At 73.0% G+C, this 461,373-nt stretch carries 384 protein-coding genes, 18 tRNA genes, 1 other RNA gene, 4 pseudogenes and 1 riboswitch (2 of these 408 cut by a window edge); of the genes and pseudogenes, 168 read left to right on the forward strand and 239 right to left on the reverse strand.

Annotated elements, in window-relative coordinates:
• A protein-coding gene (locus JE024_RS16475; RefSeq protein ID WP_244882900.1) for an FG-GAP-like repeat-containing protein crosses the window boundary here: on the reverse strand, positions 1–41 show its beginning. The gene continues 1,705 nt to the left of window position 1, outside the view; 41 of the gene's 1,746 nt are visible here — the first part of the coding sequence; the start codon lies at positions 39–41; the stop codon falls past the left edge of the window.
• 269 nt (positions 42–310) lie between these two features.
• Positions 311–1,675 carry an aspartate aminotransferase family protein gene (locus JE024_RS16480; protein ID WP_205374313.1) on the reverse strand — a complete coding sequence of 455 codons (1,365 nt, stop codon included), beginning with the start codon at positions 1,673–1,675 and terminating at the stop codon, positions 311–313.
• A 165-nt stretch (positions 1,676–1,840) separates the two neighbouring features.
• On the opposite strand from JE024_RS16480, the gene JE024_RS16485 reads away from it, so the two are divergent.
• The 4 genes and pseudogenes from JE024_RS16485 to JE024_RS41115 all read left to right on the forward strand — a co-directional run bounded on the left by JE024_RS16485 (position 1,841) and on the right by JE024_RS41115 (position 4,884).
• Positions 1,841–2,434, forward strand: a complete 594-nt coding sequence (locus JE024_RS16485; RefSeq protein ID WP_205374314.1) for a DJ-1/PfpI family protein — start codon at positions 1,841–1,843, stop codon at positions 2,432–2,434.
• Entirely contained in the window at positions 2,431–2,967 is a 537-nt protein-coding gene (locus JE024_RS16490) for a MarR family winged helix-turn-helix transcriptional regulator (protein ID WP_205374315.1), read from the forward strand. Before JE024_RS16485 ends, JE024_RS16490 begins: the two co-directional genes overlap by 4 nt.
• Before the next feature lie 155 nt (positions 2,968–3,122).
• A pseudogene (locus tag JE024_RS41110) lies at positions 3,123–3,785 on the forward strand (serine/threonine-protein kinase); the annotation flags it as partial.
• Between the two features lie 457 nt (positions 3,786–4,242).
• A complete protein-coding gene (locus JE024_RS41115; RefSeq protein ID WP_244883246.1) occupies positions 4,243–4,884 on the forward strand; it encodes a lipocalin/fatty acid-binding family protein in 642 nt (213 codons plus the stop codon).
• A 45-nt stretch (positions 4,885–4,929) separates the two neighbouring features.
• Here the strand turns inward: JE024_RS41115 and JE024_RS16500 are convergent, their stop codons facing one another.
• Complete coding sequence (locus tag JE024_RS16500; protein WP_205374316.1) at positions 4,930–6,252, reverse strand: S1 family peptidase; 1,323 nt, start codon at positions 6,250–6,252, stop codon at positions 4,930–4,932.
• A 144-nt stretch (positions 6,253–6,396) separates the two neighbouring features.
• On the opposite strand from JE024_RS16500, the gene JE024_RS16505 reads away from it, so the two are divergent.
• The 3 genes from JE024_RS16505 (at position 6,397) to JE024_RS16515 (ending at position 10,854) form a co-directional block, all read left to right on the forward strand.
• The gene (locus tag JE024_RS16505) at positions 6,397–8,265 is read left to right on the forward strand and encodes a serine/threonine-protein kinase (RefSeq protein ID WP_205374317.1); all 1,869 of its coding nucleotides are present in this window, start codon (positions 6,397–6,399) and stop codon (positions 8,263–8,265) included.
• A gap of 98 nt (positions 8,266–8,363) precedes the next feature.
• Entirely contained in the window at positions 8,364–9,899 is a 1,536-nt protein-coding gene (locus JE024_RS16510) for a substrate-binding domain-containing protein (RefSeq protein ID WP_205374318.1), read from the forward strand.
• Positions 9,900–9,993: 94 nt separating this feature from the next.
• Entirely contained in the window at positions 9,994–10,854 is an 861-nt protein-coding gene (locus JE024_RS16515) for a hypothetical protein (RefSeq protein WP_205374319.1), read from the forward strand.
• A 24-nt stretch (positions 10,855–10,878) separates the two neighbouring features.
• On the opposite strand, the gene JE024_RS16520 is transcribed toward JE024_RS16515, so the two are convergent.
• The 5 genes and pseudogenes from JE024_RS16520 to JE024_RS42295 all read right to left on the reverse strand — a co-directional run.
• Positions 10,879–12,684, reverse strand: a complete 1,806-nt coding sequence (locus JE024_RS16520) for a serine/threonine-protein kinase (protein WP_205374320.1) — start codon at positions 12,682–12,684, stop codon at positions 10,879–10,881.
• Between the two features lie 147 nt (positions 12,685–12,831).
• Complete coding sequence (locus tag JE024_RS16525) at positions 12,832–13,077, reverse strand: hypothetical protein (RefSeq protein WP_205374321.1); 246 nt, start codon at positions 13,075–13,077, stop codon at positions 12,832–12,834.
• Between the two features lie 65 nt (positions 13,078–13,142).
• Positions 13,143–15,443, reverse strand: coding sequence for a serine/threonine-protein kinase (locus JE024_RS16530; RefSeq protein ID WP_205374322.1), 2,301 nt, complete (start codon positions 15,441–15,443; stop codon positions 13,143–13,145).
• Positions 15,444–15,467: 24 nt separating this feature from the next.
• Positions 15,468–16,796, reverse strand: coding sequence for an outer membrane protein assembly factor BamB family protein (locus tag JE024_RS16535; RefSeq protein ID WP_244882901.1), 1,329 nt, complete (start codon positions 16,794–16,796; stop codon positions 15,468–15,470).
• Between the two features lie 262 nt (positions 16,797–17,058).
• Positions 17,059–17,799 (reverse strand): annotated as a pseudogene (locus JE024_RS42295) (serine/threonine-protein kinase); the annotation flags it as partial.
• 363 nt (positions 17,800–18,162) lie between these two features.
• Between JE024_RS42295 and JE024_RS16545 the strand changes: the two are divergent.
• Complete coding sequence (locus JE024_RS16545) at positions 18,163–20,388, forward strand: serine/threonine-protein kinase (RefSeq protein WP_205374324.1); 2,226 nt, start codon at positions 18,163–18,165, stop codon at positions 20,386–20,388.
• Positions 20,389–20,670: 282 nt separating this feature from the next.
• Here the strand turns inward: JE024_RS16545 and JE024_RS16550 are convergent, their stop codons facing one another.
• The gene (locus JE024_RS16550) at positions 20,671–21,954 is read right to left on the reverse strand and encodes an adenylosuccinate synthase (RefSeq protein WP_205374325.1); all 1,284 of its coding nucleotides are present in this window, start codon (positions 21,952–21,954) and stop codon (positions 20,671–20,673) included.
• Positions 21,955–22,107: 153 nt separating this feature from the next.
• Between JE024_RS16550 and JE024_RS16555 the strand changes: the two genes are divergently transcribed.
• Positions 22,108–22,905, forward strand: coding sequence for a diacylglycerol kinase (locus tag JE024_RS16555; RefSeq protein WP_205374326.1), 798 nt, complete (start codon positions 22,108–22,110; stop codon positions 22,903–22,905).
• A gap of 34 nt (positions 22,906–22,939) precedes the next feature.
• Here the strand turns inward: JE024_RS16555 and JE024_RS16560 are convergent, their stop codons facing one another.
• Positions 22,940–23,416, reverse strand: a complete 477-nt coding sequence (locus JE024_RS16560) for a GbsR/MarR family transcriptional regulator (RefSeq protein WP_205374327.1) — start codon at positions 23,414–23,416, stop codon at positions 22,940–22,942.
• 113 nt (positions 23,417–23,529) lie between these two features.
• On the opposite strand from JE024_RS16560, the gene JE024_RS16565 reads away from it, so the two are divergent.
• From JE024_RS16565 to JE024_RS16575, 3 genes are all read left to right on the forward strand, one after another.
• Entirely contained in the window at positions 23,530–24,456 is a 927-nt protein-coding gene (locus tag JE024_RS16565; protein ID WP_205374328.1) for an ABC transporter ATP-binding protein, read from the forward strand.
• Positions 24,453–26,081 carry an ABC transporter permease gene (locus JE024_RS16570; RefSeq protein WP_205374329.1) on the forward strand — a complete coding sequence of 543 codons (1,629 nt, stop codon included), beginning with the start codon at positions 24,453–24,455 and terminating at the stop codon, positions 26,079–26,081. The genes JE024_RS16565 and JE024_RS16570 overlap by 4 nt, the downstream gene beginning before the upstream one ends.
• 110 nt (positions 26,082–26,191) lie before the next feature.
• Positions 26,192–26,572 (forward strand): hypothetical protein, encoded by a 381-nt coding sequence (locus JE024_RS16575; RefSeq protein ID WP_205374330.1) that lies wholly within the window; start codon positions 26,192–26,194, stop codon positions 26,570–26,572.
• Positions 26,573–26,577: 5 nt separating this feature from the next.
• Here the strand turns inward: JE024_RS16575 and JE024_RS16580 are convergent, their stop codons facing one another.
• From JE024_RS16580 to JE024_RS16670, 19 genes are all read right to left on the reverse strand, one after another.
• Positions 26,578–27,792, reverse strand: coding sequence for a cytochrome P450 (locus tag JE024_RS16580; protein ID WP_205374331.1), 1,215 nt, complete (start codon positions 27,790–27,792; stop codon positions 26,578–26,580).
• An 89-nt stretch (positions 27,793–27,881) separates the two neighbouring features.
• Complete coding sequence (locus tag JE024_RS16585; protein ID WP_205374332.1) at positions 27,882–28,541, reverse strand: response regulator; 660 nt, start codon at positions 28,539–28,541, stop codon at positions 27,882–27,884.
• Positions 28,538–29,842: a sensor histidine kinase gene (locus tag JE024_RS16590; RefSeq protein WP_205374333.1), complete on the reverse strand. Its 1,305-nt coding sequence runs from the start codon at positions 29,840–29,842 to the stop codon at positions 28,538–28,540. Before JE024_RS16590 ends, JE024_RS16585 begins: the two co-directional genes overlap by 4 nt.
• Before the next feature lie 268 nt (positions 29,843–30,110).
• Entirely contained in the window at positions 30,111–30,953 is an 843-nt protein-coding gene (locus JE024_RS16595) for an NAD(P)H-binding protein (RefSeq protein WP_205374334.1), read from the reverse strand.
• Positions 30,954–31,018: 65 nt separating this feature from the next.
• Positions 31,019–31,888, reverse strand: coding sequence for an alpha/beta hydrolase family protein (locus JE024_RS16600; protein ID WP_205374335.1), 870 nt, complete (start codon positions 31,886–31,888; stop codon positions 31,019–31,021).
• A 302-nt stretch (positions 31,889–32,190) separates the two neighbouring features.
• A complete protein-coding gene (locus tag JE024_RS16605; RefSeq protein WP_205374336.1) occupies positions 32,191–33,456 on the reverse strand; it encodes an IS701 family transposase in 1,266 nt (421 codons plus the stop codon).
• A 269-nt stretch (positions 33,457–33,725) separates the two neighbouring features.
• Positions 33,726–34,679 carry an IS481 family transposase gene (locus tag JE024_RS16610; RefSeq protein ID WP_205374337.1) on the reverse strand — a complete coding sequence of 318 codons (954 nt, stop codon included), beginning with the start codon at positions 34,677–34,679 and terminating at the stop codon, positions 33,726–33,728.
• A gap of 121 nt (positions 34,680–34,800) precedes the next feature.
• Positions 34,801–36,036 carry a kynureninase gene (kynU, locus tag JE024_RS16615; protein WP_205374338.1) on the reverse strand — a complete coding sequence of 412 codons (1,236 nt, stop codon included), beginning with the start codon at positions 36,034–36,036 and terminating at the stop codon, positions 34,801–34,803.
• Positions 36,029–36,850, reverse strand: a complete 822-nt coding sequence (gene kynA / locus JE024_RS16620) for a tryptophan 2,3-dioxygenase (protein WP_205374339.1) — start codon at positions 36,848–36,850, stop codon at positions 36,029–36,031. The genes kynU and kynA overlap by 8 nt, the downstream gene beginning before the upstream one ends.
• An 86-nt stretch (positions 36,851–36,936) precedes the next feature.
• Positions 36,937–37,884: a DUF3152 domain-containing protein gene (locus tag JE024_RS16625; RefSeq protein ID WP_244882906.1), complete on the reverse strand. Its 948-nt coding sequence runs from the start codon at positions 37,882–37,884 to the stop codon at positions 36,937–36,939.
• Positions 37,885–38,067: 183 nt separating this feature from the next.
• Complete coding sequence (locus tag JE024_RS16630; RefSeq protein WP_205374340.1) at positions 38,068–38,481, reverse strand: DUF3151 domain-containing protein; 414 nt, start codon at positions 38,479–38,481, stop codon at positions 38,068–38,070.
• 10 nt (positions 38,482–38,491) lie between these two features.
• Complete coding sequence (locus JE024_RS16635; protein ID WP_205374341.1) at positions 38,492–40,000, reverse strand: MFS transporter; 1,509 nt, start codon at positions 39,998–40,000, stop codon at positions 38,492–38,494.
• 86 nt (positions 40,001–40,086) lie between these two features.
• A complete protein-coding gene (locus JE024_RS16640; RefSeq protein WP_205374342.1) occupies positions 40,087–41,298 on the reverse strand; it encodes a MalY/PatB family protein in 1,212 nt (403 codons plus the stop codon).
• Positions 41,299–41,382: 84 nt separating this feature from the next.
• Positions 41,383–42,405, reverse strand: a complete 1,023-nt coding sequence (gene fbaA / locus JE024_RS16645) for a class II fructose-bisphosphate aldolase (RefSeq protein WP_187741497.1) — start codon at positions 42,403–42,405, stop codon at positions 41,383–41,385.
• Between the two features lie 188 nt (positions 42,406–42,593).
• Entirely contained in the window at positions 42,594–43,133 is a 540-nt protein-coding gene (gene pyrE, locus JE024_RS16650) for an orotate phosphoribosyltransferase (RefSeq protein WP_205374343.1), read from the reverse strand.
• Positions 43,134–43,143: 10 nt separating this feature from the next.
• Entirely contained in the window at positions 43,144–43,965 is an 822-nt protein-coding gene (locus JE024_RS16655; RefSeq protein ID WP_205374344.1) for an aldose epimerase family protein, read from the reverse strand.
• Positions 43,966–44,080: 115 nt separating this feature from the next.
• Positions 44,081–45,076, reverse strand: coding sequence for an SRPBCC domain-containing protein (locus JE024_RS16660; RefSeq protein ID WP_205374345.1), 996 nt, complete (start codon positions 45,074–45,076; stop codon positions 44,081–44,083).
• Between the two features lie 123 nt (positions 45,077–45,199).
• Positions 45,200–46,741 carry a polyamine aminopropyltransferase gene (locus JE024_RS16665; RefSeq protein ID WP_372449813.1) on the reverse strand — a complete coding sequence of 514 codons (1,542 nt, stop codon included), beginning with the start codon at positions 46,739–46,741 and terminating at the stop codon, positions 45,200–45,202.
• Positions 46,742–46,790: 49 nt separating this feature from the next.
• Positions 46,791–47,318: a DUF2617 family protein gene (locus JE024_RS16670; protein WP_205374346.1), complete on the reverse strand. Its 528-nt coding sequence runs from the start codon at positions 47,316–47,318 to the stop codon at positions 46,791–46,793.
• 774 nt (positions 47,319–48,092) lie between these two features.
• Between JE024_RS16670 and JE024_RS16675 the strand changes: the two genes are divergently transcribed.
• Both JE024_RS16675 and JE024_RS16680 read left to right on the forward strand, forming a co-directional pair.
• Entirely contained in the window at positions 48,093–49,280 is a 1,188-nt protein-coding gene (locus JE024_RS16675) for a pyridoxal phosphate-dependent aminotransferase (RefSeq protein WP_205374347.1), read from the forward strand.
• Between the two features lie 221 nt (positions 49,281–49,501).
• Positions 49,502–51,070, forward strand: a complete 1,569-nt coding sequence (locus JE024_RS16680; protein WP_205374348.1) for a hypothetical protein — start codon at positions 49,502–49,504, stop codon at positions 51,068–51,070.
• A 216-nt stretch (positions 51,071–51,286) separates the two neighbouring features.
• Here JE024_RS16680 and JE024_RS16685 read toward each other — a convergent pair whose 3' ends face one another.
• Together JE024_RS16685 and clpB are read right to left on the reverse strand one after the other, a co-directional pair.
• On the reverse strand, positions 51,287–51,817 hold the full coding sequence (locus JE024_RS16685) for a type III secretion system chaperone family protein (protein ID WP_205374349.1): 531 nt from the start codon (positions 51,815–51,817) through the stop codon (positions 51,287–51,289).
• Positions 51,818–51,968: 151 nt separating this feature from the next.
• Positions 51,969–54,554 (reverse strand): ATP-dependent chaperone ClpB, encoded by a 2,586-nt coding sequence (gene clpB / locus JE024_RS16690; protein ID WP_205374350.1) that lies wholly within the window; start codon positions 54,552–54,554, stop codon positions 51,969–51,971.
• Positions 54,555–54,695: 141 nt separating this feature from the next.
• On the opposite strand from clpB, the gene JE024_RS16695 reads away from it, so the two are divergent.
• Positions 54,696–55,100: a pyridoxamine 5'-phosphate oxidase family protein gene (locus JE024_RS16695; protein WP_205374351.1), complete on the forward strand. Its 405-nt coding sequence runs from the start codon at positions 54,696–54,698 to the stop codon at positions 55,098–55,100.
• Positions 55,101–55,233: 133 nt separating this feature from the next.
• Here JE024_RS16695 and JE024_RS16700 read toward each other — a convergent pair whose 3' ends face one another.
• Positions 55,234–55,551 (reverse strand): Rieske (2Fe-2S) protein, encoded by a 318-nt coding sequence (locus tag JE024_RS16700; protein WP_147987356.1) that lies wholly within the window; start codon positions 55,549–55,551, stop codon positions 55,234–55,236.
• Positions 55,548–55,805: a hypothetical protein gene (locus tag JE024_RS16705; RefSeq protein ID WP_205374352.1), complete on the reverse strand. Its 258-nt coding sequence runs from the start codon at positions 55,803–55,805 to the stop codon at positions 55,548–55,550. Before JE024_RS16705 ends, JE024_RS16700 begins: the two co-directional genes overlap by 4 nt.
• A 128-nt stretch (positions 55,806–55,933) precedes the next feature.
• Between JE024_RS16705 and JE024_RS16710 the strand changes: the two genes are divergently transcribed.
• A complete protein-coding gene (locus JE024_RS16710) occupies positions 55,934–56,917 on the forward strand; it encodes a helix-turn-helix domain-containing protein (RefSeq protein WP_205374353.1) in 984 nt (327 codons plus the stop codon).
• Between the two features lie 88 nt (positions 56,918–57,005).
• Here JE024_RS16710 and JE024_RS16715 read toward each other — a convergent pair whose 3' ends face one another.
• The 4 genes from JE024_RS16715 to dnaK are packed head-to-tail and all read right to left on the reverse strand — an operon-like array spanning position 57,006 to position 61,181.
• The gene (locus JE024_RS16715; RefSeq protein WP_205374354.1) at positions 57,006–57,458 is read right to left on the reverse strand and encodes a heat shock protein transcriptional repressor HspR; all 453 of its coding nucleotides are present in this window, start codon (positions 57,456–57,458) and stop codon (positions 57,006–57,008) included.
• A 1-nt stretch (position 57,459) separates the two neighbouring features.
• Positions 57,460–58,647 (reverse strand): molecular chaperone DnaJ, encoded by a 1,188-nt coding sequence (gene dnaJ / locus JE024_RS16720; protein WP_205374355.1) that lies wholly within the window; start codon positions 58,645–58,647, stop codon positions 57,460–57,462.
• Positions 58,648–58,677: 30 nt separating this feature from the next.
• Positions 58,678–59,334, reverse strand: a complete 657-nt coding sequence (gene grpE / locus JE024_RS16725) for a nucleotide exchange factor GrpE (protein WP_205374356.1) — start codon at positions 59,332–59,334, stop codon at positions 58,678–58,680.
• Complete coding sequence (gene dnaK / locus JE024_RS16730) at positions 59,331–61,181, reverse strand: molecular chaperone DnaK (RefSeq protein WP_205374357.1); 1,851 nt, start codon at positions 61,179–61,181, stop codon at positions 59,331–59,333. Before dnaK ends, grpE begins: the two co-directional genes overlap by 4 nt.
• A gap of 227 nt (positions 61,182–61,408) precedes the next feature.
• Here dnaK and JE024_RS16735 point away from each other — a divergent pair, with 227 nt between their 5' ends.
• The 3 genes from JE024_RS16735 to JE024_RS16745 all read left to right on the forward strand — a co-directional run bounded on the left by JE024_RS16735 (position 61,409) and on the right by JE024_RS16745 (position 65,517).
• Positions 61,409–61,954, forward strand: a complete 546-nt coding sequence (locus JE024_RS16735; RefSeq protein WP_205374358.1) for a sugar transferase — start codon at positions 61,409–61,411, stop codon at positions 61,952–61,954.
• A 126-nt stretch (positions 61,955–62,080) separates the two neighbouring features.
• A complete protein-coding gene (locus JE024_RS16740) occupies positions 62,081–64,348 on the forward strand; it encodes a (Fe-S)-binding protein (protein WP_205374359.1) in 2,268 nt (755 codons plus the stop codon).
• A gap of 272 nt (positions 64,349–64,620) precedes the next feature.
• Positions 64,621–65,517, forward strand: a complete 897-nt coding sequence (locus JE024_RS16745; protein ID WP_244882908.1) for a YIP1 family protein — start codon at positions 64,621–64,623, stop codon at positions 65,515–65,517.
• Between the two features lie 125 nt (positions 65,518–65,642).
• Here JE024_RS16745 and JE024_RS16750 read toward each other — a convergent pair whose 3' ends face one another.
• From JE024_RS16750 to JE024_RS41120, 4 genes are all read right to left on the reverse strand, one after another.
• A complete protein-coding gene (locus JE024_RS16750) occupies positions 65,643–67,070 on the reverse strand; it encodes a VWA domain-containing protein (protein WP_205376575.1) in 1,428 nt (475 codons plus the stop codon).
• Positions 67,071–67,161: 91 nt separating this feature from the next.
• Positions 67,162–67,659 carry a phosphoribosyltransferase gene (locus JE024_RS16755; RefSeq protein WP_147987348.1) on the reverse strand — a complete coding sequence of 166 codons (498 nt, stop codon included), beginning with the start codon at positions 67,657–67,659 and terminating at the stop codon, positions 67,162–67,164.
• Between the two features lie 10 nt (positions 67,660–67,669).
• Positions 67,670–68,245 carry a dCTP deaminase gene (gene dcd, locus JE024_RS16760; RefSeq protein ID WP_205374361.1) on the reverse strand — a complete coding sequence of 192 codons (576 nt, stop codon included), beginning with the start codon at positions 68,243–68,245 and terminating at the stop codon, positions 67,670–67,672.
• Positions 68,246–68,317: 72 nt separating this feature from the next.
• The gene (locus JE024_RS41120; protein WP_244882909.1) at positions 68,318–68,503 is read right to left on the reverse strand and encodes a hypothetical protein; all 186 of its coding nucleotides are present in this window, start codon (positions 68,501–68,503) and stop codon (positions 68,318–68,320) included.
• A 220-nt stretch (positions 68,504–68,723) separates the two neighbouring features.
• Here JE024_RS41120 and JE024_RS16765 point away from each other — a divergent pair.
• Positions 68,724–68,794, forward strand: a tRNA-Gly gene (locus tag JE024_RS16765).
• Between the two features lie 174 nt (positions 68,795–68,968).
• On the opposite strand, the gene JE024_RS16770 is transcribed toward JE024_RS16765, so the two are convergent.
• Together JE024_RS16770 and JE024_RS16775 are read right to left on the reverse strand one after the other, a co-directional pair.
• On the reverse strand, positions 68,969–69,406 hold the full coding sequence (locus JE024_RS16770) for an NUDIX hydrolase (protein ID WP_205374362.1): 438 nt from the start codon (positions 69,404–69,406) through the stop codon (positions 68,969–68,971).
• A 355-nt stretch (positions 69,407–69,761) separates the two neighbouring features.
• Positions 69,762–69,995: a DUF6243 family protein gene (locus JE024_RS16775; RefSeq protein WP_205374363.1), complete on the reverse strand. Its 234-nt coding sequence runs from the start codon at positions 69,993–69,995 to the stop codon at positions 69,762–69,764.
• A 165-nt stretch (positions 69,996–70,160) separates the two neighbouring features.
• Between JE024_RS16775 and sigJ (JE024_RS16780) the strand changes: the two genes are divergently transcribed.
• The 4 genes from sigJ (JE024_RS16780) (at position 70,161) to JE024_RS16795 (ending at position 74,119) form a co-directional block, all read left to right on the forward strand.
• Positions 70,161–71,105, forward strand: a complete 945-nt coding sequence (gene sigJ, locus JE024_RS16780) for an RNA polymerase sigma factor SigJ (protein ID WP_205374364.1) — start codon at positions 70,161–70,163, stop codon at positions 71,103–71,105.
• Between the two features lie 112 nt (positions 71,106–71,217).
• On the forward strand, positions 71,218–72,420 hold the full coding sequence (locus JE024_RS16785; RefSeq protein ID WP_205374365.1) for an NAD(P)/FAD-dependent oxidoreductase: 1,203 nt from the start codon (positions 71,218–71,220) through the stop codon (positions 72,418–72,420).
• 102 nt (positions 72,421–72,522) lie between these two features.
• The gene (locus tag JE024_RS16790) at positions 72,523–73,737 is read left to right on the forward strand and encodes a cation:proton antiporter (RefSeq protein WP_205374366.1); all 1,215 of its coding nucleotides are present in this window, start codon (positions 72,523–72,525) and stop codon (positions 73,735–73,737) included.
• 175 nt (positions 73,738–73,912) lie between these two features.
• Positions 73,913–74,119: a DUF5988 family protein gene (locus JE024_RS16795; RefSeq protein ID WP_205374367.1), complete on the forward strand. Its 207-nt coding sequence runs from the start codon at positions 73,913–73,915 to the stop codon at positions 74,117–74,119.
• A gap of 54 nt (positions 74,120–74,173) precedes the next feature.
• On the opposite strand, the gene JE024_RS16800 is transcribed toward JE024_RS16795, so the two are convergent.
• Positions 74,174–74,917, reverse strand: coding sequence for a PP2C family protein-serine/threonine phosphatase (locus JE024_RS16800; protein ID WP_205374368.1), 744 nt, complete (start codon positions 74,915–74,917; stop codon positions 74,174–74,176).
• Between the two features lie 165 nt (positions 74,918–75,082).
• Between JE024_RS16800 and JE024_RS16805 the strand changes: the two genes are divergently transcribed.
• Positions 75,083–76,450: an MBL fold metallo-hydrolase gene (locus JE024_RS16805; RefSeq protein WP_205374369.1), complete on the forward strand. Its 1,368-nt coding sequence runs from the start codon at positions 75,083–75,085 to the stop codon at positions 76,448–76,450.
• Between the two features lie 495 nt (positions 76,451–76,945).
• Entirely contained in the window at positions 76,946–77,701 is a 756-nt protein-coding gene (locus JE024_RS16810) for a sulfite exporter TauE/SafE family protein (protein WP_205374370.1), read from the forward strand.
• A 178-nt stretch (positions 77,702–77,879) separates the two neighbouring features.
• Here the strand turns inward: JE024_RS16810 and JE024_RS16815 are convergent, their stop codons facing one another.
• Entirely contained in the window at positions 77,880–78,158 is a 279-nt protein-coding gene (locus JE024_RS16815; RefSeq protein ID WP_205374371.1) for a metal-sensitive transcriptional regulator, read from the reverse strand.
• A 100-nt stretch (positions 78,159–78,258) separates the two neighbouring features.
• Between JE024_RS16815 and JE024_RS16820 the strand changes: the two genes are divergently transcribed.
• Positions 78,259–78,825 (forward strand): rhodanese-like domain-containing protein, encoded by a 567-nt coding sequence (locus JE024_RS16820; RefSeq protein ID WP_205374372.1) that lies wholly within the window; start codon positions 78,259–78,261, stop codon positions 78,823–78,825.
• 69 nt (positions 78,826–78,894) lie between these two features.
• Here JE024_RS16820 and JE024_RS16825 read toward each other — a convergent pair whose 3' ends face one another.
• From JE024_RS16825 to JE024_RS16840, 4 genes are all read right to left on the reverse strand, one after another.
• Entirely contained in the window at positions 78,895–80,169 is a 1,275-nt protein-coding gene (locus JE024_RS16825) for a phytase (protein ID WP_205374373.1), read from the reverse strand.
• Positions 80,170–80,338: 169 nt separating this feature from the next.
• Complete coding sequence (locus JE024_RS16830) at positions 80,339–80,524, reverse strand: hypothetical protein (protein ID WP_205374374.1); 186 nt, start codon at positions 80,522–80,524, stop codon at positions 80,339–80,341.
• A 12-nt stretch (positions 80,525–80,536) separates the two neighbouring features.
• Positions 80,537–81,181, reverse strand: coding sequence for a PadR family transcriptional regulator (locus tag JE024_RS16835; RefSeq protein WP_205374375.1), 645 nt, complete (start codon positions 81,179–81,181; stop codon positions 80,537–80,539).
• A gap of 23 nt (positions 81,182–81,204) precedes the next feature.
• A complete protein-coding gene (locus JE024_RS16840; RefSeq protein ID WP_205374376.1) occupies positions 81,205–83,247 on the reverse strand; it encodes an NADPH-dependent 2,4-dienoyl-CoA reductase in 2,043 nt (680 codons plus the stop codon).
• A gap of 726 nt (positions 83,248–83,973) precedes the next feature.
• Between JE024_RS16840 and JE024_RS16845 the strand changes: the two genes are divergently transcribed.
• The 6 genes from JE024_RS16845 to JE024_RS16870 all read left to right on the forward strand — a co-directional run bounded on the left by JE024_RS16845 (position 83,974) and on the right by JE024_RS16870 (position 91,015).
• Positions 83,974–84,135, forward strand: a complete 162-nt coding sequence (locus JE024_RS16845; protein ID WP_205374377.1) for a hypothetical protein — start codon at positions 83,974–83,976, stop codon at positions 84,133–84,135.
• A gap of 161 nt (positions 84,136–84,296) precedes the next feature.
• A complete protein-coding gene (locus tag JE024_RS16850) occupies positions 84,297–85,085 on the forward strand; it encodes a bestrophin-like domain (protein WP_205374378.1) in 789 nt (262 codons plus the stop codon).
• Between the two features lie 192 nt (positions 85,086–85,277).
• The gene (locus JE024_RS16855; protein WP_205374379.1) at positions 85,278–86,408 is read left to right on the forward strand and encodes an LLM class flavin-dependent oxidoreductase; all 1,131 of its coding nucleotides are present in this window, start codon (positions 85,278–85,280) and stop codon (positions 86,406–86,408) included.
• 2 nt (positions 86,409–86,410) lie between these two features.
• A complete protein-coding gene (locus JE024_RS16860) occupies positions 86,411–87,028 on the forward strand; it encodes an FMN reductase (RefSeq protein WP_205374380.1) in 618 nt (205 codons plus the stop codon).
• A 63-nt stretch (positions 87,029–87,091) separates the two neighbouring features.
• Positions 87,092–87,535, forward strand: a complete 444-nt coding sequence (locus tag JE024_RS16865; RefSeq protein WP_205374381.1) for a universal stress protein — start codon at positions 87,092–87,094, stop codon at positions 87,533–87,535.
• A gap of 162 nt (positions 87,536–87,697) precedes the next feature.
• Positions 87,698–91,015: an ATP-binding protein gene (locus tag JE024_RS16870; RefSeq protein ID WP_205374382.1), complete on the forward strand. Its 3,318-nt coding sequence runs from the start codon at positions 87,698–87,700 to the stop codon at positions 91,013–91,015.
• A gap of 184 nt (positions 91,016–91,199) precedes the next feature.
• Here the strand turns inward: JE024_RS16870 and JE024_RS16875 are convergent, their stop codons facing one another.
• The 4 genes from JE024_RS16875 to JE024_RS16890 form a co-directional block, all read right to left on the reverse strand.
• Positions 91,200–92,060 (reverse strand): ABC transporter permease, encoded by an 861-nt coding sequence (locus JE024_RS16875; protein ID WP_205374383.1) that lies wholly within the window; start codon positions 92,058–92,060, stop codon positions 91,200–91,202.
• Positions 92,057–93,028 (reverse strand): ATP-binding cassette domain-containing protein, encoded by a 972-nt coding sequence (locus tag JE024_RS16880; RefSeq protein WP_205374384.1) that lies wholly within the window; start codon positions 93,026–93,028, stop codon positions 92,057–92,059. The genes JE024_RS16875 and JE024_RS16880 overlap by 4 nt, the downstream gene beginning before the upstream one ends.
• A gap of 119 nt (positions 93,029–93,147) precedes the next feature.
• On the reverse strand, positions 93,148–93,708 hold the full coding sequence (locus JE024_RS16885; protein WP_205374385.1) for an NADPH-dependent FMN reductase: 561 nt from the start codon (positions 93,706–93,708) through the stop codon (positions 93,148–93,150).
• A gap of 154 nt (positions 93,709–93,862) precedes the next feature.
• Positions 93,863–94,276 (reverse strand): hypothetical protein, encoded by a 414-nt coding sequence (locus JE024_RS16890; RefSeq protein ID WP_205374386.1) that lies wholly within the window; start codon positions 94,274–94,276, stop codon positions 93,863–93,865.
• Positions 94,277–94,629: 353 nt separating this feature from the next.
• Between JE024_RS16890 and JE024_RS16895 the strand changes: the two genes are divergently transcribed.
• The 4 genes from JE024_RS16895 (at position 94,630) to JE024_RS16910 (ending at position 99,549) form a co-directional block, all read left to right on the forward strand.
• Positions 94,630–95,643, forward strand: coding sequence for an endonuclease/exonuclease/phosphatase family protein (locus JE024_RS16895; protein WP_205376576.1), 1,014 nt, complete (start codon positions 94,630–94,632; stop codon positions 95,641–95,643).
• Between the two features lie 87 nt (positions 95,644–95,730).
• Positions 95,731–96,684, forward strand: a complete 954-nt coding sequence (locus JE024_RS16900; protein ID WP_205374387.1) for an NADP-dependent oxidoreductase — start codon at positions 95,731–95,733, stop codon at positions 96,682–96,684.
• A 90-nt stretch (positions 96,685–96,774) separates the two neighbouring features.
• Positions 96,775–97,020 (forward strand): DUF2630 family protein, encoded by a 246-nt coding sequence (locus JE024_RS16905; protein ID WP_205374388.1) that lies wholly within the window; start codon positions 96,775–96,777, stop codon positions 97,018–97,020.
• 546 nt (positions 97,021–97,566) lie between these two features.
• Positions 97,567–99,549, forward strand: a complete 1,983-nt coding sequence (locus tag JE024_RS16910; RefSeq protein ID WP_205374389.1) for an FUSC family protein — start codon at positions 97,567–97,569, stop codon at positions 99,547–99,549.
• Between the two features lie 199 nt (positions 99,550–99,748).
• On the opposite strand, the gene JE024_RS16915 is transcribed toward JE024_RS16910, so the two are convergent.
• A complete protein-coding gene (locus tag JE024_RS16915) occupies positions 99,749–100,144 on the reverse strand; it encodes an RNA-binding S4 domain-containing protein (RefSeq protein WP_205374390.1) in 396 nt (131 codons plus the stop codon).
• 219 nt (positions 100,145–100,363) lie between these two features.
• Between JE024_RS16915 and JE024_RS16920 the strand changes: the two genes are divergently transcribed.
• A complete protein-coding gene (locus tag JE024_RS16920) occupies positions 100,364–101,839 on the forward strand; it encodes an APC family permease (protein ID WP_205374391.1) in 1,476 nt (491 codons plus the stop codon).
• A gap of 44 nt (positions 101,840–101,883) precedes the next feature.
• Positions 101,884–102,894, forward strand: coding sequence for a hypothetical protein (locus JE024_RS16925; protein WP_244882912.1), 1,011 nt, complete (start codon positions 101,884–101,886; stop codon positions 102,892–102,894).
• 37 nt (positions 102,895–102,931) lie between these two features.
• Here the strand turns inward: JE024_RS16925 and JE024_RS16930 are convergent, their stop codons facing one another.
• Complete coding sequence (locus JE024_RS16930; protein WP_205374392.1) at positions 102,932–104,983, reverse strand: PhoX family protein; 2,052 nt, start codon at positions 104,981–104,983, stop codon at positions 102,932–102,934.
• Between the two features lie 328 nt (positions 104,984–105,311).
• Between JE024_RS16930 and JE024_RS16935 the strand changes: the two genes are divergently transcribed.
• Positions 105,312–107,117 (forward strand): VWA domain-containing protein, encoded by a 1,806-nt coding sequence (locus JE024_RS16935; RefSeq protein ID WP_205374393.1) that lies wholly within the window; start codon positions 105,312–105,314, stop codon positions 107,115–107,117.
• A 133-nt stretch (positions 107,118–107,250) separates the two neighbouring features.
• Complete coding sequence (metG, locus tag JE024_RS16940) at positions 107,251–108,870, forward strand: methionine--tRNA ligase (RefSeq protein WP_205374394.1); 1,620 nt, start codon at positions 107,251–107,253, stop codon at positions 108,868–108,870.
• Positions 108,871–109,070: 200 nt separating this feature from the next.
• Here the strand turns inward: metG and JE024_RS16945 are convergent, their stop codons facing one another.
• A complete protein-coding gene (locus JE024_RS16945) occupies positions 109,071–109,835 on the reverse strand; it encodes a L,D-transpeptidase family protein (RefSeq protein ID WP_205374395.1) in 765 nt (254 codons plus the stop codon).
• Between the two features lie 269 nt (positions 109,836–110,104).
• Positions 110,105–111,877 (reverse strand): aspartate--tRNA ligase, encoded by a 1,773-nt coding sequence (aspS, locus tag JE024_RS16950; protein WP_205374396.1) that lies wholly within the window; start codon positions 111,875–111,877, stop codon positions 110,105–110,107.
• Between the two features lie 163 nt (positions 111,878–112,040).
• Between aspS and JE024_RS16955 the strand changes: the two genes are divergently transcribed.
• The gene (locus JE024_RS16955) at positions 112,041–114,170 is read left to right on the forward strand and encodes an ATP-binding SpoIIE family protein phosphatase (RefSeq protein WP_205374397.1); all 2,130 of its coding nucleotides are present in this window, start codon (positions 112,041–112,043) and stop codon (positions 114,168–114,170) included.
• Here JE024_RS16955 and JE024_RS16960 read toward each other — a convergent pair.
• The 3 genes from JE024_RS16960 to JE024_RS16970 all read right to left on the reverse strand — a co-directional run bounded on the left by JE024_RS16960 (position 114,116) and on the right by JE024_RS16970 (position 116,852).
• Entirely contained in the window at positions 114,116–115,204 is a 1,089-nt protein-coding gene (locus JE024_RS16960; RefSeq protein WP_205374398.1) for an AI-2E family transporter, read from the reverse strand. The genes JE024_RS16955 and JE024_RS16960 overlap by 55 nt on opposite strands.
• An 80-nt stretch (positions 115,205–115,284) precedes the next feature.
• Positions 115,285–116,268, reverse strand: coding sequence for a pirin family protein (locus JE024_RS16965; protein ID WP_205374399.1), 984 nt, complete (start codon positions 116,266–116,268; stop codon positions 115,285–115,287).
• 131 nt (positions 116,269–116,399) lie between these two features.
• A complete protein-coding gene (locus tag JE024_RS16970) occupies positions 116,400–116,852 on the reverse strand; it encodes an SseB family protein (RefSeq protein ID WP_205374400.1) in 453 nt (150 codons plus the stop codon).
• Positions 116,853–116,983: 131 nt separating this feature from the next.
• On the opposite strand from JE024_RS16970, the gene JE024_RS16975 reads away from it, so the two are divergent.
• Both JE024_RS16975 and JE024_RS16980 read left to right on the forward strand, forming a co-directional pair.
• The gene (locus JE024_RS16975) at positions 116,984–118,810 is read left to right on the forward strand and encodes an acyl-CoA dehydrogenase (protein ID WP_205374401.1); all 1,827 of its coding nucleotides are present in this window, start codon (positions 116,984–116,986) and stop codon (positions 118,808–118,810) included.
• A 149-nt stretch (positions 118,811–118,959) separates the two neighbouring features.
• Positions 118,960–120,282 carry a M18 family aminopeptidase gene (locus JE024_RS16980; protein WP_205374402.1) on the forward strand — a complete coding sequence of 441 codons (1,323 nt, stop codon included), beginning with the start codon at positions 118,960–118,962 and terminating at the stop codon, positions 120,280–120,282.
• Positions 120,283–120,511: 229 nt separating this feature from the next.
• Here the strand turns inward: JE024_RS16980 and JE024_RS16985 are convergent, their stop codons facing one another.
• The 5 genes from JE024_RS16985 to JE024_RS17000 form a co-directional block, all read right to left on the reverse strand.
• Positions 120,512–122,329: an NHL domain-containing thioredoxin family protein gene (locus JE024_RS16985; RefSeq protein ID WP_205374403.1), complete on the reverse strand. Its 1,818-nt coding sequence runs from the start codon at positions 122,327–122,329 to the stop codon at positions 120,512–120,514.
• Positions 122,330–122,404: 75 nt separating this feature from the next.
• Positions 122,405–123,625 carry an ABC transporter permease gene (locus JE024_RS16990; RefSeq protein WP_205374404.1) on the reverse strand — a complete coding sequence of 407 codons (1,221 nt, stop codon included), beginning with the start codon at positions 123,623–123,625 and terminating at the stop codon, positions 122,405–122,407.
• Positions 123,622–124,323: an ABC transporter ATP-binding protein gene (locus JE024_RS16995; RefSeq protein WP_244882914.1), complete on the reverse strand. Its 702-nt coding sequence runs from the start codon at positions 124,321–124,323 to the stop codon at positions 123,622–123,624. Before JE024_RS16995 ends, JE024_RS16990 begins: the two co-directional genes overlap by 4 nt.
• A gap of 8 nt (positions 124,324–124,331) precedes the next feature.
• Positions 124,332–126,044, reverse strand: coding sequence for a hypothetical protein (locus JE024_RS41125; RefSeq protein ID WP_244882916.1), 1,713 nt, complete (start codon positions 126,042–126,044; stop codon positions 124,332–124,334).
• A gap of 10 nt (positions 126,045–126,054) precedes the next feature.
• The gene (locus tag JE024_RS17000) at positions 126,055–126,528 is read right to left on the reverse strand and encodes a hypothetical protein (protein ID WP_205374406.1); all 474 of its coding nucleotides are present in this window, start codon (positions 126,526–126,528) and stop codon (positions 126,055–126,057) included.
• A 274-nt stretch (positions 126,529–126,802) separates the two neighbouring features.
• Here JE024_RS17000 and JE024_RS17005 point away from each other — a divergent pair, with 274 nt between their 5' ends.
• The gene (locus JE024_RS17005) at positions 126,803–127,297 is read left to right on the forward strand and encodes an LURP-one-related/scramblase family protein (RefSeq protein ID WP_205374407.1); all 495 of its coding nucleotides are present in this window, start codon (positions 126,803–126,805) and stop codon (positions 127,295–127,297) included.
• A gap of 10 nt (positions 127,298–127,307) precedes the next feature.
• Here the strand turns inward: JE024_RS17005 and JE024_RS17010 are convergent, their stop codons facing one another.
• Positions 127,308–128,114, reverse strand: a complete 807-nt coding sequence (locus JE024_RS17010) for a carbon-nitrogen family hydrolase (protein ID WP_205374408.1) — start codon at positions 128,112–128,114, stop codon at positions 127,308–127,310.
• A gap of 166 nt (positions 128,115–128,280) precedes the next feature.
• Between JE024_RS17010 and JE024_RS17015 the strand changes: the two genes are divergently transcribed.
• Positions 128,281–129,105: a maleylpyruvate isomerase family mycothiol-dependent enzyme gene (locus JE024_RS17015; RefSeq protein WP_205374409.1), complete on the forward strand. Its 825-nt coding sequence runs from the start codon at positions 128,281–128,283 to the stop codon at positions 129,103–129,105.
• Positions 129,106–129,273: 168 nt separating this feature from the next.
• Here the strand turns inward: JE024_RS17015 and JE024_RS17020 are convergent, their stop codons facing one another.
• From JE024_RS17020 to pdhA (JE024_RS17040), 5 genes are all read right to left on the reverse strand, one after another.
• Positions 129,274–130,581, reverse strand: coding sequence for an MFS transporter (locus JE024_RS17020; protein WP_205374410.1), 1,308 nt, complete (start codon positions 130,579–130,581; stop codon positions 129,274–129,276).
• Positions 130,578–131,252, reverse strand: coding sequence for a GntR family transcriptional regulator (locus tag JE024_RS17025; protein ID WP_205374411.1), 675 nt, complete (start codon positions 131,250–131,252; stop codon positions 130,578–130,580). The genes JE024_RS17020 and JE024_RS17025 overlap by 4 nt, the downstream gene beginning before the upstream one ends.
• Positions 131,253–131,412: 160 nt before the next feature.
• The gene (locus JE024_RS17030) at positions 131,413–132,813 is read right to left on the reverse strand and encodes a dihydrolipoamide acetyltransferase family protein (RefSeq protein ID WP_205374412.1); all 1,401 of its coding nucleotides are present in this window, start codon (positions 132,811–132,813) and stop codon (positions 131,413–131,415) included.
• Positions 132,814–132,827: 14 nt separating this feature from the next.
• On the reverse strand, positions 132,828–133,808 hold the full coding sequence (locus tag JE024_RS17035; protein ID WP_205374413.1) for an alpha-ketoacid dehydrogenase subunit beta: 981 nt from the start codon (positions 133,806–133,808) through the stop codon (positions 132,828–132,830).
• Between the two features lie 3 nt (positions 133,809–133,811).
• A complete protein-coding gene (gene pdhA, locus JE024_RS17040) occupies positions 133,812–134,960 on the reverse strand; it encodes a pyruvate dehydrogenase (acetyl-transferring) E1 component subunit alpha (RefSeq protein WP_205374414.1) in 1,149 nt (382 codons plus the stop codon).
• A gap of 328 nt (positions 134,961–135,288) precedes the next feature.
• On the opposite strand from pdhA (JE024_RS17040), the gene JE024_RS17045 reads away from it, so the two are divergent.
• The 3 genes from JE024_RS17045 (at position 135,289) to JE024_RS17055 (ending at position 137,697) form a co-directional block, all read left to right on the forward strand.
• Entirely contained in the window at positions 135,289–135,960 is a 672-nt protein-coding gene (locus tag JE024_RS17045; RefSeq protein ID WP_280521561.1) for a response regulator, read from the forward strand.
• Positions 135,961–136,251: 291 nt separating this feature from the next.
• Entirely contained in the window at positions 136,252–136,653 is a 402-nt protein-coding gene (locus tag JE024_RS17050; RefSeq protein ID WP_205374416.1) for a pyridoxamine 5'-phosphate oxidase family protein, read from the forward strand.
• Between the two features lie 30 nt (positions 136,654–136,683).
• A complete protein-coding gene (locus JE024_RS17055; protein ID WP_205374417.1) occupies positions 136,684–137,697 on the forward strand; it encodes a phosphotransferase in 1,014 nt (337 codons plus the stop codon).
• Between the two features lie 40 nt (positions 137,698–137,737).
• Here JE024_RS17055 and JE024_RS17060 read toward each other — a convergent pair whose 3' ends face one another.
• The gene (locus JE024_RS17060; RefSeq protein WP_205374418.1) at positions 137,738–139,270 is read right to left on the reverse strand and encodes a protein kinase domain-containing protein; all 1,533 of its coding nucleotides are present in this window, start codon (positions 139,268–139,270) and stop codon (positions 137,738–137,740) included.
• A gap of 307 nt (positions 139,271–139,577) precedes the next feature.
• On the opposite strand from JE024_RS17060, the gene JE024_RS17065 reads away from it, so the two are divergent.
• The 6 genes from JE024_RS17065 to JE024_RS17090 all read left to right on the forward strand — a co-directional run bounded on the left by JE024_RS17065 (position 139,578) and on the right by JE024_RS17090 (position 147,292).
• Positions 139,578–141,197, forward strand: coding sequence for a protein kinase domain-containing protein (locus JE024_RS17065; RefSeq protein WP_205374419.1), 1,620 nt, complete (start codon positions 139,578–139,580; stop codon positions 141,195–141,197).
• 171 nt (positions 141,198–141,368) lie between these two features.
• A complete protein-coding gene (locus JE024_RS17070; RefSeq protein ID WP_244882917.1) occupies positions 141,369–141,959 on the forward strand; it encodes a hypothetical protein in 591 nt (196 codons plus the stop codon).
• An 85-nt stretch (positions 141,960–142,044) separates the two neighbouring features.
• On the forward strand, positions 142,045–142,683 hold the full coding sequence (locus JE024_RS17075; RefSeq protein WP_205374420.1) for a PadR family transcriptional regulator: 639 nt from the start codon (positions 142,045–142,047) through the stop codon (positions 142,681–142,683).
• A gap of 321 nt (positions 142,684–143,004) precedes the next feature.
• A complete protein-coding gene (locus JE024_RS17080; RefSeq protein WP_205374421.1) occupies positions 143,005–143,775 on the forward strand; it encodes an ABC transporter ATP-binding protein in 771 nt (256 codons plus the stop codon).
• Positions 143,772–146,633, forward strand: a complete 2,862-nt coding sequence (locus tag JE024_RS17085; protein WP_205374422.1) for an ABC transporter permease — start codon at positions 143,772–143,774, stop codon at positions 146,631–146,633. The genes JE024_RS17080 and JE024_RS17085 overlap by 4 nt, the downstream gene beginning before the upstream one ends.
• A 119-nt stretch (positions 146,634–146,752) precedes the next feature.
• Positions 146,753–147,292 (forward strand): bacterial proteasome activator family protein, encoded by a 540-nt coding sequence (locus JE024_RS17090; protein WP_205374423.1) that lies wholly within the window; start codon positions 146,753–146,755, stop codon positions 147,290–147,292.
• A gap of 126 nt (positions 147,293–147,418) precedes the next feature.
• On the opposite strand, the gene JE024_RS17095 is transcribed toward JE024_RS17090, so the two are convergent.
• The 7 genes from JE024_RS17095 to pdhA (JE024_RS17125) all read right to left on the reverse strand — a co-directional run bounded on the left by JE024_RS17095 (position 147,419) and on the right by pdhA (JE024_RS17125) (position 156,102).
• Positions 147,419–148,408: an NAD(P)H-quinone oxidoreductase gene (locus tag JE024_RS17095; RefSeq protein ID WP_205374424.1), complete on the reverse strand. Its 990-nt coding sequence runs from the start codon at positions 148,406–148,408 to the stop codon at positions 147,419–147,421.
• A gap of 10 nt (positions 148,409–148,418) precedes the next feature.
• Positions 148,419–149,498: a potassium channel family protein gene (locus tag JE024_RS17100; protein ID WP_205374425.1), complete on the reverse strand. Its 1,080-nt coding sequence runs from the start codon at positions 149,496–149,498 to the stop codon at positions 148,419–148,421.
• Positions 149,495–151,240 carry a molybdopterin molybdotransferase MoeA gene (locus JE024_RS17105; RefSeq protein ID WP_205374426.1) on the reverse strand — a complete coding sequence of 582 codons (1,746 nt, stop codon included), beginning with the start codon at positions 151,238–151,240 and terminating at the stop codon, positions 149,495–149,497. The genes JE024_RS17100 and JE024_RS17105 overlap by 4 nt, the downstream gene beginning before the upstream one ends.
• A gap of 35 nt (positions 151,241–151,275) precedes the next feature.
• Positions 151,276–152,154, reverse strand: coding sequence for an NTP transferase domain-containing protein (locus JE024_RS17110; protein ID WP_205376579.1), 879 nt, complete (start codon positions 152,152–152,154; stop codon positions 151,276–151,278).
• A gap of 407 nt (positions 152,155–152,561) precedes the next feature.
• Positions 152,562–153,953, reverse strand: coding sequence for a dihydrolipoamide acetyltransferase family protein (locus JE024_RS17115; protein ID WP_244882919.1), 1,392 nt, complete (start codon positions 153,951–153,953; stop codon positions 152,562–152,564).
• The gene (locus tag JE024_RS17120; RefSeq protein ID WP_205374428.1) at positions 153,953–154,957 is read right to left on the reverse strand and encodes an alpha-ketoacid dehydrogenase subunit beta; all 1,005 of its coding nucleotides are present in this window, start codon (positions 154,955–154,957) and stop codon (positions 153,953–153,955) included. The genes JE024_RS17115 and JE024_RS17120 overlap by 1 nt, the downstream gene beginning before the upstream one ends.
• Positions 154,954–156,102, reverse strand: coding sequence for a pyruvate dehydrogenase (acetyl-transferring) E1 component subunit alpha (gene pdhA / locus JE024_RS17125; protein ID WP_205374429.1), 1,149 nt, complete (start codon positions 156,100–156,102; stop codon positions 154,954–154,956). Before pdhA (JE024_RS17125) ends, JE024_RS17120 begins: the two co-directional genes overlap by 4 nt.
• A 240-nt stretch (positions 156,103–156,342) precedes the next feature.
• Between pdhA (JE024_RS17125) and JE024_RS17130 the strand changes: the two genes are divergently transcribed.
• A complete protein-coding gene (locus tag JE024_RS17130; RefSeq protein WP_205376580.1) occupies positions 156,343–156,879 on the forward strand; it encodes an Lrp/AsnC family transcriptional regulator in 537 nt (178 codons plus the stop codon).
• 16 nt (positions 156,880–156,895) lie between these two features.
• Here the strand turns inward: JE024_RS17130 and JE024_RS17135 are convergent, their stop codons facing one another.
• Both JE024_RS17135 and JE024_RS17140 read right to left on the reverse strand, forming a co-directional pair.
• On the reverse strand, positions 156,896–157,489 hold the full coding sequence (locus JE024_RS17135; RefSeq protein WP_205374430.1) for a TetR/AcrR family transcriptional regulator: 594 nt from the start codon (positions 157,487–157,489) through the stop codon (positions 156,896–156,898).
• Positions 157,486–159,009 carry a 3-hydroxyacyl-CoA dehydrogenase gene (locus JE024_RS17140; protein ID WP_205374431.1) on the reverse strand — a complete coding sequence of 508 codons (1,524 nt, stop codon included), beginning with the start codon at positions 159,007–159,009 and terminating at the stop codon, positions 157,486–157,488. The genes JE024_RS17135 and JE024_RS17140 overlap by 4 nt, the downstream gene beginning before the upstream one ends.
• Before the next feature lie 122 nt (positions 159,010–159,131).
• On the opposite strand from JE024_RS17140, the gene paaN reads away from it, so the two are divergent.
• Entirely contained in the window at positions 159,132–160,808 is a 1,677-nt protein-coding gene (paaN, locus tag JE024_RS17145) for a phenylacetic acid degradation protein PaaN (RefSeq protein WP_205374432.1), read from the forward strand.
• 65 nt (positions 160,809–160,873) lie between these two features.
• Here paaN and JE024_RS17150 read toward each other — a convergent pair whose 3' ends face one another.
• From JE024_RS17150 to JE024_RS17160, 3 genes are read right to left on the reverse strand one after another with little or no spacing between them, the layout of a single operon-like run.
• Positions 160,874–161,527, reverse strand: coding sequence for a TrmH family RNA methyltransferase (locus JE024_RS17150; protein WP_205374433.1), 654 nt, complete (start codon positions 161,525–161,527; stop codon positions 160,874–160,876).
• Entirely contained in the window at positions 161,524–162,861 is a 1,338-nt protein-coding gene (locus JE024_RS17155; protein ID WP_244882920.1) for an HTTM domain-containing protein, read from the reverse strand. The genes JE024_RS17150 and JE024_RS17155 overlap by 4 nt, the downstream gene beginning before the upstream one ends.
• Entirely contained in the window at positions 162,858–163,913 is a 1,056-nt protein-coding gene (locus JE024_RS17160; RefSeq protein WP_244882922.1) for a DUF5819 family protein, read from the reverse strand. The genes JE024_RS17155 and JE024_RS17160 overlap by 4 nt, the downstream gene beginning before the upstream one ends.
• Before the next feature lie 80 nt (positions 163,914–163,993).
• Between JE024_RS17160 and paaA the strand changes: the two genes are divergently transcribed.
• The 5 genes from paaA to JE024_RS17185 are packed head-to-tail and all read left to right on the forward strand — an operon-like array spanning position 163,994 to position 167,581.
• The gene (paaA, locus tag JE024_RS17165; RefSeq protein WP_205374434.1) at positions 163,994–164,962 is read left to right on the forward strand and encodes a 1,2-phenylacetyl-CoA epoxidase subunit PaaA; all 969 of its coding nucleotides are present in this window, start codon (positions 163,994–163,996) and stop codon (positions 164,960–164,962) included.
• A complete protein-coding gene (gene paaB, locus JE024_RS17170) occupies positions 164,959–165,249 on the forward strand; it encodes a 1,2-phenylacetyl-CoA epoxidase subunit PaaB (protein WP_205374435.1) in 291 nt (96 codons plus the stop codon). The genes paaA and paaB overlap by 4 nt, the downstream gene beginning before the upstream one ends.
• Positions 165,246–166,028 carry a 1,2-phenylacetyl-CoA epoxidase subunit PaaC gene (gene paaC / locus JE024_RS17175; RefSeq protein ID WP_205374436.1) on the forward strand — a complete coding sequence of 261 codons (783 nt, stop codon included), beginning with the start codon at positions 165,246–165,248 and terminating at the stop codon, positions 166,026–166,028. The genes paaB and paaC overlap by 4 nt, the downstream gene beginning before the upstream one ends.
• Entirely contained in the window at positions 166,022–166,525 is a 504-nt protein-coding gene (gene paaD / locus JE024_RS17180; RefSeq protein ID WP_205374437.1) for a 1,2-phenylacetyl-CoA epoxidase subunit PaaD, read from the forward strand. The genes paaC and paaD overlap by 7 nt, the downstream gene beginning before the upstream one ends.
• Positions 166,526–167,581 (forward strand): 2Fe-2S iron-sulfur cluster-binding protein, encoded by a 1,056-nt coding sequence (locus JE024_RS17185; protein WP_205374438.1) that lies wholly within the window; start codon positions 166,526–166,528, stop codon positions 167,579–167,581.
• A gap of 108 nt (positions 167,582–167,689) precedes the next feature.
• Here the strand turns inward: JE024_RS17185 and JE024_RS17190 are convergent, their stop codons facing one another.
• From JE024_RS17190 to JE024_RS17205, 4 genes are all read right to left on the reverse strand, one after another.
• Complete coding sequence (locus JE024_RS17190) at positions 167,690–168,034, reverse strand: rhodanese-like domain-containing protein (RefSeq protein ID WP_205374439.1); 345 nt, start codon at positions 168,032–168,034, stop codon at positions 167,690–167,692.
• Between the two features lie 108 nt (positions 168,035–168,142).
• A complete protein-coding gene (locus JE024_RS17195) occupies positions 168,143–169,024 on the reverse strand; it encodes a hypothetical protein (protein ID WP_205374440.1) in 882 nt (293 codons plus the stop codon).
• A 33-nt stretch (positions 169,025–169,057) separates the two neighbouring features.
• Complete coding sequence (locus JE024_RS17200; RefSeq protein WP_205374441.1) at positions 169,058–170,542, reverse strand: DUF2252 domain-containing protein; 1,485 nt, start codon at positions 170,540–170,542, stop codon at positions 169,058–169,060.
• A 251-nt stretch (positions 170,543–170,793) separates the two neighbouring features.
• Positions 170,794–170,877 (reverse strand) — tRNA-Leu (locus tag JE024_RS17205).
• Positions 170,878–171,249: 372 nt separating this feature from the next.
• Here JE024_RS17205 and JE024_RS17210 point away from each other — a divergent pair.
• The 6 genes from JE024_RS17210 (at position 171,250) to pknB (ending at position 179,349) form a co-directional block, all read left to right on the forward strand.
• The gene (locus JE024_RS17210; protein ID WP_205374442.1) at positions 171,250–172,095 is read left to right on the forward strand and encodes an FHA domain-containing protein; all 846 of its coding nucleotides are present in this window, start codon (positions 171,250–171,252) and stop codon (positions 172,093–172,095) included.
• Between the two features lie 10 nt (positions 172,096–172,105).
• On the forward strand, positions 172,106–172,621 hold the full coding sequence (locus JE024_RS17215) for an FHA domain-containing protein FhaB/FipA (RefSeq protein WP_205374443.1): 516 nt from the start codon (positions 172,106–172,108) through the stop codon (positions 172,619–172,621).
• Between the two features lie 141 nt (positions 172,622–172,762).
• Positions 172,763–174,259, forward strand: coding sequence for a Stp1/IreP family PP2C-type Ser/Thr phosphatase (locus tag JE024_RS17220; RefSeq protein ID WP_205374444.1), 1,497 nt, complete (start codon positions 172,763–172,765; stop codon positions 174,257–174,259).
• Positions 174,260–174,284: 25 nt separating this feature from the next.
• Positions 174,285–175,712, forward strand: a complete 1,428-nt coding sequence (locus JE024_RS17225) for an FtsW/RodA/SpoVE family cell cycle protein (protein ID WP_205374445.1) — start codon at positions 174,285–174,287, stop codon at positions 175,710–175,712.
• Positions 175,709–177,166, forward strand: a complete 1,458-nt coding sequence (locus JE024_RS17230; RefSeq protein ID WP_205374446.1) for a peptidoglycan D,D-transpeptidase FtsI family protein — start codon at positions 175,709–175,711, stop codon at positions 177,164–177,166. The genes JE024_RS17225 and JE024_RS17230 overlap by 4 nt, the downstream gene beginning before the upstream one ends.
• 179 nt (positions 177,167–177,345) lie before the next feature.
• Positions 177,346–179,349, forward strand: a complete 2,004-nt coding sequence (gene pknB / locus JE024_RS17235) for a Stk1 family PASTA domain-containing Ser/Thr kinase (RefSeq protein ID WP_205374447.1) — start codon at positions 177,346–177,348, stop codon at positions 179,347–179,349.
• A gap of 187 nt (positions 179,350–179,536) precedes the next feature.
• Here the strand turns inward: pknB and JE024_RS17240 are convergent, their stop codons facing one another.
• From JE024_RS17240 to JE024_RS17260, 5 genes are all read right to left on the reverse strand, one after another.
• Complete coding sequence (locus JE024_RS17240) at positions 179,537–180,214, reverse strand: class E sortase (RefSeq protein WP_205374448.1); 678 nt, start codon at positions 180,212–180,214, stop codon at positions 179,537–179,539.
• A 24-nt stretch (positions 180,215–180,238) separates the two neighbouring features.
• A complete protein-coding gene (locus tag JE024_RS42545; protein ID WP_244882923.1) occupies positions 180,239–181,861 on the reverse strand; it encodes a class E sortase in 1,623 nt (540 codons plus the stop codon).
• Positions 181,858–182,496: an aminodeoxychorismate/anthranilate synthase component II gene (locus JE024_RS17250; RefSeq protein ID WP_205374449.1), complete on the reverse strand. Its 639-nt coding sequence runs from the start codon at positions 182,494–182,496 to the stop codon at positions 181,858–181,860. The genes JE024_RS42545 and JE024_RS17250 overlap by 4 nt, the downstream gene beginning before the upstream one ends.
• On the reverse strand, positions 182,493–182,666 hold the full coding sequence (locus JE024_RS17255) for a hypothetical protein (RefSeq protein ID WP_205374450.1): 174 nt from the start codon (positions 182,664–182,666) through the stop codon (positions 182,493–182,495). Before JE024_RS17255 ends, JE024_RS17250 begins: the two co-directional genes overlap by 4 nt.
• A 156-nt stretch (positions 182,667–182,822) precedes the next feature.
• On the reverse strand, positions 182,823–183,590 hold the full coding sequence (locus JE024_RS17260) for a DUF881 domain-containing protein (RefSeq protein ID WP_205374451.1): 768 nt from the start codon (positions 183,588–183,590) through the stop codon (positions 182,823–182,825).
• A 141-nt stretch (positions 183,591–183,731) separates the two neighbouring features.
• On the opposite strand from JE024_RS17260, the gene crgA reads away from it, so the two are divergent.
• The gene (gene crgA, locus JE024_RS17265; protein ID WP_205374452.1) at positions 183,732–183,989 is read left to right on the forward strand and encodes a cell division protein CrgA; all 258 of its coding nucleotides are present in this window, start codon (positions 183,732–183,734) and stop codon (positions 183,987–183,989) included.
• 331 nt (positions 183,990–184,320) lie between these two features.
• On the opposite strand, the gene JE024_RS17270 is transcribed toward crgA, so the two are convergent.
• Positions 184,321–185,223: a rhomboid family intramembrane serine protease gene (locus JE024_RS17270; RefSeq protein ID WP_205374453.1), complete on the reverse strand. Its 903-nt coding sequence runs from the start codon at positions 185,221–185,223 to the stop codon at positions 184,321–184,323.
• A gap of 93 nt (positions 185,224–185,316) precedes the next feature.
• The gene (locus tag JE024_RS17275) at positions 185,317–185,850 is read right to left on the reverse strand and encodes a peptidylprolyl isomerase (RefSeq protein WP_205374454.1); all 534 of its coding nucleotides are present in this window, start codon (positions 185,848–185,850) and stop codon (positions 185,317–185,319) included.
• Between the two features lie 276 nt (positions 185,851–186,126).
• Between JE024_RS17275 and JE024_RS17280 the strand changes: the two genes are divergently transcribed.
• On the forward strand, positions 186,127–186,798 hold the full coding sequence (locus JE024_RS17280; protein ID WP_205376583.1) for a DUF5324 family protein: 672 nt from the start codon (positions 186,127–186,129) through the stop codon (positions 186,796–186,798).
• Positions 186,799–187,270: 472 nt separating this feature from the next.
• Here the strand turns inward: JE024_RS17280 and JE024_RS42305 are convergent.
• The 3 genes and pseudogenes from JE024_RS42305 to JE024_RS17295 all read right to left on the reverse strand — a co-directional run.
• Positions 187,271–187,573: pseudogene (locus JE024_RS42305) on the reverse strand (DUF6344 domain-containing protein); the annotation flags it as partial.
• Positions 187,574–187,835: 262 nt separating this feature from the next.
• Entirely contained in the window at positions 187,836–189,209 is a 1,374-nt protein-coding gene (locus JE024_RS17290) for a phosphatase PAP2 family protein (protein ID WP_372449868.1), read from the reverse strand.
• A 343-nt stretch (positions 189,210–189,552) separates the two neighbouring features.
• Positions 189,553–189,625: transfer RNA gene (locus JE024_RS17295), tRNA-Ala, on the reverse strand.
• A 200-nt stretch (positions 189,626–189,825) separates the two neighbouring features.
• Between JE024_RS17295 and JE024_RS17300 the strand changes: the two genes are divergently transcribed.
• Entirely contained in the window at positions 189,826–190,374 is a 549-nt protein-coding gene (locus JE024_RS17300) for a helix-turn-helix domain-containing protein (RefSeq protein WP_205374457.1), read from the forward strand.
• 46 nt (positions 190,375–190,420) lie between these two features.
• Complete coding sequence (locus tag JE024_RS17305) at positions 190,421–191,692, forward strand: serine/threonine-protein kinase (RefSeq protein WP_205374458.1); 1,272 nt, start codon at positions 190,421–190,423, stop codon at positions 191,690–191,692.
• A 25-nt stretch (positions 191,693–191,717) separates the two neighbouring features.
• Here the strand turns inward: JE024_RS17305 and JE024_RS17310 are convergent, their stop codons facing one another.
• The 12 genes from JE024_RS17310 to dnaA form a co-directional block, all read right to left on the reverse strand.
• On the reverse strand, positions 191,718–193,169 hold the full coding sequence (locus tag JE024_RS17310; protein WP_205374459.1) for a hypothetical protein: 1,452 nt from the start codon (positions 193,167–193,169) through the stop codon (positions 191,718–191,720).
• Positions 193,166–195,133, reverse strand: a complete 1,968-nt coding sequence (locus tag JE024_RS17315; RefSeq protein WP_205374460.1) for a vWA domain-containing protein — start codon at positions 195,131–195,133, stop codon at positions 193,166–193,168. The genes JE024_RS17310 and JE024_RS17315 overlap by 4 nt, the downstream gene beginning before the upstream one ends.
• Before the next feature lie 183 nt (positions 195,134–195,316).
• Complete coding sequence (locus JE024_RS40775) at positions 195,317–195,451, reverse strand: DLW-39 family protein (protein WP_003958712.1); 135 nt, start codon at positions 195,449–195,451, stop codon at positions 195,317–195,319.
• A 179-nt stretch (positions 195,452–195,630) separates the two neighbouring features.
• Positions 195,631–195,704, reverse strand: a tRNA-Ile gene (locus JE024_RS17325).
• 83 nt (positions 195,705–195,787) lie between these two features.
• Positions 195,788–196,357 carry a DUF3566 domain-containing protein gene (locus JE024_RS17330; RefSeq protein ID WP_205374461.1) on the reverse strand — a complete coding sequence of 190 codons (570 nt, stop codon included), beginning with the start codon at positions 196,355–196,357 and terminating at the stop codon, positions 195,788–195,790.
• Between the two features lie 114 nt (positions 196,358–196,471).
• Positions 196,472–199,090 carry a DNA gyrase subunit A gene (gene gyrA / locus JE024_RS17335; protein WP_205374462.1) on the reverse strand — a complete coding sequence of 873 codons (2,619 nt, stop codon included), beginning with the start codon at positions 199,088–199,090 and terminating at the stop codon, positions 196,472–196,474.
• A 41-nt stretch (positions 199,091–199,131) separates the two neighbouring features.
• Positions 199,132–201,204 (reverse strand): DNA topoisomerase (ATP-hydrolyzing) subunit B, encoded by a 2,073-nt coding sequence (gene gyrB, locus JE024_RS17340; protein ID WP_280521562.1) that lies wholly within the window; start codon positions 201,202–201,204, stop codon positions 199,132–199,134.
• A gap of 409 nt (positions 201,205–201,613) precedes the next feature.
• The gene (locus tag JE024_RS17345) at positions 201,614–202,150 is read right to left on the reverse strand and encodes a DciA family protein (RefSeq protein WP_205374463.1); all 537 of its coding nucleotides are present in this window, start codon (positions 202,148–202,150) and stop codon (positions 201,614–201,616) included.
• Entirely contained in the window at positions 202,147–203,274 is a 1,128-nt protein-coding gene (recF, locus tag JE024_RS17350; protein ID WP_205374464.1) for a DNA replication/repair protein RecF, read from the reverse strand. Before recF ends, JE024_RS17345 begins: the two co-directional genes overlap by 4 nt.
• A 55-nt stretch (positions 203,275–203,329) precedes the next feature.
• Positions 203,330–204,277 carry a phosphogluconate dehydrogenase (NAD(+)-dependent, decarboxylating) gene (gene gnd / locus JE024_RS17355; RefSeq protein ID WP_205374465.1) on the reverse strand — a complete coding sequence of 316 codons (948 nt, stop codon included), beginning with the start codon at positions 204,275–204,277 and terminating at the stop codon, positions 203,330–203,332.
• A gap of 32 nt (positions 204,278–204,309) precedes the next feature.
• Complete coding sequence (gene dnaN, locus JE024_RS17360; RefSeq protein ID WP_147987257.1) at positions 204,310–205,440, reverse strand: DNA polymerase III subunit beta; 1,131 nt, start codon at positions 205,438–205,440, stop codon at positions 204,310–204,312.
• 1,026 nt (positions 205,441–206,466) lie between these two features.
• On the reverse strand, positions 206,467–208,473 hold the full coding sequence (gene dnaA, locus JE024_RS17365) for a chromosomal replication initiator protein DnaA (protein WP_205374466.1): 2,007 nt from the start codon (positions 208,471–208,473) through the stop codon (positions 206,467–206,469).
• A gap of 360 nt (positions 208,474–208,833) precedes the next feature.
• Between dnaA and rpmH the strand changes: the two genes are divergently transcribed.
• The 9 genes from rpmH to JE024_RS17410 all read left to right on the forward strand — a co-directional run bounded on the left by rpmH (position 208,834) and on the right by JE024_RS17410 (position 215,688).
• Positions 208,834–208,971 carry a 50S ribosomal protein L34 gene (gene rpmH / locus JE024_RS17370; protein WP_018846094.1) on the forward strand — a complete coding sequence of 46 codons (138 nt, stop codon included), beginning with the start codon at positions 208,834–208,836 and terminating at the stop codon, positions 208,969–208,971.
• Positions 208,972–208,989: 18 nt separating this feature from the next.
• A complete protein-coding gene (gene rnpA, locus JE024_RS17375) occupies positions 208,990–209,361 on the forward strand; it encodes a ribonuclease P protein component (RefSeq protein ID WP_205374467.1) in 372 nt (123 codons plus the stop codon).
• On the forward strand, positions 209,358–209,717 hold the full coding sequence (yidD, locus tag JE024_RS17380) for a membrane protein insertion efficiency factor YidD (RefSeq protein WP_147987254.1): 360 nt from the start codon (positions 209,358–209,360) through the stop codon (positions 209,715–209,717). The genes rnpA and yidD overlap by 4 nt, the downstream gene beginning before the upstream one ends.
• 3 nt (positions 209,718–209,720) lie before the next feature.
• Entirely contained in the window at positions 209,721–210,995 is a 1,275-nt protein-coding gene (yidC, locus tag JE024_RS17385) for a membrane protein insertase YidC (protein WP_205374468.1), read from the forward strand.
• Positions 210,996–211,009: 14 nt separating this feature from the next.
• On the forward strand, positions 211,010–211,519 hold the full coding sequence (locus JE024_RS17390; protein ID WP_205374469.1) for a Jag family protein: 510 nt from the start codon (positions 211,010–211,012) through the stop codon (positions 211,517–211,519).
• Positions 211,520–211,631: 112 nt separating this feature from the next.
• The gene (gene rsmG / locus JE024_RS17395; protein WP_205374470.1) at positions 211,632–212,348 is read left to right on the forward strand and encodes a 16S rRNA (guanine(527)-N(7))-methyltransferase RsmG; all 717 of its coding nucleotides are present in this window, start codon (positions 211,632–211,634) and stop codon (positions 212,346–212,348) included.
• A gap of 250 nt (positions 212,349–212,598) precedes the next feature.
• Positions 212,599–213,672: an AAA family ATPase gene (locus tag JE024_RS17400; RefSeq protein WP_205374471.1), complete on the forward strand. Its 1,074-nt coding sequence runs from the start codon at positions 212,599–212,601 to the stop codon at positions 213,670–213,672.
• Entirely contained in the window at positions 213,669–214,763 is a 1,095-nt protein-coding gene (locus JE024_RS17405; protein ID WP_205374472.1) for a ParB/RepB/Spo0J family partition protein, read from the forward strand. The genes JE024_RS17400 and JE024_RS17405 overlap by 4 nt, the downstream gene beginning before the upstream one ends.
• A 307-nt stretch (positions 214,764–215,070) precedes the next feature.
• Positions 215,071–215,688, forward strand: a complete 618-nt coding sequence (locus JE024_RS17410; RefSeq protein WP_205374473.1) for a GNAT family N-acetyltransferase — start codon at positions 215,071–215,073, stop codon at positions 215,686–215,688.
• 81 nt (positions 215,689–215,769) lie between these two features.
• Here the strand turns inward: JE024_RS17410 and trxA are convergent, their stop codons facing one another.
• The 7 genes from trxA to JE024_RS17445 all read right to left on the reverse strand — a co-directional run bounded on the left by trxA (position 215,770) and on the right by JE024_RS17445 (position 225,323).
• A complete protein-coding gene (gene trxA / locus JE024_RS17415) occupies positions 215,770–216,102 on the reverse strand; it encodes a thioredoxin (RefSeq protein ID WP_187741346.1) in 333 nt (110 codons plus the stop codon).
• Between the two features lie 53 nt (positions 216,103–216,155).
• Complete coding sequence (trxB, locus tag JE024_RS17420; RefSeq protein ID WP_205374474.1) at positions 216,156–217,130, reverse strand: thioredoxin-disulfide reductase; 975 nt, start codon at positions 217,128–217,130, stop codon at positions 216,156–216,158.
• A 122-nt stretch (positions 217,131–217,252) separates the two neighbouring features.
• Positions 217,253–218,155: an RsmA family anti-sigma factor gene (locus JE024_RS17425; RefSeq protein WP_205374475.1), complete on the reverse strand. Its 903-nt coding sequence runs from the start codon at positions 218,153–218,155 to the stop codon at positions 217,253–217,255.
• Positions 218,152–218,856, reverse strand: a complete 705-nt coding sequence (gene sigM / locus JE024_RS17430) for an RNA polymerase sigma factor SigM (protein WP_205374476.1) — start codon at positions 218,854–218,856, stop codon at positions 218,152–218,154. The genes JE024_RS17425 and sigM overlap by 4 nt, the downstream gene beginning before the upstream one ends.
• Positions 218,857–218,882: 26 nt before the next feature.
• Positions 218,883–220,613: a protein kinase family protein gene (locus tag JE024_RS17435; protein ID WP_205374477.1), complete on the reverse strand. Its 1,731-nt coding sequence runs from the start codon at positions 220,611–220,613 to the stop codon at positions 218,883–218,885.
• Positions 220,614–220,733: 120 nt separating this feature from the next.
• The gene (gene murJ / locus JE024_RS17440; RefSeq protein ID WP_205374478.1) at positions 220,734–222,902 is read right to left on the reverse strand and encodes a murein biosynthesis integral membrane protein MurJ; all 2,169 of its coding nucleotides are present in this window, start codon (positions 222,900–222,902) and stop codon (positions 220,734–220,736) included.
• 45 nt (positions 222,903–222,947) lie between these two features.
• Positions 222,948–225,323, reverse strand: a complete 2,376-nt coding sequence (locus JE024_RS17445; RefSeq protein ID WP_205374479.1) for a DUF6049 family protein — start codon at positions 225,321–225,323, stop codon at positions 222,948–222,950.
• Between the two features lie 208 nt (positions 225,324–225,531).
• On the opposite strand from JE024_RS17445, the gene JE024_RS17450 reads away from it, so the two are divergent.
• Entirely contained in the window at positions 225,532–226,998 is a 1,467-nt protein-coding gene (locus tag JE024_RS17450) for a CCA tRNA nucleotidyltransferase (protein WP_205374480.1), read from the forward strand.
• Positions 226,999–227,090: 92 nt separating this feature from the next.
• On the opposite strand, the gene JE024_RS17455 is transcribed toward JE024_RS17450, so the two are convergent.
• From JE024_RS17455 to JE024_RS17465, 3 genes are all read right to left on the reverse strand, one after another.
• The gene (locus JE024_RS17455; protein ID WP_205374481.1) at positions 227,091–228,359 is read right to left on the reverse strand and encodes an MFS transporter; all 1,269 of its coding nucleotides are present in this window, start codon (positions 228,357–228,359) and stop codon (positions 227,091–227,093) included.
• Positions 228,360–228,440: 81 nt separating this feature from the next.
• Entirely contained in the window at positions 228,441–229,523 is a 1,083-nt protein-coding gene (locus JE024_RS17460) for an inositol-3-phosphate synthase (protein WP_205374482.1), read from the reverse strand.
• A gap of 59 nt (positions 229,524–229,582) precedes the next feature.
• Positions 229,583–230,293: a PadR family transcriptional regulator gene (locus JE024_RS17465; protein ID WP_205374483.1), complete on the reverse strand. Its 711-nt coding sequence runs from the start codon at positions 230,291–230,293 to the stop codon at positions 229,583–229,585.
• 372 nt (positions 230,294–230,665) lie between these two features.
• Between JE024_RS17465 and JE024_RS17470 the strand changes: the two genes are divergently transcribed.
• Both JE024_RS17470 and JE024_RS17475 read left to right on the forward strand, forming a co-directional pair.
• The gene (locus JE024_RS17470; protein WP_205374484.1) at positions 230,666–233,377 is read left to right on the forward strand and encodes a transglycosylase domain-containing protein; all 2,712 of its coding nucleotides are present in this window, start codon (positions 230,666–230,668) and stop codon (positions 233,375–233,377) included.
• 114 nt (positions 233,378–233,491) lie between these two features.
• Entirely contained in the window at positions 233,492–235,048 is a 1,557-nt protein-coding gene (locus JE024_RS17475) for a glycosyltransferase family 87 protein (protein WP_205374485.1), read from the forward strand.
• 111 nt (positions 235,049–235,159) lie between these two features.
• On the opposite strand, the gene JE024_RS17480 is transcribed toward JE024_RS17475, so the two are convergent.
• From JE024_RS17480 to JE024_RS17490, 3 genes are all read right to left on the reverse strand, one after another.
• On the reverse strand, positions 235,160–236,191 hold the full coding sequence (locus JE024_RS17480; RefSeq protein ID WP_205374486.1) for an alanine racemase: 1,032 nt from the start codon (positions 236,189–236,191) through the stop codon (positions 235,160–235,162).
• A gap of 100 nt (positions 236,192–236,291) precedes the next feature.
• Positions 236,292–237,410: a lipid II:glycine glycyltransferase FemX gene (locus JE024_RS17485; protein ID WP_205374487.1), complete on the reverse strand. Its 1,119-nt coding sequence runs from the start codon at positions 237,408–237,410 to the stop codon at positions 236,292–236,294.
• 280 nt (positions 237,411–237,690) lie between these two features.
• Entirely contained in the window at positions 237,691–238,008 is a 318-nt protein-coding gene (locus JE024_RS17490; RefSeq protein WP_205374488.1) for a hypothetical protein, read from the reverse strand.
• A gap of 270 nt (positions 238,009–238,278) precedes the next feature.
• On the opposite strand from JE024_RS17490, the gene rpsF reads away from it, so the two are divergent.
• The 4 genes from rpsF (at position 238,279) to rplI (ending at position 239,980) form a co-directional block, all read left to right on the forward strand.
• A complete protein-coding gene (gene rpsF / locus JE024_RS17495; RefSeq protein ID WP_004950685.1) occupies positions 238,279–238,569 on the forward strand; it encodes a 30S ribosomal protein S6 in 291 nt (96 codons plus the stop codon).
• 73 nt (positions 238,570–238,642) lie between these two features.
• On the forward strand, positions 238,643–239,236 hold the full coding sequence (locus tag JE024_RS17500) for a single-stranded DNA-binding protein (protein WP_205374489.1): 594 nt from the start codon (positions 238,643–238,645) through the stop codon (positions 239,234–239,236).
• Between the two features lie 42 nt (positions 239,237–239,278).
• Positions 239,279–239,515 (forward strand): 30S ribosomal protein S18, encoded by a 237-nt coding sequence (gene rpsR, locus JE024_RS17505; protein ID WP_005315025.1) that lies wholly within the window; start codon positions 239,279–239,281, stop codon positions 239,513–239,515.
• An 18-nt stretch (positions 239,516–239,533) separates the two neighbouring features.
• Positions 239,534–239,980, forward strand: coding sequence for a 50S ribosomal protein L9 (gene rplI, locus JE024_RS17510; protein ID WP_187741330.1), 447 nt, complete (start codon positions 239,534–239,536; stop codon positions 239,978–239,980).
• A gap of 185 nt (positions 239,981–240,165) precedes the next feature.
• Here the strand turns inward: rplI and JE024_RS17515 are convergent, their stop codons facing one another.
• On the reverse strand, positions 240,166–241,503 hold the full coding sequence (locus tag JE024_RS17515; protein WP_205374490.1) for an MATE family efflux transporter: 1,338 nt from the start codon (positions 241,501–241,503) through the stop codon (positions 240,166–240,168).
• A 424-nt stretch (positions 241,504–241,927) separates the two neighbouring features.
• Between JE024_RS17515 and dnaB the strand changes: the two genes are divergently transcribed.
• The 3 genes from dnaB to JE024_RS17530 all read left to right on the forward strand — a co-directional run bounded on the left by dnaB (position 241,928) and on the right by JE024_RS17530 (position 245,870).
• Complete coding sequence (gene dnaB, locus JE024_RS17520) at positions 241,928–243,403, forward strand: replicative DNA helicase (RefSeq protein ID WP_244882927.1); 1,476 nt, start codon at positions 241,928–241,930, stop codon at positions 243,401–243,403.
• Between the two features lie 200 nt (positions 243,404–243,603).
• On the forward strand, positions 243,604–244,437 hold the full coding sequence (locus JE024_RS17525) for a PIG-L family deacetylase (protein WP_205374491.1): 834 nt from the start codon (positions 243,604–243,606) through the stop codon (positions 244,435–244,437).
• A gap of 56 nt (positions 244,438–244,493) precedes the next feature.
• Positions 244,494–245,870 carry a serine hydrolase domain-containing protein gene (locus tag JE024_RS17530; protein ID WP_205374492.1) on the forward strand — a complete coding sequence of 459 codons (1,377 nt, stop codon included), beginning with the start codon at positions 244,494–244,496 and terminating at the stop codon, positions 245,868–245,870.
• A gap of 136 nt (positions 245,871–246,006) precedes the next feature.
• Here the strand turns inward: JE024_RS17530 and JE024_RS17535 are convergent, their stop codons facing one another.
• Positions 246,007–246,459 (reverse strand): GNAT family N-acetyltransferase, encoded by a 453-nt coding sequence (locus JE024_RS17535; protein ID WP_205374493.1) that lies wholly within the window; start codon positions 246,457–246,459, stop codon positions 246,007–246,009.
• A gap of 10 nt (positions 246,460–246,469) precedes the next feature.
• A complete protein-coding gene (locus tag JE024_RS17540; RefSeq protein ID WP_205374494.1) occupies positions 246,470–246,928 on the reverse strand; it encodes a MarR family winged helix-turn-helix transcriptional regulator in 459 nt (152 codons plus the stop codon).
• A 146-nt stretch (positions 246,929–247,074) separates the two neighbouring features.
• Between JE024_RS17540 and JE024_RS17545 the strand changes: the two genes are divergently transcribed.
• Positions 247,075–248,271 carry an MFS transporter gene (locus tag JE024_RS17545; protein ID WP_205374495.1) on the forward strand — a complete coding sequence of 399 codons (1,197 nt, stop codon included), beginning with the start codon at positions 247,075–247,077 and terminating at the stop codon, positions 248,269–248,271.
• A gap of 85 nt (positions 248,272–248,356) precedes the next feature.
• Here the strand turns inward: JE024_RS17545 and JE024_RS17550 are convergent, their stop codons facing one another.
• Together JE024_RS17550 and JE024_RS17555 are read right to left on the reverse strand one after the other, a co-directional pair.
• Positions 248,357–249,211 (reverse strand): GNAT family N-acetyltransferase, encoded by an 855-nt coding sequence (locus JE024_RS17550; RefSeq protein ID WP_205374496.1) that lies wholly within the window; start codon positions 249,209–249,211, stop codon positions 248,357–248,359.
• 4 nt (positions 249,212–249,215) lie between these two features.
• Positions 249,216–249,773, reverse strand: coding sequence for a DUF2269 family protein (locus tag JE024_RS17555; RefSeq protein ID WP_205374497.1), 558 nt, complete (start codon positions 249,771–249,773; stop codon positions 249,216–249,218).
• 399 nt (positions 249,774–250,172) lie between these two features.
• Here JE024_RS17555 and JE024_RS17560 point away from each other — a divergent pair, with 399 nt between their 5' ends.
• Positions 250,173–251,723 (forward strand): globin domain-containing protein, encoded by a 1,551-nt coding sequence (locus JE024_RS17560; protein WP_205374498.1) that lies wholly within the window; start codon positions 250,173–250,175, stop codon positions 251,721–251,723.
• 28 nt (positions 251,724–251,751) lie between these two features.
• Here JE024_RS17560 and JE024_RS17565 read toward each other — a convergent pair whose 3' ends face one another.
• The 4 genes from JE024_RS17565 to JE024_RS17580 all read right to left on the reverse strand — a co-directional run bounded on the left by JE024_RS17565 (position 251,752) and on the right by JE024_RS17580 (position 255,054).
• Positions 251,752–252,231: an NUDIX domain-containing protein gene (locus JE024_RS17565; RefSeq protein ID WP_147987213.1), complete on the reverse strand. Its 480-nt coding sequence runs from the start codon at positions 252,229–252,231 to the stop codon at positions 251,752–251,754.
• A 61-nt stretch (positions 252,232–252,292) separates the two neighbouring features.
• The gene (locus tag JE024_RS17570) at positions 252,293–253,183 is read right to left on the reverse strand and encodes a LysR family transcriptional regulator (RefSeq protein WP_205374499.1); all 891 of its coding nucleotides are present in this window, start codon (positions 253,181–253,183) and stop codon (positions 252,293–252,295) included.
• 260 nt (positions 253,184–253,443) lie between these two features.
• Positions 253,444–254,583 (reverse strand): cystathionine gamma-lyase, encoded by a 1,140-nt coding sequence (locus tag JE024_RS17575; protein ID WP_205374500.1) that lies wholly within the window; start codon positions 254,581–254,583, stop codon positions 253,444–253,446.
• 93 nt (positions 254,584–254,676) lie between these two features.
• Positions 254,677–255,054, reverse strand: a complete 378-nt coding sequence (locus JE024_RS17580; RefSeq protein WP_205374501.1) for a phage holin family protein — start codon at positions 255,052–255,054, stop codon at positions 254,677–254,679.
• A gap of 50 nt (positions 255,055–255,104) precedes the next feature.
• Between JE024_RS17580 and JE024_RS17585 the strand changes: the two genes are divergently transcribed.
• From JE024_RS17585 to JE024_RS17600, 4 genes are all read left to right on the forward strand, one after another.
• The gene (locus JE024_RS17585) at positions 255,105–255,422 is read left to right on the forward strand and encodes a cupin domain-containing protein (RefSeq protein WP_205374502.1); all 318 of its coding nucleotides are present in this window, start codon (positions 255,105–255,107) and stop codon (positions 255,420–255,422) included.
• 122 nt (positions 255,423–255,544) lie between these two features.
• On the forward strand, positions 255,545–255,766 hold the full coding sequence (locus tag JE024_RS17590; RefSeq protein WP_205374503.1) for a DUF5326 family protein: 222 nt from the start codon (positions 255,545–255,547) through the stop codon (positions 255,764–255,766).
• Between the two features lie 285 nt (positions 255,767–256,051).
• Complete coding sequence (locus JE024_RS17595; RefSeq protein WP_205374504.1) at positions 256,052–256,822, forward strand: IclR family transcriptional regulator; 771 nt, start codon at positions 256,052–256,054, stop codon at positions 256,820–256,822.
• 140 nt (positions 256,823–256,962) lie between these two features.
• Positions 256,963–257,397, forward strand: a complete 435-nt coding sequence (locus JE024_RS17600) for an SsgA family sporulation/cell division regulator (RefSeq protein WP_205374505.1) — start codon at positions 256,963–256,965, stop codon at positions 257,395–257,397.
• A 25-nt stretch (positions 257,398–257,422) separates the two neighbouring features.
• On the opposite strand, the gene JE024_RS17605 is transcribed toward JE024_RS17600, so the two are convergent.
• The gene (locus JE024_RS17605) at positions 257,423–258,757 is read right to left on the reverse strand and encodes a YibE/F family protein (RefSeq protein ID WP_205374506.1); all 1,335 of its coding nucleotides are present in this window, start codon (positions 258,755–258,757) and stop codon (positions 257,423–257,425) included.
• A gap of 194 nt (positions 258,758–258,951) precedes the next feature.
• On the opposite strand from JE024_RS17605, the gene thiC reads away from it, so the two are divergent.
• Entirely contained in the window at positions 258,952–260,727 is a 1,776-nt protein-coding gene (gene thiC, locus JE024_RS17610) for a phosphomethylpyrimidine synthase ThiC (RefSeq protein WP_205374507.1), read from the forward strand.
• A 138-nt stretch (positions 260,728–260,865) separates the two neighbouring features.
• Here thiC and JE024_RS17615 read toward each other — a convergent pair whose 3' ends face one another.
• From JE024_RS17615 to JE024_RS17625, 3 genes are all read right to left on the reverse strand, one after another.
• Positions 260,866–261,693 carry a hypothetical protein gene (locus JE024_RS17615; RefSeq protein ID WP_205374508.1) on the reverse strand — a complete coding sequence of 276 codons (828 nt, stop codon included), beginning with the start codon at positions 261,691–261,693 and terminating at the stop codon, positions 260,866–260,868.
• 169 nt (positions 261,694–261,862) lie between these two features.
• Positions 261,863–262,936, reverse strand: coding sequence for a metallophosphoesterase (locus JE024_RS17620; RefSeq protein ID WP_205374509.1), 1,074 nt, complete (start codon positions 262,934–262,936; stop codon positions 261,863–261,865).
• Between the two features lie 197 nt (positions 262,937–263,133).
• The gene (locus JE024_RS17625) at positions 263,134–264,246 is read right to left on the reverse strand and encodes a LacI family DNA-binding transcriptional regulator (protein ID WP_205374510.1); all 1,113 of its coding nucleotides are present in this window, start codon (positions 264,244–264,246) and stop codon (positions 263,134–263,136) included.
• Between the two features lie 395 nt (positions 264,247–264,641).
• Here JE024_RS17625 and hisC point away from each other — a divergent pair, with 395 nt between their 5' ends.
• The 6 genes from hisC to JE024_RS17655 all read left to right on the forward strand — a co-directional run bounded on the left by hisC (position 264,642) and on the right by JE024_RS17655 (position 276,059).
• Positions 264,642–265,727, forward strand: a complete 1,086-nt coding sequence (gene hisC, locus JE024_RS17630; RefSeq protein WP_205374511.1) for a histidinol-phosphate transaminase — start codon at positions 264,642–264,644, stop codon at positions 265,725–265,727.
• Positions 265,728–266,028: 301 nt separating this feature from the next.
• On the forward strand, positions 266,029–267,543 hold the full coding sequence (locus JE024_RS17635; RefSeq protein WP_205374512.1) for a cytochrome ubiquinol oxidase subunit I: 1,515 nt from the start codon (positions 266,029–266,031) through the stop codon (positions 267,541–267,543).
• Between the two features lie 32 nt (positions 267,544–267,575).
• Positions 267,576–268,577 carry a cytochrome d ubiquinol oxidase subunit II gene (cydB, locus tag JE024_RS17640; protein WP_205374513.1) on the forward strand — a complete coding sequence of 334 codons (1,002 nt, stop codon included), beginning with the start codon at positions 267,576–267,578 and terminating at the stop codon, positions 268,575–268,577.
• 28 nt (positions 268,578–268,605) lie between these two features.
• A complete protein-coding gene (cydD, locus tag JE024_RS17645; RefSeq protein WP_205374514.1) occupies positions 268,606–272,370 on the forward strand; it encodes a thiol reductant ABC exporter subunit CydD in 3,765 nt (1,254 codons plus the stop codon).
• A 10-nt stretch (positions 272,371–272,380) separates the two neighbouring features.
• A complete protein-coding gene (locus tag JE024_RS17650; protein WP_205374515.1) occupies positions 272,381–274,087 on the forward strand; it encodes a GAF domain-containing sensor histidine kinase in 1,707 nt (568 codons plus the stop codon).
• 568 nt (positions 274,088–274,655) lie between these two features.
• Positions 274,656–276,059: a peptidoglycan DD-metalloendopeptidase family protein gene (locus JE024_RS17655; protein WP_244882930.1), complete on the forward strand. Its 1,404-nt coding sequence runs from the start codon at positions 274,656–274,658 to the stop codon at positions 276,057–276,059.
• Positions 276,060–276,121: 62 nt separating this feature from the next.
• Here the strand turns inward: JE024_RS17655 and JE024_RS17660 are convergent, their stop codons facing one another.
• The 4 genes from JE024_RS17660 to JE024_RS17675 all read right to left on the reverse strand — a co-directional run bounded on the left by JE024_RS17660 (position 276,122) and on the right by JE024_RS17675 (position 280,840).
• Positions 276,122–276,985 carry a Cof-type HAD-IIB family hydrolase gene (locus JE024_RS17660; RefSeq protein ID WP_205374516.1) on the reverse strand — a complete coding sequence of 288 codons (864 nt, stop codon included), beginning with the start codon at positions 276,983–276,985 and terminating at the stop codon, positions 276,122–276,124.
• A 163-nt stretch (positions 276,986–277,148) separates the two neighbouring features.
• A complete protein-coding gene (locus JE024_RS17665) occupies positions 277,149–278,051 on the reverse strand; it encodes an LLM class flavin-dependent oxidoreductase (protein ID WP_205374517.1) in 903 nt (300 codons plus the stop codon).
• Positions 278,052–278,135: 84 nt separating this feature from the next.
• Complete coding sequence (locus tag JE024_RS17670; RefSeq protein ID WP_205374518.1) at positions 278,136–278,708, reverse strand: RNA 2'-phosphotransferase; 573 nt, start codon at positions 278,706–278,708, stop codon at positions 278,136–278,138.
• A gap of 296 nt (positions 278,709–279,004) precedes the next feature.
• On the reverse strand, positions 279,005–280,840 hold the full coding sequence (locus tag JE024_RS17675; protein ID WP_205374519.1) for an SDR family oxidoreductase: 1,836 nt from the start codon (positions 280,838–280,840) through the stop codon (positions 279,005–279,007).
• A gap of 174 nt (positions 280,841–281,014) precedes the next feature.
• Here JE024_RS17675 and JE024_RS17680 point away from each other — a divergent pair, with 174 nt between their 5' ends.
• The 4 genes from JE024_RS17680 to JE024_RS17695 are packed head-to-tail and all read left to right on the forward strand — an operon-like array spanning position 281,015 to position 284,584.
• Positions 281,015–282,040, forward strand: coding sequence for an ABC transporter ATP-binding protein (locus JE024_RS17680; protein WP_205376587.1), 1,026 nt, complete (start codon positions 281,015–281,017; stop codon positions 282,038–282,040).
• On the forward strand, positions 282,037–282,939 hold the full coding sequence (locus tag JE024_RS17685; RefSeq protein ID WP_205374520.1) for an ABC transporter permease: 903 nt from the start codon (positions 282,037–282,039) through the stop codon (positions 282,937–282,939). The genes JE024_RS17680 and JE024_RS17685 overlap by 4 nt, the downstream gene beginning before the upstream one ends.
• Positions 282,936–283,847, forward strand: coding sequence for an ABC transporter ATP-binding protein (locus JE024_RS17690; protein ID WP_205374521.1), 912 nt, complete (start codon positions 282,936–282,938; stop codon positions 283,845–283,847). The genes JE024_RS17685 and JE024_RS17690 overlap by 4 nt, the downstream gene beginning before the upstream one ends.
• A gap of 17 nt (positions 283,848–283,864) precedes the next feature.
• Positions 283,865–284,584 carry an ABC transporter permease gene (locus JE024_RS17695; RefSeq protein ID WP_205374522.1) on the forward strand — a complete coding sequence of 240 codons (720 nt, stop codon included), beginning with the start codon at positions 283,865–283,867 and terminating at the stop codon, positions 284,582–284,584.
• A 203-nt stretch (positions 284,585–284,787) separates the two neighbouring features.
• On the opposite strand, the gene JE024_RS17700 is transcribed toward JE024_RS17695, so the two are convergent.
• Together JE024_RS17700 and JE024_RS17705 are read right to left on the reverse strand one after the other, a co-directional pair.
• Positions 284,788–286,062, reverse strand: coding sequence for a CynX/NimT family MFS transporter (locus tag JE024_RS17700; RefSeq protein WP_205374523.1), 1,275 nt, complete (start codon positions 286,060–286,062; stop codon positions 284,788–284,790).
• A gap of 94 nt (positions 286,063–286,156) precedes the next feature.
• Positions 286,157–286,843 (reverse strand): FadR/GntR family transcriptional regulator, encoded by a 687-nt coding sequence (locus tag JE024_RS17705; protein WP_205374524.1) that lies wholly within the window; start codon positions 286,841–286,843, stop codon positions 286,157–286,159.
• Positions 286,844–287,087: 244 nt separating this feature from the next.
• Between JE024_RS17705 and JE024_RS17710 the strand changes: the two genes are divergently transcribed.
• Positions 287,088–287,699 carry an NADPH-dependent F420 reductase gene (locus tag JE024_RS17710; protein WP_205374525.1) on the forward strand — a complete coding sequence of 204 codons (612 nt, stop codon included), beginning with the start codon at positions 287,088–287,090 and terminating at the stop codon, positions 287,697–287,699.
• Between the two features lie 363 nt (positions 287,700–288,062).
• Here JE024_RS17710 and JE024_RS17715 read toward each other — a convergent pair whose 3' ends face one another.
• From JE024_RS17715 to JE024_RS17755, 9 genes are all read right to left on the reverse strand, one after another.
• The gene (locus JE024_RS17715) at positions 288,063–288,875 is read right to left on the reverse strand and encodes an HAD family hydrolase (protein ID WP_205374526.1); all 813 of its coding nucleotides are present in this window, start codon (positions 288,873–288,875) and stop codon (positions 288,063–288,065) included.
• A complete protein-coding gene (gene serS, locus JE024_RS17720) occupies positions 288,872–290,149 on the reverse strand; it encodes a serine--tRNA ligase (protein ID WP_205374527.1) in 1,278 nt (425 codons plus the stop codon). Before serS ends, JE024_RS17715 begins: the two co-directional genes overlap by 4 nt.
• A 642-nt stretch (positions 290,150–290,791) precedes the next feature.
• Positions 290,792–291,733 carry a prephenate dehydratase gene (gene pheA / locus JE024_RS17725; protein WP_205374528.1) on the reverse strand — a complete coding sequence of 314 codons (942 nt, stop codon included), beginning with the start codon at positions 291,731–291,733 and terminating at the stop codon, positions 290,792–290,794.
• A gap of 51 nt (positions 291,734–291,784) precedes the next feature.
• Positions 291,785–293,014, reverse strand: coding sequence for an iron uptake transporter deferrochelatase/peroxidase subunit (gene efeB, locus JE024_RS17730; protein ID WP_205374529.1), 1,230 nt, complete (start codon positions 293,012–293,014; stop codon positions 291,785–291,787).
• A 7-nt stretch (positions 293,015–293,021) separates the two neighbouring features.
• Positions 293,022–294,992 carry a copper resistance CopC/CopD family protein gene (locus JE024_RS17735; protein WP_205374530.1) on the reverse strand — a complete coding sequence of 657 codons (1,971 nt, stop codon included), beginning with the start codon at positions 294,990–294,992 and terminating at the stop codon, positions 293,022–293,024.
• 19 nt (positions 294,993–295,011) lie between these two features.
• On the reverse strand, positions 295,012–295,455 hold the full coding sequence (locus JE024_RS17740; protein ID WP_205376588.1) for a copper chaperone PCu(A)C: 444 nt from the start codon (positions 295,453–295,455) through the stop codon (positions 295,012–295,014).
• Entirely contained in the window at positions 295,455–296,117 is a 663-nt protein-coding gene (locus JE024_RS17745) for an SCO family protein (RefSeq protein ID WP_205374531.1), read from the reverse strand. Before JE024_RS17745 ends, JE024_RS17740 begins: the two co-directional genes overlap by 1 nt.
• A gap of 35 nt (positions 296,118–296,152) precedes the next feature.
• Positions 296,153–296,887: a YcnI family copper-binding membrane protein gene (locus JE024_RS17750; protein ID WP_205374532.1), complete on the reverse strand. Its 735-nt coding sequence runs from the start codon at positions 296,885–296,887 to the stop codon at positions 296,153–296,155.
• 95 nt (positions 296,888–296,982) lie between these two features.
• The gene (locus tag JE024_RS17755) at positions 296,983–297,762 is read right to left on the reverse strand and encodes a hypothetical protein (RefSeq protein ID WP_205374533.1); all 780 of its coding nucleotides are present in this window, start codon (positions 297,760–297,762) and stop codon (positions 296,983–296,985) included.
• Between the two features lie 237 nt (positions 297,763–297,999).
• On the opposite strand from JE024_RS17755, the gene JE024_RS17760 reads away from it, so the two are divergent.
• Positions 298,000–298,470, forward strand: a complete 471-nt coding sequence (locus JE024_RS17760; protein WP_205374534.1) for an ATP-binding protein — start codon at positions 298,000–298,002, stop codon at positions 298,468–298,470.
• Between the two features lie 27 nt (positions 298,471–298,497).
• Here JE024_RS17760 and JE024_RS17765 read toward each other — a convergent pair whose 3' ends face one another.
• Together JE024_RS17765 and JE024_RS17770 are read right to left on the reverse strand one after the other, a co-directional pair.
• Complete coding sequence (locus tag JE024_RS17765) at positions 298,498–299,952, reverse strand: aminopeptidase P family protein (RefSeq protein ID WP_205374535.1); 1,455 nt, start codon at positions 299,950–299,952, stop codon at positions 298,498–298,500.
• A 135-nt stretch (positions 299,953–300,087) separates the two neighbouring features.
• On the reverse strand, positions 300,088–301,626 hold the full coding sequence (locus JE024_RS17770; protein WP_205374536.1) for a PP2C family protein-serine/threonine phosphatase: 1,539 nt from the start codon (positions 301,624–301,626) through the stop codon (positions 300,088–300,090).
• Positions 301,627–302,123: 497 nt separating this feature from the next.
• On the opposite strand from JE024_RS17770, the gene JE024_RS17775 reads away from it, so the two are divergent.
• Positions 302,124–302,855, forward strand: a complete 732-nt coding sequence (locus JE024_RS17775; RefSeq protein ID WP_205374537.1) for a bifunctional DNA primase/polymerase — start codon at positions 302,124–302,126, stop codon at positions 302,853–302,855.
• Positions 302,856–303,798: 943 nt separating this feature from the next.
• Here JE024_RS17775 and JE024_RS17780 read toward each other — a convergent pair.
• From JE024_RS17780 to JE024_RS17790, 3 genes are all read right to left on the reverse strand, one after another.
• A complete protein-coding gene (locus JE024_RS17780; protein WP_205374538.1) occupies positions 303,799–304,800 on the reverse strand; it encodes a DUF5926 family protein in 1,002 nt (333 codons plus the stop codon).
• A 477-nt stretch (positions 304,801–305,277) separates the two neighbouring features.
• Positions 305,278–305,877 carry an ATP-binding protein gene (locus JE024_RS17785; protein ID WP_205374539.1) on the reverse strand — a complete coding sequence of 200 codons (600 nt, stop codon included), beginning with the start codon at positions 305,875–305,877 and terminating at the stop codon, positions 305,278–305,280.
• A gap of 62 nt (positions 305,878–305,939) precedes the next feature.
• The gene (locus JE024_RS17790) at positions 305,940–306,749 is read right to left on the reverse strand and encodes a glycerophosphodiester phosphodiesterase (protein ID WP_205374540.1); all 810 of its coding nucleotides are present in this window, start codon (positions 306,747–306,749) and stop codon (positions 305,940–305,942) included.
• 258 nt (positions 306,750–307,007) lie between these two features.
• On the opposite strand from JE024_RS17790, the gene JE024_RS17795 reads away from it, so the two are divergent.
• Positions 307,008–308,612 (forward strand): S1C family serine protease, encoded by a 1,605-nt coding sequence (locus JE024_RS17795; RefSeq protein WP_205374541.1) that lies wholly within the window; start codon positions 307,008–307,010, stop codon positions 308,610–308,612.
• 141 nt (positions 308,613–308,753) lie between these two features.
• Here the strand turns inward: JE024_RS17795 and JE024_RS17800 are convergent, their stop codons facing one another.
• Positions 308,754–309,167, reverse strand: a complete 414-nt coding sequence (locus tag JE024_RS17800; RefSeq protein ID WP_205374542.1) for a winged helix-turn-helix transcriptional regulator — start codon at positions 309,165–309,167, stop codon at positions 308,754–308,756.
• 94 nt (positions 309,168–309,261) lie between these two features.
• On the opposite strand from JE024_RS17800, the gene JE024_RS17805 reads away from it, so the two are divergent.
• Together JE024_RS17805 and JE024_RS17810 are read left to right on the forward strand one after the other, a co-directional pair.
• Positions 309,262–310,200 (forward strand): NADP-dependent oxidoreductase, encoded by a 939-nt coding sequence (locus tag JE024_RS17805; RefSeq protein WP_205374543.1) that lies wholly within the window; start codon positions 309,262–309,264, stop codon positions 310,198–310,200.
• 81 nt (positions 310,201–310,281) lie between these two features.
• Positions 310,282–310,366, forward strand: a tRNA-Ser gene (locus JE024_RS17810).
• A 138-nt stretch (positions 310,367–310,504) separates the two neighbouring features.
• On the opposite strand, the gene JE024_RS17815 is transcribed toward JE024_RS17810, so the two are convergent.
• From JE024_RS17815 to kilB, 18 genes are all read right to left on the reverse strand, one after another.
• Complete coding sequence (locus JE024_RS17815; protein ID WP_205374544.1) at positions 310,505–311,920, reverse strand: tyrosine-type recombinase/integrase; 1,416 nt, start codon at positions 311,918–311,920, stop codon at positions 310,505–310,507.
• Positions 311,921–311,978: 58 nt separating this feature from the next.
• A complete protein-coding gene (locus JE024_RS17820) occupies positions 311,979–312,167 on the reverse strand; it encodes a helix-turn-helix transcriptional regulator (protein WP_205374545.1) in 189 nt (62 codons plus the stop codon).
• A 296-nt stretch (positions 312,168–312,463) separates the two neighbouring features.
• Positions 312,464–314,008 (reverse strand): YfjI family protein, encoded by a 1,545-nt coding sequence (locus JE024_RS17825; RefSeq protein WP_205374546.1) that lies wholly within the window; start codon positions 314,006–314,008, stop codon positions 312,464–312,466.
• Entirely contained in the window at positions 314,005–314,325 is a 321-nt protein-coding gene (locus JE024_RS17830) for a hypothetical protein (RefSeq protein WP_205374547.1), read from the reverse strand. The genes JE024_RS17825 and JE024_RS17830 overlap by 4 nt, the downstream gene beginning before the upstream one ends.
• On the reverse strand, positions 314,322–315,188 hold the full coding sequence (locus JE024_RS17835; protein WP_205374548.1) for a bifunctional DNA primase/polymerase: 867 nt from the start codon (positions 315,186–315,188) through the stop codon (positions 314,322–314,324). The genes JE024_RS17830 and JE024_RS17835 overlap by 4 nt, the downstream gene beginning before the upstream one ends.
• Positions 315,185–315,913 (reverse strand): DNA cytosine methyltransferase, encoded by a 729-nt coding sequence (locus JE024_RS17840; RefSeq protein WP_205374549.1) that lies wholly within the window; start codon positions 315,911–315,913, stop codon positions 315,185–315,187. The genes JE024_RS17835 and JE024_RS17840 overlap by 4 nt, the downstream gene beginning before the upstream one ends.
• 80 nt (positions 315,914–315,993) lie before the next feature.
• Positions 315,994–316,182 (reverse strand): hypothetical protein, encoded by a 189-nt coding sequence (locus tag JE024_RS17845; RefSeq protein WP_205374550.1) that lies wholly within the window; start codon positions 316,180–316,182, stop codon positions 315,994–315,996.
• Between the two features lie 16 nt (positions 316,183–316,198).
• Positions 316,199–316,381 carry a hypothetical protein gene (locus tag JE024_RS17850; protein WP_205374551.1) on the reverse strand — a complete coding sequence of 61 codons (183 nt, stop codon included), beginning with the start codon at positions 316,379–316,381 and terminating at the stop codon, positions 316,199–316,201.
• A gap of 10 nt (positions 316,382–316,391) precedes the next feature.
• Positions 316,392–316,865, reverse strand: a complete 474-nt coding sequence (locus JE024_RS17855; RefSeq protein ID WP_205374552.1) for a hypothetical protein — start codon at positions 316,863–316,865, stop codon at positions 316,392–316,394.
• Between the two features lie 203 nt (positions 316,866–317,068).
• Positions 317,069–319,162 carry a hypothetical protein gene (locus tag JE024_RS17860; RefSeq protein ID WP_205374553.1) on the reverse strand — a complete coding sequence of 698 codons (2,094 nt, stop codon included), beginning with the start codon at positions 319,160–319,162 and terminating at the stop codon, positions 317,069–317,071.
• Positions 319,163–319,164: 2 nt separating this feature from the next.
• Entirely contained in the window at positions 319,165–320,766 is a 1,602-nt protein-coding gene (locus JE024_RS17865; protein WP_205374554.1) for a hypothetical protein, read from the reverse strand.
• A gap of 95 nt (positions 320,767–320,861) precedes the next feature.
• The gene (locus JE024_RS17870; RefSeq protein ID WP_205374555.1) at positions 320,862–321,116 is read right to left on the reverse strand and encodes a hypothetical protein; all 255 of its coding nucleotides are present in this window, start codon (positions 321,114–321,116) and stop codon (positions 320,862–320,864) included.
• On the reverse strand, positions 321,113–321,451 hold the full coding sequence (locus tag JE024_RS17875) for an RRQRL motif-containing zinc-binding protein (RefSeq protein WP_205374556.1): 339 nt from the start codon (positions 321,449–321,451) through the stop codon (positions 321,113–321,115). Before JE024_RS17875 ends, JE024_RS17870 begins: the two co-directional genes overlap by 4 nt.
• Positions 321,448–321,921 carry a hypothetical protein gene (locus JE024_RS17880; protein WP_205374557.1) on the reverse strand — a complete coding sequence of 158 codons (474 nt, stop codon included), beginning with the start codon at positions 321,919–321,921 and terminating at the stop codon, positions 321,448–321,450. The genes JE024_RS17875 and JE024_RS17880 overlap by 4 nt, the downstream gene beginning before the upstream one ends.
• Entirely contained in the window at positions 321,918–322,922 is a 1,005-nt protein-coding gene (locus JE024_RS17885; RefSeq protein WP_205374558.1) for a DUF2637 domain-containing protein, read from the reverse strand. The genes JE024_RS17880 and JE024_RS17885 overlap by 4 nt, the downstream gene beginning before the upstream one ends.
• Positions 322,919–323,203 (reverse strand): DUF6303 family protein, encoded by a 285-nt coding sequence (locus tag JE024_RS17890; RefSeq protein WP_244882935.1) that lies wholly within the window; start codon positions 323,201–323,203, stop codon positions 322,919–322,921. Before JE024_RS17890 ends, JE024_RS17885 begins: the two co-directional genes overlap by 4 nt.
• Positions 323,200–323,463, reverse strand: a complete 264-nt coding sequence (locus JE024_RS17895) for a DUF6284 family protein (protein ID WP_205374559.1) — start codon at positions 323,461–323,463, stop codon at positions 323,200–323,202. Before JE024_RS17895 ends, JE024_RS17890 begins: the two co-directional genes overlap by 4 nt.
• A 92-nt stretch (positions 323,464–323,555) precedes the next feature.
• Positions 323,556–323,984 (reverse strand): plasmid transfer protein KilB, encoded by a 429-nt coding sequence (gene kilB / locus JE024_RS17900; protein ID WP_205374560.1) that lies wholly within the window; start codon positions 323,982–323,984, stop codon positions 323,556–323,558.
• 527 nt (positions 323,985–324,511) lie between these two features.
• Between kilB and JE024_RS17905 the strand changes: the two genes are divergently transcribed.
• Together JE024_RS17905 and JE024_RS17910 are read left to right on the forward strand one after the other, a co-directional pair.
• Positions 324,512–325,300: a GntR family transcriptional regulator gene (locus tag JE024_RS17905; RefSeq protein WP_205374561.1), complete on the forward strand. Its 789-nt coding sequence runs from the start codon at positions 324,512–324,514 to the stop codon at positions 325,298–325,300.
• 2 nt (positions 325,301–325,302) lie between these two features.
• The gene (locus JE024_RS17910; protein WP_205376590.1) at positions 325,303–326,064 is read left to right on the forward strand and encodes a glycosyltransferase family 2 protein; all 762 of its coding nucleotides are present in this window, start codon (positions 325,303–325,305) and stop codon (positions 326,062–326,064) included.
• A gap of 117 nt (positions 326,065–326,181) precedes the next feature.
• Here the strand turns inward: JE024_RS17910 and JE024_RS17915 are convergent, their stop codons facing one another.
• On the reverse strand, positions 326,182–327,525 hold the full coding sequence (locus JE024_RS17915; protein ID WP_205374562.1) for a HEPN domain-containing protein: 1,344 nt from the start codon (positions 327,523–327,525) through the stop codon (positions 326,182–326,184).
• Between the two features lie 145 nt (positions 327,526–327,670).
• On the opposite strand from JE024_RS17915, the gene JE024_RS17920 reads away from it, so the two are divergent.
• The gene (locus tag JE024_RS17920; RefSeq protein ID WP_205374563.1) at positions 327,671–328,039 is read left to right on the forward strand and encodes a DUF6009 family protein; all 369 of its coding nucleotides are present in this window, start codon (positions 327,671–327,673) and stop codon (positions 328,037–328,039) included.
• A 378-nt stretch (positions 328,040–328,417) separates the two neighbouring features.
• On the opposite strand, the gene JE024_RS17925 is transcribed toward JE024_RS17920, so the two are convergent.
• Positions 328,418–329,683, reverse strand: a complete 1,266-nt coding sequence (locus tag JE024_RS17925; RefSeq protein WP_244882937.1) for an LAETG motif-containing sortase-dependent surface protein — start codon at positions 329,681–329,683, stop codon at positions 328,418–328,420.
• A 247-nt stretch (positions 329,684–329,930) separates the two neighbouring features.
• Complete coding sequence (locus JE024_RS17930; protein ID WP_205374564.1) at positions 329,931–330,821, reverse strand: bifunctional DNA primase/polymerase; 891 nt, start codon at positions 330,819–330,821, stop codon at positions 329,931–329,933.
• A gap of 683 nt (positions 330,822–331,504) precedes the next feature.
• Here JE024_RS17930 and JE024_RS17935 point away from each other — a divergent pair.
• On the forward strand, positions 331,505–332,062 hold the full coding sequence (locus JE024_RS17935; RefSeq protein ID WP_205374565.1) for a SigE family RNA polymerase sigma factor: 558 nt from the start codon (positions 331,505–331,507) through the stop codon (positions 332,060–332,062).
• A gap of 308 nt (positions 332,063–332,370) precedes the next feature.
• The gene (locus JE024_RS17940) at positions 332,371–334,017 is read left to right on the forward strand and encodes a long-chain fatty acid--CoA ligase (protein WP_205376592.1); all 1,647 of its coding nucleotides are present in this window, start codon (positions 332,371–332,373) and stop codon (positions 334,015–334,017) included.
• Between the two features lie 234 nt (positions 334,018–334,251).
• Here JE024_RS17940 and JE024_RS17945 read toward each other — a convergent pair whose 3' ends face one another.
• Complete coding sequence (locus tag JE024_RS17945) at positions 334,252–338,067, reverse strand: response regulator (protein ID WP_205374566.1); 3,816 nt, start codon at positions 338,065–338,067, stop codon at positions 334,252–334,254.
• Positions 338,068–338,235: 168 nt separating this feature from the next.
• Positions 338,236–338,709: an SSI family serine proteinase inhibitor gene (locus JE024_RS17950; protein ID WP_205374567.1), complete on the reverse strand. Its 474-nt coding sequence runs from the start codon at positions 338,707–338,709 to the stop codon at positions 338,236–338,238.
• A gap of 197 nt (positions 338,710–338,906) precedes the next feature.
• Here JE024_RS17950 and JE024_RS17955 point away from each other — a divergent pair.
• The 11 genes from JE024_RS17955 to JE024_RS18005 all read left to right on the forward strand — a co-directional run bounded on the left by JE024_RS17955 (position 338,907) and on the right by JE024_RS18005 (position 350,979).
• Positions 338,907–338,997: transfer RNA gene (locus JE024_RS17955), tRNA-Ser, on the forward strand.
• A 307-nt stretch (positions 338,998–339,304) separates the two neighbouring features.
• Positions 339,305–339,377: transfer RNA gene (locus JE024_RS17960), tRNA-Arg, on the forward strand.
• Between the two features lie 157 nt (positions 339,378–339,534).
• Complete coding sequence (locus JE024_RS17965; RefSeq protein WP_205374568.1) at positions 339,535–340,116, forward strand: DinB family protein; 582 nt, start codon at positions 339,535–339,537, stop codon at positions 340,114–340,116.
• A gap of 48 nt (positions 340,117–340,164) precedes the next feature.
• Complete coding sequence (locus JE024_RS17970) at positions 340,165–341,061, forward strand: DUF2797 domain-containing protein (RefSeq protein WP_205374569.1); 897 nt, start codon at positions 340,165–340,167, stop codon at positions 341,059–341,061.
• 78 nt (positions 341,062–341,139) lie between these two features.
• Entirely contained in the window at positions 341,140–342,123 is a 984-nt protein-coding gene (locus JE024_RS17975; RefSeq protein ID WP_205374570.1) for an amidohydrolase family protein, read from the forward strand.
• A 213-nt stretch (positions 342,124–342,336) separates the two neighbouring features.
• Positions 342,337–343,089, forward strand: a complete 753-nt coding sequence (locus tag JE024_RS17980) for a response regulator transcription factor (RefSeq protein WP_280521563.1) — start codon at positions 342,337–342,339, stop codon at positions 343,087–343,089.
• The gene (locus JE024_RS17985) at positions 343,082–344,761 is read left to right on the forward strand and encodes a HAMP domain-containing sensor histidine kinase (protein WP_205374571.1); all 1,680 of its coding nucleotides are present in this window, start codon (positions 343,082–343,084) and stop codon (positions 344,759–344,761) included. The genes JE024_RS17980 and JE024_RS17985 overlap by 8 nt, the downstream gene beginning before the upstream one ends.
• A gap of 82 nt (positions 344,762–344,843) precedes the next feature.
• Complete coding sequence (locus tag JE024_RS17990) at positions 344,844–346,301, forward strand: bifunctional glycosyltransferase family 2/GtrA family protein (protein WP_205374572.1); 1,458 nt, start codon at positions 344,844–344,846, stop codon at positions 346,299–346,301.
• Complete coding sequence (locus tag JE024_RS17995; RefSeq protein ID WP_205374573.1) at positions 346,298–348,508, forward strand: ArnT family glycosyltransferase; 2,211 nt, start codon at positions 346,298–346,300, stop codon at positions 348,506–348,508. Before JE024_RS17990 ends, JE024_RS17995 begins: the two co-directional genes overlap by 4 nt.
• A 70-nt stretch (positions 348,509–348,578) precedes the next feature.
• Entirely contained in the window at positions 348,579–350,117 is a 1,539-nt protein-coding gene (locus tag JE024_RS18000; protein WP_205374574.1) for an MFS transporter, read from the forward strand.
• Between the two features lie 73 nt (positions 350,118–350,190).
• Positions 350,191–350,979, forward strand: coding sequence for a TetR/AcrR family transcriptional regulator (locus JE024_RS18005; protein ID WP_205374575.1), 789 nt, complete (start codon positions 350,191–350,193; stop codon positions 350,977–350,979).
• 249 nt (positions 350,980–351,228) lie between these two features.
• Here JE024_RS18005 and JE024_RS18010 read toward each other — a convergent pair whose 3' ends face one another.
• From JE024_RS18010 to JE024_RS18025, 4 genes are all read right to left on the reverse strand, one after another.
• Positions 351,229–351,696 carry a PPOX class F420-dependent oxidoreductase gene (locus JE024_RS18010; RefSeq protein ID WP_205374576.1) on the reverse strand — a complete coding sequence of 156 codons (468 nt, stop codon included), beginning with the start codon at positions 351,694–351,696 and terminating at the stop codon, positions 351,229–351,231.
• Positions 351,697–351,724: 28 nt separating this feature from the next.
• On the reverse strand, positions 351,725–352,540 hold the full coding sequence (locus JE024_RS18015) for a YceI family protein (protein ID WP_205374577.1): 816 nt from the start codon (positions 352,538–352,540) through the stop codon (positions 351,725–351,727).
• Between the two features lie 199 nt (positions 352,541–352,739).
• The gene (locus tag JE024_RS18020) at positions 352,740–355,127 is read right to left on the reverse strand and encodes an MFS transporter (protein ID WP_465270497.1); all 2,388 of its coding nucleotides are present in this window, start codon (positions 355,125–355,127) and stop codon (positions 352,740–352,742) included.
• Between the two features lie 90 nt (positions 355,128–355,217).
• Complete coding sequence (locus JE024_RS18025) at positions 355,218–355,685, reverse strand: MarR family winged helix-turn-helix transcriptional regulator (protein WP_205374579.1); 468 nt, start codon at positions 355,683–355,685, stop codon at positions 355,218–355,220.
• Positions 355,686–355,886: 201 nt separating this feature from the next.
• Between JE024_RS18025 and JE024_RS18030 the strand changes: the two genes are divergently transcribed.
• Complete coding sequence (locus JE024_RS18030; protein WP_205374580.1) at positions 355,887–356,117, forward strand: hypothetical protein; 231 nt, start codon at positions 355,887–355,889, stop codon at positions 356,115–356,117.
• A 469-nt stretch (positions 356,118–356,586) separates the two neighbouring features.
• On the opposite strand, the gene JE024_RS18035 is transcribed toward JE024_RS18030, so the two are convergent.
• The 8 genes from JE024_RS18035 to JE024_RS41135 form a co-directional block, all read right to left on the reverse strand.
• Complete coding sequence (locus JE024_RS18035) at positions 356,587–357,471, reverse strand: RNA polymerase sigma factor SigF (RefSeq protein ID WP_205374581.1); 885 nt, start codon at positions 357,469–357,471, stop codon at positions 356,587–356,589.
• 234 nt (positions 357,472–357,705) lie between these two features.
• Entirely contained in the window at positions 357,706–358,599 is an 894-nt protein-coding gene (locus tag JE024_RS18040; protein WP_205374582.1) for an RNA polymerase sigma factor SigF, read from the reverse strand.
• 200 nt (positions 358,600–358,799) lie between these two features.
• Positions 358,800–359,093 (reverse strand): Dabb family protein, encoded by a 294-nt coding sequence (locus JE024_RS18045; RefSeq protein ID WP_205374583.1) that lies wholly within the window; start codon positions 359,091–359,093, stop codon positions 358,800–358,802.
• Between the two features lie 46 nt (positions 359,094–359,139).
• A complete protein-coding gene (locus JE024_RS18050; protein WP_205374584.1) occupies positions 359,140–359,304 on the reverse strand; it encodes a hypothetical protein in 165 nt (54 codons plus the stop codon).
• A 180-nt stretch (positions 359,305–359,484) separates the two neighbouring features.
• A tRNA-Ser gene (locus JE024_RS18055) sits at positions 359,485–359,569 on the reverse strand.
• 112 nt (positions 359,570–359,681) lie between these two features.
• Complete coding sequence (gene tadA / locus JE024_RS18060; protein WP_205374585.1) at positions 359,682–360,236, reverse strand: tRNA adenosine(34) deaminase TadA; 555 nt, start codon at positions 360,234–360,236, stop codon at positions 359,682–359,684.
• Between the two features lie 10 nt (positions 360,237–360,246).
• Positions 360,247–360,786, reverse strand: coding sequence for a tRNA adenosine deaminase-associated protein (locus tag JE024_RS18065; RefSeq protein WP_205374586.1), 540 nt, complete (start codon positions 360,784–360,786; stop codon positions 360,247–360,249).
• Positions 360,787–360,970: 184 nt separating this feature from the next.
• The gene (locus tag JE024_RS41135) at positions 360,971–361,294 is read right to left on the reverse strand and encodes a hypothetical protein (RefSeq protein ID WP_244882939.1); all 324 of its coding nucleotides are present in this window, start codon (positions 361,292–361,294) and stop codon (positions 360,971–360,973) included.
• Positions 361,295–361,311: 17 nt separating this feature from the next.
• Between JE024_RS41135 and upp the strand changes: the two genes are divergently transcribed.
• On the forward strand, positions 361,312–361,947 hold the full coding sequence (gene upp, locus JE024_RS18075; protein WP_187741251.1) for a uracil phosphoribosyltransferase: 636 nt from the start codon (positions 361,312–361,314) through the stop codon (positions 361,945–361,947).
• Positions 361,948–361,969: 22 nt separating this feature from the next.
• On the opposite strand, the gene JE024_RS18080 is transcribed toward upp, so the two are convergent.
• On the reverse strand, positions 361,970–362,596 hold the full coding sequence (locus JE024_RS18080) for a LytR C-terminal domain-containing protein (RefSeq protein ID WP_244882940.1): 627 nt from the start codon (positions 362,594–362,596) through the stop codon (positions 361,970–361,972).
• Positions 362,597–362,778: 182 nt separating this feature from the next.
• Positions 362,779–363,075, reverse strand: a complete 297-nt coding sequence (locus JE024_RS18085) for a type II toxin-antitoxin system VapB family antitoxin (RefSeq protein WP_003955420.1) — start codon at positions 363,073–363,075, stop codon at positions 362,779–362,781.
• Positions 363,076–363,184: 109 nt separating this feature from the next.
• Here JE024_RS18085 and JE024_RS18090 point away from each other — a divergent pair, with 109 nt between their 5' ends.
• Complete coding sequence (locus JE024_RS18090; RefSeq protein WP_205374587.1) at positions 363,185–364,804, forward strand: helicase HerA-like domain-containing protein; 1,620 nt, start codon at positions 363,185–363,187, stop codon at positions 364,802–364,804.
• Between the two features lie 72 nt (positions 364,805–364,876).
• On the opposite strand, the gene JE024_RS18095 is transcribed toward JE024_RS18090, so the two are convergent.
• From JE024_RS18095 to JE024_RS18180, 18 genes are all read right to left on the reverse strand, one after another.
• The gene (locus JE024_RS18095; protein WP_205376595.1) at positions 364,877–366,412 is read right to left on the reverse strand and encodes a M28 family metallopeptidase; all 1,536 of its coding nucleotides are present in this window, start codon (positions 366,410–366,412) and stop codon (positions 364,877–364,879) included.
• 220 nt (positions 366,413–366,632) lie between these two features.
• Positions 366,633–367,277 carry an HhH-GPD-type base excision DNA repair protein gene (locus tag JE024_RS18100; RefSeq protein WP_205374588.1) on the reverse strand — a complete coding sequence of 215 codons (645 nt, stop codon included), beginning with the start codon at positions 367,275–367,277 and terminating at the stop codon, positions 366,633–366,635.
• 74 nt (positions 367,278–367,351) lie between these two features.
• Positions 367,352–368,593, reverse strand: a complete 1,242-nt coding sequence (locus tag JE024_RS18105) for an RNA polymerase sigma factor (RefSeq protein WP_205374589.1) — start codon at positions 368,591–368,593, stop codon at positions 367,352–367,354.
• Positions 368,594–368,683: 90 nt separating this feature from the next.
• On the reverse strand, positions 368,684–369,097 hold the full coding sequence (locus JE024_RS18110; RefSeq protein ID WP_205374590.1) for a YciI family protein: 414 nt from the start codon (positions 369,095–369,097) through the stop codon (positions 368,684–368,686).
• 159 nt (positions 369,098–369,256) lie between these two features.
• Complete coding sequence (locus tag JE024_RS18115; RefSeq protein ID WP_205374591.1) at positions 369,257–370,060, reverse strand: SDR family NAD(P)-dependent oxidoreductase; 804 nt, start codon at positions 370,058–370,060, stop codon at positions 369,257–369,259.
• Positions 370,057–371,718: an FAD-binding dehydrogenase gene (locus JE024_RS18120; RefSeq protein ID WP_205374592.1), complete on the reverse strand. Its 1,662-nt coding sequence runs from the start codon at positions 371,716–371,718 to the stop codon at positions 370,057–370,059. Before JE024_RS18120 ends, JE024_RS18115 begins: the two co-directional genes overlap by 4 nt.
• A complete protein-coding gene (locus JE024_RS18125) occupies positions 371,715–372,353 on the reverse strand; it encodes a TetR/AcrR family transcriptional regulator (protein ID WP_205374593.1) in 639 nt (212 codons plus the stop codon). Before JE024_RS18125 ends, JE024_RS18120 begins: the two co-directional genes overlap by 4 nt.
• 206 nt (positions 372,354–372,559) lie before the next feature.
• On the reverse strand, positions 372,560–374,311 hold the full coding sequence (locus tag JE024_RS18130) for a lysyl oxidase family protein (protein WP_205374594.1): 1,752 nt from the start codon (positions 374,309–374,311) through the stop codon (positions 372,560–372,562).
• Between the two features lie 297 nt (positions 374,312–374,608).
• On the reverse strand, positions 374,609–377,047 hold the full coding sequence (locus JE024_RS18135) for an amino acid adenylation domain-containing protein (protein ID WP_205374595.1): 2,439 nt from the start codon (positions 377,045–377,047) through the stop codon (positions 374,609–374,611).
• Positions 377,040–379,184, reverse strand: a complete 2,145-nt coding sequence (locus JE024_RS18140) for a serine/threonine-protein kinase (protein ID WP_244882941.1) — start codon at positions 379,182–379,184, stop codon at positions 377,040–377,042. The genes JE024_RS18135 and JE024_RS18140 overlap by 8 nt, the downstream gene beginning before the upstream one ends.
• Before the next feature lie 181 nt (positions 379,185–379,365).
• Positions 379,366–381,957, reverse strand: coding sequence for a hypothetical protein (locus tag JE024_RS18145; protein ID WP_205374596.1), 2,592 nt, complete (start codon positions 381,955–381,957; stop codon positions 379,366–379,368).
• On the reverse strand, positions 381,954–386,132 hold the full coding sequence (locus tag JE024_RS18150; protein WP_205374597.1) for a tubulin-like doman-containing protein: 4,179 nt from the start codon (positions 386,130–386,132) through the stop codon (positions 381,954–381,956). Before JE024_RS18150 ends, JE024_RS18145 begins: the two co-directional genes overlap by 4 nt.
• Positions 386,133–386,292: 160 nt before the next feature.
• Positions 386,293–388,656 carry a vWA domain-containing protein gene (locus JE024_RS18155; RefSeq protein WP_244882943.1) on the reverse strand — a complete coding sequence of 788 codons (2,364 nt, stop codon included), beginning with the start codon at positions 388,654–388,656 and terminating at the stop codon, positions 386,293–386,295.
• A 111-nt stretch (positions 388,657–388,767) separates the two neighbouring features.
• Positions 388,768–389,370 (reverse strand): Pycsar system effector family protein, encoded by a 603-nt coding sequence (locus tag JE024_RS18160; protein WP_205374598.1) that lies wholly within the window; start codon positions 389,368–389,370, stop codon positions 388,768–388,770.
• Positions 389,370–390,470, reverse strand: a complete 1,101-nt coding sequence (locus JE024_RS18165) for a hypothetical protein (RefSeq protein WP_205374599.1) — start codon at positions 390,468–390,470, stop codon at positions 389,370–389,372. The genes JE024_RS18160 and JE024_RS18165 overlap by 1 nt, the downstream gene beginning before the upstream one ends.
• Positions 390,463–393,003, reverse strand: a complete 2,541-nt coding sequence (locus JE024_RS18170) for a hypothetical protein (protein WP_205374600.1) — start codon at positions 393,001–393,003, stop codon at positions 390,463–390,465. The genes JE024_RS18165 and JE024_RS18170 overlap by 8 nt, the downstream gene beginning before the upstream one ends.
• Before the next feature lie 5 nt (positions 393,004–393,008).
• Positions 393,009–393,911 (reverse strand): hypothetical protein, encoded by a 903-nt coding sequence (locus tag JE024_RS18175; protein ID WP_205374601.1) that lies wholly within the window; start codon positions 393,909–393,911, stop codon positions 393,009–393,011.
• A gap of 91 nt (positions 393,912–394,002) precedes the next feature.
• On the reverse strand, positions 394,003–394,740 hold the full coding sequence (locus JE024_RS18180) for a Crp/Fnr family transcriptional regulator (RefSeq protein WP_205374602.1): 738 nt from the start codon (positions 394,738–394,740) through the stop codon (positions 394,003–394,005).
• A 445-nt stretch (positions 394,741–395,185) separates the two neighbouring features.
• Here JE024_RS18180 and JE024_RS18185 point away from each other — a divergent pair, with 445 nt between their 5' ends.
• On the forward strand, positions 395,186–395,749 hold the full coding sequence (locus JE024_RS18185) for a hypothetical protein (RefSeq protein ID WP_205374603.1): 564 nt from the start codon (positions 395,186–395,188) through the stop codon (positions 395,747–395,749).
• Positions 395,750–395,866: 117 nt separating this feature from the next.
• Complete coding sequence (locus tag JE024_RS18190) at positions 395,867–397,267, forward strand: COG1361 family protein (RefSeq protein WP_205374604.1); 1,401 nt, start codon at positions 395,867–395,869, stop codon at positions 397,265–397,267.
• 63 nt (positions 397,268–397,330) lie between these two features.
• Here JE024_RS18190 and JE024_RS18195 read toward each other — a convergent pair whose 3' ends face one another.
• On the reverse strand, positions 397,331–399,553 hold the full coding sequence (locus JE024_RS18195) for an FG-GAP-like repeat-containing protein (RefSeq protein WP_205374605.1): 2,223 nt from the start codon (positions 399,551–399,553) through the stop codon (positions 397,331–397,333).
• A 160-nt stretch (positions 399,554–399,713) separates the two neighbouring features.
• Positions 399,714–401,129, reverse strand: coding sequence for an aminotransferase-like domain-containing protein (locus JE024_RS18200; RefSeq protein ID WP_205374606.1), 1,416 nt, complete (start codon positions 401,127–401,129; stop codon positions 399,714–399,716).
• Here JE024_RS18200 and JE024_RS18205 point away from each other — a divergent pair.
• Entirely contained in the window at positions 401,128–402,366 is a 1,239-nt protein-coding gene (locus JE024_RS18205; RefSeq protein ID WP_205374607.1) for an aminotransferase class V-fold PLP-dependent enzyme, read from the forward strand. The genes JE024_RS18200 and JE024_RS18205 overlap by 2 nt on opposite strands.
• Positions 402,367–402,604: 238 nt before the next feature.
• Here JE024_RS18205 and JE024_RS18210 read toward each other — a convergent pair.
• Positions 402,605–402,692 (reverse strand) — tRNA-Ser (locus JE024_RS18210).
• Between the two features lie 97 nt (positions 402,693–402,789).
• Between JE024_RS18210 and ffs the strand changes: the two genes are divergently transcribed.
• The 7 genes and pseudogenes from ffs (at position 402,790) to JE024_RS18245 (ending at position 413,802) form a co-directional block, all read left to right on the forward strand.
• Positions 402,790–402,888: signal recognition particle sRNA small type (ffs, locus tag JE024_RS18215), an RNA gene on the forward strand.
• 50 nt (positions 402,889–402,938) lie between these two features.
• Positions 402,939–405,144 (forward strand): annotated as a pseudogene (locus tag JE024_RS18220) (DNA polymerase III subunit gamma and tau).
• A gap of 61 nt (positions 405,145–405,205) precedes the next feature.
• The gene (purD, locus tag JE024_RS18225; protein ID WP_205374608.1) at positions 405,206–406,456 is read left to right on the forward strand and encodes a phosphoribosylamine--glycine ligase; all 1,251 of its coding nucleotides are present in this window, start codon (positions 405,206–405,208) and stop codon (positions 406,454–406,456) included.
• A 313-nt stretch (positions 406,457–406,769) separates the two neighbouring features.
• Positions 406,770–408,494, forward strand: a complete 1,725-nt coding sequence (locus JE024_RS18230; RefSeq protein WP_205374609.1) for a M48 family metalloprotease — start codon at positions 406,770–406,772, stop codon at positions 408,492–408,494.
• A gap of 301 nt (positions 408,495–408,795) precedes the next feature.
• Positions 408,796–410,256 (forward strand): N,N-dimethylformamidase beta subunit family domain-containing protein, encoded by a 1,461-nt coding sequence (locus tag JE024_RS18235; RefSeq protein WP_205374610.1) that lies wholly within the window; start codon positions 408,796–408,798, stop codon positions 410,254–410,256.
• Positions 410,257–410,416: 160 nt separating this feature from the next.
• Positions 410,417–412,759 carry an FG-GAP repeat domain-containing protein gene (locus JE024_RS18240; RefSeq protein ID WP_205374611.1) on the forward strand — a complete coding sequence of 781 codons (2,343 nt, stop codon included), beginning with the start codon at positions 410,417–410,419 and terminating at the stop codon, positions 412,757–412,759.
• A 137-nt stretch (positions 412,760–412,896) separates the two neighbouring features.
• On the forward strand, positions 412,897–413,802 hold the full coding sequence (locus JE024_RS18245; RefSeq protein ID WP_205374612.1) for a phosphoribosylaminoimidazolesuccinocarboxamide synthase: 906 nt from the start codon (positions 412,897–412,899) through the stop codon (positions 413,800–413,802).
• A gap of 132 nt (positions 413,803–413,934) precedes the next feature.
• Here JE024_RS18245 and JE024_RS18250 read toward each other — a convergent pair.
• From JE024_RS18250 to JE024_RS18285, 8 genes are all read right to left on the reverse strand, one after another.
• Positions 413,935–414,007 (reverse strand) — tRNA-Gly (locus JE024_RS18250).
• Between the two features lie 22 nt (positions 414,008–414,029).
• On the reverse strand, positions 414,030–414,638 hold the full coding sequence (locus tag JE024_RS18255; RefSeq protein WP_205374613.1) for a response regulator transcription factor: 609 nt from the start codon (positions 414,636–414,638) through the stop codon (positions 414,030–414,032).
• The gene (locus JE024_RS18260; RefSeq protein ID WP_244882946.1) at positions 414,635–415,933 is read right to left on the reverse strand and encodes a sensor histidine kinase; all 1,299 of its coding nucleotides are present in this window, start codon (positions 415,931–415,933) and stop codon (positions 414,635–414,637) included. The genes JE024_RS18255 and JE024_RS18260 overlap by 4 nt, the downstream gene beginning before the upstream one ends.
• 46 nt (positions 415,934–415,979) lie before the next feature.
• Complete coding sequence (locus tag JE024_RS18265) at positions 415,980–416,753, reverse strand: ABC transporter permease (RefSeq protein WP_205374614.1); 774 nt, start codon at positions 416,751–416,753, stop codon at positions 415,980–415,982.
• Positions 416,750–417,703, reverse strand: a complete 954-nt coding sequence (locus JE024_RS18270) for an ABC transporter ATP-binding protein (protein WP_205374615.1) — start codon at positions 417,701–417,703, stop codon at positions 416,750–416,752. The genes JE024_RS18265 and JE024_RS18270 overlap by 4 nt, the downstream gene beginning before the upstream one ends.
• Positions 417,704–417,849: 146 nt before the next feature.
• Positions 417,850–417,922 (reverse strand) — tRNA-Gly (locus tag JE024_RS18275).
• A gap of 79 nt (positions 417,923–418,001) precedes the next feature.
• Positions 418,002–418,073, reverse strand: a tRNA-Gly gene (locus JE024_RS18280).
• Positions 418,074–418,192: 119 nt separating this feature from the next.
• Entirely contained in the window at positions 418,193–418,528 is a 336-nt protein-coding gene (locus JE024_RS18285) for a histone-like nucleoid-structuring protein Lsr2 (protein ID WP_244882948.1), read from the reverse strand.
• A gap of 278 nt (positions 418,529–418,806) precedes the next feature.
• Between JE024_RS18285 and purS the strand changes: the two genes are divergently transcribed.
• From purS to JE024_RS18310, 5 genes are all read left to right on the forward strand, one after another.
• On the forward strand, positions 418,807–419,052 hold the full coding sequence (gene purS, locus JE024_RS18290; RefSeq protein ID WP_147987130.1) for a phosphoribosylformylglycinamidine synthase subunit PurS: 246 nt from the start codon (positions 418,807–418,809) through the stop codon (positions 419,050–419,052).
• Entirely contained in the window at positions 419,049–419,729 is a 681-nt protein-coding gene (gene purQ / locus JE024_RS18295; RefSeq protein ID WP_205374616.1) for a phosphoribosylformylglycinamidine synthase subunit PurQ, read from the forward strand. The genes purS and purQ overlap by 4 nt, the downstream gene beginning before the upstream one ends.
• Complete coding sequence (gene purL / locus JE024_RS18300) at positions 419,726–421,999, forward strand: phosphoribosylformylglycinamidine synthase subunit PurL (protein WP_205374617.1); 2,274 nt, start codon at positions 419,726–419,728, stop codon at positions 421,997–421,999. Before purQ ends, purL begins: the two co-directional genes overlap by 4 nt.
• 102 nt (positions 422,000–422,101) lie before the next feature.
• On the forward strand, positions 422,102–422,893 hold the full coding sequence (locus JE024_RS18305) for a maleylpyruvate isomerase family mycothiol-dependent enzyme (protein WP_205374618.1): 792 nt from the start codon (positions 422,102–422,104) through the stop codon (positions 422,891–422,893).
• Between the two features lie 48 nt (positions 422,894–422,941).
• A complete protein-coding gene (locus JE024_RS18310) occupies positions 422,942–423,751 on the forward strand; it encodes an META domain-containing protein (protein ID WP_205374619.1) in 810 nt (269 codons plus the stop codon).
• A gap of 52 nt (positions 423,752–423,803) precedes the next feature.
• On the opposite strand, the gene JE024_RS18315 is transcribed toward JE024_RS18310, so the two are convergent.
• Both JE024_RS18315 and JE024_RS42310 read right to left on the reverse strand, forming a co-directional pair.
• Positions 423,804–425,216 carry a sulfatase-like hydrolase/transferase gene (locus tag JE024_RS18315; protein WP_205374620.1) on the reverse strand — a complete coding sequence of 471 codons (1,413 nt, stop codon included), beginning with the start codon at positions 425,214–425,216 and terminating at the stop codon, positions 423,804–423,806.
• A gap of 135 nt (positions 425,217–425,351) precedes the next feature.
• Positions 425,352–425,447 (reverse strand): putative leader peptide, encoded by a 96-nt coding sequence (locus JE024_RS42310; protein ID WP_355649107.1) that lies wholly within the window; start codon positions 425,445–425,447, stop codon positions 425,352–425,354.
• 227 nt (positions 425,448–425,674) lie between these two features.
• Between JE024_RS42310 and purF the strand changes: the two genes are divergently transcribed.
• A complete protein-coding gene (purF, locus tag JE024_RS18320) occupies positions 425,675–427,201 on the forward strand; it encodes an amidophosphoribosyltransferase (RefSeq protein ID WP_205374621.1) in 1,527 nt (508 codons plus the stop codon).
• A 34-nt stretch (positions 427,202–427,235) separates the two neighbouring features.
• Positions 427,236–428,321 (forward strand): phosphoribosylformylglycinamidine cyclo-ligase, encoded by a 1,086-nt coding sequence (gene purM / locus JE024_RS18325; RefSeq protein ID WP_205374622.1) that lies wholly within the window; start codon positions 427,236–427,238, stop codon positions 428,319–428,321.
• A 172-nt stretch (positions 428,322–428,493) separates the two neighbouring features.
• Here the strand turns inward: purM and JE024_RS18330 are convergent, their stop codons facing one another.
• Positions 428,494–428,757: a DUF3073 domain-containing protein gene (locus tag JE024_RS18330; RefSeq protein ID WP_205374623.1), complete on the reverse strand. Its 264-nt coding sequence runs from the start codon at positions 428,755–428,757 to the stop codon at positions 428,494–428,496.
• A gap of 279 nt (positions 428,758–429,036) precedes the next feature.
• On the reverse strand, positions 429,037–430,128 hold the full coding sequence (locus JE024_RS18335; protein ID WP_205374624.1) for a Leu/Phe/Val dehydrogenase: 1,092 nt from the start codon (positions 430,126–430,128) through the stop codon (positions 429,037–429,039).
• Between the two features lie 156 nt (positions 430,129–430,284).
• Between JE024_RS18335 and JE024_RS18340 the strand changes: the two genes are divergently transcribed.
• The gene (locus JE024_RS18340) at positions 430,285–431,115 is read left to right on the forward strand and encodes a DUF8083 family protein (protein WP_205374625.1); all 831 of its coding nucleotides are present in this window, start codon (positions 430,285–430,287) and stop codon (positions 431,113–431,115) included.
• Between the two features lie 477 nt (positions 431,116–431,592).
• Positions 431,593–431,799, forward strand: a complete 207-nt coding sequence (gene bldC / locus JE024_RS18345; RefSeq protein ID WP_003949541.1) for a developmental transcriptional regulator BldC — start codon at positions 431,593–431,595, stop codon at positions 431,797–431,799.
• 376 nt (positions 431,800–432,175) lie between these two features.
• On the opposite strand, the gene JE024_RS18350 is transcribed toward bldC, so the two are convergent.
• From JE024_RS18350 to hrpA, 3 genes are all read right to left on the reverse strand, one after another.
• Positions 432,176–432,382, reverse strand: coding sequence for a DUF6274 family protein (locus tag JE024_RS18350; RefSeq protein WP_205376776.1), 207 nt, complete (start codon positions 432,380–432,382; stop codon positions 432,176–432,178).
• Positions 432,383–432,563: 181 nt separating this feature from the next.
• Positions 432,564–432,638, reverse strand: a tRNA-Asp gene (locus tag JE024_RS18355).
• Positions 432,639–432,744: 106 nt separating this feature from the next.
• Entirely contained in the window at positions 432,745–436,698 is a 3,954-nt protein-coding gene (gene hrpA / locus JE024_RS18360) for an ATP-dependent RNA helicase HrpA (RefSeq protein ID WP_205374626.1), read from the reverse strand.
• 162 nt (positions 436,699–436,860) lie between these two features.
• Here hrpA and JE024_RS18365 point away from each other — a divergent pair, with 162 nt between their 5' ends.
• From JE024_RS18365 to JE024_RS18375, 3 genes are all read left to right on the forward strand, one after another.
• A complete protein-coding gene (locus JE024_RS18365) occupies positions 436,861–437,286 on the forward strand; it encodes a hypothetical protein (protein ID WP_205374627.1) in 426 nt (141 codons plus the stop codon).
• Between the two features lie 99 nt (positions 437,287–437,385).
• Entirely contained in the window at positions 437,386–438,255 is an 870-nt protein-coding gene (locus tag JE024_RS18370; RefSeq protein ID WP_205374628.1) for a DsbA family protein, read from the forward strand.
• Complete coding sequence (locus tag JE024_RS18375) at positions 438,252–439,082, forward strand: cytochrome c biogenesis CcdA family protein (protein WP_205374629.1); 831 nt, start codon at positions 438,252–438,254, stop codon at positions 439,080–439,082. The genes JE024_RS18370 and JE024_RS18375 overlap by 4 nt, the downstream gene beginning before the upstream one ends.
• A 101-nt stretch (positions 439,083–439,183) precedes the next feature.
• Here the strand turns inward: JE024_RS18375 and JE024_RS18380 are convergent.
• The 4 genes from JE024_RS18380 to JE024_RS18395 form a co-directional block, all read right to left on the reverse strand.
• A tRNA-Phe gene (locus JE024_RS18380) sits at positions 439,184–439,257 on the reverse strand.
• A gap of 22 nt (positions 439,258–439,279) precedes the next feature.
• Positions 439,280–439,354: transfer RNA gene (locus tag JE024_RS18385), tRNA-Asp, on the reverse strand.
• 39 nt (positions 439,355–439,393) lie between these two features.
• Positions 439,394–439,466 (reverse strand) — tRNA-Glu (locus JE024_RS18390).
• 81 nt (positions 439,467–439,547) lie between these two features.
• Entirely contained in the window at positions 439,548–441,125 is a 1,578-nt protein-coding gene (locus tag JE024_RS18395) for a metallophosphoesterase family protein (RefSeq protein ID WP_205376599.1), read from the reverse strand.
• A 43-nt stretch (positions 441,126–441,168) separates the two neighbouring features.
• On the opposite strand from JE024_RS18395, the gene JE024_RS18400 reads away from it, so the two are divergent.
• The 9 genes from JE024_RS18400 (at position 441,169) to JE024_RS18440 (ending at position 451,101) form a co-directional block, all read left to right on the forward strand.
• Entirely contained in the window at positions 441,169–441,519 is a 351-nt protein-coding gene (locus JE024_RS18400; protein WP_205374630.1) for a metallopeptidase family protein, read from the forward strand.
• Positions 441,516–441,989 carry a fluoride efflux transporter FluC gene (locus JE024_RS18405; RefSeq protein WP_205374631.1) on the forward strand — a complete coding sequence of 158 codons (474 nt, stop codon included), beginning with the start codon at positions 441,516–441,518 and terminating at the stop codon, positions 441,987–441,989. The genes JE024_RS18400 and JE024_RS18405 overlap by 4 nt, the downstream gene beginning before the upstream one ends.
• Before the next feature lie 142 nt (positions 441,990–442,131).
• Entirely contained in the window at positions 442,132–442,494 is a 363-nt protein-coding gene (locus JE024_RS18410; protein WP_205374632.1) for a fluoride efflux transporter FluC, read from the forward strand.
• Positions 442,495–442,733: 239 nt separating this feature from the next.
• Complete coding sequence (locus JE024_RS18415) at positions 442,734–443,336, forward strand: hypothetical protein (RefSeq protein ID WP_205374633.1); 603 nt, start codon at positions 442,734–442,736, stop codon at positions 443,334–443,336.
• Between the two features lie 206 nt (positions 443,337–443,542).
• Entirely contained in the window at positions 443,543–445,705 is a 2,163-nt protein-coding gene (locus tag JE024_RS18420; protein WP_205374634.1) for a DEAD/DEAH box helicase, read from the forward strand.
• A 229-nt stretch (positions 445,706–445,934) separates the two neighbouring features.
• Positions 445,935–449,009, forward strand: coding sequence for an FG-GAP-like repeat-containing protein (locus JE024_RS18425; protein ID WP_205374635.1), 3,075 nt, complete (start codon positions 445,935–445,937; stop codon positions 449,007–449,009).
• Positions 449,010–449,120: 111 nt separating this feature from the next.
• Positions 449,121–449,193 (forward strand) — tRNA-Lys (locus JE024_RS18430).
• Between the two features lie 153 nt (positions 449,194–449,346).
• Complete coding sequence (locus tag JE024_RS18435; protein ID WP_205374636.1) at positions 449,347–449,799, forward strand: RrF2 family transcriptional regulator; 453 nt, start codon at positions 449,347–449,349, stop codon at positions 449,797–449,799.
• A gap of 75 nt (positions 449,800–449,874) precedes the next feature.
• Positions 449,875–451,101, forward strand: a complete 1,227-nt coding sequence (locus tag JE024_RS18440) for a globin domain-containing protein (RefSeq protein ID WP_205374637.1) — start codon at positions 449,875–449,877, stop codon at positions 451,099–451,101.
• A 74-nt stretch (positions 451,102–451,175) separates the two neighbouring features.
• Here JE024_RS18440 and sigJ (JE024_RS18445) read toward each other — a convergent pair whose 3' ends face one another.
• Positions 451,176–452,147, reverse strand: a complete 972-nt coding sequence (gene sigJ / locus JE024_RS18445) for an RNA polymerase sigma factor SigJ (RefSeq protein ID WP_205374638.1) — start codon at positions 452,145–452,147, stop codon at positions 451,176–451,178.
• A gap of 219 nt (positions 452,148–452,366) precedes the next feature.
• Here sigJ (JE024_RS18445) and JE024_RS18450 point away from each other — a divergent pair.
• The 4 genes from JE024_RS18450 to JE024_RS18465 all read left to right on the forward strand — a co-directional run bounded on the left by JE024_RS18450 (position 452,367) and on the right by JE024_RS18465 (position 456,533).
• Positions 452,367–452,440, forward strand: a tRNA-Met gene (locus JE024_RS18450).
• Positions 452,441–452,646: 206 nt separating this feature from the next.
• Positions 452,647–453,810: a PP2C family protein-serine/threonine phosphatase gene (locus JE024_RS18455; RefSeq protein WP_205374639.1), complete on the forward strand. Its 1,164-nt coding sequence runs from the start codon at positions 452,647–452,649 to the stop codon at positions 453,808–453,810.
• A 343-nt stretch (positions 453,811–454,153) separates the two neighbouring features.
• Positions 454,154–454,310: riboswitch (cyclic di-AMP (ydaO/yuaA leader) on the forward strand.
• A gap of 11 nt (positions 454,311–454,321) precedes the next feature.
• The gene (locus tag JE024_RS18460; RefSeq protein ID WP_205374640.1) at positions 454,322–455,371 is read left to right on the forward strand and encodes a M23 family metallopeptidase; all 1,050 of its coding nucleotides are present in this window, start codon (positions 454,322–454,324) and stop codon (positions 455,369–455,371) included.
• 217 nt (positions 455,372–455,588) lie between these two features.
• Positions 455,589–456,533, forward strand: coding sequence for an aldo/keto reductase (locus JE024_RS18465; protein WP_205374641.1), 945 nt, complete (start codon positions 455,589–455,591; stop codon positions 456,531–456,533).
• Positions 456,534–456,656: 123 nt separating this feature from the next.
• Here JE024_RS18465 and JE024_RS18470 read toward each other — a convergent pair whose 3' ends face one another.
• From JE024_RS18470 to JE024_RS18485, 4 genes are all read right to left on the reverse strand, one after another.
• Positions 456,657–458,006, reverse strand: coding sequence for a PrsW family intramembrane metalloprotease (locus tag JE024_RS18470; protein WP_244882950.1), 1,350 nt, complete (start codon positions 458,004–458,006; stop codon positions 456,657–456,659).
• A 74-nt stretch (positions 458,007–458,080) separates the two neighbouring features.
• The gene (gene trmB / locus JE024_RS18475; protein ID WP_205374642.1) at positions 458,081–458,875 is read right to left on the reverse strand and encodes a tRNA (guanosine(46)-N7)-methyltransferase TrmB; all 795 of its coding nucleotides are present in this window, start codon (positions 458,873–458,875) and stop codon (positions 458,081–458,083) included.
• Between the two features lie 61 nt (positions 458,876–458,936).
• Positions 458,937–460,169, reverse strand: coding sequence for an L-2-hydroxyglutarate dehydrogenase (gene lhgD, locus JE024_RS18480; protein ID WP_372449814.1), 1,233 nt, complete (start codon positions 460,167–460,169; stop codon positions 458,937–458,939).
• 68 nt (positions 460,170–460,237) lie between these two features.
• Positions 460,238–461,373, reverse strand: partial view of an NsdA family TPR-like regulatory protein gene (locus JE024_RS18485; RefSeq protein WP_205374643.1) — the 3' portion only. 337 nt of this gene lie beyond the right edge of the window; 1,136 of the gene's 1,473 nt are visible here — the last part of the coding sequence; the start codon falls outside the window, past its right edge; the stop codon is at positions 460,238–460,240.

Consider the following 461,373-nt stretch of genomic DNA (forward strand, 5'->3'; position numbering starts at 1 on the left):
GTGTCTCTGCGCGGACCGGCCGCGTCGCGGCCGCGTTCCATGGAAGTCACAGTCCCCCCTCGAAGGGTGTCACCCGCGCCCCCGCCCCCGGTCCCGCGCCGGGCACGGGGACGGGGACGGTGGCGCGGGGAAGCCGGCACCGTTACAGACGCGCGAGACGTGACGAGGGATGTACGGGGATGCCCGCGGGACCCGACGGGGTCGCGCCCCGGCGGGCCGGCCCCGGAGCGCGGGTCTCCCGGGGCCGGAGTGCCGGGCCCGCCCGGGAGCCCGTCGCCGGGCGCCCCCGGGGCCGGGCCCTGGGCCGGGGCTAGACCGTGTGCTCGTCCGCCACCGTGAGTGCCGCGTCCAGTGCGGCGATGCCCTCCTTGGCCTCGGCCTCGGTGATGTTGCAGGCCGGGACGACGTGGGTGCGGTTCATGTTGACGAAGGGCCACAGGCCGTTGCGCTTGCAGGCGGCGGCGAAGGCGGCCATCGGGGCGTTCGCCTCGCCCGTCGCGTTGTACGGGACCAGCGGCTCGCGGGTCTCGCGGTCGCGGACGAGGTCGAGCGCCCAGAACATGCCCGTGCCGCGGACCTCGCCCACCGAGGGGTGGCGTCCGGCGAGTTCGCGCAGGGCGGGGCCGATGACGTTCTCGCCGAGCGCGGCCGCGTTCTCGACGACCTTCTCGTCCTCCATCACCTGGATGGTGGCGACCGCCGCCGCGCAGGCCAGGGGGTGTCCGGAGTAGGTGAGGCCGCCGGGGTAGGGGCGCTTGTCGAAGGTGGCGGCGATCCGGCCGGAGATCGCCACGCCGCCGAGCGGCACATAGCCGGAGTTGACGCCCTTGGCGAAGGTCATCAGGTCCGGCACGACGCCGTGGTGCTCGGCGGCGAACCACCGGCCGGTGCGGCCGAAGCCCGCCATGACCTCGTCGAGCACGAAGACGATCCCGTGGCGGTCGCAGATCTCGCGGACGCCGGCCAGGTAGCCGGGCGGGGGCGTCATGATGCCCGCGGTGCCGGGGACCGTCTCCAGGACGACCGCCGCGATCGTGCCCGGCCCCTCGAAGGCGATGGTGTCCTCCAGGTGCGCGAGCGCCCGCGCGCACTCCTCCTCCTCGGTCGCGGAGTAGAACGGCGAGCGGTAGAGGAACGGCCCCCAGAAGTGGACGACGCCGGCCGTGCCGGCGTCGCTGGCCCAGCGCCGCGGGTCGCCGGTGATGTTGATCGCGGTGGCGGTGCCGCCGTGGTACGAGCGGTAGGCCGAGAGCACCTTGGGGCGGCCGGTGTGCAGCCGGGCCATCCGGACGGCGTGCTCGACGGCCTCGGCGCCGCCGTTGGTGAAGAAGATCTTGTCCAGGTCCCCGGGCGTGCGCCCGGCGATCAGCCGGGCCGCCTCGGAGCGCGCCTCGATCGCGAACGCGGGCGCGAAGGTCGCCAGCCGGCCCGCCTGCTCCTGGATCGCCGCGACGACCCGGGGGTGCTGGTAGCCGATGTTCGTGTAGACGAGGCCGCTGGTGAAGTCGAGGTAGCGGTTCCCGTCGTAGTCCCAGAAGTACGCCCCCTCGGCGCCTGCGACGGCGAGCGGGTCGATCAGGCCCTGGGCGGACCAGGAGTGGAACACATGGGCGCGGTCCGCCGCCTTGACGGCGGCACCGGCCTGCGGATCGGCGTGAGGCACATGAGGGGTCATGCGGCTCAGCGTAAGGAGGCGCCGGCGGGGCCCGACATGGCCACCTTGTATGGCGTCGGCCGCTTATCTGGGCAGGGTGTCGGGCCGCACCGGAACACGATTGACAGCATACTGTCGTCATGACAGCCTGTTGTCATCATCAGGCCGCGCGCCGAGGAGGGCACCATGTCCCGCACCACCGTCCATCTGGCCGTGTACGACACCTTCGCCGACTGGGAGACGGGCCACACCACGGCCCATCTGACCCAGAACGGCTTCACCGTGCGGACGGTCGGCGCCACCACCGGGCCCGTCACCACCATGGGCGGCCTCCGGGTCCTCCCCGACCTCGCGCTCGGCGACCTCGTCCCGGACGACAGCGCGCTGCTGATCCTCACCGGCGCCTCCCTGTGGGACACCGGGGACGAGCTCGCCCCGTTCGCCGCCAAGGCCCGCGACTTCCTGGCGGCGGGCGTGCCGGTCGCCGCGATCTGCGGGGCGACGGCCGGCCTGGCCCGCGAGGGCCTGCTCGACGACCGGGCGCACACCAGCGCCGTCCCCTTCTATCTGGACGCCACGGGATACGCGGGCGGCGCGCACTACGAAGAGGCCGACGCCGTCACCGACGGCGACCTGATCACCGCGGGGCCGACGGAGCCCGTCGCCCTCGCCCGGGAGGTCCTCGCCCGGCTCGGCGTCTACGACGGCCCCCGGCTGGACGCCTGGTACCGGCTGTTCCACGACTCGGACCAGGCGGCGTACGAGATCCTCGCGTCATGAACGCGCACGACGACAACGACGGGTCGGCGGAGCCGTCCCGCCCCGCCGACCCCCGCGAACTGCTCACCCGCACCGCCCTCGGCGTCTTCCGGCTCAACGGGGAGTTCGTCTCCGTCTCGGACGGCATCGCCCGCGAGGCGGGGCTGACGGCGGCCCGCTGGCAGGTCCTCGGGGCCGTGGTGCGGGCGCCGGCGACCGTCGCCGGGATCGCCCGGACCATGGGCATCACCCGGCAGAGCGTCCAGCGGATCGCCGACGTCCTCGTCGGCCAGGGCCTCGCCGCGTACGGGGACAACCCGGCGCACCGCCGCGCCAAACTGCTCCGTGCCACCGGTGCCGGGCGGGAGGCCGTCGGGCGGCTCGGCCCCGGCCACTCGGCGCTGGCGCACCGGCTCCAGGAGGAGCTGGGGCAGGAGGGGTTCGCGGAGACGGTACGGGTGCTGGAGCGGCTGTCGCGGGCGATGGAGGCGATCGGTTCCGGCGGCGGGCAAGAGCCCGCCGCGCGCCCGGCCGGCCCCGGCCGCACGGACTGACGGTCCGTGTCCCGGCGGCCTATCCTTCCTCCGACCGCCGCACGGCGGGGCACTCAGGCACGGGGGAGGGCCGGATGGCCATGGAAGAGCTGGCGCCCGGGGATCCGCGCACCATCGGCGACTACCGGCTGCTGGCCCGGCTCGGCGCGGGCGGCATGGGCCAGGTCTACGTGGCACGGTCCGGCCGCGGCCGGACCGTCGCCGTGAAGCTGGTGCGCCCGGAGCTGGCCGTGCGGGAGGAGTTCCGGGAGCGCTTCCGGCGGGAGGTGCTCGCCGCCCGCCGGATCGGCGGCTCCTGGACCGCCCCCGTCCTGGACGCCGACACGGAGGCGGCCGAGCCCTGGGTGGCCACCGGGTACATCGCGGGCCCCGCCCTGCGGACGGTGGTGTCGGAGCACGGCCCGCTGCCGGAGCGCAGCACCGCCGTACTGGCCTCGGGCCTGGCGCACGCGCTGACGGACATCCACGCGGCCGGGCTGATCCACCGGGACCTCAAGCCGTCGAACGTCCTGATCACGATCGACGGCCCCCGGGTCATCGACTTCGGCATCGCGCGGGCGCTGGAGACCGTCACCGACGGCGGGCTGACGCGCACCGGCGCGCTCATCGGCTCCCCCGGCTTCATGGCGCCCGAGCAGATACGCGGCGACCGGGTCACCACCGCCTGCGACGTGTTCTGCCTCGGCTCCGTGCTGGTGTACGCGGCGACGGGGCGGCTGCCGTTCGGTACGTCCGGGACCGGGGTGCACGCCCAGATGTACCGCATCGCGCAGGAGGAGCCGTCGCTGGACGGGGTCCCGGGCGGGCTGCGCGGCCTGGTGCGCGACTGCCTCCGCAAGGACCCGGCGGCGCGGCCCGGGCTGCCGGAGGTGCTGGAACGCACGGCGGCCGCACGGCAGCCGGACGCCGAGCCGTGGATCCCGGCCGCGCTCGTCGCGCAACTGGGGCGGCACGCGGTCGGGTTGCTGGAGTACGAGCAGCCGGGCTCCGACGACGCCGCCGCCCCGGACCCGTCCGCGACCCCGGCGGCCCCGCCGCGCCCGGGCCGTCCCCCGCGGGCGGGACCGCGCCCCCGCCCGTGCCGGCGGCCCCGCCCGCCCCCACGCCTTCGCCCGCCGTCCCGGCACCGTCGCCGGGCGCCCCGGCGGCTCCCGCCCACCCCGCGCCCGCGCCCGCCCCGCAGGACGGCCCCACCCCGGCCCACCACACCCCCGTCCAGCACCCCCGGCCCACCACACCCCCGTCCAGTACCCGCACGCCCTGTTCGCGCCCGCCGTGCCGCCGCCCCCGCCCGAGCCCGGCCCGGCGGCCCCGGCGGCTCCGGGGCGCTCCCGGCTGGCCGGCACCCTGGCCCTCGCGGCCGTCGCGCTGGTGGTCGCCCTCGGGGCGGGCGGCGCGGTCTACGCCGTCATGTCCGGCGACCACACCGGCGGCGACGGGAAGAACGGCGCGTCCCCCGACCCGGGCGGTTCGCCCTCCGGCGGCGCCTCCCCGCAGGAGGGCGACGGCACCCGGGAGGCCGGCGCCTCGCAGGGCACGGGGGACGGCGCCACCCCGCCCCCCTCGCCCACCGCCACGGACGGAGACGTCCCGATGGAGTACCTCGGCGACTGGCGCGCCTCGTTCGACACGGCGGACGGCACCAACGTGCGCGAGATGACGATCGCTCAGGGGCGGCGGGGCGAGCTGGTCATGACCCTCACGGGCACCGGTCCGCACTACGAGTGCGCCTGGACCGCCACCCTGCGCGCCGTGGGCCCGCCGCTGGAACTCGGGCCCACCCGGGTCACCTCCGGGGACCCGGTGTCCTGCTCGCCCGGCCAGTGGAGCCGGCTCAACATGCCGTCCGACACCGTGATCGTCCGGGAACTCGTCGGCTCCGGCGGCACGCCCCTCACCTACACGAAGACGGGCTGACCGAGCCCCCGCTCACCCGCACGACGACGGGCCGACCGGGCCGGATCAGCCCCAGCTTGCCGTCTGGAACGTGCGGAACTCCCGCCGGTCCTCGGCCGAGGCGACCCAGCGGGCCGCGACCAGGGCGGCCAGGCTCACGCCGACGATGCCGATGCCGACGCCGGGATCGTCCAGCCCGACGATCCCCTCGCTCCGGCGCCGCGCCACCGGGGCGCCCGGGGTCCCGGGCGCGGCCCCGGACACGGGCGGGGCCGCGGTGGCCGGGGGCGGCACTGTCTCGCCGGCGGCCGGGCCGGGCGGCGGGGTGATGCCGGAGAGCCGCATCCCGAGGGCCTCCAGCGCCGTGCCGACCGGCTGGAAGTACGTGGTGCCGCCGGCGGCGCAGTCCCCGTCGCCGCCGGACGTCACCCCGAGGGCGAGGCCCTCCGCGAAGAGCGGTCCGCCGCTGTCCCCCGGCTCGGCGCAGACGGTGGTCTCGATCAGACCGGTCACCGTGCCCTCCGGGTAGTTGACGGTGGCGTCGACCGCGGTGACCCGGCCGGTGCGCAGTCCGGTGGTGCTGCCGCTGCGGAACACCTGCGCCCCGACGACCGGTTCGGTGAGCCCCACGATCCGCACCCCCCGGCCGCCGCCGACGGAGACGACGTTGGTCCGGTCGGCCGCGGTGGGGTTCTCGTAGCGGACGGCCGCGAAGTCGGTGCCGGGGAAGGCGGACACCACCGTGGTGCCGACCGTCGCCAGGGTCTGCTCCCCCGCCGCCCAGACCGCGCCGCCGGGGCCGCAGTGGCCCGCCGTGAGCAGGTAGGCGTCCCGGCCGTCCGTGACGTTGAACCCGGCCGAACAGCGGCGCCCGGGGCCGACGATGGAGTCCGCGCCGTTCACCCGGGTGGTGAACCGCCCCCGGGTGCGTTCCATCCGCACCCGGTCGCCGATCCCCTCCGCCAGCGACGACATCCGGGCCCAGTCGGCGGCGGAGACGGTGCCGTCGGCGCGCACGGTCACCTCGTTGGCCGCGTAGTCGACCGACCAGGCGGTGCCCGGCACCCGGGGTGCCGCGCGCAGCGACGCGACCGCGGCGCGCAGCCGGTCGGCGCTGTGCCGGACGAGCTCCGGGCGGGCGCCCGCCGCCCGCACCTCCCGCGCCGCCGCCGCGTCGGTGACCGCCACGACGGTCCGCCCGTCGGCGGCGGTCCAGCTGCCGGCCGTGCGGCCGGTGCCGAGGCGGCCGAGGAGGTCGGACGCCCCGGCGGCCGGCCCCTCGCCCGGTCCGGCGGCCATCGCGCCGGAGGTCATCAGACCGCCGAGGACCAGCCCGCCGGCCGCGGCCAGCCGCACCAGCCGCCGGAGGGTGCGTCGTGCGTGCCTCATGCGCGGCCCCTGAGTCGTCCGTCCCGGTGTGCGACGTTCCATACGCGGGGCGGCGGCGGCCCGTTCACGTGAGCCTCGCCGCACTCCCGTGGACAGGCCGTGAAGCCCCGGCCCGCGGGCGGCCCCCTGTGGAAGGATCGCGGCGTGGACGACCTGACCTCCGACGACCCGACGCGTATCGGCCCGTTCCGCCTCATCGGGAGACTGGGCACCGGCGGCATGGGCCGGGTGTACCTGGCGCGTTCCGAGGGCGGCCGGACCGTGGCCGTCAAGGTGGTGCACGCGCAGCTCGCCGAACAGGACGAGTTCCGCCGCCGGTTCGCCCGCGAGGTGGCCGCGCTGGAACGGGTCGGCGGCGGTACCGCGCCGGTGATCGCCTCCGACACGGAGGCCGTGTCGCCCTGGGTGGCCCTGACCTATGTGCCGGGTCCCTCGCTGCGCAGGGTGGTCGGCGAGGAGTTCGGTCCGCTGCCCGCGGCCACCGTGCGGGCCCTGGCGGCCAGGCTGGCGGACGCGCTCGCGCACATCCACGCGGCGGGCCTGGTGCACCGCGACCTCAAGCCGTCCAACATCCTGCTGACCGTCGACGGGCCCTGTGTCATCGACTTCGGCATCGCCCGTGCGGTGGACACCGTCACCGACGGCGGGCTGACGGGGACGGGCGCGGTCGTCGGCTCGCCCGGGTTCATGTCGCCGGAGCAGGTGCGGGGCGAGAAGCTGTCGCCCGCGTCCGACGTCTTCTGCCTCGGCGCGGTCCTCGCCTACGCGGCGACCGGTGTGGCACCGTTCGGCTCGGCCGACAGCGGGGCCCACGCCACCATGTTCCGGATCGCGCACGACGAACCGGATCTCACCGGGCTCCCGGAGGAGCTCGGTCCGCTGGTCCGCGCCTGCCTCGACAAGGACCCGGCCCGCCGTCCGCCCGCCTCCGTGCTGGCCGCCGGCGAGCAGGGGCCGCCCGGTGCCTGGCTGCCCGCCGACGTGCTCGCGGGCCTCGGCCGCAGTGCCGCCCGGGTGCTCGACGCGGACACCCCCGTGCCCGGCACCACCGACCCGGCGTCCGTCACCGGGGACGGCCCGGCCACGGGCACCCGCCCCGCCCCGCCCCGCCGCCGGCGCCTGGCCGTGCTCGGCGCGGCGCTGGCCGTGGTGGTGCTCGCGGGCGGGACGGCGGCCGTCGTCTGGCAGCAGCGCGAGGGGGACCCGGAGCGCTCCTCCGGCCGGACGGGGTCCACCGGCAAGGGCGGCGACGCCTCCCGTCCCACCGGTGACGTGCCGCAGGCGTTCGTCGGCGCCTGGGAGGGCGTGCTGGCCGGCACCGCAGACGTCCCCAAGTCCACCGGCCGGATCGAGATCGGGCAGGGCCGGCGCGGCGAGAAGACGGCCGTGTACGCCACCGTCACCGGCGAACGGCTGTGCATGGGGCGCTCGGTGCTGGTGTCGGCGGACGCCGACCGGATCGTCTTCGGCGAGAGCGATGTGACGGTGAGCGTGCCCGGCAAGGAGTGCACCCCGGCCGCGCACCAGACCCTCACCGTGCGCTCCCCCGACGTCCTGGAGTGGACGTCGGGCGCGGTGACGGCGACGTTCCGCCGGGCGCCCACCGGGCCCGAGGTGGTCCCGGCGAAGTTCCTCGGCGAGTGGCTGGAGGACGAGTCGGGCCCGCAGTGGGACGGCGGCCAGGCCGATCTCTTCGAACGCCGGCTGACGGTGACCCAGGGCCCCGTCGGCTCCGCGGTCGTCCGCTTCGAGTCGGAGATCCCGCGGACCGACGAGGAGACCGGCGAACCGACCGGCGGCAGCCTCCACTGCGCGTCCACGGCCGTGCTGGCCGGGGCGGGCGGCCTGCTGGTGCTCGGCCCGCCGGCCGCGGACGAGAAGGTGTCGGACCCCGAGTGCTGGCGCGACGGCGGCTCCCAGAACCTGCGGATCGCCCCGTACGGCGGCAAGGAACGGCTGCTCGCCTACGGGATGGGCGCGGACGGCGAGCCGGGCGTGTACCTCCGCGACTGACCGCCGCCGGCCGCCGGATCGCTGAACGCCCGCCGAACTCCCGTGGAACACAGCGGAGTTGATCTCACGGCGGCCGGAAACCGCCCTACCGTTGCCCCGTGGAGTGGCTGAGTCCCGAGAACGTCGTCGCCGTGACCACCGCCCTGCTCGGCGTGCTCGTCTCCTGCGGGGTGCTCTGGTACGAGCGCCGGGTGCCGCGCCGCCGGCGGATCGGCTACCGCGTCCAGATGGACACCGCGATCGGCAGCAGCGTCCGCGCCGGACGGCCCAACTTCCGCCTCGGGCTGTTCAACGAGGCGCCGGAGATGGCCGACGCCACCCTCGTCCTGCTGCGCATCGAGAACGACGGGTCGCAGAGCATCGCGGGCGACGACTACACCGGCCGCGAGATCCACGGTCTGAGCGCCGAGTTCACCGGCCGCACGGTGCGCGCCATAGCGGTCACCCAGCCGCGCGGCGCGGAGCACCTGATGGACCACTTCACCGCGGCGGCGGGCATGCGCCACAGCGGCGCCGTGATCCATCTGCCCCGCGTCCCGCTCAACCAGGGGCAGCACTTCAAGCTGCTCGTGCTGCTGACCGGCGGCCCGGTGGGCGGGGACATCACCGTCACCGGGGGCATCAGGGACGGCGACGTGCTGCCCAACCGGGCCGTCCCCACGGACGAGCGGCTGCCCCTGTTCAGCCGGGCGGCCCGGCTCGTCACCGTGCTGCTCACGGTCTGCGTGGTGACCCTCGCCTCGATCATCGTCGCCCGCGACGACGACCGGCCCCCGATGGGCTGCGCCACCGGCACCGTGACGCTGACCGGCTCGACCGCCTTCGAACCGGTGCTCACGGAGCTGGCGGAGAAGTACGAGAAGGACTGCGCGGGCTCGTCGGTCGAGGTCGACGCCCACGGCAGCACCGCCGGGATCCGCGCCCTCGCCGACGCGGGCGCCGCGGCGAAGGGCGGCTCGCCCGCGATGATCGCCCTCTCGGACGGCCCCAAGCCCGGCGGGCACCCCGCGCTGCGCGAACACCGCGTCGCCGTGTCGGTCTTCACCCTGGTGGTCAACGACGCGGTGCCGCTGCGGGACCTCTCGCTGGAGGACGTCCGCCGGCTGTACCGGGGCGAGATCACCGACTGGCGCCAGATCGACGGCGTCACCGGCCTGCCGGTGCGCCTGGTCAGCCGGGACGCCAACTCCGGTACCCGGGAGGTCTTCCAGCGCCGCGTCCTGCACCGCAACGAGCCGGCCAGCTCCTCGCGCGACTGCGTCACCAAGGACGACCCGGAGGCCCCCGTGGTCCGCTGCGAACTGGACGGCACCCGCCAGGTGCTGGCCGCCGTCGCCGCGCACGAAGGGGCCATCGGCTACAGCGAACTGCGGGCGGGCGACGACCTGAAGGGCCTCCACCGGCTGACGATCGACGGCGACGCGCCCTCGGTCGACACCATCGGCACCGGCGACTACCCGTACCGGGAGATCGAGTACGCCTACACCTACGGCCGGCCGCCGGCCGACTCCCTGGTGTCGGCCTTCCTCGCCTGGATGAGCCGCGGCGGCGGGCAGGACGTGATCACCACCCACGGCCATCTGCCCTGCGCGACGCCCAGGGGCCTGCGGATCTGCGGCGAGGACGGCCCCTGATCCCCGGCCCCGGGCGGGGCCGCGTCGCTGCCGGACCCGGACGTCCCCGCGTCGCTGCCGGGCCGGGACGTCCCGCGTCACTACGCTGACGCGGGTGCGTCGCGACGAGGAACCGGCCGGCCGGGAGCCCGACGAGCTGTCCGAGGGCGCCGGGCCGTTCACCACCCGGCTGACCCTGCGCGGCGCCGGCGGGAGCGAGGCCGTGTGGGAGTCGCGCACGGTCCGCAAGCTGGGGGCGCTGACCGTGCGGGCCGCGCACGAGGCCGAGGCGGTGGTGCGCCACGCCGACGCCCCGACGCTCGCCCGGCTGCGGGCGCTCAACTCCGTCGCGGCGGTGACGTTCACCGTCGGCGGGCTGCTCTTCGCCGCCGGGGCGGCGCTCGCGATCGCGGACGCGGACACGACCTCCGTGACGGTCGCCTACTTCGCGGGGGGCCTGTTCTTCAACACCGGGGGCTACGCCTCCCTCCTCCAGGCCGTCAACGCGCCCCGCCGCCCGGCCGGCGGCGACCGGCTGGAGCCCACCGCGTGGCGGTGGTGGAGCTACGAGCCGATGCGCATCGACTGGCTGGGCACCTTCCTGCTGTTCGCCGGCACGCTGGTGTTCGGCGTCAACCTGCTGGACTCGTTCCTCCAGGGCCTCAGCACCCAGCAGGCGGCCCGCCTGGTGTGGGCGCCGGACGTCATCGGCTGCGTGCTCTTCCTGATCTCCGGGCAGCTCGCCCTGGCCGAGGTGTGCCACGGCCCCGGCGGGGTGCGCCCGCACGACCTCGGCTGGTGGATCACCGCCGTCAACCTGGCCGGCTCGGCGCTGTTCATGATCGCCGCCCTCGCGGACCTGGTCACCCCGGGCGAGGACGTGCCCGCGAGCCTGGCCGTCGGTGACGCCGGCACCCTGGCGGGGGCGCTGTGCTTCGCCGCGGCGGGGGTGCTCCAGTGGTTCGAGCACCCCTGACCCCGCGGCCGGTACGGCGGGGGCTCAGTCCTCGTCGTTGGGCATCACCTTGCGGACCTTGCCCTTGTGGTCGGCCTCGATGTAGCCGCTCTGGCTGTGGTCGTTGCTGAGGTAGGCCGACATGCCCTTCGGGTCGCCGAAGGTCGGATCGGCACCGGAGACGAGGAGGTACCGCATGGTGACGTCCGGGACGTTGAGCTCCTTGTCCGCGCGCTCGAACAGCCCCGGCACGGCGTCCCAGTCGAAGTCGTCGACGTCGAAGGGGCTCTCCAGCGGAGTCACCGAACCGCTGATGATGCCCTTCTCGACCCCCTTCCCCGGACGGTAGGTGTAGGAGTCGTACCGGGAGTTGCTGCCGTCGAGCATCACATCGGCGGAGACGTACTCCCGGTAGACGTTCAGGCCGCACAGCCGGTCCGTGCCCGTCTCCTTCTTGAGCGCCGCGACCGCCGTGCGGATCCCCTCGGGGGTGAGCAGGTCCGTGGCCGCGTCGTCCTCCCCGCCCCCGGTGCCCGGCGACGCGTCCGGCCGGTCGGCCGCTCCCGAGGCGGACGGCGCCCGGGACGCGGTCGCCGACGGCCCCGGCTTGGCGCCGTCCCCGCCGCCCTGGTCGTCGTCGGGGAGGAAGCGCCACACCAGGACGCCGGCGAGCACCGTCGAGGTGAGCGACGTGGCGACGACGATCCGTGTGATGCGGCGGCGCAGCCGCTCCTCCCGGACGGTGCGCCCGTCCCCGGCGGCGGTGATCCGCAGCGCCCGGTCGTGCAGGTCCCCGCCGGGCACCGCGTCCCGCACGGAGTGCGGGCCGCCGTACGGCGCCGCGTACGGCGCCGCCGGCCCGGCCGGCCACGCCGTGGCCGCGGGGTGTCCGCCGGCCGGGGGCACCGCGGGCACCGGACCGGGCCCCGTGGGGCTGTCCGGCCGCATCGGCGGGGCCAGGTGGAACGAGGTCGTGCCGCCGCCACCGGTCGGGGGCGGCGCGGGGCTCCGTCCGGCCGCCGCCTCGGCGAGCATCGCGTCCACGGCGTCCGGCGCCGGCCGGGCCGCCGGGTCCTTCGCCAGCATCGCGGCGAGCGCCGGGGCGAGCACACCGGCCCGCCGCGGCGGCGGCAACTCCTCATTGAGGACGGCGGCCAGCGTCGCCAGCGTGCTGCTCCTGCGGAGCGGGTGGTCGCCCTCGACGGCGACGTACAGCATCATCGCCAGCGACCACAGGTCCGCCCCGGGGCCGCCGTCGCCGCCCGCGATCCGCTCGGGGGCCATGTAGTCGGGCGTGCCGATGATGGAGCCGGTGGCCGTGAGGGCGGTCGACTCCCGGATGGCGGCGATGCCGAAGTCGGTGAGCACGGGGCGTCCGTCGGGCCGCAGCAGGACGTTCGCCGGCTTCACGTCCCGGTGCTGGATGCCCACGGCGTGCGCGGCGCGCAGCGCGGCGAACACCTCGCGGCCGAGCAGGGCGGCCTCCCGGGGCTCCATCGGCCCGCGGGCCAGCCGGTCGGCGAGCGAGCCGCCGGTGACGAGCTCCATCACCAGCCAGGGGTAGGCGTGTTCACCGGCGTCGACGACATGGTGGATGGTGACGACGTTGGGGTGGTCGACCCGGGCCAGCGCCCTGGCCTCCCGCAGCACACGGGCCCGCAGCAGCGCCGCGCCCTGCGGGTCGTACTCGGCGAGCCCCGGGTCCGGCGGCCGGACCTCCTTCAGCGCGACGGCCCGGTCCAGCACGATGTCCCGCGCCCGCCACACCATGCCCATGCCGCCGCCGCCGAGCCGTGCCTCCAGCGCGAACCGGCCGTCGATCACCCGTCTGCCGGGCTCCCCCTCGCTCATGGCACGGGAGCCTACGAGATGCGGGTGACAGCGTCGCCGCCCGTCCCGTACCGGCCGGTCACGAAGGACGTGCGCCAGGGGCCTCCGGCCGAGCGCGTCCCGCGACCGGACGGCCCCGGGCGAGGGCGTTCCGCCACCGGACGGGCCTCAGTCGAGCGCGTCCGCGACCGGACCCCATTCACCGGGGCCCGGGTCCGGCGCGTCGTCCGGGAGGGCCTCGGCCCGGGCGCGCTCGCGCTCGCGCCGCAGTCCGCGGAGCTCGAACAGCAGCCAGACCACGGCCACGACGGCGATCGCGCCGCCGCCGGTGTCGGCGAAGGCGGGCCAGGTCACGAAGGCCGCGACGGCCCCCGCCGCCGTCGTCGCGGCGAGAACGGTTCGTATGGTTCGCATGGTTCGCATGGTGTCCGGTGGGACCACCGGGACGGCCGAAGGGTTGTGCCCGGGGCCGGTTCGTCTCAGGGCAGGGCGACGGACACCGCGCGTTCCCCTTCGACGAGCATCAGCACGTCCCCGACGACGAGGCTCCGCGGCGGCGTGTACCGGTCCTCGGCCCAGATGTCGGCCGTCTCGCGGACGCCCCGGACGCCGCCGTCGTCGAGCGAGAGGGACACCACGCGGTCCGGCAGCAGCACGAGCGCCGCGTCGCCGACCAGCAGGACGTTCCCCGTCCCGACGTTGCTCGGCATCCCCTCGGGCGCCGCCCTGGTCCACAGCACCTCCCCCGTGGTGACGTCGACCGCCATCAGATCCGCTCCGGCGGTGTTCTCGGTCAGGGACACGGCGATGCCGTCACCGTTCACCGCGAGCGGGTAGCCGGGGACGGTGCGCACTTCCTTCAGCGTGCCGCGGGCGAGGATCCTGGTGCCGCCGCCGGGTGCGGAGCAGTAGAGGTCGCCGTTGGGCCCGACGGTGTCCGCGCACAGTTCGGACTCGGCGGCCACCCGCCCCGTCGCCGGGTCGAGCTGCCAGCTGTCGGCGCCCGCGCCCTGCACGTTGAGCACACCCCCGGCGAGCGTGAGGCTCGCCGGGTACGCGGAGTCCAGCGACTTCTCCCAGAGCATCGTGCCGTCGCTCTCCCGGTAGGCGCGGAACAGCATCTGCGCCGCGAATCCGACCCCGCCCCTGCCCTGGTAGCCGATGTAGACGACCCCCTGGGTCGCGACGGCCATCTCCGGCAGGAATCCGGCGGGCCCCGCCCAGCGGGCGACGGGCCTGCCGTCGTCGAGCCCGGCGACCAGCACGTCGGACCCTTCGGGCAGGTAGACCCGCTCGTCGCCCGAGACCGCGGGCACCATCGCGGGCTCCCCGGGGCGCAGCGCCAGCGGGTGCTTCCACATCAGGGTGCCGTCGGCGGTCCGGCGGGCCTCGACGCCCTCCGGGCCGCTGCAGACGAGGTGGCCGACGGTCGCCACGCAGCCGTGCAGCGGAGCGTCGGTGGTGACGTCCCACGGCTTCCAGCCGCCGGGTCTGCGCGATCCCGCCGTGCCGGGCTCGGGGTAGGCCAGCGTGTGCGCCCCGAAGCGGGTCGAAGCGGACACCGCCTCGACGCCGTCCGGTTCCGGCGCGGGGCTGCTGGGCGAGGGGGTCGGAGCGGCGGACGGCCCCCCGTCGTCCGTCCGGTCGGGGCCGAGCACGTTCAGCAGGACCGCCGTCAGGGGCCCCACGACCAGACCGGCGGCCACGGCGGCACCCACCCGGAACGCCCGGCTCCGGCGGCGGGGGGCCGCGGCGGCCGCCCCGGGTGCGTTCCCCGGCGGGGCGGCCGGGACGGGGGCCGGCGGCGGCGCGTTCTCCACGCACCGGCGGGTCGCGTCCTCGTGAGCGGCGATCAGGTCCGCGACCGCCGCGTTCCAGGGAAACGCCCCCGGCCGTCGCCCCAGCACGGCGCCGGGGCGCGGGGAGGCCGCCGCCTCGTCCAGCATCCGGAGGACCTCGTCGGTCGTCGGGCGGTCGGCGGGCGCCTGCGCCAGACAGGCGCGCACCACGGGCAGCAGTTCCCCGGGCACACCGTCGAGCCGGGCGTCGCCCTGCGCGATCCGGTGGAAGACGGCGACCAGTTCCCCGTCGTCGAACGGGCCCCGGCCGCTCGCGGCGTACGCGATCACGGCGCCGAGCGCGAAGACGTCCGAGGCCGTGCCGACGGCCTCGCCGCCGACCAGGTGCTCCGGTGACATGAAGCCGGGCGAACCGACGACCAGCCCCGTCGCGGTGAGGGCGGTGCCGTCGAAGGCGCGGGCGATCCCGAAGTCGATCACCTTCGGGCCGTCGGCGGCGAGCAGGACGTTCGCCGGTTTCAGGTCGCGGTGCAGGATCCGGGCGCCGTGGATCGCGCGCAGTGCCCGTGCGAGGTCGGCGCCGAGCGCCCGGACGGCCGCCACGGGCAGCGGGCCGGAGCGGGCGACCGCGTCGGCGAGCGAGGGTCCCGCGACGTACTCGGTGGCGAGCCACGGCGGATCGTCGTCGGGGGCGGCGCTGAGCAGTTCGGCCGTGTACGGGCTGCGCACCGACCGCGCCGCCTCGGCCTCGCGGCGGAAGCGCACCCGGAAGTCCGCGTCCGCCTCGACGTCGGCCCGGATGGTCTTCACGGCGGCGAGGACCACCCTGCCTCCCGGCACGGCGCCCGGGCCCGGCTCCGGCACCGGGCCGAGGTCGAGCCGCGCGAGATGCACCTCGCCCATGCCGCCCGCCCCGAGCCGGCCGACGGTGACGTACGGGCCGAGCCGGCGGACCGACGCCCCGTCCAGCTGCTCGATCATCGCTTCCCCTCCTCCTGGTTCCGGTCAGCGGCCGGGCAGCGCGGTCGAGGCCACCGTGCCGTCGCCGTAGGCGAGGAGCACCGTGCCGCCGACGGACAGCAGCTCCGGTCCCCGGCCGGAACCGCTGCCGCCGGCCCCGGGGGCGCCCCGTACGGGGGACTTCGCCACCTCGCCGCCCTGGGGCCGCGTGTACAGCGAGGTGTCGTCGGCGAAGACGACGGTCGTGCCCACGAGGACGGGCACCGAGAGCGGCACCGGGCGCCCGCCGGGGCCGGCCACGTCGTACTCCAGCGGTTCGTCCGCTCCGCCGCCGATCTCCCGCACCTGTCCGCTTCCCGTGGGGAGGACCAGCGCCCGCCCCACGTAGACCGCGCCGATCACGGCCCTGCGGGGGTCCGCCCCGGCCGGGAGGCGCATCGTGTCCTCGCGGAAGAGGCCCGACAGGTCCTCGGCCGCCCGCATGTGGAGCCCGGCGCCGTCGGGGTCGGGGCAGAAGATCTGGCCGGCGGCGAGCCGCAGGTCGGGGCACTGCCGGGTCTCGGTGCTCTGCTCGCCGAAGCCGTCCACGTCGAAGGACTCCGCGAGGTGCCGCAGCGATCCCGTGTCGGTGTCCCAGGACTCCAGGCCCCGCTCGGTGTTGGCGTACAGCAGTCCCGCCGCGTGGCCGTGCGCCCCGTACCGCAGGGCCCCGCTCCCGGCCGCCGCCCCGGGCCCGGCGACCTGCCTGGTCCAGTCACGGGCGCCGTCCGCGATCCGGTGGGCGCCGACGTGCAGGCCGTCCGGGCCGGCGCGGCCGGCGAACACCCGTCCCTCGACGCCGATCAGCCGGCCGGCCGCCCGGCCGCCGAGCGGCACGTCCCACACGATCCGTCCGTCCGCCACGGCCCGGCCGCGCAGCCTGCCCTCCTCGGCGCTCACCACGAGGGCGCCGGCGACCAGCGGGACGGTGGTCCCGGCCGGCCGCGTACCGGCCGGCTCCCCGGACGTGTCCGGCCGTTCGGTGCGCCAGAGCGCCTTTCCGTCGCCGGAGCGGAGCGCCTGCACGCTGCCGTCGGCCAGCCGGCAGACCACCAGGGCGGGGTCGGCGGCGCATCCCGCCGGGGCGTCCGGCAGCCGGGCGGACCACGGTTTCCAGTTCCGCGGCCGCTCGGTGGCGGCGAGGGCGAAGACGCGGCTGCGGTCGCTGCCGCCCAGCGCGTCCACGGAGGACACCGCCGGCGCGCGGGTGCCGGCCGGGGTGGCGCCCGCCTGTCCGCCCTCCCCGCCGCCGGAGCCGCTCCCGGAACCACCGCCGGAACCGCCGCCGTCGAAGAGGTACGCCCGGGCCCCGGCCACGGCGGACACCACGAGCACGACCGCCACCGCCGCCCGGGCCGCCCGGCGGCGCCCCGGCCGGGAGCCCCGCGGGGCGCGGCGGCCGCCCCGGCGCGGTGGGCGGGTGCGCGGTCACCGGTCCCTGTGCGGCGAGCAGCGCGTCGGCCTCGGCCCGGCGGGCGTCGACCGCCCGGCGGACGCCGTCGGGCCAGTAGGCGTCGTCGTCTCCGGCGGCGTCCGCCAGGCGCCGTTCCAGTTCCGCCGTGTCGGGGCGGGCGGACGCGTCCCGGTGGAGACAGCCGTCCAGCAGCCGCAGCAGCCCGGGCGGCACATCGGCCGCGTCGGTCTCGGCGACGGCGATCCGGTACAGGACGACGGGCAGCGGGCCGTCCCCGAAGAGGGTGCGCCCGGTCGCGGCCCAGCAGAGCACCGCGGCGAGGCAGAAGACGTCGGACGCCGCCACCACCCGGCGGCTGCCCGCCACGTGCTCGGGCGACATGAACCCGGGCGAGCCGATGACCACGCCCGTGTCCGTCATGGTGCTGGCGCCGAAGTCGCGGGCGATCCCGAAGTCGATGACCTTGGGGCCCTCGGCGGTGAGCAGCACGTTGGCGGGCTTGAGGTCCCGGTGGAGCACCTGCGCGTGGTGGATCGAGCGCAGCGCCCGCACCAGGTCGAGCCCGAGCCGGCGCACCGTGGCCTCGGGCAGCGGCCCTGCCTCGCGCACCACCTGTTCGAGCGTCGGTCCGGGGACGTACTCGGTGGCGAGCCACGGACTCTCGGCGTCCGGGTCGCCGTCGAGCAGCCGCGCCGTGTACCGGCCGCCCACCAGGCGTCCGGTGCCGATCTCCCGGCGGAAGCGGTCGCGGAAGCCGGGCTGCCGTGCCACGTCCCGGCGGACGGTCTTGACGGCGACGAGGGTGCGGTCCGGCGGACGCCGTTCGTCCGCGGCGAGATGGACCTCGCCCATGCCCCCGGATCCGAGGCGTGCGAGGACGCGGTAGGGACCGACGAAACGGGGCGCTTCCGGACGCGGTGGCATCAGCACGCCGGTCTCCCCCCGGGTGGCGTGATCACCCGTATGACAGCACAGGAGACCGTCCGCCACAAGGGCGGCACGAGCGCACCGGATGCGCCGAACTGCCGTACGGCACAACCGACCTGACGCTCCGTCGGCCGATCGGCCGGCCCCGCAGGACACCCCCGGGCGGTCCAGCCCCCCGGGGCCGCCGCCGCGCCGAAGTCCGGCCGGGCGCGCGCGCCCGTCCCCGCCCGGCGCGGTCACCGCCCGGCACGGCCCCGCCGCCGCGGCCCCGCCGGAGTGCGCAGGTCACGAGCCGGATACAGAAGTTCCCGATACGGCGACAGCCGCCACCTCGCGCCGGTGCTGTGCGAGGATCGGCGCGTGGATGAGCTGACACATGACGATCCGTCACATATCGGCCCCTACCGGCTCCTTGCCCGACTCGGTGCGGGCGGCATGGGTGAGGTCTACCTGGCCCGCTCGGCCGGTGGCCGCACCGTCGCCGTGAAACTCGTCCGCTCCGAGCTGGCGTCGGAGCCCGAGTTCCGCAGGCGGTTCGCCCAGGAGATCGCCTCCGCGCGGCGCGTCGGCGGGGAATGGACCGCGCCCGTGCTGGACGCGGACACGGAGGCCGCCGCGCCGTGGGTCGCCACCGGGTACGTGCCGGGGCCCTCGCTGCACGCGGTGATCGCGGGCCGCCCGGAGCCGCTGCCCGAGCGCTCGGTGCTCATCCTCGCCAACCGCCTCGCCCGGGCGCTCGTCGCCGTCCACGGGGCGGGGCTGATCCACCGCGACCTCAAGCCCGCGAACATCCTGGTGACCATCGACGGCCCGCGGGTCATCGACTTCGGCATCGCCCGCGCGCTGGACGCGGTGACGGCCGACGGCAAGCTGACCCGCACCGGCGCGGTGATCGGGTCCCCCGGCTACATGTCGCCCGAGCAGGTGCGCGGCGAGCCGCTCACCCCGGCGAGCGACGTCTTCTCGCTGGGCTCGGTGCTGGCCTTCGCCGCCACCCGGCGCCAGCCGTTCGGCTCGCCGGACAGCGGTATGCACGCGGTGATGTACCGGATCGCGCAGGAGCCGCCGGAGCTGTCCGGCCTCCCGGACGCGCTCGCCGAACTCGTGGGCGCCTGCCTGGCGAAGGAGCCCGCCGACCGGCCGTCGCCCGCCGAGCTGATCGAGCGGACCGCCGCCGTCGCGGCGGAGGCCGACACCGAGCCGTGGCTGCCGTCCGGGCTGATCGCGGAACTGGGCCGCCAGGCGGCCCTGCTGCTGGACAGCGAGGCTCCCGGCACCCGGGTCGCGATGCCCGCGCCCCCGGTGGCTCCGCCGCTGCCCACGACCGTGCCCCGCACCCCGGCACCGCCGCCGCCCGGGTCGACGCCGCCCCCGCCGGTCTCACCGCCCGCGCAGGCGCCCACGACCCCGCCGGTGCCCGCGAAGGCGCCGCCGGTCCCCGAGGCGGAGCCCACCCCGCCGCCGGCGTCCGCGCCGGAGCCGTCCCCGGCTTCCGACGCGCGGCCGCCGCACACCCCGGCGCCGGACCCCGCGCCGTCGTCGGCACCCGACCCGGCCCAGCACCCGGCCCCCGCGCCGCACCCGACTCCGGTCGCGGCCCCGCTGGGGGTCTTCGGCGATCCCCTGCCGACGACACCGTCGCCCGCCCCCGCACCGGCACGCCGCAAGCGCCTGGGGCTGGTCGTCGGCTCGGTCGCCCTCGCCGTCGCCCTGCTCGGCGGAGGCATCACCTACGCCGCCATGACCTTGGGCGACGACAAGAAGGACGACAAGAACTCCAGCGCCGGCGGGGCGAAGAAGACCGACGAGCCCGTGGGCGGGGGCGGCGGCGAGGACCCGACCGCCGACCCGACCGGGGCCGAGATCACCGATCCGCCCGGCCCCGCGCCCTCGGCCTCCATCGGCGGCTCGATCGCCGACGAGTACCTGGGCACCTGGCAGGGCGAGGGCAAGGACTCCGACGGCAATGTCGTCGCGCTCCGGCGGATCACCATCTCCCAGGGCATCGAGGGCGAGGACGTCGCCACGACGTTCAACTCCTTCGAGTCCCAGCTGTGCACGGGCGCCGCGAAGCTGGTCTCGTTCGGCAGCCTGATGGTCCTGGACTCCCGCTCGGTCAGCTCCATCCCGGAGGACGGGTGCAGCGACGGCGGCGAGCAGACCCTGCGGCTGCGCGACGACGGCTCGCTGACCTGGACCAGCGGCGACGGCGACGAGACGGCGATCCTCAAGCGCACCGAGCCGTCCGACACCCCGATCCCCGCCGAGTTCCTCGGCACCTGGAAGCGCCAGGGCATGGAGAGCGGCACCTCCATGACCCTCGTCCTGGAGCAGGGGGCGTACGGCGAGGTGGTCGCCAGGTGGACGGGTGACGGCCCGGCCTACCACTGCGAGTGGGAGAGCACCCTCGCGGACGCCAACAGCACCTCGGTGCGCCTCGGGCCGTCGATCGTCACGGTCGCCGAGCCGGAGGACCAGTGCGAGAAGGGCGTCACGGAGACGATCCGGCTCAAGAGCACCGACGAGGCCGTCATCGCCCAGGTCGGCAACGACGACCCGCCCGCCGCCTTCCGCCGCGAGGGCTGACCCGCCCGGGCCCGCGGCGGTCCCGGGAGAGCTGACCCGCCCCGGGCCCGCGGCGGTCCCGGGAGAGCTGACCCGCCCCGGGCCCGCGGCGGTCCCGGCGGGCGGCGGTCCGCCCGAGGCGCCCGAGGCGTACGGGGCGTACGGGGCCCTCCCGGCCGTGCTGCGGTCCGCCCGGGCGTGCGACCGCTGTCCGCCCGCCCCGGCCCCGGGGCCCATGCGAACGGGGCGCCCCGTCGTCGGACGGAGCGCCCCGCGGTGTGCCGCCGGCGGCGGCGGACGCGCCTACAGGAACGAGTTGATCTCGATCGTCTCGGTCCGGCCCGGGCCGACGCCGATCGCGGAGATCGGCGCGCCGGACATCTCCTCCAGCGCCTTCACGTAGGCCTGCGCGTTCTTCGGCAGGTCGGCGAAGGTCTTGGCCTTGGTGATGTCCTCCGACCAGCCCGGCAGCGTCTCGTAGATCGGCTTCGCGTGGTGGAAGTCGGTCTGCGAGTAGGGCAGTTCCTCGACGCGCTTGCCGTCGATCTCGTACGCGACGCAGACCGGGATCTGCTCCCAGCCGGTGAGCACGTCCAGCTTGGTGAGGAAGAAGTCGGTCAGACCGTTGACCCGGGTCGCGTAGCGGGCGATGACCGCGTCGAACCAGCCGCAGCGGCGGTCACGGCCGGTGGTCACACCGCGCTCGCCGCCGATCCGGCGCAGCGCCTCGCCGTCCTCGTCGAACAGCTCGGTCGGGAACGGGCCGGCGCCGACACGGGTCGTGTACGCCTTGAGGATGCCGATGACGCGGCTGATCTTCGTCGGGCCCACGCCCGCGCCCGTGCAGGCGCCGCCGGCGGTCGGGTTGCTGGACGTCACGAAGGGGTACGTGCCGTGGTCGACGTCGAGGAGCGTGCCCTGGCCGCCCTCGAAGAGGACGACCTTGCCCGCGTCGATGGCGTCGTTGAGGATCAGCGTGGTGTCCGCGACGTACGGCCGCAGGGCGTCCGCGAACTGGAGCATCTCCTCGACGATCTTCCCCGGCTCGATCGCGCGCCGGTTGAAGACCTTGGCGAGGAGCTGGTTCTTGGACTCCAGCGCCGCCTCGACCTTCTGCTCCAGGATCGACTCGTCGTAGAGGTCCTGGACGCGGATGCCGGTGCGGTTGATCTTGTCGGCGTAGGTCGGGCCGATGCCACGGCCGGTGGTGCCGATCTTGCGCTTCCCGAGGAACCGTTCCGTCACCTTGTCGACGGTGACGTTGTACGGGGTGATCAGATGCGCGTTTCCGCTGATCAGCAGCTTGGACGTGTCGACTCCGCGGTCGTTCAGCCCGCTCAGCTCGGAGAGCAGGACCGCGGGGTCCACGACAACGCCGTTGCCGATGACCGGAGTACATCCGGGCGAGAGGATTCCGGAAGGGAGGAGATGCAGCGCATACTTCTGGTCACCGACGACCACCGTGTGGCCCGCGTTGTTGCCACCCTGATAGCGCACCACATAGTCCACGGATCCACCGAGGAGGTCGGTGGCCTTTCCCTTGCCCTCGTCACCCCACTGAGCACCGAGCAGCACAAGTGCGGGCACAGGCGTACACCCCTTCCGGGCGGGGCAAGACGAAGGTCAGGGGGCCTGAGCCGTGCCTGAGTCTTCGGACCGGTTGCCCCGGAATAGACGAAGCCCCTGGCGCAATAGCGCAAGGGGCTCTTGCACAAAGATGCTACCCGAGGAAGGACCGAGGTGTCGGATCACGACCAGCTGCTGGTGGTCATCGACCCGGTCGCCCGCCGAATGGACGGCGAATCCGTGCGTATCGCGAAGGATGTGCTGTGCGGCGGGTCGGAGGCGAAAATCTGTCTCCCCGACGGTCCGGAAGAATTTGCCCGGGCGCTGGCCCGCAGGGGGTCGAGGCGGCCCGTGGTGGTCGGCGACGACCGGGCGCTGCTGCGTGCGGTGGCCCTGCTGCACCGCGACCGCTGGCTCGGCGACGGGGCCCTGTCGCTGGTCCCGGTGGGCACCTCGGTGCAGCTCGCCCACTCCCTCGGCGTGCCCGCGGGCGCCGTCGCGGCGGCCCGCGCCGTGCTCGACGGGGCGGTGCGGCGGCTCGACCTGCTCGTCGACGAGTCCGACGGCGTCGTCCTGGGCGGCCTGACGATCCCCGCGCTGCGCTCGGCCGCCCGCGCCGAGGCGTCGGTCTGGCACGCCGCCCGCTCCCTCGTCCGCACCCTGGTCGGCCCCGCCCCGCCCGCCCCCGCGCCCCGGCACCACCGGCTGCGCGTGGAGGCGGACGGCGTGGTGCTCGCGGACCTGGACGATCCGGTGGAGGCCGTGTCGGTGCGCGCGGGCCCGGACGGCCGGGCGGAGGTCGTCGTGCGGCGCCGGGCCGTCCCGGCACCGCTCCGGGCCGACGCGCTGTCCGTCACCGTCTCGGGCCCGGACTTCCGCTACCGCGCCGACACCCATGTCACCGGCCCGGTCCGCACCCGTACCTGGACCGTCCGCCCCGGCGCCTGGGGGCTGACCCTGCCGGCGGCCTGAGCGCGCCGGGCGGCGGGCCGCCGCCCGCGGGATCTCAGCCGTCGGCGCGGGCGGCCTTGTGGGCGCGCCAGCGGTCCATCATGGCCAGCAGCTCCCGCTGGACGAACTCGAAGAACTCCGCCGTCTCCGCCATGCGGGTGCCCGCCGGGGTCCCCGGGCCGAGCACGTCGGCGCCGTCGCGCAGCACCTTCTCCCAGCGGGTGAGGATCTGGTCGCGGTTGGCGAAGGCCTCGTACCAGAGCTCGTTGTGGAGGACGTAGCGGTCACGGCGGGACCCGGGCTCGCGTTCGCGCCCGACCATGTTGACCTGGGAGAGGTAGCGGACGGCGCCGGAGACGGCCGCCGGGCTGATCCGCAACTGCCCGGCCAGCTCCTGCGAGGTCATCGATCCGCTCTCCGAGGCCAGCAGCGCCGCGAAGACCCGGGCGGCCATCCGCTGCATGCCCGCCTCGGTCAGCTCGGAAGCGAAGCGCTCCACGAAGCGCGAGATGGCCTCCTCGTTGCCGCTCATGGCCTCATCGTCTCCTCGTGTGCCCGTCCCGCCCGCCGACGCCACGATCCTATACGCCCTTCATACGCTTCCTTAACTTCACAATTTTGTGAAACACGCGTACGTTCAGAATCATGACGAAGGCAATCACCGTCTCCGGCCTCCACAAGTCGTTCGGCCGGACCCGCGCACTGGACGGCCTCGACCTGGCCGTCGAGACCGGCGAGGTCCACGGATTCCTCGGGCCCAACGGCGCCGGCAAGTCGACCACCATCCGCGTCCTGCTCGGCCTGCTGCGCGCCGACTCCGGCGCCGCCCAGCTGCTCGGCAAGGACCCCTGGCACGACGCCGTCGCCCTGCACCGGCGCGTCGCCTACGTCCCCGGCGACGTCACCCTGTGGCGCAACCTCTCCGGCGGCGAGGTCATCGACCTCTGCGGACGGCTCCGCGGCGGCCTCGACCCGGGGCGCCGGGCGGAACTGACCGAGCGGTTCGAGCTCGACCCCACCAAGAAGGGCCGCACCTACTCCAAGGGCAACCGCCAGAAGGTCGCCCTCGTCGCCGCCTTCGCGTCCGACGTCGACGTGCTGATCCTCGACGAGCCGACCTCCGGGCTCGACCCGCTGATGGAGGAGGTCTTCCAGCAGTGCGTGCGCGAGGAGCGCGACCGGGGACGGACCGTGCTGCTGTCCTCGCACATCCTCAGCGAGGTCGAGTCCCTCTGCGACCGGGTCAGCATCATCCGGGGCGGCCGGACGGTCGAGACCGGTTCGCTGGCCGAACTGCGCCACCTCACCCGCACCAGCATCGTCGCCGAGCTCGACGCGCCGCCCGACGGGCTCGCGGGCATGCCGGGGGTGCACGCGCTGGACGTGCGGGGGCGGCGGGTCGGCCTCCAGGTCGACACCGACCGCCTCGACCCGGTGCTCCGCAGCCTCACCGCCTCCGGCGTGCGGTCCCTGACCTGCACACCGCCCACCCTGGAGGAGCTGTTCCTGCGCCACTACGCGCCCCAGGAGCCGGCGACGCGGCAATCGCCCGGGGAAGAGGCGCGGCGATGAGCGCCACCACCGCCACGGCGGCCGGGCCCGCCGCCCGCCGCGCCGCGGGCTACGGACGACTGGCCGGCACGGGAGCCCTGCTGCGCCTCGCGCTGCGCCGGGACCGCGTCGTGCTGCCGCTGTGGATCCTGGTCACCGCACTGCTCGTGGTCAGCGGCGCCGGCACGCTGGAGGGCCTGTACGCCACCCCGGCCGAACGTGCCGCGGCCGCCGCGTCGATGAACGCCGACAGCTCCATGCGCTCCCTCGTCGGACCGGTCTTCGGCGACTCCGTCGGCGCCCTCGTCGCCTGGCGCTTCGGGGTCTTCGCGGCCGTCCTCGCCGCCGTGATGAGCCTGGTCACCGTCGTGCGGCACACCCGCGAGGAGGAGGAGACCGGCCGTCAGGAGCTGCTGTCGGCGGCCGTCGTGGGACGCCGCGCGCCGCTGACGGCCGCCCTGCTCACCGCGCTGACCGCCAATCTGCTCGTCGCCGCCGCCGTCACCGCCGGCCTGGCCGGCCGGGGGGCCGCGGGGGCGCTGGCCCTCGGGCTCGCCATCGGCGGCACCGGCATGGTCTTCGGCGCTCTGGCGGCCGTCGTCGCGCAGATCACCGAGAGCGCGCGGCTCGCCAAGGGCGCCACGGCGGGCCTCCTCGGGCTCGCCTTCGCGCTGCGCGCGGCGGGCGACTCCCAGAGGTCCGCCGGCGTCCCGCTCCCGACCCGGCTCTCCCCCCTCGGCTGGGCCGAGCACGTCCGCCCCTACGCCCCCGAGGGGGAGCGCTGGTGGCTGCTGCCGGTCCTCGCCCTGGCCGCCGCGGCCGGAGCGGCCACCGCGTACGCGCTGGCCTCGCGGCGGGACGTCGGCATGAGCTTCCTGCCGGCCTCGCCCGGCCCCGCCGAGGGCCGGATCGCCACCGCCGCCGGCCTCGCCCGGCGGCTCCAGCGCGGCGCGTTCGCCGGCTGGGCGGCGGCCTTCCTCGCCGCCGGGGCCGTCTTCGGCGGCATGGCCGACGGAGCGGCCGGTCTGGTGGGCGACAACGCGCAGGCGCGCGGGATCTTCGAGCGGATGGGCGGGAGCGCCGGTCTCACCGAGGCGTTCCTGGCCACCATGGCGGGCCTGTTCGGCATGATCGGCGCGCTGTACACGGTCGCCTCCGTGATGCGGCTGCACGGCGAGGAGACCTCGGGGCGCGCCGAGCCGGTCCTGGCGTCGTCGGTCGGCCGGATCCGCTGGGCGGCCGGCCATCTGGTGATCGCCTTCGGCGGCTCGGCGGTGCTCATGCTGCTCGCCGGAACGGGCCTGTGGCTGGGCCACGGCAGGGACCTCGGCCCGCTGCCGGCCGCCGCGCTGGTGCAGCTCCCGGCGATGTGGACGCTGGGCGGGCTCGCGGTCCTGCTCCACGGGGCGCTGCCCCGGGCTGCGGTGGCGGCGTGGGGCGCCACCGGGGCGGCGGTGGCGGTCGGCTGGATCGGTCCCGCTTTCGACGTCCCCCGCCCGGTGCTCGGCCTCTCGCCCTTCGGCCACCTGCCCAAGCTGCCGGGCGGTGCGATGACGTGGCCCCCGGTCGCGGTGCTGCTCCTCGTGTCGGCGTCCCTGACGACCGCCGGCCTCGTGGCCCTCCGCCGCCGCGACGTCCTGACCTGAGCCACCGGGGGGCCTGCCGCGGGCCGCCCCCGGCGCACCGGGCCGGGGACGGGTCCCTGGCGCAACCGCCCCCGGCAGGCCCCGGGAACCGGGGCGCGGCGCCGGGCGTCATGATCACCGTGGACCGTACCTCCCGCACCGGCTGCCTCGGCCTCGCGCTCGCCGCGCTCGGTGCCTGCGTCGCCGTGCTGAGCTGGGCCCCGCTCGCCCGTGTCAGCGTCCACGGCGGCTTCGAGCAGCAGCACCGGGACCTGAGCGTGCTCTGGATCGACCTGCCGCTCGTCGCCCTCGGCGGGGCCCTGGTGCCGCTCGCCGTGTGGCTGCTGGTGGTCCGCACGACCGGGCGGGCCGTGCCCGCGCTGCTGGCCGCCGTGGCGGCCGGCGCCCTCGGCGTATGGGGGCTGACGAGCTGGTGGGAGCCGTACGATCGGCCCGAGTTCCCCTACGTGGACACCGGGCTCGCCCGCACGGGCCAGGGCCCCGGGGCCTGAGCCGGTCACACCTCGACGAGCAGCTCCTTCAGCCCCCGGATCACGAAGCCGGGCTTCCACTCCGGCTCGCGGACGAGCCGCAGCCCCGGCGCCCTGCGCAGCAGCTCCCCGAAGGACGCCGCGAGTTCCAGGCGGGCGAGGGGCGCGCCCAGGCAGTAGTGGATGCCCGCGCCGAAGCTGATGTGCGGGTTGTCGGGGCGGGCCAGGTCCAGCTCGTCGGGGTTCTCGAAGCGGGCCCCGTCGCGGTTGGCGGAGCCGAAGAGCAGCGCGAGCTCGCTGCCGCGCGGCACGAGGGTGCCGTCGATCTCGATGTCGTCGAGGACCCAGCGCTCGAAGAGCTGGAGCGGGGTGTCGAAGCGCATCAGCTCCTCCAGGGCCGTCGGCAGCAGCGCCGGGTCCGCGCGGAGGGCCGCGAGCTGCCGCGGGTGGTGGAAGAGCGTCCGCCATCCGTTGGCGGTGGTGTTCACGGTCGCCTCGTGGCCGGCGTTCAGCAGCAGCACACAGGTGGAGATCATCTCCTGCTCGCTGAGCCGGTCCTCCTCCTCGTGGGCGAGGATCAGCGCCGAGACCAGGTCCTCCCCGGGCGCACCGCGCCGCTCGGCGATCAGCTCCCGCAGATAGGCGCTGAACTCCAGCGACGCCCGCACGGCACGGCGCGCGGTCTCCTCGGAGGGGTGGAGCTCGTACATCCCGCAGATGTCGGCAGACCAGGGCCGCAGCAGCGGCCGGTCGGCCTCCGGCACGCCGAGCATCTCCGCGATCACGGCCACCGGCAGCGGCTCGGCGACGGCCGCGACGAGATCCCCGCCGCCGGCCGCCACCAGGTCCCCGACCAGTTCCGCCGCCAGTTTCCGCACCACCGGCTCCAGCCGCTGCACGGTCCGCGGGGTGAACGCCTTGGTCACCAGGCGGCGGATCCGGGTGTGGTCGGGGGCCTCCAGATCGAGCAGCCCGTGGTCGTTCAGCGTGTGGAAGGGCTCGTGCGCCGCGGGCGGCGGTGTCCGCCCGAACTCCTCGTGGCCGAAGCGGTGCAGATACGTGCGCCCCAGCCGGCGGTCCCGCAGCAGCGCCGACACGTCCGCGTGGCCGGGCACCAGGTACTGCCGGGTCGGCTCGTACCGGTGCACCCGGCCCAGCGCCCGCAGCTCGGCGAAGGCCGGGTACGGGTCGGCGGCGAAGTCCGGGTCGTCGGGCCGGAAGAGACGGAGGGCTGCGTCCATGGAGGGACGCTAACCCCGCCCGCGAACGGGACGCCATCCCCGCCCCCGGCGACGGCGCCCTCCCGCCCGGGACGAGCACGCCCCGCCGCCTACGACGGGGTGACCAGCCGCGCCTCGTACGCGAAGACCGCCGCCTGGGTGCGGTCGCGCAGCCCGAGCTTCACCAGGACCCGGCTCACATGCGTCTTGATCGTGGACTCGGCGACCACGAGATGGGAGGCGATCTCCGCGTTCGACAGTCCCTGCGCGATCAGCACCAGGACCTCCGTCTCGCGTTCGGTCAGGTCCCCGACCTGGGTCATCGCGGCGGGCCGCGGCGCCTCGGCGAGCTTGGAGAACTCGGTGATCAGCCGGCGGGTGACCGTCGGCGCCAGCAGCGCCTCGCCGGCCGCGACGACCCGCACGCCCTCGGCGAGCTGCCGTGCCGAGGCGTCCTTCAGCAGGAAGCCCGAGGCCCCGGCGCGCAGCGCCTGGTAGACGTACTCGTCCAGGTCGAAGGTGGTGAGCACCAGCACCTTCGCGCCGGTGCCGGCGGCGACGATCTCGCGGGTGGCGTCGATGCCGTTCAGCTCCGGCATGCGGATGTCCATCAGGACGACGTCGGGCGCCAGCTCGGCGACCCGGGAGACGGCCTCGCGGCCGTTCACCGCCTCGCCGACCACCTCGATGTCGGGCATCGCGTTCAGCAGCACCGAGAAGCCCTCGCGGACCATGGCCTGGTCGTCGACGATGAGGACGCGGATCGTCATGAGGTCTCCTCGGTGACGGAGGCCGGGGCGACGGGGATGAAGGCGGTCACCTCGTACCCTCCCTCGGCGGTCGGCTCGGCGGTCATCACACCGTTCAGCATGGTCACCCGCTCGCGCATGCCGGTGATGCCGTGGCCGGCGCCGGGCGACGGCTTCACCGTCCCACGGGGCGCGGTGTTGACGACGCGCAGGCCGATGCCGCCGAGCACGTAGGAGACCTCGACCCGCGCCGTCGAGCCGGGCGCGTGGCGCAGCGCGTTGCTCAGCGCCTCCTGGATGATCCGGTAGGCCGACAGCTCCACGCCCTGGGGTAGCTCGCGCACCGCGCCGGTGACGGCCTTCTCGGTGTCCAGCCCGGCGTCGCGGACGTTGGCGAGCAGGTTGTCGAGGTCGGTGAGCATCGGCTGGGGGGCGTCCGGCGCCTGGTAGTCCTCGGCCCGCACGACGCCGAGGATGCGGCGCAGCTCGGTCAGCGCCGCGACCGCGTTCTCGCGGATGGTGGCGAAGGCCTTCTCCAGCTCCTCCGGCGGGTTCTCGACCCGGTAGGGCGCCGCCTCGGCCTGGATCGCGACGACCGACATGTGGTGGGCCACGACGTCGTGCAGCTCGCGGGCGATGGTGGTGCGCTCCTCCAGCAGCGTGCGGCGTCCGCGCTCGGTCTCGGTCACCGTCTGCTGGGCCTCGACCTCCTGCCGGGCGTCCCTGCGGATGAGGATCATGCCGACGATCAGCAGGGCGACGGCGGACAGGAAGAGCATCGCGGGCGCGTTGGTGCCGTAGCCGCGGCTGAGGAAGGTGCTCACGAACATCGAGTACACGGCGGTCAGCGCCCACATCCAGGCCGCGGTGCGGGGCCGGGTGCGCAGCGCGACCACGGTCATCACCGTCAGATGGGCCAGGAAGCCGCCCGGCGACCAGGGCCACTCGCCCCAGGCCCCGCTCAGCACGGCCACGAAGGGCGTGCTGAGGAGCGAGAACCAGAACGCGCCGACGGGCCTGATCAGGGTCATCGCGACGGTGCCGGCGGGCACGAGGCCGAGGAGCAGCGCGTCGAAGTCGCCGCCGTCCGAGGCGGACGCGAGGAACAGCGAGCAGAAGGCGAGGAACAGCACCGTGGCGTGCGGCAGCCACACCGCACGCCGGCGTATCCGCTCGCCGGGCAGCCTGCGCACCAGCGTGCTGTCGGCGGCGAGCGGCGGCAGCGGGCGGTACGCGAACGCGTCGTGGAACAGGTCCTGGCGGAGGCCGCTGAGCGCGCCCTGGGCCAGGCGGTACTCGGGGCTGCGAGTCTTCTCGGTCACGTATCGAAGGTAAGCGGCCCCGCGGGCGGGGTCGTCACCTTCGCTGCGGATCCTTGGGCATCCGCCTTGAGTACTACCAGGTGGGGCGGGGGGTGGGGCCGGGCCGCCGCGGCTCCCCGGTGGCCGGGTCCCGCGGCGGCCCGCGACGGGCAGCGGGGCACGCGCTGGGCAGGTGCCCCGCTGCCGGGCCGCGACCGCCCCGAACCCGCGCCCGGGCGCGCGCGGCCCGCCGTGCCGGAGGCCGGCACCCGCCCGCGCCCCCGCCGCGCTACGCGCGGAACGCGTCCGCGTGCTCGCGCGCCCAGGCGTCGAAGCTCCGCGCCGGGCGGCCGGTGACCTTCTCCACGGTGCCGGAGACGGTGCGGCCGACCAGCGGGGTGTTCTTGTACACGTCCAGCAGGAACGCGATCGTGGCCTCGTCGGCCCCCGCCGCCGTCCACTCCTCCAGTGCCTCGGCCTCGCTCAGCTCCACCAGCCGGATGTCCCGGCCCCGGGCGTCGGCGAGCACCCGGACCCGCTCCCGCAGCGTCAGCACCTGCGGCCCGGTGATGACGTACGCCTGCCCCTCGTGACCGTCCTCGGTGAGCGCCACCGCCGCGACCGCGCCGATGTCCCCCTCGTGGACGAGAGCGCTCAGCCGGCCGGCGAACGGTGCCCGTACCTCGTCGGCGGTGCGGACGCCGTCCGCCCACTCGTGGGTGTTGCCCATGAACTCGACGGGCATCAGCACCGTCCAGGGGATGTCGCCGGCCCGGACCGCGTCCTCCATGGGCGTGGCCCCGCCGCCGTTGAGCACGGTCACCCGGCGCACCCCGGCGGCCCGGGCCAGCGCGAGGACCCGGGGGCCGGTCTCCAGCGGGGAGAAGGCGGCGCCGCCGAAGGTGATCAGGTGGAGTCCGGCGACGCCGTCCAGCGCGGACTCCAGGGTCTCCGGTTCGGTGAGGTCGCCGCCGACGACCTCGACACCGTCCGGGAATCGGGCCGTCGCCGGGTCGCGGGTCAGCGCGCGGACCGTGTGTCCGCGGTCGAGGAGTTCGGCCACCACCTGGCGGCCGACGGTGCCGGTCGCTCCGGTGACGAGGACGGTGGAGGGGTGTTCGCTCTGTGTCATGGGGCCCACCGTAGGAAGGCTTGCGGTCAGTTCGTGTCCGCGATCCGGTGGGCGCCGCGCCTTTCCTACCAGGCCAGTTGGGCGATCTCCTCGGCGACGACGGCGCAGGCGTCGGCGGCCGGGTCGATCAGCGGGAAGTGGCCGACCTCCTCCAGCAGCGTCAGCCCGACGGTCTCGCCGGCCCGGGCCGCGGCGTCGACGAAGGCCTCGCCGACCGCCTGCGGCACGACGGTGTCGCACCGTCCCTGCACGACGACGGTGGCGATCCCGGTCGGCAGCAGGGCGGCCGGATCGGTGTGCGCGGCCCGCTCCTCGTACGCGTCGGCGGGGCCCAGCAGCTGGCCGACCGCGCCGCCGCACACGTCGAGCCCGACGGCGGTGCCGAAGTCCGCGATCGGGGCGAGGGCGACGACGCCGCGCAGCGCGGGGGCCGCCGGCAGCCGCCACGGGGAGCCGGCGGGCAGCACATGGCGGGCCGCCGCCCACAGGGCGAGCTGCCCGCCGGCGGAGTGGCCGGTGACGACCGTCCGGCGGGGGTCCGCCTGCGGGAGGGCCTTCGCCGCCAGCTCGGGCAGGGCGTCCATCACCGTCGCGACGTCGTCGAAGGTGTCGGGCCACCGCCCGGCGACCGGGCCGGTCCCGCGCTGCTGCGGGATCTCCCGGCCGCGCCGGTACTCGACGCAGGCGACGGCGAGGCCCCGGCGGGCGAGGAAGTCGGCGAACGGGGTGACGTGCCGCCGGTCGTAGGGCGCCCGCCAGGCGCCCCCGTGCAGCAGCACGACGAGCGGCGCGCTGGCCCGGCCGCCGTGGGGTGCGTAGAAGTCGACGACCTGATCGGGGTGGTCGCCGTACGGCAGCGTGGCGTCCGGTTCGACGGCAGGGTGCGAGAACGCCGACTCTTCCTCGGCGGCGTCTCGGGCGACGGGGTCCGGCATGTGGTGCTCCAACAGTCCCGCGGGATGCGCGAATTCGACCATGAACAGCAGCCGGACGTTATCAGCCCCGGGCCCGGCCGCCGCACAGCGCGGCGGCGGGATCCGGCGCGCCCCGGGGGCGCGCCGGAAGCGGCTCGTCCGGCCCGGGCGGGTGGCTGCCCCGCCCGGGCCGGACGCCCGCGGATGCCTAGTAGGGCTTGGTCATGTTGGTGCAGGGTCCGGTATGTCGCGGTGACAGGTGGGGCAGGCGCCGGTCCAGGTCGCGAGGAGTATCTGCAGCTCGCGGACGACTCGGTAGAGGCTCAGGCCGGCGCCGTCTCTTTTGGGGATCGGCTCAGTCGCTGGAGGGTGCAGAAGGCGTGGGCTACTGAGACAAGGGTGACGTGGTGGTGCCAGCCTGGCCAGGTCCGGCCTTCGAAGTGGGCCAGGCCGAGGGCTTGTTTCATCTCGCGGTAGTCGTTCTCGATGCGCCAGCGGAGTTTCGCCGTGCGCACGAGGACGGGCAGCGGGGTGGTCTCGGGCAAGTTGGAGAGCCAGAACTGCACGGGCTCGTCCTGGTCGGCGGGCCATTCGGCCAGCAGCCAGCGGACCGGAAGCTCGGCGGTGGTCGCGGCCTTGCGGATCTCACGTCCGGCGGGCCGGATCCGCAGGGCCACGAAGCGCGAGTACATGCGCTTGAATCCGCTGCGGCCACTGCCCGGCCGTGATCCTTCCCTCCACTGCACCGGCCGTGCAGAGGATTTGCCGGCCGCGATGACCAGGTCTTTCACTCGCTGTGCCGACTCGGGGTATGCAGGGACCGGCCGCCGGCCCCTGCCGAGGTAGGCCGGGGTCGTAGGCTGTGCGTCCTCGGGGTGTGCGGTGGTTGTGGTCGAGATGCCCACCACGTAGTCGAGTCCGCGTGTCTCAAGGCCGAGCCGGAAGGCGGCGGTGTCCCCGTAGCCGCCGTCGGCGATGACCTGGGGCACTTCGATGCCCCAGGATCGAGTCTCATCGATCATGTCGAGGGCCAGCTGCCACTTCTCGACATGGCCCACCTGGGCAGGGATGGCGCACTTGTTACGGCGGGCGACCTTGGCCGGATCGGCTGTCGGTGAGGCGGGATCCCAGCTCCCTGGCAGGAACAGACGCCAGTTCACCGCCGCGGAGGCGCTGTTGGAAGCCAGGTGGAGCGAGACACCGGCCTGGCAGTTGGTGACCTTGCCCGCAGTGCCGGTGTACTGCCGGGTCACGCACGCCGACGCGTCCCCGTCCTTGAGGAATCCGGTGTCATCGATGACCAGCGCGATGGGCTTGATGACCGGCTGTATGCGCCAGGCCAGCCGGGCCCGCACATGCGCCGCATCCCATGGGCTGGAGGTCACGAAGTGGGCCAGGGCCTGCCGGTTACCTTCCTCGCCAAGGCGGGCGGCCATCGGCTCCACCGACTTGCGGCCGCCGTCCAGCAGCAGCCCCCGCAGATAGACGCCGCCCCACCGGCGCTGATCCGCCCGCGCGAACGGCTCGAACATCTCCGCCGCGAAGTCCTCCAGATCACACCGAACCGCGGCCAACTCCTCGCTCAGCACATCCAGTCAACGACACGGCCGATCAAGAAGACACGCCATGGCAAATCGCACATGACCAAGCACTACTAGGCCTTGTCTGACAAATGGCGCCGTCCGCCCGCAGGGCGGGGCGCGCGGCGTCCGGTGCGTGCAATCGCAAGGCGGAGGATCATCCTCGTACTGGGCGTACTCGGATGACTCCGACAACGCGGCATGGGGGTACCTCCCAGCGGTAGCTGGGGGAGTGCGTGCCGGGCGTCGCGCGCCAGGCGGGATTTGTCAGACACGGCCTAGGTGTATTGCCCTGTGAGGTTGGGGACGCGGCTGGCGGGTGGGTTGCCTGCGAGTGCGGTGTGTCCGCGGTGGTGATTGTAGAAGTGCAGCCAGTCCGGGAACGCGTCGCGTCGTGCCTGCTCTGACCGGTAGGGGCGGGCGTAGGCCCACTCGTCCAGCAGGGTGCGGTTGAAGCGTTCGACTTTGCCGTTGGTCTGGGGTCGGTAGGGCCGGGTTCGCTTGTGGGTGATCCCGGCCGCCGCGAGTGCGTCGCGCCAGTCACGGGAGCGATAGCAGGAGCCGTTGTCCGTCAGGACACGTTCGACGGTGATCCCTGCACCGGCGAAGAACTTCTCGGCTCGTGTCCAGAAGGCGGTCGCGGTCTCTTTGCGCTCGTCGGGGTGGATCTCGCTGTAGGCGAGGCGGGAGTGGTCGTCGACGGCGGTGTGGAGGTAGCTGTAGCCGGCGTTCTTGCGGGTTCTGCGGCCGGCCTGGCGGCCGAGGACCTTGTGGCCGCCGCCGTCGGGGATGTTGCCGAGCTTCTTGATGTCCACGTGGACGAGTTCGCCGGGCCGTTCGCGTTCGTAGCGGCGTATGACGCGGCCGGTGGCGCGGTCCAGATGAGTCAGCCGGGCCAGCCCGAACCGGGTCAGGACCCGGTGCACGGTCGAGGGCACGAGGTCCAGCAGGTGGGCGATGCGGGCCGGTCCCCAGCGGCGAAGGAGGCGGACTTTGATGATCCGGCGTTCGGTGCGGGTCGGTGTCCGGCGCGGGCTGTGGCGGGGGCGGGACGAACGGTCGGTCATGCCGGCGTCGCCGAGCGTCCGGTAGCGCTCGGCCCACCGCTGGGCGGTGGTCGGTGAGACCTGGAAGCGTTCCGCGGCCCGGCGAAGAGGCCAGCCGTCCTCGACCACGCAGCGGGCCAGGCGAAGGCGTCCGGTCTCGGTCAGGGGTGCATTACGGTGGGGCACGAGGGCCTTTCTGGTCGGTGCAGACGTCGCAATCCACACCGAACCCGGAAGGCCCTCACCCGTTCAACCCGCCTCAGCCGAGACCTGCATCACCCGTCCACAACCTCCCTGGACAGAACACCTAGGGCCGCTCGGCCGCCACCTCGGCCGGCATCTCGGCCCGTACCTCCGACAGCACCTCGCCCAGCACGCGTGCCGCCCGCTCCGCGTCCGCGAACCCGACGTACAGCGGGGTGAAGCCGAAGCGCAGCACGTCGGGGCGGCGCAGATCGCCGATGACGCCCCGGGCGATGAGCTCGTCCATCACCCGCGGCGCGTCCGCGCAGCTCAGGGCGACCTGGCTGCCGCGTTCCGCGTGGGCTGCCGGGGTCAGCGAGGTGACCGCGCCCGCGGGGACGTACGCCGCGACGCACTCCAGGAAGAAGTCCGTCAGGGCCAGGCTCTTCGCGCGGACGGTGTCGACCGAGACGCCGTCCCACACGTCGAGCGCCGCCTCCAGGGCCAGCATCGACAGGATGTCGGGCGTGCCCACCCGGCCGCGGACCGCGCCGTCGGCCGCCGCGTACCCGGGGGTCATGGCGAACGGGTCCCGGTGCGAGGTCCAGCCGGGCAGCGGGGTGTCGAACGCGGCCTGGTGACGGTGTGCCACGTACAGGTAGGCGGGCGCGCCCGGGCCGCCGTTGAGGTACTTGTACGTGCAGCCGACCGCGAGGTCCACGCCGTGGGCGTCGAGGCCGACGGGCAGGGCGCCCGCGCTGTGGCAGAGGTCCCAGACGGCGAGCGCGCCCGCCTCGTGGACGGCGGCCGTGAGCGACGGGAGGTCGTGCAGCCGCCCGGAGCGGTAGTCGACGTGGTTGAGCAGGACCGCGGCGGTCGCCGGGCCGAGGGCGCCGGCCAGCTCTCCGGGGGCCACCGGCACGATCCGGCGGCCCGTCATCCGGGCCGCCGACTCGGCGATGTAGCCGTCCGTGGGGAACGTCGTGGCGTCCACCAGCACATCGGTGCGCGCCGGGTCCGCGGTCAGCCGCACCGCGCCGACGACCGCCTTGAAGACGTTGACGCTGGTGGAGTCGCCGACCACGATCTGGCCGGGTGCCGCGCCGACCAGCGGCGCGATGCGGTCGCCGATGCGCTCCGGCGCCGTCCACCAGTCGCCCTCGGTCCAGGAGCGGATCCGCAGCTGCCCCCACTGGCGCCTGACCACGTCCGCGATCCGGTCGGGCACGTGCGCGGGCAGCGCGCCCAGCGAGTTGCCGTCGAGGTAGACGGCGTCGTCCAGCGCGAAGAGCCCTCGCGCACCGGCCAGTTCGTCTGCGGCGTCCAGCGCCGCGGCCTTGGCGGCCAGGGACTCAGACATGGCTGCGCGCCGTCCACAGCTCGGGGAAGACGTTCTTGCGGGCGCGCTTCTCCAGCCAGGAGACACCCGCGGAGCCACCGGTGCCGACCTTGGAGCCCATCGCCCGCCGGGTCGCGACCAGATGGTCGTTGCGCCATCGCCAGACGAGTTCGCCGACGTCGGTCAGCGCCTCGGCGAGCCGCATCAGCTCGGTGTCCTGCTCCTCGGCCCCGTAGAGCTCGGCCCAGGCCCGCTCGACCTGCTCCGACGGCTCGTACTTCTGGGACAGGTCCCGCTCCAGCACCTCGGCCGGTACGGCGTACCCGCGGCGGGCGAGCAGCCGCAGCACCTCGTCGTAGAGGCTCGGCTCGTGGAGCGCCTTCTCCAGCTCCGCGTGCACCCGGGGGGCGCCGCGGTGGGGCACCAGCATGGACGCCGACTTCTCACCGAGCAGGAACTCCATGCGCCGGTACATCGCCGACTGGAAGCCGCTGCCCTCGCCGAGGGCGCTGCGGTAGGAGTTGAACTGGGCGGGGGTGAGGTTGGCGAGCGGCCGCCAGGAGGCGTTGAGCGCCTCCAGCTCGCGCGCGGACCGCTTGAGCGCGTCCATCGCGACCGGGATGTCGTCCTGGCGCAGCGCGTGCGCGGCGGTCTCCCACTCGTGCACGACGACGGTGAACCACAGCTCCATCACCTGGGTGGTGACGAGGAAGACCATCTCGCCGGGGTCGTCCGACAGGGGGTGCTGCAAATGGGTGAGCACGTCCGCCTGGACGTAGTCCTCGTAAGGAGTGGTGCCCGCGAAATCCAGATTCGGGGCGGCGTCATGTGACATCGCTGTCTCCTCGACGGTCCGGGTAGCGGTCCGCCCCTTCCTGATGCGGGTGGGCCCCGGTCCCCACCCGCATCATAGGACCATGTTCACGCCGGCGGCCCCGTGAGATACGTCCCGTCCTCCGCGTAGGGCCAGGCGTTGGAGCGGCAGCCGTCGAGGCCCTTGATCTGCTGCATCATGACCGGCGCGGGCCTGCCGGGGCCCGGGCAGCCCAGGTGCCGGCGGATGCCGATCTCGTGGCCGACCTCGTGGTTGATGATCAGGTGCCGGTACTCGGCGGGGGTGCCGGCGAACGTGGGCGAGCCCAGCAGCCAGCGGCGCAGATTGACCACGACGCCGTCCGTGGTCTCGCAGTTCAGCTCGCCCCCGGTGTCGAGTCCCTGGGCGCGGCAGAGCCGGTCCGCGGTGTCCGGAGTCGCGATCCGGACGGTGAAGTCGGCGCCCGAGGCGACGAGCTGGAACCGGCCGCGGCCGTTCGCCGCCCAGCCGCGCGGGTGGGCGAGGATCTCCTGGATCTCGGCGGCGGCCCCGCTCGCGGAGACGTCGATGCCGTTCTCCACCTCGACCCGGTAGCGGCGCAGCGTGCCGGTGCCGGACGGCTGCCCCGCGGCGTCGGCGGCCGTGAACGTGCCGGGCCCCGACACCGGGACCCGCGGCGGCACAGCGGTCCTGGGGGACGCCTTCGGCGTCGGCTTCACGGAGGGCTTCGGGGGCGGGGGGACGGCGGCCCGGGGCGACGGGGAGCGGGTGGGCGACGGCCCGGCGGCGGGCTCGCCGGGCGGGGCCCAGGGCGCGGACGCCGTCTCGCGGGGCGGGCCGGCCGCGGCGGCGCCGGGAGCGGTGGAGTGCCAGTGGGCGAGGGCCGCGCCGCCCGCGGTGGAGAGGACGCCGGCGAGGACCGCCGTCATGAGGAACCGGGCCGGCGTGCGCCGCCGTCCGCGGCGGGCGGCCCCGGGGCCGGTTCCGGCCCGGCGGCGGCCGTCGTCGCGGGTCCCGCACCCTCGGTGTGCGGACGCGGCGGCGCGCTTGCCCACGACAGATCTCTCCCCCCGGACACCGGTGTCCGGGCGGGCCGGGCGGGGGCCGGTGCCGGCGCGGCACAGGACACCGCGCAGACCGGCTGAACACAGGTATGTCGACTGTCTGTGCGATCGTACCCGGCCGCGGGCCCGCACCCGCCGGGGTGCGGGCCCGCGGCGGACGCCGGGGTGCCCCGGTCAGCCCAGGGTGTCCGCCGCCGTCTCGGACGAGTCGCGCAGGAACTGCGCGCAGCGCTCGTACTCGCCCTGCTCCCCGATGGCCTGCGCGGCCCGGGCGAGGGCGTGCAGGGCGCGCAGGAAGCCGCGGTTGGGCTCGTGCTCCCACGGCACCGGGCCGTGGCCCTTCCAGCCGCTGCGGCGCAGCGCGTCCAGACCGCGGTGGTAGCCGGTACGGGCGTACGCGTAGGACTCGACGACGCTGCCGCGCTCGAAGGCGTCGTCGGCGAGCCGGGCCCAGGCCAGGGAGCTGGTCGGGTACTTCGCCGCCACATCGGCGGGCGCGGTGCCGCCCGCGAGCAGCTCGCGCGGCTCGGGCTCGTCGGGCAGGTGGGTCGGGGGCGGTCCCCCGAGCAGGTTTTCGTGGATGGACATGGCCCCAGTGTCACAGGTCGGCGGCGCCGCCGTCCGCTCCGGGCGACCGCTCCCGCACCACCGCCGGCTCCAGCGGCGGGGCGCTGACACCGCAGTTGACCCGGCACTCGGGATGGCAGCGGGCCTCCTCCCCGGCCGGTACCGGCCGGCGGACCGTCGCCCACGCGATCAGCGACCCGGCCACCAGCACTCCCGCGCAGAGCGGGATCGCGCTGCGGAAGGTGTCGCCGAACTCCTCGGCCGAGCGGTACGCCTCCGGGCCCATGCCCACCAGCAGCGGCAGCGCCGCCACCGCGAGCAGGCCGGCGGCGCGGGCGGCGGCGTTGTTGATGCCGCTCGCGATGCCGGCCCGTGCCGTGTCGACGGACGCCAGGACGGTCGCGGTCAGCGGCGCGACCAGGGTGACCATGCCGAACCCGAGGACCACCAGGGCGGGCAGCACGTCCACCAGGTAGGAGGCGTCCTCGCCGACCCGCAGGGTCATCAGCATCCCGGCGGCGCACAGCAGCGGCCCGACGGTCAGCGGGATACGCGGTCCGATGCGCTCGCCGAGTTCGCCGGACCGCGCCGACAGCAGCAGCATCAGCAGGGTCGTCGGCAGCAGCGCGGTGCCCGCGCCCAGGGCCGAGTACCCGGCGACCACCTGGAGCTGGAGCGCGATCAGGAAGAAGAAGCCGCCGAACGCCGCGTACACGCAGAGCGTGACCAGGTTGACGGCGGTGAACAGCCGCAGCCGGAAGAGCGACAGCGGCAGCATCGGATCCGGCCGCCGCGCCTCGACCAGTACGAAGGCCGCGCCCACCGCGACTCCGGCCAGTCCCGCCCACCACGTCCCGTCGATGAGGGCGTAGGTGACCAGGCCCAGCGCCGCGGCCCCGAGCACGGCGCCGAGGACGTCGAAGCGGCCGGTCGCGCCGGGGTCGCGGGACTCCGGGACATGGCGCAGGGCGACGGGCACGCAGAGCGCGGCGAGCGGGACGTTGAGCAGGAACACCCACCGCCAGCCCGGTCCGTCGACCAGCCAGCCGCCGACGAAGGGCCCGATGGCGGCGCCCACGCCGCCGAGACCGGACCACAGGCCCACCGCGCGCGCCCGGTCGTCGGGATGGAAGCTCGCCTGGATCAGGGCGAGCGAGCCGGGGGTCAGGAGCGCGCCCCCGATGCCCTGGAGCGCCCGGGCGGCCACCAGCACCTCGCCGTTCGGGGCGACACCGCAGAGCAGCGAGCCGACGGCGAACCAGACGACGCCGAGCACGAAGATCCGCCGGCGCCCGTACCGGTCGCCGAGCGCCCCGCCGAGCAGGATCAGTCCGGCGAGCGTGAGCATGTACGCGTTGACCGTCCACTGGAGGACGGAGAGCTCGGCGTCAAGGTCCTCGCCGATGCGCGGCAGCGCCACGTTGACCACGGTGGAGTCGAGCAGCGCCATGCCCGATCCGAGCACGGTGGTGAGCACGATCCAGCGCCCGGTCGCGGACGACAGCCTGATGTCCGGGCCGCGCCGCCGCTCGTCGTCCATACGCCGATCATCCCCACCCACGGCCCGCCCCGCCATTCCCCGCCGCTCCCGTCGGTGCGCGGGCCGCGGCGGGAGGCGCCGGAGGTCTACGCCCCCAGGCGGCGGAGCGCGCGGATCAGCGCGTCCGCGCCGAGTTCGGCCTTGGCACGGGGGCAGCCCACGTTCAGCCGGACGAAGCCCGCGGAGCCGTAGGTCGTGCCGGGCATGATCGCGACCTTCTCGTTCTCGATCAGCTCCCGCTGGAGCGCCTCGTCGGTGATCGTGGTGCCGACCCCGAGGGGCCGCAGGTCGATCCAGGCGAGGTAGCCGGCCTCCGGCGGACGCCAGCCGAGGCCGGGGAACGCCGCCCGGAGACGGCCGGCGAGCATGTCCAGGTTGCCCGCGACATGGGCGACGAGTGCGTCCAGCCAGGGCGCGCCCTCGCGGTAGGCGGCGATGTGCGCGGTGAGCGAGAGCACGGCCGGCGAGGCGAGCCCCTCCGCGGTCTGCATCCGGCGCAGGAACTCCGCGTGGTCGTCCGGGTCGCCGATGATGCCGTAGGAGCCGCTCAGCGCGGGGAAGTTGAAGGCCTTGGTCGCGGAGGTGATCAGCGCCCAGCGGCCGGAACCGAAGCCGGTCCAGGGCAGGTGGCGGCCGGTGTGCACGAAGTCGGCGTGTATCTCGTCGCTGATGACGGCGACACCGTGGTCCGCCGCGAGTCCGGCGATGCGGCGCAGTTCGCCCTCGGTCCACACGTGTCCGGTGGGGTTGTGGGGCGAGCACAGCACCAGGACCTTGCTGTCCGGACGGGCGAGCTGCGCCCCGAGCGCGTCCATGTCGCCGACGGGCGCCCCGCGCAGGTCCCGCCGCAGGCCGGTGATCGCCTTGGTGAAGCCGTCGTAGGTGGGGGTGTGCACGACGATGCCGTCCCCCGGGCCGGACCACATCCGCAGCAGCTGGGAGAGCTGGTTGAGCACGGACGGGCCGTAGACGACCCGGCCGGTGTCGATCGGTGTGCCGTGGCGGGTGGCGAACCAGTCGCGGATCGCGGAGAGGAAGTCCTCCTGGCGCCAGTCGGTGTAGCCGAAGACACCGTGCCCGACCCGGTCCCGCAGCGCGTCGAGCACCACGGGCGGCGACATGACGTCCATGTCGGAGATGGTGAACGGCAGCAGCCCGTCCACTCCGAAGCGGTCGGCGACGCCGTCCCACTGCACGCACCAGGTGCCGCGGCGGTCGACGACGGTGTCGAAGTCGAAGCGCCCGCGCGCTCCGGCGTCCGCGTGCGCGGCGGCCGCGGGGTGTGTCTCCGAGCCCATGGCGGAACCCTCCCTGGGGACAGCACGGACAGCACGCGGGCCCGGCGCCCCCGAGGGGACGCCGGGCCCGGCGTACCGCGCGTGTTACTTGATCCGGGTGCCGGTGGAACGCAGGGCGGCACAGGCCTCGGCGACACGGGTCGCCATGCCCGCCTCGGCCAGCTTGCCCCAGGTACGCGGGTCGTAGGTCTTCTTGGAGCCGACCTCGCCGTCGACCTTCAGGACGCCGTCGTAGTTGCGGAAGACGTGGTCCACCACGGGACGCGTGAAGGCGTACTGGGTGTCGGTGTCGAGGTTCATCTTCACGACGCCGTTCTCCAGGGCGGTGGTGATCTCCTCCGCCGTCGAGCCCGAGCCGCCGTGGAAGACGAAGTCGAACGGGGACGTCTTGCCGTACTTCTCGCCCACGCCCTGCTGGAGATCCTTCAGCAGCTCGGGACGGAGGACCACGTTGCCCGGCTTGTAGACGCCGTGCACGTTGCCGAACGAGGCGGCCAGCAGGTAGCGGCCCTTCTCGCCCAGGCCGAGGGCCTCGGCGGTGCGCAGGGCGTCGTCGACGGTGGTGTAGAGCTCGTCGTTGATCTCGTGGGTGACACCGTCCTCCTCGCCGCCGGTCGGGGTGATCTCGACCTCGAGGATGATCTTCGCCGCGGCCGCCTGCGCGAGCAGCTCCTGGCCGATGGCCAGGTTGTCCGCGAGCGTCTCGGCGGAGCCGTCCCACATGTGGGACTGGAAGAGCGGGTTGCGGCCGGCCTTCACGCGCTCGGCGGAGACGTCGAGCAGCGGGCGGACGTAGCCGTCCAGCTTGTCCTTCGGGCAGTGGTCCGTGTGCAGCGCGACGGTGATGTCGTACTTGGCGGCGACGATGTGCGCGAACTCGGCCAGGGCGACGGCGCCCGTGACCATGTCCTTGCTGTGCTGGCCACCCAGGAACTCGGCACCACCGGTGGAGATCTGGATGATGCCGTCGCTCTCGGCCTCGGCGAAGCCACGCAGTGCCGCATGCAGGGTCTGGGACGAAGTCACGTTGATGGCCGGGTAGGCGAACTTGCCTGCCTTCGCCCGGTCGAGCATCTCGTTGTAGACCTCGGGAGTCGCGATGGGCATGTGTCCGCTCCTTGTGATGTGCGGGTATGTGGTGCTGGCCCTGACCTGGGGGCGACGTCATCGTCGCGGCCTATCTTTCCAGACTCCCGCGCGGGGTCCAGCATGCCCGTTCTGCCCGCGCGCGCGAAGGGCGTGCTGTTTCACGTGAAACAGCACGCCCTTCGGTATCACCGCAGGTCACACCATGGTCAGGCGAGACCCAGCTCGTCCAGCGAGTACGCGTTTACGTACGGGAGACCCGCCTCGGCGATCTTCGGGGCGGCGCCGCGCTCGACGATCACCGCCACGGCCACCACCTCGCCGCCGGCCTCGCGGACCGCCTCGACGGCGGTGAGCGGGGAGCCGCCGGTGGTGGAGACGTCCTCCACGACCAGGCAGCGGCGGCCCTTCACGTCCGTGCCCTCGATGCGGCGCTGCATCCCGTGGGCCTTGCCGGCCTTGCGCACCACGAAGGCGTCGAGCCGCCGCCCGCGCGCGGCGGAGGCGTGCAGCATCGAGGTCGCGACCGGGTCGGCGCCCAGGGTCAGACCGCCGACGCAGTCGTAGTCCAGCTCCGCGGTGGCGTCGAGCATGACCTGGCCGACCATCGGGGCGGCCTCGCCGTCGAGCGTGATCCTGCGCAGGTCGATGTACCAGTCGGCCTCGATACCCGAGGAGAGGATCACCTTGCCGTGGACCACGGCCTTGTCCTTGATCTGCTGGAGCAGCTCAGCACGAACGTCAGTCATAGCCGTCAGCTTAGAGGGCGGCTTCCGGGGCGCCCCCGCCGAGCCGCCGCCAGGTCCAGGTCGTCGCGATCTCCAGCGGGTCGACCAGGGTGACCAGCCGCGGGTGGGTGTTGAGGCCGTCGGGCGGGCCGGACTGGGGCTCCACGCACACCGCCTCGTCCTGCTCGTCGTAGACCACGACCCACGGGGTGCGGCTGGCGACCGTCAGTTCGAGCTGCTCCGGCCAGGTGAGGGTGACGTCGACACCCGCGGGCATCCCGAAGCAGTCGTCCCAGGGCCCGGGCTCCGGCGGGATGCGCCGCCCGGTGGGGAGGTGGTCGTCGCCGCGCTCCTCCTGCCATTCGGGGGTGAACGCGATCCGCACGTCCTCGCCGCCGATGTTGCGCAGGAACCACGGGTGCCAGCCCGCCTGCGCGGGGAACGACGTCTCCGCCGTCTCCACGCCCAGGGCGACGGTCAGCGCGTCGTCGGTGAGCGTGAAGGTCTGGGTGACCCGCCCCGCGTAGGGCCACGGCTCCGCCAGGTCGTAGGTGAACGCCGCGTCGCTCTTCCCCGCCGCCGCGGTGCGCCAGGCGGTGTCCCGGCCGGTGCCGTGGATGGCGTGCGGGGGCGCGTTGAGCGGGAGCCGGTGCACGAGGTCGCCGTTGCGGAACCGGCCGTCCCGGGTGCGGCCGCACCAGGGCACCATGGGGAACGCGCCGTACTTCTCCCCCTGCCGCAGCAGCTCGGTGCCGCCGACGCGCAGGCTCGCGATACGGCAGCCGTTCTGCGGATGCACGGTCAACTCGACATCTCCGGCGGCGAGCCGGACGCTTTCTTCGCTGCTGGTCACAGGACGACATTAGCCGCGCCGGCCGCGCGGCGGCGTCGCCGTGCCGGACGCACCGGAGTCCGGACCCGCCGTGCGGAGTCCGGACCCCGTGGTCTCAACCCGTCGCCCGCGCGGCTCAGTTCCTGCGGCGCAGCGCACGGCCGACGACGACCGCCGAGGCGATGGCGAGCGCGGCCGCCGGCGCGAGCCAGCGCAGGGCGGCCCCGGTGGCCGAGGCCGCGGGCGCCGGGGTCGGGGTCGGGGCGTAACGGCCGCGCGGCGGGGCGTGGTCGACCTCCTCGGCGCTGCGCCCGATCATGGTGCGCCGCGCGTGGGCCGCCTCCGCGGCCGGTTCACCGGGCAGTCCGGCGAGTTCGTCCAGGTCCTGGAGGTCCTCGATCGCGGAGAGGTCCTCCTCGTCGGCGTCGGCCGCCGGGCCGTCCGACTCGTCGTCGAAGGCGTCCTCCGCGTCCGGTCCGAGCGACGGGGGCGGCACGGGGACGTCGAACACCGAACCGAGGCCCTGGCTCTCGGTGATGTCCCCGTCGCCAGCCCCGGGGGTGCCGTCCCCGGGCTCCTCGGCGATGTCGTCGACGTGGTCGGCCTGCTCCTGGCCGTCCGGTGTGTCGCCGGCGGCCGGCCCGGGTGCCGGGGAACCGGCATCCGCCGCCTCCGCGGCGGGGGCCGCGGGGGCCGCCGGCTCCTCGAACGCCACCGCCGCCAGCGCCTCGGCGAACCGGTCGAGCAGCCGGTGGGCCGCCGAGGTCCGCGCGTCGGCGGCCAGTTCGGCCAGGCGGCCCTCCGCACCTGCCGAGCCGGTGAAGGTGAGCGTCGTCCCGCCGTCGGTGGGCTCGGGGCGGACCGTCAGCCCGATCTTCACGGAGCCGCTGCCCCGGACCTCCGTGCCCTCCGCGTCGACCACGAAGTCACGGCCCTGCTCCACCACCCGCAGCACACCGCGGTAGGTGATCGTGTGGCTGCCGACGCGGACCTTGAGTCTCCCGGAGAGCGGCCCCGCCGCCTCGTCGGCGTCCTGCTGGAGCCCGGGCACGCAGCGGGCGACCCGGGCTGGGTCCCGCAGCGCCTGTCGAAGGGTCTCAGCCGGAACCGGAACGAACGCCTCATGCTCCATGGGATCCGAGCCTACTCAGAGCGGCCCGCCACGTCTGCCTTTCACACGGCACGCACCGGCACACCCCCCGCACGGCCTCGGCGTTCCGCCCGCCCGCACGGCGCCGGCGCGTGCCGGGCGGCGTCAGCGGGCGTACCGGGGACGCACCAGGGTCGACGGCTCCGGGCCGTCCCCCCGGGGGCGGCCGTGCTCCGCCGCCGGGCCGTACCCGGGCAGCCGCTCCGCGAGCGGGGAGCGCAGCGGGGGCACGGCTGCGTCGAGCCCGAGGCCCGGGGCGTGCCCCACCGCGGCCAGCAGGAAGCCGTGGTCGCCCTCGGCGCGGTACGGGGTGGTCGCGAGGCCCGCCGCCCGCAGTGTGGCGTCCACCGTCCAGTAGGTGCCCGGCGCGGCCCCGGCCGGGCCGGCGTGGACGACGATCCGGCCGCCGGGGGCGAGCGCCCGCCGGGCGAGCCCGTAGAACTCCAGCGAGTACAGCTTCCCGCCGGCCGTCCCCGGTTCGGGCAGGTCCGAGACGATCACGTCGTAGGCCCCGCGCCGCGCGCCCCGCAGCCAGGAGAAGGCGTCCGCGGTGACGTGTCCCGTCCGCGGGTCGTCGTAGGCACGGCTGTTGAGCGCGGAGAGCGCCGGGTCCCGGCGGGCGAGGCGCACCAGGCCGGCGTCCAGGTCGACGACGGTCACGGAGCCGGCGTCCCCGTAGCCGAGCGCCTCCCGGGCGGCGAGGCCGTCGCCGCCGCCGAGGATCAGCACCCGGCTGTGGGGGCCGTTCATGGCGGGATGGACGAGGGCCTCGTGGTAGCGGTGCTCGTCGCTGCCGCGCACCTTCAACCGCCCGTCGATGAAGAGGTCGGGCGGCTGGGAGGCCCGGCCGGTGAGGACGACCTCCTGCACCTCGGTGCGCACGGCGACCCGGACCTGGTCCCCGTAGACGGCCCGCCGCGCCGCCGCCTCGAAGTCGCCGACGAGCGCGGTCGCGGCGGCGAGCAGCGCGAGGACCGCCGCGTTCAGCAGGATCAGGCGGCGTCTGCTGCGGGGGCTCATGTCCCGGCGGAACAGCCAGAGCACCAGCACGCCGCCGGCCACCGCGTTCACCGCCCCGGTCAGCAGGGCGCCGGTGAGTTCGCCGAGCCACGGCAGCAGCAGGAACGGGAAGGCCAGCCCGCCGACCAGGGCGCCCACGTAGTCGGCGGCGAAGAGGTCGGCGACGGTGCCCTCGGCGTCGCGCCGCGAGACGCGCTGCATCAGGGACATCAGCAGCGGGATCTCCGCGCCGATCAGTACGCCGATCGCCAGCGAGATGGACACCAGCACCAGATGGGAGCCGCCGCTCCAGGCGAACGCGGCGTAGAGCATCATCCCCGAGCCGCCGCCGACCAGGGCCAGCACCGCCTCCAGCACCCCGAAGCCGACCACGGCGCGGCAGCGCAGGCGTTTGGCGAGCAGGGAGCCGAGGCCCATCGCGAAGACCATCAGCGACAGCACCACGGACGCCTGGGTGACGGAGTCGCCGATCAGATAGGAGGCGAGGGCGACGAGTTCGAGCTCGTAGACGAGTCCGCAGGCGGCGCAGACGAAGACGACGGCCAGGATCAGATACCGGGCCGCCTCGGGCCGCACGGGGAGCATGACCACGTCCGTGTGCGGGGAGAGTTGATGCCGGTCGATCACTTTCGTAACGCTACGTCACACATGTCCCGCGTTTTGTCACCCACAAGAGCTAACTGCTGTGTTCGGACGCCATGGCCAGCGTGCCGACCCTGGTCCGGGTGACGACCAGCCGGCCCTCCTGCGGATAGGCGTGCCAGGTCCGCCACTGCACCTGCCGCTCGCCCCGCTGGGCGAGCATCGCGGTGAACGCGTGGGGGTCGCCGGGGAAGGTTCCGGCCAGCCCGTGCGGATGGTCGGCGACCAGCGCGAGCAGCTCCTGCGCGCGGCCCGCGAAGGACTGCCGCGACAGCGTCTCCACCCGGGCGGCGAACTCGTACTCCCAGTCGCCGAGCCGCTTGGCCACGCCCAGCGGGAGCGGCGTGCTGGATCCGGGGATGCAGGCGACGGTCTCGGAGCACGACGCCTCCCCCTGGTCGAGGAGGACCTGATGGGACGCCCCGAGCAGCCTCAACTGCAACGACGCACCGGACAGTTCGAGGTCGAGGACGGCCAGCGCGGGCAGCGGTTCGCGGCCCAGCGCCCAGGCGAGATCGTCGGCACGGGTGTCGGTGTAGGCGGTATCGATGGTCGTGAGCATGGGTCGGCTCCGCAAGGACGCGCATCGGGCGGGGTGGACACGTGGACACGGCGCCCCCGGAACGGAGCGCACGACGTGAGGGGGGTGACCGCTCGGGGTCCGCTTCAGGTCCGAGAACTGGCCGGAACCAACTGGTTCCAGGTTCGAGGGAATCACGAACTACGCCACGACCACAGCGGTTTTCGCCAACTTGCTGCGGTTTCCATCCCCCCGGGGGCCCCACGGTTCAACTGTTCAATCGAAAAGGGCCGATGAAACCGCATTCCACCGCCATCGGCCCTGCCACGGGCAAAGTCCCCCGTCAACGGGAAGCCGCCCGGCGGGAGTTGTCACCCCCGCCGGGCAGATTCACCCGTAGCGGACCAGCTGCCCCGTGTCAGCTGCCTCCGCCACATCCACCCCCGCCGCCGCACGAAGAACTGCTGCCGCAGGAGGAACCACCGCCGCACCCGCCCGAACCGCCACCGCCGTCGGCCCAGCTGCTCGAACCCCGGCGCCGCCGCCTCGGGCGCGACGACGACGTCGCGCGCTCGACCGTCACCGCGATCGCCACGACGATCCCGATCACCAGTGCGATGAGAATTCCGAAGATCACCATCACTTCACCGTCCTTGCTCGTCCCCCGAAGCGAGTCCCCCGCGACGCTGCGCGACCGCTTCCGTGTTCCGGTGCCTGTTCCTGCACTTTCCACGCGTGTGAAAAGGGAATGCCCTCACGCCCGGAAAGCCAAAGCCGACTTGAGCAACTCCAGAGGTTCGGCCCAGGATGGCGTTCATGACAGGACACGAACCGGGATCACGGCCCCTGCTCAACCGCAGACTGGCGCCCTTCGGCACCACGATCTTCGCCGAGATGTCCGCGCTGGCCGCACGGACCGGAGCGATCAATCTCGGCCAGGGCTTCCCCGACACGGACGGCCCCGAGGAGATCAGGGAGGCGGCCGTGCGGGCGCTGCGCGACGGCCGCGGCAATCAGTACCCGCCCGGCCCCGGCGTCCCCGAGCTCCGCGCCGCGATCACCGCCCACCAGCAGCACCACTACGGCCTGGCGTACGACCCGGACACCGAGGTCCTGGTCACCGCGGGCGCGACCGAGGCCGTGGCGGCGGCCCTGCTGGCCCTGGTCGAGCCCGGTGACGAGGTGATCGCCCTGGAGCCGTACTACGACTCCTACGCGGCGAACATCGCGATGGCGGGCGGCATCCGGGTGCCGGTGACCCTGCGCCCCCACGAGGGGGCCTTCCGGCTGGACCTGGACGAGCTGCGCGGCGCGGTCACGGAGCGGACGCGGCTGATCCTGCTGAACACGCCGCACAACCCGACCGGCACCGTGCTGACCCGCGAGGAGCTGGCCGCCGTCGCCGCCCTGGCCGTCGAACGCGACCTGCTGGTGGTCACCGACGAGGTGTACGAGCACTTGGTCTTCGAGGGCGAGCACCTGCCCCTCGCCGGCTTCCCCGGGATGCGGGAGCGCACGGTCACCGTGTCCAGCGCGGGCAAGACGTTCTCGTTCACCGGCTGGAAGGTCGGCTGGCTGACGGCCGCGCCGGAGCTGGTCGCGGCGGTCCGCTCGGTGAAGCAGTTCCTGACCTATGTCTCGGCGGGCCCCTTCCAGTACGCGATCGCCGAGGCGCTGCGGCTCCCGGACTCGTACTTCGACGACTTCCGCGCCGACCTCCACCGCAAGCGCGACCTGCTCGGCGACGGCCTGCGCGCGGCCGGCTTCGAGGTCTACCGGCCCCAGGGCACGTACTTCATCACCACCGACATCACCCCCTTCGGCCAGAAGGACGCCTACGCTTTCTGCCGCGCTCTCCCCGAACGCTGCGGCGTCGTCGCCATCCCCAACTCCGTCTTCTACGACGACCCCGACGCCGGCCGCAGCCAGGTCCGCTTCGCCTTCTGCAAGAAGGACGACGTCCTCATCGAGGCCGGCAGCCGCCTGCGGCGCCTGGGTTCCTGAACTCGCCGTTCATAGGCGCGACACGACGGTGCGTCAGACACGCAACGGCCCGGCGCGCCGCCGGGTCCGGTCCGTCCCGCAGTGTCCGCGCCACGGCATCCGCCCCACGGCGTCCGTCCCACGGCGTCCGCGGGGAAGGAATTTCTCCGCCGTACCCCTCCTGTTGGCCAGGTCTGGCTACCTTCGCCTCGCCCCGGTCCCGGTACAGGAGAGGTACATCCATGAGCACGCCGATCCACCGCACCTCGACACGGCAGTCCGCGGCGGTCCTGACGTCGGCCCGGCGCCGTGAGGAAGGGAGCCGGACCAGGAGTACGTCCGCACGCCCGACGGAGCGCGCCCTGCTGGAGATGCAGTCCCGCGCCGGCAACCGGGCCACGACCGCGATGGTGCAGCGCGCCCGGGACGCCGAGAGAGGGAACGCGGCGGCGAACGGCGGCGCGTCCCCCCAGGCGAAGAAGAACTACCGCGACCGGATCGCCGCGCTCCTCGACAGGTTCAAGAAGAATCTCGAACCCATCGACACCTTCGTCAAGGGCTTCCAGACCCCCACCAACGCGGCCTTCACCCAACAGGCCGCCGTCGCGGCCAATGAGAGCCTCAAGCACTCCACCGCCGCCTCGGGAACCTCCGCGGCGTCGGGCAACCTCCTCACCGAGGCCGCCGGCACCGTGGTCAACGGCATGGACGCGTACAAGAACATGAAGGACGCCAAGAAGCACGAGACCGGGGCCGACCACCACAGGGCGAACAAGAAGGCCAAGACCAAAGGGGTCGACACGGTCGTCGGCGCCGCCGGTTCGGGAAGCTACAGCGCAGCCATCGCCAAGGAGGTGACCAAGATCCAGAAGGCGGCGGACGCGGCAGTGGCATCCGAGGCGAGCGGTATCGCCGGCGCTTCCGTCGGCACGGTCAAGGGCATACGGTCCGCCTTCCGTATCGGGAGAGCGGCCCGCAAGTACCAGCAGATCAAGGAGCTGGGAGATCCCCACCTCGTCCAGGCGGGAGCACTGGCACGGCTGAACGAGTCGCGCGAGCAGGCCGACTGGGCCGCGGCGGAGGCCTACGTCGCGCTGGACAGCTACTGGAAGCACGAGGGCCCGGGACGGCTGGAGCTCGTCTCCGAGGCCATCGACGCGGCCTGGGAGGCGATGGCCGAAGCCCGTGACGCCGGCGAGACCCTCCAGCGCGCCGAGAACGACGTGGAAAAGCTGAGCAAGGTGCAGCAGTACGCGAAGAAGAAGCAGCTCACCAAGATCGGCAAGGAGGCGGCCGGCGGCGGCGGCGAGTCCGTCAAGGCCGCAGCCGGCGTCGTGACGGCGGTCGCGGCGGGCACGGTCGGGCTGGCGAGCAACCCTGTCGGCTGGGGCCTCGCCGGGGCCGGGGCCGGTCTCGTCCTCGGCGTCACCCTGTACAAGGCGCTCCGCGCCGCCACGAAGCGCTACGAAGAGGTCCACCACCCCGAGCGCTGGGCACCGCAGGGCGAAACCCCGGCGGAGGCCGCTTCCCGCACGGAGTCGTTGAAGCACGCGCTGAAGTTCTGGAAGAAGGTGTCCAAGGGGGAACGCCAGGCGATGGCGCGGGAGATCTACGCCCTGGCGGCGGGGCCCGACATCTCCGGGCACACCACGGCCGAGATGCGGGAGTCCGCCAGGTCCCTGCTCATCGCCCTCAAGTCCGGACCCGCCCAGCACAAGCTGGAGCCGGACGCGTGGGCCGAGACCCTCAACGACCCGGCGAAGACGTCCGGTTGGATCGCGGAGATTGCGGAGCAGCTGGCCTCGGGCTGACCTGGAACGGACGGCCACGGCGCGGCCCGGTGAAGCAGTTCCTCCCCTACGTCCCGGTGGGGCCGTTCCCGTACGCCTCGCCTTCCGCGAGCGGACCGAGGTGCTCCGGGAGGCCGTGGCCCGGCTGTCGAAGCCTCCCGCCAGCCCCCGGGGCCGCGCACGCCGAAGGGCCCGCACCGCTCGCGCGGTGCGGGCCCTTCGTGACGGCGGGGCGGCTCAGGCCTCGTCGGCCGGCTTCTCCTCGGCGGTCGCCAGACCGAAGCGCTCGGCCAGCCACTTGTCGAACTCGATCGACGCGCGGACCCAGCTCACCGTGGAGGACACGAAGTGCTCCAGGCTGACGCCGGTGCCGATCAGCATCTGGGCCTCACCGATGAGGCGCAGCGAGGGCTCGGCGCCCTCCTCCTCGTGCTGGTGGGTGTAGACCTTCGGCCACAGGGTGCGGCGGTTCCAGTCGTCGATCGTCTCCAGGATCTCGGCCCGCTTCTCCACCGGGTGGGGACGGTCGTAGAAGGTCCGCACCGAGAAGACCTGCTGCTCGTTCTCGCCGCGGAACATGAAGTACGTGCGGAAGTCCTCCCACGGCGCGGCGAGGTCGCCCTCGTCGTCGACGACGTACTTGAGCTCCATCTGGTCGAGCAGCTGCTTGACCAGATCCTGGTCGGGAACGACGGGGCCCGCCGGTCCTGCGGCCTGGGGCTGGGGCTGGCCCCCGAAATTCGGAATCGAGGACGGATCGATGGTCACCGTGTTTTTCCCTTCGTACGGATGCCGCCATCCTCTCCCATCCCCGCCCGCCCGGCGCAAGCCCCGCCGCCCGCTATCCGCTGCGAGCTGACAGCCGCCCGTGCCGGGGGCCCTCGGTGGCCGGGACCCGTCCCGGCCACCGGGCGCCGCGCTACCGCGCGACGCCGACGATCAGACCGTCCTCGAAGCGGTCCACCCGCACGGTGTCCCCGTCCACGACCTCGCCCGCGAGGATCTCCTTGGCGAGCCGGTCGCCGATCGCGGTCTGCACCAGGCGGCGCAGCGGCCGGGCGCCGTACGCCGGGTCGTTGCCCTCGTCGGCCAGCCAGTCGAGGGCGGCGGGGGTGACGTCCAGGCTGAGCCTGCGGTCGGCCAGGCGCTTGGCGAGGCGGTCGATCTGGAGCTTCGCGATGTGGGCCAGCTCGTCCCTGGACAGCGCGGTGAAGACCACCAGGTCGTCGAGCCGGTTGAGGAACTCCGGCTTGAAGGAGGCCCGCACCACGTCGAGCACCTGCTCGCGCTTGCGCTCCTCGGAGGTCGAGGGCTCGACCAGGTACTGGCTGCCCAGGTTGGAGGTCAGGATCAGGATGGTGTTGCGGAAGTCCACCGTCCGGCCCTGCCCGTCGGTCAGCCGCCCGTCGTCCAGGACCTGGAGCAGGACGTCGAAGACCTCCGGGTGCGCCTTCTCCACCTCGTCGAGCAGCACCACGCTGTACGGGCGGCGGCGGACGGCCTCGGTGAGCTGGCCGCCCTCCTCGTAGCCGACGTAGCCGGGGGGCGCGCCGACCAGGCGGGCGACGCTGTGCTTCTCGCCGTACTCGCTCATGTCGATGCGGACCATGGCCCGCTCGTCGTCGAAGAGGAAGTCCGCGAGCGCCTTCGCCAGCTCGGTCTTGCCGACGCCGGTGGGGCCGAGGAAGAGGAACGAGCCCGTCGGCCGGTCCGGGTCGGCGACGCCCGCCCGGCTGCGGCGCACCGCGTCGGAGACGGCCTGCACGGCCTCGCCCTGGCCGATGAGGCGGCGGCCCAGCTCCTGCTCCATGCGCAGCAGCTTCTGGGTCTCGCCCTCCAGCAGCCGGCCGGCCGGGATGCCCGTCCAGGAGCCGACCACGTCGGCGATGTCGTCCGGGCCGACCTCCTCCTTGACCATGGTGTCCCTGGACGCCTCCTCCTCGGCCTCGGACGCGGCCTCCAGGTCGCGTTCCAGGGAGGGGATCTCGCCGTAGAGCAGCTTGGACGCGGTGTCGAAGTCGCCGTCGCGCTGGGCGCGTTCGGCCTGGCCGCGCAGGTCGTCCAGGCGCTCCTTGAGCTCACCGACCCGGTTGAGGCCCTGCTTCTCCTTCTCCCAGCGGGCGGTCAGGCCGCGCAGCTCCTCCTCCCGGTCGGCGAGGTCGCGGCGCAGCTTCTCCAGCCGCTGCTTGGAGGCCGGGTCCGACTCGTTCTTCAGGGCCAGCTCCTCCATGCGCAGCCGGTCGACGGCGCGCTGGAGCTCGTCGATCTCGACGGGCGAGGAGTCGATCTCCATACGGAGCCGGGAGGCCGCCTCGTCGACGAGGTCGATCGCCTTGTCGGGCAGGAAGCGCGAGGTGATGTACCGGTCGGAGAGGGTGGCGGCGGCGACCAGGGCGCTGTCGTTGATCTGCACCTTGTGGTGGGCCTCGTAGCGGCCCTTGAGCCCGCGCAGGATCGCGATGGTGTCCTCGACGCTCGGCTCGGCGACCAGCACCTGCTGGAAGCGGCGCTCCAGCGCCGGGTCCTTCTCGATCCGCTCGCGGTACTCGTCGAGCGTGGTGGCGCCGACCATGCGCAGCTCGCCGCGGGCGAGCATGGGCTTGAGCATGTTGCCCGCGTCCATGGCCGAGTCGCCGCCGGCGCCCGCGCCGACGACGGTGTGCAGCTCGTCGATGAAGGTGATGATCTGCCCGTCGCTGTCCTTGATCTCGGAGAGCACGGTCTTCAGCCGCTCCTCGAACTCGCCGCGGTACTTGGCGCCCGCGACCATGGCGCCGAGGTCGAGCGAGACCAGGCGCTTGTTGCGCAGCGACTCCGGGACGTCGCCCTTCACGATGCGCTGGGCGAGACCCTCGACGACGGCGGTCTTGCCGACGCCGGGCTCGCCGATGAGCACCGGGTTGTTCTTGGTGCGCCGCGACAGCACCTGCACGACGCGGCGGATCTCCTGGTCACGGCCGATGACCGGGTCGAGCCGGCCCTCCCGTGCCGCGGCGGTGAAGTCGGTGCCGAACTTCTCCAGCGCCTTGTACTGACCCTCGGGATCGGGTGTGGTCACCCGGCGTCCTCCTCGTACCGTCTCGAAAGCGTCCAGCAGCTTCTTCGCCGTGGCGCCCTGCCCGTCCAGCACCCCGCCCGCGGCCCCGCCCTTGGCGGCGACGCCGATCAGCAGGTGCTCGGTGGAGACGTAGTCGTCCCCCAGCTCCTTCGCCCGCTTCGCCGCGTCGGCGATGACGGCCAGCAGCTCGCGGTTGGGCTGGGGCGGTGCGACCGTGGAGCCGGTGACGCTGGGCAGCGAGGCGAGGACGCGTTCGGCCCCGGCGCGCACGGCGGCCTGGTCCGCCTCCACGGCGGCCAGCAGGTCGATGATGTTCTCGTTGTCCTGGCCGGCCAGGAGCGCCAGCAGCAGATGGGCCGGTGTCAGGTCGGCGTGTCCGTCCTGCACGGCCCGGTTGCTGGCGGCGTTGATCGCATCCCGGCTCTTGTTGGTCAGCTCGGCGTCCACGTGCGGTGTCTCCTCCTTGCCGGTGGGCTCATCAGGGACCGCTCGGCCCCTCGGTCACAATGACTCAGTCAACGTCCACAAAGTTGAGTCTATTCCACTCAGGGTGGCTCGTGGGGCCGAAAGGGGAGCTATGTTCCGGTCATGGCCATCGACCCCCGTGAACCCGGCGAGTCCTATCTCAGCTTCTGGCGCGAGAGGCACATCTGCACATTGACGACACCCAGGCCGGACGGCTCACCGCACGTCGTGGCGGTCGGGGCGACCTACGACCCGGAGAGCGGCATCGCCCGGGTGATCACCGGACGGCACACCCGCAAGGCCGCCAACGTCCTCGCCGCGGGCCCCGAGGGGGCGCGGGTGGCGCTCTGCCAGGTGGACGGGCGGCGCTGGGCGACGCTGGAGGGCGTGGCGAGCGTCCGTACGGACGCCGCGTCGGTGGCCGACGCGGAGGCGCGCTACAAGGTGCGCTACGGCCGCGACCCGAGGCCCAACCCGGACCGGGTGGTCATCGAGATCGCGCTGACGCGGGCCATGGGCCGGGCGTAGGCGCCGGCGGCCCGGAGCGGCCGCGGCCGCGGCGGAATCCAGGCAGCACAACGGCGCCATCGTGTTTCAGGTCCACGATGGCGCCGCTGTGTGGGGGAAGCACCTGAGCGATTTGAAACGACGGGGGAATCGCTCAGGCACTGCGGGGGGTGGCGGTGGTGTCCGACTCGACGAGCTGATGGTCACGCGCGTCGAGGTTGACAAAAATCATGCCGTACCGGATGGCACAGCGAACGGGCTGCGGGGCCCCTCGCGGCCGGCGCAGGCACCGGTACGCGCGGACGTCCTCGTCCTCTTCGCGGGCGACGACGATCGGCTCGCCGAACAGGGTGACCATCAACGAGTCGCCACGGTGGGGGATGGCCGTGACGAGATCGATGAAATGCCACCCGGACCGGTAGGCCGTTGCCATCTCGCGCCGGAAGACCCGGTCGTCCGGGGGGATGGTCATGCGTCGGCGTCCGCGTCGGCGGGAGCACTCTCCCAGGAGAGTTCGGTTCCGCCGGCGACCACGACGTGCGTGGGCTCGGCCTCCCACGAGGGCTCACCGTTGACCACCGCGGGCTCGGACTCCCACGAGGGCTCACCGTTGGCCACGGCGGTAGCCGGCTTGACCTCCCACGAGGGCTCGCCGTTGGTCACCGCGGCGCCGAACGCGGCCACCGCGGCAGCGAGCGTGCAAAGTATGCCAACCGTCCTGTTCATGGAGGATCTCCACCCCATTCTGTTCATTACCCTCCCCCCGCGTCTAAGACGATGTCTCACGCCGAATGCTTCCACCAGCGACCACGGGCATCATGTTCCTGTAATTCAGGACCCTGAGGGGGTGTCACATGGCGTCGAACCAGCATGAAACGGGACATAGGCATAGTGCTGCCGAACTATGCGAAGCGGGGAAGAACCTCTACGCAACGGCCCTGCGGACCGGCCGGCTCTCCCGCGCGGAGGCCCTGGAGGCTCCCTGCCTGCTCGACCTCGTACTGCTGCGCCCCGACCCCGACGACCCTCAGTGGCTGCGCCCCGTGCCTCCCTCGCTCGCCCTCAACCAGCTGATGCACCCCATCGAACGGGAGATCCAGGAGCGCCGGCAGCTCGCGATGTCGATCGCCGGCACCTTCGAACCGTTCATGAACCTGACAGCCCAGGACCTGTCCGCGCGCCACGCCATCACCGTGCTCGAAGGTCTGACACACATCAACACAGCACTCGACCGGGCAACTGTCGAGTGTGCGGAGGAACTTCTCACGGTACAGCCAGGAAGCGGCCGCCGCCCGGACACACTGGAACACGCCCTGCGCCGGGCGGAGCCGCTGCTCCAGAACGGCGTGAAGATGCGCACGCTGTACCAGCACACCGCCCGGCACCATCCCTCCACCCTGGCCTACGTGGAGCGGGTGAACCCGTACGGCGTCGAGGTCCGCACCCTCGAGGAGATCATCGACCGGCTGATCATCATCGACCGGAAAGTGGCGTTCGTGCCCGCCCGGAGCGACCGGCAGGTCGCCCTCGAACTGCGCCACGAGGGGCTCGTGCGCTATCTGGTGGGCGTCTTCGAGCAGTTCTGGCTGCACGCCACCCCGTGGGAGGAGCAGCTCTCCTACGCCCCCGGGATGGACGGCATCACCAGCGTCCAGCGCTCGATCGCCAAGCTGCTCGTCGAAGGCCATGTGGACGACTCCATCGCCCGCCGCCTCGGGATGAACGTCCGCACCTGCCGCGCCCACATCGCCAAGCTGAACGCCACCCTGGGCAGCGGCAGCAGGGCCCAGCTCGGCTACCTCATCGCCCAGTCCGGCATCCTCGACGACGACCGCTGAGCGGGCGCCCCACGGCGCCTGACGGGGCACGGCGAAGGGGCCGGGGAGCGTCACGCTCCCCGGCCCCTCCGACGCCTTGCGCGGCCCGCTACTCGGACCGTCGGGGCCGCCACACGACCAGCGCGCTGGTGTGCTGCACGTCCTGGTAGGGCACCAGGTCACGCCGGTACGAGGCGTGCACCTGCGCCTCCCGCTGCTGCATCGCCGCCGCCGCGCCCTCGACCGCCGCCGACAGCTCGGCGACCCGGGCCTGGAGCGCGGCGACCTGGTTCTCCAGTTCGATGATGCGCTTGATGCCCGCGAGGTTGATGCCCTCGTCCTGCGACAACTGCTGGACGGTGCGCAGCAGTTCGATGTCGCGGGCCGAGTAGCGCCGGCCCCGGCCCGCGGTGCGGTCGGGGGAGACGAGACCGAGGCGGTCGTACTGCCGCAGGGTCTGCGGATGCAGACCCGAGAGCTGTGCGGCCACCGAGATCACGTACACCGGTGACTCGTCGGTCAGTTCGTAGGGGTGGCGACTTCGTCCGGGACGGCCCTCCATGTCAAGCTCCCTTCGCGGCCTGGAACAGCTCGGCCCGCGGGTCCTCGGCCGCGGTGGCTTCGCGGTAGGCCTCCAGCGCTTCCTTCGCCTTGTCGTCCAGCTCCTTCGGCACGGTGACCTCCACCGTGACCAGCAGGTCGCCACGGGTGCCGTCCTTGCGGACCGCTCCCTTGCCCCGGGCCCGCATGGTGCGGCCGTTGGGCGTGCCCGCGGGCAGCTTGAGCGTGACCGGCGGACCGCCGAGGGTGGGGACCTTGACCTCGCCGCCGAGCGCCGCCTCCACATAGGTGACGGGCACGGTGACCGTGAGGTTGTCGTCCTTGCGGCCGAACACGGGGTGGCTGTCGACGTGCACCACCACGTACAGGTCGCCGGCCGGGCCGCCGCGCTCGCCCGGCGCGCCCTTGCCGCGCAGCCTGATGCGCTGCCCGTCGGAGACGCCCGGCGGGATGCGCACCTGCATGGTGCGCGAACTGCGCGCCCGGCCGCTGCCCTTGCACACCTCGCACGGGGTCTCGGCGATCAGGCCGCGCCCCTTGCAGTCCACGCACGGGTCGGTCAGCGAGAACGAGCCGCTGCCGCCGCGCGAGACCTGGCCGGTGCCGACGCAGGTCGGGCACACCCGGGGGGTGCCGTTCTTGTCGCCGGTGCCCGCGCACGCCTTGCAGGGCGCCTGGCTGGACATCCGCAGCGGGACCGTGGCCCCGTCGACGGCCTCGGTGAAGCTGAGCGTCACCTCGGACTCGATGTCCTGCCCGCGGCGCGGCTGCGTCCGCGTGCCCGGACCGGCGCCCCGGTTGAACAGGCCGCCGAAGACGTCCCCGAGGCCGCCGCCGAAGCCGCCGGCGCCGCCGGGTGCTCCCTGGCCCTGGGCGCCTCCGAAGAGGTCGCCCAGGTCGAAGTTGAAGCTCCCGCCGGGGCCGCCGGCGCCGGGGGCCCGGAAGCCCCCGTTGCCGAAGAGGGCGCGCGCCTCGTCGTACTCCTTGCGCCGCTTGGGGTCGCCCAGGATGTCGTTGGCCTCGGAGATCTCCTTGAAGCGCTCCTCGGCCTTGGTGTCGCCCTTGTTGGCGTCCGGGTGGTTCTCGCGGGCGAGCTTCCGGTACGCCTTCTTGATCTCGGCCTCGGTGGCGTCCTTGGGGACGCCGAGAACCTTGTAGTAGTCCTTCTCGACGAAGTCCTTCGTGCTCATCGGCGTCCCTCCTCCCGGACGTTTCGCGCGTCAGCCCGCTTCGGGGCCACCGCTCTCCTCGTCGGCCTGCTTCTCTTCCTTCGGTGCCGGGGCCGCGCCCGGCTGGGGCTCGGCCACGGCGACCCGCGCGGGGCGGATCGTGCGCTCGCCGATGCGGTACCCCGGCTGGAGCACCGCGACGCATGTGGTCTCGGTGACATCCGGAGCGTACGAGTGCATCAGCGCCTCGTGGATCGTCGGGTCGAAGGGCTCGCCCTCCTTGCCGAACTGCTGGAGCCCCATCTTCGCCGCGGCGGTCTCCAGGGACTCGGCGACGGACTTGAACCCGCCGACCAGCTCCCCGTGGTCCCGCGCGCGGCCGATGTCGTCGAGCACGGGCAGAAGTTCGGTCAGCAGCGTCGCCGTGGCGATCTCCTTGACCGTCACCCTGTCGCGTTCCACACGGCGGCGGTAGTTCTGGTACTCGGCCTGGAGCCGCTGGAGGTCCCCGGTGCGCTCGCTGAGCGCGGTGCGGACCTGGTCGAGCTGGGCGGTCAGACCTGCGGTCTTGGCTGCGTCCCCTGCCGGGGCCGCCGGGCCCTCCTTCTCGGAGGGCTCGGCGGACTCGGCGGCGTCGTCAGGTGTCGCGCCGGAGGGGACGTCGGGGTTCTCCTCGTGCTCGTCGAACCCCGGAGTCTCCTCCGTCACGCGGCACCGCCCTTCGTGTCCTTCTCGTCGTCCACGATCTCCGCGTCGACGACGTCGTCGTCGGCCTTGGCCTGCTGCTCGCCACCGGCCGCGCCGGCCGCCGCGCCCTCGGGGGCGGCGTTGGCGTAGAGCGCCTGGCCGAGCTTCTGGCTGACCGCGGCGACCTTCTCGGTCGCGGTGCGGATCTCGGCGCTGTCCTCGCCCTTGAGCTTCTCCTTCAGCTCGGCGAGAGCGGTCTCGACCTCGGTCTTGACGTCGCCGGGGACCTTGTCCTCGTTGTCCTTGAGGAACTTCTCCGTCTGGTAGACGAGGCCCTCGCCCTGGTTGCGGGACTCGGCGGCCTCGCGGCGGCGGTGGTCCTCGTCCGCGTACTGCTCGGCCTCCTGGCGCATCCGGTCGACCTCGTCCTTCGGCAGCGAGGAGCCGCCGGTGACGGTCATCTTCTGCTCCTTGCCCGTGCCCAGGTCCTTCGCGGTCACGTGCATGATGCCGTTGGCGTCGATGTCGAAGGCGACCTCGATCTGCGGGACCCCGCGGGGGGCCGGCGGCAGGCCGGTGAGCTCGAACATCCCGAGCTTCTTGTTGTACGCCGCGATCTCGCGCTCGCCCTGGTAGACCTGGATCTGCACGGACGGCTGGTTGTCCTCGGCCGTCGTGAAGATCTCGGACCGCTTGGTCGGGATCGTGGTGTTGCGCTCGATGAGCTTGGTCATGATGCCGCCCTTGGTCTCGATGCCGAGGGACAGCGGGGTCACGTCGAGGAGCAGGACGTCCTTGACCTCACCCTTCAGGACACCGGCCTGGAGGGCGGCGCCGATGGCGACGACCTCGTCCGGGTTGACGCCCTTGTTGGCGTCCTTGCCGCCGGTGAGCTCCTTGACGAGCTCGGCCACGGCGGGCATACGGGTGGAGCCGCCGACCAGGACCACGTGGTCGATCTCGGACAGCGCGATGCCGGCGTCCTTGATGACGTTGTGGAACGGGGTCTTGCAGCGGTCGAGCAGGTCCGCGGTGAGCTGCTGGAACTGGGCGCGGGTGAGCTTCTCGTCCAGGTGCAGCGGGCCCTCGGCGGAGGCCGTGATGTACGGCAGGTTGATCGAGGTCTCCGTGGAGGACGACAGCTCGATCTTCGCCTTCTCCGCGGCCTCGCGGAGACGCTGGAGAGCCATCTTGTCCTTGGACAGGTCCACGCCGTGGCCGGAGTGGAACTGCTTCACCAGGTAGTCGACGACGCGCTGGTCCCAGTCGTCACCACCGAGGTGGTTGTCGCCGTTGGTGGCCTTCACCTCGACGACGCCGTCGCCGATCTCCAGCAGCGAGACGTCGAAGGTGCCGCCACCGAGGTCGAAGACGAGGATCGTCTGGTCGTCCTTGTCCAGGCCGTAGGCCAGGGCGGCCGCGGTGGGCTCGTTGACGATGCGCAGGACGTTGAGGCCCGCGATCTCACCGGCCTCCTTGGTGGCCTGGCGCTCCGAGTCGTTGAAGTACGCCGGGACGGTGATCACCGCGTCGGTGACCTTCTCGCCCAGGTACGCCTCGGCGTCGCGCTTCAGCTTCTGCAGGATGAAGGCGCTCATCTGCTGCGGGTTGAAGTTCTTCCCGTCGAGCTCGATCTTCCAGTCCGTGCCCATGTGGCGCTTGACGGAGCGGATGGTCCTGTCGACGTTGGTGACCGCCTGGCGCTTGGCGACCTCGCCTACCAGCACCTCACCGTTCTTCGCGAAGGCGACGACGGACGGCGTGGTCCTGGCACCCTCGGCGTTGGTGATGACGGTGGGCTCGCCGCCCTCCAGAACGCTGACGACGGAGTTAGTCGTGCCCAGGTCGATGCCGACCGCACGTGCCATTTCGATCCTCCAGATGACTTGAGTGGAACAGGCTCAAGGATGCAGGACGGAATCGATCGAGTCAACAGACATGAGTCGGGGCCGCTCAACTTTTATCCCGCCCTTACAGGCACCCTCCGCCCGGTGCGCCTCTTCGCGTGGCTCACCCTCCCCCGCCTACCCATCTGCAACAGTCATAGCAGCAGAAATCGGGCACGAATCCTCATGGGCGACGAAGGGCGGCGGACATGTCGGCCAAGCGAACCGTCGATCTGACGGTCGGCACGCTCCTGCTGATCACCCTGGCACCGCTGCTGGCGGCGGCCGCGGCCGCCGTCGCGGCCGGCTCCCCCGGGCCGGTGCTGCGACGCGCGGAGCGGGCCGGCCTGGACGGCCGCGCGTTCACGGTGTTCACGTTCCGCACCACGCACGAGGGGGCCCTCACCCCGGTGGGGCGCCTGCTGCGGCGCCACTTCCTGGAGCTGCTGCCGCAACTGCTCAACGTCGTGCGCGGGGAGATGTCCCTGGTGGGTCCGCGCCCGCTGGCGGCCCCGGCCGGACGCGGCGGCACCGCCCGCGCCCGGCTCGCCGTCCGCCCCGGAGTGACCGGGCTGTGGCAGGTCGGCGGACGCTCGGAGCTGCCCTGGGAGGAAATGGACGTGCTCGACCTGCATTATGTGGAACAGCACTGGCTGGGACTCGATCTGGCGATCCTGCTGCGCACCCCGTCGGCGGCGGCCCGGGGACGGCGGCGCGATCTCACGGTCCACCCGGTGCCGGTCAGGGTGGCCTGAGCGACACAGATCACCGGCGGCCCAACTACAGTGCGGCGGAACAAGTGGGTAGTCTCAGCATGGACTGAATAAGTTACCGCTTAGTAGTGCCGGATCACCCACCCTCGCAGGCCCGAGGAGCCTCCCATGCAACTCGCCGCGATCATTGTGTCGCTGACCCTGACCGTGGTCGGCGTTGCCCTCATCGCCCGAGCCGTCGCGCAGATCTACCGCTTCGTCCGGCTCGGCCAGCCCGTCCCCGCGGGCAGCCGCACCGACGACCCGAAGGCGCGCACGGTCACCCTGGTCAAGGAGTTCCTCGGCCACACGCGGATGAACCGCTGGGGCATCGTGGGCTTCGCGCACTGGTTCGTCGCGATCGGCTTCCTGACGCTGCCGCCCACGCTGGCGCAGGCGTACGGACAGCTCTTCCAGGCCGACTGGGTCCTGCCGGTCGTCGGCGGCTTCCTGCCGTTCGAGATGTACATCGAGTTCATCGGTGTGATGACGATCCTCGGCATCCTCGTGCTGATGGCGATCCGGCTCCTCAACCTGCCGTCCCGCGCCGGGCGCAAGTCCCGCTTCGCCGGCTCCAAGGCCTGGCAGGCCTACTTCGTCGAGTACGTCATCCTCACCATCGGCCTGGCGATCTACGTGCTGCGCGGCCTGGAGGGCGCGATCCACCACGTGGAGGGCTACGAGGCCGCCTACTTCGCGTCGTACCCGCTGGTCCTCGCGTTCAAGGGCCTGTCGCTCGGCACGCTCCAGACGCTGGTCTACTTCACCGCGATGATCAAGATCGGCACCTCGCTGATCTGGATGATCACCGTCTCGCTCAACACCAACATGGGTGTGGCCTGGCACCGCTTCCTCGGCTTCCCGAACATCTGGTTCAAGCGCAACGCCACCGGCGAGACCGCCCTCGGCGCGCTCCAGCCGATGACCACGGGCGGCAAGGAGATCGACTTCGAGGACCCGGGCGAGGACGACGTCTACGGCGTCTCCCAGGTCGAGCAGTTCTCCTGGAAGGGCATCCTCGACTTCTCCACCTGCACCGAGTGCGGCCGCTGCCAGTCGCAGTGCCCCGCCTGGAACACCGGCAAGCCGCTCTCGCCGAAGCTCCTGATCATGTCGCTGCGCGACCACGCGCACGCCAAGGCCCCGTACCTGCTGGCCGGCGGCGGCAAGTCCATGGAGGGCGAGGAGAAGGCCTCCGAGGAGCAGCTGAAGGACGTGCCCGCGGCGGCGCTCGCCGAGGCCGAACGGCCGCTGATCGGCACCCTCGAGGAGAACGGCGTCATCGACCCGGACGTCCTGTGGTCCTGCACCACCTGCGGCGCCTGTGTCGAGCAGTGCCCGGTCGACATCGAGCACATCGACCACATCGTCGACATGCGCCGCTACCAGGTGATGATCGAGTCCGCGTTCCCGTCCGAGGCGGGCACGATGCTCAAGAACCTGGAGAAGAAGGGCAACCCCTGGGGTCTCGCCAAGAAGCAGCGTGTCGAGTGGACCAAGGAGGTCGACTTCGAGGTCCCGATCGTCGGCAAGGACGTCGAGGACCTCGGCGAGGTCGACTACCTCTACTGGGTCGGCTGCGCCGGCGCGCTGGAGGACCGGGCCAAGAAGACCACCAAGGCCTTCGCCGAGCTGCTGCACATCGCGGGCGTCAAGTTCGCGATCATGGGCGGCGACGAGAAGTGCACCGGTGACTCGCCCCGCCGCCTCGGCAACGAGCCGCTGTTCCAGCAGCTCGGCCAGGAGAACGTCGCGATGCTGAACATGGCGTTCGGCGAGGACGACGAGGACGAGTCGACGAAGAAGCCGAAGTCGGCCAAGAAGATCGTCGCGACCTGCCCGCACTGCTTCAACACCATCGCCAACGAGTACCCGCAGCTCGGCGGCGAGTTCGAGGTCATCCACCACACGCAGCTGCTGCAGCACCTCATCGACGAGGGCCGGCTGATCCCGGTCACGCCCGTCGAGGGCCTGATCACCTACCACGACCCCTGCTACCTGGGCCGTCACAACAAGGTCTACACGCCCCCGCGCGAGATCATGGACAAGGTCCCGGGCCTGCGCCAGCAGGAGATGCACCGCCACAAGGAGCGCGGCTTCTGCTGCGGCGCCGGCGGCGCGCGGATGTGGATGGAGGAGCGGATCGGCAAGCGCATCAACAACGAGCGCGTGGACGAGGCGCTGTCCCTCAACCCGGACATCGTCTCCACCGCCTGCCCGTTCTGCCTGGTGATGCTCACCGACTCGGTCAACGGCAAGAAGAACGACGGCAAGGCCAAGGAGAGCCTCCAGGTCGTCGACGTCGCCCAGCTCCTGCTCGACTCGGTGAAGACCCCGGCCGACCCGGAGCCCACCGCGGAGACGGCGGACGCCCCGGAACCGGAGCCCGTGAAGTAACCGTCTCCCCCACGACCGCAAGCGGCCGGACCTGCCTCGGGGGCAGGACCGGCCGCTTCGTCGTCGCGGCATCCGGATCGCCCCGCACGCCCGGCGCGGGCCCCCGCGGGACCGCCCCGCCGCACCGCGCCCACCCCCGCCGACCTCGGCACACGCACCCGGGGGACAGCACCCCGGGGTTCCCTTAAGGGATGTCACAGCTCGGCAGCAAAGGGCCCCCGGTTACCGGCTCACGGCCACCGGACACGCGCGGACCGGGTACGTTCGAATGCGTGGCTGGATTCAGGATCGGACGCGGCCGGGACAACCGCACCCCGCAACAGCAGCAGGCCCAGGCGCCCCGCGCGCCCGGCCCCTACCAGGGCACGCCTCCCTACGGCGGACAGCAGCCCCCGCAGTGGCCCCAGGCCGGCAGCGGGCAGGCGCCGTACCAGCAGCCCCGCAACCAGGGGGGTTACGGCGGCGAGCCCGAGTACTTCGGCGACCCGTACCACCAGTCGCCACAGGGCCCCGACCCGTACGCGGCCAACCAACCGGGCCACACACAGGCGTTCAGCGTCCAGGACGACGACGTCTACGGCGACGGCGCCACCTACCGCGCGGGCGCGGCGCCCGCGGCCCCGTCCGGCCCGCGGCTGCACTGGAAGCAACTGCTCAGCGGCATCGTGCTGCGCCCCGGGCCGACCTTCCTCCAGATGCGCGACTACCCGGTCTGGGGCCCGGCGCTCGTCGTCACCTTCCTCTACGGGCTGCTCGCCATCTTCGGCCTGGACGAGCCGCGTGAGGAGGTCATCAACGCGACCCTGTCCAACGCCGTCCCGGCGGTGCTCATGGCGGGCGTGGTGTTCGTCATCAGCGGTCTGCTGCTCGGCGCGGTGACCCACACGCTGGCACGGCAGTTCGGCGGCACCGGCTCCTGGCAGCCGACGGTCGGCCTCTCGATGCTGATCATGTCCATCAGCGACACCCCGCGCCTGGTGTTCGCCGTCTTCCTCGGCGGCGAGAACTCCCTGGTGCAGGTGCTCGGCTGGGCGACCTGGGTGGCGGCGGGCGCGCTGTTCACCTCGATGGTCAGCAAGTCGCACGACCTGCCGTGGCCCAAGGCGCTCGGCGCCTCGGCGATCCAGCTGATCGCGCTGCTGTCGATCATCAAGCTCGGCACCGTCTGACCCGGCGGGCCCCCGGGCCCGTACGAAGCACCGACGCCCGGCCGGTCCTCCGGCCGGGCGTCCGCGCGTGTGCGGTGCTTCCGCGCCTGTGCGGTGCGCGTGGGGTGCGTGTGCGGTGCGGCGGGTCAGAGGATGCCGGCCCGGCGGGCCTCGGTCATCCAGGACGGGAACTCGGAGAGCAGCCGGTCGTACAGCTCCGCGTCGGCGACGGTGGCGATGTCGTCGACGGCGAAGAACCCGACGTTGTCGACCCGGCGCCCGGGCAGGGTGTCGAAGCGTTCCAGCACGCCGTAGTTCGACCGCCCCAGGCCCACGAACTGCCAGAACACCGGCTCCTCGACCGCCTCCCGGAGCTGCTGCTCGATCTCGGCGTTGCGGTACACCCCGCCGTCCGAGAAGAAGAGCACCAGCGTGGGGTCGGCGGCGGGGTGGTCGCGGACGTACGCGCGGACCTCGGCGATCACCTTCTGCTCCTCGTTCTGGATGCCGACCGCCCGCATGTCCACCTGCCCCGGCTGCAGGCCCTTCTGCGGCTTGCGCCTGCCGAACAGGCTCATCTCGCCGCCCCGCACGTGCAGGCGCAGCCAGTCGGGCAGCTCGCCGAGGAGCAGGTCGGGCAGCCGGGCGGGATGCGAGGCGAAGGTCCACGCCTGCATCTCGCCGTCGTCGTCGAGCTGCGCGGCCACCGCCGCCATCCGCTCCACGACATCGGCGACCACGCCCTTGCTGTACAGGCCGGCCATCGAGCCGGAGGCGTCCAGCACGAGGATCACCCTCGCCCGGGCACCGGCCGCGCCGTGCTTGCGCAGACTCACGGCGACCTGCTCCTTGCGCAGCGACAGACGCTTGCGCATGTCGACGGGCAGACGCTCCTCGCCCTTGGTGAGCCGCGGCGCACCGGCAGGCGGGGACGGGGCAGCGGGGGGCGCCTGCGGCACGGGAGGGGCTGCCAGGGCGGGAGGGGCCGCTGGGGCGGGCGTGGGAGCCGGAGAGGGCGCTGGAGCCGGCACGGGTGCGGGAGTGGCCGCGGGGGCGTCGTCGTCCACCGTGATCCCGAAGTCGGTGGCCAGACCGGCGAGCCCGGAGGCGTACCCCTGCCCCACCGCGCGGAACTTCCACTGCCCGGAGCGCCGGTAGAGCTCACCGCTGACGAACGCGGTCTCCGTCGTCGCCGTCATCTCGAAGCGCGCCAGCTCCGCCCCCGTCCCCGCGTCCAGCAGGCGCAGGGCCAGCCCGGGGAACCGGCCGAAGGCGCCCCCGTCGGCGGAGGCGCACAGCACGATGCGCTCGACGCCGGGCTCCACCCGGCTCAGGTCGACGGACACCGCGTCGGTGGCGGTGCCGGAGCCCCGCTGCCTGCCGAGGTGGCGCACGGCGCCCGAGGCGTGCTCGGGCTGGTTGTAGAAGACGAAGTCGGCGTCGTCGCGCACCCGTCCGGCACCGGTCAGCAGCAGCGCCGATGCGTCCGCGTCGGGGACGCCCGGCGCCTCGCGCCAGCTCAGCTCGGCACGTACCGCGGCGGCGGCCACCGGAAGGTTGGCGCCCTTGCTCATGGAGGTCGCTGTCACCCGGCCAGTGTGCCGGGTGACGGCGCGCGCGTCAGCGGTGGCACCGGTACCGCCGGCGCGACCGCATGCGAGCGGCCTACGCGTCGAGGACCTGGCCGTCGCGGCGCACGACGGGCTTCTCCACGCTCCAGGGGAAGTTGATCCACTCGTCGGTGCGCTTCCAGACGTACTCGCACTTCACCAGCGAGTGGGACTTCTCGTAGATCACGGCGGACCGGACCTCGGCGACATGGTCGAGGCAGAAGTCGTGGACCAGCTTCAGCGTCTTGCCGGTGTCCGCGACGTCGTCCGCGATCAGCACCTTCTTGTTGGAGAAGTCGATCGCGTTGGGGACCGGCGCCAGCATGACCGGCATCTCCAGGGTGGTCCCGACGCCGGTGTAGAACTCGACGTTGACCAGGTGGATGTTCTTGCAGTCCAGCGCGTACGCCAGCCCGCCCGCGACGAACACCCCGCCCCGCGCGATCGACAGCACGACATCGGGTTCGTACCCGTCGTCGGCGATCGTCTGCGCGAGTTCGCGGATCGCCCCGCCGAACTTCTCGTAGGTCAGATTCTCGCGTACCTCGCTCATGCGACGGGCCTCACACCTGCGTCCGATGGAAATTGATGAACGAGCGGGAGGCGGTCGGCCCCCGCTGCCCCTGGTAACGCGAGCCGTAGCGCTCACTGCCGTAGGGCTCCTCGGCGGGGGAGGCGAGCCGGAACAGACAGAGCTGCCCGATCTTCATCCCCGGCCACAGCTTGATCGGCAGGGTCGCCAGGTTCGACAGCTCCAGCGTCACGTGCCCGGAGAAACCGGGGTCGATGAAGCCGGCCGTCGAGTGCGTCACCAGGCCGAGGCGTCCCAGGGAGCTCTTGCCCTCCAGCCGCGACGCCAGGTCGTCCGGCAGCGAGATGACCTCGAAGGTCGACGCCAGCACGAACTCGCCCGGGTGCAGGATGAACGCCTCGTCCCCCTCCGGCTCGACGAGCCGGGTCAGATCGGCCTGCTCGACGGCGGGGTCGATGTGGGGGTACCGGTGGTTCTCGAACACCCGGAAGTAGCGGTCCAGCCGCACGTCGATGCTCGACGGCTGCACCATGGATTCGTCGTACGGATCGATGCGTACCCGTCCGGCGTCGATCTCGGCCCGGATGTCCTTGTCTGAGAGAAGCACGCCCCGAGGATACGCAGAGCGCGCGGGCCGTCCCCAATCGGACACCTGCCCGCGCGCCCGCGCCCGCCTCTGTTACCGCTGGTCCGACCGCCCCTGCACCACCACGGGCACGGCGTTCCTCAGCCGCGCACACCGCGGACACCGCACGAGCCGCCCGGGCCCGAGCCGGTCCGCGCCGAGCTGCTGCAGAGGAAACGAAGCGGTACTGAACACGTGCCCTTCGGCACAGCGGACGACGGTGCGCTCCATCAAGTCCATCGGGCCCCTTCCCCAACGAATGCGGACGAAGCCCCACATTAGGTGATGACCCGGACCGACTCGCACGCGGCACTCCGCGCCCCGAGGTTACGCCCCAACTCCCGCCCCCCGCACAGCCTTCCACGGCCCGGACACGCCACACGCCCCGCGGGGCGATGCATCGCGGGGCGCGTGATGAGGTAGAGTGAGCGACGATGCGGTACCGATCAAGGTCCGCCGCGCGGATGTAGTTTAATGGTAGAACATGAGCTTCCCAAGCTTATAGCGCGGGTTCGATTCCCGTCATCCGCTCTTCCACGAAGCCCCAGGTCAGCGACCTGGGGCTTCGTCGTTGTCCGGACCTCGCCGGGCGTCCCGCACCACCTCTGCACCACCCGTCACCTGATCCGGCTTGTCACACGCCCTCTCCCGGGCCGCGCGCACCATCCGGTCCAGCCCGCCGGCCATGCTGAGCGGCTCGACGGCTCAGAGCGATGCCTCGGCTCCGAGGCTTCCAGCACTGATGGCTCTCCGGAGCACGTGGGCGATCTCCTCGGGCTTGAGGTCGATGCCGTCGAGGCCTTCGACGGTCAGCGGCACCTCTTCCAGCGCGTACTCGCCTCGGCCCCCGACGCTGAACTCGGGGCCGGTGCGGTCCTCGAAGGACCAGGTCGCGATCCGGGCGAGGTAGAAGAGCTGGCGCTCGTCGTCGGATTCCATCGTGTGGAGGAGGCGGATGATGTCGGCCTTCCCCGCGATCTCCTCATGGATCTCCCGGTGGAGGGCGGCCTCTCGGGACTCGTCGCCGGGTTCGACGCCGCCGCCGGGCAGGACCCAGTACTCGGGGATTCCGGGCCTGGTGCGACGGATGACGAGCATCGTGCCGTCTGCGGTGACGAGGATGGCGCGGACTCGTTCGATCATGGCGGTTCGCCTCCCTGCTTGTTGACGGTCTCGGTGGAGCAGCCAGCCGCCGTCCGCGTGGACCGACTGCCCCGTGATGGACGAGGCGGAGGGAAACCATGATTTCGGTGGCCGTTTACACAGGTCAGATGCGGTGTCGACGTTCTGGGCTTCGGTGATTCCCCAGCTCATGGCGCGGGTTGCCGACTGGGCACGATTGCGCGCACCGGTATCGAATCCGGCACGAGCGCGCCGAGCAACTCCTCGGCGCCTGACAGGGGGAGACAGCCGCTCGTGAACGAAGGCCCAGGTCAGCGACCTGGGCCTTCGTCGTCGTCCGGGGCCGCCGCGGGGCCGGCCCCGCGGCCGAGGTGCGTCAGTTCTGTGCGGTGTCCTCGGCCGGCGGCGCCGTGGCCTCCGGCTGGGCGGTCCCCTCGGCCGTGCCGGTCTTCTCGCGCATCTTGCGGACCAGTTCGGCCTTGCGGTCGGCGGCGCTCTGGCGGTCGCGGTTGCGGTGCGGGCCGTTGTTCTGGCGTTCGGCGCGGGACTGCTTCTTGCGCTGGCCGCCGCCCTGGCCCACGGGGTTGTTGATGTTCTTGCTGTCGGTCACGGGGACTCCTCGCGGATTGGTCGGTGAGGACGGGTACGGAGGCCCGTCGTCGGCGGCCCTTCGACCGGTGTTCCCATGATGCGGGACGGGGGGCCGAGGGCCCCGATGCGGCCCCCCGACAGGGGGTCCTCGCCGGGGGGCGGCGGGGAGCCTAGGATCGCGGGCATGGCGCTGAGCATGGACGACGTGGACCGGTTCGAGGCCGCCAGGCCCCGGCTGGAGGCCATCGCCTACCGGCTGCTCGGGTCGGCGGGCGAGGCGGAGGACGCCGTGCAGGAGACGTTCCTGCGGTGGCAGGCGGCCGACGTCGGACGGATCGAGGTGCCCGAGGCGTGGCTGACCAAGGTGCTCACCAACTACTGCCTCAACCAGCTCACTTCGGCCCGCGCGCGGCGCGAGACCTATGTGGGGCGCTGGCTGCCCGAGCCGCTGCTCGCCGGGGACCCGATGCTCGGGCCGGCCGAGACCGCCGAGCAGCGCGACTCGGTGTCGTACGCCGTGCTCGTGCTGCTGGAGCGGCTGTCGCCCGGCGAGCGGGCGGTGTACGTGCTGCGGGAGGCCTTCGGCTACCCGCACCGGGAGGTCGCCGAGATCCTGGACATCACCGAGGCCGCCAGCCAGCAGATCCACCACCGGGCGAAGAAGCACGTCGCGGACGGCAGGACGCGCACCGAGATCGACGAGGCCGCCGCGCGGCGGATCGTCGAGGAGTTCCTGACCGCGGCGACCAGCGGGCGGACCGAGCCGCTCGTGCGGCTGCTGACCCAGGACGCCGTCTCGGTCGGCGACGGCGGCGGCAAGATCCCGGCCCGCGCGAAGGCGTTCGAGGGCGCGCTCGCGGTCGCCACGTTCCTGCGCGGCCTGTTCAAGCCCAGCGACGCCAAGCGGGCCTGGATCGGCGGTGCGCCCGGCATCTACGCGTCGACCGCCAACGGCGGGCCCGCCGTGGTCGCGGTCGTGGACGGCCGGGTCGTCGGCATCACCTGCCTGGAGGTCACCCCGGAGGGCATCGTGGCCGTCCGCAGCCAGGTCAACCCCGACAAGCTCCTCCGCGCGACCGAGCGGTGGGCCGCCGCGCACCACGGGGAGGCCCCGCTCCACACCCTCTGAGGCGATGTGACGCAGGTCACATCCCGATCCTGTCAGGAAACGCGGGGCCGTCCGGTTCAAGGGGCGACACCACGCCGGAGACCGGCGGACCCGCCCAGACAGGAGCACGGACATGCAGCACCGCATCGTCGTCCTCGGAGCCGGCTACACCGGAGCATCCGCCGCCGGCCGCCTCGCCCGGCGGCTGCACCACGCGGACGTCGCCATCACCCTCGTCAACCCCGAGCCCGACTTCGTCGAGCGCGTCCGGCTGCACCAGCTCGCCGCCGGCCAGGACCTCAGGCCCCGGCCGTTCGACGAGATGTTCGCGGGCACCGGCGTGGAGCTCAGGCTCGCCAGGACCACCGCCGTGGACGTGGACGCCAAGGTGGTCACGGTCGCCGCCGCCGACGGCTCGGGGCAGGAGGAGCTGGCGTACGACACCCTGGTGTACGCCCTGGGCAGCGGCTGGAACGACGGCGGCGTCCCCGGCACCGCCGAGCACGCCCACGAGATCTCCGGCCGCCCCGGCGCCCTGCGGCTCCGCGACCGCCTGGCCGCCCTGGAAGCGGGCCGGCCCGTGGTCGTGGTCGGCGGCGGACTGACCGGCGTGGAGGCAGCGACGGAGATCGCCGAGGCCCGCCCGGACCTGGACGTCGCCCTGGCCGCCCACGGCGCCCTCGGCGACTGGCTCTCCGAGAAGGGCCGCGCCCACCTGCGGAAGGTGGTCGCCGGACTGGGCATCACCGTCCACGAGCACACCGCGGTCGACGCCGTGGAGGCCGCCGCGGTGACGACCGCCGACGGCCGGACCCTGCCCGCCGACGTCACCGTGTGGACCACCGGCTTCGCCGTCCACCCGATCGCCCGGGCCACCGCCCTGGAACTCACCGAGGGCGACCGGATCGTGGTCGACGACACCATGCGCTCGGTCTCCCACCCGGACGTGTACGCCGTGGGCGACGCGGCGATGGCGGCCGGCCCCCTGGGCAAGCCCCTGCGCATGTCCTGCGCCTCGGGTGTCCCGATGGCCTGGCAGGCCGCCGACGCCATCGCCGCCCGCCTGGCCGGCACCAAGGTCCCCCGTGTCCCCATCCGCTACTTCCAGCAGTGCGTCTCGCTCGGCCGCAAGGAGGGGCTGATCCAGTTCGTCACCGCCGACGACCGGTCGGTCGCGCGCGCCCTGACGGGCCGGACGGCGGCCCTGTACAAGGAGCTGGTGTGCAAGGGCGCGGCCTGGACCGTCGCCAACCCGACCGTGGGCATGCCGGCCAGGCGCCGCCGGATCGCCCGGCAGGAGGCGGCGTCCCCGGCCCCGGCCCGGGCGACAGCCTGACCCGGACCGGAGGGCCCACCCTCCGCCGCCCCGCCGGGGCGGCGGAGGTCCGTGCGGCGCGGCAGGGCGCCCGAGAGGCGGGCGGGCAGGTAAGAGACAGGCATGTCCCACCCCGGCACCCTCGTCCTGATCATGTTCATCGCCGTGCTGTCGCCGCTGCTGGCGGACCGGGCGGCGCGCAGGATCCGCGTCCCGCTGGTGATCTTCGAGATCGCGCTCGGAATCGTCGTCGGCCCGCAGCTCCTCGGCTGGGCGCACACGGACCGGGTGACGGACACCCTGGCGAACCTCGGGCTGTCCATGCTCATCTTCCTCGCCGGGTACGAGATCGACTTCGCGGCCGTCCGCGGCCCCACGCTGAACCGCTCGCTGGCCGCGTGGCCGGTGTCGCTCGCGCTCGGCATCGGCATCGCCTTCCTCCTCGCCGACGGTGGACTGTCCGAGGTGTTCGTCGTCGGCACGGCGCTGACCAGCACCGCGCTGGGCACCGTGCTGCCGATCCTGCGGGACTCCGGTGATCTCGGCTCCCCCTTCGGCAAGGCCGCGTCGGCCTTCGGGGCGGTCGGGGAGTTCGGCCCGGTGGTGGCCGTGGCCCTGCTGCTCAGCGGCCGGCGGCCCGGAGAGGCGGCGGCGGTGCTGATCGCCTTCGCCGTCGTCACCGCGGCCGCCGTCCTGTGGGCGCTGCGGCCGCGGCCGCCCTGGTTCTCGCGTCTGGTCGACGAGACGCTGCACAGCAGCGGCCAGTTCGCGGTGCGCTTCGTGATGCTGCTGCTGGCCGCGATGCTCGGCCTGGCCACCGTGTTCGGGCTCGACGTGCTGCTGGGGGCGTTCGCGGCCGGGGTGCTGACCCGGCTGGTGCTCCAGGGGGCCGCTCCCGAGACCGGGCCCGAGATCATGGGCAAGGTGGAGGCCGTGGGCTTCGGCTTCCTGGTGCCCCTCTTCTACGTGGTGACGGGGATCGAGTTCGACCTCGACGCGCTGCTCCACGACGCCCGTGCCCTGCTGCTGGTGCCGGTGTTCCTGGCGCTCTTCGTGATCGTGCGGGGCGGTCCGGTGTACGCCCTCGCCCCGCGGGAGTCCGGCCGCCGCGACCGGGCCGCGCTGACCCTCTTCTGCTCCACCTGTCTGCCGCTGGTGGTCGCGATCACCACCATCGGCACCGATCAGCGCATTCTGCCCACGGACACGGCCGCCGCGCTGGTGGGCGCCGCGATGATCTCCGTACTGGTGCTGCCCCTGACGGCCATGCGGCTGCGGCGCGGGCGCGGCGGCGGAGCGGCGCCGTCCGGCACCCCGGCGGAGTCGGAGACCTGGTGACGGCGGGGCGGCAAAGGCTTCGGGACGCGGCGGGCGGCGAAGGCTCGGAGACGGCGGCCGGCGGGGCGGGAGAGGCTTCGGGACGGCGGGCGGGGGCGGTGGTGCGGGGGCCGTCCGGCGGCGCCTGCGGCGCGTCACCCCGGGGCCGGTCGCCCGCTGCGGCCAGACTTCCGGCATGGACAACGCACCGAAGGCCGCCCTCGAAGGCGGCCCCGACGACCTGCCCGAGCGCATCGTCCCCGCGCCGGAGCCCGGATCCGACGTCAAGGTCCCGCTGCGCGGGGGCTACGAGCACTTCCGGGCCACCACGCGCGAGCAGCAGACCGACCAGGGCGCACTGCCGGTCTACGAGTGGTGGGAGCGCACCGAACTCCCCGGCTGAGGGTCCCCGGTTCCCGGGCGAACGGTCCGGGGACGCGGCCCGGGCGGCGCCCGCTCACTCCTCCCCGGTGCTCACCAGGGCGAGCGTGATGTTGTCAGGGCCGCCCGCCTCGACCGCCGCCCGCCACAGCTCGTAGGCCGCCCGGCCGTGGTCGTGCTCGCGCAGCACCTCCTCGATGACGTCGCCGGGCACCGGGTCGGTCAGCCCGTCCGTGCACACCAGGCAGCGGAACCCCGGTTCGAGCGGAACGGCCGTCAGATGCGGGGCGATGCCGCCCGGTTCACGGGATCCGCCGAGGGACTGGGTCAGCAGGGAGACGGTGCGCCGCCCGGGCAGCGGGGGCGGGTTGTCGTCGACGCTGAGCAACTCCAGTCCGCCGTCCCGCCAGCCCAGGACCCGGCTGTCGCCGACGTTGAACACCAGCGCCGTGCCGGCGAGCAGCACGACCCCGGCGACCGTGGTGCCCATGGTGGCGCGCGCCGGGTCGCGGGCGGCGGCCGCGTACACCTCGCGGTTGCAGAGGTCCAGGACGTCGCGCACGGCGTCCTCCCCGTCCAGCGCGGGCCCGTGGAGGGCCAGGATCCGGGCGACGAGGGCGCTGGCCACCTCGCCGGCCGGCTGGCCGCCGATGCCGTCGGCGACGGCCACGACCAGCGGTGAGCCGAGGGGGAACACCAGGGTCTGCGGGTTCCCGGTGACGGTGCCGGTGAGCGTCCAGGGCCCGGCCACCAGGCTGTCCTCGTTGTTCTCGCGCAGCAGGCCGGGGTGGCTCAGCGCGGTGACGGTGACGTGCTCCATCGGTGTGCCGCCTCTCCCGACGGAATCGGCCGGGCTCGTCTCCATTCTCGCGCCCCGGGCCGCCCACGGGCACCCGAACCCCTCCGGAATACCCCCCTGGGTATCACCTGTTACGGTGGTGACAGATACCCCCGGGGGTACACAGCAAGGAAAGGAGCCGCAGTCGTGTTCTTCGCCGACACCCTGGAGTTCGAGGGCCTGGGCAACCGCAGCCATCTCGCCGGCGGCCGGGAGGCCGCGGTCGTGGTGGACCCGCCCCGCGACATCGACCAGGTCATCGCGGCCGCCGCCCGCCGTGGCGTGCGCATCGCCCTCGTCGCCGAGACCCATGTGCACAACGACTACGTCTCCGGGGGCCTCGAACTCGCCCGCGTCACCGGCGCCCGCTACCTCGTGCCGGCCGGGGCGCACGTCGCGTTCCCCCGTACCCCCGTCGCCGACGGCGACACCCACACCGTCGACGGGGCGCTCACGCTGCGCGCCGTCGCCACCCCCGGGCACACCCCGCACCACACCGCGTACGTCCTCCAGGAGGACGGCCGCGCGGTGGCCGTCTTCACCGGGGGCTCGCTGCTGATCGGCACCGTCGGGCGCCCCGATCTGGTGGAGCCCCGGCTGACCGAACGACTCGCCCGGGCCCAGCACGCCTCGGCGCACCGCCTGGCGGACGAACTCGCGGACGACGTGCCGGTCCTGCCCACCCACGGCTTCGGGAGCTTCTGCTCCTCGGCCCCCGCGGAGGGCGACACCACGACCATCGGCCGGGAGCGCGCGCACAACGAGGCGCTGACCCTGGACGTGGACACCTTCGTCGCCCGGATGCTCGCCGGTCTCGACGACGTCCCCGCGTACTACGCGCACATGGGCCCGGTGAACGCCGCGGGTCCCGCCCCCGTCGACCTGTCGCCGCCCGCGACCGCCGACGCCGGGCAGATCGCGGCCCGGCTCGCCGCCGGCGAGTGGGTGGTGGACCTGCGCCACCGTGTCGCCTTCAGCGAGGGGCACGTGGCCGGATCGCTGAACTTCGAGGGCGAGGGCAAGCTCGCCACCTATCTCGCCTGGCTGATCCCCTGGGGGAAGCCGGTCACCCTGCTCGCCGAGACCCCCGAGGAGATCGCCGCCGCACAGCGGGAGCTCGTCCGGGTCGGCATCGACCGCCCGGCCGCGGCGGCGACGGGCGGGCCGGAGCAGTGGGTCCGCGAAGGGGAGGAGCCCGCCTCGTTCCCCCGCGCCGTCTTCGCGGACCTGGCGGCGGCGCGCTCGCGCGGCGACGCCCCGGTGGTGCTGGACGTCCGCCGCGGCTCCGAGCGGGCGGACGGCCACATCGAGGGGTCGGTGCACATCCCCGTCCACGCCCTGCACGGCCGCCTCGCCGAGGTCCCCGCCGGGGAGGTGTGGGTGCACTGCGCGGGCGGCATGCGCGCCGCGATCGCCGCGTCGCTGCTGGACGCGGCGGGCCGGCGGGTGGTCGCCGTCGACGACGCGTTCGACGCGGCGGAGCGGGCGGGCCTGAAGGTCCTGGCCGGCCCCTGACCCGGGGGCACCGACCCGGCCGCGGCGCCCGCCCGGGCCCCCGCACCCGACCGGTCCTACTCCGGCGACCGACCCCTCTCCCCACCGCCCCTGAACGCCGTACCGGCGACCGCCCTCGCATGCCGCCTCCCGGCGCACCCGCAGGGCGGAGCGCCTCCGCACAGAAGCACGTGATCGCATGCCCACCGCCCCACCCCCTGCCCGGCCCACGCACTCCCCCGCCACCTCCCGCCCTCGCCGCGACGCGGGCGCGGGGCGACCTCCGGCCACCGGGCGCGAGGCCCGGCACCGCGTAAGGCCGCACCGTCTCGCCGCGGGAGCCGTGCGCCGCGCGCGGGGACCGCACACCACGGACGGGCGGGGAGCCGGACACCGCGCCGCCCCGGGTCGCGCGGGGCGGCCGCACGCCCCTGCCGGAGCCGGAGGCCGCCTTCGGCGGCCGTGCGCCCCCGGCCCGGGGGCACGATGTCGCTACGCCCGCCACCGGGGCCCGGCGTGAGCGCCCTCATAGCCGCGCTCGCCGCGGGCGGTGCGGTCGGGCTGGCGCTCGGGGCGCTCGGCGGGGGCGGCAGCGTCCTCGCGGTCCCCGCGCTGATCTATCTGCTCGGTTTCACCCCCGCCGCGGCCACCACCGCGAGCCTGCTGATCGTCGCGGCCACCTCGGCGACCGCCCTGTTCGCCCACGCCCGTGCCGGGACCGTGCGCTGGAAGGCGGGCGCCGCGTTCGCCGCCGCCGGGCTGGTGCCGGCCGCGCTCGCGGGCGCGGCGGCGGCCCGGCTGCCGCAGGCGGCGCTGACGGTGGCGTTCGCCGTCGTCGCCGCGGCGGCCGCGGTGGGGATGCTGCGGCCCGCGCGCGCGTCGGCGGCCGCCGGCGCCGCGCTCCCGGTGCGGCCCGCCCGGGCGGCGGGCGCGGGGGCGGGGCTGGGCGCCGTGACGGGGCTGCTCGGTGTCGGCGGGGGATTCCTCGCCGTACCGGCCCTGGTGACGGTGCTGTCCTTCGAGATGCGGGCGGCCGTGGGCACCAGCCTGCTGGTGATCTCGGTGAACTCGCTCGTCTCGCTGGCCGCGCGGTCCGGCTCGGCGGTACCGGTGGACTGGGCCGTCGTGGCGCCGTTCACGGCGGCGGCGATCCTGGGCGCCTGGGACGGCAGACGGCTGGCGGCGAAGGTCTCGGGACCGCTGCTGCGACGGCTGTTCGGCGCGATGCTGCTGGCGGTGGCCGCCCTCATGGTCGCGGATGTACTGATATGAGCGCGGCAGCGGGGAAGCAGACGGGGATGACCACCGTGACCACGCTCCGCACCGGCACCGAGGGACACCGCCGCCGCACCGCCGCCGTCCGCCCGGCGCGGACGGCGGGGGAGAACCGTGCGGGGCCCGGCCCGCCCGGGCTCCGGGACGGACCGGGCGGCACCGGGCCCCGGGGGCGTCAGGCCAGGGAGAGGAAGAGCTTCTCCAGCCGCGCCTTGATCTGCTCGCGGTCCGCGACCGGCTGGTCCCCCTCCGCCATGCAGTGCTGGAGACCGGTGGCGATGATCGCGAAACCGGCCCGGTCCAGCGCCCGGGAGACGGCCGCGAGCTGCGTGATCACGTCCTCGCAGTCCCTGCCGTCCTCGATCATCTTGATGATCCCGGCGATCTGGCCCTGCGCCCGGCGAAGGCGGTTGAGCACCGACTTCAGCTCGTCGGCCGCCATCTGCAGCTCCACGATTCCTCCTCCATAGATACCCCCTAGGGTATCGTAGACCTTTCGGAATACCGCAGTCCGGTACTCCGGGAGCCCGACCGCCGAAGGGAACCACCCCCGCATGACCACCCTGACCACCGACCCCGCCCGCGCCGCCCGGCGCCTGCCCCAGTACACCGTCGTCGACGTCCGCACCCCCGGCGAATACGCCTCCGGCCACGTCCCCGGCGCCCACAACGTCCCGCTGGACCACCTGCACTCCGCGCTTCCCGCCCTGAAGGCCGCCGCCGCGCGCGGCGAGATCCTCGTGGTCTGCGCGTCGGGCAACCGGTCCGCCACCGCCTGCACCGAACTCGCCGGGGCCGACATACCGGCCGTCTCCCTGGAGGGCGGCACCACGGCGTGGGCCGACCAGGGCCACCCGCTCGACCGCCCGGCGGGCGCCCGGGCCGGCTGGGCCATGGAGCGCCAGGTGCGGCTCGCCGCCGGATCCCTGGTGGTGCTCGGCCTCGCCGTCGGCACCCGCTGGCGCGCGGCCCGCTGGATCTCCGCGGCCGTGGGCTCGGGCCTGGTCTTCTCCGCCGCGACCGACACCTGCGGCATGGCCGCGGTGCTCTCCCGGCTGCCCCACAACCGCCCCCGCCCCGCCGACCTCGACGCCACCCTCGAGGCGCTCGGCGGCGCCTGACCCGCGGCGGACGCGACGGCGCCGGGGAGCCCCTGATCAGGGGCTCCCCGGCGCCGTCGCGTGCGGAGGTCAGTCGTCCAGCGCGTCCAGGACGTCGCCCAGGTCGACGAACTTGAAGCCGGTGCCCTCCCGTTCGGCGTCGCCCGCGTCGCCGTCCTGGACGACCAGCAGACCGTCGGGGTAGTCCGGGCCGAGCGGGGCGTTCAGCACGGCGGCGCCGTCGCACTCCTGCGACCCGTCGACGGCGGCCGACGCGGCGACCCGGAAGCCGCCCTCGTACTCGTTGCCGTCGCTCAGCTCGCGGTCGTAGGCGGCGAAGGTGTCGTCGCCCTGGCTGGACGCGAGCAGGTATCCGTCGCCGTCGCGTTCGGTGAGCAGGGTCAGCCCCTCGACGTCCGCCGACAGACGGGTGCCGCCGAAGCCCGGGTCGGCGCCGGGGACGCACTCGTCGCTCGCCTCGTCGTACACCGCCGGAACCCCGTACTCGCGGACCTTGTCCACGAGTTGCGGCGTGCCCCGCAGGTCGGCGCGCACCCGCCAGATGCCGACGTCCTCCTGGCCCGCGTACAACATGCCGTTCGCCGGGTCGACCACCATGCCCTCGACCTGCGGCAGTTCACCCGGCTCGCCGCAGGGGCGCCAGGTGGTGCCGTCGGGCAGCCGGAACGAGGACGGCAGGTCCAGGGTGCGGATCTTCCGGTAGGTGACCGTGCCGGCGGGGGTCCCGGTCAGCTCCAGCAGCGCGACACCGGTCCGCTCGCGACGGCTGACGAGGGCGTAGGAGCGGCCGGTGGAGGCGTCGGTCCAGGTGGCGAGCCCGTAGGCGGTGCGCTGTTCGTCGACCTCGGCCTGGTCGGCGGAGAACACCGCGGGCGCGGACGGGTCGGTGACGTCGACCAGCGGACCGCCGGGGCGGGCCGGGTCGATGCGGTGGACGCGCAGCCGGTCGTGGCCGCGGTCGCTGGTCACGGTGAGGTCCGCGCGCCCCCGGGCCAGCCGGAAGCCGTGCACGAGGTCGACGTTGTTGTACCGGCCGGGCGCGTTGCCGGGTGCCGCGGGCGGCGGCGCGGACAGGGTCTGCACGAGACGGGCCTTCAGGTCGTAGACGCGCAGCCCGCCCTCCTTGGCGGTGGCGATCACCAGACTGCGGGCCGGGTCCGCCGCGTTGCGCCAGATCGCCGGGTCGTCCGCGTCGGCGTTGCCGCCCTCCTCGTCGTCGTGGAGCGTGGCCGTCTCGGCCCGGGCGGTGACGGCGGGCAGCGCGCCCGACGGGGCGGCGTGCGCGGGGGCGACGGCGACGAGCGCCGTCAGGGCCGCGGCGAGCGCGGCTGCACGAGCGGACACAAGGGCTCCTCGGTCAGGACGCGGCCCGGCGGCGTCCCGCGGGAGCGCGCCGGATCGCGCGAAGGCGGTCAGCCGCGAGCCTGGGTCCGCGCCGTGGACGCCGTGCGTCCACGGGGTGAGCCCCACATGTGCATGCCATGAACGCCGGGGCGCCGCCCGGCCCTCCGGGTCATGCCAGGGCGATGAACAGCCCCAGGGTGGCGAGCGCGGTCAGCGCGCCGTAGAGGGCGAGGGCCACCGAGCGCGCCTCGGTGGACGGGTCGGTGCCGCCGTCGGCCCGGCGCAGTCCGAGGACGGACCTCACCACGAGGACGAGCGCGGCGGCGCAGCAGACGGCGATGAGTGAGTCGGTCACCCGGCGACCGTCTCACGCACCGTCAGACGCCGCATCCGGACGCGTCCGCCCGGATGCCCCGGCGGGCCCGTCCGGTGCCTCGTGCCCGAAGGCCCCCTCGGCGGCGCCCGGGCCGGCCGCTCCGGCGCCGGTCAGCTCGGCCAGGGTGGCCGTCAGCCAGCCCGTCCAGAAGGACTCCAGCTCGATGCCCCCGCGCAGCACCACGTGCCGCAGCCGGTCCTGGCGGCTGATCCTGCGCTCGGGCGGGAAGTCGCGGCGCTCGATCTCCCGGTAGTCCGCCAACTGGGCCCGGTGCAGCTCCAGATGGCGGACGAGCTCGGCCTCGACGTCCCCGCCGCCGACGGCCGCCGCCGCGCGCAGGCGCAGCAGCAGCGGGTCGCGCACCGGCCTCGGGTCCTCGCTCCGCCCCACCCAGTCCGCCAGTTCGGCGCGGCCCGCGGGCAGGACCTCGTACTCCTTCTTCTGCCCGCGGGTCGGCTGCGGCGACGGCAGGGCCCGGATGTGGCCGGCCTGCTCCAGCTTGCCCAGCTCCCGGTAGATCTGCTGGTGGGTGGACGACCAGAAGTAGCCGATCGACCGGTCGAAGCGGCGCGTCAGCTCCAGCCCCGACGAGGGCTTCTCCAGCAGGGCCGTCAGGATCGCGTGCGGCAGGGACATGGCCGCATCCTAGAGACGCCCGGTCACAGGGCGGCCGCGAGCCGGGTGCCCTGGTCGATGGCGCGCTTGGCGTCCAGCTCGGCGGCGACGTCCGCGCCGCCGATGAGGTGCACCGCGCGGCCGGCCTCGCTCAGCTCCTCGTACAGGGAGCGCCGCGGCTCCTGGCCGGTGCACAGCACCACCGTGTCGACCTCCAGCACGGAGGGGGTGCCGTCGACGGTGATGTGCAGGCCGCGGTCGTCGATCCGCTCGTACGTCACACCGGCGGTCATGGTGACGCCCCGGTGCTTGAGCTCCGTGCGGTGGATCCAGCCGGTGGTCTTGCCCAGGCCCGCGCCGACCTTGCTGGCCTTGCGCTGGAGGAGGTGCACCGTGCGCGGCGGGGCCGGGCGCTCGGGGGCCGTCAGCCCGCCGGGCCCGGTGTAGGCCATGTCGACGCCCCACTGGCGGAAGTACGTCGGCGCGTCGAGGCTCGCGCCCTCGCCGCCGTCGGTCAGGTACTCGGCGACGTCGAAGCCGATGCCGCCCGCGCCGATCACCGCGACCCGCTCGCCGACGGGCGCGCCGTCCCGCAGCACGTCGAGGTAGCTGACGACGCTCGGGTGGTCGATGCCGGGGATCTCGGGGGTGCGCGGGGTCACGCCGGTGGCGACGACGACCTCGTCGAAGGCGTCCGCCGGCAGGTCGGCGGCGGTGACCCTGGTGGAGAGCCGCACGTCGACGCCGCGTTCGGCGAGCTGGGTGCGGAAGTAGCGCAGCGTCTCGCCGAACTCCTCCTTGCCGGGGATGCGCCGGGCGATGTCGAGCTGTCCGCCGATGTCGTCGGCCCCGTCGAACAGGGTGACGGTGTGCCCGCGTTCGGCGGCCGAGACGGCGCAGGCGAGCCCGGCCGGGCCCGCTCCGACCACGGCGACCCGCTTCGCCAGCCGGGTCGGGGCGAGGACGAGTTCGGTCTCGTGGCAGGCCCGCGGGTTGACCAGGCAGGAGGTGATCTTCAGGCTGAACGTGTGGTCCAGGCATGCCTGGTTGCAGCCGATGCAGGTGTTGATCGTCTCCGGGCGCCCCGCCTCCGCCTTGGCGACGAAGTCCGGGTCCGCGAGGAACGGCCGGGCCATGGAGACCATGTCGGCGCGGCCCTCGGCCAGCAACTGCTCGGCGACCTCGGGCGTGTTGATGCGGTTGCTCGTCACCAGCGGGACGGAGACGGCGCCCATCAGCTTGCGGGTGACCCAGGTGTAGGCGCCGCGCGGCACGGAGGTGGCGATGGTGGGGATGCGCGCCTCGTGCCAGCCGATGCCCGTGTTGATGATCGTCACGCCGGCCGCCTCGACGGCCTTGGCGAGGGTGACGACCTCGTCGAAGGAGGAGCCGCCGGGCACCAGGTCGAGCATGGAGAGGCGGTAGATCAGGATGAAGTCCGGCCCGACGGCCTCACGGGTGCGGCGGACGATCTCCAGGGGCAGCCGGATGCGGTTCTCGTAGCTGCCGCCCCAGCAGTCGTCGCGCCGGTTGGTGTGGCGGGCGATGAACTCGTTGATGAAGTAGCCCTCGGAGCCCATGATCTCGACCCCGTCGTAGCCGGCCGAGCGGGCGAGGACCGCGGCGCGGACGAAGTCCTCGATGGTCTCCTCGATCTCGTCACCGGTGAGGGCGTGCGGGACGAACGGGCTGATGGGGGCCTGGATCGCGCTCGGCGCCACCAGGTCCTGGTGGTAGGCGTACCGGCCGAAGTGGAGGATCTGCATGGCGATCCGGCCGCCCTCGGCGTGCACGGCGTCGGTGACGACGCGGTGCCGCGCGGCCTCCTCCTCGGAGGTGAGCTTGGCCCCGCCCTCGTAGGGGCGGCCGCGGTCGTTGGGGGCGATGCCGCCGGTGACGATCAGGCCGACGCCGCCGCGGGCGCGCTCGGCGTAGAACGCCGCCATGCGTTCGAACCCGTTCTCCGCCTCCTCCAGCCCCACGTGCATGGATCCCATGAGGACCCGGTTGGGCAGGACGGTGAACCCGAGGTCGAGCGGACGCAGCAGATGCGGGTACGGGTTCGGCCTGGTGGGGGACGTACTCATCGGAGCCTCCTCGCTCGGGTGTCCAGGCTGTTGTAGCCGCCCGGCGGGCCCTTTTGCAACAAAGTGCAAAATGAGCTGTGTCACCACCCCCGGTAACCGAACAGACAAATACACCTATCAGCCATACGGGTGATAATGGTTATCAAGCCCCATTCCGGACCTCTACCGTGTCGCCCGTGGCGGGATGGCAGCAGGTGAGCGCGCTGGGGATCGTGGCGATTCTCGGAGCACAGGGAGCCGGCATCGGCACCCCGGCGTCCGAGGATGCCAACGCGTCGGACCGGCAGGAGGTGTCGGCTCCGGCACCCGGAAGTGATCAGGACGCGCCGTCGCGCGCGGACGGAGGCGGTCCGCCGCCGACCGTCTCGGTGCACGTGACGGTGCCCGGCCTCGCCGGGGTCCACATCTGGGCCACGACCGGCACGGACCACTGCCCTCCGCCGCCGCCCCCGCCGCCCTGCCCGCCCACGCCCACGCCCACGCCTCCCCCGCCGCCCAGCCCCCCGCCGACGCCGACACCTCCGCCGCCCGCGCCGACACCGCCGCCGCGGCCCGAGCCGCCGGAGCCGCTCCCACGCCCACACCCCCGCCGGCCCCGGTGCTGCCCGCGCCGGAGCCTCCCCGCCCGCGCCCGCCCCGCCGCCGCCACCGGCTCCGGCGCCCCCGGCACCCGAGCCGGAGCCGCCCGCCGAGCCGACGCCCGCACCCGCCCCGCCGCCGGAGCGGGTGGAGGCCGTCGCCATCCACACGTACCGCCCGGCGACCAAGGGCCCCGAGCCCTCGGGGACGCCGCTCACGGTGCTGATGCTGGTGACGACGACCCCGGCCGTGCTCGCGGCGGCACTGCTGCGCCCGCGCTCGCAGTCCTCCGCCCGCCGCGGCCGCTGAGCCGGTGCCGGCCCGCGCCCGGGCCGGCACCCCGGGCCGCGTCCGCCGGCCGCACGCGTCTCCCCCCGCTCCACCGGCCCGCCCCGCCGACCAGCTCGGCGGCGCGCACCGTCCGCACCGCGCACCCCTCACCCGTCCGCACCCCCTCACGGAGTCACCACATGTCCGACTGGCTCGTCCTGGCCACCGTGATGGCGGCCGCCTGCGCCGTCGTCCTCGTCGTCACCGTCCTCAGCCAGCGCAGACTCCGCGACGCCGCGGACGGCCCCGAGCCGGCCGAGTCGCCCCAGACGCCCGACGTGCTCGAGTACATGGTGATGATGGTCGGCGTCGTGTACGCGATCGTGCTCGGTCTCGCCATCGCCGGTGTCTGGGAGGCCCGCGGGGCCGCCCAGGACGCGGTGCGCACGGAGGCGCAGGCGCTCCACGAGGTCACCCAGCGCGCCCAGGTCTACCCGTCCGACTTCCGGGAGAAGCTGCGGACCGACATCGACGCCTATGTGACCGAGGTCGTGGTGGACGAGTGGCCGCTGATGATCGAGCGGGAGGAGCTCTCGCCGCGCGGGACGGAACTGCTCGCCGCGGTCCGCACGGGCGTGGCCGAACGCGCGCCGGTGAACGAGCTGGAGGCCCAGGCGTACCAGCCGATGCTGGACCAGGTGGCCGCCGCCGAGGACGCGCGCAACGCCCGCGCCGAGGGGGCGGGCGCGACCCTGCCGGGCATCGTGTGGTTCGGCCTGATCGCCGGCGCGGTGATCACCGTCGGGCTGATCTTCACCATGCAGATCGGCCGCACCTTCCGGGAACTGCTGCTCGCCGGGCTGTTCAGCGCGCTGATCGCGTTCCTGCTCTTCCTGGTGTGGGACTTCGACGCCCCGTTCGGGCGGTCGGGCTCCGATTCCGCGGACGCGTTCCGCCAGCTCTTCCCGGGGATCTCGGGCTCGGACTGACCGCCGCCCCCTCCCGCACCGCACCCCGTCCGTGGGCCGCCCCGAGGCGGCCCACGCGGCGTTGCGGGACCTGCGCGGAGGCGGTCCGGGGCAGGCGTGAACGCCGGCGGAATAGAGAACCGGGGAGCGTGGTTGAATGGCATAGTTCAAAGTTCAACGACTAGCTCAAGGACTACTGGAGAGGTGACCGCCATGCAGTTCGGCATCTTCACGGTCGGCGACGTCACGACCGACCCGACCACCGGCCGCACGCCGAGCGAGCACGAGCGGATCAAGGCCACCCTCGCCATCGCCCGGAAGGCGGAGGAGGTCGGACTGGACGTCTTCGCGACCGGCGAGCACCACAACCCGCCGTTCGTCCCCTCCTCGCCGACCACGCTGCTCGGCTACCTCGCCGCCCGCACCGACCGGCTGATCCTGTCCACCTCGACGACGCTGATCACCACCAACGACCCGGTGAAGATCGCCGAGGACTACGCCTACCTCCAGCACATCGCCGACGGCCGCGTCGACCTGATGATGGGCCGGGGCAACACCGGACCGGTCTACCCCTGGTTCGGCCAGGACATCCGCCAGGGCATACCGCTGGCCATCGAGAACTACGCGCTCCTCCACAGGCTGTGGAGGGAGGACGTGGTCGACTGGGAGGGCAAGTTCCGCTCGCCGCTCCAGGGCTTCACGTCCACCCCGCGCCCGCTGGACGGCGTCCCGCCGTTCGTGTGGCACGGCTCGATCCGGTCCCCCGAGATCGCCGAGCAGGCCGCCTACTACGGTGACGGCTTCTTCCACAACAACATCTTCTGGCCCATGTCCCACACCCGGAAGATGGTGGACCTCTACCGCAAGCGGTACGCCTTCTACGGGCACGGCAGCCCGGAGCAGGCCATCGTCGGCCTGGGCGGCCAGGTGTTCATGCGCAAGAACTCCCAGGACGCGGTCCGCGAGTTCCGGCCGTACTTCGACAACGCGCCGGTCTACGGACACGGCCCGTCCCTGGAGGACTTCACCGAGCAGACCCCGCTCACGGTGGGCTCGCCCGAGCAGGTCATCGAGCGCACCCTCGGCTTCCGCGACGCGGTCGGCGACTACCAGCGCCAGCTCTTCCTGATGGACCACGCGGGGCTGCCGCTGAAGACCGTGCTCGAACAGCTCGACATCCTCGGCGAGCAGGTCGTCCCCGTCCTGCGCAAGGAGTTCGCGAACCTGCGCCCGGCCGGTGTGCCCGAGTCGGCACCGCTGCACCCCGCCGTCACCGGCGCCGCGGCCTCCGCCGGCACCGTTCCCGCCGACACCGTTCCCGCCGACACCACGAAGGAGTCGTGACCGTGCAGACCACGCAGAACACCGGAACGCTGAAGCTCGTCGTCGTCTCCGCGGGCCTCGGCGTGCCCTCCTCGACCCGGCTGCTCGCGGACCGGATCACCGAATCCGTACGCCGCGAACTGGCCGGGACGGGGCGGGAGGCGGACGTCCGCGTCGTGGAGCTGCGCGACCTGGCGGTCGCCATCGCCAACAACTTCGTGACCGGCTTCCCCGCGCCCGCCCTGGAGGAGGCGCTGGAGGCGGTGACCGAGGCGGACGGCGTCGTCGCGGTGACACCCGTCTTCGCCGCGTCCTACAGCGGCCTGTTCAAGTCGTTCTTCGACCTCGTCGAGCCCGACGCGCTGACCGGCAAGCCGGTCCTCGTCGCGGCGACCGGCGGCACCGCCCGGCACTCGCTGGTGCTGGAGCACGCGCTGCGCCCGCTCTTCGCCTATCTGCGGGCGCTGGTCGTGCCGACGGCCGTCTTCGCGGCCTCGGAGGACTGGGGCGGCACGGGCGACGCCCTGACCGACACGCTGCCGGACCGCATCGTGCGGGCCGGGCGCGAGCTGGCCGGGCTGATGGCGACCACGGAACGACGCACCCCCGCCGGGCCGAGCCCTGCCGACCTGTTTGCGTAGATTTACGTAGGCTTGCGGGCGTGCACGAGCCGGTGCACGCCCGCAGTCCACGGAGGTGTCGGCATGGCAGGGACAGGCAGGATCGTCGTGGGGGTGGACGGTTCGGAACCGTCCGTCACAGCGCTGAGGTGGGCCGTCCGGCAGGCCGGACTGAGCGGCGAGCCCCTGGAGGCCGTCATCAGCTGGGAGTACCCGGCGGCCGGCTGGGCGGCGATGGTCCCGTCGCTGCCGACCGACTTCGACCCGGAGGAGATGGCCGGGAAGATCCTGGGCGACACCCTGGAACAGACGCTCGGCGCCGAGGCGGCCGCGTCGGTGACCCGCAAGGTGCTCATCGGCAACCCGGCCCAGGCGCTGATGGACCGCGCCCAGGGGGCCTCCCTCGTGGTCGTCGGCGACCGCGGGTACAGCGGCTTCAAGGCGGCGCTGCTCGGCTCGGTCGGCCTGCATCTGTCGCAGCACGCACCCTGCCCCGTGGTGATCGTCCGCGGCGAGACGGCCCTCTGAGCGCCGCCGGGCACCGGTACGGGGCTTCTGGCGCACGGGCCCGCCAGGGCCCCTGGCGCCCGGCCCCGCCGCACCCCCGCCCAGAGCGGTTTTCCACAGGTTCGTCCACAGGGTTGTCCACGGCCCGGGCGGACTGTCGGTGGTGCCGCCTATCGTTTCGGCATGACCCCTGCTCTGATCGGGCGTGACCACCCCGCGGGCGTCCTCCGGGCGGAGATCGGCCGGGCGACGGACAGCCACGGGGGCCTCGTGCTGGTCACCGGCGAAGCCGGTATCGGCAAGACGACCCTGGTCACCGAGGCGGCCGACGAAGCCCGCCGGCGCGGGGCCCTGGTGCTCGGCGGATCCTGCTGGGACTCCGACAGCGCCCCCGGCTACTGGCCCTGGGTGCAGGTGGTGCGGGGGCTGCGCCGCGGCTGCCCGGAAGCCGAGTGGGCACAGGCCGAGAAGGCCGCCGGCGGCCGGCTCGGCGTGCTGCTCGGGGAGGCCCCCGGCGAGCCCGAGGCCGGCGGCGACGCGTTCCCCGTGTACGACGCGGTGACCACCGCCCTGGTCACCGTCTCCCAGCACCGCCCCCTCGTGGTCGTCCTCGACGACCTCCACTGGGCGGATCCGGCGACGCTGCGGCTCCTGGAGTTCGCCGCGCAGCACGCCTGGTTCGAGCGCCTGCTGCTCATCGGCACCTACCGGGACGCGGAGGTCGAGGCCGCCGACCACCCGCTCCAGCCGCTGATCCTCCCCCTCGCGGCCCGGGCCGCCGCCACCGTGACCCTCACCGGCCTGGAGCGCGACGAGGTGGGCGCGCTGATCGCGCTCACCGCCGGCAACGAGCCGGAGCCCTCGCTGGTCGACGAGGTGCACCGGCGCACCGGAGGCAACCCCTTCTTCGTCGAGCAGACGGCACGCATCTGGCACAGCGGCCATCCGGTGACGGCCATCGCCCCCGGGGTGCGCGAGGCGGTCAGACGACGGCTGGCCCTGCTGCCGGATCCGGTCGGCGAGCTGCTGGCCGTCGCGGCCGTGCTGGGCCGCCGCTTCCACCGGAAGGTGCTGGCGGCGACCGCCTCCGCACCCGTGCCGCACGTCGACCGCCTGCTGTCCCGGGCCGTCGCCGCCCGGCTGGTGACACCGCGAACGGGCGGCGTCTTCGCCTTCGCCCACGACCTGGTGCGCGAGACCCTCTACGAGTCGCTGGAGGCGCCCGGCATCCGCCGGCTGCACGCCCGCGCCGTGGAGGTCCTCACCGGCCCGCCCGAACAGGGGGTGCGGGCCCTGCCGGCCGACATCGCCCGCCACGCCCACCTGGCCGGCGACGAGCTCGACCGCGACCTCCGGGTGGACCTGCTGCTCGCCGCCGCCCGGGACGCCTCCGGGCGCCTCGCCGGAGAGGAGGCCACCGGCCACTACCGGCGCGCCCTCGACGCGGCGGCACCCGACCCCCGGCGGGCCGCGCTGATCCACCTGGACCTCGGCGGCCAGCTCGGCCACGACGGCGACGAGCACGGCGCCTGGGCGAGCTTCGACCGTGCCGCCGACCTCGCCGAGGAGGTGGCGGCACCCGAACTGCTCGCCCGGGTCGCCATCACCCTCCACGGCCACGCCGACGTCCCCGGCCGGCGCCAGCTCCGCCGCACCCAGGACATGCTGCGCCGCGCCTACCGCGCTCTGGTCGACCGCGGCAGCGAGGAGCTCGCCGGCCTCTCCTACGAGCAGATCGCCCAGGACCTGGCCGTGCGCTGCACCGCCCTCGCCCGCAGCGAGGGCGACGACGACGCGCTGTCGTTCTCCCTGTGGGCACGCCACGACGCGATCTGGGGCATCGGCACCTCCGCCGAACGGCTCGACCTGACGGACGAGATGGCCGAGGTGGCCCGGCGCACGGACAACCACGAGATGGAGCTCCACGCCTTCGCCATGCGCTGGGTCTCCCTTCTGGAGCTCGGCGACCCCGCCTACCTGGCGCAGATGCGGACGTTCGTGGCCCTGGCCGAGCGGACGGGGACGCGCCGCTTCGAGCTGGCCATGGTGGTCGACCGGTCCCTGATCGCGGCGCTCGGCGGCCGGTTCGAGGAGGCCAGGGCACTGCTGGACAGCGTGATCGACAACCGCGCCGGCCATGTGACCTTCGCCTTCATGACCGCGCACATGGACTGGTCGATGAAGCTGCACTCGGGCCGGCTGGACGAGGCGGCGGCCGCGGTCGCGGCCCTGGAGGAGTCCGGTCACCCCTATCCGCGGCTGCTGGAGGGGATCACCGCCGTGGAGCGGGGGGACGTCGAGCGGGCGCGGCGGCTGACGGCGGAGCTGGAGGCGATGCCGGAGCCGGTGGTGCGGTCGTTCGCCCCGCTGCTGGTCCGGCTGCGGGCGCAGACGGCCGCCGCGGCCCGGGACCTGCCCGCCGTCGCCGAGCTGCGGGTCCTGCTGGAGCCGTACGCGGGGCAGTGGGTCGTCGCCCTCTACGGCTGCGACATCGGCGGCCCCGTCGACCTGTGGCGCGGCATGCTGGACGCGGTCGAGGGCCGCACCGGGGACGCCGTCGCCGCGCTGTCGGCCGCCGCCGCGTCGGCGGACCGGCTCCAGGCGCCGCCCTGGGCGCTGCGGGCCCGGGTGGCCCTCGCCGGGGTGCTGGAGGCGTCGGGTGATCCGGCGGCCCCGTCGCTGCGGGCGCGGGTCGGTCATGAGGCGCGGGAGCTCGGGCTGACGCATCTGCTCACCCCGCCGCCCGGCGCGGAGCCCGCGGCGGGGAGTGTTCCGGGCCAGGCCACGGCTCCGGCGACCGCCGCTCCCCGGGCGCCGGCGGGCGGGGCGGGACCGGCGCCGGTGCCGACGTCGGTCTCGGACTCGGTCTCGGACTCGGTGTCGGACTCGGCCTCGGTCTCGGCCTCGGCCTCGGCCTCGGACTCGGCCTCGGCAGGAGCTGCGGGTGGCACGGGCGGTGGGGAGTTCCGGCGGGACGGGGCCGTGTGGGCGCTGTCGTACGGGGGGCGGGCCGTGCATGTGCCGGACGCCAAGGGGCTTCGTGACCTGCACACCCTGCTGAGGCGTCCGGGGGACGACCTCCCGGCCGTGTCGCTGCTGGCCCCCGAGGGCGGGGCGGAGGTGGTCGCCGCGCGGAGCATGGGCGGCGATCCGGTGCTCGACGAGGAGGCCAAGGCCCGCTACCGGCAGCGGCTGGACCGGCTGGACGAGGAGATCGACCGTGCCGCCGTCCGCGGTGACGCCGCCCGCGCCGCCGAGCACGAGCGCGAACGGGCGGCGCTGCTGGAGCAGTTGCGCTCGGCCGCCGGGCTGGGCGGGCGCACCCGCCGCCTGGGCGACGAGGCGGAGCGCGCCCGGAAGACCGTCACCGCCCGGATCCGGGACACCCTCCGCAGACTCGACGCCCTCCACCCCGAACTCGCCGCCCACCTGCGGGAGTCGGTCACCACCGGCGCCTCCTGCGCCTACCGGCCGCCGCACCCGGTCGGCTGGCGGCTCTGACCGGAGCGGGCAGCTGGCGGCTCTGACGGGAAGGGGCGGCAGGAGCGAATCACCCGGAGCGAGTGACCGGAGCGGGCGACCGGAGCGGGCGACCGGCAACAGCGCACCGGGCCGCCGCCCCGGTGCGCTCGGCACGGGGCGGCGGCTGCCTCTCCTCGCGGGGGTCACCGGCGAGGGCGGTGGCTCACTTGCGGTTGTAGAGCCGCATGGTGACCGTCCCGAAGACGACCATCAGCACGGCCGACCAGCCCAGCGACCAGGCGATGTCCGCGGCCGGCCAGTTCCCCGCCATCAGCTCCCGCACCGCGGTCGCCACATGGGTGACGGGACTGTTGTTCACGAAGGCCTGGAGCCAGCCCGGCATCGTCTCCGGCTTGACGAAGACATTGCTGAGGAAGGTCAGCGGGAAGATGACCATCATGCTGACGCCCATCACCGACTTCTCGGTCCGCAGCATCAGGCCGAACATCGTCCAGATCCAGGAGAAGGAGAAGGCGAAGACCATCAGCAGCACCACACCGAGCAGGATGCCGATGACGCCGCCGTCCGCGCGGTAGCCGATGATCATGCCGACGACCAGCATCACGACGGACGCGATCAGATAGCGCACCACGTCCCCGAGGAGGTAGCCGACCATCGGGGAGGGACGCCAGATCGGCAGCGTCCGGAAGCGGTCGAAGACGCCCTTGGAGATGTCCGTGTTGACCGCGACGCCGGTGTACATCGTGATCATCACGACGCTCATGGTGAGGATGCCCGGCAGCAGGAACTGGATGTAGTCCGAGACGGAACCGGCGATCGCGCCTCCGAAGAGGTACGTGTACATCAGCACCATCATGATGGGGAACGCGGTGACGTCGAAGAGCTGCTCGGGGACGTGCTTGATCTTGAGCATCGCCCGCCAGCCGAACGTCAGCGACGCCGAGAGGGCACTGGGCCGCGGCGGGCGGTCCGTCGAGACCAGCAGGGCCGCGAGGTCCTCGGCCCGGGGTGCTTCCAGCTCGATGTCGCCGAGGTTGTCCTTGGTGGTGGTCGCGGTGCTCATGCCGCCTCCCCCTTCTTGTCGGTCAGGGCGAGGAAGACCTCGTCCAGGCTGGGCTGGCCCAGCGAGAAGTTGTCCACGGTGATGCCGTTGCGGGCGAGCTCGGCGAGCGCGTGGGCCGCCTGCTCGGCCGCGCCCCGGTCGCTGCTGCCGGCGCTGACGCGGGCCGTCATGGCCACCGGGTCGGCGTCCAGCAGCACTTCGGCGCCGAGGGCGGCGGCGAGCACGCGCTCCGCCTCCGGCCGCTGCTCCGCCTCGCGCAGCCGCAGATGGACGGCCCCGGAGCCGACGGACGCCTTCAGCTCGCCCTTGGTGCCCTCCGCGATCACCCTGCCGTGGTCGATCACGGCGATCCGGGAGGCGAGGTGGTCGGCCTCGTCCAGGTACTGGGTCGTCAGCAGGACGGTGGTGCCCTGGGCGACGACGGCCCGCACGATGTCCCAGACCTGGTTGCGGCTGCGGGGGTCGAGGCCGGTGGTGGGCTCGTCGAGGAAGAGCAGGTCGGGGGTGTTGAGGATGGAGGCCGCGATGTCGATGCGCCGCCGCATGCCCCCCGAGTAGTTCTTCACCTGCTTGTCGGCGGCGTCGCGCAGGCCGAACGCCTCCAGCAGCTGGGCCGCGCGCTCCCGCGCCGCCGGCTTGGGGTGTCCGAGCAGCCGGGCGAGGAGGATCAGGTTCTCCAGGCCGGTGAGGTCCTCGTCGACGGAGGCGTACTGGCCGGTGAGGCTGACCCTGCTGCGGACCGCGTCGGCTTCCTTCTGCACGTCCTTGCCGAACACCCGGGCCTCGCCTCCGTCCGGCCGCAGCAGGGTGGCCAGCATCCGGACCGTGGTCGTCTTGCCCGCGCCGTTGGGACCGAGGACGCCGTAGACCGTGCCGGCGGCCACCTTGAGGTCGACGCCGTCCACGGCACGGTTGTCACCGAAGACCTTCACCAGGCCGGAGGTCTCGATTGCCAGATCAGTACTCATCGTCAGTCCTTCGGTTCCTTTTCGTCGTGGAGTGCAGACCGCGCCGGGCGCGGGAAGTCATCGGTCGCGGGGCGGCGGGGGATCCGGCGGGCGGCGGGGGCCCCGGCGGGCGGGGGCCGTCATGAGACGTAGGGGCGCGCCGCGCGGGCGTCGCGCAGGGCCAGGCCCCACCAGCGGAGCTGGTCGAGCATGAGGGCCGCCGCCCCGGAGCGGTCGTCCAGCCCCTCGTCCAGCAGGTTGACGCCGACGCCGTTGCGCAGGGTGACGGTGTGGAGCTCGGTGAAGACCGAGCGGAGCTGCTCCACCGCGTAGAGCCCGCGGGAGCCGTGGCCGTAGCTGACGAAGCCGACCGGCTTGGTGTGCCACTCGTCGTAGGCGTAGTCGATGGCCTGCTTGAGGGAGGCGGGGAAGGAGCGGTTGTACTCCGGGGTCACGACCACGAAGGCGTCGGCGCGGCCGACCTCCGCGACGAAGTCGCGTATCGGCGGGGTGGCGGTGTCCGGGTAGCGGGCGGGGAAGTCGAACTCGGCCAGGTCGACCAGGGAGGGGACCAGACCGGGACGCCCGGTGGCGCACGCCAGGAACCAGCGGCCGATCTCCGCACCGACCCGCCCCTCGCGGGTGCTGCCGATGATCACGGCGACGCGCAGCGGTGACTCGCTTTCCTGCCGCTCGTGCATGGTGCCTCCCTCCCGGGCGTCCGGACCGTCACCCGGGAGGCGCGAGACGGCATCGCGCGGCCGCCAGATCGAGTCCGGCGGCCGCGCGCGGTGGCGGAGGGCGGGGGTGCCCGGTCCCGGCCGGGCTCACTGCCGCGCGTTCATTCCCGCACGCTCATTCCCGCACGTAGAACGCGTAGAACATGGCGAGACCGGTCGCCAGTCCGCATGCCAGTCCGATTCCGGCGGAGCGCAGGACGCTGCCGCCCGCGAGGCTGGTCAGGAACCCGATGGTCGCCCCGGTCAGCGCCCCGTACGACGCCGCCCGCAGTTCGCGCGGCAGACGGTGCTGGATCCGGCCCAGCCCGAAGGCGAGCGCGCCGAGGACGACGGCGCAGAGGATGCCGACGAGCCACTGGGCGCCGTCCGCGATTCCGCCGTCCTGGAAGCGGAGAACGGAAGCGGCCCAGATGCCGGCCGTCACCGCGAGGACGGCGGGCAGCAGGAACCCGAGCGGGCTGTGGTGCTGCCGTTCCGTCGTACCGTGCCGCCGCCGTCGTCCGTGCGGCATCGCTGCTTGAGTGGCCATGGCGCAGAGCTCCTTCCCTCTCGCCCCCGCGCGTCCTCATCCCAGGGCACACCCGTCCGGACCAGCGGGCAACTCCGCACGGAGCGGGCCCGGCCGTCCCGGGCCGCCCGGAATCCGGCGACACGCGCCCGCATCTCGGCGCCCGGGGCGGGTACGGGCGCAACGATCTCGTCGTGACCGGCGTCCTCAGGACCGGGGACAGGGGACAGGGGGACGGGGTCCCGGCCCTCGGGGCCGGCGGCATCGTCCGGACCGCCGAGAACGGGCCGCCGGGCCCCGGCCCGGAATCCGGCGGACCGGTCCCGGCCGGTCCCGGCCGGGACGCCGAGAACGGGACGGGAGCGGAGAGCGGAGTGGACCACCCAGCGACCTGGCAGGCCCCGCCGGCGGCGGCCGCGCCGCCACGGCGGGCACGCGGCCGGGCCCTCGCCTGGCTCGCGGGCCTGCTGCTCGTCCCGCCGACGGCCGTCGTGGCCTGCCGCGCGGCGGACACCGACGGGATCACCCCCGTGATCCAGCTCCTCGCCTTCCTGCCCTGGCTCCTCGCCCCCGCCGGGCTCGCGCTGCTGCTCGCCCTGCTGGGGCGCCGGCCGCTGCCGGCGGCCTGGGCGGTGACCGTGCTCGCGGTCACCGGCTGGTATGCCCGGCCCTACGACAGCGGCCTGGCCGACCGGCCGCCCGGCCCGGTCGTGGCGCGGGTCGACGTCCTCACGTCGAACGTGCAGTACGGCCGGGCGACCGGCGAGCTGATCGAGACCGTGCGCAGGGAGCGGCCCGGGATCGTGTTCGCGCAGGAGTGCCCGAGCGCGTGCGTGGCGGCCCTGGCCAGGGAGCTGCCCCGCGCCGACTACCCGTACCGGATCGCCGCGGGCGGCGCGGGTGCCGCCGGGTCCGCGCTGCTCAGCAGGTACCCGCTGGAACCGGCCGGCTCCCTGGACTCGGCGCTCGCGATGCCCGCCGCGACGGCCGACGTCGAGGGCACCGCGGTGCGCCTTCAGCTCGCGCATCCGCTGCCTCCGGTGCCCTCCGTGATCGGCGACTGGCGACGGGAGCTGGGCGCGCTGGCCGCCTGGGCCGCCGCCCACCGGGAGGGGCCCGCCCTGATCGCGGGCGACTTCAACGCCACGGGCGACCACGCCGCGTTCCGCCGGATCCTCGACCGGGGCCGCCTGCGCGACGCCGCGGCGCTCGCGGGCGCGGGCCGCACCCCGTCCTGGCCCGCGCGGCTGCCCCGTCCGCTGGGCGCGCAGATCGACCATGTGCTGGTCGGCGAGGCGTTCTCGGTGCGCTCCGCGCGCTTCCTCGACCTCCCCGGCACCGACCACCGCGCCCTGCTGGTCTCCCTCGAACTGCACGCCGCGCGCTGACGAACCGCACGACGTGCGGCGGCGGGGCCGCCGGGTCAGAGTGAGGAGGCGAAACGACCGGGGGCGGCCTGTTGGGAGGCATGGCGGATGCGTGCTGTCACGGTCAGCGCCTACGGCGCCGAGCCCGAACTCGTCCAGTTGCCCAAACCCGAGCCCGGCGAGGGCGAGATCGTCGTGAAGGTGGAGTACGCGGCGCTCAACCCGGCCGACTGGCGGGCCGCGGCCGGGGCGGCGGACCCGTCCTCGGCCGAGGCCGCGTTCCCCCTGGTGATCGGCACGGACTTCGCGGGCCGGGTGGACGTCGTCGGCCCCGGCGACAACCGCTTCCGGGTCGGCGACGCCGTCTTCGGCCTGGCCGTCGGGCCGGTGCACGCGGGCAGCTACGCCGAGTACGTGTCGGTGCACCAGGACGGTCCCGTCGCCCTGGTCCCCGGCGGGCTCGCGCTGCGGTCGGCCGCCGCGCTGCCCACCGCGGGGACGGCGGCCGCCCAGGTCCTCGCGATCAGCGGGGTGCGGCCGGGCGGGAGCCTGCTGGTGGTGGGGGCGGCCGGCGGCGTGGGGAGCCGTCTCACCCGGCTCGCCGCGGCGCGGGGCATCGAGGTGATCGCCGTCGTCCGGGGCGACGAGCGGCGGCGGATGGGCGACCTCGGGGCGCGGACCACCGTGGACGCCACCGCCGCCGAGGTGACCGAGGCGGTGCGCGGGGCCCGTCCGGAGGGCGTCGACGGCGTCGCCGACCTGGTCTCGGACACGGCGGACGACTTCGCCCGGCATGCGGCACTCGCCCGTCCCGGTGCCGTCGCCGTCGCCACCCGCCCCGGCGCGTCCCCGGGCGCGCTCCCCGGGGGCGTGGAGGGGGTGGCCTACCGGATGCAACCGTCGGCCGCGCTGCTGGAGGCGCTGGCCACCGCGGCCGCCGAGGGCCTGCTGGAGGTGCCGTTCGACGCCGAACTCCCGCTGGAGAAGGCACCGGACGCGCTCGCCCAGAACCGAGCGGGCGGCGCCCGCGGGAAGACCGTCTTCGCCCTGCGGGGCGTGTGAGCGCGCGAACGGCGGGGGCGGGCAGCCCCGCCGCGCAAGGACCACCGGCCGCCGCCGCGCGGCGGCACCGCCGAGGACCGAGGAGCCGGTATGGACGACGAGCAGATCATCGACGACATCGGCGACCTCGTGGAGGAGGAGCGCGCCCTGCGCGGCGAGGCCCTGGGCCAGGGCGGCCTCGACGCCGCCCAGCAGGCGCGGCTCAAGGAGCTGGAGATCCGTCTCGACCAGTGCTGGGACCTGCTGCGCAGGCGCCGGGCCGCGACCGAGTTCGGCGGCGACCCCGACACGGCCCGGGTGCAGCCCGCCGACGAGGTCGAGGGCTACGAGAGCTGACGGCCGGGTCGAGCGCGCCGCGTGCCGGCGGCCGGGTCCGGACGGCCACGCCGAGCGCGACAGGAGCCCACAGCCCAGTCCGGACGGGCACGCCGAGCGCGACGGGAACCCACAGCCCAGTCCGGACGGGCACGTCGAGCGCGACGCCTGCTGGCGGCCGGGTGCGGACGGGCACGTCGAGCGCGCCGCGTGCCGGCGGCCGGGTCCGGACGGCCACGCCGAGCGCGACAGGAGCCCACAGCCCAGTCCGGACGGCCATGCCAAGCGCTACGCCTGCAGGCGGCGTCCGGACCGGGCCGCCAGGGCGCGTGGGGGCCTCGGGGCTCTCGGCCCCAGGGCCCTCGGGGTGTGCCCGGGGCTTCCGCCCCGCCCCGGGGCCCGGCGTGACGCCCGCGCGGGCGCGACGCCTTACCGGGAGGCTTCGCCCCCGGGACCCCGGGACCCCGGGCCCCCGCACGCCGAGCGCGAGGCGACCGACGGCCCGGCCCGGGCCGCGGCGCGCCGTACGGTTGCGTCGGACGGCCCCGGCGGGGTGGGGTGACGGTCATGACGGAACGTGAGGGCGGCGCGTCCGCCGGCGGCGGACGGCGACCGGGGCTGCTGAGCCCGCCCGCGTGGCTGGTCCACGGGCTGCGCCCGCAGGACGCGCCCGTGCCGTGGGCGGCCGTCGGCCGTGCCTCCGTCGCGCTGGCCGCGCCGCTGGCCGTGGGGATCGCCGCGGGGCAGCCCGCGTACGGCGCGCTGGCCTCCATGGGCGCCCTCTCCGGTGTCATCGGCGACACCGCCGACGCCTACCGGATGCGACTGCTGAACATCGCCGTCCCGCAGGTGTTCGGCGCCGTCGGCGTCACGCTCGGCACGCTGGTGTACGGGCACGGCTGGGTCGCGGTCGGGGTGCTCACCGTCGTCGCGCTGGTCTCCGGGATGATCTCCTCGATCGGGGCGGTCGCCTCGGTGTCCGGGCTGCTGCTCCTGCTGAACGCCGTCGTCGGGGCGGGGCTGCCGATGCCCGAGCCCTGGTGGAAGGCGCCCGCCCTGCTGGCCGTCGGCGGGCTGTTCGTCCTCGCGCTGACCCTGCTCGGCTGGCCGTTCCGCCGCCGGGCCCCGGAGCAGGCGGCCGTCGCCGCCGCGTACCGCGACGTCGCCGACCTGTTCGCGGTCGCCGGCACCCGGGAAGGGGCCGAGTACGACGCCCGGCGGCACGCCGTCACCAGATCGCTGGACACCTCGTACGACGTGATCCTCGCCCGCCGGGCCCGCGACCACGGGCGGCGGGGGCCGATGGTGCGGCTGCTCGCCCAGCTCAACGCGCTGATCCCGCTGGTGGAGTCGGTCGCCGCCGCCCACCGCTACGGGCGGGCGTCGCGGCGGCCCGAGATCGCGGCCGCCGTCCGCTCGCTCGCCGACTCCGTCGCCTCCGGCCGCCGCGACGCGCCCGAGCTGGTGCTGCCCGAGCCGGAGGGCCCCGCCGACCGCGCGGTCGACCGCGCGCTGCGCCACGCCTCGGCGGTGGTCCACGAGCCGGACCTGGAGGCGGGAAGCGCCGACGACCGGCTGGGCAGGCCCGCGGCCCTGCGGGTGCGGCTGCGGCGCACGGCACGCAGCGCGCTGACCTCCGAGCAGTCCTGGCGGTACGGCCTGCGGCTGGCGCTGTGCGTCGGGCTGGCGCAGTCGTTCGTGTCCCTGGTGCCCGTGAGCCGTTCCTACTGGGTCGCGCTCACCGTCACCTTCGTCCTCAAGCCGGACTTCGGCTCCGTCTTCTCGCGGGCCGTGCTGCGGGCGCTCGGCACGGCCGCCGGCCTGCTGCTGGCCGCCGGGGTGCTGGCCGCCGTGCCGCGGGGCTGGGCGGACGTGCCGGTGATGATGCTCCTCGCCGCGCTGATCCCCGCGTTCTCCGCGAAGGGCTTCGTCTTCCAGACGGCCGCGGTCACCCCGGTGATCCTGCTGCTGTCGGACGTGCTGAACCACCAGGGCTTCGACCTGGTGCTGCCGCGGCTGCTGGACAGCCTCATCGGCTGCACCATCGTGCTGGTCGCCGGGTACGCGCTGTGGCCGGAGAGCTGGCACACCCGGATCGGCGACCGCCTGGCCGACGCGGTGGAGGAGACCGCGCGCTATGTGGAGGGCGCGTTCGGGGGCGTCGAGCACGCGGAGCGCGTGCGCCGGAGGCGCCGGCTCTACCGGGATCTGTCGTCGGTGCGCTCGGAGTTCCAGCGCGCGCTGACCGAGCCGCCGCCCACCGGCGCCCGGGCCGCCGCCTGGTGGCCGCTGGTGGTCGCCGTGGAGCGCATCGTCGACGCGACGACCGCCGCCCGGGTGCGCGTGGACCACGGGGCCGCGCCGCCGAGCGCCGAGGAGGTCGCGGACGTCGAACGGCAGGTGTGGGCGCTGGCGGCCGGGCTGCGCTCCAGCGTGGTGCTGGTGGAGGTGCGCGCCGAGCTGAGCGGCGACGAGGAGGGCGTGCTGGAGCCGCTGCGGCAGGAGGTGCGGGCGGCGCGCGCCATCGCGTCGCCCGCGGAGAAGCCGTAGCGCCGCGCGAGGCGTGGCGGCGCGTCTTCCGAGGCGGGGCGGGGCGGGGCGGCCCGGCGCCCGGGGCGAGGCGTGGCGATGCGGCCTCGCGGAGCAGCCCTAGCGGCGCGCCGCCCGCTGAGAGGCGCCGACCCGGGAGGGCGCCGGCGCCCCGGTCCCCGGGAACGGACCCCCGTCCACGGGAACGGCCCCCAGAGCCTCAGTCCCGGGGGCGGGCGCCGTGGAGGCGCTCCAGTTCGCGGCGGTCCCGCTTGGTCGGGCGGCCCGCGCCACGGTCCCGGACGGCCGTCGGGGCGGTGAACTCCCGCGGCGGGGGCGGCGGGCTGTTGTCGACGTACGCCAGGGCGGCGGCCGGGGGGCCGACCCGCTTGCGCAGGATCTGGGCGATGACGACGATCCGCTCGCGCCCCGCGTGGAACACCCGCACCTGGTCGCCGACGCGTACCGGCTGCGCGGGTTTGACCCGCTCGCCGTTGACCCGCACATGACCCGCCCGGCAGGCGGCCGAGGCCTGCGAGCGGGTCTTGGTCAGCCGCGCCGACCAGACCCAGACGTCGACCCGTACCGTCCCCGCGTCCGATGCTTCTCCAGCCATGCCACCGACTCTACGACGCCCGGTGGCAACGCCCCCCGGACCAGGGGCGTCTCCCCGGGGTCGGGCGGCGCCGGACCGTACCCCCACCCCCTCACCGCAGCGCACACGTCCGACTACGATGCGCACCGTCTCCCTCTGCGGAGGCTTCTCCTCCGCAAGCGGGCCTCCCTTCGGCGTGCCCGCACACTCCGCGCGGCACCAGGGCATTCGGAGCTATCCATGCGCAGCAGCTTGGGCAGAGGTCTACGGCCCGGTGTCCTCGGGACGTTCGACACCGTGGTGATGGCCGTCGCCGGGACCGCCCCCGCCTACTCGATCGCGGCGGCCACCGCCGTCCTCGCCGGGGCGGTCGGCGTCGCCGGTCCGGCGGCGCTGCTGTACTGCGTGCTGCCGATGCTGGGCATCGTGATCGCCTTCGGCCGGCTCGGCCGGCTCGACGTCAGCGCCGGTGCCGCGTACGCCTGGGTGGGCCGAACCCTCCATCCCTTCCTCGGCTTTCTGTCCGGCTGGGCGCTGGTGGTCTCCACCACCCTGTTCATGGTGGCCGGTTCACTCCCCGCGGGGGCGATGACGCTGGCGCTGTTCGACCCCGGCCTCGCCGCCGACCGGGTGCTCGCGACGGCCGTCGGCGCGGGCTGGTTCCTGCTGATGCTCCTGGTGGTGCTCGGCGGCATCCGGATGACGGTGCGCGCCCAGCTGCTGCTCTCCGGCGTCGAACTGGCGCTGCTGGCCGGGTTCGTGACGGCCGCGCTGGTCCGGGGCGGCGGCGGGGCCTCCTTCGACTGGTCGTGGTTCGGCTTCGCGCACTTCGACGGGGCGTCCCAGTTCGCCTCGGGCGCGCTGATCGCCACGTTCTGCTTCTGGGGGTGGGACGTCACCAGCAACCTCAGCGAGGAGACGCGGGACGGCCGGCGGACCGCCGGGCTCGCGGCGCTCATCGGGGTCGGCGTCGTCTTCGTGCTCTTCGAGGCGTTCACGATCGCCGTCCACACGACGCTCACCGCCGAGCAGATCCACGCCTCCGGCTCCCAGGTGCTCAGCACCCTCGGCGAGGCCGTATGGCCGGGCACGGGCGGCCAGTTGCTGGTGCTGGCCGTGCTGCTGTCCACGGTCGCCACGCTGGAGACGACGCTCATCCAGGTGACGCGGTCGCTGTTCGCCATGGGCCGGGACCGGACCATGCCCGCCGCGCTGGGCACCGTGCACCGCCGCCGGGGCACACCCTGGGTGGCGGTGGCGGCCGTCGGTACCGTGGCGCTGGTGCTGTTCGCCGCGTCGGCGGTGTTCGGTACGGTCGGGGAGGTGCTCTCCGCGGCGGTCGCGGCGATAGGACTCCAGATCGCGTTCTACTACGGACTCGCGGGCATCGCCGCCGTGGTGGCCTACCGCAGGACCCTGCTCCGCTCGGTGCGCGAGTTCCTGCTCGGGGGCGTCTGGCCGCTGGCGGGCGCGCTGTTCATGCTGTGGATCTTCTTCGAGTCGCTGGGCGGGCTGAGCGGGGCGTCGGTCGCGATCGGGCTCGGCGGGCTGGCCGCCGGGGTCGTGCCGCTGGTCGTGCACCGGCGGCGCGGCAGCACGTACTACCGGCCGGGCCCCCGGCTGGACGCCTCCCGGGCCGCCGGGGCCGACGACGGCGGCCGCCCGGGCGCCGCGCACCCGTACCGCCCCGACAGGACCCTGGCCACCGACTACTGACCCCGACGACGGCCCGCACCACGCGACGCAGGAAGGAGTCCGCCGTGCCCCGTGCTCCCCGTACCCCTCGTCTGCCCCGGCTGCCGCGGCGGCCCCAGCGCCGGCGCCGCTTCGTGCCCGACTTCGATCCCGCCCACGGCGACACCGAGCTGTCCCGCGCCCTGGACGACATCGCCATCGGCCGCTGGCAGGGCATGCGCGAGCTGCTCGGCGGGACCGCCGGCGAGGACCGGGCGCGGCGCACCCACCGGATCAGGGTGCTCGCGCACGCGGCCGCGGGCTCGTCGGCGACCCGGATCTGGCTGGCCGCCGAGCCGGACAGCGGCGACGCCGCCGTGCTCCGGGCCGCCACCGAGGTGGTCCGCGTCTTCCATCTGGCCATCGCCGCCGGTCACGGCACCGCCCCCGACCGGGCGCGGATCGACGCGGCGGCCCGCACCTGCCTGGACGCCGCCCGGAAGCACCCGGACGACCCCATGCCGTGGGTGTCGCTGCTGACGCTGGCCCGGCTGTACGAGGGCGGTGTGCCCCGGCGGGACCTGCGCCGCTGGTGGGACGAGATGCGCCGGCGCGACCCGTACAACGTCGAGGGCCATGTGCAGATGCTGCGCTACCACTCGGCGCGCTGGCACGGCACCCACGGCCGGATGTACGACTTCGCCCGCGACGCCGCGGGGGCGTCGCCGCCCGGATCGCCGCTGCCCGTCCTGGTGCAGATCGCCCGGGCGGAGGAGTACCGCTACATCGCCGACGGGGCGCAGGGCCGAGTGGTGCGCGGCTTCGACCAGCACTGGAAGCACGAACTGGCGGTCACCGAGATCCGGCGCACCTGGGAGCGGTGGATCCTGTGGCGCGCCGACGGGCCGGTGGCGCCGCATCTGATCGCCGAGCTCAACTACCTGGTGCACGCCGCCTGTCACGCGGGGCTGCTCCAGGAGGCGGCCGGTCTGTTCCGCCTCCTGGAGGGCCGCGCCGCGCACCTGCCGTGGGCGTACACGGGGGACGCGGCGGCGCAGTTCACCGCCTGGCGCGCCCGGTTGCTCGGCACGCCGTGAACCGGGGCCCGGCACGCGGGCCCCGGTTCCGCCGGGATCAGACGCCGATGTCGCCGCCGTCCTTGCGGTAGACCGCGACGACCGAGGGACGGACGATCCGGCCCGGCCCGTCCGGCCAGGCGCTCGCGGGCTTCTCGACGGAGGCACCGTCGACCTCGCCCGGGTGCTGGACGGCGACCAGCACGCGCCGCTCCTGGATGACCGGGCCGCAGGTCTCGGCGCCGGTCGGCACGGTCAGGAACTGCTTCAGCTCGCCGCGGCGCTCACCGTGGGTGGCGACGCCGAAGAGGCCGTCGTGCGAGCCCAGCGCGTTGCCGTCGGTGGACAGCCACAGGTTGCCGTGCGGGTCGAAGGCGACGTTGTCCGGGCAGGAGATCGGGCTGACCTTGTCCTTCGGGAAGCCCGCGAAGTACGTGGCGGGGTCGGTCGGGTCGCCCGCGACCAGGAACAGCCGCCAGGCGAACCCGTCGGCGGCCGGGTCGTCCCAGTGCTCGGCCAGCTCCAGCACGTGGCCGTGCTTGTTGGCGTTGCGCGGGTTGGCCTCGTCGGCGCCGGCGTAGCCGGCCTTGCCGCGGTTGCTGTTGTTCGTCAGGGCGACGTACACCCGGCCGCTGCGGGGGCTCGGCTCGACGTCCTCGGGGCGGTCCATCTTGGTGGCGCCGACCTTGTCACCGGCGAGCCGGGTGAAGACGTACACCTCCTCGGCGGTCATCCCGGGGACGTGCGAGACGTTGCCGGTGGCCAGCGGGATCCACACGCCGGAACCGTCGAACTCGCCGTCGTTCGGGAGCTTGCCGGTGCCGTCGATCTCCGCGGCCGGGCTGTCGCCGGTCAGCCGGGCGACGTAGAGGGTGCCCTCGTCGAGCAGCGTGCGGTTGTGGGCGCGGGCGGCGCGGCTGCTCCCCTTCATCATCCGCTTCGAGGAGACGAACTTGTAGAGGTAGTCGAAGCGCTCGTCGTCGCCCATGTAGACGACGGGGCGGCCGTCGTCGGTCAGGCGCGGCTGGGCCGCCTCGTGCTTGAAGCGGCCGAGGGCCGTGCGCTTTGCCGGGGTGAAGTCCGGGTCGAACGGGTCGAGTTCCACGACCCAGCCGTGGCGGTGCGACTCGTTCGGCTCCTGCTGGGCGTCGAAGCGCTTGTCGAACCGCTCCCACTTCCGCTCGGTGGCGCCGGTGCCGAGGCCGTAGCGCTTGTCCGTGGCGCTCGACGCGTTGGCGAAGTACTGGTTGAAGTTCTCCTCGCCGTGCAGCGTGGTGCCCCACGGGGTGGTGCCGCCGGCGCAGTTGTTGAGGGTGCCGAGCACCTTGCGGCCGGTCGGGTCCGCCGAGGTGCGCAGCAGGGCGCCGCCCGCGGCCGGACCGGTCAGCTCGAACTCGCTGGTGGCGGTGAGCCGGCGGTTGAGGGGATGGCGGGTGACGGGGGTGAGCTTGCCGGAACGGTTCTCCTCCTGCACCACCACGACCGAGAGACCGTGGGCGGCCCAGGCGATCTCCACCTGCTCGCGGGTCGGGTTCGCGGGGTCGTAGCCCTTGAACATCAGGACCTCGTCCGTGTACTCGTGGTTCGCCACGAGCACCTGGCGGCCGCGCTCACCGGGCAGCGGGAGCAGGCTGAGGAAGTCGTTGTTGTAGCCGAACTGGCCGGCCTGGGCCTTCGCCGTCTGCTTGTCCGGGTCGAAGGCGGGGGCGCCGCGGAGGATGGGCTCGCCCCAGCGGATCACGACGTTCTGGGCGTAGCCCTCGGGGACCGTCACCTTGTCGTCCCGGTTCGGGGCGACGGGGGCGAACCGCAGGCCGCGGGCGCCGTCGTAGCGCTTGGCCTTGAAGGCCGTCCCGCCGTGCGCCTCGGCGGGGGAGCCGCCCTGGACGACGGCGGCGCCGCCCGCGGTGGCGGCGACGGTCACGACCGCGGCGGCGCGCATCATCGAGCGGCGCGACAGGGCACCGGCGATGACGTCACCGGCGTACTCGTTGTCGCTGGTGTTGGGGACCTCGTGGAAGCAGGCGTCGCCGCAGCGGTAGCGGCAGGTGAGAGCGGACCGTCCGCCGGCGTGCGGGGTGGTGTTCAACAGCGGCAGCAGTTTGCGCACTTCGTCCTCCTTCGGCGCATCCCGCGCCGACATGGTGTCGGAATGATTCCGGCCGCGACGTTAGGCGCGCACCCCGGCAGGGCGGCGGACGGAGCGTGAACGGAGGATGAATCCGGCACGGCCGGGGCGCGGTTGAGCTGTGAGGCAACGCGCCGCGGGCGGGCCGTACGGGCGGACGGCGCGGCTCCCCGGGACGCTTGCGGGTGCCCTCCCGGAAGCCCGTGAACTGGGCCGCTAACCTTACGTGTCAGCCCTGGCCCACGCGGCCGGGCGGAACGTCTGCAGGAGCGGACATCACCGCACCCAACTCATGCGAAAGGCCCCGCCCATGGGTATTCGGAGCTTGCTGCGCAAGGTGTTCGGCCGCGATCGTGGCGGCCCGGAGGAGTCGGTGACGGCCTCCGTTCCCGCTCAGACCGAACGTACGGAACCGGCCACCGGCACGGAGTCGGAGTCGGCGGCCTCGTCCGCGTCCGCGTCGCCGTCCGCGTCATCGACCGCGTCCGCGACGGTCCCGCCGCAGACCGCCGCGGACCGTGCGGCGGAGGAGCTCGTCTCGGCGTCCTTCGACAACCCGGCCCCGCGCTACGCCTCCCCCTCCGTCCCGGCCCAGGCGGGCCCGCCGGAGGAGGCCGCTGCCGCGGCCAAGTCCGCCGCGCCCGAGCCGGAGGCCGCCGCCGAGGCGACCGCTCCGAAGGAGCCGGCCGCGGAGGCGGCTGCGGAGGCGCCTGCGGACGCTGTCGAGGCGGAGGCCCCCAAGACGGAGACCGCGCCCGAGGCGGAGGCCGAGGCGGAGCCGGTCGCGGAGGAGCCCAAGCCGCAGGACGAGGCCCCCGCCGCCGAAGAGCCGGCTGCGGAAGCAGCCGAAGCGGACGCACCCAAGACCGAGACCGCCGCCGAGCCGGAGGCCGAAGCGGCCCCCGCCGCCGAAGAGCCGGCCGCCGAGGCCGCCAAGACCGACGCACCTGAGGCCGACACCGCCCCCGAGGCGGAAGCCGACGAGCCCAAGCCGCAGGACGAGGCACCCGCCGCCGAAGAGCCCGCCGCGGAAGCAGCCGAAGCCGACGCACCCGAGCCGAAGGCCGAAGCGGCCCCCGCCGCCGAGGAGCCCGCCGCCGAGGCCGCCAAGACCGACGCACCTGAGGCCGACACCGCCCCCGAGCCAGTCGCGGAGGAGCCCAAGCCGCAGGACGAGGCACCCGCCGCCGAAGAGCCCGCCGCGGAAGCAGCCGAAGCCGACGCACCCGAGCCGAAGGCCGAAGCGGCCCCCGCCGCCGAGGAGCCCGCCGCCGAGGCCGACGCCCCCAAGACGGAGACCGCCCCCGAGCCGGTCGCCGAGACCGAGAGCGCGGCCACCCCCGAGGCGGAAGCCGAAGCCGCCCCCGAGACCGACACCGCTCCCGAGCCGGAGGCGGAAGCCGTCGCCGAGGTCGAGGGGGACGAGGCGGTCGCGGGGAAGGCGGCCGTGGGGATCGCGCGGGTGAAGGCGCGGGCGCCGCTCGTGGTGGACGCGTACCGGACCGCCGGTGCGGCGCTCAAGGAGGCGCAGCTCACCGGCGCGCGGGCGCGGGTGTACCTCGTGCTGGACCGGTCCGGCTCGATGCGGCCGTACTTCAAGGACGGCAGCGCCCAGGGCCTCGGCGAGCAGGCGCTCGCCCTCGCCGCGCACCTCGACGAGCGGGCCACCGTCGACGTGGTGTTCTTCTCCACCGAGGTCGACGGCACCGGCGAGCTGACGCTCGACGCGCACGACGGCCGCATCGACGAGCTGCACGCCGGCCTCGGCCGGATGGGCCGCACCAACTACCACCTCGCCGTGGAGCGGGTGCTCGCGCTGCACGCCGAGGCCGACACGGACGCCCCCGCGTTCGTGATCTTCCAGACGGACGGCGCCCCGGAGTCGAAGACGGCCGCCACCGCGGCGCTCGCGGAGGCTGCGGACCGCCCGGTGTTCTGGCAGTTCGTCGCCTGGGGCGAGCACGACGCCAAGGCGTTCGACTACCTGCGCAAGCTCTCCGTCCCGAACGCCGGCTTCTTCCCCGCCGGCCCGGCGCCCCGTGAGCTCACGGACGCCGAGCTGTACGCGGGTCTGCTGGAGGGCCTCGCGCCCTGGCTGGCGGCGCGCGGCGCCTGAGCCGGCCCCGTACCGGCGACGCCCGGCCCCGCACACCGTTCCGATTCCGGCGGGTGCGGGGCCGGGCGCGTTCCGGGCGGGGGCGCCCCGCGGCACGAGGAAGGGCGCTCGCGGGGCCGATAGGATTTCGGCCATGGCGGCCACTGGATCCGAGAAGCAGGGGGCGAGCGCGGACGCGAAGGCGTTCTACGTGTCGACCCCCATCTACTACGTCAACGACGCTCCTCACCTGGGCCACGCCTATACGACCGTCGCAGGCGACGTGCTCACCCGCTGGCACCGCCAGCGCGGCGAGAAGGTGTGGTACCTCACCGGCACGGACGAGCACGGTCAGAAGATCATGCGCACGGCCGAGGCGAACGACGTCACGCCCCAGGCCTGGTGCGACAAGCTCGTCGAGGAGGCCTGGAAGCCCCTCTGGGAGCACCTGGACATCGCGAACGACGACTTCATCCGCACCACGGAGAAGCGGCACACCGACCGTGTGCAGGAGTTCGTGCAGGACCTGTACGACAAGGGCGAGATCTACAAGGGCGGCTACGAGGGCCCGTACTGCGTCGGCTGCGAGGAGTACAAGCTCCCCGGCGACCTGATCGAGGCCGAGGACGGCACCAGGCTGTGCCCGATCCACAAGAAGCCGGTGGAGATCCTCAAGGAGGAGAACTACTTCTTCAAGCTCTCCGCGTACGGTCCGAAGCTGCTCGACCTGTACGCGGCGAACCCGGGCTTCATCCAGCCCGAGTCCGCCCGCAACGAGGTCGTGAACTTCGTCAAGCAGGGCCTGCAGGACCTGTCGATCTCGCGCTCCACCTTCGACTGGGGCGTCCCCGTCCCCTGGGACGACAAGCACGTCATCTACGTGTGGGTCGACGCGCTCCTCAACTACGCGACCGCGGTCGGCTACAACGAGAACCCGGCGAAGTTCGAGGAGACGTTCCCCGCGAACGTGCACCTGGTCGGCAAGGACATCCTGCGCTTCCACGCGGTGATCTGGCCCGCGATGCTGATGGCGCAGGGGCTGCCCGTGCCGGGCCGGGTCGCGGCCAACGGCTGGCTGATGGTCGGCGGCGAGAAGATGTCGAAGTCCAACCTGACGGGCATCAAGCCGCAGGACCTGACCTCGCACTTCGGCGTCGACGCCTACCGCTGGTACTTTCTGCGCGCGATCGCCTTCGGCAGCGACGGCTCGTTCTCCTGGGAGGACTTCTCCGCCCGCTACACCTCCGAGCTCGCCAACGACTACGGCAACCTCGCCTCGCGCGTGGCCGCGATGGTCGGCAAGTACTTCGGCGGCGCGCTCCCCGGGGCCACGGCCGCGGGCGAGGCCGAGCAGGCGGTGCGGGACGGGCTGACGAAGGCGGTCGCCGAGGCCGACCGGAAGATCGGCGAGGAGCTGGACTTCCAGGGCGGCATCCTGGCGGTCTTCGACTTCGTGAAGCAGGTCAACGGCTACATCACGGAGCAGGAGCCGTGGAAGGTCGCCAAGGACGATTGCCCCGAGGGCAGGGCCCGGCTGGCGACGATCCTGTACACGGCGGCCGAGTCGCTGCGCGCGGTCGCGGTCCTGCTGAACGCGATCATGCCGGACACGTCCCGCAAGCTGTGGGACTCGCTGGGCGCGGAGGAGTCCCTCGGCGCGCTCGCCGGGCAGCGGGTGCAGGACGCCGCCACCTGGGGGCAGCTCCCCGCCGGTGCGACGGTGACGAAGGGCGCGGTGCTGTTCCCGCGCCTGGAGGACCCGAAGAAGGACTGAGGGCCCGCACAGGGCGCATCCACGGCGGCCCGGCACCGGTTCACGGTGCCGGGCCGCCGCGCGCCATACGTCGGACGCCCTGAATCGTCTTCGCGCTCCGGCGGGACCAGGTCACCCGCCGGCGGGCGCCCGCACCCGGCGGGCCCGGTCACCACCCGGCGTCGGCGTCCCGGCGGGGCCCGGCCACCGGTCGCCCGGCCTCAGCGCGCCAGCGTCCCGGCGGGGCCCATCACGACCACCGGGCGCAGCTCCGGGTCGAGCGCCCGCAGCAGCTCCTTCATCCGGTCGCGGTCCAGCGACACGCAGCCCTGCGTGGGGCCCCCGTGGTCGACGTGGATCCAGATGCCGCCGCCCTTGTCGTCGCCGAGCGGGCGCGACGGGTCCAGCGGGGTGGTGCCCGCCTCGCGGTTGTAGTTCACGGCCACGACGTAGTCGAAGGACCCTTCGAGGGGCTCCCCCTCGAAGCCGCGCCCGCTGATGCTGAACAGGGACTGCCGGTCGTACGGCAGCTCGGTGCCGGGGTCGGGGAGCAGTCCGCCCGCGTCGGTGAGCCCGTAGACGCCGATCGGTGAGCGCAGGTCGCCCTGGCGGTGGTCGTCCGTCCAGCCGCGCAGCGCGTTGTGGGCGGGCCAGGGGCCCGCCGTGCGCTGCCAGCCCTTGTCCGCGTCGTGCCGGTAGAGCGCGGCGGTGGACTCGTCGGCGTCGGGCCCGCTGCCGGTGACGACGAAGACCTGGCGGGCGTCGGCCGGGATCCCGGCACGTGTGCGCGGTCCGATGCCGGGGATCTCCGCGACCGCGAGGGTCTGCGGCACGGCCGCCGCGGGCGCTTCGCCGCGCGCCCCGGTCACCGCCTTGGCGTCGGCGCCCGGGGCGGGGCCGGTGCCGGAGGTGTCCCCGCAGCCGGTGAGCAGCGCTCCGGCGCACAGGAGCACGACGGCGGAGAGGGTGCGGATGCGCGAGGACATGCGGGGCGGCCTTCCGGTACGGGAGCGTCCTACTCCTTGCGTTTCCAGAGTGGCAGGCCCGGGGCATTTCGCAGCTCACGCAATGCGGTAAACAGCGATCTTCGGACAAAACGGCTGATAGGGACCGCCTTTCCGGCCCGCAGCGCCCCTCCCGTCCCCCGCCGCCGAAGCTCCGCTCCCGCCCTCGACGCCGAAGCTCCCCCGCGTCCCCCGACGCCGAAGGGCCCCGGGACCGTGACGGTCCCGGGGCCCTTCGCAGCCTGCGGCCGTTACTCGCCGGGCTTGGCGACCGGCTTGCGGAGCTGGATGTTCAGCTCCCTCAGACGGGCCTCGTCGAGCTCCGTCGGGGCGCCCATCAGCAGGTCCTGCGCGTTGCCGTTGAGCGGGAAGGCGATGGTCTCGCGGATGTTCGGCTCGTCGGCGAGGAGCATCACGATGCGGTCCACGCCCGGGGCGATGCCGCCGTGCGGCGGGGCGCCGTACTCGAAGGCGCGGAGCATGCCCGCGAACTCCTGCTCGACCGTCTCGCGCGAGTAGCCCGCGATCTCGAAGGCCTTGAACATGATCTCGGGCTCGTGGTTCCGGATCGCGCCCGAGGAGAGCTCGATGCCGTTGCAGACGATGTCGTACTGCCAGCCCAGCACGTCCAGCGGGTCCTGGGTCTCCAGGGCCTCCAGGCCGCCCTGCGGCATGGAGAACGGGTTGTGCGAGAAGTCGATCTTCCCGGTGTCCTCGTCCCGCTCGTACATCGGGAAGTCCACGATCCAGGCGAAGCGGAAGACGTTCTCCTCGAAACGGCCGGCGCGCTTCGCGGCCTCGACCCGGACCGGGCCCATGATCTTGGAGACCTCGTCGAACTCGCCCGCGCCGAAGAAGATCGCGTGGCCCGGCTTCAGGCCGAGGCGCTCGGTGAGGACGGCGACGTCGTCCTCGGTGAGGAACTTCGCGATCGGGCCGGTCAGGGCGCCGCCCTCGCCGACGCGCACCCAGGCCAGGCCCTTCGCGCCGAGGGAGACGGCGAAGTCGCCGAGCCCGTCGAAGAACTTGCGGGGCTGGTCACCGGTGTCCGGCACGGCCAGGGCACGCACGTGCTTGCCGGCGAACGCCTTGAACTCCGAGCCCTCGAAGACATCGGTGATGTCGACGAGTTCCAGGTCGGTGCGCAGGTCGGGCTTGTCGTTGCCGTACTTCAGCATCGACTCGCGGAACGGGATCCGCGGGAACGGGGAGGTGACGTGGCGGCCCCCGCCGAACTCCTCGAAGAGCTCGGTCATCAGCCGCTCGATCGGCTGGAAGACGTCCTCCTGCTCGACGAAGCTCATCTCGACGTCGAGCTGGTAGAACTCGCCCGGCGAGCGGTCCGCGCGGGCGTCCTCGTCGCGGAAGCAGGGCGCGATCTGGAAGTAGCGGTCGAAGCCGGAGATCATCAGCAGCTGCTTGAACTGCTGCGGCGCCTGCGGCAGGGCGTAGAACTTGCCGGGGTTCAGCCGGGAGGGGACGACGAAGTCGCGGGCGCCCTCGGGGGAGGTCGCGGCGAGGATCGGGGTCGCCATCTCGTTGAAGCCGAGGGACACCATCTTCGAGCGGATCGAGGCGATGACCGCGGAGCGCAGCATGATGTTGCGGTGCATGCGCTCGCGGCGCAGGTCGAGGAAGCGGTACTCGAGACGGCGCTCCTCGTTCACCCCGTCGTCGGCGTTGATGGTGAAGGGGATCTGCTTGGCCGCGCCCAGGACCTCGACCGCGGCGGCCTCGATCTCGACCTCGCCGGTGGGCAGCTCCGGGTTGACGTTCTCGGCGCCGCGCGAGACGACCTTGCCGTCCACGCGGACGACGGTCTCCTTCGTCAGCTTGTCGAGCACCTCGGCGGCGGCCGTGCCGGGGCGGGCGACGAGCTGCGTGATGCCGTAGTGGTCGCGCAGATCGATGAAGAGGATGCCGCCCAGGTCTCGGCGATTGTGCAGCCAGCCGCTCAGCCGGACGTCGGTGCCGACGTCAGAGGCGCGGAGCTCACCGCAGGTGTGGGACCTGTACCGATGCATCGTCGTTCATCCAGTCTTGGGATTCGGGGGTGGGCAACCCTGGCAAGGTTACCGCCCGGCCCCCGCCGCTCTCCTTGACATATACGCAACACGGAGCGAGGCGGCCGTCACCTGCGGTGGGCCCGGCGGGTGGTCCCGGCACGGATCTGCCTAAAGTGAGGCAATGCGCATCGAGGACGTTCTGGTCGCCCTGGCGACCGGCGTATGGCGCTGGGACCACTCCGGGACGATCACTCTCGACACCGTGGCCGCCAGACTTCTGGAACTGCCCGGCGATCCGGAGGAGGTTCCGCTGTCCGCCGTGCGCGCGCGGATCCACCCGGTGGACTGGGGGGAGCTGGACGCCGTCGTGACACGGGCGTTCGCCGAGGACACCGTCGCCGAGGCGCGGCTGCGGATCGTCGACGCCACCGGCCGGGTGCTGCGGATCGTGCGCAGCCGCGGCCGGTCGCAGGCCGGCGACGGCGGCGTCGCGCTGGTGGGCACGCTCCAGGAGGTCACCGACCAGTCCGGCGCCGCGGCCGCCCGGGCGCCGGTCACCGGCGACTGGCGGCGCTCGCGCGAGGCGTTCCTGCTGGACGCGGGCCGGGCGCTGGCGGAGGCCCGCTCCACGGAGGAGGTGCTGCGGGTCTCGGCGTCGCTGTCCATGCCCGGCTTCTCGCCCGACGGGCTCGCGGTCTTCGGGATCTCCGGGGACCGGCTGACGATCGTGGGCCACCACGGGCACGGCGCGGGCGACGACGAGCCCTTCGCCGACATGCCCCTGGACACCGACTACCCCGCGGCCGAGGTGGTGCGCACCGGGCGGGCCATCTACCTGCCGAGCCCGGCGGGCTACCGGAGCCGCTTCCCCGTCACCTGGCCGCTGGCGCGGCGCTTCGGCCGCGAGTCGTGGGCCTTCCTGCCGCTGATCGTCGCGGGCCGCACCATGGGCGCCTGGATGGCGGCCTTCCGGCACCCGGTGTCGTTCACGCCGGACGAGCGGTCGGTGCTCACCACGGTGGCCCGGATGCTGGCCCAGGCCCTCACCCGGGCCGGGGCCGCCGAGTCCGAGCGGGAGCTCTCGCTCGGACTCCAGCGCACCATGCTGCCGACGGTGACGCCCGGGATCCCGGGCGTCACCGTGGCCGCCCGGTACGTGCCCACCGGCGGCGGGCTCCAGGTCGGCGGCGACTGGTACGACATGATCCCGCTGCCGGGCGGGGGCGCCACCCGTGCCGGACGGTCCCGCGGGAACATCGCCCTGGTCATCGGCGACGTGCAGGGCCACGACGTACGGGCCGCGGGTCTGATGGGCCAGCTGCGGATCGCGCTGCGCGCCTACGCGTCCGAGGGCCACAGCCCCGACGCGGTGCTCTCGCGCGCCTCGCGCTTCCTGCACGGCATCACCGACACCTCCGAGGACGACGACGGGCCCCGGTTCGCCACCTGTCTGTACCTGGAGTTCGATCCGGCGACGGGGGTGGTGGAGATCGCCCGGGCGGGCCACCCCGACCCGGGCGTGGTGACGGCGGACGGCACGGTGCTGCTGCGCGCCACCGAGGGCGGGCTGCCGCTGGGCATCGACCCGGACACCGACTACCCGACGACACGCTTCGTGCTGGAGGCCGGCGAGACCCTGCTGATCTGCACCGACGGCCTGCTGGAGACGGGCGGCCACGACCTCGACACCGGCTGGGCCCGGCTGCGCGGGGTGCTGGAGCGACGCCGTGCGGACGGGTCGCTGGAGGAGCTGGCCGACGATCTGGTGCGGGCGGTGCACGGCCCCACCTCGCACTACACGACCGGGCCGCTGGCCGACCGGCGCGAGGACGACATCGCGCTGCTGCTGCTCACCCGCGAGGGCCAGCCGTCCCGGCGCCCCACCCGGCGCACCGCCATGAGCGTCGGCCAGGCGGAGCCGGAGCGGATCTCGGCGGCCCGCCGGCAGGTGCGGGAGCTGCTGCACGACTGGGCGGACCCGGAGCAGGTCGACTCCGCGGTGCTGATGGTCTCGGAGATGGCCACCAATGTGCTCGTCCACACCGACGGCACGGCGCTGCTGGTGGCGGAGGTCCATCACACGGACCCGGCCAGGCGGCTGCGGGTGGAGGTCTCGGACACCAGCGACGAGCTGCCGCACCGGCGCAGGCCCGGCGAGATGGCGTCGTCGGGGCGCGGTCTGGTGCTGATGGAGATGCTGGCCGACGCCTGGGGGGTGGATCCGCGCGGCACCGGCAAGTCGATCTGGTTCGAGCTCTACGAGACGTCCGGCGGCCCGGCCCCCGAGGGCGGCGGCGACGGCGTGCCGTAGCGGTCGCGCAGCTCGCCGACGACGCCGAAGGCCGCCGCCGTCACCGGGACGGCCAGCAGCATCCCGAGGATCCCCGCGAGGCTGGCGCCGGCGGTGATCGTCAGCATCACCACGGCCGGGTGCATCTGGACGGTGCGGCTCTGGATCATCGGCTGGAGCACATGGCCCTCCAGCACCTGCACGGCGAGCACCACCCCGAGCGCCCAGAGGGCGATGACGAAGCCCCGGTCGGCGAGCGCGACGAGCACCGCGACGGCCCCGGAGAGGAAGGCGCCGAGATAGGGGATGTAGGCGCCCACGAAGACGAGCGCGCCGAGACCGGCCGCTCCGGGCACCCGCAGGATCAGCAGGCCCACGGTGATGCAGACGGCGTCGATCAGGGCGATGAAGGTGGTCCCGCGCATGAACCCCTCGACGGCGCCGAAGGCGCGGCGCGACATGGCCTCGGCCACGTCGCCGGTGGAGCTGGGCACGATCGAGCGCAGGGTGGTGACGGCCCGGTCGGAGTCGCGCAGGAAGAAGAAGACCAGCAGCAGGGCGAGGACGGCGACGGCGATCATCTCGCCGACGACGCTCAGCCCGGAGATCACCCCGGAGGCGGCGGTGCCGCCGAACTTGCCGAGCAGGTCCCTGGCGTTGTGCGCGATGTCGTCCAGCGAGGTGCCGGCGGCCCCGAAGTGGTCCGCGAGGTCCTGGCCGGCCTGCCGGACGGAGGCGACGATCTGGTCGCCGGTCTCCAGCAGGGCGTGGACCACGATGTAGACGGCACCGCCGACGACGGCGAGCACGGCGGCGCAGGTCAGCCCGGCGGCGAGGGAACGCTGCACCTTCATCTTCAGCAGCCGGCGGTGCAGCGGCCCGAGCAGCGCGGTGCCGAGCAGCGCCAGCAGCACGGGGGTGACGGCGGTCTTGAGGGTGATCACGAGCCAGACGCCGACCCCGGCGACCCCGGCCACCAGCAGGGCGGCCGCGCACCAGGCGGCGAGCCTGCGGACGGGCTCGGGGAGCAGGGGCTGCGGCTGGGGACCGGTCACCCTGCCACCCGATCACGCACTCACCCCCGCAGCCCGCCGGAGCGGGCCACGGGGGTGAGGGGGCGCCGGCGCCGGGCCGGCTAGTTCCCGGCCGGGCCGGAGGGCTTCATGCCGTGGACGGCGGGGACGGTGCCGAGCCGGCCCTTCTGGAAGTCCTCGAAGGCCTGCTGCAGTTCGGCGCGGGTGTTCATGACGAACGGCCCGTAGTGCGCCATCGGCTCCCGGATCGGCTGCCCGCCGAGCAGGACGATCTCCAGGTCGCCGGTGTGCGAGCCGTTCTGCGTGTCGTCGGCCCACACGGTGAGCGCGCCGCCGTCGCCGAAGACGGCGGTCTGCCCCATCTGCACCGGACGGCGCTCGTCGCCGACCGCGCCGCGCCCGGCGAGCACGTACGCCAGCCCGTTGAAGTCCTCCCGCCACGGGATCCTGACCTGGGCGCCGGGGCGCAGGGTCGCGTGGATCATCGTGATCGGGGTGTGGGTGATGCCCGGGCCCTTGTGGCCGTCCAGCTCGCCCGCGATCACCCGGAGCAGCGCGCCGCCGTCGGGGGAGGTGAGGAGCTGGACCTGGCCGCCGCGGATGTCCTGGTAGCGCGGGTCCATCATCTTGTCGCGCGCGGGGAGGTTCACCCAGAGCTGGAGCCCGTGGAAGAGGCCGCCGGACATGACGAGCTGCTCCGGGGGCGCCTCGATGTGCAGGAGGCCGCTGCCGGCCGTCATCCACTGGGTGTCGCCGTTCTGGATGGTGCCGCCGCCGCCGTTGCTGTCCTGGTGGACGAAGGTGCCGTCGATCAGGTAGGTGACGGTCTCGAAGCCGCGGTGGGGGTGCCAGGGGGTGCCCTTCGGCTCTCCGGGGGCGTAGTCCACCTCACCCATCTGGTCCATCATGATGAACGGGTCGAGGTGCTGGTAGTTGATGCCGGCGAACGCGCGGCGCACCGGGAACCCCTCCCCCTCGAATCCCGTGGGCGCGGTGGTCACGGTGCGCACCGGCCGGGAGACGGCATCGGCGGGCGCGGCGACGCGGGGCAGGGTGAGTGGGTTCTCGACAGTCACTGCAGGCATGGCGGGGACCTCCTTGTGCGACCACTTTAGTTGAAGAATGAACTTCTTGCCACCGCAAACCACGGACGCCCGGGAGGTATTCCTCCCGGGCGTCCCGCGGCCCCGCGCCAGGCCGCAGGCCTGGGCGAGCCCTAGCCGTACATCCGGCGCATGGCGAAGTCGACCATCTGCTCCACGGCCTTCGCGTCGAAGACCATGCGGTGGTCGCCCTCCATGTCGAGCACGAAGCCGTACCCCGTGGGCAGCAGGTCGATCACCTCGGCGCCGGTGATGACGAAGTACTTCGACTCCTTGCCCGCGTACCGGCGCAGCTCCTTGAGCGTGGTGAACATCGGGATCACCGGCTGCTGCGTGTTGTGCAGCGCCAGGAAGCCGGGGTTGTCGCCACGCGGGCAGTAGACCTTCGAGGTGGCGAAGATCTGCTGGAAGTCCTCGGCCGACATCGCCCCGGTGGTGAAGGCGCGCACCGCGTCCGCGAGGGACGGCGGCGACGGTTCCGGGTACAGCGGCTGCTGCCCGTAGGAGGGCTGCTGCGGCACGTACTGCTGCTGCTGGGAGCCCGGGGTCTGGTCGTAGCCGTACATGCCCGCAAGAGTAACGAGTCACAGTTGTCCCGATCGGGGTTGCATCTTATTACCGACGGGTAGCATCATCGGAGCTACTTACTGGTACGTGGACCGTTCGTCCAACTTCCGAGTCTTACGGAGCCGTCGCCATGGGGCACTACAAGTCGAATCTCCGCGACATCGAGTTCAACCTCTTCGAGGTCCTCGGGCGCGACAAGCTGTACGGCACCGGCCCGTTCGCGGAGATGGACGTCGACACCGCCAAGTCGATCCTGGAGGAGATCGCCCGGCTCGCGGAGAACGAGCTGGCCGGCTCCTTCGCCGAGGCCGACCGCAACCCGCCGGTCTTCGACCCCGCCACCAACACCGCGCCCGTCCCCGCGAGCTTCAAGAAGAGCTACGAAGCCTTCATGGACTCCGAGTACTGGCGCCTCGGCCTGCCCGAGGAGATCGGCGGCACCACCTCGCCGCGCTCCCTGATCTGGTCCTACGCGGAGCTGCTGCTCGGCTCGAACCCGGCCATCTGGATGTACTCCTCGGGCCCGGCGTTCGCCGGCATCCTCTTCGAGGAGGGCAACGAGGCGCAGAAGAAGGTCGCGCAGATCGCGGTCGACAAGCGCTGGGGCTCCACCATGGTCCTCACCGAGCCGGACGCCGGCTCGGACGTGGGCGCCGGCCGCACCAAGGCCGTGCAGCAGGAGGACGGCTCCTGGCACATCGAGGGCGTCAAGCGCTTCATCACCTCCGGTGAGCACGACATGGAGGAGAACATCCTCCACTACGTCCTCGCCCGCCCCGAGGGTGCCGGTCCGGGCACCAAGGGCCTGTCCCTCTTCCTGGTGCCGAAGTACCACTTCGACTGGGAGACCGGCGAGCTGGGCGAGCGCAACGGCGTCTACGCGACCAACGTCGAGCACAAGATGGGCCTCAAGGCCTCCAACACCTGCGAGATGACCTTCGGCGACCAGCACCCCGCCAAGGGCTGGCTGATCGGCGACAAGCACGACGGCATCCGCCAGATGTTCATGATCATCGAGTTCGCCCGGATGATGGTCGGCACGAAGGCCATCGCCACCCTCTCCACCGGCTACCTGAACGCGCTGGAGTACGCCAAGGAGCGCGTCCAGGGCCAGGACCTGGTGAACTTCGCCGACAAGTCGGCCCCCAAGGTCACCATCACCCACCACCCCGACGTGCGCCGCTCCCTGATGACACAGAAGGCCTACGCCGAGGGCATGCGCGCCCTGGTGCTCTACACGGCCGCCGTCCAGGACGAGATCGCCGTCAAGGAGGCCACCGGCGAGGACGCCAAGTCCCTCGTCGCCCTCAACGACCTGCTCCTGCCGATCGTCAAGGGCTACGGCTCCGAGAAGTCGTACGAGCAGCTCGCCCAGTCCCTGCAGACCTTCGGCGGCTCCGGCTACCTGCAGGAGTACCCGATCGAGCAGTACATCCGGGACGCCAAGATCGACACCCTCTACGAGGGCACCACGGCCATCCAGGGCCAGGACTACTTCTTCCGCAAGATCGTGCGCGACCAGGGCCAGGCCCTGAACACGCTCTCCGAGGAGATCAAGAAGTTCCTGGCCGTCGGCACCGGCGGCGAGGAGCTCGCCGGCGCCCGCGACGCCCTGGCGAAGGCCGCCGTCGACCTGGAGGCGATCGTCGGCACCATGACCAACGACCTCATCGCCACCGGCGAGGACGTCAAGAGCATCTACAAGGTCGGCCTCAACACCACCCGCCTGCTGATGGTCTCCGGCGACGTCGTCGTCGGCTACCTGCTGCTGCGCGGCGCCGCCGTGGCCGCCGAGAAGCTGGAGACGGCCTCAGCCAAGGACGTGCCGTTCTACCAGGGCAAGATCGCGGCCGCGAAGTTCTTCGCCGCCAACGTCCTGCCCGGCGTCTCCGTCGAGCGCGCGCTCGCCGAGAGCGTCGACGGGTCCCTCATGGACCTCGACGAGGCCGCGTTCTAGGCTCTGCGGTACACAGGCACCAGGCCGCCGTCCGAACCCTCGGGCGGCGGCCGTGTCATGTCAACCGCCCGCCGCGGCCCACCGGCCGCCGACCGGGGGCGGCGCAGCGGCAACCACCGCGCGCGGCGCCCCTCGTTAAGGTGAACATCATGAGCAGCAGCGAACCCGCCCCCACCCGTCCGGCGAGCACCCCTCCGTTCGACCGCGGCCACACCGACGACCTGATGTCGTTCCTCGCCGCATCGCCGACGCCCTACCACGCGGTCGCCGAGGCGGCCGGGCGGCTGGAGAAGGCGGGCTTCCGCCAGGTGCGGGAGACGGACGCCTGGGACGGCACCGCCGGCGGCCGGTACGTGCTGCGCGGCGGCGCCCTGATCGCCTGGTACGTGCCCGAGGGCGCGGCTGCGCACACCCCGTTCCGCATCGTCGGCGCCCACACCGACTCCCCCAATCTGCACGTCAAGCCGCTGCCGGACACCGGCTCCCACGGCTGGCGCCAGATCGCCGTCGAGGTCTACGGCGGCACCCTGCTCAACACCTGGCTCGACCGCGACCTCGGCCTCGCGGGCCGGCTGACCCTGCGCGACGGCACCCACCGGCTGGTGAACGTCGACCGTCCGCTGCTGCGCGTCCCGCAGCTCGCCGTCCACCTCGACCGCTCCGTCAACACCGACGGGCTCAAGCTCGACCGCCAGCGGCACATGCAGCCGATCTGGGGCCTCGGCGAGGTGCAGGAGGGCGACCTGATCGCCTTCCTGGAGGAGGAGGCCGGCATCGCCGAGGGCGAGACCACCGGCTGGGACCTGATGGTCCACCCCGTCGAGAAGCCCGCCTACCTGGGCCGCGACCGGGAGCTGCTGGCCGGGCCCCGGATGGACAACCTGCTCTCCGTGCACGCCGGCACCGCCGCGCTCGCCGCCGTCGCCGGGCGCGAGGACCTCCCGTACATCCCGGTGCTCGCCGCCTTCGACCACGAGGAGAACGGCTCCCAGTCGGACACCGGCGCCGACGGGCCGCTGCTCGGCTCCGTGCTCGAACGCTCGGTGCACAGCCGCGGCGGCAGCCTGGAGGACCGCGCCCGCGCTTACGCGGGCACGGTCTGCCTGTCCTCCGACACCGGCCACGCCGTCCACCCCAACTACGCCGAGCGCCACGACCCGACCCACCACCCGCGCGCCAACGGCGGCCCGATCCTCAAGGTCAACGTCAACCAGCGCTACGCCACCGACGGCTCCGGCCGGGCCGTGTTCGCCGCGGCCTGCGAGAGGGCCGGCGTGCCGTGGCAGACGTTCGTCTCCAACAACGCCATGCCCTGCGGCACCACCATCGGCCCCATCACGGCCGCCCGGCACGGCATCCACACGGTGGACATCGGCGTCGCCATCCTCTCCATGCACAGCGCCCGCGAGCTCTGCGGCGCCGACGACCCGTACCTGCTGGCCAACGCGCTGGTCGCCTTCCTGGAGGGCTGAGCCCCGCACCCGCCGGCCGACCGGCGCCGCTGCCGCCGGCCCCCTGCCGCCCGAGCCTGAGCGGCAGGGGGACGGCGCGTCCGCGCCCTTCCGCGCTTCACGCCCTTCCGTCCTTCCGCCCTTCCGACCGCGAACGCGGCCCGGAGGGGCGGCGGACGCCGAGACCGCCTCCGCGCACGGCACGACGGCGCCCCGGACTCCCCCGGGGCGCCGCCGTACCCGCCGCGCGTCAGGCCCGCGGCTCGTCCATGCCCGCCAGCACCAGCGGCAGCCGGGCGGCGCCGTCCGCCGTCACCCGGACCGGGACGCCCCAGTCCTGCTGGTGCACATGGCAGGCCGGGTACTCGTTCGCCGGGTCGTCGTCGCAGGACGCCGCCATCGCCGAGACGTGCAGCACGCCCTCGGTGACCTCCGGGTCGATCTCCAGCTCCCGGGACAGATCCGTCCCCGCCCCGTCGCCCGCACGCAGCAGCTCCGGCGGCGTGGACGAGACGAGCAGCCGGGTCGACGGCCCGTAGCGGGTGTCCAGCTTCTGCCCGGCCGGCGCCTGGAACACCACGTCGAGCCGCAGCGCCCCCGGCGCCACATCGGTGGCCGCCCGCCGGGTGCGGTGCGCCACCGCCTCCACGCGTACCGCCTCCTCCGGGAGCCGCAGCCGCGTCAGCCGGTGCCGGGCCGACTCCACGACCACGATCTCGTCGCCGTCGAGCACCGCGCCGCTCGGCTCCCGCAAGTCGGTGGCGAGCGTGGTCACCTCGCCGGACGCCGGATCGAAGCGCCGCAGCGCGTGGTTGTAGGTGTCGCTGATCGCCACCGACCCGTCGGGCAGCGCCGTCACGCCCAGCGGGTGCTGGAGCAGCGCCTGCCCGGCCTCGCCGTCGCGGTGCCCGAAGTCGAAGAGACCGGTGCCGACGGCCGTGTGCACGACGCCGTCGGTGCCGATCCAGCGCACCGAGCTGGTCTCGGAGTCGGCGATCCACAGCCGCTCACCGGCGGCGGCGAGCCCGGACGGCTGCGCGAACCACGCCTCGGCGGCCGGTCCGTCGACCAGCCCCTCGTTCGTCGTACCGGCCGCGACCTGCACGGTCCCCGCCTCGGGGTCGTACGTCCAGAGCTGGTGCACCCCCGCCATCGCGATCCACAGCCGGTCGTTCCACCAGGCCACGTCCCACGGCGACGACAGCGCCACCTCGGTGGCCGGGCCCGACGTCGGCGAACCCTGCCACCACTGCCGGCCCGTGCCCGCGAGCAGCTCGACCGCGCCGGTCACCGGGTCGTACGCCTTGAGCTGGTGGTGCACGGTGTCGGCGACGGCAACCCGGCCGTCGGGCAGCAGCGCCAGCCCCTGCGGCTCGTTGAACACGCCGGCGCCGCCGGTGCGCCGCACCACGCTCTCGCCGTCCGCCGCCAGCTCGACCAGCTCGTGCCGGGTCGAGTCGGACACCAGGAAGTTCCCGGACGGCAGCCGCAGCGCCTTGCCGGGGAAGCGGAGGTCGGTCGCCACCGGCTCCGGCGCGACGTACGGGCCGTCCCCGCGCCGCAGGGTGCCCTTGGCCTCGTGCTCGGCCTCCAGCTCCGCCACCAGGCGCTCGATCGCGTGGGCGTGGCCCTCGCCGGCGTGCTGGGCGACGACGTACCCCTCCGGGTCGATGACGACCAGCGTCGGCCAGGCGCGCACCGCGTACTGCTTCCAGGTGGCCAGCTCGGGGTCGTCCAGCACCGGGTGGTGCACCTGGTAGCGCTCGACCGCGTCGACCACGGCCCGGTGCTCCGCCTCGTGCACGAACTTCGGCGAGTGCACACCGATGATCACGACGGTGTCCCGGTGCTTCTCCTCGAGCTCCCGGAGCTCGTCGAGGACGTGCAGGCAGTTGATGCAGCAGAACGTCCAGAAATCGAGGATCGTGATCCGTCCTCGCAGGTCGGCGAGGGTGAGTTCGGTGCCCCCCGTGTTCAGCCAGCCGCCCTTGCCGATCAGCTCGGGGGCACGGACACGGGCACGGCGGGGGGCGGGCGCGGGGGTGGGCGCCGGGACGGCATCGTTCATGGTTCAAGGGTGCCATCCGGGTGCGAACACCGGATCACGCGCGTGCGACGCCCGCCGCGCCGCCGCCCCGCGGGATCACCAGTCCCGCAGCGCCCGGGTCGGGTCGGTGCGCACGGCGCGGCGCAGCGGCCGGGCGGCGCCGGTCAGGACGGCGGCCACCGGGAGCAGCAGGGTCGCCGCCACGGCCCACGGGCCGGGCAGCACCGGGCCGGCCGGCAGATGCCCGGCGAAGACCTCCATCCCCGCCAGCCCCCGGACGACCAGCGCACCGCCCACCGCGCCGCACAGCGCACCGGCGGCGCCCGCGGCCAGCCCCGTGGCCCCGATCTCGACGGCGAACACGGCCGCCACCTCCCGCCGGGTCCGGCCCACGGCCCGGAGCAGCCCGATCTCGTGCACCCGCTCGCGCAGCAGTCCGCTGCCCATCCCGGCCCCGGTGACGGCCGCCGCGACGACCAGCAGCCCGAGCATGAGCAGCGCCCCCCAGCGGAACAGCTCCAGCAGCACCGGCAGCTCCCGCACCCGGTCGGCCACCGCGTACGCGTGGAAGCGCTGCTCGTGCAGCCGCTCCAGCACCCCGTCGACCGCCTCCGGCCCCGCCGTCACCACCGTCGCCCTGGCGAACCCCCGCGTCCCGAGGAACCGCCCGACCTCCACCCCTTCCCGCGCCGCCGCCCACTTGGCCACCAGCGGGGTGGCCGCGTAGGCGGCGTTCGGCCCGTCGATCTGCCAGGCGGGGTCGTAGAGCCCGACGACGGTGATCCGGTCGGTGACACCGGTGCCGCGGTTCTCGCCGATGCGCTGGATGTAGCCCACGGACACCGTCCGGCCGAGCAGGCCGGACAGGTCCTGTCCGTCGCCGACGGCCGGGAGGACGACCTCGGCGCCCTTCAGGGGGAAGACCTCGGCCCGCGCCCGCTCCAGCAGCGGCGGGGGCACGGAGGCGCGCGCCGAGGTCGCGTGGAGCAGGAACGGCGGCAGGCTCTCGTCGGGACCGCTGTCGAAGGACGCCTGCACGACGGGCTCGACCGACCGGACACCGGGCAGACCCGCCACCGCGGTGAGCGCCGCCGGGGTGAGCCGCTTGGCCGTGGACTCGTCGGTGCGCGCCTCCAGATCGATCTGCCGCAAACCCGTCCCGGTGGACAGCGTCGCCTCGGCGGACCGCTCGGCGCCGCGGACGACGGTCGCGGCGGCCAGCGAGAGCATGCCGCACAGCGCGAGGGCGAGCCCCGAGGCGAACGAACGCCTCGCGAAACGGCGGGCGTTCAGCAGCCCGTGGTGCAGCGGCTTCATGGGGTGGCCTTCCGGGGTGCGTCGTGCTCCGGGTCCTCGGCGCACAGCCCGTCCGCCATGCGCAGCACCCGGCCGGCCCGGGAGGCCACACCGGCGCTGTGGGTGACCAGCAGCACGGCGCAGCCGCTGCCGGCCGCGCCGGTGGTGAGCACGTCGAGCACGTCGGACTCGGTCTCGGCGTCCAGGTTGCCCGTCGGTTCGTCGGCGAGCACCACGGCGGGCGCGTTGACCAGTGCCCGCGCGACGGCGACCCGCTGCTGCTCCCCGGCGGAGAGCTGCTGCGGCCGGTGCCTCAGCCGGTGCCCGAGCCCGACCTCGCCCAGCAGCCGCGCGGCCCGTTCCGCGCCCCCGCGCAGCCCGGAGCGATGGGCCATCGCGACGTTCTCCTGGGCGGTGAACTGGGGCAGCAGGTTGAACGCCTGGAACACGAAGCCGATGCGGTCGCGGCGCAGCGCGGACAGCTCGGCGTCCGCCAGCCCGGCCGTGTCCCGGCCCTCCACGAGGACGGTTCCGGCGCCGGGCGTCGCCAGCAGGCCCAGCGCCATGAGCAGGCTCGTCTTGCCGCTCCCCGACCGCCCGACCAGGGCGACGATCTCACCGGCCGCGACCTCGAACGACACGTCCCGCACGGCGGCGACCGGCCCGTCGGGGCCCTGGTGGGACAGGCTGAGCCGATGGGCTCCCAGTACGGCTTCCACGCGCGTCCTCACGGGTTCCGGGTGATCGCGGGCACGGCGCCTTCGAGCAGCGCACTGATCCGGTACGCCGCCCGCGTCCCCGGCACCCCGCACTCGCCGTCCCCCGCACTGTCCCGGTAGAACGCCGACGCCCCGGGACAGTCCCGCCGCTTCTCCAGCAACGCGGTGATGCGCTCGGCGTCGTCGTCCGTGGGGGTCCATCCGAGGGCACTTGCGGCGCTCAGCGCCTCGGCAGCTTCTCTGACGGTTCCGTCCTTCAGCCGGCCCTCCGCCTCGGAGACCAGCTCCCCGGGGCGGGGCCGGTGGGTCAGCCGGTCGAGTTGCTCCGCCCGGTCGAGGCCGATGATCAGCAGGGATCGGGCGTAGCGGTGCTGAGCGCTGGTGGGCTGCCACTCGGTCAGGGAGACAGCGGGAACGGGCTCGTCGAGGCCTTGCAGAATTTCTGTGTAGCGGTTCCAGACGTCGACATTGCGCGCTTCGACGGCACGCGGTGCGGCGGCCTTCACAGCCGCGACGACTCTCCGTCTGTCCGTCGCCCGTACCTCGGCGCCCGTCGCGTCCATGAGGAAGAGCCAGGCACCGCTCAGCAGGGGATCCCCCTCGGCCATGACCGTCTGCCGCACAGCGCCCAGTGCGTCCCTGAGTCGAGGATCCGAGCTCGGCAGGGCCGCGATCATGCGCAGCTTCGCCACCTCGTACGTGGACGTCAACGAGCCCTGCCTCTGCTGCACGGAGGAGACGAGTCCCGAGGGCAGTTGGCGTGAGCGGATCCGGTCCTCGATCGGTGCGAGTTCCGCCGGCGGCCCGTCAAGACGCGTCCACGCCCGGGCGATCAACGAGGAGACCTGGGTGTCGTTCGAGGCGGGCTCTCCGGGATCGAGGATGGCGCGGAGGCGCTCGCGCTGCCCGGCCACGTCGAGGTTCAGCTCATCGGCCAGGAGCACGTAGTAGGCCGCCTCGACAACGTCCTCCTCGGTACGCGGCGACGCCACCTCGGAGCCCGTGCTCTGCCACCACAGGCGGCTCCGCCCGGCCGCGTCCCGGGGGACCTCGGCACCGGTCAACGCGGCGATCCTCACGGCGTGGTAGATCTGCACCGGTGCGTCGGGAGCCTCCGCGTCAGCCGTGCCGAGCCATTTCCGCACCGCGGCCCGCCGCTCCTGCGGAAGCTTCGCCCCGAACCGGTCCAGCGCCTCCAAGGCGCCCGCCGTGTCGTGCAACCGTGCCGAGACGTCGTCGGTCCCGGTCCCGGGATCCCGGAAGAACCCCTCCGCGACGAAGTGCTCCATGAGGGCGCCGGCATCTTCCCGATCATGCATGGTCCGACCCGTGGCCTTTTCGATGTCCGAGAGCCACAGCAGAGAACTGAAAGGCTCCCGCCGCATCTCCGCCGCGAAATCCTTCCGAAGCACTTCGTGGCGAGTACGCACAGGCACCTTGTGCCCGGTCATGGACTGGAGAGCCAGCAGACCGTGAGCGGATTCGTACAGCCCCGGGCGCGCGGCAGATCCCACGGCCGCCACGAACATGCCGTCATCGGCGCGGAATTCCTCCAGATCGGCCATCAATTGCCTTTGCTGACCGGAGAGCGGGACCCGATGGTCGTCCGTGAAATCGACAAGATTGCCGAAGACGCGCAGTCCGACGAAGGCCGCGAGGACCGCGCCGGTCAGCGTCAGCGTGATCGCCCATGTCGATCGCGGCAGCGCTCTCCTGGTCATACCCGACTCCTCAGCCCGCGCAAGCGGATGCCGTGCCCTTGATACCGAGCCTCTCGTGTGCCGTGGAGGCGTACGAGCAGGTCTCGATGCCCCAGACCAGGGAGAGGTAGCCGGAACGCGCCTGACCGGCCAGGTCAGAGGTCCAGTTGTTGGTGTTTGTCCACTCGAAAGAGTGCGTCCCCGCGCTTCCGCTGCCGCTGACGCCCGTCCCACTGCCGCCGATGGAGACGGAGCCGCCCCTGCCCGTGATCTGGGCGACGTTCTTCACCCATTCCATCGTCTGCCGCTGCTTGCCCCGGTACACCTTGGTCGAGGTCTTCCAGTCACATGCCTTCGCCCACAGATTGCACTCCCAGGCGTTCGCCTGAAGGCTGACGCCGCCTCCGATCGAGCGCTTGGAGCTGTCGCTGATGGCACCCGCAGAGCTGCCCGACGCGACGGCGAGCAGCAGCGCAGCGCCGAACGCAAGAGAAACGTTCTTCATCCGTATCCCCCAGGGATTCGACTCCGGACCGTCGTTCGGCGGCCGACAGTAGCGGAGGAATGGCCTACCGATTCCCCGGCGGAAATACCGGCCCGACCGGCACAACGTTCCTGCGAATCCCCCCACCCCCTCATGAATGATCGATACGCCTCAGCCCCACCAAGCCCCACCCACCCCCCGCCCCCGCGGGAAATCCCGCGCACCCCCCACCGCGATCTTCACCTCTTCGGGTAACACGAACGCTCCCCCGCCGCCCACCGGGTATGCGACCCCCATGAAATACCTGGTACGCGACAAGATCTTCGCCATCGGTGACGACTACTGGATCGAGGACGAGCACGGGCGGCACGCCTTTCTCGTCGACGGGAAGGCGCTGCGGCTGCGGGACACGCTGGAGCTGAAGGATCCCAGCGGGTTCGTGCTGGTGACGTTGCGGCAGAAGCTGTTCAGCCTGCGCGGGGCGATGACCGTCGAGCAGGAGGGGAAGCCGCTGGCGACCATCCGGCGCAAGCGGCTGTCCCTGCTGCGGAACCACTTCCGGGTCAGCCTCGCCGAGGGGACGGAGCTCGATGTGAGCGGACGGATCCTGGACCGGGAGTTCGTCGTGGAGTACGAGGGCGAACTCCTGGCCCACATCTCGCGGCGGTGGCTGACACTCCGGGACACCTACGGCGTGGACGTGGTCCGCGAGGACGCCGACGCCGCGCTGCTCATCGCCGTCGCGGTGTGCGTGATCAGGATGGCGGAGCGGGAACGCGAGGAGGACTGAGCCGCCGGGCTCAGTCCCGCGGCCGTTCCGGGACCGGCAGCCCCAGCCGCCGGTCCTTCAGCGCCGGGAAGACCTCGCGGGTGGACTCCACCTTCGCGGGGTCGAGGTCCACGGTGAGCACCTCCTCGCCGGGGCCGGCCTCCGCGAGGGTCTCGCCCCAGGGGTCGACGACGATGCTGTGCCCGGCCTGCTCCACTCCGGCGTGCGTCCCCGCGGTGCCGCAGGCCAGGACGTACGCCTGGTTCTCGACGGCGCGGGCGCGGGCCAGCAGGGTCCAGTGGTCGCGCCGGCGGGCCGGCCAGCCCGCCGGGATCACCAGCGCCTGCGCGCCCGCGTCGGTGAGCCCCCGGAAGAGTTCGGGGAAGCGCAGGTCGTAGCAGGTGGCGAGGCCGAGGGTGAGCCCGCCGGGGACGGGGACCGTGACGAGGTCGCGGCCGGCGCCCATCATGACCGCCTCGCCCTTGTCGAAGCCGAAGCGGTGGATCTTGCGGTAGGCGGCGGCGAGCCCGCCCGTGGGGGAGATGACCAGGGACGTGTTGTAGAGGGTGCCGTCGGCGGCCTTCTCGACGACGGAGCCGGCGTGCAGCCACACCCCGGCGTCCTTCGCCGCCTCGGCCATCACCTGGAAGGTCGGCCCGTCCGGCTTCTCGGCCTCGTCCTCGAACTGCTGGTACGCGAAGGCCCCGACGGGCCACAGCTCGGGGAGGACCACCAGGTCCGCACCCCTCTGCGCGCGCACCAGGGAGGCGACGCGACGCCGGCGGGAGTCCACCGATTCATCCGGTTCTACCGAGATCTGCACGAGGGAGGCGCGCACACTACCACCGTCCTGGCATTCGAGTCGTCAACACGGCCTACGATCGTCACACGAAAGCACTGCCGGGGTGCCTTCCGGCAGCGTACTGTGCCTATCCGGGGGCCACCCCCGGACCCCACCAGCGCTGCCAGTCCAGTTTGCCCGCGTACGACCGCCGAGGGGTCCCGTGACCGTCCATCCCAGCCTGCAGAACTACGCCGATGCCTGGACCCACGCAGTCGAAGCGATAGCCGAGCTGGTGCAGCCGCTCGTCGAGGGCGAGTGGAACCGTGCCACACCGTGCCCGGGCTGGTCGGTGCGCGACATCGTCTCGCATGTCATCGGCATGGAGTGCGAGATGCTCGGCGACCCCCGCCCCATCCACTCGCTGCCCCGTGATCTCTACCACGTCCAGAGCGAGTTCGCCCGGTACATGGAGATGCAGGTCGACGTGCGCCGGCACCACACCGCGCCGGAGATGACCTCCGAGCTGGAGTACGTGCTGATCCGCCGGGCCCGTCAGCTCCGCAACGAGAGCCGGACGCCGGACACGGCGGTCCGCGCCCCGCTGGGCACCGAGCAGACCCTGGAAGTCGCCTACCGCAAGCGCGCGTTCGACACCTGGGTGCACGAGCAGGACCTGCGGGTGGCGCTCAACGCGCCCGGCAACCTCGACTCCCCGGGCGCCTACGTCGCCCGTGACTTCCTGATCGAGGCGCTGCCGAAGGTCGTCGCCAAGGACGCGGGCGCCCCCGCGCAGTCGGCGGTCGTCTTCGACGTGAGCGGTCCCGTCGAGTTCCTGCGGACGGTCCGGGTGGACGCGGAGGGCCGCGGCACGGTGGACGGTTCGCCGTCGCTGGGCCCGCTGGTGACGCTGGCCACCGACTGGGAGACGTTCTACCGGCTGGCCTGCGGCCGGGTCCGGCCCGCCGCGGTGGCGGACCGGGTCAAGGTGGACGGCGACACGGAGCTGGCCGAGGCGATCCTGCGGGTGCTGGCGGTCACCCCGTAGCGACCCGGCGGCCGAGGCCCCGGGCCCTCACGCCCGGTACCCCGCACGTTCGACGCCCCCGCACCTCGCACGTTCGACGCCCCCGCGCCGGGTGCGCATGACCGGGATCCCCGCGCCGGGTGCGCGCACGGCCGGATCCTCACGCCGGTGCGCGAACGGCCGGGATTCTCACGCCGGTACGTGCACGGCCTCCACACGGCTCGCGACCAGGCGCTCCCGCTCCCGGCGCGCGGTGCGGGAGCGCAGCCGCAGGATCTGGGTGACGCCGAGCGCCTGGAGGACGAAGACGGACGTGAAGGCGATCCGGTAGTTGTCGCCCGTCGCGTCCAGCAGGACGCCGACCGCGAACAGCGTGGTCATCGAGGCGACGAAGCCGCCCATGTTGACGATGCCGGACGCGGTGCCCTGCCGCTCGGGCGGGTTGGCCGGGCGGGCGAAGTCGAAGCCGATCATCGACGCGGGGCCGCATGCCCCGAGGACGGCGCACAGGGTGATCAGCAGCCACATCGGCGCCTCGTCGCCCGGGTAGGCGATGGTCGCGGCCCACAGCAGCGCGCTCGCGCCGATGGTGCCGAGCGCCAGCGGCGCGCGGGCGGCGTGGTGGCGGGCGATGATCTGGCCGTAGACGAGGCCGACGACCATGTTGGAGGCCACCACGAGGGTCAGCAGCGCGCCGGCGGTCTCGCGGGTGAGGTGCTGTGCCTCGACGAGGAAGGGCATCCCCCAGAGCAGCAGGAACACCATCGCGGGGAACTGGGTGGTGAAGTGCACCCACATCCCCAGCCGGGTGCCGGGTTCGCGCCAGGACGCGGCGATCTGACGCCGCACGAAGGCCGTGCCCCGGTGGTGCACGGGAGGCGGCTCGTGGCCCTCGGGATGGTCCTTGAGGAAGAGCACCAGCAGGACGAGGACGACCAGTCCCGCGGCGGAGCTGCCGGCGAACGTCGCGGTCCATCCGAGGCCGTGCAGCATGCGGGCGATCAGCAGCGTGGAGACCAGGTTGCCCGCCATGCCGAACAGGGCGGCGACCTGGGCCACCAGGGGGCCCTTGCGCACCGGGAACCAGCGGGCGCCGAGGCGCAGCACGCTGATGAAGGTCATGGCGTCGCCGCAGCCGAGCAGGGCCCGGGAGGCGAGCGCCATGCCGTAGGAGGGCGACAGCGCGAAGCCGAGCTGGCCGACGGTGAACAGTACGACGCCGAGGGTGAGGACCTTCTTGGTGCCGAGCCGGTCGACCATCAGCCCGACGGGTATCTGCATGCCCGCGTAGACGAGGAGCTGGAGGATGGAGAAGGTGGACAGGGCCGAGGCGTTGACGTCGAAGCGGTCGGCGGCGTCCAGTCCGGCGACCCCGAGCGAGGTCCGGAAGATGACGGCGACGAAGTAGACGGCGACGCCGATGCCCCAGATCGCGGCGGCCCGCCGGCCGCCGGGGGGATCGCCGGGCAGCGAGACCCCGTGGGAGGAGGCGCTCACCGGTCCTCACCGCGGACCAGGTCCTTGACCCGGCCGAGGTGGCGGCGCACGCAGCCGGCCGCGCCGTCGGCGTCGCCGGCCCGGATCCGGTCGAGGATCTCGCCGTGCTCCGCGTAGTTGCGGGTCACCCGGTCGGGGAGGGCCTGCATGATGGCGACGCCCATGCGGAGCTGGCGGTCGCGCAGTTGGTCGTAGAGCTTGGAGAGGATCTCGTTCCCGGCGTGGCGGACGATCTCGGCGTGGAAGCAGCGGTCGCTGACGGCGAAGGCGGCCAGGTCGCCCGCGTCGAGGTGGCGGCGCTGCTCGTCGAGCAGTTCCTCCAGCCGGGCGATCAGCCGGGCGGGGGCGGGCACGGCCTTGCGGACGGCGAACTCCTCGACCAGCAGCCGGGTTTCCACCACGTCCGCGATCTCCTGCGCGGAGACGGCGAGCACCAGGGCGCCCTTCTTGGGGTAGAGCTTGATCAGCCCCTCGACCTCCAGCTTGAGCAGCGCCTCCCGGACCGGGGTGCGCGAGACGCCCACGGCGTCGGCCAGTTCGCCCTCGGTGAGCAGGGTGCCGCCCTCGTACTCGCGGTCGAGCACGGCCTGCTTGATGTGCGCGTAGACGCGTTCGGCGGCGGGTGGCTGCTTGGTGGGAGCGGTGGCCGGGGCAGGGGCTGGAGCAGGCATGCACACAGCATAGATACAACAGACTTCAACCAGAAAGCCCCGTCCGCGATGCGGACGGGGCTCTCCGGCAGCGGTGCTCTCCCGCCGGAGCGGGAGACCACCGGACGCTCAAGAGGCCCGGGCCTCCCGGCGTTTCACGTGAAACAGGACAGGGCGGACGTCACGCCCAGGTGATCAGCCGCTTGGGCTGCTCCAGGACCGCCGCCACATCGGCGAGGACCTTGGAGCCCAGCTCGCCGTCGACCAGGCGGTGGTCGAAGGAGAGCGCGAGCGTGGTGACCTGCCGCGGCTTGACCTTGCCCTTGTGGACCCACGGCTGGAGCTTGATCGCACCGACCGCGAGGATGGCGGACTCGCCCGGGTTGAGGATGGGCGTGCCCGTGTCGACGCCGAAGACGCCGACATTGGTGATGGTCACCGTGCCGCCCTGCATCGCCGCCGGGGTGGTCTTGCCCTCGCGGGCGGTGGCGACCAGGTCGCCGAGCGCGGCGGCCAGTTCGGGCAGGGTCTTGTCGTGCGCGTCCTTGATGTTCGGCACGATCAGACCGCGCGGGGTGGCCGCGGCGATGCCCAGGTTCACATAGTGCTTCTGGACGATCTCCTGGGCGGCCTCGTCCCAGGACGCGTTGATCCCCGGGTTGCGCTTGATGGCGACCAGCAGGGCCTTGGCGATCAGCAGCAGCGGGTTGACCCGCAGCCCCGCCATGTCCTTGTCGGCCTTCAGCTCCTCGACGAGCTTCATGGTGCGGGTCACGTCGAGGGTGACGAACTCGGTGACGTGCGGCGCGGTGAACGCGCTGCCCACCATCGCCGCCGCCGTCGCCTTGCGCACGCCCTTGATCGGGACGCGGGTCTCGCGGGCGCCGGGCGCGACGGGCTCGGCCGCCACCGCCACCGGCACCGCGGCGGGCGCGGGCTCCGCGGCCGCCGGCGCGGGAGCCGGGGCCGCCGCTGCGTGGACGTCCTCCCGGGTGATGATCCCGTCGGGACCGGTCGGCGTCACCGTGGCCAGGTCGATGCCCAGGTCCTTGGCGAGCTTGCGGACCGGCGGCTTCGCCAGCGGACGGGTGTCCGCCGCGGTGCCGTGGCCGTTCATCTCGGCCTGGATCGCGACGGCGGCCTGCTCCGGCACGGCGGCCGTCTGCTTGCGCGGCCGGCGCTTGGTGGAGGACTCGGCGACGCCGTAGCCGACGAGCACGGGCTGACGGCCCTTCGGCTTCTCCTCCTCCTCGACGGCGGGCGCGGGCTCCGCGGCGGCCACGGGCTCGGGGGCCGGGGCCTGGTCGGCGGGGGCCGACCCGGGCGCCACGTCGATCGTGATGATCGACGTGCCGACGTCCACGGTGGTCCCCTCCTCGAAGCGGAGCTCGTGGACGACGCCGTCGTACGGGATCGGCAGCTCGACGGCCGCCTTCGCCGTCTCGACCTCGCACACGACCTGGCCGTCGGTGACGGTGTCACCGGGCTGGACGTACCACTTGAGGATCTCGGCCTCGGTGAGTCCCTCGCCCACGTCGGGCATCTTGAACTCGCGGAAACGCAGGGAAGTGTCTGCGGTCATGGTCACGGCACCCCTCAGTACGCGAGCGAGCGGTCGACGGCGTCCAGCACCCGGTCCAGTCCCGGAAGGTACTCCTCCTCCAGGCGGGCCGGCGGGTACGGGGCATGGAATCCGCCGACCCTGAGCACCGGGGCCTCCAGGTGGTAGAAGCAGCGCTCGGTGATGCGCGCCGCGACCTCCGCACCGGAGCCGTAGAAGACCGGGGCCTCGTGCACCACGACCAGCCGCCGGGTCTTCTCGACCGAGGTCTGGATGGTGTCGAAGTCGATCGGCGACATCGACCGGAGGTCCACGACCTCGATCGACTTGCCCTCCTCCTGGGCGGCCGCGGCGGCCTCCAGGCAGACCTTCACCATCGGGCCGTAGGCCGCCAGGGTGAGGTCGGCGCCCTCCCGGGCGACGCGCGCCGTGTGCAGGGGGCCGGGGATGGCCTCGGTGTCGACCTCGCCCTTGTCCCAGTAGCGGCGCTTCGGCTCGAAGAAGATCACCGGGTCGTCGCTCTGGATGGCCTGCTGGAGCATCCAGTAGGCGTCGGAGGCGTTGGAGGGGGAGACCACCTTGAGGCCCGCGACATGCGCGAAGAGCGCCTCGGGGGACTCGGAGTGGTGCTCGACCGCGCCGATGCCGCCGCCGTAGGGGATGCGCACGACGACGGGCAGCTTGATCTTGCCGAGCGCCCTGGCGTGCATCTTGGCGAGCTGGGTGACGATCTGGTCGTACGCCGGGAAGACGAACCCGTCGAACTGGATCTCCACCACGGGCCGGTAGCCGCGCAGCGCCAGACCGATCGCGGTGCCGACGATGCCGGACTCGGCCAGCGGGGTGTCGATGACCCGGTCCTCGCCGAAGTCCTTCTGGAGGCCGTCGGTGATACGGAAGACGCCGCCGAGCTTGCCGACGTCCTCACCCATGATCAGGACCTTGGGGTCCGTCTCCAGGGCCTTGCGCAGCGACTCGTTGAGCGCCTTGGCGAGAGGGAGTTTCTGTGCGGCCATGGCTTACTTGCCCTCCTCGGCGAACGACGCCTGGTAGGCGGCGAACTCGGCGCGCTCCTCGTCGACGAGCGCGTGGCCGTCGGCGTAGATGTGGTCGAACATCGCCATGTCCTCGGGGTCGGGCATGGCCCGCACGGCCTCGCGCACGCGCTTGGCGAGGGCGTCGCTCTCCTCGTCCAGGGCGGTGAAGAAGGCGGCGTCCGCGTGGCCCTCGTTCTCCAGGTAGGTGCGCAGGCGCTGGATCGGGTCCTTCGCCTCCCACGCCTGCCGCTCGTCGTCGTGGCGGTACTTGGTGGGGTCGTCCGAGGTGGTGTGGGCGCCCATCCGGTAGGTGAACGCCTCGACCAGGGTCGGGCCCTCGCCGCGGCGGGCGCGCTCCAGCGCCGACCGGGTCACGGCCAGGCAGGCGAGCACGTCGTTGCCGTCGACGCGGACGCCGGGGAAGCCGAAGCCCTGCGCGCGCTGGTAGAGCGGCACCCGGGTCTGCTTCTCGGTGGGCTCGGAGATCGCCCACTGGTTGTTCTGGCAGAAGAACACGACCGGGGCGTTGTAGACCGCGGAGAAGGTGAAGGACTCGGCCACGTCGCCCTGGCTGGAGGCGCCGTCGCCGAAGTACGCGATCACGGCGGAGTCCGCGCCGTCCTTGGCCACGCCCATCGCGTAGCCGGTGGCGTGCAGCGTCTGCGAGCCGATGACGATCGTGTACAGGTGGAAGTTGTTGGTGCTCGGGTCCCAGCCGCCGTGGTTCACGCCGCGGAACATGCCGAGCAGGTTCGTCGGGTCGACCCCGCGGCACCAGGCGACGCCGTGCTCGCGGTAGGTCGGGAAGACGTAGTCGTCGTCGCGCAGGGCGCGTCCCGAGCCGATCTGGGCGGCCTCCTGGCCGAGCAGCGAGGCCCACAGGCCGAGTTCGCCCTGGCGCTGGAGGGCGGTGGCCTCCCCGTCGAAGCGGCGGGTCAGCACCATGTCCCGGTACAGCCCGCGCAGCTCGTCCGCGCTCAGGTCGATGGCGTATTCCGGATGCTCGACGCGGACGCCCTCGGGCGTCAGCAGCTGTACGAGCTGGGGCTCGGAACTCTGTGGCTTTCCGGCTGCGCTTGCGCGCTTGCTGCTGCGTCGCGGTTTGCGCGCGGCAGTGCTCTCCACGGTCACGTGCGTGCTCCTCCGTCGGTCCGGCCCCCGGGGTCCGCCGGTGAGGCCAGTGCGGCTCGCCCGATGTCCGGTCCGCGCACGGGGTGTGTGCGGCAGGCCGGACGTCAGGCGTGACAGGTGCCCCGGCGAACACCCTGTCATAGGCACGTTACCCAGTGGGGAGCATTACTGCGAAACCCCATTTGACCTGCGATTTTGCTTGGATTTCCAAGTAAATCGAGAGATAGGGGAACAACCACTGGTCACAGCCCTGCGGGCCGCCGGAACAGGGGGCACGTTATATGGCGCACCCCGGGCACGGGAAGAGTCGATGTGTGAGACTGCCCGCGTGCGCGAAGAAGGAAAAATCACCGTATTCCTGGTCGACGACCACGAGGTAGTGCGCCGCGGCGTCCATGAGCTGCTCTCCGGGGAGGCCGACATCGAGGTCGTCGGCGAGGCGGGTACGGCGGCAGACGCCCTGGTCAGGATCGTGGCGACCGCCCCGGACGTGGCCGTCCTCGACGTCCGGCTGCCCGACGGGAGCGGGGTGGAGGTGTGCCGCGAGATCCGTTCGCAGAACGAGAACATCGCGTGCCTGATGCTCACCTCCTTCGCCGACGACGAGGCGCTCTTCGACGCGATCATGGCGGGTGCCTCGGGCTACGTCCTGAAGGCGATCCGGGGCAACGAGCTGCTGACCGCGGTACGGGACGTCGCCGCCGGCAGGTCGCTGCTGGACCCGGTGGCCACCGCGCGTGTCCTGGAGCGCCTGCGGGACGGCAACAAGCCCCGCGGCGACGACCTCCTGGCCCATCTGACCGACCAGGAGCGGCGGATCCTGGACCTGATCGGCGAGGGGCTGACGAACCGGGCCATCGGCGAGCGGCTGCATCTCGCCGAGAAGACCATCAAGAACTACGTCTCCAGCCTGCTCTCCAAGCTGGGCATGGAGCGCCGCTCGCAGGCGGCGGCCTATGTGGCGCGACGCCAGGTGGAGCGCGAGCGCGACGGGGCCTGAGCGGCGGGGCGGGGCGGGGCCCGAGCACCGGGCCGCGGCGGGGGCCGGCGCGGGGCGGCGAAGGCCTGAACACCGGGCGCGAGGGGCTGACGCGGGGCGGCGACGGGGCCCGGCGCGGGGGCCGCGAGGGCCCGGCGTCAGCGGAGGCACCCCGCGCGGCATCACCCGTTCGGGCGGCGCGCGGCGGCCCCGCGCACGCCGCCGGGAGCGGTGTGCGGGACTTTCGGCCCGGCCGGGATCGGGTCGGGATGCCCTTCTGCCGACCCCTCCCGGTGGCGGACAGTGGAGGTCATGTCCACCGACGAACGCCGTGCCATCGAGCTGCTCACCCGGGTCTGCTACGGGCGACTGGCCACCAGCATGCGCGCGATGCCCTTCGTCGCGCCCGCCCGCCACATCGTGGCCGGCGGCACCGTGCTGCTGCGTATGCACGGCGGATTCGACTACCACCACGCCTGCAACGGCAGCGTGGTGGCCTACGGGGCCGACAATCTGAACACCGGCGCGGCGGCCCTCTGGTCGGTGCAGTTCACCGGTACCGCCCGGATCGCGGAGCCGACCGAGGAGCAGGTGCGGGAGTTCGGCGCCCGCCCGCACCGGATCGACGGCCAGGACTTCCGGCCGGTCTACCTCCGCATCGACCCGCACTTCGTGACCGTGCACACCATGGACTATTTCGAAGAGCATCCATGACGACACGCTGAGTGATCTAACATCTGACAGGTGCCGCGCTCATCTGTTAATGATCCGCCCCTTGTTCCGCTGCTGCGTCGCTACCCGGACGTGGGCGAACCGCTTTCCTGCCGTCCGGTCGCCCTGGGGCTCCTGAACCGCGGTTACCGCCTCGCCACCACCCGCGGGGCCTACTTCCTCAAGCACCATCTCGACGGCGACCACGACGCCATCGCCCGCCAGCACCGGGCCACCCGCCGCCTCCACGCCCTCGGGGTGCCCGTCGCCCCGCCGGTGGAGGACACCGCCGGGTCGACCGTCGCCGTCATCGGCGGCCGCTGCTACGCGCTCCACCCGTGGATCGACGGTCGCCACCGCGACGGGGCACAGCTCACCGCCGGCCAGTCCCGGCGCCTCGGCTCGCTGCTCGGCACGGTGCACACCCGCCTCGCCCAGGTCATGGACCCGGCCGAGCGGCCCGAGGGCCCCGACGCGTACGCCGGCGCGGATCCCGAGGAGACCTTCACCCTGATCGAGTCCCTGCTGCGGCTGGCCCGCGCCGCCAGGCCCCGCGACTCCTTCGACACCCTCGCCGAGCACCGGCTGCTGCAACGCCGCGCCCTGCTGGAGGAACACGCGGACCGGCGCCCGCCACCGGGCCGGGCGGGCGGCTGGGTGCACGGCGACTTCCACCCGCTGAACCTGCTCTACCGGGGCGCGGAACCGGCCGCGATCGTCGACTGGGACCGGCTCGGCGTGCAGCCCCGGGCGGAGGAGGCGGTGCGGGCGGCGGCCATCTTCTTCGTCCAGCCCGCGGGGCAGCTCGACCTGCCGAAGGTGCGGGCCTACGCGCGGGCCTACCGCCGGGCGGCCGGAGCGGACGCGGCGGAGATGGCCGCCGCGGCCCACCGGGTGTGGTGGGAACGCCTCAACGACTTCTGGATACTGCGCTGGCGCTACGAGCTCGACGACCGAAGGGCCGACCCGCAGTTTCCCGCGGTGTCGGCCCTGGTGGTCTGGTGGACCCGCGAGTACGACGCCGTGCGCGACGCGTTCGCGGGCTGAGCGGCCGGCCCTCGGGGCCGGCGCGGATCCGCGCGGCCGGTCAGCCCGCGTCCGGGTCGCCCGACGAGCCGGCGGTGCCGCCCGCCGAACCGCCGCCGGGAGGACCGCTCGTCTCGGCGGGCGGGTCCGAGGGCTCGGACGGCTGGGAGGTCTCCGGCGGGTCGCTCGGCTCGGTCGGCTTGGTGGCCGTCGGCCTGTCCGAGGGCGAGGGCGTGATGCTGGGCGTGAACGACGGCGTCGACGACGGGGTCCAGGACGGCTGGTCGTCACCGCCCGTGCCGGTGCCCGGGTCCTCGGAGGGCTCGGTGGCGTCGTCCGACGGCTCGGGCGCGTCCTCGCTCTGCGTCGGCGACGGGGAGACGGACGGCTTGTCCGAAGGTGTGCCGCCGGGGCTGCCCGCCCGGTCCAGCGCGAAGGCGATGCCCGCGACGACCGCGATCACGGCGAGCGCGGCCATCAGCCACATCCTGCCCCGGCCGGACCGCCCGCCGCCGCCGTGGCCGCCGTCGTAGGCGCCGTCGTGCGGGTTGACCGGGGGCAGGATCGGGCCCTGGGAGGTCTCGCCGTGGACGGGGTGGACGGCGGTCGCGCCGGTCATCCCCGCCGGGGGCGTCCCGCCGGTGTCGTAGACGTCCACCGGACCGGTGCTCCACACGCCGGTGTGGCCGCCCTGCTGCTGCAGCATCTGCAGGGCGTACTGGACCAGCCCGCGCATCTCCTCGGCGCTCTGGAAACGGTCGTCCGGGTCCTTGGCGAGCGAGCGCATCACCAGCCCGTCGAGCTCCGGGGGCACCGCGTGGGAGACCTCGGACGGCGGGACGGGGATGTCCTGGACGTGCTGGTAGACGACCGAGAGCGGCGTCTCACCGGTGAACGGGGGCCGCAGCGCGAGCAGTTCGTAGAGCAGGCAGCCCGTCGCGTACAGGTCGGACCGGTGGTCGACGGCCTTGCCGAGCGCCTGCTCGGGGGAGAGGTACTGGGGCGTGCCCATGACCATGCCGGTCTGCGTCATGGTCGACTGCGCGCCGTGCAGGGCACGGGCGATGCCGAAGTCCATCACCTTCACGGCACCGGAGTTGGTGATGATGACGTTGGCCGGCTTGATGTCACGGTGCACGATGCCGTGCTGGTGCGAGTAGGCGAGCGCCTCCAGCACACCGGAGACGATGATCAGCGCCTGCTCGGGCGGCGGCGCCTCGGCGTTGAGCAGCAGATCCCGGATCGTGCGGCCCTCGACGAGCTCCATCACGATGTAGGGGACGGTCTGGCTGCCGACGACGTCCTCGCCGGAGTCGTAGACGGCGACCACCGCGTGGTGGTTGAGCCCGGCGACCGACTGGGCCTCACGCGTGAACCGGGCCTTGGACACCGGGTCCTCGGCGAGGTCCGCGCGCAGCAGCTTGACCGCGACGGTACGGCCGAGCCGTACGTCCTCCGCCGCGAACACCTCGGCCATGCCGCCGCGTCCGAGGCGGTGCGTCAGCCGGTAGCGGCCGTCGCCGACCAGACCGCCGGCGCCCCAGTTCTCCGACGACTCCGGCACACCGCCGCCTGCTTCGGATTCGGGTGCCATCAGTCCTCGCCGTCGTATCTGTCCGCGTGCGTACCGCGCGCCGCGGGGTGAGCCATGCCCTCGGGGTCCTGTGTCACGTCACGCTACAGCCTTCACGCGGCCTGCCGGATTCGAAGGAGACCGGCCATCAAACCCGTACGCGCGCACCCCGCGCAAATTCCATGCTGTTCCTGTAACGCTTCTGGGACGGTTGCTGTGCGTACGGTCACGGAACGGGCACCTGGCTTGACGTGTCGGTGCCCTGGGGCAGACTTGGGCCGTAAATCCGGATCGGCCGCGGTCAGCGCGCGCACAGGGGGATGCACGAATGAGCCACGACGGCGCACAGGGCCGCTATGCCGGCGGTTCCGTCGCAGGCGGCCGGTACCAGCTCCGGGACCTGCTCGGCGAAGGCGGTATGGCCTCGGTGTACCTGGCGTACGACAGTGCGCTGGACCGCCAGGTCGCCATCAAGACCCTCCACACGGAGCTGGGGCGCGAGCAGTCCTTCCGGGAGCGTTTCCGCCGCGAGGCGCAGGCCGTCGCCAAGCTCTCGCACACCAACATCGTCTCGGTCTTCGACACCGGCGAGGACGAGCTCGACGGCGCGCTGATGCCGTACATCGTCATGGAGTACGTGGAGGGCCGCCCGCTCGGCTCGGTGCTCGCCGAGGACATCCAGCACTACGGCGCGATGCCCGCGGACAAGGCGCTGAAGGTGACGGCCGACGTGCTGGCCGCGCTGGAGACCAGCCACGAGATGGGCCTGGTCCACCGCGACATCAAGCCCGGCAACGTGATGATGACCAAGCGCGGCGTCGTCAAGGTCATGGACTTCGGCATCGCGCGCGCCATGCAGTCCGGTGTCACCTCGATGACGCAGACCGGCATGGTCGTCGGCACCCCGCAGTACCTGTCGCCCGAGCAGGCCCTCGGCCGCGGTGTGGACGCCCGCTCCGACCTGTACTCGGTCGGCATCATGCTCTTCCAGCTCCTCACCGGCCGGCTCCCGTTCGACGCAGACTCGCCGCTGGCCATCGCGTACGCGCATGTGCAGGAGGAGCCGGTCGCCCCGTCGTCCATCAACCGCTCCGTCACCCCCGCGATGGACGCGCTGGTCGCCCGCGCCCTCAAGAAGAACCCGAACGAGCGGTTCCCCAGCGCCGCCGCGATGCGCGACGAGTGCGCGCGGGTGGCCGGCGCGGGGCAGACGGGCGCGCCCGTCATCATCGGCGGCGCCTCCCCGGCGAACAGCGGCTCCGGGGTCGGCTCGGCCGTCTTCCCGCCGCTCGACTCCATGCCCCCGGGGCCGCAGAGCCTCCAGACGCCCTACCAGCCGGGTCCGTACGGGGCGCCCACGCCCGCCCCGGCGCCGCACTACGGCTACCCGACGCCCGCCCCGGCGTACCAGGCGCCCGGTCCGGTCGCGCAGACCCCGCCGCCGTACACGATGTCGCCCTCGACGGCCTCGCATCACGGTGGCGGCGGTGGCGGCGGCGGGAAGCGGAACATGCCGGTGATCGTCGGCTCCATCGCGGTGGCGCTGCTCGCCATCGGCGGCCTGATCACCGTGATCTCCATGAAGGGCGACGACAAGAAGGAAGCGGGCGGCGGGGGCGGCAGCGGCGACCCGACGACCAGCGAGTCGCAGCAGGCCGACTTCAAGGGCCCGGAGCGCAACCGGACGATCGACAAGACGAAGTGCTCCGACGCCTCCGAGGGCTACGACGACCCCTCCAAGGTGCAGGCGCCGGACTTCGTCTACAAGGACATCCTGTCGGTCAAGGAGTGCGCGGCGACCAAGGGCTGGAAGATCAACGTCAAGGAAGTGCCCAACGCCCAGTGGGGCAAGGACATCGTGATCACCCAGTTCCCGGGCGCCGACGTGGAGGTCTCCGAGGACAACGCGACCTTCGACCTCGAGATCTCCACCGGCTATTCGGAGTAGTCCCGCACGCGGGCACCGCTTCCCGTGGCACGGCCCGGCACGCACCCGCGTGCCGGGCCGGCGCGCGTTCCCGGCCCCGGGCGCCCGTACGTAATGCCGGTTCCGCCCCGCTGTGTGAGTCTTGGTCCGTTGCTCGGCTTCGTTGCGGCTCGGTACGGGAGGGGCCCTCCGGTGACTCCACACCTCCATGCGCGGTGCGCGCTGACCCTCGCCTCACTGCTGCTCCTCTCGGCCCCCCTCGCCCCCGCGGCGTACGCGGAGGAGCACACGGGCAGCCCCCGCCCCTCGCCGAGCACGGCCGCGCCGTCCCCCTCCGCGTCGCCCTCGCTGGCGGGGCGCCAGGCCGGCGAGGGCCGCCCGCGCCCCGGCCGGTCGCTGACGGCCGCGCCGACGGGTCCCGACGGCAGCGCCGAGCCCTCCGCCCGCCGGCCGGACGACGCCTCCCCGCGGACGTCCGCACGCCCGTCCCGGCCCGCCGCCCGTCCTCCGCTGGAGGCGTCGGACGCCGCGCGCAGCGACGAGGCGGAGGAGGACGCCCCTCTCGCGGACGACGAGGCGCCCGCGGGCGAGACGCCGCCCTCCTCGGCGGGCGCGGTGCCGCCGTCGGCACCGGCGAGCGGCCGGGCGACCGCCTCCGACCAGGGGGATCAGGCACTTCCGGCCCCGGTGGCGCACCAGATCTCACCGCTGTCGCTGGGCGTCGGGCTGGCCCTGATGGGCCTCGGTGTGGGCTTCCTGGGCATCCGGCTGCGCCGCCGCTGAGAGCGGCGTCCTCCTTGAGACGGACCCGGCAGGTCCGTCGGCAGACGGTTCCCACGACCCGGCATACCCGGTATACATACTGAGTATGTCCATCCGTCACGGGCTTCTCGCCCTCCTCGAACCGGGTGCGCGGTACGGCTCGCAGCTTCGCTCCGAGTTCGAGTCGCGCACCGGTGCCACCTGGCCGCTGAACGTCGGCCAGGTCTACACGACCCTCAACCGCCTGGAACGTGACGGCATGGTCACCCAGGACGGGGAGGACGAGGCCGGGCACGCGCTGTACGCCATCACCGAGCAGGGCCGGACCGAGCTGAGGAACTGGTTCGCCACCCCGGTGGACCGCAGCAGCCCGCCCCGCGACGAACTGGCCATCAAGCTCGCCATGGCGGTGGGCACGCCCGGCGTGGACATCCGCCAGGTCATCCAGTCCCAGCGCCATCACACCGTGAAGGCCATGCAGGACTACACCCGGCTCAAGTCGCAGGCGCTCGCCTCCATCGAGAGCGGCGGGTCGACCGAGCGCGACGACGTGGCGTGGCTGCTGGTGCTGGAGCAGCTCATCTTCCAGACCGAGGCCGAGGCGCGCTGGCTCGACCACTGCGAGGTGCGTCTGATCCGGCTCTCCGCGGCCACCGGGCGGACCGCCGCGACCGCCCGGCCGGCGTCCGGGGAGCAGCCCACCGCCCCGGCGGCGACGGGCCCGTCCGGGCGGTCCCGGGCGTGACCGGCAGCGCCCGTCCCACCTGGGCCGGGGCCTTCGGCCGCCGGCCCGGCGGCCCTCCGGGGCCGCGGCTCCCGATCCGGCTCTGACCCGCGTCCCGCGCGCTGGGACGGCGCACCGGCCCCGGCGCACAAGGCCCCGGGCCCGGTGGTGCGGCGCGCCGGACGCCACCCGCGGCCGAGGCCGCGACGCCGCCTGGGAGGCGGCAGCCGCCCGTCGGGGCCGCACCGGCCCGTGACGGGCGCCGCGGGCCCGGCGACAGACCTTCCAGACCTCGCGCACCCGCTCGTGCGCACGCATCCGCTCCAAGGGGGGAACCCACCCATGTCCGAACACCCGTCACCACAGTCACAGCAGCAACACCAGTCCCAGCAGCCCGTGCTCCAGCTCAAGGAGCTCACCCGTGTCCACGGCAGCGGCGCCACCGAGGTGCACGCGCTGCGCGGGATCAACCTCGACGTCTTCCCGGGGGAACTCGTCGCCGTCATGGGCCCGTCCGGCTCCGGCAAGTCCACGCTCCTCACCATCGCCGGCGGCCTCGACACCCCCAGCTCCGGGCAGGTGATCGTCGAGAACACCGACATCACCGCCGCCGACCGCAAGACCCTCGCCGCGCTGCGCCGCCGCAGCATCGGCTACGTCTTCCAGGACTACAACCTCATCCCCGCCCTCACCGCGGCGGAGAACATCGCCCTCCCCCGGGAGCTGGACGGCACCTCGGCCCGCAAGGCGCGCACCGAGGCCGTGGCCGCGCTCGAGGAGATGGAGCTCGGGCACCTCGCCGACCGCTTCCCCGACGAGATGTCCGGCGGCCAGCAGCAGCGGGTCGCCATCGCCCGGGCCCTGGTGGGCGACCGCCGGCTCGTCCTCGCCGACGAGCCGACCGGCGCGCTCGACTCCGAGACCGGCGAATCGGTCCTGGCCCTGCTGCGGGCGCGCTGCGACGCGGGCGCCGCGGGCATCCTCGTCACCCATGAGCCGCGCTTCGCCGCCTGGGCCGACCGCGTGGTCTTCCTCCGCGACGGTGCCGTGGTCGACCAGACCGTACGCAGCGACGCCTCCTCGCTCCTCACCGGCCAGGCGGCCGAGCTGTGAGGACCTGGTACCACTCCTGGCGCGCCGCCATCCGGATCGCGCGCCGTGACGCATGGCGCTCCAAGGGCAGGAGTTTCCTGGTCCTGGCCATGATCGCGCTGCCCATCGTGGGCGTCAGCGCGGCGGACCTGACGGTGCGCAGCGCCGAGCTCTCCACCGAGCAGAGCGTCTCCCGCTCGCTCGGCACGGCGGACGCCCGGCTGACCGACCCGGGCATGGGCGGGGCCCCGGTGCTCCAGTCGCCCGACGGCAACAACTACGCGCCCGCCGAGGACTACGAGGACCAGCCCTTCCCGGACGGCGACACCGACCTCGCCAAGGCGCTGCCCGCGGGCGCGAAGGCCCTTGAGGACCGTCTCTCGCAGGCCAAGCTGCGCACCGCGCACGGGCTGCTGAGCACCGAGATCCGTGAGCTGAAGGCCACGGATCCGATGGTCGAGGGGATGATGCCGCTCGTCGGCGGACGCCTCCCGGAGAAGCCGGGCGAGGTCGCGGCGACCGCCCACTTCCTGGAGGAGAGCGGGCTGAGGATCGGCTCCGCGCTGAGCGCCCGCGGACTCGACCGCGAGTACACGGTCGTCGGCTCCTACGAGCTGCCCGGCGCCCTGGACACCAACCAGGTCAACGCCCTGCCCGGCGCGCTGATCGACCCGCTGGACAAGGCCCTGGTCGCCGACGGCATGCCCGGACTCTCGTCCGACACCACCCTGCTCGCGACCGCCCCCGGCGGTTTCACGTGGAACACCGTGCAGGAGATGAACGCCAAGGGCGCCGTCGTCGAATCGCGCGCCGTGGCCCTCGATCCGCCGGCCGAGTCCGAGGTCCCGCTCTACCAGAAGGAGGGCTGGGGCACCTGGGAGGAGAGCACCGCGGCCAAGGCGGCGGCGCTCGCGGCCGTCGGCACGGTCGTCGGCCTGGCGATGCTGGAGATCTGCCTGCTGGCCGGTCCCGCCTTCGCCGTGGGCGCGCGGCGCTCGCGCCGCCAGCTCGGTCTCGTCGGCGCCAACGGCGGCGACCGGCGCCACATCCGGGCCATCGTCCTGGCGGGCGGTCTGGTCATCGGAGTCGCCGCGGCCGTGGTCGGCACGGTGCTCGGTCTCGCCCTGACGTTCCTGCTCCAGCCGGTGCTGGAGGACGCGATGGGCAAGCGCTTCGGCCACTTCGACGTCCGGCCGCTGGAACTGCTCGGCATCGCGCTGCTCGCCGTGGTGACCGGCCTGCTGGCCGCGATCGTGCCCGCGATCACCTCGTCCCGGCAGTCCGTCCTGGCCTCGCTGACCGGCCGCCGCGGAGTACGCCGCAGCAGCAGGGTGCTGCCCGTCGTCGGCCTCGTCGCGGTGGCCGTCGGCGCGTCGATCGCCCTCTACGGATCGACGATGACGGACCAGTTCGCGATCGTCGCGGGCGGCAGCGCCATCGCCGAGCTGGGCATCGTCGCCCTGACCCCGGCGCTGGTGGGCCTGTTCGGCAAGTTCGGCCGTGTCCTGCCGCTCTCCCCGCGGCTCGCCCTGCGGGACGCGGTCCGCAACCGCGGGCGCACGGCGCCCGCCGTGGCCGCCGTGCTCGCGGCCGTCGCCGGCACCGTGGCCGTGGCCACCTACGCGGCGAGCGACGACGCGCAGCGGAGGGCCGACTACGTGGCGCAGCTTCCGCACGGCGCGGTGTCGGTCATGCTGCCCGAGGCCGGCGGCCGGGAGGCTCCGGCCGTACGGGAGACCGTGCAGCGGCTCATGCCCGTCGACGTACGCGCCGACGTGGACCGGATCAGCGTCGGCAGGGCCTCCTGCTCCCTGTGGGACGACGACAAGGACTGCGGCTACTACGAGGTCGTCGTCCCGAAGCCGAACGAGTGCCCGCTCAACCTCGTCGACCCGGCACGGCCGGAGGAGGACCCGGCGGCCCGGTTCACCAAGGAGGAGCGCCGCAAGCTCGCCGACGACTGGCGCTGCAAGAGCGGGCGCGGGCCCGGGATCATGACCGACGGCGGCCTGCTCGTCGGCGACGAGAAGCTGCTCACCGTGCTGGGCATCGACGACCCGCAGGCCGCCGCGGCCCTCGCGGCCGGCAAGCCCGTCTCCTTCGACCGGCGCCCGGTGGACACCGGAGGTGCCGTCTCGATCCGCCTGGTCACCGACCGGGACGCGGCGGAGAAGGCCGTCAACGCCGGCAAGGACGCCCCGGGCGAGATCAAGCGCCTCGACGTCCACCAGGTCACCGGCGAGCCGAACAGCTACGGCGTGGACCTGATCCTGCCGCCGGCCGCGGCGAAGGCCGCGGGCATGTCGACCGTTCCGTTCGGCGCGTACTACTCCACGGACACCATGCCGAGCAGCGAGCAGCGCCAGAAGCTGGACGGCGAGCTCGACAACACGGGCTCGGACGTCGACCTGGTCGTCGAGGAGGGGTACGTCAGCGAGAACAGCATCATCCTGCTGTCGCTGACCGTCTTCGCCGGCCTGATCACCATCGGCGCCGCCGGTATCGCGACGGGCCTGGCCCAGGCGGACGCCGAGGCGGATCTGAAGACGCTGGCGGCCGTCGGGGCCCCGCCGAGGGTCCGCAGGACACTCAGCGGCTTCCAGTGCGGTGTGGTGGCCCTGATGGGGGTGGTCCTCGGCTCGGCTGCGGGGGTGCTGCCGGCGATCGGGCTGCGGCTGACCGAGCGGCGTCAGCAGCACGACTGGTACCAGCAGGCCCTGGACCAGGGCTGGGGCCCCGGCGGCGTGCCGTTCGTCCCGGTCGTGGTGCCGTGGGCGACGCTGGCCGCGCTGCTGGTCGCCGTGCCGCTGGGCGCCGCCCTGCTGGCCGCCCTGGTCACCCGCTCCCGTGGGGCGCTGGCCCGCCGCGAGGCGAGCTGAGGGCCCAGGGGGACGGCCCCGGAGGCGTCACCGGCGGATTTGTGCCCCCGTGGAAGGGTGGATCACCCTCCCACGGGGGCACACCGTGTGGTGACGCACCTGTACGAGAGAATGGCGGCATGGAGATGCCGAGGAATGAACGGTCGCAGGACACCCCTCACGTTCTCGTCGTGGGACAGGACGGGATGGCGCTCGGCGGCGGTGACGGTGACGACGAGTCGCGCGAGGTCCCGGTGACGGACATGGTCGAACAGCCCGCGAAGGTCATGCGGATCGGCAGCATGATCAAGCAGCTGCTGGAAGAGGTCAGGGCCGCTCCCCTGGACGAGGCGAGCCGGGTCCGGCTCAAGGAGATCCACCGCGGCTCGGTCAAGGAGCTGGAGGACGGCCTCGCCCCCGAGCTCGTCGAGGAACTGGAGCGCCTTTCCCTCCCCTTCACCGACGAGGCCATCCCCTCCGAGGCGGAACTGCGGATCGCGCAGGCCCAGTTGGTGGGCTGGCTCGAAGGGCTCTTCCACGGCATCCAGACCGCGCTGTTCGCCCAGCAGATGGCCGCCCGGGCCCAGTTGGAGCAGATGCGCCGCGCGCTGCCGCCCGGCACGGTGCACGACGAGGAGGGCGGGCAGCACGGTCCCGTGCGCTCCGGTCCCTACCTCTGACCGTCCCGTCCCCTCGTCCCGCCCACCAGGTACGCGGCCGAAGGCCCGGCTCCCTCTCACGGGAGCCGGGCCTTCGGCCTGTGCGGTGCCGGTCGTCACCGGACCGGGCTGCGCGACGTCTGCCGCTCAGGCCGCCCCGGGGGCGACCAGCAGCACCTTGCCCACGTGGGAGCCCTCCTCCAGGGCGCGGTGCCCGTCGGCGGCGTCCTGGAGCGGGACCGTCCGGTCCACCACGGGGCGCACCTGCCCGCCGCCGATGAGCGGCCACACGTGCTCCGTCACCGCGGCGATGATCGCCGCCTTCTCGGCGGGCGGGCGGCCGCGCAGCGATGTCGCCGTCACCGCGGCCCGCTTGGCGAGCAGGGCACCGAGGTTCAGCTCGCCCTTCACCCCGCCCTGCAGGCCGATCACGGCGAGCCGGCCGTTGACGGCCAGCGCGCGGACGTTCCGGTCCAGGTACTTCGCCCCGACGATGTCGAGGATGACGTCGGCTCCCGCGCCGCCGGTCGCCGTGCGGAGCTCCTCGACGAAGTCCTGCTCGCGGTAGTCGATCAGGATGTCGGCACCCAGCTCGGCGCAGCGCGCCAGCTTCCCGGGTCCGCCCGCGGTGACCGCCACCCGTGCCCCGACCGCCTTGCCGAGCTGGACGGCCATCGTGCCGATGCCGCTCGCGCCGCCGTGGACGAGCAGCGTCTCGCCCGGACGCAGGTGCGCGACCATGAACACGTTCGACCAGACCGTCGCCGTCACCTCGGGCAGCGCGGCGGCCGTGACCAGGTCGAGGCCCTGGGGGACCGGCAGCAACTGCCCCACCGGGACGGCGACCTTCTCCGCGTAGCCGCCGCCGGCGAGCAGCGCGCACACCTCGTCGCCCACGGCCCACCCCGAGACCCCGGGCCCCAGCGCGGCGATCCGGCCCGAGCACTCCAGGCCCGGGTACGGGGAGGCGCCGGGCGGCGGGTCGTAGAAGCCCTGCCGTTGCAGCAGATCGGCCCGGTTGACCGCGCTGGCGACGACCTCGACGAGGACTTCCCCCTCGGCGGGGACGGGATCCGGCACCTCGGCCCAGACGAGGGCCTCGGGACCACCTGGTTCGGGAATCGTGATCGCATGCATGGCGGCGAGGCTACTCCCGGCCCCCGGGAGCATGGTCGTTCTCCGCGCGCACGATGGTGATCAGACGGTCCGTGAGCTGCAACGGGCTGGCCGCCGGGTCGTCGTACGGCAGCAGCCGGTGCCCGCGCAGCACGCTCACGACGAGGTCGTCCGTCTCCCGCACACTGCGGCCCACCTCCGCCTTTATGACGGGCCGTTCGATGAGGTCGAGGCCGCTGCCCTGCTGGATCAGGTCCTCCATGACGGTGCCCGCGCTGGGGCTGAGCACGGACAGGCCCAGCAGCCGGCCGGCCGCGCCGGAGCTGGTGATCACGGCATCGGCGCCGGACTGCCGCAGCAGCGGCGCGTTCTCCTCCTCACGGACCGCGGCCACGATCTTCGCCCCGCGGTTGAGCTGGCGCGCGGTGAGCGTGACCAGCACCGCGGTGTCGTCGCGCTGGGGCGCGATGATGATCTGCCGGGCCTTCTGGAGCTCCGCCCGGGTGAGGACGTCGCTGCGGGTGGCGTCGCCGACGACGCCGACGAAGCCCTCGGCGTTCGCCGCGTCGATGACCTTGCCGCTCGGGTCGACGACGACGATCTGGTCCTTGCGCAGTCCGGTCGCGCAGAGCGTCTGCATCGCGGACCGGCCCTTGGTGCCGAAGCCGACGATGACGGTGTGGTCGCGCAAGCTGGCCCTCCAGCGGTTCAGTCGCCACTCCTCCCGGGTGCGCTCGGTGAGCACCTCCAGGGTCGTACCGACCAGGATGATCAGAAAGAGCACACGCAGCGGTGTCACCAGCAGCACATTGGTCAGCCGGGCACCGCTGCTGTACGGAACGATGTCGCCGTACCCCGTGGTCGAGAGGGTGACGGTCGCGTAGTACACGGCGTCGAGGAAGTCGACGCTGTCGTCCGCGTTGTCGTGGTAACCGCTCCGGTCGCTGTAGACCAGCAGGACCGTGATGGCGAGCACCATCAGGGCCATCAGCAGCCGCTTGCTGACCTGCCGCAGCGGCTTCTCGACGATCCGGCGGGGGAGTTTCACCCGGCCGGAGACGAGGTGCTCGTCGGCGTTCCGGGCCATGGCGTCCTGACCGGAGAGTTTCACGTGAAACACCCGCCTTCCACGGTCGCCCGACCGGCCCAGGGCAGGTCCAGCACCTCCACGTCGTCTCCCGGCGCGGCGCCCCCGGGCGGAATGACCGCCAGCCCGTCCGCGGTGGCGACACCGCGCAGCATGGCCGGCCCGTTGTAGCGCAGCGGAACCGGCCGGCCCTGTTCGTAGACGAACGGCACGAGACGGGTGTCGTGCGGATGCCCCTGCACCGCCTCGCGCACCGGCAGGCGGCACGGCCGGACCGGCCCCCGCCCGGAGAGCGCCCGCAGCACGGGCTCGGCGAGGGTCAGCAGCCCGGACACCGCCGCCAGCGGGTTGCCCGGCAGGCCCACCAGATGCCGCCCGTCGGCGAGCCGCGCCAGGAGCATCGGGTGCCCCGGGCGCACCGCGACCTGGTCCACGAGAAGCTCCGCCCCGGCCCGGCGCAGCACCGGATGCACATGGTCGACGGGACCGGCCGCCGTGCCGCCCGTGGTCACGATCAGATCCGCGTCCGAGGTGGTGACCGCCCGGTACAGGGCGTCCGCGTCGTCACCGATCCGGCGGGTGGCCAGGACGTCGGCGCCCAGCGACGACAGCCACGGGCCGATCATCGGGCCGAGGGCGTCACGGATCAGCCCGTCGTGCGGAAGCCCGCCGGTGAGCAGCTCGTCCCCGAGCACCAGCACCTCCGCGCGGGGACGCACCACGGTGACCAGGGTGTCGTATCCCGCCGCCGCGGCGAGCCCCAGCACGGCCGGTGTCACCACCGTCCCCGCGGGCAGCAGACGATCGCCCGAACGGCACTCCTGTCCGCGCGGGCGGATGTCCTGGCCGGGGGTCACCGCGCGCTCCGCGTGGAGCAGCCGCTTGTCCTCCTCGGCACGGGCGTGCTCGCTGCGGATGACCGCGGTGGTCTCCAGCGGCACCCGCGCACCGGTGGCGATCCGCAGCGCGGTGCCGTCCGGGAGGGCGGCGGCGTCGCCGTGACCGGCCAGGATCGATTCTCCGGACGCGATCCGCCACGGACCGGGGCCGGCCACGGCCCAGCCGTCCATCGCGGAGGTGTCGAACGACGGCAGGTCGCACAGCGCGCCCAGCGGTTCGGCCAGCACCCCGCCGAGGGCCTCGGCGAGGGGTGCGCGCACGGCACGCGGCGCCCGGGACCCTCCGGCGCGGGCCGCGACCGTGCGGGCGTCCGGCCACTGCCTCGCCCGGTGCGGCGCGTCGTGGGCCCCGCCGTGCGTCTGTCGACCTGCGGAGTCCCGGTGCGCGCTCCGACCCGGGCCGCTCACCAGCGCGAGCGCCTCGTCCACCCCGTCGATCTCGCCCTCGTCCCGCTTGCTCCACCCGGGCTCCCCGAACCCTGCGGCATCCCCGCGGCTTCGGCTTCCGGGGGCAGTCTCGTCCCCGATCTCGTCGGTCCCGTCGGTCCCGTCGGTACCGACGGCGTGCGGGTCGGTGGTGGGCTCGGCCGACGCCGCGGCCGGGGACGGGGTGGCGGCCGGGGCCGGCGCATCGCCGGACCGCTGCCCACCGGCGGCAGCCGGGGGCGTCGGGGCCGCAGCGGGTGCCGGGGCCGCCGGGGACTTCGGGGAAGCCCCAGCTTCAGGGGGCGCCGGGGAGCCCGCGGCCGCGGGTGTCGGCCGGTTCTTGGGCGGCTGCGCCTTCCGGCGTGCGCCGGCGGCGTGCGCCGGCACCCCGGCGGCGGCGGTGCCCGTCACCCGGGGCAGCGCGCCGGGCGCCACAGTCATGTCGTGCGCTCCGCCGGAGGCGCAGTGATGGGCTGTCATCCCGCCGCGTCCCCACCGGACGCGTCCCGGGGCGCGTCCGCGCCGTCGGACTCCTCGGCCCAGCGGGCCGCGAGGGCGACGGCCTTGCGGGCGGCGTCCGCCACGGCCTCGGGGCCCCCTCCGGCCTGCGCCGCGGCGTACCCCACCAGGAAGGTGGTCAGCGGCGCCGCGGGCCGCGCGACACCGTGGGCGGCGTCGCGCGCGAGGTCGAGGAGGGCGTGGGTGTCGACATCCAGCTCGACACCGAGTTCGGCCTTGACTGCGGTGATCCATTCATCCAGCACGAGCCCATGCTCCCTGATGCGTGCCCGGGCGGCGGAGACGTCCTCCCAGGTGTCGCAGTCGAACGCGTCGAGGGCGTCGGCCCCGACCCTGGCGAGGTCCAGTTCCCGCGTCAGAAGACGCAGCGGCAGCCCGCCGAGGCCGCCGTGTTCGGTGGCGAGGAGGGCGAGTTCACGCCGCAGCGGCTCCGCCCGGTACGCGGCGACCAGCGGCTGGTCGCGCCCCGTGCGGTCCGTCAGGACCGCTCCTTCGCGTCCGCTGTCCGCGAGTGCCGCGCGCAGCCGGTCCACCGTGGCGCTCTCCAGGAACGGCAGGTCCGCGGAGAGGACGACCACCGTCCCCGCCTCGCAGCGGCGCACCCCGGCGTCGAGCGCCGCCGCCGGTCCGCCGCCGGGAGGGTCCTCCCGCGTCCACACGACGGGCCGGGCGGTGCCCCTGCGGCCGCCGACGACGACGGTGCGCCCGGCGCCGGTGCAGGCCGCGAGCACACGGTCGAGAAGTGGGCGCCCGCCCACGGGTACGGAGGGCTTGTCGGCACCGCCGAGGCGCTTCGCCGCACCACCGGCGAGCACGACGGCGTCGTACGCGTCCACGGTCGCCCTTGCTGTCGTCACACCAGCAGTATGGGCCGCCCGCCGTACGGCCCGGGAGCCCCGTCCCGCTCTGCGATCATCCACCGCCGGGCCGGGCCCGCCGATCCGCGCGCCACGGCAGGGATCGGCCGCCGCGCTGCCGCCGCCCCGGGGACCGGCGGCGGCCCGCCACGGCGTCACCGGCGCCCCGTCGGGGGCGCCCGGGCTCATCCGCCACCAGGCCACGGCAGCCGCCTACCCGCCGGGGAACGGCACACGCCCGCCGGCCCGCCCGGGGCGGACGCCCTCCGCGCATTCCCACGCCGTGCCCGCCGCTCCCGGAGCCCGGGACCGGCAGGCATCACAGCCCGGCCCGCGGCCAGGCCCGGAGGCGCCGGGAGCGGCAGCCATCACGGCCCGCCCCGCGGCTAGAGCGTGCGCAGCAGCACCGCAGGTTGCTCGACGCAGTCGGCCACGTACCGCAGGAAGCCCCCGGCCGTGCCGCCGTCGCACACGCGGTGGTCGAAGGTGAGCGACAGCTGCACGACGTGGCGGACCGCCAGCTCGCCCTGGTGCACCCACGGCTTCGGCACGATGCGGCCGACGCCCAGCATCGCCGCTTCCGGGTGGTTGATGATCGGCGTGGAGCCGTCGACGCCGAACACCCCGTAGTTGTTCAGCGTGAAGGTGCCGCCGGTCAGGTCGGCCGGTGTCAGCGCGCCCTGCCGGGCCGTCTGCGTCAGACGGGCGAACTCCTCGGTGAGCGACTCGGCCGACCTGGTGTGCGCGTCCTTCACCACCGGGACGACCAGGCCCCGTTCGGTCTGTGCGGCGAAGCCGAGATGGACCTCGGGCAGCCGCACGATCTCCCGGGCCTCCATGTCGACCGTGGAGTTGAGCTCGGGGTGGATCCGGAGCGCCGAGGTGCAGATGCGGGCGAGCAGGGCGAGGAGCGAGATCTTCGGCGCGCCCGCGGCGTTCATCGCCGCGCGGGCGGCCATCAGCTCCGTGGCGTCGGCGTCGACCCAGCAGGTGGCGTCGGGGATCTCGCGCCGGCTGCGCGAGAGCTTGTCGGCCACGGCTCCGCGCACCCCGCGCAGCGGCACCCGCTCGCCCTTGGCGGGCGCGGCCGGCGCGACGGGACGGGCCGGGGCCGGCTCCGCCGGGGCGGGGGTCCTGAGGGCTCGTTCGACGTCGGCGCGCAGGATCAGCCCGTCGGGGCCCGAGCCGGTGAGCCGCCGCAGGTCCAGGTCGTTCTCGCGGGCGAGCCTGCGCACCAGCGGGGAGATCACGGCCACCGGGCCGTCCTGCGACGCCGCAGCGACGGGCGCCGCTGCGGCGGCCGCCGGCACGGTGGCGACCGCCGCCGGGGCGGTCGCGGCGGGCACGGGCCGCAGGCGCCGCCGGCGGGCGGCCGGCGCTCCCGTGCCGTAGCCGACCAGCACGTTCCCCGAGGACTCCGCCGCTTCCGAGGACCCCGGGGCAGCCGGGCGCCCGGTGCCGTCCGCCGCCTGCGCGGCGGAGGACGGCGCGTCCGTCCCGGAGCCGCCGTCCGTGATCCCCGCGGAGTCCACGGCTCCCACGGCGACGGTCAGCAGCGGGGCGCCGACCGGCAGTTCCGTGCCCTCCTCGCCGAAGCGGGCGGTGACCACACCGCCGTACGGGCAGGGCACCTCGACCATCGCCTTGGCCGTCTCGACCTCGACGACGGGCTGGTCGATGGCGACCACATCGCCCACGGCGACGAGCCAGCGCACGATCTCGGCCTCGGTCAGCCCCTCACCGAGGTCCGGAAGCTTGAACTCCAACACCTGCGCCATCAGCTCTCCGCCTCCCACTGCAGCCTCGCGACCGCGTCCAGCACCCTGTCGACGCCCGGCAGATGGTGCTTCTCCAGCATGGGCGGCGGATACGGGATGTCGAAGCCGGCGACCCGCAGCACCGGGGCCTCCAGGTGGTGGAAGCAGCGCTCGGTGACCCGTGCCGCGATCTCGCCGCCGGGCCCGCCGAACCCGTTGGACTCGTGGACGACGACCGCCCGGCCCGTGCGCCGCACCGACGCGCAGACCGTCTCGTCGTCGAACGGCACCAGCGAGCGCAGGTCGACGACCTCCAGGTCCCAGCCCTCGGCACGGGCGGCCTCGGCGGCCTCCATGCAGACGGGGACGGACGGGCCGTAGGTGATGAGCGTGGCGCTGCGGCCCGGACGGCGGACCACGGCGCGGCCGATCGGCTCGACGGCGGTGGGCGCGTCGGGGGACCACTGGGCCTTGGACCAGTAGAGCCGCTTGGGCTCCAGGAAGACGACCGGGTCGTCCGAGGCGATGGCGGCCCGGAGCATCCCGTAGGCGTCCTCGACGGTGGCGGGGGTGACGACGTGGAGGCCGGGCGTCGCCATGTAGTAGGCCTCTGAGGAGTCGCTGTGGTGCTCGACGCCGCCGATGCCGCCGCCGTACGGCACCCGGATCGTCAGGGGGAGCGGCATGCCGCCGCGGGTGCGGTTGCGCATCCGGGCGACATGGCTGATCAGCTGCTCGAACGCCGGGTAGGCGAAGGCGTCGAACTGCATCTCGACCACGGGCCGCAGCCCGTACATCGCCATGCCGACGGCCGTGCCGAGGATGCCCGCCTCGGCCAGCGGGGTGTCGGTGCAGCGGTCCTCGCCGAACTCCTTGGTCAGCCCGTCCGTCACGCGGAAGACGCCGCCGAGGGTGCCGACGTCCTCCCCCATGACGTGGACGGTCGGGTCCTCGGCCATCGCGTCGCGCATCGCGCGCTGCAGGGCCTGGGCCATGGTCACCGGCTTCGCCGCGGCCGTGGTCATCGTGCTTCTCCCTCGGCGTCGGCCGCGGCGTCCAGCTCGGCGGTGAGCTGGGCCGCCTGCTCGCGCAGCTGGCCCGTCCGCTCGGCGTAGACGTGGGTGAACAGGTCCATCGGGTCCAGGACGGGGTCGGCGTTCATCTGCTCGCGCAGTGCGGCCGCCATCGTCTCGGCCGCCTCGGCGGCGGCGTTCCTGACCCGGTCGTCGAGCAGCCCGCGCCTGGTCAGCTCGCGCTCCAGCAGCAGGATCGGGTCGTGTGCGCGCCAGACGTCGACCTCGCTCTCCCCGCGGTAGCGGGTGGCGTCGTCGGCGTTGGTGTGGGCGTCCATGCGGTAGGTGACGGCCTCGATCAGCGTGGGGCCGCCGCCGCGCCGGGCCCGCTCCACGGCCTCGGTGAGCACCTGGTGCACGGCCGCCGCGTCGTTGCCGTCGACGAGCCGGCCGGGCATCCCGTAGCCCACGGCCTTGTGGGCGAGGGAGGGGGCCGCGGTCTGCTTGGCGAGCGGCACGGAGATCGCGAAGCCGTTGTTCTGGACGAGGAAGACGGCGGGGGCCTGCCAGACGGCGGCGAAGTTCAGGGCCTCGTGGAAGTCGCCCTCGCTGGTGCCGCCGTCGCCGACCATGGCGAGGGCCACCACGTCGTCGCCCTTGAGGCGGGCTGCGTGCGCCAGCCCGACCGCGTGCGGCAGCTGGGTGGCGAGCGGGGTGCACAGGGGGGCGATCCGGTGCTCGTGCGGGTCGTAGCCGGTGTGCCAGTCGCCGCGCAGCAGCGTCAGCGCCTGCACCGGGTCCAGGCCGCGGGCGACCGCGGCGAGCGTGTCGCGGTAGCTGGGGAAGAGCCAGTCGCGCTCCTCCAGGGCCATCGCCGCGGCGACCTCGCAGGCCTCCTGGCCCGTGCTCGACGGGTAGACGGCGAGCCGGCCCTGCTTGGTCAGCGCGGTGGCCTGGGCGTTGTAGCGGCGGCCGCGTACGAGCTCCGCGTAGAGCCGCAGCAGCAGCTCCTGGTCGACCGCGGCGGCCGCGTCGGTGCCGAGGACGCGGTACGGCTCCGGGTCCGGGAGCAGGGGTCCGGGGTCCGTGCGCGGCTGCCAGGCCGGTGGCGGGGTGGGCCGGTAGGCAGCGTCACCGGGCAGCTCCTGGACCGTCATGCTGCTCTTCCTCAACGTGAGCACCTCCTCGTGGGAGCGCCGACGAAACGAAGCCGTAGGCGACGACGAATGCTGAAGAGAGGCCCGGCCGGGTGTGGCGCGCCTCACCTACCGATTGTTCGGTCGTGGGCGCATTTTGGCTACAGGCACGGGCAGCCTGTGGACAAACGGTTCTCCACAGCTTCAGATGGAGACAGGTCGTCCACAAGGGGAAGGCGGGGGGACATGTCCACTGAACAAATGGCCGACGGTGGGGACCGCACGGATCCCGCGCCCCCCGCGCGCCCCCTGGACGCGATCGACCGCGACATCCTGCGGATGCTCCAGACGGACGGCCGGGCCTCGATACGCTCCGTCGCGGAACGCGTCCACGTCTCGCGGGCCAACGCCTACGCGCGCATCAACCGGCTCATCGACGACGGGGTGATCCGCGGCTTCAGCGCCCGGGTCGACCACGAGCGGGCGGGGCAGGGGGCCTCCGCCTACATCACGCTCAAGATCGTGCAGAACTCGTGGCGCACCGTGCGCGAGCAGCTCCAGGCGCTGCCGGGCGCGGCCCACATCGCGCTGGTCAGCGGTGACTTCGACGTCCTGCTGCTGGTGCACACGGCGGACAACCGGACACTGCGGGAACTGGTGCTCACCCGCCTCCAGTCCATCCCGGAGGTGCTGTCCACACGGACGCTGCTGGTCTTCGAGGAGACGGACCTCGACCGCGCGCCGGGAATCCCGGCACCGGGCCTCGGCGGGGACCCGGACCGGCGGGAGGGCCCGTAGACCCGCCCCGAGGCCGCTACGGCCCCGTGCGCAGCCCGTCGAAGGCCATCCGGACGACGGCCTCGGCCACCTGGTCCCCGTCGTAACCGCCGCCCGCCTGCGGGCGGTACCACTCGACCAGCGAGTTGACCATGCCGAAGAGCAGCCTGGTCGCCAGTCGTATGTCCACATCGGCCCGCAGGTCGCCGTCGGCCGCGGCGGCCTTCAGCAGGTCGGCGACCCGCTGGTCGAACTCGCGCCTGCGCTCCATGGCCCAGCGCTCGGTCTCGGTGTTGCCCCGGACCCGCAGCAGCAGCGTCACGTAGGGGAGTTCCGCCATCAGCACCTCGACGGTGCGGCGGGTGACGTACTCGACGCGCTCCACGGCCCGGCCCCGGCCGGCGCCGCTCTCGTCGAGGATCGCGTACAGCGCGTCGAGGGCCCTGCTGACGGCCCGCCGCAGCAGCTCCTCCTTGCCCGCGACATGGTGGTAGATCGAGGACTTGGAGATGCCCGCCGCACGGGACAGGTGCTCCATGGAGGTGCCGTCGTAGCCGCGCTCGTTGAAGATCCGCACGGCGACGGTCAGCAGCGTCTCGGGCGTGTAGGTGTCCCGTCTGGCCGTGGTCACGAGGCGTCCCCTTCCGTGCCGGCGTCCGCCGCGTACGACCACTGGTGCAGGCCGAGACTGCGTGCGTAGCGCCCGGTGGGCACCGTCCGGTGGAGGTTGTCCAGCAGCTCCCAGGCCCAGTCGCGGCCCAGCTTCTCCTGCCACTCGACGGGCCCGAGCGGGTAGTTGACGCCGAGCCGCATCGCCGTGTCGACGTCCTGCGCGGAGGCGACCCGCCTGGCGACCGCGTCGAGCGCGAGGTCGCCCAGCATCGCGACCGTGCGCGCGACGATCATGCCGGGCACGTCGCCGATGACGGTGACCTTCTTGCCCAGGGCCTGGAACAGGCCCGTGGCCTGCGCGAGGGTGTCGGCCCCCACGGCGCCGGGGGCGGCGGAGAGCGCCACGCGTCCGGCGGTCCGGTAGTCGAGCGCGAGATCGAAGTAGACGACGTCCCGGAACTCGGACGCCATCTGGCCGTCGGCGAGCACCAGTTGTCCGCCGCTGGGCAGCACCAGGCGGGTGCCGCCGTCCTCGTCCTCGTCCCGCACGGTGATGCCGGCCTCGCGGATCATCCCGAGCAGTTCGGCGGCGGGGCCGAGGCCGCCCTCGGCGACGACGTACGCGGGGGCCTCCCCGGGCGGCGCGTCGGCCGGCGCGGGGCGCTCGGCGCCCTCGGCGTAGGAGAACCAGCCGTGTCCCGACTTGCGGCCGAGCCGGCGGGACTCGACCAGCCGCCGCTGCGCGAGGGACGGCTGGAACTTCGGGCTGTGGAAGAACGAGTCCCAGACGGAACGGGTGACCGCCTCGTTGACGTCCTGGCCGATCAGGTCGGTGAGCTCGAAGGGGCCCATACGGAAGCCGCCGCACTCGCGCAGGACCGCGTCGATCGTCGCGGGATCGATCCCGTGCTCCTCGTGGACGGCGAAGGCCTCCGCGTAGAAGGGCCTGGCTATGCGGTTGACGATGAAGCCGGGCAGATCGGCGCAGCGCACCGGCGTCTTGCCCCATGCGGCCGCCGTCGCCGCGGCGCGCACGGCCGCCTCCTCGTCGGTCGCGTGGCCGCTGACGACCTCCACGAGGGGCAGCAGGGGGGCCGGGTTGAAGAAGTGCAGGCCCACGAAGCGGCCGGGGTTGCGCAGGGCCCCCGCGACGGCGGTGACGGAGAGCGAGGAGGTGTTGGTGGCGAGCAGGCAGTCGTCGCCGACGACCTTCTCCAGTTCGGCGAAGAGCTCCTGCTTGACCGGCAGTTGCTCCAGGACGGCCTCGACGACGAGCGCGGCGTCGGCCAGTTCCCCGGGGCCGGAGGCCGGGTGCAGCCGGGCGCGAGCGGCGTCCCGGTCGGCCGGGGTCATCCGGCCCTTCTCCACCAGCCGGTCCAGGCGGGCGCCGATGGCCTTGGCCGCCTCCTCGGCACGCCCGGGGAGGGCGTCGAGGAGACGCACCGGGTGGCCTGCCGTGAGCGCGACCTGGGCGATGCCCTGGCCCATGGTGCCCGTGCCGACCACGGCGACGGTGCGGCTGCTGTCGATGGCGGTCATGGAGCGATCCTCCCCGATGAGTTGTCCACAGGCGCGACAGGCCCCCTTGTCCCGACCGATCGTTCGGTTACTCTAACTCTGTCATCACTCCCCTGCCCAGCTCGACGAGGAGTTGGTCCGTCATGCAGCTGACCGAGACCCACCGGCCCACGCTCGACCAGGCCCTCGAAGCGATCCGCACGCGCGCCTACTGGTCCCCCCACCCGGAACACCCCAAGGCATACGGCGAGACAGCGCCGGCGGACGGCCTCGCGGCCTTCGAGGCGCTGCGCAACCACCGCTTCGACCTGGACCAGCCGGGCACGGACGGCTGGACGGGCGGCGAGGTGTCGCCCTACGGCCCGGAGCTCGGCATCGAGTACCCGCACGCCGATCCGGACGTCCTGCTGCCCGCGATGCGCGCGGGCACCGCGGCCTGGCGCGAGGCCGGTCCCGAGACCAGGGCCCTGGTCTGCATCGAGATCCTGGCCCGCATCAGCGCCCGTACCCACGAATTCGCCCACGCGGTGATGCACACCAGCGGGCAGGCGTTCCTGATGGCCTTCCAGGCGGGCGGCCCGCACGCGCAGGACCGCGGCCTGGAGGCCGTGGCGTACGCCTACGCGGAGCAGACCAGGACCCCGGCCGAGGCCGACTGGTCCAAGCCCCAGGGCAAGCGCGACCCGCTGGAGCTGCGCAAGACGTTCACCACGGCGGGCCGCGGCATCGCCCTGATGATCGGCTGCAACACCTTCCCCACGTGGAACGGCTACCCGGGCCTCTTCGCCTCGCTGGCCACGGGCAACCCGGTCCTGGTCAAGCCGCACCCGCGCGCCGTGCTCCCGCTGGCCCTCACCGTGAAGGTCGCCCGCGAGGTCCTGGCCGAGGCCGGCTTCGACCCGAATCTGGTGGCCCTGGCCGTCGAGCGCCCGGGCGAGGGCATCGCCAAGTCGCTGGCCGTCCGCCCCGAGATCAGGATCATCGACTACACGGGCTCCACCGCCTTCGGCGACTGGCTGGAGAGCAACGCGCGGCAGGCCCAGGTCTACACCGAGAAGGCCGGCGTCAACACGGTCGTCGTCGACTCGACCGACGACTACAAGGGCATGCTGTCCAACCTCGCCTTCTCGCTCTCCCTCTACAGCGGCCAGATGTGCACCACCCCGCAGAACGTCCTGGTCCCCCGGGACGGCATCGCCACCGACCAGGGCCACCGGACGTACGAGGAGGTGGCCGCCGACCTGGCCGCCGCCGTGAGCGGACTGCTCGGCGACGACGCCCGGGCGAACGCCCTGCTCGGCGCGCTGGTCAACCCCGACGTCAAGGCCAGGCTGGAGGCCGCGTCCGGTCTCGGCGAGGTGGCACTGGCGTCCCGCGAGGTGCCCCACCCGGAGTTCCCCGGCGCCACGGTCCGCACCCCGGTGATGGTCAAGCTCGACGGCGCCCGCAAGCTCTGGGAATCCCAGGAGAACGAGCCGGCCTACCTCTCGGAGTGCTTCGGCCCGGTCTCCTTCGTCGTCGCCGTCGACTCGACGGAGGACGCCCTGGAGCTGCTGCGCCGCACGATCCGCGACAAGGGCGCGATGACGGTCGGCGCGTACACCACCTCGCAGGAGACGGAGCGGGCGCTGGAGGAGGTCTGCCTCGACGAGTCGGCCCAGCTCTCGCTGAATCTCACGGGCGGGGTCTACGTCAACCAGACGGCCGCGTTCTCCGACTTCCACGGCTCCGGGGGCAACCCCGCGGCCAACGCCGCGCTGTGCGACGGGGCCTTCGTGTCCAACCGCTTCCGCGTGGTGGAGGTCCGGCGACAGGCCTGAGCCCACGCCGCCGGGAGGAGGTCCGGGCCGAACCGGCCCTGCTCCCGGCGGGCGCCCGGCCTCGCTCAGGGCATCGGCACATCGGCATGCCGCTGCACCCAGGCGTGCATCGCGATGGCCGCCGCCGCCCCCGCGTTGATCGACCTGGTCGACCCGAACTGCGCGATCGAGCAGACCATCGCGGCGTGGCGGCGGGCCTCCTCGGTCAGCCCCGGCCCTTCCTGCCCGAAGAGCAGCACACAGCGGCGGGGCAGCTCGGTCCGCTCCAGCGGCACGGCGCCCGGCAGATTGTCGATCCCGATGACGGGCAGGCCCTCCGCCGCGGCCCACGCGGTCAGCGAGGCGGTGTCCGGGTGGTGCCGCACATGCTGGTAGCGGTCGGTCACCATGGCCCCGCGCCGGTTCCAGCGCCTGCGCCCGACGATGTGGATCTCCCGTGCCAGGAAGGCGTTGGCGGTGCGCACCACCGAACCGATGTTGAAGTCGTGGCCCCAGTTCTCCACCGCCACATGGAAGCCGTGCCGCCGGGTGTCGAGGTCGGCCACGATGGCCTCCCGCGTCCAGTACCGGTACTCGTCGACGACATTGCGGCGGTCGCCCCCGGCCAGCAGCTCGGGGTCGTACCGCTCGCCCCGCGGCCACGGCAGCGGGTGCGGCCCGACGCCGATCTCGGGGCCGTAGCCCTCGTCGTACTGCAGGGGTTCCTCGGTGGTGCTCACCCGACGAGCGTACGCGGCGGTCCGCCGTCGCCGGACCGGAGACGACCCGCCCACGGGGTGCGGACGAGCAGCCGGTCCCGGGTGCGCACGGCCGCCGCGCCCAGCCACACCAGGAAGACGGTCGGCAGGAAGACGGCGTCCGCCGCGATCATCGCGAGCGAGAAGAACGGCAGGCCGAGGATCACGGCGATGCCCGCGTGCTCCAGGATCATGGCCACCAGCAGGACGTTCTTGACCTTCCGGTTGAACAGCGTGAACGGGAAGGCGACCTGCACGAACACCGTGGCGTAGGTCAGGACCAGCACCAGCAGGCCGCTCGCCGCGAGCAGGTCCGAGAGCGCCGGCCAGGGGGTGAAGTACTCCAGCTTGAGCGGGTAGTACAGCGCGGTGCCGTCCTGCCAGCGCGAGCCCTGGATCTTGTACCAGCCGGCCGTCGCGTAGATCAGGCAGACCTCGGCCATGATCACCACGAGTGCGGCGTTGTGGAGGAGGTTCGCCAGGCAGTCCAGCAGCAGGTGCGGCTGGCTCCCGTGCGCGTACCGGATGACCAGCCACCACACCCCCTGGACGACCCACAGGGACCACAGCAGGGGGATGACGAAGGTGTCCGTCTCGTTGAGCAGGGTCCCGGCGAACAGGCCGATGCCGAGCAGGGTCCACAGCAGCGGCCCCGCCGCACCGTCTCCGGCCGGGTGGCCGGGCCCCCGGCGCGCGGCACGGCGCGCGTCGAGCGACCAGACCCGGGCGCACCGGGTGAACACGAGGTAGACCGCCATCAGATGCACGACGTTGTCGCCGCCGTCGCCGACGAGGATCGTGCGGTTCTGCAGCGACAGCACCCCGAACAGGAACAGCGCCGACATGGCACGGGTGCGCCAGCCGAGCAGCAGCAGCAGGCTCGACAGCACGGAGACGCCGTAGACCGCCTCGAACCACAGATCGCTCCGCGACCAGAGCAGACCGGTGAAGGCGTCGCTGCCCGCGACCATCTGCCGGCCCATGTCCCAGCCGAAGGGCCCTCCGGGCCCGTACAGCCGGTGCCGGTTGGGCAGCTCGAACAGCAGGAACACCAGCCAGGTGCCGGCGAAGCCGATGCGGACGACGGCGCTCTGGTACGGGCCCAGCGCCGTCTCCGTGACGCGCTGGAGGGCGCGCGCCGCCCTGCCGCCGGGCGGGGCGCCCGCCGGGGCGGCCTTCGGCCCGGCAGCGAGCACGGCAGCGGGCACGGCCGTCGTCGCGGGGCCGGGGGACGGTGCGTCGGGGGACGGTGCGTCGGGGGCGGGGGCCTGAGGCTGCGGGGGTATCGGCCCCGGGTGCATGGGGCTCGGGCTCATCGGAGCGCCTCCGTACGGCCGTTGACGACGCCTTCGGGCAGGTCGGCCGCGGTGATCGTCCACCACGGCAGAACCCGGTGCACGGGGCGGGTGTCGGTCTTCTCGGCACTCCACTCCGGTGCCTTGATCGACCGGCTGGCCGACCGGAGCTGGACGCGCTGGACCGGGCCGTCGAGGCCCTCGCCGTCCAGCCGCTGCATGGCGATCCTGCGCAGGTACTGCTCCGCCAGCCGGCCCCGGACCCCGGACGGGCGGTTGTCCGCGTCATGGGAACCGAGGTAGAAGTCCCAGCCGCGGCGGAGCTGGTTCTGGTGGACGTGGCTGGGGAAGAGGTTGCCGCGGATCTCCTCGGCGTCCTGCGCCGTCATGTCGACCCACTCGGTGGTCCGGCGCTGCCCGTCGGCCGCCAGGTACTCCGCCCGCACCTCCACGGCGACGTTCTGCTGGAGGGGGTTCGGCGCGAAGAGGCGCCAGTTCTGCTCGAACTCGGGGAAGGTCCACCACCGGACCGCGTCGCCGTGGCTCTTGGTCACCGTGTTGGCGGGCGCCACGTGCAGGAACACCATCGCGAGATGGACGCAGGCGAAGACGCCGACGAGGGCGAGTCCGATCGCGGCGACCACCTGGTACGGCAGCGAGAGCGCGCCGATACCCCCGGCGGGGGCGGGCTCGCCGGGAACCGTCCCGGGCGGGACGGACCCGCCGGAGGCCGGACCGGCCGGGGAGGGCTCACCGGGCGCCGGAGCGGGCTCGGGGACGGCCTGGGCACGCTCGCCGGGCGCCGGCGAGGCGGGCGCCTCCGGCCCCTGCCCGGGCGCGGGCGCCTCCGGCGCGGGGCCGGGCTCGCCGGGAGCCGGCTCTGCCGGGACGGACTCGTCCGCGGCGGGTGTCCGGGGCGGCGGTGGACCGGAGCCCGGACCGCCGACGCCCGCGCCGTCCTCGTGTCCGTCGGACCTCATCCCCGCCCCGATCCTCGTCGTTCCCGCCGTCTTCGCGGCCCTGCCGCCGCCCGCCACGCCGTACGCGTGGGCGCGCGCCGCCCCGTCGGTCATCCACAGGGTTGACACCCTAAGGGCCCTCGACTCACCATTGAAGCCAATGAACCGAACGATCGGTCGGTAGGGGAGTCCCGATGACGGCAGTGACCACGGACGGGTACCAGGCGGCGTTCGACGCCGCCGTGGCCGCCGACGAGCGCATCGAGCCGCGTGACTGGATGCCGGACGCCTACCGGGCCTCGCTCGTCCGCCAGATGGCCCAGCACGCGCACTCGGAGATCATCGGGATGCAGCCCGAGGCCAACTGGATCACCCGGGCGCCCTCCCTGCGCCGCAAGGCGATCCTGATGGCCAAGGTCCAGGACGAGGCGGGCCACGGCCTGTACCTGTACAGCGCCGCGGAGACCCTGGGCGCCAGCCGCGACGATCTGCTGGACAAGCTCCACACGGGCCGCCAGAAGTACTCGTCGATCTTCAACTACCCGACGCTGACCTGGGCCGACGTCGGCGCCATCGGCTGGCTCGTGGACGGCGCCGCCATCACCAACCAGGTCCCGCTCTGCCGCTGCTCCTACGGCCCCTACGCCCGTGCGATGGTCCGGGTCTGCAAGGAGGAGTCCTTCCACCAGCGCCAGGGGTACGAGCTGCTCCTCGCCCTCTCGAAGGGCACCCCCGCGCAGCACGCCATGGCGCAGGACGCGGTGGACCGCTGGTGGTGGCCCTCGCTGATGATGTTCGGCCCCCCGGACGACGCGTCCGCGCACTCCGCCCAGTCGATGGCCTGGAAGATCAAGCGCCACTCCAACGACGAGCTCCGCCAGCGCTTCGTCGACATCTGCGTCCCCCAGGCCGAGTCCCTGGGCCTCACGCTCCCCGACCCGGACCTCCGGTGGAACGACGAGCGGGGCCACCACGACTTCGGGGCGATCGACTGGACGGAGTTCCAGGAGGTCCTCAAGGGCAACGGCCCCTGCAACGAGCAGCGCATCACCCAGCGCCGCCGGGCCCACGAAGAGGGCGCCTGGGTCCGTGACGCCGCCGCCGCGTACGCGGAGAAGCACCGCACCGCACAGCACACCGAGCCCGGGGAGGCGACGGCATGAGCAAGTCGACCGAATGGCCGTTGTGGGAGGTCTTCGTGCGCTCGCGCCGGGGCCTGTCCCACACCCACGCGGGCAGTCTGCACGCGCCCGACGCCGAGATGGCCCTGAGGAACGCCCGGGACCTGTACACCCGCCGCAACGAGGGCGTCTCCCTGTGGGTGGTGCCGTCCACCGCGATCACCGCCTCCTCCCCCGACGAGCGGGACCCGTTCTTCGAGCCCTCGGCGGACAAGCCGTACCGGCACCCCACCTTCTACGAGATCCCGGAAGGGGTGCAGCACCTGTGACCTCCGCGACCACGCACCCCACGGCGAGCCCGGACCCCGCCTCCGCGCCGGGCACGGCCTCCGCCACGGCCCGCGCCGCCCTCGCCCTGGGCGACGACGCCCTGGTGCTCTCCCACCGGCTGGGGGAGTGGGCCGGCCACGCCCCCGTCCTCGAGGAGGAGGTGGCCCTCGCCAACATCGCCCTCGATCTGCTGGGGCAGGCACGGATCCTGCTCTCCCTCGCGGGCGACGAGGACGAGCTCGCCTATCTGCGCGAGGAGCGGGAGTTCCGCAACCTCCAGCTCGTCGAGCAGCCGAACGGCGACTTCGCCCACACCATCGCCCGCCAGCTCTACTTCTCCGCCTACCAGGGCCTCCTCTACAAGGAGCTCGCCGCAGGCGACGGGCCCTTCGCGGGCCTGGCGGCCAAGGCCGTCAAGGAGGTCGCCTACCACCGCGACCACGCGGAGCACTGGGTGGCGCGGCTCGGCGACGGCACCGCCGAGAGCCATGAGCGGATGCAGCGCGCCTGCGACGCGCTCTGGCGCTTCACCGGGGAGCTCTTCGGCCCGGTCGAGGGCCTGGGCCTCGGCTCCGAGGTCCTCGGCTCCCTGGAGGCCGCCTGGCTGGAGTACGTCGGCGGCGTGCTGAAGCAGGCGACGCTCACCGTGCCCGAGAGGCCCCGCAGGGGTGCCTGGGCCGCGGGCGCGGGCCGGCAGGGGCTGCACACCGAGTCGTTCGGCCGGATGCTGGCGGAGATGCAGCATCTCCACCGGAGCCACCCGGGGGCGTCATGGTGACGGACACGCGGGACACAGAGGTGGAGGCCCGGCTGCGCCGGATCGCCGGCTCCGTGCCCGACCCGGAGCTGCCGGTGCTGACGCTGGAGGAGCTGGGTGTCGTCCGGGAGGTCCGCCTGACCGGCCCCGGCCGGGTCAGGGTCGACCTCACCCCGACGTACACGGGCTGCCCCGCCGTCGAGGCGATGACCGCCGACATCGAGCGTGTGCTCCACGAGCACGGGGTGGCGGAGGTGTCCGTGGTCAAGGTGCTCTCCCCGGCCTGGTCGACGGACGACATCACGGCCGAGGGCCGCCGCAAGCTCAGCGAGTTCGGCATAGCCCCGCCGCGCGCCCATGCGGCGGACGGGCCGGTCCCGCTCTCCCTCTCGGTGCGCTGCCCGCACTGCGGCTCGACGGAGACCGAGCTGCTCAGCCGGTTCTCCTCGACGGCGTGCAAGGCGCTGCGCCGCTGTGTCTCCTGCCGGGAACCTTTCGACCACTTCAAGGAGCTGTAGATGTTCCATCCGCTCCGGGTCGGCGCCGTCGAGCAGCTCACCGACGACGCGGTCGCCGTCACCTTCGACGTACCGCCCGAACTGCGCGAGACGTTCCGCCACATCCCGGGTCAGCACCTGGCACTGCGCCGGATCGTGGGCGGCGAGGAGATCCGGCGCACGTACTCGATCTGTACGCCGGCCGCGCCCGCCGGCTCCTCTCCGGTCCTGCGGGTGGGCATCCGGCTCGTCGACGGCGGCGAGTTCTCGACGTATGCGCTCAAGGAGCTCGCGGTCGGGGACGTCGTCGAGGTCATGGCGCCCATGGGCCGCTTCCTGATGCCGCCCCGCCCCGGGTACTTCGCCGCGGTGGTCGGCGGCAGCGGCATCACGCCGGTGCTGTCCATGGCCGCGACCCTGCTCGCCACCGAGCCCGAGGCGAGGTTCTGTCTGATCCGCAGCGACCGCACCGCGGCCTCGACGATGTTCCTCGACGAGGTCGCCGACCTCAAGGACCGCTGGCCCGACCGGTTCCAGCTGGTCACCGTCCTCTCGCGGGAGGAGCAGCAGGCCGGGCTGCCGTCCGGCAGGCTCGACCGGGAGCGGCTCACGGCATTGCTCCCCGCGCTGCTCGCGGTGGGCGAGGTCGACGGCTGGTTCCTCTGCGGGCCCTTCGGCCTCGTCCAGGGCGCCGAGAAGGCCCTGCGCGGTCTCGGGGTCGACCGCGGCCGGATCCACCAGGAGATCTTCCACGTCGACGACGGGTCGGCTCCTTCGGCGGCCCGCGCCGCCGCTCCCGCCCATGCGTCGCTCACCGCCACTCTCGACGGCCGTTCCGGCTCCTGGCCCGTCCAGGAGGGGGAGACGCTGCTGGAGACGGTGCTGCGCAGCCGTGCGGACGCGCCGTACGCCTGCAAGGGCGGCGTCTGCGGCACCTGTCGCGCCTTCCTGGTCTCCGGCGAGGTCCGCATGGACCGCAACTACGCGCTGGAGCCGGAGGAGACGGAGGCGGGATACGTGCTGGCGTGCCAGTCGCACCCGGCCACCGCGGAGGTCGAGCTGGACTTCGACCGCTGACGACGGTCCCCCGCCCGGGAGTGGGGCCGGCTGCTGCTGCCGGCCCCGTCCCGGGACCAGCGGGCTCGGGGGACTCGGAGGCGCCGAGCCTCGGAGGGAGCAGAGAGCTCAGAGGACGAAGGCGGGGTCCCCGGTCTCGGTCACCATCGGGCGGCCCGCGCCCTCCCAGGCGAGCATGCCGCCGCTGATGTTCACGGCGTCGATGCCCTGCTGCACCAGGTACTGGGTGACCTGCGCGGAGCGTCCCCCGACGCGGCACATGACATACGCGCGCCTGCCGTCCGCGACGGCCTCCGTGACCTCGCCGAAGCGCGCGACGAAGTCGCTCATCGGGACGTGCAGCGCGCCGTCGACGTGGCCGGCCGTCCACTCGTCGGCCTCCCGGACGTCCACGACCAGACCGTCGGCCGGTACCGCGGCGGCGTCCACGGCGGGCAGCGGGGCGAAGTTCATGGGGTGATGCCTTCTCTCGTACGTACCTGAGCGGGTGTGCCTGAGCGGTGAGCCTGGGCGGGTGTGCCTGGAGCGAGTGTGCCTGGAGCCGGTGTACCCGAGCGGGACCTACTCCACCAGACCGGCGAGTTCCTTCTCCCGCTCGGCGACCTGCGCCAGCAGCTGCTCGGCGATCTCGTCGAGCAGGGCGTCCGGGTCGTCGGGCGCCATCCGGAGCATGGCCCCGATGGCGCTGTCCTCCAGTTCCCGGGCGACGGCGGTCAGCAGCTCCTTGCGCTGCGACAGCCATTCGAGGCGGGCGTAGAGCTCGTCGCTCTCGCTCAGTTCGGGCTGCGGCGGCACCGGTCCCGCCTCCCACTCCTCGGCCAGCTCCCGCAGCTTCGCCGCGTCACCGAGCCCGTAGGCGGCGTTCACCCGGGCGATGAACTCGTCCCTGCGCGCCCGCTCGCCCTCGTCCTGCGCCAGGTCCGGGTGCGCCTTGCGGGCCAGCTCCCGGTAGAGCCGCCTGGCCTCGTCGCTCGGCCGCACCCGCTTCGGCCCGCGGACGGGCTGATCGGTGAGCATGGCCGCGGCCTCGGGCGAGAGGCCGTCGCTGTCCATCCAGTCGTGGAAGAGCTCGTCGACGCCCGGCATGGGCATCACCAGGGCCCGCGCCTCCTGCGCCTTGCGCAGATCCTCCGGATCCCCGCTCCGCTCGGCGTGTGCCTCGGCGATACGGGCGTCCAGCTCGTCCAGCCGCGCGTACATCGGCCCGAGCTTCTGGTGGTGGAGGCGGGAGAAGTTCTCCACCTCCACCCGGAACGTCTCCAGCGCGATCTCGAACTCGATCAGCGCCTGCTCGGCGACGTGCACCGCGCGCGCCAGACGGGCCTCAGGACGCTGCGACGGGTCCCCGGGTGAGTCCCGCGGTCCGTCGTGCTCTGCGTCCTGCCGCGCGTCGCGCTCTTCGTCGTTCCGGGTGCTGGGCCCCCCGGCGGCTTCCTGGGTCACTCGTCCAGCCTACGGGCGCGCCCCGGCCCCCTGTCACACTCCCAGTTCAGCGGCGATGCGGCCGTTCTTCACGGCGGCCAGCAGATCCGCGTGGTCCGCCTCCGTGCGGTCGGCGTAGGTGACCGCGAAGGAGGCGACGGCCTCGTCGAGTTCCTCGTTCTTGCCGCAGTACCCGGCGAGCAGCCTCGGGTCGGCGCTGTGCGCGTGCGCCCGGGCCAGCAGGGCGCCAGTCATCCGCCCGTAGTCGTCGAGCTGGTCCGGGGTGAGGGCGGCCGCGTCCACGCTGCCCTTGCGGTTCCTGAACTGGCGGACCTGGAAGGGCCGGCCCTCCACCGTCGTCCAGCCGAGCAGGATGTCGCTGACCACCTGCATCCGCTTCTGCCCCATGACCACCCGGCGGCCCTCGTGGCCCGCGGCCTGCACGGTGAAGCCCGCGGCGCGCAGATGGGGCTCCAGCGCGGAGGGACGGGCCTCCTTCACCTGGAGGATCAGCGCGTCCCCCCGGTGGTCGAGCAGCAGGACGACGTACGACCGGGTGCCCACGCTGCCGGTGCCCACCACGCGGAAGGCCACGTCGTGGATGGCGTACCGGGCCAGCAGCGGGAGCCGGTCCTCCGAGACGGTGGCCAGATAGGGGCCGAGCGCCGCGGCGACCGCCGCCGCCTCCGCGTCCGGCACCCGCCGGAGCACGGGCGGCGCGTCCACGAAGCGGCACTCGGCGGTGCCGTCCTCCGCCGTCACGCTCTCCGTCGACCTCGCCGCGAACCGGGCGCTGGTGTTGTTGCGGGCCTTGGCGGAGACCCGCTCCAGGGTGCCGAGCAGATCGCGGGCGTCGGTGTGGGAGACCAGTTCCTCGTCGGCGATGGCGTTCCACGCGTCCAGGGCGGGGAGCTTCGCCAGCAGCCGCATGGTCCGCCGATAGGCGCCCACCGTGTCGAAGGCGGCCGCGCGGCAGGTGTCCTCGTCCGCGCCCGCGACCCGTCCGGCGAGCACCAGCGAGACCGCGAGACGCTTGAGGTCCCACTCCCAGGGGCCGACGACCGTCTCGTCGAAGTCGTTCAGATCGATGACCAGGCCGCCGCGGGCGTCCCCGTAGAGGCCGAAGTTCGCCGCGTGGGCATCACCGCAGAGCTGCGCGGCGATCCCGGTGACGGGCGTGCCCACCAGGTCGTGCGCCATGAGCCCGGCGGAGCCCCGCAGGAAGGCGAACGGCGAGGCGGTCATCCGACCCACCCGTATCGGGGTGAGTTCGGGCACCCGCCCGCGACTGGACTCCTCCACCGCCCGCACCGCGTCGGGGCGGTCCTCGGTGAGCACGAGGGAGTCGTGGCCGGACCGGGGGATCCGGTCCCTGAGGGCCTTGCCGATCTCCTTGGGGGAGCGGAGCGGCCCGTCGGCGTCCTGGCGTCCGGCGCTCGCACGGGAGGCGAAGCCGGGCACCTCGGGAATGCGCCCGGTGCCCGTGACGGTCTCCGTGACCGGTCGCTGCGCCGGCATCCGTATCTCGGCGTCGTTCATGCCGCTGCCTCCCCCGGGCGTCCGTACGCCCTGAACATCACGTGCCCAGACCGTACCGCCGGGCCGTGACCGACGTCTCCCCTTGAGGACAAGCTCCCGATGCCGTCGGCGGGCGCACGGAAGCCGGGGCGATGTTCCACGTGAAACATCGCACGCCCGGCACCGCGGGAGCCACCGGCCCAAACCGTCGGGGCACAACGAGAAACGGGCCCCCACCGGGACTTTCGTCCGGTGGAGACCCGTCTCCTCTGTGCGCGAGGGGGGAGTTGAACCCCCACGCCCTTTCGGGCACTGGAACCTGAATCCAGCGCGTCTGCCTATTCCGCCACCCGCGCATTGGGTGTTGTCTCCGGGTGCCTCACCTGTTCGGTGCTGCCCCCTTGCGACATGCAGAAGATTAGCACGCTGCCGAGGGTGGATTCACATCCGTTGTTTCGGACCCCCTCGGAACGAACAGGGAAGAGAACGGGCGGGCGGAACGGGACGACGGGGAGCGGATGGGACGGGCGGGCACGGAACGGCGAGCGGTCTCCCCCACTCCTCCTGTATGCCTCCCGGGTGCGGGACACTGTCCTGAGGCCGCCTCTACGATCCGTGTGAGGGGTGACACTCATCAACGGGGCAGACAAGGGGAACCAGCCGATTTCCCGACGCGTGGATACGATCAGTAAGCAGTACCAGGGCGACAACGACGGAGGAGGTGCCCCATGGGAGTCCTGAAGCGTTTCGAACAGCGTCTCGAAGGCCTGGTCAACGGCACCTTCGCCAAGGTGTTCAAGTCCGAGGTCCAGCCCGTCGAGATCGCGGGCGCCCTCCAGCGCGAGTGCGACAACAACGCGACGATCTGGAACCGGGACCGCACGGTCGTCCCCAACGACTTCATCGTGGAGCTCAGCGCGCCCGACTTCGAGCGCCTGAGCCCGTACTCGGGCCAGCTGGGCGACGAGCTGTCGGGCCTGGTCCGCGACTACGCCAAGCAGCAGCGCTACACCTTCATGGGCCCGATCAAGGTCCATCTGGAGAAGGCCGACGACCTCGACACCGGTCTGTACCGGGTGCGCAGCCGCACCCTGGCGTCGAGTACGTCACAGTCGTCCGGCGGCCCCGCGCCCGCCCAGGGCGCCCCGCGCGGCGGCTACGGCTACCCTCCGGCGGGCGCGCCCGCCGGAGCCCCGCCGATGCCGGCGGCCCCGCCGCCCGGCGGCCGCCCCGGCCCCGCGGCCGGCCAGCGCGCACAGGGCCCCGGCGGCCCGGGCGGGCAGCCCGGCGGGGCAGTACGACGCTGGATCGAGATCAACGGCACACGCCATCAGATCTCCCGCCCGACGCTGGTGCTGGGTCGCAGCACCGACGCCGATGTGCGGATCGACGACCCCGGCGTATCGCGCCGGCACTGTGAGATCCGGACCGGAACGCCCTCGACGATCCAGGATCTCGGGTCTACCAACGGCATCGTGGTAGACGGGCAGCACACCACCCGCGCTACGCTCCGCGACGGCTCGCGGATCGTCGTGGGCAGCACCACCATCGTTTACCGGCAAGCCGAAGGGTGAAGCGGGGGCAATGTCAGAGCTGACCCTTACGGTCATGCGGTTGGGTTTCCTGGCCGTTCTGTGGCTGTTCGTGATCGTGGCCGTCCAGGTCATCCGCAGCGACCTGTTCGGTACGCGCGTCACGCAGCGCGGTTCGCGCCGCACCGCTGACGCACGTCCGCAGCAGGCCCGCCAGCCCGCCGCACCGCCGCAGCAGCGGCAGCAGCAGGGCGGCGGCCGCCAGCGCCGGGGGGCGCCGACCAAGCTGGTCGTCTCCGAGGGCACGCTGACGGGCACCACCGTCGCCCTCCAGGGGCAGACGATCACCCTGGGCCGGGCGCACGATTCGACCATCGTGCTGGACGACGACTACGCGTCCAGCAGGCATGCCAGGATCTACCCCGATCGAGACGGCCAGTGGATCGTCGAGGATCTCGGGTCCACCAACGGCACGTATCTCGACCGGACCCGGCTCACCACGCCGACCCCGATTCCGCTGGGCGCGCCGATCCGCATCGGCAAGACCGTCATCGAGCTGCGGAAGTAGTACGACAATGAGCGAGCGGAGCGAGCGAGCCGCCGTGGTCGCCACCGGCGACCGGCACGGGCTCCCGACCGGAGGGTGGGCAGAGTGGCTCGAGACCGGCTGGCGCGACAGTCGAGCGGCGAGCCGACGGGTGAGGTGCGCATGAGTCTTTCTCTGCGTTTCGCCGCCGGATCGCACAAGGGCATGATCCGTGAGGGCAACGAGGACTCCGGCTACGCCGGCCCCCGGCTGCTGGCCATCGCCGACGGCATGGGCGGTCAGGCGGCGGGTGAGGTCGCCTCGTCCGAGGTGATCTCGACGCTCGTCACCCTCGACGACGACGTGCCCGGCTCCGACATCCTCACCTCGCTCGGCAGCGCCGTGCAGCGGGCCAACGACCAGCTCCGGATGATGGTCGAGGAGGACCCGCAGCTCGAGGGCATGGGCACCACGCTCACCGCCCTGCTGTGGACCGGCCAGCGCCTCGGGCTCGTGCACGTCGGCGACTCCCGCGCGTACCTGCTGCGGGACGGGGTGCTCACCCAGATCACCCAGGACCACACCTGGGTGCAGCGGCTGGTCGACGAGGGCCGCATCACCGAGGAAGAGGCGACGACCCATCCGCAGCGCTCGCTGCTGATGCGCGCGCTGGGCAGCGGCGACCACGTCGAGCCCGATCTCTCGATCCGCGAGGTCAGGGCCGGCGACCGCTATCTGATCTGCTCCGACGGTCTCTCCGGCGTGGTGTCCCACCAGACGATGGAGGACACGCTCGCCAGCTACCAGGGCCCGCAGGAGACCGTCCAGGACCTGATCCAGCTCGCCCTGCGCGGCGGCGGTCCCGACAACATCACCTGCATCGTCGCCGACGTCCTCGACACCGACGGCGGCGACACCCTGGCCGGGCAGCTCAGCGACACCCCGGTCGTCGTCGGCGCGGTCGCCGAGAACCAGCTCCAGCTCAACGACGGCGGTGCGATGCAGACCCCGGCGGGCCGTGCGGCCGGCCTCGGGCGCTCCTCCGCCCCGACCGCTCCCGGCGGCAGCTTCGGCCCCCCGGGATCGGGTGACGGCTACGGCGGCATGCCGCCCGAGGGCTCCTTCGACGCGTACACCGACGACGACTTCGCCAAGCGCGGCGGCCGCAAGTGGCTGAAGCGTTCGTTCTTCATCGTCCTCGCCCTGGCGGTGGTCGGCGGCGGCCTCTACGGCGGCTACCGCTGGACGCAGACCCAGTACTACGTGGGCGCCAACGACGAGCACGTCGCCCTCTACCAGGGCATCAGCCAGGACCTGGCGTGGGTCTCGCTCTCGAAGGTCCAGAAGGACCACCCCGAGATCGAACTCAAGTACCTACCGCCCTACCAGCGCAAGCAGGTCGAGGCGACGATCACCGAGGACAACCTCACCCGCGCCCGCGCGAAGATCGAGGAGCTCGGCCTGCAGGCGGCCGCCTGCAAGAAGAAGGACGAACAGCGCGAGGCGGCGGACAGCTCCAGTGCCGCCCCGCCCGCCGAGGGGGAGGGCGAGGCCGGCGACACCGCCGGGACGCCGACGACCCAGGGCAACACGACCAAGCCGAACGCAGCCTCTCCCTCTCCGGGTCCCACCCTCTCGGAGGAGGAGCAGAAGCTGGCCTCCAACTGCGGCAAGCAGTAGCGGGCCGTAGGGGGCCTTCTCCACCATGAGCGTTGTCACCAACACGACCACGATCGGCGCGATCGACGCGCCGAGCCGGCGGAACACCGAGCTGATCCTGCTCGGCTTCGCCGTCGCGATCCCGGTGTTCGCGTACATCAACGTGGGCCTCGCCCTCGACGGCGAGCTGCCCGCGGGCGTCCTCGGCTACGGGCTGGGCCTCGGCCTGCTCGCCGGTGTCGCCCATATCGTGGTGCGCAGATTCGCCAAATACGCCGATCCCCTGCTGCTGCCGCTGGCCACCCTGCTCAACGGGCTGGGCCTGGTGCTGATCTGGCGCCTGGACCAGTCGCCCCGGCTGCTGGCGCGGAGCGACTTCGCGCCGCAGGCCACCAACCAGCTCATGTACTCCGCACTCGGCATCGCGCTCTTCGTCGGCGTGCTCCTGGTGCTCAAGGACCACCGCGTCCTCCAGCGCTTCACGTACATCTCGATGGCCGCGGCGATGGTGCTCCTGCTGCTGCCGCTGGTGCCGGGCCTCGGCGCGGACATCTTCGGCGCCAAGATCTGGATCCGCGTCGGCGGCTTCTCGATCCAGCCCGGTGAGTTCGCCAAGATCGTGATCGCGGTCTTCTTCTCCGGCTACCTCATGGTCAAGCGGGACGCCCTCGCGCTGGCGAGCCGCCGCTTCATGGGCCTCTACCTGCCCCGCGGCCGCGACCTGGGCCCGATCCTGACGATCTGGGCGATGAGCCTGCTCATCCTGATCTTCGAGAACGACCTGGGCACCTCGCTCCTGTTCTTCGGCATGTTCGTGATCATGCTCTACGTCGCCACCGAGCGGACGAGCTGGATCGTGATCGGCATGCTGATGTCGGCGGGCGGCGCCGTGGTCGTGGCCTCCTTCGCCAGCCATGTGCAGTCCCGTGTGGCCGCCTGGATCGACCCCTTCGGCTGCCTGGAGACGGCGCCCGAGGGCTCCAACATGATCTACGCCTGCGACCAGATGACCCAGGTGCTGATGTCCTTCGGCTCCGGCGGCGTCATCGGCACCGGCCTCGGCCAGGGCAACTCCGACCTGATCAGCTTCGCCGCCAACTCCGACTTCATCTTCGCCACCGTCGGCGAGGAGCTCGGGCTGACCGGCGTGATGGCGTTCCTGCTGCTCTACGGGCTGATCATCGAACGCGGAGTCCGCACCGCGCTCGCCGCCCGCGACCCCTTCGGCAAGCTCTTCGCGATCGGCCTCTCCGGCGCCTTCGCGCTCCAGGTGTTCGTCGTCGCCGGCGGCGTGATGGGCCTCATCCCGCTGACCGGTATGACGATGCCGTTCCTGGCGGCCGGTGGTTCGTCCGTCATCGCCAACTGGGCACTGATCGGCATCCTGATCAGGATCAGCGACACGGCGCGCCGTCCCGCGCCCGCGCCCGCCCCGTCCCCCGACGCCGAGATGACCCAGGTGGTCCGACCGTGAACAAGCCCCTGCGCCGGATCGCGATCTTCTGCGGAATCCTGGTCCTCGCCCTGATGATCCGGGACAACTGGCTCCAGTACGTCCGGGCCGACGAGCTCAACGACCACAAGCTCAACAAGCGGGTGGAGATCGAGCGCTACGCCCACGAGCGCGGCAACATCATCGTCGACGGCCAGGCCGTGACCGGCTCGGTCGAGACCGAGGACACCTACTACAAGTACAAGCGCACCTACACCGACGGCTCCATGTGGGCCCCGGTGACCGGGTACGCCTCCCAGGTGTTCGGCGCCAACCAGCTTGAGAAGCTCGAGGACGGGATCCTCAGCGGCAACTCGGACCAGCTCTTCTTCGACCGCACGATGGCGATGTTCACCGGCGACAAGAAGAAGGGCGGCAACGTCGTCACCACCCTCAACGGCAAGGCCCAGAAGGCCGCCTTCGAGGGACTCGGCAAGAAGAAGGGCGCCGTCGCGGCGATCGACCCGAAGACGGGCAAGATCCTCGCGCTGGCCTCGACGCCGTCGTACGACCCCTCCTCCTTCGCCGGCCGGCTGAAGGACGACGAGAAGGCCTGGGTGTCCCTGAACAAGGACACCGACAAGCCGATGCTCAACCGCGCGCTGCGCGAGACCTACCCGCCCGGCTCCACCTTCAAGGTGGTCACGGCGGCGGCCGCGCTGGAGAACGGCGCGGTCGACGACATCGACGCGGCGACGGACACCCCCGAGCCCTACATCCTCCCCGGCACCCAGACCCCCATGGTCAACCACGCCTCGGGCTGCAAGAACGCCAGCCTGAACCGTGCCATGGAGGTGTCCTGCAACTCCGTCTTCGCCAAGCTCGGTGACGACGTGACCCGGGACAAGATGGTCGAGACGGCGGAGAAGTTCGGCTTCAACAACGGGGAGATCGACACCCCCGTCCGCGCGGCCACCTCCGTCTACGACAAGGAGATGAGCCGCGACGGCAACGCCCAGTCCTCCATCGGCCAGTTCAACACCGCGGCCACCCCGCTGCAGATGGCCATGGTGACGGCGGCGATCGCCAACGACGGCCGGCTGATGAAGCCGTACATGATCGACTCCCTGGTGTCGCCCGACCTCGACGTGATCCAGCAGAACGAGCCGGAGGAGATGAGCCGGCCGCTCTCCGCGGAGAACGCCCAGCTCCTCCAGCAGATGATGGAGAACGTGGTCGAGCGCGGCACCGGCGGCAACGCGGCGATCAACGGCGTGAAGGTCGGCGGCAAGACCGGTACCGCCCAGCACGGCGAGAACAACAGCAAGAACCCGTACGCCTGGTTCATCTCGTACGCCAAGGGCGCGGACGGTTCGCCGGTCGCCGTCGCCGTGGTGGTCGAGGACAGCGAAGCCCGTCGTGACGACATCTCCGGAGGCGGCCTCGCGGCCCCCATCGCGAAGGCCGTCATGAAGGCAGTGCTCGACGACAAGTGACCAGGATCACCTCCGGCCCGCATACCTGCACATTGCGGTTCCGGTTGCGATACCGGTCGGGTATCAGCTGACGCTCCCGGGCGGATCGGGCACTGCCTGCCCGGTAGCGTATGCGCGAACAGCACACCGGCGGACCACACACGGGTGCGGTCGGGACTGACGGAGAGGGCTGGAAGGTTATGGAAGAGCCGCGTCGCCTCGGCGGCCGGTACGAACTGGGCTCGGTGCTCGGCCGCGGTGGAATGGCCGAGGTCTACCTCGCCCACGACACCCGGCTCGGCCGCACCGTCGCCGTGAAGACGCTGCGGGCCGACCTCGCCCGAGACCCGTCCTTCCAGGCCCGGTTCCGCCGTGAGGCCCAGTCGGCCGCCTCGCTCAACCACCCCGCGATCGTCGCTGTCTACGACACCGGCGAGGACATGGTGTACGACAGCGCCGCCGGCGGAGGTGCCGGCGTCTCGATCCCGTACATCGTCATGGAGTACGTGGACGGCTCCACGCTGCGCGAGCTGCTGCACTCCGGGCGCAAGCTGCTGCCCGAGCGCACGCTGGAGATGACCATCGGCATCCTCCAGGCGCTGGAGTACTCGCACCGCAACGGCATCGTCCACCGCGACATCAAGCCGGCGAACGTCATGCTGACGCGCACCGGCCAGGTCAAGGTCATGGACTTCGGCATCGCCCGCGCCATGGGCGACTCCGGCATGACGATGACGCAGACCGCGGCCGTGATCGGCACCGCCCAGTACCTCTCCCCCGAGCAGGCCAAGGGCGAGCAGGTCGACGCCCGCTCCGACCTGTACTCGACCGGGTGCCTGCTGTACGAACTGCTCACCGTCCGCCCGCCGTTCGTGGGCGACTCCCCGGTGGCCGTGGCGTACCAGCACGTCCGCGAGGAGCCGCAGCCGCCCAGCAACTTCGACCCCGAGATCACGCCCGAGATGGACGCGATCGTGTTGAAGGCCCTGGTCAAGGACCCCGACTACCGCTACCAGTCCGCCGACGAGATGCGTGCCGACATCGAGGCCTGCCTCGACGGCCAGCCCGTGGCGGCGACGGCGGCGATGGGCGCGGTCGGCTACGGCGGCTACGCCCCCGACGACCAGCCGACGACGGCGCTGCGCGCGACCGACCCGGCCGGCCAGACCTCGATGCTCCCGCCGGTCAACCCGGACGACGGCGGCTACGGCGGGTACGACGACCGTCCGGACCGCCGCCGCCAGAAGAAGTCGAACACCTCGACGATCCTGCTGGTGGTCGCGGGCGTCCTGGTCCTGATCGGGGCAATCCTGATCGGCCGGACGATCTTCAACGAGAGCGAGGGATCGGCCCAGGTGCCGGTGCCGCAGCTGGTGGGCAAGACGCTCCAGGAGGCGGAGGACGCCGCCCGGAACGCCCAGGTGACGATCGCCCAGGGCTCTCCGGAGCGGTGCGACCAGCCCAAGGGCAGCATCTGCAGCCAGACCCCGCAGCCGCCGGCCAACATGAACGAGGGCGACACCATCACGGTCGTCGTCTCCGAGGGCGCTCCGAAGATCAAGGTGCCCGACGTCGTGGACCGCGAGCGGGAGCGGGCCACCGAGATCCTCGAGAAGGACAAGTTCAAGGTCGAGATCGAGGAGACCGAGTCCTCGGACGCCGAGCCCGGGACGGTGCTGAAGCAGGACCCCGAGGCCGACAGCATGGCCGAGACGGGCGCCACGGTGACCCTGACGGTCGCCAAGGAGGCGAAGCAGGACCTGCCGAACGTGGTGGGCCAGCAGTTCGCCAACGCCAAGTCCCAGCTGGAGATCGCCGAGTTCGAGGTCGTCCGGCAGGACGTCGACTCCGACCAGCCCAAGGACACGGTCGTCGCGCAGGACCCGCAGCCCGGCAAGGTCACCAAGGGCACCAAGGTCACCCTGCAGGTCTCCAAGGGACCGGCGCAGACGCAGTCTCCGGTGCCCGTCGAGATCCTGGGCAAGCGGCTGGGCGAGGCGAAGCAGATCCTGGCGCAGGCCGGATTCACCAACGTCTCGGTGGCGCCCGGCAACCCGGGTGACGACAACGCGATCGTCCGCAACTCCAACCCGACGCCCGGCACGCCGGTCGACCCGGCCACCACGCCGGTCGTCCTGGAGACGTTCGGCGGCGGCGGAAACGGCAACGGCGGTGGCGGCTTCATCGGCGGCAACGACGGCTGACGCCGTACGACGGCCATGGAAGGGCCCCGGCACCTCATCAGGTGCCGGGGCCTTCCCCGTGGTCCAGACGGCCGCCGGCGGGGGCCTGCCGGCCCTCGGAGGGGCTTGCGAGGGCGGCGCGGCGGGAGATCGAGTCCGGTACCGCGCCGGGGCCAGGGCCGTGCCCCGCGCGCGCCGGAGGCCCGGCTCAGCCCAGCTCGGCCGGCGGGGTGCGCTTCGCGTCCACCTTCTCCGTGCGGGTCAGCTCGCCCCAGACGATGTAGCGGAAGTCCGAGGTGTAGACGGGCGTGCACGTCGTCAGCGTGATGTAGCGGCCCGGCGTCTTCTTCCCGGACTCCTCCGGGACCGGCTGCAGCACGTCCACGTTGTACTTCGAGGTCTTGGGGAGCGTCTTGTAGACCTTGTAGACGTACCAGGTGTCCTTCGTCTCGAAGACGATCGGGTCACCGTTCCTGATCCTGTGGATGTTGTGGAACTTGGCGCCGTGGCCGTCCCGGTGCGCGGCGAGCGTGAAGTTGCCCTCGGGGTCCCAGGGGAGGGCGGACTCGATCGGGTCGGTGTAGTAGCCGGCGATGCCCTTGTTGAGCGCCTTGGTGTCGGTGCCCTTCTTGACGAGCACCTCGCCCTCGTCCATGGCCGGCACGTGGAGGAAACCTATGCCGTCCTTGGTGTCCAGCGCCCCGGGGCCGCTGCTCTGCCAGCCGTCGCGCATCCGGTCGCCCTGCGCGGAGGCCTCACGGTCGGCGAGGACGTTCGTCCACCACAGCGAGTAGACGACGAAGAGCCCCAGGACGACGCCCGTGGTGATCAGCAGCTCTCCGAAGACGCTGATGGCGCCGGCGATCCGGCCTCGTGCACGTGCCACGGCACCTGTTCCTGTCTCGAAGTGTCAGCCGACGAGTGCGTCCGGTTTGCCCTGGCTGCGCGGCCGTTCCTCGACCATCTTGCCCCACACGATCATCCGGTAGGTACTCGTGAATTCCGGGGTGCAGGTCGTGAGCGTGATGTAGCGGCCGGGCTTCGTGAAGCCGGAACCGCGCGGCACGGGGTCGATCACCGCGACGTTGGACGGCACCGTCTGAGGCAGGATGCTCGCCATCTCGTAGGTGTAGTAGGTGTCCTGCGTCTCGACGACGATCGGATCACCCGGTTCCAGGCGGTTGATGTAGCGGAACGGTTCGCCATGGGTGTTGCGGTGCCCGGCGACGGCGAAGTTGCCCTGCTCGTCCTCGGGCATGGCGGTCTTGAGCTTGCCCTCCGCGTAGTGCCCGACCATGCCGCGGTCGAGCACCTTGTGCTTGTCGATGCCCTCGGCGATGGGGACGACGACGTCCAGCTTGGGGATGTACATGAGGGCGAAGCCCTGGCCCGGTTCGAAGGCGTCGGGCTTGCGGCCCTTGGCCCAGTCGTCCTGGATCCGGCTGGCGGCCCGGTCGGCCTGCTGCCCGGCGAGCACGTTCGTCCACCAGAGCTGGTAGGTGACGAAGAGGAGCATCAACACGCCGAAGGTGATGAAGAGTTCACCGATGGCGCGGCTCGCGATGACCGCGGGGCTGTCCTTGGCCGCCTTGGCCGCACGTCTGGCCTCCATGCGGGACATCGGCTTCGCCGGCTCGGCCGCCGTCTCGCCGGACTGTTCGGCGGGGGCGGGGGCGGGGGCGGCTGCGCCGCGCCGGTGGCCGCGGCCCTTGGCCGCCCGGCGGCGCTCGGCCCGCCCGGGCCCCGGGGGCACTTCGGCGGCCCGGCGCGTCTCGGAGGTGCGCAGGGCGACGGTCTCGTCGTCGGGCACGGGGCCGGGATCCGGCGCGGGCGTGGGCCGGGACGACGGGTCGGGAGCGGGGTCGGGCACGCGCAACGCCCCGCGCTCGGGGCCCGCTTCGGGACCGGCGGCGTGCCGTCCGGCGTCATGGAAGGAGCCGGCAGTCCCGGGTCCGGGCTCGGTGAACGGACGAACGTCCTGCGCCCCGGGCTCGGTGAACGGGGCAGCAGCCCCCGCTCCGGGCTCGGTGAAGGAACCGGCAGTCCCCGTCCCGGGCTCCGCGAACGGACGAGCAGCCTGCGCCCCGGGATCCGTGAACGGGGCAGCAGCCCCCGCCCCGGGCTCCGCGAAGGGGCCGGCGTGGCCCGCGCCGGAGACGGTCGCGGGTGAGTGCTGCTCGGGTGCCGGGGCGGCGTGGCGGGCCCGGGGGACCTGGGGGTCGCGCGGGTGGCCGGAGGCGGGAGCGGGCGGCGCCTCGGGCCCGCCGGCGCCGTCGGGCCCGTACCAGTCCTGGCGGTAGCCCTCGCGGTCGTACCAGTCGTACGGCTCCTGCTCCGGCGGCGCCCCGTACGCCTGGGGCGGCGTCTGCCGCCCGTACGGCTCCGGCGCGGGCTCGTCGTCCGCAGGGTCGCCGGACGGCGTCCTGAACCAGGGCGAGCCGTGGCCGCTCTGGGGCAGCGGATCCGTCAGCGGGTCGTAGCCCTCGCCGCCGTATCCGCCCGTCTCCTCGTGCCCGGGGCGCCCGGCGCTCACGCCAGTGCCTTGCCCACCACCGGCGCGAGCCCCTCGGAACGCTGGACCGCGCCGATGTCGCCGCACTGCTCCAGCCAGTTGGCGAGCATCAGGTGACCGTGCTCCGTCAGGACCGACTCGGGGTGGAACTGCACTCCCTCGACCGGCAGTTCACGGTGCCGGACGCCCATGATGATGCCGTCGGCCGTCCGGGCGGTGACCTCCAGCTCGTCCGGCAGCTCGGCCGGCTCGGCGGCCAGCGAGTGGTAGCGGGTCGCCGTGAACGGCGAGGGCAGCCCGGCGAAGACGCCCTTGCCCTCGTGGGTCACGAGCGAGGTCTTGCCGTGCAGCAGCTCGGGGGCGCGGTCGACGACGCCTCCGTAGGCGACCGCCATGGACTGCATGCCCAGGCAGACCCCGAAGACGGGGATCCCGTTGTCGGCGCAGTGGCGCACCATCTCGATGCAGACCCCGGCCTCCTCGGGCGCCCCGGGACCGGGGGAGAGCAGCACCCCGTCGAAGCCGTCCCGCGCGTGCTCGGGGCGGACGGCGTCATTGCGCACCACCTCGCACTCGGCACCGAGCTGGTACAGGTACTGGACGAGGTTGAACACGAAGCTGTCGTAGTTGTCGACGACCAGGATGCGCGCGCTCACCGGCCGGCCCCCTCTCCGTCGACCGTCACGTCGCCGAACGGGAGCAGCGGCTCCGCCCACGGGAAGACGTACTGGAACAACACGTAGACGACCGCGAGGGCCAGCACGAGCGAGATGATCCCCCGCACCCATGCGTTCCCCGGCAGATGCCGCCAGATCCAGCCGTACATGCCGTCCCTTTCCGTTCGGTACGGGACCAGACTAAAGGTCGGCGGGGGCCCGTGGGTCGGCTGTGGAAAGCCTGCCGTTTGCCGTCCGTCACAGCCGCGGGGCCCGGCCGGCCCCCGGCGGGAGGGCCGCTCGCGCCGCCGCGGGGGCGGGGACGGTCAGCCGACGGGCTCCGCGTAGTGGAGGTCCACCGTGCCCGTGTAGCCGGGCAGGGTCACGGAGTCGTCCTCGTCGACCTTCCAGCCGAGGCCGTAAGCCTTCACGTAGAGCTGGTAGTTCTGGATCGCGGGTGACTCGGCGAGGGCCTTCTTGAGGCTGCCCCGGTCCCCGACCGCGGTGATCCGGTAGGGCGGGGAGTAGACCCGGCCCTGGAGGATCAGGGTGTTGCCCACGCAGCGCACGGCGCTGGTCGAGATCAGCCGCTGGTCCATGACCCTGATCCCCTCCGCGCCGCCCTGCCAGAGGGCGTTGACGACGGCCTGGAGGTCCTGCTGGTGGATGACCAGGTCGTTGGCCTGCGGCTCGGGGTAGCCGGGGGCGGCCTGCGCGTTCGGCGGGGCGTCGTTGAGGGTGACGCTCACCGCGTCGCCCGTCAACTCCTCGGTCCCGGCGGCCTTCTCCAGGGCGGCCAGTTCCGCGTCCTGCGCCTCGGTGGAGCCGTCGTCGCGCCGGGCGAGGGTGTCGACGTCGTGCCGGAGCGCGGCGGTCGACTCCTCCAGGTCCCCGTTGTCCGTGCTGCGCTGCCTGATCAGGTCGCTGAGCTTGAGCATGGACGCATCGGTGCGGAGGTCCGTACCCTTTGCGGTGTTGAAACTTGTCACGAAGATGACGCCCGCGAGTGCGAAAACCGCAGCCGTGAGCAGGCGGACCGGTCGCCAGGTGAAGCGGCTGACCGGCCCTCGGGGGGAGTCGGCTGAATTGCTCAACGTACCCTTATCTCCTTAGGCACCGCGGAAGCACTACGCTAACGGACGCCCGGGGGAGGCAGCGGTCCCCCTCGGCGCCCGCCCCGGCGCCAGCCACAGTTACCTGCGCGGTCACGCAGCGCATCGACAGGAGAGTCCCTCGTGCCGAAGTCACGTATCCGCAAGAAGGCCGACTTCACGCCCCCGCCGGCTTCGAAGCAGGCGACGAACATCAAGCTGACCAGCCGTAGCTGGGTGGCTCCGGTGATGCTCGCGCTCTTCCTCATCGGTCTCGTCTGGATCGTCCTCTTCTACGTGACCGAGGGCGAACTGCCGATCCAGAGCTTCGGCAACTGGAACATCGTCGCCGGCTTCGGCTTCATCGCGGCGGGCTTCGGCGTCTCGACGCAGTGGAAGTAGCGTCCGCGGAGCCCGCTCGTCAAGCTTTCCCCTGAGGTTGTCCACACGGTTTTCCACAGCCGGGGGAAAAGGTCTGACGATCTGTGGATAACTCTCGGGACGTTGACGCCGATGTGACTTCTTCGGCCATGCCGGTGAAGTACCGTGCCCCTTGCCCTGACCAGGAATGCCCAGGTCAGTGACGAGGGGCACGCCTGTTCCCCACGACATGCACAAGATCCGCCACACGCTGTGGACAACTATGGGGAAAGCTCGCCTCGGGGCGGGCACGCCCGCCCCGAAGAACGGCTGAAGCCATGCCGAGGCCCTGCTGAGGGGCCCCGCCGAAGCCCTAGGTGAGCGCCGCCGTACGCAGGGCGATGACGACGACCGCGGCCAGCAGGACCAGCCCGCAGGCGCCGAACTGCACCGGCACCCGCCAGCGGCCCTTCGGGGCGTGGACCATCCCGTAGGCGACCAGGGCGCCCGCGACCAGTCCGCCGACGTGCGCCTCCCAGGCGATGCCGGGCGCGACGAAGGTGATCACCAGGTTGATCGCCAGCAGGGCGACGATGGGCCGCAGGTCGTACCGCATCCGGCGCATCAGGACGATCATCGCGCCGAAGAGACCGTAGATCGCGCCGGAGGCGCCGAGCGAGCCCTGGTTGGGCGCGGCGATCAGATAGGTCAGGGCACTGCCCGCCAGCCCGGACACCAGGTAGAGCGCCAGGAAGCGCACCCGGCCGAGCGCTTCCTCCAGCGGACCGCCGAGCCACCACAGCAGCAGCATGTTGAAGAAGATGTGCCAGATCTCCTGGTGCAGGAACACCGAGGTCAGCAGCCGGTACCACTGGCCCTCCAGGGCCACCCCGACGGGCTCGCCCAGCTCCGGGTCGAAGGCGCCGGCGATCAGCGTGAGCCGGTTGACGAAGTCGTCGCCCAGGGCCAGGCCGACGACGAAGACGGCCGCGTTGATGCCGATCAGGATCTTCGTGATCAGCCGCGAGTCGGAGGTCAGCGCACCGCCGGCGAGCGTGCGGGGCATGCTCGCGCTCGGCGCGTGACCCGTGCCGGAGCCGGTCCGCACGCAGTCGGGGCACTGGAAGCCGACCGAGGCGCTGACCATGCAGTCGGTACAGATCGGCCGCTCGCAGCGGGTGCACCGGATGCCGGTCTCCCGGTCCGGATGGCGGTAGCAGCCGGGCAGGCCATGGGTGTCCTGCGGCTCCTGCGGACTGCCTGGCGCCTGGTCCATGAGGTCCCCTCGTCCTGTGGGCTCGCGACATCGCCCCGTCCATCCTTACGGACGGACGGGGCGCAAAGGTTCCCGTACGGCGAACCGGGCGGCTCAGCCCTGGCGGGTCTCGACCACGACCGACTCGATGACGACGTCCTCGACCGGGCGGTCGGTGCGCGGGTTGGTCGCGGTGCCGGCGATCTCGTCGACCACCTTGCGGGAGGCGTCACCGGTGACCTCGCCGAAGATGGTGTGCTTGCGGGTCAGCCAGGCGGTCGGCGACACGGTGACGAAGAACTGCGAGCCGTTGGTCCCCGGGCCGGCGTTGGCCATGGCCAGCAGGTACGGCTTGTCGAACGCGAGCTCCGGGTGGAACTCGTCGGCGAACTCGTACCCCGGGCCGCCGGTGCCGTTGCCCAGCGGGTCGCCGCCCTGGATCATGAAGCCGCTGATCACGCGGTGGAAGACGGTGCCGTCGTAGAGCCGGTCCGTCGTCTTGGCGCCCGTCGCCGGGTGGACCCACTCCCGCTCACCGGTCGCGAGTTCGACGAAGTTCTTCACCGTCTTGGGCGCGTGGTTCGGCAGAAGCCGGATCTCGATGTCGCCGCGGTTGGTCTTCAGGGTGGCGTACAGCTGCTCGGCCACGGTCTGCCTTCCGTAAGTCTTCGTTTCTGACGCGCCTGATCCTCGCACGGAAGGGCAGAGGGCATGCAGAAGCGGCCGGTGGCGGTTCGCGCACCGGCGCGTGAGCGGGCGGACGGAGACGTGCCTCCGTCGTGTGCCGCGATGACCCGGATGCCAGCCCCGCATGCCGAGGTGGCGCTCAACGGGCATGATTTCGCATCGGGTGGAAAGGCGGAACTCATGCCGACTGCGGACAAAACCTCAGTCGCCCACAACGCCACCGAGGAGGAGGATCCCGTGACCCGCATCGACAGCGTGCGCGCCGCGACCGATACGGCGAAGGACAGCGTGCTGCACGCCGCGGAAGTGGTGGCGCCCTACGCCGGTACGGCCAGGGACCAGGCTGTGCTCTACACGCGTGAGGCCCGTGCCCGGCTCACGCCGGCAGTCTCCAGGGCCGCTGCTCAGGCACGTGTGCAGTACGGCGTCCATGTGGCGCCGCATGTGCCTCCCAAGGTCGACGAGACGGCGCAACGAGCGGCGCTCCAGGCCAGGAAGGCGGCACGGCAGGCCGCCGACTACACCGTCCCCCGGGTCGGACACGCGGTGGCCGTCGCCAGGCCGGTGGGCTCGGAGGCCGCGGCCAGGTCGGCCGCCGCACTCGCCGCCCTGCGCGGACAGGTGTCGGCGAAGGAGGTCCAGAAGCTCGTACGCAAGCACGAGCGTCGTTCCCGGGCCGGGCGGGTCTTCAAGGGCGTCGCGCTGGCCGGACTGATCGCCGGCGGTGCCTTCGCCGCATGGAAGTGGTGGGACAAGCAGGCGAACCCGGACTGGCTGGTGGAACCGCCCGCGGCGACCGAGGTCTCCGACCGGACTCCGCTGTCGTCGGTGGACGGCAGCACCAAGGCCGATCTCGATCCCGAGGTGCGGGCGAAGCAGGACGAGGCGGACGGCGACGAGAGCCGCTGACAGGACGCAGGCCCCAGGGCCCGAGGCGCCGGGAGGTACGAACGCTCCCGGCGTCTCATGCTGCCACGGTGTACGCGTCACGGGTGCCGGCCGGGGCGGACGAGCCGGACGCGGCCCGGGCGGACGACGCGGAAGCCGGCGACGCGGAGGCGCTCGACGCGGCGGTGCGCGACGCGGAGGCGCTGGACGCGGAAGCGGGCGACGCGGCGGAACCGGAGGACGGCACGGAAGCGGCCGGAGCGGCCGGGCGGGTGGCCGCGGCGGAACGGGCGGTCGTGGCCGGGACGGACGGTGCGGCGGCGGGAGCGGTCCCCGAGGGAGCCGTCGTCAGGTCCGGGGAGCCGGCGAGGCGTGCGGCACGGCGGGTGCGCTGCGGGACGGCGGCGGCGACGGGAGCCGGGGCCGCGGCGGTCACGGTCGCGGCACGGCCCTCGGTCTCGGCGGCCGCCGCGGCCTCGGCCTCGCGGTCACGCAGTCGACGGGTCGCGGGTGAGGCGCCGTGGGCCTCGGCGCCGATGCGCTGCTTCATGGTCGGCGGCAGCGACCTGCTGCCGCGAGCGGCGGGCAGTCGCTGCGGCACCGCCCTCCTGATCTGTTCCGGCACCCCCGTTCCGGTGGTGCGGACGCCGGCCCGGGCGGGCTCGTCGGGCGTCGCGACGGCCGGCTGCGACGTCGCGGCGGTCGCGGTGGCGGTGGTGAGCCCCACCGAGGCGAGCAGAGCGAAGAACGCGGTGACGAACGCGGTCCACAGATTCCTGACCTTCAAGGCGGCCATGACCCCTCACTTTCGGGTTGAGCGCTTTACATACCTTTCTCATGATGTGTACGCATCTCGAGGAGTGTGGGAGCGACGCCCCTGCCGCGCAGTTCTTCGGATGAACACCACCCGGACGGCCCACGTCCCGGACGCCACGGATGTCCCAGTCCGGGATGCGGAGCCGTCGGACACGCGCTAGGACCGTGGGAGAGCGGTCCGCGGGACGCCGTCCGCGTCAGCCGCCGACCGTGGGAGAACGGCCCGCGGGACGCCGTCCGCGTCAGCCGCCGACCGCGATCCCGGCCCCGGCCACGCCGGTGCCGGCGGCTGGGGCGTCCGGTGCGGGGGCCGCCTCCCACCGGGCGGTGGTGCGGACGTAGCCGTAGATCACCGACACCATCGCCAGGACGAGCAGCGGTCCGGCGATCCAGGGGTACCCGGCCATCTCCACCGCCAGGTAGCGGTACGACAGCAGCAGCGCGGCGAAGACGGCGGTGCCGTAGCCGGCCAGCCGCAGGCCCGAGCGGTCCCAGCCGCGGTCGTAGGCGCGCAGCGCCGTCTCGATGGTGAGCGTGAACACCACACCGGCGATGAGGTCGACGCCGTAGTGGTAGCCGAAGCCGAGGGTCGCGGCGAGGGTGGCGACCAGCCAGAAGGTGCCCGCGTGGCGCAGCACCGGGGGGCTCTTGCGGGTGTGGAGGTAGATCGCGGTGGCCCATGCCGTGTGCAGGCTGGGCATGCAGTTGCGCGGGGTGAACTCGTCGAAGGGCATGGGGCCCGGGGTGCCGGTCGGCGGGACGGTCGCGGGCCACAGATCGCCCAGGGCCCACTGGGCGCTGGGCTCCATGTTCGGCGTCCACAGGGCTATCGGCGCCCAGTGCTCGGCGCCGGTGCCGTAGGCGAAGAGCGGGCCGACCACCGGGAAGAGCATGTAGAAGGCGGGGCCTATCAGGCCTATCAGCAGGAAGGTGCGCACCAGGTGGTGGACCGGGAAGCGGCGCTCGGCGGCCACGTGGCGCAGTTGGTACAGGGCGACGACGACGGCGGCCACCGGGAGCTGGCCGTAGACGAAGTCGAGGATGTTGAAGCCGATCGGGCCGGTGGCGGTGACCAGCCGGCCCATCAGCCAGGACGGGTCGCCCAGCGCGCGGTCGGCGGCCGCGAGGTACGGGTCGAGCACCATGGGACGGGTCTTGGAGGTGATCAGCAGCCAGGTGTCGCCGGTCTTGCGGCCCGCCACCAGCAGCAGCGCCAGCCCGGCGCCCTTCAGCAGCAGGAGCCGTTCCGGGCCGGTGCGGCGGGTGACGCCGACGACGGCGACGCCCAGGATCGCCCAGAGGGCGCCGTTTCCGAAGGGGTGGCCCCCCGTCACCTCGATGCCGGCGATCCAGCGGACGGCCAGGAAGACGAGGTCGACGGATATCGCGGCGCCGAGGGCGATGAACCGCTGCCGCCAGGTGAGCACCACCATCGTCAGTGCCAGGCCGGCGTAGAGTATGCCGCCCGATTTGGGCGGGAACAGCACCTCCCGGCTCTGGGTGGTGATGGGTCCCGGCAGGCCGTAACGGCGTGCGGCGAATTCCAGCGCGACGAGGAATCCGAGGACGGCGACAGCCGCTACGGCCCAGAGTCTCGCCCGTGGTTGCTGTCGTATGTGTATCAACGTCGACCGCTTCACTAGATGTTGACCTGACCACCCGTCCGAGAAGGACGGGAAACACACGCCCCGGGTTGCCCGCCCGTTCCGGCCCCGTTCACCGTGCGCCGCCACCTCGGCGGCGGCACGGGCCCCCGCGGATCCCCGGCGGCCGCCCCCGCTCCGGCGGGCGACCTGTGTTCCCCCTGTGACCCGTCCGAGCGAAACAGAGCGAATCAGAGCGAATCAGAGCAGGTCAAGGGCGCGGCCGGGGGCCGGCCGGCCCCGTCCCCGCCGCGCGTCAGGGCAAGAAAAACCCCTCCGACCACGTTTCCGCAGGTCGGAGGGGTCTTCCACGATGTGGAGCCTAGGGGAGTCGAACCCCTGACATCTGCCATGCAAAGACAGCGCTCTACCAACTGAGCTAAGGCCCCGTGTTCGGGTGTGCACGAAGCGGCGGTCCGGTCTCCCGGGCCACCACCGTGCTCAAGAGTAGCGGGTCACCCCCGTGATCCTGCAAAAGGATTGGGAGCACGGGACTTCCCAGGGGCCTCCCGGTGGACGACCACGCTCCGTAAGATGCTCCCGAGGTTCGCAGCAGCGAAGCCGCTTGGGGAAGCGATGGGGAGACGCAATGGACGCAGCGCAGCAGGAGACGACCGCAAGAGCCCGGGAACTGCAGCGCAGCTGGTACGGGGAACCGCTCGGGGCCCTGTTCCGCCGGCTCATCGACGACCTGGGGCTCAACCAGGCCCGTCTCGCGGGGGTACTCGGGCTGTCGGCTCCGATGCTCTCCCAGCTCATGAGCGGCCAGCGCGCCAAGATCGGCAACCCGGCCGTGGTCCAGCGGGTCCAGGCGCTCCAGGAGCTCGCGGGCCAGGTGGCCGACGGCAGCGTCAGCGCAGTGGAGGCGACGGGCCGGATGGAGGAGATCAAGAAGTCGCAGGGCGGCTCCGTGCTCACCGCCACCGGCCAGTCCACCGGCACCTCCGGGGCGCCGACCGTGCGCCGCGTCGTCCGTGAGATCCAGTCGCTGCTGCGCTCCGTCGCGGCGGCGGGCGACATCATCGACGCGGCCGATTCCCTCGCCCCCACCCACCCCGAACTGGCAGAGTTCCTCCGGGTGTACGGCGCGGGCCGGACGGCGGACGCGGTCGCGCACTACGAGGCGCACCAGAACTGAGCGAGGCGGACGCCTCCACGAGGGAACCGGGAGCGGGCGCGGCACCATGGGCGAGGTCTTCGCTGGTCGGTACGAACTGATCGACCCGATCGGGCGCGGCGGGGTCGGCGCGGTCTGGCGCGCCTGGGACCACCGGCGACGCCGCTACGTGGCGGCCAAGGTGCTGCAGCAGAGCGACGCGCACACCCTGCTGCGCTTCGTGCGCGAGCAGGCGCTGCGCATCGACCACCCGCACGTGCTGGCGCCGGCGAGCTGGGCCGCCGACGACGACAAGGTCCTGTTCACGATGGAGCTGGTCAGCGGGGGGTCGCTGGCCCATGTGATCGGCGACTACGGGCCGCTGCCGGCCCGCTTCGTGTGCACCCTGCTCGACCAGTTGCTGTCCGGGCTCGCCGCGGTGCACGCGGAGGGCGTCGTGCACCGTGACATCAAGCCGGCCAACATCCTGATGGAGGCGACCGGCACGGGCCGGCCGCATCTGCGCCTCTCCGACTTCGGCATCTCCATGCGCAAGGGCGAACCCCGGCTGACGGAGACCAACTACGTCGTCGGCACGCCCGGTTACTTCGCGCCCGAGCAGATGCTCGGCGCGGAACCCGACTTCACCGCCGACCTGTTCGCGGCCGGCCTGGTCGGCCTCTATCTCCTGGAGGGCCGCAAGCCGGACTCCCAGGCCCTCATCGAGCACTTCGCCCGGCACGGCACCCCCGGAGCGCCACAGGGCATCCCCGAGCCCCTGTGGCAGGTCCTCGCCGGTCTCCTCCAGCCCGATCCCCAGGCCCGCTTCCGCACGGCGACGGGCGCGCGCAAGGCGCTGAGCGCCGCGGTGGAGGCGCTGCCGGACGCCGGGCAGGGCGAGGAGCCGGTCGAGATCTTCGACCAGCTCGGCCCGCTCCCCGCGGGCTTCGGGCCCGCCGGACCCGAGCGCGAGGGGCAGGCCGGCACCGCGCCCGAGCGGTCCGCCGCCGAGCCGCCGGCGGCCTCGGGGACGGGCAGCTTCCATCTGGCGCCGCCGCCGCGGCAGCCCTCCCCCGAGCAGCCCGCCGCGCCCGCTCCCGCCCACCCCGGGCCCGCCCCGGCCCACGCTCCCCAGGACCCGACGGCCCCGGTGCGGTACGAGCAGCCGCAGACGCGCGCCTACACGGCGCAGCACCCGCACGCCCCCGCCGCCCCCGCCGCCCCGGTCGCCCCGGCCGGGTCCGCGCCCGTTCCCGCGGTGCGCACACGGACGGGACCGCCCCCGAAGGTGGCGGTCCCGGTGCTGGTCGTCGCGCTGCTGTGCTTCGCCGTGGGCATCTGGGCCCTGACCCAGGTCTGATCACCGCTCGCGGGCGGCCGCGGGGCTACTGCCCGGGCGGCGGACCGTACGGTCCGTACCCGTATCCCTGGCCCGGACCGCCCTGCGGCCCCGTGCCCTGGGGCGCGGTGCCCTGGGCGGGCGGGTAGCCGTAGCCCGCCGGATGGCCTGGCGCGGCGTGGGCCTGTGCCGGGAGCGGCACCTGGCCGCCCGGGCCGGCCGCCGCGCGGCGGCGGGCGAGCAGCGTCCAGACGCCGAGCCCGAGCACCAGCAGCGTGCCCGTGCCGATCCCGGCCGCGGCCACCACGCGCATGGTGGCGCTCGTGGACTCCTCGGCGGCGTTCCTGCCGCTGTCCGCCGCCTCCTGGTCGTCGTCGGTGACCTGGAAGTCGCCGGCCGGGCCGTCGTAGCCGGGGCCGGAGCGGGCCTCGCCCTCGATGTTCACCCGCAGCGTCAGCGGCAGGGGCTCGTCCCCGAACTCGTCGGCGATCTCCGGGTTGAGGGTGACCGAGAGGTAGTACCAGCCGGCGAACCGGACGGCGCTCACGGTGCTGTCGGAGTCGAAGCGGTTCTCGTAGGCGACGGGCGGCAGCGGGTCGAGGGCGAGGGACTTCTGCTTGCCGTCGTAGTAGACGCCGGACTGCTCGTCCACCAGCCCGCGGGCCGGGTTGTGCAGCGCGAGGGCCAGCGCGCTGCTGACGCTCCCGGGGTCGGCCGCCGTGCTGCTGCCGAGGTCGGCGCTGACGAACACCTGCTGGCCCCAGTCGACGGGCACCCGGTAGAAGAGCGTCCTGCCCGGCCGGATCTCGTCCTGCCACTCGCCCTGCGCGAGGCCGGTCGCGTCGTGGAAGCCGTTCCCGCCCGCCCGCGCGACGGGCCCGCCCGCCGGGGCGGCGGGGGAGGCGGAGGGCCAGTCCTCGGGCGCCGCCGTGGGCGCCTGCCCGCTCAGCGCCGGCTCCGTGACGAAGCGGATCTCCACGTCCCACGGGTCGGGCGACGAGGTGGCGTCGCCGGTGCGCTCCAGCAGGACGTAGTAGGTGCCCGCCTCCTGGCAGGTGCTGCTCTCCTTGTCGACCCGGCGGCTCGCGTAGTCGGCCACCGGGCGGGCGTAGGCCGCCGAGCCGAAGCGGGCCTCGCCCTCGCTGCACGCGGTCCCCGACCGGTTCTCGACGCTCACCGACAGTTCGTCCGCGTAGGCGACCTTGGTCGCGAGCTTCGGGACGGCGACGGCCGAGACATAGGCGTTCACCGTGGCGTCGAGATCGACGCGGTAGTAGCGCTTCTCGCCGGGCCTGATGCTGTCCTTGTACGTCGAACCGGCCGTGAGGGCCGGGCCGTTGCTGTTGACCGCCGTGCCCGTGACGGGCTTCGCCGCGCTGTCGAACGTGTAGGGGTTCGGTTCCCCCGCCGCCCCGGCCGGTGCCGGCGCCCCGGCCACCGCGCAGACCGCCGCGACCCCGGCCAGCGCCAGCCGTGTCCTGCCGCGCTGCCTCTTCACGCGCTTCTCCTCGTGCTCGATGAGTCCGTCCGGGCGCCGGGCGGGTGTCCGCCGGAGCCCGTGACCGCCGCTCTGCGCCGCAGCAGGACCGCCAGGGCGGCCGCGGCCAGGACGCCGCCGCCCGCCGCGGCGGCCGTCGCGGCGCCGGACCATCCTGCCCCGGCGCCGGGGGCGCTGTCTCGGGCCGCGGCCGAATCACCCCTGTTGTCCCCCGCGCCGGCGTCCCGGCCGCCCAGGGCGGGCGCGTCGCGCTGCGGCCCGGCCAGCGCGTCGCCGAGCACGGACACCCGCAGCACCACGCCGATCCCCGTGTCCCGGGCGATCTCGGCGGCCCGCGCGCCGAGGGTCACGGCGATGTAGAAACCGCCGGTGGAGTGCACCGGCACCACCTCCGGGCGGTGTTCGCGGCGGTTGGCCCAGGCGACGGGGACGGTGCCCATCTCCAGGACGGCCGGGCGTCCGTCGTAGGCCGTCGTACGGCGGAACCCGGCGGCGCCGGAGCCGACCGGCACCCGTGCCGGGGTGTACACCTGGGTCGCCCCGTAGGAGCGCACCGGCGAACCTCCGCCGGTGGACGCCTCGTCGGCGAACTCCACGTCGTAGCGGAGCTGCTGGCCCCAGCCGACCGGCACCTTGTACCAGAGCGTCTGGGACGGCAGCAGCGTGTCCCGCCATGCCCCGTCCGCGATCTCCTCGGCGTCGTTGAAGCCGGTGCCGCCCGCGACCGGCGTCGGGTCGCCCGCGGGGAGCACCGCGTCCGCGCCGGCGCCGTAGCCGGGCTGTGGCCGGGCAGGCGTCGCACCGCCGGCCGGCGGCTCCTCGACGGCGTGGGTGAGCTCCAGGGGCCAGCGGGCGGCGTCCGCGTCAGCCGTGCCCTCGCGCTCCACCACCAGCCGGTAGCGGCCCGCCGCGTCGCAGCTCCCGGCGGCCCGGGCGGTGGGGACACGTGTCACGGCGGAGGTCAGCGGGGCCGCTCCCTCGTCCTGGCCGAAGCGCGCGCTCCCCGAGCCGCAGACGCCGTCCGCGCCGCGCACGATCCGGGTGCGCAGGCCGTCGTCCGCGCCGACGGCGGTGCCGGGCTGGGGCACGGCGGTCGCGGAGAAGGTCACGGTGGAACGGGCGTCGAGGGCGACGGTGTAGTGGCGCCGCTCGCCGGGACCGATGGTGTCCAGGTACTGGCCCGGCGCGAGCGGCGGGGCGTCCCCGGGGCCGGGTGTGCCGGTGACCCGCGCGCCGCGGAGGCGGTAGCCGTCGGCGGACAGGCCGGCGGAGCGCTGGAGCTGGCGGGCGAGGGCGTCCGCGTCGGGGGCGTCGTAGTAGCGCCCGTTGCCGGCCCCGGCCACGCATTCCAACTCCTCGCGTGCGGCGCCCTCCACCTGGAAGCCGACGGTGTCGACGCGCAGCCCCGCGTCGGCCCCGGCGAGCCGGGCGGCGACCTCGCAGGGGCGGGGAGCGCCGCAGGTGTCCTCGCCGTCGGAGACCAGCAGGACGGTGCGGGTGGCGAGCCGCCCGCCGGACGGTGCCGGGAGGTCCCGCGCCGCCTCGGTGAGCGCGAGCCCGACCGGGCTGCCGCCCTGGGGCCGCACGCCGCGGACGGCGTCCTTCAGGCCCGCCCGGTCGAGCGGCCGCACGGGCAGCACCGCGCGGGTGTCCGTGCAGCCCGGGGAGCGGCCGGCGCCGTGGACCCGCAGCCCGGTCGGATGGCCGTCGGGGAGCGCGTCGACGACGGTGCCGACGGCCTGGCGGGCCGATTCCATCCGGCTGCGCCCGGTGCCGTCGTCCTCGGCCATGGAGGCGGAGGAGTCGAGCACCAGCACCAGGCCGCTCCCCTCCGCCGTCCGCGGCGCCCTGGCGCCCCGTCCGGCGGGCTCCGCGCCCGCGGCGGGCGGGGGCGCCGCCGCCAGCACGAGCAGCGCCGCACCGATCGCGGCGACCGCCGCCCGACAGCGCCGTCCTGCTCTCACCGTGTTCCCCCTCCACAGCCTCGCTTTGCTCACGCAAGCTAGTGATTTGCGGGGGTGAACTCAAGGGGGTTGCGTCACGGTCCGGCAACAGCGCGTGCGGAAAGGCGCCCGCGCGGGCCCCCGGAACGGCACGAAGCCCCGGCCGCGTGAGCGGCCGGGGCTTCGTTTCCAGGACTGTGCGTCTCAGACACCCGAACCTGCGGGCACGGAGTCGGTCGCCTCCGTCCACAGATCCTGCTCGGCGCGATCCGCCTGGATCTGGCGGTACACGAGGAGCCCGCCGATGGCGGCCAGTGCGACCAGGAGAAGCTTCTTCACCGCGCGACCTCGTCTTTCCTTGACGTATGAGGACTTCTGGCGCCCGACTATACACACCGACCGATACCGATCGGTGACCTGAGTGCACCGGCCGGGCGCACCCCCGGAGCCCCAACTCGGCTGCCGGGAAAACGAGATCGGCCCGGGCGGAGAATCTCCGTCCGGGCCGATCGTCACTGTGGGGCTAACAGGATTTGAACCTGTGGCCTCATCCTTATCAGGGATGCGCTCTAACCAACTGAGCTATAGCCCCTCCGCGCTCCCGCGCTGACCTCTGAAGATTAGCGCACCCACCGGGCAGCGCCAAAATCGGAATCCGAGGACTCCGGCGGAGCGCTACTCGTCCTCGGCGAGCGTGAGCTCCACACCGCCCACGAAACCGGCGGAGAGGTTGTAGATGAAGGCTCCGAGCGTCGCCAGGGCTGTGGCCAGGACCACATCGATCACCGCGACGACCGAGGTGAACACCAGCACCCGGGGCAGCGAGAGGAACGACTGGAGGTCGAATCCGTTGCTGTCACCGGAGCCGGTGGCGTCGCTGATCTGCCCGCCCACGGTGGAGAAGACGCCCATGGCGTCCATGACCATCCACAGGACCGCGGCCGCGACCACGGTGCAGATGCCCAGGGCGATCGAGAGCAGGAAGCTCACCTTCATGACCGACCACGGGTCGGCCTTGGCCACCCGCAGCCGCGCCTTGCGCGTCCGGGGCGTCGTGCTGGCGCCGGTGCGCGGCCTGCGCACGGCTCCGCCGCCCTGACGGCCGGCCTGCTGCCTGCCGTCCTGGGCGCCGCCGGGCGAGGGATACGCCTGCGGCGGGTGGTACGGCTGGCCGGCCTGCTGCGGAGCAGGCTGCTCGCCGCCGAACATCTGGTACTGGGGCTGCCCGCCCCTGGTGTCGGTCACCGTAGTCCCCCTGTCGTCAGCGGTGGGGTGCCCACCCTGGGAGTCCGCGGCAGGGCCACGGGCACCGTTCGCTCCGGAAGCGGCCGCTCCGGCGCCCGTGGCTCCACTCACGCTCTACTCCTCGTGCTCCCCTGCCGAGGGCGGGGTGCCCTCGGCGGCCGCCTCGGCCGTCTCGGGGTCGACCGGCTCGGACCCGTCGACCTCTTCGGCCTCACGGCCCGCCTCGGCGTTGCGTGCGATGCCGACGACGGCATCACGCTTGCCCAGATTGATCAGTTGGACGCCCATGGTGTCACGGCCCGTCTCCCTGACTTCGTTGACTCGCGTACGAATCACACCGCCGCCCAGCGTGATGGCGAGGATCTCGTCCGTCTCCTCGACCACCAGCGCGCCCACGAGCGAACCGCGGTCCTCCACGATCTTCGCAGCCTTGATGCCGAGGCCGCCACGACCCTGGACGCGGTACTCGTCGACCGGGGTCCGCTTCGCGTACCCGCCGTCGGTGGCAGTGAAGACGAACGTACCGGGCCGGACGACATTCATCGAGAGCAGTTCGTCGTCCGCGCGGAAACTCATGCCCTTGACGCCCGAGGTCGCGCGTCCCATGGGACGCAGCGCCTCGTCCGTCGCCGTGAAACGGATCGACTGCGCCTTCCTGCTGATGAGCAGCAGATCGTCCTCGGCGGAGACCAGTTCGGCCCCGATCAGCTCGTCGTCGGCGCCGGAGTCCGTCTCGCGGAGGTTGATCGCGATGACACCGCCGGAGCGCGGGGAGTCGTAGTCCTTCAGCGAGGTCTTCTTGACCAGACCGGCCTTGGTGGCGAGCACCAGGTACGGGGCGGCCTCGTAGTCGCGGATCGCGAGGATCTGGGCGATCTGCTCGTCCGGCTGGAAGGCCAGCAGGTTGGCGACGTGCTGGCCGCGGGCGTCCCGGCCGGCGTCCGGGAGCTCGTACGCCTTCGCCCGGTAGACCCGGCCCTTGTTGGTGAAGAACAGCAGCCAGTGGTGGGTGGTGGAGACGAAGAAGTGGTCGACGATGTCGTCCTCCTTCAGCTTCGTGCCGCGCACCCCCTTGCCGCCGCGCTTCTGGGACCGGTAGTCGTCGGTCTTGGTGCGCTTCACATAGCCGCCACGCGAGATGGTGACGACGATGTCCTCCTCGGCGATCAGGTCCTCGATGGACATGTCGCCGTCGAACGGCACCAGCTTGGAGCGGCGGTCGTCGCCGAACTTGTCGACCAGCGCGGTGAGTTCCTCGCTGATGATGGCGCGCTGCTTCTCCGGCGAGGCCAGGATCGCGTTGTACTCGTTGATCTTGGCCTGGAGCTCGTCGTGCTCCTGGATGATCTTCTGGCGCTCCAGGGCGGCGAGCCGGCGGAGCTGCATCTCCAGGATGGCGTTCGCCTGGATCTCGTCGATCTCCAGGAGGTCCATCAGGCCGCCGCGGGCGACGTCGACGGTGTCGCTGCGCCGGATCAGCGCGATGACCTCGTCGATGGCGTCCAGGGCCTTGAGCAGGCCGCGCAGGATGTGCGCCCGCTCCTCGGCCTTGCGCAGCCGGAAGCGGGTGCGCCGGACGACGACCTCGACCTGGTGGGTCACCCAGTGGCGGATGAACGCGTCCAGCGAGAGCGTGCGCGGCACCCCATCGACCAGGGCCAGCATGTTGGCGCCGAAGTTGGTCTGGAGGTCGGTGTGCTTGTAGAGGTTGTTCAGCACGACCTTGGCGACCGCGTCGCGCTTGAGCACGATCACCAGACGCTGGCCGGTGCGCGAGGAGGTCTCGTCGCGGACGTCGGCGATGCCGCCGATCTTGGCGTCCTTCACCAGGTCGGCGATCTTCTGCGCCAGGTTGTCCGGGTTGACCTGGTACGGAAGCTCCGTGACGACCAGGCACTGCCGGTTCTGGATCTCCTCGACCTCGACGACCGCGCGCATCGTGATGGAGCCGCGACCGGTGCGGTACGCCTCCTCGATGCCCTTGCGGCCCACGACCAGGGCGCCGGTCGGGAAGTCCGGCCCCTTGATCCGCTCGATCAGGGCGTCGAGCAGCTCCTCGTGGGTGGCCTCCGGGTGGTCCAGCGCCCACTGGGCGCCGGCCGCGACCTCGCGCAGGTTGTGCGGCGGGATGTTGGTGGCCATACCGACCGCGATACCGGCGCTGCCGTTGACCAGCAGGTTCGGGAAGCGGGCCGGCAGGACCGTCGGCTCCTGGTTGCGGCCGTCGTAGTTGTCCTGGAAGTCGACGGTCTCCTCGTCGATGTCCCGGAGCATCTCCATGGACAGCGGCGCCATCTTGCACTCGGTGTAGCGCATGGCGGCGGCCGGGTCGTTGCCCGGGGAGCCGAAGTTGCCGTTGGAGTCGACCAGCGGCATCCGCATCGACCACGGCTGGGCCAGGCGCACCAGGGCGTCGTAGATCGAGGAGTCGCCGTGCGGGTGGTACGTGCCCATGACGTCGCCGACGACGCGGGCGCACTTGTAGAAGCCCTTCTCGGGCCGGTAGCCGCCGTCGTACATCGCGTACAGCACCCGGCGGTGGACGGGCTTGAGTCCGTCCCGGACGTCGGGCAGCGCCCGGGACACGATGACGGACATCGCGTAGTCCAGGTACGAGCGCTGCATCTCGGTCTCGAGACCGACCGGCTCGATCCGCATCTGCGGACCCTCGTCCTCGGTGGTCACAGGGGTAGGGGTGTCCCCGCCGGAGGCAGGGGAAGTCTCGTCGGCCATTGCTGGTCTTCGGTCCTTTCGTGCGGTCAGCTGAGACCGACTCAGATGTCGAGGAAGCGGACGTCCTTGGCGTTGCGCTGGATGAACGAGCGCCGCGCCTCGACGTCCTCACCCATCAGCACCGAGAACAGGTCGTCGGCCTGGGCCGCGTCGTCCAGCGTGACCTGGCCGAGCACCCGGTGCTCCTGGTCCATGGTGGTCACCCGCAGCTCCTCGGCGTTCATCTCGCCGAGGCCCTTGAAGCGCTGGATCGAGTCCTCCCTGATGCGCTTGCCGGCCTGCTTGCCCATCTCGACCAGGGCGTCGCGCTCACGGTCCGAGTACGCGTACTCGAAGTCGTCACGGCCCCACTTGATCTTGTACAGCGGGGGGCGGGACAGGAACACGTGCCCGGCCTCGACCAGCGGCCGCATGAAGCGGAACAGGAACGTCAGCAGCAGGGTGTTGATGTGCTGGCCGTCGACGTCGGCGTCCGCCATCAGGATGATCTTGTGATAGCGCAGCTTCTCGATGTCGAAGTCCTCGTGGACCCCGGTGCCGAAGGCCGAGATCAGCGCCTGGACCTCGGTGTTCTGCAGGATCTTGTCGATGCGCGCCTTCTCGACGTTCAGGATCTTGCCGCGGATCGGCAGGATGGCCTGGTACATCGGATTGCGGCCGGACTTGGCCGAGCCGCCGGCGGAGTCTCCCTCGACGATGAAGATCTCGCACTTGGTGGGGTCGTTGGACTGGCAGTCGCTCAGCTTGCCGGGCAGCGAGGCCGACTCCAGCAGCCCCTTGCGGCGGGTCAGGTCGCGCGCCTTGCGGGCCGCGACCCGGGCGGTGGCCGCCTGGATCGACTTGCGGATGATGTCCGCGGCCTCGTTCGGGTTGCGGTCGAACCAGTCGGTCAGGTGCTCGTGGACGACCTTCTGCACGAAGGTCTTCGCCTCGGTGTTGCCCAGCTTGGTCTTCGTCTGGCCCTCGAACTGGGGCTCGCCCAGCTTGACCGAGATGATCGCCGTCAGACCCTCGCGGATGTCCTCGCCGGAGAGGTTGTCGTCCTTCTCGCGCAGCAGCTTCTTCTCGCGGGCGTAACGGTTGACCAGGCCCGTCAGCGCGGCGCGGAAGCCCTCCTCGTGGGTACCGCCCTCATGGGTGTGGATGGTGTTCGCGAAGGAGTACACGCCCTCGGTGTACTGCGAGTTCCACTGCATCGCGATCTCGACCGAGAGCATCCGCTCCTTGTCCTCGGCCTCCACGTCGATCACGGTCGGGTGGATCAGCTCGCCCTTGCGGGAGTTGAGGTACTTCACGAAGTCGACGATGCCGCCCTCGTAGTGGTACTTCACCGTCCGCGCCGGCTGCTCCTCGGCCGTCTCGGCGGCGTCCGGGTCGTCGGCGTTCATCGTCGCCTTGGCCGACTCGCGCTCGTCGGTCAGCGTCAGGGTCAGGCCCTTGTTGAGGAAGGCCATCTCCTGGAAGCGCCTGGCGAGCGTCTCGAAGGAGTAGTCGGTGGTCTCGAAGACGTCCGGGTCCGCCCAGAAGGTGACGGTCGTGCCGGAGTCCTCGACCTGCTCGTGCTGGGCGAGGGGCGCGGTGGGGACGCCGAGCTTGTAGTCCTGCGTCCAGCGGTAGCCGTCGCGCTTGATCTCCACGGAGACCTTGGTGGACAGCGCGTTCACCACGGAGACGCCGACGCCGTGCAGACCGCCGGAGACGGCGTACCCGCCGCCGCCGAACTTGCCGCCCGCGTGCAGGACGGTGAGGACGACCTCGACGGCCGGCTTCTTCTCCACCGGGTGCATGTCGACCGGGATGCCGCGGCCGTTGTCGACGACGCGCACGCCGCCGTCGGCCAGGATCGTGACGTCGATCGTGTCCGCGTGCCCGGCGAGGGCCTCGTCGACGGAGTTGTCGACGACCTCCTGCACCAGGTGGTGGAGGCCGCGCTCTCCGGTCGACCCGATGTACATGCCGGGGCGCTTGCGGACCGCGTCAAGGCCCTCGAGGACCGTGATCGCGCTGGCGTCGTACGAGGCGCCGGCCTCGCCGCTCCCACCGGCAGTGTTGGACGGGATGTTCTCGTTGGGGTTGCCGGAATCGGCCACGAAGCGCCCTTTCTGGCACAGCACAGGCCGTTCTCCGGGGTAGCGGGACCGGCTGCGTCGTTCGGCTGCTAATCGACGTGTCCCGCCTGGAGGCGGGATTGTCCACCAGTCTACCGGTACCGGCGACCCGAATGGGGGTTTGCCGGTAGCTGAGTCCGCATGTGCCGCCCTCAACCGCCTCCGTCCGACTCCCCATATCCGGGAAGGGGCTCCAAGAGGCTCACAGCCGCTTTGAGCGCTTCGGCCTGTCAACCCTCCGCTACCCAGAGGGACGCCCCGTCGGCCCCGGCCGTCCCACCCCGGCACAGGGGCCCCGGCGCCCGGCCCGGAGCGGGTCCCGAAGCGGTTCGGGGAGCGGGTCCCGAGGCAGGCGGCGACGGGGTCCCGACGCAGGGCACGACGGGTTCACAGCGGGGTCGTGACGCGGCCGCGCTCAGCCGTAGGTGTCCCCCGGCCCGGTGCTCCCGGGCGCCCGCAGCGGGCCGTAGCGGCGCTGCGGACCGCCCGGCCCCAGCACCTTGATCGCGCGCACCGTCCCGTGCCCGAGGTCCTCGTTGAGCCGGGCCACCAGCCGCGGCGCCAGCAGCCTCAGCTGGGTCGCCCAGGCCGTCGAGTCGCACTGCACCGTCAGCAGCCGCTGGTCGGGGTCCTCGTCGTAGCGCAGCGGTACGCAGTGCTTGGCCAAGTCGTCGCCGACGATCTGCGGCCAGCGGCCCATCACCCCGCCGACGGCGGCCGGTGTCTCCCAGCCCCGCTCGGTGATCAGACGGTTGATCGCCGCGCCCAGCGGCAGCGGGTCGCGGCCGTCCGCCCGCGCGCCGGAACGCAGCCCGCCGCCGCGCCTGGCCTGCTTCTTCTGCTGCGCCGCCGCGCCCCGCGCCCGGGCCTGCTCCTTGGCGGCCCGCAGCGCGACCCGGGCCAGGTCCACCCCGGACGGCTCCGGGACGGCCCGCTCCTCGTCGCCGCTCATACCCGCGCCACCTCTCCGCCGGCCACGGTGTACCGGGCGCCGCGGAGCACGCCGGGCACGTCGTCGTCGACCGCGGCCGTCACCAGGACCTGCTCACCGGGGGCCACCAGCTCCGCCAGGCGCTCCCGCCGGCGGGCGTCCAGCTCGGCGAAGACGTCGTCGAGCACGAGCACCGGCTCGTTGCCCTCCGCGCGCAGCAGGTCGTAGGAGGCGAGCCGGAGCGCCAGGGCGTAGGACCAGGATTCGCCGTGGCTGGCGTAGCCCTTGGCGGGCAGCCGGCCGAGCCCGAGCAGCAGGTCGTCGCGGTGCGGGCCGACCAGCGTCACGCCGCGCTCGATCTCCTGCTTGCGGACGTCGGCCAGCGCGGCCATCAGCTGCTCGTAGAACTCCTCGCGCCCGTGGGCCTCGCCGGCCGCACCGGCGGAGGAACGGTACTCCAGGACGACCGGGCCGCCGCCGGGGGCGAGGGCCTCGTACGCCTTGTCCGCGAGGGGCTGGAGGGTGGTGATCAGGTCCGCGCGCCGGGCGAGCACCTCCGCCCCGGTTCGGGCCAGATGCTGGTCCCAGACGTCCAGCGTGGACATGTCCATCGACCGGCCGCCGTGCCGCCGGGCCATCGCGGCCGACTTCAGCAGGGTGTTGCGCTGCTTGAGCACCCGTTCGTAGTCGGAGCGGACGCCCGCCATCCGCGGCGAACGCGCGGTGACCAGTTCGTCGAGGAACCTGCGGCGCTCGCCCGGGTCCCCCTTGACCAGCGCGAGATCCTCCGGCGCGAACAGCACCGTCCGGACGATGCCCAGCACGTCACGCGGTCTGACCTGCGACGACCTGTTGATACGGGCCCGGTTCGCCTTGCCCGGGTTGAGTTCGAGCTCGATGAGCTGGGAGCGCTCGCCCTGGGTGACCGCGGCCCGGATCACCGCGCGGTCGGCACCGGCGCGCACCAGCGGGGCGTCCGAGGAGACCCGGTGGCTGGAGAGGGAGGCCAGATAGCCGACGGCCTCGACGAGATTGGTCTTGCCCTGCCCGTTCGCCCCCACGAACGCGGTGACGCCCGGATCGAGAGGGACCTCGACCCGGGCGTAGGAGCGGAAGTCGGCCAGCGACAGATGCGTGACGTGCATGGTGGTGCGCCGACCTTCCCCCGGCGGTTGCGCACCGCCGTGCACAACCTGTGGATTACTTCTTGCTCTCCACCGCGTGGCCGCCGAACTGGTTGCGCAGCGCGGCGATCATCTTCATCTGCGGGGAGTCGTCCTGACGCGAGGCGAACCGCGCGAACAGCGAGGCCGTGATGGCCGGCAGCGGCACGGCGTTGTCGATGGCCGCCTCCACCGTCCAGCGGCCCTCTCCGGAGTCCTGGGCGAAGCCGCGGAGCTGGTCCAGGTGCTCGTCCTCGTCCAGCGCGTTCACCGCGAGGTCGAGCAGCCAGGAACGGATGACCGTGCCCTCCTGCCAGGAGCGGAAGACCTCGCGCACATCGGTGACGGAGTCGACCTTCTCCAGCAGCTCCCAGCCCTCGGCGTAGGCCTGCATCATCGCGTACTCGATGCCGTTGTGGACCATCTTCGCGAAGTGACCGGCACCGACCTTGCCCGCGTGGACCGAGCCGAACTCGCCCTCGGGCTTGAGGGCGTCGAAGACCGGCTGGACCCTGGCCACGTGCTCGGCGTCGCCGCCGTACATCAGGGCGTAGCCGTTCTCCAGGCCCCAGACACCGCCGGAGACACCGCAGTCGACGAAGCCGATGCCCTTGATGCCCAGCTCGACGGCGTGCTTCTCGTCGTCGGTCCAGCGGGAGTTGCCGCCGTCGACGACGATGTCGCCGGGGGACAGCAGCTCGGCCAGTTCGTCGATCGTGGACTGGGTCGCGGCACCCGCCGGGACCATGACCCAGACGACGCGCGGGCCCTTGAGCTTGCCCACGAGCTCCTCGAGGCTGTGGACGTCCGCGACATCCGGGTTGCGGTCGTAGCCGATGACGGTGTGACCTGCGCGGCGGATGCGCTCGCGCATGTTGCCGCCCATCTTGCCGAGGCCGACGAGACCGAGCTCCATCTGAGATTCCTCAATCGTTGTGTGCCGATTCCTACCCGCGTCCGAGCCTACGCCCGGACGCGGGTGCACACCTGTGGGGTCAGGCGCTCAGAAGCCGCTGATCAGCCGCTCAGCCGCACGGGCATGATCAGGTACTTGTAGGCCTCGTCCGCCTCGGCGTCCATCGCGGGCCGGCCGCTCAGCAGCGCGGGCTTGGTGGAGGTCGTGAAGGAGAGCTGGGCCACCGGCGAGTCGATCGCGCTGAGGCCGTCGAGGAGGAACGTCGGGTTGAAGGCGATCGAGATGTCGTCGCCCTCCAGCTCCGCGTCCACCCGCTCCACAGCCTGTGCGTCGTCGCTGGAGCCGGCCTCGAGGATCAGCACGCCCTTCTCGAAGCTCAGGCGCACCGGGGTGTTCCGCTCGGCGACCAGGGCCACACGCTTGACGGCCTCGACGAACGGCGCGGTCTCGATCACCGCCACCGAGTTGAACTCGGTCGGGAAGAGCGTGCGGTACTTCGGCAGGTCGCCTTCGAGCAGCCGGGTGGTGGTGCGGCGGCCGGCGCCCTCGAAACCGATCAGGCCCTCACCGGCACCGGAGCCGGACAGCGCCAGGGTGACGGTGTCACCGCTGGTCAGCGCCTTGGCGGTGTCCAGGAGCGTCTTGGCGGGCACCAGGGCGACGGCGGACGCCTCCGGGTTCTCCGGCTTCCACAGGAACTCGCGGACCGCGAAGCGGTAGCGGTCGGTGGAGGCCAGGGTGACGGTGTCGCCCTCGATCTCGATGCGCACACCGGTGAGGACGGGCAGCGTGTCGTCGCGGCCGGCGGCGATGGCGACCTGGGCGGCGGCGGAGGCGAAGACCTCACCGGGCACGGTGCCGGTGGCCGTCGGCATCTGCGGCAGGGCCGGGTACTCCTCCACCGGCAGGGTGTGGAGGGTGAAGCGGGAGGAGCCGCAGACGACGGTCGCCCGGACACCGTCCGTGGAGATCTCCACGGGGCGGTTGGGCAGGGCGCGGCAGATGTCGGCCAGCAGGCGGCCGGAGACGAGGACGGTGCCGTCCTCGTCGATCTCGGCCTCCACGGACACCCGGGCCGAGACCTCGTAGTCGAAGCTGGAGAAGCTCAGGGCTCCGTCCTCGGCCTTCAGCAGAAGGCCCGCGAGCACCGGCGCCGGCGGACGGGCCGGAAGGCTCCGGGCCACCCAGGCCACCGCCTCCGCGAGTACATCGCGCTCCACCCGGATCTTCACCGGAACCGCCTCCTGCTGTTGCTGGCTCGCCCTGCTGGCCTTCGTCGTCGGCTTGATGCCGGAGACCAGTCTGACGCACGGCGCCGACAGTCGGTGCGGGTCGGGGTCAAGTCGGGTCGAGAGGCAGCGGGGGCTCCGGCGCCGAGTTGTGCACAGGACCCCCTTCCAAGCGAATTCCCCGGTAACTCAGAGTGGGAGTAGTAGTAGGTGCTGTGGAAACCGTGGATAACGCCGTATTCGCAGGTCAGGGCCGGTTTTTTGTCCACTGCGCCTGTGGGCGGTACCGGTGGACAACCCGGTGTCTCTGTGGACGCCCGAAAGTTCTGCACACCCGATGCACAGCCCGCCGCTACTTCTCCCCAGTGCCGTCCCCAGCTTTACCCCGGTTCCCCACAGGCCAATCGACCTCCTTGGTGTGACGCCTTTCACTCGACCCGGTGAGCTGTGGTGTTGCGTTGCCGAACAGTGGACAGGGGTGGGGAAAAGCTGTGGGCAACGGACCCCTGCCTGTGGGCCGCCGGTGGACAACGTGGATCAAGGTCTGTGGACGGCGGCTGTGTCCACAGTCTGTGGAGATCGTTCGGCCACAAATCCACAAGCGGCTGACCTGCCCGGACTTCCGCGGGACCAGGGCGCCTGTGGACCGGTACTGGACAACTTCCCGGTCCCCAGGCTGTGGAGGGAAGATCGGCCCCTGATCTGTGGAGAAGCGCCCCCGACCGCCGGGTATTCGAACACACCCCGTCCGGCTGCGAGGTGTGAACGCGGCTCCGCACGGGCAGTCGAAGCCCTTCGGCGGCTTCCGGAGGGGGCTTCTCCGCGTCCTGCGAGGCGCTCGTCCGAGGCTTCCCGTCGCCTCGCGGGGTCCTGGAGCGGCCCTCCCGTCGCCTTGGGGGCAGACCCGGCGGACGGGGCGCCCCGCCGCCTCGCGGGTCCCTCGGAGGCCCGGGCGGCGTCAGGCCGGGCCCGGAAACGACGAGGGCGCCCGGGGACGAGGTCCCCGGGCGCCCTCGTCGGGCGGCCGTGTCAGCCGTTCTTGATGCGGTTGGTCAGCTCGGTGACCTGGTTGTAGATGGAGCGGCGCTCGGCCATGAGCGCGCGGATCTTCCGGTCCGCGTGCATCACCGTCGTATGGTCCCGGCCGCCGAACTGGGCGCCGATCTTCGGCAGCGAGAGGTCCGTCAGCTCCCGGCACAGATACATGGCGATCTGGCGCGCCGTCACCAGCACCCGGCTCCGGGACGAACCGCACAGGTCCTCGACCGTCAGCCCGAAGTAGTCGGCGGTGGCCGCCATGATCGCGCCGGCGGTGATCTCGGGGGCCGCGTCCTCGCCACCCGGGATCAGGTCCTTGAGCACGATCTCGGTCAGCCCGAGATCGACCGGCTGCCGGTTGAGCGAGGCGAAGGCCGTGACCCGGATCAGCGCGCCCTCCAGCTCCCTGATGTTCCGTGAGATACGGGAGGCGATGAACTCCAGCACCTCCGGCGGGGCGTTGAGCTGCTCCTGGACCGCCTTCTTCCGCAGGATCGCGATGCGCGTCTCCAGCTCGGGCGGCTGCACATCGGTCGTCAGACCCCACTCGAAGCGGTTGCGCAGCCGGTCCTCCAGCGTCATGAGCTGCTTCGGCGGCCGGTCGGAGGAGAGCACGATCTGCTTGTTGGCGTTGTGCAGGGTGTTGAAGGTGTGGAAGAACTCCTCCTGCGTCGACTCCTTGCTCGCGAGGAACTGGATGTCGTCGACGAGCAGGATGTCCACGTCGCGGTAGCGCTTGCGGAAGGTGTCGCCCTTGCCGTCGCGGATGGAGTTGATGAACTCGTTGGTGAACTCCTCGGAGCTCACGTACCGCACCCGGGTGCCCGGGTACAGGCTGCGGGCGTAGTGCCCGATCGCGTGGAGGAGATGGGTCTTGCCCAGCCCCGACTCCCCGTAGATGAACAGCGGGTTGTACGCCTTGGCCGGCGCCTCGGCGACCGCGACCGCGGCCGCGTGCGCGAAGCGGTTGGAGGCTCCGATCACGAAGGTGTCGAAGAGGTACTTGGGGTTCAGCCGGGCGTGCGGCTCGCCGGGCCCCGGCGCGGGGGCCGGCTTGGCGCCCAGCGGACCGGGAGCGCCCGAGGGCACGCCGCGGGGGACCGTCCCCGGCTCGGGGAGGTCGCGCCGCTCCGGCCGCGGGTCGTACTGCTGGCGCTCCGGCGGCCGGTAATCGTGCCGCTCCCGGCCGGACGGGGGCGAGGCGTACGGGTCGCGGTCCTGGAAGCCGCCGAGGCGCTGCTGCTGCCAGCCGAGGTCCTCCGCGCCGCGCGGCCAGGCACCGGGCTCGGGGCGCTGCTGGTATTCGGGGTAGGTGGGGCGGACGCCGGGCAGGCCGTCGTCGGCCTCCGGCCGGCGGCCGTACGACTCGTATGGGTCGTTCTGCCGCGGTCCGTCGAAGCCGTCGCCCTTGCGCGGCCCGTCGTAGCCGTCGTTCTGGCGGGACGGTTCGTATCCGTCGTTCCCCCGGGACGGTTCGTAGCCGTCGCTCTTGCGCGGGCCGTCGTATCCGTCGTTCTGGCGGGAGGTCTCGTACCCGTCGTTCTGACGGGAGTCACGGGAGTCATAGGGGTCCCCGGCGCGGCCGCCGTCGTACGGACCGCCGTCGTAGCCGTCGCCCGGCCGCCCGGAGTCGTATCCGCCGCGGGAGTCGTCGTGCTGAGGGGCTCCGTAACGGGGCCCCTGCTGCTGGTGACGGGGAGGCGCCGGCGCCGGGGGCGGGTCGCCGGCCGAGTCGTCCACGGTGATCGCGATGCGGATGGGGCGGCCGCACTCACGGCTGAGGGTCTCGCTGATCAGCGGTGCGAGCCGGCCCTCCAGGACCCGCTTGCCCCATTCGTTGGGGACGGCGAGCAGCGCGGTGTCCGCGACCAGCGCCAGTGGCTGGCAGCGCTCGATCCACTGCTTGTCCTTGGGCTCGACGCCCTGCTGGCCCTCGTCGAGGAGCTGTTCCAGCACTCGTGGCCACACTGCGGCAAGATCGGCAGGTACGTCAGCCACAAAGCACGCTCTCTCGCAGGTCCCACGAATGTGTGGTTCTCGGGACGGGATGGGAAGTCAGGCAGGAAAAGACCGGGAGTCCAGCCACGGTAGTCGGGCCGACTCGTGCGGTTCAAGTTGTTGTCCACAGCCTGTGCACAGTGGCTCCCGCTGAGGGCCTGGTTTGACCGGATGGCGTAGCCGCGCGTACCGTGACCAGGTCGAGTTGTCGATGGCTGCTGCCGCCTGCCTCCGATGGGCAAAGATCACGGTCTGTGATTGTGAAGCGGTGCACTCGGGCGTAAACGCGAGCTACTCGTGGGCGCACGGTGACAGCCAGGCGATGTCCCGCCATCTACGAATCATTTCTGGAGCCCCCGAGTGAGCAAGCGCACCTTCCAGCCGAACAACCGTCGTCGCGCGAAGACCCACGGTTTCCGCCTGCGCATGCGTACCCGCGCCGGCCGCGCCATCCTGGCGAACCGCCGCAGCAAGGGTCGCGCCAACCTGTCCGCCTGATCTTCATCAGGTCATGACGTGCTGCCTACCGAGAACCGGCTGAGGCGGCGCGAGGACTTCGCGACTGCGGTACGCCGAGGACGCAGGGCGGGACGCCCGCTCCTCGTCGTCCACCTACGAAGCGGTGCCACGGACCCGCACGCGCCTGGGGAGAGCGCCTCCCCGACGTGTGCGGGTTTCGTCGTGAGCAAGGCCGTGGGTGGTGCTGTCGTACGCAACAAGGTCAAGCGAAGACTGCGTCACCTCATGCGCGATCGTCTGTCCGTACTGCCCCCCGGTAGCCTGGTGGTCGTACGGGCGCTGCCCGGTGCGGGCGACGCCGATCAAGCACAGCTGGCCCGAGACCTGGACGCCGCTCTGCAGCGGCTGCTGGGAGGGGGCGCGCGATGAAGTACCCACTGCTGGCGCTGATCAAGATCTATCAGTGGACGATCAGCCCGCTGCTGGGGCCTGTCTGCAGGTACTACCCGTCGTGTTCCCACTATGGATTTACGGCCATCGACCGGCATGGCGCGGTGAAGGGTACGGCCCTGACCGCCTGGCGGATCCTGCGGTGCAATCCGTGGTCGCCGGGCGGCGTGGACCATGTGCCGCCGCGCAAACGACCCCGATGGCACGAAATGCTGCGCGATGCCTTGCGCGGCAGCAAGGGCGGGCACTCCGCCGCCGATGTGCCTGCCCCGGGATCGGCACACGAACCCCCGAGCCCGGCCGCAGAGACCTCGCCCAATGCTCAAGGAGCCTGATTAGTGGACACGATTGCCAGCATCTTCAGTTTTATCACCACACCGGTCTCGTGGATCATCGTCCAGTTCCACAGCCTGTACGGGGCGATCTTCGGTCCTGACACGGGCTGGGCCTGGGGACTGTCCATCGTGTCCCTGGTGATTCTGATCCGGATCTGTCTGATCCCGCTCTTCGTGAAGCAGATCAAGTCGACCCGGAACATGCAGGCGCTCCAGCCGAAGATGAAGGCGATCCAGGAGCGCTACAAGAGCGACAAGCAGCGTCAGTCCGAAGAGATGATGAAGCTGTACAAGGAGACGGGTACCAACCCCCTCTCCTCGTGCCTTCCCATCCTGGCCCAGTCGCCGTTCTTCTTCGCGCTGTACCACGTGCTCAGCAAGATCGCCTCGGGTGACGAGATCGGTGTCCTCAACCAGAGCCTGGTGGACAGCGCCCGTCAGGCGCACATCTTCGGTGCTCCGATCGCCGCGAAGTTCACGGACTCCCCCGAGAAGGTCGAGGCGCTCAACGCCTCCCTGACCGATGTCCGCATCGTCACCGCGATCATGATCGTCCTGATGTCGGCGTCGCAGTTCTTCACCCAGCGTCAGCTGATGCAGAAGAACGTCGACCTCACGGTCAAGACGCCGTACATGCAGCAGCAGAAGATGCTGATGTACATCTTCCCGGTGATCTTCGCCGTCATGGGCATCAACTTCCCCGTCGGTGTCCTCGTCTACTGGCTGACCACCAACGTGTGGACCATGGGCCAGCAGATGTACGTCATCAACCAGAACCCGACGCCCGGCAGCAAGGCCCAGGACCAGTACCTGCAGCGCCTGGTCAAGTCGGTCGTGGCCCACGGTGGCGAGGTCCGCTCGCGCCGCAAGCGCACCATCGTCCAGATGATCGTCGCCAAGAGCACCGCGGACCGCAACGACAACGAGCGCCGCTTCATCACGGGCCTGGCCAAGGCCGGTCTCGCCGCGCAGGCCGACGGCACCGTGATCAAGAGCGACGCGGCGACGGCGGAGGGCGAGGGCGGCAGCGCCGCCCAGCGACGTCACCAGCCGAAGCGCCAGTCCAAGTCCCAGCGTCAGTCCACGACCACCGGCAGTGGCGCGGCCAAGGGCTCGGGCTCCGACACCTCCGACGCGAAGCCCTCCCTCGAGAAGGGCGGCGCCGAGGGAACCAGGTCCAAGGCGACCGGTGGCAAGTCCGCCGGCTCCGCTCGCCAGCCCAAGTCCGGACAGCGCAAGGGCCCGCAGCGCCCGAAGCACCCGTCGTCCAAGAAGTAAGAAGGAGTCCATCCGTGACGGAAGGCACCATCTCCGCCCCCGAGGGTGGCGACACCCTGACGCGCCTCGAGCAGGAAGGCGAGATCGCCGCCGACTACCTCGAGGGTCTGCTGGACATCGCCGATCTCGACGGTGACATCGACATGGACGTCGAGGCGGACCGGGCAGCGGTCTCGATCATCAGCGATGCGGGCACCAAGGACCTTCAGAAGCTCGTGGGCCGGGACGGCGAGGTGCTCGAAGCGCTTCAGGAGCTCACGCGCCTGGCCGTGCTCCGGGAGACCGGCGACCGCAGCCGGCTGATGCTCGACATCGCCGGGTTCCGGGCCGACAAGCGCGCCGAGCTGGCGGAGCTCGGAGCCAAGGCCGCCAGCGAGGTCAAGTCGACCGGGCAGCCGGTGGAGCTCGACCCGATGACGCCGTTCGAGCGCAAGGTCGTGCACGACGCGGTGGCGGCCGCAGGCCTGCGCAGCGAGTCCGAGGGCGAGGAGCCCCAGCGCTTCGTCGTCGTGCTCCCCGCCTGATCAGCTTGTTCCGTCGGCCCCGTCTGTTCGCAGGCGGGGCCGATCTTTGTCAGCCTGATAGTCAGCCCACCACAGTCCCTATGCGGCAGTGCGGTACGGAAGGACGGTTCCCGTGACGGAGGCAGAGAAGCTTCCTCAGGCGCCCGAAGAGGCGCGGACGGTTTTCGGAGAGTTCTTTCCGGAGGCCGTGAGGTATGCGGAGCTGCTCGCGGATGCGGGGGTGAAGCGCGGGCTCATCGGGCCCCGCGAGGTGCCCCGGCTGTGGGAGCGGCATCTGCTGAACTGCGCCGTCCTCTCGGAAGTGGTGCCGGAGGGCGTGACGGTCTGCGACGTCGGCTCCGGCGCCGGCCTCCCGGGCATCCCGCTCGCCCTGGTGCGGCCGGACCTGAAGATCACGCTTCTGGAGCCGCTGCTGCGACGGACCAACTTCCTCCAGGAGGTCGTCGAGCTGCTGGGCCTCGATCATGTGACGGTGGTCCGGGGGCGCGCCGAGGAGATGCTCGGCAAGGTGCCGCCGGTCCATGTGGTGACCGCGCGGGCGGTCGCACCGCTGGACCGCCTGGCCGGCTGGGGTGTTCCGCTGCTCCGTCCCTACGGCGAGATGCTCGCTCTCAAGGGCGACACGGCCGAGGAGGAGCTCCAGGGCGCGCGGGCCGCGCTCAGCAAGCTCGGTGTGGTGGAGACGTCGGTGCTCCAGGTGGGCGAAGGCATCGTCGATCCGCTGTCCACCGTGGTGCGGGTGGAGGTCGGCGAGAGCCCCGGTGGAGTGCGGTTCGCCGCCAAGCGGGCCAAGGCCGCGCGCACCAGCCGCACGCGGCGCCGCAGGTGAGTTCCACCGGTCGCTGAGCCATACAAGGTTCCATAGGTACGCATTTCGGAGTGTCGTCCCTGCCCGGTCATGCGGCGCGTGCATCGTGTTTCACGTGAAACGTCGCTCACTGCTGCAGGGAATCATCAGCCGCGGCCGTGCTGCCGCCCCGATGAAGGGCCGCAAGCCCCTCGTGCGGGCTACGGAGTTGTCCACAGAGGTGGATTCCTCCACAGAACCACGGGCCTCGCTGGTTCACGACCCCGAAAGCATGGCAGGCTCTGTTCATTGCGAGCCTGATGTCGAGGAGAGTGAATCCTTGCGGTCCGACGCCAACATCGCGGGACCGATGACCGATCCGGTCCCCGGTCCCCGTACCGAGTTCACGGCGGAGGATGTTTCACGTGAAACACCGCCGCCGATGGACGACACCCCCATCGGCCGTGCTGCTCAGCTGGCCGTGGAGGCGCTGGGGCGTGCCGGTGAGGGGCTGCCCCGGCCTGAGCACACGCGTGTCATGGTCGTCGCCAACCAGAAGGGCGGCGTGGGGAAGACCACGACCACGGTCAACCTCGCGGCATCGCTGGCCCTGCACGGGGCACGCGTCCTGGTGGTGGACCTGGATCCCCAGGGCAACGCCTCCACCGCGCTGGGGATCGACCACCACGCGGAAGTCCCCTCGATCTACGACGTCCTGGTGGACAGCCGGCCCCTCTCCGAGGTGGTCCAGCCGGTCCCGGACGTCGAAGGACTCTTCTGCGCCCCCGCCACCATCGACCTCGCCGGTGCGGAGATCGAACTGGTGTCGCTGGTGGCGCGGGAGAGCAGACTCCAGCGCGCGATCCAGGCGTACGAGCAGCCGCTGGACTACATCCTCATCGACTGCCCTCCGTCGCTTGGGCTGCTCACCGTCAACGCCATGGTCGCCGGCGCCGAGGTGCTCATCCCCATCCAGTGCGAGTACTACGCCCTGGAGGGACTCGGCCAGCTCCTGCGCAATGTGGATCTGGTGCGCGGCCACCTGAACCCGGCGCTGCATGTCTCGACGATCCTCCTCACCATGTACGACGGCCGGACCCGGCTCGCCTCGCAGGTGGCCGAGGAGGTGCGCAGCCACTTCGGTGAAGAGGTGCTGCGGACCAGCATTCCGCGCTCCGTGCGCATCTCGGAGGCGCCGAGCTACGGGCAGACGGTCCTGACCTACGATCCGGGTTCGAGCGGTTCCCTGTCCTACCTGGAAGCCGCCCGGGAGATCGCCCTGCGTGGCGTCGGGCTCCGCTACGACCCGCAGCACGCCCACGCGGCGCAGAACAATCAGCAGAACATGTCGGAGGGGATCCAGTGAGCGAGCGACGTAGAGGACTGGGGCGTGGGCTCGGTGCGCTGATCCCGGCTGCTCCGCAGGAGAAGCAGCCCGCCCCGGGGGCCGGGGCGCAGGCTCCCGCCGCGGCGTCGGTGCTGACGACGGACCGCGGTGTGGCGGCCGCCAAGGTGACCACGCTTCCGGCCGCCGCTCCGGCGCCGGACACCACCGCCTCCGTCACGGAGCAGGCTCCGGCCGCGGCGACCGAGCCCGCGGGTGCCCACTTCGCCGAGGTGCCGCTCGACGCGATCACGCCCAACCCGCGTCAGCCGCGCGAGGTCTTCGACGAGGACGCGCTGGCCGAGCTGATCACCTCCATCAAGGAGGTCGGTCTGCTCCAGCCGGTCGTGGTCCGTCAGTTGGGCCCGGACCGCTATGAACTCATCATGGGTGAGCGCCGGTGGCGGGCATGCCGTGAAGCCGGCCTGGAGCGGATCCCCGCCATCGTCCGCCACACCGAGGACGAGAAGCTTCTGCTGGACGCCCTCCTGGAGAACCTCCACCGGGCCCAGCTCAACCCGCTGGAGGAGGCGGCCGCCTACGACCAGCTCCTCAAGGACTTCAACTGCACGCATGACCAGCTCGCCGACAGGATCGGGCGTTCCCGTCCGCAGGTGTCGAACACCCTGCGGCTGCTGAAGCTCTCTCCGCCGGTGCAGCGCCGGGTGGCCGCCGGGGTCCTCTCGGCAGGTCATGCGCGGGCGCTTCTCTCCGTGGACGACACGGAGGAGCAGGACCGGCTGGCCCATCGCATCGTGGCCGAGGGACTGTCGGTGCGCGCGGTGGAGGAGATCGTCACGCTGCTGAACGCGGACCACAAGGGTTCGCCCCGGCCCAAGGGTCCCCGCGCTGGTGCCCGGCTCTCGCCGGCGCTGACCGATCTCGCCTCCCGTCTCTCGGACCGCTTCGAGACGAGGGTGAAGGTCGATCTCGGGCAGAAGAAGGGCAAGATCACCGTCGAGTTCGCCTCGATGGAGGACCTGGAGCGCATCCTCGGCACCCTCGCCCCCGGCGAGGGGAAGGTCCTGGACAAGGGTCCGGGTGCCGAGCCGGCCGAGGACGAGGAACTCTGAGTCCAGCGCACTCATCCGGTACCGGGCGGGTTGTGTTTCCTTCACGGGAACACAACCCGCCCTTTGCCGTTGTGCGGTATCCGGTGTCGGGGCTGGGTGGTTACGATGCGTTCTGGTATGACGCATCCACCTTGAGGCATCTCAGAGAGAAGGCGGGGACCATGCGCGAGGTGAGCCGCAGCCACCTGGTGACGGCGGGTCTGGGACTCGGGGTCGTGGGCGGATTCGTCAGCAGCCTGCTGCGCGAGAGGAGCGTGCTGGCCGCTGCGCTGGGTGCGGCACGTCAGGGAAGTGAGGAACAGCCTTCATGGGGCGCCGGCTCGTACCACTCACGCTCGACAATCTTTCGGACCTTCCCCAGCGCTGCCGCTCGTGCGTCTTCTGGGAGCTTGATCCGGTCAGCGGGGAAGCCGCGGTAAGAGCGGGCACCTCACAGGTCGAGAAGGAGTCCTGGATCTCGGGCGTGCTGCTCGACTGGGGATCCTGCGGCCGGGTCGTCTATGTCGACGATCAGGCGGTCGGCTTCGTGCTCTACGCTCCGCCCGCCTATGTCCCGCGCTCCCTGGCCTTCCCCACGAGCCCGGTCGCCGCGGATGCCGTCCAGCTGATGACGGCCTGGGTGATGCCCGGCTACCAGGGGCAGGGGCTGGGGAGGGTGATCGTGCAGACGGTCGCCAAGGACCTGCTCCGCCGGGGCTTCCGGGCCATCGAGGCGTTCGGTGACGCCCGCTGGAAGGAGCCGGCATGTGTGCTGCCCGTCGATCATCTGCTGGCGGTGGGCTTCAAGACGGTGCGCCCGCACCCGAGGCATCCCCGGCTGAGGCTGGAACTGAGAACCACGCTCTCCTGGAAGGAAGATGTGGAGCTGGCCCTCGATCGTCTGCTGGGGGCGGTCCAGAAGGAGCCGGCGCTGCGGCCGCTGTGAGCGGCATTCTCCGCGCACACGACACAGGGCCCACCCGAGAGGGTGGGCCCTGCGTGTTTCACGTGAAACAGCGACGGTCGACTACTCGCCGAGGAACGGCTCGAGGTCGCGCACGATCGCGGCCTTCGGCTTGGCGCCGACGATGGTCTTGGCGACCTCGCCGTTCTGGTAGACGTTGAGCGTCGGGATCGACATCACGCCGTACTTGGCGGCGATGGTCGGGTTCTCGTCGATGTTGAGCTTCACGACCTCGATCTTGTCGCCGTGCTCGGCCGCGATGGCTTCGAGCGAGGGCGCGATCTGACGGCACGGTCCGCACCAGGCGGCCCAGAAGTCCACCAGCACGGGCTTGTCGCTCTTGAGGACGTCCTCTTCGAAGGAGCTGTCGGTCACGTTCTTCAGGGCGCCGGCCACGGCGGCCTCCTTAACTTCTTCTCTGCGGGGGTGGGAGGAAAGCAGTCGAGCCGTCAGACGACGGGCGTCTTCTCGGGCTCGGCGGTCTTTTCGCTGTCCGAGAGCGCGGCGAGGAAGCGCTCGGCGTCCAGGGCGGCGGAGCAGCCGGTGCCCGCGGCGGTGATCGCCTGGCGGTAGGTGTGGTCCACCACGTCACCCGCGCCGAAGACGCCGGTGAGGTTGGTCCGCGTCGAGGGAGCCGCCACCTTGAGGTAGCCCTCGTCGTCCAGCTCCAGCTGGCCCTTGAACAGTTCGGTGCGCGGGTCGTGGCCCACGGCGATGAACAGGCCGGTGACGGCGAGCTCCGAGGTGGCGCCGGTCTTGGTGTTGCGCAGCGTCAGACCGGAGAGCTTCTGGTCCCCGTGGATCTCGGCGACCTCGCTGTCCCAGGCGAAGGAGATCTTCGGGTCGGCGAAGGCACGGTCCTGCATGGCCTTGGAGGCGCGCAGCGTGTCCCGGCGGTGGACGATGGTGACCGACTTGGCGAAGCGCGAGAGGAAGGTCGCCTCCTCCATCGCGGTGTCACCGCCGCCGATCACGGCGATGTCCTGGTCCTTGAAGAAGAAGCCGTCGCAGGTGGCGCACCAGGAGACACCGCGCCCGGAGAGTACGTCCTCGTTGGGCAGACCGAGCTTGCGGTGCTGCGAACCGGTGGTGACGATCACGGCCTTGGCACGGTGCACGGTGCCGGCGGTGTCGGTGACGGTCTTGATCGCACCCGTGAGGTCGACGGCCACGACGTCGTCCGGCACCAGTTCGGCGCCGAAGCGCTCGGCCTGGGCGCGCATGTTGTCCATCAGGTCCGGGCCCATGATGCCGTCGCGGAAACCGGGGAAGTTCTCCACATCGGTCGTGTTCATCAGTGCGCCACCGGCGGTGACCGCGCCCTCGAACACCAGCGGCTTCAGCGAAGCACGCGCGGTGTAGAGGGCAGCCGTGTAGCCCGCGGGCCCGGAGCCGATGATGATCACGTTACGAACGTCGCTCACGGGTTTCTTCCTCGTCTCTGGGGACTGCCTACTGCCTACGGGGCTGCTCATCGCTCTCACCCCACCCAACGGATCCTAAGGGGCGCGCATTCCCGCATCCGCACAGCGGGCCGGGCGGCCTCTCAGTCCCGGGGGAAGGTCCTGGTGAGAAGCAGATCCCCGGCAGGGGAACCGGAGGCGTCCACACAGGCGGCATCGACCACATAGGCCTGGACGCGGGTGGGGTCGGTGGCGTGCGGCAGCACCACCAGGTAGGCGTCCGTCCCGGCGTACCGACCCTCCTCGGAGGCGAGGGGCTGGTCCGTGCGGCCGGTGCCGCGCTGGACGCAGGACGGCACGGAGACCGCGGGCGAACTCTTCGGGGAGACCGGGAAGCCGTCGGACTCGGCCGAGGGGGCATTCTCCATCCGCGGTTCCGCCGAGCTGACGCCGGCCGACAGCAGGGTGTGCACCCGCTCCTGTACCGGCTCTCCCGAGAACTCCCCGGAGTCACCGGACGCGGCGCTGACCGACGCGTCCTTGGTGGCCCCCGAGTCGGCCGACATCTGGGTGCCGGACTGGAGCAGCAGGACGCTCATACCGACGGCGGCCGCACTCAGGACGGCACCGAGCACCGCCGTCCGGCGGCGGGGACGGCGTCCGCGGCCGGGGCCGGTGGCAGCACGCGCGTGTCCGGCGGGACGGCTCACGGAGGGGGTGGGGGCCGGAGTCACCGGGGGGGTGCCGGTCGATGTTTCACGTGAAACATCGACCGGTTCGGCCGGAGCCGTGGCACTCAGCAGGGCTTCCGCGGCGAGCGCGGCGTCGATACGGCCGGCGACATCGGCGGGCATCCGCCCGGCGCCCGGCAGTGTCCCCAGCAGGCCCCGGATCTCCTCCAGCGAGGCGTGCACATCCGCGCAGAGCGGGCAGTCGTCGAGATGGCGGCGCAGTTCCGCGGCACGGGACGGTGGGAGCAGACCTTCGGTGAGGTCGGAGATCTCCGAGACATCGGGGTGCCGATCCGCGTCGGTCGAGGAAGTCACGCGCGCCCACCTCCACCTTTCACCGCAGCCGGACCGTTCGGTCCCGGCTTTTTCGCTCCCGACTCCGGTGGGACGGATGCCCCTGCCGTCCGGTTCCTTCCCCCGTTGTCCTCGGGGATATCCGGGCCCTCGGCTCTCAGATGGCTGACCATGGGCAGCAGCCGGGCCCGCCCCCGGGCGCAGCGGCTCTTGACCGTTCCCGTGGGGACGTCGAGGATCCTGGCGGCCTCGGCGACCGGGTAGCCCTGCATGTCCACCAGCACGAGTGCCGCGCGCTGCTCCGCGGGGAGACGTGCCAGCGCCGCGAGCAGCTCCCGGTGGAGGTCGCCCCGCTCCGCCGGTGCCTCGGCGGACTCATGGGGCTCCAGCAGCTGTTCCAGCCGCTCGGTGTCGTCCACGGGGGAGGTCTTGCGGGAGGCGGCTTTGCGGACCCGGTCGAGGCAGGCGTTCACCGTGATGCGGTGCAGCCAGGTCGTGACCGCTGACTGGCCCCGGAAGCCGGCCGCCGCGCGGAAGGCGGAGACGAAGGCGTCCTGGACCGCGTCGGCGGCTTCCTCCCTGTCCCCCAGGGTGCGCAGGGCCACGGCCCAGAGCCGGTCGCGGTGCCGGCGTACGAGCTCACCGAAGGCCTCCGGGTCCCCGGCGACATGGAGTGCCAGGAGATCCTGGTCGCTCCGGTCGCCGAGTGTCTCGTCGTTCAACGGTGAGCCCCCTCCCCTCTGGTCCGTCAGCCGGTGAAGGAGACGTCCGTGATCCCCTGCTTGTAACCGGCGTCGCTGAACCCGACCTGAGGGGAGTGCGGCATGGCCGTCATCCACAGGAGCACGTACCGGGTGGAGACGGGGTCCGCGGAGGCCTTGCCCTTCAGGTCGAGCGTGGTGCCGCCGGTCCGGCCGGTCGCGATCTGCTTCATGGAGCCCACAGGCCCCGACGGCGCCAGGGAATCAGCGGCATAGAGGCTGATCGTGGTGTGCTCGCCTCCGTAGCGCAACGCTATGGAGGAACCCGTGACAGTTTTTTCACTGCCGAGGTCGAAGACGATCCCGACACCCTGCTTCACCGACGGGGCGAACTCCGGCCCGTCGAAGTACGACTTGGTGCGCCAGAAGGTCGACGGATCGCTGTCGTAGGCGGCACCCACGTTCGCCGCGTTCTGCGGGGAGCCGTCCGGGGCGTACTCCTGGGCGGCCTGGACCTTCAGCGGGGTCGGTGCGGACGGCTTGTCGTTCTCGCCGTCCGTGGTCGAGGTCTCGGAGGACGGCGTCTCCCGGGCCCCCTTGTCGTCCAGCAGCTTGTCGGCGACCTGCCAGCTGCCGAGCCCCAGCGCGGCGATCAGCAGGGCCGAGACCGTCCACTTCAGGGCCTTGCCCGTGCGGCTCTCCAGGGGAGCCGGGGGCACCGGGGCGGGCTGGGTGACGCCGGCGCCCGGGCGGGCCGGAGGACGTCCGTAGCTGCCCTGCTGGTAGGTGGTGCGCTGGTAGTCCGGCGGGGCCGCGAACGTCGGCTCCGGCGGGCGGATCCGCGGCATCGCCGCGACCGCCTTCGCCAGTTCGTCCGGCGTGGTGCACGGCGGCTCCTGGCGGGACGCCGTGGCCCCGTCGTTGACCAGCGCCCGCATCGCGAGCTCGGACAGTCCCCGGTGGACGCCCGCCCTGACCTGGTCGGGCGCGACCAGACCGACGCCCTTGGGGAGGCCCGACAGCCCGTAGGCGTCGTTCTCGTACGGCCAGCGCTGGGTGAGCGCGGCGTAGAGGAGGGCGCCGATGGCCTCGGTGTCGGTGCGCTGCGGGCGGTCGGCGGAGATGCCGCGCAGGGCGGCGTTCACCGCGAGACCGCGGATGCGGTACTGGCCGGTCGAGGTGCGCAGCACGGCCCCGGGCGTCAGCCGGAGGTGGGCGAGCCCTTCCCGGTGGGCTGCCGTCATCGCGAGGGCCACCTGCTCGACGAGCTGGTAGGCCTCGTGTGGTTCGAGGGGGCCCGCGGCGAGCAGCGCCGTCAGCTCGACGGCGTCCGGAAGCCATTCGTGGACGACGTAGACCAGCTCGTTCTCCTCGACCGCGTCGAGGACTTGGACGAACCTGGGGTCGCCGAGGAGCGCCGAGGAACGGGCGGCGGCGAGGACGGACCGTGCGCGCGGATGGTCCGCGGGCAGCAGGTGCACGCCGACGGCCCGGCGCAGTTTCTCGTCGACGGCACGCCAACTGCTGAAACCGTCCAGACGGGTGACGCACTCCTCGAGCCGGTAGCGTCTGGCGAGCTTGTGGCCGCTGTGCAGTTCGGGCGCCGCGACCGGAGATTCGGCTCCCTTCGCCCCGCCGTCCGTTTCCGGCGCGGTCGTCTCCGGAGTCTTCTGGGATTCAGCCGCCCCGTCGGTCGTGGCCTCGCGCGTCTGCGCTGTCAGCGGTTCGTCCCCGCCGTTGTCGGCCACGTCGACGGCAGCCGTGCTACGTTCCGCCACCGTCGCTCCTGCCTCCCCATCCATTGCGCCGTACTGAAACGCCATGCCAATTGTGCCCACAGTCGGACGCTATGCACGACACACGGCGTCCGACGATGGTTGTGCGAGGGCCGGATCGTCCTAGCGTCCGAGACGCCCGCGGACCATTCCGACCAGTGCGTTGAGCTCCGCGATACGCATCTTCTTCGCCGCGACGTAGAAGACGCCCAACAGGACGATTCCGCCGATGACCAGCGCGACCAGGGAACCGCCCGCACCGTTGCCGAGCAGGGTGGTGAGACCGTAGGCCACCGCGCCGCCGGCGACCGCGGCGGGTACCGATGCCATGGACAGCCGGGCGTAGGTCCGCGTCACATGGGAACCGTCCAGGTCTCCGCCGAGCCGCTTCTTGAGCCTCCGCCAGGCGACCCCCACGCCGACCGCGTAGGCGAGGCCGTAGGAGGCGCCCATGCCCACGACCGCCCACTGGGCGGGGAGCAGCGCGTAACAGAGGGCGGAGGCTCCCGCGTTGACCGCGGCGACGATCACCGTGTTGTAGAAGGGCGTCCGGGTGTCCTCGTAGGCGTAGAAGCCGCGCAGGACGACGTACTGGACGGAGTAGGGGATCAGACCGAGACCGAAGGCCATCAGGATGAAGCCCATGCCCTGGGCGGCCTGGTGGCCGCTGGAGGCGAAGAGCAGCGTGGACATCGGGACGCCCAGCGCGAGGAAGGCGAAGGAGACGGGCACGATCGCCACCGCGGAGTTGCGCAGCCCCTGGGAGATGTCGTCGCGCACCGCGCCCGGGTCGCCGTCGTGGGCCGCGCGGGAGAGCCGCGGGAGCAGGGCCGCCATCACCGAGACGGTGATGATGGCCTGCGGCATGCCCCAGATCAGCTGGGCGTTGGTGTAGGCGATGAAGCCGGCGCCCTGCTTGCCGGAGGCCTCACCGGCCGCTGTGGCGAGCTGGGTGACGACGAGGACGCCCGCCTGGTTGGCGAGGACGAAGAGCACGGTCCACTTGGCGAGCTTGACGGTCTTGCCCAGCCCGTGGCCCTTCCAGTCGAAGCGCGGACGGAACCGGAAACCGGTCTCCCGCAGGTAGGGGATCATCGCCAGGGCCTGGACGACCAGGCCGAGGAGGGTGCCGATGCCGAGCAGGCGCACACCGTCCGGCGGGATCGTCTGGACACCCATCTGCGACTCGGCCGAGGTGCCGTACACCCAGATGAAGAGGCCGAACGTGGTGATCATGACGATGTTGTTGAGGACCGGGGTCCACATCATCGCGCCGAACTTGCCCCGCGCGTTCAGGATCTGGCCCATCACCACATGGATGCCCATGAAGAAGATGGTGGGCAGGCAGTAGCGGGCGAAGGTGACGGCCACGTTGTTGGCCGCCGGATCGCTCGCGATCGTGTCCGACATGAGCTGGACGAGCAGGGGCGCCGCGAAGACGGCGACGGCGACGATGGCGCCGAGCGCCACCATCACCAGGGTCAGCAGCCGGTTGGCGAAGGCCTCGCCGCCGTCCTCGTCGTTCTTCATCGCGCGGACGAGCTGCGGGACGAAGACGGAGTTGAGGCCGCCGCCGACGGTGAGGATGTAGATCATCGTCGGCAGGGTGTACGCGACGGTGAAGGTGTCACCGAGCAGCGCGGCGCCGAGCGCGGCCGTGATCACCAGGCTGCGGACGAATCCGGTGAGACGGGAGACCAGGGTGCCGGCCGCCATCACGGCGCTGGACTTCAGCAGCCCGGAGGCCTTCCCCGCCGGCTTCTTCGGTGCCGCGGGGACCGGGTCGGGCTCCGGCGACGGCGCGGGGACGCCCGCGGCCTGCTGGTCCCGGAAGAGATGGGCGAAGGCGTCGGGCTCCGGCTGCTGCTCACCGGCCCGGGTGACGAGATCGTCGACACCGGTGAACTGGGTCGTCCGCGCGTCGTCCCCGTAGGGCAGGTGGCGCGAGGGGCCGTCCGGCTCCGGCGGCGGCGTCTGCGCCCAGACCCGGGGGTCCGGGGCGTAGGGCGCCGCGGGCGGCTGCTGGTAGAGGGGGTTCGGCGCCGGGTAGCTCCCCGGGGGCGGCGGCGGGTGCGCCGACCGGTCGTAGAGGGCCTCCGAGACCGGGTCCTGGGCGGACAGGTCCTGGGCCGCGTAGGGATCGGGGGCGTACGCGTCCTGGAGATAGGGGTCCTGGGCGTACTGGTCCTGCGGGGCGTACGGATCGTGGGGAGGCTGATGAGGCGTCGGGCCCTGGCCGGACGGGTTACCGCCCGCGCCCTGACCGCGGTCACCGTCATACGGCGCGTTCATGACTACCCCACCTCATCGTCCCCGGCCGACCGGCCACGACATCGCTCAACGGTCCACTTTCTCACCAGCGCCGGACGGGTCGGCGCTTTCCGGTCGGGTGTCAGGTGACAGGTCACTCGCCTGCCCGGGATCCGGGCCGTCGCCGGCCCTCCCGACATCTTCGCCGGTCCCGGTGCCGGGTGTCCCCTCGGCGGCTTCCTCCGCGGCGGTGCCGCCGGAGCCGTCGGCCGCCGACGCGGCCGCGCGCCGGCGCTGGGTGTACATCCTGATACCCGCGAGGACGAGAAGCAGCACACCGCCGGCGATGACGAGCATCACCTGGGGCGTGATCTCCGAGACCTTCACGGTGAAGGCCATGGAGTCGCCGTAGGGGGTCCCGTCCTTGGTGAAGAGCTGCGCGGTCATCTGGACCTGGCCGTTGGCGTTGGCCACGGCGGGGAACTTCACGGTCTGGCTGTGACCGCCGCCGACCCGGACGGGCTGCTCCGCGATGGCCTTGTCGTCGAGCCCCAGCCGGGTGGGGCTCTGCGAGGTCAGCCGCAGCACCAGGTCGTCCACGCCCTGGACGAGCTGGTTCTGCACGGTGACGGGGATCATCGCGCTGCGGCCGGAGAGGGTCACATCCGACTTCTGGATGAGCTGGACCTCTTCGGTGAGGTTCTTGAGGTTGGTCTGCACCCCGCCGCGGTACTGCTGGGCGCCCTGCGGATTGCCCCGCCAGGACGTCGAGAGCTGGCGGTCGATCGCCCGGCCGAAGGGGGTGCTCACCCGGTCCGCCTGGGTGAGGATGCCCTCGAACATGTCGAGGTTCTTCTGGGTGCCGCTGATCTCACGGAACGCCTCGACGGACATCTCCTGCTTGCGGAGCTTGGACGGGTACTCGGAGGAGCGGGGTACCCGGGTGTTGGCGTCCGCGTCGGGCTTGGCCTCGGCGGCGGCCGTCAGGTCGAGCGGCTGGGTCCAGCGCTTGCCGTCCAGTGCCTTCAGGGCGCGCGCCATGCTCTGCGCCTGGGTGGCGGTGGGCATGCGCTGCGGGGCGACGACGATGCTGCGCTGCTTCTCCGGGTCCTGAAGGGTCAGGGCGAGCGTCTGGGCCAGGAACGTCTGCACGGCGAGCGCGGAGTCGTCGGACCGGGTCATGTCGCCCTGGAAGGCCCTGGAGAGCCGTGAGTCGGCCACCACGGCCGTGGTGCCGCCCCCGATGGGGCGGGCGGCGGTGGGGGTGTACGCCAGGTCGTCGCCGATGCTGTCGCTGCGGGCGATCACGTTGTCGGCGCCGGCGGAGGTGGCGACGTCGACGATCGCGGCGTCGACGGCACCGTCGACGGGCCAGGCGAAGTCCACCGAGGGCGTGGTGAGGAGCGTCGACTCCACGGTGGTCCTGGCGACCTCGGTCGCGGGCCGCAGGTGGCTGAGGGAGCCGGACACGGCCTTGCCGCGGTGGGCCAGGGAGGCGAGATCGGGGTCGGCGAAGGGCAGCGCCACGATCGTGCGGCCCTGCACCGCCTTTCCGAGGTCGTTCAGCCAGGTCTGGGCGATCTTCTGGTTCTTCTCGCTGCCGGGGACGGTGGTGTCGCCCTGCCGGACGACGTAGCCCTCGGCCATGGCGTCGACCGTGGCCAGCAGGTCGGGGTCGACGACCCAGGTCACGGGAAGCTGCGAGCCGAGCGAGACCATCTGTTCGAGGCGCCCGCCGGGAGACAGCTCGGCGACCAGCGACTCGTCCTCGAACACCGGGGTCTGCTGCTCGTCGGAGCCGGTCTCCGAGGTGAGGTGGGTGGTCGAGATCAGCGGCCAGAGGTAGGTGAGCTGGGTCCGCTTCTCGGTCGCCTCCGGCTGCCAGGGCAGGAAGGTCCGCTCGATGCCGAGCACCTGGTCGAACCCGAGGGCCGGGGTCTGGCCCGACAGCGAGACGCCGAGCTGGTAGACCCCGCCGTTCTCGTCGAGGTCCAGTTCGCCGGCCGGGACGGAGAGCGAGAAGTCGTGGCTGACGCCGGCGGCCAGCCGGGGGATCTCGACCGCGTACTTGTCGTCGATCCGGGAGCCGTCGAGGATCGGGTCGAAGGCCCTGCCCTCCGCCTGGCGCTCCGCGGCGCGGTCGATGGCGGCGCGTCCGGTGAGCTGCTGTCCGACGCGGAGATCGACATGGGCGTCGCTGATCGGCTGCTTGCCGCGGTTGATCACCGTGCCCGTGACCCGGATCGTGTCCTTCTCGCCGGGAGAGGCGGGCGTCACCGTGTTCAGGGACACATCGACGGTGCGGCTGCCCGTGGCCTCCTCGGCGGCGGACGCGGCCGGGGCGCCGGGCCCCCACAGGAGTCCGGCCACGAGCGGTAGCCCCGCGACCACGGAGGCTGTGCGGCGCAGCCACCGGCGGGCCGGAGGAGTACGCATCCCCTGGATGTCTGCCGCCTCGGCCACGCGCGCCCGTCCCTCGTCGTCTGCTTGCCCTGGGTGGTTCTCTGGTCCTTGCGTCCACGCATGGTAACGAGACCCGCTGTGTCGAAGTGCCGCGGTCTGCTCCACAAGATCGCCACCGGAAGGATCGTGACGGACCCGTGAGGTGCCGCCCGGGGCCCGGAGACAACCCGACTGCTTCGGCGGGCCGGGGCACGTAACCTTTTCTGCTGTGCCGAACGCCAATGAAGACAGCCCCACAGCCCTGAGCCAGGTGCAACGCCGCGCGGTGAGCGAACTGCTGCGGGTCTCGCCTGTCGCCGATGACCTCGCCCGCAGATTCCAGGATGCCGGATTCCGTCTCGCGCTGGTCGGAGGGTCGGTCCGGGACGCGCTGCTCGGGCGGCTCGGCAATGATCTGGACTTCACCACCGACGCCCGGCCCGAGGACGTCCTGAAGATCATCCGGCCCTGGGCGGACTCCGTCTGGGACGTCGGCATCGCCTTCGGCACGGTCGGGGCGCAGAAGGACGGCCGGGTGGGCGACGACGTCCAGCGGTTCCAGATCGAGGTCACGACCTATCGCTCGGAGGCCTACGACAGGACCTCCCGCAAGCCCGAGGTCTCCTACGGCGACTCCATCGAGGACGACCTCGTCCGCCGTGACTTCACCGTGAACGCCATGGCCGTGGCACTCCCGGAGAAGGAGTTCATCGATCCGCACGGCGGCCTGGAGGACCTGGCCGCCCGGATTCTGCGCACCCCGGGCACACCGGAGGAGTCCTTCTCCGACGATCCGCTGCGGATGATGCGGGCGGCCCGCTTCGCCGCCCAGCTCGACTTCGAGGTGGCGCCGGACGTGGTGGAGGCCATGACGGCGATGGCCGAGCGGATCGGGATCGTCTCCGCCGAGCGGGTGCGGGACGAACTGAACAAGCTGCTGCTGTCGGCGCACCCCCGCAAGGGCCTGGGCCTGCTGGTGGACACCGGCCTCGCCGCGTACGTTCTGCCCGAGCTTCCCGCGCTTCGTCTGGAAAGTGACGAGCACCACCGTCACAAGGATGTGTACGAGCACTCACTGACCGTGCTCGACCAGGCCATCGACCTGGAGCAGGACGGTCCGGACCTGGTGCTGCGGCTGGCTGCTCTGCTCCATGACATCGGGAAGCCGCGGACGCGCCGGTTCGAGGGCGACGGCCGGGTCTCCTTCCACCACCACGAAGTCGTGGGGGCGAAGATGACCAAGAAGCGGATGACGGCGCTGAAGTACTCCAACGACATGGTCAAGGACGTGTCGCGGCTGGTGGAGCTGCATCTGCGGTTCCACGGCTACGGCACCGGCGAGTGGACCGACTCCGCCGTCCGCCGGTATGTGCGGGACGGCGGCCCGCTGCTCGACCGGCTGCACAAGCTGACGCGCTCGGACTGCACCACCCGCAACAAGCGCAAGGCCACTGCCCTCTCCCGCGCCTATGACGGACTGGAGGAGCGGATCGCCCAGCTCCAGGAGCAGGAGGAGCTCGACGCGATCCGCCCGGACCTCGACGGCAACGAGATCCAGAAGATCCTCGGCATCGGTCCCGGCCCGGTGATCGGCAAGGCGTATGCCTTCCTTCTGGACCTCCGGCTGGAGAACGGCCCGATGGAGCACGACGCCGCCGTCGCCGCGCTGAAGGAGTGGTGGGCGGCCCAGAGCTGAGTCCCCGGTGCCGGCGGGGGGATGTTTCACGTGAAACATCGCCCCGCCGCGTACGAGAGGCCGTGTTTCACGTGAAACACGGCCTCTCGTCGTCAGCCCGCCTGCTCGCTGTGCCGCCACCGGGTCAGCGTGAGGCAGGCGACCGCGTAGATGGCCGCCACCATCACCACCAGAGGCACCGAGCGTCCGTCGGGCGGCAGCATCAGGGCCGCGATGCCGGCGGCTCCGACGAAGGCGATGTTGAAGAGCATGTCGTAGAGCGCGAAGACCCGGCCGCGGTAGGCGTCGTCCACCGACGTCTGGACGACGGTGTCCGTGGCGATCTTCGCTCCCTGGGTGACCAGTCCGAGGAGGAAGGCGGCGACCAGCATCGGAGCCGGAGCGAAGGGGAGCGCGAGAGCCGGTTCGAGGACCGCCGCGATACCCGCGCAGGTGGCCATCCATCCGTAGCGCCCGAATCGCTCGACCGCCCAGGGGGAGAGGACGGCCGCCGCGAAGAAGCCGGCGCCCGAGACTCCGAGCGCGAGGCCGAGCAGGGCCAGGCCGTCGGCGTCCGTGTCGGACCAGGCGTACCGGCAGAGCATGAGGACCATGACGGTGAGGGCGCCGTAGCAGAAGCGCAGCAGCGTCATGGCCGCCAGGGCGTGGGCGGCGGCCGGCCGGTGCCGCAGATGGCGCAGCCCGGCCGACAGGCCACGGGCCGTCGAGACCACAGCCGCGAGGAGACGGGGCTGGAGCACCTCCGGGTCCGGCCCGAGCAGGGCCCGGCTCATCCGCAGGCTCATGAACGCGGAGGAGAGATAGAGGAGAGCCGCGAGGAGGACCACCGCGGCGTCGGAGTCCGAGAGGAGCAGCCGCACCGCGAAGGCCAGCCCGCCGCCCGCGGTGGCGGCCAGGGTGCCGGCGGTCGGGGACAGGGAGTTGGCCACGACGAGGCGGTCGGCGTCGACGACCCGGGGCAGTGAGGCGGAGAGCCCGGCCAGGACGAAGCGGTTGACGCCGGTGACCGTGAGTGCGGAGGCGTAGAAGAGCCAGTCCGGCACGGACGCCAGGATCAGCAGAGCGGTGCAGCAGGCCAGGGCGGCCCGCAGCAGATTGCCGTACAGCAGCACCTGGCGCCGGCGCCAGCGGTCGAGCAGCACACCGGCGAAGGGGCCGACGAGCGAGTAGGGCAGCAGCAGTACGGCCATGGCGGAGGCGATCGCCGCAGGCGAGGTCTCCCGCTCCGGGGAGAAGACCACATAGGTGGCGAGGGCGACCTGGAAGACGCCGTCGGCCGACTGGGACAGCAGCCGGACCGCCAGAAGCCGGCGGAAGTTCTTCAGGCGCAGCAGGACGCGCAGATCACCAACGGCGGACATGCGAGCAAGCGTCACATACGAGGAGGGTCCCCGGGGCGGTGACCCGGGGACCCTCCTCGATGGTGCGGTGAGATACGGCGCTTAGCGCTCGACCTCGCCCTTGATGAACTTCTCGACGTTCTCGCGGGCCTCGTCGTCGAAGTACTGCACCGGCGGGGACTTCATGAAGTACGAGGAGGCCGAGAGGATCGGGCCGCCGACGCCGCGGTCCTTGGCGATCTTCGCGGCACGCACGGCGTCGATGATGACACCGGCCGAGTTCGGGGAGTCCCACACCTCGAGCTTGTACTCGAGGTTCAGCGGGACGTCGCCGAAGGCGCGGCCCTCGAGGCGGACGTACGCCCACTTGCGGTCGTCGAGCCAGGCGACGTAGTCCGACGGGCCGATGTGGACGTTCTTCTCGCCCATGTCGCGGTCGGGGATCTGCGAGGTGACGGCCTGCGTCTTCGAGATCTTCTTGGACTCCAGGCGCTCACGCTCGAGCATGTTCTTGAAGTCCATGTTGCCGCCGACGTTCAGCTGCATGGTGCGGTCCAGGATGACACCGCGGTCCTCGAACAGCTTCGCCATCACGCGGTGCGTGATGGTGGCGCCGACCTGGGACTTGATGTCGTCGCCGACGATCGGGACACCGGCCTCGGTGAACTTGTCCGCCCACTCCTTGGTGCCGGCGATGAAGACCGGGAGGGCGTTGACGAACGCGACCTTGGCGTCGATGGCGCACTGCGCGTAGTACTTCGCAGCGTCCTCGGAGCCCACGGGCAGGTAGCAGACCAGGACGTCGACCTGCTTGTCCTTGAGGGTCTGGACGATGTCGACCGGGGCCTCGGCGGACTCCTCGATGGTCTGGCGGTAGTACTTGCCCAGGCCGTCCAGGGTGTGGCCGCGCTGCACGGTGACGCCGGAGGACGGCACGTCGCAGATCTTGATGGTGTTGTTCTCGCTGGCGCCGATGGCGTCGACCAGGTCGAGACCGACCTTCTTGGCGTCCACGTCGAAGGCGGCGACGAACTCGACGTCGCGGACGTGGTAGTCGCCGAACTGGACGTGCATCAGACCCGGCACCTTGCCGGCCGGGTCGGCGTCCTTGTAGTACTCGACGCCCTGCACCAGCGAGGCGGCGCAGTTGCCCACGCCGACGATGGCTACGCGAACCGAACCCATTCCGGTTGCTCCCTGTGTGATCTCGGTATTCCGGATGAAACCCTGCGGAGCGCGGGGCTTCACTTGGCGGTGTCGTCGGACGGATCCGACGGGCCGGAGTCGCCGGGAGATGTCTCCCCGCTCCTCTCGGTCCGCCGGGGCAGGCCGTCCGTCGCTCCAGATGTGTTGTCCTGCTGAGCGGTGTTCCCGGGGGACGGGTGTCGCTGATCCCGTCCCGCCCGCTCGCTCTCGATGAGCTCGTTCAGCCAGCGCACTTCACGCTCCACGGACTCCATGCCGTGCCGTTGCAGTTCGAGCGTGTAGTCGTCGAGGCGTTCACGGGTGCGGGCGAGAGAGGCGCGCATCTTCTCCAGGCGCTCTTCCAGCCGGCTGCGGCGGCCCTCCAGCACCCGCATCCGCACCTCGCGCTCCGTCTGGCCGAAGAAGGCGAAACGGGCGGCGAAGTGCTCGTCCTCCCAGGTGTCGGGGCCGGTGTGGGAGAGCAGCTCCTCGAAGTGCTCTTTTCCTTCGGCCGTCAACCGGTAGACGATCTTCGCCCGGCGCCCCGCGAGGGAGGCGGCGAGGGCGTCCTCGGGTGCGTGTCCCGGTTCCTCGATCAACCAGCCGTTGGCGACCAGCGTCTTGAGGCAGGGGTAGAGGGTCCCGTAGCTGAAGGCGCGGAAGATCCCCAGCGAGGTGTTGAGCCGCTTGCGCAGCTCGTATCCGTGCATCGGGGCTTCACGGAGCAGTCCGAGTACGGCGAACTCGAGGATGCCTGAGCGCCTGCTCACCGCTGCCTCCCTCGCCGTACGGGGCCCGTATGTCTGTCCGATGTGTCGTGCTGATGTATCGAGTCGATACATCAGCACGATAGAGCGGTGTTCCCCCTGCGACAAGGGGGGCCATCGTGAACGGCGTCACATCATCAATTCACAGGCGCCGAGTTGCCTGAAATAGGGTGAACTTCGGGGCTAGGAGGGTTTTGACCGTGCGTAGTCTGTGCGGCATGCAGACCACCGGGAACCAAGTGACGCTCCTGAGCGTCATCGCCGTGGATGCGCAGCGGATGAGCTCTGCGGAGAGCTCGTCCGTATCCATTTCGGGGGGACCGGAACTCAACTGCCGCTTCCAGGCGTCTCGCCTGCCCGAGGAGTAGTCGTTCGATGAGCGAGCACCGTCGCAAACCGCCACAGCCGCAGGGTGGCGGTCGCGCCGCGGCCCGTCGCGCCGCACAGCAGTCTTCTGGACGCCGTGCGGCGCCCGGCCGAAGTGCCACGTCAGCTTCCCCTTCCGCCTCCTTCGGCGAGGAGGAGCGGCCTTACGGAGGCCGCGCGGAGGCCCGTCGCGCCGCCCAGCGGGGCGGACGCCGGCGTGGTGAGGAGCCGGCCGGCGCCGGCCATTCAGGCCCGGGCGGCCGCGGCGGTGGACGCCGGGGCACCGGCGGAGGCGGCGGCGCGGTCGGTGCCGGGCGCGGTCCCGGCCGGAAGCGGCTGATCGACTATCCGCGGTACGACAAGGACGGTTGGCGTCGCTGGATGCCGTCCTGGAAGCTCGTCACGGGCCTGTGCATCGCCTTCCTCGGCACCGTCATGGGCGCCGCGACGATCGCGTACGCGATGGTGGGCATCCCGGACCCGGACAAGACGGCCACCGCGCAGAACAACGTCTACTACTGGGCCGACGGCTCGCAGATGGCCGCGACCGGCGGTGAGACCAACCGGCAGATCATCGCCTTCGACCAGATCCCGCGCGAGATGATGAACGCGGTGGTCTCGGCCGAGAACAAGACGTTCTGGAAGGACTCGGGCATCGACCCCCGGGGCATCGGCCGTGCCGTGCTGAACATGGCGACGGGCGAGCAGACCCAGGGCGGCTCGACCATCACCCAGCAGTACGTGAAGAACAACCGGCTGAACGACCAGTCGCAGACGGTGACGCGAAAGCTCAAGGAACTCTTCATCTCGATCAAGATCGACACCGAGGTGAAGAAGCCCGAGGTCATGGCGGGGTACCTGAACACCGCCTACTACGGCCGCGGCGCGTACGGCATCCAGGCGGCCGCCCGGACGTACTACGGCAAGGACGCCAACAAGCTCAACGCCAGCCAGTGCGCGTTCCTTGCGGCGCTGCTGAAGGGCGCCACCTACTACGACCCGGCCGGCGCCCCCGAGATCGACTCCAAGGCCACCCCCAAGGACAACCTGGACCGGGCCACCAAGCGCTGGAGCTGGATCCTCGACGAGATGGTCAAGGACGGCCACCTCGACGCCGCGGAGCGCGCCAAGTACACCGAGTTCCCGATGCCCGACCCGCTGAAGAAGAACGCCCAGCTCAGCGGTCAGATCGGATACCTGGTCGACCTGGCCAAGGCGAACTTCATCAACAACAACGACCGGGGCATCGACTCGGTCAAGCTCGCCACGGGCGGCTACGAGATCCACACGACCTTCGACAAGAAGAAGGTCACCGAGCTCGAGAAGGCCGTCAAGAAGATCCAGGACGAGCACATCGATCCGAAGAAGCGGCCGAAGACCGACACCCATGTGCAGTTCGGCGGCGCGTCCGTCGAGCCGAAGACCGGCAAGATCATCGCGATCTACGGTGGTACGGACGCCACCAAGCACTTCACCAACAACGCCGACGCGACCGGCGCCCAGGTCGGCTCGACCTTCAAGCCGTTCGTGCTGGCCGCCGCGATGCGGGACGGCGTGCGCGACCCGAAACTGGGCAAGGAACAGGGCTCCGGCGACCGGACGATCGTCGACCCGGACAAGAGCCGCTACAGCGGCCAGAACAAGCTGACCATCCGCAACTACGACCGCAGTGTCTGGCACGACGAGAACGGGAAGGAGTGGCAGCAGGTCAACGACGACGACGCCAACTATCCGGACATGACGCTGCGCCGTGCGATGGTCCGCTCCGCCAACTCGCCCTACGTGCAACTCGGCATGGACATCGGCATCCCTCAGGTCCGCGAGGCAGCCGTCGACGCCGGTCTGCTGGAGAGCAGCCTGGTGAAGGGCGACGTGCCGTCGTTCGCGCTCGGCATCTCCTCGCCCAGCGCCATTCGCATGGCAGGCGCCTACGGCACCTTCGCCGCCGACGGCGAGCAGCGCGACCCGTACTCCGTGACCAGGGTGGAGTACGAGGGCACCGTGATCTACGAGCACGAGGACGAGGTCAAGCGGCCGTTCAGCAAGGCCGTGGCGACCAATGTGACCGATGTGCTCCGCAGCGTCGTCGACAGCGACGAGGGCACCGGCCGCAAGGCCCGGATCCCGGGCCGTCAGGTGGCGGGCAAGACCGGTACGACCGACGGCAACAAGCAGGCCTGGTTCGTCGGCTTCACGCCGCAACTCTCGACCGCCATCGACATGTACCGCCTCGACGACAACGAGAAGAACAAGAACCGCCAGTTCGAGGACATGTTCGGCACGGGTGCCCAGCCGCAGATCCACGGTTCGTCGTTCCCGTCGCAGATCTGGCACGACTACATGACCAACGCCCTCAAGGGCAGCAAGGTCCTCAAGTTCACCGAGCCGGGCGAGCTCGACGGCGAGGCGGTCTGGGGCGGTGGCGCGAAGAGCCCCGAGCCCACGCCCAGCCCCACGCCGACCCCGACCCCGACGCCCACCCCGACCCCGACCCCGACGCCGAGCCCTTCGATCACCCCGCGGCCCACCGAGTCGTGCAACCGGTGGGAGGACTGGACCTGCCAGCCCTCCGGCGGGACCGACCAGGGCAGCGACCAGGGAGCCACCAACGGCGGCGTCTCACCGAGTCCCAGTGATTCGGGGGACAGCTCCGGCGGCAACAACGGCGGCGGCAACGGCAACGGCGGCGGAGGGTGGATCGGCGGGTCCGACGGCACCTAGCGGCCTCCTCGACGGACCCCGGAGGGCCGTCGCATCCCCCACAGCGCTCCGCGCGCCGGACGGGATGCGGCGGCCCTCGCCGCATCCCCGCCCCCTTACGGCAGGATGTGCAGCATGCCCAGCGCAGAAGAGACGAGCGTGAACGAGGACCGGTCCCCGCGGCGGGAGCGCCCCGAGGTGGCTCCCACCCTGCGGGACAGCGTCGCGAGGGCGGGCAGCGAGCTGATCGGCGGCCCGGCCGGCCGCAGAATGCTGCCCGACGGCAGCCGCAGGCTGGCCCCGGTGGCCGTGGTGGCGCTGACGGCCATCGGCCTGTTCGCCCTGGGCATGGTGCAGAAGCTGCCCTGCTACAACTGGGCCTGGTTCCGCGGCACCAGCTCGCAGTACACCCACGCCTGCTACTCGGACATCCCCCACCTCTACCTGGGGCGGGGCTTCTCCGAAGGGCTGATCCCGTACTTCGACCGGCTGCCCGGCGACATGCAGTACCTCGAATACCCCGTGCTGACCGGCCTGTTCATGCAGGTCGCCGCGTGGATCAGCGACATCGGCTTCTGGCTGGGCATCTCCGACGGCGACGTGATGCAGCAGGAGCAGCTCTACTGGCTGGTCAACGCCGGCATGCTGATGGCGTGCACGGCCGTCATCGCCGTCTGCACCGCCCGGACGCACCGCCACCGCCCGTGGGACGGACTGCTGGTGGCCCTGGCCCCGGCCTTCGCGCTCACCGCGACGATCAACTGGGACCTGTTCGCGGTGGCGCTGACGGCCGCGGCGATGCTGATGTGGTCCCGCGGGCGGGTGCTGGCGTTCGGCATCCTGATCGGTCTGGCGACGGCGGCCAAGCTGTACCCCGTCTTCCTGCTGGCCCCGCTGCTGCCGCTGTGCTGGCGGGCGGGGAAGTGGCGGGAGTTCTTCACGGCGTCCCTGGCGGCGGCCGGCGCCTGGCTGGTGGTCAACCTGCCCGTCATGCTCCTCGCGCCCGAGGGGTGGAAGAAGTTCTACACGTTCAGCCAGGAGCGGGGGATCGACTTCGGTTCCTTCTGGCTGGTCATCACCCAGCGCACCGGAGAGCCGATCGACGTCAAGACGGTGAACGACACGGCGATCCTGCTGGTGGTCGCCGCGTTCATCGGGCTGTGCGTGCTCACCCTCACCGCGCCCCGGCGGCCCCGGTTCGCCCAGCTCGCCTTCCTGCTGGTCGCCGTCTTCATCCTCACCAACAAGGTCTACTCGCCGCAGTACGTGCTGTGGCTGATCCCGCTCGCCGCGCTGGCACGGCCCCGCTGGCGGGACTTCCTGGTGTGGCAGGCCTGCGAGGTCATGTACTTCCTGGGGATCTGGATGTACCTCGCGTACACCACCGGTGAGAAGCACCAGGGGCTGCCGCCGGAGGGCTACCAGCTCGCGATCGCGCTCCACCTGCTCGGAACGCTCTACCTCTGCGCGGTGATCGTCAGGGACATCCTGAAGCCCGAGCGCGACGGTGTGCGGACGGACGGCTCCGACGACCCCTCGGGCGGGGTGCTCGACGGGGCCGGCGACGCGTTCGTCCTGGGCCGCGCGGCGCGGTCGGAGCAGGAGCCCGCACGGGCGGCGGAGGGGCCGCGGGTGGAGTGGGGCGGCCGTCCCGGCCCGGGCACGGAGAAGGAGCCCCAGGCGACCGCCTGAGGCTCCCCCGGGGGCGTCCGGCGCCCCCGGGACGGTCCGCTCCCGCGAAGGTCCCGGGGGCGTTCGTCCGGATCAGGGCACGCGAGCCCGCCACGATCCGAACAACACGTCCTAGCGCTCGACCAGGCGGTCGAACTGCGTGGTGGTGTGGCGCAGATGGGCCACCAGCTCGTCGCCCACCTTCGGCTCCTGCGCGTCGGCGGGCACGAACAGGATCGACACCTGCATGTGCGGCGGCTCGGCGAACCAGCGCTGCTTGCCCGCCCAGACGAACGGCGACAGGTTGCGGTTCACGGTCGCCAGACCGGCCCGGGCCACGCCCTTGGCCCGCGGCATCACCCCGTGCAGCGCCTTGGGGGCCTCCAGGCCCACGCCGTGGGACGTGCCGCCGGCGACGACCACCAGCCAGCCGTCCGAGGCCGCCTTCTGCTGGCGGTAGCCGAAGCGGTCGCCCTTGGACACCCGCGTGACGTCCAGCACCGCGCCGCGGTACTCGGTCGCCTCGTGGTCGCCCAGCCACATCCGGGTGCCGATCCGGGCGCGGAAGCGGGTCTGCGGGAACTGCTGCTGGAGCCGTGCCTGCTCCTCGGCGCGCAGATGGCTGACGAACATGGTGTGCAGCGGCAGCCGGGCCGCGCGCAGCCGGTCCATCCAGGCGATGACCTCCTCGACGGCGTCCGAGCCGTCGGTGCGGTCCAGCGGCAGGTGGAGGGCGAAGCCCTCCAGCCGGACGTCCTCGATGGCGGCGTGGAGCTGCCCCAGCTCCTGCTCGGTGATGCCGTGGCGCTTCATCGAGCTCATGCACTCGATGACCACACGGGCGCCGACCAGGGCGTGCACCCCGTCGACCGAGGACACCGAGCGGATCACCCGGTCCGGCAGCGGGACCGGCTCCTCACCGCGCCGGAACGGCGTCAGCACCAGCAGGTCGCCGCCGAACCAGTCCTTGATCCGGGCCGCCTCGTAGGTCGTGCCCACGGCCAGCATGTCGGAGCCGAAGCGCGCCGCCTCCTCGGCCAGCCGCTCGTGGCCGAAGCCGTAGCCGTTGCCCTTGCAGACCGGGACGAGACCGGGGAACTGGTCGATCACCGACTTCTGGTGAGCCCGCCAGCGCGCGGTGTCTACGTAGAGGGAGAGCGCCATGGCAGGCCCGGGACCTTTCTGGTGACTTCGGTGTGACTGGGGACAGGTACGAGATTACGGACCCGCCGGCCCTTTCGGGACGGCGGGCGGGTGCGGCGGCCTAGCGGCGGGACATGTAGATGTCGAGCGCCTTGTGGAGCAGCTTGTTGAGCGGGAAGTCCCACTCGCCCACGTACTCGACGGCCTCGCCGCCGGTGCCGACCTTGAACTGGATGAGACCGAAGAGGTGGTCCGTCTCGTCCAGCGAGTCGCTGATGCCCCGCAGGTCGTAGACGGTGGCGCCCATCGCGTACGCGTCGCGCAGCATCCGCCACTGCATGGCGTTGGAGGGGCGGACCTCACGGCCGATGTTGTCGGAGGCGCCGTAGGAGTACCAGACGTGGCCGCCGACGACGAGCATGGTGGCCGCGGAGAGGTTCACGCCGTTGTGCCGGGCGAAGTAGAGACGCATGCGGTTGGGGTCCTCGTTGTTGAGGACGGTCCACATGCGCTGGAAGTAGGAGAGCGGACGCGGCCGGAAGCGGTCGCGCTCGGCGGTGATCTCGTAGAGGCGCTGCCACTCGGCGAGGTCCTCGTAGCGGCCCTGCACGACCTCGACGCCGGCCTTCTCGGCCTTCTTGATGTTGCGGCGCCAGAGCTGGTTGAAGCCCTTGAGGACGTCGTCCAGCGAACGGTTCGCGAGCGGCACCTGGTACACGTACCGGGGCTGCACGTCGCCGAAGCCGGCGCCGCCGTCCTCGCCCTGCTGCCAGCCCATCTTCCGGAGCCGGTCCGCGACCTCGAAGGCGCGCGGCTCGATGTGGGTCGCCTCGACGTCGCGCAGGCGCTTGACGTCCGGGTCCTGGATGCCGGCCTTGATCGCGGGGGCGTCCCAGCGGCGGATGACGACCGGCGGGCCCATCTTCACGGAGAAGGCGCCCTGGTTCTTCAGGTGGGCCAGCATCGGCTGCAGCCAGTCGTCCAGGTTCGGGGCGTACCAGTTGATGACCGGGCCCTCGGGGAGGTACGCGAGGTACCGCTTGATCTTGGGGAGCTGGCGGTAGAGCACCAGGCCGGCGCCGACGAGCTCACCGTTCCGGTCGAACCAGCCCAGGTTCTCCGAGCGCCACTCGGTCTTCACGTCCGCCCACGCCGGGACCTGGCAGTGACTGGCCGAGGGCAGGCTCTGGATGTACGCCAGATGCTGCTCACGGCTGATGGTCCTCAGGGTCAGGCTCATGCGGGGCGCTCCTCGGCAGGTGTGTCCCCATGGGTTCAGGGGCTCCGGCTCTCGCGCCGAAGCCTACTGCGCCCGGGAACCGCCCCGAATGGTTGTGCGCAGGAGGGGACCGCCGCCCGGAGGCGGAAGCGGCCGGACACGGCCCCGCCGGGCCGTTCGCAGAGGTCCGCCGCCGATGCGCTGTCCGGGGGCCGGGCCGGTGTGCGGGCCCGGCGGGAACGGCCGGCGGTGCCGTCCGCGGGGGGCGGACGGCACCCTTGCGGCGCCGGGGCGCCCCCGGTCAGCCGAGGACGCCGCCGAACAGACCGCCGTGCGCCATCCCCAGGTAGAAGCCCACGGCCGATGCGCCGAGTCCCACGATCAGCAGGAAGCGCTCCCGGGTGGTCACCGAGACGAACTGTCCGTACGCCCCGGTGAGGATGCCGATGAGCCCCGCCCACGAACTGAGCAGATGCAGGCTGTGGAACATCGCGGTGATGAAGGCGATGGCGCCGAGCACCAGGGTCGCCGCCATCAGGGAGTCCTGGAGGGGATGTGGCTTGCCGTCGGTGGAGAGAAGCCCGGCGGGGGCGGCCTGTCGTCGCATTGCGTGTGCCATGAGGCACCTCCTGGCTGTGCCGGAGCGCGGCGCATCGTAGCGCCGCGCGCACCCGATGTGTACAGATTGCGTCCATCTGGCACCGGATTTCAACCGGAAGCCGGTCTGCGGGTACGCTGTACGGTCTGCACCGGTGTCTGCCCTGGCCAGGACACGATCCCGCGCGTACGCGCGGGATTGTCAGTGGCCGCCGATACCGTTGCGTACGCATCACGACCCTCCTGCCACGGAACGACCGTGGCCGCTGAGTCCAAAGGAGGTGGGTTCCACATGCGTCACTACGAGGTGATGGTCATCCTCGACCCCGATCTCGAGGAGCGCGCTGTCTCCCCGCTGATCGAGAACTTCCTCTCCGTCGTCCGTGAGGGCAACGGAAAGGTGGAGAAGGTCGACACCTGGGGCCGTCGTCGTCTCGCTTACGAGATCAAGAAGAAGCCCGAGGGCATCTACTCGGTCATCGACCTGCAGGCCGAGCCTGCGGTCGTCAAGGAGCTCGACCGCCAGATGAACCTGAACGAGTCGGTCCTCCGGACCAAGGTCCTCCGTCCCGAGACCCACTGAGCTTCCGGCTCAGAGGTCATCGGGTTCGAGTAGCAGCAAGCAGCCAGAAGCAATCCCGCCGAGAGGTTCACCCATGGCAGGCGAGACCGTCATCACGGTCGTCGGCAATCTCGTCGACGACCCCGAGCTGCGCTTCACCCCGTCCGGTGCGGCGGTCGCGAAGTTCCGCGTCGCGTCCACTCCCCGCACCTTCGACCGGCAGACCAACGAGTGGAAGGACGGCGAGAGCCTGTTCCTGACCTGCTCGGTCTGGCGGCAGGCGGCGGAGAACGTCGCCGAGTCGCTTCAGAAGGGCATGCGCGTCGTCGTGCAGGGCCGTCTGAAGCAGCGGTCGTACGACGACCGCGAGGGCGTCAAGCGGACGGTCTTCGAGCTGGACGTCGAGGAAGTCGGCCCCAGCCTGAAGAACGCCACGGCCAAGGTCACCAAGACCACGGGCCGCGGCGGCCAGGGCGGATACGGCGGCGGTCAGCAGGGTGGCGGCGGCGGCAACTGGGGCGGCGGCCCCGGTGGCGGCGGCCAGCAGGGCGGCGGCGGTGCACCCGCCGACGACCCCTGGGCCACCAGCGCGCCGGCCGGCGGTGGCCAGCAGGGCGGCGGAGGCGGCTGGGGCGGAAGCTCCGGCGGTTCTTCCGGCGGCGGCTACTCGGACGAGCCGCCCTTCTAGGGCAGCTCGTACCCCACTTCTTGATCACACAGGAGAAACACCATGGCGAAGCCGCCTGTGCGCAAGCCTAAGAAGAAGGTCTGCGCGTTCTGCAAGGACAAGACCGCGTACGTGGACTACAAGGACACGAACATGCTGCGGAAGTTCATTTCCGACCGCGGCAAGATCCGTGCCCGCCGCGTGACCGGCAACTGCACGCAGCACCAGCGTGACGTCGCCACGGCCGTCAAGAACAGCCGTGAGATGGCGCTGCTGCCCTACACGTCCACCGCGCGATAAGGGAAGGGTGACCTAAACATGAAGATCATCCTCACCCAGGAGGTCTCTGGCCTCGGTGCCGCCGGCGACGTCGTCGACGTCAAGGACGGCTACGCTCGCAACTACCTGGTCCCGCGCGGTTTCGCGATCCGCTGGACCAAGGGCGGCGAGAAGGACGTGGCGCAGATCCGCCGCGCCCGCAAGATCCACGAGATCGCGACCATCGAGCAGGCGAACTCCATCCGGGGTCAGCTCGAGGCCGTGAAGGTGCGCCTGGCCGTTCGCTCCGGCGACGCGGGCCGCCTGTTCGGTTCCGTCACCCCGGCCGACATCGCCTCGGCGATCAAGGCCGCCGGTGGTCCGGAGGTCGACAAGCGTCGTGTCGAGCTCGGTGCGCCGATCAAGACCCTGGGCTCGCACCAGGTGTCCGTGCGTCTGCACCCCGAGGTCGCCGCACAGCTCGGCGTCGAGGTCGTCGCCGCCTGAGCAGCGCGCTCGACTGAGCAGTAGGAAGGGCCGCACCCGATGGGTGCGGCCCTTTCCGTTCTGTCGCGGACTCCTTCGCCGGGGGTGTTTCACGTGAAACGCCCCCGGGTGCATGTTTCACGTGAAACCGGGCGGGTGCCCTCCCTCGGATCTGCTGAGAGCGTCCGGCCCGGGGAGTCCGGTGATCAGCGGGTCGCGCCGGTCACGATCCAGCGGCCCGACCGTGCCCGCCACCAGAGCGTCAGCAGGCGTACGGCCATCATCAGCGTCATGGCCCACCACAGTGCGGTGAGCCCACCGCCGAAGACCGGCACCAGAAGGGCGACCGGGGCGAAGGCCGCCAGGGTGAGGAGCATCGCCCACGCCAGGTAGGGGCCGTCCCCCGCGCCCATCAGCACGCCGTCGAGGACGAAGACCACGCCGGCGATCGGCTGGGAGAGGGCGATCACCAGCAGAGCCGGCAGCAGGGTGTCGTGCACGGCCTGGTCCCCGGTGAACAGCGGGATGAACAGCGGGCGGGCCAGGATGACCAGGATACCGAGCACGAAGCCCGAGACGATCCCCCACTGCACCATGCGGCGGCAGACCTCGCGGGCCCCCGCGGAGTCCCCCGCACCGAGATAGCGCCCGATGATCGCCTGCCCGGCGATGGCGATGGCGTCCAGGGCGAAGGCGAGCAGGCTCCACAGCGAGAGTGCGATCTGATGGGCCGCGATGTCGGTGTCGCCCATGCGGGCGGCCACGGCGGTGGCGATCATCAGCACCGCGCGCAGCGAGAGCGTGCGCACCAGCAGGGGCACGCCGGCCTGGGCGCTGGCACGGATACCCGCCGCGTCGGGGCGCAGGGGGGCTCCATGGGTGCGGGCGCCGCGGACGACCACGACGAGATAGGCGACCGCCATACCGCACTGGGCGATCACGGTGCCCCAGGCGGATCCCGCGATACCGAAACCGGCTCCGTAGACGAGCCCGACATTGAGCGCGGCGTTGGCGGCGAACCCGCCGACCGCCACATAGAGCGGTGTGCGGGTGTCCTGGAGGCCGCGCAGGACACCGGTGGCGGCGAGCACGATCAGCATGGCGGGGATGCCGAGGCTGGAGATCCGCAGATAGGTGATCGCGTGCGGGGCCGCGGTCTCCGATGCTCCGAAGACGTCCACGAGCCAGGGCGCGGCCGGCAGGGTCACGGCGACCACGGCCGTACCGAGGAAGAGCGCCAGCCAGATGCCGTCCATGCCCTGGCGGATCGCCGCCCGGAGATCGCCCGCGCCGACGCGTCGTGCCACGGCCGCCGTGGTGGCGTAGGCGAGGAAGACGAAGACGCTGACCGCCGTCATCAGGAGGGCGGCGGCGACCCCGAGGCCCGCGAGCTGGGGGGTGCCGAGATGACCGACGACGGCGCTGTCGACCATCACGAAGAGGGGTTCGGCGACGAGTGCGCCGAAGGCCGGGACGGCCAGGGCGATGATCTCTCGGTCATGCCGGCGCCGATGGGCGCGGACGGTCGCGGGGGCCTGAGTCATACGGTCAATCTAATCTTCCACAGGTAAGAGACGCAATTGTCTTGCAGCCCTTACAGCCTGTCGACGGCCGGATGCCTCCGGGGCCCGTTTGGGATGATCTTGATCCGAGCGGGAAAGTTTTTCTCCCCCACAGCCGGTGGACGGCAATCGTGCAGGTCAACCGCTGTGTCGTGGGTGATCTCCGATGTTGTCCACAGTGCTGTCCCCCGGTCCGTGCACAGGATGCGCAGGGTTCTCCACAGCATTGGGTCGTTCATCCACACAGCCTGTGGATAACGAGATTGGCTGAGGCCTTCCAGGGGCCTACCGTGGACCGTCGCCCGACGCGCCGCAGCGGAGTCGGGCGGGTCGATTTGTCAGTGTCGTGCCGTACAAAGAGTGCCACGGCAGAGGTCCGCGGAGCGGACGGGAGGAGGTGGCGCGGGTGAGCATCTCCGAGCCTCTGGACGATCCGTGGGCGGCGGACTCCCCCGGGGACCGCCTCCCCGCCTCCCGCCGGCGTGGCAGCGACGGCCGTGGCGGCCGTGAGGACCGGCACGACCGCGGCAGCGACAGCGGCTGGGACAGCGGTCCGAGCTTCGAGCGGGTGCCTCCCCAGGACCTGGACGCGGAGCAGTCCGTCCTCGGCGGCATGCTGCTCTCCAAGGACGCCATCGCGGACGTCGTCGAGATCATCAAGGGCCACGACTTCTACCGGCCGGCCCATGAGACGGTCTTCACGGCGATCCTCGACCTCTACGCCAAGGGCGAGCCCGCCGACCCCATCACCGTCGCGGCCGAACTGGTCAAGCGCGGTGAGATCACCCGGGTCGGCGGAGCGCCGTATCTCCACACCCTGGTCCAGTCCGTCCCCACGGCCGCGAACGCCTCGTACTACGCGGAGATCGTCCATGAGCGCGCCGTGCTGCGCCGCCTGGTCGAGGCCGGCACCAAGATCACGCAGATGGGATACGCCGCCGACGGCGACGTCGACGAGATCGTGAACTCGGCGCAGGCCGAGATCTACGCGGTGACCGAGCAGCGCACCAGCGAGGACTACCTGGCGCTCGGCGACATCATGGAGGGCGCCCTCGACGAGATCGAGGCGATCGGCTCCCGCAGCGGCGAGATGACCGGTGTCCCCACCGGATTCACCGACTTCGACTCCCTCACCAACGGACTCCACCCCGGTCAGATGATCGTCATCGCCGCGCGTCCCGCGATGGGCAAGTCGACGCTCGCGCTGGACTTCGCCCGGGCGGCGTCGATCAAGCACAACCTGCCGAGCGTCATCTTCTCCCTGGAGATGGGCCGCAACGAGATCGCCATGCGTCTGCTGTCCGCCGAGGCCCGGGTGGCGCTGCACCACATGCGGTCCGGCACCATGACGGACGAGGACTGGACGCGGCTGGCCCGCCGGATGCCCGAGGTGTCGTCCGCCCCGCTGTACATCGACGACTCCCCCAACCTGTCGATGATGGAGATCCGGGCGAAGTGCCGCCGCCTCAAGCAGCGCAACGACATCAAGCTCGTGATCATCGACTATCTGCAGCTGATGCAGTCCGGCGGCTCCAAGCGTGCCGAGAGCCGCCAGCAGGAGGTCTCGGACATGTCCCGGAACCTCAAGCTCCTGGCGAAGGAGCTGGAGGTGCCCGTGATCGCGCTCTCGCAGCTCAACCGAGGCCCCGAGCAGCGCACCGACAAGAAGCCCATGGTGTCCGACCTGCGTGAGTCCGGATCCATCGAGCAGGACGCCGACATGGTGATCCTGCTGCACCGTGAGGACGCGTACGAGAAGGAGTCGCCGCGCGCGGGCGAGGCGGACATCATCGTCGGCAAGCACCGTAACGGCCCCACGGCCACCATCACCGTCGCCTTCCAGGGGCACTACTCGCGCTTCGTGGACATGGCACAGACCTGATCCGGCCCGGCACCCCGAAGTGCGGCCGCGCCGGGAACAGTCGGTCCAGCCGGCACCGTTGCATCCAGCGGGGGCCCGGCCGCACGGGCGGAGAGCCCGGTGGACCGCGAGGACGTCCGTCCGCCGGGATCCGGGCCCGGTGAACGGGACACCCCCGCCGCGCAGTTGGACCAGACGTATTTCCGCAGGAGGACTGCTAGATGACCGACCGGCCCTTGACGCTCATGGCAGTACACGCCCACCCCGACGACGAGGCCACCGGGACCGGAGGGGTCCTCGCGCGATACGCGGCCGAAGGCATCCGCACGGTCCTCGTGACCTGTACCGACGGCGGGTGCGGTGACGGACCGGGAGGCCTCAAGCCGGGCGATCCCGGCCACGATCCGGCTGCCGTCGCGCTGATGCGCCGTCAGGAACTGGAGGCGAGCCGTGACGTCCTCAAGATCAGCGATCTGGAAACGCTGGACTACGCCGACTCCGGGATGATGGGCTGGCCCAGCAACGACGCCCCCGGATCCTTCTGGCAGACCCCGGTGGCGGAAGGCGCGGCCCGTCTCGCGGACCTCATGCGCCACTACCGGCCCGATGTGGTCGTCACCTACGACGAGAACGGCTTCTACGGCCATCCCGATCACATCCAGGCCCACCGCATCACCATGGCGGCGCTGGAGATGACGGAGCTGACGCCGAAGGTGTACTGGACCACCATGCCCCGCTCGGGGATGCAGCGGTTCGGGGAGATCATGCGCGAGTTCCACCCCGACATGCCGGAGCCGGATCCCGCCGAGGCGGCCGCGATGGCCGAGATCGGCCTGCCCGACGACGAGATCACCACCTGGGTGGACACCACCGCCTTCAGCGGTCAGAAGTTCGACGCGCTGGCCGCGCACGCCAGCCAGGGCGAGAACATCTTCTTCCTCAAGATGGGCAAGGAGAGGTTCGGCGAGCTGATGGGGACGGAGACCTTCGTCCGTGTCCAGGACGCCACCGGCGCGGCCGTACCCGAGAACGACCTCTTCGCCGGGCTGCGCTGATCCACCCGGCATAAAGGGTTCGACGCGTCCGGGCGCGCGCCGGTAGACACTGCCGTATGACGTCATCGCCGGAAGAACTGCTCCCCAGTACGCGCAGGGCGCTGCTGCACCGCATCGCCGTCGCCCAGTCGGAGGGGCGGACCCCGTCCTACGCGGCCGCCGTGCTCAGGGACGGGGAGATCGTATGGACGGGGTCCCGGAGCTGTGTCGAGGGACACGCCCCCGAGCCCGGCACTCAGTACCGCATCGGGTCGATCACCAAGACCTTCACCGCCGTCCTGGTGATGCGGCTGCGCGACGAGGGGCTGCTCGATCTGGGCGATCCGCTGGAGAAGCACCTCCCCGGCACCGGGGCCGGGGAGGTGACCATCGCCCAACTGCTCGGACACAGCGCCGGGTTGAGTGCCGAGTCCCCCGCGCCCTGGTGGGAGCGGACGCCCGGGACGCTGCGCCCCGAACTCGCCGATGTCCTGGGCGAGGGGGCGCGCATGCACCCGCCCGGCCGGCGGCACCACTACTCCAACCCGGGCTACACCGTGCTGGGTTCGCTGGTGGAGACGGTGCGCGGGGTGTCCTGGGAGGAGGCGCTGCAACGGGAGATCCTCGACCCGCTGGGGCTGACCCGTACGGCCGCCCGGCCGAGCGCGCCGCACGCGGGGGGCTGGGCCGTCCACCCCTGGGCGGACGTGATGCTGCCCGAACCCTCCGAGGACCTGGGACTGATGGCTCCCGCGGGCCAGTTGTGGTCGACCACCGAGGATCTCTGCCGCTTCGCCTGGTTCCTCGCCGAAGGGGACGACCGGGTGCTCGGTGCCGCGTCCGTGCGGGAGATGCGGACGCCCTCCGTGCCCGCCGAGACGGGGGACTGGGTCGGCACCTACGGCCTGGGCGTGCAGATCGTCCGCAGCGAAGGCCGGACGCTGATCGGCCACGGCGGTTCGCTGCCCGGCTTCCTCGCGGGGCTGTGGGTGAGCGTGGAGGACGGTGTCGCCGCGGTGGCGCTCACCAATGTCACCTCGGGGCCGGCCACCGGGGTCACGGCGGCCGAGCTGGTGGGCATCGTGGCCGACGCCGAGCCCAGGATCCCCCGGCCGTGGCGGCCGCTTCCCTCGGTCGATCCGGAACTGCTGGAGCTGACGGGCCCCTGGTACTGGGGGACCTACTCCTACGGTCTGCGTCTCGCCGCGGACGGCGGGGTGGAACTGGAGATGCTCCGGGGCGGCGGGCGGAAGTCGCGCTTCGTCGCGGCGGGGGAGGGCCGCTGGACCGGTCTGGACGGCTACTACGCGGGGGAGACCCTGTCGGTGGTGCGGCGGGCCGACGGCTCGGTGAGCCATCTGGACCTCGGGTCCTTCGTCTTCACCCGTGAGCCCTACGGGCCCGCGGACGCGGTGCCGGGCGGTGTGGACGAGGCCGGGTGGCGCGGGCTCTGAGAGCTCCGCGGCGCTGAGGGGGCGGCGCCTCTGACGGGGCCGACGGCGCTGAGCGAGGGTTTCACGTGAAACAGGGCCGGTGGATTCCACCGGCCCTGTCTCCTGTCCGAGCGCTTCCCGTGCCGTCCGGTCATCGTCAGAGCGGGAGCTTGAAGCCCACATGGGACGGCTTGAATCCGAGCCGCTCGTAGAAACGGTGGGCGTCGGACCGCTGCACGTCAGAGGTGAGCTGGACCAGGCTGCATCCCAGGCGGCGGGATTCCCCGATGGCCCACTCGATGAGCTGGGTGCCCAGTCCGCTGCCGCGCTCGTCCGTGTGCACCCGGACGGCCTCGATGACCGAGCGGGTGGCACCCCGCCGAGAGAGGCCGGGGATCACGGTCAGCTGAAGGGTGCCGACGACCCGGCCGTCCCGGACGGCGACGGTCTGGTGCTGATGGGGATCGGCGGCCAGCCTGCCGAACGCCTCCAGGTAGGGAGCCAGGTCGTCGGGCGACTCGCGCTGGTGGCCCAGGGGGTCGTCGGCGAGCATGGCCACGATCGCCGGTACGTCGTCGACGCCGGCGGCGCGTATCTCGAGATCACTCATGATCGGCAGATTACGCGGGGACCCTCAGCTCCTCGACCGCCCTGACGAGCGGGGCGAGCTCCGGGTTCTTCGCCGCTTCGTCGAGAGCCTCGCGCAGCGCGGTGTCGTTGGTCGGGCGGGCCTCGGCGAGCAGAGCGAGGCCGCTCTCCGTGACGTCGGTGTAGATGCCCCGGCGGTCGGTGTCGCAGAGGTACCGGGAGAGAAGGCCGCGGTCCTCCAGGCGGGAGACCAGCCGGGTGGTGGCGCTCTGGCTGAGCACGACCGCGTCGGCGACCTGCTTCATCTGGAGGTGCCCGCCGGGGCCGTTGTGCTGGCGGCTGAGGACGTCGAGCAGGGAGAACTCCCGCATGCTCAGTCCGTGCCCCGCCTCCAGGGCCCGTTCGATGTGGGACTCGATCCTGCCGTGGAGCAGCGAGAGGGCGCACCACCCCTGGGCGAGGGCGGTCAGTGCGGGATCGGTCGCCGTCATGTGTCTCTCCTCGGTGCCGGGTGGCGCGCCACCAGTCCTTGCCAGGATAGACGACGACCGCAATAGCCCGCGCTTGCAATTAATCGGCGTCTGCAATTATTGTGAACGCCTGTAAAGCGCTCAAGCAACCTGGAAGGGGCCAACCCATGCCTCTCGCGCTACTGGCTCTGGCGGTCGGAGCCTTCGGCATCGGCACCACCGAATTCGTGATCATGGGCCTGCTGCCCGAGGTGGCCGCCGACTTCGGGGTCTCGATCCCCACCTCCGGGCTGCTGGTGACCGGCTACGCCCTCGGCGTGGTCGCCGGTGCCCCGCTGATGACGGCACTGGGCACCAAGATCCCGCGGAAGCGGATGCTGATGCTGCTGATGGGCCTGTTCGTCCTCGGCAACCTGCTCTCGGCCCTGGCGCCCTCCTTCGGCGCGATGCTCGCCGGCCGGATCGTGGCCTCGCTCGCCCACGGCGCCTTCTTCGGCATCGGCTCGGTCGTCGCCGCCGAACTCGTCGCCCCGCACAAGAAGGCGGGCGCGATCGCGATGATGTTCACCGGACTGACCGTCGCCAATGTCGTCGGTGTCCCCGGCGGCACGTTCATCGGCCAGTCCATCGGCTGGCGGACCACGTTCGCCGTGGTCGCCGGGCTCGGTGTGGTCGGGCTGGCCGGGGTGGCCAAGCTCGTCCCCGACCTCCCCCGGCCGGAGGGGGTGCGCCTGCGGGACGAGGCGGCCGCCTTCAAGAACACCCAGGTGCTGCTCGCCATGGCGATGACCGTGCTCGGCTTCGGCGGAGTGTTCGCCGCGATCACCTACATCGCCCCGATGATGACCGAGACCGCGGGCTTCGCCGACTCCTCGGTGACCTGGCTGCTGGTGCTGTTCGGGCTCGGCATGGTCGGCGGCAACCTCCTCGGCGGCCGCTACGCCGACCGGCACCTCATGCCCCTGCTCTACATCACCCTCGGAGCGCTGGGGCTGGTGCTCGCGCTGTTCACGGTCACCGCGCACCACAAGGTCCTCGCGGCGGTCTCCATCGTGCTGATCGGCGCCCTCGGCTTCGCCACGGTGCCGCCGCTCCAGAAGCGGGTGCTGGACCAGGCCAAGGGGGCGCCCACGCTGGCCTCCGCGGTCAACATCGGCGCCTTCAACCTGGGCAACGCCCTCGCGGCCTGGCTGGGCGGTCTGGTCATCTCGGCCGGGTTCGGGCTGACCGCCCCCAACTGGGTCGGCGCGCTGCTGGCCGTCTCGGCGCTGGGCCTCGCCGTGCTCTCCGCCGCCCTCGAACGCCGCTCGGACCGGCGGGCGGCCGCCCCTCTCCTCCGCGTCCCGGAGCCGGCCGTGCACTGAGGGCCGTGGCCCGAACGCCGTGGCCCGAACGCCGGAGGCCGGTGACAGGACAGTCCTGTCACCGGCCTCCGGCGTCGTCGGTGTCTCAGCCTGCCGCGACCGTCAGCGGTGCGAACCTGCGGGTCCAGTCACCGGGCAGGGCTGGGATGGCACGGGCCATCACCGCGTTGAAGGCGATCGTCTCCAGCCCCTGCCGCCGCAGCCAGGAGAGCAGTTCCTCGTGCCGGACGTCGATGTCCGTACGCAGCGGGCGGTCGGTGTGCGCGGCGAGCGAGGCGACCAGGGCCTGGGCCGTCGGGGTGTCCCGGGCGATGAGCGGCCCGACGACATGGGTGGCCATGTTCGGCCAGGCCGCCGCGTAGCCGATGAGCTCGCCGTTCTCCTCGGCCACCCGGATCTGGTCGGCGAAGGCGGGCAGCCGGGCGATCATCCGGGTGCGGTCGACGCCGAAGACCTCGGAGTCCAGCCGGACGACGGCGGCCATGTCCTCGGCGGTCGCCGGCCTGGTGCTCACGTCCGGGACCGGTTCCGTCCCGGTGAAGTGGCCCTTGACCATCTCCGCCCTGCCCACCGTGGCGAAGCCCAGCTCCTCGTAGAGCGGCTGCCCGTTGGGGGTCGCGTGCAGGGTGAGGGGGGTCTCGCCGGCCTCGGCGAGCACATGACGCATCAGCCGGCGGCCCACCCCGCGCCGGGCGTGGTGATCGGCCACGAGCACCATGCCGATGGCCGCGAGTCCGGTGCCGTACGAGGTGAGGACGGAGGCGGCCATCAGGCCCTTGCCGTCGGGGTCGTCGATTCCGTATCCCGTGCCCGCGGTCAGCAGCAGACCCCACTTGTGGTCCTCGCGTGGCCAGCCGCGGTTCTCGGAGAGGTCGGCGCAGGAGACGACGTCCTCGTGGGTGAGGCGTCGGATGGGGAGTTCGGAGAGCGGAGTCGACATGGGGTCAGGCTGTCCGACGCACTGATCGCGCGTCCAGCCCTTTCCGGGAACCGGATGCTTCGTGTGACGCGCTCCGCAGACGGCGGCCGCGTCGGGTCGGGCCCCAGGGCTTGAGGACGGAGAGGGCCGTCATGAGCACATAGGCCGCGAGGGAGACCGCCGGTCCCATCACCAGATCGCGTGGTTCCAGGACGGCCCGCCCGGAGGCGGCGGCTGCCGCGGCGCTGTCCACGCCCGGCCGCAGCAGCAGGACGGAGGCGACGGTGGTGGCCAGGGTGAGCCAGAACTTGGTGACGACCCATCGGTGGCGTGCCAGGCCCCAGGGGGTGCCGAGGGAGAGCACCAGGCCGCTGAGGAGGGTGGCGAGCGCGATCGGCAGCACCAGCCAGTCCGTGAAGACCTTCATGGACCGGCAGGACGCCTCCACGACCGAGGGCGCCCCGGTGGTGAAGGCGGTGAGCGCCAGGGTGAGCAGGCCGAGGGTGAGCCCGAGCCAGCCGGCGGAGGCGACGACATGGACGACGAGGACTCCCCGGCGGACGGGGCGCTGGAGATGTTTCACGTGAAACACCCTGCCGGGAGCACTCGGCGGACGCGTCTGACGAGGGGAGTATCCGTCCGTACGCGCGGGGGCGTACGCCGCTCCGCGGTGGCGTCCACGGAGGAGGGTTGCGCGGACATGGCGAACGTGAAGATCGGGGACCCGCGCTGTGCAGAAATCGGGTGAGGGCTGGACGGGTGCGTCGTCCCTGGTGGTTCCATGTGGGGCGCGAAGATCCTTGCGGGCCGGGACGGCACCGCGGGGGCATGGACTGAGGGGGGAATCGGATTCGGCTGCCCGGACTTTCCGGTCTTCGTCCCCTGAACGCGGGTCGCCTGACATGCTGCGACAGCGGGCAGGTGCGGACAGAGCAGGTAAGGCAGTGCGTCCGGAGGCGGACGTGCGGCAACCGACCAGAAGATGTTCGAGGCGAGGCAGTCAATGGATGCTCCGGCCACCACGTCGGGGGACAACGGGATGTCGGACGACAACGGCGGATGGTTCAGCCCTCGCAGGCAGCCGTCCCCGGATGAGCGGTCCGCCGGCCCCGAGGGCCCCGGCCGGAACGAACCGGGCGAGCGGAGCGCGGACACGGAGAACGCCGGCCCGGCCGTCACCCCCTCCCGACCGGTGAGCGCGATACGCCCGGTGGGCTCCGGCGCCTCCCGGCGCGACCGCCCCCGGCTCTCGGTCGTTCCCGACCTGCCCCGGGACGAGGCGGGCGAGGACGCCGGCCCGGCCGGTGCCGGCAGCGCCCCCGCCGGGACCGTTCCCGTCGGGACGGCCCCCGCACCGGCCGGTGCCGCCGCCCAGGCCCGGGAGCCGGCCCCGCCCCGGGAGACCGGACCGCCCGCGTCGCCGGACGCGCGTCTGGTGCGCCGCACCCTCGTCGAGATCGAGCCCGTGGCGGACCAGGTCACCTCGTACTTCTACGCCCTGCTCTTCACCCGCCACCCCGCCCTGCGCTCGATGTTCCCGGTGGCCATGGACACCCAGCGCGACCGGCTGCTGAAGGCGCTGCTCACCGCGGCCGAGCACATGGACAACGCGGCCGTGCTGACGGAGTACCTCCAGCACCTGGGCCGCGGCCACCGGAAGTACGGCACGCAGCCCGCGCACTACCCCGCGGTGGGCGAGGCCCTGATGGGCGCCCTGGCCCGCTACGCGACCACGACCTGGGACGCCGAATCCGAGGCGGCCTGGGTGCGCACGTACACGACGATCTCCCAGATCATGATCGACGCGGCTGCGGAGAACGAACTCCAGGCCCCCGCGTGGTGGGACGCCGAGGTGGTGTCGCACGATCTGCGGACCCCCGACATCGCGGTGGTCACCGTGCGGCCGGACACCCCGTACCCGTTCCTGGCCGGTCAGTACACGACGCTGGAGACGCCCTGGTGGCCCCGGGTGTGGCGGCACTACTCGTTCGCCGGCGCGCCGCGTTCGGACGGTCTGCTGTCGTTCCATGTCAAGGCGGTCCCTGCGGGCTGGGTCTCCAACGCGCTGGTGCACCGCGCCCGCCCAGGCGACGTCCTGCGGCTGGGCCCGCCGGCCGGTTCGATGACCGTCGACCACACCACGGACAACGGGCTCCTCTGCCTCGGCGGAGGCACCGGCATCGCGCCGATCAAGGCCCTGGTGGAGGACGTGGCGAAGCACGGCGAGCGGCGGACGGTCGAGGTGTTCTACGGCGCCCGCACCGACTACGACCTCTACGACATCGACACCATGCTCCGGCTCCAGCAGGCCCATCCGTGGCTCTCGGTCCGCCCCGTGGTCGACGACCGCGCCCGGTTCCCCTCCGCGCTGCGCGACTTCGGCCGGCACGGCCCGTGGGACGGCTTCGACGCCTATCTCTCGGGGCCGCCCGGGATGATCCGCAGCGGGGTGCACGCCCTGCGTGGCATCGGCATACCCGTGAACCGGATCCGGCACGACTCGCTGGAGGACCTGGTCGCGGTCGGGGAGTGACCCCGGGCGCGACCGCGTCATCCGGGCGTCAGCCGAGGTCCGGCGCGTGCATCGCGCGTACGCCCTCGATGTTGCCGTCCAGGTAGTGGCGCAGGGAGAGCGGCACGAGATGGACCGCCGCGATGCCGACCCGGCTGAACGGCACCCGGACGATCTCGTACTCCCCGCAGGGCTCGTCGATCTCGGGGCCGTGGCGCTGCGAGGGGTCCATCGACTCCAGCCGGCAGACGAAGAAGTGCTGCACCTTCACGCCCGTCACCCCGCCGTCGGCGATGTGCTCGACGGTGTCGACGAAGCAGGGCACCACATCGACGATCTTGGCGCCCAGTTCCTCGTGGACCTCGCGGTGGAGGGCGTCGACGACGGTCGCGTCCTCCGGTTCGACGCCGCCGCCGGGAGTGAGCCAGTAGGGATCGACTCCGGGCTTGGTGCGCTTGATCAGGACGAGGTCGTCCCCGTCGAGCAGGATGGCGCGTGCGGTGCGCTTGACCACTGGTCGTTCGGTCATGGCAAGAGAGTGGCCCACGCCGCGGCGTCTGAAACGCGACGGGCCCCACCGGAGCGGGCGCTCACCACCCGGCGGCCGCGCGCAGCAGGCACTCATGGGCCCGTGCGACGTGCGGGTGGGCCAGCGTGCCGGTGCGGACGACCAGGAAGTACGTGCGCAGCGGCGGGACCGCCGGTTCGAGGAGGGCGACGAGGCGCCCCTGTGCCAGGGCTTCCTCGCACAGGTAGCGCGGCAGCACCGCGAGCCCGGCGCCGGCGGCGGTCGCCTCCAGCACGGCCCGCAGATCGGGGGCGATGACCGCTCCGGACGCCGCCGGACGGGACTCGAAGACGCTGTGCCAGTAGCGGGACACCAGCGGCAGCGTCTCGTGGACCTCGACCACGGGGAGCTGTTCCAGCACGACATGGCCCTCGCGCAGCTCCTCCGGCCCGAGGTGGGCCGCCCAGCGCGGAGCCGCCACCAGGACGTGCTCCTCGTCGCACAGGGCGGTGGCGCTCAGCAGGCCGCCGCGCGGGCGGGCGGTGGTGATGGCGATGTCGTGCCGGCCGGCGGCCAGCCCGTCGAGCGACTCCTCGGCGGTGCCGAACGAGGTGCGCAGCGCCAGCCCCTGGCCGGTCAGCGGTGTCAGCGCGGGCAGGGCGCGCAGCGCCGTGAACTCCGGGGGACCGGTCAGATGCACGGTGCGGACGGCGGACTCGCCGTCGAGCTCCGCCTCGGCGATCTCCAGCAGCGCGTCCAGATGCGGCGCCGCCCGGTGCGCGAGCTCGTCCCCGATGGTGGTGGGCGTGACACCGCGGGCCTGGCGCAGGAAGAGAGGGCGGCCGAGCTGCCGTTCGAGGGTGCGTATCTGGCCGGTGACCGCGGGCTGGGAGAGGCCGAGGAGGGCGGCGGCGCGCGTGAAGGAGCCGGCCCGGTGCACCGTGACGAATGTGCGCAGCAGGGCCAGATCCATCCCATGCCCCTCCCGGTCCGACGTTGCTCCCGAACCCGGTCAACTATAAATAAGTCGATAGGGCGCTGTCGCTACTGTGATTGGACACTGACGCTCAGTCAACTAGCCTTGTCCGCACGGTTCTTCGCTCGCGGGAACCGGGGCGGTCCGAGCCACGAGGGGGGAGGCTCGGACCGCCCGTGCCCTATTTCCGGGCTCGGTTCGCCTCCGGGGCGCTCAAGATGAGGGCCGTGCGCGGAGCGAAGAGGGCGGGTCCCGGCTCAGGGGGCCGGGGCCGCCGCCTCGTCGAGGGCCCGGGCCACGTCGGCCAGCAGGTCCTCGGCGTCCTCGGCGCCGACCGAGAAGCGGATGAAGCCCTCGGGGACGTCGTCACCGCCCCAGCGGCCGCGGCGCTCCGCGGTGGAGCGGATGCCGCCGAAGCTGGTGGCGTCGTCGACCAGGCGCAGCGCGGCGAGGAAGCGCTCGGCGTGGGCGCGGTCGGGCAGCACGAAGGAGACCACGCAGCCGAAGCGCCGCATCTGCTGCGCGGCGATCTTGTGCGAGGGGTCGCCCGGCAGCCCCGGGTACCGCAGGCCGGTGACGTCCTCGCGCCGTGCCAGGGCCTCGGCGAGGGCGAGGGCCGTGGCGTTCTGGCGGTCGGAGCGCAACGGGAGCGTGGCGAGCGAACGGTGGGCGAGCCATGCCTCCATGGGCCCTGGGATCGCGCCGACGACCTTGCGCCAGCGCCGCACCTCGGCCGCCCGCTCGGCGTCGCGGCAGGTCACATGGCCCAGCAGGATGTCCCCGTGGCCGGTCATGCCCTTGGTGTCGCTGGCCACCGAGAAGTCGGCGCCGAGATCGAGCGGCCGCTGGCCGAGCGGGGTGGCGAGGGTGTTGTCGACGGCGACCAGGGCGCCGGCCGCGTGCGCGGCCTCCACCAGCCGCCGTACGTCGCAGACGTCGAGGCCAGGGTTGGACGGGGTCTCGATCCACAGCAGCCGGGCGCCGTCGATCAGCGGGAGCTGGGAGTCGTCGCGGGTGGGGGCGGTGCGCACCTCGATCCCGAACGCCCGGAGCTGTTCGCGCACCAGGGGGAGCGCCTGGTAGCCGTCGTCGGGGAGGACGACCGCGTCACCGGTGCGGAGCTGGGACATCAGGACGGCGGAGATCGCGGCCATCCCGGAGGCGAAGGTGACGGTGTGCACGTCCTCCCCGGGGGCCTCCAGCTCGCCGATGGCGCGTTCCAGATGCGTCCACGTCGGGTTGGAGTCGCGGCCGTAGGTGTAGGGGCCGGTGGGGTCGCCGGAGAGATGGAAGTGGGCGGCGAACACCGGGCCGGGAAGGGTCGGTTCGTACTGCTGGGGCTCGGGCAGTCCCGCGCGTACCGCTCGGGTGCCCTCGCCCAGGGGGATGTCCGTCATACGTTCGCTCCTCGGCTGAGGTGTGGTGCCGCGCCGGGAGGGACCTCGTCCGGCGCCGCCACCATTCTCGGGCAGCGCCGGAGCGGCCTCGGCTCAGTCCTTGTCGGGCAGGGCCACGTTCAGCGCCCAGGAGACCAGGGAGATGATCAGACCGCCGAGGATGGCCGTCCAGAAGCCCTCGACGTGGAAGTTCAGGGAGAACTGGTCCGCGAGCCAAGAGGTCAGCAGCAGCATGAGGGCGTTGATCACCAGGGTGATCAGCCCGAGGGTGAGAATGAACAGCGGCAGCGTGAGCAGTTTCACCACGGGCTTCACGACGACGTTGACCAGACCGAAGATCAGCGCGACCAGCACCAGGCTGAGTGCCTTCTTGCCGGTGCTGTCCCCGGTGAGCGTGATGTCCTGCACCAGCCAGATGGCGACCAGCAGGGCCCCCGCGTTCGCGAGCGTCTTGACTACGAAATTCATCATGTGTCTGATCGTGGCAGACATGATCGGATCAACGGCAGGGGCGGACGGCGATGAAGGCATTCCGGCTGGACGAACTGGAGGCGGAACGCGCCGCCAACGACGGCGCGTATCTGCAGTTCCTGCGTGAGCGGAACATGTCGGTCGGGCTGTACGCGCTCGATGCCGGCCAGGTCGACCCGCAGCTCCCCCACAACCAGGACGAGGTCTACTTCGTCGTCAGCGGCCGGGCGGCGATCACCGTCGGGATGGAGACGACGCAGGTGGGACGGGGCAGCGTCGTCTACGTGCCGGCCGGGGTGCCGCACAAGTTCCATCACATCAGCGAGGACCTGAGGGTCATGGTGGTCTTCTCGCCCCCGGAGGGATGACCTCCGGACGGCGTCGTTCCCTTAAGGGTCCGCTCCGGGGAGTTCAAGGGCTCGCGGGCCCCCGCCCGCCCCGCCTCGCCGCCTAGCATCGACAGCACGCACTCGGAGAAAGAGGTAGGACGATGGCTGTGCGGGAGATATTCGCGGGGATGCCCTGGTGGGTGAAGTGGATCGCGGTGCCCGTCATCGCCCTCGTCGTGTTCGGCGGGCTGATCACCAGCATCCTCGGATTCGTGCTCTGGGTTCTCTTCAAGGTGCTGCTCTTCGTCGCCCTGGTCGGCGGACTGGTCTTCGTCGTACGGAAGTTCATGGGCTCGTCGGGCTCCTCGACCAAGGAGTGGTGAGCGGAGCCGGCGGGCGCGTTAGCCCGCCCGGGGGAACGCTCCGCTTTATGCCTGTCACGGCAGAGGGCTGCCATTAGAGTGGCAGCTCTCTGCCGCACTCTTCGGCACCTCTCCTCATGTGACGGCTCCGACCGGCGAATTCGCCGTTTCGTGGCCGCCCAGGCGTTCGCACCGGCTGCCGGGCCGGGCGGGCAGCCGTTCGGGAGACCCGGGGGTCGCGGTGGCAGCGCGGGGGCGGTTCCCGCGGGCGGGCCGGGGCCCGTCACCATGCCTGGGGGGTGACCTTTGGCCGGGGCCACGAATGCCGCTGTCCCCACCCTGATCGGCTCGGTGCAGCGTGCCTTGAGGCTGCTGGAGGCCGCGGGCTCGCACCGCGACGGTGCCCCCGCCAAGCAGCTCGCCAGGGAGACCGGGATCCCGCTCCCCACCGCCTACCATCTGCTGCGCACCCTGACGCACGAGGAGTACCTCCGGCGCGACAAGGGCGTGTTCACCCTCGGCGAGGCCGTCGACCGGCTGGCGCTCGGCGGTGACCTGCAGAATCGTCGCAGCACGCTGGAGAAATCCCTGACCCACTGGCGGGACGCCATCGGCGTGCCCGTCTACTTCGCCGTCTACCGCGAGGGCGAGATCGAGCTGGTGGCGGTCTCGGACACGCCGTACTCCCCCGCCGTCCACGAATGGGCGGACTTCCGGGAGACCGGTCATGCCCACGCGATCGGTCAGTGCCTGCTCAGCCAGCTCGACGAGGCGGCGCGCGGGGACCATCTGGACCGCCATCCCGTCCAGCCGGTGACACCGTACTCGGTGCGCGACCGGGCGGCACTGATGGAACGCCTCGCCGCCGTCGGCCGGATGGAACCGGTGGTCGAGCGTCAGGAGTACGCACTCGGTACCGTCTGCGCGGCCATCCCGATCACTGTGGGTGACATCGCCGCGACGATGGCCATTTCTCTTCCCTTGCACCAAGAAGCCAGGCTGCGTCCGGCAGTTGAGCAATTACGCGAGGGAATCGGTGGCCTTCTGGGGTCACTTGCCTTCTCTATCAGTATCTGAAAAATCACTCCTTGTGATCTGCTAGCGCTTGCAGCACGATGGCGTCAAGAGGGCCTCTGTGCCCAACGGGGATCGTTCTTGGCCAACTTCTTGCTTCGCCAGCACGGTCATTCATTGCTTCATCTACTGCGAGGTATGTGATGCGCGAGTCGGTTCAGGCCGAGGTTCAGATGAGCTTTCTCGTCTCCGACGAGCTCTCCTTCCGGATCCCGGTGGAGCTGGGCTACGAGACATCCGATCCGTACGCGGTCCGGATGACGTTCCACCTGCCCGGCGACGCGCCGGTGACCTGGGCCTTCGGCCGGGAACTGCTTCTCGACGGGATCAACGCGCCGAGCGGGGACGGCGATGTGCACATCGCGCCGACCCGGCCCGAGGCGCTCTCCGACGTCCACATCCGGCTCCGGGTCGGCGACGACTCGGCCCTGTTCCGGGTGGGCGCCCCACCGCTGGTCGCCTTCCTCGACCGCACGGACAAGCTGGTGCCGCTGGGGCAGGAGCTCGCTCTCGGTGACTTCGAACTGAGTCTGGAGGACGCGCTGGGCCGGATCCTCGCCGAGGAGAACGCCGGCTGAGCCCGCCGCCGAGCCCGCCCGGCGGCTACCGCTTGCGGCGACGCCCCCGGCCGCCCCGGCCCGGGGCGGCGGCCGCCGTGCCGTCCGGCCGTTCCTGCGGGCGGTCCGCGGAGACCACCAGGGCCGCGAGCGCCGTGGTCACGGGCACGGAGGCGACCAGGCCGATCGAGCCGATCAGCGTGCGCACGATCTCCTCCGCCACCAGCTCGCTCGTGGCGACCGTGCCCACGCTCGACTGCGCGATCGAGAAGAGCAGCAGCAGCGGGAGCGCGGCACCCGCGTAGGCGAGGACGAGGGTGTTGACCACGGAGGCGATGTGGTCGCGTCCGATGCGGATGGCGGAGCGGTAGAGCGCGCGGGGCCCCATCGAGGGGTCCGCCTGGTGCAGCTCCCAGACCGCCGAGGTCTGGGTCACGGTGACGTCGTCGAGGACACCGAGCGAACCGATGATCACTCCGGCCAGCAGCAGACCGCTCATGTCGATCTCCGGGTAGAGCCCCTTGATCAGACCGGTGTTGTCGTCGGTGTTGCCGCTCAGACTCGCCCAGCCGATGAAGAGCGAACCGAGCAGCCCGATCAGCAGCAGCGAGATCAGCGTGCCCAGCACCGCGACCGAGGTGCGGGCGTTGACCCCGTGACACAGGTACAGCGCGATGAGCATGATCGCGCTCGCCCCCACGATGGCCACCACCAGCGGGTTCGACCCCTGGAGGATGGCGGGCAGGATGAACATCGTCAGCACGGCGAACGAGGCCGCGAGGGCGATCAGCGCCATCACGCCGCGCATCCGGCCCACCGCGACCACCACGAGCGCGAAGATGCCCGCCAGCAGCGCGATGGGGAAGTCCCGGTCGACGTCCGTGACCGAGTACTGCAGATCCCGCGGCGCGTCCGGCGCGTAGGCCACGATCACGCCCTGGCCCTGCTTCAACTGCCGCGGGGCGTCCGGCTGGACGATCTCGACGAAGGTCCGGCCCTTGTCCTGGCCGGTGACGACCTCGACCGTCGCCTTGCCGCAGTCGCCGCGCTGCGACTCGACCGCCTCGCGTCCCTCGGGGGTCGAGGTGTCCCCGGTGGGCGGCACCTGCGCCGCGTTGACGTCCTTGCAGTCGACCCGCTCCAGGCTCACCACCTTGCCCTGTTCGGTCTGGCGGTCGAAGCCGACCCCCGAGCGCTCGTGGCCGGGTGTCCCGCCCGGCCACAGCACCGCGAGGCCGACGAGGACGGCCGTCGCGAAGGGGATCAGCACCGCGGCGATCACCTTCCGCAGGTGCTGGGAAACGGGCGCGGCCGGCCCGTGACTGTGCACATGACCGTGGTCGTGGCCGTGCGGTTCGGGGTTCTGCGGCGATGAGGTCACCGACAGATCATCGCAAGAACGCGGGGGGCCCTCTGTTCAGCGCGCCAGAGCGGGCGCTAGCGTGGTGGCACTTTGCACACGCGGGAGCTCGGAGCACCGGGCTGAGAGGGCGCTGATCGCCGTACGTCGTACGGGAGGGCTGCGCCGACCGCCGAACCTGTTACCGGGTAATGCCGGCGTAGGGAGTAGGTCTCATGACCGTATCGGACGCGCGCACGCCTGCCTCCAGTCAGAACGACGAGGCCGGGAAGTCCATCGGCTGGCACAAGGGTTACGTCGAGGGCTCCCGCCCCGACATCCGGGTGCCGGTCCGCAAGGTGCACCTGACCAACGGCAAGGACGTGACGCTCTACGACACGTCCGGCCCGTACACCGACCCCGCCGAACAGACCGACGTCCGCCGGGGTCTGGCGCCGCTCCGGGAGAACTGGATCACCGCCCGCGGCGACACCGAGGAGTACACGGGGCGGCCGGTCCGCCCCGAGGACGACGGCATCAAGCACACGTCGCCGCGCGGTGGCCTGCGTAATCTCGACGCCGTCTTCCCCGGCCGCCCGCGCCAGCCGCGCCGCGGCCGCGACGGCCGGGCCGTGACCCAGCTCGCCTACGCCCGGCGGGGCGAGATCACCCCCGAGATGGAGTTCGTCGCCCTCCGCGAGAACGTCTCGCCCGAGGTGGTGCGCGAGGAGATCGCGGCGGGACGGGCCGTGCTGCCCGCCAACGTCAACCACCCCGAGATCGAGCCGATGATCATCGGCAAGCGGTTCCTGGTGAAGGTCAACGCCAACATCGGCAACTCCGCCGTCACCTCCTCGATCGAGGAGGAGGTGGAGAAGATGACCTGGGCGACCCGCTGGGGCGCCGACACGGTCATGGACCTCTCCACCGGCCGCAACATCCACACCACCCGCGAGTGGGTGCTGCGCAACTCCCCCGTCCCCATCGGCACGGTGCCGCTCTACCAGGCGCTGGAGAAGGTCGACGGCAAGGCGGAGGAGCTGAGCTGGGACATCTACAAGGACACCGTCATCGAGCAGGCCGAGCAGGGCGTGGACTACATGACCGTCCACGCCGGCGTGCTGCTGCGGTACGTGCCCCTGACCGCGCGCCGCAAGACCGGCATCGTCTCGCGCGGCGGGTCGATCATGGCGGCCTGGTGCCTGGCGCACCACAAGGAGTCGTTCCTCTACGAGCACTTCGAGGAGCTCTGCGAGATCCTCGCCGCGTACGACGTGACCTACTCCCTCGGTGACGGGCTGCGCCCCGGGTCGATCGCGGACGCCAACGACGAGGCGCAGTTCGCCGAACTGCGCACGCTGGGCGAGCTCAACGGCATCGCCAAGCGGCACGGTGTGCAGACGATGATCGAGGGCCCGGGGCACGTCCCGATGCACAAGATCAAGGAGAACATCGACCTCCAGCAGGAGATCTGCGAGGAGGCGCCGTTCTACACGCTCGGCCCGCTCACCACGGACGTCGCCCCCGCGTACGACCACATCACGTCGGGCATCGGCGCCGCGATGATCGCCTGGTGGGGCACGGCCATGCTCTGCTACGTGACGCCCAAGGAGCACCTCGGCCTGCCCGACCGCGACGACGTGAAGACCGGTGTCATCACGTACAAGATCGCCGCACACGCCGCCGACCTCGCCAAGGGGCACCCCGGCGCGCAGGAGTGGGACGACGCGCTGTCGGACGCCCGGTTCGAGTTCCGCTGGGAGGACCAGTTCAACCTGGCCCTCGACCCGGACACGGCACGGGAGTTCCACGACCAGACGCTGCCCGCCGAGCCGGCCAAGACCGCGCACTTCTGCTCGATGTGCGGTCCGAAGTTCTGCTCGATGAAGATCTCGCAGGACATCCGCCGGGAGCACGGCGGCAGCCAGGAGGAGATCGAGGCGGGGATGGCCGAGAAGTCCGCGGAGTTCGCCGCGGCGGGCAACCGGGTCTATCTGCCGCTGGCCGACTGAGCCGGGTACGGCGTCCGGGCACGGCGGCCCACGGGGGAGCCGCCGGCCCGGGGCGCCGTACGGCGCACGGCCCGGGCGCGGGCGGGCGCGGGCGGGCGGGCCCGGTGGCCGCCGGGCCGGGCTCCGTGCGCGTGGCGGTCAGTCGGGACGGTGCTCGGGGCCCCCGAAGTCGGGGCTGGAGAAGTCCGGACTGGAGTACCGGGGGCGGCGGCCCGCGGTGCGGCCCTCGGCCGGACTGGAGAACTCCGGGCCGCTGTAGCCGATCTTGGGCATCCGGCCCACCGGGCGCCCGGCGTCCGTGGGCGCCGGCGCCTCGGGGCGCTCGGCCAGCGCGGCGCGCAGGAACGGCAGGATGCCGCGGTCCAGCAGCGCCTCGCACCACGCCTCCTTCGCGTCCCTGACCTCGGGTGGCGGCCCGCCGTACGGTTCCTTGTCCGCGACATGGCTGGCGTCGTTGCGCAACGCGGTCAGCAGCAGCGCGACGGCGGCGGCCAGGATGGCGGCCGCGGTGAGCGCGCCGAAGACCCATCCCGCGGAGAGCAGGGTGTCGGCGAAGGCCGGCGGCGGGCTGAGCATCTTCAGCAGGTAGCCGACGATCAGGAAGATCGCGGCGGCCGTCCCCGCGAGCAGCGGGGCGAGCACGGCGACCACGGCGGCGACGCCCGCGCCGCTCTCCGCCGCTCCGACGGCGGGACCGAGCCCGCCGCCGGTGCCGTGGACGGCGCCGCCCGCGGTGGCGCGCACCTCGGCGCGGACCTTCACGTAGTGCTCGTACTCGGCGGCGGCCGAGGCGACGATGAGGGCCGTCGCGTTCAGCGCCATGGTGCGGAGCTGTTCGGTGCTCAGCCGTGCCGTACCGGCGGCCGGATCACGGCGTTCCCGGTCGTCGCGCAGTGCTTCGTCGAGGACTCGCTCGTACTCTGCGCGGTCCTCGGTCAGCAGGTGCGGAGCGCTGTTCATGTGCATCCCCCGATGCTCCGTAAGCCGCGGATCGCCCGTCGGTGCCGGGCGATGGGGCCTGAACGGAGGAGAGCCTGCTACGGATAAGCCGATGGTAGAGCGGCGACGGCGCGGCGTGACAGAGGGTTTCCGTAAATCGCCCGTCGCGAAACGGCTCGTACGTGGCGAACCGGCTTCAGTCCTGGAGGGGGAGCTGCTGCACGAGGAGCTTTCCGGCCATGGTCACTCCGCCGTCCATGGCGATGGCGAGTCCGTCCGCGTAGACGTGCGGGCCGTCGACCAGGGGGCGCGCGCCGTCCTCGCCGTCCTCGGTGCCGACTTCGCCGAGCAGGTACGGGATCGGGCTGTGGCCGTGCACCACACGCCGGCCGCCGTAGGCGGCGAGCAGCTCGCGGACCGCGTCCGGGCCGCCCTCGTCACGGAAGGCGAAGCGCTTGGTGAACTTGCGGAACAGGTCCCAGCACTGGTCGGCGTCGTTGCGGGTGAGGACCTCGTGCACGGCGTCGTTGACGTCGTCGATCGTGCCGCCGTAGTCGAGGTAGGCGGTGGTGTCGGAGTGCAGCAGCAGATGGCCGTCCTCCTCGACGATGGCGTCGAGCCGGGCCATCCACTGGAGGTGGACCTCCTGGAGCCGGTCCATGTCGTACTTCTGGCCGCCGTTGAGCAGCCAGGCCGCCTGGAAGGTGGCGGTGCCGGCCCCCGAGTTGACGGGGGTGTCGCCGAAGCGCTTCGCGCCCAGCAGCAGCAGCTCGTGATTGCCCATCAGGGCCTTGCAGTAGCCGCCGGCGGCGGCCGCCTCGGCGGAGAGCCGCATCACCAGGTCGATCACGCCGATGCCGTCGGGGCCGCGGTCGGTGAAGTCGCCGAGGAACCACAGCCGGGCGTTCCCGGCCGCCCAGCGCAGGTCCGCGTCGATGATGCCCTGCTCGGCGAGGGCGGCGACGAGTTCCTCGAGGTAGCCGTGGACGTCGCCGACCACGTACAGCGGACCGCGGCCGCCGGGCGCGGGCTGCGGGTCGGGCTCGACCCGCACCTGGACGGTGTCGCCCGGGCCGCCGAGGCTGATCACCGGCAGGTCGCGCGCGGTGGGCGTGTAGCCCTCCGGCGCCTCGCCCTCCGGGTACGCGTTGCCGGGGTGCCCCGGGTCCGCGACCTGCGACTGCACCGGCACCTGAGCATAGGGCGGCACGCGGAAATCGCGCAGTGTCGCCGTCCGCACCACGGGTCCCTGACCGGCCCCCTGAGTCATCGACCCCTCCACACCGTCGCGCCGCCGTTCACCTCTCGGCCCAGCCTGGTCGGGGTGGTCCGCGGTGTCGTTCGCCCATCATAGGAATGAGCCCGGCGGTGTGTGACGCACCAGGGGTGATGAATCCTTCCGCACCCCCGGTTCGCCGGTCGATTCATCCCCATTCGGAAGGTCTAGTCCTGCATAGGGATCGGGCCCTACTCGTTGGCGGGCGACCGCGGGGCGCTCACCGTGGTCCGCGGGGGGCGGCGCTGGGAGGACGTCCTGACGATCAGTTCGGTCGGTATCACCTGCTCGACCGGACGGTCCTCGTCGATTCCCTCGATGGCGTCGATCAGGAGCTGGACCACGGCCGTGCCGATGCGGCGCGGTTTGAGGGAGAGCGTGGTGATGGGCGGCTCGGTGGTCGCGTAGACCGTGGACTCGCTGCAGCACACCAGCAGCAGGTCGTCCGGGACGCGCAGCCCGTAGCGGCGGGCGGCGGCCAGCAGATCGGTGCCGTTGGGGTCGAAGAGGCCGTAGACGGCGTCGGGGCGGTCGGGCCGGGCGAGCAGCCGGTCGGCGGCGACCGCGCCCGCGCACGGGTCGTGCGCGGGGTAGGACTCGTAGACCGGGTCCTGTCCCACGCGCTCGCACCAGTCGAGGTAGGCGGTGGTCGACAGCCGGGTGTAGGTGTCCGTGGTGGTGCCGGTGAGCAGGCCGATCCGGCGGGCGCCGGCCGCCGCGAGGTGGTCGAGCAGGTCGAGCACGGCGGCCTCGTGGTCGTTGTCGACCCAGGCGGTGACGGGCAGCGTGCCGGCCGGGCGGCCGTCGGAGACGACCGGCAGGCCCTGGCGGACCAGTTCGGTCACGACGGGGTCGTGGTCGGAGGGGTCGATGACGACGGTGCCGTCGAGGGCGACGTTCGACCAGACGTCGTGGCGTGAGGTGGCGGGCAGGATGACCAGCGCGTAGCCGCGGGCGAGCGCCGCCGATGTGGCGGCTCTGGCCATCTCCGCGAAGTAGGCGAACTCCGTGAAGGTGAAAGGTTCATCCCCGTATGTCGTCACGGTGAGGCCGATTAAGCCGGACTTCCCGGTACGAAGGGTGCGGGCCGCGGCGGAGGGGCGGTAGCCCAGCCGGTCGGCGACCTCCCGGACGTGCCGGCGGGTGGCGTCCGGGAGTCTGCCCTTCCCGTTGAGCGCGTCGGAGACGGTCGTGATGGAGACGCCGGCCGCGGCGGCGACGTCCCGGATGCCCGCCCGCCCCTGCCGACTGCCTCTGCGGGATGTTTCCGTCCGGCTCACCTGGTGCTTCCCTGCTGCTGTCATGGCGTGCCGATAGTAGGGCGCTGGCGGTGGGTCTGGCCGGTCGCATATGCACGCGTTGACAGGCACGTTTCTGCATGATCATTAAGCTTCAAAAGCCTTGCTTAGCAAGGAAGTTGGACCCACGGGGTGAGGAGTTGCCGGTATCGGCGCGTGTGGACCTGGCGAGGGGCCCATGTTGCGAAGAGGTCTCAACTCACCACTACGGGTGATGCGCGCCACGGAGTGAGCCAGGGGCGCGCGCCAGGGCGGCGTGCTCCCCCCCTTCCTTTCCGCGGGCCATTCGCAGCGGAGCCGAATCCTCATAAGGTGAGCAGTATTGGTGTGCGGAGGCCCGGTGTCCCGTACCGACGCGCACCGCGGTACCGAGAGGCATGACGGTCTGAGGAGGACCTGCGGTGAGCGAGACGAGTCCCAAGCTCCGCGCCGAGCTGGACGGCATCCCCACGTACAAGCCGGGCAAGCCGGCGGCGGCCGACGGGCCGGTCGCCTTCAAGCTGTCCTCCAACGAGAACCCCTATCCGCCGCTCCCGGGGGTCATGGAGACCGCGATCGCCGCGGCCCGGAACTTCAACCGCTACCCCGACATGGCGTGCAGCGGTCTGATGAACGAGCTCTCCGAGCGGTTCGGCGTCCCCGCGACGCATCTGGCGACCGGCACCGGCTCCGTCGGGGTGGCCCAGTCGCTGATCCAGTCGACCTCGGGCCCCGGCGACGAGGTGATCTACGCCTGGCGCTCCTTCGAGGCGTACCCGATCATCACGCAGATCAGCGGGGCGACCTCGGTCCAGGTGCCGCTCACCGCGGGCGAGGTGCACGACCTGGACGCCATGGCCGACGCGATCACCGAGCGGACCAGGCTGATCTTCGTCTGCAACCCCAACAACCCGACCGGCACCGTCGTGCGCCGCGCCGAGCTGGAGCGCTTCCTCGACCGGGTGCCGTCCGACGTGCTGGTGGTGCTGGACGAGGCGTACCGCGAGTTCATCCGCGACGCGGAGGTGCCGGACGGTCTGGAGATCTACCGGGACCGGCCGAACGTCGCCGTGCTGCGGACCTTCTCCAAGGCGTACGGGCTCGCCGGGCTGCGGGTCGGCTTCGCCGTGGCCCACGAGCCGGTGGCCGCCGCGCTGCGCAAGACCGCGGTGCCGTTCGGCGTCTCGCAGCTGGCCCAGGACGCGGCCGTCGCCTCGCTGCGCGCCGAGGACGAACTCCTCGGCCGGGTCGGCTCGCTGGTCTGCGAGCGCACCCGGGTCCACGAGGGTCTGGTCGGCCAGGGCTGGACGGTGCCGGAGACCCAGGCGAACTTCGTGTGGCTGCGCCTCGGCGAGCACACCCTGGACTTCGCCGCGGCCTGCGAGAAGGCCGGCGTCGTGGTGCGCCCGTTCGCGGGGGAGGGCGTGCGCGTGACCATCGGCGAGGCCGAGGCCAACGACGTCTTCCTGCACACGGCGGAGGCCTTCCGCAAGATCGTGACCGGCTGACGCCGAGGGCCTTTCGTCTGGATCAGGGCACGCCAGCCCGCCAGGATCCAAACGAGAGACCCCAGGGCCCGGGCCGTGCCCGGGAAGCAACACGGGGCCCCCGTGAGCGAGCTGCTCACGGGGGCCCCGTCGTGTGCCGTGGCCGAAAGGGACCCCCGGCAAACGGTGTGGATTTCGTGTGCGCCATAATGCTTGTGAATGTGAACGCGTTCACAAGCTCGCCTGGCTTCTCCCGTACTGCGGGGATATGCGGGGCGCGCGGACCTCGGTCACCACGCCGACGTACGTAAGGAGAGACGACGTGGATTCGAGCCTCGCACTGGCGCCGGAGACCCTGGCGCGATGGCAGTTCGGCATCACCACCGTCTACCACTTCCTCTTCGTGCCGCTCACGATCTCGCTCGCCGCGCTCACCGCCGGCCTGCAGACGGCCTGGGTGCGGACCGAGAAGGAGAAGTACCTCAGGGCGACGAAGTTCTGGGGCAAGCTCTTCCTGATCAACATCGCCATGGGCGTGGTCACCGGGATCGTGCAGGAGTTCCAGTTCGGCATGAACTGGTCCGACTACTCGCGCTTCGTCGGCGACGTCTTCGGCGCCCCGCTCGCCTTCGAGGCGCTCATAGCCTTCTTCTTCGAGTCCACCTTCATCGGGCTGTGGATCTTCGGCTGGGACAAGCTCCCCAAGAAGATCCACCTGGCCTGCATATGGATGGTCTCGATCGGCACGATCCTGTCGGCCTACTTCATCCTCGCGGCCAACTCCTGGATGCAGCACCCCGTCGGTTACCGGATCGACGAGGAGCGCGGCCGCGCGGAGCTGACGGACTTCTGGCTGGTCCTGACCCAGAACACCGCGCTCACCCAGTTCTTCCACACCATCACCGCGGCCTTCCTGGTCGGCGGCGCCTTCATGGTCGGCATCGCCGCCTACCACCTGGCCCGCAAGAAGCACATCCCGGTGATGCGCACCTCGCTCCGCCTGGGGCTGGTCACCGTCGCGATCGCCGGCCTGCTCACCGCCGTCAGCGGTGACCTGCTGGGCAAGGTGATGTTCAAGCAGCAGCCCATGAAGATGGCCGCGGCCGAGGCCCTCTGGGAGGGCGAGGCGCCCGCGCCGTTCTCGATCTTCGCCTACGGGGACGTGGACGCCGGCCACAACAAGGTGGCGATCGAGATCCCCGGTCTGCTGTCCTTCCTGGCCAACGACGACTTCAGCTCGTACGTCCCCGGGATCAACGACATCAACAAGGCCGAGCAGGAGAAGTTCGGCCCGGGGGACTACCGGCCCAACATCCCGGTCGCCTACTGGGGCTTCCGCTGGATGATCGGCTTCGGCATGGCCTCCCTCACCATCGGCATGATCGGCCTCTGGCTGACCCGCAAGAGGTTCCTGCTGCCGCCCGCGCTGCGCACCGGCGAGGACGAGGTGCCGCATCTGGTCCTCTTCCGGAACAAGGCCCTCGCACCGCGCTTCGCCCGCTGGTACTGGCTGATCGCCCTGTGGACCATGACCTTCCCGCTGATCGCCAGCTCCTGGGGCTGGATCTTCACGGAGATGGGCCGCCAGCCGTGGGTCGTCTACGGAGTGCTGCGCACCAGCGACGCGGTCTCCCCCGGTGTCTCCCAGGGCGAGGTGCTCACCTCGATGATCGCCTTCACCCTGCTCTACGCGGTGCTCGCGGTGATCGAGGTCAAGCTCCTCGTGAAGTACGTCAAGGCGGGCCCGCCCGAGCTCACCGAGGCCGACCTCAACCCGCCCACCCGGATCGGCGGCGACGACCGCGACCCCGACCGGCCGATGGCCTTCTCGTACTGAGCCCGCTGAGAGCGCTGAGGAGCTGATGGGGCATGGAACTCCACAACGTCTGGTTCGTCCTGATCGCCGTCCTGTGGACCGGCTACTTCTTCCTGGAGGGCTTCGACTTCGGCATCGGGGTGCTGACCAAGCTGCTCGCCCGTGACCGGGCCGAGCGCCGGGTGCTGATCAACACGATCGGGCCGGTCTGGGACGGCAACGAGGTGTGGCTGCTGACCGCCGGCGGCGCGACGTTCGCCGCCTTCCCCGACTGGTACGCCACCCTCTTCTCCGGCTTCTACCTGCCGCTGCTGCTGATCCTCGTCTGCCTCATCGTGCGCGGTGTCGCCTTCGAGTACCGGCACAAGCGGGACGAGGAGCGCTGGCAGACCAACTGGGAGCACGCGATCTTCTGGACCTCGCTGCTGCCCGCCGTGCTCTGGGGAGTCGCCTTCGGCAACATCGTGCGCGGCGTGGCGATCGACGGCGACAAGGAGTTCGTGGGCGGCCTCTCCGACCTGCTCAACCCCTACGCACTCCTCGGCGGAGTGGTGACCCTCGCCCTCTTCACCTTCCACGGCGCGGTGTTCGCGGCGCTGAAGACGGTCGGGGACATCCGGATGCGGGCCCGCCGGCTCGCCTTCCGGCTCGGTGTCGCGGCCGCGGTGCCGGCGGCCGGCTTCCTGGTATGGACCCAGGCGCTGCGCGGCGACGGCCCCAGCCTGGTGGCGCTGGCGGTCACCGTGGTGGCGCTGCTGGGCGCGATCGGGGCGATCGGGGCGGGCCGGGAGGGCTGGTCGTTCGCCCTGTCCGGGATCACGATCGCGGCCGCGGTCGCGATGCTCTTCCTGGCGCTGTTCCCGAACGTCATGCCGTCCACCCTGAACGAGGAGTGGAGCCTGACGGTCACCAACTCCTCGTCGAGCCCGTACACGCTGAAGATCATGACCTGGCTCGCCGTCATCGCCACACCGCTGGTGCTGCTCTACCAGGGCTGGACCTACTGGGTGTTCCGCAAGCGGATCGGCACCCAGCACCTGGCCGACTCCCACTAGCGCGCGTCACAGCGAGGGGATGTTTCACGTGAAACCGATCGACCCGCGGCTGCTGCGGTACGCCAGGGCCACCCGCGTCTTCCTGGTGTCCCTGGTGGTGCTCGGCCTGCTCGGCGCGGCACTCGTCGTGGCCCAGGCCATGCTCGTCGCCGAGGTGGTCGTCGGCGGCTTCGAGCAGGGGCTGTCCGTGTCGGGGCTGACCACCCCGCTGATCCTGCTGGCCGCGGTGGCGGCCGGGCGGGCGCTCGTCTCCTGGCTCACCGAGCTGGCCGCCCATCGCGCCGGCGCCGCGGTCAAGTCCGAGCTGCGGGGGCGGCTGCTGGAGCGGGCGGCGGAGCTGGGGCCCGGCTGGCTGAGCGGTCAGCGGACCGGGTCGCTGGTCGCGCTGGCGACGCGGGGCATCGACGCCCTCGACGACTACTTCGCGCGCTACCTCCCCCAACTGGGGCTCGCCGTCGTCGTCCCGGTGGCCGTCCTCGCGCGGATCGTCACCGACGACTGGGTCTCCGCCGCGATCATCGTCGGGACCCTGCCGCTGATCCCGCTCTTCATGGTGCTCATCGGGTGGGCGACCCAGACGCGGATGGACCGTCAGTGGCGGCTGCTCTCCCGGCTCTCCGGGCACTTCCTGGACGTGGTGGCCGGGCTGCCCACGCTCAAGGTCTTCGGCCGGGCGAAGGCACAGGCCGACTCGATCCGTACGATCACCGCGCAGTACCGGCAGGCCACCATGCGCACCCTGCGCATCGCCTTCCTGTCGTCCTTCGCGCTGGAGCTGCTGTCCACGCTCTCGGTGGCCCTGGTGGCCGTCACCATCGGCATGCGTCTGGTGCACGGCGAACTCGACCTCTACACGGGCCTGGTGATCCTGATCCTGGCCCCCGAGGCGTACCTCCCCCTGCGCCAGGTCGGTGCGCAGTACCACGCGGCGGCCGAGGGGCTCTCGGCCGCCGAGGAGATCTTCGAGGTTCTGGGCACCCGGCCGCGGAACGCCGGAACGGCCCCCGTACCGGCGGACCCGCGGGTGGAGTTCGACGGCGTGAGCGTGCGTCACCCGGGGCGCGGCGAGGCGACGCCCCACCGGGCGTCCCTGTCGGTGGAACCGGGCGAGACGGTGGCACTGACCGGGGAGAGCGGCACCGGGAAGTCGACCCTGCTGGACGTGGTGCTGGGCTTCGCCGAACCCGCCGAGGGGCGGGTGCTCGTCGGGGGCCGGGATCTGGGCGACATCGATCCCGTGCTCTGGCGGGAGCGGATCGCCTGGGTGCCGCAGCGGCCCACCCTCTTCGCCGGGACGGTCGCCGACAACGTGCGCCTCGCCCGGCCGGACGCCGACGACGCGGCGGTGCTCGACGCGCTGCGCCAAGCCGGTGCCCACGATGTCGTCGCGGCGCTCCCCCGGGGCGCCGAGACCCTGCTCGGCGAGGACGGCGCCGGCCTCTCGGCCGGACAGCGGCAGCGGATCGCCCTGGCACGGGCGTTCCTCGCGGACCGGCCGGTGCTGCTGCTCGACGAGCCGACCGCCGCGCTGGACGGGGAGACGGAGGCGGGGATCGTCGAGGCGGTCGGCCGTCTGGCCCGGGGCCGTACCGTCCTGCTCGTCGTCCACCGGCCCGCGCTGCTCGCCCTCGCCGACCGGGTGGTGACACTCGCCCGCAGGCCGGACGAGGAGGGCGCGGCCCCGGCCGCGGGCGAGGATGCCCGCGCCGTGCCCGCCGCGCGGGCGGAGGCGGCGGCCGGCGCGCGCCCGCCCGGGGACGGTGTGCCCGTGGAGGGAGCCGGCGGGGCCGGCACGGCCGGGCCGGAGCGCGGCGGGGCATCGGCCCCGGCGGGCCGTGGTCCGGTCGTGATGACCGGTGGGGAAGTGGACCTGCCGCTCCGGGAGGCCGCCACCACGGTGGGGACGCCCGGCGGGGCCGGGGCCGGCTCCGGTATCGGGACCGGCCCCGGGGCCGCTGCCGGAAGCGGGTCCGGTGACGGAAGGAGCCACGGGGCCGGGGGCCCCGGCCGGGCGGCGCTGGGGCGGGTGCGGGACGCGGCGCGGGGGCTGCGCGGCAGGCTGGCCCTCGCGCTGCTGCTCGGCGCGCTCGCGCTCGGCTCGGCCGTCGGGCTGATGGCCGTGTCCGGGTGGCTCATCTCCCGGGCCTCCGAGCAGCCCCCGGTGATGTACCTGATGGTGGCGGTGACGGCGACCCGGGCCTTCGGTATCGGCCGGTCCGTCTTCCGCTACGCCGAGCGCCTGGTCTCGCACGACGCGGTGCTGCGGATGCTCGCGGAGATGCGCGTGGCCGTCTTCCGGCGGCTGGAGCGGATCTCCCCCGCGGGGCTGGCCCCCCGGCGCCGGGGCGACCTGCTGTCGCGTCTGGTCTCCGACGTGGACGCCCTCCAGGACTACTGGCTGCGGTGGCTGCTGCCGGCCAGTGCCGCCGCCGTGGTCGGCGCGGGCACGGTGACCTTCACCGCCGTGCTGCTGCCGGAGGCGGGCGCCGTGCTCGCCGCCGGTCTGCTGGCCGCGGGCGTGGGCGTGCCGCTGCTGAGCGGTCTCGTCGCCCGCCGGACCGAGCGCCGGCTCGCCCCGGCACGGGGCGCCCTGGCCACGGTGGTGGCCGATCTGCTGCGGGGCACGGCGGAGCTGACCGTCGCGGGCGCACTGCCGGCGCGGCTGGCCGAGGCGCGGGCGGCGGACGCCCGGCTCACCCGGATCAGCGCGCGCGGTGCGGCCGTGACGGCGCTGGGCAGCGGCCTGTCCGCACTGTTCTGCGGGCTCACCGTGGCCGCGACCGCCGCCGTGGGAGTGCAGGCCGTGTACGAGGGACGGCTCGGCGGAGTGGCGCTCGCGGTCGTCGTGCTCACCCCGCTCGCCGCCTTCGAGACGGTCGCCGGACTCCCCCTCGCCGTGCAGTACCGCAAGCGGGTGGAGCGCAGCGCCGAACGGGTCCACGAGGTGCTGGACGCCCCGGAGCCCGTGCACGAGCCCCGGACCCCGGCCGAGCCCCCGGCGACCGCCTTCCCGCTGATCCTGCGCGGCGCGGGCGCCACGTACGAGGGCAGGGGACGGGCCTCGCTGGGCGGAGTCGACCTCACGCTCACCCCGGGCAGCAGGATCGCCGTCGTCGGCACCTCCGGGTCGGGCAAGACGACGCTGGCCCAGATCCTGCTCCGGTTCCTGGACCTGGACGGGGGGACGTACACGATCGGCGGCATCGAGGCCCGCCGCCTGGACGGGGACGCCGTGCGGCGGCTGGTGGGCCTGTGCGCCCAGGACGCGCACCTGTTCGACAGCTCGCTGCGCGAGAACCTGCGGATCGCCCGGCCGGAGGCCACGGACGAGGAACTGCGGCAGGCACTGGCCGGCGCACGCCTGCTGGAGTGGGCCGAGGCGCTCCCCGACGGGATCGACACCCTCGTCGGAGAGCAGGGCGCCCGCCTGTCCGGCGGCCAGCGCCAGCGGCTCGCGCTGGCCAGGGCCCTGCTGGCCGACTTCCCGGTCCTCGTCCTGGACGAGCCCGCGGAGCACCTCGACCTCGCCACCGCCGACGCCCTCACGGCGGACCTGCTGGCGGCGACGCGCGGCCGCACCGGCGCCGGCCGGGCGACCGTACTGATCACCCACCGGCTGAAGGGGCTGGAGGGCGTCGACGAGGTGGTGGTGCTCGACGCCGGACAGGTCGTGCAGCGCGGCAGGTACGAGGATCTCGCGCCGGTCGACGGGCCGCTGCGCGGGATGCTGGAGCGCGAGCGGGAGGCCGAGGCGGGATGTTTCCGACTTTCTGCGGCAAACGCTCCTCATTAGGCTCCCCAGCATGACGTCGCCTCCGCCGGACGAGCCGCCGGGCGCCGGGACCGCGGGGACCGGGCCCGCGCCGCCCGGGACCGCCGGGCCGGCGTCGCGCGTGCCGCGGCTGCTGGAGGCGATGCGCTGCATCGGCACCGGTCTGGATCTGCACACCACGCTCACCCGGATCTGCCGCACCGCCGCCGAACTCACCGGCGCCCGCTACGCGGCCCTCGGCGTCGTGAACACCGAGGGCGACGGGCTGGCGGACTTCGTGACCCACGGGGTGGCCGACGGCGTGGAGGAGGCGATCGGCCGCAGGCCCGACGGCCGGCGCGGACTGCTCGGCGCCCTGATCCGGGAACCGGTGGCCCTGCGGCTGGCTGATCTGACGGCGGACCCGCGGGCGGCCGGATTCCCGTCGGGGCACCCGCCGATGCGGACCTTCCTCGGCGTCCCCGTCCTGGTGCAGGACGAGATCTACGGGAACCTCTATCTGACGGAGAAGGCCGGCGGGGCGGAGTTCGACGACGACGACCTCCAGCTCGTGAAGGTGCTCGCCACCGAGGCGGGCATCGCGATCGGCAACGCCCGGCTCTACCAGGCCGCCCGCAGACGGGAGCGCTGGATCGACGGAGCCGTGGCCGTCACCACGGCCCTGCTGTCCGGCGGGGACGCGGACGAGGCGCTGACCGTCGTCGCCGAACAGGCCCGGCGGCTGGCCGACGCGGCGGCCGGGCTCGTGCTGCTGCCCGACGGCGGGGGCGGACTGGAGATCGTGGCGGTCTCGTCGGACGGCCCCGCGCCCGCGCCGGGGGTGGTCGTCCCGGCGGACAGCGCCGTGGTGGCCACGCTGCTGGCCGGGGAGTCGGTGGTCGTGGCCGACGCCGCGAACGATCCGCGGATGGTCACCCGGCTGGGTGCCGGCTACGGCCCGGCGCTGCTGCTCCCGCTGCGCAGCGGCGGCCGGGTGCTCGGCGCGCTCGCGGTGCCGAGGGCCGTGGGCGCCCCGCGGTTCACGGCGGCCGAGCGGGCGCTGGCCGTGCAGTTCGCCTCGCAGGCCGCGCTCGCGCTGATGACCTCCGAGGCCCAGCGGGACCGGGAGCGGCTGGCCGTCCTGGAGGACCGCGACCGGATCGCCCGTGACCTGCACGACCTGGTGATCCAGCGGCTGTTCGCCGCGGGGATGCTCCTGGAGAGCGCGCAGCGCGGCACGGCGTCGGTCGGCGTGCAGCAGGGCGTGGGGAGGGCCGTCGGCGAACTGGACGTCACCATCCAGGAGATCCGCAGTGCCGTCTTCGCGCTCCAGCAGGGGCCCGCGGAGGAGCAGGCCGGGCTGTGCGCGCGTGTGCTGCGCGAGATCAACATGGCGGCGGTGCCGCTCGGTTTCCGACCCACCCACCGGTTCGTCGGCCCGGTCGAGCCGGGTGTGGGGGAGCTGACCGGCAAGAACCTGATCGCGGCGCTGCGGGAAGCCCTGTCGAACGTGTTCCGGCACGCGGAGGCCTCCCGCATCGAGGTCGTCGTGGACGCGACGGTGCGGCTTCCCGACGGGTCGCCCGGGGTCCGGATGAGCGTCGGCGACGACGGCGTCGGTCTCCCGGAGGGGGGCCGGCGCAGCGGCCTGCGGAACCTGGCCCGCCGGGCCGAGTCCCTCGGCGGTTCGAGCGGCAGCGGCCCCGGCATCGGACCGGACGGCGCGGGCACGACCGTCCACTGGGAGGCGCCTCTCTAGGAGGCGCGCCGCCGGGGGCTGCCGGGTTTGAGGCTCCCGCCGGGGTGTCGTGGGCCGTGGTCGGGCCGGGTGCCCGCGGCCGGGCGCCGGGCCGGGGTGGCTGCCGCTTCGGGGGTGTTCCTCGTCGGGGGCGCCGCCGGGCGGTGGGCCGGCGCGTTGCCCGGCCTTGGGGCTCCCGTCGGGGTGCCGTCGGCCGTGGTCGGGCCGGGTGCCCGCCGTCGGCTGGTGGGCCGGGGGCTGCCCGGTCTTGGGGCTCCCGCCGGGGTGTCGTGGGCCGTGGTCGGGCCGGGTGCCCGCGGCCGGGCGCCGGGCCGGGGTGGCTGCCGCTTCGGGGGTGTTCCTCGTCGGGGGCGCCGCCGGGGCTGCCCGGTTTTGGGGCTCCCGCCGGGGTGTCGTCGGTAGTGGTCGGGCCGGCTGCCCGCGGCCGCGTGGACGGCCGGGCGGTCGCGGCGCCGGGTGGATGGTGGAGCGGGCGGCGCCCGCTGATGTGGGGCGCGGCTGGGCCAGGTGGCCCTACGACACCGCAGCGCTCCCGGGCTCCGCGCGCGGGACGGGTCACGATCCCTGGATGTGCTCGAGCAGCCGCAAGCGGATGATCATCCTGCCGGTGGTGCTGGGCGTCCTCCTCGGGACGCCGGCGCCCGTCGCGGCGGCGCCCCGGTCCGAGGCGCGCCCCGCCGCGTCCGGCGACCGCCAGGAGCGCCGGCCCCAGCCCGCCGCCACCGGCGCCGGGGCGGAGGAGCGCCGCCCCCTCCTGTCCATCGCCGCCCGGCTCCGTCCCGCCGCGCTCCCCGGCGCGACCGCGCACGACGACCCTGCCCCCGGGGACGTGGCCCCGCGGGTGCCCGGGACGCGCCCCCCGCTGCCGCTGCACGGGCCGCTGCCCGGCGACGTCCCGCCGCACGGGCTCACCACCGGCGCCCACACGTTCCCGTGGACGGCGCCCACCGCTCCGCCCTCCCCGGCCCCCGCGGCGGACGCCACCGCGCGGCCCTCGCCCCGTCCGGAGCGCGCCGCCCCCGGTGAACCGGGGCCCACCGCCGTCCAGGTGGCCCGGCTGTACGCGGAGGCCGCCCGTGCCACGCGGCTCTACGAGCGGGGCCGCCGCGCCGCCGACGCCCAGCGGGTCGCGGCCGGCCGGCTCCAGAGGGGTCTCGCGGACCGCAGGGCGCGGCTGGCCCGCCTGCACGACGTCATCGGGGGCGTCGCGCGGGAGCAGTACCGCACCGGCGGATCACTCGCCCACACCGCCCGGCTGCTGCTCGCCGACGACCCGGACGCACTGCTGCGCGGATACGAGCTCGCCGCCCAGTCCGAACGGGCGGTCAACCGGCTGCTGGACCGGTCCAGGACGGCGGAACGGAGCTATGCCGAGGCGGAGCGGAAGGCGCGCGCGGCCTGGCGGGACCTCGCCGCGCGCACCGCACGGCTGGCGGCCGTCAAGCGCGGTGTCGAGGCGAGGCTGGAGACGGCGCGGTGGCGGCTCCAGGGCGAGGCCGACTCCAGCGTGGCGGCCGGCGCCTGCGCGGGAGCTGTCCGGCTCGACCAGCTGGCCCTGCCGCGCGGCGCGGGGTGGGTGGCGCCGGTGGAGCGCTACGCGCTGTCCGCCGGCTTCGCGAGTACCGGCGACCGCTGGGCACGCGGGCACACCGGCCAGGACTTCGCCGTCGACATCGGGACCCCGGTGCGGTCGGTGGGCCCGGGGGTGGTGGAGTCCGTCGCGTGCGGCGGGGCGTTCGGCATCCAGGTCGTCGTGCGGCACGACAACGGCTACTACACGCAGTACGCGCATCTCGCCGGGGTCGGCGTCGACCAGGGCGAACGGGTGCGCGGCGGCCAGTGGATCGGCCAGGCCGGGACGACGGGCAACTCGACGGGGCCGCACCTGCACTTCGAGGTGCGGCTGACACCGGATCTCGGATCGGGTGTCGACCCCGCCGTCTGGCTGGCCGAGCACGGCGTGCGCCTGTGAGTCGTCACGCGCCCGGGACGCCCCCGGCGCCCTGACGCGAGGGTGCCCCGGACGGGGACGGCCTACCGGCGGGAGGCCGCGCGGCGGGTCAGCAGTTCCTCGATGATCACCGCGACGCCGTCCTCGTTGTTGGCGACCGTCCGCCCGGAGGCCGCCGCGACGACGTCCGGGTGGGCGTTGCCCATGGCGTACGAAGTGCCCGCCCAGGTCAGCATCTCCACGTCGTTCGGCATGTCGCCGAAGGCGACGACCTCGTCCGACGAGATGCCGCGCTCGGCGCAGCACAGGGCGAGGGTGCTGGCCTTGCTGACGCCGTGACCGCTGATCTCCAGCAGGGCGGTGGGGCTGGAGCGGGTGATCGACGCGCGGTCGCCCGCCGCCGTGCGGGCGAGGGCGAGGAAGCCGTCGGGGGTCAGGTCCGTGTGGTGCGCCAGCAGCTTCAGCACGGGGACGCCCTCGCCCGGCAGCGCCTCGTGGAGGAGCTTCTCGGCGGAGGCGACCGTCGCCCCGGGGTCCAGGTGGAACGGCGGGTAGGCGGGCTCGTAGTGGATGCCGGTGGACAGTTCGACCGCGAACGAGGTGCCGGGCGCGGCCGCGCGGAGGGTGTGCACGACGTCGAGCGCGACGGGCCGCGGCAGGTCCCGGACCCGGACGAGCGTGCCGCCGGAGTGGAGGTCCACCACGGCCGCGCCGTTGCCGCAGATGGCCAGCCCGTGTCCGTGCACATGGTCGCTGACGACGTCCATCCAGCGGGCCGGCCGGCCCGTGACGAAGAAGACCTCGATGCCGGCCGCCTCGGCGGCGGCGAGCGCGGCGATCGTCCGCTCCGAGACGGACTTGTCGTCGCGCAGCAGGGTGCCGTCCAGATCGGTGGCGATCAGCCGGGGGACGGCGGGCAGGGGCCGGGGATCGATATCAGTCGTCACCGGGTCATTCTCGCTCACGAGGTGCACGGGCGTGCATGAGCTTGCACATGTGAGTGATCGATCATGTGCGGGGGGTGTCCGAATGACTTCCCTCCGCACACGTCCCGTCCCGTCCGGCACCGGTGCCACTTCCGTCGCACGGTGCGTACGGCCGTACCGCCGCTCAGCCGAGCTGCGCGGGCGCCTCGGCGGCGATCTTCTCGAAGACGCCCTGGTCGGCGGCGAAGTCCGTGCCGGGGATCGGCCAGTGGACCACGATCTCGGTGAAGCCGAGCTCGCGGTGGCGGCCGGCGAAGTCCACGAACGCGTCGACCGAGTCCAGCGGGCGGGTGCGGTCCGGGGTGAAGCCGGTCAGCAGGATCTTGTCCAGATCCGCCACCTCCCGGCCCGTCTCGGCGCAGGCCGCGCCGAGCCGGGTGACCTGGCCGCGCAGGGCCTCGACCGACTGCTCCGGCGTGCCCGCCTCGTACAGCTTCGGGTCGCCCGTGGTCACCCACGCCTGGCCGTACCGCGCGGCCAGCCGCAGCCCACGGGGGCCGGTCGCCGCCACCGCGAAGGGCAGCCGCGGGCGCTGGACGCACCCGGGGATGTTCCTGGCCTCCTCGGCGGAGTAGAACTCGCCGCGGTTCGAGAGGGCGTCCTGGGTCAGGAGCTGGTCCAGCAGCGGCACGAACTCGCCGAAGCGGTCGGCGCGTTCGCGCGGGGTCCACGGCTCCTGGCCGAGGGCGGTGGCGTCGAAGCCGTTGCCGCCCGCCCCGATGCCGAGGGTGACGCGCCCGCCGGAGACGTCGTCGAGCGAGATCAGCTCCTTGGCGAGCGTCACGGGGTGCCGGAAGTTCGGTGAGGTGACGAGGGTGCCCAGACGGATCCGCCCGGTGGCCGTGGCCGCGGCGGTGAGCGTGGGCAGGGCGCCGAACCAGGGGCCGTCGCGGAAGGAGCGCCACGAGAGGTGGTCGTAGGTGTACGCGGCGTGGAAGCCGAGTTCCTCCGCGCGCTGCCACTTCGCGCGGCCCCCCTCGTGCCAGCGGTCGACGGGGAGGATCACGGTGCTCAGGCGCAGGGTCATGCCCCGAGCCTACGACGATCCCCCTGCCTGCCTGCCTGCCTGCCTTGCCGCTGCCGGGGTGCCGGGGTGCCGGGCCGGCCGGGATCAGCCGCCAGGGAAGCGGATGGCCTCCGGCGGCACGGACGAGGTGAGCCACACCCCGTTGGCGCTGACGCGGAAGACGTGACCGGCGCGGTGGAGGGCGCCGGCGTGCACGGGGAGGACGACCGGACGGCCGCGGCGGGCGCCGACCCGGGTCGCGGTCTCCCGGTCGGGGGAGAGGTGGACGTCGTGGCGGCTCATGGGCCGCAGACCCTCCGCGCGGATCGCGTCCAGATTGCGGGCGACGGTGCCGTGGTACAGGTACTCCGGCGGCTCGGACCGCGGGAGGCCGAGGTCGACCTCGACGGTGTGGCCCTGGTTGGCGCGGATCCGGTCGCCGTCGATCGTGAAGCGCTTCTTGTCGTTGGCCGCCACGACATGGTCGAGTTCGGCGCGGGTGAACCGGAAGCCGTGGGCCTCCGCCGCTCGGATCAGTTCCTCGACGGGCACCCAGCCGTTCTCGTCGAGGATGAGGCCGATGCGCTCCGGCTGGTGGCGCAGATGCTTCGAGAGGTACTTCGACACCTTCACGGTGCGCCGGTCGTCCGGGGAGGCGCCGGCTGGTCCTGTGGTCATGTCGGCAGAGTGCCGCGCGGGATGTCGTGGACGCCACTCGAATTTCTGTGACCCGGATGTTTGATCCACAGCCAACTGCACTTATCCACAGGCAAATTGACGATTCTGTGGACAACGAAGGTGTAGACAGGTTGATTTGGGCAATATGTCATCGTTCAGGCTAGTTTGTTGTTCCGCATCCCAACTCGATCGCAGGTGAGCCCTGTTGGGGCGCACGCGTCCAATGACACCCGCCGCAGGCTGTGTTGCGGCAAGAAGACCCCAAACAGGTCCAGGAGCGCCCCGGTCCGGCGTCCTCACAGCGGCGGCTTCAGCCGCGCCGTCGCGCGCAGAGCGCCGGGGGCGAGACGGGACAGCAGGTACGCGACACGCGCCTCGGGGGTCACGGGGACGACGGCGCGGTTCGTGAGCACCGCGCGCAGGATCGCGTCGGCCACCTTCTCCGGGCGGTAGTTGCGCAGCCCGTACAGCCGAGCCGACCGCTTCCGCAGCCGCTGCTGCTCCACCGCGTCGACGCCCGTGAAGCGCGCGGTGGACGTGATGCCCGTGTCGACGATGCCCGGGCAGATCGCCGACACCCCGATGCCCTTGCCCGCCATCTCGGCGCGCAGGCACTCGCTGAGCATCAGCACCGCGGCCTTGGACGTGCTGTACGCGGGCAGCGTCCGGGAGGGCAGGAAGGCCGCCGCCGAGGCGGTGTTGACGATGTGGCCGCCCTGGCCGCGCTCGGCCATCCGGCGGCCGAAGAGACGGCAGCCGTGGATGACGCCCCACAGGTTGACGTCCAGGACCTGCTTCCAGTCCTCCGTGTCCGTGTCGAGGAACGAACCCGCCAGCCCGACACCGGCGTTGTTGACCAGCACGTCCACCACGCCGTACTCGGCGGTGACCTTCTCGGCGAGCGTCTCCATGGCCTGTTCGTCGGCGACGTCCACGGTCTCCGCCCATGCCTCGGCGGCGCCCGCTTCGAGCGCCGACTCGGCTGTCCCGGCGGCCCCTTCGGCGTCGCGGTCCACCACGACGACCCGTGCTCCCGCGCCCGCGAAGGCGAGGGCCGTGGCCCGTCCGATGCCGCTCGCCGCACCGGTCACGAGCACGAGCTGTCCGGCGAACCGCTGCGTGTACGCGTTCTCGCGGCGCGGCGCCGCGACCGCCGTGACGCCGGATGCCGCACCCTCCTGGGCGGAGACGAACTCGGCGATCCAGGAGGCGAGATGGTCGGGCCGGCTGCGGGGGATCCAGTGCTTCGCCGGCAGGGTGCGCCGGGTCAGCCGGGGCGCCCAGGTGTCCAGGTCGTCGTAGAGCCGCTCGGAGAGGAAGGCGTCACCGGTCGGCGTGATGAGCTGGACGGGCGTGTGGGCGTACGCGTCCGGGCGCGGACGCCGCAGCCGGGCACGGATGTTGTCGCGGTAGAGCCAGGCGCCGTGGGCGGCGTCCCGGGGCAGCGAGGCCGTCGGGTAGCCACCCGACGGCACTCCCTCGACGCGCTCCAGCAGCTTCGGCCACCGGCTGCCCAGCGGCCCGCGCCAGGCCAGTTCGGGGAGGACGGGGGTGTGGAGCAGGTAGACGTACCAGGACTTGGCTCCCTGGCCCAGCAGTTGGGCGATCCGCCGCGGGGTCGGACGGGTCGCCCGCCGCTTGATCCAGTGGCCGAAGTGGTCGAGCGACGGTCCCGACATGGAGGTGAAGGAGGCGATGCGCCCCTCGGTCCTGGCGACGGTGGCGAACTCCCAGCCCTGCACCGATCCCCAGTCGTGCCCGACGAGGTGGACGGGGCGGTCCGGGCTCACGGCGTCCGCGACGGCCAGGAAGTCGTCCGTCAGCTTCTCCAGCGTGAACCCGCCCCGCAGCGGCCTGGGCGCGGTGGAGCGGCCGTGGCCCCGGACGTCGTACAGCACCACGTGGAAGCGGTCCGCCAGCCGGGAGGCGACCCCGGCCCAGACCTCCTTGCTGTCCGGGTAGCCGTGCACCAGCACCACCACCGGGCGGCCCTCGTCACCGAGCTCGGCGACGCACAGGTCGACCCCGCCCGTCCGGACCCGGCGCTCACGTGCCCCTCGCAGACCTTCGACGCCCACCGGTTCGCCCCTCCCCTGTCCCCTCCCGCACCTGACACCGACGAATCTGACCATGCTCCGCGCCCGCGTCAAGGGCGCCGCCGGGGGCTCGGAGCCGCCGCCCCCGAAGGGCGAACCCCCACTCAGGTCGCATCCGCTCTCGGGGTGCCGTACCTCTGGAGTCGGACAAGGTCGGGCCGCGAGGGTGACGTCGGATGTGGCGCGCGCCACTACGGTCGGAGTGTGACTGTGATCGCGACCGAAAGCCTGAGCAAGCGGTTCCCCCGGGTGACCGCGCTTGACCGGCTCTCGTTGGACATCGGCCCCGGTGTGACCGGCCTGGTGGGCGCCAACGGAGCCGGCAAGTCCACGTTGATCAAGATCCTGCTGGGTCTGTCCCCCGCCACCGAGGGCCGTGCCGCCGTGCTCGGCCTCGACGTGGCCACGAGCGGCGCCGAGATCCGCGAGCGCGTCGGCTACATGCCCGAGCACGACTGCCTGCCGCCCGACGTCTCGGCCACCGAGTTCGTCGTCCACATGGCGCGGATGTCGGGCCTGCCGCCGACCGCGGCGCGCGAGCGCACCGCCGACACCCTGCGCCACGTCGGCCTGTACGAGGAGCGCTACCGGCCCATCGGCGGCTACTCGACCGGCATGAAGCAGCGGGTGAAGCTGGCCCAGGCCCTCGTCCACGACCCGCAGCTGGTGCTGCTGGACGAGCCGACGAACGGCCTCGACCCGGTCGGCCGCGACGAGATGCTGGGCCTGATCCGCAGGATCCACACCGACTTCGGCATCTCCGTCCTCGTCACCTCCCATCTGCTCGGCGAGCTGGAGCGCACCTGCGACCACGTCGTCGTCATCGACGGCGGCAGCCTGCTGCGCTCCAGCTCCACCAAGGACTTCACCCAGGCCACCGCCACCCTCGCCGTCGAGGTCACCGACTCCGACGCCCACCCGGACGGCACCGGCGCCCTGCGCACCGCGCTGGCCGCGGCCGGGGTCCGCATCCACGAGGGCACGGAGGAGGGCCTGCCGGGGGCGGGCCACATCCTGCTGCTGGAGGCGGCCGGCGAGGAGACGTACGACACCGTCCGGGACACCGTCGCCGACCTCGGCCTCGGGCTCGTACGGATGGAACAGCGACGCCACCACATCGCCGAGGTCTTCCGGCCCGCCGCGGCCGGTGCCGCGGCAGCGGGCGACGGCGGACACGGCACGGACGACGAGACCGGCACGGCGGCTGCGGCCGGCAGGGAGGTGCAGGCCCGGTGAGCACCCACACCCCCGGGGCGCCCGATTCCACGCGGATCCACAACATCGGATACCGCAACTACGACGGCCCCCGCCTCGGCCGCGCCTACGCGCGCCGCTCGCTGTACTCGCAGTCCCTGCGCGGCTCCTTCGGGCTCGGCCGGTCGGCCAAGTCCAAGGTCCTGCCGATGATCCTCATGGGCATCATGTGCCTGGTCGCGGCCATCATGGTCGCCGTCGCCGTGGCGGTGCCGGGCACCACCGACCTGCCGGTGGAGTACACCCGCTACGCGATCGTGATGCAGGCGCTCATCGGCCTCTTCCTCGCGGCGCAGGCCCCCCAGTCGGTCTCCCGCGACCTGCGGTTCAAGTCCGTCCCGCTGTACTTCTCGCGCCCGATCGAGCGGGTGGACTACGTGGTCGCCAAGTTCGCCGCCATGGCGTCGGCGCTGTTCGTGCTCACCGGCACGCCGCTGGTGATCCTCTACATGGGCGCGATGCTGGCGAAGTTCGACTTCACCGACCAGACGAAGGGCTTCGCACAGGGCATGGTCTCCGTCGCGCTGCTGTCCGTCCTCTTCGGCGGGATCGGCCTGGTGCTCGCCGCCCTCACCCCCCGGCGCGGCTTCGGTGTCGCCGCCGTCATCGCCACGCTGACCATCACCTACGGCGCGGTCTCCACCGTGCAGGCGATCGCCTGGGAGACCGGGTCGGCCGGTGCGATCCAGTGGCTCGGACTGTTCTCGCCGGTCACGCTCGTCGACGGGGTGCAGACCGCGTTCCTGGGCGCCGAATCGGCCTTCCCCGGCGGATCGGGCCCCGGCGCCGGAGCCGGCGCGGTCTACCTGCTCGTCGTCCTCGCGCTGATCGCCGGCAGCTACGCCGTCCTGATGCGCCGCTACCGGAAGGTGGGGCTGTGACCTCCCTCAGCATCGAGCACGCCTCGCGCTGGTTCGGCAACGTGGTCGCCGTCAACGACGTGACCATGGAGATCGGCCCCGGCGTGACCGGACTGCTCGGCCCGAACGGCGCGGGCAAGTCCACCCTCATCAACATGATGGGCGGCTTCCTCGCCCCCTCCACCGGCACGGTCACCCTCGACGGGCGGCCGATCTGGCGCAACGAGTCGGTGTACCGGGAGATCGGCGTCGTCCCCGAGCGGGAGGCGATGTACGACTTCCTCACCGGCCGGGACTTCGTCGTCGCCAACGCCGAACTCCACGGCCTCGACGCCCGCGCGGCGCAGAAGGCGCTCGCCACGGTCGAGATGGAGTACGCCCAGGACCGCAAGATCTCCACGTACAGCAAGGGCATGCGCCAGCGCGTGAAGATGGCGTCCGCGCTGGTCCACGACCCGGCGGTGCTGCTGCTCGACGAGCCGTTCAACGGCATGGACCCGCGTCAGCGGATGCAGCTCATGGACCTGCTGCGCCGGATGGGCGCCGAGGGCCGGACGGTGCTCTTCTCCTCGCACATCCTGGAGGAGGTCGAGCAACTCGCCTCCCACATCGAGGTGATCGTCGCCGGCCGGCACGCCGCCAGCGGCGACTTCCGCCGGATCCGCCGTCTGATGACCGACCGCCCGCACCGCTATCTGGTGCGCTCCAGCGACGACCGGGCGCTCGCGGCCGCGCTGATCGCGGACCCGTCGACGGCGGGCATCGAGGTCGACGTCACCGAGGGTGCGCTGCGCATCCAGGCCGTCGACTTCGGCCGGTTCACCGAACTGCTGCCGAGGGTCGCCCGTGAGCACTCCATCCGGCTGCTGACGGTCTCGCCGTCCGACGAGTCCCTCGAATCGGTCTTCTCCTACCTCGTAGCGGCCTGAAAGGAGCGGTGACGCAGATGTACAACCCCACAGTCGCCCGGCTCACCTACAAGGCCGTCCTCGGACGGCGCCGCGCCGCGATCCTCTTCGTGCTGCCCGCCCTGCTGCTGCTGATCGCCGTCGCGGTGCGCATGCTGAACGGGGTCGACGACCAGGTGGCCGCCGACGTCCTCGGCGGATTCGCGCTGGCCACGATGGTGCCGCTGATCGGTGTGATCGCGGGCACCGGGTCGATCAGCCCCGAGATCGACGACGGTTCGATCGTCTACCTGCTCTCCAAGCCCGTGAAGCGGCCGACGATCGTCTTCACCAAGCTGATCGTCGCGATCGCCGTGACCATGGCCTTCTCGGCGGTGCCCACCCTCCTCGCGGGCCTGATCCTCAACGGCAACGGCCAGCAGGTCGCGGTCGCCTACACGATCGCGGCGCTGGTCGCCTCGATCGCCTACAGCGCGCTGTTCCTGCTGCTCGGCACGGTCAGCCGGCACGCGGTCGTCATCGGCCTGGTCTACGCCCTGGTCTGGGAGACGCTGTTCGGCAGCCTGGTGCCCGGCGCGCGGACGCTCAGCGTCCAGCAGTGGGCGCTGTCGCTGGCCGAACGCGTCGCGGGTGACGGCCTGGTCGGCTCGGACGTCGGCCTGCCGGCGGCGGTGGCGCTGCTCGCCGGGGTGACGGTGGCCGCGACCTGGTACGCGGGCCAGAAGCTGCGCACCCTCACCCTCGCGGGCGAGGAGTAGGCGGGGCGCACGCCGGGGCCGGGCGCCGAACGGGGCCCGGGCGCCCGGGAGTACGTGCCCGGGCCCCGTCTCCTGTGCGTACGGGCCCCGGTGCCGGGGCGGAGAAGGACGCCGCGGGGCGGGAGCCGGTGCGCTCGCGCCCCGCGGCCGTTCACGGGCGCCTGCCGCGGCCGGACCCCGGGCCGTGCGGTCGCGGGCGGGCGTCAGACCGTGCGGTCGCGGGCGGCCAGCAGCCCCACCCCCGCGGCCACCGCGCAGACCCCCAGCATCAGCGCCAGCGGCACCGTCCAGCCGCCGGTCGCCTGGTGGACCGTGCCGGCGGCCAGCGGCCCCGCGGCGGCGAGCAGATACCCGACGGCCTGCGCCATCCCGGAGAGCCGGGCGGCCGTGGCCGCGGTGCCGGTGCGCAGCACGATCAGCGTCAGGGCGAGGGCGAGCGCGCCGCCCTGCCCGATGCCGAGGACCGCCGACCACAGCCACGCGCCGCCCGCCGGATCGGCCATCAGCCCGGCGAACCCGGCCGCCACCAGCGAGGTCACGACCACCACCAGGGGCCGCTGGCCGCGCATCCGCCCGGCGAGCAGCGGCACCACGAACGCGCTCGCGACCTGGATGAGGTTGTTGAAGGCGAAGACCAGGCCCGCGGTGGAGGCGTCCGTCCCGTGGTCGGTGAGGATCGTGGGCATCCAGGCGATCAGCACGTAGGACCACAGCGACTGGAGCCCCATGAAGAGGGTGACCTGCCACGCCAGGGCCGACCGCCACACGCTCCGCGCCGGCCCCGGGGCGGCGGGGAGGCGGACCTCGTGGCCCGTGCGGCCCCGGGCGATCAGCACCTGGGGCAGCCAGGCCAGCGCCGCGACCGCGGCGAGCAGCGACCAGGACGCCAGCGACGCCTGCCAGCTCCCGCCGAACGCCCGCTCCAGCGGCACGGACGCGGCGGCGGCCAGTGTCGCCCCGGCGATCATCGCGCCCGTGTAGAGCGAGGTCATCGACGCGGCCCGGTCCGGGAAGTCGCGCTTGATCAGGCCCGGCATCAGCACGTTGAGCAGCGCGATGGCGGTGCCGACCAGCACCCCGCCGCCGTAGAGCGCGGCGACCGAGGGCAGTACGCGCACGGAGATGCCGGCCGCGAGGAGCAGCAGCGCGGCGAACAGCACCCGTTCGGTGCCGAAGCGGCGGCCGAGCCAGGGGGCCACCAGGGCGCCCGCGCCGAGGAAGAGCACGGGCACCGAGGTCACCAGGCTGACCGCGGCCGACGACAGCCCGAAGGCCCCGCCGATCTCACCGGCCAGCGGAGACACGCTCGCCAGTGCCGCGCGCATGTTGACCGAGGCGAGGACGACGCCGACGAGCAGCACCCCGGGGCGGGCCGCCAGGGCGCGCCGGGCCGCCCGGCCCTCGGCCGAGGGGCGGACGTCGGCCTCGGCGTCGGGGGGCAGGAGGAGGGTCTGCGGTCCGGAGTCCGGGCGTGGCAAGGCGAACACCTTTCTGGTGGTGACCGTCGGGTGCGGGCCTCGGACGCGGGGCGAGGGGCTTCCGGCGATGTGCGGGGGGAGGAGGGGGCGCCGGTCAGGCCGTCCGGTGGGCGGTGAGCGCGCGCACGGCCTCGATGGGGACCTTCAGCAGGTCGCGGGCGGCCCGCTCGGCGGCGGCCGGGTCGCCGCCGGCGACGGCGTCGACCAGGGCGGTGTGCGCGGCGATGTCGATCGGCGGCATCTCCCGGTCGCCGAGCGCGTGCACCAGCACCTCGTGCACCTGGGCCGAGAAGAAGCGGTACACCTCGACGAAGGCGGAGTTGTGGGTGGCCTCGACGACCGCGAGGTGGAAGGCGACATCGGCGTCCGCGTCCCGGTCGCCCCCGGCCACCACGGTCGCCAGCGCGTCCCGCATCCGCCGCAGGTCGGCCGGGTCGTGGCGCTCGGCGGCCAGCCGGGCTGCCTCGGCCTCCAGGGCGACCCGCAGTTCGAGCACCTCCAGGGCGTCGGCCCGGCGCATGTGGCGCAGGACGGCGGCGGGGTCGGCGGTGGACCGCACGAAGGTGCCGTTGCCCTGGCGGGACTCCAGCAGTCCGGCGTGGACGAGCACCCGGACGGCCTCGCGCACCGTGTTGCGGCCGACGCCGAGCCGGTCCGCGAGCTCGTGCTCGGTCGGGATGCGGTCGCCGACGGACCAGGCGCCCTCGGCGAGCTGGGCGCGGAGCTGGTCGACGACGGTGTCGACGAGGGATGTGCGTCCGGCGGTCCGCAGTGCGGTCACGGATCCTCCTGAGGTGGTTGCCCGGTCATCCTACAACTGGATCGGTGCATGATAAAACCATCTCCGGACGGTCGGACGGTCGGACGGACGCGCGGTCGGACTGGCGGACGGTCGGCCGTCCGCCGCCGTGCCTGCGGCCCGCGCCCGCGACGCCGCCCGGTCTCCGGTCCTACGCCGCGCGCCGGAGCCCTTCCGGGCCCCGGGCCCGATACGGCGCCCGGCCCGCGCGGCCTAGCGTCGGACCATGACGAGAATCGCGATCATCGGGACCGGACATGTGGGAAGGGCCCTCGCCGGGGGCTTCGCGAAGGCCGGTCACGAGGTGCTGTTCGGCTCCCGCGACCCGGACGCGAGGACGGGCCTCGGCCACCGGGTGGTGACGGTCGCCGAGGCGGCCGCGCAGGGGGAGGTCGTCGTCAACGCCACGCCGGGCACCGACTCCGCGGCACTGCTCGCGCCGCTGGCCCGGCCGCTGGCGGGCAAGGTGCTGCTGGACGTCGCGGTGGGCCTGACCGCCGACTTGGAGCTCGCCCACCCCAACTCCAGTGTGTCGGAGGAGATCCAGCGGGCGCTCCCGGACACCCGGGTGGTCAAGACCCTGTCCACCGTGGACTCGACGACGATGGTCGCGCCCGGCGAACTCTCCGGCCCCGGCACGGTGTTCGTCTCCGGGGACGACGACGCGGCCAAGCGGGCCGTCGAGGCGCTGCTGCACGACCTCGGCTGGCCCGCGGACGCCGTCACGGACCTGGGCGGTCTGCGCACCGCCCGTGGGCAGGAGCACTTCGCGCTGCTGTTCATGGGGATCGCCGAGGCGATCGGGACGTACACCTTCACCATCCGCGTGGTGCGCTGAACCGGCCGGCCGCGGTGCGCGCCGGTGCGGGAGGCGCGTCGGCGTCCACCCCGTCGGCCCCGGGCGGAAATCCGGTGGCAGCGGCGGGTCCGGCGCGGGACGATGGTCCTGCCGGTACCGCACATCTGTGCGAGGTCGGTGTACGGACCGGGAACGGGGCACGGCGACGACGCGGAGTTCGAGTCCCCGTCCGCCGGGCTCCCTTCCGGGCAGGGCCGAGCAGGCAGCAGCGGGGTGGAGCCGCCGCCGCGCGCCGCCCGGCGTCACTGCCCAGGGGGCGGCCGCTTCGAGCGCGCGTTCCGCGCGGGCCGCCCCCTCCCGGCTCCCGGGCGCGCCCTTCCCGGGCGGCACACGGGCCCCGGGTCAGGCCGCGAGGAGCTGCTCCAGCACCACCGCGATGCCGTCGTCGTCGTTGGACGCGGTGATCTCCTGGGCCACGGCCTTGAGTTCGTCGTGCGCGTTGGCCATCGCCACACCGTGCGCGGCCCAGCCGAACATCGGGATGTCGTTGGGCATGTCGCCGAACGCGATGGTGTCCGCACCGCGGACGCCCAGCCGGCGGGCGGCCAGCGAGAGCCCGGTCGCCTTGCTCAGCCCCAGCGGCAGGATCTCCACTATCCCGGGACCCGCCATCACCACGTCCACCAGGCCGCCGACCGTCGCCCTGGCCGCCCGGGTCAGCTCGTCGTCGCCGAGCACCGGGTGCTGGATGTAGAGCTTGTTCAGCGGGGCCGCCCACAGCTCGGCCGGGTCCTTCATCGGCACGTAGGGCAGCGGGCCCCCCTGCGCCCGGTAGCCCGGCGCGATCAGCACCTCCCCGTCGAGGCCGTCCTGGCTCGCGGCGAGCGCCAGCGGGCCGACCTCCGCCTCCAGCTTGGACAGCGCGAGGCCGGCGAGCTGCCGGTCCAGCGTCAGGGAGGTCAGCAGCCGGTGCTCACCGGCGTGGTAGACCTGCGCGCCCTGGCCGCACACGGCGAGACCGTCGTAGCCGAGGTCGTCCAGGATGTGCCGCGTCCACGGCACGGCACGGCCGGTGACGACGATGTGCGCCGCCCCCGCCGCGGTCACCGCGGCGAGAGCGTCCCGGGTGCGCCGCGAGACGGTGTCGTCGCTCCGCAGCAGCGTGCCGTCCAGGTCGGTGGCGACGAGCTTGTACGGGAAGGGGGCGGTGCTCACTTGGCGATCGGCTCCAGCACCTCGCGGCCGCCCAGGTAGGGGCGGAGCACCTCGGGGACGCGGACCGAACCGTCGGCGAGCTGGTGGTTCTCCAGGATCGCCACGATCGTGCGCGGCACGGCGCACAGGGTGCCGTTCAGCGTGGCCAGCGGCTGGACCTTCTTGCCGTCGCGCATGCGCACCGAGAGCCGGCGGGCCTGGAAGGAGTCGCAGTTCGAGGCGGAGGTCAGCTCGCGGTACTTGCCCTGGGTCGGGATCCACGCCTCGCAGTCGTACTTGCGCGACGCCGAGGCGCCGAGGTCGCCGGAGGCCACGTCGATCACCTGGAACGGCAGCTCCAGGCCGGTGAGCCACTGCTTCTCCCACTCCAGGAGGCGCTGGTGCTCCGCCTCGGCCTCCTCCGGGGCCACGTAGGAGAACATCTCCACCTTGTCGAACTGGTGGACCCGGAAGATGCCCCGGGTGTCCTTGCCGTACGTACCGGCCTCACGGCGGAAGCAGGGCGAGAACCCGGCGTAGCGCAGCGGCAGCTTGTCCGCCTCGATGATCTCGTCCATGTGGTACGCGGCGAGCGGGACCTCGGAGGTGCCGACCAGGTAGTAGTCGTCGCGCTCCAGGTGGTAGACGTTCTCCGCGGCCTGGCCGAGGAAGCCGGTGCCCTCCATGGCCCGCGGGCGCACCAGCGCCGGGGTCAGCATCGGCACGAAGCCGGCCTCGGTGGCCTGGGCGATGGCCGCGTTGACCAGGGCGAGCTCCAGCAGCGCGCCGACACCGGTCAGGTAGTAGAAGCGCGAGCCGGAGACCTTGGCCCCGCGCTCGACGTCGATGGCGCCCAGGGCCTCGCCGAGCTCCAGGTGGTCCCTGGGCTCGAAGCCCTCGGCACCGAAGTCGCGGATGGTGCCGTGGGTCTCCAGGACGACGAAGTCCTCCTCGCCGCCGACCGGAACGTCGCTGTGGACGAGGTTGCCCAGCTTCAGCAGGAGCTGACGGGCCTCGTCGTCGGCCTCGTTCTGCGCGGCCTCGGCGGACTTGACGTCGGTCTTGAGCTGCTCGGCCTGCTTCAGGAGCTCGGCACGCTCCTCGGGGGTGGCCCTGGGGATGAGCTTGCCGAGCGACTTCTGCTCGGAGCGCAGCTCGTCGAAGCGGAGGCCCGACGACCGCCGCCGCTCGTCGGACAGGAGCAGGGCGTCGACGAGGTCGACATCCTCTCCACGGGCGCGCTGGGATGCGCGGACTCGGTCGGGGTCCTCACGGAGCAGGCGAAGGTCAATCACCCCACCAGGCTACCGGTGCCGACTCGGGCCACCCCACCCGATAAACCACGCGTGTCGCTTTGCCCGAATTGCGAGAATTGATAAAAACTGCCACCGGCTGGTACGGCCGGGGAAATGGTGACGCGCCGGACCTGCCCTCAAGATCCTTTGCGCCGCCACGGGTGTGCCCGACTCCGGGGCGGCGCGGTTCCGTCCGGATCGTGGGATCCCTTGTCCACAGGAATGTGGCCTCCCGGGGAGTTATCCACAGGGTGTGGGGGCTCTCTGTGGATTTCGGAATTGATCATTCCGAATAGCCTTCCAGGGCGTCGGGATTCCTGTTTTAAACCCCACTCACACACTCATTCGGGTGGGAATTCATCGCTCTGACGTGTTGATCGACGTAATTCGGGTGACAGGGCCTGACCTGTGGCTCTGTGGACGGAACTGGGTGGACTGGGGGATTTGTCGACTGTGCGGCGATGCGTTGTCGACTTGTCCCCAGGTCGAGATGCGCTCCTGTGGATAACTTCTGTGGACAACGAAAATCTGCAGGTAGTACGGCGCGGGACGGCACGGAGGGCAGCACGGACAACAAGGACGGCAGGGCGCCCGGCAGCGCAGCCGGCAGGGCGCCCGGCAGGGACGGTGCCCCGGGACGGCTCAGATGTCCGTACGGCCGTCCTGGCAGCGGGCCAGCCAGTCCGACGCCGCGGTGAATTCCGCGTCCGAGGTCCCCGCCCGCAGCGGCCGCACGTCCTGGCGTGCCACCCCCGCCCGCGGATACGAGCCGAGGAACCGCACCTTCGGGCAGATCCGCTTCAGCCCCATCAGCGCCTCGCCCACCCGGCGGTCCGCGATGTGGCCCTCCGCGTCGACCGCGAAGCAGTAGTTGCCGATGCCCGCGCCCGTGGGGCGGGACTGGATCAGCATCAGGTTGACCCCCCGCACCGCGAACTCCTGGAGCAGCTCCAGCAGGGCGCCGGGGTGGTCCTCCCCCATCCAGATGACCACCGAGGTCTTGTCCGCACCGGTCGGCGCCGAGGGGCGGGCCGGACGGCCCACGAGCACGAACCGGGTCTCCGCGTTCTCGGCGTCGTGGATCTCGGTGACCAGCGGCTCCAGACCGTAGGTCGCCGCCGCGAACTCGCCCGCGAAGGCCGCGTCGTAGCGGCCCTCCTGCACCAGCCGGGCGCCGTCCGCGTTGGAGGCCGCCGACTCCCACAGCGCGTCCGGCAGATGCGCCCGCAGCCAGTTGCGCACCTGGGGCTGGGCGACCGGGTGGCCCGTCACCGTCTTGATGCCGGCGAGCGTCGTGCCCGGCCGCACCAGCAGTGCGAACGCGATCGGCAGCAGCACCTCGCGGTAGATCATCAGCGGTTCGCCCGCGGCCAGTTCGTCGAGCGTGGCGGTGACGCCGCCCTCCACCGAGTTCTCGATCGGCACCAGGGCCGCGGCGGCCTCGCCGGCCCGCACCGCGTCCAGTGCCGCGGGCACCGAGACCATCGGGACGAGCTCGCGGGTCGCCGCCTCCGGGAGCGTGCGCAGGGCGGCCTCGGTGAAGGTGCCCTCGGGGCCGAGATACGTGAAGCGCGTGGCGGACATACCCGTCACCCTAATGGCCCGGGGCCCGCCCGACGGCCGGTACGCGGTGCCTCACCCCTCCAGCAGCGCCTGCCCCACGTACTCGCCCTTCCCCGGCCCGCCGGGCACCGCGAACAGTCCGCTCGCCTCGTGCCGGATGAACGCGGACAGCGCGTCGCCCCGGTCGAGCTTGCGCTGCACCGGCACGAAGCCGCGCAGCGGATCGGCCTGCCAGCAGACGAAGAGGAGCCCCGCGTCGGGCGTCCCGTCCGCGCCGATCCCGTCGTGGAAGGAGAACGGCCGGCGCAGCATCGCCGCACCGCCGTTCTGCTCGGGGGCGGAGATCCGGGCGTGGGCGTCGGCGGCGATCACCGGCCTGCCGTCCGCACCGGCCGCTTCGAGGTCGGGCTCCGTCGTCTCCGTGCCGCCGGTGAGCGGCGCCCCGTCCGACTTGCGCCGGCCGATCACCCGCTCCTGACGGGCGAGGGAGAGCTTCTCCCAGTCGTCGAGCAGCATCCGGATGCGCCGCACGACCGCGTACGAACCCCCGGCCATCCAGGCGTGGTCGGTGCCGGAGGGCACGAACACCCGCTCCGCGAAGTCGGGTTCGGCCGGCTTGGGGTTGCCCGTGCCGTCGATCTGGCCCATCAGGTTGCGCGCCGTCATCGGCTTCGCCGTGGCACCGGGGGAGCGGTTGAAGCCGTTCATCTGCCAGCGCACCCGGGCGGCGTCGCCCGCCGCCTTCTGCAGCGTGCGCAGGGCGTGGAAGGCGACCAGCGCGTCGTCGGCGCCGATCTGCACCCACAGATCGCCGTCCGACCGCCTGGCGTCCAGCCGGTCGGAGGAGAAGGCGGGCAGCGGGTCGAGCTGCGCGGGACGGGCCGCGGTCAGGGACGTGCGGTCGAAGAAGGTCCGGCCGAAGCCGAAGGTGACGGTCAGCGACGAGGGCCCCGCGTCGAGGGCGACACCCGTGTCGCCGTCCCCCGCGGGCTCCCCGGCCATCAGCCGCGCCGCGAGCCGGGACCAGCGCCGCAGCAGCGCCGCCGCCTCCCGGCGGCCCGCGCCCGGACGCAGGTCGAAGGCGACGAGATGCCCGTGGGACTGCTGCGGGTCGGTGATGCCCGCCTGGTGGGTGCCGTGGAAGACGGCGGCGCTGGAGCCGACCGCCGTCAGCGGCGTCGGGGGAGCGTCCGCCGCCGCGTACCCGGCGGCGCCGCCCGCCGCGCCGAGGACGAGACCGGTGGCCCCGGCCGCGCCCGCGGTGCCGAGCAGCCGGCGCCTGGAGATGTCGTTGTCGCTCACGGGTGGTTCAGCCGATCTGGATGGTCTCGTCGACGGTCGTCTGGTCGAAGTCGGAGGTCCGCACGGTCACCTTGACCTGCCACTCGCCCGGCATCGGGATCTGGACCGCGCTCGCGCTCCAGTGTCCCGGGGCCACGCGGTCGGGGGTGATGGGCAGCGGTCCGATCTGCTTCGCGGTCAGGGTGAAGGACACCTTGAGCTCGGGGGCGTCCAGCGGGTCCCCGCCGGGCGTCTCGGCCCAGACGTGCATCTCGTTGCCGCCGGGCTGCGCAGGGTCGAGGCTCAGGCGGAGGGTGCCCTGGCCGTTCTCGCCGCCGGTGTCGAAGGGCAGCGAGATCTCGGTCGGCCCGGCGGCCGGCGCGGTCGCCGCGGCCCGCTCGCCCGCCCCGCGCGCCTCCTCCTCGGTGCGTCCCGGCTCGGTCGAGGTGAGCACGGTCGTCACGGCGAGCAGGACCACCGCGACACCGGCCTCGACGAGCACCGAGCGCCGCAGACCGGTCCGTTCGCCGTCCGCGTCCCTGACCCGCCGGCGCTCGGCGGTCGCCACGGCGGCCCGCTGACGGGCGAGCTGCGCCGCCCGCTCGGGGTCGGCGGACGCACCGCCCTCCGTCTCCGGGGCCTCCGCGGCCGCTTCCGCCTCGACGGCCGTTTCGACCTCATCGGCGTCGCCGGCCTCCCCGGCCTCGCGGGTCCGCTCCGCCGGCGCGGCGGCGGAGGCGGTCACCTCGGTCAGGCGCAGCGTCCAGCGGCGGGACAGCCAGGCCACCGCCACCATCACCACCACCAGGCCGATCTTGACCAGCAGCAGCTGCCCGTACCGGGTGCCGGTGAGCGCCGACCAGGAGCCGACCTGCCGCCAGGACTGGTAGATCCCGGTCGCGGTGAGCACCACCACGGACGCGAAGGCGACCCGTGAGAACCGCAGCACCGCCGCGCGCTCCACGTCCGGCACCCGGTGGAGGGCGGTCAGCAGGGTGACCAGGCCGCCCAGCCAGAGGGCGACGGCCAGCAGATGGAGCACGTCGACCGGCATCGCGACACCGGGCTGGATGCCCGTGGAGGCGTGCTCGGACAGCGCCCAGGTGGCGGCGATGCCCGCCGCGACCACGGTGCCGCCGAGGCCCAGCCCGAAGGCGAGGTCCCGCTTCTCCTGCGTGCCGTCGTCCCTGCGGGCGTACGCCCCGAACAGCACGGCGACGAACAGGGCCGCCGCACCGAGCAGCAGCAGCCGGGAGACGAGTGCCGCGCCGGTCTTGGTCTCCAGCACGTCGCCGAGCGCCCCGAGGTCGGCGACGTCGGCCAGTGAGCCGGAGGCGGTGTAGGGCCCGCGCAGCAGCAGCATCGCCAGGGTGGCCGCGGTGAGCGTGACCCAGCCCGTGACCACGAGGCGCTGCACGGGCCGGACCGCGGCCCCCCGCCGCCAGCACAGCAGCACGAACGCGGCGCCGCCGGCGAGCAGGACGAAGCCCGCGTACGCGGCGTACCGCGCGATGCCGTAGAGCACTCCGACGGCGCCGCCGCCGGCCTGCTGGTCGGGCAGCGCGACGGTCGACGCGGACGGCGCGCCGATCGAGAAGGTGAAGGCGCCCGACACCGGGTGGCTGTCCGCGGACACGGCCTGCCAGGCCACGGTGTAGGTGCCGTCCGGCAGCCCGCCGTGCAGGGTGACGCCGTACATCACGGTGCCCCCGGTGCCGAGGTCGCGTATCCGCGCGGTGTCGGCGCGCTTGCCGCTCGGTTCGAGGACGCGGATGGAGTCGTCGCCCATGGCGATCTGCTCGGAGAAGGTGAGCGTGACCTCCGCCGGGGCGGTGGCCACCACCGCCCCGTCCTTCGGATTGCTCGCGATGAGCGCGGCGTGCGCCGACGCCGGGCCCGCGGCGGCCAGCAGCCCGATGAGCGTGCCGAGCAGCACGACCAGGGCCGACAGCGGCCGTACGGGGGACGCACCGAGGCGCGGGGCGGTGGCGGTCGTCATGCGATCAGTCCCTCACTGCTCAGTGCTGCGGGTTGTAGGTCGTCTCCTTGACGGGGACGTCCACGGTGATCGGATCCGACTTCTCGAAGTGCAGCTCCAGGGAGACCTTGTCGCCCTCCCGGGGACGCTGCTTCAGCGACATGAACATGATGTGGTTGCCGCCGCGTTCGAGATCGAGGCTGCCGTCCGCGGGGATGTCGAACGACGCCACCTCGCGCATCTTCTGGTCCTTGGTCTCGTGGATCGTGACGTCGTCCGAGATGTCGCTGGTGACCGAGGTGAGCCGGTCCGCCTGACCGCCGTCGTTGACGACGGTCAGGAAGCCGGCGGCCATGTCGCTCACCGGCTGCGGCATGAACGCGCCGTCGACCCGCAGCTCGGGCTCCCCCGCCGACGAGCAGCCGGCGAGTGCGAGCGAGGACGCCAGGGCCGCCGCCAGCAGGACGGGGGTCCGCCCGCGGATCACGGCTTCTCCCCCGCGACCAGCCTGGGCAGGTCCTTGGCCCAGTCGTCGGCGGTGGTGTCCTCGCCGTACAGGACGTAGCCCTCGTCGGTCCTCGGCGAGAAGGCGACGACCTGGGCGCCGTGCATGGAGACCACGGAGCCGTCCTTCTCCTTCTTCGGCGGGTCGATGCCGATGCCGATCGACTTGGCGCCGGCCTGGATGGCCGTGAAGTCGCCGGTGAGGCCGATGAACGACGGGTCGCCGGCGCTCGGCAGCCACTTCGCCAGTTCGGCGGAGGTGTCGCGCTCCGGGTCGGTGGTGACGAAGACGACCTGGAGCTTGTCCTGGTCGGCCTGCGGGAGCTGCTTCTTCGCGATGGCGAGGTTGCTCATCGTCAGGGGGCAGACGTCGGGGCAGTGGGTGTAGCCGAAGTAGATGAGCGTCGGCCTGCCCTTGGTCCGCTCCCGGAGGTCGAACGTCTTCCCCTCGGTGTCGGTCAGTGTCAGGTCCGGCTTGGCGAAGGGCCGGTCGAGGACGGTCGCCGCCTTCGTCTTCGGCTGGGCCGAGACCTCGAAGCCGGACGAGGCGGAGCCGTCCTCGCCGGAGCCGGAGGAACAGGCGGAGAGGGAGAGCCCGGCGGCCACCACGAGGGCGGCCGCGAGCACGGTCTTCTTGCGCATAGAGCTGATGTCCAGACGTGTCTGTCGGGTGGTGATCAGGCGCGGCGGCGGCCGGCCAGGACGCCGAAGGCCACGCCCGCGGCGCCGACGGCGATGCCGACGCCGCCGAGGACCCGGGCGGTCGTGTCGCTGCCGCCGGGCGAGGCGGCGGTCTCGGTGTGGCCGGCCTCGTCGTCGTGGCCGGCGTTCTTGTCGTCGGCCGCGGTGTCGGCGGCGCCGCCGCCGTGGTGGTCGCCGGAGGCGGCGGAGAGCTGCAGCACGGGCGCCGGGGACTCGGGCTCCTCGCCGCCCTCGGCCGGCTCCTCGATCCAGCGCACGACCTCGTCGTTGTCGTACGTCTGGAGGGCCTTGAAGACGAGCTGGTCGGCGTCCTCGGGAAGCTGGCCGAGGGAGACGGGGAACTGCTGGAAGCGGCCGGGCGCGATCTTCGAACCGTCCGCGGTCCAAGTCACCTTGGTGACGGCCTCGGTGATCTGCTTGCCGTGGACCTCGAGGGGCTTGTCGAGCTTGGAGCGGGTGACCTCGGCCTTCCAGCCGGGCACGTCCTGCGGCATCACGGACGCCAGCGGGTGCTCGGTGGGCATGGACACCTCCAGCTTCACGGTGGAGGCGTCGTCGCGCTCGTTCGGGACCTTGAAGTTGACGGTGGCGTAGCCGCCCTTGGCGGCCTCGCCCTGCGGCTGGACGCTGACGTGGGCGAAGGCGGTGCCGGAGAGGGCCACGACGGCGGCGGCGGCGACGGCGGCGGCGGCAACGCGGGAAACGTTCATGCGGAAACACACTCCACGGTGAGGAGAGGCGAGGGACGTGCCCGCGCACGGACGCGCGGGGGCACAGCGGCTCGGCTCCCGTCGAGCGAGCCGCGTCAGGCGGCGATGACGTATACGGACGGCGGCCCGCGCCTGATCACCGTGTGCTGGAGTGCCTCGCCGGCTCCCGGCGAGGGGGGGCCGGCCGGCGCGGCCGGCCGGCGGAGGACGCCCGCGGGCGCGGCGCCGGGCAGTCCCGCCCGCAGCGCCCGCACCAGGGCGAGGGCCGCGCGCAGGGCGCCCAGCCGGGCCCCGTCGGCGACCTCGTGGGCGGAGCCCGCAGACAGCTCGGCGAGCCGCAGCAGCGCCGTGTCGCCGCGCCGCATCAGCAGCCCGGTCACGGCGGCGGCCGCCAGGTGCCCGAGCAGCATGGCGAGCGAGGGGAGGTCCGGGCCCGCGGCCGTGTGCGCGTGGGCGCCGTGCACCGCGGTGGCCGGGTCGATCCCGGCGGTGGTCACGATGCGCCGGGCGTCGGCCGCGCCGATGGAGGCGGGGCCCGCCCCGCACACCAGCTTGGCGGCCACCCGGATCAGCGCGTCGTCCGCGCTCTCGGCGAGCTGGAGCCTGGTCTGCGCGAGACCGAACAGGGCGTGCAGCGCGAGCTGTCCGCCGGCCAGCACCGCCGCGATGGCGGGCAGCGAGCGCTGCCGCCCCGTGAACGGCACGACCAGCGCGAACACCACGGCGAACCCGAGCCCCAGCGACCACAGGGGCACCGCCTCGCAGGCGGCCAGCACGTGCCCGGTCCCGGACAGCACGACGCAGACCGCGGTGAACACCGCGGCCCTCAGCAGCCGCAGACCGGCTCCGGCGTGTGCGTGGCGTGGGGACGACATGGCCGGGTCATCATCCCACTGCCCCCGCCGCCTCCGTACGGCAGGTCCGGAAGATCCCGTTTGCCGAGTGCCGGACCGCTCCGCCGCCGGTCATCCGCCCTTCGGCGCCCCGGCATACACCGCGGGACGCGGCGGCGCATCCGCCGAACGAGGGCCGTGACGGCGAACGGGGGCTTACCGACGGGGGTGACGGGCAATACGTATCGGTATGTCGAGCGGGGGACAGGAGGCTGGAGCATGAGCATCTGGTGGTCACTCCGTCTGCGGCGCGACGCCGCGAGCGTCCCCCTGGCCCGGCGGCTGCTGCTCGGCACCATGGAGACCGCGGGCGTCGACCCGGACATCTCCTTCGACCTGTCCGTCGCGCTCACCGAGGCGTGCGCCAACGCCGTGGAGCACGGCGGGGATCCGGGCTCCGCGGCCGCCGGCCCGGCGGCCGAGTACCGGGTGACGGCGTATCTGGACGGCGAGAAGTGCCGTATCGAGGTCTCCGACTCGGGGCCCGGCTTCGACCGGGGCCCCGCACCGCTGCGCGACGCCCCCCTGTGCGGCGACGCGCAGGCGACGGCGGAGAGCGGCCGGGGGCTCTGCCTCATCGAGCAGCTCGCCGACCACGTCCATGTGCGCAGCAGGCCGGGGCTGGGCGCGGTGGTCAGCTTCGACAAGATCCTCAAATGGCGCGAGGGCGCGCTGCTCGGTGTCTCCTGAGCGGCGCGCCCCCGGGCGTCTCGCGGGTCAGTCCCGCAGCGCGGCCATCCACGCCTCGACCTCGTCGGCCTGACGCGGCAGCGAGGCGCTGAGGTTCCGGTTGCCGTCCTCGGTGACGAGGATGTCGTCCTCGATCCGGACGCCGATGCCGCGGTACTCCTCGGGCACCGTGAGGTCGTCGGCCTGGAAGTACAGACCCGGCTCGACGGTCAGGCACATACCGGGCTCCAGCGTGCCGTCGACGTACGCCTCGGTGCGCGCGGCGGCGCAGTCGTGGACGTCCATGCCGAGCATGTGGCCGGTGCCGTGCAGCGTCCAGCGGCGCTGGAGGCCCAGTTCGAGCACCCGCTCCACCGGGCCCTCGACGAGGCCCCACTCGACCAGCCGCTCCGCGAGCACCCGCTGCGAGGCGTCGTGGAAGTCGCGGTACTTGGCGCCCGGCTTCACCGCGGCGATGCCCGCCTCCTGGGCGTCGTGGACCGCGTCGTAGATCTTGCGCTGGATCTCCGTGTAGCGGCCGCTGATCGGCAGGGTGCGGGTGACGTCTGCGGTGTAGAGGGTGGTGGTCTCCACACCGGCGTCGAGCAGCAGCAGGTCGCCGGAGCGGACCGGGCCGTCGTTGCGCACCCAGTGGAGGGTGGTGGCGTGCGGGCCGGCGGCGCAGATGGAGCCGTAGCCGACGTCGTTGCCCTCGACGCGGGCGCGCAGGAAGAAGGTGCCCTCGATGTAGCGCTCGCTGGTGGCCTGCGCCTTGTCGAGGACCTTGACGACGTCCTCGAAGCCGCGGGCGGTCGAGTCGCACGCCTTCTGGAGCTCGCCGATCTCGAACTCGTCCTTCACGGCACGCGCCTCGGAGAGGTACACCCGCAGCTCGTCGTCGTGCTCGGCGGTGACCTTGTCGGTCAGGGCGGCCTCGACGCCGGCGTCGTGGCCGCGCACCACGCGGACCGGGCCCCTCGCCTCGCGCAGGGTGTCGGCCAGTTCGCGCACGTCCCGGGCGGGGATGCCGAGGAGCTGCTCGGCCTCGGCCAGCGAGTGGCGCCGGCCGACCCAGAGCTCGCCCTGGCCGGACAGCCAGAACTCGCCGTTCGCGCGGTCGGAGCGCGGCAGCAGGTGCACGGTGGCCTCGTGACCGTCGCCCCTGGGCTCCAGCACGAGCACGCCGTCCTCGGTCTGGTCGCCGGTCAGGTACGCGTACTCGGTGGCGGCCCGGAAGCTGTACTCGGTGTCGTTGGAGCGGGTCTTCAGGTTGCCCGCGGGGATCACCAGGCGCTCCCCGGGGAAGCGCGCCGACAGCGCGGCACGGCGGGCCGCCGTGTGCGCGGCCTGCGGGATCGCCTCCAGGCCGTGCAGCTCGGTGTCGGCCCACCCCGTGGTCATGTTCTCGGCCAGCTCGTCGGACACGCCCGGGTACAGGCCGTTCTTGCGCTGCTTGATCGGCTGCTCCTCTTCCGGGGTCTCCGGGGTGAGCTCCTCCGCCACGTCTGCCTCCTGGGCCTTTCGGCCTCTCGATACGACTCGGGACCCTCCTGGGTGCGTGTCTGCTCACAGGAGGGGCGACTCCATCGTATGTGCGAGCGGAAGACGGCCCCGGACGGACCGGGAGATTGTGAGGAATCAGTCAAAGCGGGCGGCGAGCAGGACCACGTCCTCGGCTCCGTCCGTCCGGTCCAGTCCGTCGGGCAGCATCGCGCGCAGCACGTGGTCGGCGACGGCCGAGGGGTCGCTGCGCGCGGACCGCGGCACACCGGCCGCCGCCGCGTGCAGCCGCGCGAACGCCCGGTCCATGGCGTCGCCGGTGCGCCTGAGCAGTCCGTCGGTGTACAGCAGCACCGTTTCTCCGGGCTCCGGGGTCAGTTCCATGCTGGGCGCCTCCCAGCAGGCGAGCATGCCCAGCGGGGCCGACAGCGTGGTCTCGGCGAACTCGGTCCTGCGCTCGCCGATCACCAGCGGCGGGGTGTGCCCCGCCCCCGCGAGCACGATCCGGCGGGCGGCCGGCTCGGCGTACGCGAAGAGCGCCGTCGCCGTGCGGGCGGGTTCGGTCAGCCGCAGCAGCAGTTCGAGGTCGGAGAGGACGGCGACCGGGTCCTCGCCCTCCATCACCGCGTACGCGCGCAGCGAGGCGCGGAGCCGGCCCATCGCGGCGAGCGCGCTCGGGCCCGAACCGCTCACCGAGCCGACGGCGAGGCCCAGCGCGCCCTCCGGCAGCGGCAGCGCGTCGTAGAAGTCGCCGCCGCCGCGCTCCCCGGTGCGGTGGCGGACGGCGAGGGCGACGCCGGGCACCCGGGGCAGCCGGCGGGGGAGCAGCTCGTCGGCGACGGTGGCCACGGTGGCGCGGGCGCGCTCCAGTTCCAGCAGCCGCGCCAGGTGTTCGGTGGCGTAGCGCATGTAGAGCCCGGCGAGGTGGGTCTGCCGTTCGACCGGTTCGGCCGGCTCGTCGTACATCCAGACCGCGGCGCCGAGCACGGCCGATCCGTCGGTGGCCAGCGGACAGGTCCAGGTGGCGGCGCAGCCGAGGCGGACGGCGACCTCGCGGTGGAGCGGGTGGAGGTCCTCGGCGAGCAGGTCGGGGCGGGCGACGGGGGCGGGCGCGGCGGCGGGCCGGCGGTCGCGCAGCATCGGGCCGAACGCGGTGGCCTCGCGCGGCACGGTCTCGATGTGCCCGAGGTCGGCGCGGCCGAGACCGAGGCCCCTGGTGCGCGGCAGGAGCGCGGCGCCCGGTGCGCCGGCGAACACACCGTCGTGCGCCGGATCGCGCGGGGGCTCCAGGACGACCATTCCGCGCCGTGCGCCGACGAGGGCCGCGCCGGCGTTCAGCAGTTCGTCGAGTGCCTCGTCGAGCGTGCCGGTCCGGGCGAGGCGTTCGGTGAGTTCGTGGAGTGTGGTGAGGTCGGACACCCAGCCGGCGAGGCGGTCCTGGATGACCGCCCCGGGCGGGGGAGGCACCTCCGGCATCGGGTGCGCGGCCGCGGAAGTGTGCGCGGGAGCCGGAAATGTTGGATCGATTCCGGCCACTTTCGGCAGGTGCGGGGCGCTCATGGCCGCCGTCTTCCCGGCGCACGCTTTTCGCTCAATAGCATCGCAAACCCCCATGTCCATCTGCGCCGCTACCCATGCATCCACATCTACACGCAGACGTGAGGTGATGTCCAGCATTGTCCCGGTGGGATGAGTGGTGTCAGCAGGTCGTTAACTTGGCCGAAAAAAGCACCCGATGGAGGAGGTCTGCGGTCGACTGAGGGCGTTCGGCAGGGGGACCCAGGGGTTCGCGCCCCGGGGATAGCGTCATTGCAAGCGTGCTGGGTACGTGTACGTAGACGGTGATGGTCAGGGGCAGTTGGAGTGCCCCGGAACCTGGCGGCGGGTCCGGGCGTCCTACGCTCGAAGGCCGCGCCCCCCATCCTCGAAGTGGCGGGGAAGTTTCGCGGGACAGCAAGCGACGGCCCCGCGCCACCCCGCGCCACACGTTTAATGGACCACAGCCGACGTTCGGCCCCGGGCGGCGAATGCAGCCGCCGGCACCGCGGGGAAACGCCCATGCCACCGGCAAGGGGCGGTGGCGCGCCGATCCGATCGCGTTTGCACGCACAGTGAAGTTGTCTGCACATGTTGTGATGTGGACCCCGGCGTTCAACGGAAAGGAACGAGCGCTCATGCGCGAGATCCTCGGAAGGCGACGCAGGCTTCGGTACCGGCGGCGAAAAGGCCCTGACCAGCTCGACGCCGCGCTGACCGCGGCCGTCGGATGGGGCTGGCCCGTCCTGCCCGGTGTGGGGCGCAGGACCGCGGGGGGCAACTCCCCGGGCAGAGCGGCAAGGAACGACGGGCAGGAATGCGCCTGCCCCGACCCGGAGTGCGTCGTCCCCGGCGCACACCCCTTCGACCCCGGCCTGCTCGCGGCCACCACCGACGAGCGGATGCTCCGCTGGTGGTGGGGCAACCGGCCCACCGCGCCGGTGGTGCTCGCCACCGGCGGCCGGGCGCCCTGCGCCGTGAGCCTGCCCGCGGTGGCCGCCGCCCGAGCCCTCGCGGTGCTCGACGAGCGGGACATGCGGCTCGGCCCCGTGGTCGCGACCCCCACCCGGTGGTCGCTGCTGGTCGCCCCGTACGGCCTGGAGCGGCTCGGCGAGCTGCTGTTCGTGAAGGACAACGTCCCCAGCTCGCTGCGGTTCCACGGCGACGGCGGCTATCTCGTGCTGCCCCCGTCGGACACCGGCGGCGGGCAGGTGCGCTGGGAGCGGGCCCCGCTCGCCGGTTCCGCCACCCCCTGGCTCCCGGACGTGGAGGCGGTCGTCGACGCGCTGGTCGAGGCGAGCGACGCGGCCGAGCCGCGCAGCGGGCTGCACCCCCCGGAGTCCGGCGACGGCAGCCGGCTGACCTACTGACCGGCCGGCCGCCCCGCCCGGGGGCGGCACCCGCCGGGCCGCCCCCTCACTCGTACGGGTGGGAGGCGGGGCGCGTCGCGGGGAAACCGGCGCGCGGGCCCCGGCCGCCCGCGGGGCGGCGGCTATCTTCGGGCAACCACCGTGCACTCCCCCGCAGTCGGCAGGTTGCCCATGAATCCCCGTGTGACCGGGCTGGCGGCCGTCACGGCCGCGGCCGTCCTGCTGCCGCTCACCGCCTTCGCGGGGACCGCCGGCACCCCGGGCACCGGTGACGGCGGAGCCCCCGCCGCGGCGCCGCCCGCGGCCGGCGCTCCGGAGCGGACCGCCGGGCTCCCGGCGCGCGGCGACGCCCGCCGGGCCGCGGATGGTACCGGAGCCGGAGCTCCGTTCCCAGCGCGCCGGATCGAGCGATGTGGGCCGGAACTCGCCTCCCCGGGTGGCGTGGAGGCCCAGACCTGTGTCATGGCGGAAGACGGCGAAACCTGGGCCCGCACCTATTTCCGCAATCCCACCGGCGGGGAATTGACGGCCGTACTGTCTCTGATGGGCCCCGGCGGGCGTGCCTGGCAGGCAAACTGCTTGCCACATGAGGGCGATGAGCCGGGTACCTGTGAAACCCCTCGGGCGCATTCCCTGGGAGAGCCGTCGGCCTACGCGGCCGTTGCCGAGTTCGCCGCCCGGGGCGCCGGCGGCGACGGGCCGCTGCTGCTCCGGGCCGGGAGCAACTCCGTTGCCGCCGGGGGACGTTGAGCCGGAGGGGCGGCCGGGAAATGGAAACGCCCGATCGCTGGCGACGGGGGATGCACCAGCGACCGGGCTTCTAGAACGGTAACAAGAGATCTGCGGTTCGCAAATTCGATCTCTGTTATTCGGACAGGGATTTACCGGCTGGTAGAGCGAGTTGTGACTGGAGTCACCCGATACCGCACGGCATTCGTCACTCTCAGCTGAGGGTGACTTGGCGGTTGGTGAGGCCGCCCCGTGCCCGGCGCTCCTCCGGCGTCAGCGGGGCGTCGTCGGCGAGGGCGGCGGCGAGCCGTTCGGCGAACTCCGCGGCGGGCTTCTCGCACTCCTCGGCGCCCATCGAGGTGGGCAGGTCCCAGACCGGGACCATCAGACCGTGCGCGCGGAACGAGCCGACGAGACGGGTGCCCTCGCCGAGCGAGGACGACCCGGCGGCGTGCAGCCGGGCCAGGGCGTCGAGCAGACGCTCCTCGGCGTGCGCCATGACCCAGCGCAGGTGGTTCTTCTCCGGCGTCTCGCACCAGTAGGCGGCGTCCACCCCGGCGAGCTTGACGGTCGGGATGGCGGCGGCGTTCGCCCGCTCCAGGGAGGCGGCGACATCCGGCGACGCCTGCTCCTTCGAGTCCGGCACCCAGAACTCGAAGCCCGCGTGGACGACCGGCTCGAAGGCCGCGTCGGCGTCGAGCAGGTCCTGGAGACGCACCGGCTCCGCGTCCGCCGTGTCCGTGCCGCCCGCCGTCACCGGCGTGCCAGGCTCGGCGGCGAGCGCCTTGCGCAGGGTGGTGGCCAGGTCGCGGCTGAGGTCGCCGGAGGGGGTGTCGTTCTGGAGGCCGAGCAGGACCGAACCGTCGTCGCGGCGCAGCGCGGGCCACGCCATCGGCAGCACCGTCGCGAGCGTCACCGACGGGACGCCCTCGGGGAGGCCGTCCTTCAGCGTGAGTTCGACCGTCGCCGCGGGCACCAGCTCGCGCAGGGCGACCCAGTCGGACTCGCCGGCGAGCCCCTCGAACGGGCGCTGGACCAGTTCGGTCACGGCGTGCGCGGCGGCGCGGCCGTGACACGCCTTGTAGCGGCGGCCCGAACCGCAGGGGCAGGGCTCGCGGGCGCCCACCACCGGCACGGGCTCGTTCGCGCCTGCGGCGCCTGCCCCGGTCCTGGTCTGAGGCTTCGTCGCCTTCGTCTGGGGGCGCTTCTTGGCCATGGTGAGGCTTTCTCCCGATCGCGGCGGTGCTGTGTCGGGCGCGAGCCTAGCCGTACGGCGCGACCCGCGTGGCGCATCGGCCCCCCAGTCGCGGAACCGGGTGACGCGCGGGACCCCGCGGCGCCCCGCGTCCGGACGGGGTCGAGGACCGTGCCGCGGCCCGGTGAGCCGACCCGGGCCGGACGGACCGATGCGCCGAGGACTTTGCCGTGGCTCCGTGAGCCGGGGCGTCCCGATGTGCCGAGGAGCCCTGCCGCGGCCCGTGAGCCGGGGCGGACGCCGATGCGCCGAGGAGCTTGCCGCGGCTTGTGAACCGGGGCGGACCCCGACGCGCCGAGGTCTCCGGCGAGGCCCCGTGCGCCGACCCGGACCGGAGGCCCGCGCGGCTCCTGCGCCCACCCGGGCCGGAGGCCCGGAGGCGTCCCCCGCCGGCCGGGCCCGCGCGGAGCACGCCGGCTGCCCGCCCGTCCGGCCGATCTAGTCGAGATCGTCGAAGGCGTCGGAGAAGTCGAAGACCGGCCCCCCGACCCGGGTGGCGAAGTCCTCGCGCCGGTGTCCCTCCGTGACGAGCACCCACACCGTGACCTCGCCGGCCACCTCGTCGCGCACGCCCCACTCCTGGGCGAGCGCGGAGATGATGTTCAGCCCCCGGCCGCCGCGCGCCGTCACCGACGGCGTGGCCGGAATCGGGCGGGTCGGCCCGCCGCCGTCCGTCACCTCGACCGTCAGCCGCCCGGAGCGGTCCACCCGCCAGGCGGCGCGTACGTCGCCGTCGCCCACGTCGGAACGGCCCAGCGGTCTGCCGTGGCGGTACGCGTTGCTGAGCAGCTCGGAAAGGATCAGAACCGCGTCGTCGACGACCGTCTCCGACACCCCGCCGTCCCTGAGCTGCGCACGCATCCGGTGCCGCGCCTCACCCACGCCCGCAGGGCCATGGGGTACGGCCATGCTCGACGACGTGGGCACTTCCTGTGCCACCACAAACGCCACCCCCGAGACCTCCTTCGCCCCACGCCACCGTGTGAATGCCCTCCTGGACTGGACCGGAAACCGGCCAACCACGCGGCAGTGACGCACTCGACACGCGTGACTACACAGCGAATGCGCCGGGGCACACCCTGTGACGCAGGGTCACGAAGTCACCGGCGTCCCAGCTGGGACAGGACCTGACCGGGACGGTTGGTGATGATCGCGTCGACGCCCAGGCGGATGCACAACTCCACGTCCTCGGGCTCGTCGACGGTCCAGACGTGCACCTGGTGACCCGCCTCGTGCAGCCGTGCCACGAGATCGGGGTGGCTGCGTACGATCCGGATCCCGGGGCCGGCGACGCCCGCCCCGGCGGGCAGCCTGCCCTCCCGCACCCGGCGGGTCGCGAACTGCGTCAGATAGACGGTCGGGATCCGCGGGGCCGCCAGCGAGACCCGGTGCAGCGAGCGGGCCGAGAAGCTCATGATGCGTACCGGCGACTCCTCGCGGGACGGCGGCTCCGCCAGGCCGAACCGCTTCAGCAGTGCCAGCAGCCGCTCCTCCACCTGGCCGGCCCACCGGGTGGGGTGCTTGGTCTCGACGGCGAGTTCCACCCGGCGCCCGGCGTCGGCGACCAGCTCCAGCAGCCGCTCCAGCGTGAGGACCGAGGTCAGCGAGGGGTCCTTACACTCCGGGCTCTCGGCCGCGTCCTTCCACGACCCGAAGTCGAGCGCCGCGAGGTCCGCGAGCTCCAGCGCGGAGACGGCGCCCCGGCCGTTGGACGTGCGGTTCACCCGGCGGTCGTGGACGCAGACCAGATGACCGTCCGCGGTGAGGCGGACGTCGCACTCCAGGGCGTCGGCGCCGTCCTCGATCGCCTTGCGGTACGCGGCCAGGGTGTGTTCGGGGGCGTCCTCCGACGAGCCTCGGTGGGCCACGACCTGAATGCTGTGCGCTGGTGCTGGGGTCACCCGCGTCATGGTGTCACCGTGACGGGGCAGACGGGGGAGGGGGCGGCGGGGCACATGGCTCCGGCCGTCCGGGGGCTCAGAAGATGCGCCCCATTTGTCGTAAGTAAAGGATTGCCGGAATACACACAGGTCCTGCTTACAGTGGCCTGACGTGCGGTGGGAAAAGCTGACCGCGGACAGTCGCGCAGCGAACGCCCCGGAGTCACGCCGACCCGGCCCGTACCGAAGTGGACCTGTGGAACCTGTGGAACCTGAGGAGACAGAGCTGTGAGCACCGAGAACGAGGGCAACGCGGTTCCTGCCGCCCCGTCCGTACCGCCTCGGCCGGACACCGCTCCCGAGGGTCCGGCCCCCGCGCCGCCCGCGGGTTCCCCCGACCCCGCCGCCGCGCACACCCCCTCCCCGGGTGCCGGCGACGCGGTCCACGGCCACGGCCCGACCCCGCCCGCGCACACCCCCTCCCCGGGTGCCGGCGACGGGGCCCACGGTCACGGCCCCACCCCGCCCGCTCCCTCCGGGCCGGCCGGCGCGCCTCCCGCCCCGCCCGGATCCCACGACCCGTTCGCCGAGCGGGCGACCGCCACCCACCAGGCGCAGGCCCCGCAGGGCGCCGGTCCCGCCTGGCCGCCCGCCCCGCCCGCCGTCCCCTCCTACGGCGGCGGCGCGCACGGCGGCGGTCCCGTCTGGGGCGACCCCGGCCACCAGCCCGCCCCCGCGGGCGAGCCGCGACGGCGCCGCTCCGGCGGTCTCGTCGCCGCCGTCCTGGTGGCGGCGCTCGTCGCCGGCGGCGTCGGCGGCGGTATCGGCTACTGGGCCGCCGAGCGCAACGACGGCGGCACCGGTTCGACCACGGTCTCCGCCGCCGCTCCGCAGGACCTCAAGCGCGAGCCGGGCACGGTGGCGGCGGTCGCGGGCAAGGCGCTGCCGGGTGTCGTCACCATCGAGGCCAAGTCGGGCGCCGGGGGCATCGGCGGCACCGGTGGCGAAGGCGGCGAGGGCGGCACCGGCACCGGGTTCGTCTACGACCGCGAGGGCCACATCCTCACCAACAACCATGTGGTGGAGTCGGCCGCCGAGGGCGGCACCCTGTCGGCGACCTTCTCCGACGGCAAGACGTACGACGCCGAGGTGGTCGGCCGCGCCCAGGGCTACGACGTGGCCGTCCTCAAGCTCAAGGACGCGCCCGGCGGACTCGCGCCGCTGCCACTCGGGAACTCGGACAAGGTCGCGGTCGGCGACTCCACCATCGCCATCGGCGCACCGTTCGGCCTCTCCAACACGGTGACCACCGGCATCATCAGCGCCAAGAACCGCCCCGTCGCCTCCGGTGACGGCTCCAGCGGCAAGAACAGCTACATGAGCGCGCTCCAGACCGACGCCTCCATCAACCCGGGCAACTCCGGCGGCCCGCTGCTCGACTCGGGCGGCGCGGTGATCGGCATCAACTCCGCGATCCAGTCCGCCGGGAGCGGCATGGGCCAGTCCCAGGCGGGCTCCATCGGCCTGGGCTTCGCCATCCCGATCAACCAGGCGAAGACCGTCGCCGAGCAGCTCATCAAGACCGGCACCCCGGTCTACCCGGTCATCGGCGCCACCGTCGACATGTCCGGCCAGGGCGGCGGCGCGAAGATCGCCTCCGAGGGCGCCGGCGGCAGCGAGGCGGTCCCGCCGGACAGCCCCGCGGGCCGGGCCGGCCTGAAGTCCGGCGACGTGATCACGGGCTTCGACGGCAAGGAGATCGACAGCGGTCCGACCCTGATCAGCGAGATCTGGACGCACGAGCCCGGCGACAAGGTGAAGCTGACCTACGAGCGCGACGGCAAGGAGCGGACGGCGGAGGTCACCCTCGGCGAACGCAAGGGCGACAGCTGACCCCTGAGCCCCGGAAGGGCCGGCCGCCGTGCACCCGCACGGCGCCCGGCCCTTCGTGCTCCGCCGTGCTCCGCCGTGCTCCGCGCGCAGGCCGGCCCTCCCGCGCGAAGGCCGCCCTTCGCGTCCCGCGCGGCTGCCGTCCTACTCCACGGCCGCAGGGGGCCGGGCGGCCCGCTCGTCGAACTCCTCCCGGGCGGCCACCACCGCGGCGACGTTCGCCTGCGCCCAGTCGGTGATGCCCTGCAGCAGACCGCCGACCTCCCGCCCCAGCGCCGTCAGCCGGTACTCCACCCGCGGCGGCACGGTCGGATACACGGCCCGGGTGAGCAGCCCTTCGCGCTCCAGCGCCCGCAGGGTCCCCGTCAGGACCTTCGCCGTCACGCCGTCGAGCCGCCTGCGCAGCTCCGCGAAGCGCATCGGCCGGCCGTCCTCCAGCGCCACCAGCACCAGCATGGTCCACTTGCCGGCGATCAGCTCCAGCACGGCGCGGGTGGGGCAGTCGCGGAGGAAGACGTCCACGCCGCCGTGTTCCCTGAGGTCGAAGCCGGTATCCATGAGGAACCTCGATATCAGACAAGTGCCTTCTTCCGCCGGGGCTTCGGCCGGTCCGACCATGGACCCACCGCCGGAGCACCGTTGAGGAGTCCTGATGCCCGCCCGCATGCACGCCGTCGTCCAAACCGCCTTCGGCGGACCGGAGAAGCTCGTCCACACCGAGACCGACGTGCCCGGACCGGGCCCCGGCGAGGTGCTGGTGCGGGTCGCCGGCGCGGGGGTCAACCCGGGCGACGCCGTGCTGCGCTCGGGCCGGGTCCCGGAGCTGGTCCCGCTGCCGTGGACGCCGGGCACCGACGTCTCGGGGACCGTCGAGCGGACCGGCGAGGGCGTGACCGGCTTCGCGCCCGGCGACGCGGTGTACGGCATGCTCCCCGTGTCGCGCCGAGGCTCCTACGCCGAGTACACCGTGGCACCGGCCACCGCCCTGGCCCGGCCGCCACGGAACCTCGGCCTCGTGCGCGCCGGGGCCGTCCCGCTGGTCGCCAGCACGGCCTGGCAGGCACTGGCCGTGCTGGCCCGCGTCCGGCCCGGCGACCGGGTGCTGGTCCACGCGGCCGCGGGCGGCGTCGGGCACGTGGCCGTGCAACTGGCCGCGCAGGCCGGGGCACACGTGACCGGGACCGCGCGGCCGGCCCACCACGACTTCCTGCGCGGCCTGGGCGTCACCGACCTCGTCGACCACACCGCCACCGACTTCCGGGCCGCCGTCGAACCGGTCGACGTCGTGCTGGACCTCGTCGGCGGCGAGTACGGCCCCCGCTCCCTCGACGTGCTCCGCCCGGGCGGCCTGCTCATCGGCGCCTCGATCGACCCGGGCACCGACGAGCGGCAGGCGGCGGCCCGCGGACTGCGCTACGTCTGGGTCACGGCCGAACCCTCCGGCGAGGTGATGGAGAAGATCACCGAGCGCATCGAGGCGGACCGGCTGCACATCGAGATCGGGCGCACCTACCCCCTCGCCGAGGCCGCCGAGGCCCACCGCGCCATCGAGCGCAGGCGCACCACCGGCAAGATCCTCCTCGCCCCCTGACCACCCTCCCGGCCGAGGCCCCCGCACCCCCGCGCGGGCCGGTAGGCTGTAGCCGCTCCGCAGCGGGTGCGGCGGGGCACGGGTGGGTTGCCCGAGCGGCCTAAGGGAACGGTCTTGAAAACCGTCGTGGCGCGAGTCACCGTGGGTTCAAATCCCACACCCACCGCGCGCAGGTCAGCGTAGGCGCTGGTCAGAAGGGGTGTCCCGGGTAGAGGGACACCCCTTTCGCATGCGAGCCTGTCTCACCCCTTCTCGCCCGCATCCCAGCTTTGACCAGTGCGTATGGGCCATCTGTGGGCCAGGATCAGGGCCCGGCTTCCCCATCGAGTGCGCGTGAGATCAGGTCGTTGGAGTGCTGCTGACCGCCCTTGAGGATCTTCGCGTAGAAGCGGTACAGCACCGCGATGCTGTGGCCGGCCCGAGCGGCCACCTCGGCGGGGTCCACCCCGGACTTGATCCAGAGAGACACTCCAGCGTGCCGCAGCGAGTACGGCACCGCAGCCAACGGGGATTTGGCCTCAGCCGGGGCCAGAACAGCCGCACGCGCCTTCTCCCACAGATCGCAGTACTCCGTGGACGCGACGCGGCCACCTCGTGCCGCACGGAACAGCCGCCCGTCGTCCGTGGTGCCGTAGCGGGCGATGTGCTCGCGGAGCAGGTGCACGAGAACGGGCGGGATGGGGACGGTCCGTGTGGCGCCGCTCCTTCGCCGCTTCAACCCTCGCTTCTCGTAGGACGCGCCGTCATCCGTCCATCCCCCGCCGACTTCCGGGCGGCTCTCGCCCAGCAGCAGCTCGCCCCACTTCTGCACGCACTCGGGGGAGTTGGGCGGCAGGGTGCAGTCCGACTCTTTGAGCGCGACGATTTCGCCCGGCCGCATCGCCGCGTAGTACAGGCACCCGAAGAAGGCGTGGAGGTGTGCACCGCGCGGTCCGGAGTCGCGGACGGCGCCGAGTAGAGAGCGCGCCAGGACGGGCCCGGGCACGAAACGAAAGTCGATCTCGTCATCGCTCTCAGGCGGCGACCAGTCGACGCGTGGAAGCGGGTTCGCGCTGAGCAGTCCCTTCTCGTCCACGGTGTAGCGCAGCACGTTGCTGAGCACCATGCGCTTGCGTCGCACCGTGTTCTCCGCAGCCTTCTTCCCGTCCAGCCGTAGCGAGAGGGCTTCGAGGGCGGGGCGAAGAAGCGTCGGGTCCTCCAGGTCTTTGACCTTGCGTGAGTTCGCAGCGATCCAGTCGAGCGCGGCCCGGATGTCTGCCGGCGGCTGCTCGGCGGTGTGCCGAGGCACCCAGCTTCCTTCGGCATTCCTCACTGCGCGGAAGGCCCACTGGTACAGCGCTGCACGCAGTACGGCCGCAGGGGGCGCACCGCGCTTGGTGGTCACCAGCATCGGGGTTACGACGGAGAGCGATTCCGCGATGCTCGCCCTGTGCTTTGCTGCGGCTCGGGGCCACTTCATCAGCACGTACTGCGTGACGTGCTCGTACCAGGACGGGGACGTGCGTGCCATTAGCTCGGCCGCGGGAAGGCCAGTCTCCTCGTCGAACTGCTGGTGGTCACGGAGGGCGGTCATCAGCTCCGCGCGCCGCCCGTCCGCCTGCGGCTTGAGCTTGAAGCTTCGGGAGTGCGGACGCTCACCGACCCGCCAACGGAGCTCCCACGGCTTCGGGCGGCCGGCGCGCTTGCGGATGGACCAGATATCGACGTCGAACGTGAGCATCTCTCTCCAGGCATGATGAGGGGCCCGCGCATGCGCGGGCCCCTGGTGAGCTATTCGGTTAGGCGGCGCGCTGCTCGCAGCGCGCCCACCAGGCGTCGAGATCGCCGCGGCGGACGCGGAGTTGTCCGTTCGGGAGCTTGATGAGGCGAGGGGCGTGGCCGCGGGCGCGCATGCGGTAGAAGGCGGCGCGGCTCATGCCGATCTCGGCGAGGACTTCCGGGAGCTTGAGCATCTTGGTGCTGGCCACTGGGCTCCTTAGCTCGGTCTGGGGTGACAGAACCCCGGGTTGTGATGACAGAACTGACAGAACCTCGCCGTATGGCCTCTGAGCTGGGGTTTTCCTGGCCTTGCTCGGCGTGACAAAACCTCGGAAAACTCTGACAGAACCTCCGGGTGGGAGTTCTGTCAGAGCGACCGCTGAGCGGGGTCGAGGTTCTGTCAGAGTTTCCGGAGGTTTTGTCAGCGCTCCGGGAGTAACTGTTTCCGCAGGTCAGATGCCTTGTCGGGAGGTTCTGTCAGTTCTGTCATCGGGGTGGGGGGTTTTCAGGCGCCAGGAGTGGCGCGGGGGTGTGCCTCGTAGCGGGGGGAGGGCGGCCGGCCGCCGCGTCCGTTGCGGGGTGGCGGGGGCTGCTGGCGGACCCAGCCGTGTTCCTCCAGGAGTGTCAGGGCGGGGTCGAGGTCGCGCATGGCGGGGAACTCGCCGCGGGGCATGGCACGGAAGAGGTCGCGCTTGGTGAAGCAGGTGGTGCGTGTCTCGCGCAGGTGGGTCAGGACGGTGTGTGCGGCGGACAGTGCAGGGTCGGCGCCCATGGCGTCGAAGACGTCGAGGGCATGGGCGGTGAAGTAGTCCCCGAGGCGGGTAGCGGCTGCCATCGTCTCGGGGCCGATGGGCAGGTTCCAGGCGTCCTCGGGGTGGGTGGCGAGGTGTAGAAGTCCGGCCATGCGCGCGACAGCCCCGTCACGCTTGCTGGCCCAGTTGATGATCGGGGCGAGCGATCCGCCCTTGCCGAGGCGGGATTCGGTGACGCGCTGGTAGGCGAGCAGGACGGTGTCCGCTTCGGGTGACAGGGTGAGGGTTGCAGTCTCCGTCCAGCTCGCGAGGGTCAAGGCCAGGCGGCCCAGAGTTTCGGCGTAGGTGGCGGCGGTTTCGGGCGACAGGAGCTGAGGAGTGAGGTTGCGACGCCCGACGAGAGATTCCGGCTTGGAGTAGAGGAACCGGGCGAGCAGGCCCCGCCCGTCAGCTCCCTTGATCTGCCCGATGGCGTCCAGGACGGCCGGTTGCACGGCCAGACCCATGGTGATGGCCGGGGCCTCGATGTACTGGGCGTCCCGGGCCTGGCGGTTGACGCGGGCCATGTCCCCGGCATGTCCCTTGAGGAAGATGCCCATGTTCGGGGTGCCGCCGGAATAGCGGCCCGCGATGATCTCGAAGATCTCGCCCTCAGGCGACAGGATCGAGATCCGTCCCTCCTGCTGGGCCAGGAGCGTCGTCAGGGACTCGGCGGTGACATCATCCGCGATGAGCTGCGGCTCGGCCGGGACCACGGCCCGCTCGGCAGCATCCGACAGGGACACGGCCGAGGCGGTCAGATCAGCCACCTTCTCCGGATCAGCATTGGCTGCCAGCTTCTCCGCCCGCTCGGCGGCAGCCTTGGCGATGCGTGCTGCTGCGGCGGCTTCGGCCCGCTGTGGTGCTGTCAGCTCGATGAGAGCCTGCTCGGCGGCGAGCAGGGGCTTCGTCATGAGCCCGAAGACTGCGGACTTGCGGTTGCCGGGCGGCAGGGCGACGGCGGTGTAGAGGTTGAGCGGTTCGCTCCACTGGCCGCGGACGTTGACGTTGAGGCGTCCGCCGGCAGCGGTGCCGATGACCGCCAGTGCGAGGCATCCGGCGAGGTCGATGGGCGTCTGGGTCTCCTCGGTGACTTCCGCCGTCATGGCCCGGAGCCAGGTGGGCAGCGCGTCGACTGGGAAGTCAGGGAGCGGACCGCGCGGGTTGATCGGGACGGGCTCGTCCCAGACGGGCCCGGCTACGTCCTCCGCGGACATCTCCTCGAATCCCGCCCACAGTTCGCTGTCATGCCGTGTCATGCGGCGGTCCTCCTGTCCGCCGTGGTGGCGGGGATGGTGGGCAGGGGAAGGTCAGTGACAGTTCGGACGCCCTGACGGGCGGCGACTTCCGCGCCCCTGGCCGTGGTGGATGGGGCTGCGTCGGCGGCGTGCGGACAGTGCTGCACGTTGACGCGGCCCGTCAGCTCGACGACGGCCCACTTGCCCACGGCTCGCTCGTGGTGTCCACAGCGGCACAGCCAGTCGGCGACCGGCCGGCGCTCGTCCGTGCTGACTTGCAGGCCGGGCCGGATGCCAGTGACGACGATCGGCCGCTCGCCCTGGTCGCGGGAGTTCATGCCAGCCGCCATGTGCTGCTGAGACCGTTGGCAACAGCGCGTCGGGCGTAGGGCTCGGGAACGCCGACGGTGACGGCGGCGGCCACGATCTCCTCGCCCAGGCGCTGCAGACCGCACGGGCCAGGGCACGCGGCGTGCTGCTTGGCAGTGAACCGGGCCACCCCGTAGGCGGCGGACCCGGCCCCGCTCTCACGGTGCGCCAGGATTCGGTCGAGACCGCGCTGCAGGCCGGTCCGGACGAACGTGGTGGTGTGGCGGCAGCCGGTGGCCACGCTGCGGTCCCACGCGGCGCGGGCCGGGGACGAAGAGTCCACTCCCTGGCGCGGCGGAGTGGTCTCTTCCCTCTCCACCAGGCTGCGGACGGCGTCGGGCAGGGCGGTCACGGTGCCGGCGCCGGGCCCGAGGTAGCGGGTGTAGGCCATCGTGGACTTGATATCCACGCCCGGCCGGACCCCGTTGCCGGACCGCATCACGCCCCGGTAGATCCAGTGCTCGCCCCGCGTCGTGGCCACGGTCCGGGTGGACGGCAGCGCCGTGCAGGCCCAGGCGACCGCAGTGGCGTGGTCGAGGTCAACGACGGTGAGCCCGGCCCCGGCCGGGTGGTAGGCGACCGCAGCCGCAGTGCGCCACGTCGCCGCCCACTCCCGGGACCCGAGGGTTGCGGGGGCGGTCGATGCGGCGGCCCAGCCGTGACAGGGCCGCGGGCACGCGCAGGTCCCTGCGGTCTTCATGTTCGGCCGGCCGCCGCAGGCGTTGTCCCGGCAGTCGGGGCAGTTGCCGAACGGGACCTTCCCGGCCCGCAGCGGCAGGACCGGCACGCCCTTGGCGGCGAGCCCGAGCGCGACGTTCAGGTGGTCGCTCATGCCGCAACCCCCGTCCGGAGGCTGGTGTGCAGGGCGCGGCCGATGTGCTCGGAGAAGGCGGGCGGGATGGCTTCGGTCAGTTCCTCGCGGACGTCGGTCCAGCCGATGCCCATCGCCTGCTGCATCTCCGCGACGGTGGCCTTCCCGCCGCCGGATCCGTAGGCGGCGACGTACGGGCCGTCGTAGAAGCGGCCGTGTCGGTAGCCGCGCACCCGCCCCCGGTGCTTGGGGTGGGCGGGCTGCTCGATGGTCCAGCCGCCGAGTTCGAAGTTGCGGTGCCGCAGCACCCCGAGCGAGAACATCTCGCCGCACAGTGAGAGGTCTTTGCGGATCTCCGCGCGCCCGTTGGGCTGCTCGATCACATAGGGAAGACCGGTCTGTTCCAGCAGGGCGCGGGTGGGCGGGACGAGGTCGATGTGGGTGCCGCCCCAGCCTTGGGAGGCGTTGGTGCCGACGGTGAGCGCGCATCCGGCCTGGCACGGCGGCGAGGCGTGCACGGCGGTGAAGCGGCGGATCTTGCCGGAGGTGATGAGGGCGGCGAGGTAGGCGAGCGCGTCGCCCTGGTGGAAGGTGAAGGGGTAGTTCGGGCGGGGGACGATGTCGACGCCGACGACGTCGAACCCTGCCCGGCGGTAGCCCATGCCTGCGCCGCCGGCGCAGCAGAACAGGTCCAGCAGCAACGGCCGGCGGCCGTGCTCTCGCCGGATCGTGGTGGGTTGGGTCATGCTTGGTGTCTCCAGTTCTCTGGATGCTGGTAGACGAGAGCGGCCCCGGGCTTTCCCGAGACAGGGGCCGCTCTCGGCGTTCACAGGTTGGGGATGACGTTCGCGAGGGCGGCGGTCATGTTGCGGATGGGTTCGGCGGCGCCGGTGGAGGCGAGGAAGAAGCCGAACATCACGGCGACGAATGCGGCCCCGGCGCCGAGGCTGCGGGCGCGGAGCATGACGAGCAGCAGGGCACCGAAGAGGACGATCAGGGAGACGGTGACGGCCATGCCGGTCCTTTCGTGGTCAGTGTTTGGTGCCGTGGCGGGTGTGGTCGGCGGCGAGCACGGTGAGGCGTTCGGCCTCGGCGGGGGTGATGGCCCGGTAGCGGATGCGGACCGTGCAGGTGGGGAACGGGCAGCGCAGGGTGCGGGCGCCGTTCAGGAGCGCGAGCGCGTCACTGATCCGGTCACGGAGCCGATCGGGCACGGGGGTCTCCTCAGTGGTGGTTGATGGTGCCGTTGGCGCGGCCGAAGAGGCCGGTGGCGGTGATGTTCTGGGTGATGTGCGTCGGCGTGGTGCGGCGGGTGCGTCCGCGGGTGGTGCGGAGCAGGAGGGGGAGGGCGATGGTTCCGGCGGCGATGAGGGCGACGGCGGACCACAGGGCGTGGCTCATGGCGATCAGTCCCGGGGCGGCGTAGGAGAGTCCGATGCCGGCGGCGGCGATGCCACCCCCGATGGTGGGGGTCAACAGGGCGGTGGTCTTGGCCCAGGTCGGGATCGGCGCCGCCGCGGGCACCGCCTGCTGCGGGGTCTCGGCGGGCGGCTGGTGGGTGTAGGCGAGGGTGCGGATCCCGCCGGGCAGGGTGACCAGTTGGACGCCGGGCGGGATCTCGTGGGCGAGCATCGCGCCATGTATCGGGGTGGTCTGCGGGGGCAGGGTGGTGATCTCGTACGGGGTCGGGGAGTGCACAACGCGGTCCCTTCAACGACGGCGGGCAGCACCCTCCGCGGGTGCTGCCCGGTGCCGTTCGCTTGTCGTCTGACTTGTCGCGTGCTTGTCGCTTGTCTTGTCTTGTCGCTTGTCGCCTTGCAGGTCACAAGCTGTTTCGGGCCCTCAGCAAGTCGTCCAGGGCCCTTCCTGGCGGCGGGGTGACAAGCGCCAAGACGAGGCTTCTACTGGCCCTCGGGCGGCGCGTGGTGGTGGTGGACGTAGCGGGTCTTGGTGCCGGTCCCGATCCGGACGGCGGTCCCGTCGTCGCTCCAGGTTTTGAGCCAGCCGACGACCGTCTGGCGTGAGGTGCCGTGCGCGTTGGTGAGGGCGCGGGCGATCGCGGATGCTCCGGTGCCCTCGGGCCCGGCGGCGAGCAGCAGGGCGAGGGCGGCGTCCTTGGCGGCGTTGTCCTCGTCGCTGCCGCGCAGGGCGGACAGGTTTAGCCCGGCGGGCCGCTCCGCCCGATCTTCTGCCTTCCCTCGTTCGGGGGCGGTGGCGAACTTGGCGTCGATCTGCTCGCGGAACTGCCGTGCGAGGGCGTCCGCTTCCGACTCGGCGGCGGGCGGCTGCTCGCGCAGCGCGGAGAGGTTCAGTCCACCGGGGCGGCCCTGCTCCGTGACGGCTGCGGGTGTGGGGCGGTGGGGGTCGCGCATCCAGGCGGTGCGTTCGGGTGCCCAGCGGTTCGCGTAGGCGTCCCCGGCGACGGTCGCGGAGGTGGCGTCCAGGGTGGGGTGGAGGGCGGAGGTGGCGGTGACGATGTCGCGGATCTGGTTGGGCAGGATCCGCCAGTTCTTGAACAGGGCCGCCGCGGACTCGGGGGTGCCCATGAACCCGGCGCCCTTGTAGGGGGCCTGGTCGACGCGCAGGCCGCGGGCCCCGGGGAACACCTTGGACAGGTCCATGCCTTCGACCTCTCCGCCGGTCAGGCAGACTCGCGCTTTGGCCTCACGGCGGATCATCAGGTTCCCCAGCACGGCACCCGTCGCCCCGAGCGCGGTCAGCACCGTCCGCACACCCATCGCGCGCAGCATCCGGATGACTTCCAGGATCTTCTTGGCGAGTTCCTTCATCTGCCGGTCAGTACTGGCGAGGATCTCCGCGCCCTCGTCAATGACGAGCATGATCTGCGGAATCTTGGGCGACACGGGGAGCTGGTCGGTGTTCGCCTGGGCCATGAGGTCCTGGTAGGCGACCTTGCGGTGCCGGCCGATCGCGAGCGCCGCATCCAGCATCAGCAGGGCTTCGTCGTAGGTGGAGGCGAGCCAGTCCACCCCGGGGGTCATGCCGTCCACGATCTGCCCGTTGTCGTCGAGTGCGGGGCGGACCCAGGGCAGGCCGGCGGATCCGGCGTTGAGGTCGATCACCCAGGTGAGGACGTCGGTGGTGCGGGCGAATCCGGCGAGGATGACGTGAACCATGTTCGTCTTGCCCGATCCGGTCGGCCCGACCACGAGGGCGCACTGCTCGCGCAGGTAGACGCAGATTTCCTGCGCGTTCGTCCGGTAGCCCCACGGGATCCCCGTGTAGATCGACAGCGGCCCGTACTGGTCGGGGTAGGTGCGCTCCTCCGCCAGCACGTTGACCGTGGTGACGTCGATGAGGACGCGTCCCTGGTCGATGCCCTGCGACGCGATCGCGGTGCAGCCGTGCGGCAGGCGGGCGTCCGCGGCAAGCTGGGTAGCGTGCTGCGCGATGCGGTCGTAGGTGGTGCCGCCGGGCGGGAGTTCGGCGTCGATGGTGAACCCGCTGCCGGTGGGCCACTGCTCGACCGCGAGGACGCGCACCGTGACATGGCAGACGCGCTGAATCCGGTCCACCCACTCGGCGGCGATCGCCCGGCGTTCGGCGGACAGCTCGCGGGCGACCTGCCGTTCCGCGACGGCGATGGCCTCCAGCTCGCGGGCCTCCTCGTGGATGAGGGTGGCGCGGGAGGCGGCCCCGATGCCCACCCCGAGGGTGGCCAGGGAGCCGAGGGCGGCCCAGGTCAGCGGGCCCGTGGCGATGGCCCAGGTGGTCCACCCGGCGCCGAGCAGCCAGGACGCGGCGCGCATGCCGATGGTCCGGGCGGACAGCCGGTCACGCAGGCTGGTGGCAGTGTGGCCGATCGCGCCGGCCGCGCCGACGGCGAGGGCCCAGGCGGGGGGCATGCCGGTGGCGGCGCCGGTGGTGGCGATGGCGAGGGCGCCGGTGGTGGCGGACATGGCGCCGGTCACGGGTCCGTGACCGGCGCTCCAGTCCCACACCGGCCCCGTGCTGGTGGCGGGGTTGGTGGGCATGATCAGACGTTCCATCCCTTCTCGGCCTCGGTCCCGTTGCGGGGGTCCTCGTGGCGGGCGATGTCCTGCTCGTGCGCGAGACGGAACAGCGGGCCCATGTCCTCCGCGACCGCGACCGCGGACATCAGGGCGCCGTAGATGTCGTCAAAGCCGCACGCCACTTCCTTCTCCAGCGGGAACTCGGAGTCGGCCCGCTCCGCGAGAATCCGCATCACGTTCGCCACCGACGTCAGCGCGGCCGGGAGCCCTTCGACCATGGCGAGGATCTCCATGGCACTCTCGGGCTCGTAGCTGTTGGCGGCGGCTTCCATCTCCGCCGCGTACTCCTCGAACCGGAAACCCGACACGATCACTCCCTCGTTGTCACTGCTGGTGGACGGGGCAGGCACCAGGCCCTCGGGCCGCTCGGCCGTCTCCCCGATCTCCTCGTCGCCCTCGGCGGCGTCCGCGGCTTCCTCGTCGCGCGCCAGGGCCTGACGGATGGCCTCATCCCGGGCCTCGCGCTGCTCCTTCGCGGACTGCATGAGGCGGGCGTAGAGGCGGCGGCCGGGGTGGATCAGCCACGCCCAACCGAGCCGCCGGCCGATCGGGGAGGTGACCATGCCGAGCATCCCGGCGAGCAGCGCGGCGAGCAGACGGCGCCGCTGGAACCGCCCGGCGGAGCGCCGCAGCGCGGCGCGGGCTGCCTTCCGGGCGGGTGCCTTGCGCACCTGGTCGCGCTGCCCGGCGACCTGTCCGGCCGTGCGCTTGTCCCGGGCCTGGCGGGCCCGCTCGATGGCGGCGCCGCGGGCCTTGCCGATCCGGCCCGCGGCCTTGCCGACCGCCCGGCCGACCGCGCCGCGGCTGCCGAGCGAGGCGGCCCGCTGCCCGGCCTTCGCCTGCCGACGGGCGTCCGCGACCTGCCGCCGGGCGCCCGTGGTGTCGCTGCGGCGCGCGGCCCGCGACGGGGCCGACTGCCGCGCGGCATCCCGCAGCGCCCTGACCTCCCCAACCCGACCGCGTCCCGCCCCGCTGCCCCTGCCCGGACGGGCGGACTGCGAGCCAGCGGAGGTGGAGCCGGTCCGACCACGCCCGCTCGTGCGGCCGTTGGGCAGCGCGGATCCGCTGATGGCACGGCCTGCGGTGCCGCCGGTACGGTGTCCGCGACCTGCCGTCCTACTGGTGCCGGCGTTCCCGTTAGCGCCCTGCTTCGGCACCCGCCCGGCACCCGGCCGGACCGTGGTCCCGACGCTGCCGTGCCGGGCCGTCGCGGCAGTACGGGAAGCCTTCTTCCCCGCCCCCGCCCCGGCCCCGGACCTGGTCTTGGGCTTGCGGTTGCTGCGGTAGCGGGCGGCGGCTGCGGCGGTGCCGAGGACAGCCGCGCCGGTCGCGGCGACGGCGAGCCCGGCCGGTCCGCCGACCAGCGCAGCAGCCGCCATAAGCGAGGTGGTCGTGTTCGTGCTGGTGACCGCGAGGGGGACGACCGGCCACCCGCCCGGGGTGTGGTCGACACTCGCGGCCGGGGCCGCCGTCGACTCCGGCGCGGAGGTGGGGGTGTTGGGGGTGGGGGTGGTGTCCGGAGGGGCGTCGGTGCCCGCTTCCGGAGCGATGGTGGTGTCCGTCATGCTGTGTGCACTCCTTTGCGGAGAACAGCAGGGCCCGCACGCGCTTGCTTGGAGGCGGTGGCGTGCGGGCCCGTGCTGTGGCGAGGTGGTGCAGGTCAGAGCCCGTTGGGCTCCAGGGAGAAGAAGACGACGTGCGCCCCGGCGAACGCGGGGTCGCGCATGACGATGTGCTTGCGCAGGGCGAGGAAGACGTCGTGCCTGCGGTCGTGCTCGGTCGGGGTGATCGTGCCGTACCAGGTGTCCATGCCTCCGCCGGTCTTGGCGAGGGTGAGCACGTACTGGTGGGAGCCGTGCCGCCGGTCGGCCGGCGCGGGCGCGGGGGTGGTCTGCTGGCTGGTGTGGGTGGTCATGCGGGGACTCCTGTCGGTCCGTCGTGGCAGGGGGTGCACATGCCGAGTGAGCGCGGGATCCGGTAACCGGCATCCCGCTGGCAGGCCGGGCAGACGCGCTGCGCGGCATTCGCCTTAGCGAGGGCTGCCCGGCGCGCGGGCGTCATGGGGCGGACGGGCTTGGCCCGGTCGATGCGGTAGAGGTAGGCGACCAGCGGCCCCCGCCGACGACGGGGGCGCTGGAGTTCGGCGGCGACGTCCTGCCCGCCGGGCCGAAGCCCCAGGGCGCGGAGCTGGCGGCGGGTCGCCAGGCCGTCCGGGGCGAGCCGCCACCGGAACACCGGCAGCGCACTCACGGTGCAGCCGTCTCGGGCATCCGGCGGGCGATGCCTCCGAGCGGGAGCGCCTGCACCCGCCACGCGACTTCACTTGCCGGCGGCAGTGCGGCGCCGGGGGTGTGGGCGGTCCAGCCGGAGCGTGGGGCGCCCTCGGCCTCAGCCGCCACCTCGGCCGATTCCTGGCTGGGGTGGACGCTGTGGAAGGCGCCGCGGTGGAACAGGACGAACACCCGCTCGCTCAGGGCCGCGGTCTGCTTGCGGGTGACCCGCAGCAGCGTCCGCAGCGCCTGCCGGTCCTCGGTGTCGAGCAGCGACTGCGCCCGCAGGGCGGACAGCTCACCTTCGAGCCGCGCCGCCTCGCACCGTAGCTCCGCGAGCGCGGCCTCGGCCCTGTGCGCGGACTCGGCGGCCCGGTGCTGCTGCTGTTCGGCTTCGGTCCGGGCGGTGTGCAGGGCGGTGAGGGTGTGGGTGGACACGACGCGGATCACGAGGATGCTCCTTCGAGGGCGGGGGCGGTGCGGGTGTCGCGTAGTTCCTGGTAGCGGGCGGTGACCCAGCCGAGCGACCAGCCGCACAGCTCGACAGCCGTCCGGATCGACAGCCCTTCGGCGAATGCCGCGGCGACGATCCGCCGGGCCACGTCCTCGTCCTGCTTCTTGTCCACCGGCCCACCGGACAGCAGCTCCGCGCGTTCATGGGCCTCCCGCTCGGCGGCTTCCTGCTGCTGCCGGCGGGCCGCCTGCTCGCTCGCCAGACGCTCGGCTTCGCGGCGCTGTTCAGCCTCACGGGCGAGGCGTTCACGCTCGCGCTGCTGCTGTTCACGCATCTGTTCACGGCGTTCACGGGCCTCCCGCTCCTCCCGCTCCCGCTGCTCGCGCTCGGCACGCTCGGCGGCCCGTGCGGCTTCCTCCCGTGCGGTCTGTTCACGGGCTAGCCGGGCCTCGTGCTCGCGCTGTTCACGCGCCTCCGTGGCGGCGTGCTCGCGCTCCTGGCGGGCTCGCGCCTCGGCCGCTTCCCGGCGTTCCCGGGCCGCCCGCTCCCGTGCCTCGCGCTCGGCGCGCTGCTCGGCCTCCAGACGGGTCACGGCAGCAGTGATGGCGCGCCGGTAGGCGAGTCCGGTCTCCGCGGTGACGATCAGCAGCAGCGGCGCGACCGCGTGCACAGCCATGCCGACCAGGTCTTTCTTCAACGCGGAGTCGGTGACGTTCAGCGCGAGGGTCATGCAGCCGGTGAGCCACCGGAGCACGACGGGCCACCGGCCGCCGTCGCCTCCGAGGCGGGCGAGGACCGAGTCCAGCCGCACCACGATGACGACGGCGGCGTCCACCACGAGCGGGAGGATGGGGGCCGTCCACTTCCACCCGGCAGGGGTGTGGGCCGCCATCAGCGGGGTGACGGTGAGGATCGAGTAGAGCATCGCCCCGGCCACGATCAGCCACGTCCCGACGCTCAAAGCGCGCTCTGCTGAACGGATCTGAACAGTGTTCACGGCGCCCCCTCCCGCACGCTCGTGAAGGCGATCAGGACGACCGGGGCAGCCGGGTCATCGTCCGGCGTGACGTCCTCGGTCCACTCCCAGCCGGGCCCGTCCGTGAACACGTAGCCCAGCGCGGCCAGCGCCCGTGAACGCTCCTGAACGGTCGGCACCCCGGGGCCATCGAAGTCGTAGGTCGGCCACTCGCTCGCCCCGAAGATGACGACGTATAGCCGCCACTGACCGGTCTCCCGGTGCGAGGCCATCTGCGCGGTGAAGGTGCCGGCCGCCGTCACGCGGCACCGCCGACCACACCCGTGGGGCGGTTGGCCAGCGCCCGGCGAGCGGCGAGCACCCGGCGGCGGGCCCGGCGGATCCGGCGCTCATCCAGCGCCGTGGGCGTGCGGTCCAGGGTCGTGATCTGCGCGTCCAGCAGCTCCACCTCCGCGGTGATGAGCGGCATCTCCGTGTCGATCGCGTCCAGCTCAGCGGCCGTGGGCTCGCGGTCCGGCTCAGCGGCGGTAACAAGCATCTGACGTGCGACGATGGACTTCATGAGTCGTGGTCTCCCTAGCAGGTTTCACGGCTCGACAGCGGCCCCGGAGGTGCAACTCCGGGGCCGCGCGCCGTGCATGGGTGGTGGGTCAGTCAGGCGGCGCTGGCCGCGTGCTTGACGAAGTGGTCGCACGCGACGATCGCGGCCGTGCGCGCAGCGGCGAGCAGCTCGGTGCTTGCCGCGCCGCGCAGGCCGTAGACGGCGGAAGCCGCACCCTGCGCGGAGTCGAGCAGGTTGGGCGCGAGGACAGCCAGAGTCGTCATGGGCGCGGTGACCGCGCTCCGGGTGGCATGGCTCTCGGCGCGGGCCGCCTCGTAGGAAGCGGCGTCCGCACCGGACAGGCGCAGGTCCTCGCGAACCCACATCGCACGGCGGTGGTCGGCCAGCGCCGACGTCAGCGCGGTCACGGCAGCAAGCCGCTCACGCCGCAGCGCGGCCCGCTCGCTGCCACGCTGCTGAAGCACGTAGGCGCTGACCGACCCGAGTAAGGTCCCGGCCACCGCGATCACACTCGCCCACATGGGGGCACTCCCCTCCATTGAAGATCCGGTCTCTCCGGCTCCCCTCAGCGCTGCTCGTCTGAGACGAGCAGCGGAGGCAACCGGCCGCCGTCAGCAGGCGGCGAACGTCGGTTGGGTTCAGACCTCCGATACGCGTGGTGCCCCTCGCCATGGGGAGGTCTGGTTCCCAGGGGTGATCAGGACAGATGCCACGCGGGTCTTAGAGCCGATGGCGTGTCCCCCTACGGGGTGTAGGGCCCGGGTGTGACGCGGGCCCAGTCTCGGTCGGCTGGTCTCCACTCACCTCGGCCGGTGTCCTCACGGCCGTCCATACGCGGTGGATCACGCTGTCCAGTTGTTGCGCGACCCTCTGAACGACCCCAGGGGCCGGAGCGGGCATAAATCGGCAGGACAGGGTGCTGCTAAAGAGATCCTGTCCTCAACTCCTCTTAAGGAGTAGCTTGACTATGGCGAACGGAGAGCCAGTCGTCAACTCCTCTTGAGGACTTATGCTGAATCCGTCGACAAGCAGGGATGGTGAAGCCACGATGGCGAAGCAGTACGAGCGGATCGCCGGGCAGCTCCGCGAGCGCATCCGCGCTGGTGAGCTGAAGCCTGGTCAGCGGCTTCCCGCTGAGACGGCGCTCGCCAAGGAGCACAGAACCAGCCTGCCGACGATGCGGGACGCGCTCGCCCTGCTCCTTTCGGAAGGGCTGATCGACAAGAAGCACGGTGTGGGCAACTTCGTCCGCAAGCCGCGCAACCTGGTCCGACGGGACAACGCCCGTCACCAGTGGGAGAAGGACCGCGCAAGGGCCGGCGAGGCGGAGAGGCAGACCACCGGAGCCACCGAGCGGGACACAGGTCTGACGATCTCCGATCTTGAGTTCCGCGCGACCTTCGCGGATGTACCGGCCAACGAGGACCTGGCGGAGCACTTCGGCGTGGCCGCCGGGACGCTGCTACTCGAACGCGTCTACCGCACCAATCACCGGGACGAGGATGTCCCGTTTAACATCGCGCGGTCGTACCTGGTCCGCGACATGATCGCGGCGAATCCGGCCCTCATGGACCCGTCCAACGAGCCTTGGCCCGGGGGCACGCAGAATCAGTTGCACACGGTGGGGATCGAGCTGGACCGCGTGGTGGAGCGCGTCACGGCGAGGCCGCCCACGGTCGAAGAGTCCGAGGAGCTGGGGTTGCAGGGAGGCGTTGCGGTGATCGTCCTGCGCAAGACGTCCATCGACACGAGAGGCCGAGTGGTGGAGGTTTCTGACGTGGTGTTGCCTGGTGACCGGACAGAACTGATCTTCACGACGAACCTGGCTCGGTGGTGAACATGAGCCGTCGCATCTCTGTCGTCACCGCCGTACACGCTCCCGCTGCCCATCACCTGGCGGACGCGTACAAGTCCCTGCTCGAACAGCAGCTTCCAGAGGGGTGGGACTGGCAGTGGGTCATTCAGGAAGATGGCGAAACCGATGAGGTCGCTCCGCACGTTCCCGATGATGACCCGCGTGTCAGCTTTGCCCAGGGGCGCCCGGGGCGAGCCGGCATGGCGCGCACGCTCGGTCTCTCGCGTGCGGTCGGCGAGTACGTGAAAGTTCTCGACGCTGACGACATGCTCACGCCGGGCGCATTGGCCCGTGACCTGGCAGCGCTCACGGCGAACCCGTCACTCGGGTGGGCCACCTCCCGGGTTCTGGATCTGCTGCCAGACGGATCGACAGTCGGCTTCGACCAGGACCCCCCGAACGGCCCTATCGATCGCGGTGCCGTGCTCAAGCACTGGCAGACGCACGACTTCCGGGCACAGGTGCACCCGGCGACGCTCTTCGCGCGGCGCGACCTGGTACTGGCACTCGGAGGGTGGATGGCTCTGCCGGCGTCCGAGGACACGGGGCTTCTGCTCGCACTGAGCGCGGTATCCCGCGGTTGGTTCACCGAAGAAACAGGCTTGCTCTACCGGAAGTGGCCTGGGCAGGTAACGAGCCAGGCCTCGCACTCGCATGCGCAGGAACGTGACGCTCGAATGGCAGTAATCCAAGCGAGGGCGCAAGCACTTCACGAGCTCGAAGCCTGGCGCTTTGAGGGCTCCTGAGGGCAACGTAGGCGGACACTGAAGCACAGGAAGGCGGGTGCCAGCCTCGCCTTCCTGTGCTGTCTATGGCCCCCTGGTTCGCCTCAGGGTAGCTCCCGCTTAACCGTCGACTGAACGTTATTCGGAACTCTCATTCGCTGGCCATTGGCGGGTCCCCCATCGGAGGTCTTCAAGTAGCGATTCCAACTCCTTCTCGGTGGACACTGAAAAGGTGGAGTGCGCTTCAAGGAGCCTCCAAGCGGCCCAGGTTACTGAGTCTTGCATATCTCTAAGAAAGTTTCCTTCGCTGAGCTTCCGCGTTTCTCCGCCATGGGCAACAACGCTTCTGACGGCGTAAATTTCCTCGTACTCCTTCGCGCGTTTAGATCTGATTCCGGGATCCTCCTCAAGGAGGGCATACCGCTCCTTCATCGCACGTCCAGGAAGAGCCGATTTAGATCCCAGTAGAGCATCCAACGCGACGCCCGCAGCTAGTGCTGCATCATCCTGAGCCGACGCCCAGTAGCTCTCCGCGAACCAGCGTGCGGCAACGTGCAGTCGGCGGAGAAAGCTATTCTCCTGTATGAGGCATCGTTCAACGGCGCTGCGGAGAAAATCGCCCTGCAGTAGATCCATCAGAGGAATCGGATCCTCGCTGCGCCATGAGACTCCACCATGTCGCCCGAGTGCATCGATCAGCAAGGGTGAGGAGTAGAGTTCAACGTCATCGCCAGACTCTCTCAACCCGACCTCAACGACTTTACGGTCTAGCGTGATCCCTCTCACGCCGGGTCGATTGGTATCCCCTCTCAGGGACCACAGGTTCCGTTCACTCTTTTCGGTGACCAGTAGCATCGTGAGGTCAACTACTAGTTGTAGGTTTCTCTCCGCCTGTGAACGTGCCATGCCGCGTTGCCCTGGAACCAGGGCAGCAAACCCCACGCGCGGTTGCCTGTGTTTGAGTTGATTAATGTAACTCCCTACCTGTGCTTTATGGTTTTGGGCACGCCCTCCCAGTTGTTGCACTTCCTCAACGAATGCATCGTTCAGGTTGCCGATGACGTTCTTCTTTCCAATCCTTAGGGGCGCTCCTTCCCAAGCGACGTTTGACACGGGGAATACCACGAGTGAAGGCTCGGTGTAAATGATGCACGCTAGGAATTCCCTTGCCTTGTCTTCTCTTTCCTTCGTGGCGTGCACGGATGTTACAAGTGTTGCTAGGTACCCCCAGAGTTCTTCCAGGCTCCAGCGGTCGCGCACCTGTGCCTGCTTGGCGAGCAATTCGTGAAGCTCTTCAAGTTTCATCACCCCTTCTTCGGAAAGGCTAACCGGTCCGTTTGGGGAGGAAATCGAAGCCTGCCGGGAGTGTCGGTAAGTTTCCACGCACCACCCATAATCCCAGGGTTCAGGGTTTCCCGGACTGCGAACTTCTGCGGCGGCGGCGAGGGTCAATTCGGTTGCCTTTGAGTGGATCTTTTCCATGGGGACATTTTGTCAGCACCGGGCTAGCCGGTCAGCCGATTTTTCAAAGATCATGGTGAAGTTCGAACACCACTGAGAAGATGATGGTCTGCCTGCTTGGTTCAGCCACACCGTGGCTCTGACTGGCGAGACTGATGGAGGAACGTTGGCCAAGAATCCAAGGGCTCTGGAGTACGAGGACGGCATCGAATGGACGGAGGACATCGAGAGCTTCGACTACGTCAGGCAGTCAGTCGCACTGTCTGTCTCGACTCGTCGGCGTCCCGTGCCGTGGAGCGGGCACGGGCGCCGGGTCGGCTACGCCGTGCTTCGTTCGGATGCCCCCAGCGGAGACGTGCCCGGAAAGTTCATACGGCGCGTCTTCTGGGTCAAGGACTACGACAGGTCCGAGCAGCCGAACGGGACGTACAAGCGCTCAGCACCCAGTGAAGCCGTCGACCCTCGGACCGTCGCCCCGGGTGTGTGGGGTGAACTCACAGAGCGCGCGTGGGGAGCGCCGTTGCCCGACGCCTAGGCAGGCAGTGGGCCATGTGTGGGCCAAGGCAGCAGCTATTGGGAGAGCTTGAGTTGTCTGCGCAGGTCAGGGCGTGGTTCGCGCTCAAGGCGCGACGCTCTTGAAAACCGTCGTGGCGCGAGTCACCGTGGGTTCAAATCCCACACCCACCGCCTGCAGCACAGCGACAGCACACGCCGAGGGGCGGGCCTCCGACACGGAGGCCCGCCCCTCGGCGTGTGCTGGGGCGGCCGGGGGCGTTGCGGCCGTCGTTAGGCTGGCGGTGCCCAGGGTGCTCGCAAGCTCGGGGCGGGACCGGTGGCCGTGCCGGCGGGTGTCCGCTGCGGCGGGGCCGTCGAGAGGCGGGTGGCCACCGGTCCGGTGCGTCTTCCCCGGGGATCAGGCGGAGTTGCGGCGGCGGGCGACGAGGACCGCGCCGGCGCCGAGGGCGAGGGCGGTGGCCGCGGCCGCGGTGAGCTGCGGCAGGGCGGAGGACGAACCGGTGGCCGCCAGCGTGCCGTTGGTGCCGCCCTGCGGGGTGACGGTGGTGGTCTGCGTGGTGGTGCCGCCGGTGGGCGACGGCGTCGGGGCGGGGCCGGCCGCGGCGAGCAGGTCGAAGTCGTACTCCGTCATGTCGTTGCCGCCGCAGGAGCCGTCCTCGTTGTCGTAGTCGGCGGCGATGTAGGCGATGCCGTCGCCGGCCGGGGCCTTGGCGTCGACGGTGAGGCGGAGCTTGACGTCCTCGGCGGCGCCGGGCTTCAGCGGGCCGACGGAGCCCGCGTAGGTGCCCTCGGTGACGTCCTCCCACGTGTCGGAGCCGGAGGGGGCCCATTCGAGCGTGAAGTGCTCGTCGACGATGTCGTAGTCGTCGCCGGTGGTGGCGTGGAAGAAGACGAACGGGTTCACGTCGTCGAGGGTGCGGCCGGTGCCGTTGGTGACGGTGACGGTGAAGTCGACGGTGGTGCCCGCCGTGATCTTGGCGGGCAGGTCCTTGGCGACCGACGTCAGGTCGTCGTCCACCGCGCAGGTCTGGTTCTCCAGGGCCTCGGCGAGCGCCTCGTCGGCGGCCTCCTTGGCCTCCTTCGCGGCGTCCAGCGCGACGCCGGCCAGGTGCAGTTCGGTGAAGGCCGCGACGCGGGCGTCGTCCACGGCCTTGGAGGCGGCCTTCGCCTTCTCCTGGGCGGCGGTCGAGGCCGTGCCGGCGTCCGCCAGGGTCTTCTCGGCCTCCGCGACCTTCGCCTCCGCGGCCGCCTTGTCCTCGTCGGTGGCGGTCTCGGGGAGCTCGTCGAGCTCGGTCTGTGCCGCGGTGAGCGCGGTCTCGGCCGCCGTGACGGCCTCCTTGGCGGCGTCCGCCTCCTTGCGGGCGGTGGCGGCCGCCACGACGAGGGGGTGGTCGTCCTTGGTGAGCGCCTCGACGAGGGCGGTCGCGGTCGTCTTGCGCGCGAGGGCCGCCTCGTACGCCTTGCGCGCCTCCTCGGCGGCCTTGCGGAGTTCGTCGATCGACGGGGTGTCGTCGTCGTTGTCGGCGGCCGTCGCCGACTCCCGGACGGTGGTGCGGAGGTCGCCGGGGCCGGTCTCGGCGAGCGCCGTGCCGGCGGCGAACAGGACGGCGGGGGTGGTCACCGCGGTGACGACGGCGGTGGCGAGGATGCGGCGGAGTTTCACGAAGGCACCTTCTGGGTCCGGGCACAGATCAGCAGCGCGGTACGGATCCGGAGCTGGTCGGGCGTCCGGAGAGCGGTCGGTGCGGGGTCAACTCACGCAGGACCGCCGGGTGATCGTATGACCGGTTATGCGAGGGGAGGAAGGAGGTTGTCCCGGCCGCCGCCGCGGCGGCCGGGAGCCCGGGGTGGACGAACCGGCCGATCAGGGGCAGTTGCCTCGGAAGGGAAGATCACTTTTGTGATCCATGTCATGTCCGCGGTCGGGCCGTGAGGCGGGCGGCCGACGCGATGGTGGCCCGGGCCTCGTGCTCGGGCAGCCCGGCCCCCACCGCGGCCCGGGTCAGCGCGTCGGCGAGCGCGTCGCCGAAGCCGTGCTCGTAGGCGCGGCAAGCGGCCCAGAACAGCCGGGTGTTGCGCTGGCCCGCCCGCGCGGCGAGGACGAACTGGACGAGGCCCTGCCCCTGGGCGGCCGTCCGCCGCGCGTGCTCCGGGTCCGGGCGCGGGGCGGCGTGCCGGGGGCGCGCGGGAGGCGCGATCAGGCGCAGCAGGGCGGGTGGGCAGGGCGCGGGAGGCAGCCCAGCGGTGCCCGGCGCCAGGCGGTACGCGCCCTGCGCGGTGACGGAGCCGGGGCCGACGAGGTAGCCGCCGGACCCGCGGACGTCGATGCCCGGGGCGAGCCGGCTCGCGGAGTTGGGGACGGTCACCCCGGCCGGGCCGGTCAGCCAGAGGTGCCGGCCTCCGCTCGGGGTGAGGACGGTGACGGTCTCCGGGACGGTGAACAGGTGCTCCAGCGCGAGGTGGCGCAGTTCCGCCGTCGCGTCGGTCTCCGCCTTGACGTCGAGGTCGATGCCGATCAGCCGGTACGGCGGGCGTCCGCAGGCGATCCCGTAGCCGGTGGACCACGGGGCCGCGGCGAAGAGGGCGCGCACGGCGGCGGGGTCGCAGGTGGCGTCGTGCACGCCGTGACCGGGCCTGCCGCACTCGCCGCGGCAGGCGAAGGGTTCGGGCTCGCCCCGGTGGGGGGAGCGCAGGGCGGGGAGCTTGTTCGCGGACAGCGGGATGACGGGGAGCCCGCGCTCGGCTGCGGTGAGGGCGTGGGCGAGGGCCAGGGTGGCGGTCTGCCGGTCGGTGATGGCCATGGAATCATTTTCGTACAAGCGTTCGAAGAAGGGAAGGGGGAAACGGTGGGGCGGGGGGTGGTGAAACGGTTCGTCCCGGGGCTTGCGGGGCCGGTGGGGTCGATGGAACGCCAGGTATCGGAGGGGTTTATGCCGGGGGTGCTCACGCTTGCGAGCGAATCGCCCCGGCTCGGGCGGTTCGCCGGGGTTTCGGTGGGCAGCTCTGATCCCGCGAACGGCGTTCACCGCTCGCACCGGGAGAGCCCCGCACCGTTGTGGAGGAGAAGACATGGCCCCTGTCCGTCCCGTTCGTTGCGCCGCCGCGGCAGCGCTCGCGCTCCTCGCCGCGGCGGCCCGGGCCGACAGCGGGGGGCCGGCACCCGGGGGGTAGGCCGGCCCGAGGGGGGCCGGGGGGTCGGGGGGCGGGGCTGGGGAGCGAGGGGGCCGGGGGCGCGGGGGCGGGGTCCAGGGGGTGAGGTGGACGGCCGTCCGCCGGGGGTGCCGCGGCGGCCGGGGCAGGCGGCCGTCCGCGGTGCGGCGCCTGCCCGCGGGCGCCGTGCACCGGGGGCGTACGCCGGGGGTCGTCGGGGGCGGCCCTCCACCTTCAGGAGGTGCGGCGCCCTCGGGCCCTACAACCTGAGGGGGACACGGCTTCGGTCCCTGGGGCCGATCCCTCGCGGCGGTCCCGCTCCTAGCGTGGAGCCATGACCACGCCAGTCTGTACGTACGCCTCCCAGGCCGCCGCGCCGGTGCCGTCGTACACGCGTTACAGCTCCTTCTCCTCGTACGTACGGGCGCGGGGGCCCGTGCTGCTGCGCACCGCACGGTCGCTCACCGCGAACCCGAGCGACGCGGAGGACCTGCTGCAGACCGCGCTCACCAAGACGTACGTCGCGTGGGACCGCATCGAGGACCACCGGGCGCTGGACGGCTACGTGCGCCGCGCCCTGGTGAACACCCGCACCTCCCAGTGGCGCAAGCGCAAGGTGGACGAGTTCGCCTGCGACGAGCTGCCGGAGCCGCAGGTGCTGCCGGTGGCCGATCCCGCGGAGCACCAGGTGCTGCACGACGCGATGTGGCGTGCCGTGATGAAGCTGCCGGACCGCCAGCGGGCCATGGTCGTGCTGCGCTACTACGAGGATCTGAGCGAGGCCCAGACGGCCGAGGTCCTCGGCGTCTCGATCGGCACGGTCAAGAGCGCGGTGTCCCGGGCGCTCGGCAAGCTCCGCGAGGACCCGGAGCTCTCACCCGCCCGCCGCTGACGCTCTCTGCCGCCGAGGCCACCCGCCGCTCGGGGCACCCGCGGCTTGCCCGGTCGCCGGCCGCGTGTGCCGACCGGTCCGTGTGCCGACCGGCCGTGTGTGCCGATCGACCCGTGCGCCGCCGGTCCGGGCCCGCCGGGGGCGCCCTCCGGACCCTTCGGGCGAGTCCCGCCGGGGGTGGGACGAAGGGCGACGTTCCGTGATGTGCGGGGATTCATTACCCCCGGGTAGTGACATACCGCTTGGTATGTGCGCAGAATCTTCCCACCTTGTCGCACCGTAGCGCCAGCGCCCACCGGGAGGACGCCGTGCTGAGCACCATGCAGGACGTACCGCTGACTGTGACCCGCATCCTTCAGCATGGGATGACGATCCACGGGAAGTCGCAGATCACCACCTGGACGGGCGAGCCCGAACCACAGCGCCGCAGCTTCGCCGACACGGGCCGCCGCGCCGCGCAGCTCGCCAACGCCCTGCGGGACGAGCTCGGCATAGACGGCGACCAGCGGGTCGCCACCCTGATGTGGAACAACGCCGAGCACGTCGAGGCGTACTTCGCGATCCCTTCCATGGGCGCCGTGCTCCACACCCTCAACCTCCGCCTGCCCGCGGAGCAGCTCGTCTGGATCGTCAACCACGCGGCCGACCGCGCCGTGATCGTCAACGGTTCGCTGCTGCCGCTGCTCGCGCCGCTCCTTCCGCACCTGCCGACGATCGAGCACATCGTGGTCTCCGGCCCCGGCGACCGGTCGCTGCTGGCCGACACCGAGGCGCAGGTCCACGAGTACGAGGAGCTGATCGCCGGCCGCCCCGAGACGTACGACTGGCCGGAGCTGGACGAGCGCAGCGCCGCCGCCATGTGCTACACCTCCGGCACCACGGGCGACCCCAAGGGCGTCGTCTACTCGCACCGGTCCATCTACCTGCACTCCATGCAGGTCAACATGGCCGAGTCGATGGGCCTGACGGACAAGGACACCACCCTCGTCGTGGTGCCGCAGTTCCATGTGAACGCCTGGGGCCTGCCGCACGCCACGTTCATGACGGGCATCAACATGCTGATGCCGGACCGTTTCCTCCAGCCCGCTCCGCTCGCCGACATGATCGAGCGCGAGAAGCCTTCGCACGCCGCGGCCGTCCCCACCATCTGGCAGGGCCTGCTCGCCGAGGTCGGCGCCAACCCCCGTGACCTGTCCTCGATGAAGCAGGTCACCATCGGCGGCGCCGCGTGTCCGCCCTCCCTCATGGAGGCGTACGACAAGCTCGGTGTGCGTCTCTGCCAGGCCTGGGGCATGACGGAGACCTCCCCGCTCGGCACGATGGCCCACCCGCCGGCCGGTCTGAGCGACGAGGAGGCGTGGCCGTACCGCGTCACCCAGGGCCGCTTCCCGTCCGGTGTGGAGGCCCGGCTGGCCGGACCCGGCGGCGAGTTCCTGCCGTGGGACGGCGAGTCCGCCGGCGAGCTGGAGGTGCGCGGCGCGTGGATCGCGGGCGCGTACTACGGCGGCGCGGGCGGCGACGACCTCCGGCCCGCCGACAAGTTCAGCGAGGACGGCTGGCTGAAGACCGGCGACGTCGGCGTCATCAGCCCCGACGGCTATCTGACGCTGACCGACCGGGCGAAGGACGTCATCAAGTCCGGCGGCGAGTGGATCTCCAGCGTCGAGCTGGAGAACGCGCTGATGGCCCACCCCGAGGTCGCCGAGGCCGCCGTGGTCGCCGTCCCCGACGAGAAGTGGGGCGAGCGTCCGCTGGCGACGGTCGTGCTGAAGGAGGGCTCGACCGCCGACTACGAGACGCTCAAGGAGTTCCTGGCGGGGAAGATCGCCAAGTGGCAGCTCCCGGAGCGGTGGGCCGTGGTGCCCGCCGTGCCGAAGACGAGCGTCGGCAAGTTCGACAAGAAGGTCATCCGCAGGCAGTACGCGGACGGCGAGCTGGACGTCACCCAGCTCTGACGCTCCCGGGTGTGACGCACCCGGGTGTGACGCACGCGCAGGGGCCGGCGGTCATGACCGCCGGCCCCTGCGGCATGTCCGGCGCCGCCCGTTCACGGCGGGCTGCGGCATGTACGCCGCCGCTCGTCCACGCCCGCCCCTGCGGCAGGTCCGCTGCCGCCCGTCCACGGAGGGCCGCCCGCCCGCCGCCGGTCCCGTTGGCGAGCGCCCGGGCCGACGGCGGTGCGGCTCCCGTCAGTTGGTGCCGATCTTCGCCAGCAGATCGACGATGCGCGCCTGGACCTCGTCGCTGGTGGAGCGTTCGGCGAGGAAGAGCACCGTCTCCCCGGACGCCAGCCGCGGCAGTTCGGCCCGGTCGAGCCCGGCCGAGGTGTAGACGACGAGCGGGGTGCGGTTGAGCTGGCCGTTCGCCCGGAGCCAGTCGATGATCCCGGCCCGGCGGCGGCGCACCTGCATCAGGTCCATCACCACGAGGTTGGGGCGCATCTGGCCCGCCAGCGTGACGGCGTCCGCGTCGGCGCCCGCCCGTGCCACCTGCATCCCGCGCCGCTCCAGCGTCTCGGTGAGCGCCAGCGCGATCTCCTCGTGCTCCTCGATCAGCAGCACCCGGGAGGGGTGCTGCTCGCTGTCGCGGGGCGCGAGCGCCTTCAGCAGCACGGCGGGATCGGCGCCGTACGCGGCCTCCCGGGTCGCCTGCCCGAGACCGGCCGTCACCAGCACCGGGACCTCGGCGGCGACGGCGGCCTGGCGCAGCGACTGCAGCGCGGTCCGGGTGATCGGGCCGGTCAGCGGGTCGACGAAGAGCGCCGCGGGGAACGCGGCGATCTGGGCGTCGACCTCCTCGCGGGAGTGCACGACCACCGGTCGGTAGCCGCGGTCGCTCAGCGCCTGCTGGGTGGAGACGTCCGGCGCGGGCCACACCAGGAGCCTGCGAGGGTTGTCGAGCGGCTCGGGGGGCAGCTCGTCGTCCACCGGCTGCGGCAGCGGACGGTTGGCGACCTCCACCGCTCCCCCGGGGCCGTCCAGCGGCTGCGGGCCCTCGGCGCCGTCGTCGGGCGCCCCTATGGCGTAGGCGCGTCCCTCGGAGCGGTCGGCCGGCAGCCGCGAGGCGCCCGGGGCGGGCGCGGCGGGCTGCGCCGGAGCGGGCGCCGGGGCGGCCTGCGGCTGGGGGTGCGGCCGGGCGGCGGCCTCCGGCAGCTCGCTGTCCTGGCGGGTGCCCAGCTTGCGGCGGCGGCCGGAGCCGAGCGACTGGTTCTGCTGCTGGGTGAGGTGCTGGGCGAAGGGGACGCCCTGGCCGAGGGTGCGGACGCTGAAGGCGCGCCCCTGCGTCGAGTCGGCCGCGGGCTCCTCGGCGGGCAGCGGCTGGGCCACCCTCGCCGGGGGCACCCGCACCGGACCGGTGCCGGGCTCCGCCTCCGCCGGGGTGTCCGGGGTCCCGCCCGCGGGCGTGCCCTGGGCGGGCGTGGTCCCGGCCGGGACGCCCGGCGCGGGCGTCGACCCGGCCGCCGGGACGCCCTGTGCGGGCGTGCCGTCGGACGCGGCGGCTCCGGCGGGCGTGCCGTCCGCCGGGGCGGACTCGGCCGGGGTGCCGTGCGCGGGGGTGCCCTGGACGGGAACGCCCTGGGCGGGTGTGCCGTCGGCGGGGGCGGCCGCCCGGCGCCTGCCGGTGGGGGCGGGGTGCTGCTGCGGAGGCGTGTGCTGCTCGTGGCCAGGGGCCGCGGCCACCGGGTCGTGGCGCTCGGCGTCGGGGGCCGGCGCGGGAGCGGGCACCCGGTCGGCTTCGGCGGGCGGGAGCGCGAACGGGCTGCGGGCGGGGGCCTCCGGCTCGGGCCGCGGCGCGGCCGCGAGCGCCCGGCGGGCTCGGCGTCCGGCGGGCTGCGGGGCCCCTTCGGGGGAGGCCGCCGCGAGCTCGGGCAGTCCGCTGCGGGGCGGCTCCACCTCACGCCGGGCACGCCGTCCCGACGGCGGTCCGGCCACGCCGTGCGCGTCGACCGGCACGCCCTGCGGCGGGACGGTCTCCCCGAACGCGGCCCGGCCTCCGGCGCCTTCGGCGGCCGTCACCACCGACCCCTCGGCGGCCTGCGGCGCGGCGGGCTGCTCCGCGGGGCTGGGACGGCCCCGACGGCGGCCGGTGCCGCCGTCCGTGCCGCCCTCCGGGCGGACGGACCGCCCGTCGGTGTCCCCCGCGGGGACCGGCTCCGCGTCCGGACGGCCCGCGCGGCGCCGCCCGGTCGGCGGCTGTGCCGCCACCGGGTCCTCCGCCGCCACCGGGCTTTCCAGGAAGGCGTCGGTCGACGCGCGGCGCGCCCGGCGGCGCCCGCCGCCTGAGGACGCCGTGCCGGCCGTCTGCTGGGCGGGCAGGGCGGGGGTGTCCGCCGCGGCCGGGGCAGGCGGCGGCACCGTCCCGGAGCCCTCGCCGAGGGGCACTTCCAGGACGTACGCGCTGCCGCCGGTCCCGGGCACCTCGTGGGTCTGGAGCACGCCGCCGTGGGCCCGGACGATGCCGTGCACGATCGGGGCGTGCACCGGGTCGCCGCCGGCGAACGGCCCGCGCACCTCGATGCGCACGACGTCGCCCCGCTGCGCCGCGGCGACCACGATCGTGGAGTCCACGTAGCCGCCGCCGGGCACCACACGGGCCTTGCCCGTCGAGTCGACGCCCGCGACGTCGGCGACCAGGTGGGCGAGCGCGGTCGCCAGCCGTGCCCCGTCGACCTCGGCCTCTATCGGCGGCGCGTGCACCGCGAACTGGACCCGCCCGGGGCCGATCAGCTCGACGGCGCCCTCGACACCGGCCGCGACGATCCCGTCGAGCAGCACGTTCGCCTTGGCGAGCCGCTCGGTGCCCGTGTCCAGACGCTGGTAGCCGAGCACATTGTCGACAAGCGTCGTCATCCGGGCGTATCCGGCGGCGAGATGGTGCAGGATCTGGTTCGCCTCGGGCCACAGCTGCCCGGCCGGGTCCGCGGCGAGCGCGCCCAGTTCGGCGCGGAGTTCCTCCAGCGGGCCGCGGAGCGAGTCGCCGAGCACGGCGGTGAGCTGGGCGTGCCGCGCGGTGAGCTCCTCGTACCGCTCGGCGCCGGCCTCCAGCTCGGCCGCGTACCGCTCGGCGCGGTCCGCCAGTTCGGCCTCGTGCTTCTCCGCCGCCGCCGTCAGCTCGGCCGTGAGCCGCTCGGTGGTCTCGGCGAGCTCGCCGCCCAGCCGCTCCTCGGTCGCCGCGAGCTCGGCCGCGTGCTTCTCGGTCGCCTCGTCGAACGGCCGCCGGTCGGTGAAGGTCATCACCGCGCCGACGAGCTGGTCCCCGTCGCGGACCGGGGCCGTGGTCAGGTCGACGGGCACCCGGGCGCCGCTCTTCGACCAGAGCACCTGACCGCGCACCCGGTGCTTGCGCCCGGACTTGAGGGTGTCCGCGAGCGGCGACTCCTCGTACGGGAACGGGTCGCCGTCCGCGCGGGAGTGCAGGATCAGCGGGTGCAGCTCCTGGCCGCCGAGGTCGCTGGCGCGGAAGCCGAGGATCTGCGCGGCGGCCGGGTTGACCAGGACGACCCGGCCGTCGGTGTCGGTGCCCACCACGCCCTCGGCCGCGGCGCGCAGGATCATCTCGGTCTGCCGCTGCGAACGCGCCAGCTCCGCCTCGGTGTCCATGGTCCCGGTCAGATCCCGGACGACCAGCATCAGCAGCTCGTCGCCGGTGTATCCGCCGGCCGAGTCGTACGCCTCGCGCCCGTCCAGGCTCGCGCTCGTCACCTCGACCGGGAACTCGCTGCCGTCGGTGCGGCGCGCGATCATCCGGGCGGGCTTGGTGCGGCCGCGGGTGTCGGCCGGGTCGGGGCGGCGCATGGACCCGGGGATCAGCCGGGAGTCGAAGTCCGGCACCAGGTCGAGCAGGCCCCGCCCCACCAGAGCCGTGCCCGGCGCCTCGAAGAGGTCGAGCGCGATGCTGTTGGCGTTGACGACCGTGCCGTTGGCATTGACGAGGACGAGCCCGTCCGGAAGGGCGTCGAGTATGGCTGCGAGGCGAGCAGCGCCTCGGGATGGCCTGCTGCTCACGACGACGGTTCCTCCCTGACCTACTGCGTATTGCGGACGGCCGGTCCCATCTTGCCCCTCGGGCCACGGCCTGTCACTGAGGGAGTCTAAGCGCAGCGAGGGGCGCTCAGACGGTGGATGAGGGGGAGCTCTCACCAAGGTTGTGTGCGGATGGCGTACGCCATCCGCCTATGACCTGGTGTTGGGCAGTACCGGCTCAAGCGCCTGCCACCGCGAGATCTCGCAGCCGTCGGACCTGTCGAACGTGGCGTCCACCGGGCGGCCGCGCCAGGTTCCGGTGACCCGGGCGGTGGCCGGGCCGCCGAACTGCTGGGTGCACATCTGCCCCTCGGGCACCGGCGCGAAGGGGTCCGCCCCGTCGCGGGCGAACTGGTCGAGCCGCTCGCAGGCACCGGCCGCCGAGGGGTGCGTCCCGCCGGCCGGGCCGCATTCCAGGTCGTACCTGCCGTCCGTCCGGGTGTTCCCGGTCTGGGAGACGACCACGTTCAGCCGGTCGGGAACGTCCTCGGGCGTGTCGGCCGGTCCGAGGACCGGCACGGGCAGCGGCAGCGGCAGCGGCGGGGTGATCGCGACCGCGGCGGGCACGGCGGCGGCGAGCGCGGCGGCGGACACGGTGGCGGTGAGGACGAGACGGCGCAGCATGGGTGCTCCTGACGATCACGGGAGATGCCGGGGACCTTGGCCCCGGCATCTCTAACGCTGCGCACGCCGCGGCGTTGCGCAACCGCAAGTGCTTTGCCCTGCGGGCCCGGGGCCTAGTACCGTGGACGGCGATTGGTGGCGAGCCGCAGGGCTGTGTCATCATCTGCACGCACCATCCGCGCTCGCGCGGGTGTGCTGGAGGCGTCGCCTAGTCCGGTCTATGGCGCCGCACTGCTAATGCGGTTTGGGCCTTAAAGCCCATCGAGGGTTCAAATCCCTCCGCCTCCGCCGTCAGATCACCGAAGCCCCGGCCTCCCGGCCGGGGCTTCGGTCGTTCCCGGACCCGCTGCCGTGCGCGGGGCCCCACCGCGTCCGCCGCACCCCCTGGAGGGCGGCTCGTCCGGTGTCCCTCGGAGGGCGGCTGCTGCGGTGTCCCCGCTCTCGCCGCACCCCGGCCCCCGCGGGCGCAGCATGCGGCCGTTCGGGTGTTTGTGCAGGTCAGGCGGGGTGTGCCTAATGGATTTCGCGTGACGGCGCAGGTCATGTAATGTTGTCCACGCAACGCCGACCGGGCAGAAAAGCCCGAGAAGCACAAGCACTCGTAGCTTAACGGATAGAGCATCTGACTACGGATCAGAAGGTTGCAGGTTCGAATCCTGCCGAGTGCACAGCGCAGAGAGGCCCCGGACGAGAGTCCGGGGCCTCTCTCGTTTCGTCGTGCGCCGGCGACGTCCGCGGGACTGTCAGTGGCGGGGCGTACTGTCCCGGCGGGTGGTCGGGTGCGGGGGTGCCCCCGGCCCGGGACGCGGATGCCGGGAGGCGATCGTGGTGGATCTGAAGGACGAGCTGCACCGCAAGCTGCGGGAGGCGCGTGCCGGGCTGCTGTCGCGGCTCGACGGGCTGGGCGAGTACGACCTGCGCCGGCCGCTCACGCCCAGCGGCACCAGTCTGCTCGGGCTGGTGAAGCACCTGGCGGGCGTGGAGTACGCGTACCTGGGCGAGTCGTTCGGGCGGCCCGCGCCCGAGAAGCTGGCGTGGGTCGAGGACGGATCGGTCTGGGACGGCGCCGACATGTGGGCGCGGGCGGACGAGTCGAGCGACTACCTGATCGGGCTGTACCGGCGCGCCTGCGCCCACGGAGACCGCACGGTCGGGGAACTGGAGCTGGACTCGGCGGGGTCGGTGGCGCACTGGCCCCGGGAGCGCCGGGAGACCACGCTCGGCGTGCTGCTCGTCCGGATGGTGGCGGAGACGGCGCAGCACGCGGGCCACGCCGACATCGTGCGCGAACTCGTCGACGGGAAGGGCGGAGCGGACCGGGAGGCCCAGGGCGACGAGGCGCACTGGCGGGAGTACGTCGCGGGGATCCAGGCGGCCGCCGACGCGCACCACCGCGGCGAGGGGTGAACGGCGGGCCGGGGGCGACGCGGTGAACGGGGCGCGGAGGGCGACGCGGTGAGATGGGCGCGGAGGGCGACGGACGGGGCGTGGCGGTGCGCCGGTGCGGGCTGGCCCGAGGACGGGCCGGGGGCCGTACTGCGCTGGGAGGGCGGGCGGGTGAGCCCGCTGACACCCGGCCGGGAGATCGGCTTCCGGGCGGTGGGCGAACGGCACTGCGTCGGCGCCCGGGGCAACGCCTGCCCGCTGACCGCCGTCGTCCCCGGACGGACGGCGCAGGCGCGGTGCGCCGAGTGCGCGCGGCTCGACCGGGCCCACTCGGTCGCGGCCGACACGATGCCCGACGACCCGCGCCCCTACCGGGTGTACCTGGCCTGGTTCGGGCCGGGCCTGGTGAAGGTGGGCATCACCGGTGAGGCGCGCGGGTCGGCGCGGCTGAGGGAGCAGGGGGCGGTGGCGTACACCTGGCTCGGGCGGGGGCCGCTGATGGCCGCCCGGCGCACCGAGGAACTGCTGCGGGCGGCGCTCGGGGTGCCGGACCGGATCCCGTACGACGCCAAGCGCGCCGTGCGGGCGGCGCTGCCGCCGGCCGGGGAGCGGGCGGCCGAGGTGGTCTCGCTGCACGCGCGGGCCGCCGCGCTCCCGGGGTGGGCCGAGACCCTGGAGCGGCTGGAGTGCCGGGTCGTGGACCACGCGGAGGTGTTCGGCCTCGACGGGCTGCCGCCCGCGACGGCGGTGGTGCGGGAGCTGGTGGACGGCGGGGCGGTCGGCGGGCGGCTGGCCGCCGTGGCCGGGCCCGATCTGCATCTGCGGACGCCCGGCGACGGCCTGCTGGTGGTGGACACCCGGCTGCTCACGGGCTGGTCGCTGGTGCGGGCCGGCGCGGACGCGGGGGCCGAGGTACCGGTGCGCGCGATGCCCGCCGTCCGCGGGGAGCAGGGCGGACTCTTCTGACCGCCGCCGCCCTCCGGGGCCGGAGCGCCGGCCCCGGAGGGTGGACAGGGGCGGGGGCCGGGCCGGAGGGTGATCGTCATGTGCAACGGACCTGGGGCGGGCAGCGGCCCGCACGACGAGACCGGCCCCGACGCCGCGCCCGACGCCGGTCCGGCCGGTGCGCCCGGCTTGGCAGGTGCGCCCGGCCCGGACGAGGCGGTGGAGGTACGGGAGTTCTGGACGCGGCTGGGCCTGCCGGGGCTGGTCGACGTCCACACCCACTTCATGCCCGAGCGGGTGCTGCGCAAGGTGTGGGCGTACTTCGACGCCGTCGGCCCGCTGACGGGCCTTGCGTGGCCGATCTCCTACCGGCACGAGGAGGACGAACGCGTCGCGCTGCTGCGCTCCTTCGGGGTGCGGCTCTTCACCTCGATGCTCTACCCGCACAAGCCCGGCATGGCGGGCTGGCTCAACGACTGGGCCGCCGGCTTCGCGGACCGCACCCCCGACTGCGCCCGCACCGCGACGCTGTTCCCCGAGGAGGGAGTGGCCGGCTACGTACGCGACGCGGTCGACGGCGGCGCCCGGGTGTTCAAGGCGCATGTGCAGGTGGGGGCCTACGATCCGGCGGACCCGCTGCTCGACCCCGCGTGGGGGCTGCTCGCCGACGCCGGGGTGCCGGTGGTGATCCACTGCGGCTCGGGGCCCGCGCCGGGCAAGCACACCGGGCCGGAGCCGGTCGGGCGCGTGCTGGTCCGCCATCCGCGGCTGCGGCTGGTGGTGGCCCACATGGGCATGCCCGAGTACACGGACTTCCTGGGGCTCGCCGAGCGGTACGAGGGGGTGTGCCTGGACACCACGATGGCGTTCACCGACTTCAGCGAGGCCATGGCGCCGTTCCCGGTGGCGGAGCGGGCGCGGCTCGCCGCGCTGGGCGACCGGATCGTGCTCGGGACGGACTTCCCCAACATCCCGTACCCCTACCTGCACCAGCTCAGGGCGCTGGAGCGGCTGGAGCTCGGGGACGACTGGCTGCGGGCCGTCTGCCACGACAACGGGGCGGCCCTGCTGCGCGCCGCCTGAGCGGGCCGGGCCGGGCCGGGCGGGGACGGGGCGGGGCGGGCGGTAAGGGACAGGCCGGGCCAGGCGGGGCAGGCCGGGCGGGGCGGGGCGAGAAACGGCGGAAGGGCCGGGCGGGGCCTGGGCCGGGCGGGCCGGGCCGGGCGGAGGCGTTTCTCAGGGAATTCACAGGTTCGGGCAAGAACGCTCTCAGGACCGGCCCCCACCGTGGCGGGTATGACCATCACCTCGCCCCAGGGGCGCACCGAACTGCTCAGGCCGGACGGCAGCGCCGTCCGGGTGCTCGTGGTCGACGACGAGGCGCCGATCGGCGAGCTGCTGTCGATGGCCCTGCGCTACGAGGGCTGGGACGTGCGCAGCGCTCCGGACGGCACCGAGGCGCTGCGCGCGGCGCGGGAGTTCCGGCCGGACGCGGTCGTGCTGGACGTGATGCTGCCGGACATGGACGGGCTGACGGTGCTGGGGCGGATGCGCCGCGACCTGCCGGACGTGCCGGTGCTGTTCCTGACCGCGCGCGACGCGGTCGAGGACCGGATCGCCGGTCTGACGGCGGGCGGCGACGACTACGTCACCAAGCCGTTCTCGCTGGAGGAGGTGGTGGCCCGGCTGCGCGGTCTGATCCGGCGCTCCCGGGCCGCCGTGGTGCGCAGCGAGTCGCTGCTCGCCGTCGGCGACCTGACGCTCGACGAGGACAGCCACGAGGTGACGCGCGGCGGGGACTCGATCCATCTGACGGCGACCGAGTTCGAGCTGCTGCGGTACCTGATGCGCAACCCGCGGCGGGTGCTGAGCAAGGCGCAGATCCTGGACCGGGTGTGGAGCTACGACTTCGGCGGCCAGGCCAACGTCGTCGAGCTGTACATCTCCTATCTGCGCCGGAAGATCGACGCCGGACGCGCCCCGATGATCCACACCCGGCGCGGCGCGGGATACCTGATCAAGCCCGGGGAGGCAGTGCCCGGTGCCTGAGCAGCCCGCCGGCCGCCGGCCGTGGTCGCTGCGGACACGACTGGTCGTGTCGGCGGTGCTGCTGATCGCGGTCGTGTGCGCGGTGATCGGCACCGTCACGACGATCGCCTTCCGCACCTACCTGTACGGCCAGCTCGACAACCAGCTCGGGGCCGTGGCCGCGCGTGCCGCGGGACCGCCCGCCGGGGACGGCGTCATGCCGCCCGGGGGCGATCTGCCCCAGCGGGCCCCGCTGGGCTTCGTCACCGGCGGCGGCGCGCCCGTCGGGACGGTCGGCGCGCTGGTGGGGGCGGACGGCCGGGTGGACTCCGCGGTGGCGAGCACCCAGGAAGTGCCGTCCGGCCCCGCGCCCACCGAGCAGCAGCTCACCACGGCGCAGCGCGAGGCGCTCGCGTCCGTGCCGCGCGACGGCGAGCCGCACACGGTGGACCTGCCGGGCCGCGGCGGGTACCGGGTCGAGTACGCGGACGGGGCGCGGGGCGCGTTCCTCGTCGGGGTGCCGACCCGGGACGTGCAGGACGCCCTCGGGACGCTGATCGTCGTCGAGGTGTGTGTCACGGGGGCCGGACTGGTGGCCGCCGGGCTCGCGGGCGCCTCCATGGTGACGGTGGCGCTGCGGCCGCTGCGCCGGGTCGCCGCGACCGCGCGCCGGGTCTCCGAACTGCCGCTGCACAGCGGGGAGGTGGCCCTCCACGAGCGGGTACCCGAGGCCCAGGCGGATCCGCGGACCGAGGTGGGGCAGGTCGGCGCCGCGCTCAACCGGCTGCTGGGACACGTCGGTTCGGCGCTGGTGGCGCGGCAGGAGAGCGAGACGCGGGTGCGGCAGTTCGTCGCCGACGCCAGCCATGAACTGCGCACACCGCTGGCGTCCATCCGCGGCTACGCCGAGCTGACCAGGCGCCGTTGGGCGCGGGGCGCCGCGCCGGCGGACCCCGCCGGGCGCGGCCCTTCCGCCGGCGGCGAGCCCCAAGGGGCTCCGGACCCGCTGGAGTTCGTCGGGGCGGACACCCGGCACGCGCTGGGCCGGATCGAGGCCGAGGCGACCAGGATGACGGGGCTGGTGGAGGACCTGCTGCTGCTCGCCCGGCTCGACGCGGGACGGCCGCTCTCGTACGAGAGCACTGATCTCTCACCGCTGGTCGTGGACGCGGTCGCGGACGCCCGCGCCGCCGGTCCCGCCCATGTGTGGCGGCTGGAGCTGCCGGACGACCCCGCGACCGTGCACGGCGACCCGGCCCGGCTCCACCAGGTGCTGGTCAACCTGCTGGCGAACGCCAGGACCCACACCCCGCCCGGCAGTGTGGTCACGGCCCGGGTGCGGACGGCCCCGCCCCCGGGGGCGGGCGGCCCGGCGGACGAGGACGGCCCGGCGGACGCGGGTGCCGCGTGGCCGGGGGCCGTGCTGCTGGAGATCGAGGACGACGGGCCCGGTGTCCCCGCCGAGCTGCGCCCGCACATATTCGAGCGCTTCGCCCGCGGCGACGCCTCCCGCTCGCGCCAGGCCGGCGGCACCGGGCTCGGCCTGGCCATCGTGCACGCCGTGATCGCGGCGCACGGCGGCTCGGTGGCCGTGACCTCGGCCCCCGGGCGCACGGTCTTCGCGGTGACCCTCCCGGCGGTGGCCGCGGGAGCCGCTCCGGCGGCGGTCCCGGGGGCGCGGCTCGCCCCGTGACCCGGCGCCCCCGGCCCGGCTCACAGGTGCGGCACAGGCTCACCACACCGCCGTGACAGCGGCCCCCGGAAGTGTCGGACGCATGCGAACCGACACCCCTCGGGGGACCCTTCCGGCCCGGGAGCATCTGCTCGCGGGGACCGCCGGTCCGCCCGTGCTCGACGTGGTGATCCCCGTCTACAACGAGGAGACCGACCTCGAACCGTGCGTGCTGCGGCTGCACGACCATCTGACGCGCACCTTCCCGTACGGCTTCCGGATCACCGTCGCCGACAACGCCAGCACCGACCGCACGCCCCGGGTGGCCGCGGCACTCGCGGCGCGCCTGCCCGAGGTCCGGTCGTACCGGCTGGAGGAGAAGGGCCGCGGCCGGGCGCTGCGCGCCGTCTGGTCGGCGTCGGACGCCCCGGTGCTCGCCTACATGGACGTGGACCTGTCCACCGACCTCAACGCGCTGCTCCCGCTGGTCGCCCCGCTGATCTCGGCCCACTCCGACCTGGCGATCGGCTCCCGGCTGGCCCGTTCCTCGCGGGTGGTGCGCGGGCCGAAACGGGAGTTCGTCTCCCGGGCGTACAACCTGATCCTTCGGGGCTCGCTCGCCGCGCGGTTCTCCGACGCGCAGTGCGGGTTCAAGGCGATCCGCGGGGACGTGGCGGAGCGGCTGCTGCCGATGGTCGAGGACACCGGCTGGTTCTTCGACACGGAGCTGCTGGTGCTCGCCGAGCGGGCCGGGCTGCGGATCCACGAGGTCCCCGTCGACTGGGTCGACGACCCGCACTCCAGCGTCCACCTCGTGCGCACCGCGACCGACGACCTCAAGGGCGTGTGGCGGGTGGGCCGGGCGCTGGCCGTCGGCGCGCTGCCGCTGGACCGGCTGGCCCGCCCGTTCGGCGACGACCCGCGCGACCGGGCGCTCCCCGGGGTGCCGCGCGGCCTCGCCCGCCAACTGGTCGGCTTCTGCGCGGTGGGCGTCCTGTCGACGCTGCTGTACCTGCTGCTCTACTCCGCCTTCCGGACCGGCCTCGGTCCGCAGGCCGCGAACGCGGCGGCGCTGCTGCTGTCGGCGGTCGCCAACACCGCCGCCAACCGCCGGCTCACCTTCGGGGTGCGCGGCCGCGACCGGGCAGTCCGCCACCAGGCGCAGGGGCTGGTGGTGTTCGGCATCGGACTGGCGCTCACCAGCGGTTCGCTGGCCGCCCTCGACGCCGCCGCCGGCAACCCCTCCCACGGCACCGAACTGGCCGTGCTGATCGCGGCGAACCTGGCCGCGACCGTGCTGCGCTTCCTGCTCCTCCGGGCCTGGGTCTTCCCCGAACGGCGCCATGAGCCCGCCCATGAGGCCGGACAGCCGGCCGGCGCCCCGGCCGTGGCCCCCGCGCTCCGGGCCGCCCCCCTCACCGCCCCCGCTCCCGCAGCCCCCGCCCCGGGGGCCCCCGCCCCCGCAGCCCCGGCGCCCGCCGTCCGGAACGCCCCCGCCGGGCTGCCCGGCGCGCCGGCCGCCCGGACCGCCGACGAGACGAACCGAGGGATCGCACGATGACCACCACCAGTCCGCCCGCCGCCCCGGCCCCGGCGCGCCCGGCCGCGGTCCACCGCCTGTGGCGCGGCCGGGAGTCGGACCCTCGCTGGGTACGCCCCGCCTTCCTCGCGCTGCTGCTGGTCACCGGGCTCGCCTACCTCTGGAACCTCGGCGCCTCCGGCTACGCCAACTCCTTCTACTCGGCGGCCGTCCAGGCGGGCGGCGAGAGCTGGAAGGCGTTCTTCTTCGGCTCGTCCGACGCGGCGAACTCCATCACCGTCGACAAGCCCCCGGCCGCCCTGTGGCCGATGGCCCTGTCCGTGCGGCTGTTCGGCCTCGGCTCCTGGCAGATCCTGCTGCCCGAGGTGCTGATGGGCGTCGCCACGGTGGGCGTCGTGTACGCGGCGGTGCGGCGGCGCTTCACCCCCGCGGCCGGGCTGATCGCGGGCGCGGTGCTCGCCCTGACGCCGGTCGCCGCGCTGATGTTCCGCTTCAACAACCCGGACGCGCTGCTGGCGCTGCTCATGACCGTGACGGTCCACTGCGTGCTGCGCGCCCTGGAGGGGGCGCGTACCGCGTGGCTGGTGTGGGCGGGCGTCGCGGTGGGCCTCGCGTTCCTGACGAAGACGCTCCAGGCGTTCCTGATCCTGCCGCCGCTGGCGCTGGTGTACGCGGTGTGCGCCCCGACGCCGCTGCGCCGCAGGCTCGGCCAGCTCGCCCTCGCCGGACTGACCGTCGTGCTCGCCGGCGGCTGGTGGGTGGCGATCGTCGCATGGTGGCCCGCGTCCTCGCGGCCCTGGATCGGCGGCTCCCAGAACAACAGCTTCCTCGAACTCACCTTCGGCTACAACGGACTCGGCCGTCTCAACGGCGAGGAGACCGGCAGCGTCGGAGGCGGAGGCGGCGGCCGCGGCGGCGGGGGCTGGGGGGAGACCGGCATCGACCGGATGTTCGCCGGGAACATCGGCGGCCAGATCGCCTGGCTGCTGCCCGCGGCACTGCTGCTGCTCCTCGCCGGGCTCGTCCTCACCCGGCGCGCGGCGCGCACGGACACGGCGCGGGCGGCGTTCCTGGTGTGGGGCGGGGCGCTCCTCGTCACGGCCGGGATCTTCAGCTTCATGGCCGGGATCTTCCACGAGTACTACACGGTGGCCCTGGCGCCCTATGTCGCCGCCCTGGTCGGCATGGGCAGCACGATGCTCTGGGAGGAGCGGGCGAAGCCCCTGTGGTCGGCGGCGCTCGCCGGGACGATCCTGCTGACGGCCTGGTGGTCGTACATCCTGCTGGGCCGCAGCGACGGCTATCTGCCGTGGCTGCGGGTGGCCGTGCCGGCCGCCGGCATCGCCGCCGCCGTGGGCCTGCTGGTCGCGAGCCGGACGGGCCGGGCGGCGCGTGCGGTGGCCCTCGGCGCGGCGGGGCTGGGCCTCGCGGCGGCGCTGGCCGGGCCGGCGGCGTACACCGTCACCACGCTCGGCGAGGGCCACGCGGGCTCGATCGTCACGGCCGGTCCCGCGGTGGCGGGCGGCCGGGGCGGCCCCGGCGGCTTCCCGGGCGGCGGGGGCGACGGCGGCCGGATGCAGCCCCCGGGCGGCGGCCGGGACGGCCAGGGCGGGCCGGGCGGTCCGGGCAACGGCGCCCCGCCCGCCGGCTTCCCGGGCGGGGGCGGGACGGCGGGCGGCGGCCAGGGGAACGGCGTCCCCGGCGGCGCCGGGGACGGCACCGACGGGAACGGTCCCGGCGGCAACGGCACCGGCACCGGCTTCCCGGGCGGTGGAGGGACGGGCCGCGGCGGTGGCGGCATGGGCGGCCTGCTGAACGGCGCCGACGTCGACTCCGAGACCGCCGCCGCGCTCACCGAGAACGCGGACGACTACACCTGGGCCGCCGCAGCGATCGGCTCCCAGAACGCCGCCAGTTACCAACTGGCCACCGAGGAACCGGTGATGGCGATCGGCGGCTTCAACGGCAGCGACCCCTCCCCGACGCTCGCGCAGTTCAAGCAGTACGTGTCCGACGGCAGGATCCACTGGTTCATCGCCGGCGGCGGCACGGGCGGTGCGGGCGCACCCGGCGGGGGTGGCGCGGAGACCGGTGGAACCGGCGCCGGTGGCGGCATGGGCGGCCCCGGAGGCGGCACCTCCGCGGAGATCTCGGCCTGGGTCCAGGAGACGTTCACCCAGGTCACCGTGGGTGGAGCGACCCTCTACGACCTGACCGACCCGCAATAGCGCTATACGGCGTACGAGAGTCCTTGTACGGTGTAAGAGAACACTCCCTTACACCGTACAAGGAGTCCGTATGACGGCGACGACCGCCGCGAACCGCACGGCCCCCGCGGGCCATCCGCAGCGCTGGCTGATCCTCGGCGTCATCTGCCTCGCCCAGCTCACCGTGCTGCTCGACAACACCGTCCTGTCCGTGGCGATCCCCTCCCTCACCCGTGAACTGCACGCCTCCACCACCGACATCCAGTGGATGATCAACGCCTACTCGCTGGTGCAGTCCGGCCTGCTGCTCACCGCGGGCAACGCCGCCGACCGCTACGGCCGCAAGCGGATGCTCGTGGCCGGGCTCGCCGTCTTCGGCGTCGGGTCGCTCGCCGCGGGGCTCGCGGGCACGTCGGCCCAGCTCATCGCGGCCCGCGCCGGGATGGGCGTCGGCGGGGCGCTCCTGATGACCACCACCCTCGCCGTCGTCGTGCAGATCTTCGACGACACCGAGCGGGTGAAGGCCATCGCCCTCTGGTCCACCGTGAGTTCCCTCGGCTTCGCGGCCGGTCCGCTGGTCGGCGGGGTGATGCTGGACCACTTCTGGTGGGGCGCCATCTTCCTGATCAACATCCCGGTCGCCGCCGTCGGCCTGTTCGCGGTCGTCGCCCTCGTCCCGGAGTCCCGCAACCCCCAGGGCGACCGCCCCGACCTGCTGGGCGCGCTGCTCTCCACGGTCGGTATGACGGCCGTCGTCTACGCGATCATCTCCGGTCCCGAGCACGGCTGGAGCTCGGCCGAGGTGCTGGGGGCGGCGGGCGCCGGGCTGCTGGTGCTCGGCGGCTTCGTGCTCTGGGAGCTGCGCATCCCCTACCCCATGCTGGACATGCACTTCTTCCGCGACCAGCGCTTCATCGGCGCGGTCGCCGGCGCGGTGCTCGTCGCGTTCGGCATGACCGGGTCGCTGTTCCTGCTCACCCAGCACCTCCAGTTCGTCCTCGGGTACGGCCCGCTGGACGCGGGGCTGCGCACCGCCCCGCTGGCCCTCACCGTCGTCGCGCTCAATCTGACGGGCGTCGGCGCCCGGCTGGTGGGGAGGCTCGGCACGCCCGCGGTCATCGCCTCCGGCATGGCGCTGGTCTCGGCGGGACTGGCCGCGATCGCCCTGCTCGGCTCCCACGGCTACGGCGGGATGCTGCTCGGCCTGGTCGTCATGGGCGCGGGCGTGGCCCTGTCGATGCCCGCGATGGCGAACGCCATCATGAGCGCGATCCCGCCCGAGAAGGCGGGCGTCGGCGCCGGGATCAACGGCACGCTCGCGGAGTTCGGCAACGGGCTCGGGGTCGCGGTCCTCGGCGCCGTGCTGAACTCCCGCTTCGCCGCGCTCGTTCCCGCGGCGGTCGGTGCGGTGTCCCTCCCGGCGGCGCTGGCGGGAGCGGACGGCGCCGGGGAACGGTCCCGTATCGAGGAGGCGTTCGCCTCGGGCCTGGAGACGAGCCAGCTGGTCGGGGCGGCCGCGGTGCTGGCGGGCGGCCTGCTCGCCGCGGCCCTGCTGCGGCGCGCCGAGCGGCCGGCCGCGGGGCACGGGGCGCCGCAGGCTCCCGCAGACGTCACGAAGCCGCGGGCATAGCATCGAGGCCGGGCGGACCGATGAGTTCCGCCCGGCCCGCCGGACGATCCGGCAGGAACCCAGGAGGTGCGCGATGGTGCCAGCGTCCGACCGCGCGACGGACCCCGCGAAGACGAGCGTCTGGCTCGCCGAGGGGCCCGGGCGGGACCGGGGACGCAGGTCCGGCCAGCCGGACGGGCTCGGCCGCGACAAGATCATCGAGGCGAGCGTCCGGCTGCTCGACGAGCACGGGGCGCCCAGCTTCTCCATGCGCAAGCTCGCCGCCGAACTCGACGTCACCGCGATGTCGCTCTACTGGTACGTCGAGACCAAGGACGACCTGCTGGAGCTGGCGCTGGACTCGGTGTTCACCGGACTGCTGCCGCCCGGGCCGCACGATCCGGCGGACTGGCGCGACCGGCTGCGCGACCTCGCGCGCACCTACCGCACCCTGCTGGTGCGCCACCCCTGGGTCTCCGGGCTGATCGGCACCTACCTCAACATCGGGCCCCAGTCGCTGCTCTTCTCCCGGGCCGTGCAGGACGTCGTGCGGGACACCGGCCTCTCCCCGCAGGCCCGGATGGGCGGGACGGCCGCCGTGTTCCAGTTCGTGTACGGCTTCGGCACGATCGAGGGCCACTTCGTGCAGCGCTGCGCCGCCGCCGGCCTCAGCCAGGACGAGTACTTCCGCCGGGCGATGGGGACGATCGACGAACGGCCCGAGCTGAGCCGGGAGTTCGAGCAGGCCACCGAGCTCATGGAGGCCCGCGGCGGAGGCACCGTCGAGGAGATGCGCGAACGGGATTTCGCCGTCGCGCTCGACCTGCTGGTGGCGGGCATCGAGGCGATGGTGGCCCGCCAGGATTCCGGCGACGGCTCCTGAGAAACGGACCGTACGACGCGGACCGTACGACGCGGACCGTACGACGCGGGCCGTACGACGCGGGCCGTACGACGCGGGCCGTACGACGCGGGCCTGACGGCGCGGGCCTGACGGCGCCCGGCGGGAGGCGCCCGGCGGAGGCGCGGCCCGGACGGTGCGGACGCGTCGGCGCCCGGCGGGAGGCGCGGGCCCGGGCGATGCGGCGACGGGGGCCCGGACGGTGCGGGGCCGGCGGCCCCGCACCGCGTGCTAGTCCTGCGCGAGCCGGGCCGGGAAGCCGCCGGTCGCGATCGGGCCCCAGCGCACCGGGGTGATCCTGATGATCGACTTCCCCTGCTCGACCATCGCCGTGCGGTACTCGTCCCAGTCCGGGTGCTCCCCGGAGATGTTGCGGAAGTACTCGACCAGCGGTTCCACCGAGGCGGGGGAGTCGATCACCTCGGCCGTGCCGTCGATCTGCACCCAGGGCCCGTTCCAGTCGTCGGAGAGGACGACCACGCTCACCCGCTCGTCCCGCCGGGCGTTGCGGGTCTTGGCGCGTTCCGGATACGTCGAGACGACCACCCGCCCCGCATCGTCGACCCCGCACGTCAGCGGCGACGCCTGCGGTGACCCGTCGGAGCGGCGGGTCAGCAGCAGCGCGCGGTGGCGGGGGCGTACGAAGTCGAGCAACTGGTCCAGGTCCACCGTGGTGTTGGTGGCGATGTGGCGTGCCATGCCCGGCACCCTACGCGAGGCGGGGGCGTCAGCCGGGGAGCCGGTCGCCCTGCACCGCCTGGATGTCGAGCTCCACCCGCAGGGTCGTGCCGACGGCCGAGACCCCCGCCTGGACGACCTGGTTCCAGTTCATCGCGAAGTCCGCGCGGTGCAGTTCGGCCGTCGCGCGGAAGGCGGCCCGCACTCCGCCCCAGGGGTCGGCTCCGGTGCCGAGGCAGACGAGGTCGAGGGGGACCGGACGCACCACGCCGCGCAGCGAGAGCTCGCCCGCCACCGTCCACCGGTCGGGGCCGGCCGCCGTCACGCCGGTGGAGACGTAGGCGATCTCCGGGAAGCGTTCGGCGTCCAGGAAGTCGGGGGAGCGCAGATGCTTGTCCCGCAGCTCGTTGCCGGTGTCCACGGAGCCGGCGGCGATCACCGCCGAGACCCGTGAGCGCTCGGGCTCGGGCGCGATCTCGATCGTCCCGCCGAACGAGGTGAAGCGTCCCCGCACGCTGGAGATGCCCAGGTGCTGGGCGACCGCGGCCACCGAGGAGTGCGCCGGGTCGAGCGTCCAGACGCCGGGCGGCGGGAGCTCGGCCCCGCCCTGGCGGGCGAGCACCACGGTGCCGGCGTCCACCCGGCCGCTCGCGGTGACGAGGGCGGTCGAGGCGGCCGGCGCGTAGCCGAGCGCGGTCACGATCACCGTGTACGCGCCCGGGGGCAGGTCCGCCGGGTCGGCGACGGTGCCGTCCTCGCCGGCCCGCGCCCGCAGCACCTGGGTGCCGGTCGTGTCGGTGACGGTGACGACGGCGTGCTGGACCGCCCAGCCGTCCCTGGTCCTCACCTGTGCGCGAAGTGCCATGTCTCATCCCGTTTCCCGGCCCCGCCTCCCGCGGGGCCGTACGTGTTCGGGCCCCGGGCGGGAGCGGCCGGCCGTCCCCTGCCTGCCGCCCCGCGTCCGGGGCCCGTCTCCGCCGGGCCGGCCGCTCGCCTCCGCTGGGGACGAGCGGCTTCCCGGGGTCCTTCGGGGCGGCCCCGCCACGGGCGGGGCGCCCCGGGTCTCACTCGCCCGGGTGGGCGAGCTCGATGTCGTGGCCGTCCTGGCCGGAGCCCGTGACCGTCACCGCACCGGCCACCGGCGGGTAGCCGGTCGCGATGACGGTGTACTCCCCCGCGTCCAGGTCGGCGAAGGCGTACGCGCCGTCGTCACCGGTCGTCGCCGTGCCGGCCACGTTGCCCGCGGCGTCCACCAGGGTGACCCTGGCGTCGGTCAGCGGCTCGCCGCCGCCCGTTCCGCCGCGCACCACGCCCCGGAGCACGGCCCCGGCCCGCAGCACGGCCTCGACGCGGGTCACGCCCTGGCCGCCGATCTCGACCGGCAGGGCCAGCGGGCGGAAGCCCTCGGCGCTGACGGCGACCGTGACCGCCCCGGGCACCAGCTCGGCGAAGGCGAACTCGCCCTGTCCGGTGCTCCTGCCGGTGGCCAGCACGTCGCCGCGCACATCGGTGACCACGACCATGGCGCCCTCGACCGGCGAGGCGTCCTCGGCGGCGCGCACCAGGCCGGCGAGCCCGCTGGTGCCGGCGAGCAGGATGTCGAAGGCCAGCGGTTCGTCACCGATGACCACGGTGGCGGCCTGCGGCTGGAAGCCGTCCGCGGAGGCGATCAGCACGTACGATCCGGCGCCGGGCGCGTCCAGGGCGAAGCCGCGGTCGCCACGGGCGACCGAGCGGCCGAGCTGGCGGCCGGCCGGCGAGATCAGAGTGACGGCCGCCTGCGGCACGGGGGTGTCCTCGGCGCCGCGCACGACTCCGCGCACGGCCGCTCCGGTGAGCTGCGGCTCGGTCTCCACGGCCACCACGGGGGCGGGCGCGGCGGGGAGCACGGCGGCCTCGGGGGCCGTCGTCGTGGCGGTGGCCGCCGCGGCGGTCCCCGGCACCGGGTCGCTGTTGTGGGTCTTCAGGGCGACCTCCTTGATGAACAGCGTCAGCAGGAGGGCGACCAGCGCGAACGGGGCGGAGTAGAGGAAGACGTCGCCCACACCGTGGCCGTACGCGTTCTCCATCACCAGGCGGATCGGCTCGGGCAGCGCGTCCAGGTCGGGGATGCCGCCCCCGCCGGTGCCGCCGTGGCCGGCCGCTGCGCCCTCGGGGCCGAGGGCCGCGAGCCCGTCCCGCACGTAGTTCGTGACCTTGGTGCCGAGCACCGCGCCGAGCGCCGAGACGCCCATGGCGCCGCCGAGCGTACGGAAGAAGGTGACGACGGAGCTGGCGGCGCCGAGGTCCTGCGGGGCGACCTGGTTCTGCGTGCAGAGCACCAGGTTCTGCATCATCATGCCGATGCCGAGACCCATGACGGCCATGTAGACCGCGATGTGCCAGTACGGGGTGTCGTAGCGCATCGTGCCCAGCAGGCCGAGGCCCGCGGTCACCAGCACACCGCCGCTGACCAGCCATGCCTTCCAGCGGCCGGTACGGGTGATGACCTGGCCGGAGACGGTCGACGAGACGAACAGTCCGGCGATCATCGGGATGGTCAGCACGCCGGACATGGTCGGCGACTCGCCCCGGGCGAGCTGGAAGTACTGGCTGAAGAAGACGGTGCCGGCGAACATCGCGACGCCCACGAAGAGCGAGGCGAGCGAGGCGAGCGTGATGGTCCGGTTGCGGAACAGCCGCAGCGGGATGATCGGCTCGGAGGCACGGGACTCGACGAGCAGGAACAGCGCGGCGAGGAGCACCGAACCGGCGACCATCACACCGCTCTGCCAGGACATCCAGTCGTACTTGTCGCCCGCGAAAGTGATCCAGATCAGCAGCAGCGACACGGCGGCGCTGATGAGCAGTGCGCCGGTCCAGTCGATCTTGACCTTGCGGCGGGTGACGGGCAGCTTGAGCGTCTTCTGCAGGACGATCAGGGCCAGCACCGCGAAGGGCACGCCGACGTAGAAGCACCAGCGCCAGCCGAGCCACTCGGTGTCGGTGATCACGCCGCCGAGCAGCGGGCCGCCGACGGTCGCGACCGCGAAGGTCGCGCCGATGTAGCCGCTGTAGCGGCCGCGCTCGCGGGGGGCGATCATCGCGGCCATCACGACCTGGGAGAGCGCGGCGAGACCGCCGGCGCCGATGCCCTGGACGACCCGGCAGGCGATGAGCATCGCCGGGTTCTGGGACAGGCCGGCGACGACCGAGCCCAGGACGAAGATCACCAGGGCTATCTGGACCAGCAGCTTCTTGGAGAAGAGGTCCGACAGCTTGCCCCACAGGGGCGTGGTGGCGGTGGTGGCGAGCAGCGCGGAGGTGACGACCCAGGTGTAGGCGCTCTGCCCGCCGCCGAGGTCGCCGATGATCTGCGGCAGGGCGTTGGAGACGATCGTCGACGAGAGGATCGCGACGAACATGCCGAGCAGCAGCCCGGACAGCGCCTCCATGATCTGCCGGTGGGTCATCGGCGGGGTCCCGCCTGCGGCGGGACCGCCTCCGTGCTTGGCGTGGCCGCCCCGCACACCGGATGGCGTGGTCGTAGCCATGAACTTCCTTTACGTCGTCTGTTGTGCAGGTGCACGGGTGGTGTGGGCCCGGCAGTCCCCGACGGATTCCCGGAGGCGGGCCAGCAGGTCGTTGAGCCGGCCGACGTCGTCGTCGGACCAGTCCCCGAGGTGGTGCGCGAACATGTCCGTGGTCCGGCGGCCGAGGTCGTCCAGCAGCTCCTCGCCCGCGGGCGTGAGCCGCAGGATGCGCGAGCGCCGGTCGTCCGGGTCCGGCAGGCGTTCCAGCCAGCCGCGGTCCACGACGTGTGCCACGTGCCGGCTGGTCACCGACATGTCGACGGCCAGCAGCTCGGCGAGGCGGCTCATCCGCATCTCCCCGTACCGGCTGGTCAGGGAGAGCACGGCGGCGGCCCCGGAGGGGCAGTCCGCGGGCAGGATGCGCGCGAGGCTGCGCTTCACGGCTCCCACGGCGCTGATCTGCCGGGCCAGCTCCTCGAACTGACTCCGCTCGGCCATGGCCCCTCCCACATCTTGTTGCTTAGGGCAACGATAGAAGCGGTTGGTTGCTACAGGCAAACGAAAACGGCCGGGATCGGGTAAAGGAACCCAAAAGGCTTTGCATGTGCAGAGTCATGCCCGGGTCATGGGGCCCCGGGGGCGGTCCGGGACCCCGCCCGGGGTTGGGCGGCGGGGCCCGGTTCGCTAGGGTCCTGCCCCATGGCACACAACCCCCAAGCTCCCCAAGGCCAGGGCCCCGAGGGCTCCTACGACCCCGCGGGCAGCACGCAGATGTTCCGTGCGTTCGTCGACGAAGGCGCGCCCCAGGGCCGCGCGGGCGGGCCCGCCGCCTCCCCGGCCGCCTCCTCCTCGTCCCGCACGGGCGTGATCATCGGCGTGATCGCCGCCGTGATCGTCCTCGGCGCGGTCGCCTGGCTCGCCCTGGCCTGACGGCCCGGGGGCCGGGGATCGACGCCCACCGGGACCGTCCGCCGGACGGTCCCCGCGCGACGCCCGTCGGCACCGTCCGCCCGTCGGCACCGGCGCGACGCCCTTCCGGCCCGCTCGCTACTTGCCGCGCGCCCGTACGCGGGCGCGCGGACGCACCCGCGCCCGCGTACGGGCCCGCGCGCGTGTGCGGTGCCGGGGGCCCCGCCCACGCCCGTCTGCCGTGACGTGGGCAGGCCGCCTCTGTGTCCCGTGGCGTGGGTCAGCGCCGCGCGTAGGCAGTGGCGTGGGCCGGCCGCCCGTGTTGCCCGTGTCGTGAGCCGGACCACCCGCGTGTCCCGTGGCGTGGCCCGGCCGCGCTCGGCGCGCGGCCCCCACGCACAGCACAGGGGCGCCGCGCCGGCCGTGCCGGGCCGCGACGCCCCCGCTGTCCTTCCGCACGGACGGCCTCCCGGGGGAGGCCGGTCCGCGGTCAGTCCGAGATCAGGCCCTCCCGGAGCTGCGCCAGCGTGCGGGTGAGCAGGCGCGAGACGTGCATCTGGGAGATGCCGACCTCCTCGCCGATCTGCGACTGGGTCATGTTCGCGAAGAAGCGGAGCATGATGATCTGCCGCTCCCTGGGCGGGAGTTTGGCCAGCAGCGGCTTGAGCGACTCGCGGTACTCGACGCCCTCCAGCGCCGTGTCCTCGTACCCCAGGCGGTCGGCGAGCGACCCCTCGCCGCCGTCGTCCTCCGGGGAGGGCGAGTCCAGCGAGGACGCGGTGTAGGCGTTGCCCACGGCGAGGCCGTCGACCACGTCCTCCTCCGACACCCCGAGCACGGCGGCCAGTTCGGCGACGGTCGGGGAGCGGTCGAGCTTCTGGGAGAGCTCGTCGCCCGCCTTGGTCAGGGCCAGCCGCAGCTCCTGGAGCCGGCGCGGCACCCGCACCGACCAGGACGTGTCGCGGAAGAAGCGCTTGATCTCCCCGACCACGGTGGGCATCGCGAACGTCGGGAACTCCACGCCCCGTTCGCAGTCGAAGCGGTCGATGGCCTTGATCAGGCCGATCGTCCCGACCTGGACGATGTCCTCCATCGGCTCGTTCCGGGAGCGGAAGCGGGCCGCCGCGTAGCGGACGAGGGGGAGGTTGAGCTCGATGAGGGTGTCGCGCACGTAGGTGCGCTCCGGGCTGTCCTCGCCCGCTCCCTCGACGTCCAGCGCGCGCAGCCGCAGGAACAGGGAGCGGGACAGGGTACGGGTGTCGATGGCTTCCGAGGTCTCGGGCACGAACGGCGCGGGAACGAACGGCGCCAGCGCGGACGCGGTCGCACCGGGCTCACGCGTGAGCACCTTCGAGCTGCCCTGTTCTGCGGACATGCCACCCCCTTGAGGTCGCGGACGGTCGCGGTGGCCGCGACCGACGGAGGAACGCAGCTTCCACCTGAATACCGGCGGCGGGGCTGCGGCAAACGCGGTTCCCGCAGAATGTCACATGTCGGCAACACGCTGTAGTGACATGTCGACAAGTAACAGGCGAAAATGCCCAGGAAACAAGGGGTGCAAGGGGTCTGAGACCCCGTCGGGAACTCGACTGGGGTCTACCCGTTCCGCTTACGCTTCGATCCTGTTTGCGGATCTCAATCTCGCGAAGCTGCGCGCCAGAAGACGTGACACGTGCATCTGCGAGACGCCCAGCTCCTGACTGATCTGGGACTGCGTCAGGTTGCTGTAGTAACGGAGCATCAGGATCCGCTGCTCGCGCTCGGGCAGCTGCACCAGCAGGTGCCGTACCAGGTCGCGGTGTTCGACCCCGGCGAGCGCGGGGTCCTCGTAGCCGAGGCGGTCCAGCAGTCCGGGCATCCCGTCGCCCTCCTGCGCCGCCTCCAGCGAGGTCGCGTGGTACGAGCGGCCGGCCTCGATGCAGGCGAGCACCTCGTCCTCGCCGATCTTGAGGCGCTCGGCGATCTCGGCGGTGGTCGGCGAGCGGCCGTTGGCCGTCGTCAGGTCCTCGGTCGCGCCGTTGACCTGGACCCACAGCTCGTGCAGCCGGCGCGGCACGTGCACGGTGCGGACGTTGTCGCGGAAGTACCGCTTGATCTCGCCGACCACGGTGGGCATCGCGAACGTCGGGAACTGCACGCCGCGGTCGGGGTCGAAGCGGTCGATCGCGTTGATCAGGCCGATGGTCCCGACCTGGACCACGTCCTCCATCGGCTCGTTGCGGGAGCGGAAGCGGGCGGCCGCGTAGCGCACCAGCGGGAGGTTGGCCTCGATGAGGGCCGCGCGCACCCTGCCGTGCTCCGGGGTGCCCGGCTCCAGGGTCTTCAGACGGCCGAACAGCACCTGGGTCAGGGCCCGGGTGTCGGCGCCCCTGCTCTGTGCCGTGGTGGTGGAACGGGTGGCCGTGGCGAGGCCGGTGCGGGGGCCGCCGGGGCTCCGTTCGGCGGTCGTCTGGTCCGCTCTCTCGTTCTGGGGTGGCACCTGAGGCGCAGTACTGGCCGGCACGGTCACGCCACCCCTTTGCGGTCGTTTTCAGTCAACTCATCCGTCAAAAGCGGTCATAGCATCACAAGACATGTCCACTGTGTGCAAGCACCCGATAACGCCGTGTTGACGCCGTGTTGAGCGGCCGGAGCGCGGTCCGGCCCCAGCACGCGCCGACCCCCCGCCGGAATCCGGCGGGGGGTCGGGCGGGGCGGAGGCCCTCAGAACTCGTAGTCGGCGATCACCCACGTGGCGAACTCGCGCCACAGCGCCGCGGCCGCCTGGTGCGCCGGGTGCTCGATGTACCGCTTGAGGGCGTCGGTGTCGGCCACCGCGGAGTTGATGGCGAAGTCGTAGGCGATCGGCCGGTCGGTGATGTTCCAGGCGCACTCCCAGAACTCCAGCTCGGGCACGGTGCCGTCGAGGTCCCGGAAGGCCTGCGCGCCGGCGACCACGCGCGGATCGTCGCGCTCGACGCCTTCGCCGAGCTTGAAGAGGACCAGATGGCGGATCACGGATGCTCCCGGGGGCAGGTGGCCGGCGTGCGCCGCCGGACGCGCCCTAGTTGACGAGTTCCGTCATGAACTCGCCGACGCCCTGCGCGGCGCTCGAAATGCCCTCGAACCCTACCTGGACCAGATCGGCCGCCTTGGAGGGGGACGTGATGATCGTGTACAGGACGAAGACGACGACTATGTAGAGAACGATCTTCTTCGTTTGCGCCATCGTCCCCTGTCTCCCTGCTGCCCCTGCCCGCCCGTGCGTCGCGTGAGTCTAGCCGAGCCGATTTGAGCCATACCCGTCAAGGGATACGGCCCCCGGATCACGGCCGTGACATGCGGGCCGTGACGGGCCGGGACATGCGAAGGGCCCCGGTGCGATGCACCGGGGCCCTTCGTACAAGAGCGGTAGCGGAGGGATTTGAACCCTCGGTGAGTTTCCCCACACTCGCTTTCGAGGCGAGCTCCTTCGGCCGCTCGGACACGCTACCGGGAGAGAGCTTAGCCCACAGTGGGCCGTGCGATGAAATCGGTATCCGGACCGGCTGCCGCAGGCCGTCCGGGACGGTCCCGCGCAGGTCGCGCGGGGGCCCCGCGGCGGCCTCAGACGGCCGGCGGACGGTCCCGGAAGAAGCGGGTCAGCCCGTCGGCGCACTCGTCCTCCAGCACGCCGGGGACGACCTCCGGGCGGTGGTTGAGCCGGCGGTCGCGGACCAGGTCCCACAGCGAGCCGGCGGCGCCCGCCTTCTCGTCGCGCGCGCCGTAGACGACCCGGTCCACCCGGGACTGCACCAGGGCGCCCGCGCACATGGTGCACGGCTCCAGGGTCACGACCAGGGTGCAGCCGGTGAGCCGCCATGCGCCGGTGCGCGCGGCGGCCCGGCGCAGCGCCAGGACCTCGGCGTGCGCGGTCGGGTCCCCGGCCGCCTCGCGTTCGTTGTGGCCGGTGGCGAGCACCGTGCCGTCCGCGGCCAGCACGACCGCGCCGACCGGCACGTCGCCGCCGGCCGCGGCCCGGCCTGCCTCGGCCAGCGCGAGGCGCATCGCGGCCTCCCACGGGCCGCGCACGGGATCGGGTGCGGGGGGATCCACCGGGCCGTCCGGGGCGGCCCGGCCGGTGGATCCACGGGGGTTCGTCGGGGGATGGGGGGTGGGCATCGGTCGATCGCTAACGGACGGTCTCCAGGACCTCGCCGGCGCCGAGCGCCTCCGCGATCTCGGGCAGCGCGTCCGTCTCCAGGGCCAGCAACTCCTTCTCCGACAGTCCGAGGTCCGCGAGGATGCCGCGGTCGCCGACGGGGCCCGTGGGGGTGGCTTCGCCGCCCTGGGCCGGGACGCCGGCGACCGGGTCCTCGTCGTCCGTGTCCGGTTCGCCGTCCTCGGTGCCGTCGAGGTCGAGGGCGTCCAGGTCGTCGGCGGGGTCGTCGTCGTCCCCGCCGAGCAGTTCGTTGGTGAGGATCTCCCCGTAGGAGGAGCGTGCGGCCGCGGCCGCGTCCGAGACGTAGATGCGAGGGTCCTCCTCGCCTTCGATCCTGATGACGCCGAACCAGGCGTCCTCCTGCTCGATGAAGACGAGCACCGTGTCCTCGTCCACCGAGGCGTCGCGGGCCAGGTCGGTCAGATCCGACAGGGTCTCCACATCGTCGAGCTCTGTGTCGCTCGCTTCCCACCCGTCATGAGTGCGCGCGAGCAGTGCGGCGAAGTACACCGTGACTCTCCCACTGATCAGAGGTGTGACGACCGGCGGTGCGCTGTGTGCGTGCCCCGCCCACCGGAATCGTGGCAGACAAATCCGCGCTGCGAGAAGTCTTCCGTCGTTGCGTCGGCCATCAGTTCTGCCAGGTGGCCCTCATGGGCCCATCACGCGGCCCATCGCGCGGGCCGTCGCGCGGTCACCAGCGGAAGGTCCGCATGCGCATCTGCTGGCGCATCCGGGCGGCCCGCGCCCGGCGCGGCTGCACCCGGTCGCGCAGGGCCTTGGCCTCGTTCAGTTCGCGCAGGAACTGGGCGCGCCGCCTGCGGCGCTCCGTGTCGGTCTCGCTCTCGCGCTCCGGTTCGGCTTCCGGCATCGGCCACACCACCCCATGACAGCTCCGTCCGCCTCCACCTTCCCTCCGCCGAACCGGTTGATGCCAGCTCTGGCCAGCGGGATCTTCCCCGCCGCGGACCCGCCCCCGGGCACGCGGCGCCCTGTCCGGCGGTGATCGGCGGGGCATCCCCTAGGGTTGGGGCCATGCGGATCCATGTCGTCGACCACCCGCTGGTGGCGCACAAACTCACCACGCTGCGCGACCGGCGCACCGACTCCCCGACCTTCCGGCGGCTCGCCGACGAGCTGGTCACCCTGCTCGCGTACGAGGCCACCCGGGACGTGCGCACCGAGCAGGTCGACATCGAGACCCCGGTGACCGGCACGACCGGCGTCAAGCTGTCCCACCCGCGCCCGCTGGTGGTGCCGATCCTGCGGGCCGGCCTCGGCATGCTCGACGGCATGGTGCGGCTGCTGCCGACCGCCGAGGTGGGCTTCCTGGGCATGATCCGCAACGAGGAGACGCTGGAGGCGTCGACGTACGCGACCCGGATGCCGGAGGACCTCTCCGGGCGCCAGGTGTACGTGCTCGACCCGATGCTGGCCACGGGCGGCACCCTGGTCGCGGCGATCCGGGAGCTGATCCGGCGGGGCGCCGACGACGTCACCGCGGTGGTGCTCCTCGCGGCGCCGGAGGGCGTCGAGGTCATGGAGCGGGAGCTCGCCGGCGCCCCGGTCACCGTGGTGACGGCCTCGGTCGACGAGCGGCTCAACGAGAACGGCTACATCGTCCCGGGCCTCGGTGACGCGGGTGACCGGATGTACGGCACCGCCGACTAGCGGCGGAGCCCGGCGCCGGTACTCAGCACTTCCCGGAGGGCGCGGGCGCGGGCCTGGCCAGGACGGCCAGGGCCGTGTCCGCGTCCTTCTTCGGTGCCAGGGCGGTGTACGCGGTGCCGATGATCAGGTCGACGTCGGCCGTGGTGCGGGTGTCGGTCTTGAGCTGGGTGCCGGTGAGCTGGGTGCCGAGCACCTTGAAGTTGCCCTTCTGCGCCGCGGCGCCGCCGAGCAGCACCGCGGTGCCGGGGACCTTCTTGTCGTACTCGGCGGTGGCGTTGCCGACCTTGCCGATCCTGAAGCCACGTTTCTTCAGCTCGTCGGCGGCCGCCTTCGCGAGGCCGCTGCGCGGGGTCGCGTTGTAGACGTTCACCGTGATCTGCCGGGGCGCCGGCGGGGCGGGCGCGGCGGAGGGGGTGGGCACGGGCTTGCAGTCCCGGGCCTGCTTCGCGGTGGTGGCGGTCTTCTCGTCGCCGCCGGTGAAAGCGTCGATGAGCTGCATCGTGCCCCAGCCGGCGAGGCCGATGGCGACCACCGCGGCCAGCGCCGCGAAGACGATCCTGCGGCGGTTCCGGGGGCGGCGCATCCGTGGATAGGCGTTGCCTGTGATGCGGTACTTTCCGCCCATACCGGGGGGAGTGAGCATGCTCATGGGCGCAGCGTAGTGCCGACCGGACGCCATGCCTACTAAACGATCAGTGGACTGCGTCCGTACGGTGGCGAAAAGCCCCGAAAGGATCAGCCGCGGAGGGCCGTCGGCGGGCCCCCGCAGCATGCCGGAAGGACACCCGGCACGGGTTCACCCGTACGGGGGCGGCCGGAGCCGGCGGAGGGTCAGCCCAGTTCGAGCACGCGGGCGTGGAGCACCTGGCGCTGCTGGAGGGCGGCCCGCACGGCGCGGTGCAGCCCGTCCTCCAGGTAGAGGTCGCCCTGCCACTTCACGACGTGGGCGAACAGGTCGCCGTAGAACGTCGAGTCCTCGGCGAGCAGCGTCTCGAGGTCCAGCTGGCCCTTGGTGGTCACGAGCTGATCGAGGCGGACCGGGCGCGGCGCGACATCCGCCCACTGCCGGGTGCTTTCCCGGCCGTGGTCGGGATACGGCCGTCCGTTGCCGATGCGCTTGAAGATCACACGGAAAGCCTACCGGCCTTCAGCCTCCGGGCGCAGCCATGGATGCGGAGTGCCATCCTGGCGAAAGCTCGGCAAACCCGCACGAAGGCGAGAAACCGGGAGTCCGCAGATGACAGCCCAGGAGTCCCAGCAGCCTTCCGGCGACCCGGCCGCACTGCCGCCCGGGGCCGCCGCCGTCGCCGCCGGCTACGCCTTCGAGGGCCCGGCGCTCGACCTGGGCGCCCTGCTGTGGGACGGGAGTTGCCTGCCCGGCGCCCCGGTCAAGGTCCCGCTCTCGGTGCTGAACCGGCACGGGCTCATCGCCGGCGCGACCGGCACCGGCAAGACGAAGACCCTCCAGCTCATGGCCGAACAGCTCTCCGCGCACGGGGTGCCCGTCTTCCTCGCCGACGTGAAGGGCGACGTCTCGGGGGTGTCGGCCCCGGGGCAGGACGGCGAACGGGTGCGGGAGCGGGCCGCCGAGGTCGGGCAGGAGTGGACGGCGGCCGGCTTCCCCGCCGAGTTCTACGCGCTCGGGGGCATCGGCCCCGGCATCCCGCTGCGGGCGACCGTCACCGACTTCGGCCCGCTGCTGCTCGCCAAGGTGCTCCAGCTCAACCGCACCCAGGAGCAGTCGCTCGGCCTGATCTTCCACTACGCCGACACCAAGGGGCTCGAACTGGTCGACCTCAAGGACCTGCGGGCGGTGGTCGCCTTCCTGGTGTCGGAGGAGGGCCGGGCGGAACTGAAGGGCATCGGCGGTCTCTCGACGGCGACCGCGGGGGTGATCCTGCGGTCGATCACCGCCTTCGAGCAGGAGGGGGCGTCCGCCTTCTTCGGTGAGCCGGAGTTCGACACCGCCGAACTGCTGCGCACCGCGCCGGACGGGCGGGGCCTGGTCTCCGTGCTGGAGCTGCCCGCCGTGCGGGAGAGGCCGCGGCTGTTCTCCACGTTCCTGATGTGGCTGCTGGCCGACCTCTTCCACGACCTGCCCGAGGCCGGCGACCCGGAGAAGCCGAAGCTGGTCTTCTTCTTCGACGAGGCCCATCTGCTCTTCGACGGGGCGTCCAAGGCGTTCCTGGAGTCGATCACGCAGACGGTGCGGCTGATCCGCTCCAAGGGCGTGGGCGTCTTCTTCGTCACCCAGACCCCGCGTGACGTGCCCTCCGAGGTGCTCGGGCAGCTCGGCAACCGGGTGCAGCACGCGCTGCGGGCCTTCACCCCCGACGACGCCAAGGCGCTCACGGCGACGGTCAGGACCTTCCCCAAGTCGGCGTACGACCTCGAGGAGGTGCTGACCGGGCTCGGCACCGGAGAGGCGGTGGTCACCGTGCTCGACGAGCGGGGAGCGCCGACGCCGGTCGCGGCGACCCGGCTGCGGGCGCCCCGGTCCCTGATGGGGCCGGTCGACGCGGCGGTGCTGGAGGCGGCGGTGTCGGCGTCGCCGCTGCACGCGCGGTACGCGCAGGCCGTCGACCGGGAGTCGGCGTACGAGCGGCTCACGGACGCGCAGCGGGCGGCGGAGGCCGAGGCGGAACGGGCGGCAGCCGGGGAGCCGGCGCGGGAGGCCGCCGGGGGCGGGGACGGGCGGCGGGAGCCGGCCGGGCCGCGCGGGGGCCGGCGGGAGGAGTCGCTCGCCGAACAGGTCGTGGGGAGCGGGGTGTTCCGGAGTCTGGCGCGTTCGGTGGGCACCCGGCTCGGCCGGGAGATCACCCGCTCGCTGTTCGGGACGGCGCGCCGCGGGCGGTGACGCACGGGCCCGCCGTCCGGCACGGCGCGCCGCGGGCGGGTGGGCCCGGGGCGCGCCGTACCGGGAGGGGTGCTACTCGGTCACCTCGTGGTCGTGGCCGTCGTGGAGACCGCCGCCGCTGCCCTCGTCGCCGTCCGTGGGCACGGACTGGACCGGCTTGCGCAGCGAGCTGATGTCGTGGGCGTAGGTGCCCACCGCGTTGGCGATGATCCCGATGTTCACCGCGAAGGCGTCCATGTCGATGTTGCTCAGGTCGTCGCCCGCGGCGTGGTAGTTCGGGTCGTACGCGACGCCCGCCTGTCCGCCGAACTTCCGTGCCTGCGCCTCGGTCTTGATGCCCTCGGCGCCGGTGAAGGTGCCGCCCGAGGGGATGCCGACCTCGATGAACGGGCCGTAGTCGGAGCGCCCGGTGAAGTCGGTGCCCTCGTGCGGGGTGCCCCGGCGGTCGAGGAACTCGTTGATGTCGCGCTCCAGTTGGGCCGAGCCCTCCGGGCCCGCGCCGGAGCCGACGCCGTCCGAGTCGTCGCCGTCGTAGACGAAGATCCCGTAGTTCGGCGAGGCGATCATGTCGAAGTTCAGGTAGAGCTTGATCTCCTTCTTGCCGAGGGAGCTCAGGTTCGCGACGTAGTGCTCGGAGCCGAGCAGGCCGTTCTCCTCGGCCGACCACCAGGCGAAGCGCACCTTGTTGGCGGGGCTCTTCTCCTTCTTGGCCAGTTCCTCGGCGACTTCGAGCAGACCGGCGGAGCCGGAGCCGTTGTCGTTGATGCCGGGGCCCTCGGTGACGGAGTCGAGGTGGGCGCCGAGCACCACGGTGTTGGCCGCGTTGCCGCGCCTGGTCTCGGCGATCACGTTGTTGGTCGTCCGCGTCTCCTGGAGCTGGCGGATCTCGAAGGAGATCTCGACCGGGCCCTTCGCCAGGTCGGCGGCGAGCTTCTCGCCCTCGGCCTGGGTCAGTCCGCCGGTGGGGATCTTGCCCGAGGCGACGTCCCCGAGGGTGCCGGAGAGCACGCCCTCGGTGTTGTTGTAGACGATCGCGCCGGCCGCGCCCGCGGCTCCCGCCGCCGCCTGCTTCTCGGCGAAGGAGCAGCCGCCGCGCTTGATCAGCGCGATCTTGCCGGTGAAGGTGCCCGAGGCGTAGTCGGCCGCCTCGCAGCCGGTGGTGTCGTCCACCGGCACGGCGGCGAGGGCGGCCCTGATGCCGCCCACCGGCGTGGACTTGGTGTACGTCATCGCCTTGATCTCGATGTCGCGCGGCGCGGGCGCCACCACCGAGAGCTTCTCGGCGAGGGTCTGCGTGTAGACGAACGAGAACTTCTGGTACGAGACGTCGTACCCGTACTTCTTCATCTGCTGGTACACGTACGCGGCGGACGCGTCGTGTCCGAGTGATCCGGCGGCACGGTGGCCGCCCGCCGAGTCCGCTATCGCCTGGAACCTCTCGAGGTGCTCGTAGGCGTCGTCGGCGGATGCCCTGGCGACCAGCTTGCCGGCGAGCTTCGCCGCGTCCTTGGCCGCCCGGTCGGCGGGGCCGGGCCGGTGGGCCGCGGACGGGGAGGCGGATGCCAGCAGGAGCGGGGTCGCGAGTGCGGCTGCGGCCAGAGTGGCCACGGCTCTGCGATGGGTTGCGTTCACAGAGGTCCTTCCCGGTGCGAACGTGGGTTGAAGGGAAGTTAGCGATCTCCACTGGTTCTGTGAACACTTGTGCCACAACTGACGGGTATTTCATCCACCCGTCACCCGGACGTGATTCGTCCGCTTGGATCCGGGGGCGGGCCGGAGGTTCTCCCGCGCGGCGGCGGTCCGGCCCCCGGACCCCGGTTGCGACCGGCTACTTCCCCGGGGCCTTCTTCGCCGCTTTCTTCGCCGTCTTCTTCGCGGTCTTCCCCGCCGCCGGGGCGCCCGCCTTCGCCGCGGCCTTCTTCTCCTGCTTCCAGGCCCGCACCCGGGCCAGCGAGTCCGGTCCCGTGATGTCCGCGGCGGACCGGAAGGAACCCTCCTCGCCGTACGTCCCGGCCGCCTCCCGCCAGCCCTCGGGCCGCACCCCGTACTGCTTGCCCAGCAGGGCCAGGAAGATCTTCGCCTTCTGCTCGCCGTAGCCGGGCAGCGCCTTCAGCCGTGCCAGCAGTTCGGCGCCGCTCGACACGTCCCGCCAGACGGCGCTCGCGTCGCCGTCGTACTCGTCGACGAGGTAGCGGCACAGCTCCTGGACCCGCTTGGCCATCGACGCCGGATAGCGGTGGACGGCCGGCTTCCGCCGCAGCAGCTCGCCGAAGGCGTCGGGGTCGTAGGCGGCGATCTCGCCCGCGTCCAGGTCGTCGGCGCCGAGCCGCCGGGCCACGGTGTACGGGCCGGTGAAGGCCCACTCCATGGGGATCTGCTGGTCGAGCAGCATGCCGACGAGGGCGGCCAGCGCGCTGCGGCCGAGCAGTTCGTCGGCCTCGGGCTGCTGGGCGAGGTGAATGGTGGCGTCCATGCCCCGATGATCGCCCGGGGCAGGGAGGGCCGCCAGCGTCACGCGCCGCCGGTGGCACGGCGGGGGACGGACCGTCAGCCCTCCAGCCGGGCGGCCCGGCCGCGGAGGTAGCGTGCCTCCGGCTCGCTGAGCGTGGCCCCGGCGGCGGCCCGGTACGCGGTGAGCGCGCCCTCGCGGTCGCCGGCGCGCTCCAGCAGGTGCGCCCGGACGGCGTCGAGCCGGTGGTGGCCCTTCAGCCGGTCCTCCAGCAGGCCGACTTCCCGCAGACCCGCCGCCGGTCCGTCCACCATGGCGACCGCCACCGCCCGGCCCAGCTCCGCCATCGGCTCGGGGAAGCGCGCCACCAGCACGTCGTAGAGGGCGAGGATCTGCGGCCAGTCGGTGTCCTCGGGCGCCGCCGCCTCGTCGTGCAGCGCGGCGACGGCCGCCTGGAGCTGGTAGGCGCCGGCCGGGCCCCGGGAGAGGGCCTCCTCCACCAGGGCGGTGCCCTCGTCGATCGCCGCGCGCGTCCACAGCGTGCGGTCCTGTTCGTCGAGGGGGACCAGCTCGCCGTCCGGGCCGGTGCGGGCGGGGGCGCGGGCGTCGGTGAGGAGCATCAGCGCCAGCAGACCGGTGACCGCGCCGTCGCGGGGGAGCAGCGCGTGCACCGCGCGGGTCAGCCGGACCGCCTCGTGGGCGAGGTCGGCCCGGCGCAGCGCGGTGCCGGAGGTGGCGGTGTAGCCCTCGTTGAAGATCAGGTAGAGCACCTGGAGCACGGCGGCGAGCCGGGCGTCGTGGTCCGCCGGGTCCGGCCGGCGGAACGGCACGCCCCGGATCCGCTGCTTGGCGCGGCTGATCCGCTGGGCCATCGTCGCCTCCGGCACCAGGTGCGCCCGGGCGATCTCGGCGGTCGTCAGACCGCCCACGGCCCGCAGGGTGAGCGCGATCCGGGCGGGCGGCGTCAGCTCCGGGTGGCAGCACAGGAAGAGCAGCGTGAGCGTGTCGTCCTCGCTGGGCGCGCGGCCCTCGCCGGGCGGCGGGGCGGTGAACGCGTCCCGGGGCGCGAGCCGTGCGGCGCTCTCCTCGCGCCGTCTGCGGGACTCCTCGGCGCGCAGCAGGTCGGTGAGGCGCCGGGCGGCGACCTTGATCAGCCAGCCGCGGGGGTTGTCCGGCACCCCCGTGCCGGGCCACTGCCGGGCGGCCGCGAGCAGGGCCTCCTGCACGGCGTCCTCGGCGAGGTCGAAGTGGCCGTAGCGGCGCACGAGCGCGCCGAGGACCTGCGGCGCGTGACGGCGCAGCAGGTCCTCGACGGTGTACGGCTCCTCGGGCTCCGGCACGACCGGCCTCCGTCCCCCCGGGCCGGCGCCCGGGCGGGCCGGTCCTGTCCCGTGGCGCCGGGGATGCCCCGGGCGCCGAGGAGCAGGATGTCAGACGTCGTCCCCGGATCCGGCGAGCGGACGGATGACGACCGGGTACTCGGGGGCGCCTTCGGGCTGGGGGCACCGGGCGACCAGGGCGGCGATCTCGGTCACCCGCTCCAGGCTCGCGCAGTCCAGCACCCAGTAGCCCGCCAGCACCTCCTTGGTCTCGCCGTAGGGGCCGTCGGTGATCACCGGACGGCCCTCGCCGTCCAGCGAGACGTGCCGGGACTGCGCCGGTGCGGTCAGGCCCTGTCCGTCGACCAGCTCGCCGGACTCGGCGAGGTCGTCGTTGATCTTCTGCATGAAGGCGAACATGGCCTGCATGTCCTTCTCGTTCCAGGCGGGCGAGCTCGCGGAGCCCTGGCCGGCCATGGCCTCGTAGTCCGCCTGCGTCCCCTGAACCATCACCAGGTACTTCATGATCGCGCTCCTTCGCTGTCCTCGTGCCCAGCCCTCGGCGGGCGGCTTTCACAGGGGACGTCGGAGCCGCGCGGGCGTTCTCGACGACGCGCCGGAACTTTCTCCGGGGAATGTCCCAGCCGGTCCCGGCGGGCGGTGCGGGCGCCCGCCGGGACCGGCTCAGCGCAGGCCGTGCCGGCGGGCGACGATCCGTTCGACGGCCGTCCTCGGCAGCACCCTGCGCAGCGCGAACACCAGGGGCGCGTTGCTGCCCACCGCGTACAGCGGCTTCGGGCGCGGCGCCTCGACCGCCCGCAGGACGGTGCGCGCGACCGTCCCCGCGGAGATGCCCCGGGCCTCGTTGGCGTTGAGCGCCGCGAGCATGGTCCGGTACTCCGCGAGGAAGGGGGAGTCGTCGGCCACGTACTGGGTGCGGCGCTCGCTGATGCCGGTGTTGATGGAGCCCGGCTCGACCGTGGTGACGCCGACGCCGTACGGGGAGACCTCCCGCCGCAGGGAGTGCGCGAAGCCCTTGACGGCCGCCTTCGACGCGACGTACGAGGAGCGGTAGGCGAGCGGGAAGCTGGCCAGCATCGAGCCGACCATGACCACCCGGCCGCGGCGGCGTTCCCGCATCCCGGGCAGCACGAGCTGGGTCAGGCGCACCGGTCCGAGGACGTTGAGCCGGAAGAGGCGCTCCAGCGCCTCCATGGGCAGCTCCTCCAGCGGCCCGTTCTGGCTCTCCCCCGCGTTGTTCACGAGCACGTCCACCTCGCCGGCGGCGGCCGCGCACGCCTCCACGGAGGCCATGTCGGTGAGGTCGAGCGCCAGGTACTCCACGCCCGGCACCGGGTCGGCGACCGTGCCGGGGTCGCGGCTGGTGCCGAGGACGCGGTAGCCGCGGCCGGCCAGCGCGGCGGCGACGGCGGCGCCGATCCCGGAGGACGCGCCGGTCACCAGGGCGGTGCGGCCCTCGCCCGTCATCCGAGCCTCCGGGCGATCGCGCGGCCCGCGGCCCGGCCGGAGAAGATGCAGCCGCCGAGGAAGGTGCCCTCCAGCGCGTTGTAGCCGTGCACGCCGCCGCCGCCGAAGCCTGCCACCTCGCCCGCCGCGTAGAGGCCGTCGAAGGGCTCTCCGTCCGGCCGGACGACCTGGGAGTTCAGCGTCGTCTCCAGACCGCCGAGGGTCTTGCGGGTCAGCAGGTGCAGGCGGACCGCGATCAGCGGGCCGTGCGCCGGGTCGAGGAGGCGGTGCGGCCTGGCGACCCGGGTGAGCTTGTCGGGCCAGTAGGCGCGCGCGTTGGCGACGGACATGAGCTGGAAGTCCTTGGAGTACGGGTTGTCCACCTCGCGGTCGCGGGCCAGGATCTCCCGTTCGACCTGCGCGAGCTCCAGCTTCGGGCCGGGGGCGATGGCGTTCATGCCGTCGACCAGCTCGGCGAGGGTGCGGCGGACGACGAAGTCCTCGCCCTTGTCGAGGAACGCCTGCACCGGCCCGGGCGCGCCCTTGCGGGCACGGGACAGGACGAGCTTCAGGTCCTTGCCGGTGATGTCCGGGTTCTGCTCGGAGCCGGAGAGCGCGAACTCCTTCTCGACGATGTCCCGGGTGAGCACGAACCACGAGTAGTCGTGCCCGGTGGCCACGATGTGCCGCAGGGTGGCGAGGGTGTCGTGCCCGGGGAACAGGGGCACCGGCAGCCGCCGGCCCGTCGCGTCCAGCCACAGGGACGAGGGGCCGGGGATGATGCGGATCGCGTGGTCGGGCCAGACCGGGTCCCAGTTCTTGATGCCCTCGGTGTAGTGCCACATCCGGTCGCGGTTGACGATCGAGCCGCCCGCGTCCTCGGTGATCTCCAGCATCCGGCCGTCGACGTAGGCGGGGACGCCGGTGATCATCGAGCGCGGGGCGGCGCCGAGGCGGTCGGCCGGCCAGTTCTTCCGCACCAGCTCCTGGTTGCCGCCGATGCCGCCCGAGGTCACGACCACGGCCTGGGCGCGCAGTTCGAACTCGCCGGCCGCCTCCCGGCCGGAGGCGACGCCGCGGGCCTCGTCCGAGGGCGCCAGCACCGTCCCGCGCACGCCGACCGCCGCGCCGTTCTCGACGATCAGGCCGTCCACCCGGTGCCGGTGGCGGAAGGTGACCAGTCCGCGGGCGGCCGCCGCGAGCACCGGCTCCCGGAACACCCGGACCACCTCGGGGCCGGTGCCCCAGGTGAGGTGGAAGCGGGGCACCGAGTTCCCGTGCCCGGCGGCCGTGCCCGCGCCGCGCTCGGCCCAGCCGACGGTCGGCATGACCCGCAGCCCGAGCCCGTGGAGGTAGTCCCGCTTCTCGCCGGCCGCGAAGGCGACGTAGGCCTCGGCCCACTTGCGCGGCCAGTGGTCCTCGCGCTCCCGGTCGAAGCCGGCGGAGCCGAGCCAGTCGGAGAGCGCGAGCTCGGCGGAGTCCTTGACGCCCATCCGGCGCTGCTCGGGGCTGTCGACGAGGAACAGGCCGCCCAGCGACCAGAACGCCTGGCCCCCGAGGTTCGCCTCGTTCTCCTGGTCGACGACGACCACCCGCCGTCCGGCCCGGGTCAGTTCGTACGTCGCGACCAGACCGGCCAGTCCCGCGCCCACGACGATGACGTCGGCGTCCTCGCTCACGGTGCCTCCTCGGTGACGGGCGTGCTGTACGCCCGAAGAACGTGCATGAACAGGTCCTCGCGCCGCCGGCGCGGTTCGTCGCTGCCCGGTTCGAGCAGCACCTGCACCGCGGTCCCGTCGTGCACGGCGACCAGCGCGTGCCCGAGGGCGGCCAGGTCCGGCACCCGGCGTCCGGTGCGGGCGAGCGCGTCGACGACGACCGGCAGGACGGTGTCGAGGATCGCCTGCTCCCGGGCGGCCATGACCCGGCGCAACGGCCGGTTGCGCAGGGCGTGCGCGGTGAACTCGGCGGTCACCCGGTACCAGGCGTCGTCGACGGGGATCGCGGCGAGCGCGGCCCGTATCGCCTCGTCCGGATCGTCGGACGGCACGTCGGCCAGCGCCTCGCGCACATCGGCGAGCATCCGTCCGGAGCGCTCCTCCCACATGACGAGGAACAGCTCGTCGAGGGAGGAGAAGTTGGAGTAGAACGCGCCCCGGGTGTAGCCGGCCCGCTCGCAGATCTGCTCCACCGTGGAGCGCCCGAAGCCCTCCTCGGCGAAGACCTGGAGCGCGGCGTCGAGGACCCGTCGCCTGGTCTCGGCCCGGCGCGCGGTGACCCGGGGGCCGGGGGCGCGGGGGGTGCTGGTTCCCATGAGCGGTCCGCCCTTCTTCGATGCGCGAACGTATCGGATGCGTTCGTGTATCGACAAGGGCGGTGCACCGGCCGGTCCGTCCGGGGCCGGAAAAGGCGGCGGCCCCCGGGAGGAGTCCCGGGGGCCGCCGGCCGCTGAGCGGTGCGGGGTACGCGGCGAGCGCGCGTGCAGGGCACGCGGGCCCGCCACGCTCCGAACGAGAGCTTCTAGTTGGCGTCCACCAGGCCCACGGGGGCCACGGTCACGGTGCGGGCGCCCTTCGTGCCGCCGAGCACGACCTTGCGCAGGGCGCTGTTGTTGTCGAGGTTCGTCTCCTTCAGACGCTTCTCCGGGTTGGCCAGCACCTGGATCCAGTACGTGCCGTTCGGCAGGTCGGTGATGTCGAAGGACTGGCCGGGCAGGTCCTGGGTGTAGGTGTCACCGGAGCCGACGTCCAGCACCTCGCGGACGGAGATCGAGTTCTGCTGGCCGCAGGCGGTGGAGAGGTCGGTGTTCTCCGGGTGCCAGTTGGCGTTCTTCACCGTGTAGTCCACGGCGTCCGTGTTGGCCAGGCAGAACGCCTCCTTGCCGCTGCGCACGGCCTCCTTCTTGTCGGCCTTCAGCAGGCGGTAGCTGGCGAAGTCCGTGAAGTGCCAGTGCTCGTGGCCCGGGCGCGGGTCCCACTCCATGGTGCCGGTCGGGGTGTAGCCGACCTGCTTGCCGTCCGCGTCGTAGAAGTACTGGTAGGCGTCCATCAGCTCCTTGCCCGGCGAGCGGAAGCCGTCCACGACGAGCTGCGCGGGGCCGGCGTTCCAGACGTTGGCGCTGAACGCCAGGTAGTCCTTGCCCGGCACCTCCTCGCCGCCGTCGCCGATGGTGATGCCGTAGGCGGGCAGCGACCGCAGGTCGGGCTTGGGCACGTCCGGCACGTTCGCCGGGCCGGTGGGGCGCTGGGCGTTCGGCGACAGCGCGGGTGCCTGGCGGGAGCCGTCGGTCCGCCCGGCGCCGTCCCCGGCCTGCGCGGCGCGGAGGCCGTCGGCCTTCTTCAGCGCCCACGGCAGGGCCGGCGGGGCGGGCGGGTAGGGGCCGTGGCCCACGTTGAACGTGGGGGTGGCTCCGGTGGTCGCGGCGGACGGGGCCTCGGGGCGGGCCGCCGCCCCGTGGCCGGCGTGGCCGCCCGCCGGTGCGGCGGCGTGCCCGGCCGCGTGGCCGCCGTGGCCGGCGTGGCCCGCCGCGCGGTGGGCGGACGTCCCGGCCGCTCCCGCGCCCGGTCCCTCCTCCCAGCTCCGCTCCCGGACCGTCACCTTGACCGTCTGGGGCTTGTCGGCGATGCCGAACAGCTCCCGGTACTTCTTGGTGACCGAGACCTTGGCCGTGTAGCTGCCCGCGGCGAGCTGGACCGGCTCGGAGTAGTAGCCGGCGTACGTGTTGGAGGCCCAGCCGTTCTCCACGCCCCACACCGAGCCGAGGGTGAACGGGTTCACCGGGCAGCTCTGCGGGTACTTGGACGTGCTCGGCGCGTCCGGACGGACCCGGCCCGAGGCGTTGTTCGGGCAGAAGCCCTCCTTCTTGGAGAGGACCTGCTTGCCCTTCGCGTCGGTGAGCGTGATCTCGGCGAAGTCCGGGAGGCCGGAGAAGTCGTTCACCAGGCCCTGGGGCAGGGTCCGCGTACGGGTCTTCTTCCCGTCGTGGAGGACCTGCGTCGCCACCACCGGGTCGTCGTAGCTCTTGCGGGTCACCCGCACCTCGAACGGCCCGTTCGCCGCGGTCACATAGGTGCCGAGGTCCAGGTAGACGCCGGGGTCCTCCTTCCAGGAGTCCAGCGTCACCGAGGTGGTGGCCGCGATCAGGCTGAGCTTCGGCAGGGTCCTGACGTTGTGGGCCTCCGGCGACGCGGCGGCGACGCCGGCCACGACGGCGGTCGCGGCGGCTGCGGCGATCGCCGCGCGCCCGAGACGAGCCTGGTGGGATCTGGTCATGAATCCTCGTTCTCCCAGTACCTGACGGGACGGTGGGGAACAGCGCGCCCTGGTCGAGGGGCCGCTGTCTGTCTCCGCCTGTGAGAGGTGAGGGGCGCCCCGGAGGTTGTCCGGGGCCGCCGCCCGGCCCGACGTTGGCCGAAACCAGGCCCGCCCGCCGCCGGTTCCGGCCGCCTTGCGCGGATCGCGGCCCGTGCGAGGGGTGGGTGCGGTAGGGCGTGCGCCCTCGGGCGCCGGTCCTCGTCCGACGCCCCGGGGGCGCCGGGGGCGCCGGTCGGGAGGGGCGGGTGGTGCGGCTCAGGCGATCATCACGACGAGAAGGGCGCCGACGAGCAGGAGAAGGGCGGCGACGAGCCCGCCGACCACCGTGCCGGGGCTGATCGTCCGGCGCGGGGGCGCGGATCCCGTGGACGCGGCCGGGAGCGGGGACGGTGGCGTCGTGGGCGGCGCCGGTCCGCCCGCGGACGGCGGGGCGCCGCCCCCCGGGCGGGGGCCGTCGGCTGCCGCGGGCGCGCCGGGACCCGCGGTGGCGGTCGGGACCGGCGGTGGGACGGGGGTGTGGCCCGGGCCGGGCCCGTAGCCCTCGGGCAACCCGTACCCCTCGGGGAGCCCCCGGTCACGGGGGAGTTCGTGGTCCGGCGCGGGCGCGGCCCGGGGCGGGAGTTCGTGATCGGGTGCGGGGGGTGCGGACCGGGGCGGGAGTCCGTGGTCCGCGGCCGGCGGCACGGGGGGAACGGGCGGCGCGGCGGGGGCGGCGGTCCGCCGGAGGGCGTCGTTCAGCAGCGACTGCCAGACGGCGGGCGGCAGATCGGGGACCTCGTCGGGCGGGAGGGCGAGCACGCACTCGCGCAGCCAGCCCTCCAGCAGCGGCTCCCGGCCGATGCGTGCCGCCAGCCGCAGCAGGTCGTCCAGGTAGTGCGGGTCGCGTACCCGGGGTGCCACCACCAGGGCGAACAGCTCGGCCGCCCGGGCGATGAGATGCTCCGGCTCGGCCGCGGGGCCCGCCCAACGGCGGTGCGACGCGACGAGGTACAGGTCGTTGCGCAGGATCTCCGTGCACAGGGCACGCCGCGCGGCGGGGCCGAGCCGCTGGACGCGGAGCCGTTCGGTGAGCTCGTCCAGCAGCACGAACACGGCCTCCACGCTGAGGTCCGGCTGCCGGAGCTGGTGCAGGAGTTCGTCCTCGGCGGGCGACCCGAGCAGGGCGGGGACTCCCGTGAGGCTGTCGGCGCGCAGCGCCGCGTGCAGCGGCGGGTGGGCCGGGGGCGGGCCGGCGTCCGGCCCCGGCGGGGCCACGCCGTGCACGGAATCCGGATCCGGTGCGGGGCCGGGGGCCTGCCACGGGCGGGGCGGCGGCGTACCGGGCGCCGCGAGTTCGGGCATCGGCCCGAAGAGAGCCCCGGACCGGGGAAGGGCGCCGGGCCCCGGCCCGCCCCCGCGGGGGTCGGGCGCGGGCCCGGTGTCCCGCCGCCGGTCCTGGTCCCGGTCCGGGTGGCGGGCGGTGCCGGGCGCGGGGGCGGTGCGGTTCTCGCGCCACCGGTGGTCCTGGCCGCGCTCCTGGTCCGGTGCGTGGGCGCGGACCTGGAGCCGGTCCGCCTCCTGGTCCGCGTCGGGGTCCGGCTTGTGGTCGCCGGTCCACGGGCGGTCCGCGTCCGCGTCGGGGTCCGGCTTGTGGTCGCCGGTCCACCGGCGGTCCGCGTCCGCGTCCTGGCCGCCCGCGGCGCCGGGCGGCCGCGAGGGCGGCGCGTTCCGCCACGGCCGGCGCCGGCCGCCGTCGGCGAGCGCCTCGGCGAGGCGCTCGCGGCGCAGGTCCCACGGCAGCGCCGCGCCCTTGGGGAGCAGGCCGGCGAGCACCGGGGGCGGGTCCTCGGGGCCGTGGGCCAGGAGGCGGGCGACCAGCCGGGCGGCGAGCTCGTGGGCGGGCCCGTCGGAGTGCGGCCCGGCCGCGACGCGGGCCAGGGAGCCTGCCGCGCCCTCGCCGGACTCCCAGCGCGGCACGCAGGTGAGCCTGAGGGGGTGGCTGTCGACCGTGTCGTACGTGGCGAAGGTCCACCCGGCGGGCAGCCAGTCGCGGAAGAGCAGGAACAGCCCGTAGTACACCAGCGGAACGCCGTCGCCGTCGGGCCAGCCGGGGGCGGGCGTGCCGTCCGCGAGCAGCGACACCCGTGTGCCGGGGTCGCGCAGCCACTCCGCCGTGACGTGCACGAGTGCCTGCTCGACCTCCGGCAGCCGCTCCCCCATCTCCGGGAGGTGGCGCAGGGCGATCTTGCGGAGGATGCCGGAGGGCACGGGGTCCTTCCGGCCGGACGCCTGCTCGGCCGAGGACCGCTCCCCCCAGCCGCCGTACGCGAGGCTCAGGCACAGACGGGTGCCGAGGATCTCCCCCGGACCGGTCAGCACATGGCTCACCGTGCTCGGCCGGCCGCTGCGGTCGGTCGTCGGCCAGCGCTGCACCAGCATGACCTGGCCGTCCTGCGAGACCGTGCGCACGACGCTCGGCCGGGGCTCGTCCGTCCCCGTCACCCAGAGCAGCGGCCCCAGTTCGCGGCCGAGTTCCGCCGCCCGCCGGGGCGGGCAGGAGTGGGCGACCGCCGTCATCCCGGTGTCCTGCCGGCCCTGGTTGCCGCCCCAGCGGAAGACCACCTGGTCCACCGCCCCGGCACGGTCCCCGCCCGCGGCCGGGCCCGTGCCGGCCGCCGGTTCCCGGGAATCCCGTTCCCGTCGCATGTCACTCACTTCGCCGTCCTTCCCCGGTGCCCCCGGCTCTCCCGGCGTCCCAGGGCCGCTCCGTACCTCCGGCCGCCCTCGGCGGCACCGCCTCCAGTGCCGGGGCCGTCCCGACGGAGAACGCCTCGGCGCCGCCCGGCACATCGATCAGCCCGTGCATCGCCAGCAGCGAGAGCAGGGGTTCCAGCACCCGGCGGGGCCGGGTGCCCGCCGGGTAGCGTCCGTGGTCCTCCTGGCCGCCGGTCGCCGAGGCGACGTGCAGGGTGCAGCGGCGGATCGCGTCGAAGGGGCGCAGCCACGCCTGGCCGGCGTGGTGGCGCAGCAGCCCGTAGACGTCACGGCTCTCCTCGCGCATCCGCTCGGGGTCGAGCCGGGTGGCGGGCGCCTCGTCCAGCCACCGGTCGACGGGCGGCTGGAAGCGCAGCAGGTCCGCCTTGCCGACCACCATCGCGGCGGCCACGTCCAGGTACGCGCCGTTCTTCGGGAGCCGGTCGAGCACGGTGCCGAAGGCGACGTCGCCGTCCCGGTTCACCTCCAGGCCCCAGCGCTCGCGCGCGTGGTCCAGGTGGGGCAGCGGCAGGGCGAGCGCGGGGTCGACGACGAAGACCATGGCGTCGACCCCGAGGAGGAAGCGGAGTGCCGCGTCGGTCCGGACGAGGTCCTCGCCGCCGAGGTCGAAGAAGGCGACGGGACGCACCTGGCCGCGGACGTCGGTGATGAGCAGCGACTCCACGAAGCGGGCGAAGCCGTCCAGGCCGACCGTCCCGGTGTGGTCGAGCACCTTGCCGTTGCGCAGCGGCTGGACCCGCTCCCGCACGAAGCGGGCGTGCTGCTCGGGGTTGACGGACTGCCACTTCAGCCCGAACGGCTCCAGTCCGCCGTCGGTGATCTCGGCGATCATCTGCGTCAGCAGATGGCTCTTGCCGGTGGACGACTGGCCGACCATGGCGACGGTCAGCGGCCGGCCGCTCGTCAGGTACGGGACCGGGATGTGGTGTTCGGGGAAGTCCGGGTCGGCCGTGCACCGCTGCACGGCCCCCCGCATGATGTCCGTCAGCCGCGGGGAGCCCGGCTTGTAGCGGGAGGGGTCGAGCGGCTGGTACTGCATCCGGTTGTCGGTGACGTACAGCGAGGTCAGGTCGAGCTGGATGTTCTCCAGGCAGTAGGGGCAGAGCACTTCGCCCTGTCCCAGGCCCGCCGTGTACGACGGCTCGGTGGGCGGTGCCTGCCGCTTGAGGTGGAGCGCCTGCTCGAACGCCTCCCCGTGGCGGCCCGTCTCGTCGGCGGGCACGGTGAGTTCGATGCGCCGGGCCGCGCCGGGGGCGAGCAGGTCGAGCAGCCGGGCGGCCGTCGGCCGGTCCGCGGCGAGGGGCGCGAAGGCGCCCCGCAGGGTCTCGGCGAGCACCCGGTGCTGGGCGAGGTCGGCGGGCGGGCCGTCCGTGGGGCCGGGGCGGCCGGTCACGAGCTGGTAGAGCACCTGGGCGGCGCTCCACACGGCGTCCCGCGGGTCGACCGTCCCGGCCGACCGGCGCTGCTCGGGCGAGCAGTAGGGCGGCCGGCCCCAGGGGGTGCGCGGCCTGCCGGTGCGGGCCATCGCCTCCAGGCCCCAGAGCTGGAGGGACGTGCCGTCCCACAGGACGTTGGCGGGCGAGATGCCGCGGGGCACCATGCCCTGGCCGTCCAGCAGGCAGAGCGCCAGCATCAGGTCGCGGGCGAGGACCCGCTGGTCGGTCGCGGACATCACATGGGTGCGCGAGGCGGGCAGGCCCCGGGGCGCCGCGTACAGCAGATACGGCTCGGCGGTGTCCAGCTCGTGGCCGACGACGGCCGGGAAGAGCTGCGCGTGGTCCGTGCCGTCGAGCGCCCGGTGCAGGTGGAGCGCGGTGCCCGCCTCCGCGTCCAGCAGCGCGCGGGCCGCGGGATGGGTGGCCTCGGCGGTGGTCAGCCGCACCTGGACGCAGCGCTGCTCCTCGTCGTGGAGCAGGCCGTTGCGGACCCGCTGCGGCAGCAGCGGATCGCGGCGGGACTCGGGCCCGAAGGTGACCGCCGTGGTGCGGCGACGGCCCGAGGGGTCGGTGAAGGCGAGGGTGGTCCGCTGCGCGCTGTACGGCTGCTCCACCAGGTTCGAGTGCGAGGTGCTGGTCACCAGCCGTCGCCGTCCTCTCGTTCGTACCGCGGCTCCGGGCCGGACGCGGGCGGGCGCCCGCCCGGGGGCAGCCCCCGGACGGGCGTGTTGCGGTGCGGGGCCGCGGGGCCCCGCGCTGCCGCGGGGTGTCCCGCGGCCGCCGGCGGGCGGGGCGGCGCGGTGCGCCGGTGCCCGGTCGGTGTCACCACCCGTCGCCGTCCCTTCCGGCGTACAGGTCCTGCTCCTCGGTCTCCGGGTCGGCGCCGTGGCGGGGGCGGACGGTGTCCACCACGCCCATCCGCAGCGGTGTGAGCCGGATCAGCCCCGCGTAGCGGCCGGTCGTCGTCCACAGCGGCTCCTCGTGCTGGGCGCCGCCGTGCGCCCGCCAGGCCGTCTCCACGTCGGTGCGCACGGCCTCCGGCGCGAACCGCAGCCACACGGCGGCGGCCGGGTCGCGGCTGAGCAGGGCGCCCTGCTCGGGGGAGGAGAGCTGGACGACGGTGCCCCGTTCGGTGTCCGCGCCGACCAGGGCGGCGACCCGGTGCGGGTCGGTGCCCAGCAGGTTCGCGGAGGTCGCGCGGACCCGGTGGGCGGCGGCGAACCGGGGGGCGGCCAGCACCCCGTTGCGCTGGAGGTGGATCCGGGCGTCGGACAGCAGATCGCGCACCCGCTCCTCGGTGTGGCGGGCGGCGAAGGCGCCGGCCTGGCCGCGTTCCACCGCTCCCCAGTAGGAGTCCATGGCGTCCATGGCGGCGTCCGTCAGGTCGTTCGCCAGGGTGGCGACCAGTTCGGGGCCGCCCTCTCCGGTCTCCCGGTGCAGCCAGCGCGGCACCCGGGCCGGGCGGTCGTCCCAGGACTCGGCGGAGTCCGCCTGATGGGGGACGGCCGCCTCCGGGGCGGCCGGGCGCTCGTCCCAGGCGTAGGCGCGCGCCCACTCGGTGTCGGCGTCCTCCGCGTCCGGGTGGGCGTCGGCCTCCAGGGTGGAGACGCTGCTCAGCCAGTCGTCGTCGGCCGGTTCGGTGACCGGCGCCGCCGTCCCGGGCGCCGTCGCGTCCTGGTGGGCGCGCCGGGGTTCGAACTGAGCCTCGGCGTCGGCGGCGTCCGCGGTGGCCCGCAGCATGCCGGCGACGGAGCGGGCCGCGTCGGCGCAGTACAGGCGCTCCTCGGCCGCCCAGTGCTCGCGCACCAGGCGGGCCAGCAGTCCGTCGAGGCCGGTGAGCGCCTCGCGCAGCGCGGCGGTACCGCGGCCTGCGGCCCAGCCGTCGGCGGCGGTGCGCCACAGCCGGCGCACCGTCTCCACGGTCACCCCGGCGGCCACCAGCAGACCGGTGGCTCCGGCCCACACCGGCAGCCCGGCCGCGTGGGCGAGCGCGACGCCGGCCACCGCCCCGCCGGCCGCGGCGATCTGCGGCCCGAGGGGCGGACGCCCACCCGAGCCGCCCGGGCGGGAGGCGTCCCGCAGCCGGGCCGCCCCGCAGAGCGCGGCGACGACGAAGGCCAGCGGCACCAGCGCGGCCAGGACGGCGAACGGCCCCTGCCACAGCGCGCCGAGCAGCCCCGCCCCGGCGGCGGCCACCGACGCGCCGACCGCCGGGGGCGGCACGGGGACGCCCTCGGCCCCGGCCCGCCGGGCCACCCGCTCGGCCGAGTGGGCGTCGAGCCGGGGCAGCAGGGAGGCCCCCGGTACCGGTTCGACCTGTCCCGCCAGCGCGGTGAAGCGCTGGGCCACCGCCCGCAGGGCGAGCCCGCGGTGCAGCAGCTTCCCGGCGAACTCCCGCAGGCCCTCGCCGATCCGGTCGCCCACACCCTCCGCCGAGGGCACGTGCAGACCGAGGGCGGCGAGCCGGGACGCCGCCTCGGCGGCGGACGGCGCGGCGCCGGAGCCGCCGTCGCTCTGCAGGGCGGTGGCGACGAGGTCCCGGTAGGAGCCGAGCGCCAGGTGCGCCTGCTCCAGGTCGTCCTCCAGGGCCGCGCGCCGGGTGCGGGCCAGCAGCCCCGGCAGCGACCGCAGCGCGGTGACGTCGTCCTCGGCGCGCTCCAGGGCCTGGGCGCACGCGTGGTACGCCTGGTCGGCGGCGCCGCCCGGGGTGCGGTGGCGCAGGTCCCGGCCGCCGCGGCCGGCGATCAGCCCCCGCAGCGACTCCGGGAGTTCGGCCCCCGACAGGGCGGTCGCCGGGACCGCCGCCGGCTCGTGGTCCTCGCCCGCGAACCGGGCGAGAGCGTCCCGCCAGGCCCGGTCGCGGACCTCCGGCGGCAGGTCCTGCTCCAGCAGCCGGACACCGGGCGCGGCCACGGCGTCGGGCAGCAGGGAGACGTCGTCGAGCGCGCGCAGGAAGACGTCCGGGACGGAGAGCACGTCGACCAGGACTGCCAGCGCGTCCGGGTCGTCGGGCGGGAGCTGCTCCAGCGCCGTCCTGGCGGACCGCAGGTCGCCCGCCCACAGCAGCGCGATGCCGGACGCCCGCAGCACGGACGGCCGCACCAGCCGCCGGTCGGGCAGGAACGCCTCGCCCTCCCGTGCGTAGGAGCCGGGGGAGCTGCCCACCAGCAGGACCAGGATCCTGATCTTGCCGAGGGCGCGGTAGGTGGTCAGCAGCTCGTACTGCCGCTGGTGGTCGGTGAGTCCGGCCGGGGTGTCGACCACCAGGAACAGCGGGTGGTCGGGCTCCGGCAGCCCGGCGCGGCCGAGCTGCCGGGCGACCTTGGCCCGCAGGACGGCGGGGGAGTCGATCTCCGCCGCCCCGGAGCGCAGGTCGAGGTGGACGACCGCGATCGTGTCATCTGACGGGATCATTCCGCGTCACCGTCCCAGGGGGCGCGGGGGTCGCGCGCGCGGCCGCGGCCGCCGGCGTCGTCGGCTCCGGGGCCGTCCGGTTCGTCCCAGGGGGCGGTACGGCGACCGCCGGAGTCATGGGCGGTACGCGGGGACTCGTCGCGCCCCTCGCCCCAGGTGCCCCAGGTGTCGTCGTCGTCCTCGCGCCGCCGGCCGGCGGCGCTCCGGCCGCCGTCCCCGTCCGCCGCCTCGCCGGTCAGGCCGGTGCCTCCCGCGCCCCGGTCCTCGCCGTCACGGGCGCCGGTGCCCCAGCCGTCGTCGTCGCGGCCGTCCCGGGAGCCCCGGGCCGCCTCGTCGCGGTACCCGTCGCGCGCCCCGAGGACGTCGTCGTCCCGGACCCCGCCGGTGCCCCGGGCGTCGTCGCGGTCGCGGGAGCCGCGGTCGGCGCGTGCCCCCGGGGCATCGTCGTCCCCGGTGTCGCGGGAGCCGCGCGCCCCGTCGTCCCGGGCGTCCCGGACCCCGCCGGTGCCCCAGGCGTCGTCGCGGTCGCGGGAACCGTGGGTGTCGCGGGTGCCCCGGGCGTCGTCGCCGCGGTCGGAGCGTGTCCCCCAGCCGTCCTCGTCGCGGTCGGCGCGCGACCCCCGGGCGTCGTCGCCCCGGCTGTCGCGGGCGCCGCGACCGCCCCCGGCGCCCCAGGCGTCGCGGTCGTCGCGGTCGTCGTCCGCCGGGGCGGACCGGCCGCCCCCGGTGCCCCGGGAGTCGTCGCCCCCGGTGTCCCGGCCGCCCCGGGCGGTGCCGCGGCGGTCACCGTGTCCGTCACGGGGACCACCGGTGCCCCAGCCGTCGGGGCGGCCCCGACCGGCCCGGTCGTCGTCCGGGACGGTGTGCGCCGGGCCGTCCCCGGCGCCGTAGCCGTGGTCGTCGTCCGCCGTCGTGCGCCGTCCGCCGGCGGTGGCGCCGGCCGGGGTGCGCGGCGCGGTGCCCCAGTCGTCGTCGTCCGCGCGCCGGCGCCCGGGCACCGTCGTCCCGGTGGCGCGGCGCGGCGCGGGTGAGCCGCCGCGGACGTGCTCCAGCAGGGTGCGCAGCGTCGGCTGGAGCGCCCGCTGGTCGCCGAACTCCGTGTCGAGCGCGGCCGGCAGCGTCACCGCCCAGAACTCCCGCAGCGGTCGCACCCATCCCTCGACCCGCTCGCCGCCGCGTTCCCTGCGGTCGTCCAGCAGTTCGAGCTGACGCGGCGCGATCTTCTCGACGAGTTCGACGAAGAGGGGATGGGGCTCGCTGCCGTTGCGGGCGAGGCCCGTGGGCTGGGCGCCCATCAGCTCGCGGCAGTAGTCCTCCACCGTCCGCTCGTCGTCGAGCACCGTCCAGCGCTCGTAGCTGCGCAGCAGCTCCGCCCAGCTGGAGACCCCGCCCGGGTAGTCGCCGAGCCGCAGCCGTACGCCCGGGACCTGGGCGCCCTGTTCGGGGAAGAGCCGCAGCCGGACCCGGTCGGGCGACGAGGTGTCCCCGTCCAGCACGTCCACCTGGCCGTTCCACATGCAGCACAGCAGCCGGTGCAGGATGACGCGCCGGTCCTCCTCGCTGCTGACCATCCAGGAGTCCCGGTAGCCCAGGCGCTGACGCCAGCGCAGCACGTCCTGCGCCTGTTCGGAGTCCTTGGCCCTGGCCCACTGCCGGAGCACCTTGCGGGCCTCGGGCACCTGGGTGAGGCTCATCTCGCTCCGGAAGAGGACCACGGTGACGGAGTCGCTCTCCACGCCCCGGTACTCCACCGAGTTCTTGGCGTCCGTGGGCAGTTGGAGCGCCTTGCCGAGGTACTCCTGCACCTCGTCGACGGCCTGCACCCGCGGATAGGTGACCAGCACCCGCAGCGGCCCGGTGCCCTCGGGGGTGAAGCCCACGGGCAGCAGCCCGGTGAGCTTCCGGCCGAAGAGCTCCAGGGCCTCCTTGCTGACGTGCTCCGCCGCGTCGCCGTCGCCCGCGGCCGCGGCCAGCAGGGTGCTCATGGCGGGCAGCAGGGGCCGCTCCTCCAGGTGTTCGCCGCTCTCCGCGAACAGCCGGGTGATCCGCCCTTCGAGCTGGGCCTTGACCGTGGCGACCGCCCCGTCGGGGTTGCGCCGGCTGAGGGTGTGCACCGCCCGCCAGGTGTCCCCGTCGATCATCCGGAGCAGCAGCGCGTCCTCCGCCTCCGTCTCGCGCAGCCCCTCCCGGCGGACCAGCCGGGTGACCACGTCCTCGTAGAAGTGGTTGAGGGTGCGCTGCGGCGGCAGCAGGTACGAGATGCCGGTGCGGTCCTCGTAGAGTTCGAGCCCCTTCTGCGCGGAGACCTTGCGCTCCCGTTCGGCGTGCTTGACGAAGGCGTTCACCAGACGGCCGAGGTCGGCGCCCGCGGTGTCGGCCTGCGCCTGCCAGCGCTGCTGCTGCTCCCGCCACGCCTCGTGCCACACGGAGTGGCAGCGCCAGCGGTACCAGGTGTCCTGTTCGTGGAGGGCGGCCCGGACGTCGTCGTCGCCCCAGCGGGCCGGTGACATCCCGGCCAGCCGGCCCTTGATCCGGGGGACCTTGGGCGGCTGGTCGGTGACGCCCGGCGGGCGCTGGGGCGCGCGGGCGCGGCTGTTCAGCATGCCGAGGAAGCCCGCCCGCGCGATGGCCTCGTCGCTGTCCGGCACCCCCTTGACGAGGCGTTCGGCGACGAACGGGTCGACGTTCTGGAGCAGTTTGTCGATGGCGGGCCGCGGGGCGAAGCGGTCGGCCATGGAGGCGGCCTCGCGGGCGGCGATGGTCTGGAGGTCGGAGAGCAGCCGCTGCATGTCCGCGACGCGTTCGCCGAGGGCCACCTCGATCGCCCGGCCGCCGCGGGGCAGCGGGTCGGGGTCGGGGACGTCGAGCTGTTTGCGTTCCCAGAGCTCTTCGAGGTTGGCGTCGGCGAACAGCCGCCGGATCATGGGCACCGCGTCGTCCCGCAGCACGGCGCGCGGCCGTTCCAGCAGGTCCGTGACGGCCCGGCGCAGGAGCCGGCCGGCCACCAGGTCCGCGAGCTGGTCCATCGGCGCGGTCATGGAGGCCACCAGGCTGGTGGAGACGCCCTGCCGGCCGATGCCGGTGGGGGAGACGGCGCTGCGGTGCACCCCGCGGTTGATGAAGCTGGCGGCGAAGGTCTGGTAGTCGTCGTCGGCGGCCATCGTGCGGCCGCGCGAGCGCCCGTCGCCGAGTTCGGTGCCGATCAGCGACATCACCAGCGACACGATGGAGCGCCGCAGGTCGTCCTGGCGGATGCCCGCGGTCGGGCTGAACAGGAAGGCCGTCGGCAGGATGCCGGTGCGCAGCCGGACCGGGGTGGTGCCCGGGTAGCGGATGCCGAGTCCGCCGTCGTGGTCCAGGTCGCCGATCTCGGCGCCCTCGGTGGGCGCGTTCTGCCCGTCCACCAGGCGGAACAGGTCGACCAGCGCGCGGGCGGCGTTGAGGTCCGCCTCGCGTCCGCCGCCCGCCGACGAGGCGAACGACGACGGCATGACCACCAGCGGATAGATCTTCACGCCGTTGAAGCGGCGCATCTGGAAGGCGTGGTTGATCAGGTGGAGGTAGTCCAGGAAGATCCCGGCCCCGGTGCCGCCCGCGACGGAGAAGGCCACGAACACGTCGCAGCCGCTGACCTTCCCGCCGCCGAACTCGCTGAGTTCGCCCGCCGACCTGGCGATGGCGTCGATCGCCTGGAGCAGCGGTTCCAGCACGGGGGCGAGGGAGTGCCGCAGGGTGGCGAAGAGGGCCGCCCGGCCGACGGTGGGGAGCTGTCCCGCGCCGTTGTGCAGGGGGGTGACCTTCGGCTCGTCGGTGCGCGGCGGCAGCCAGTCGGCGACCTCGTCGCGCAGGCTCGCCCGGAGCATCTTGGTGACCTCGGGCGAACTGTCGAAGTTCGGCAGCAGGTTGTGGGTGGCCCGCGAGGTGCGGGAGTAGGCGGCGCGCAGCGAGGGGTCGACGTTGAACTGCGGCAGCCGCTGGAGGTCGGACTCGCTGTAGTCGGCGTAGACGAACTGGAGGCACTCGGGCAGTTGGTAGGGCGCGTGGCCGCTCAGATGGCCGAGGGCGGTGCCGTCGGGGCCGCAGAGCTCGGCGCGCAGTTTGCGTTCGAGTTCGGCGCCGACCAGTCCTCCGGTGCCGCCCAGGCCGACGAAGAGCATCGGCTGGAAGATCTTCATGGGTTTCCTCCCCGTGGCGGCCGTGTCGGAGGCCGTCCCCGTCCTTGGTGCGTCAGTGCTGTTTCGGTGCTGCGTCGGTGCCGTGCGCTCGCGCGCTCGCGCGCTCCGGTGGGGCCGGCACCGGCGCCGGGTGGGGGCCGGTGCCGGTGTCAGGAGGGCCTCACAGGTACGCGTCGTAGGAGCCGCCCCCCTGTGTCCCGCCGTCGGGTGCGGCGGACGCGGTGGTGGGCCGCGGGCCGCCCTGGGCGTGCGGCCCCGGGCCGGCCAGGGCGAGGCTCAGGTTGTCGGTCAGTTCGACCTGTCCGTGTTCGGTCAGCCGGGTGCGGCCGCCGCCCCGCTTGCGCAGCACCGCGCCGCCCTCGGGGCTGCGCTGCACCGCGTACGGGCCGTTGCTCCGCCGTTCGATGCGCGGGTTGCGGTGCGGTTCGACGACGGCGAACTCGTACCACTGCTTGTGGCCGTGCCCGGCCCGGTGCTCGGCGACCACCTCGCCCGTCTCGGAGACCAGCCGCAGCACCAGGCCGGCCGGGTCCCGGCGCCTGCGGCGCTGGCCCAGCAGCAGGACCGCCGCCACGACCGCCGCGGCCAGCAGCGCCGCCGCGGTGAGGAAGCCCCACCAGTACTTCTCCCACAGGCCCGGTTCCGGGGTCACCCGGACCGAGAGGGGCTCCTGCACCAGGGTCAGGTCGCCGCCCTCGGTGCCGGTGTCGACGACGGTCACCGTGCCGCCGAGGCGCAGCCCGTCGTCGCCGAGCCGGTTGCCGAAGACATCCGCGGGGGCGACCTCGACGGTCACCTTCCTGGTGCCGGAGTCGCCCGGCTCCACCACGATCTCGGCGGGGGAGACGACGAGGTGCCCGGCGCGCACGTCGGCCATCGACAGGCGCAGGGTGTGCGGCCGGCCGTCGGTGTTGTTGACGGCCAGGTCGCCGGTGATCCGGGCGCCCGGGTGGACGTCCGCGTCGCCGAGGGTGAGCGCCGCGGTGACGGGCAGTTCGGCCGGGGCGACCCGGCCGGGCTCGCTGCGGGTGTCGGCGCTCAGGCCGGACGCGGTGAGCGTGCCGGTGACCTCCAGCGCCCCGGCCGCGCTCCCGGGGATCCGTACGGTGCCGGTGAACGAGGCGTCGCCCGCGTCCGGGTCGGGCCCCTTGCCGTCGTCGGTGAGCGTCAGGGGCACGGGTGCGAAGCCGTCGCCGGTGAGGCTGCTGGTCACCTTCAGTCCGGCGTAGTCCCGGGGGTCCTTGACCGCGTAGTTGTCACGGGTCTGGAGGCGCATGGTGACCGTGGCCTTCTGGCCCGCCTGCGGCGACGGCGGGTCCATGGTGATCGCGCCGCGCAGTTCGCCCTGCCACAGCACGCTGACGCCGACGGGCAGCGAACGGTGCCCCTCGGGCGCCTCGGCCTTCACCTTCCAGACGCCGGGCAGCGGGTCGGTGATCCGCAGGGCCTCCACGGTGTCCTCGGCGCCGGCCAGTTCGAACGCCGAGCCCCGGGCCTTCCCCGTGGTCGGGACCGGCTTGCCGGAGGGGTCGACGTAGGTGATGTCCACCTCGGCGTCGCCCTTGTCGACCACGATGCTGCCGACGGTCGCGAGGGGCGAGATGGCGATCTCCAGCGTGGCCGGGGGGCGCCTCCCCTCAGGGCCCGGCTGGTAGCGCAGGCAGTGGGCGGCGGCGAAGACCTTCTCCAGCTTCGGGCCGAGGTCCTTCGCCCCGCTCGTGACGACGTCGGCCGTCGGGCGGGCCGAGGGGAGGTCGACGCAGCCCTTCTGGTAGCCGCCGGCGGCGATCCGGTCGAGCTGCGCCTTGTCGGGCGCGGAGCCGAAGCCGAGCGGCCAGATCTGCACGTCGTTGGCGGCGGCGCTCTCCAGCGCGGCCGTGAGCTGCCGCTCGCCCTCCTCCTTCCGGTGGCTCTCGTCGCCGTACTTGGCGCTGCCGGAGACGTCCATCACGCCGTCGGTGAGGAGGAAGAGGACCCGGGGCACCGACGGGTCGGTGCCGGTGGTCAGTTCGTGCACGCCCTGGCGGATCGCACTGGGGAAGTCGGTGCCGGTGCCCTCCTTCTCCGTGCGCTTGCGCAGTTTGCCGACGCAGTCGCCGATGGTCCTGCGGCCGGCGGCGTCCAGCGTGGTGCGCGGGCACACCGGGTCCACCGCGCTCTGGCCCTCGGCCTCGGCCGCGGCGAAGCCGAAGACGGTGACGCGGGACGACGCCGAGACGTCGCCCAGGGCGATCCGCTTGGCGGCGGCCTTCTCCGCCGCCATGTCGGCGTCCGAGAGGCTGGCGGACTCGTCCACGGCCACCGCGTAGTTGACCGAGGTGAAGGCGGGCTTCACCTCCGCCGGCGCCCGGCCGGGACCGGCGTACGCGGCCGGCGACGCGAGCACCGCGGCGGTGGCGAGCACCGCCGCGGCGCCGCGGCGCGCCCAGGTGCGGCGGGCGCGGGCGCCCTTCGTACGGATCCGGCCGGACGTCTGCGGACGAAAGCCACTCGCCGGACGCCGCGATCCCCTCACTGTTCCCACCGGGTTCCCCTCATGTCGTCTCTGGTGCGTGCGCGGGCCGTGCGCGCGGCTCTCGCGCGCGGCCCGCGGGTACGGCTTCGGCGTGCGGCCCGGCGGGTTCCCTGCCGCCGGTCAGCGCGCCAGGCTCCAGCCCAGGGCCAGGGCCGCGGCCGGCGCGAGGGTGGCGACACCCCAGCGGATGGCCCGGTACTTGGCGGACAGGATCGAGCTGACGTCCACCGCCTGGATCAGCAGCCATCCGGTGGGGTCGCGCCCCGCCTCGGCGACCGCGGCGGTGAGCCGGCCGCTGTCGACCGGCTCCAGCAGGTCGGAGAAGAACGTCACCCCGTCCCCGTCCCGGAGCGTGCGGGTGCGGGGCATGAGCGCCCGAACCAGGGCGGTCACCGCGACCACCCACAGCGCGCCGGCGACGACCAGGGCCGTGTCCCCGGGCCAGCGCCAGTCCGGTGCCCCGTGCCGTCCGATGAGGAAGGCTGGCAGGGCGAGCGCGCCGGAGAGCAGCACGGCCGCCTTGGAGTCGGCCCGGCCCAGGTCCTCCCGCACGGTGGCGAGCAGGCGTTCGGCGATGCGTTCTCCGGCCCGGTCGTGCGGGTGCCGACCCCCGTCCGGCACGGGCACGACCGGGTCCGGGGCGGTGCGGACCCCCGTTGTCCCACCGCCCGGCGCGGCGCCCCCCGGCGCCGCGTCGTCCCTGACTCCCCCGTCGGCCGTCATCAGTCCTCCTCCGCCCACGGCCATCCGTCGTCCTCGTTGCTGAGACGACGCCGACGCGGCGGTTCCGGTTCCGAACTCCCTTGATCCACAAGGGAGTTCGAGCCACGATCGGATGTTCGGGCCGCGCGCCGGTCGCCCCGCGAAGGCGGTTCGTCCGCGACCCAGTCCGGGGTGAACGTCTCCGGCGCGTGCGGCCCGGGCCCGGCCGTGAGCTCCGGCGCGCGCCGCCGGGCGGGCGAGGGCCCGATCGGGCCCCGGACCTGCTGGCGGCCCTGGTCGAGCAGCTCCAGCGCCTGCCGTTCCACGTCGCTGGACTGGATCTGGCCGCCGGCCACCAGGTCGAAGAGGCGGTCGACCCGCTCCTTCTCGTCCTGGCGGCCCTCCTGGCGGATCTTCTCCAGGAACTCCTTGGCCTCCTCGGGCTCCTTGGCCAGCATGTAGCTGAGCTGCTCCAGCCGGCCGCCCTGGAGCATCGCCCGGAACGCGGTCTGGTGGACCTGGGTCAGCGCGGCCGAGGCATGGGCGTCCCGGATGTCCTCGGAGTGGCTGATCGTCCGGTCGTCCACCCGCAGCCGCACGTACAGGCGTACGCGCAGCCCGAGTTCGGCGCCCAGGTCGTCCCACCGGCCGCCCGCGCACTGGCCGGTGATCGCCCGGTCGGCGCGTTCGGCGTCGGACACCCGGTACTGGGAGGAGACCTCGCGCAGCCGCTCCAGCACCGGCGCGGTGAGCCGCGCGGCGACGTCCGTGACGACCTCGGTGGCGGCCAGGAACGGATTCTCCACCGACCAGTGGATGTCCACCTCCGCCTTGAAGAACGAGGTGCCGCCCGCGGCGGGCAGCTCCATCTGGAGCTGCGACTGGAAGGTGCCGAGCGCGATCTCGCACACGGTGTGGGGCCGGGCGAGCGCCCGCCGGTTGTGGTGCTCGACACCGGAGACGGTGGCCACGCTGTGCCCGCCGTTCCGGTAGAACAGCACGGACGCCTTGCGGGCGCCCGAGTGCCGGAACGCGCCGGTCGGCGTGTACTCGCCGAGGAACGGGCCGGCCGGCTCGTCCGCCCGGCCCTCGTCCGCGGCCGCGTCGTGGCCTTCAGCCATCTCTCTCCTCCTCGCGCCTCCGGTCCCGCGGCGCGTCGGCGAGCCACCACAGGGCGCGCGCCTGCGCGTCGGGGAGCGGATCGTCCTGATCCCTCATCATTCGGCGCAGCAGCCAGTCGAGCTGCCGCAGGTCGGGCTCCTCGGCGAACATCGCGGGCAGCAGCGCCGCGAGCCCCGCCCGCGTCCACTCGGCGCCGTCGCGGCGGACCGCGGTGCGCAGCAGCGACTCCAGCGCGTCGAGCGCCACCTCCTTGGACCGCGCGGTGTTGAGCGCGGTCCACAGCAGGTCCGCCATCGGCCGGACGAGCTCGGGGCGGACGACGGCGAGCGCGAGCGGCAGCGGCCAGTCGCCCCGGTCCCCCAGCGGGGAACCGTCCTCGTCGTCGCGCACCTCGTCGACGCGGGTGACGGCGAGGCGGACGGTCGTGACCAGCCCGAGGTCCTGGTACTCCGCGCGCTTGTGGTGCGTCCACGCGTCCACCCGCCGCAGCACGGCCGGCCCGCCGGGACCCGCCAGCAGCCGCACCGCGTTGAACGAGGCGACGGCGAGCTGCTCCCCGTCGTCCCTGGTCCCGATCCTGGCCAGGGCGTCCAGGGTGTCGTCGGCGGTCGCCGCCGCGTTCCCGTAGCCGAGGGCCATGGCCGCGGTCCAGCGCAGCGCCTTCGTGCCGTAGCGGCTCCAGTCGTCGACCACCCTGCGCACCGCCGTGCGGTGGGAGGCGTGCCCGGCCGCCTGGTCGAGGGTGGTGGCCGCGAAGATCCGGCGGCGCGGCGCGGACGCCTCGGCCAGCGGCCGGATCAGCTCCGCCCAGCCGTACTCGAAGTCGCGTACGCACAGTTCGCCGGCGGCCACCGCGGCCCGCATCCACACCTGGGGACGGGGGTCGTCGGCCAGCAGCCGCAGCCAGCGCACCACGGGCGCGCGGACCGGGAAGTGCCGGTCCCAGACCTCCGACAGCACCGCGGCGGGCAGCGCCGACCCCCGGTACCAGATCAGCCGGGCGTCCACCTCGGAGCCGGCCACCTCCACCCGTCCGGCCTTCGCCTCCGCCCGCGACAGCGCGAGGTCCGTCTCGGGGTCGTCGCAGAACAGCGGGCGCGCGGGGGTGGTCTCCGGGTCGCTCTGCACGGAGAGCTCCCAGGTCAGCAGATGCGCCGCGGAGGCCACGGCACTGTGCGACGCCCCGCCCAGCACGGCGAGCGCGATCCGGAAGGCGACCGGGTGGAAGAGGGCCGCGGCGCCGGGCCGCGGCGCCGCCCTGTCGCCGTGCGCCGCCGGGGGCCCGGCGAGGGCCCGGTCCACCCCGGCGAACCACTCCTGGGCCTGGGCCGCGGCGATGGTGCGGCAGCCCGTCAGCAGCTGCTCGTACGAGAGGTCGCCCAGCAGATGTCCGGCCAGCAGCGACGCCACCAGCCCGGCCTCGGCCGGCCGCAGGTCCTTCAGGCCGACGGCCTCCTTCACCTCCGCCCGGCCCGCCAGCTCCGACGCCCTGCCCAGCAGACCGTCATGGCCCCGGGGTGCGGCGTCCACGGTGCCGGCGGGGGCCCGGTCCGCCAGCAGCTCCTCCAGCCGGGCGGCGAGCAGCTCGTCCGTGGGCACGGGCGGACAGCGCATCCCGTAGCGCCCGGTCACCAGCGCGTCGGCCGCGGCCCCGAGGGGCACCACGATCACCGCGTACGCCCCGGCCCGGTCCAGCGCGTCGGCCAGCGCGTCCAGGTCCATCTCCTCGGGCGGCGACTCACCGGGCGCCGCGAGGGCGAGCTCCATCAGATGGCCGCCGGCCTCCCCCGCCGGGGCGGCGTCCGCCGCGGAGAGCTTCTCGGTGAGCCGCAGCACGTCCGGCTCGACGCGGCTGACCTGGCCGCGGGCCCCGTCGGCGACGGCGAGCTCGTCGAGCAGGGCCAGGGCGGTGCTGGTGCGTCCCGTCCCGGGGGCGGCGCCGAGCACCAGCAGCCGCCGGGCCCGGAGCGCCGTGCGCAGACCGGGGTAGCCCTCGGGCGCGACATAGGCCCGGCGCAGCCGGCGCAGTTCGTCCTCCGGCACCGGGCCGCTGCGCACCGCGTGTCCCGGGCGAGGGGCGTCCACCCGCAGGTGGATGTCGCCGATGTGGGCGCTGCTGATGGAGGAGCGGTCGAAACTGATCCGGTCCCGGCCGGTGTCGAAGAGCGTCCTGCCGGAGCGGCGGGCGCGTGAGGCGGCGGCGAGGTCGGTGGGGCCGTCCTCGCCCTGCTCGTCCGCGAGCGGGTCGCGGGTGTGCTCGCGGAAGCGGCCCGCGGCGCGCTCCCGTTCCCGCTCGCGCTCGGCGGCCTCGTCGTCGGGCCCGGTGCCCTCGCCGCCGTCCCGGTCGCGTTCGCGGTCGCCGTCCCGGTCGCCGTCACGGCCCCGGTCGCGATCCCGGTCCTTCTCGCGGTTCTTGTCCCGGTCCCTGTCGCGGTCCCGGTCGCCGCCCTTGTCGCGGCCCGGGGACTTCGGGGGCGCGTCGTCCGCCCTCGGCCGCTCGCCCTCGGGCGCCGGCTGCTGGTCGTCCGCCATCCGGCTCACCCCTTCCGGCGGTCGGCGTCGCCGGTGACCCGCCCGATGTGGACGGGGGCCCGGTAGACGTTGCCGCTGTGGTGGGACATGTCGCCGTGGACGGTGTAGCGGGCGTCCGCCCCCGGGACACCGTCGCCGTCCTCGTCGTGGTCCTCCCGGGCGTCGTCGGGGGAGCCGTCCCGGGCGCCGAGGTCTTCCGCGTCGTCGGGGGCACCGCCCGGGTGCCCGCCGTCCCCTGCCCCGCCCGGGGCGCCGCCCGGCGCGGTCGCGCCGCCGTCCCCGGCGGGGTCCGCTCCGCCGCCCGGCCCCGGTATCGCGGGGGCGGGCCGCCCCGGCAGGTGGAACCAGGCCCGCACCTCGCCCTCCTTGAGGGCCAGCGCGGCGGGGGACCAGCGGTCGGGCTCGATGAACTTGCCGCCCGGGACGACCACGTCCGCGTGCAGCGAGTCGGAGACCACCAGCACCAGATCGGCCCGCTCCGTGTCCAGCAGGCCGCGCGCCACGGGCGAGTCGGCGAGCCGGCAGGCCAGGTCGACGGCGCGTCCGCTGATGCCCCGGTCGTCGTGGCGGACCGGCCCGACGTGCATGGCCACCCGCAGCCCGAGCGGCACCCGCAGCGAGCGGTTCTCGTCGCGCAGGGCCTCGTGGACCTCGACCGTCCACAGCCCGAGCAGCCGGGTCACGGGCACCCGCCCGGTCACCGCCACCAGCACGCCGTCACCGCGGTCCTCCATGTGGAGGGCGTCGCGTGCCACCCGGGCATGCGCGAACGCCCCCTCCAGGACGCGGTAGACGCGGGCCCGCATCCGGGGCTTGTCGACGTCGTCGTAGCCGCCGGAACGCCGGGCGTCGACGCTGATGACCAACTCGTAGTGCGCTTCGGCGACTTCCCTCGACCCGTCGTCCACGCTGCTCCCCCAGTCGTTCCTCTCGCGTCCCTCCAGCTTCCGGCCCGGGACCGGGGCCGTCTGTAGCCGTTTACACACGGCGGCGGGCGTTCTACTCGCGTTGCCCGCCCGGGTGTTCGGCCTCCTCGTGGCCGTGCGCGAGCAGGGCGAGCAGGGCGGGGTCGAGGATCTCCACCAGCCGGTTGCCGGTGCGCACGACGCGCTGGCTGCGCAGCAGCCGCAGGGCCTTGGCGACGGCCTCGCGGGTGGCGCCGACCGTCGCGGCGAGCTCGTCCTGCGCGAGGTGGACCACGGCGCCCGAGCGGGGCGCGCCGGGTGCGGCCGGGCCGTAGGGGCCCGACGGCTCGGCCCGGGAGAGCTCGTCGAGCCGGCTGGCCAGGCGCTGGAGGACGGTCAGCGAGGCGAGCGCGGACCGCTCCTGGTCGGCGCTGCGGAGCCGGAAGGTGAGCTGGCGCATCACCAGGGAGCCGACCCGCGGGTGCATGGCGAGAAAGCGGCGGAACGCGTCTCCGCCGATGACCTGGGCCTCGATGGGTCCCAGGGCCCTGACCGTGGCGCTGCGGGGGTGGCTGTCCAGGGCGGCCATCTCGCCCAGCAGTTCACCGGGGCCCCGCAGCCCGAGTATCAGGCGGGTGTTCCCGCGGTCCGTCGACACCGAAACGGTCACCCACCCCCGAAGAATGATCACGACATGGCGGGAGCGGTCCCCCTCGGTCAGGAGGTGGTCGTCGGCCGCGTACCGCCTCCGGCTGCCGAGGGCCATGACGCTCTCGTTCTCCTGGGCCGTGAGTGCGCGCGCGAACGCCACCTCATCGCCGAGCAGCCCCATGGCCACTCCCCCCACGGCTGTCCGGAAGGCTGGTTTCGATTGGCCATGATGGTTGCAGGGTGATCCATTGGTGTGGTTCAGATCACGCCAGGTTGCCTCTACCTCCGAGTAGCGGACGTCCTTCCAGGTAAGCGGACCGTGCCTCCGGAAGGGCCGTCGCATACTCCCCACCCGTACCAGGGCCGGCCGTCGGCCCGGCACCCCCCGAGGTCGCGCTCCGCCGTGCCGCCCACCAGGTCAGGGCACACGCGAGCGCTCCGCGCCGGCCGCAGGGTGCCGGATTCGTCCGGTGTCCGGAGTTGGCGAGAACTCGGGTTTCCCGGGGCGTAACTCCGCAAAGCCCTTGCGGCGGCGCCCGCGTCTTTGCCCGCCGGGCCGGTCCCGAAGGAGTGATCACCGGTGTGGCTGCGTGATCGGGCGCCCGAAGATCACCAAGGTGGCGCGCATGCGCCTTCCTTCCTCCCTGCCGCGCCGTGTCCTCCTCCCGGTCGCGGCCGCCGCCGCCCTGCTGGGCACGGCCGCCACCGCCTCCGCCGACGCGGCCGAGGCGTGCGGTTCGGTGATCACCGCCCCCCTCGCGCCGACCGCCTCCGCCGACGAGCCCTGCCCCAGCGCCGACCCGGTCGTCTGCCGCATCCGGGTGCTGCCGATGGACGAGAAGGTCGAGGCCCAGCGGACCCGGATGCGCTACCACGCGCTCCTGGAGGAGATGCACCGCACGGAGGCCGACATGCGCGACGCCGGCGCCACCGACGAGGAGATCGCCCGCGAACTGGTCGACATGCGCAACCAGGCCAAGGAGATCACCCGCGCGGGCATGACCCCCGAGGAGGTGCGCGTCCTGGAGGAGCGCAACATCGCCAAGTACGGCAACCCCCTCGGCCCCACCGCGGACCAGCTCTTCGCCAAGTACGGCTCCTGGCAGCAGGTCACCGACGCCTCGATGCGCACCAGCTACGCCGTGGACCGGGAACTCTCCCTCGCCTACCGCCCCTGCCCCGTCCGCTGACCAGGGCGCGACGCGCCCGACGAAGCGTCAGGTCGCGTGACAGGCAGTCCTGGTGAGGCACCGCGAGGCACCCACTCGTCGTACAACCATTCGACGGGTGGGTGAGTCAGCCTGGGCATGACACGTCTCCACACCTCGCGCCGCGCCCGCCGGGCGCTGGTCCCCGTGCTCGCCGCCTCGGCCCTGCTGACGCTGGGGGCCGCCGCCCCCGCGTCCGCCGAGAGCGACCAGCTCTGGGTCTACTCCGACCCGTACGAGCTGGTCCTGCCCGGCGCCTACGAGGACGGGACCGCTCCCGAGCGGACCGTCGCCCTCAAGGTCTCGCACGACAACATCGGCAACCCGGTCGGTGCGGGGCGGATCAGCGTGGACGCCGCCGAGCTGGCCGCGTTCGCCACGGTCCGGTGGCCCGCCGACTGCGACGTCCAGGACGCCGCCACGGCCGTCTGCGACGTCCCCCCGCTCACCGGCACCGACGTCGTCACCGCCGCCGAGCTCACGCTCTCCGCCCTGCCCGGCGCCCCGGCGGACGCGGCCGGCGCCCTGCGCTACACCGCCGTCCACGGGGACATGACGTCCCACCCGGGGGAGACCCGGGTGACCGTGGGGAACGGCCCCGACCTGGCCCTCACCCAGTCCCCCCGGCAGGACGGCGTCGTTCCCGGCAGCAGGATCACCGTCCCCGCCACCCTCACCAACAACGGCAACCGCACGGCGGACGGCGTCCTGCTGAAGCTGTTCGCCTCCCGGGGCCTCGCCTTCACCCAGCGGCCCGCGAACTGCGAGTACCTCGACACGGAGGTCGGCACCGAGGCGCTGTGCGTCCTCGACCGGGCGGTGGCGCCCGGAGACGCGTACGCCCTGGTGAACCCGGTGAAGGCCGGCCGGAACGCCCTCTTCGACCGCTACGACTACTCGGTCGAGCCCTGGTCCGCCGAAGCCCTCGACGCCGCCCGGGCCGGCCGCACCTGGACCCCGGGCACCGGGGCCGAGCTGGTCCTGCGGCCCGCGGCGGCCGCCCGCACGGCCCTCGTCCCCGACCTCGACCCGCAGGACAACCACCGCTCGGTGATCATCCACGCCGCCAACACCGCCGACCTCCGGCTGACCGGCGCCCGCGTCACGGGCACCGTCGGCGACACCGTCCAGGCGGGCGTCACGGTCAGGAACCGCGGACCGGCCTGGATCGCCTCGCTCGGCGCGGGCGAGCCCGCCGCCACCGTCGACGTCCGCATCCCCGCGAACGCGTCCGTCACCGGCCGGCCCGACGAGTGCTACGCCCTCACCGCCGACGGCGAATGGCGCGAGGAGCAGCTCGGCGCGCCCCGCTACCGCTGCACCACCCCGGTGTTCCTGAACGAGCGCGCGGCCCACGCATTCACCTTCGGCCTGCGGATCGACGCCCCGGGCACCGCCCGGGCCGTGAGCGGCATCGACAACGACCAGTTCGAGCCGCCCGTCCGCTCCTTCGACCCCGACCTGACCAACAACACGGCGGCCCTGGTCGTCACGGGCTGACCCCGCACACGCCACGGGCCCCGGCCGCACCGCGGCCGGGGCCCGTCCGTGCTCCCGAGGCCGTCAGGCGACGGGGTCGAACGCGGTGCCCTCGCCCGCGTACAGCGAGGTCGACCGGCGGCTGAACGGCGCGGTGGCCGTGCCCGTCGAGCGGTACACCCAGGTGCCGTCCCCGCCGTACGCGATCAGGTCCGCCCGCCCGTCGCCGTCGAGGTCGCCGGCGCCGACGAGGGAGCTGAACACGCCCCAGCCGCCGCCGATCCGCACCGGGGCCGAGAAGTTGCCGCGGCCGTTGCCCTGGTAGAGCCAGAGCACCCCGGCCGTGTCGCGGGCGACCAGGTCCCCCGCGGTGGTGCCGGCGATGTCGCCGACGGCCGTGAGCTGGTTGTAGACGCCCCAGCCGCCGCCGACGCGGGTGCGGGCGGCGAAGGGGGCGGTGTCCGAGCCCGTGCCCTTGTAGAACCAGAGCACTCCGGCGGTGTCCGCGGCGACGAGGTCGGCGCGGCCGTCGCCGTCGAGGTCCGAGCCGCCGGTGATCCGGTCGTAGACGCCCCAGCCGCCGCCGACGCGGGTGCGGGCGGCGAAGTTGCCGTCGCCCTTGCCCGCGTAGTGCCAGAGCACCCCGGACCCGTCGGCGGCGACGAGGTCGCCGACCCGGTTGCCCACGATGTCGCCGACGGCCTCGATGTGCTTGTACGTCTGCCAGCCCGCGCCGATCCGGGCCCGCTGGGACGCCGCGAACACGCCGTCCACCGGCTTGTTGCGCAGGTCGTCGCGCCACAGCACACCGGACGCGTCCCGCGCGAGGACGTCGGTGGAACCGTTGTCGTTGTAGTCGTGCGGGTCGGCCGCCCGGGAGACCGTCATGAAGTAGCCCTGGTAGGCGGGCTCGCCGACACCGTCCGCCGGCGCCGCCTCGGCCTCCACCGCGTACTTCCCGTTCGGCGCGTCCACCCCGTCGGCGAGGCCGTCCCAGGTGAACGGGAAGTACGTGTCCGGACCGGTCAGCCGCCGGTGGATCTCCTTGCCCGTGGCGATGTGGGTGAGCGTGACGTCCAGGTGGGCCGCGGGCCGCGAGAGCGTCCAGTGCAGCGACACCTCGCCGCCGTCCTCGTCCAGGTCGACCGTCTCGGGCACGTACTCCTGCGAGAAGCCCAGCGGCGCCGGAGCACCCGGCTCCGCGACCTTGGTGACCTCGGGGGCGCCGTCCTGCCCGGCCGCGATCCGGAACAGCCCCTCGCCGTCGGCGGCCCGCCGGCCGCTGAACACGGCGCTGCCGTCGGCCGCGCGCGCCGAGCTGGTCGCGACGTCCAGCAGGTCACGGCTCCCGCCGTCGGCCAGGGACACGGCCCGGGCCGGGTTGTCCGCGTTGCCGTACACCAGCCGGTCGCCCACGAGTTCCATGTGCCACTCGTCGCTCCGGGAGCCGATCACGGTCTGCTTCTCCTCGCCCGTGGCGCGGTCGACCGACGTGACGTACAGCCCGGTGCCCGACTTCCAGTCCAGCCAGGCCACATGGGAGGTGGAGAACATCATCCGGCTGAAGCCGTACCCGGACTCGGCGGCCGTGTAGGCGGTGGTCACCGTCCTGTCCGTCAGCTCGATCAGCGCCCGGCCGCCGGTCCGCGCGCCCTCGGGGCCGGTCGCGTACCCGACGAAGGCGATACCGTCCCTGACCGGCGCGCTGGTGAAGAACTCGGTGGCGTCCGCGGGCAGCCCCGAGACCTTGCGGCTGGTGGTCGCGGCGCCGTCCTTGCTCACGACGTGCAGCTCCGCCGTGCCGTCCTCGTGCGTCACCTGCGCGAGCACGCTCGTCGGGCCCACCACGGCCACGTAGTTGGCGCCGAGGGCGCCGAGGTCGATGTCCACGCCCGGGGCGGCCGGGTCGGCCATGTCCCGCAGAGTGAGGGCGCGCATCTGGGACGTCCAGTTGTCGTCGCCGAGCGCGATCACATCAGTGCCCGAGGTGGCCCATCCGCCGCCCTCGGGGTAGTCGATCCGCACCGCGGCCCCGCCCGTGTACGGAGTCCAGTGCAGCTCCCTGGTGCCGTCCTGGGTGAAGGAGTAGGTGAGGAACCCCGTCGCGCCCGTACCCGCGAGCTCGGAGCCCTCCGGGAACACGGGCAGGGCCGCGGGCTGTTCGTCGGCGGCCGGCGCCGCGAGAGGACCCGCGGGCGCGGCGAAGGCGGCCGGCGCGACGGCCAGGGTGCCGGCCCCGAGGGCCGTGACGGCGAGGACGGCCGTGACGGCCGAGGCGAGACGGATACCGGTGGAGCGGAACTGCAAGGCGAACCCCCACGAGAAGACCGGACACGAATGTGTCGTGTCCGGTCGGACTCATGATCGGGTCGATCAGTTGTACGGAACTCCCCGCGAACCGGGCCGAGTTCCCTCCGGATCGGGCACCACGCGACCGCGCAGGTCGACGTGCCGGTCCTGATGCGCCTCACTCCGGCCCGGGGCCGAGGTCCGTGAGCGCAGCCCCCAGCCGGCGGGCGCCCTCGGTGAGCTCGGCGTGGTCGGCGGTCGCGGCGAACCCGATCCGCAGGTGGGCCGCCGGCGGCTCGGTGGCGAAGTAGCGGCATCCGGCGCTCACGGCGACGCCGCGCCGCCGGGCGGCGCTCGTGAGCACGGTGTCGTCCACGCCGGGCGGCAGGCGAAGCCACAGGTGCAGTCCGCCGGCGGGCGGCGTGGCCAGGGCCGCGCCGGGGATCTCCCGGGTGACGGCGGCGGCCAGCACCGCGCACCGCTCCCGGAGCACCGTGCCGAGGGACCGGACGTGCCGGTCCCAGGCCGGGGAGCTGAGTACTTCCAGAGCGGCCTCCTGGAGGGGGCGGGTGACGAAGAAGTCGTCGACCAGGCGCACCGCCCGCATACGTTCCCTCACCGGTCCGCGTGCCACCAGCGCCCCGATCCGCAGGCTCGGTGCCGCGGGCTTGGTGAGCGAGGTCACGTGGACGACCGTGCCGTCGCGGTCGTCCGCCACCAGCGGCCGGGGCACCGTGCCGCCGTGTCCCAGGTGCCGCGCGACATCGTCCTCGATCACGAACGCGCCCGAAGCGCGCGCGACATCGAGGATCTGCCCGCGCCGTTCGGGTGCCAGCACGGTGCCGGTCGGGTTCTGGAACGTCGGCTGGCAGTACAGCAGCCGTGCGCCGGTCATCGCGAAGGCGTCGGCCAGCATGTCGGGCCGCAGGCCGTCGGCGTCGATCGGCACCGGCACCGGCCGCAGGCCGGCGGCGCGGGCCGCGGCCAGGGCCCGGGGGTAGCTGGGGGACTCCACCAGGACCGGGCTGCCGGGCCCGGCGATGGCCCGGAACGCGATCGACAGGGCGCTCTGTCCGCCGGCGGTGACCAGCACGTCCTCCGGGGCCACGCTGCCGCCGGCCATCCGGGCGAACACGGTGCGCAGCGCCGTCAGGCCGCCGGCCGGGGCGCGGTCCCAGGCGTCCGGACGGCGTGCCGCCCGCGCCAGTGCCGCGCTCAGGACCCGGGTGGGCTGGAGCGAGCGGTGCAGATAGCCGCCGTCCATGGTGATCGTCCCGGCCGGTGGCGGTCCGAGCGGGTCGGCGATCAGGTGGGTGTCGACGGCGCGGTCGGTGAGGGCGACCGTCTGCCAGTCGGTGTCGGCGGCTCCGCCTCGGAGCCGGGGGCGGTGCGCCACGTACGTCCCACTGCCCGGACGGGTCACCACCGCGCCCTCGGCGGCCAGCGCGGCGATGGCCCGCGTCACGGTCGCGGGGCCCACCCGGTACTCCTTGGTCAGCTCCCGGCTGCTCGGCAGCCGGTCACCGGGCGACAGCCGGGAGAGCAGCGTACGGAGACTGTCGGCCAGTGCGCCAGAAGTGCTACCGTCATTCATGTCGGAAGAGAATAGCGCTACTGCATCAGCCCGGGAAGCACTTCAGCTGGACGTCGCCGCCCTGCGGGCCGACACCCCGGGCTGCCGGAACGTCATCCACTTCAACAACGCGGGCTGCGGGCTCCTGGCCGCGCCGGTGGTGGACGCGATGATCGGCCATCTGCACCTCGAGGCGCGGACGGGTGGTTACGAGGCGGCCGCCGCCCGAGCCGCCGAAGTGCGCGGCTTCTACACGGAGATCGCCGCCCTCATCAACACCACGCCCGACAACATCGCCTTCGCGGGCAGCGCCACCCACGCCTATGCCAACGCCCTGTCCTCGATCCCGTTCGAGGCCGACGACGTCATCCTCACCACCCGCGACGACTTCGTCTCGAACCAGATCGCCTTCCTGTCCCTGCGCAAGCGATTCGGCGTACGCATCGTCCACGCGCCCGACGCGCCCGAGGGCGGGGTCGACGTGGAGGCGATGGCCGCGCTGATGCGGACCCACCGCCCGCGCCTGGTGTCCGCCACCCATGTACCCACCAACTCGGGTCTGGTCTCGCCGGTCGCCGAGATCGGCCGCCACTGCCGTGAGCTGGACCTGCTCTATCTGGTCGACGCCTGCCAGTCGGTGGGCCAGTTCGTCATCGACGTGGAGGAGATCGGCTGCGACTTCCTCACCGCCACCTGCCGCAAGTTCCTCCGCGGCCCGCGCGGCTCCGGATTCCTGTACGTCTCCGATCGCGTCCTGCGCGCGGGGTACGAACCGCTGTTCATCGACATGCACGGTGCCCGCTGGACCGAGCCGGGCCGCTACGAGCCCGCCGGGACGGCGGCCCGGTTCGAGGAGTGGGAGTTCCCCTACGCCACCGTGCTCGGCAGCGCCGCCGCGACGCGCTACGCCCGCCAGGTCGGCATCGAGGCCGTCGAGCAGCGCACGCCGGCGCTCGCGGCCCGGCTGCGCGACCGGCTCGAACCCGTTCCGGGGGTCCGCGTGCTCGACCGCGGCCCACGGCTCGCCGCGCTCGTCACCTTCCAGGTGGAAGGCTGGCAGCCGCAGCCGTTCAAGGAGGCCATGGACGCTCGCGGCATCAACTCGGCGCTCAGCTTCCGCGAGTTCGCGCAGTTCGACTTCGGGGACAAGGGCGTCGACTGGTGCCTGCGCCTGTCGCCGCACTACTACAACACCGAGGAGGAGGTGGACCACGTCGCCGACGCGGTCGCCGGCCTCGCCCGCCGGGGCCGGCGATGACAGCAGCACGGAGGCGGGCCGCACAGCCGCTCCCGGAAGGCCCCGACGGCTTCCCGCGGCAGGAGGCCCGGCCACCGCCCCGATCGTGTGCCGACCCGCCGTGAGACGCAGCACACCAGGCCGAAGCCCGGGCGGCGCGCGGTGCCGCCCGGCCCGCCGGTGACCGACGGGAGCCGGGGAACGCCGAAGGGCCCCACCTCGCGGTGGGGCCCTTCGACGTATTGCCCGGTGAGAGCAATGGCGGAGGATACGAGATTCGAACTCGTGAGGGGTTGCCCCCAACACGCTTTCCAAGCGTGCGCCCTAGGCCTCTAGGCGAATCCTCCGCGGCAAACAATACAAGACGTTGAGGAGTGCTCGCGAACCCGTTCCGGAGGCGGGGCGAGGGGGGTCCGAGCACCCCGTCGGATCGGGTAACCTGGGGCCAGCCCCTCACGTGGCGCTATCTGACTGAACTCCCCCAGGGCCGGAAGGCAGCAAGGGTAGGTCGGCTCTGGCGGGTGCGTGGGGGGCGCTTTGCGTGGGGTGCGGGGCGGCACGGGTTGTCGGTGGGCCCCGATAACCTCGTAGGTGTGTCGTCCCTTGCGCTGTACCGCCGCTATCGCCCCGAGTCGTTCGCCGAGGTCATCGGGCAGGAGCATGTCACCGATCCCCTCCAGCAGGCCCTGCGGAACAACCGGGTCAATCACGCGTACCTGTTCAGCGGTCCGCGCGGCTGCGGCAAGACGACCAGCGCCCGTATCCTCGCCCGCTGCCTGAACTGCGAGCAGGGGCCGACGCCCACGCCCTGCGGGGAGTGCCAGTCCTGCCGGGACCTCGCGCGCAACGGGCCGGGATCCATCGACGTCATCGAGATCGACGCCGCCTCCCACGGCGGTGTGGACGACGCCCGTGAGCTGCGGGAGAAGGCCTTCTTCGGGCCCGCGAGCAGCCGGTACAAGATCTACATCATCGACGAGGCCCACATGGTCACCCCGCAGGGCTTCAACGCCCTGCTGAAGGTGGTCGAGGAGCCGCCGGAGCACCTGAAGTTCATCTTCGCGACGACCGAGCCCGAGAAGGTCATCGGCACGATCCGCTCCCGCACCCACCACTACCCCTTCCGGCTGGTGCCGCCCGGCACGCTCCGCGAGTACCTCTCCGAGGTGTGCGGCCGCGAGGGCATCCCCGTCGCCGACGGGGTGATGCCGCTGGTCGTGCGCGCCGGAGCCGGTTCGGTGCGTGACTCGATGTCCGTGATGGACCAGCTGCTCGCCGGCGCGGCCGACGACGGTGTGACATACGCCATGGCCACCGCCCTGCTCGGCTACACCGACGGTTCGCTGCTCGACTCGGTCGTGGACGCCTTCGCCTCCGGCGACGGGGCCGCGGCCTTCGAGGTCGTCGAGCGGGTCGTCGAGGGCGGCAACGACCCGCGGCGCTTCGTCTCCGACCTGCTGGAGCGCCTGCGCGACCTGGTGATCCTGGCCGCCGTGCCGGACGCCGGGTCCAAGGGCCTGATCGACGCGCCCGCCGACGTGGTGGAGCGGATGCAGGCGCAGGCGTCCGTGTTCGGCGCGGCCGAACTGAGCCGCGCCGCCGACCTGGTCAACCAGGGGCTGACCGAGATGCGGGGCGCGACGTCCCCGCGGCTCCAGCTCGAGCTCATCTGCGCGCGGGTGCTGCTGCCCGCCGCGTTCACCGACGAGCGCTCGTTCCAGGCGCGGCTCGACCGGCTGGAGCGCGGCGCGGCGGCCGCCTTCTCCGCGCCCGGCCCCGGCCCCGCCATGGGATATGTGCCGGGCCCCGAGGCCCAGCCGCACGTCCCCCCGGGCGGCGGGCCCGCGGCGGCCCGCGCCGCCGCACGTCCCGAGGCGGCCGCCCCGGCGCCCGCCCCCGCCGCGCCCTCGGCGGCGCCGCCCGCCCCGGCCGTGCCCCCCGCCCCCGTGGCGCCCGCCGCGTCCGCCCCGCCCGCCGAGCAGGCTCCGCCGCCGCAGCCCCCGGCCGCCCGCCCCGGCGCCTGGCCCGGTGCGAGCGCGCCCGCCCCGGCGGCCGCGCCGGAGGCCCGGCGTCCCGGCGGCTGGCCCACCGCGTCCGCCCCCGGCAGCGGCGCTCCGGCCGCCCCGTCGGCCCAGGCGCCCCGGCCCGCGGCCGCCGCCCCTTCGGCGGCCCCGGCGTCGCCCGTGGCCGCGCAGGGCGCGGGCCAGGTGCGGAGCATGTGGCCGGACATCCTGGAGGCGGTCAAGAACCGCCGCCGCTTCACCTGGATCCTCCTCAGCCAGAACGCCCAGGTGGCCGGCTTCGACGGCACCACCCTCCAGCTCGGCTTCCTCAACGCCGGCGCCCGCGACAACTTCGCCAGCAGCGGCAGCGAGGAGGTCCTGAAGCAGGCGCTCGCCGAGCAGTTCCACGTGCAGTGGAAGGTGGAGGCGATCATCGACCCGTCCGGCGGCGCGGGCGGACAGCCGGCCCCCCAGGGCGGCGGCTTCCAGCCCTCCGGCGGCCCGGGCGCCCCCGGCCCCCAGGGCGGGTACGGCCAGGGCCGCCCGCCCGCGCCCCCGCCGCGCCCCCGGCGCCCCCGCTCCCCGGCCGCAGGCCGCCGCCCCGGCCCCGGCCGCCCCCGCGGACCGGCCCCGCCCGGCCGAGTCGTACTCCCCGCCGCCGCCCCCGCCGGTCTCCATCGAGGACGACGTGCCCGAGGAGGACGACCCGGATCTGGTGGACTCCGCCCTGTCCGGGCACGACCTGATCGTGCGCGAGCTCGGCGCCACGGTGGTGGAGGAATATACGAACGAGTAGCGGGCCCGTCCTCGGAGGCCCGTACGACGGCCCCGGGCCCCCGGCGGTTAGGCTGGCGCCCGTGAAGGTCCTCGTCATCGGCGGCGGCGCCCGCGAACACGCCCTGTGCCGCTCTCTGTCCCTCGATCCCGACGTCACCGCTCTGTACTGCGCGCCCGGAAACGCCGGTATCGCCGAGGTCGCGGAGCTGTACCCCGTCGACCAGCTCGACGGCGGGGCCGTCGCGGAGCTCGCGACGCGTCTGGAGGCCGGGCTCGTCGTCGTCGGCCCCGAGGCGCCCCTGGTCGCGGGGGTCGCCGACGCGGTCCGCGCCGCGGGGATCCCCTGCTTCGGCCCGTCCGGTGAGGCGGCGCAGCTCGAAGGCTCCAAGGCGTTCGCCAAGGACGTGATGGCGGCCGCCGGGGTGCCCACCGCGCGCGCCTACGTCTGCACCACGCCGGAGGAGATCGACGAGGCGCTCGACGCCTTCGGGGCGCCGTACGTCGTCAAGGACGACGGGCTCGCCGCGGGCAAGGGCGTCGTCGTCACGAGCGACCTGGCGGCCGCCCGTGAGCACGCGCTGGCCTGCGGCCGGGTCGTCATCGAGGAGTTCCTGGACGGCCCCGAGGTCTCGCTCTTCGCCGTGACCGACGGCACCACGGTCGTCCCGCTGCGCCCCGCACAGGACTTCAAGCGCGCGCTCGACGGCGACGAGGGCCCCAACACCGGCGGCATGGGCGCCTACTCGCCGCTGCCCTGGGCCGACCCGAAGCTGGTCGACGAGGTCCTCCAGTCGGTCCTCCAGCCGACGGTCGACGAGCTGCGCCGGCGCGGCACCCCCTTCTCCGGTCTGCTGTACGCGGGTCTGGCGATCACCTCGCGCGGTGTGCGGGTGATCGAGTTCAACGCGCGCTTCGGCGACCCGGAGACCCAGGTCGTGCTCGCCCGGCTGAAGACGCCGCTGGCGGGCCTGCTGCTGGCCTCCGCGAACGGCACCCTCGACACCCTGCCGCCGCTGCACTGGCGCGACGACGCGGCCGTCACGGTGGTCGTCGCCTCCCACAACTACCCGGGCACGCCGCGCACCGGCGACCCGATCGAGGGCCTGGACGAGGTGGCGGCCGAGGACGCGCCGCACGCGTACGTCCTCCACGCCGGCACCCGGCAGGACGGCGACGCCGTCGTGAGCGCGGGCGGCCGTGTGCTGTCGGTGACGGCCACCGGCAAGGACCTGGCGCAGGCCCGGGAGCGCGCCTACCGCGCCGTGGCCCGGATCCGCCTGGACGGGTCCCAGCACCGCACCGACATCGCCCGCACCGCCGCGGAGGCCTGAGCCCCCGCCCCCTGACCGACGAGGAGCCCGGTGCCGCCCGCACCGGGCTCCTCGCCGTTCCCGGGGCCCTGCCGTCTCGTGGTGCGGGGCCGGAAGCGGCCGAACCGGTGTTCCCCCGCGCGTCCGATCCTTTGCCCAAAGCCATTCCATCGAGTGATGAGTACGCCATCCGGATGACGGGTGCCGAAGCCCCAACTATGGTGCGGCGCAGGCATTCCGGCACATGGCTCACCGGCATTGCGATGTCGGAGGTCGGTGCCACAGTGGGGGAGTGACCAACACCGTCGCAGCGCAGAGGGGGTGAGGTCCGGCCGTGTCCGGTACCGGTTTCGGGGAGTCGATGGGCGCTCATGGCGCCCGTGCCAAGGCCCTTGCCGTGCTGCGGGTGCGCAGCGGGGCGACGGCCGTCGCCCTCGTGCCCGCGGCCGTCGCCGTCGTGCTGATCGCCGGCGGTGCCATGGGCCGGCTGAGCGGGGCCGGCTGGGACACCGCGCGCGGGATCGCCGCGGCCGTCGCCGCCGTGGTGCTGCTCGCCGCGGGCTCGGTCGCGGCGACGATCGCCCGGGCGGCGCCCGCGCTGACCCCCACCGTCGACCTCTCCCCGCGCGCGGCCCCCGATCTGCACCGGCTGGTGGAGGACCTCGCCGCACGGCTCGACGTCCCGGCGCCCTCGGCGCTCGCGCTCACCCCCGACTGCGACAGCTGGCTGGAGGACCGCTCCCATCCGGCGCACCGGATATCCGGTGCGCACGGGCGCCCCCGGCGGCGGTCCGCCGAGGCCCCGGTGCTGGTGATCGGTTCCCCCTTCCTGTGGTGGATGCGCGTCGCCGAACTGCGCGCCGTGCTCGCCCCGGTCGTCGCGGGCGCGGGCCTGGCCGCCGACCCGGACATAGCCGCGGCCCGCCGTTTCGTCCGCGGTCTGGACGCGGCGGTCGCCGACGCGGCCGGCCCGCCGCGATCCCTGCGCCTCCCGCTGACCGTGCTCTCCGGCCGGATCGCCCGGTTCCTGCTGCGCACCTGCCAGACGGACGCGGCCGAGATGGAGCGCTGGGTGGCCGCCGCCGCCTCGGAGCGGGCCCAGGGCGTGGACTACGGCCTGCGGATCGTGGCCCAGGAGCAGGTCGGCCTCGCGTACGCGGGATGGGACCGGCTGCTGACGAGGGTGGCCCTGCCCGCCTGGCGGATGGGCCGGTGGCCCTCGCAGCTGGACGCGGGCGTGGTGTCCGCGCTGACCGAGCTCTCCCGCCGCGACCGCCTCGCGGACGGCTTCACCTCCCGGCTGAACGAGCGCCCGGCCTGCGATCTGCTGGAGGAGCCGGGGGCCGTGGACGAGGCGGTCTCCCTGCTGGCGGCGCGGCTGTTCCACGGCGGTCCGGCCGCGCCGGGCGCGCACTGGTCGCCGGTGGACTGGGACGAGTACCCGGCCGAGGTCGTGGACCACAAGTGGCGCACGGAGGCGGCCCGTATCCATCGGGTGCTGGACGAGCTGGGCGTGCCCACGGCGAGCGGGCCGGAGGGCCCGACCCTGGCCCGGGTGATGGAGCACCTGTCGCAGCGGCCGGGCGGCGAGGCGAGCGACGGCCTGGCGGCGGCGCTGACCGCCCGCATGGCCCGCGACGAGGCGTCGGCCGCGCGGGACGCCGAGCCCCGTGGGGAGGGCCCCGGGCCGGATCCCGGCGCTCCGCACGGCTCCGCCGGCCGGCCCGCGGGCGCGGTCTCCCGGGACGGCGGGGACGAGATGCTCGCGGCCCTGTGGGGCGGCGATCTGGTGCCGCTGCCCCTGCAACCGCCGCGGACGGGGCGCGATCTGCTGGCCGACCACGTCGTGGCGATGGTGTGCTGCACGGCGGTCGACACCGCCGGCGCCGCCCCGGGGCTGGACTGGCTCGACGGGCCGGCGCTGCTGATGGACGGCGAGCGCAGGGCGGATCTGCTCGCCCCGGTGCTCAGCCTGGTCGAGGAGGGCGACGCCAAGCCGCTGCGGGTCTGGCTCGGTTCGCTCGGCGTCCGCCCGGAGAGCCCGGTGCGGCTCGCCTGAGGCGGCGCGGAACGTCTTCGGCGGAACCCTTTCCGCCGGAGGCCGCGACGCGGAGAATCGGGGCCTCGACTCCGCGGACAGCGGCCTCGACTCCTCGGATCACGGCCGCGATCCGGGGGCCGGGGCGGCGATCCGGGGAGTGGGGGACGGCGATCCGGAGGGCGTTATCCGGAGAAGTCCCTTCCGTTTCACGTCGATTCGCGACGAACGGTGACGGAGTGAGTGCGTTATGTGATGTGCTGGAGACCGGCGCTGCACGGTCGGCGCATCGACGATGTCCGGGCGCGAGGGAGGGCACACCATGGGGGCGGACCACATCCGGCGATGGGAATCCGGTGCCCTCGCCCACGCCGTCAGCGACCCGTTCGGCCAGGGCCCGCTGCCCTGGCTGCGCAACAGCGAGAACTACTTCGACGACGCCGGCCAGGTCGTCCCCTGGTACGCCGATCCGCAGCTCGCCCGCGGCGGCTCCGGCGGCCCCCGCACCGCGGACGACGTGCACCGCCAGATCAAGGGCTTCGTCTCCCCGGGGGCGGCACTGCCCGGCGGATCGATCGATTTCCACATCACCGTGGACCCGCCGCAGCAGTTCTCGGTCGACATCTATCGGATCGGCCACTACGGCGGCGACGGCGCGTCCAAGATCACCACGAGTCCCCGGCTCTCGGGCATCGTGCAGCCGCCCCCGCTCACCGCGGACCGCACGGTCTCCTGCCACCACTGGTGGCTCTCCTGGCGGCTCCAGATCCCCTCGTACTGGTCGATCGGCGCGTACGTGGCGGTGCTGACCACGCTCGACGGGTACCGCTCGCACATCCCCTTCACCGTCCGCGACGACCAGCCGGCGGACCTGCTGCTGCTGCTGCCCGACGTGACCTGGCAGGCGTACAACCTCTACCCGGAGGACGGCCGCACCGGCGCCAGCCTCTACCACGCCTGGGACGACGAGGGCCGGCTGCTCGGCGAGCGGGACGCGGCGACCACGGTCTCCTTCGACCGGCCGTTCGCGGGCGCGGGCCTGCCCCTGCACGTCGGCCACGCCTACGACTTCATCCGCTGGGCCGAGCGCTACGGCTACGACCTCGCCTACGCCGACGCCCGCGATCTGCACGCCGGGCGCATCGACCCCACCCGCTACCGCGGGCTCGTCTTCCCCGGCCACGACGAGTACTGGTCGGTCCCCATGCGCCGGACGGTGGAGGCCGCGAGGGACGGCGGCACCTCGCTCGTCTTCCTCTCCGCCAACACCCTGTACTGGCAGGTCGAGATGAGCCCGTCCCCCTCCGGGGTGCCCGACCGGCTGCTGACCTGCCGCAAGCGCCGCGGCCCCGGAAAGGCGGCGCTCTGGCGCGAGATGGACCGCTCCGAACAGCAACTCCTCGGCATCCAGTACGCGGGCCGGGTGCCGGAGCCGTCCCCGCTGGTGGTCCGGAACGCCGAGCACTGGCTGTGGGAGGCCACCGGCGCGGGCGAGGGCGACGAACTGCCCGGCCTGGTCGCGGGCGAGGCCGACCGCTACTTCCCCCGCACCGCCCTGCCCGAGCACCGCAAACGCATCCTGCTCGCCCACTCGCCCTACCGCGACGGGGACGGCGCCCTGCGCCACCAGGAGACCTCCCTCTACCGGGCCCCCTCCGGCGCCCTCGTCTTCGCCTCGGGCACCTTCGCCTGGTCCCCGGCCCTGGACCGGCCCGGCCACGTCGACTCCCGCATCCAGCGGGCGACGGCCAATCTGCTGGACCGCATCTGCAAGCGGGACTAGCCGGCATCCTCCCTTCTGCCGCGGGCGGTTCACGGGCCCCGTGCGGCACAGCGCGCTCCCGGGGCCGTCCGCTCCGGACGGGATCGCCGGGGCCGCCTCCCCGACCGGAGGCCGACCGGGCGCACCCGCTACTCTCCAGCGCTCAAGGGGAGGACGATCTTTGGACAACGCACGCACCCGCACGCACCGGCCCGGAGCCGGTCGTCGGCTGACGGCCCTGGCCGTCACCGCCGTTCTCACGGCGACCGGGGGGACCCTGGCCGCGATGCCGGCCGCCGCGGCGAGCACCGGCACCACGAGGACGGTCACCGCCACCACGCCGGCCGGCACCGCCGACGCGCCCGCGCAGGAAGCGGCCGTACGGTTCCCGCTCGACGCGGAGATCGTCAGCGCCGGTACCACCGGATTCCTGTCGCGGACCAACTCCGCGACCCCCGAGTACCGGTGGACGCGGTGGACGGACGGCACCTCGACCGTGCTGCCCGCCGCCGCCTCGGTGAACGGCTCCGTCTCGGACGTCGTGGTGACGGGGGACGACGAGGACATCCGGCTCAGCCGGGTCCTGAGGATCCACGACATGGCCGCCCCGTCGGCGGCGCCCGTCGAGGCCGACTTCGGCGGCCTCGGCACGGACTGGTGGTTCGCCGGCGCGGTCGGTTCGACGCTGGTCGTCATGGTGGAGGTGCCCGAGGGGGGCTGGGCGCCCCATCTCGTCACCGTCGGGGCGGACGGCACCCTGACCGACCGGGCGGTGACGGGCATGCCGCCCGGGGTCTGCGAACTCAACGCGACGGCGCACACCGCGCACACCGCCGTCTTCGACTGCGGGCTCGGCCTCGACGAGGTCCGCGGCAAGGTCGTCGTCGATCTCGCCACGGCTTCCGCCGTGTCCCGTCACGTCCAGGCGGGCAAGCCCTGGCGCATGTTCGAGGCCGCGGTCTCGGACACCCATGTGGCCTGGCCCGAGGAGGACGGGACCACAAGGACGATCCACGTCGCCCGCCACGGGACGGACGAGCGGAGGCAGCTCCCGGCCGGGGCCGTCCGGGGGGACGACTTCCGGATGCTCGGGGAGTGGGTGACCCTGGGCCAGCCGCGCACCCTGGAGTGGAGCGCGGGGGCCTACGACGGCGAGGGGTACCCCATTCCGCCCCGGCCGTTCACCGCCGTGTCGGCGGAGACCGGTGAGACGGTGCCGCTCCTCACGCACGTCTCGTCCTCCGCTCCCGCGCCGGACGGCTCCCTGCTGGTGCGAGGCGGCCTGCCGGAGACGGGGGACGGCCTCTACCGGGTCACCCTCGGAGCGGACGGCAAGCCGGTCGCCGCCATGGTCGCCCCGACCGGCCGGCCGACCGCGGTGACCCTCCTCGGCGGCGACGTCCCGGACGTGGTCACCGGCGAGCAGCTCGCCGGCGGCGTCGACCTGAGCTGGGACCTCTCCAGGGGCGACGTGTACATGTGGGCGACTCTGGTCCACCTGCGGACCGGTCAGCGCGTGACGTGGCCGCTCGTGGACGACGGCGGGACGCCGGACCGCCGGACGGTCGGCATGCGCTGGGACGTGCGTGAACTCACCCGTCCCGGTGCCACCCGCCCCGCTCCGGGGGGCGAGTACACCTGGGAGATCCGCGTCCGGCCCGACGACGGCATCGGCCCGGAGCTGAGGGCCACGGGCGCCTTCACCGTGACCCGGCCCGCGGTCCCGCGCGACCACGACGACAACAGCACCCCGGAGGTGCTCCTCCGCGACCACGAGGGCGTGCTGCGCCGTGTGGGCACGCAGCCCGTGACCGCGGGCGACAACCTCTTCCACGAGGGCGCCTGGACCGTCGGCGGCGGCTGGCAGGTGTACGACCGGATGGAGTCCGCCGGGGACGTGGCCGGCACGCCGGTGGGCGATGTGATCGCCCGGGACCGGAGCGGGGTGCTGTGGCTCTACGAGGGCACCGGCATCGATACGAAGCCGTTCCGGGGCCGGACGAAGGTCGGCGGCGGCTGGGGGATCTACGACCGGCTCGCGGGCGGCAGCGACCTCACGGGCGACGGCAGGGCCGATGTCGTGGCCACCGACATGTCCGGCGGGCTGTGGCTCTACAGCGGTACCGGCGACGTCGGGGCCCCCTTCGCCGCGCGGAAGCGGATCGGCGGCGGCTGGGGGATCTACAACCGGATCACCGCCGTCGGCAACCTCGCGGGGGCGGCGGCCGGAGACCTCGTCGCACGCGACGCGTCCGGTGTCCTCTGGCTCCACCTCGGCAAGGGCGACGGCACCTTCGCCGCCCGCACCAGGATCGGGGCGGGCTGGAACACGTACGGGGACCTCGTCGGCGTCGGTGACGCCAACGGCGACGGCCGGCCGGATCTGCTCGCGCTCAAGCACGGAGAGCACACCGGGTCGGGATCGTACTTCTACGCGGGTACCGGCGACCGGCTCGCACCGTTCAGGGCGGCGAAGGCCAACGACGTACTGAGGGGCGATTCCGGCTACGAGAGCGGCTTCTGACGGAGAGGGCCGGGGAGGTGCCGCGCGCGTGGGCGCGGTGGCGCCGCTCCGGCCCCGCCGCCCCCGCACCCTGCCCAGGAGAGCGGTGGCCGCATACGGGACAATCGGAGCCTCGTACATCACCACGCGGAGGAACCGTGTCCGGATTCGTAGAAAAGCCCGAGCCGCTCCAGGTGCCCGGACTGGTGCATCTGCACACCGGCAAGGTGCGTGACCTCTACCGGAACGAGGCGGGCGACCTCGTGATGGTCGCCAGCGACCGGATCTCCGCGTACGACTGGGTGCTGCCGACGGAGATCCCGGACAAGGGGCGGGTGCTCACCCAGCTCTCCCTGTGGTGGTTCGAGCGGCTGCGGGACCTCGTCCCCAACCATGTGATCTCCGCCGAACTCCCCGCCGGCGCCCCCGCCGACTGGGAGGGCAGGACGCTGGTGTGCCGGTCGCTGCGGATGGTGCCCGTCGAGTGCGTGGCCCGCGGCTATCTGACCGGCTCCGGGCTCGCCGAGTACGAGGAGTCCCGGACGGTGTGCGGCCTGGAGCTGCCCGAGGGACTGTCCGACGGCTCGGAGCTGCCCGCCCCCATCTTCACCCCGGCCACCAAGGCGGCCGTGGGCGACCACGACGAGAACGTCAGCTACGAGGAGGTCGCCCGGCAGGTCGGCGGCGCGACCGCGGAGCTGCTGCGCGACACCACGCTCGCCGTCTACGCGCGGGCCCGTGACATCGCCCGCGAGCGGGGCATCGTCCTCGCCGACACCAAGTTCGAGTTCGGCTTCGACGGGGACGACCTCGTCATCGCCGACGAGGTGCTCACCCCCGACTCGTCGCGCTTCTGGCCCGCCGCGACCTGGGAGCCCGGCAGGGCCCAGCCGTCGTACGACAAGCAGTACGTGCGGGACTGGCTGACCTCGCCCGCCTCCGGCTGGGACCGCAGGAGCGAGCAGCCGCCGCCCGCCCTGCCGCAGGAGGTCGTGGACGCGACCCGGGCGAAGTACACCGAGGCGTACGAGCTGCTCACCGGCACCGCCTGGACCGCGCGCTAGGCGTATTGCCCTGTGACCGGGCGCCGCCGGCGGCGCCCGGTCACGGGAGAGCGGCGGGAGCGGTGCGAGCTGTGCGAGCGGCCGGGCACACGAAGAAGCCCCCGGCGATACCGCCGGGGGCTTCCTGCACTGAGCGGACGACGAGATTCGAACTCGCGACCCTCACCTTGGCAAGGTGATGCTCTACCAACTGAGCCACGTCCGCATGCGCCGTAGCGCGGAGCCCACTATACCCAACCTTTCCGGCGGGCGAGGCGCACCGCCGTGTGACGGTTCTCGGCTCCCAGCTTCGCCGCCGCCGACGACAGGTAGTTGCGCACGGTTCCCGGGGAGAGCGAGGCCCGCTGGGCGATCTCCGCGACGGGGGCGCCGTCGGCCGCGAAGGAGAGCACCTCGGCCTCCCGCGCGGTCAGCGGGGAGTCGCCGGCCGAGATGGCGTCGGCGGCCAACTCCGGGTCCACGTAGCGGTTTCCCTCGTGCACGCTGCGGATGATCTCGGCGAGCCTGCGGGCGCTCACGGTCTTCGGGACGAAGCCGCGCACGCCCGCCGCCAGGGCCCGCTTCAGGTGCCCGGGCAGCCCGTGACTGGTCACGATCATGGTGCGGCAGTCCGGGAGTTCGTCGCGCAGACGTGTGGCGACCGTCACTCCGTCCGCGCCCGGCATCTGGAGATCGAGCACGGCGACGTCGGGCCGGTGGGCGAGGGCCATGGCGACGGCCTCCGGCCCTCCGGCCGCCTCGGCGACGACGACCAGGTCGTCCTCCAGGGCGAGCAGCGCCGCGAGGGCCCCCCGGATCAGGTGCTCGTCGTCGGCGAGCAGGACGCGTACGGTCACGCGGACTCCTTCAGGTCCTCGTCGGTGGTGGATCCGCCGCCGGCGGCGGCGAGGGGGCCCGGCTCGCCGGCCGGTACCCGGGCGACCACCCGGAAGCGGTCCTCCGGTGCCGGCCCGGCCTCCAGCGTGCCGCCCACGGCCAGGAGCCGTTCGCGCAGTCCGGCGAGCCCGGACCCGGGGGTGCCGCGGTGCGGGCGGGCCGGGGCGGCGCCGTCGTTCTCCACGGTCAGCCGCACCCACCGGGCCGTGGCGTCGACGGTGATCGAGCAGTGCCGGGCGTCGCCGTGGCGGAGGATGTTGGTGGTCGCCTCGCGGACCACCCAGCCGAGGGCGGACTGGACGCGCGGCGACAGCGCCGCGATGTCCGCCGTCGGGCGGCCGACGGTGCACTCGATGCCCGCGGCGGCGAGCACCCCGCGGGCGCCCTCCAGCTCCGCGCGCAGATCGGCCTCCCGGTAGCCGCGCACCACCTCGCGCACCTCGCGCTGCGACTCCTGGGCGATCCGCTGCACCTCGGTCATCTGGTCGGCGGCCTCCGGCCTGCCCCGGCCGGCCAGTTGGGCGGCCAGCTCCGCCTTGAGCGCGATGACCGCGAGGTTGCGGCCGAGCACGTCGTGCAGATCGCGCCCGAAGCGGAGGCGCTCCTCGGCGACGGCGAGGCGGGCCTGCACGTCCCGCGCGTCGTCCAGCTCCCACATCACCCGCAGCACCCACATCGACACCCGGACGGAGACGGCGACCCACACGGTGATGAAGACGACGGTCAGGGCGGTGAGGAGCACGGCCGGGCCGCCCTGGCCGGTGGCCGCCACCGCCGCCGCGAACACCGCGGCCAGGGCCGGCTGGTGGAGGGCGTTGACGCGCGGGCGCACGGCCAGGCTGTGCCCGCTGAGCACCGGCACCAGGGCGCTGCCCAGCATCATGGGCTGCAGCCCGGTCAGATCGGCGACCGTGCCGAGCGCGAGGACGGACGCCGTCAGCACGCCGGTCGCCGCCGAGGGCCAGGCCGCCGCGCGCAGCGGGACGCCGTCGCCGGTGAGGTAGGCGGCCATCGCGACGCGGCCGAAGCGGTGGCAGAGCGCGCCGTTGACGAGGGCGGCGAGGATCGCCGCGGCCGTCAGCGCCAGGGGCGCGTCGTGCCGGACGGGGCGGGTGAGGAGCAGGAGGACGGTGACGGCGACCGCGCCCCACTGGATCGAGTAGACCGTGCCGCGGGTGTAGAGGTCGACCTTGCCGAGCCTGCTGCGGCCCTTCCACCGGCTCACCGGCGTCGTCCTCTCCTTCTCGTCCGTCACCCGTGTCCCCTCTCGTGCCTGCCCCGTGGCGGGAGTGTGCCCCGTGTCAGCGGCGCGGTTCCCAGCGGAACCACCGCTGCACAGCAAACACGGCCAGCACGGTCCAGGCCAGCGCGGTGGCCGCGGCCCCCACCATCTCGCCGGTGTCGACGCCGCCGAGCCAGCCGGAGCGCACCAGGGTCATCACCCCGGTCATGGGCAGCCGCTCGCACACGGCCGCCAGCCCCTCCGGCAGGACCTCCACGGGCACGAACAGTCCGGAGCCCAGGGAGGAGATCAGGAAGAACGGCAGGGTGGTGATCTGCGCGCTCTCCACGGTGCGGGTCACGGCCGCGGTGGCCGCGGCCAGCGCCGTCATCTGCACCAGTCCGATCAGCACACCGGCGACCACGAGGTCGGGGCGGGCGGGGGCGCCGAGCCCGAAGAAGGCGACCCCGGCGACGGTCAGCACCACGATCTGCACGAGCGCGACGGCGGTCGCGGGCAGCGCGGTGCCGGTGAGGATCTCCAGGTCGGACGCCTCGCCGGTGCGCAGCCGCTTGAGCGCCAGGTCCTCGCGGCGCGAGACGTAGGCGGCGACCAGGTTCATGTGGACGACCACCAGCAGCGCCATGCCGATCCCGCTGGTGATCACGGTGGCGGCGACGCTCAGCCCGGTGCCGCCGAGGTCGACCCGGTCGAGCGAGCTCTTCACCGCGCCGAGCATCAGCACGGGCATCAGCAGGGCGACGAAGAGGGCCGTCCGGTTGCGCACGAGCAGGGTGATCTCCGCCCGCCCGAGTGCCGTGAGCCGTCCCACGGTCGCCGTCGAGGTCGTCATCGGAAGTCCACCACCTTGTCGTCCGCGCCGTTCATGTCGCCGCTGGTCTCGCGCTGCGCGATGTCGAGGAACGCCTCCTCCAGGGAGGCCGAGCGGGCGTCGAGCCCTTCGAGCGTCACGTCCGACGCCTCGGCCCAGCGCAGGAGTTCGGCGAGGTCCCGCTGGAGGTCGCGGGTGCGGATGTCGATGCGCCGCCCGTCGGAGGCGGCCTTGAGCGACAGCGGCAGCCGGCCCGCGGGCACGGTGGCCGGCAGGGAGAAGCGGATGCGGGCGGGGCGGGAGGCGGTCACCTGGGCGGGCGTCCCCTCGCTGACGATCAGGCCCCGGTCCATGATGGCGAGGCGGTCGGCGAGGGTCTCCGCCTCCTCCAGGTAGTGGGTGGTGAGCAGCACGGTGGTGCCGCCGTCGCGCAGCGCGCGCACCAGGTCCCAGGTGCTGCGCCGGCTGGCGGCGTCGAGGCCGGTGGTCGGTTCGTCGAGGAAGAGGACCTCGGGTTCGCCCATGATGGCGAGCGCCAGGTCGAGCCGGCGGCGTTCGCCGCCGGAGAGCTGCTTGACCCGGACCCCGGCGCGGTGCTCCAGCCCGACCAGGGCCAGGGCCTCGTCCACGGGGCGTGCGCCGGTGGTGACGCCGGCCCACATGGTGGCGGTCTCCGCGGCGGTGAGGTCGGAGGGGAAGCCGCCCTCCTGGAGCATCATGCCGATGCGGGGGCGCACGGCGGCCCGGTCCCGGTAGGGGTCACGGCCGAGCACCCGCACGGTGCCGCCGTCGGCGGGGGCGAGCCCTTCGAGCATTTCCACGGTGGAGGTCTTGCCCGCTCCGTTGGTGCCGAGCAGGGCGAAGACCTCGCCGCGGGCGACGCCGAGACGGATCCCGCGGACGGCCTCGTAGCCGCCGCTGTAGGTCCGCCTCAGGCCGTCGGCCCTGATCACGTACTCGTCGTCGGTCATGGCTCAAGCCTCGCGGCGGCCGGTGGCCGCGGGCAGTGCGCGCTGTCATCGCCCCGCATGACAAACGTCATGGGTGGTCCGCCCGGAGCGGCGGGCCCGGGAAACGCCGAAGGTCCCGGTCGTATGACCGGGACCTTCGCTTCCTGAGCGGACGACGAGATTCGAACTCGCGACCCTCACCTTGGCAAGGTGATGCTCTACCAACTGAGCCACGTCCGCATTGCCTCCGCTCGGCTCTCACCGGGCGGCGCGTGCACCACTCTACCTGATCCACATCGGTGGTCGGTAAAGCGATGAGAGCGGGTGACAGGAATTGCACACTGCGCCTTCCCCCTGGAAGGGGGATGTTCTACTACTGAACTACACCCGCACGATCCTCGGTTCGGGCCTTTCGGCCTTGCCCCTCGGCGTGCTCCAGACTCTAGCCGATCAATGGGGGTGCAGTGCAACTCGGTTCGCCGCGACGCGGCGACGGGCCGGCGCCGGCGCTCAACTCGCCTCGCGGAACGCCTCGTAGACGTGCTTGGGGATGCGGCCCCGCGCCGGCACGTCCATCTTCCGGGACTGGGCCCAGGCGCGGACGGCCGCCGGCGCCGGCTCCAGTGAGGTGTGACGGTACGAGACGGGCGCCTTGTCCCGCTTCGACGCATTGGACTGCTTTCGCCCGGCCGCCAGGTACGGGGCCAGGGCCTTGCGCAGTTTCTTTGCATTGGACGTATTGAGGTCGATCTCGTACGACTTCCCGTCGAGGCCGAACATGACCGTTTCCGCCGCTTCTCCTCCGTCGATGTCGTCGGAGAGCGTGACCACCACTCGCTGAGCCACGGATATCGGTCCTTTCCCTGCGGTATCACCGCTGCTGACGTGCGGCGATACCGGCTTAACGACTGTCGAGGGGCAATGCTGCTTTCCTCTGCATTCCTTTGTACAGCGGTGGGCGGTGCATTGTGAAGCCCCGCCAATTGTGTGCGCGTGTCCCGTGCAAAGCGCAAGCGGATTCCTATCGGGGATTTCGGGGGGACCGTCCGGATATCTACTCGCGTAGATTTTCGGGCCGGGTACGCTGAGGGAACCGCCCTCGCAACACACCACCGGGAGTGCCCGTGGCTCGCGTCGTAGTCGACGTCATGCTCAAGCCCGAGATCCTCGACCCCCAGGGACAGGCGGTGCAGCGTGCACTGCCCCGTCTGGGATTCGACGGGATCGCGGACGTACGTCAGGGAAAGCGTTTCGAGCTGGAAGTGGACGGACCGGTCGACGACGCCGCCCTCGCCCGCATCCACGAGATGGCCGAGACGTTCCTCGCCAACACCGTCATCGAGGACTTCGTCGTCAAGGTGGAATCGTGACCACTCGTATCGGAGTCGTCACCTTCCCCGGGACGCTCGACGACCGCGACGCCCTGCGTGCCGTCCGCCTCGCGGGCGCCGAGCCGGTCCCGCTGTGGCACCGCGACAAGGACCTGAAGCAGGTCGACGCGGTCGTCCTCGCGGGCGGCTTCAGCTACGGCGACTACCTGCGCGCGGGGGCCATCTCGCGCTTCTCGCCGGTCACGGACACGATCATCGAGCAGGCGAAGGCCGGCATGCCGGTCCTCGGCATCTGCAACGGCTTCCAGATCCTCACCGAGGCCCATCTGCTGCCCGGCGCGATGCTGCGGAACAACCATCTGCACTTCATCTGCCGCGAGCAGCGCCTGCGCGTCGAGAACGCGGCGACGGCCTGGACCTCCGACTACGAGCAGGGCCAGGAGATCGCCGTCCCGCTCAAGAACATGGACGGCCGGTACGTCGCCGACGAGCGCACCCTCGACGAGCTGGAGGCCGAGGGCCGGGTCGCCTTCCGCTACCTGGACGTGAACCCCAACGGCTCGCTGCGCGACATCGCGGGCATCACCAACGCCGCGGGCAACGTGGTCGGCCTGATGCCGCACCCCGAGCACGCGGTGGAGCCGCTCATCGGCACCGGGGGCACCGACGGGCTGGGCTTCTTCACCTCGATCCTCAAGAAGTTGGTCTCCTCATGACCCTGGACACCGTCAAGCACGCGGGCGAGACCCCGGACTCCGAGCAGCCCTGGAAGGAGCTCGGACTCAAGGAGGACGAGTACGCGCGCATCCGCGAGATCCTGGACCGCCGTCCCACCGGCGCCGAGCTCGCGATGTACAGCGTCATGTGGTCCGAGCACTGCTCCTACAAGAGCAGCAAGGTCCACCTCAAGCAGTTCGGCGAGAAGGCCCCCGAGAACGACGCCCTGCTCGTCGGCATCGGCGAGAACGCGGGCGTCGTCGACGTCGGCCAGGGCTACGCGGTGACCTTCAAGGTCGAGTCGCACAACCACCCCTCGTACATCGAGCCCTACCAGGGCGCGGCCACGGGCGTCGGCGGCATCGTCCGCGACATCCTGGCGATGGGCGCCCGTCCGGTCGCCGTCGTCGACCCGCTGCGCTTCGGCGCGGCCGACCACCCCGACACCAAGCGCGTCCTGCCGGGCGTCGTCGCGGGCATCGGCGGCTACGGCAACTGCCTGGGCCTGCCGAACATCGGCGGCGAGGTCGTCTTCGACTCCTGCTACCAGGGCAACCCGCTGGTCAACGCCGGCTGCATCGGCGTGATGAAGCACGAGGACATCCACCTCGCCCAGGCCTCCGGCCCCGGCAACAAGGTCATCCTCTACGGCGCCCGCACCGGCGGCGACGGCATCGGCGGCGTCTCGGTCCTCGCGTCCGAGACCTTCGACGACACCAAGCCCACCAAGCGCCCCGCGGTCCAGGTCGGCGACCCGTTCCAGGAGAAGCTCCTCATCGAGTGCACCCTGGAGATCTTCCGGGAGAAGCTCGTCGCGGGCATCCAGGACCTCGGCGGCGCCGGGCTGTCCTGCGCCACCTCCGAGCTGGCGAGCGCCGGCTCCGGCGGCATGCGGGTCGAGCTGGACACCGTGCCGCTGCGCGACGCGACGCTCTCGCCGGAGGAGATCCTCATGAGCGAGTCGCAGGAGCGCATGTGCGCGATCGTCGAACCGCAGCACGTCGACCGCTTCATGGAGATCTGCGAGAAGTGGGACGTCACCGCCACCGTGATCGGTGAGGTGACCGAGGGCGAGCGGCTGGAGATCTTCTGGCACGGCGAGCTGATCGTGGACGTGCCGCCCGGCACCGTCGCCCACGAGGGCCCGACCTACCACCGCCCGTTCGCCCGGCCGTCCTGGCAGGATGCCCTCCAGGCCGACGACGCGGGCCTGTTGCCGCGCCCCGGGAGCGCGGACGAGCTGCGCGCGCAGGTCCTGAAGCTGGTCGCCTCCCCGAACCAGGCCTCCAAGGCGTGGATCACCGACCAGTACGACCGCTTCGTGCAGGGCAACACCGTGCTCGCCCAGCCCGAGGACGCGGGCATGGTCCGGATCGACGAGGAGTCCAACCTCGGCGTGGCCATGGCGACGGACGGCAACGGCCGCTACGCCAAGCTCGACCCGTACACCGGTGCGCAGCTCGCGCTGGCCGAGGCGTACCGCAACGTGGCCGCCTCCGGCGCCAAGCCGCTGGCGATCTCGGACTGCCTGAACTTCGGCTCGCCCGAGGACCCGGACGTGATGTGGCAGTTCGCCGAGGCCACCCGTGGCCTCGCGGACGGCTGTCTGCAGCTCGGCACCCCGGTCACCGGCGGCAACGTCTCGCTCTACAACCAGACCGGTGACGTGGCGATCCACCCGACGCCGGTGGTCGCCGTGCTCGGTGTGATCGACGACGTCACCCGCCGCACCCCGATCGCGTTCGCCGAGGAGGGGCAGCTGCTCTACCTGCTCGGCGACACCCGCGAGGAGTTCGGCGGCTCGGCGTGGTCCCAGGTCGTCCACGACCACCTCGGCGGCATGCCGCCCGCGGTGGACCTGGACCGGGAGAAGCTGCTGGCGGAGATCCTGATCTCGGCCTCCCGCGACGGCATGATCGACGCGGCGCACGACCTGTCCGACGGCGGCCTGATCCAGGCGGTCACCGAGTCCTGCCTGCGCGGCGGTCACGGTGCCCGGCTGGTCGTCCCGGAGGGCCTCTCCGACGGCGGCTCGGCCACCGGTGACGCGTTCACCTTCCTGCTGAGCGAGTCGGCCGGCCGTGCGGTCGTCGCCGTGCCGCGCAGCGAGGAGCTGCGCTTCACCGACATGTGCGGCGCCCGGGGGCTGCCCGCCACCCGGATCGGTGTCGTCGAGGGCGACGCGGTCGAGGTGCAGGGCCAGTTCGCGATCGGGCTGGACGAGCTGCGCACGGCGCACGAGGCGACCATCCCCGGTCTGCTCGTCTGATCCGTGCCTCTTCCGGAGCCCCCGTCCGTCCCGGCCGGGGGCTCCGGCGCGTGTGCGGACAAGCCGGTGCCGGAGGGTGCCGCAGCGCCGTAAGGTCTACCCATGCCACCGGCCAGGAAGCGACTTCGCAGCTACGACCACGACAAGGTCGTGGCCGCCGTCCGGGCCCAGTTCGGGCATGTGCGGGCGGCGGTGGACACGCTGACGCCCGAGCAGTTCGCGCTGCCCACCCGGCTCGGCGACTGGACGGTGCGCGAACTGTCCGCGCACATCGCGATGGTCGCCTCGCTGGTCGTCGGATACCTGGAGCGGCCCGAGCCCGAGACCGTCGACCTCGCCCTGCTGGACTGGCCGTTCGCGACGGTGACCGCGCAGGCGAAGGTCGACGAGGACACCCGGGCCTTCGCCGCCGGACCGGAGATCGGGGACCTCTTCGCACGGACCGGGCGCGACCTGGACGCCGTGCTGCCGGGGGCGCCGCCGGCCCGGATCGTGCCGATGCGCTTCGGGGGCATGCGGCTCGGCGACTTCCTCGTCACCCGCACCGTCGAGATGGTCGTCCACACCGACGACCTCGCCGACGCGACCGGGCTGGAGATCCCGTACGACCGGCAGGCGCTCGCCGCCTGCACCCGGCTGCTGGCGGACGCGATCGCGGTCAAGGCGCCGGGGGGCTCCACCGAGGTGCGGATCCCGCCGTACGCCGTCGTCCAGTGCGTCGAGGGGCCCCGGCACACCCGGGGCACGCCGCCCAATGTCGTCGAGACCGATCCGCTGACCTGGATCCGGCTCGCCACCGGGCGGACGACCTGGGCGGACGAGCTCGCGGCGGCCACGGTACGGGCGAGCGGGGAGCGGGCCGACCTGGGGCCGCTGCTGCCGATCCTCGGCTGATCCGGCGGCGCGGTGGAACCGGGACGCGGGCCGTCCCGTCCCAGGGACATGCGCTACCAGCTGAGCATTCCTGTCACCGCGATGGCCCTGTTCGCCCTTGCCGCGTGCGGCACTCAGACGGGGTCCTCCTCCTCCGACGGCGGAGCGTCCGTGGCGCCGGACGTGCCACTGACCGGCACCCGCTGGTCCGTCGACAGCGTCACCGTCGACGGCCGGCGGACGGCGGCCCCGGACGGCGCGTACGTCGAACTGACCGAGAAGGGCCGGGCCCAGGGCAACTACGGCTGCAACCACTTCGGCGCCGATGTGAGCGTCGAGGGGGACACCGTCACCGTCGGCCCCGGCGAGATGACCGAGATGGGCTGCGAACAGCGGATCCAGGGCTTCGAGGACGCCCTGCGGGCCGCGCTCACCGGCAAGCTGAAGGCGGGGCTGTCCGACGGGCGGCTCACCCTCACCACCGCCGACGGCGACACCGTCGCCCTCAGCGCCGAGAAGCCCGCCCCGCTCGTGGGCACCACCTGGACGGTGGACTCCCTGGTCACCGGGGAGAGCGCCGCCTCGCTGCCCGCGGGGGCGGAGAAGAAGGCGGAGTTCAAGTTCACCGAGGACGGGAAGGTGGGCGGCAGCCTCGGCTGCAACCGCTTCTCCGCCACGGCGAAGATCGCGGACGGATCGATCGCCTTCGGTCCCGTCTCCGCCACCCGCAAGCTGTGCCCGGGCCCCGAGATGGAGCTGGAGCGCGAGCTCACCGCGCTGCTGGCGAAGGGGACCCTCGCCTACGAGGTGAAGCACCGCGCGCTGACCCTGACCGCGCCGAACGGCGAGGGCGTCGGCGCGGTCGCCGCCGCCCGCTGACCCGGCGGCACGCCGTCCCCGCCCCCGAGGGCGCGGGGACGGCACAGCCGGGTCAGGACGGGTAGGGCAGCAGCGTGCCGTTCACGGTCTCCCAGGCGGTGCGCAGCTCCGCCAGCCGGGCCGGTTCCGCCGTGGCCCGGTCGGCCTGCTCGCGGACGTCCTCGGAGAGCCGGAAGAGCTGGTCGCGGCCGGTCTTGCCGCGGTAGTACTTCCAGTCGCCGCGCCGCAGCGCGCGCTCGCCGCGCACCCGCCAGAACAGATCCCGCTCGGGCACGTCGGCGCCGCGCAGCAGATGGCCCGCGAGCGAGGTGCCGTCCAGCGGGTACGCCGGGTGGGGGCGGGCGCCGCCGATCTCCAGCAGGGTCGCCGTCCAGTCCGGTGTGTACACCGGCAGGTCGCTGACCTGGTGTCCCTCGATGCGGGCCGGCCAGCGCAGGATCGACGGGACCCGGATGCCGCCCTCCTGGAGCGAGGACTTGTTGCCCGACAGCGGCCAGTTGTAGGAGAAGCGCTCGCCGCCGTTGTCGCTGGCGAAGAAGACGAGGGTGTCCTTCTCCTGCCCGGACCGCCGGAGGGCGTCCAGCACCCGGCCTACGGAGCGGTCGAGGTCCTCGACCATCTCCCGGTACTTGTCGAGCGAGCCGCCGTCGTTGTGGAAGAGCGCCCGCCCGTCTCCCGCCTTGATCCGCGCGGTGACGGCGGCGCTCTCCTCGGTGTCGCCGTCGGCGATCCAGGGCCAGTGCGGGGTGGTGAAGTTGAGGTTGAGCAGCCACGGCTTCCCGTGGTCGCGTCCGACGTACTCGCTCGCCCGCTCGGTCAGGATGCGGGTGTAGTAGCGCAGGTCCTGGTACTCGGCGTCGCCCTCGTAGAGGTCGTATTCGCCGCCGAGCCCCAGTTTGGAGTAGTACTCCAGGGCGCCGCCGAAGTTGCCGAAGAACTCGTCCCAGCCGGAGCGGGTGGGGCTGTAGTCGGGCAGGTAGCCGGCGTGCCACTTGCCGATCAGCGCGGTGGCGTAGCCGGCGTCGCGCAGCAGCGAGGCGAGCGTGGGGTGGGTGGGCTCCAGGCCCGCCGTGCGGTCGGCGATCGGTTCGGCGAGCCCGCCCTTCGTGCGGCCGGGGAAGCGGCCGGTGTAGAGGCTGAAGCGGGTGGGGGAGCAGGTCGCGGATCCCGCGTAGGCGTCGGTGAAGCGCACGCCCTGCCGGGCGAGCCGGTCCAGGTGGGGGGTGCGTATGTGGGTCGATCCGTACGAGGACAGGTCGGCCCAGCCGAGGTCGTCGCCGAGGATGAACAGGATGTTGGGGCGCCGGGAGTGCCGGCCGAGGGAGCGCGAGGCACGGAAGGGGCGTTCCCCGGGTCCGGACGCGGCGGCGTCGGTCGCGGGGAGTCCGACGGCTGCCGCGGCGGCGCCGGCGACGGTGGCGCCGGCGAAGGCACGCCGGGACAGGGAGGGCTCGTACGCGTTCACAGGTGTCTCCAGACACAGGGGTGCAGACCTTCCCGGAACGGGCACGGAGGCGCACGCGGGAGGGCGGGGGAGGAGAGCGGGCGGGGCCCGGGATCAGGGGTGCGGACCCGCGCGGACGGCGGGCCGGAGTGTGAACTAGCGCACGCAGCGACAGATGGCGCTCGCGACACGGACCAGGTCGACGTGGCGGCGCTCCACGAGTGTGACCGTCCGGTCACCGGGAAGCTGCATGACCCGGGAGCCTGGCCGAGCCCGACCAGGCGTGTCAACGATCGTCCCGGCATGCGGACGCCGAAATGGACACCCGGACGATCTTGGGGAGCCTGCCGGGAGGGCCTCGGGGAGCGTGGGAACGCGCGGTTCCGGGTGGGGTCCCGGTGGTCCTCAAAGGTCCCGGAGAGGAGTTCCCGGGCATCCCCAATTCGGACCAGTGGTCGATCTCGCCTACACTCGGTGCCGTGCCACGTGGTGACGGACGACTCAACCACGACCTGCTCCCCGGTGAGAAGGGCCCCCAGGACGCTTGCGGCGTCTTCGGTGTCTGGGCTCCGGGTGAAGAGGTCGCGAAGCTCACTTACTTCGGGCTCTACGCCCTCCAACATCGAGGCCAGGAATCCGCGGGTATCGCGGTCAGCAACGGCTCTCAGATCCTCGTCTTCAAGGACATGGGGCTCGTGTCCCAGGTGTTCGACGAGACCTCCCTCGGCTCCCTGAGCGGTCATATCGCGGTCGGTCACGCCCGCTACTCGACCACCGGTGCCTCCGTCTGGGAGAACGCGCAGCCGACCTTCCGGGCCACGGCCCACGGCTCGATCGCGCTCGGCCACAACGGGAACCTGGTCAACACGGCCCAGCTCGCCGAGATGGTCGCGAAGCTCCCCAAGGAGAACGGCCGGGCGACCCAGGTCGCGGCGACCAACGACACCGATCTGGTCACCGCGCTGCTGGCCGGCCAGGTCGACGACGACGGCAAGCCGCTGACCGTCGAGGAGGCCGCCGCCAAGATCCTCCCCGAGGTCCGGGGCGCGTTCTCGCTGGTCTTCATGGACGAGGGCACCCTCTACGCGGCCCGCGACCCGCAGGGCATCCGCCCGCTGGTCCTCGGCCGCCTGGAGCGCGGCTGGGTCGTCGCCTCCGAGTCGGCGGCGCTCGACATCTGCGGCGCGAGCTTCGTGCGGGAGGTCGAGCCGGGCGAGATGATCGCCATCGACGAGAACGGCATCCGCACCTCTCGATTCGCAGAAGCGAAGCCCAAGGGCTGTGTCTTCGAGTACGTCTACCTGGCCCGTCCCGACACGGACATCGCCGGTCGGAACGTGTACCTCTCGCGGGTCGAAATGGGCCGGAAACTCGCCAAGGAAGCGCCCGTCGAGGCGGATCTGGTCATAGCGACGCCGGAGTCCGGCACGCCCGCCGCCATCGGCTACGCCGAGGCGAGCGGTATCCCGTACGGCTCCGGCCTGGTGAAGAACGCCTACGTGGGCCGCACCTTCATCCAGCCCTCGCAGACCATCCGCCAGCTCGGCATCCGGCTGAAGCTGAACCCGCTGAAGGAAGTCATCCGCGGCAAGCGGCTCGTCGTCGTCGACGACTCGATCGTCCGCGGGAACACCCAGCGCGCGCTGGTCAAGATGCTCCGCGAGGCGGGCGCAGCCGAGGTCCACATCCGGATCTCCTCGCCGCCGGTGAAGTGGCCGTGCTTCTTCGGCATCGACTTCGCCACCCGCGCCGAGCTCATCGCCAACGGCATGACGATCGACGAGATCGGCACCTCGCTCGGGGCCGACTCGCTGTCCTACATCTCCATCGACGGCATGATCGAGGCGACCACCATCGCCAAGCCGAACCTGTGCCGCGCCTGCTTCGACGGCGAGTACCCGATGGAGCTGCCCGATCCCGAGCTGCTCGGCAAGCAGCTCCTGGAGACCGAGCTGGCCGCCGGGCCCGCCGCGACGGCGGCCGCCGACGCCCTCCGTCGTCCGTAAGACCGCGCAGTACGACACGAAAGCTCATAAAGCCATGTCCCAGGCACATCCTGCCGACGGCGGCGCCAGCTACGCAGGTGCGGGCGTCGACATCGAAGCGGGCGACCGCGCCGTCGAGCTGATGAAGGAGTGGGTGAAGAAGACGCAGCGCCCCGAGGTCGCCGGTCTCGGCGGTCTCGGCGGATTCGCCGGCCTCTTCGACGCCTCCGCCCTCAAGCGCTACGAGCGTCCGCTGCTCGCCTCGGCCACCGACGGCGTCGGTACCAAGGTCGACATCGCCCGTCAGATGGGTGTCTACGACACGATCGGCCACGACCTGGTCGCCATGGTCATGGACGACATCGTCGTGTGCGGTGCCGAGCCCCTGTTCATGACCGACTACATCTGCGTCGGCAAGGTGCACCCCGAGCGGGTCGCCGGGATCGTCAAGGGCATCGCCGAGGGCTGCGTGCTCGCCGGCACGGCCCTGGTCGGCGGCGAGACCGCCGAGCACCCCGGCCTGCTCGGCCCCGACGACTTCGACGTCGCCGGCGCCGGCACGGGCGTGGTCGAGGCGGACCGGCTGCTGGGCCCCGACCGGATCCGTGAGGGCGACGTGGTCATCGCCATGGCGTCCTCCGGGCTTCACTCGAACGGGTACTCGCTCGTCCGGCACGTGCTCTTCGACCGCGCGGGCATGTCGCTCGACGCGCATGTGGAGGAGCTCGGCAGGACCCTCGGCGAGGAGCTGCTGGAGCCGACCAGGATCTACTCGCTGGACTGCCTGGCGGTCACCCGGACGACCGAGGTGCACGCCTTCAGCCACATCACCGGCGGCGGCCTCGCGGCCAACCTGGCCCGGGTGATCCCGGACGGCCTGCACGCCACGGTGGACCGCGGCACCTGGACGCCGGGCGCCGTGTTCGACCTCGTCGGCACCGCCGGCGCCGTCGAGCGGCTGGAGCTGGAGAAGACCCTGAACATGGGCGTGGGCATGATGGCCGTCGTCCCGGAGACCTCCGTGGACGTGGCGCTGACCACCCTCGCCGACCGCGGCGTGGACGCCTGGGTCGCCGGCCGGATCGTCGCCCGCGGCGACCACGCCGGCGGCGCGGAACTCACCGGCGGATACGCGCGCTAGCCGAGGGGCGCCCGGATCGCGGAGCCGGATCCGGGCACACCGATGAGGCGGCTGCCTCCGGGCAGCCGCCGGTCGGACCCGCGGCACCGGTCCGTACGACGCCACGACACCCGACGCGGAGCACACAGAACCCGGTCCGGGGCAAGCCCGGACCGGGTCGGTGAGTCAAGCGTCAAGCGCCGCGGCGCTGAGACGAGGAACCGGACTCGTCGTCCTCGTCCTCGTCGTCGTTGTACATGTCCGCGTACCGCGCGTACGGGTCGTCTTCCTCGTCGTCGTCCTCGAACGGCTCGCCGTTGGGCGGCTGGTTCGAGATCGGACTCGGAGTAGAAGCGCCCAGCTCGTTGGCCAGACGCGACAGGTCAGTCCCGCCGCTGTTGTACTTCAGCTGGCGGGCGACCTTTGTCTGCTTGGCCTTGGCCCGGCCGCGCCCCATGGCTCGACCCCCTCGGTGACGGGGCTCGACGGCCCCAGAGTCTTGACACGCGTTCATGATGCGGAACGGGCTCTCCTCGAAGAGCTCGGTCCGTAGGTTTCAACGGTACCTGCTTCCGCGGCCATACGGTACGCCGCCCGCATGAGGTGCCACTTCACAGGACCCTCGAGGCGCGTTGTCCTCGCTGGTCAACTGCGATTTTAACCTCTTCTTCGGGCACGACCCGCCGACCGGGGTGAGTCTTGTCTCCCCGGCCGGCGGTCGGACGTGTCCGCGAGGTCAGCGCCGGCGGGCCTCCGCCATGCGCTGCTCGGCGATCCGGTCGGCCGCGGCGGCCGGCGGAATCCCGTCTTCCTTCGCACGTGCGAATATTGCCAGCGTGGTGTCGAAGATCTTCGCGGCCTTCGTCTTGCAGCGGTCGAAGTCGAAGCCGTGGAGCTCGTCGGCGACCTGGATGACCCCGCCGGCGTTGACGACGTAGTCGGGCGCGTAGAGGATCCCGCGGTCCGCGAGGTCCTTCTCCACACCGGGGTGGGCGAGCTGGTTGTTCGCCGCGCCGCAGACCACGCGGGCGGTGAGCACCGGGACGGTGTCGTCGTCGAGCGCGCCGCCGAGCGCGCAGGGCGCGTAGACGTCCAGGCCCTCGGTGCGGATCAGGGCGTCGGTGTCGGCGACCGCGGTGACCTGCGGGTGCTTGTCGGTGATCCGGCGGACCGAGTCCTCGCGCACATCGGTGATCACGACCTCGGCGCCGTCCTCCAGCAGGTGCTCGACCAGGTAGTGGCCCACCTTGCCGACGCCGACGACGCCGACCTTGCGGCCGCGCAGCGTCGGGTCGCCCCACAGGTGCTGGGCCGAGGCGCGCATGCCCTGGAAGACGCCGTACGCGGTGAGGACGGAGGAGTCGCCCGCGCCGCCGTTGGCGGGGGAGCGGCCGGTGACCCAGCGGCTCTCGCGTGCCACGACGTCCATGTCGGCGACGTAGGTGCCGACGTCGCAGGCGGTGACGTAGCGGCCGCCGAGGGACTCCACGAAGCGCCCGTAGGCGCGCAGCAGCTCGTCGGTCTTGATCAGCTCGGGGTCGCCGATGATCACGGCCTTGCCGCCGCCGTGGTCCAGGCCGGCCATGGCGTTCTTGTACGACATGCCCCGGGCGAGGTTCAGCGCGTCGGCGACGGCTTCCTCCTCGGAGGCGTACGGGTAGAAGCGGGTGCCGCCGAGGGCCGGGCCCAGGGCGGTGGAGTGGATGGCGATGACGGCCTTCAGGCCGGTGGCGCGGTCCTGGCACAGCACGACTTGCTCGTGTCCCCCCTGCTCCGATCGGAACAGGGTGTTCAGTACGTCGACACGGGCGCCGGTCACATCGGTCACGGTGGTGACTCCCAAGTACGAGACGGCGGAAAGGAGCCTTCCTGCGGGTGGGGAAGGTCCGGTTGGGCAGAAGGGTAAGGCCTACGCGTGCGTAGATCAGGATCCGTGCCCGGGATCACCCACTCGCGGGAGTACCGGCGTGGAAGGATTCGCGGCATGCCAGCGCTGTCCTCGGTCCTTGTCCCGTACGCGGCCTATCTGCGGATCTACGAGCCGCTGGCGGCCTTCCCCGAGCCGGAGCGCGGCCACTGGGCGCGCTACGCCCGGGCCGGGCGGGCGCCCACCGCGCAGGACGAACTGCGCCGCTCGCTGGCGGACTTGCTGCCCACGCCGCCGGTCGCCGTGCCCGTCCACGAAAGCGCGGACGCCTTCGTCGCCGAGGTCGACGGGGTGGTCTGCGTCTGCCCCTGGCGGACCCGGCTGCGGGGCTGGCTGGCGCTGGAGGAACTGCCGGGGCGGCTGCCGGCGCCGCTCCTGGACGTGGTGCTGCCGCCGGTGGTGCGGGGGCAGGCCGCGGCGGACTTCGAGCAGTGGCGGGAGCGCAACCCGGACGCCCGCCCGTGGATCAGGACCTCGGTGTGGGGCGTGCCGGTCGGCTGGTTCGTCCTCTTCACGGACGAGGAGCGGGCCTACGAGGAGGCGGTGCCCGCGCTGCGGTACCGCACGCCCATGGTCGAGGCGCGGCGCCGGCTGGCGCGGGCGCTGCGCACGCTGCGGGAGACCATCGACGAGGGGCCGCTGACCGAGAGCCTGGTGGACGTGGGCCGGTGGCTGGAGGAGTTCCACCCGCGGTCGCTGGTCGAGCTGGACTACGGCGGGCTCGTCCACGCGCTGCCGGGCGACCAGCTCGCGGGGGACCGGTCGGCCGCGGACGCGGCGGAGGGGCTCGCGGCGCTGCGGGCCGGGGACGGCGACGCGGCGGTGGCGGCGTACGGACGGCTGATGGAGCGTTGGCGGGCCGTGAGGGACCGTCAGTTCGCCAACTGACGGGGGCGCTGGGAGCGCTCTTCGCCGCAGAGGGGACGTAGGTCCCGATCCGGGCGATTGCCCCAAGCGTGATGGACGGCACTTACCGCGCCCTTGCGCCCATCACCTACCCTCGTGTCAAAATAGGACAAGGAGTCCGGGGAGGGTTCCTTCCGCCTGCTTATGGGCGGATTGCTCTGCATTGCACGCTATGGGGGGTCTGGTGACTCCTGATCGCTCTGTGACTGATCGTTACTGTGACGTGACTGTCCGTTATGGCATGGTCCATCGGGCTTCGGCCGCTGATGGACACCTCAGAGGGCAATTCCATCGGTTTGGCCGACGTGGCTGGACAGATGGTGTAGTTGTAGTGCCGAGGACAAGCCGTTCGTCCTATAACCGACTCGGCCCGCGTCCGCCATTTCGGGCAACGCGGGTCAAGGTGCAGAATTTAGAGGAAAGAACCGAGATGGTTCGGTTCTCCCGAGGAGGCCGCTCATGACCGCTCGCACCCCTGATGCCGAGCCGCTGCTGACCCCGGCTGAGGTTGCCACGATGTTCCGCGTGGACCCGAAGACGGTCACCCGCTGGGCTAAGGCGGGCAAGCTCACGTCCATCCGCACGCTCGGAGGACACCGCCGCTACCGCGAGGCAGAGGTCCGCGCACTGCTTGCGGGTATTCCGCAGCAGCGCAGCGAGGCCTGAACACCCCGTATTGCCGGGCATGTCCGGGGCCCCCACCCTGGATCCGCCCACTTCTAGCTTCACCTGACGTGCGCCTGCCCCAACAGGCTTCCGTCGTCGATCGCGCTGGACTCCGCCGGGTCCAGCGCGATTTTTTCTTTCCCGGACCGGGCCGGACGGCCCTTCGGCCGGCCCGCGGGGACCGCCCGGTCTGACATCGGTGTCGGGGCGGGATGCCCCTGGAGGCCAGTGCAATGGCACATATTAAATGGGGGCATTGTAGGGAGGGGTTAAGTTCCCGATGTACGAGAACCAGTTCGGTGACACCCGTCACAGTACGCGCCTCTTGCCAAAATCCAGCCTGCCACTGAACAAGCCGCGCCGCGCCGGGCATTGGTCACTCTTCGGGGGGACGTTGGTCCCTCTCCTCCGACGGCCTGCGGGGCGTCCGCGACGCCCGCGGGGGCTCGGGGCGCTCCATCGCGAGGCGCAGGAGGCGATGGCAGACGGGGCAGGTCCTCGTGATGTGGCGGTAGCCCGTCGCGGCCGCCAGATGGGCGCGCAGCAGCGCGCGGGTCTCGTGCCGTCCCGCCGTGTCCGTCATGCACGTCACCTCCGTGGTGTGTGCGGGCGCGCGGGAGGCTCCGCACGCCCCCGGGAGGGCCCGGGAAGACCGGGGTACCCGCGGGGGCGGGCCGCGTCAAGACGTCCCGCACGGGGGCGCGTACGGCCGCGGACACGACGAAGGCCCGCATCGATACGATGCGGGCCTTCGTGTACTGGCGCGGTCCTGACGGGATTTGAACCCGCGGCCTCCACCTTGACAGGGTGGCGAGCACTCCAAACTGCTCCACAGGACCAGGTTTTGCGGCCTCTTCCGGCGACTTCCGTCGCTTTCCCCGGCTGCGAGAGAGACTGTACAGGAGACCGCTGGTCTGGTCGAACTCACCCAGGGCTACCGCCCGGTCACGGCGCCAGGGCGTCGATCGCCTTCACGATCCGCTTGTCCGAGACCGGGTACGCGGTGCCCAGGGCGTGGGCGAAGTAGCTCACCCGCAGCTCCTCGATCATCCACCGGACGTCCAGCACCTGCCGGGGCACCGGGCGGCCCTGCGGGAGCTGTTCCAGCAGCCAGGCGTACTCGTCCCGCATCTCGTGGACCTTCTCCATGCGCGTGGTGTCGCGCTGGACCGAGGTGGGCATCTGCTGGAGCCTGCGGTCCGCGGCGACCAGATAGCGCATCAGGTCGGGCAGCCGGCCCAGCCCCGTCAGCGTCACGAAACCGGGCGGCATCAGCGCCGCGAGCTGCTCCCGGACGTCCGCCACGTTGCGGAGCAGCGTCGGGCTGCCCGTGGCCTTGAGACGGCGCTCGCAGGCCTGCCAGGCGGCCAGGATCTGCTGCACGCGGTCGACGGTGCGCACGGTCAGGTCCACCAGGTCGGCGCGGACCTTGTCGAACAGCTTCCGGAACGACTCCTCGTCCCACGCCGGACCGCCGTGGTCGGCGATCAGCCGGTCGGCGGCGGCCGTGGCGCAGTCCTCGAAGAGGGCCTGCACCGAGCCGTGCGGATTGCGGGACAGCGCCAGCTTCTGCTGGTTCGTCAGCCGGTCCGACGCGAACTTCGCCGGGCTGACCGGGATGCCCAGCATGATCAGCCGCCGGGTGCCCCGCCACATGGCCTGCGCCTGCTCCGCCTCGCTGTCGAAGAGCCGCACCCCGACCGTGGCGCCCTCGTCGACGAGGGCCGGATAGGCCTTCACCGGCTGGCCCGCGCGGCGGGTCTCGAACACCTTCGACAGAGCGCCGATCGTCCAGTCCGTGAGCCCGGTGCGCTCCAGGGAGCCGCCGGACGGGCCGGAGGAGGCCGCCGCGGCGGACAGCGCCTGGCGGGCCTTGGGCTTCAGCTTCAGCCGCAGTGTCTCCAGGTCCTTGTCCTCGGCCAGCTTCCTGCGCCGCTCGTCGACGATCCGGAAGGTGATCCGCAGGTGGTCGGGGACCCGGGACCGGTCGAAGTCGTCCGCCGAGACGGGGACGCCGACCATCCGCTGGAGCTCTCGCGCCAGAGTGACCGTCAGCGGCTCCTGGAGCGGGACGGCCGTGTCCAGGAAGCGGCCCGCGTAGTTGGGCGCCGGTACGTAGTGGCGGCGGATCGGCTTGGGGAGGGAACGGATCAGCTCCGTCACGACCTCCTCCCGCAGGCCCGGGATCTGCCAGTCGAAGCCCTCGGACGTGACCTGGTTGAGCACCTGGAGCGGGACGTGGACGGTCACGCCGTCGGCGTCGGCGCCGGGCTCGAACTGGTAGGTCACCCGGAACTTCAGCCGTCCCTGGCGCCAGGAGTCCGGGTAGTCGTCCTTGGTGACCGCGCCGGCCTTCTCGTTGATGAGCATCTCGCGCTCGAAGTCGAGCAGCTCGGGCTGCTCCCGGTGCTTGTGCTTCCACCAGGAGTCGAAGTGCGCCCCGGAGACGACGTGCTCGGGCACCCGCTGGTCGTAGAAGTCGAACAGCGTCTCGTCGTCGACCAGGATGTCGCGGCGGCGGGCCCGGTGCTCCAGCTCCTCGACCTCGGTCAGCAGCCGGCGGTTGTCGGCGAAGAACTTGTGGTGGGTGCGCCAGTCGCCCTCGACGAGGGCGTTGCGGATGAACAGGTCCCGGGAGGTCTCCGGGTCGATGCGCCCGTAGTTGACCTTCCGCTGCACCACGATCGGCACGCCGTACAGCGTGACCTTCTCGTAGGCCATGACCGCCGCGGCGTCCTTCTCCCAGTGCGGCTCGCTGTAGGTGCGCTTGAGCAGGTGCCCGGCCAGCGGCTCGATCCACTCCGGCTCGATCCGCGCGTTGACCCGGGCCCACAGCCGTGACGTCTCGACGAGCTCCGCCGACATGACGAACCGCGGGGGCTTCTTGAAGAGCGCCGAACCGGGGAAGATCGCGAACTTGGCGTTGCGGGCGCCCAGGTACTCGTTCCGGCCGCCGCTCCCGCGCCCGCTCTCGCCGGCGGTCTCCTTCACGTCCTTCATGCCGACGTGCGACAGCAGACCGGCCAGCAGCGAGACGTGCACCGACTGCTCGGGGGCGTCGGCGTCGTCGACGTGGAAGCCCATCTGCTTGGCGACCGTGCGGAGCTGGGAGTAGATGTCCTGCCACTCGCGGATGCGCAGGAAGTTCAGGTACTCCTGCTTGCACATCCGGCGGAAGCTGGAGGAGCCCCGCTCCTTCTGCTGCTCGCGGACGTAGCGCCAGAGGTTGAGGTAGGCGAGGAAGTCGCTGGTCTCGTCCTTGAACCGGGCGTGCTGCTGGTCGGCCTGGGTCTGCTTCTCGGCCGGCCGCTCGCGCGGGTCCTGGATGGAGAGCGCGGCCGCGATCACCATGACCTCGCGGACGCAGTTGTTCCGGTCGGCCTCGACGACCATCCGGGCCAGCCGGGGGTCGACGGGGAGCTGGGACAGCTTCCGGCCGAGCTGGGTGAGGCGCTTCTTCGGGTCCTTCTCGGCGGGGTCGATCGCGCCCAGCTCCTGGAGGAGCTGCACACCGTCGCGGATGTTGCGGTGGTCCGGCGGGTCGATGAAGGGGAACTTCTCGATGTCGCCGAGCCCGGCGGCGGTCATCTGGAGGATGACCGAGGCCAGGTTGGTCCGCAGGATCTCGGCGTCGGTGAACTCCGGGCGGGCCAGGAAGTCGTCCTCGGAGTACAGCCGGACGCAGATGCCGTCGGAGGTGCGCCCGCAGCGGCCCTTGCGCTGGTTGGCGCTGGCCTGGCTGACCGCCTCGATGGGCAGCCGCTGGACCTTGGTGCGATGGCTGTAGCGCGAGATGCGGGCGGTGCCCGGGTCGATCACGTACTTGATGCCGGGGACCGTCAGGGAGGTCTCGGCGACGTTGGTGGCGAGCACGATCCGACGGCCGGTGTGCTGCTGGAAGACGCGGTGCTGCTCGGCGTGGGAGAGCCGGGCGTACAGCGGCAGCACCTCGGTGAAGCGGTACTGCTTCTTGTTGAGCGCGTCCGCGGTGTCGCGGATCTCGCGCTCGCCGGAGAGGAAGACGAGGATGTCGCCCTTGCCCTCGCCCATCAGCTCCTCGACGGCGTCCGTGATCGCGGTGATCTGGTCGCGGTCGGCGTCGTCGGAGTCCTCCTCCAGCAGCGGCCGGTAGCGGACCTCGACCGGATAGGTGCGCCCGCTGACCTCGACGATCGGGGCGTCCCCGAAGTGGCGGGAGAAGCGCTCCGGGTCGATCGTCGCGGAGGTGATGACGACCTTGAGGTCGGGTCTGCGCGGCAGCAGCTGCGCGAGGTAGCCGAGCAGGAAGTCGATGTTCAGGGACCGCTCGTGGGCCTCGTCGATGATGATCGTGTCGTAGGCGCGCAGCTCGCGGTCGGTCTGGATCTCGGCGAGCAGGATGCCGTCGGTCATCAGCTTCACGAACGTGGCGTCCTGGTCCACCTGGTCGGTGAAGCGGACCTTCCAGCCGACCGCCTCGCCGAGCGGTGTCCGCAGCTCGTCCGCCACCCGCTCCGCGACGGTACGGGCGGCGATGCGGCGGGGCTGCGTATGGCCGATCATGCCCCGGACGCCCCGGCCGAGCTCCATGCAGATCTTGGGGATCTGGGTCGTCTTGCCGGAGCCCGTCTCACCGGCGACGATCACGACCTGGTGGTCGCGTATCGCCTCCAGGATCTCGTCCTTCTTCTGGCTGACGGGCAGCTGCTCGGGATACGTGATCGCGGGCACCCGCGCGGCGCGCCGCGCGGTGCGGGCCGCGGACTTCTCCGCCTCCGCGGCGATCTCGTCCAGCACGGCCTGCCGGGCCTCGGGCTTGCGGATGCGGCGGGCGCCCTCGAGACGGCGGCCGAGCCGGTGGGCGTCGCGCAGCGACGCCCCGCTCAGCGCGGTCTGGAGGTCGGCGAAGGAAGTAGACATACGGAGTCCAGGATCGCACCCCCGCGGAACCGGTGGCGAACCCATTTCGCCGGTTCTCAGACACAGGTGGTGCAGTATGGAGCGAATCGTTCACGCCCTGTGCGGAGCCCCGCACGCCGGCGGCCCGCCGCCCCGCTCCTGACGCCGAAGGGACCGCCCGCCATGCCGACCGGCCGCGACCACGGGCACCGGCTGCCGGCCGTGCTGGGTGTGCTGCTCGGGACGCTGCTGGTCCTCGCCGGCTGCGCGTGGGCGGCCGCGGCGCCGGGGGGCGGTTACGGCGGCACGGGATCGGTCGCGGCGTCCGGGTACGCCGGCACGGCGGTCGCCGCCGATGCCGGCTCCGGCTCCGGCTCGGTGCCGGGGTGCGGCAGGGGGCTTCCCGACGCGGACGACGGCGCCCGGCCGGGCATGCCCCCGCGCGGTTCGACGGCGCACGAGCCGCTGCCCGCGACGCAGCAGCTCCCCGCGTGCCTCGCCGGGGCGCTGCCCGCCTGGGACGACGTGCGCCCGGCCCGGGCGGTGCTCCGCGCCCCGCCGCCCTTCGGCCCGCCCTCCCCGGTCGCCCTGTCGGTACTGCGCGTATAGGCCGGGCCGGGTGCCGCCGCCACCGCGTCCCGCCGCCGGCCGCCGCATCCCCGCCACATGCCGCCTTGTCCGTACGACTTCCTGTACAGGAGCACCACCATGCCCTCGTCCGCCGCACCCACCCCGTCCCGCAGGCCGATCGCCATCGGGGCCGGGGTGCTCGTCGCCGCGCTGCTGCTCGGCTACGCGTCCTACTCCGCGACCAAGCCGTCCGACGCGGGCCCCGGCGGCTCGTCGGCCGTCGCCGAGAGCTCCGCCGGGCCCGGCGGGAGCTCCCACCCGGAGCTGCTGAAGCTCGCCCGCCGGGACGCCGGCGACCCGCTGGCGGCCGGCCGGGCCGACGCCCCCGTCGTGATGGTCGAGTACGCCGACTTCCAGTGCGGCTACTGCGGGAAGTTCGCCCGCGACACCGAGCCGGAGCTGATGCGGAAGTACGTCGAGGACGGCACCCTGCGCATCGAGTGGCGCAACTTCCCCATCTTCGGCGCCGAGTCCGAGGCGGCCGCGCGGGCCTCCTGGGCGGCCGGCCGGCAGGGCCGGTTCTGGCAGTTCCACGCCGCGGCCTACGCGGAGGGCGCGAAGGAGAAGGGCTTCGGCGCCGCCCGGCTGCGCGCCCTCGCCCAGGAGGCGGGCGTCGCCGACCTCGACCGGTTCGTCCGGGACACGGAGAGCGAGGCGGCACGCGAGGCCGTCGCCCGCGACCAGGAGGAGGGGTACGGCCTGGGCGCCACCTCCACACCGTCGTTCCTGATCAACGGGCGGCCGATCGCCGGCGCGCAGCCCGCCGGCACGTTCACCGAGGCCATCGAGGCGGCCGCCGCCGAGGCCGGGGCGGGCCGCGCCGCCGGGTCCGGCTCCTCGAAGCAGGGCGAGCGGGAAGCACAGGGCGAGCGGGACGAGCAGAGCGGGCAGGACGAGCAGAGCCGGCGGGAAGCGCAGGACGAGCAGGGCGAACAGGGTCCGCGATGAGCGACATCGGCTATCTCGCCGCCTTCCTCGGCGGCCTGCTCGCGCTGATCAGCCCGTGCAGCGCCCTGCTGCTGCCGGCGTTCTTCGCGTACTCCGTCGACACCACCGGGCGGCTGACCGCCCGGACCTGTGTCTTCTTCGCCGGGCTCGCCACCACCCTCGTCCCGCTCGGCGCCGCCGGGTCGTTCGCCGGGCGGCTGTTCTACGGCCACCGCGATCTGCTGGTCGCCGTCGGGGGCTGGCTGATCGTCGCGCTCGGGGTCGCCCAGATCCTGGGGACCGGTTTCGCCTCGCGCCGGCTCGCCGAGGTGTCCGGCCGCATCCGCCCGACGACCGCGCTCTCCGTCTACGCCCTCGGCCTCGTCTACGGGCTGGCCGGCTTCTGCGCCGGGCCGATCCTCGGCAGCGTGCTCACGGTGGCCGCGATCTCCGGCAGCCCGGTCTACGGCGGGCTGCTGCTCGCCGTGTACGCGCTGGGCATGGCGGTCCCGCTCTTCGTGCTGGCCCTGTTCTGGGAGCGGTACGGGCTGGGGCGCCGCCGGTGGCTGCGGGGACGGGAGTTGAGGGCGGGGCGTTTCCGGCTGCACACGACGTCGCTGCTGTCCGGTCTCTTCTTCGTGCTGCTGGGCACGGTGTTCCTGGTCTTCGACGGCACCACCGCGCTGCCGGGACTGCTGTCCGTGGACGACTCCTTCGCGGTGGAGGAGTGGGCCTCGGGCGTCGGGCGGGCGGTGCCGGACTGGGTGCTGCTGACGGCGGTGGTGGTCGCCGTGGCGGTGGTCCTCGCGGTGCGCGGCCGGCGCCGGCCGGCCCGCGACGGGGCCTGACACGACGGGGGCGCGGTCCATTGGGCCGCGCCCCACGCGGCGGTGGGCAGCGGGAGGCGACACGAAGAAGGCCCCGATCTCTCGATCGGGGCCTTCGGTTGTGGCTGGGGCCGGGGTCGAACCGGCGACCTATCGCTTTTCAGGCGATCGCTCGTACCAACTGAGCTACCCAGCCACGAAGCTCTTGCGAGCTCCAGCGGTCCTGACGGGATTTGAACCCGCGGCCTCCACCTTGACAGGGTGGCGAGCACTCCAAACTGCTCCACAGGACCAAGCATGGTGCGAGAACAAGTCTCGCACACGGTTGTGCGTGCCCCCAACGGGATTCGAACCCGTGCTACCGCCTTGAAAGGGCGGCGTCCTGGGCCACTAGACGATGAGGGCTAAAGGCCCGCCGTGTGCGCTTCGCAGCGCGTCGGGGACGTGAGAAGCATATGGGATGGGGGGAGCTATCGCCAAAACGGTTTACGGGGAGGGGCTGGAGGAGGTCGCCGGGGGTGCCGGCGCGGGGGGCGGGGGCTCCACGACATGGCGGCTGACCTCGGCCGTCGTCAGCCCGAGACCGCCCAGGGTGACCTCGTCCCAGGCCTGGAGCCGGCGGTTGCCGCGGTCCAGATAGAGCACCGAGGCGCGCACCTTCTCCGGCTTCTCGTTCTGCACCGCGCGCAGTCCGCCGCCGCCGGTCGACCCCTCGATCTTCAGCCGGGTGCCGTGCTTCATCACCTCGTTCTTGCGCTGGTGGATGTGGCCGGCCAGCACCAGCGGCACGGTGCCGTCGGTCTCGGCGGCGGCGGCCGGGTTGTGCGCGACCGCGATGTCCACCGGAGTGCCGGCGCGCTCCTGGTCGCGCAGGGCGGAGGCGAGCCGGATGCCCGTCATGCGCTCGGCCGGGTCGCCCTGGGCCACCACCGTGCGGTCCGGGGTGAACTGGGGGTCGCCGCTGCCCGCGATGCGGACGCCGGCGACGGTGACCGCCCGCCCGTCGTCGAGGACGTGCACGTTCTTCATCCGGGACAGGTACTCCTGCGTGGTGCGGGAGTCGTGGTTGCCGCGCACCCACACATAGGGCGCCCCGAGGCCGGGGATCGCGTCGAGGAAGCCGTTCTCGGCGGCGCTGCCGTGGTCCATGGTGTCGCCCGAGTCGATGATCACGTCGATCCGGTACTGCTCCACCATCGAGCGGATGATGTGCCACGCCGCCGGGTTGAGGTGGATGTCGGAGACATGGAGCACCCGCAGGGTGTCCGGGTCGGGCGCGTAGGCGGGGAGCGTGGAGGTGGCGTCGTAGAGCTTGGTCACATTGGTGACCAGGCGCGCCAACTCCTTCTGGTAGACGTCGAACTCGGTGACGATCGAGCGGGCGTTGCCGACGACCGAGGGGGCGGAGGTCAGCAGCCCGTCGAACTTGGGCTCCAGCACGGACTTCGGGTTCCAGGTCGCCGCCGCCGACGTGGCGGAGGCCGCGAGCAGTGCGAGCGCGAGCCCGCCCGCGGCCAGCGCGCGGCGGGGCCGGCGGTAGACGGCCAGACCGAGCGCCGTCGCGCCGGTCACGACGGCGACGCAGGAGCGCAGCGCGAGCCCGGTGGTGCCGTCGAGGACGTCCGCAGCCACCTGGTCCTGGAGGCCGGAGAACCGCTCGGGGTTGTCGACCAGGGCCTGCGAGCGGGCGGGGTCCAGCCGGTCCACGTCGACGTCGAGGCGCAGTGGCGCCACGTGCGAGTCGAGCCGCAGCGCGCCGAGCGGCGAGACGTTGATCTTGGTGCCGCCGGTGAGGGAGGGGCGCAGCGTCATGGTGGTGTCCATGGGCCCGACCGGCGTGCGGACGTTGCCCACGATCAGCAGGCCCAGCCAGGCGCCGACCAGGACGACGGCGGTCATCCCCAGCGCGCGCGCCCACGGGTGCGGGGCGCGCTCCGGACCGGCCGGTGCGGGGCCGGGGCGCAGCAGGGCGCGGAGCACGGAGCGGACGGGTCGGCGGGGGCGGTGCGGTGACGGGGCTTGGCGGGCCATTGGTCCCGTATGCCCCACACGGCGGCGGACCATGCCGGGGCGGCGCCCGGTCCACCGTGTGCGTGACAATGGCCGGGTGCTGGAGATGACGCGTGAGGAGTTCGAGGAACTGGTCGCCGAGGCGCTGGACAGGATCCCGCCCGAACTGACGCGGCTGATGGACAACGTCGCCGTGTTCGTGGAGGACGAGCCGGCCCCCGACGACCCCGAGCTGCTCGGGCTCTACGAGGGGACCCCGCTCACGGACCGCGGCGAGTGGTACGCGGGCGTGCTGCCCGACCGCATCACCATCTACCGGGGCCCCACGCTGCGCATGTGCGAGACGCGCGAGGACGTGGTCGCGGAGACGGAGATCACCGTGGTGCACGAGATCGCCCACCACTTCGGGATCGACGACGCGCGGCTGCACGAGCTGGGCTACGGGTGAGCGGGGAGCCCGTGGACCCGGACGGCGGCCTGTCCGTCCCCGCGCAGCGGGCGGAGTTCACGGGGACCGGCCGGTGGGCCGTCCTCGGCGCGATCGCGGTCGGCGGGGCGGCCGGCGCGACGGCCCGGCACGGCGCCGAGGTGCTGTGGCCGGCCCCGGCGGGAGGCTTCCCGTGGGCCGTGCTCGGGGTCAACCTCCTCGGCTGCGCGCTGATCGGGGTGCTGATGCCGCTGGTCGCCGAGGACGGCCGCTCCGCGCATCCGCTGGTGCGGCCCTTCCTGGGGGTCGGCGTGCTCGGCGGGTTCACCACCTTCTCGACGTACGCCTTGGGCACCGTCGGCCTGCTGGAGCACGGCCGGCCCGGTCCGGCGCTGCTCTACGCGGCGGGCACGGCGGCCGGCGCGCTGCTCGCGGTCACGGCGGCCGCGCGCCTCACCCGCGCCGTGCTCGGCCGGGGGGCGGTCCGGTGAGCGGCGTTCGCGGTGGGCGGGGCGGTGGGCGGGGCCGTGGGCCGGTGAGCCGGCCCGTGCGGGGGTGGTCCGGTGAGCGGTGTCCCCGGCGGCCGGGGGGCGGTCCGGTTCGCGGTGCCGTGCCCGGCCGGGCGGTGGGCCGGTGAGCTGGCTGCTGGTGGTGGCGGGCGCCGCGGTGGGCGCGCCGCTGCGGTATCTGACGGACCGTGCGGTGCAGGCGCGTCACGACTCCGGCTTCCCGTGGGGCACCCTCGCGGTGAACACGGCGGGCAGCCTGGTGCTCGGGCTGCTCGCCGGGGCGGCGGTCTCCTCGTCGGCGTACGCGCTGCTCGGGACGGGGCTGTGCGGGGCGCTGACCACGTACTCCACGTTCTCGTACGAGACCCTGCGGCTCGCGGAGCGCGGGAGTCCGCGGGCCGCCGCGGCGAACGTGGCGCTGTCGGTCGCGGCCGGGCTGGGGGCGCTGTACCTCGGCATGGAGGCGGCCCGCGGGCTGACGGGCTGACGGCACGCGGGCCGGCCGCACGTGAGCGGGCCGGTGCGGCGGTGCGGCGCGCGGTGGCTCCCGGTGCGGCGGTGCGGCGGTGCGGTGGCAACCGGCGCGGACCGGCGCGAGGGGCGCGGGCGGGGCGCAGAAGGCGTTCTCCCGGCGGGACGGCGGGGCGCGAGAGCCGTGTCCCCGGCGGGGGGACGGTAGTTGGGCAGGGGGACCCGCCCGCCCTTCCCGTCCCCGGAGGTGCCCCCGTGCGCCAAGTGTCCCGTCCCGGCCGAACGGCCGCCGCCTGGTTCGCCACCGCCATGGCGGTCATGGCCTCGGCCGGCTGCATGAGCGTCAGCGACGACCCCGGCGCCCGTCCCGCGCCGCGTTCGTCCGCCGACCGGCCCGGAGCGGAGGCCGCCGCGGACGGGGACCCGGGCTCGGCGGGCGGGCAGCGCCAGGCCCGGCCGGCCGGGGGCGGACACGACGGCCGCGACGGCGAGGAAGCCGGGAAGGAGACCGGTGCCTCGCCGGAGCCCGGCGCGGATCCCGGCGCGTCCGCTGGCCCGAGCGCCCCCGCGAGCCCCGGCGCGCACCCCGGCCCGGGGCAGGGCACCGGCGATCCGGGCACCCGGCCCACCGCGCCGCCGCCCGACCGGCCGACCCCGCAGCCGCCCACCACGCCGCCCGCCGAGCCGACGCCGCAGCCCACGCCCACCCCGGACCCGACGCCGACCGAGCCCACCGCCGAGCCCTCGGCCACCTCGGCGCCGGAGGCGCACATGGGCGCGATGCGGGTGCTGGAGGAGCGGCCGGAGTACGTCATGGGCACCGAGCCGGTGGCGTCGCCGCAGGCCGGACCGGCGTGACGCGGCTCACCACGAGCTGGTTTGCCTTGACCGGTGGAGGGTGCGTATGGTGGTAGATCGTTTGATCCCATTGCCCGGCGCCGAAAAAGAAGAGCGCCGCGTGGCGCGTACTCTCCCTAGCCGTGGCTGACCGCATTGAGGCGGTCGAATTGCGAATTCACGGAGTTTGGGCGCGTGCCGAGACTCCGGAAGGTTTCGCATTTCGCATGTCCACTTTCAGTACTGATCACGCCGTCATGCCCGAGAGCGTCGAGGCCGTCGAGGCCACCGAAGCCGTCGAGGCCGAGGCCGCAGAGGCCCCCGAGGCCCCCGAGACCACCTTCGCCGACCTCGGTCTGCCCGAGGGCGTCGTGCGCAAGCTCGCCCAGAACGGCGTGACCACCCCCTTCCCGATCCAGGCGGCGACCATCCCGGACGCCCTGGCCGGCAAGGACATCCTCGGCCGCGGCCGCACCGGCTCCGGCAAGACCCTCTCCTTCGGTCTGCCCACCCTGGCCACGCTGGCCGGCGGGCACACCGAGAAGAAGAAGCCCCGCGCGGTCATCCTCACCCCGACCCGTGAGCTCGCGATGCAGGTCGCGGACGCCCTCCAGCCCTACGGCGACGTGCTCGGCCTCAAGATGAAGGTCGTCTGCGGCGGTACCTCGATGGGCAACCAGATCTACGCCCTGGAGCGCGGCGTCGACATCCTCGTCGCCACCCCGGGCCGTCTGCGCGACATCATCAACCGCGGCGCCTGCTCCCTGGAGGCCGTCCAGGTCGCCGTCCTCGACGAGGCCGACCAGATGTCCGACCTGGGCTTCCTGCCCGAGGTCACCGAGCTCCTCGACCAGGTCCCGGCCGGCGGCCAGCGCATGCTGTTCTCCGCCACCATGGAGAACGAGATCTCCACCCTGGTCAAGCGCTACCTGACCGACCCGGTCAGCCACGAGGTCGACAGCGCCCAGGGCAACGTCACGACCATGACGCACCACGTGCTCGTCGTGAAGCCCAAGGACAAGGCGCCGGTCACGGCCGCCATCGCCGCCCGCAAGGGCCGCACCATCATCTTCGTCCGCACCCAGCTCGGTGCCGACCGCATCGCCGAGCAGCTCCGCGACGCCGGTGTGAAGGCCGACGCGCTGCACGGCGGCATGACGCAGGGCGCCCGTACGCGGACCCTGGCCGACTTCAAGGACGGCTACGTCAACGCGCTCGTCGCCACCGACGTCGCCGCCCGCGGCATCCACGTCGACGGTATCGACCTGGTGCTCAACGTGGACCCGGCCGGGGACCACAAGGACTACCTGCACCGCTCGGGCCGCACCGCCCGCGCCGGCAAGTCCGGTGTCGTGGTCTCGCTGTCGCTGCCGCACCAGCGCCGCCAGATCTTCCGTCTGATGGAGGACGCGGGCGTCGACGCCTCGCGCCACATCGTCGGCGGCGCGGGCGCGTTCGACCCGGAGGTCGCCGAGATCACCGGCGCCCGTTCGCTGACCGAGGTCCAGGCCGACTCCGCCAACAACGCGGCCAAGCAGGCCGAGCGCGAGGTCGTCGAGCTCACCCGCCAGCTCGAGCGCGTCCAGCGCCGTGCCGGCGAGCTGCGCGAGGAGGCCGACCGCCTGGTGGCGCGTGCCGCCCGCGAGCGCGGTGACGACCCCGAGGCCGCGGTCGCCGAGGTGACCGAGGCCGCCGAGGCCGAGGTCGCCGCCACCCCGGAGCCGGCTCCCGAGCCGGCCCGCGACGAGCGCCCGTCCTTCGACCGCCGCGACGACCGGGGCAACTTCGAGCGCCGCGAGCGTCGTGACAACGACCGTGGTGGTTTCCGCCGGGACAACGACCGTGGCGGCTTCAACCGTGACGACCGTGGTGGCCGTTCCTTCGAGCGTCGTGACGACCGTTCCTCGGGCGGGTTCCGCCGTGACGAGCGTCGTGACAACGACCGTGGTGGTTTCCGCCGGGACAACGAGCGCGGTGGCTTCAACCGTGACGACCGTGGTGGCCGTTCCTTCGAGCGTCGTGACGACCGTTCCTCGGGCGGGTTCCGCCGTGACGAGCGTCGTGACAACGACCGTGGTGGTTTCCGCCGGGACAACGAGCGCGGTGGCTTCAACCGTGACGACCGTGGTGGCCGTTCCTTCGAGCGTCGTGACGACCGTTCCTCGGGCGGGTTCCGCCGCGACGAGCGTCCGTCCGGCCACCGCGGCAGCGACCGTCCGTTCAACCGCGACCGCCGCGACGACCGCCCCTCGGGCGGCTTCCGCTCCGGCGGCGACCGCCACGACCGCCCCTACGGCCGCCGCGACGACCACCGCGGCGCCGGCTCCGGCTCCGGTTCCTTCGGCGGCGGCCGCCGCGACGACAAGCCGCGCTGGAAGCGCAACGGCTGACACAGGCGGCTGAACGCCTGAACGCCTGAACAGGGCCCGTACGACACCTCGGTGACGTACGGGCCCTGTGGCGTTGAACGGGTTCGAAACGGTCTTCTGCGCGGCTTCGGTCTGCTGTTAAGGTCTCTCCACTCGCATGGGGTGGGTGCGGCCGGGGGGCCTTCGTCGATGTGCGTTCTGCACAGGCACCGTGATTCCCCGTGCCTCATCGCATCCGGGGAGGAACCGAGTGCTTCGCAGCGCTCTCGTACGCCATTCCGTCGCCGCCGTCGCCGCAGCGACTCTGATCGCCGGCATCGGCCCGCTCACCTTCACCGCAGGGGCCGCCGAGAGCGGCGCCGTCTTTCCCGCCACCCCTGCGGCCCAGCCGCGGGACGTGGTGCCGCTCTCCGCGGGGCCGGCCGGCTATCTCCGCTACGAACAGGGGCGCGGCCAGTTCTGGTCCACCTGGGGCGGAGCCACCGAGCCGATCCGCAACAACACGGAGGGCCCGGAGGCCGACGGCACGTACGGCGCCGGCTCGGACATCGTCGCCGCGCTCCGCGACAGCGGATCCGACGGCAAGGAGGTCCGGCTCTTCGACGCCGCCAAGAGGTCCAACAGCTACCTCAGACTGCCCTCCGGGCACCGGTACATCGGCGCCTTCGGTTCCACCGTGCTCACCTCCACGGGGAACGGCACGACGGCGCCGGTGACATGGCATCTGCTCCGGCTGGTGAGCGGTTCCGTCCAGGACACCGTGGTCACCGGCTGGCCCGAGGGCGCCCAGCCGGCCGCCGGAGCGACGGCAGGTGACGCCAAGGGGCTGCTCGCCTCGTACACCCTGGCCGGAGTGGTCTCGCCGGTCTGGATCGACCTGGCGTCGGCCCGTGTGCGGCCGCTGCCCGTCGACAGTTCCCCGGGAACCGCGTCCATCGTGCACACACCGACCGAGATCGTGCGGTGGTCGACGGACGGCACGGTCCTGTTCCACACGAAGGGCGCGCCCGGCTCCTCCGGGCCGCTCACGCTCGACGCCTCCGCCGAACTCCCCTACCGGGAGGGCGACGAACTCCTGGGCCTGGTCGGCGAGCGGCTGATCGTCGCCCGGCGCACCGCGGACGGCGGATCCGCCTCGCACCGTCTTGTGTCCGTCCCCAGGACCGGCGGCGAGGAGGTGCCCCTCTTCGCCTCGGCACGGACCCGGGCGATGGCGGCCCCGGACGGAGGGCTGCTCGTGGTCGCCGGGACGGCACCGGACGCGCTGAGCCTGCAACGCCTCCGGGCCGACGGGCCCCAGGTGGCTGCCACCGTACTCACGGCCGTCGCCCCGCTGACCTCCGAACCGCAGACCCTCGGCTTCACCCACGGCCGTCTGGACTCGCTGGAGCGTATGCCGGACGAGCGGTACGCCTTCCGGACACGGTCGGTGTCCGTCACCGGTGAGCTGGAGGCGGGCGCCACGGCGGAACGGGGCACCCTCGGGATTCCCCTCGACGCCTGCGCGATGGACGTGTCGGACTGCCCGGAAGTCTTCAGCACCGGCGACGGACGCGTGGTCGTGCAGTCGCTGCCGACGTTCGACGAGGTGCCCGTGGTCGTGGAGGACGGTGCGTCCGCCGGGCGCCCCCTGACCGGTGAGTTCGACGGGTTCCACCTGACCGATGTCTCCGGACGGTATGCCGTGGGCATCGGATACCGGGAGGACGGCAGCCGGGTCTCGGCGGCCTCCGTCGATCTCGACACCGGTGAGCATCTCGCCGATTTCCCGGTCGGCTACGACCCGCAGGATCTGGACCTCCAGGGCGACACCCTCTGGGTCGCGGGGCCGGCGCTCGGCACGGTGGTCGGGTACGACGTGCGCACCGGGGCGGTCCGGCGCACCGTCGACCTGGGGAACGGGTGCCGTGCCGAGTTCATCCGGGTCACCGGTCACTGGCTGAGCTGGACCTGCGCCGGGTCCGACTACGCGGCGGGAGTCCGCGACCTCGACACCGGGAGGGACGTGTACCTGTCGGAGCCGGTCAGCGAACTCGGCGACGGCTACACCGTCTGGAACAGGGGCGACGACATCCGGATCACCGATCTGCGCGGGAGCGAACCGGTCCTCTCGGGTACGTACCGCCCGAGCGCGGACAACGACCGGACCGGCCCGTATGCCGTCGACACGGCCACGGGCCGGATCGCCTACCAGAAGAACCCCGCGGGGGACATCCAGGTGGCGGACATCGGCGTGACGGCCTCGCCGCTCGGCAGGATCGACGCGGACGTCCCCGCCACCGCCGGAGTGCGCAACGCGGCCTGGACACCCCGCTGGTGGCTGACCAAGCCCGCCGCCTCCTGGACTCTCGAACTGCGCCACAAGGCGACGGGCGCGGTCGTGCGCTCGCTGACGGGTGGTGAGGCGCGCGGGATCGTGCGGCCGTCCTGGGACGGCAGGGACGCGGCGGGCCGGCTCGTCTCCAACGGCGGGTACACCTGGACGCTGACGGCGAAGCCCGCCGACGGTCAGGGTGCGGACCTCGTCCTGACCGGGGGCGTCACGGTCACGGGTGCCTCGCCGGTGCGGCGCGATCTGGGGGACGACGGCTTCGGAGACCTGCTCGTGCAGGACAAGGCCGGGCTGGTCTCGCAGTACCGGGGCAACGGCACGGGCGGTGTGCTGGCGCGTCAGGCGGGCGGCACGTTCGCGACGGACGCGTACCCCGTCCCGTTCGGGGACGTCGACGGAGACCGGTGCAACGACGTGCTGGTGCGGCTCGGGAACGATCTGCGCGCCTACCGGCCGGGCTGCGGCAAGGTCCTCTCGCCCGCGTCGCCGTACACCGCGATCGGCTCGGGCTGGGCGCAGTACGACCAGTTGACGTCCCCCGGTGACGTGAACGGCGACGGCTTCCAGGACCTGGTGGCGCGTCATGCGGCCACGGGAGACATGTACTTCTACGCGGGATCCGCGTCGCACAAGCTCGCCGGGCGCGTGCGTATCGGCACCGACTGGAAGACGTACACGAAGATCTCCGGCGTGGGCGACCTGAACGGTGACGGACGCGGGGACCTCCTGGGGATCGACACGGCGGGTGCGCTGTGGCGGTACTACGGGACGGCGACCGGCGGGGTGACCGCGCGGGTGAAGCTCGCCACCGGCTGGGGCGGCTACACCTCGGTCGCCGGAGTCGGGGACATCAGCGGCGACGGGAAGCCCGAGCTCGTCGGGCGGACCGGTGACGGCCGGCTGTACCGGCACAGCGCCACCGGGAACGGGACGCTCGCGGCACGGGTGCAGATCGGGACGAGCGGCTGGCAGGCGTTCAAGGGCCTGTACTGACCTGCTCACCGCCGCGGCCCGGGCACCCGGGCCGCGGCGGGACAGGCCGGTGTGGGGATACCCGATCGGCTCGGGGGATCTCTTTGGCTATGCTCAGGGGTGTTGTGCCGAGGGCCGTTAGCTCAATTGGCAGAGCAGCGGACTTTTAATCCGTTGGTTGTGGGTTCGAGTCCCACACGGCCTACACGTTCAGCCCCTGTCCGGGACCACGGTCCCGGACAGGGGCTGTCGCCGTCTCCGGGAGGGCTCCGGCCCGCCGGACTCCTCCGGCGCGCCCGCGGTGTCCCGGAGGACCCCCAAATCGGAGTGTGAAATACGTGTTTGTTAGTGTCGCCGCATGCGGCTGACCAGGTTCACCGATCTCGCCCTTCGTGCCGTCATGCGGCTCGCCGTCGCCGAGGGGGACGCGCCGGCCTCGACCACCCGGGAGGTGGCCGAGGTGATGAACGTGCCCGCCGCGCACATGGCCAAGGTCGTGGCCCGGCTCCAGCATCTCGGGGTGGTGGAGGCGCGGCGTGGCCGGGGTGGCGGGCTGGCGCTGACCGGGCTCGGGCGGGGGGCCTCGCTCGGGTGGCTGGTGCGCGAGTTGGAGGGCGAGGGGGAGGTCGTGACCTGTGAGGGCGACGCCCCCTGCCCGCTGCGCGGGGCCTGCCGGCTGCGGCGGGCGCTGCGGGAGGCGCAGGACGCCTTCTACGCCTCGCTCGACCCGCTGACCGTGGGGGATCTGGTGGCGTCGCCGACGGGGCCGGTGCTCGTCGGGCTGGTCGGCCGGCGGCCCGGCGTGGACTGAGGCCGGACCGGCGGGTCCGGACGGTCCCGGCCCGCGTTCTAAAACCTGAAGATCATCTACCTATTAGGAGTCGTCGTGCTGTCCGAGCAGTCCGTGCCCGTCGTCCGGGCCACCCTTCCCGCCGTGGGCGCCGCGATCGGCGAGATCGCCGACCTCTTCTACACCAAGCTGTTCGCCGACCGGCCCGAGCTGCTGCGCGACCTGTTCAACCGCGGCAACCAGGCCAACGGGCAGCAGCGGCAGGCGCTGGCCGGCTCCATCGCCGCCTTCGCCGGGATGCTGCTGGAGCGCCCGGACGAGCGGCCCGACGCGATGCTCGCGCGGATCGCGGGCAAGCACGCCTCCCTCGGTATCACCTCCGAGCAGTACAAGCTCGTCCACCGCCACCTCTTCGCCGCCATCGCGGAGGTGCTCGGCGACGCCGTCACCCCCGAGGTGGCCGAGGCCTGGGACGAGGTGTACTGGCTGATGGCCGGCGCCCTGATCGCCCGTGAGAGCCGCCTCTACCAGGAGGCCGGCGTCGCGGACGGCGAGGTCTGGCAGCGGATGGAGATCGCCGCGCGGCGGCGGGAGACGGCCGACGTGGTCTCGTACGTGCTGCGCCGCGCCGACGGCCGCCCGGCGGGACCGTTCCGGCCCGGACAGTACGTCAGCGTCCAGGTGCGACTGCCCGACGGGGCACGGCAGATACGCCAGTACAGCCTGTCCGCCGCCCCCGGGTCCGATGCCTGGCGCATCAGCGTCAAGCGGCAGAGCGACGGGGCCGGGCCCGAGGGCGAGGTCTCGTCGTGGCTGCACGAGCACGCGCACCCCGGCGACCTGCTGACCGTCTCGCTCCCCTTCGGCGACCTGGTGCTGGACGAGGCCGGCGACGGCCCGCTGCTGCTGGCCTCCGCGGGGATCGGCGGGACCCCGATGCTCTCCGTGCTCGGCCATCTCACCGGCACCGGACGGGCCCGGCAGGTCCTCGTGGCGCACGCCGACCGCAGCCCCGCCGACCACGCCCACCGCGAGGAGCTGCGCGAGCTGGCCGGGGAGAATCCGCACGCCCGGCTGAGCCTCTGGTACGAGCGGGAGGCCGACGGCGCCGCCACGGGGCGGATGGACATCGGTTCCCTCGATCTGCCCGAGGACGTCACGGCGTACCTCTGCGGCCCGCTGCCGTTCATGAAGGCGGTCCGCGCGGACCTGCTGCGCCGGGGCGTCCCGGCGCAGCGGATCCACTACGAGGTCTTCGGGCCGGACCTCTGGCTCGGCCAGGACGCCCCGGCCGGCGGGCCCGTGCCGAGCCCCGCGCACTGACGGAGGCGCAGCGACGGACGGGCACGGGCGGAGGCGGGGAGCGCGGGGGTGGCGGCGGGCCCTGGACGGCGTGCTCAGGCGTCGAGGAACGTCAGATCCAGGGCCGCCAGGCGTTCCGGCCGCGTCACGCTGTCGATCGCGGCGATCCGCCCGTCCCTGACGGTGAAGGCCAGCACCCCGACCGGGACGCCCCCGACCGTCGTGACCAGCCCGGCGGCGCCGTTCACCAGTGCCGGACGCACGGTGCGCGACGGGTCGGCGAAGGAGGCGGCCCGCCGCGCCACGGTCTCGGCGCCGACCACCGACACGGGGTGCGGCGCCCCGCCGTCGGAGCGCGCCACGACGTCCGGGTCGAGGATGGCGACCAGCCCGTCGATGTCGCCGTCGCGTGCGGCGCTGAGGAAGGCCTCGACCACCCGGCGCTGCCGCCCGAGGTCGGGGTCGGGCACCGGCGCACCGCCCCGCACCCGCCGCCGGGCCCGGCTGGCGAGCTGACGGGCGGCGGCCGGGGTGCGGTCCACGAGGGGCGCGATCTCGTCGAAGGGCACGGCGAACATGTCGTGCAGCACGAAGGCGAGCCGTTCCGCGGGGGTGAGGGTCTCCAGGACGACGAGCAGGGCGAGGCCCACGGAGTCGGCGAGCAGCGCCTCGTGCTCGGGGTCCACGGTGTCCCCGGTGCCGGCGACCGGCTCGGGCAGATGCGGCGCCAGTGGCTGTTCCCGCCGTGAGACCCGGGTGCGGAGCATGTCCAGGCAGACCCGGCCGACCACGGTGGTCAGCCAGCCGCCCAGGTTCGCGACCCGGTCGCTGTCGGAGCGGCTGAGCCTGAGCCAGGCCTCCTGGACGGCGTCGTCCGCCTCGGAGAGGGAGCCGAGCATCCGGTAGGCGACGGCGCGAAGCTGCGGCCGGTGCTCCTCGAAGCGCTCCGCGAGGACGTCCGGCGCCGCCGCCGTGCCCGGCTCCCGCGCCCCGCCCGGCCCCGCCGCCGTGCCCGGCGCGGCTCCGGGTGCGTCCTCGGTGCCGGTCCCGTTCCCGGTCCTGTTCATCGTCCGTCCCGTCTCCTGGTGGGTGCCCGTCCACCACTCCGACGTTTCCGGTGCCGGGGATGTGACATCGGGCCGGAGCCGCCCAGGTGGGCGGGCCGGGGCCCGCCCGCGAGCGGGTGCGGACCGGGGCCCGCGAGGGGTTGCGGACCGGCCCTCGGAGGGGCGCGGGGAAAACTGGTCGGAAGGGCTCTCCGGATGGCGTAAGGTTGTGTTCACCGACGCGGGGTGGAGCAGCTCGGTAGCTCGCTGGGCTCATAACCCAGAGGTCGCAGGTTCAAATCCTGTCCCCGCTACTGAAGACGGTGGCCCGTCATTCGAGATCACATCGAATGACGGGCCACCGTCGTTTCCGGGCCCGGCACCAGGTCCGTGGCCTGCGTCTCCCGGCCTGCGGCTTCGCCCGGCGGGGCGGCGGCAAGTCGCCGCTTCGGCCGTCCGCCCGCAGCATGGAAGAGCACGGCACCGGTCGTGGCCGTGGGGCGGAAGCGGCGGGAGATCAATGGTGGGGCGAGAGCGGCGCAGCACCTTCCGGACTCCGTGGTACCTGCGCCTGCTCCCTGCCGTGATGCTCGTCGGCGGCGCCTTCTTCGACGCCCTCAGCCCTCCCCGCTTCACCGCCGTGCCGCTCTTCGCCGCGGCCCCGCTGGTGGCGGCGGCCCTCACCTCGTGGGTGGTGACCCTGCTCACCGGCATCGCCGCCGTCGTGGCCACCGCCGGGCTGCACGTCTACAACCAGGACGTCACCGAGATCACCTCCTTCACCGAGGTGACCACGGTGGCCACCGTCTCGGCCGTCGCGCTGCTGATCAACCGGGTCGTACGGCTGGGCAGCGAACGCCTGGCCTCGGCCCGGGTGATCGCCGAGGCGGCCCAGCGCGCCGTGCTGCCCGAACCGCAGGACCGGATCGCCGGGCTCCAGGTCGCCGCGCGGTACGAGGCCGCGCAGGCGGACGCGTTCATCGGCGGCGACCTCTTCGCCGTGCAGGACACCCCCTGGGGCGTCCGGCTGATCGTGGGGGACGTCCGGGGCAAGGGCATGGAGGCGGTCTCGGCGGTCGCCGTGCTGGTCGGGTCCTTCCGGGAGGCGGCCGAGCAGGAGAGCACGCTGGAGGCCGTGGCGCAGCGGCTGGAGCGGGCGCTGAAACGCGAGGGTGTGCGGCGGCCCGGGCTGGACGCCTTCGAGGGCTTCACCACGGCCGTGATCGGCGAGATCCCCGCTGTACGGGCGGGCGGCCCGCCCGGGGACGGGTACGCGGTACGGCTGGTGAACCGGGGCCACCCCGACCCGCTGCTGCTCCACGCGGACGGCTCGCTGGTGTCGCTCGCGCCGACCGAGCCGGCGCTGCCGCTCGGGATGGGGGACCTGGGGGGCGGGCCGGACCGGGCGGACGCGTACCCGCTGCCGGCCGGCTCCACCCTGCTGCTCTACACCGACGGCCTCTCCGAGGCGCGGGACGCGCACGGCGTCTTCTACGACCCGGGCGAGCGGCTGCGGGGGCGTGTCTTCCCCGGCCCGGAGGAACTGCTGGACGCCCTGGTGGACGATGTGCGGCGCTACTCCGGGGGCGGGCCCTCCGACGACATGGCGCTGATGGCGGTGGCCCGGCCCTCGGCGGGGCAGCCGGACCGGCGCCGTACGGTTCCGGTCGTCCCCGCCGACTGAGCCGTCGATCCAGCGGCCCGGCCGAGCGGTCGGCGCAGCGGCCCGACAGGCCGGGGCCTGGCACCCCGGCGGAAGGGCGCGGGCGCACGGTGGCGTGGGGCCGGTCGGTGGGCGGGCACCGTGCGTAGTCGGGGAATGCCACTGCGCATAACATCTGACACACCATCAGAACCCGTGGCCCGTCTGAAGGTCGATCAAGTCGCCCGATTCCGGCTGCTTCTGTCCCGATAAGTCCTGGCCACAGTCGTTAACGATCAGTCGGAACGGCTTGGAATCCAGCCCCGCCGTCTATTAACGTTCGATAACGCAACGCGGTCGTCCCAGCCGTCGCCAGTGGCGGCACCGTACGCGCGCGCCGAATTCCGCAAGGGAACCGGGGAACCACTCATTGGGGTGAATCGGGCATCATCTGCCGCTCTGTGCGCGGCCGATGGCACCCGTAGGAGACCTTCCTGCTCCGAACCCGTCAGCTAACCCGGTAGGCGAGAAGGAAGGAAAGGAGTACGCCTTCGTGGCGTCCAACATGCCTGCCCCCGAGGCCCCGTTCGCCCCTTCCTCTTTCGGCGGCGACGCCCCGGAACGGTCGTACGAGGAGTGGAATCCGACCGAGGAGACCATCCGGCCCGTGCGCGGGCGGCACCGCGTGGCCAAGCAGCGGGGCGGACTCGCCCGCAGCTCCACCGTTCTCGGAGTCGGCGTCATCGCGGCCGTCGGCGCGGGTGGCATGGCCACCGCGCAGGACAAGCCCGCGGTGTCGATATCCCTGCCCGACTCCATCACCGACCACCTTCCCGACGCCTCCTCCCTCCCGGGTGTGGGCTCGCTGATCTCCGACGACTCGGACGGCGACGGGACCGCGAACCACGCCCCGCTCACCGCGATGACCGCGGTCGCCGACAGCGGCGAGCGGGCCGGCGGCGAGCAGGCGGCCGGCGCGGGCGAGGCACTGCGCGCCCGGATCCTCCAGCAGGCCGAGCAGCAGCGGGCCGAGGCCGACGCCGAGGCCAAGGCCGCGGCGGAGAAGTCGGCCGCCGAACAGGCCGCCGCCCAGGCCGCGAAGCAGCAGTCGGCCGCCGAGAAGCAGGCCGCCGAGGAGAAGCGCAAGGCCGAGGAGGCCGCCCGGGCCAAGGCCGAGGCCGAGCGCCTGGCCGAGCTCGCCAGGAGCTGGTCCCTGCCCACCTCCTCGTACACCCTGACCTCCACCTACGGTGAGTCCGGCTCCATGTGGTCCTCCGGCCAGCACACCGGACTGGACTTCGCCGCGCCGACGGGTACCCCGGTCAAGGCCGTTCACACCGGCACCGTCACCTCGGCCGGCTGGTCCGGCTCGTACGGCTACCGGATCGTGCTGGAGCTCGAGGACGGCACCGAGGTCTGGTACGCCCACCTGTCGTCGATGACCGCGAGCGCCGGGCAGAAGGTCACCACCGGCGAGACCATCGGCCGCGTCGGCGCCACCGGCAACGTCACCGGGCCCCACCTGCACATGGAGGTCCACACCGCGGGCGGCTCCGGCATCGACCCGCTCGCCTGGCTGCGGGGCAAGGGCCTCACCGTCTGACCCCGGCCGCCCGCCGCACGGGCACACCTTCCGACGGACCCCGCCGGTCCCGGCGCTCACCCCCCGACGCCTGGGCCGGCGGACCCGTGTCCGGGCACCTGCCGCGGAGTCACCCCTGCCGGGCCGGGGTCCCGGCAGGGGCGGCGGAACGGGCCGGCGGGCCACGTCGGCGGAGCCGCCGCGGAATAGCGGAGCGGGATCATACGGTTGACCGCTCATGACCTCTCTACGCACCCTCGGCCGGTCCGGTCTCGACGTCTTCCCGCTCTCCCTCGGCGGCAACGTCTTCGGATGGACCGCCGACGAGACCCAGTCCTTCGCCGTCCTCGACGCGTACACCGCGGCGGGCGGCAACTTCGTCGACACGGCCGACACCTATTCCTCCTGGGTGCCGGGCAACGAGGGCGGCGAGTCCGAGACCGTCATCGGCAAGTGGCTCGCCGCGCGCGGCAACCGGGCCGATGTCGTCGTCGCGACCAAGGTCGGCGCGCACCCGCGGTTCAAGGGCCTGAGCGCCACCACGATCAAGGCCGCGGCGGAGGAGTCGCTGCGGCGCCTGGGCACCGATCACATCGATCTGTACTACTCCCACTTCGACGACCCGGCCGTGCCCGTCGAGGAGATCGTCGTCGCGCTCGACCAGTTGGTGAAGGACGGCAAGGTCCGCGCCCTCGGCGCGTCCAACCTGAGCGCCGAGCGCCTGCGGGCGTCCCTCGACTTCGCCGAGAGCGAGGGACTCACCCCCTACACCGTCCTCCAGCCGCACTACAACCTGCTCTCGCGGGACACCTACGAGGGCGCCCTCGCGGACGAGGCGCGGCGCGCCGGCCTGGCCGCCGTGCCCTACTACGCGCTGGCCTCCGGCTTCCTCACCGGCAAGTACCGTCCGGGCACCACCGTGGACAGCGCCCGGGCGGAGGGCGCCGGCAAGCACCTGGAGACCGAGCGGGGCCGCCTGGTCCTGGCCGCGCTCGACCGGATCTCCGAGGCCCGCGGGGCCGGGATCGCCACCGTCGCGCTCGCCTGGCTGGCCGCGCAGCCGACCGTCGTGGCGCCGATCGCCTCGGCGCGCACGGTCGGGCAGCTTCCCGCGCTGACCGCGGTGGCCGATCTGGAGCTCACCCCCGAGGAACTGGCCGAGCTGACGGCCGCGTCCGCGTAGCGCGAACCCCAGGCGGCCCCGGTGCCCCGGCGGGTCCGACCCGCCGGGGCGCTGCGGCGGGTCGCGGGGAGCCCGTCCGCCGGGGCGCTGCGGCCGGTCGGGGGGAGCCCGTCCGCCGTGCCGTCAGGGCGTGGCGCGGTACGGGTTGAAGACGTCGTAGTCGCGGTGCGGCGGCGGCACCGCGACCCGGCCCGTCGCCCGGGCCGCGTACGCCAGCGACGGGGCGGCCACCTCCCGGCGCACCCACAGGTGGTGCAGGAGTTCCCGCTCGCGCTCCACGAAGTCCGGGCCCGCCGTGCCGCGGTGGGCCCGGTGCCGGAGGAAGGCGAGCGAGGTCGCGTACGTCTCGTACTCGGAGACCGCGTGCGCCGCCGGGCGGCCCCAGGTGCGCCGGGCGAAGTCCCGGGCCAGCGTGCGGGCGCGCATCGACGACAGTGCCCGGGGCTCCGGATTCGTCAGCCAGCCGGCCACCGCGTACGCCGGGAGCTGGGCGGCTATCGTGCGCAGCTCCCGCTGGCGGGTCCAGATCGACCACCAGGTCAGCAGCCCGAACGCGGGCACCATGAACGCCGCGTACACCGCGTAGAAGCCCCACGGCCCGAACAGGGTGGTGGAGCCGTTCCACAGGGCGTGCATGCCCATGGCCAGCAGCAGGCCCAGCAGCGGGAGCAGCACCCGGCGTATCCGGCGGCGCCGCGGCCAGAGGGCGGCGATGCCGAAGCCGATGCCGGTGAGCACCGTGAAGAGCGGGTGGGCGAACGGCGACATCACGATGCGGACGAAGAAGGTCGCGGCGGTCACCGAGCCGAGGCCCGAGGTGCCGAACGCCTGGTCCTCGCCGAAGGCGTTGCCCAGGTAGAGGATGTTCTCGGTGAAGGCGAAGCCGGTGGCGGTGAAGCCGGCGACGACCACCCCGTCGACGATGCCGGTGAAGTCCCGTCTGCGGACCAGGAAGATCAGCAGGATCGCGACGGCCTTCGCGCTCTCCTCCACGACCGGGGCTATCACCGTGGCGCCGAGGGTGTCCGCCGACGCGGGGTCGGCGGTCGCGGTGGCGATCCAGCGCGTCGCGAAGGAGTTGGCGAGGATCGCGACGAGCGCGGCGGCGAACGCGCCCCAGCCGAAGGCGAACAGCAGGTTCCGCCAGGGGCCGGGCTCCACCCGGTCGAGCCAGCGGAAGGCGGCGAGCAGCAGCGGCACGGGCAGCGTCGCCAGCCCCAGGCCCACCAGGAAGCCCGGTGTGCCGGTCTGTTCGCGGACCAGCGCCAGGATCACCAGCGCGCACAGGGCGAGCAGCAGGCAGACCGCTCCCGCGCGGACCATCCTGCTGCGCCACAGCCGCGCGGCGTACGTGCGGCGGGCGCGGGCGGGCTCCGGCGGGGCGGGCGGCTCCCCGGGCCGCTCCGGGTCGCGCACCGGTATGGGGTGCGGCGGGCCGGTCGCCGCCGGCGGCTGCTGCGAGGGTTCGGACACCCGTCGACCCTAACGACCGCCACCGACACGGCGCGACGGTGCGCCCCGGCCCGGGGCGCGGGCCGGGCGGTGGCTCAGCTCTCCGCGGGCACCCGGCGGAACAGCAGGTCGTGCACGGTGTGCCCCTTGTCCAGGCCCTGCCCCTCGAAGCGGGTCAGCGGCCGGAAGGCGGGACGCGGCGCGTAGCCGCCGCCGTCGACGGTGTTCTCGAAGCCGGGGTGCGCCCCGAGCACGTCGAGCATCTGCTCCGCGTACGGCTCCCAGTCGGTCGCGCAGTGCAGGACCGCGCCGGGGGCCAGGCGGCCGGCGGCCAGGGTCAGGAACTCCGGCTGGATCAGCCGCCGCTTGTGGTGCCGCTTCTTGGGCCAGGGGTCGGGGAAGTAGACCCGCATGCCGTGCAGGGCGCCCGGCGCCAGCATCTCGCGCAGCAGGATGATGGCGTCGCCGTTGGCCACCCGGACGTTCTCCAGGCCGCCGCGCTCGGCGAGGCCGAGGAGGTTGCCCTGGCCGGGGGTGTGCACGTCGACGGCGAGGATGCCGGTGCCCGGGTCGTCGGCGGCCATCCGCGCGGTCGCCTCGCCCATGCCGAACCCGATCTCCAGGACGACCGGCAGCCCGCCGAACATCTCGTCGAGGTCGAGCACCCGGCGCCCGTCGATGTCGAGACCCCACACCGGCCACAGGCGCTGGAGGGCGTCCTCCTGGCCGGTGGTGACCCGGCTCCGCCGCGGCTGGAAGCTGCGGATCCGCCGCTCGTGGTGCGATCCGGCGGGGTCGGCGGCCGGGCCGCCCGGGAAGCGGGGCTCGCTCCGGTCGCGGATGATCGGCGGCCGGAGGGCGTCGGGGATGGTGTTTCGGGACTCAGACACAGTGCCTCGATTCTACGAGGCCGCGCCGGGTGACCCGGAGCACCGGCCGCGGGCGCCCTCCTCAGGGACGCGCGCCGGCCGTGATCTCCCCGGCCAGTGCGGCCAGCACCCGGCGGGCCACCTCCCGGCCGATCGGCAGGGAGGCCGTCGCGGCGGGGGAGGGCGCGTTCAGCACGTGCACCGTGCGCGGGGCCTCGCGGATCAGGAAGTCGTCGACGAGCGTCCCGTCCCGCAGGACCGCCTGCGCGCGCACACCCGCGGGCGCCGGGCGCAGGTCGTCCTCGGTGACCGCGGGGAGCAGCCGGCGCACGGCCTCGGTGAAGGCGCGCTTCGACAGCGAGCGGTGCAGCTCGCCCGCCCCGTACCGCCAGTGCCTGCGGGCGATCCGCCAGGAGCCGGGCCAGCGCAGGGTGGCGGCCAGTTCTGCGGGGTTCACCACCGACCAGCCGTAGCCCTCGCGGGCCAGGGCCGGGACCGCGTTCGGGCCGACGTGGACACCGCCGTCGACGCCCCGGGTCAGATGGACGCCGAGGAAGGGGAAGGCCGGGTCGGGCACCGGGTAGACCAGGCCGCGGACGAGGCCGGGCCTGGCCAGGTCGTAGTACTCGCCCCGGAAGGGGACGATCCGCATCTTCGGGTCGTCGCCCGCCAGCCGTGCCACCCGGTCGCAGTGGAGCCCGGCGCAGTTCACCAGGGCCCGTGCCCGCACCACGGTGCCGGACGCCGTACGCACGGCCACACCCCACGGGCGGCGGTCGATGGCCTCGGCCTCCTCGCCGTAGCGCACGTCGGCGCCCGCGGCCCGGCCGAGCTGGGCGGCCACCGCCCGGTAGTCGCAGATCCCGGTCGTCCCGACGTGGATCGCGGCGAGCCCGCGCACCTCGGGCTCGTACTCGCCGATCTGCGCCGGACCGAGCTCGCGCACCGGGATGCCGTTCTCGCGGCCCCGCTGGACGAGTGCGTGCAGCCGCGGCAGCTCGTCGCGGCCGGTCGCCACGATGAGCTTGCCGGTGACCTGGTGGTCGATGCCGTACTCGGCGCAGAACTTCACCATCTCCGCCGCGCCGCGGACCGCGAACCGGGCCTTGAGCGAGCCGGGGCGGTAGTAGATCCCGCTGTGGATCACCCCGCTGTTGCGGCCGGTCTGGTGGCGGGCGGGGCCCGCCTCCTTCTCCAGCACGGTCACCCGCGTCCCGGGCGCCGCGCCGTTGAGCGCGTACGCCGTGGACAGACCGACGATCCCGCCGCCGATCACCAGCACGTCGCAGTCGAAGCCCCGCACGGATGCCGTCACCGCGTCACCTCCCACCCCGATAGTGCACTGGCCCGCGGACCGCGCCCTCAAACCAGGTGCGCACCGGCTCATGCCGGAGCGGCGAGAAGCGGACGTGCCCGCTCCCGCAGCTCCATCACCCGCGGCTCGTCGCCGTACGGCTCCAGACGGTGCAGAAGATCGCGCACGTACTCGGTGGTACGCGCCGAGGAGATCCGCCCCGCGACCTCGACCGCGCGAGTGCCGGCGGCGCACGCCGCGTCCAGGTTGCCCGACTCCAGCTCGGCCACCGCGCTGACGATCAGCCGCAGGCCGTGGGACCGGACGAACTCCTCCGTCGGCCGCGACAGCGCCTGCTCGGTGAAGCGGCGCACCTGCCGGGGGGCCTTGAGGTCGCGGTAGCACTCGGCGGCGTCGGCGGCGAAGCGGTCGTACGAGTAGAAGCCGAGCCACGACGGGTCCGCGTCGCCCTCGCGGGAACGCTCCAGCCAGCCCTCCGCGGCCTTCAGCGCCTGCCCGGCGGCCGCCGCGTCGCCCGCCTTGGCGTGGGCGCGGGCCTCCACCAGCCGGAAGAAGCTCATGGTGCGGGCGGTGGCGAGACCGCGGTTGCGCTCCAGCGCCGCCTGGGCGAGATCCACGCCCTCGTCGGCGAAGCCCCGGTACGTCGCCTGGAGCGACATCGAGGCGAGCACGTATCCGCCCAGCGGGACGTCGGCGGCGGCGCGCGCCAGGCGCAGCGCCTGGATGTAGTAGCGCTGGGCGGCCTCCTGCTGGCCGGTGTCGAACGCCATCCACCCGGCCAGCCTGGTCAGTTCGGCCGTCGCGCCGAACAGCGCGCGCCCCACCTCGTCCGAGTAGGAGCCGAGCAGCAGCGGCGCGGCGTCCACCCGCAGGCACTCGGGCACCATCGACGAACGCCAGTCGCCGCCCCCGTACTTGGAGTCCCAGCGGCGGGCGTCCTCGGCGGCCTCGCGCAGTTTGGCGACATCGCTGTGGCCGACCCGCACCGCGGCGTCGTCACCCGGCGCCTCGGGCGCGGACCCGGCGGCACGGTCGGCCGGAGCCGCTCCCGGGGGAGCGGCGACCAGCCGGGCGACCGTCGGGTCCGCCGGGGTTATCAGCCAGCGGGACGCGGGCGTCGCGTACGCGCTCACCGCGAACGAGCCCGCCAGCGACTGCCATATACCGCCACCGCCCGCGCGTCGCCCCGCGAGATCCAGGCGGT

It is taken from the genome of Streptomyces zhihengii (assembly GCF_016919245.1).
GTDB classification, from domain to species: Bacteria; Actinomycetota; Actinomycetes; order Streptomycetales; family Streptomycetaceae; genus Streptomyces; species Streptomyces zhihengii.

Excerpts from the sequence above, each read along its gene's own strand:
- JE024_RS16480 (WP_205374313.1), bottom strand. The coding sequence starts at position 1,675 with ATGACCCCTCATGTGCCTCACGCCGATCCGCAGGCCGGTGCCGCCGTC.
- JE024_RS16485 (WP_205374314.1), top strand. The coding sequence starts at position 1,841 with ATGTCCCGCACCACCGTCCATCTGGCCGTGTACGACACCTTCGCCGAC.
- JE024_RS16490 (WP_205374315.1), top strand. The coding sequence starts at position 2,431 with ATGAACGCGCACGACGACAACGACGGGTCGGCGGAGCCGTCCCGCCCC.
- JE024_RS16500 (WP_205374316.1), bottom strand. The coding sequence starts at position 6,252 with ATGAGGCACGCACGACGCACCCTCCGGCGGCTGGTGCGGCTGGCCGCG.
- JE024_RS16520 (WP_205374320.1), bottom strand. The coding sequence starts at position 12,684 with ATGAGCGAGGGGGAGCCCGGCAGACGGGTGATCGACGGCCGGTTCGCG.
- JE024_RS16525 (WP_205374321.1), bottom strand. The coding sequence starts at position 13,077 with ATGCGAACCATACGAACCGTTCTCGCCGCGACGACGGCGGCGGGGGCC.
- JE024_RS16530 (WP_205374322.1), bottom strand. The coding sequence starts at position 15,443 with ATGATCGAGCAGCTGGACGGGGCGTCGGTCCGCCGGCTCGGCCCGTAC.
- JE024_RS16560 (WP_205374327.1), bottom strand. The coding sequence starts at position 23,416 with ATGAGCGGCAACGAGGAGGCCATCTCGCGCTTCGTGGAGCGCTTCGCT.
- JE024_RS16565 (WP_205374328.1), top strand. The coding sequence starts at position 23,530 with ATGACGAAGGCAATCACCGTCTCCGGCCTCCACAAGTCGTTCGGCCGG.
- JE024_RS16570 (WP_205374329.1), top strand. The coding sequence starts at position 24,453 with ATGAGCGCCACCACCGCCACGGCGGCCGGGCCCGCCGCCCGCCGCGCC.
- JE024_RS16575 (WP_205374330.1), top strand. The coding sequence starts at position 26,192 with ATGATCACCGTGGACCGTACCTCCCGCACCGGCTGCCTCGGCCTCGCG.
- JE024_RS16580 (WP_205374331.1), bottom strand. The coding sequence starts at position 27,792 with ATGGACGCAGCCCTCCGTCTCTTCCGGCCCGACGACCCGGACTTCGCC.
- JE024_RS16585 (WP_205374332.1), bottom strand. The coding sequence starts at position 28,541 with ATGACGATCCGCGTCCTCATCGTCGACGACCAGGCCATGGTCCGCGAG.
- JE024_RS16595 (WP_205374334.1), bottom strand. The coding sequence starts at position 30,953 with ATGACACAGAGCGAACACCCCTCCACCGTCCTCGTCACCGGAGCGACC.
- JE024_RS16600 (WP_205374335.1), bottom strand. The coding sequence starts at position 31,888 with ATGCCGGACCCCGTCGCCCGAGACGCCGCCGAGGAAGAGTCGGCGTTC.
- kynU (WP_205374338.1), bottom strand. The coding sequence starts at position 36,036 with ATGTCTGAGTCCCTGGCCGCCAAGGCCGCGGCGCTGGACGCCGCAGAC.
- kynA (WP_205374339.1), bottom strand. The coding sequence starts at position 36,850 with ATGTCACATGACGCCGCCCCGAATCTGGATTTCGCGGGCACCACTCCT.
- JE024_RS16630 (WP_205374340.1), bottom strand. The coding sequence starts at position 38,481 with ATGTCCATCCACGAAAACCTGCTCGGGGGACCGCCCCCGACCCACCTG.
- JE024_RS16635 (WP_205374341.1), bottom strand. The coding sequence starts at position 40,000 with ATGGACGACGAGCGGCGGCGCGGCCCGGACATCAGGCTGTCGTCCGCG.
- JE024_RS16640 (WP_205374342.1), bottom strand. The coding sequence starts at position 41,298 with ATGGGCTCGGAGACACACCCCGCGGCCGCCGCGCACGCGGACGCCGGA.
- fbaA (WP_187741497.1), bottom strand. The coding sequence starts at position 42,405 with ATGCCCATCGCGACTCCCGAGGTCTACAACGAGATGCTCGACCGGGCG.
- pyrE (WP_205374343.1), bottom strand. The coding sequence starts at position 43,133 with ATGACTGACGTTCGTGCTGAGCTGCTCCAGCAGATCAAGGACAAGGCC.
- JE024_RS16660 (WP_205374345.1), bottom strand. The coding sequence starts at position 45,076 with ATGGAGCATGAGGCGTTCGTTCCGGTTCCGGCTGAGACCCTTCGACAG.
- JE024_RS16670 (WP_205374346.1), bottom strand. The coding sequence starts at position 47,318 with ATGCTCACGACCATCGATACCGCCTACACCGACACCCGTGCCGACGAT.
- JE024_RS16675 (WP_205374347.1), top strand. The coding sequence starts at position 48,093 with ATGACAGGACACGAACCGGGATCACGGCCCCTGCTCAACCGCAGACTG.
- JE024_RS16680 (WP_205374348.1), top strand. The coding sequence starts at position 49,502 with ATGAGCACGCCGATCCACCGCACCTCGACACGGCAGTCCGCGGCGGTC.
- JE024_RS16695 (WP_205374351.1), top strand. The coding sequence starts at position 54,696 with ATGGCCATCGACCCCCGTGAACCCGGCGAGTCCTATCTCAGCTTCTGG.
- JE024_RS16700 (WP_147987356.1), bottom strand. The coding sequence starts at position 55,551 with ATGACCATCCCCCCGGACGACCGGGTCTTCCGGCGCGAGATGGCAACG.
- JE024_RS16705 (WP_205374352.1), bottom strand. The coding sequence starts at position 55,805 with ATGAACAGGACGGTTGGCATACTTTGCACGCTCGCTGCCGCGGTGGCC.
- JE024_RS16710 (WP_205374353.1), top strand. The coding sequence starts at position 55,934 with ATGGCGTCGAACCAGCATGAAACGGGACATAGGCATAGTGCTGCCGAA.
- JE024_RS16715 (WP_205374354.1), bottom strand. The coding sequence starts at position 57,458 with ATGGAGGGCCGTCCCGGACGAAGTCGCCACCCCTACGAACTGACCGAC.
- dnaJ (WP_205374355.1), bottom strand. The coding sequence starts at position 58,647 with ATGAGCACGAAGGACTTCGTCGAGAAGGACTACTACAAGGTTCTCGGC.
- dnaK (WP_205374357.1), bottom strand. The coding sequence starts at position 61,181 with ATGGCACGTGCGGTCGGCATCGACCTGGGCACGACTAACTCCGTCGTC.
- JE024_RS16735 (WP_205374358.1), top strand. The coding sequence starts at position 61,409 with ATGTCGGCCAAGCGAACCGTCGATCTGACGGTCGGCACGCTCCTGCTG.
- JE024_RS16740 (WP_205374359.1), top strand. The coding sequence starts at position 62,081 with ATGCAACTCGCCGCGATCATTGTGTCGCTGACCCTGACCGTGGTCGGC.
- JE024_RS16750 (WP_205376575.1), bottom strand. The coding sequence starts at position 67,070 with ATGAGCAAGGGCGCCAACCTTCCGGTGGCCGCCGCCGCGGTACGTGCC.
- JE024_RS16755 (WP_147987348.1), bottom strand. The coding sequence starts at position 67,659 with ATGAGCGAGGTACGCGAGAATCTGACCTACGAGAAGTTCGGCGGGGCG.
- JE024_RS41120 (WP_244882909.1), bottom strand. The coding sequence starts at position 68,503 with ATGGACTTGATGGAGCGCACCGTCGTCCGCTGTGCCGAAGGGCACGTG.
- JE024_RS16770 (WP_205374362.1), bottom strand. The coding sequence starts at position 69,406 with ATGATCGAACGAGTCCGCGCCATCCTCGTCACCGCAGACGGCACGATG.
- sigJ (WP_205374364.1), top strand. The coding sequence starts at position 70,161 with ATGGCGCTGAGCATGGACGACGTGGACCGGTTCGAGGCCGCCAGGCCC.
- JE024_RS16785 (WP_205374365.1), top strand. The coding sequence starts at position 71,218 with ATGCAGCACCGCATCGTCGTCCTCGGAGCCGGCTACACCGGAGCATCC.
- JE024_RS16790 (WP_205374366.1), top strand. The coding sequence starts at position 72,523 with ATGTCCCACCCCGGCACCCTCGTCCTGATCATGTTCATCGCCGTGCTG.
- JE024_RS16795 (WP_205374367.1), top strand. The coding sequence starts at position 73,913 with ATGGACAACGCACCGAAGGCCGCCCTCGAAGGCGGCCCCGACGACCTG.
- JE024_RS16800 (WP_205374368.1), bottom strand. The coding sequence starts at position 74,917 with ATGGAGCACGTCACCGTCACCGCGCTGAGCCACCCCGGCCTGCTGCGC.
- JE024_RS16820 (WP_205374372.1), top strand. The coding sequence starts at position 78,259 with ATGACCACCCTGACCACCGACCCCGCCCGCGCCGCCCGGCGCCTGCCC.
- JE024_RS16835 (WP_205374375.1), bottom strand. The coding sequence starts at position 81,181 with ATGTCCCTGCCGCACGCGATCCTGACGGCCCTGCTGGAGAAGCCCTCG.
- JE024_RS16840 (WP_205374376.1), bottom strand. The coding sequence starts at position 83,247 with ATGAGTACGTCCCCCACCAGGCCGAACCCGTACCCGCATCTGCTGCGT.
- JE024_RS16850 (WP_205374378.1), top strand. The coding sequence starts at position 84,297 with ATGTCCGACTGGCTCGTCCTGGCCACCGTGATGGCGGCCGCCTGCGCC.
- JE024_RS16855 (WP_205374379.1), top strand. The coding sequence starts at position 85,278 with ATGCAGTTCGGCATCTTCACGGTCGGCGACGTCACGACCGACCCGACC.
- JE024_RS16865 (WP_205374381.1), top strand. The coding sequence starts at position 87,092 with ATGGCAGGGACAGGCAGGATCGTCGTGGGGGTGGACGGTTCGGAACCG.
- JE024_RS16870 (WP_205374382.1), top strand. The coding sequence starts at position 87,698 with ATGACCCCTGCTCTGATCGGGCGTGACCACCCCGCGGGCGTCCTCCGG.
- JE024_RS16875 (WP_205374383.1), bottom strand. The coding sequence starts at position 92,060 with ATGAGCACCGCGACCACCACCAAGGACAACCTCGGCGACATCGAGCTG.
- JE024_RS16880 (WP_205374384.1), bottom strand. The coding sequence starts at position 93,028 with ATGAGTACTGATCTGGCAATCGAGACCTCCGGCCTGGTGAAGGTCTTC.
- JE024_RS16885 (WP_205374385.1), bottom strand. The coding sequence starts at position 93,708 with ATGCACGAGCGGCAGGAAAGCGAGTCACCGCTGCGCGTCGCCGTGATC.
- JE024_RS16890 (WP_205374386.1), bottom strand. The coding sequence starts at position 94,276 with ATGGCCACTCAAGCAGCGATGCCGCACGGACGACGGCGGCGGCACGGT.
- JE024_RS16900 (WP_205374387.1), top strand. The coding sequence starts at position 95,731 with ATGCGTGCTGTCACGGTCAGCGCCTACGGCGCCGAGCCCGAACTCGTC.
- JE024_RS16905 (WP_205374388.1), top strand. The coding sequence starts at position 96,775 with ATGGACGACGAGCAGATCATCGACGACATCGGCGACCTCGTGGAGGAG.
- JE024_RS16910 (WP_205374389.1), top strand. The coding sequence starts at position 97,567 with ATGACGGAACGTGAGGGCGGCGCGTCCGCCGGCGGCGGACGGCGACCG.
- JE024_RS16915 (WP_205374390.1), bottom strand. The coding sequence starts at position 100,144 with ATGGCTGGAGAAGCATCGGACGCGGGGACGGTACGGGTCGACGTCTGG.
- JE024_RS16920 (WP_205374391.1), top strand. The coding sequence starts at position 100,364 with ATGCGCAGCAGCTTGGGCAGAGGTCTACGGCCCGGTGTCCTCGGGACG.
- JE024_RS16935 (WP_205374393.1), top strand. The coding sequence starts at position 105,312 with ATGGGTATTCGGAGCTTGCTGCGCAAGGTGTTCGGCCGCGATCGTGGC.
- metG (WP_205374394.1), top strand. The coding sequence starts at position 107,251 with ATGGCGGCCACTGGATCCGAGAAGCAGGGGGCGAGCGCGGACGCGAAG.
- JE024_RS16945 (WP_205374395.1), bottom strand. The coding sequence starts at position 109,835 with ATGTCCTCGCGCATCCGCACCCTCTCCGCCGTCGTGCTCCTGTGCGCC.
- aspS (WP_205374396.1), bottom strand. The coding sequence starts at position 111,877 with ATGCATCGGTACAGGTCCCACACCTGCGGTGAGCTCCGCGCCTCTGAC.
- JE024_RS16955 (WP_205374397.1), top strand. The coding sequence starts at position 112,041 with ATGCGCATCGAGGACGTTCTGGTCGCCCTGGCGACCGGCGTATGGCGC.
- JE024_RS16965 (WP_205374399.1), bottom strand. The coding sequence starts at position 116,268 with ATGCCTGCAGTGACTGTCGAGAACCCACTCACCCTGCCCCGCGTCGCC.
- JE024_RS16970 (WP_205374400.1), bottom strand. The coding sequence starts at position 116,852 with ATGTACGGCTACGACCAGACCCCGGGCTCCCAGCAGCAGCAGTACGTG.
- JE024_RS16975 (WP_205374401.1), top strand. The coding sequence starts at position 116,984 with ATGGGGCACTACAAGTCGAATCTCCGCGACATCGAGTTCAACCTCTTC.
- JE024_RS16980 (WP_205374402.1), top strand. The coding sequence starts at position 118,960 with ATGAGCAGCAGCGAACCCGCCCCCACCCGTCCGGCGAGCACCCCTCCG.
- JE024_RS16985 (WP_205374403.1), bottom strand. The coding sequence starts at position 122,329 with ATGAACGATGCCGTCCCGGCGCCCACCCCCGCGCCCGCCCCCCGCCGT.
- JE024_RS16990 (WP_205374404.1), bottom strand. The coding sequence starts at position 123,625 with ATGAAGCCGCTGCACCACGGGCTGCTGAACGCCCGCCGTTTCGCGAGG.
- JE024_RS41125 (WP_244882916.1), bottom strand. The coding sequence starts at position 126,044 with ATGACCAGGAGAGCGCTGCCGCGATCGACATGGGCGATCACGCTGACG.
- JE024_RS17000 (WP_205374406.1), bottom strand. The coding sequence starts at position 126,528 with ATGAAGAACGTTTCTCTTGCGTTCGGCGCTGCGCTGCTGCTCGCCGTC.
- JE024_RS17005 (WP_205374407.1), top strand. The coding sequence starts at position 126,803 with ATGAAATACCTGGTACGCGACAAGATCTTCGCCATCGGTGACGACTAC.
- JE024_RS17025 (WP_205374411.1), bottom strand. The coding sequence starts at position 131,252 with ATGCCTGCTCCAGCCCCTGCCCCGGCCACCGCTCCCACCAAGCAGCCA.
- JE024_RS17030 (WP_205374412.1), bottom strand. The coding sequence starts at position 132,813 with ATGACCGCAGACACTTCCCTGCGTTTCCGCGAGTTCAAGATGCCCGAC.
- JE024_RS17035 (WP_205374413.1), bottom strand. The coding sequence starts at position 133,808 with ATGGCCGCACAGAAACTCCCTCTCGCCAAGGCGCTCAACGAGTCGCTG.
- JE024_RS17050 (WP_205374416.1), top strand. The coding sequence starts at position 136,252 with ATGTCCACCGACGAACGCCGTGCCATCGAGCTGCTCACCCGGGTCTGC.
- JE024_RS17060 (WP_205374418.1), bottom strand. The coding sequence starts at position 139,270 with ATGGCACCCGAATCCGAAGCAGGCGGCGGTGTGCCGGAGTCGTCGGAG.
- JE024_RS17065 (WP_205374419.1), top strand. The coding sequence starts at position 139,578 with ATGAGCCACGACGGCGCACAGGGCCGCTATGCCGGCGGTTCCGTCGCA.
- JE024_RS17075 (WP_205374420.1), top strand. The coding sequence starts at position 142,045 with ATGTCCATCCGTCACGGGCTTCTCGCCCTCCTCGAACCGGGTGCGCGG.
- JE024_RS17080 (WP_205374421.1), top strand. The coding sequence starts at position 143,005 with ATGTCCGAACACCCGTCACCACAGTCACAGCAGCAACACCAGTCCCAG.
- JE024_RS17090 (WP_205374423.1), top strand. The coding sequence starts at position 146,753 with ATGGAGATGCCGAGGAATGAACGGTCGCAGGACACCCCTCACGTTCTC.
- JE024_RS17095 (WP_205374424.1), bottom strand. The coding sequence starts at position 148,408 with ATGCATGCGATCACGATTCCCGAACCAGGTGGTCCCGAGGCCCTCGTC.
- JE024_RS17105 (WP_205374426.1), bottom strand. The coding sequence starts at position 151,240 with ATGACTGTGGCGCCCGGCGCGCTGCCCCGGGTGACGGGCACCGCCGCC.
- JE024_RS17115 (WP_244882919.1), bottom strand. The coding sequence starts at position 153,953 with ATGGCGCAGGTGTTGGAGTTCAAGCTTCCGGACCTCGGTGAGGGGCTG.
- JE024_RS17120 (WP_205374428.1), bottom strand. The coding sequence starts at position 154,957 with ATGACCACGGCCGCGGCGAAGCCGGTGACCATGGCCCAGGCCCTGCAG.
- pdhA (WP_205374429.1), bottom strand. The coding sequence starts at position 156,102 with ATGACGGTCCAGGAGCTGCCCGGTGACGCTGCCTACCGGCCCACCCCG.
- JE024_RS17130 (WP_205376580.1), top strand. The coding sequence starts at position 156,343 with ATGGCCGACGGTGGGGACCGCACGGATCCCGCGCCCCCCGCGCGCCCC.
- JE024_RS17140 (WP_205374431.1), bottom strand. The coding sequence starts at position 159,009 with ATGACCGCCATCGACAGCAGCCGCACCGTCGCCGTGGTCGGCACGGGC.
- paaN (WP_205374432.1), top strand. The coding sequence starts at position 159,132 with ATGCAGCTGACCGAGACCCACCGGCCCACGCTCGACCAGGCCCTCGAA.
- JE024_RS17155 (WP_244882920.1), bottom strand. The coding sequence starts at position 162,861 with ATGAGCCCGAGCCCCATGCACCCGGGGCCGATACCCCCGCAGCCTCAG.
- JE024_RS17160 (WP_244882922.1), bottom strand. The coding sequence starts at position 163,913 with ATGACCGACGGGGCGGCGCGCGCCCACGCGTACGGCGTGGCGGGCGGC.
- paaA (WP_205374434.1), top strand. The coding sequence starts at position 163,994 with ATGACGGCAGTGACCACGGACGGGTACCAGGCGGCGTTCGACGCCGCC.
- paaB (WP_205374435.1), top strand. The coding sequence starts at position 164,959 with ATGAGCAAGTCGACCGAATGGCCGTTGTGGGAGGTCTTCGTGCGCTCG.
- paaD (WP_205374437.1), top strand. The coding sequence starts at position 166,022 with ATGGTGACGGACACGCGGGACACAGAGGTGGAGGCCCGGCTGCGCCGG.
- JE024_RS17185 (WP_205374438.1), top strand. The coding sequence starts at position 166,526 with ATGTTCCATCCGCTCCGGGTCGGCGCCGTCGAGCAGCTCACCGACGAC.
- JE024_RS17190 (WP_205374439.1), bottom strand. The coding sequence starts at position 168,034 with ATGAACTTCGCCCCGCTGCCCGCCGTGGACGCCGCCGCGGTACCGGCC.
- JE024_RS17200 (WP_205374441.1), bottom strand. The coding sequence starts at position 170,542 with ATGAACGACGCCGAGATACGGATGCCGGCGCAGCGACCGGTCACGGAG.
- JE024_RS17210 (WP_205374442.1), top strand. The coding sequence starts at position 171,250 with ATGGGAGTCCTGAAGCGTTTCGAACAGCGTCTCGAAGGCCTGGTCAAC.
- JE024_RS17215 (WP_205374443.1), top strand. The coding sequence starts at position 172,106 with ATGTCAGAGCTGACCCTTACGGTCATGCGGTTGGGTTTCCTGGCCGTT.
- JE024_RS17220 (WP_205374444.1), top strand. The coding sequence starts at position 172,763 with ATGAGTCTTTCTCTGCGTTTCGCCGCCGGATCGCACAAGGGCATGATC.
- JE024_RS17225 (WP_205374445.1), top strand. The coding sequence starts at position 174,285 with ATGAGCGTTGTCACCAACACGACCACGATCGGCGCGATCGACGCGCCG.
- pknB (WP_205374447.1), top strand. The coding sequence starts at position 177,346 with ATGGAAGAGCCGCGTCGCCTCGGCGGCCGGTACGAACTGGGCTCGGTG.
- JE024_RS17255 (WP_205374450.1), bottom strand. The coding sequence starts at position 182,666 with ATGTACGGCTGGATCTGGCGGCATCTGCCGGGGAACGCATGGGTGCGG.
- JE024_RS17270 (WP_205374453.1), bottom strand. The coding sequence starts at position 185,223 with ATGGACCAGGCGCCAGGCAGTCCGCAGGAGCCGCAGGACACCCATGGC.
- JE024_RS17300 (WP_205374457.1), top strand. The coding sequence starts at position 189,826 with ATGGACGCAGCGCAGCAGGAGACGACCGCAAGAGCCCGGGAACTGCAG.
- JE024_RS17305 (WP_205374458.1), top strand. The coding sequence starts at position 190,421 with ATGGGCGAGGTCTTCGCTGGTCGGTACGAACTGATCGACCCGATCGGG.
- gyrA (WP_205374462.1), bottom strand. The coding sequence starts at position 199,090 with ATGGCCGACGAGACTTCCCCTGCCTCCGGCGGGGACACCCCTACCCCT.
- JE024_RS17345 (WP_205374463.1), bottom strand. The coding sequence starts at position 202,150 with ATGAGCGGCGACGAGGAGCGGGCCGTCCCGGAGCCGTCCGGGGTGGAC.
- recF (WP_205374464.1), bottom strand. The coding sequence starts at position 203,274 with ATGCACGTCACGCATCTGTCGCTGGCCGACTTCCGCTCCTACGCCCGG.
- yidD (WP_147987254.1), top strand. The coding sequence starts at position 209,358 with ATGAAGTACCCACTGCTGGCGCTGATCAAGATCTATCAGTGGACGATC.
- JE024_RS17400 (WP_205374471.1), top strand. The coding sequence starts at position 212,599 with ATGGCAGGCTCTGTTCATTGCGAGCCTGATGTCGAGGAGAGTGAATCC.
- JE024_RS17410 (WP_205374473.1), top strand. The coding sequence starts at position 215,071 with ATGGGGCGCCGGCTCGTACCACTCACGCTCGACAATCTTTCGGACCTT.
- murJ (WP_205374478.1), bottom strand. The coding sequence starts at position 222,902 with ATGAACGCGCCGTATGACGGTGACCGCGGTCAGGGCGCGGGCGGTAAC.
- JE024_RS17455 (WP_205374481.1), bottom strand. The coding sequence starts at position 228,359 with ATGTCCGCCGTTGGTGATCTGCGCGTCCTGCTGCGCCTGAAGAACTTC.
- JE024_RS17460 (WP_205374482.1), bottom strand. The coding sequence starts at position 229,523 with ATGGGTTCGGTTCGCGTAGCCATCGTCGGCGTGGGCAACTGCGCCGCC.
- JE024_RS17470 (WP_205374484.1), top strand. The coding sequence starts at position 230,666 with ATGAGCGAGCACCGTCGCAAACCGCCACAGCCGCAGGGTGGCGGTCGC.
- JE024_RS17475 (WP_205374485.1), top strand. The coding sequence starts at position 233,492 with ATGCCCAGCGCAGAAGAGACGAGCGTGAACGAGGACCGGTCCCCGCGG.
- JE024_RS17480 (WP_205374486.1), bottom strand. The coding sequence starts at position 236,191 with ATGGCGCTCTCCCTCTACGTAGACACCGCGCGCTGGCGGGCTCACCAG.
- JE024_RS17485 (WP_205374487.1), bottom strand. The coding sequence starts at position 237,410 with ATGAGCCTGACCCTGAGGACCATCAGCCGTGAGCAGCATCTGGCGTAC.
- JE024_RS17490 (WP_205374488.1), bottom strand. The coding sequence starts at position 238,008 with ATGGCACACGCAATGCGACGACAGGCCGCCCCCGCCGGGCTTCTCTCC.
- rpsF (WP_004950685.1), top strand. The coding sequence starts at position 238,279 with ATGCGTCACTACGAGGTGATGGTCATCCTCGACCCCGATCTCGAGGAG.
- JE024_RS17500 (WP_205374489.1), top strand. The coding sequence starts at position 238,643 with ATGGCAGGCGAGACCGTCATCACGGTCGTCGGCAATCTCGTCGACGAC.
- rpsR (WP_005315025.1), top strand. The coding sequence starts at position 239,279 with ATGGCGAAGCCGCCTGTGCGCAAGCCTAAGAAGAAGGTCTGCGCGTTC.
- rplI (WP_187741330.1), top strand. The coding sequence starts at position 239,534 with ATGAAGATCATCCTCACCCAGGAGGTCTCTGGCCTCGGTGCCGCCGGC.
- JE024_RS17515 (WP_205374490.1), bottom strand. The coding sequence starts at position 241,503 with ATGACTCAGGCCCCCGCGACCGTCCGCGCCCATCGGCGCCGGCATGAC.
- JE024_RS17525 (WP_205374491.1), top strand. The coding sequence starts at position 243,604 with ATGACCGACCGGCCCTTGACGCTCATGGCAGTACACGCCCACCCCGAC.
- JE024_RS17530 (WP_205374492.1), top strand. The coding sequence starts at position 244,494 with ATGACGTCATCGCCGGAAGAACTGCTCCCCAGTACGCGCAGGGCGCTG.
- JE024_RS17535 (WP_205374493.1), bottom strand. The coding sequence starts at position 246,459 with ATGAGTGATCTCGAGATACGCGCCGCCGGCGTCGACGACGTACCGGCG.
- JE024_RS17540 (WP_205374494.1), bottom strand. The coding sequence starts at position 246,928 with ATGACGGCGACCGATCCCGCACTGACCGCCCTCGCCCAGGGGTGGTGC.
- JE024_RS17545 (WP_205374495.1), top strand. The coding sequence starts at position 247,075 with ATGCCTCTCGCGCTACTGGCTCTGGCGGTCGGAGCCTTCGGCATCGGC.
- JE024_RS17550 (WP_205374496.1), bottom strand. The coding sequence starts at position 249,211 with ATGTCGACTCCGCTCTCCGAACTCCCCATCCGACGCCTCACCCACGAG.
- JE024_RS17560 (WP_205374498.1), top strand. The coding sequence starts at position 250,173 with ATGTTCGAGGCGAGGCAGTCAATGGATGCTCCGGCCACCACGTCGGGG.
- JE024_RS17565 (WP_147987213.1), bottom strand. The coding sequence starts at position 252,231 with ATGACCGAACGACCAGTGGTCAAGCGCACCGCACGCGCCATCCTGCTC.
- JE024_RS17570 (WP_205374499.1), bottom strand. The coding sequence starts at position 253,183 with ATGGATCTGGCCCTGCTGCGCACATTCGTCACGGTGCACCGGGCCGGC.
- JE024_RS17575 (WP_205374500.1), bottom strand. The coding sequence starts at position 254,583 with ATGACGGACATCCCCCTGGGCGAGGGCACCCGAGCGGTACGCGCGGGA.
- JE024_RS17580 (WP_205374501.1), bottom strand. The coding sequence starts at position 255,054 with ATGATGAATTTCGTAGTCAAGACGCTCGCGAACGCGGGGGCCCTGCTG.
- JE024_RS17585 (WP_205374502.1), top strand. The coding sequence starts at position 255,105 with ATGAAGGCATTCCGGCTGGACGAACTGGAGGCGGAACGCGCCGCCAAC.
- JE024_RS17590 (WP_205374503.1), top strand. The coding sequence starts at position 255,545 with ATGGCTGTGCGGGAGATATTCGCGGGGATGCCCTGGTGGGTGAAGTGG.
- JE024_RS17600 (WP_205374505.1), top strand. The coding sequence starts at position 256,963 with ATGCGCGAGTCGGTTCAGGCCGAGGTTCAGATGAGCTTTCTCGTCTCC.
- thiC (WP_205374507.1), top strand. The coding sequence starts at position 258,952 with ATGACCGTATCGGACGCGCGCACGCCTGCCTCCAGTCAGAACGACGAG.
- JE024_RS17615 (WP_205374508.1), bottom strand. The coding sequence starts at position 261,693 with ATGCACATGAACAGCGCTCCGCACCTGCTGACCGAGGACCGCGCAGAG.
- JE024_RS17620 (WP_205374509.1), bottom strand. The coding sequence starts at position 262,936 with ATGACTCAGGGGGCCGGTCAGGGACCCGTGGTGCGGACGGCGACACTG.
- JE024_RS17625 (WP_205374510.1), bottom strand. The coding sequence starts at position 264,246 with ATGACAGCAGCAGGGAAGCACCAGGTGAGCCGGACGGAAACATCCCGC.
- cydB (WP_205374513.1), top strand. The coding sequence starts at position 267,576 with ATGGAACTCCACAACGTCTGGTTCGTCCTGATCGCCGTCCTGTGGACC.
- JE024_RS17650 (WP_205374515.1), top strand. The coding sequence starts at position 272,381 with ATGACGTCGCCTCCGCCGGACGAGCCGCCGGGCGCCGGGACCGCGGGG.
- JE024_RS17655 (WP_244882930.1), top strand. The coding sequence starts at position 274,656 with ATGTGCTCGAGCAGCCGCAAGCGGATGATCATCCTGCCGGTGGTGCTG.
- JE024_RS17665 (WP_205374517.1), bottom strand. The coding sequence starts at position 278,051 with ATGACCCTGCGCCTGAGCACCGTGATCCTCCCCGTCGACCGCTGGCAC.
- JE024_RS17670 (WP_205374518.1), bottom strand. The coding sequence starts at position 278,708 with ATGACCACAGGACCAGCCGGCGCCTCCCCGGACGACCGGCGCACCGTG.
- JE024_RS17675 (WP_205374519.1), bottom strand. The coding sequence starts at position 280,840 with ATGGTCAGATTCGTCGGTGTCAGGTGCGGGAGGGGACAGGGGAGGGGC.
- JE024_RS17695 (WP_205374522.1), top strand. The coding sequence starts at position 283,865 with ATGTACAACCCCACAGTCGCCCGGCTCACCTACAAGGCCGTCCTCGGA.
- JE024_RS17710 (WP_205374525.1), top strand. The coding sequence starts at position 287,088 with ATGACGAGAATCGCGATCATCGGGACCGGACATGTGGGAAGGGCCCTC.
- pheA (WP_205374528.1), bottom strand. The coding sequence starts at position 291,733 with ATGTCCGCCACGCGCTTCACGTATCTCGGCCCCGAGGGCACCTTCACC.
- JE024_RS17735 (WP_205374530.1), bottom strand. The coding sequence starts at position 294,992 with ATGACGACCGCCACCGCCCCGCGCCTCGGTGCGTCCCCCGTACGGCCG.
- JE024_RS17745 (WP_205374531.1), bottom strand. The coding sequence starts at position 296,117 with ATGCGCAAGAAGACCGTGCTCGCGGCCGCCCTCGTGGTGGCCGCCGGG.
- JE024_RS17750 (WP_205374532.1), bottom strand. The coding sequence starts at position 296,887 with ATGAACGTTTCCCGCGTTGCCGCCGCCGCCGTCGCCGCCGCCGCCGTC.
- JE024_RS17755 (WP_205374533.1), bottom strand. The coding sequence starts at position 297,762 with ATGTCGTCCCCACGCCACGCACACGCCGGAGCCGGTCTGCGGCTGCTG.
- JE024_RS17760 (WP_205374534.1), top strand. The coding sequence starts at position 298,000 with ATGAGCATCTGGTGGTCACTCCGTCTGCGGCGCGACGCCGCGAGCGTC.
- JE024_RS17770 (WP_205374536.1), bottom strand. The coding sequence starts at position 301,626 with ATGCTGGACATCACCTCACGTCTGCGTGTAGATGTGGATGCATGGGTA.
- JE024_RS17775 (WP_205374537.1), top strand. The coding sequence starts at position 302,124 with ATGCGCGAGATCCTCGGAAGGCGACGCAGGCTTCGGTACCGGCGGCGA.
- JE024_RS17780 (WP_205374538.1), bottom strand. The coding sequence starts at position 304,800 with ATGGCCAAGAAGCGCCCCCAGACGAAGGCGACGAAGCCTCAGACCAGG.
- JE024_RS17790 (WP_205374540.1), bottom strand. The coding sequence starts at position 306,749 with ATGACGCGGGTGACCCCAGCACCAGCGCACAGCATTCAGGTCGTGGCC.
- JE024_RS17800 (WP_205374542.1), bottom strand. The coding sequence starts at position 309,167 with ATGGATACCGGCTTCGACCTCAGGGAACACGGCGGCGTGGACGTCTTC.
- JE024_RS17805 (WP_205374543.1), top strand. The coding sequence starts at position 309,262 with ATGCCCGCCCGCATGCACGCCGTCGTCCAAACCGCCTTCGGCGGACCG.
- JE024_RS17815 (WP_205374544.1), bottom strand. The coding sequence starts at position 311,920 with ATGCTCACGTTCGACGTCGATATCTGGTCCATCCGCAAGCGCGCCGGC.
- JE024_RS17825 (WP_205374546.1), bottom strand. The coding sequence starts at position 314,008 with ATGACACGGCATGACAGCGAACTGTGGGCGGGATTCGAGGAGATGTCC.
- JE024_RS17830 (WP_205374547.1), bottom strand. The coding sequence starts at position 314,325 with ATGAACTCCCGCGACCAGGGCGAGCGGCCGATCGTCGTCACTGGCATC.
- JE024_RS17835 (WP_205374548.1), bottom strand. The coding sequence starts at position 315,188 with ATGAGCGACCACCTGAACGTCGCGCTCGGGCTCGCCGCCAAGGGCGTG.
- JE024_RS17840 (WP_205374549.1), bottom strand. The coding sequence starts at position 315,913 with ATGACCCAACCCACCACGATCCGGCGAGAGCACGGCCGCCGGCCGTTG.
- JE024_RS17845 (WP_205374550.1), bottom strand. The coding sequence starts at position 316,182 with ATGGCCGTCACCGTCTCCCTGATCGTCCTCTTCGGTGCCCTGCTGCTC.
- JE024_RS17860 (WP_205374553.1), bottom strand. The coding sequence starts at position 319,162 with ATGCCCACCAACCCCGCCACCAGCACGGGGCCGGTGTGGGACTGGAGC.
- JE024_RS17865 (WP_205374554.1), bottom strand. The coding sequence starts at position 320,766 with ATGACGGACACCACCATCGCTCCGGAAGCGGGCACCGACGCCCCTCCG.
- JE024_RS17870 (WP_205374555.1), bottom strand. The coding sequence starts at position 321,116 with ATGACCACCCACACCAGCCAGCAGACCACCCCCGCGCCCGCGCCGGCC.
- JE024_RS17895 (WP_205374559.1), bottom strand. The coding sequence starts at position 323,463 with ATGAAGTCCATCGTCGCACGTCAGATGCTTGTTACCGCCGCTGAGCCG.
- kilB (WP_205374560.1), bottom strand. The coding sequence starts at position 323,984 with ATGTGGGCGAGTGTGATCGCGGTGGCCGGGACCTTACTCGGGTCGGTC.
- JE024_RS17905 (WP_205374561.1), top strand. The coding sequence starts at position 324,512 with ATGGCGAAGCAGTACGAGCGGATCGCCGGGCAGCTCCGCGAGCGCATC.
- JE024_RS17910 (WP_205376590.1), top strand. The coding sequence starts at position 325,303 with ATGAGCCGTCGCATCTCTGTCGTCACCGCCGTACACGCTCCCGCTGCC.
- JE024_RS17915 (WP_205374562.1), bottom strand. The coding sequence starts at position 327,525 with ATGGAAAAGATCCACTCAAAGGCAACCGAATTGACCCTCGCCGCCGCC.
- JE024_RS17930 (WP_205374564.1), bottom strand. The coding sequence starts at position 330,821 with ATGGCCATCACCGACCGGCAGACCGCCACCCTGGCCCTCGCCCACGCC.
- JE024_RS17935 (WP_205374565.1), top strand. The coding sequence starts at position 331,505 with ATGACCACGCCAGTCTGTACGTACGCCTCCCAGGCCGCCGCGCCGGTG.
- JE024_RS17950 (WP_205374567.1), bottom strand. The coding sequence starts at position 338,709 with ATGCTGCGCCGTCTCGTCCTCACCGCCACCGTGTCCGCCGCCGCGCTC.
- JE024_RS17975 (WP_205374570.1), top strand. The coding sequence starts at position 341,140 with ATGTGCAACGGACCTGGGGCGGGCAGCGGCCCGCACGACGAGACCGGC.
- JE024_RS17980 (WP_280521563.1), top strand. The coding sequence starts at position 342,337 with ATGACCATCACCTCGCCCCAGGGGCGCACCGAACTGCTCAGGCCGGAC.
- JE024_RS17990 (WP_205374572.1), top strand. The coding sequence starts at position 344,844 with ATGCGAACCGACACCCCTCGGGGGACCCTTCCGGCCCGGGAGCATCTG.
- JE024_RS17995 (WP_205374573.1), top strand. The coding sequence starts at position 346,298 with ATGACCACCACCAGTCCGCCCGCCGCCCCGGCCCCGGCGCGCCCGGCC.
- JE024_RS18000 (WP_205374574.1), top strand. The coding sequence starts at position 348,579 with ATGACGGCGACGACCGCCGCGAACCGCACGGCCCCCGCGGGCCATCCG.
- JE024_RS18005 (WP_205374575.1), top strand. The coding sequence starts at position 350,191 with ATGGTGCCAGCGTCCGACCGCGCGACGGACCCCGCGAAGACGAGCGTC.
- JE024_RS18010 (WP_205374576.1), bottom strand. The coding sequence starts at position 351,696 with ATGGCACGCCACATCGCCACCAACACCACGGTGGACCTGGACCAGTTG.
- JE024_RS18015 (WP_205374577.1), bottom strand. The coding sequence starts at position 352,540 with ATGGCACTTCGCGCACAGGTGAGGACCAGGGACGGCTGGGCGGTCCAG.
- JE024_RS18020 (WP_465270497.1), bottom strand. The coding sequence starts at position 355,127 with ATGACCCACCGGCAGATCATGGAGGCGCTGTCCGGGCTGCTGCTCGGC.
- JE024_RS18025 (WP_205374579.1), bottom strand. The coding sequence starts at position 355,685 with ATGGCCGAGCGGAGTCAGTTCGAGGAGCTGGCCCGGCAGATCAGCGCC.
- JE024_RS18030 (WP_205374580.1), top strand. The coding sequence starts at position 355,887 with ATGGCACACAACCCCCAAGCTCCCCAAGGCCAGGGCCCCGAGGGCTCC.
- JE024_RS18035 (WP_205374581.1), bottom strand. The coding sequence starts at position 357,471 with ATGTCCGCAGAACAGGGCAGCTCGAAGGTGCTCACGCGTGAGCCCGGT.
- JE024_RS18050 (WP_205374584.1), bottom strand. The coding sequence starts at position 359,304 with ATGGCGCAAACGAAGAAGATCGTTCTCTACATAGTCGTCGTCTTCGTC.
- tadA (WP_205374585.1), bottom strand. The coding sequence starts at position 360,236 with ATGCCCACCCCCCATCCCCCGACGAACCCCCGTGGATCCACCGGCCGG.
- JE024_RS41135 (WP_244882939.1), bottom strand. The coding sequence starts at position 361,294 with ATGCCCCGCCGATCACCGCCGGACAGGGCGCCGCGTGCCCGGGGGCGG.
- upp (WP_187741251.1), top strand. The coding sequence starts at position 361,312 with ATGCGGATCCATGTCGTCGACCACCCGCTGGTGGCGCACAAACTCACC.
- JE024_RS18080 (WP_244882940.1), bottom strand. The coding sequence starts at position 362,596 with ATGAGCATGCTCACTCCCCCCGGTATGGGCGGAAAGTACCGCATCACA.
- JE024_RS18090 (WP_205374587.1), top strand. The coding sequence starts at position 363,185 with ATGACAGCCCAGGAGTCCCAGCAGCCTTCCGGCGACCCGGCCGCACTG.
- JE024_RS18100 (WP_205374588.1), bottom strand. The coding sequence starts at position 367,277 with ATGGACGCCACCATTCACCTCGCCCAGCAGCCCGAGGCCGACGAACTG.
- JE024_RS18110 (WP_205374590.1), bottom strand. The coding sequence starts at position 369,097 with ATGAAGTACCTGGTGATGGTTCAGGGGACGCAGGCGGACTACGAGGCC.
- JE024_RS18115 (WP_205374591.1), bottom strand. The coding sequence starts at position 370,060 with ATGACGGGCGAGGGCCGCACCGCCCTGGTGACCGGCGCGTCCTCCGGG.
- JE024_RS18125 (WP_205374593.1), bottom strand. The coding sequence starts at position 372,353 with ATGGGAACCAGCACCCCCCGCGCCCCCGGCCCCCGGGTCACCGCGCGC.
- JE024_RS18130 (WP_205374594.1), bottom strand. The coding sequence starts at position 374,311 with ATGACCAGATCCCACCAGGCTCGTCTCGGGCGCGCGGCGATCGCCGCA.
- JE024_RS18145 (WP_205374596.1), bottom strand. The coding sequence starts at position 381,957 with ATGATCCCGTCAGATGACACGATCGCGGTCGTCCACCTCGACCTGCGC.
- JE024_RS18150 (WP_205374597.1), bottom strand. The coding sequence starts at position 386,132 with ATGAAGATCTTCCAGCCGATGCTCTTCGTCGGCCTGGGCGGCACCGGA.
- JE024_RS18160 (WP_205374598.1), bottom strand. The coding sequence starts at position 389,370 with ATGACGGCCGACGGGGGAGTCAGGGACGACGCGGCGCCGGGGGGCGCC.
- JE024_RS18165 (WP_205374599.1), bottom strand. The coding sequence starts at position 390,470 with ATGGCTGAAGGCCACGACGCGGCCGCGGACGAGGGCCGGGCGGACGAG.
- JE024_RS18170 (WP_205374600.1), bottom strand. The coding sequence starts at position 393,003 with ATGGCGGACGACCAGCAGCCGGCGCCCGAGGGCGAGCGGCCGAGGGCG.
- JE024_RS18180 (WP_205374602.1), bottom strand. The coding sequence starts at position 394,740 with ATGGGGCTGCTCGGCGATGAGGTGGCGTTCGCGCGCGCACTCACGGCC.
- JE024_RS18185 (WP_205374603.1), top strand. The coding sequence starts at position 395,186 with ATGCGCCTTCCTTCCTCCCTGCCGCGCCGTGTCCTCCTCCCGGTCGCG.
- JE024_RS18190 (WP_205374604.1), top strand. The coding sequence starts at position 395,867 with ATGACACGTCTCCACACCTCGCGCCGCGCCCGCCGGGCGCTGGTCCCC.
- JE024_RS18205 (WP_205374607.1), top strand. The coding sequence starts at position 401,128 with ATGTCGGAAGAGAATAGCGCTACTGCATCAGCCCGGGAAGCACTTCAG.
- JE024_RS18200 (WP_205374606.1), bottom strand. The coding sequence starts at position 401,129 with ATGAATGACGGTAGCACTTCTGGCGCACTGGCCGACAGTCTCCGTACG.
- JE024_RS18235 (WP_205374610.1), top strand. The coding sequence starts at position 408,796 with ATGGGGGCGGACCACATCCGGCGATGGGAATCCGGTGCCCTCGCCCAC.
- JE024_RS18265 (WP_205374614.1), bottom strand. The coding sequence starts at position 416,753 with ATGACGACCTCGACGGCGACCGTGGGACGGCTCACGGCACTCGGGCGG.
- JE024_RS18270 (WP_205374615.1), bottom strand. The coding sequence starts at position 417,703 with ATGACCGACGACGAGTACGTGATCAGGGCCGACGGCCTGAGGCGGACC.
- purL (WP_205374617.1), top strand. The coding sequence starts at position 419,726 with ATGACCCTGGACACCGTCAAGCACGCGGGCGAGACCCCGGACTCCGAG.
- JE024_RS18305 (WP_205374618.1), top strand. The coding sequence starts at position 422,102 with ATGCCACCGGCCAGGAAGCGACTTCGCAGCTACGACCACGACAAGGTC.
- JE024_RS18310 (WP_205374619.1), top strand. The coding sequence starts at position 422,942 with ATGCGCTACCAGCTGAGCATTCCTGTCACCGCGATGGCCCTGTTCGCC.
- JE024_RS42310 (WP_355649107.1), bottom strand. The coding sequence starts at position 425,447 with ATGCAGCTTCCCGGTGACCGGACGGTCACACTCGTGGAGCGCCGCCAC.
- purM (WP_205374622.1), top strand. The coding sequence starts at position 427,236 with ATGTCCCAGGCACATCCTGCCGACGGCGGCGCCAGCTACGCAGGTGCG.
- JE024_RS18330 (WP_205374623.1), bottom strand. The coding sequence starts at position 428,757 with ATGGGGCGCGGCCGGGCCAAGGCCAAGCAGACAAAGGTCGCCCGCCAG.
- JE024_RS18340 (WP_205374625.1), top strand. The coding sequence starts at position 430,285 with ATGCCAGCGCTGTCCTCGGTCCTTGTCCCGTACGCGGCCTATCTGCGG.
- bldC (WP_003949541.1), top strand. The coding sequence starts at position 431,593 with ATGACCGCTCGCACCCCTGATGCCGAGCCGCTGCTGACCCCGGCTGAG.
- JE024_RS18350 (WP_205376776.1), bottom strand. The coding sequence starts at position 432,382 with ATGACGGACACGGCGGGACGGCACGAGACCCGCGCGCTGCTGCGCGCC.
- hrpA (WP_205374626.1), bottom strand. The coding sequence starts at position 436,698 with ATGTCTACTTCCTTCGCCGACCTCCAGACCGCGCTGAGCGGGGCGTCG.
- JE024_RS18365 (WP_205374627.1), top strand. The coding sequence starts at position 436,861 with ATGCCGACCGGCCGCGACCACGGGCACCGGCTGCCGGCCGTGCTGGGT.
- JE024_RS18370 (WP_205374628.1), top strand. The coding sequence starts at position 437,386 with ATGCCCTCGTCCGCCGCACCCACCCCGTCCCGCAGGCCGATCGCCATC.
- JE024_RS18375 (WP_205374629.1), top strand. The coding sequence starts at position 438,252 with ATGAGCGACATCGGCTATCTCGCCGCCTTCCTCGGCGGCCTGCTCGCG.
- JE024_RS18395 (WP_205376599.1), bottom strand. The coding sequence starts at position 441,125 with ATGGTCCGCCGCCGTGTGGGGCATACGGGACCAATGGCCCGCCAAGCC.
- JE024_RS18420 (WP_205374634.1), top strand. The coding sequence starts at position 443,543 with ATGTCCACTTTCAGTACTGATCACGCCGTCATGCCCGAGAGCGTCGAG.
- JE024_RS18435 (WP_205374636.1), top strand. The coding sequence starts at position 449,347 with ATGCGGCTGACCAGGTTCACCGATCTCGCCCTTCGTGCCGTCATGCGG.
- sigJ (WP_205374638.1), bottom strand. The coding sequence starts at position 452,147 with ATGAACAGGACCGGGAACGGGACCGGCACCGAGGACGCACCCGGAGCC.
- JE024_RS18455 (WP_205374639.1), top strand. The coding sequence starts at position 452,647 with ATGGTGGGGCGAGAGCGGCGCAGCACCTTCCGGACTCCGTGGTACCTG.
- JE024_RS18465 (WP_205374641.1), top strand. The coding sequence starts at position 455,589 with ATGACCTCTCTACGCACCCTCGGCCGGTCCGGTCTCGACGTCTTCCCG.